Raw genomic sequence first — 450975 nt, 5'->3', positions numbered from 1 at the left:
AGGACGCCGGCACACCCCGCCCGCGCCAGCCGCGCGACCAGCGCATCGTCATGCGCGGCGTTGATGCTCATCTGCGTGATCCAGCGAATGCCGAGCGGGGCGAGCGCATCGGCCATTTCAGCCGAGGCCGCGAGATCGGCGGCGAAATTATCGTCGACGAAGAAGAACATCTTGGTGTCGTGTTTCAGCGCCATGATCTCGTCGACAACGGGGGCGATCGGGCGCCGCCGTGCGCTGCGGTTGAAAAAGGACTGGATCGCGCAAAACTCGCAGGGGAATTTGCAGCCCCGCCCGGTTTCGACCAGCCGGATCGGGAGATAGGGTTTGTTCGCGAAAAGCCGGCGGTCATAGGTGACCCGGCTGAGGCAGGGCTGGGCCTCGGCGCGGTAGATCCGTTGCAGCGTGCCGCTGCGCGCATCGTCGATCACCTGGGGCCATAGCGCCTCGGCTTCCCCGACGACCACGGCCTCGGCATATTGGCTGACTTCGTCGGTTGCGAGGGTCGCGTGGAATCCACCCATGACAACGGGCACGCCGCGCCGCCGGAATTCGCTCGCGATCTGATAGGCGCGCTTCGCGGTATAGGTCTCCACCGGAATGGCGACGAGATCGGCGGGGCGGTCGAAATCGATCGTCTCAAGCCGGTCGTCGTAAAAACTGATGTCGACGCCAGGTGGCGTCAACCCGGCAAGCGCTGCGATCGGCAGCGGCTCCATCTGCCATGACCGAATGTAACTCTTGCCGGGTTTGCGCCCGATCGCCGGGTGAACGAGTGTCAGGCGCACACAAGATCCCGCTGCTCGGCAACCTGCGGCCAATCGCAGGTGTAATGCGTGCGCAGGTGATGCGCGTAGAAGCGATAGCCGATATTGGCTGCCAGCGAGAGCGGGATCTGGCTGCGCGCATGGCGCAACCGCGAGAGGATCGCGCTGTAGCGATAGACGGTTTTCCAGGCGCGCTCATGCCCGGCCTCGAGAGCGGCGGGGCTCAGCAGCTTGGGACGGAACACGACGTGCTGGCCGTCATAAAGCTCCCAATTGTCGGTCAGTATCCGGCCTTCGCGATCGAGCCTTTTGTACAAGGGCGTTCCCGGGAATGGGGTGAGGATAGCGAAGCGTGGCAGGTCGATTCCGGTTTTGACGACGAATTCGGCGGTCGCATCGAAGGTGTTCTCATCATCGACATCGTTGCCGAACACGAAACAGCCCTGGATGCCGATGCTCCGCTTGTGCAGATCCTTGATGAGGCCGGCATAGAGGGCGGGATCGTTGAAGCGCTTGTCGATCGTGCCGAGCCCCTCGCGCGAAATCGATTCGAACCCGATCAACAGGCCGGCACAGCCGCTGGCCTGCATCAAATCCATCAGAGCGGGATCGCGCCCGATCAGGCTGGTCGACAGACCGAACCAGCGTATCCGCAACGGGACCAATGCGGTGAACAGCTCGCGGGCATAGTCGACGTCGGAGATCAGGTTGAGATCGACAAACAGGATCTTGCGGGCGCCGACGCGGCGAATATCCTCGATCACATGGGCAACCGGCTTCTGGAATTGCTTCCGGCCCCATGCGGTCGGCGAGACGCAGAACTCGCAATTATGGGCGCAGGCCCGCGTCGCCTCGAACACCGCCTGAGTCATGTAATGGCGGCGGTCGAGCAGATCGCGCCTGGCGAAGGGCAGGTTGGTCAGCTCGAAATCGGGGCCCTGATCATAGCGCGGCTTCAGGCGACCGGCGGCATGGTCCCGGAGCAGTTGCGGCCAGCTCTCTTCAGCATAGCCGACGCAGATGGCATCGGCATGCAGCTGTGCTTCTTCAGGAACCAGCGTGACGTGCGGGCCGCCCAGCACCACTGTTCGGCCACGCAATCTGAATTCGCGCGCCAGGGCGTATGCGCGTGGCGCACTGCCGGTCAGAACCGTCAGCCCGATCAGATCGGCATCGATATCGAGCGGCACATCGGCGACACCCTCATCGAAGAACTGGAACTCGGGATTGAGCTCTTCCGGCGCGAGCGCTGCCAGAGTGGTGAGCGTCAGGGGCTGGTAGCGCAGCGATTTGCCGAAAATGCCGCCGCGCTTGCGGTAGAGCGGCCCCTTCGGGGAGACCAGGGCGATCTTCACTGCACGTCCCCTCTCAGCAACAGCCCAACCGGCTTCACGTCGCCCAGTCGAGCGCCCGCGGCCACTTTCCGGCGAGTCACGTCTAGCATGAAACCGGGGCGCGAACAGGCAACAACGGCGTCGAGCTGTTTGAGATTGCGCGCATAGTCATAATGCGGGTTCGCCCGCAGCGCGGTATCCACCCGCGCCGCGATCGAACCCAGCGCGGCATCGTCAAGGCTTGCATCGATCCACAGCCTGTATCGGGCCGGTGATTCATCGGGCACCAGCGCGCAGCTAAGGTCGATCCCGTCGAGCACCGAAGACACAAAGGCATCGTCGAGTTTCTCGCCGACCAGGTCGCTGGTCACGCCGTCGCGCCCTTCGAAGCGGAGGCGCGCAATACCCCGCTCGACGCTCGTGCAGGTCACGACATCGCCGATCGCGTAGCGATAGAGGCCGCCCGGCGTCGTGACGGCGACGCGGTAGCGCACGCCGGATTCGAGCGTGTCGCACAGATGGGCCTCGCCTGACGGATCGATATATTCAACCACGCTGCTCATGACGGCGGTAAGCGCACCCTCACCATCGCCATGGGGCACAGTCATGGCCGCCTCCGTCGCCAGCAGGCCTTTCGGATCAATCGCAACGCCGGGAAACTGCGCGGCGAGAATGCGGGCGAATCGCGCCGATGCGCCGTCCGTCCAACAGGAAATGCAATCGAGCATCGGCCATAAGCGGGCTGTTTCGAGCTGCCCGGTCCTCGTCGCATCCGCGAGCCGGCGACGCGCCTCGGGGCTGAGCCGGGCCGCAATTGCGTCGCTATTCGCCGGAATCGCGCCGACGAGTTCGACGAGAAAGGTCGGGCTCCAGATCGACACGAAGCTCAGATCATCGGCCTCGATGAGCTGGGCGAGCGTCGCAATCCGCCATGCGTCCATATCCTCCATCCGCCCGATCAAAGGGGATACCGCGAGCAGCGCCAGGAAAGGGGCGACCAGATCCTCGCCGAGATACGCCGCGTCGCTGTCCAGGCCGATCGGGATGCCTGAGGCGGTCTGCATCGCCGGACGGGTTGCGGGGCTGATCGAGGCATAGAGCCGCCCCCGTGTAATTCCCGGTCGCCGCCGCGCCAGATCGGCGAGCCAGGGCAGGACGGCATGGCGGAACGCGGCGAGGCTTGCCGCAGTGTAAGGCACCAGGCGTCCGCCCGCCATTGTGCCACTGGTCCGCTCGAACGCCACCACCGGTGCGTGCGTGAGGATGTTTGGCTGACCTGCGGCAATGCGATCGACCCAGGGCACAAAGCTGTCGGCCGGCATCAAGGGAACGGCGCGCCGATAGTCGTCGATGCTGCCGATGGTCGCGAACTGGTGCGCCCGGCCGAACTCCGTCTCGCAATTTTCCGCGAGAATCCGGCGCAGGAGATCGGTCTGGGTGGTGCGCTGATCCTGCAGCGCGGCCTGGAAGACGCGGTCGGCCTCATGAGCCATGGGAAGGATGCCGGCCCAGCTCATTCGGCCAGCCCCCGAAGGTAAAGTCGCCGCGTCAGTGGTCGCATATTCTGTTGCGATATCTCGCACAGGCAGGCGAGTTCGTCGCCCGCTGCAAAGCCGGGATTGCGATCGAGGAAAAAGGCGACGTCCGCCCGGGCCCGCTCGCGCTCGCTCGGCTGCGACCATAGCGGCGCGAGGTTTCCGCGCGGTTCCGGAAAGGTGATCAGCCCGGTTCGCGCATCATAGGCCGGACCGAACATGTCGGTGGCGACGGAGTCGCGCAGCCTCAGAAGGTCCCCGGTTCCGGCGCTTTCCCAGTGCGGCACGAAATGATGCGCAAAGGTCGGCAGGAACCGAAAGGTCCGATGCCCCTTGACGATCAGGAACCAATATAGCGCGAGGCCCGGATAGGCTCGAGCGATGTGCCCGAGTTCGAGAATCCACCGCGTCGCCAGTGCCTGCTCACCCCAATGTTCGCGCGCGACGATCGTGTCGCCCGAAAACAGGATGAGCCGCTCGCGCCCTTCGAACTGAAAGCGGAACAGCTTGACCGTGGTGAAGCCGGCAAGACTTTCGCCGTGCCACAGCAGGATGGCGAAATCCTTGTCCCGCAGATCCCGCAGGAAGCGATCGCGGGTCGTGTTCGCATAATAGGGCGCGAAGAGCCGGAACATCTCGTCCGCCAGCGTATCGGCAATGTCACCAATCGCCACGCGGACGGCCTGCACGTTCATTCCTTCGATTCAGCCCAATCGCCAGCGCTGGGCCGCGACCTTGTTTGAACGACGGGAGTCAGGTGCAGCAATAGCCATTCGCGGCGCGATCGTGATTTTCCGGGCGCGCTTCGTCGAATGGCGTGTGCCTACACGTCGAGATTGACCACGCTCAGCGCGTTGTCCTGGATGAACTCGCGGCGCGGCTCGACGACATCGCCCATCAGCCGGGTGAAGATCTCGTCGGCGACATCGGCCTGGTCGACCTCGACGCGGAGCAGCGAGCGGTTCTGCGGATCGAGCGTGGTTTCCCAGAGCTGCTCGGCGTTCATTTCGCCAAGGCCCTTGTAGCGCGCGATCGCCAGCCCCTTGCGGCCGGCAGCGAGGATCGCCTCGAGTAGCTGGCTCGGCCGTGCGATCATGGTCTCGCCCTTGCCGAGCGCAACAGGCGCGTCATCCTCCTCGGCGGCGGCATCCGCTTCGGCCTGGACCGCCGCTGCTGCCTTGGTCGAGACCAGCTTGGCGGTCTGGACAAAGGCATCACCTTGTTCGTCGGCAAGCGTGTGGAGCTTGCGCGCCTCGGCCGAACCGAGAAACGCGGCCTCGATGATGTGATGATCCGTCACGCCGCGCCAGATGCGCTGGAAATGGATGCTGCCCTCGGGCGTGATCGTCGCCGACCAGCGTGCATCGCTGTCAGCTGCGTCGAGCCCGCGCACCACGGTTGCGACGAGCACGCCGCGCGCTTCGTTGCCGAGCGTAGGATCGAGCACGCCGCCCATCGCCAGCGCCTCGACTATGGTAGGGTCGTAACGCCGCGGCACGTAGCGCATCAGCGTCCGCATCCGCCTTGCATGATCGACCAGCGAGCGCAGGTCAGCGCCCGAGCGCGCGCCGCCTGCCCCTTCGAGCACGGTACCGGCGACGCCATTCTCGATCAGATAATCGTCGAGCGCGTTATCGTCCTTGAGATAGACCTCGGAGCGCCCGCGCGTCGCCTTATAGAGTGGCGGCTGGGCGATGAAGAGGTGCCCGCGCGTGATGATCTCGGGCATTTGCCGGTAGAAGAAGGTCAGCAGCAGCGTGCGGATATGGGCGCCGTCGACATCGGCGTCGGTCATGATGACGACCTTGTGATAGCGCAGCTTCTCGATGTTGAAATCGTCGCGGCCGATGCCGGTGCCCATTGCCTGGATGAGCGTGCCCACTTCCTTGGAAGAGAGCATCCGGTCGAACCGCGCCCGCTCGACGTTGAGGATCTTGCCCTTCAGTGGGAGGATCGCCTGGATATTGCGATCGCGGCCCTGTTTGGCGGAACCGCCGGCGGAGTCTCCCTCGACCAGGAACAATTCGCACTTGGCGGGATCGCGCTCCTGGCAATCGGCCAGCTTGCCGGCCAGGTAGGCGACATCCATCACGCCCTTGCGCCGGGTGAGCTCGCGCGCCTTTTTCGCGGCTTCGCGGGCAGCGGCGGCATCGATGATCTTGGCAACGATCGCCTTGCCGTGGCCGGGATTCTCCTCGAGCCATTCAGCCAGCTTGTCGGCCATCAGGCTTTCGAGCGGCTGGCGCACCTCGGACGAGACGAGCTTGTCCTTGGTCTGCGAGCTGAACTTGGGATCAGGCAGTTTCACCGAGACGATCGCGGTCAGCCCCTCGCGCATATCGTCGCCGGTGAGCGTGACCTTCTCCTTCTTCAGGAGGCCCGACTTCTCGGCATAATTGTTGAGGGTGCGGGTCAGCGCGGCGCGGAAGGCGGCGAGATGGGTGCCGCCGTCCCGCTGCGGGATGTTGTTGGTGAAGCAGAGGACATTTTCGTAATAGGAATCGTTCCACTCCAGCGCGACATCGATGGTGACATCGTCGCGGGTGCCGGCGATCGCAACCGGATCGGGCATCAACGCGACCTTGTTGCGATCAAGATATTTCACGAATGCAGCGATGCCGCCCTCATAATAGAGCTCGACGGTCTTCAGCTCTTCATGCCGCGCGTCGTTGAGGAACAGGCGCACGCCGGAATTGAGGAAGGCGAGCTCACGGTAACGGTGCTCGAGCTTCTCGAAATCGAACTCGATGATCTTGAAGGTGGCCGGGCTCGGCAGGAAGGTGACCCGCGTGCCCTTCTTGCCCGGCGCAGGGCCGACGACCTTGAGCGGCGCCACCGCATCGCCAAAGGCGAAGCGCATATAATGCTCGGTTTCTTCGCGCCAGATGGTCAGATCCAGCCATTCGCTGAGCGCATTGACCACCGAGACGCCGACGCCGTGGAGGCCGCCTGAAACCTTGTACGCATTGTCGTCCGACGTGTTCTCGAACTTACCGCCGGCATGGAGCTGGGTCATGATGACCTCGGCCGCCGACACGCCTTCCTCGGTATGGATGCCGGTCGGGATGCCGCGACCATTGTCGGTCACCGAGACTGAGCCGTCCGGGTTGAGGGTGATGTCGATCCGGTCGCAATGGCCGGCGAGCGCTTCGTCGATCGCGTTATCGGAAACCTCGAACACCATATGGTGCAGGCCCGAACCATCGTCGGTATCGCCGATATACATGCCGGGGCGTTTGCGGACCGCGTCGAGGCCCTTCAGGACCTTGATCGAATCAGCGCCATAATCATTGGCGTTGGGGAGGTTTTCGGGGACACTCGGTTCAGGTGTATCTGTCATACCCAGCATATAGGGATTCAGTGCACGAAACGGAAGCGAAATGGGCGCCGCCACACCGGTGAACGCCCGCGCTACGATCGAAATAGGGAGAAGATGGAATGCGCGGATCAATCCTGTCGGTGATCGCTCTCCTGGCGCTGCCGATTGCCGTCACTGCCCCTGCCGCTGCCCCGCCTGCCGAAATGCCGGCAGATTTACAGGCCGCGGCGCACGCCTTCGATCAGGCGCAAATGCATAATGACGGCGCGGCGCTCACCCGCCTGCTCGCCGATGATTATCTGCTGGTGAATTCCACTGGCACGCTCGAGACCAAGGCAGACTTCATCCATGATTATACCGCGCCCGGCTTCACGCTCGAGCCCTTCACCATCGAGCAGCCAGTCGAGAAAATCTGGGCCGATGGCGCTGTGCTGGGCGGCATCGCCACGCTGAAGGGGATGAGCGAGGGCAAGCCCTATGAGGCGCGGCTGCGCTTCGCCGATATCTGGGCGAAGCGGGGCGGCCGCTGGCAGGTGATCTATACGCAGGTGAGCCGGGTGCCCAAGGCCTGAGCCCTGCCCGCTCCCGGTGGAGCGGGCAGGGTCGCTGGTCAGAAGCGGTCGGCGCGCTGGCCGAGCAGGGTCACTTCGACGCGGCGGTTCTGACGCATGCCTTCGCGCGTGGCATTGGTCGCGACCGGATCATGCTCGCCGTGGCCGGTGACGCTGAAGCGGGCGCGGACTACGCCCATCTCGTCGAGCGCGGCCCGGACGCTCGCCGCCCGGCGTTCCGATAGATCCTGGTTGTGCGCATCGGTGCCGCGCGAATCGGTATAGCCGTCGATCGCGACGCGCACGCCGGGTTCCGACCGCAAATAGGCGGCGAGCGGCCTCAGCTTCTCGATCGCGCCCGGGCGCAGCACGTCGCTGTCGGTCCTGAACAGCACGTCCTCCTGAAGCCGCAAGGTCGCGCCGCGCGCGGTCTGGCGGAAGCCATAGCCGTGCATCGCACCACGATCCCATCCGCCACTACGCGGCTCCTCGATGACGACCCGGTCGCGCGATGCCCAGTCGAAGCGGTCGCGGCGGGGGCCTGCAAAGCGGGCAAAGGCGCGGTTGGCAGCGATCGCCTCGCGCGGGCCGATGAGGCCGTCGCGATTGAAATCGAAGTTGCGCATCACGAAGGCGCGGCCGCGATGGCTCGCGCGCAATTCCGGGTAGAGCATGCGCACGCCAGGCCCGGCGAGATCATAATCGCGGTCGCCGTGACGACCGCCGCCAAAGTCCCAGCGATCCTGGGCGGAAGCGGGGCCAGCACTCGCTGCCAGCGCGATCGCCGCAGCGGCCGAACCGATCATGCGTTTGAAATGCATCGTCATCATTACCTCCATGGCCCCCGCCATGGATTGGCTTTGCCGCACCGTGCTTGAACTCGCGGTTAGCCGAGGCGACAGGCGAGGTTCATCCGGGGGTGGTCAGCCGGCGAACAGCATTCGCGCGACGGTGCCCTCGCCACTCTCGACGATCCCGTCATGCACAAATCCGGCGCGGGCATAGGCCGCCCGGGCGCGGGCATTGGCGATGTCGGGATCGATCGCGACGATCGGCGCGCCGGCCGCGATCAATTCCATCGCCAGCAGCCGCAGAAAGGCTCTGCCATGGCCTTTGCCGAGCATCGCCGGAACGCCGACAAAGGCGTCGATCGCGCGGCTGCCGGCGGGCAGATGCTCGAAATGCGGCTGCGGCCAGCGATGGACCGCGTAATGCTGCGCATAGGCAAATGGCGTGCCCTCGAACGACACGATCAGCATCGCCATCCCCGCTTCGTCGAGATCTTCCTCGAGCAGCGCATATTGCTCGGCGGGATCGCCCCACCAGCGCACGACGTCTGGGGTTTCCAGCCATTCGCGCAGCATCGGCAGATCGGCGCGGGTCGCCGGCCGGAACGTGTAGCTCATGACGCGTCGATGACCTTGCCGCCGCTGACGAGCAGGCGACTGGCGCCGGCGCCGAGCCCTTCGAACAGGGCCTCCTCCGTGCCGGTCATCCAGACCTGGCCCTTGCCGGCGAGCCTTTCGAACAGGGCAGCGCGACGGGTGGGGTCGAGATGGGCGGCAATCTCGTCAAGCAGCAGGATCGGCGGGTGGCCGGTGCGTTCTGCGACGAGATCGGCATGGGCGAGGACGAGCCCGAGCAGCAGCGCCTTTTGCTCGCCGGTCGAACAGAGCGCGGCGGGCTGGCCCTTGCCGATATGGGTGACGGCGAGATCGGTGCGATGCGGGCCGGCCAGGGTGCGCCCGGCGACGGCATCGCGGCGGCGGCCCAAAGCGAGATCGACGACGAGCGTGTCGCCCGTGCCGGTCCAGCCTTCGAGCGCCAGGCCGGCGCGGGCGAAAGGGCCTTCGGGCTGATCGGCGAGGCGCTCTGCGAGCGCGGCCACCGTTTCGCGGCGAGCGATGTCGATTGCGTCGCCATGTTCAGCCATCTGGGCTTCGAGTGCGCTCAGCCATTCCGGATCGGCCGGGCGGCCGCCCTCATTGGCCTCGGCGAGGAGCCGGTTGCGCGCACGCATCGCCGCTTCGTAGCGGTTGCTGTGGACGGCATGGCCTGGGTTGAGCGCGAGGGTCAGCCGGTCGAGGAAACGGCGGCGCTCGCTGGCTGGCTCGACGAACAGGCGGTCCATTGCGGGGGTGAGCCACAATATCGTCAGCCATTCGGACAGCGCGGTTGCCGCAGCGGGGGCGCCCTGGATACGGACGATGCGGCGCTCGGGGGCGGAGGGTTGGGTGCCGGTTGCGATACTCAGCTCCCCATCCCGCAAGCGGGAGGGGGATAAAGAAGGCGACAGATTTCCAGCCACCCCGAAAGCGCCATTCCCGCCTTGCCGCGCCATTTCCCCGAGCGCCGCGCGGCGCAGGCCCCGTCCCGGGGCGAACAAGGATACCGCCTCCAATATGTTCGTCTTCCCCGCGCCATTTTCACCGGTCAGCACAACGAAGCCCGGGCCGGGCTCGATCACGGCGTCTTCATGGTTGCGGAAGTCGGTCAGGACGAGGCGGGCGAGCATCGGCAACGCCTTAGCGCGTTTCCGCCGTTGTCGCCCCGTTTTCGCATATCCCTGTTGTGGCAACGCCTCTTTCACCTGCGCCAGTCTATGCGCTTGTGTGGATGGTGCTGAGCGGCTCAATGTGCTGGTGCCGGAGCCCGCTGACGGCATGAGAGGGGATGTATGAAGCACATAATGGCCATCGTGACGGCATTGTCGGCGACCGGACTGATGGCGGGATGCTCCGCCGCGCCCGGGGATATGGTCGCGCGGTACCGCGTCGAGGCAATGAACACATCGATCGTCGTGAAGACGCGCCCCAACGGAGACTTCCGCGCCGAGGTTACAGGAAGGCCGATCGCCCTGGTCGGCCATAGCGGAAAGGCCTTCAGGCTATTTCGCGACAATGGCCACTGGATCGGCGTTCCGATCGATTCGCTCGTTGCGGCTTGCGAGAGCGAAGTCAAACGACGGACGCCATTGGGCTACGGCCCGAAGCCGCCGGTTGACGGTCCCTATCAGGCAAGCGCAGCCGGGACGGAAACGGTGGCGGGCCATGCCGGCGCCGTATGGACGTTCAGCGACAAGAATGGTGGAAAGGTGCGGCTGGTCGTCAGTGACGACGCCAAGCTCGCCCCAGTCGGAGCGGCGCTTCGACAGATGTTGCGACTGAACAGCCTGTGCGCGCTTGATCCTTTCAACACCGAACTGACGCGACAAATGGCGCCGATCGAAGCGAAGGGAACCGTGCTGCGGTCTCTCTACGAGAAAATGCCCCCGGGCTTCTTCTTCACCCCACTCGAACTCGTCAGCCTCGACAAGGCCAGGCTTCCCGACACGGATTTCACCGTACCGGCCAAGATCCTTTCCGATCAGGAGGTGAAGCAGAAGTTCGCCAGCACATTCTAGGATCCCTCAGGCGGCGAGCCGCTCCGGCGCTGAATTCTTAGCCTTGGGTGCGCTCAGATAGGAGGCCATTTGCGGGCCCAGTTCGCGCTGAGCACGCAGATAGGCGACCGGGGTTACGATGCCGAGCCGGGCACGCGCAGCGTCGATCGGCTCGTGGAGCAGCTTTTCATAATCCTCGCCGGAGATCCATTTCGCCTTGCGGCCGTTGCGATAGCCTTCCCAAACCGCGCGCGCGAACAGCGTATTGCCGGTGACGCCGAGGCTCTTGAGCGCAGCCGCGCCGCCGATAAAGGCCCAGCCGAGCCCGCCGACCTGGGCATAGCTGAACGCGACCAGAGCCGCTTCACCAAGGCTTTCGTCCGCCTTGTAGCCGGTCAGGACGTGCCAGATATCATGCGTGTCGCGTACCCGCCGCCCGAACCAGGCATAGGGGTGGAGCATCTCCTCCTCGCTATTGACCTTGCTGATCTCGGCAAGACCATCGGCCGAATAGCCGGTCGTCTCGAGGAAATGACGATAGGCGGCGCCGACCGTGCCGGGCGCGAACTGAGCGACATAGGATGTGTCGGAGAGACGCTTCGCAAGCTCGACCCGCTCATAAGCCATCCGACCGCCGTCGGGGGTGGCGATGAACCTGGCATAGTTCATCGGCGCATTGCCGACGTTCAGCGCGCGCATGATGCGGAACACCTGGGTGGTGTCGTCGCCATTGGCGAGCAGCTTGCGGATCGCGTCGAACGCGGTGCGCCAGTCGCGGCGGCCGGTCGTGCCGGGAAAAGGAGGAAGCTTGGCCATTGACGCGAATCCTTACTGACAAGAGTGTCAATAAGTATCGGCGCGGCGCCCGTCAACCCGGCGCCTGGCGGCCACCGATCGTTTGGGCGAGAAAAAGGCGCAGCTTGTCGCGACAAGCGTCGGATGACATGCCTGAGGCGGCCGAGTGGTCGGCCCCCGCAATCCACAGGATTTGCCTGGGCCCCGGCGCGGCGTTGAACAACGCCCGCGTCTCAACCGGCGGCGTGTAGCGGTCGTGGTCGCCGCCGATCACCAGCACCGGGCCCGGATATCGCCGCAGCGCATCGATCGGCGACAGGGCGTCTGGCCAGACGCCGAAGCGGAATGGCGATTGGTAACTGAGCAAGGGCTCGAGCAGCATCGCGGGCCATGATCCGAGCTGGACGCCGATGCGGTTGCGGATCGCATGGCGGATGTCCGGATAGACCGCGATCAATATCAGCGCATCGGCCGGCACTGGCCCATGGTCGCCGAGCAAGGCCGCCGCCCCGCCAAGCGAGCTGCCGAGCACCGCCACCGGCGCGCCATGCTGCTGGCGCTTAAGCCAGCCGAGCGCAGCCGTCGCATCCCGCGATTCACCCAAGCCGAAGCTGTGCTGCGCCGGGGTCGATTCGCCATGTCCGCGGAAATCGATGGTCAGCGCTGCATAGCCCTGGCGCGCGACCCAGGCGGCGGTCGGCGCCATTGCGGCGCGCGAGGCGCCATTGCCGTGGAGCAGCAAGACCGCCGGCGCATTCGGGCTCGCACCCGGCCAATAGCTTGCCGTGACGGTCAGGCCGTCAGCGGTGCGGAGTCGGATATCGCGGGCCGGCGCCGTGGCGCGGGCGACATGGGACGGAGTGGGCCGCGTCATCGCCGAGCCAAGCAGCCAGCTGACAGCCAACCCGACGACAATCAGGACGGCGAAGAGGAACGACCAGCGCCGGAAGCGCCGGGCCGTCACACTCGCATCGGCATCAATACATAAAGCGCCGAGGATTTGTCATTCTCGCGAATCAGGGTTGGCGCGGCGGCGTCCGCCAGATGGACCTCGATCGTGTCGCCATCGAGCTGGCCGAGAATGTCGAGCAGATAGCGGCTGTTGAAGCCGATCTCGAAGGGCATCGCGGCATAATCGCCGGGCACTTCTTCCGCCGCCGTGCCATTTTCCGGGCTCGTCACGGAGAGGATGATCTTGTCGCGGTCGAGCGCCATCTTCACCGCGCGGGTCTTCTCGGTCGCGATGGTCGAGACGCGGTCGACGCCCTCTTCGAAGCTGCGCGGATCGATCTTGAGGATCTTGTCGTTGCCGGTCGGGATGACGCGGCTGTAATCGGGGAAGGTGCCGTCGATCAGCTTCGAGGTCAGCAGCGCCTGCCCGAGATCGAAACGGATCTTGGTCGGCGACAGCGATACGCCGACCGAACCGTCAATCTCCTCGAGCAGCTTGCGCAGCTCAGCGATGCACTTCCGCGGGATGATCACGTCCGGCATTTTCTCGGCGCCGTCGGGGCGCGGCATCGTGACGCGGGCGAGGCGGTGGCCGTCAGTCGCGGCCGCCTTCAGCACCGGCAGCGGATCGTCCGACACGTGCCAGAAGATGCCGTTCAGATAATAGCGCGTCTCTTCGGTCGAGATCGCGAATCGGGTCTTGTCGATGATCTGCTTCAGCGTCTCGGCGGGCAGTTCGAACGCGACGGGCAGTTCGCCTTCAGCGATCACCGGGAAATCGTCGCGCGGCAGCGTGCCGAGCTGGAACTTCGCGCGGCCGGCCATGATCGTCATCTTGCCGTCAGCGGCGGCGAGCGAAACCTGGCTGCCTTCCGGCAGTTTCCGCGCGATGTCGAACAGGGTGTGGGCCGAGACGGTGGTGGCGCCGGGCTGATCGACCGCGGCGGCGATCGTCTCGTTGATCTGAAGATCGAGATCGGTCGCCATCAGCTTCAACCCGCCCTCGGCGGTGGCTTCCAGCAGGACGTTGGAGAGGATCGGAATCGTATTGCGGCGCTCGACCACAGACTGGACGTGGCTGAGGCCCTTCAACAGAGTCGCGCGTTCGATCGTGGCCTTCATCGTGTATCCCCCGGGCCGCCGCCCATTCACTTTCCCTCCGAGCGTTCAGCCGGGGGCAATTCGCCGTCTCCTTTCCTTAACGATAAAAGGGGCTGGAGCAAGCGCCCCAGCCCCTTGTTTTGGGCCTTTTAAGAGGCATGTGGTTCAGAATCGGATGCCAACGCCTGCGACGACCTGATGGCGATCGGTATCGACATCGAAATTGTTGGTGTTCGCGCCGTTCGGATATTCCAGACGGGCATCACCATAGTTCGAGTAGCGATATTCGATCTTCGCATAGGCCTTGCCGCCGATCGCCTGCTCGAGGCCGGCGCCGAGGCGGTAGCCGTCGAGATTATAGTGCGCGCCGGTTTCGGTCGTGCCGTTGCTCGCGGTCAGGTCAAGGCGCTGGTTGGTGTAACCGCCCTTGGCGTAGATCAGCGTGTTCGGGGCCGCGCGGACGCCGACGCGGCCGCCGATATAGAGATCGCGGCCTGCCTTGACCCGGCCATAGCCGAGTGCCGAGGCAGTGGCGGGATTGGTGACCTTGCCGGTCGAACCGGTGACTTCGCCCTCGGCGCCGATCACCAGGCTGTTGCCGATCGCTGCGTCATAGCCGATGTCGCCGCCATAGGTCAGGCCCTGGGCCCTGCGATCGCTGCCGATATCCGAATTCGGGCCGCTGCCGGGCTGGATCTGGTCATAGCCGAGGATCACGCCGACGCGCGGACCAGTGAAGGTGGTCGGCTCGTCCTGCGCGAAAGCGGGGGCGGCAAAAGCTGCGGTCGCGGTCGCCGCGAGGGCAGTGAGAACAAGCGTACGCATAACATACTCCATTGAAACCCCGGCGGGTACCTGGCCGGGATGGGTCAAATAGGTGGCGGGGGCAGAGGTTTCATGAACCTCAGACAACGAGGAAAAACGTTGCTTTTGCGCCACACGGGGTTGAAAGCCGGCTCATGGCTTCCAAGGCAGTGAACGCGGCAAGATGAGGTTGGGTCGGGACTTCATCGCCCGTCACGGCGAAACGGTGTTCAATGCCGCCAGACGGTTGCAGGGCGACCATCCGCATACGCCGCTGACCCGCGCCGGCTTCGCCCAGGCCGATGAAATGGGCGAGGCGCTGCGCCGTCTGCTCGGCGCGAAACCGCCTTTGGCGCTATGGGCCTCTCCGACCGGACGGGCGCTGCAAACGCTCGCGGTGATCGCCGAGCATGTCGGGATCGACTGGCATGGTGCCGCAACCGACCCCAGGCTCGTCGAGATCGGGATGGGTGAATGGGGCGGGCTTTATTATGCCGAGGTGAAGGGCGACGGGCCGATCCTCGATCCGCGCACCGGGCTGTTCGCCCAGCGGGCGCCGGGCGGCGAATGGTATGACGAGATCGCAGCGCGGGTTTCGGGTTGGCTCGCCGAGACCGATGACGATCCGGGCGACCGGCTGATCGTGATGCACGGCATTTCCAGCCGGGTGCTGCGCGGGGTGATGACCGGCGCCGACGTCGAGCCGCGCTTTGCGGCGCCGATTGCGCCAGGGCTGCCGCAGGGATCGCTGGTGATGATCGAGGGTGGGGTCGAGACTTTGGTGTATCTTGGCCAGGGCGATGCGCCGGCATGAAGCGCGTGCTCATCCTGTTACTGCTCGCCGCAGCGCCAGCCGCGGCGCGCGATTCGCTTGGCATTTTCGACAATTGGGGCGCCTTTACCGATGCCTCGCCGCGACGCTGTTACGCCATTGCCCAGCCGCGATCCGGCCGTGCATCGGGCTGGCGGCCGTTTGCGAGCGTCGCCACCTGGCCCGGCCAGGGCGCGCGCAACCAGCTCCATATCCGGCTCAGCCGCGACCGCGATCCTCGTGCGCGGGTGACGCTCTCGGTCGGCGAGCGGCGCTTCGAGCTGGTCGCGGGCAATGCCGATGCATGGGCGCCCGACGCACGCACCGACGCCGCGATCGTGGCAGCGATCCGATCCAGCCGCAGCATGAGCGTCGAGACGCTCGGCAAGGGCGGCCAGCCCTTTGCGGATATCTACCCCTTGCGCGGCGCCGCCACCGCCATTGACGCAGCGACGCTGGGTTGCGCGCGGAGATAATCGGTCAGCCCCTCGGCCAGATGATCGAAGACCGCCCGGATTCGCGCGACGCCGCGCAGATCCTCGTGCGTGACCATCCAGGTTTCGAGCGGATATTCGAACAGGTCGGGCAATAGCCGCACCAGCGATGGATCGCGCGCGGCGAGGGGAATCTGGCACACGCCGATCCCGGCGCCAGCGCGCAGCGCGGCAAGCTGGGCGACGTCGCTGTCGCTTCGGAAGCTGAAATCGGTCGGCTGGACCTGGACTCCGCCAAATCGGAGCGAGCGCAATATCTCATTGTCATGTTCGGGACCGATCACGCCGTAGCGGCGGACATCGGCAATAGTCTCGGGCATGCCGTGGCGATCGAGGAGATCGCGCCGGGCATGAAGCCCGAGCGCCACGACGCCGATCATGCGGGCAACGAGACCCTCCTGCGTGGGGCGTGCCATGCGGACCGCGATATCGGCTTCGCGGCGCAGCACATCCTCGTTGCGGTTGGTCGGCGACAGGATGATCACGAGGCCGGGATGGCTGGCCTGGAGTGTCGCGAGGATTGAGGGCAGCACCTCGAGCGCGATCACCTCGCTCGCGGTGACGCGGACCACGCCGGCCACTTCGCCTGCTTCGGCTGACGCGGTGCGCGCAAAGGCGGCTGCGGCATGCGCCATCGCCTCGGCATGGCCGGCCAGTGCATGGGCGGTCTCGGTCGGATCGAGACCGGCGGGGGTCCGCGTGAACAAGACCACGCCGAGCGACGCCTCGAGATCCGCGATCCGGCGCCGCACCGTCGGCTGGGCGACGCTGAGCGCCCGCGCGGCCGCGGAAAGGCTGCCCTCGTTCATCACGGCGAGAAAGGCGCGGTGGCGCTCCCAGTCGGTTTCGTCGATGATCATCACTTTTGTATAGGCTGCCTCCCATATCTTGACAATTTTATTCTACGCGGCACGCCGCCATATCGGCCCGGCAAACACTGGAGGCGATCATGGACAGAACGGCTTTGATACTGGGCGCGACCGGCGGCGTCGGCGGCGAAACCGCAAGGGCGCTCATCGCACATGGCTGGTCGGTGCGAGGCCTGACGCGCACGCATCGTACCAGCACCGACGGGATTGAATGGGTGACTGGCGACGCGCTCGATCGCGATGCCGTGCTTCGCGCCGGCCAGGGCGTGTCGGCGATCGTGCATGCGGTGAACCCGCCGGGCTATCGCGACTGGGAGAAGGTCGTGCTGCCGATGCTCGACAACAGCATCGCCGCAGCTGAAGCGGTGGGCGCGAGACTGGCTCTGCCGGGGACGATCTATAATTATGATCCGCGCCATGATCCGATCATCTCGGAAGGCTCGGCGCAGCATCCGAATACGAGAAAGGGCGCGATCCGTGTCGAGATGGAAAGGCGGATCGAACAGGCCTGCGAGCGCGGCATGCGCGCGGTGATCCTGCGGGCGGGCGATTACTTCGGGCCCCGCCCGGGCAATGGCTGGCTGTCGCAGGGCATGGTGACGCCGGGCAAGCCGGTACGATCGATCGTCTATCCCGGCAAGCGCCGGGTCGGCCATAGCTGGGCCTATCTGCCCGATGTCGGCGAGACGTTCGCGCGGCTGCTCGACCGCGACGCGGCGCTTCCCGCTTTCGCGCGCTATCATTTCCGGGGCGTCTGGGACGGCGACGGCACGCACATCGTGGACGCGATCCGCGCCGCGACGGGCAGGCCCGACCTCAAGACGCGTAGCGTGCCCTGGGCTCTGCTGCCGCTGATCGCTCCCTTCAGCCAGACGATGCGCGAGATGATCGAGATGCGAACTTACTGGCAGCACCCGGTCCGGCTCGACAACAGCGCGCTTGTCGCATTGCTGGGCGAGGAGCCGCATACGCCGCTGACTATCGCAATGGCGGCGACGCTCGAGGCACTGGGTTGCCTGGGGGGCGATCGCTCACGTCAGAGGCCTGCACGGGCGATGCCGGAAAGAGGCGCTCGTCCCGGCTGGGCCGGATGAGCACGGGCGGTCGACCGGCTGGAGCGGCTCGTCGTATCACCGCTCTGCCCGGTCTGCCATTCGTCCGATGACGGATTGATCTATGTAACATTGCAACATAGGAGGCACATGTCGCGGTGACAGCCGCTGGGATTCGGACTGAAGACATGACGGGACGCGATCAGCTGAGTGTGAAGGGAGGGTGCGCCGAGGCGGCCGAGCTCCTTTTGCGCGCACGCCGGTTCGCCATTGTCTTTGCCATGCTGCTCGCCATCCTGTGGCAGAGCTTCGTTACCCAGACCCATGTCCATGCCAATCCAGGCGTCTATGCGGCGGCGATTTCCGATAGCGCGAGCGCGCCGACTCGGCTGAAGGCCGGGGAGGCTCCGTCCGACCTGCCGGCCACCTGCCCGATCTGCCAGGAAGTCGCGCACGCCGGATCCTATCTCTCGCCGGCGGCGGTCGCGCTCCAGCCGCCCGTACCAGTCGATCTCTGGCGCACCGCGACACCGGCGCTCTCGCCGACACTCCGCCAGCGCTCGCACGCCTGGCAGAGCCGCGCGCCGCCGTACCAACTCCAGGCCTGAAAACATCGTTGCGGGGCAAGGCGCGAATCGGCGCCCCCTCGCCTCTCATCGGATTTGTTCGCTGCGAATCCGGTGCCAAGGTTCTCCGGAGTTACCCAAAATGCGTTATCTGTTCCTGCTCAGCGCGGCGAGTGCCGCCCTGATTTCCTCCGCTGCCGCCGCACAGGACGCGCCGGGCGGCGGGGCCGGCGACATCGTCGTGACGGCGTCGAAGCTCGATACCGCGCGCGACGACATCCTGCCGTCGCTCGGCGCGAGCGACTATCATATCGATCGCAAGATCCTCGAGAATCAGCCGGGCGGCGTCGATCGCGGCCTGACTCAGGTGCTGCTGCAGGCCCCCGGCGTCACGCTCGATTCCTATGGGTCGATCCATGTCCGCAACGAGCATGGCAATCTGCAATATCGCCTCAACGGCGTGATCGTGCCGGAGAGCATCTCGGGTTTTGGCGCGACCTTCGATCCGCATATCGCTGATTCGGTCGACATGCTGACCGGCACCTTGCCGGCGCAATATGGCTATCGCACCTCGGGCGTGATCAACCTCAAGACTCAGGCCGGCGCCTTCGAGAATGGCGGCGACCTCGGTTTCTATGGCGGCAGCCATGGGACATTGCAGCCGAACGCAAGCGTGCATGGCTCGAGCGGTGACCTCAATTATTTCGTCTCGGGCAGCTATCTGGAGAATGATCTGGGGGTCGAAAACCCGACCGCGTCGCGCGACGCCATCCACGACCACACGCGCCAATATCGGGCGTTCGCCTATCTCTCCGATATCGTCTCGAGCACGAGCCGCCTCACCGCGTTCGGCGGCACATCGATCGGCTATTTCCAGATTCCGAACAATCCAGGCCAGGGTGGGGCCGGCCCGAATGGGATGAACTGGGTGCTGAACGGCAATTCGGCTTTCGATTCAGCCAGGCTCGACCAGAATCAGCGCGAAATCACCCATTATGGCGTGCTCTCCTGGCAATATGCCGGCGACGCGCTGAACTTCCAGGTCGCGCCGTTCGTCCGCTATTCGCAGACGCGCTTCACGCCCGACCCAAAGGGTGGCGATCTAATCCTGGGCGGGGTGGCCGACAATGCACGGCTGTCGAGCCTGGCTGCCGGAATACAGGCCGATGGCAGCTACAAGCTCTCCGACAGCCATACGCTGCGCTTCGGCGTGTTCTTCCAGAATGAGCGGACTCGTTCGAGCGTGACCTCGCGTGTTTTCACGATCGATGCGAATGGCGACCAGACCTCCGATATCCCGCTGTCGATCACCGATAGCGGCGGGCGAAACGGTCAGCTGTACGGCGTTTATCTCCAGGACGAATGGTCGCTGACCCCGACGCTGACGCTCAATTATGGCGCGCGTTTCGATGTGGTGCGTGCCTATACCAGGGAGCAGCAGCTCAGCCCGCGCGTCAACATGGTGTGGAAACCCGCCACGGGCACGACCTTCCATCTTGGCTATGCGCGCAACTTCACGCCACCGCCGCAGGAGCTGATCGCCGCGCCGACGCTCGCCTTGTTCGCCGGCACGACCAAGGAGACTGAGATCACCACCGCTGGTCCGGTGCGCGCCGAACGCGAGCATTATTTAGATGGCGGCGTGGAGCAGCAGATCGCACCTGGCTTCAAGATCGGCCTCGATGCCTATTACAAGATCAAGCGCAATCTGCTCGATGAGGGCCAGTTCGGCCCATCGCTGGTGCTCTCCCCCTTCAACTACGCCAAGGGCTATGCCTGGGGCGTCGAGCTCAGCGCCAACTACACGCATCGCAACATCGACCTTTATGCCAATGTCGCGCGCGGGCAGGAGAAAGCCAAGAACATCATCTCGAGCCAATATTTCTTCGCGTCTGATGAGCTGGATTATATCCGCACGCACAGCATCTTCACGGACCATTCGCAGCGCTGGACCGCTTCCGGCGGGGCCAGCATCACGATCAAGGACGGGATCGGCTCGCTTATCCCGACCGCGGACTTCCTCTATGGCGACGGGCTTCGCGCCGATGATCCCGCCGGCATCGTCCCGAATGGCGGGAAGCTGCCCTCCTATTTCACCGCGAATTTCGGGGTGGCGCAGAATCTCGATGGGCCGGGCGTGCTGAAGGGCGTGTCGATTCGCTTCGATGTCACCAATATCTTCGACAAGAGCTATCTGATCCGCGACGGCTCAGGCGTCGGGGTCGGCGCGCCGCAATATGGCGCGCGGCGCGGGTTCTTCGCGGGCATTCGCAAGACGTTCTGAAGCGACGGGCTGCCGCCGCGGATCGTTCCCGCGGCGGCTGCCTGCGATCCCCCAACGGCGGCACCGACATCGTGTAATTTCTTGCCGATCGTCAGGTGGTGGTTCACTCCTGCGCTCGCGGGTCTCGCCTGAGCTGGTCGCGGCTTCTGTCGGATTCACCGCGAATGTGGGGAGAATTATATGGCGATCGGACAGTGCGGCATCGCTATCGATGAGCGCTCCACCCAATGATCCCGGCCCTGCTTGCAGGCACAGCCGCCTCGATCGCCGGTCTTGCTATCTTCTCTCGCGTCGCCGCTCGTCGCATCGAGCGCGATGTCCCCGCCGATGGCCTTTTCGTCACCATTAACGGCGTCCGCCTCCATTATACCGATCATGGCCAGGGCCCGGCGATCGTGATGATCCACGGCCTTTGCGGGCAGCTGCGCAATTTCAGCTACGCGCTCACTGATCATCTGGTCGCTGATCACCGTGTCATCCTCGTCGACCGGCCAGGCTCGGGCTATTCGGCCGCCGCGCCCTCGGCTGCAATTCCGGCGCAGGCGAAACTGATCGCCGGGCTGATCGACGCGCTCGGGCTCGATCACCCGCTGGTCGTCGGTCATTCGCTGGGTGGCGCGGTCGCGCTGGCGCTGGCGCTCGATCATCCCGACAAGGTCAGCGGTCTCGCCTTGCTCGCGCCCCTTACCCAGCCGCAGGACACAGTGCCCCCAGCATTCAAGGCGATCTCGATCGGTTCACCCGCAGTCCGCCGCGCGGTCGCCTGGACGATGGCGACGCCGCTGGGGCTGCTCTCCGGCAGCAAGGGCACTGAAGCCGTGTTCGCGCCCGAGCCGGCGCCAGCCGATTTCGGCACCAGGGGCGGCGGCACGCTGACGCTCCGTCCCGGCGCCTTCCACGCCGCCTCGACCGACCTCGCCGCCACCCGTAACGACATGGCGGCGCTCGCAGCGCGCTACGGGCAGCTCTCGGTGCCGGTCGCGATCCTCTATGGCCATGAGGACGCAATTCTTGATCCCGAAACCCACGGCGCGAAGATTGCTCGCGAATTCCCGCGGGTCGAATTGACGCTGATCCCGGGCGGCCACATGATTCCGGTCACCGCCCCCGATCAGGTCGCGGAATGGATCAAGGGGCGCGCAGGCGGCGCCTGATGCCGGGCCAGGCCGCGTTCGTCAGGGCCCTCTTACGTCTGCCGCTCCTGATTTTGCGCACTCGCTTCCGGCTGGGCATTTCCCTCGGCACCGTCACCTGACACGACAGCCTGGACGACCGCACCACCGACACTGGCCAGAGCGCCCTGCGCCAGTGTCTCGACCTGGTTGCGGGCCGCCTCGACTGCGGTGTCCGCAGCGTCGCGGGCGACGTCGCTCAGCTTGCCGGCAACCTCACCCATCATTTGCGCCTCCCGGCGGCTCGAAGGCAGCAACAGAGCAACGCCCGCACTGACCGCCGCGGCGCCGGCCACAGCCGCGAACGGATTGGCTTTGACCTGTTGAGCGCCCGCCTGCGCCACATCGCTCAAACGGTCACTGACCGCGCGAAACGCCGCCGCCGCTTGCTGGCGCCTCCCTCGGCTCGAGGTTCCACCGCCGCTATCGTCACCAAACCCACCTGTGCTGTACGGCTGGTGCAAGCCTTGCTTCGCAGTCTTCGCGCTCATGCTGCCACCTCGATGTTCGCGTTGGCCGGATAGGTGCGAGATACTCCGCCTCGCTGGCCGAGCCCGCCTTTCGCAATGCGGCCCCCGACGAAGCCGAGTACCGAGGCCACGCCAATTGCAACGCCCGGATGCCGGGTGATGATCGACCGCGTTTCCTCGACCATATCGCCGACGCTGTTGCGTCGCAGGCCCTGTGCGAGCCCCTCGACCGCATCGCCGCCGCGGTTGATCGCGTTCCCGACCACGCTGCCGAATTCGGCGCCTGCTCCGTTCGCGAACTCCCGGATCACCTCGACAGCTGCATCGAGCTGCCGGGTGGCGTCGTCTTTCAGTCCTTCGGCCAGTTGATTGGCCTTTGCTATGCCCTGATCGGCGAGCCTGCTTGGCTGGCCCTTCGCCTGATCGATGAGTCCGGCCGCACCACCGCCGCCGCGGTTCGCCTCCGGCCCTGCTCGCGGATCTATTGCAGTCGAAGCCATATAGGCCCTCCGTCGCCATGTGCCTGGACAGCAAAAAACCGACGCCTTTCCCGACAGTTCCCTGCCAAATGACTGATCGAGGTTACCTTGGCCACGCATCCCTGCGCGTATACCGATTCACTCGCGGCGCGTGACGACAAGCCGGACTCCGGTCGCGCAGTGGAAAAAGCCGCAGAAATAGCCTATGTGCGCCGCCATGCTTGATACCCCGACGCATTCCATGCCCATTCCCGGGCACATCGATCCCGTGCCCGTGCCCCGCGCGCCGACGTTGCGTGCCGATGGCCGCATCGACCTGATCGGCCTGCCGCGCGAGGCGATCCGCGCCGCGCTCGAAGAGGCGGGCATGGAGCCGAAACAGGCCAAGCTCCGCGCGAAACAGCTCTGGCACTGGATGTATAATCGTGGTGCGACCGAGTTTACCGCGATGACCGATATCTCGAAGAGCCAGCATCCCTGGTTCGCCGAGCGCTTCGTGATCGGCCGGCCTGAAGTGATCGAGGCGCAGGTCTCGACTGACGGCACGCGCAAATGGCTGCTGCGCTCGCCCGATGCGCAGGACTACGAGATGGTCTTCATCCCAGATGCAGACCGGGGCACGCTGTGCGTGTCGAGCCAGGTCGGCTGCACGCTCAATTGCCGCTTCTGCCACACCGGCACGATGCGCCTCGTCCGCAACCTGACCGCGGGCGAGATCGTCGGCCAGGTGATGCTGGCGCGCGACGGCCTTGGCGAATGGCCGAGCCAGCCTGAAGGCCGCATGCTCACCAACATCGTAATGATGGGCATGGGCGAGCCGCTCTATAATTTCGATGCGGTGCGCGATGCACTGAAGCTGATCATGGACGGCGACGGGCTTGCGCTGTCGAAGCGCCGCATCACGCTCTCCACCTCGGGGGTGGTGCCGATGATGGCGCGCGCCGGGGCCGAGATCGGGGTGAACCTCGCCGTTTCGCTGCATGCCGTCACCAAGGAAGTTCGCGACGAGATCGTCCCGATCAACCGCAAATACGGCATCGAGGAACTGCTCCAGGCCTGTGCCGATTATCCGGGCGCGAACAATGCGCGGCGCATCACTTTCGAATATGTCATGCTCCGCGACAAGAATGACAGCGACGCGGATGCGCATGAGCTGGTCCGGCTGATCCGCCATTACCGCCTGCCCGCCAAGGTCAATCTGATCCCGTTCAATCCCTGGCCGGGCGCGCCCTATGAATGCTCGACCCCGGAGCGGATCCGCAGCTTTTCGAGCATCATCTTCGAAGCCGGCATCTCGGCGCCGGTGCGCACCCCGCGCGGCCGCGACATCGATGCCGCCTGCGGTCAGCTCAAGACGGCGTCCGAAAAGAAGAGCCGTGCGGAGCTCGACCGCCAGGCCGAAGAGAAGCTCGCCGCGCTGGGCTGACCGTGCCCGACACGGGGGAGGCGGTGCTCTGCCGTCTCGCTTTCGTACCGCTTCCGTATCGTTCCGGGCAATTATGGTTCACCAATGCCGCTCAAGGCAGTAGGCCATGCTCAGGAGCGCATCKATGAACGAGCCGGCCACAATTGCGGATATCCCACCCGCCCCAAACGCGCCGCCGCATGGCGGATCGGTGATCTATCGTCACCGTGTCGTGACGCGTCTGTGGCACTGGATCAACGCGATCACGATCTTCATCATGATCGGCAGCGGCCTGATGATCTCCAACGCGCACCCGCATCTCTATTGGGGCAATTATGGCGCGAATTTCGATCATCCCTGGCTGAGCCTGCCGCGCTGGCCGGGCTGGGTCACGATCCCTGGGAGCTATAATCTCGCGCTCGCGCGGCGCTGGCATCTGCTGTTCGCGCTGGTGCTCGGCTTCGGCCTGTTGCTCTTCATGATCGCGAGCCTGATCAACCGCCACTTCCAGCGCGACCTGCGGGTGCGGGCCGGGGAGCTCAAGCCGCGGAACCTGCTCCATGACCTGAAGGAGCATCTCGCCTTCCGCTTCCATGACCCCGCCAATCCGGCAGCGTTCAACATCTTCCAGAAGCTCTCCTATGTCCTCGTCATCTTCATCCTGATCCCGGTGATGATCCTGACCGGGCTGACCTTGTCACCGGGCATGAACGCGGCCTGGCCATGGCTGCTCGACATCTTTGGCGGGCGATCCTCGGCACGGTCGATCCATTTCATCGCCGCCGCCGCGCTGGTTGCCTTCACCATCGTCCATCTCCTGCTCGTGATGCTGGCTGGCCCGCTGAACGAGATCCGGTCGATGATAACAGGCCGCTGGACGATACCGGGAGACAAAGCATGACCGGCCTGATCACCCGCCGCGCGCTCGTCACTTCGGCGGCACTTGGCGCGGGCGCTCTGCTCTCGGGCTGCGACAAGGTCGCGGCCAATCCGGGCTTCCGCAAAATCCTGCTTTCGGGCGACAAGCTCAATCTCGGGCTGCAACGCGCGCTGATGAACCGCAATGCGCTTGCGCCCGAATTCCGGCCGGACCAGATGTCACCCATCTTCCGGGTCAACGGCACGCATGACCCGGCAACGCCCGACTATAATGCGATGGTCGCCGACAAGTTCGCGCATTGGCGGCTCGGCGTCGGCGGGCTGGTCGCGAGGCCGCTCTCGATCTCGATGGCGCAGCTCCGTCAGATGCCGGCGCGGACTCAGATCACCCGGCATGATTGCGTCGAAGGGTGGAGCGCGATCGGCAAATGGCATGGGCCGATGCTCGGTACGATCCTGAAGGCGGCCGGCGTCAGCGACAAGGCGCGCTACATCGTCTTCACCTGTGCCGATCTCTATCACAGCAAGCCCTATTATGAATCAATCGACTTGGTCGATGCGTTCCACCCACAGACCATCCTTGCCTGGGCGATGAATGATTCGGCGCTGAGCGTCGGACATGGCGCCCCGATTCGCCTCCGGATCGAGCGCCAGCTCGGCTACAAGCACGCCAAATATATAATGCAGATTAATGCGGTCGCGTCGTTGGACGGAATCGGCAAGGGAAAAGGCGGCTATTGGGAGGATAATGTCGATTACGACTGGTATGCCGGCATCTGATCGTGAGGGTCTAAACTTCCTCCCCGCAACGGTCGGGACGGAGCGGATTTTGGCGCAAGGGTAGGAGCAAGGAGGGAGCGATGCTTTGTCATCGTGACCCCAGAGTCCCTTGGCGCGCGGCGCCGCCTTGCGCCAAAAGCCGCCCGCCGCGAAGCGGTCGCCTGGAGAAGGGCGCTGGCGGCGTCACGCTGCTTGCGCGGGCTACCAGCCCGCGACTGCGCAACCTTCCTTGCCAGCGCCCTTCTCCAGGCGATCACGACCATTGCGGGGAGAAAGTTTAGACCCTAATTCCCGCCAATATGGCTCTAATCGATCGATTCCTCGCCGCCAGGGTCAAGCGCGGCCAGCTCACCGTCCACCATGCCAACGGCACGGTCGTCACCTTCGGGAAGCCGGATCCGGCCTTTCCGAACGTCACCATCCGCTTCACTGATCACGGCGCGACCGGGTTCATCGTCCGCAATCCGAGCCTGGGTGCGGGCGAGGCCTATATGCAGGACCGGATGACGGTCGATGACGACGATATCCGCGGCCTTGTCACGCTGATGACCGCGAATGATATTTGGGAGGGCGGCACTGACGCGCTCTATGCAAGCCGCCCACGGCGGATGGTTGCCGCGGTCACCCGGCGGATCGGCCGGATCAACATGGCGCGCCGATCGAAGAAGAATGTCGCGCATCACTACGACCTGAGCGACCGGCTCTACGATCTCTTCCTCGATTCAGACCGTCAGTACAGCTGCGCCTATTTCACTGATCCCGCCAACAGCCTGGAAGAGGCGCAGAGCGACAAGAAAGCGCATATCGCCGCCAAGCTTGCGTTGAAGCCGGGCATGACCGTGCTCGACATCGGCTGCGGCTGGGGCGGCCTCGCGCTCTATTTGCATGAGAAGACTGGCGCCGAGGTGCTCGGCATCACCCTTTCCGAGGAGCAGATCAAGGTCGCCAGGCGCCGGGCGGAGGAAGCTGGCGTCTCGGACAAGGTGAAGTTCGAGCTGATCGACTATCGCCACGTGACCGGCACGTTCGACCGCATCGTCTCGGTCGGCATGTTCGAGCATGTCGGCCCGCCCTTCTATCGCACCTTCCTGCGCCAGTGCCGCAACCTGCTGACCGAGGACGGTGTCATGCTGCTCCACACCATCGGGCGCGCCGGCGGCCCCGGCGTCACTGACGACTGGACTGCGAAATACATCTTCCCCGGCGGCTACAACCCGGCCCTCTCCGAGATCGTCCGCGCCAACGAAGGGCTTCGCTTCTTCCTTACCGATGTCGAGGTGCTGCGCCTCCATTATGCCTATACGCTCGACCATTGGTACGACCGCACCGTCGCCGCGCGGGACGCGATCGTCGCGCTCTATGATGAGCCCTTCTACCGGATGTGGACTTTCTATCTGGCCGGCGCGGCCGCTGCGTTCCGCTATGGCGGGATGGTCAATTATCAGCTCCAGTTCGCCAAGAACCGTCACGTCTTGCCGATCACGCGCGACTATATGTTCGAGGGCGAGCGCGCGCTGCGGGAGGATCAGGCCCCCGGTTCATCAGACCATGCCTTGGCGATCAACGCCTCGAGCATGGCCTGATCCACATCGGCCAGCTTCTTGATGTAGAGGCAGCCCTTGCCGGTCGAATGCTTGCCGAGCTTCGCCAGCAACGGGTCGAGCCGCCCCGAGCCGGCACCGACATAGAACACGAGCTGCGCTTTACGCGGTGAAAAGCCGATCCGGCAGATATCGCCCTCACGCCCGCTCTCGTAGCGATAATGACGGGTGCCGAAGCCGATGATCGAAGGACCCCACATCGTCGCCGGCTCGCCGGTGATCCGCGCCATCATCTCGGCGACCGCGCGCCCGTCTTCGCGGCGCTGCTCGGGCTCGACCTTCGCCAGAAACGCTTCGACGCTCGCCTCTGTCGCCTGGGTCTTGTTTTCGGCCATGCGAGTTCTCCTGGTTCGCAATCACGCTAGGCTAGCGCGGCGCCGCCTCGCCGCCTAGTCCGCCCCGATGGCTCCCGCCCTGCTCACCCGTCGATCGATCTTCGCCCAGGCATGGCCGATCATGCTCGGCCAGACGACCGTGCCGCTGGTCGGGCTGGTCGATACAGCGATCATCGGCCGCACAGGCGATGCCGCCGCTTTGGCCGGTGTGGCGCTTGGCACGACCGTCATCAACCTCGTCTTCTGGACCTTTGGCTTCCTGCGCATGGGGATGACCGGGATGACGGCGCAGGCCGAGGGCGCAGGCGATGCCTCCGAAGTCGAGGCGATGCTGCTGCGCGGGGTGATCGCCGGGGTCCTGCTGGGCGCCATCCTGTTTGCGCTGCAGCTCCTGTTGATCCCGCTCGCTCTTCATACGCTGGCGGGCGGCGGGGCGATGGACGATGCCGCGCGCGGCTATGTGAGCGCGCGCTTTTTCGGTGCGCCGGCCAGCCTTTCCATCTTCGCGATCAATGGCTGGCTGCTCGGCCTCGGGCGGACGCGTGCCGCGCTCGCGCTGCAGATCGTGATGAACCTCGTCAATATCGGCTTCGACCTGTTGTTCGTCTGGCATTTCCATATGGGTGCGCGCGGGGTCGGGCTGGGCACTGCATCGGCCGAATGGATCTCGCTTGCGGTAGGCCTGATCATCGCCGGGCGCGGGATCGCATGGCGGCGGATATTTTCACCGACATTGTTCGGAGACGGGGCGCTCAAGCGACTGTTCGCGGTCAACGCGGACATCATGGTCCGGACGATTGCGCTCTTGCTGATGTTCGTCTGGTTCACCAATGCCGGCGCGCGGCTCGGCGCGACGGCACTGGCCGCCAACCATGTGCTGATGCAGTTCGTCAGCGTCTCCGCCTTTGTGCTCGACGGCTTCGCCTTCACTGCCGAATCGCGCGTCGGCCAGGCGATCGGCGCGCAATCGCGGCAGGCAGTGACCCGCGCTATCCGGCTGACGGGCGAATTCTCGCTGCTGGCCGGCATTGGTTTCGCCCTGCTGTTCTTCGTAGCCGGCGCCCCGCTCATCGCCTTTTTCGCAAGCAATCCGGGAGTCCGTGCCCAGGCGATGGCATTGCTCCCCTTCGCCGCGATCATCCCCGCGATCGGCGTGCCGGCGTGGCTGCTCGACGGCATCTTCATCGGCGCGACCCGCGGCAAGGCGCTGCGCAACGCGGCGATCGTCGCGACCAGCCTCTATATCGCGACCGATCTCGCGCTCCGGCCGTTCGGTGCGAGCGGGATCTGGTGGGCGCTGATGGCGAGCTATCTCTACCGCGCCGGCGCGCTCGGCGCGTACCTGCCGGGACTGCTCCGGACCATCGAGGTTGCGGAACCGGCGCCTGCCCCCTAGAGCGCGGGCCGATTTCCAAGCATCTTCGGAGCCGCTTTCATGACCGATCAGATCAACCGCGTCGTCCTTGCCTATTCGGGCGGGCTGGACACCAGCGTGATCCTGAAATGGCTCCAACAGACCTATCAGTGTGAGGTGGTGACTTTCACCGCCGATCTCGGCCAGGGCGAGGAACTCGAGCCGGCGCGGCGCAAGGCCGAGCAGGCGGGCGTGAAGCCCGAGCATATCTTCATCGACGATCTGCGCGAGGAGTTCGTCGGCAATTACGTCTTCCCGATGATGCGCGCCAATGCGCTGTATGAGGGGCTGTATCTGCTCGGCACGTCGATCGCGCGGCCACTGATCGCCAAACGGCAGATCGAGATCGCGAAGATGGTGGGTGCCGATGCGGTCAGCCACGGCGCGACCGGCAAGGGCAATGATCAGGTCCGGTTCGAGCTCGGTTATTATGCGCTCGCGCCCGACATCAAGGTGATCGCGCCGTGGCGCGAATGGGACCTGACCAGCCGCACAAGGCTGATCGAGTTCGCCGAACAGCACCAGATCCCGGTCTCCAAGGACAAGCGCGGCGAAGCGCCGTTCTCGACTGACGCGAACATCCTCCACACCTCCTCGGAAGGAAAGGTGCTCGAGGATCCGTGGGAGGAAGTGCCCGATTATGTCTTCTCGCGCACCGTCAATCCCGAGGACGCGCCGAACACGCCGGAGATCATCACGATCGATTTCGAGCGCGGCGACGGCGTCGCGCTGAATGGCGAAGCGATGTCGCCGGCTACCCTGCTCGCCGCGCTCAACGATCTTGGCCGCGCGCACGGTATCGGCCGGCTCGACCTAGTTGAGAACCGCTTCGTCGGCATGAAATCGCGCGGCATGTACGAAACCCCGGGCGGCACCATCTATCACCTCGCCCATCGCGGCATCGAGCAGCTGACGCTCGATCGCGGCGCGGCGCATCTGAAAGACGAGCTCGCCCCGCGCTATGCCGAGCTGGTCTATAACGGCTTCTGGTTCTCGCCCGAGCGCGAGATGCTGCAGGCCGCGATCGACCACAGCCAGGCAAAGGTTTCGGGCACGGTGCGCCTGAAGCTCTACAAGGGCGGGGTCCATGTGATCGGCCGCAAGTCGGCCAATTCGCTCTATTCGGAGAAGGTCGTCACCTTCGAGGACGACCAGGGCGCCTATGACCAGCGTGACGCGGCGGGCTTCATCAAGCTCAACGCACTTCGTTTGCGGCTCCTCGGTCGGCGCGATCAGGCGTAATAAAATTTCGCGTTTGGGTGTGAGTCTAACGCGACCTTAACCCTGATCCGCTAGGCCGCCCTCATGGGGACGGGCACCGAACGACGGCTGTTCTATTACGGCGACGCGTTGCTGGCGATGCTGCTCGCCACAGTCCTGGCGGCCGCATGGGCGCTCCGCGACTGGCATCAGCTGTCGGCCCTGAGGCTACCCGACACTGACGACGTGATGCGCCTGCAGCAGATACGCGACTGGATCGCGGGGCAGCATTTCACCGATATGTCGCAGCACCGGCTTGGTGAGGCGCCGGGCCTGGCGATGCACTGGTCACGACTGCCGGATCTGGTGCCGGCGGCGATCATCACCCTGCTCGCCCCGCTGCTCGGCATGCATCTGGCGGAGCTCACCGCCGTGATCATCTGGCCAACCATGTTGTTCGCCGCCGCGCTGTTCCTCGTCACGCGAATCGCGAGATCGATCGGCGGCCCTGGCACTGCGCGCACCGCACTGATCGTCGCGGCGATCGCCTATCCCGCTACCACCATCTTCCTGCCTGGGCGGATCGACCATCACGGGCTGCAGATCGTGCTGTTGCTGATCGTGACCCGCACGCTGATCAGGCCGCCGACGCTTGGACATGGCCTGACCGCCGGCCTCGCCGCCGCGGCGAGCCTAGTGATCGGGATGGAGACAGCGCCTTTGCTCGTCGCGGCCGGGCTTGCGATGGCAATCGAGTGGCTGTTCGCGCGGCATGCCGCCGATGACCGCATGATGGGTTTCGGCATTGCGCTGGCGGCAGGGCTGCTCGGCGCGTCGATTATCTTCAAGACCGATCAGTGGAGCTATGCCGCCTGCGACAGCTTCACCGCCACCGCCTGGCGCGGCGCGGTGATCGCAGCGTTTGCGCCGATGCTGCTCGCGCTTGCGGCGCGCGATGTGACCAGGCCGGTAACGCGTGGATTGCTCGCGATTCTGGTTGCCGGCGTAATCGGCGCCGGGGTGATCATGGTCGCGCCGCAATGTCTCGCCCCTTACGGTATCGTCGATCCGGTGCTGGCCCGACTATGGCTCGGCAAGGTCGGCGAGGCGCAGCCGCTGTTCGGCGCTGCACCGGGGGTCGCGATCGGTTATGCCGGAGTCGTGATCGCAGGCATCGCCGCAACCGCCTGGCGGCTCCATATGACCCGCGACAATCGCTGGACCGCCCTCCTTCTGCTCCAGATCGCTGCGCTTGCGCTCACCTGCGTCCAGCTGCGTGGTGCCTATGCCGGCGCGATGCTGGCGGCCCCGGGCCTGGCCGCGGTGATCGGCGAGGCGCGGCGACGCGGCACCGCCTGGCTTGCGGGCGCCTGGATCCTCTCGGCCGGGATGCTTTATCCGCTCGCCGCCGAAGCCTTGACGCGGCACGATGCGCGGCAGCCCGGCGGACAGCTGGCCGGACAGAGTGACGCGAACTGCACCTCGCCCGAGGCGCTGGCAACGCTCGGCAGCCTGCCTCCTGGCCGCCTGCTCGCGCCACTCGATCTCGGCGCTTACGCGATCGGGATGACCCGGCTGAACGTCGTTGGCGCTCCTTATCATCGCAACAATACCGGCAACCTGGCCGTCTATCGTTTCTTCCTGGGCAGACCCGATGAGGCGGCCGAAATCGCGCGGAAATGGAGCGTCAGCTATGTCGCGCTGTGCAGCGACAGTTTCAGCGAACTCGGCAGCGATGCTGAGGGCAAGGACCAGTTCCTGACCCAGCTTCGCACTGGCCATACGCCGCCATGGTTGCAGCCGCTTCCGGGCATCAAGCCCGGCCTCACCCTCTACCGAATCGCGCCCGGCTTGTTTCCCCAGCCTCCGTCACGATAAGATCGCCGCGATGCTGAGCAAAAGCGACGGGCTGCACTGGTGGCAGACACGGTGGTTCGTGCTGATCGCCATGGCAGCGGCTGCCCTGCCCTTGCTCTGGCCGGCGATTCCCCCGCTCGTCGATGTGCCGGGCCATATCGGGCTATACCGCATCATGGCCGAGGCCGGGCAGGCGCCGCTCGCGAACCATTATGCGGTCCACCCCGCGCTGATCGGCAATCTCGGGATCGAAGCGCTTGTCCTGGCGCTGCATCCGCTGCTCGATGTCGAGCCGGCGACCCATCTCGTCATCGCGCTCATCCCGGTCCTCACGGTCGGCGCGATGCTGTGGCTGGCGCGCGAGGCGCATGGCCAGATATCGCCTGCTGCGACCTTTGCCCTGCCGCTGGCCTATGCCCTGCCCTTCCAGCTGGGTTTTGTGAATTTCGCCCTTGCGGCCGCGCTGGCGATAGCGGGGCTGGCGCTCTGGATCAGACTAGCGCGCAGCTGGCCACCGCTGGTGCGGATCGCGCTGTTCATGCCGATCGCGGGCGCGGTGTGGCTTTGCCACAGCTTTGGCTGGGCGATGCTCGGGCTGTTCCTGCTCGGCGCCGAATGGGTGATCAGGCGCGGGCGCGGCGATGGCATGTGGCGCGCGGCGCTGCTCGCGGGGCTTACCTGCGCGCCGTTGGCGTGGCCGCAGCTGCTGGCGACGCTGGGCGGGGTGCATCCGGCGGGGGATACCGGCGACTGGTTCGATCTCCCGTCAAAGGCGCAGTGGATCGCCTCGCTGCTGCGCGAGCGGTGGAAAGCCTATGACGTCGCTTGCCTCATGGTGCTTGCGCTGCTGCTCTGGGGGGCGGTTCGCTCGAAGCGGCTTGGCTTTGCGCCGCTGCTCGGTGTGCCGGCGCTCCTAGGCCTGATTGCCTTTCTGCTCCTCCCCCGGCTCTATGCCGGCGGCGCCTATGTCGACATGCGGATCCTGCCCTATGCGGTCGCGCTCGGTCTGCTCGCGATCCGGACTGAACCTGGCGATGCAAGCCTGGCGAAAAGGCTGGCGCTGTTCGGCGGCGCTTTCTTCACGCTGCGCATTGCGACTTCGATTATCGCGCTGGCGCTGTTCGCGCAGGGCCAGCGGAGCGAATTGCAGGCGTTGCCGGCCATGCCGGCCGGCGCCGCCATCCTGTCGCTGATCGACGAGCCTTCGACGGCGAGTTGGGACAACCCACGGCTGGGCCATCTGCCCGGTATCGCGATTGCAAGGCGGCGTATCTTCACCAACGAGCAATGGGCGATTCGCGGCCAGCAGCTGATCGAGCCCCGGCATCCGGCAGCTGCCCCGCTTGACCGCGACCCCTCGCAACTGGTCTTTCCCGCCGATGCGCCCTACCGCCAGACCGATTTCGATCAGGCAATCGCGCATTTCGACCGGGGGACCTTCGCCTATGTCTGGACAATCGGATTTCCACCCGGCCGCGCTCATGCCGCCGATCTGGTTCCGATCTGGTCGAACGGCCGTTCGGCGCTCTATCGCGTGACGCCACCGAAAGCACGCTTGTCTAGCGCCACGGTCGCCCGGTAAGGACATAAAAATGGAGGGGGAATCTCAACCAGCGCTGCATTGGTGGCAAACACGATGGTTCGTCGTGGTGATGGTGCTCGTGGCGACTATCCCGCTGCTCTGGCCGCCGATCCCGCCCCTGGTCGATCTGCCCGGGCATATGGGCCGATACCGCGTCCAGCTGGCCCATGCCGACACGCCATGGCTCTCCGAATGGTATGATTTCCACTGGCAGCTGATCGGCAATCTCGGGATCGACATATTGGTCATCCCGCTCGCCAAGATCTTCGGACTCGAGCTGGCGGTGAAGCTGATCGTGATTGCGATTCCCGCCCTCACCGTATCCGGATTGCTCTGGATATCGCGCGAAGTGCATGGCCGGATTCCGCCCACCGCCCTTTTCGCCCTGCCGATTGCGTACAGCTACCCGTTCCATTTCGGCTTCGTGAACTTCGCACTGGCGATGGCGATTGCGCTCAATGCCTTTGCGCTGTGGCTGCGACTCGCGCGGCTTGGCCGGTTCCGGTTGCGCGCGCTGATCTTCGTGCCGCTCTCCTGCGCGCTCTGGCTGTGCCACACCTTTGGCTGGGGCGTGCTTGGCGTGTTGGCCTTTTCGGGCGAGATGATCCGCCAGCACGATGCCGGGCATCGCTGGATCAAGGCATGGGTGCGGGCGGGGCTCGGCTGCCTGCCGCTTTGCGTACCGATCATCCTGATGGTGTTGTGGCGCAGTGGCGCTCACGTCAGCGGCGAGACCTCGGACTGGTTCGACTGGCGCGCCAAGATGATCTGGATGACCAAGATCCTGTCCGATCGCTGGGCGTTGTTCGACATCGCTTCAGCCGCGACGCTCTGCCTGATCCTGTTCAAGGGCCTGCGCGATCCGGCGATCGAATATTCGCGCAACCTGGGTCTTTCCGCGCTGTTCCTGCTCGCCGTGTTCATCCTGTTGCCACGGATCGTGTTCGGCTCGGCCTATGCCGATATGCGGCTCGCGCCATTCGTGGTCGGAATCGCGGTGATCGCGCTGCGCCCGCGACGGGGGTTGTCGATCCGCCATGCCGCGACACTGGCGGCATTCGGCCTGCTCTTTTTCCTGGTCAGGATCGGCGGCACAACGGCGAGCTTCTGGATCTACGACCAATCCTATCAGCGCGAGCTGAAAGCGCTGGATCATCTGCCGGTCGGCGCGAAGCTGGTCAGCTTTGTCGGCACTGACTGCAACCATGCATGGTTCATGACGCGGCTCGAGCATCTTCCGGCGATCGCACTCGAACGCAAGCTTGCTTACACCAATGATCAATGGTCGATGGCCGGCGCACAATTGCTGACGACGCGTTATGTGGCGGCACGCGGCTTTGCGCATGATTCGTCGCAGATCGTCACTGAGCGGAAATGCCCGGGCGAATGGTGGCGCAGCATGAGGGTGTCGATGGCGCGTTTCCCGCGCGCGGCATTCGATTATGTCTGGCTGATCCGCCCGCCGGCCTATGACCCAAGCCTCAATGTGGGTCTCGTCGAAGTCTGGCGTGACGGTTCGAGCGTATTGTTCCGGATCGACCACAAGGTCACTCCGCCGGAGGTGCCGCTGTTTCCGGAGGAAGTCCGCGCCTTGGAAATACGGGCGCGCCAGCTCAGGGTGCGCGGCGGAACGGTGTCATCTCCCCCTGCCACTCCCGCTCCGTCGCAACAGCCTCCCGCTCCCGCGCCAGGAACTGCGCCACCGCACGCCTGAAGCCTGCATCCGGGATGTAGTGCGCCGACCAGGTCGGTACCGGAATATAGCCCCGCGCCAGCTTGTGCTCGCCCTGCGCACCCGCCTCGACGGTTTTCAGGCCGAGTGCGATCGCGGCGTCGATCGCCTGATAATAGCAAAGCTCGAAATGGAGAAAGGGGACTTCCTCCACACAGCCCCAATAGCGCCCATAGAGCGTATCGGCCCCGATCAGGTTGAGCGCGCCGGCGATCGGCCGGCCATCGCGTTCGGCGAAGATGAGCAGGACCCGGTCGGCCATCCGTTCGCCGAGGAGCGAGAAAAAGGCGCGGGTGAGATAGGGCCGGCCCCATTTGCGCGAGCCCGTGTCCTGGTAGAAGACCCAGAAGGCGTCCCAATCCGCCTCGGTGATGTCGCTTCCGGTCACATGCCGAATCGTGAGCCCGTCGACCGCAGCGACACGTTCCTTGCGGATCGCCTTGCGCTTGCGGCTGGCGAGCGCGCCGAGGAAATCCTCGAAACCCGCATAGTCCTCGTTCTGCCAGTGATATTGCGTGCCTGCACGGATCAGCCACCCGGCTGCCTCGAACAACGGTAGCTGTTCCGGAGCGATGAACGTCGCATGCGCGGAAGACAGTTTGTGTTGGTCCGTCACTGCTTCGATCGCAGCGATCAGCGCAGGTGCCAGCGCCTCGTCCCGCAGCAACAGGCGCGGCCCCGGCGCCGGGGTGAAGGGCACCGCGACCTGCAGCTTTGGATAATAGCGCCCGCCGGCCCGCTCCCAGGCATCGGCCCAGCCATGATCGAAGACATATTCGCCCTGGCTGTGGCTCTTACCATAAGCGGGCGCGATGGCGGCCGGCCTGTTATCGGTTCCGTCGATGACGATCGGAATCGGCTGCCAGCCTGTCTCCGCGACGGCGCTGCCCGATTCCTCGAGGATCGCCAGAAAGGCATGGCTGATGAAGGGATTGGCCGTGCCGGCGCACGCATCCCAATCAGCCGCTGCGATCGAGGCTACGCCGTCGGCGATTCGGGCAGTGACGGCGGCTTTGCTCACGCCCCTAACTAGGGCGGGCCTCCCGGCTTTCCAACCACTCCATCATGATCCTTGCGGCAGCGCCGAGGGCCAGGGTGCGAACGCGGCGCGGCTGTCGGCGGGCGCCTCGTCACGCTCGCTCATGCCATAATCGCGGACGACGGCGCCAATCCGCAGCCTATAATCCTCGAACACGCCGCCGCGTCCAAGCGCCTGGGTTGCCCGATGCGACGGCCGGTTGCGCCATGCCGCGACCGCTGCCTCGTCACGAAAGAAGGACAGGGACAGGATTTTGCCCGGCTCGACTAGGCTTTCAAAGCGCTCGATCGAGACGAAGCCGTCGATCGTTTCGAGTTCGGGTCTAAGCGCCGCGGCGAGCTCGAGATAGCGCGCTCGCTGGCCTTCAGCGGGCCGGACTTCGAAGATCACGGCGATCATCGCTTCGACGCCAGGCGCAGGAAGATGCGATCCTCGCGGCGGATGAACTGCTCCCGTTTCGCGAATTCGTAATTCTCGCGGCCAAGCGGATCCGCGCGCAGCCGGGCGCGATAGGCCTCATAAGCGGCGAGGTCGGCGATCGAGTAAACCCCGTAAGCGGTGGTCGCCGATCCCTCGTGCGGGGCGAAATAGCCGATGAGATCGGCGCCGCAGCGTGGGATCGCTTCGCCCCAGCTACGCGCATATTGGTCGAACGCATCGAGCTTGAAGGGGTCGATCTCGTAACGGATGAAGCAGGTGATCATGGTGTACTCCTTTTGAGAGGTCAGCCTAGGCGCTTGAGCGACAGCAATGGTTCGGTTAAGAGCGAACCATGAAAGACGGTCCGAGCATCGCCGGGATCGCAGCGCTGATTGGCGATCCGGCCCGCGCCAACATGTTGACCGCCCTAATGGACGGTCGCGCACTCACGGTGAGCGAGCTGGCCGAGGCGGCCGGCGTCGGGTTGCCGACGGCCAGCGGCCATCTCGCCAAGCTAGATCAGGCTGGTCTGGTGACCGCGCGCAAACAGGGGCGGCATCGCTATTTCCAGGTCTCCGGGCCGGATGTCGCTGAGGTGATCGAGAATCTCATGGGGCTGGCCGAGCGCACCGGGGCGAAACGGGTGCGCACCGGGCCTCGCGACGCAGCGTTGCGCGTCGCGCGCATCTGCTACGACCATCTCGCCGGCGAACGCGGCGTCGCGCTGATGCAGCAGCTGCAGGATCGCGGAGTCATCACCACCGGCGAAGCGCCTGAAGTGACGGCTGAAGGAAGTACCTTTCTTGCCGGCATCGGCATCGATATCAGCGCGCTTGGCGGTGCGAGGCGACCCCTTTGCCGCCTCTGCCTCGACTGGAGCGAGCGCAAAAGCCATCTCGGCGGCGCGCTTGGGGCAGCGATCCTCGACCATATCGTAAGCTCGGGCTGGGCATCGCGTGGCGAGGGGCGCGTAATCCGCTTTCATCCGCGCGGTGCGGCAGCATTAGAGCGTGCCTTCGCTCCCTAGTAAGAATCCCAGCAGAAGTGGCTGGGAGCTTGTGGGATAGCTTTCACCGTGCCGGGAATACTTCCCCCGCGCAGAACATATTTAACGGCTCGTTTACTATCCTTGAGGCATCTACGCATCGGGGGGAAATTCATGTTTACGGCCGATCCGTCTGCAGCAGTGTTGCGCCCGAAACACGCGCTGATTTCATCCGATGACGCGCCGATGGCGATCACCCCAATCGCGCGCCGTGTCGGCGGACGGTGCGCGATCCATATGAGTTTGAGTCAGGACGATCATGTCTGATTTCAGCGCGGGTTTGACCGATCGCCACCACGCCGTGGGGCAGGCGCTTCACCGCGCATTCGACGCCCCTGCCGAGAGCTCCATCCCGCCGCAGATCAGCCCGGCCGTGAACGATGCCGGTTTTACCAAGCCGGTCGCTACCGCCCAGGCCGCCGCCTGTATCGAGGGCATGGCAGCTACGGTCGCCGAGCTGGGCGAAACGCGCGCGGATGACCGGGCGATGCTCATCGAGCTCGCGGTGGCGCTCCGCAGCGGCGGCCAGGCCGATCGGGAACAGATCGCGCGACAATTGCGTCAGGCAGTACGGCTTCTCGCCTCCGGCCTCATCGCATCGGACATTCTCGCACGGCGGATCGAACTGGCCGCCGATAGGCTCGCCGACAGCAGCGAATCCGCGCTGCTGCGACTCCATCCCGACGATGTCGCTCCACTCGAGGGCAAGTTGCCCACGACGGTATTCGCGATCGGCGATGCTGGCGTCGGCAGAGGAAGCTTTGTCCTCGAATCGGCATCGGCGATTATCGAGGACAGGCCGGAACAATGGCTCGAGCAGCTCGCCCAGGCGATGGTTGCCGAGGCTTAACCAAATCGTGACGGCCGCATGGATAGGCTGACAAGCCCTATAATCGGGATTGAAACAGTGGACCTGCGTGGGAAAGAGCTTTTCGGGAATCTGGAGTCAGCTGGCCCGCGCCGCGGCCCCACACGCTCGATCCTGGCGGTCGATGACAGCAGGACCAATCTCAATGTACTGGGCCGGCGGCTGACGCAGCTTGGCTACATGACCGTCCTCAGTGACAACGGCCCGGATGCGCTCGACTTGATCGCCGCGCGGGGCTTCGACCTCGTCCTGCTTGACATGATGATGCCCAACATGTCCGGCATTCAGGTCCTCAGGGAAATTCGCGCCAGCCGCGACACAGCCGAGCTGCCCGTCATCATGGTGACCGGGTGCAACGACGCCGCAGCTGCGGTGGAGGCGCTGACTGCCGGTGCCGACGACCATGTCGCCAAGCCCTATGCCTTCGAAGTGCTCGCCGCCCGGATCGACCGCGTGCTCAGCCGCGCCCGCCGGATCGCGGCGCTCAAGCGCTCCAACGCTGCACTGGATGCTAGGATCGCGGCACGAGCGATGGAGCTGGGCGAGGCAAGGACCGCGCTTGCCGCGACCCATGCCGATCGTCAGCGCCTGCTTCTTTCGATCCAGGCGCTTAACGATCAGATCGACCGTCTCAGCGCCGAAGCCAGTGCTTCTGCATGAAATAGATCACGATGCCAGCCGCGATCAATACACAGGCGCCGGTGATCGCGTCGAACGCCCAGGGCTCCTCGGCATAAGGCAGGCCTTTCACGTTCATGCCGTACAGGCCCGTGAGAAAGGTCAGCGGCAGGAATACCATCGCGGCGATCGCAATGACGAGCGCGCGCGTATCAAGTTGCTCCGCGCGGAGATCGGTCAATGCCTCGTGCATCAGCGCGGCCCGTTCGCGAATGCTTTCCAGTTCCTCCGCCATCCGCGCGGCGCGGTCGGCAGCCGAACTGAGGTGGAGCCGGTCGTCATCCTGCAACCAGTCAGCGGGCAGCGCCGCCAGCTTCTCGAGCGCGGCGCGCTGCGGGTTGAGGAAGCGGCGATACCCGATCGCGGCGACCCGGACGCGGGTGACGTGGCGGCGCAATTCGAACACCTTGTCGGCATCGAGATCAGCCTCGCAATCGTCGAGCGTATCACCCAGGTCTGCCACGTCGGGATCGAGATTGGTGGTGATCGCGGTGGCGAACTCGGCGATCAGGTCGCCTGGATCGCGGATCTCGCCGCCTTCGATCGCCTCAACGACATCGTCGACCGCGATCAGTGCGCGCCGCGTGACCGAAATCACCCGCCCCCTGGTCGCCCAGATGCGCACGGATGCGAGCGGATCGGACGAGGTCGTCTCCTCACTCGACTTGCCGCGCAGATTTAGGAAGGCGCCGTCGCCAAGCGCATCACAGCGCGGCCGCGTCTCGGTCGCGGTGAGCGAATCGACGATATAGTCGGGGGCCTCGGCCTCCTCGGCAAGCCACGCCTGGGCATGCTCGTTGTTGGTCGTCAGATGGACCCAGATCAGGTCGGCCTCGATCGCCAGGGCCTGCTTGATCTCGATCCGCTCCGCCTTGCTGTTCGACACCCGATACGCAAAACCGCTCATGCCATCTCCATATAGAGTGTGAGGCCCGGGCCCGGCTCTGCGCGCTGGCCGGCGCCCGAAATCCTGACCGCGTCGGCGCGGGCACGGTCGAGGATCGCCGGCGGGACACCAGCGCCGACATAGATACGATCAGCCAGCCCGAGCAACCGCGCCTCCCGGAGAGTGAGGTCGTCGGGATCGGCCGATCTCAGATGGATGGTGACGACTTCGCTCCCCGCCTCGCCGACACCTGCGAGCCATGCCGGCACCGCATCTGCACCGGCTTGCAACGGATCGAGCGCGCCGCCAGGCGCAAGCGCTGCGCCGAGCGCGCGGCGGCGATCGTCGATCGCGGGCAGCCGCGCCCGGATCGCCACGCGTGCCTGATCCAGGGCCGCCGCCAATCCCCCGAGGCTTGCCGGCAGCAATGTTTCCAGGCGCTGACGCAACGCCGCAGCGAGACCAGCTGAGGCACCACCAGTTCCGATCGCGATCAGCACGGGGTCGCGGTCTATGATGGCGGGCAAGGTGAAATCGCACCAGTCCGGCCGATCGACTGCATTCACCAGCACGCCCCGTGCCTTCAGGCGCGCCACTGCTGCGGCCGCCGGCTGCTCGTCGGGGATCGCGACGATCGCCAGCGCCGCATCGATGTCCTCGCCACCGATCACCGCGCCGGCACGCTCCAGCAGGCGCCGCTTCGCATCGGCTGCATCGCCGTCACCCAGCAGGATCACCGGCCGGCCCGCCAGCCGCACGAACAGCGGCAGGCTGTGGAGAGTCACGCGGTCAGCCACTCCGGCAGGCGTTCGGCGGCGATGATCGTCTCGGGCTCGATGCGATCGGCGACCACCGCATATTTTTCGCCATCCACCATCACCTCCGGCACCAGCGCTCGGCTGTTATAGGTGCTCGCCATGGTCGCGCCATAAGCCCCTGCAGTGCGGAAAACGGCGAGGTCGCCCGACACGACCCTGTCGATATCGCGCGCCATCGCGAAGGTGTCACCGCTCTCGCAGACCGGGCCTGCGATATTGGCGATCATCCGTTCGCCGGTCGGGCGGACAGCGGCGAAATCATGCCAGGCATCATACAAGGCGGGTCGGGCGAGATCGTTCATTGCCGCATCGACAATCACATAGGGATGGACGACGCCCGGCTTGACCCAGATCACTCGGGTCAACAGCACGCCGGCATTGCCCGCGATCACGCGCCCCGGCTCGAACATCAAGGTGACGCCCCAGCCCTTGGTCACGCGCGCGACCATTGCACCATAGTCTGCAGGGCTCGGCGGATTGTCGCCAGCCTTGTAGGGAACGCCGAGCCCGCCACCGAGATCGACCCGCTCGATGACATGTCCGGCCGCCCGCAGCTCGGCGACCAGTTCGCCGATCCGCCGATAGGCAGCTTCAAGCGGAGCAAGGTCGAACAACTGGCTGCCGATATGGATTGCGATGCCGCGCATCGCGAGGCCCGGCAGCGCGGCGAGCCGGCCATAGATTGCCAGCGCCTGATCGATCGGCACGCCGAACTTGTTCTCGCGCTTGCCGGTCGAGATCTTGGCGTGCGTGCCGGCATCGACGTCAGGATTGACCCGCAGGGTCGCGTTAGCCCGGATGCCGCCCGCGGCGGCCAGGCCGGCCAGCGCAACGCCCTCTTCCTCGAGCTCGAGATTGAACTGGCCGAGCCCGACATCGAGCGCCTTTTTGAGTTCGGTGCGGGTCTTGCCGACGCCCGAAAAGACGATGTCCTCAGCCCGCATCCCCGCCGCCAGCGCTCGGGCGAGCTCGCCTCCCGAAACGACATCAGCGCCATAGCCCGCATCAGCGAGGACACGCAGCACCGACAGATTGGGGTTGGCTTTGATCGCATAGGCGAAATGCGCGCGCTCGACCCCGGCCAGGCCCTCGCGGAAGACGCGCGCATGACGGGTCAGCGTCGCCCGCGAATAGACATAGACGGGCGTGCCGACCGCATCGGCAATGCGTTCCAGCGGAACGCCCTCGGCGTGCATCGCGCCGTCAATGAGACTGAAATGGTCCATGGGTTCAATTCGGTGGTGGGAGGTCGAATTCGTCGCTGCGCCGATCTTCCGAGCTTTTCAGAAGTTCGTCGCTGCGTTCGGGTCGCGCCTGGTTGCTCGGTTTCAGCAACTCCGTGGCGGTCGGTCTGGCGGTCGCGCCATAGGGCTCCGGCGGCAGCGCCTCGCCTTTTGGGGGCGCCAGGCCTTTCGAGGCGCCACAGCCAGACAGCACCAGCGCGGTGCCCAGCAATATGGCTGTCCTCATGACTTTCGTCCTTCCCTTGCGGCCGCGATCGCCGCCCGCACCTGCGCCGGGGCAGTGCCACCAAAGCTGATCCGGCTGGCGACCGACGCATCGACACCGAGCACGTCATAGACGCGTTCGTCAATCCGCGCATCGATCGATACGAGATCGGCGAGCGGCACCTTGTCGAGCGCCAGGCCGAGCTCCTCGGCGCGCTTCACCGCGCGGCCGGTGATGTGGTGCGCCTCGCGGAACGGCACATTCGCGACCCGGACCAGCCAGTCGGCAAGGTCAGTCGCGGTGGCGAAGCCGGCTTCGGCCGCGGCGCGCATGCGATCAGTCCGGAAGGTCGCGCTTTCGACCATGCCGGTCATCGCAGCCACCGCGAGGCCGAGCAGATCATGCGCCTCGAACACCGGCGGCTTATCGTCCTGCATGTCCTTCGAATAGGCGAGCGGCAGGCCCTTCATCGTGATCATCAAGGCGGTCAGGCAGCCGATGATCCGGCCGGAATGGCCACGCACCAGCTCGGCCGCATCGGGATTGCGCTTCTGGGGCATGATCGACGAGCCCGTCGACCATTGATCGCTCAGCGACACGAAGCTGAAGGGCTGCGACGCCCAGAGGATGAACTCCTCGGCCAGCCGCGAGAGGTGCAGAGCGCATTGCGCGGCCGCAGTCAGATACTCGATCGCGAAATCGCGGTCCGACACGGCATCGAGCGAGTTGCGGGTCGGCCCGTCGAAACCGAGGGCGGCAGCGGTCATGCCGCGGTCGATCGGAAAGCCGGTCCCCGCCAGCGCCGCCGAGCCGAGCGGGCACAGGTTGAGCCGTGCCCGCGCATCAGCGAAGCGGCTGCGGTCGCGCGCGATCATCTCGTAATAGGCCATCAAATGATGACCGAGCGTCACTGGCTGCGCACTTTGCAGATGGGTGAAACCGGGCATCACGCTGTCGGCATGCTCGGCGGCGCGGGCGAGCAAACCCTCCTGAAAGCCGGCGAGCGCGATGTCACCCGCATCGATCGCGTCGCGCACCCAGAGCCGGAAGTCGGTCGCGACCTGATCGTTGCGCGAGCGGGCGGTGTGGAGCCGCCCCGCGACCGGGCCGATCGCGTCAGCGAGCCGGGCCTCGGTCTGCATATGGATGTCTTCGAGCGCGAGATCCTCGGCGACGCCATGTAACTCATAATGGCCCGAGACAGTCTCGAGCCCGGCGATGATCGCCGCCGCGTCCTCGGGCGAGACGATGCCCTGGACGCCCAGCATCGCGGCATGCGCCTTCGAGCCAGCCACATCCTGGCGCCACAAGCGCTTGTCGAACGGGATCGAGGCATTTATCTCGCGCATCACCGCCGCCGGCCCTTCGGCGAAGCGGCCGCCCCACATCGCATTGGATGCGTCCATGTCCTTCCGCTCGACGATCGTGCCGCTCCTGATGCTTGGCCTGTTGGCGGGCTGCGATAGGCAAGTCTCCACTTCGGAGCAAGCGAACGCCAACACGCCGGCCACCGAGAACAGCGGCACGCCAGCGGAAGGTGCGGCCAAATCGGGCGACAAGGTGATCGTAGACACGATCGGCACGCTCGATCGCAGTCACAAGGGCGAAGCGGCTCCGGCCGTGCCGTTCCAAGATGCCGCCGGCGCTTCGACCTCGATCGCTGCATTCAAAGGCAAGCCAGTGCTGCTGAACCTTTGGGCGACCTGGTGCGTACCCTGCGTTGCCGAAATGCCGACGCTCGATGCCGCGGCGAAGGACATGGCCGTGGTCGCCGTCAGCCAGGATCTGGGCGACGAGGGCCGGGCCAAGGTGACGGCGTTTCTGGCCAAGGGCAGTTACGCGCGGATTCAGCCCTATCTCGATCCCAAGACCAACCTGAGCGTCGCCTATAATGCCAGCCTGCCGACCAGCATCCTCTACGACTCGGCTGGCCATGAGGTCTGGCGGATGACGGGCGGGATGGACTGGACGACCCCCACCGCGCGGACCCTGCTCGCCGAGGCGCGCTGAGCGAGCCGGGCGCCGGTGACATTACTTACCGGCGCTTGCGAATACTGACGGAAAATGTGGCCGAAAGCGAAGGCCATGCGGCAGCATTCGCACCCTTCCGCGTATAATCAATGACTTGCTTCATCTCGATTTTAGCGCCCGCTCCAGCGCCTCGAAGTAGTGTAACAATATTCATTCGGATGCTGCCGGATCTGTAACGCAATTTGATCGCCCTCTCCTGATCCGCGCCGGCCGGTTGCGCATTTTTGCGATTCGACGTGCGAGGATTTTGAATCGGGTTGTGGCCCGTGCTGCAGCCGATATTGGAGGCAGTTCGGCGCGTCTGGGTAAATTTTCTATATGCGATCTTAAGCTATGGAAATCAGCATTTCGCGACCTCAGGATATCAAGTAAATAGTTATGAGAATCGCAGTTCTGTCCTGCAGCTATACTGGCCGGGCCTTCCCCGCGCGGCGATGGCGTTTCGATCTCTCGACGATGGGAAAGAGACTGACCCAATGCGGCATGGGGCCGGCCGCACGATAGGGGCGGCGGCTAAAGGTTGAATCGAGCTGCGGCAGTCCCGGACCCCGTCCGGCGCCGCGCTGTGCCACGGGCCTGGATCAGCATGAAGGGCCGCAACGGAACTGCTTGACGCGAGCAGGGAGCGATTATAGACCTCTGCCCGATTTCCGATCATATATGATATCCAATAAAAAATCGAGGGTTCGGAGATCGAGAGGCAAACAAATCTGAAAGGGGGAGCGAGATGCGATTCTCGTCCAAAATCAAATTAAGCGGTTCAGTGATGGCGCTGTCGGTTGCGATGGCGCTGATTCCAGGCGCAGCTTTTGCGCAAACCAAACCTTCAACCACGCCACCGACCACAGAGTCCGACGACACGGCGCTGCCGCAAGACACGCTGACGGATGGCTCAGCAGTCGATAACGCCAAGGACATCATCGTCACCGGTACCAGCATCAAGGGTGTCGCGCCGGTCGGCTCGAATCTGGTGTCGGTGGGCCGCGCGACGATCGAGAAGACTGCACCGATCAACCTGTCGGAACTGACCAACACGGTCCCGGCGATCTCGACGGCGGGCTCGGTTGCCCAGGGCGAGAACGCCTATTCCTATTATTCGCCGCAGATCCACAGCCTGGCCGGATCGTCGTCCAACACCACCTTGGTGATCGTTGACGGCCTGCGCCTGCCCGGCGGCGGTACCCAGTTCGCGCAGACCGATCCGAACATCATCCCGGTCAGCGCGATCGAGCGCGTCGAGGTCCTCGCTGACGGTGCATCGTCAGTCTATGGTTCGGACGCGGTTGCCGGCGTGGTCAATTACGTGACCCGCAAGACGTTCGACGGTCTTGAGGCAAGTGCCCAGTACGGCTTTGCCGACCACTATCACAACTACAACCTCAACTTCATCTGGGGCAAGAAATGGGACACCGGCGGGGTCTATGTCGCCGCCCAGTACAGCAACGCCTCGCCGCTGGATAACAGGTACCGCTCCTTCTCGAGCATGGGCGACTATCGTCCGATCGGCGGCCGCAACACGAACAGCTATGCCTGCGATCCGGCGACTATCACCGTTACGGGAGTTGCAACTGGAACCGCTCCCTCAGGCACCTATCTGTCGCCGAGCGCGACGACCACGGTCGTCAACAACGAAGCCAATGCGCCCTGCAACAACTCGGTCTATTCCGTGCTGTTGTCGGGCCAGTACCGCGCGAACGCGATGTTCAAGGTCTATAACGAGTTCTCGGACCGGTTCCGCGTAACCGCGATGATGAACTACAACAACCAGAAGACCCATCAGAAGAACGGCCCCGGCGCGATCACCAACGCCACTGCGTTTGGACGGTATACCGACACGACCACCACCCCCAACACTGTCTACAATGGAGGTGTTTCCTCGATCGTCATTGGCGGCACGACCTACAACTACCCACAGGTGAACCCGTTCTTCCGCGCGCCCGCCGGCGCGCCGAACGCCACCAAGGAATCGATCAGCTGGCTCGCGACCAGGCCCGATGGTGAATATGGCTATGGCGAGTCGGAGGAAGATTCGCTCTACGCGACTGCAGTTGCCGAATTTGACATCACCAGCAGCTGGAGCGTCAAATTGAGCGACGCCTTCGGCAAAAACCGTTCGGCGCTGAACACGATCGATGGCTTCTGCACCGCCTGCGCCCTGCTCGCGCTCAACGGCACGGGCCAGAGCAGCGGCAGCACCACGACCACCGACGTCGCCGGCCAGAACGTGATTGCGCTCAACCTGCCGCTTACCACTGCCAATGCGCTCGATGTCTGGAGCGCACCAGGCAGCAGCCGCAGCTCGGCCGCCACGTTGCGGTCGCTCTACGGCGCCGACAGCCAGAACACGAACTACAACATTTTCAACCAGATCAAGCTGGACTTCCAGGGCACGCTCTTCGCGCTTCCTGGCGGCGACGTGAAGCTGGCGTTTGGCGGAGAGCATTACGGGGCCCAGCAAACCCAGAAGATCAACGGCCCGAATGGCACCGGCCCGACCGTGACCGGCTCGAGTTTCCGGCAATATCTCTACCATCGCACAATCAACTCGGCCTATGCCGAAGTCGTCATCCCCCTGGTTTCCCCGGAGATGAACTTCCCGCTGGCCCGCCGGCTCACACTCGATATCTCGGGCCGTTACGACAAATATAGCGATGTCGGCGATACCTCGAACCCGAAGTTCGCCGTAGACTGGGAAGTTGTCGAGGGCGTTAAGTTCCGCGCCAACTATGCGACCTCCTTTGTGGGACCACCGCTGGCGGTGATCGGCGATCCAACCCAGGGCTATCTCTATGCCTCGGGCAGCGTCGGTACGACGGGAACGCTCGTCGTGCCGATCGCGAACTATCCGTCAGTCATCAATATCCCGGGTGCAACGTGCAACGCGTCGACCTGCACGATCGGCCTCGCCGCCAATCAGGGCCTCCGGCGCCAGCTTGGCGGTGGCTTCACCCACGAAGTCCCGATGACCGGCGAAAGCTACTCTTTCGGTCTCGACCTTGCTCCACGCTTCCTGCCTGGCTTCGTGAGTGCGGTGACGTGGTTCCACAACAAGTTCGTGGGCGGCGTGAGTTCGCCAAGCACGACCGCGATCGTCAACTCGGCGGGACTGCATGACCTGCTGACGCTCTGCCCCACGACGTGCACCCAGGCGCAGATCGATACTTTCGCGAACATCGCCAATGGTGCGACCATCTCCGGCGCGGTGCCGGCGCAGGTCTATTTCCTACTCGATCAGAGCACGCGCAATGCGCTCAACCTGACCGTGGAGGGCATCGATGCCAGCGTGAACTATCGCAGCTCGATCGGCAGCATGGGGACTTTCACGATCGGCACTGCGTTCACCTACTTCACGAAATTCAGCCAGAATTTCGCGGGAGGTAGCGCGTTCAGCATCCTCAACACCTCGGGCTACAACACCACCTTCCCGTCGATCCAGTTCAAGAATCGGGCTCAGCTCGGCTGGGAACTCGGCGGCTTCTCGGCCGACCTGTTCTGGAACCATGTCGGCGGCTATCGGAACTGGATCAACACCTCGGTCGCCGCGGTCACGGTGGATTCCTCGGGCAATCCGAGCGGTGGTGGCGATCATGTGAAGGCGGATAATAATTTCGACCTGCACGTTCAGTACACGGTGAAGAACGAAGGCACGTTCAACGGCTGGCAGGTCTATGTGGACGTGAAGAACATCTTCAACACCGATCCGCCCTTCTACAGCGGCAATACGGCCGGCATCATCGGCGGTGCGTTCGGGTATAACGGCTTTGTGTCGAACCCGCTCGGACGCGTCACCTCGGTGGGGCTGCGCGCCAAATTCTGACCTCCCCTGCCTCCGCCCGCCCCTCACCGGGGCGGGCGGACCTTTTAACACCGAACGGAACACGACAATCATGGCGATCAGCAAGCGGGAACTGACGCACATTGGGTTCGACCCCCGCCACGACCCAGATACCAGCGCCGAAAAGGGCGAGCCAAATATGAAGGGGCGAGCTGCGGAAGCTACCGCCCGATCGATATTCTCAGCCGGCCCCCCACGGCCGGACTTGCACCGGGATCGCGCCTCGCGCGGCCGGCGCCACTCGCCATCCGATATCCACTCACGATCAGCCGATGACGCCGCGGCAAGATGCTGGCACGTTCGCGCTCGCAGGAACAAAAATCGGGCGTTCGGAGCCCCTGAGAGCGGAGTGGTTGTGATGGGCAGGATCAGGAAGATTGCGCTGAGCGGATTGCTGGCCGGCGCTGCGGCGCTGTCGGCACCGGCGACCGCAAAGACCATTATATTATCGCACTTCACCTTGATTGACGGCACCGGCCGGGCCCCCGTGCGGGATTCGGCGCTGATCATCAGAAACGGCCGGATCGACTGGGTCGGGCCCGCCGCGCGCCTGAAGGTGCCGAAAGGCGTGAAGGTCCGGAACCTGTCGGGCAAGTTCGTGATGCCTGGGCTGATCGACAGTCACGTCCATCTCGGCCTGGTCGACGGCATCACCCAGGATCTCAAATATTACACCCGCGAGAATGTCGAGCGGCAGCTCCATCTCTATGCGGCCTATGGCATCACCAGCGTGCAGGTGCTGGGCACCGACAAGGACGAGATCCACGATATCGTCCGCGATATCCGCGCCGACCCGGCCGGCCGGGCGCGAGTGTGGACCGCCGGGCGCGGCGTCGTGTTCAAGGGTTCCTATGGCGGCGTGGCCGGGCTCGAGGCCCAGGTCGCGACTCCAGCCGAGGCAAAGGCGATGGTCGACCACGAGGTGGCGAAGGGCGCCGATTTCATCAAGCTGTGGGTCGATGACGAATTCGGCAGCCTGCCGGAGCGGTTGCCGCCGCCGATCAGCACAGCGGTGATCGCCGAAGCACACAAGCAGGGCAAGAAGGCGATCGCGCATGTCTTTTACCTCGACAATGCCCGCGAACTGACCCGCGAGGGCGTGAACGGCTTCGGCCATGAAGTCCGTGATGCGCCGATGGACGCAAAGCTGCTCGGCGAGATGAAGGCGAAAGGCGTGTGGCAGATCGCGGCGACGCTCAGCCGTGAGGCGAGCTTCACCTATGATCTGCTGCCGTTCGTGGGCGATCCCTTCTTCTCGCGCGGCGTGACGCCGGCCACGATTGCACAACTCGAGGATCCGGCACGGCGCAAGCGGCTCGCGTCCGGGCCGAACTTCCCGAAATATCCAGGCGTGCTGAAGACCGCGATGGAGAATTTCGCGCGCGAGGCAAAAGCCGGCATCCCCTATGGCATGGGCACCGACAGCGGCCCGAGCGCTCGCTTCCCCGGCTATTTCGCGCATTGGGAGCTTGAGCTGATGGTCAAGGCGGGTATCACCCCGCTTCAGGCACTGACTGCGGCGACCGGCGGCAACGCACGGTTCATGGGCGCGACCAATGTCGGCACGGTCCGGGCAAGCAAGGCGGCCGACCTGCTGGTGCTCGACAAGGATCCCACCCGGGACATCCGCAACACCCGTTCGATCGCGATGGTGTTCCTGAACGGCGAGAGCGTGCCGACGATCTGGCAGACCTGCACCGGCCGGCCGGCTGATGCCTGCGGAGCTCCCGGCCAGTGAGCCTTTCTCCAGTTCCCCTGTCAGCGATGGTCTCGGGCGATGGCCCGCGGCCGACGCGCGTGCGCTATATGGTGCTTGGCTTCGTCATCGCGGCCTATTTCATCACCTATATGGACCGGGTGCTGCTCTCCGCCTCGGTGCCGTCGATCGAGAAGGAGTTCGGCTTCACCACCATCACGATGGGCTGGGTGCTGTTCTGCTATCAGATCGCCTATGCGCTGTTCCAGATTCCGGGCGGCTGGTTCGGCGACAAGGTCGGCCCGCGCCTGGCGATGACGGCGGTGGTCATCTGGTGGTCGACCTTCACCGCGCTCACCTCCTTCACCTGGGGCGCCACCTCGATGGCGATCTGCCTATTCCTGATCGGCATGGGCGAAGCTGGGGCATTTCCGATCGCCAATCGCGCCTTGTCCCGCTGGATGCTGCCGTCAGAACGCGGCCTCGCCCAGGGTGCGACGCATGCGGGATCGCGCTTCGGCGGGGCGGTGACCCCGATCATGGTGGTGGCGCTGATCGCTGCGTATAGCTGGCGCGCGCCCTTCCTGATCTTCGCAGTGGTCGGTGTGGTCTGGGCGGTGTTCTGGTATCGCTTTTACCGCAACACGCCGCTTGAGCACCCGCTGACCAATGAGGGGGAGCGGAACACGATCAACGCCGCGCTCGGGCATTTCGCCAAGGGCAAGCGCACCGTCCCCTGGGGGCAGATCCTCTCGAACCCGCAGACCTGGCTGCTGTCGGCCATGTATTTCTGCTATGGCTACGATATCGGCGTGTTCCTAAGCTGGTTCCCCAAATATCTGAGCGCCGCGCGGGGCTTCGACCTCGCCCAGATGGGATTTTACGCAAGCCTGCCGCTGATCGCCGGCCTGATCGGCGATATTTCGGGCGGGCTGACCTCGGACCTGATCCTGAAGCGCACCGGCAATGTGAAATTCGCCCGCCGGATCGTCTCCGTTATCGGCTTCGGCCTCTCGAGCGTAGCGGTGACGCTGGCCGCGAGCGCGGCCGATCCGATGATCAGCATCGCCTGGTTCTGCCTTGGTGTGTTCGCGCTCGAACTTACGGTCGGGGTATCCTGGGCGGTGACGCTCGATGTCGGCGGCGAGTTTGCCGGCTCGGCGTCGGCGGTGATGAATACTTTGGGCAATCTCGGCGCATCGCTCGCGGTGGTCGCCACGCCTTATGTCGTCAAATCCTATAGCTGGGGCGCCGCGTTCGGAATCATCGCCGGCCTGGCGCTCGCGGCCGCCCTGCTTTGCCTGACCGTCGACGCCTCGCGCCGGCTCTATGCGGTCGAGCCCGTAACGGAATGAACATGAGAGAGTTATGGACTGGAATATCCCGAGGAACGTTATGAAATACGCGGCGCTGACAGGTTTGGGCGTAATGGCCGCGCCGGCCATGCTATGGGCCGCGCCGCCCGCTGACTCGGTCGCGGGCGCCACGGTATTCAAGAAGTGCGTCGCCTGTCACAGTGTCGACCCTTCGGGCCGCAACGGGCTTGGCCCAAATCTCAGGGGCGTGGTGGGCCGCGCCGCGGCGAAGGTGCCGGGATTCGCCTATTCACCGGCCATGGCCGCCACGAAGCTGGCGTGGACAGAGCAGAACCTGTCACGCTTCCTCGAATCTCCGAGGCAGCTCGTCCCCGGTACCCGCATGACCTTTGCCGGCCTGCCCGACCAGCAGGACCGCGCCAACGTCATCGCGTTCCTGAAGCAGAGCAGCCCCAAACCGCCAGCGCCAAAGCAAAAAGGCGCGAAAAAATGATCCTTTGCGCCCTTCCACTCCCTCGTTCGGCAGACACTCAATGACCATTTTCGGCGCCATGCGCCTTCCCCGCTCAGTTCTCTTCGGCGCAGGGCAGCGCCGCGCCATCGGCGCTGTGGCCGCGTCGCTCGGCAAGCGCGCGCTGATCTGCACCGATGCCCGGCTGAGTGCCGATCCGATCTTTGTCGCGATGCTCGACGATCTCGCCGCGGCCGGGGTCGAGACTCGCCTCTACGACCAGACCCAGCCCGACCTGCCGATCGAATCGATCCTCGAATGTGTTGACCGGGTGCGCGATTTCACACCCGATGTCGTGTTTGGCATTGGCGGCGGGAGCTGCATGGACCTGTCCAAGGTGGTCGCCGTGCTGCTCACCCATGGCGGCCAGATCAGCGATTATTACGGCGAATTCCAGGTACCGGGACCAGTCATGCCGCTAGTCGCGGTGCCAACCACGGCCGGCACCGGATCCGAAGTCACGCCGGTCGCGGTGGTCTCGGACAATGAGCGCGGCGTGAAGATCGGCATCGCCAGCCCCTATCTCATCCCCGTGGTGGCGATCTGCGACCCGGAGCTGACCATCACATGCCCGCCCGGCCTGACCGCCTGTTCGGGTGCTGACGCAATGACTCATGCGGTGGAGGCCTTCACCACCCTGGCGCGTCCGATCGAGCCACTCCTCACCAGGCAGCATGTCTTTGTCGGCAAGAACGCGCTGTCGGATCATTTCGCCAGACTGGCGGTCAAGAGCATCTGGACCAGCCTGAAACGTGCTTATGACGATGGCAGCGATGTCGCCGCGCGCGAAGAGCTGATGCTCGGCGCGCTGACGGCGGGCTGCGCCTTCGGCACCGCCGGGACGGCGGCTGCGCACGCCCTGCAATATCCGGTCGGGAACCTCACCCATACAGCGCATGGCGACGGCGTCGCGACGCTCCTGCCTTTCGTCATGCAGTTCAACCGCCCGGCCTGTACGCCTGCCTTTGCCGAACTTGCCCGGGTGGTGGGGCTCGGCACGCCGGAGAGCGATGATGACGAGCTGTCGCAGCTCTTCATTGACGGCATTGCCGCACTGTTCGCCTCAGTCGGCATTCCAAAGTCCCTCAAGCAGCTTGGCCTGGCCGAGGACCAGCAGGAGTTCGTCGCTGAGAATTCCCTGCTCGCCGCGCGGCTGATCAAGAACAACCCCCGTCCCCTCGATCTCGACGCGATGCGCCGCATCACTCAGGCCGCCTTTGCCGGCGACCGGGAGCGGCTGCTCGAGGGCGTGAATTTGAACCTCCAAAAGGCAGTATGATGGAAGCCCTGAACAGTTACGCCGCCCCGGCCGCCGGTGATCATGAAGCGCCGTTCGACATTCCGACCGACCTGCTGATCGGCAAAGCCTGGCAGGAAGGAGACAGCCGCAAGCGGATCGAAGTCGTCAATCCATCGACCGGCGGGGTGCTGACCACAATCGCCGACGGCACGATCGAGGACGGCCTGGCCTGTGTTTCCGCTGCCTATGACGCCGGCGCCGCCTGGGCGGCGACCGCGCCGCGCAAGCGCGCCGAGATCCTTGTGAAATGCTGGGAAAGCATGATGGCCAATGCCGAATGGCTGGCGCAGCTGATCAGCCTGGAAAATGGCAAGTCGCTGCCCGATGCGCGCGGCGAAGTGGGCTATGCGGCCGAATTCTTCCGCTGGTATGCCGAGGAAGCGGTGCGCATCAATGGCGAGCTGTCGATCTCGCCTGCGGGTGCGAACCGCATCATGGTGCAGTATCAGCCGATCGGTGTGTCTCTGCTGATCACACCGTGGAATTTCCCGGCGGCGATGGCGACGCGCAAGATGGCGCCGGCGCTGGCGGCGGGCTGCACCGTCATCCTCAAGCCCGCGACCGAGACCCCGCTGACCGCGCTCGCGATCGCGCAGATCATGCTCGAGGCAGGGGTTCCGGCGGGCGCCGTCAATGTGATCAACACGAGCAACGCATCGGGCGTCTGCAGCGCGATCCTGCACGATCCGCGCGTGCGGAAGCTGAGCTTCACCGGTTCGACCGAAGTCGGCCGCATCCTGCTGCGCGAATGCGCCGATACCGTGCTGAGCGCGTCGATGGAGCTTGGCGGCAACGCGCCTTTCCTCGTGCTCGACGATGCCGATCTCGATGCAGCGATCGAGGGTGCGATGATCGCCAAGATGCGCAATGCCGGCGAGGCCTGCACGGCGGCCAACCGCTTCTATGTGCAGCGCGGCATCTATGACGCGTTCACGGCGAAGCTGGTCGAGCGCATGGGCGCGCTGAAGGTCGGCCCTGGCTATGACGCGACGACCGAATGCGGCGCGATGATCAACCCGGAGGCGATCGAAAAGATCGAGATGCTGGTCGAGGATGCCAAGGCCAAAGGCGCGCGCGTGCTGCTCGGCGGCCAGACGCCGCATGGCGACGGCTATTTCTACCCGCCCACGGTGATTGCCGACATCCATCCGGATTCAGCGATCCTGTCGACCGAGGTGTTCGGACCGGTGGCGCCGATCATGCCGTTCGACGATATCGAGGATGCGATCCGCCTCGCCAATGCGACGGAGTTCGGCCTAGCCGCCTATGTCTTTACCGGCGACCTGAAAAAGGGGCTGGCCATTTCAGAGCGGATCGAGGCCGGCATGGTCGCGCTCAACCGCGGCCTGGTGTCGGATGCGGCGGCGCCGTTCGGCGGCGTCAAGCAGAGCGGGCTCGGCCGCGAGGGCTCGCACCACGGGCTGCATGAATATACCGAGGCGAAATATATCGCCGTGAGCTGGTAAGGCTCTTCGGGTCGCAAGGCAGCCGCTTCCGAGAGGGAGCGGCCGTTTTGACTTATTCACAACCGCTTAAAACCGTCATGCCTGACTTGTTCAGGCATCCACTGCTCCGCACACTCGCAACTCTCGAATCCGCGGCACCGTGGTCCCGGCACAAGGCCGGGGTGACGAGTGAGTGCTCAGTCGCCTGACCAGTTCGGCGTCTTCTTCGTCTTGGCGAGGAAATCCTGCACGCCGCGGCGGAAGTCGTTGCTGCCGTAAACGCGGGCGATCAGGTCCTGAATGTCGGGCAGGCCGTCAAAGGTCATCCGGCGGATGGCTTCCTTGGTCGTCCGCGTGGTGAGCGGGGCGTTCTCGGCCGCGCGCTGAACCAGAATGTCGACCTCGGCATCCAGCTCTTCGGGCTCGACGATCTTGTAGAGGAAGCCGCTGTCGAGCAGTTCCTGCGCGGTGATCATCTCCCCGAGCAGCACCATGCGTTTCGCGATCTGGATGCCGACGGCACCGCCGACCCGGGCATAGCTGCTGCTCGACAGGCAATTGCCGATGGTGCGGCCGATCGGCGATCCGAACTTCGCGTTCGGGGTTGCGATCCGGAAATCGCAGGCGCTTGAGATATTGATGCCGCCGCCCACGGCCCAGCCCTCGACGATCGCGATCGTCGTCGCCGGGATCTTGTCGATCGAGCGCATGAAGATGTCGATCTCATTCTCATAGGCGACACCGTCCATGCCGGTCCTCACATCGGCGAAACCCTTGATGTCGGTTCCCGAAATGAAAGCCTTGCCGCCGGTACCGCGGAACGTGACCACACGGACGCCCGGGTCGGCGGCGAGGCCGACACAGATATCGTGAAGATCTACCCACATCTGATGCGTCAGCGCATTATGGGCAGCGACATTGTCGAACCGGACATGCGCGATGGCGCCGTCGCGCTTGAGAATGGTCTGGCCGCTCATTCCGCCGCGGCCCGAGCTGCGGGCAAAAGGCCCTTTTCTTCGAGCTCGCGACGGATTTCGTCGCCATGCTCGTTGATCAGGGGCGGCGGGAAGCGCACCTCCTGCGGCGTGCCGCTCATCTTCACCGGGAAGCCGAGCGCCTTGAAGCTCCCTTCGACCGGATGTGCGATCTCCTGCACCATGTTGCGTGCCACCGCCTGTTCGCTTGTCACGGCCTCGCCATAGTCGAGAATCGGCGCGGCGGGCACTCCGGCTGCGAGCAGCGCGTCGATCCATTCCTGGCTTGTGCGGGTGAGGAAGGTCGGCGCGAGATCGGCGATCAGGGACAGGCGGTTCGCCACCCGCACCGCGTTCGTGTTGTAGCGCACATCCTCCTGCAGCTCCTCGCGGCCAAGCACCTTGAGGAAGGTCAACCACAGGCCCTGATTGGCCGCACCGATCACGAACCATCCGTCCGAGGCCTGGACTGCCTGATAGGGCGCCGACATGCGGTTGGCCGAGCCGATCGGCTGGGGCGATGTGCCGGTGCCCCAGAGCTCGGTCGTCTCCCAGATCGACAGGCCGAGCGCAGCTTCGAGCAGCGACGCATCGACATATTGGCCCTTGCCGGTCTTTTCGCGCCCGATGATCGCACTCAAAATGCCATAGACCGAGAACAGGCCGGCGCCGAGATCGGCAACGGCGATCGAATTCTTGGCCGGCTCCATGCCGGGGAAGCCGTTCGAGCTCAGCACCCCCGACATCGCCTGGGCGATGAGGTCGAAGCCCGGGCGCTGCGCCCAGGGGCCGGTCTGGCCGAAGCCCGAGATGCTGGCATAGACCAGCCTCGGGTTAATCTCGCTCAGCGTCTCATAGCTCATGCCGAGCCGCGCGGCGACGCCGGGGCGGGCGTTCTCGACCAGCACGTCCGCTGACTTAACCAGTGCGTAAAGGACTTCGCGATCGGCCTCGTCCTTGAGATCGAGCGTGATGCTGCGCTTGTTGCGGTTGAGCGCGAGGAAGCCGGGGCTATCCTCGCCCTTCAGACGAAAACCCATCGAATGGCGTGTCGAATCGCCGACCCGGGGCGGCTCGACCTTGATCACGTCTGCCCCCATGTCGCCGAGCAGCATGCAGCAGAACGGGCCCGCCATGACCTGGGAGATATCGAGCACCCGGATTCCGGCGAGCGGCAACGTCGTCATTGATGAGTCCTCATTGTTCGTCATGTTCAGGCTATCGCCTCGATTGCATCAGCGCCATGCCCGGCATTTGGCACCAGCGGTCGGTTTGGATTGACCAGGGCCCAGATCAGCCCGCCCGCCACCGCCAGCGCACCAGCAACGCCGAACGCCGCCGTCCAGCCATATTGGGCCGCGATCCAGGGCGTCAGCGACGAGGTCAATGCGCCGCCGATCTGGCAACCCATATTCATGAACCCGGCCACCACGCCGGTATGCGGCCCGGCAATATCGGCGCTGACCGACCAGAAGGAGCTTTGCGAGAGATACAGCGCGCCGGCGCCGCCCGCCAGCACCACCACCGCAAGCCCGGTGCTCTGCGCCATCGACCCCAGCCCGACAAAGATGGCGGTCAATGCGAAGGACAGGATCGCGAGCCCCGAGCGGCCGAGATACAGGCCGCGTGCCGCCGTGACGCGGTCGCTGATCCAGCCGCCGGACAGGCAGCCAAGCATCATCATCAGCGGCGGCAACATGCTGTAAAAGGCGCTCGCCTTCAGATCGACGTGCCGCGCTTCGGCGAGATAGATGAAGAACCAGCTGAAGAAGATCCAGGCGACATAGCCAAAGGCGAAATAGCTGAAGAACAAAGCCCAGACATTGCCGCTGGAAAGGATCGCTCCCCAGGGCAGCGCCGTGCGGGGCGCACCGGGGGCGACGAGCCCGGCATGGATATGGGCAAGCTCCGCTGGCGACACCTCTTTATGTTCTTCGGGCGTATCGCGCGCGAGCAGGAACCAGGCGATGCCGGCGACTAGGCCGATGCCGGCGCAGGCATAGAAAGCGGCGCGCCAGCCATCGGCGGCGATGATCGCGGTGATCAGCGGCGGGCTGAGCGTCGAGCCGGCACCGACGCCGGCGAAGATCCAGCCATTGGCCTTGCCGCGCTCCTGCACCGGGATCCAGCGCGAGATGAACTGGTTGCCGGCCGGGTACATCACCGATTCGCCAGCGCCGAGCGCGAAGCGGACCAGGATCAGCAGCATCAGGGCATGCGCGCCTTGCGGCGAGACCAGAGCGGTGAGGACGCACAGCACGCCCCACCAGACCAGAGCGACGGTGAGCACGCGACGCGGCCCGAAGCGCCAGGCCAGCCAGCCCGCCGGGACCTGGCACGCCGCATAGCCGATCAGGAAGGCGCTGAAGACCCAGCCGAGATGGATCTGATCGATCCCATATTCCTGCCGCATCTGCACGCCCGCGACCGAGATATTGGTGCGATCGAGGAACGCGACTGCGCTCAGCAGGAACAGCATGAAAATCAGCAGGACTCGCACCCGCGAACCTCGTGCTGCCGCCGTGCTTGTGGCCATCATCTTGCGGTCTCCTCGCCCCTGTTCTCCCCTGCCGCTTATCGCCGCAGGATCATATTGTATATGATATTGCACCCTGCTAGCATCGCTATAAACAAAGAACAACGGCGGGTCCGGATGCGACGCAGGCGACCAGTCAGAGGCTTAGGGGAGATGGTTTGAGAAAGCACCGACTTGCATGCGCGCTGATTGCGCCCATGCTATCGATTGCGGCTGCCGGCGCGCAATCCGTGCCGCCCGCCAAGCCCCTGGCGCAGCGGATCGGGCATACCGATCCGAGCAAATTCCGCCACCTTGAAGCCGTCCATAATGGCGCAGGCTCGATGGATTTCGCCCCGATCTTCGGCACCGACGCGCTCAGCACCAATCTGATCTTCGTCCATCGCGGCGTGATTGCGCCGCACAGCGGGATCGGCGAGCATTTCCATAACAATTGCGAGGAGATGTTCGTGATCCTCGATGGCGAGGCGCAGTTCACCATCGATGGGCGCACCTCCCTGCTGAAAGGCCCCGCGGCGGTTCCCGACCGGATGGGGCATGCCCATGCCATCTACAATGCGACCGACAAGCCGCTGCAATGGGTCAACATCAATGTCGGCCTGACCAAGCTCTATGACGCGTTCAACCTCGACGATCCGCGCGTCGGCGTGCCGCTCGACCCGATCCCGCAGTTCATCTCGGCGCGTTTCGATCCGGCGCTGCTGAAGCCGGTCCAGGCAATGGACGGCGGCACGGGAACCGTGATGTTCCGCCGCACGCTCGAGCCGAGCGTGTTCGCGACAGCCTGGTCCTATGTCGATCATCTCCGCATCCCCGCCGGCGCCTCGATCGGCGCGCGGTCGATGCCGGATATGAGCGAGGTCTATCTCATAGTGTCGGGCGACGGCGAGGTGACGGTTGGCGCGGAGACAGCGGCCATTCATACCGGCGACGTTATCCCCGTCGATATCGGCCAATCGCGGTCGATGCGCTCCACAGGATCGGCACCGCTCGACATGATGATCATTGGCGTCGCCCGCGATCTTACGACCAAAGCTGCGTTTATCGCCGCCTCGGCGCCGCGCCCGAGGGCCGCCCGTTGAAGCGCATCTTCTTCCTCGCAAGCGCCGCGATCGCCGTTTCAGCTCAAGCCGCGCCGGCGGACAGCGACTGGCCGAGCTATGGCAATGACCAGGGCGCGACCCGCTATTCGACGCTCAAGCAGATCACGCCGGAAAATGTGAGCAAGCTCCAGGTCGCCTGGACCTATCATATGCGTCCCGCCGGCTATGTGCCGCCGCCCTTGCCGCCGGGCCTGCCCCCGGGCTTTCGCATGACCGGCTTCTCGTCTTCGCAGGCGACGCCGATCGTCATCAAGGGCGTGATGTATTTCCCCTCGCCCTATGGGAAGATCGTCGCGCTGGATGCGGATACCGGCAAGGAAGTCTGGACTTACCAGATGCCACAGCGCGACCAGGCCTCGACCCGGGGTGTGCAATATTGGCCGGGGACGAAGGGCGCGAAACCCGAGATCGTGTTCGGCACCCGCAGCGGCCGGCTGATCGCGCTCGACGCCGCGACCGGCGTTCCGGTTCCGACCTTCGGCACCGCCGGGATCGTCGACATGAAGACGCCCGAGGTGATGAACGGCAATCCCCGGTCGCAATATGGCATGTCGGGTCCACCCGCCATTTACGGCGACCTGATCCTCACCGGATCGCGGGTGCAGGAGTCACCGTCGCTCGGTGCGAGGGGCGATGTTCGCGCCTGGGACGCGCGAACCGGCGCGCTCGTCTGGACCTTCCATACCGTCCCGCAGCCCGGTGAAGTCGGGCATGAGACCTGGGAAGGCGACAGCTGGAAGAACCGCTCGGGCGTCAATGTCTGGACCCAGATCGTCGTCGATGAGAAGCGCGGCATCGCCTATCTGCCGATCGCGGCGCCGGCGTTCGATCGCTGGGGCGGCGACCGCAAGGGCGACAATCTGTTCGGCAACTCGATCGTCGCTGTCGATGCGAAAACCGGGAAATATCTCTGGCATTTCCAGGTCGTCCATCACGACATCTGGGACGTCGATCTGCCCGCCGCGACCCTGATCGACGTGAAGAAAGGGGCGCACACGATTCCGGCGATCGCGGTGATGAGCAAGATGGCGATCATGTTCATCCTCGACCGGGTGACCGGCAAGCCGATCTACGATGTGAAGGAAGTGCCGGTCCCGACCGACACCGATATTCCCGGCGAGCAGCCATCGCCGACCCAGCCAATGCCGTCGGCACCGCCGCCGCTCACCCGGCTGTCGATGGAGATGGCCGACATGGCCGCGATCACGCCCGAGCTGAAGGAACGCTGCCAGAAGATGGTGGACGATTTCCACATCGTCTCGAGCAAGATGTTCCAGCCGCTCCGGGCCGATTCAGCGATCGCATCCTTCCCGAGCAGCCTGGGCGGGATCGACTATGGCGGCGGCGCCTTCGATCCGCAGCGCGGGCTCTATATCGTCAACGTCAATTCGCTGGCGAGCCCGCAACAGCTCGCCAAACAGGCGAATGGCTCGTGGGACCTGGCGCGCGGCTATGTCTATTTCATGGACCGCGAGACGCGCACGCCGTGCGGCCCGCCGCCCTGGGGCGAGCTGATCGCAGTCGATGTCAGCAAAGGCACGATCGCCTGGCGGCGGCCGCTCGGCACCACCGACAGCCTGCCCGAAGGCAAGCGCGACACCGGCCGGCTGAGCTCGGGCGCGCCGATCGCGACGGCATCGGGCCTCGCCTTTTTCGGCAGCACTGACGAGAACAAGATGCGGGCCTTCGATACGCGCACCGGAAAACTGCTTTGGACGGCGCCGTTGCCAGCCTCGATCTACGGCTCGACCATGACCTACCGGGGCAAGAGCGGACGGCAATATGTCGCTGCGGTCGATACGGGTGGATTCAACAGCTCGCCGGTATCGAGCGACGAAGTGCTCGCCTTTGCGCTCCCTAAGTAACGGTAATCAGTTGGAGTAACGGTTCGAGATGCTCAGGATGCAGAAACTTGCGACAGGCGTGATGGTACTGGGCTTTGCCGTGGTGGCGACATGCGGGCTCGAAGCGCAGACGGCACCGGCTGCGCCGCCACCCGCCGCCACCCCCGCGCCGCCACCGGGGCCTGGCCTCGTGATCATCAACGAGAAGTGCAGCGCCTGCCACACGACGGCGACCGTGTTCGGCCAGCGCCGCAGCCCTGAGGACTGGGCCGCGACCGTGCAGGTGATGGTGGATCGCGGCGCCGATCTGTCGCCGGACGAGGCCAATGTCGTGATCGGCTATCTCGCCGAGAACTTCCCGGCACAGGCAAAGCCTGCGGCGAAATGAAGATGAAGGGGGAGACTATGAAGCTCACACTGACACTCGCGCTCGCGTTGGGAAGCGCGATGACGCTGGCCGCCACGGCGCCGGCGCAGGAGGCGGCCGCACCGGCAGCACCGCAGATCGAACGTCTCGACCCCGGCCTCGACGCGCTGATCGCGCCCGGCACCAGCATCGAGAAGGTCGCGACCGACTTCAAGTTCATCGAAGGCCCGATGTGGCGGCAGGGCCGGTTATGGTTCTCGGACGTCGGCGGCGAGGAGATCCGTGCCGTCACGCCGGACGGCAAGGTGGAATTGCTGGTCGACCATGCCGGCGGCTATCCCAATCCCAAGCCGGGCAAGACGGTGGGGCCGAACGCGATGGTGACCGACAAGGATGGTACGGTCCTCTATGCCCAGCAGGGTGGCCGCAACATCTCGCGGCTTGACGCCAATCTCAATATCAAGCCGTTCCTGAGCACCTATAACGGCAAGAAGATCAACAGCCCCAACGATCTGGTCTTCGCAAAGGACGGCGCGCTCTGGTTCACCGATCCGCCCTTCGGGCCGATGAACATGGATCCCTCGCCGCCGCTCGAACAGCCTTTTGCGGCGGTCTATCGCTATGCAAACGGCAAGCTGACCCCGATGGTCACCGACCTGAAGCTGCCCAACGGCCTGGCCTTTTCGCCCGACGGCAAGACCTTCTACGTCAACAGCTATGGCCCCGAGATGTTCACCCGCGCCTATGATGTCGGCCCGGGCGGCAAGCTCTCCAACCCGCGCATCTTCTTTGCCTACGATCGCAGCATGGGCCGGGGCGGGCCGGACGGGCTCAAGACCGATGCGCGCGGCAATGTGTGGAGCACAGGGCCGGGCGGCATCCGCATCTTCACACCCAAGGGCAAGCTGCTCGGCCAAATCAAGCTGCCCGAAGTCGCAGCCAATCTGGGCTTTGGCGGCCCGGGCTACCGCGATCTCTACATTACGGCGTCGACCAGCGTGTACCGCATCCACCTCAAGGTGGCAGGCGATATGCCGCTCTATCGACGCTAGCTTCCCCCTCCCGCCCCTCCAAGGTCGGGAATACCTGGGCAGGGCGTCGCGCTAGCGCCGCTCTGCCCTTTTTTTGTGCCATGGAACCTGCGAAGCTTCGCCTCGAACACTTATAATATATCCTATAGGATCACGCTTCCGGCTGTGCTAGCCGCTATTCAGGGCAGCGAAAGAGTGCCTGCTTCAGGAGTGTCGAATGTCGAGCCTATCCAGACGAAACCTATTGCTGAGCACCGGCGCCACCTTGCTGCTGGCCAAGGCGGGTTTCGCTCAGCGCGGGTCCGGTTGGATGCCGCCGCCGATCCCGCCGCACGACCCGAAGATCGACACTGAGTGGCGCCACTATGCCGCCGATCAGGCCAATACGCGCTACGCCCCGCTCGACCAGATCAACGCGGACAATTTCAACAATCTCGAGGTCGCCTGGCGCTTCAAGACCGACGCGCTTGGCGCCCGCAAGGAATATCAGTTCGAGGCAACGCCCCTGCTGGTCAAAGGGCGGCTGTTCCTGACTGCGGGCGCGCGCCGGGATTGCGTCGCGCTCGACGCGTCCACCGGCGAAATGCTGTGGATGTACCGCATGGACGAGGGCCAGCGCGCCGCCAATTCGCCGCGCCAGCTCTCCGGGCATGGCTGCTCCTACTGGACCGACGGCACCAGTGAACGCGTCCTGTTCGTGACCACCGGATACCGGCTGGTCTCGCTCGATGCAGCGACCGGCGTTCCCGATCCCAATTTCGGCGACAAGGGGGTGATCGACCTCAAGACCGACTTCGACCAGGAGATCGATCCGCTGACCGCCGATGTCGGGCTGCACGCGACGCCGCTGGTGGTGAAGAATGTCATTGTCGTCGGCGCCTCCCACACCGCGGGTGATGTGCCGACGACGCGCTTCAATACCAAGGGCTATGTCCGCGCCTTCGACATCAAGACCGGCAAGAGGCTGTGGATCTTCCACACCATCCCGAAAAAGGGCGAGTTCGGGTACGACACCTGGCTCGACGGCAACGCCGACCAGGCCGGCAATGGCGGCGTCTGGGCGCAGATGTCGGCCGATGAGGATCTCGGCCTGGTCTATCTGCCGGTCGAGTTGCCGACCGGCGACGAGATGGGCCTGTACCGTCACGGCCCGGCGCTGTTCGGGGAATCGCTGGTTGCGGTCGATATCATGACCGGCCAGCGCAAATGGCATTATCAGTTCGTCCATCACGGCCTGTGGGACCGCGACATCCCCTGCGCGCCGATCCTCTGCGACATCCCGCATGACGGCAAGATGGTGAAGGCGCTCGCCCAACCGAGCAAACAGGCATTCCTTTATGTGCTCAACCGCGAGACGGGCAAGCCGATCTGGCCGATCGTCGAGCGCAAGGTCGCGGCGGGTGACGTGCCCGGCGAATGGTATTCGCCGACCCAGCCCTTCCCGACCAAGCCGCCTGCCTATGACCGCCAGGGCGTGACCCCGGACGATCTGATCGACTTCACGCCCGAACTGCACGCCGAGGCGCTTGCGTTCATCAAGGACTATGTGACCGGCCCGCTCTACACGCCGCCGACCCTGAGCAAGCCGGGCGGCCCGTTCGGCACGTTGATCTCGCCGGGCCTGCAGGGCGGCACCAACTGGCCGGGCGGCTGCTACGACCCCGAAACCTGCAAGGTCTATGTATATTCCAAGACGACGATGCAGCTGGTTGGGATCGTGCCGAGCACCGACAAGAATGTCTCGGATTTCGCCTATGTCCATGGGCTGGCCGGCCTGCCGCCCCAGCCGCAGCGTGCGATGGGCGCCGCGAACGAGAATGGCGGCTTCCGTCCGCCACCACCGCCTCCACCTGGCGGGCCCAGACTCCCAAGGCCGGGGCCGATGAGCATCCAGGGCCTGCCGCTGATCAAGCCGCCTTATGGCCGCATCACCGCGATCGACCTGACCAAGGGAGACATCGCCTGGCAGATCGCCCACGGCGAGACGCCGGACAATATCCGCAACCACCCGAAGCTGAAGGGATTGAAGATTCCCCGCACCGGCCGCGAGGGCAATCTCGGCCCGCTGTGCACCAAGACGCTGGTGATCTGCGGCGAGTCCGGCTTCTTCACCAACCCGCAAGGGGTGCGCGGCGCGATGCTGCGCGCCTATGACAAGGCGACCGGCGAGGAGAAGGGTGCGGTCTATATCCCCGCGCCGCAAAGCGGATCGCCCATGACCTATATGCTGCGGGGCCGGCAATATATCGTCGTCGCCATCGGCGGGGGCAATTATAGTGGCGAGCTGGTCGCGTTCAAATTGCCCAAGGAGAGTTGAGTATGCGTATTTCCTGGAAAATCCCTCGCGGCCGGACCGCCTTGCTGGCTGCGACCGGCGTGTTCGCAATGACGACCGCGGTTGCCACCAATGCGCAGAGCGCGGCGAACAGCGTCTGGGGCGGCGCCTATACGACGGAGCAGGCGGAGCGGGGCAAGGCAGCCTATGCGACGAACTGCGCCGCCTGCCACGGGCCGGCACTCACCGGCGGCGATTCAGCACCACCGCTCAGCGGCGGCGTGTTTCTCAACAACTGGAACGGCACGACCACGGGCGAGCTGTTCTCGCGGATTCATGACACGATGCCGGCGAGCGACCCGGGCAGCCTGAGCGGCAAGACCGTGTCTGATATCGAAGCCTTCATGCTCCAGGCCAATGGCTTTCCGGCCGGCACCACCCCATTGCCGACCGACCCGCAGCTGATGACAGGAACGAAGATACTCGGTACCAAGCCAGCCGGCTGAACATTGAGCGGCACGGCGCCTGCTGTGGGCGCCGGCAGCTCGGAAGGTGACGCGATGATCGCCTGGGCGTCGTGCGATCCTTCTTTCGCGATTCGATCGGATATCCTATAGCGCCAAAGTGGACGCTTTCGCGCCGTTGCAGTTTGAGACGCTATGGAAAACCCCGACTCCCCTTCGCCCTATGCCCCGGCTGGCTATCGATCGCCCCGGCCCGCTCCGGTGCCGACGCTCGTCGCCTGGGCGCACGAGCATCTGCTGTCGATGCTGGTGTCGATGGAGATCGCCCCGGGGACGCGGATCGGCATCGATGCCGTGGCGCGAAAGCTCGGCATTTCGCAGACCCCGATCCGCGAGGCGTTGAGCCGGCTCGAGGCCGAAAAGCTCGTCATCAAGGTGCCCAATGTCGGCTATCACGCGAGCGCGCAGATGACGCCGTCCGAAGTGAACGACCTTTATGTGTTGCGCCAGTTGATCGAGCCTTATGCCGCCGCGCGCGCAGCGGAATCGATGACGGACGAGACGCTCAGCCAGCTCGCGACGATGGAAGCGGAGATGGACCGCATCCAGGCCGAGACGGGCGGCGCCTATGCCCGCTTCGCGGAGGCCGATGCGATGCTGCACAGCCTGGTTGCGACCGGCAGCGGCAATCCGCTGATCGCCGACACGATCGCCCGGCTGCACATGCATCTTCATATCTTCCGCTTCCTGTTCAACACCAACGCGCCGCAGGAAGCAGCGCAGGAACATGCCGAGATCATCCACGCCCTGATCGCGCGCGATCCGGTCGCGGCGGAGGCAGCGATGCGGACTCATCTGGAGCGCTCACGGATCAGGATGGAAGAAGCGTCGATCCGGATCGCGGCCAGGACATCGCCCGAACCGCGGGCGGCGAGCCCGGCACGGCGGGGCGGCATTTAACGCCGGCATCCCGATCCGACGGCCAATGCAGACAGAGTCCTTCGCACAAGGGCCGATCCGACGCCTGCCGATGCGCTCGAAAAGCGCAGTTTCTCCCTGTTATCGGCAATTAACAGGGAAGATTTTATTTTTTCGGCCGATTTTGGGCCTTTTGTTGGATTTTTTCGGCAAATTTAGCGTGATGATTCAATGCCTTGAAAGGCGCTCTCCCTGTTACTGAATAACAGGGAGGCGTGTTGGAGATAACAGGGAGAGGTATTGGAATTAACAGGGAGAGCCGCGCCCGTAACAGGGAAGGAACAGGGACAGCCGGAACACCGAAGTTTCGACCGTCATGTGAAAGAGCGTAGCCGGAGATTTTACGCTCCGTCCGGTTTGCACAGTGCAACAGTTCGGACTGCGATTGAATCGAGCGACGGAAACCAGCGTCGGCCCCGCTGCAGGCAGCTCTTAGGGTCGAGTTTGATCGGGTTACGTCAGTCGTCATCCCGGACTTGTTCCGGGATCCACCGGGCCACATTCTCTAAGTTTCGGATGTTCGGGACCCGGCTCAGTGGATGCCGGAACAAGTCCGGCATGACGGGTAAAGCTGATCGAATTCGGCTCTCAAGCATCGACGTGGCACCGGCACTCAGCCGGGTATTTTTTCCAGGAAATCGCGCTTGATCTTCTTGGCGAGGCTCCATTTGTGGACCTCGGTCGGGCCGTCATAAATCCTGAAGGCGCGGATCTCGCGAAAGACCTGCTCGACGATGGTATCGCCGGTCACGCCCGATCCGCCCATCACCTGCACGCAATTATCGGCGATCTTCATCAGCGCTTCGCTCACCGCGACCTTGGCCATCGAGCTTTCGGCGGTGCCGAGCGATCCGCCATCGAGCACGCCGGCGCACCAGTCGATCATCAGCTCGGCCTGTTTGAGCAGGATGGCATTTTCAGCCAGCATGAAGCCGACCCCTTCATGGTCGATCAGCAGCTTGCCGAAGGCCTGTCGCCGGCACGCATAAGCCGTGGCGATTTCCTGCGCGCGGATACAGCTGCCGAGCCAGCGCATGCAATGCGACAGCCGCGCCGGCGCGAGGCGTATCTGGGCATATTTGAAGCCCTCTCCGCTTTTGCCGAGCATCTGATCGGCGGGGACCCGCAGATCGCTGATCGTGAGCGTGGCGTGGCCGCCGGGCATCGAACTGTCGATGGTATCGGGAATGCGATCGATATGGATCGCCGGATCCGGCAGGTCGACCAGGAACATGCAGGCGCCGTCTTCCGACTTTGCCATGATGATACCGACCTTCGCCCCGTCATAGCCGGTGATGAACGCCTTGCGGCCGTTGATGACCCAGTGGTTCCCGTCGAGGCGGCACATCGTCTGCATCATCGAAGGATCGGATCCGGCGCCGCCCTCCGCGGCGAGCTCCGTCATCAGGAAGGCCGAGCGTACGTCGCCCGCGACCATCGGTCTCAGGAAGCGCGCTTTCTGTTCGGCGCTGCCGACATGGCCGAGCAGGTACATATTGCCCTCGTCGGGCGCCATGGTGTTGAGGGCGAGCGGGCCGAGCGGCGACAGCCCCGATTTGATGAGAACGAGCGCCGTCTCGCGCTGGGTGAGATGGCTGCCGTCTGGCATGATGTGCGGCGTCAACAGGCCCACAGCACGCGCCTTTTCGCGCATCTCCATGACCAGCGCATCGAGCGGGCCGTGACCATGGCCTTTGGCCCTGGGATCCTGCTCATAAGGAAGCACGACCGACCGCACAAAGGCTTCGACTCTTGCCGCGATGTCTGATGCGCGCTCGCTCATCGGCGATCCAATTCCAGTTCAGGGGGCTGATTGGTGGCAGCTATTCCACAGGATATTGGAACAATCACCTGTCACATCACGCAGGTTTGCGACCGTTGCGCGGGCGCTAGCGTCAGTGGAAAGATCAGGAGAGACCACGCCATGCCGTTCACCGGCCCCGCCGAAGATCGCCTCGCGATCCGCGACCTTCTCGATGCTTATGCCGACGCAGTGACTCAGCGCGACGCCGCTGCCTGGGCCGCGACCTGGGCCGGGGATTCGGAGTGGACGCTGCTCGATTTTCCCGAGATCGGTACGATCAAGGGGCGTGACGCCATCGTCGCGATGTGGACCGAGGCGATGAAAGGCTTTCCTGGCCTGGTGTTCCAGGCCTGGCCGGGATCGATCGAAGTGGAGGGCGAGCGCGCGACGGTGCGCAGCTACACATCCGAGGTCTATGATCACGCCGGCGTCACCAAGCGCGATCGCGGCTTCTATGATGACGCGTGCGTGCGCGTCGATGGCCGATGGTTGTTCGAACGCCGCGCGTTTCGCTACCTCCACCGGCACGGCTGACCTTAGTGCGCGATCGGCCCTGATAGGCTCGCGCGTTATTGGGCGTTCATGCCGCCATCAACGACGAATTCGGCACCGGTGATATAGCGCGCTTCGTCTGAGGCGAGGAACAGGTTCATATTGGCGATGTCGAGGGGATCGCCCATATATCCCATCGGGATCATTGCCAGCGTCGCATCATAATTGACCGCATTGTCGACCTCAGCGACGGCCTGCATGTTGGTCAGGATCATGCCGGGATGGACCGTGTTGCAGCGGATCTTGTCCTTCGCACATTCAATGGCGACCACCTTGGAAAACAGCCGCACGCCGCCCTTTGCCGCCGCATAGGCGGCGCAGAACGGAACGCCGAACAGCCCCGCCACCGATGATATGTTGATGATCGAGCCGCCTTGGCCGAGCGCACGCATCGCCAGCAACGCGCGCTGCGTTCCATAGAAGACGCTGTTGAGATTGACGTCGTTCTGCAGCTGCCAGTCCGCGGCCGTCAAATCCGCTATGGGACGCAGCACGGCGATGCCGGCATTGTTGACGACGATGTCGATGCGGCGATGGGCGATATCGATCGTGGCCATCACCCGATCCCAATCAGGCTCGCTGGTGACATCGTGCGCGAGCGCCCGTGCATCGCCGCCCGCGGCGCGGATGCCGGCTGCGACCCGTTCCGCCCCCTCCGCATCGCGATCAGTGACGTAGACGAAGGCGCCCTCCTCAGCGAAGCGTTGCGCGGTGGCGCTGCCCAGGCCAGGAAGCGAGGCTCCTCCGGTCACCAGCGCGATCTTTCCAGCGAGACGATCCATGCGATGCTCCTTTAGCGGAAAGGCGCAACCGCCGCTGGCGGTTGCGCAGTCCTGACAGCTTACTTCAGATCAGAATTTGAACCCGATCGTGCCGCCATAGCTGGCCGGCTCGATCGCGGAGGCGAACGACCACAGGCCGGCAACGGTGAAGGCAGCGCTCATCCGCTTCTGATTGAGCATGTTGCGGCCGAACACAGTGACATAGGCCTGGGTATGGCCGATATCGAAGTGCGCGGTGATGCTGGCGTCGACGAGATCCTGGGTCTGGGTGCGGACGCGGGGATCATTGCCATTGACCATCACCGAGGTGACGACGCCCGAGGTGGTGACCGGAGTCAGCGCTCCGAGCGAGATCTGCTGATCATAAGGCGAGATATGGCGCAGCCCGACGCTGGTCGCCACGCTGCCGAAACCGGTGTCCAGCGTATATTCCGCACCGAGCGAACCGCTGAACTTCGGGGCGTAGATCAGGTTGTTCTTCGAATAATCGAAGGGGACGATCGCGCCGTTATAGATGTTGCCGGTGATGAAGTTCTTGAAATGCGAGTCCATGTACGCCGCGGTCGCGCTCAGCTTCAGGCCGTGCACGGGGTGCGCTGTCGCATCCAGCTCGATACCCTTGATGGTCGCCGAACCGACATTGGTGGTGACCGTCTGGTTGCCATTCGGGCCGCCCGGGATCGTGGTGCTTTGCTGGAGGCTGTTATATTTCGAAATGAACGCGGCGAGATTGAACTGGAGATGGCGCCCCAACAGATCGAGCTTCGCGCCTGCCTCATAGCTGTCGACGGTTTCGGGTTGATAGGGCTGGCTGGCGGTCGCCACCGTGGCGGCGCGAGGGCTGAACCCGCCTGAGCGGTAACCGCGCGACCAGCTGGCATAGAGCATCGTGTCCCGATCGGGACGGAAGTCGATACCGACCTTCGGCGTGAACTTCTTGAAGGTACCGCGGCCATTGCCGACCACGCCGCTCTGGGCGAAGCTGTTGTCCAGCTCCTTTTTATCCTGGGTGTAGCGGCCGCCGAAGGACAGGCGCCATTTGTCCATAAACGCCCAGTTGAAGTCGCCAAAAACGGCATAGGAAGTGGTCCGGCCGACCACGGTCTGCGCGTTCGTATCCGCCACCAGCGGGCTCAGCGCCGCATTGAAGGCGAACAGGCGGACGTGCTGGACGAGATCATAATGCGAGCTGAAATAATAGCCGCCGACCACATAATCGAAGGTCGATCCGAGCTTGCCCGCGGCGCGCAGCTCCTGGCTCCATTGCTCGTAATTCTGCGTGCGCAGCGTGTAATAGAGATCCGTGCTCGAGGCGTCGAAATCCTGGGTCTGGAATTCAGAGGATTTGCGCCAGCCGGTGATCGAGGTCAGCTTCACCCCACCAAGATCGAGGTTCATCTCGAGGCTCGCGGATGGCGCGCTATAGTGGCTCGTGGCCGGGCTGTTGAACACGGTATAGAGATCGGACGTGGTGTTCCGATTGCACTCGTTCGCAGGCTCATAGACGCAGAAAAGCTCGCCGGTCGCCGCGATGTTGCTGTTGACCGGCTCAAAAGTCTGGTCGAGCTTTTCGACGGTCAAGAGGGCATCGAAATCGCTGCCCTTGGGCTTGAACAGGAGCGAGGCGCCGAAATTCTCGTTGTTCGAGCCGCCGGCACGCTTGCCGGTGATGGCGTTGTGGTAAAAGCCATCGCTCTGGTTGTGGAAATACCAGCCTTTGAGACCAATGGACTCGCCATCGCCCACATTCAGCAGGGCGCGTGTGGCCCAGCTGTTGAAGCTGCTATAGGTGCCTTCGAATTTGCCGCCGGTCTCCATGGTCGGGCGCGTACGGCGGATGTTGATCACGCCGCCGATGGTGTTGCGGCCGAACAATGTGCCCTGCGGGCCGCGCAGCACTTCGAGCTGATCGATGTCGAAAAAGTCGAGCAGCTGGCCGGTATTGGTACCGACGAACACGCCGTCGATCACCACGCCCACCGTCGGCTCCTGCGACTTTTCGATATCGGCATAGGTGAGGCCGCGGATCGAAAGATTGGCCGCCTGTGCGCCTGAATTCTGCTGGGTGATCAGCAGGTTCGGTGCTGCGCCCTGCAGATCGCCGATATTCGTCGAAGCCTTGTTCTCGAGCATCGCGCCATTGATCGCGGTGATCGCGACCGGCGTGTTCTGCAGCGTCTCGTCGCGGTGACGCGCGGTGACGACAATGTCGTTCGCGTCCGATCCGGTCGGGGCGGTTTCGGCCGGAGCGCTTTCGGCGGGCGGAGTCTGTTCCTGCGCAAGAGCAGGCGCCGACAATGCCAGCAATGCGGTCGTCGAAAGGGCGGTCAGTATGGATGGGCGGCCAAGGTTGATCTTCATATCTACTCCCCCGTTCAGGCGCGATTGGGCGGCCTGTCTTTTTCTCCTTTCGCTATGCGCGTGATTGGCTGGACGCTTAACTAGCACTTCTCGCAGGTGCGGGAGCGACACCGGCACGCGACCACGACCTCTACCGAAAGGGAGAAGGTCGTGGCGCTGAACCGTCGTTTTCTGCTGGTCCGCCGCCCGCACGGCGCGCCCGTGATGGCCGATTTCAGATTGGTCGAGGAGGCCATTCCCGCGCCGCCGCCGGGCGGCTTCGTCGTCCGCAACCATTATGCGTCGCTCGACCCGGCCCAGCGTGGCTGGATGGACGATGTGCCGAGCTATATGCCGCCGATCGCGCTTGACGCGCCGGTACGCGCAACCACCGTCGGCACCATCCACGCGTCCGACAATCCGGCGTTCGAGCCGGGCGATTGGGTCGTGGGGCTCAACGCGCTCGAGGAGTATTCGGCGGCTGAGCCCGGCGGCTTCACCATGAAGATCGACATATCTCAGGTGGCGTCGCCCTCGCAGTTCCTTTCGACCATCGGCGCGGTCGGCGTGACCGGCTATTTCGGCCTGCTGGACGTGGCAAAGCCCAAGGCGGGCGAGACCCTGCTTGTATCGGGGGCTGCCGGAGCGGTAGGCTCAGTGGTCGGGCAGATCGGCAAGATCATGGGGTGCCGCGTCATCGGCATCGCCGGCGGGCCGGAGAAGTGCCGCCGGCTGATCGAGGAATATGGCTTCGACGTGGCGATCGATTACAAGGGTAAATCGGTCGAGCAGCTTGCGGCCGAGATCGCCGTCGCGGCGCCCGGCGGCGCCGACATGGTGTTCGAGAATGTCGGCGGCGATGTCATGGACGCCGAGCTCCTCAATCTGGCGCTCAACGCCCGGATCATATTGTGCGGCCTGATCAGCGAATATAATGCACCGGAAAAGGCGGGCATCCGCAACCTGTGGCAGGTGCTGGCGCGCCAGGCGACGATCCATGGCTTTCTGATTTCGGCCTATGCCGATCGCTTTGCCGAGGGTGGCGCGCAATTGACCCAATGGGTCGCCGAGGGCCGGCTGCGCATCGACGAGGATGTGCAGCATGGCCTGGAGAACAGCTATGCGGCTTTCATGCGGCTGTTCGACGGCACCAATACCGGCAAGCTCGTGCTGAAGATCGCCTGATAGGCGAGTCTGCGGAAACGCCGGCAGCGCCCCGAGCAAGCTCAGGGCGCTGCCGGACGCGTCAGAACTGGACGCGTTTGGTGTAGCCGCCGTCGATCACGACATTGGTGCCGGTGGTATAGGATGACGCCGGGCTGGCGAGGAACACGATGGTCCTGGCCACTTCCTCCGGCCCGCCCCAGCGGCCAAGTGCGAACTGCGCCTCGGTGGCGGCATGGAGTTCGGGCATGGCGGCCTTGATCGCTTCCCAATTGCCGCCGGGAAAGGAAATCGGCCCCGGCGAGACCGCGTTGACGCGAATGCCCTTTGCCCCGAGCGCCTGGCCGAGTTGCTTGGCATAGGTCAGCAGCGCGCCCTTGATGGCGTTGAAGGCCTGGGGGACGATGAAGGTCTCGACAGCGGCGGTGCTCGACATGATCACGATCGCGCCCGATCCGGATTTTTCGAGATATGGCTCCAGCGTCTCGCAGCCGATCACAGTACCTTTGACGTCTGTGTTGAGGCACGCGTCCCAATCACCGGTGGCGCCGGAGCCCGAGGCGCTGGCGCCGGGGACGAAGATATCGCATCCGCCCAGCCGCTCCGCGGCCGATTTCAGCCAGTCCGGATATGCGGCGAGGTCGGACATATCAAAGGCCTCGCCGATGACCTTGCCGCCGTGACGCGACAGCGAAGCGATGGTTTCAGCCACCTGCTCCGGATTGCGCGAGAAAAAGGCGATGTCGCAGCCTTCCGCCGCGAAGATCTCCAGCGCCGCCCGGCCGATGCCGCGGCTGCCACCCGTCAGGATGACCTTCCTGCCCTTCAGGCCAAGGTCCATGATCAATTCCTTATAGAATACGTCGTGTTGCGCTTGTCGGCGCGGCCGGCCGGCACAACCACTGTTTTTTTCGTGAGGATGCCGGCCCCGCCCCGCGTGATAGCAAGCCCTGGCATAGACCATGGGAGAGATCGGCGTGCGCCTCAAAGGCAAAAAGGCTGTCATCCTCGGAGCCAGCAGCCCCGACAATATGGGCCAGGCCATCGCCCGGCGCTTCATCGCCGAAGGGGCAGAGGTCCTCGTTTCCGGGCGGAAGGACGATGTGCTGCAGGCCTTCGCGGCGGAAACCGGCTGCCGATGGTCGGCCTGCGACCTGACCGACGCGGCAAGCGTCAGCGCGCTTGCCGATAGCGCGGTGGAGCAACTGGGCGGCATCGACATCGCCATCAATGCCACCGGCTGGGGCCTGCTCAAGCCGTTCCTCGAGACCGACGCCGCGGAATTGGCGGCGATCACCGCGCTGCAGTTCATCGGTCCGTTTCAGTTCTTCCAGGCGATGATACGCAAGATGGGCATCAGCCATGGTGGACGTGGCGGCGCGATCGTCCAGATCAGTTCGGCCACGGCGACGATCATGCTGAACGACCATGCCGCCTATATGGGCACCAAGGCGGGCACTGATCATATCATCCGCTGCATCGCCCATGAGTTCGGTGCCGAGGGCATTCGCGCGAATTCGATCTCGCCCGGGCTGACCGAGACCCCGATGACCGCCGAAGCAGTGAACCTCCCCGGCCTCTCCGAGGCTTTCGTGCCGAGCTATCCGCTGGGGCGCATCGGCACGCGGGAGGATATTGCCGCGGCCGCCGTCTGGCTGTGCAGCGACGAGTGCTTCATGACCGGAGACAATCTGCAGGTGAATGGCGGTCTGACGTTGCGGCGCAACCCGACGCGCGAAGAGCTGACCGCGAGCATCATGCGCGCGGCCGGCGCCGCCTGATCCGCGGAGCCTGCCCCAGCAATCGCCATCAGGAGAATGCCATGTCTCGGGTTGATCGTATCGGCGACGTTGCCGAAATCATGCTCGGCTATGTCGAGAACAAGCAGACCTTCATGGGCGAGAGCACGCTGCGCGTGGCGAGCCGCAGCTATACCGATGCCGATCAATGGCGGACCGAGATTGAGCAGGTCTTCAAACGTGCGCCGCTGATGCTTGCCTTTACCGCCGAGCTGCCCAAGCCAGGCGATTACAAGGCGATGGACGCGGTCGGCATGCCGGTGCTCATCAACCGCGACAAGGCGGGCAAGGTCCGCGCCTTCCTCAATGTCTGCTCGCATCGCGGCGCTCCGCTTGCCGATAAGGGCTATGGGAATTGCCCGCGCTTCACCTGCAAATACCACGCCTGGAGCTATGGCCAGGACGGCAGGCTGCTGGCGATATCGGAATCGAGCAGCTTCGGCGACGTCGACAAATCCGAACGGGGCCTGCGTGAGCTGCCCTGTGAGGAGCGCGCCGGCATGATCTTCGTCTGCCTGACGCCGGGCACGCCGATCGATCTCGATGATCATTTCCGGGGCCTGCTCGGCGATTTCGAGGCGCTTGATTTCCACGACTGGACCTATCTCGGATCGCGCACCATCGAGGGCGCGAACTGGAAGGTCGCGATGGACGGCTATCTGGAGGGCTATCACTTCGCATCGCTTCACCCCGAAACCATCGCACCGCGTACCCCATCGAACCGGATGCATTATGAGGGTTTCGGGCCGAGTTTCAGGATCGGCTTTCCGCAGCGGCTGATCGGCGAAGCGCTTCGGGCCGTGCCGCGCGAGAAATGGGGCGAGCAGGAGAATAACGGTTTCGATTTCGTGCGGATCTTCTTTCCCAATGTCGCGATCTTCATCGCGCCGGAAATCACCCAGATCGCGCAGATCTTCCCCGGGCCGACCCCCGACCGGAACCGCACTGTCCTGAACTATCTACGCCGGGAGCCGCTTCGGGATGACGAAGACCGCGCCGGCGTCGAAGCGGCGATCAATTTCTTTCGCGATGTGACTTATAATGAGGATTATCTGATCGGCCTCGATGTCCAGAAGGGTCTGGAAAGCGGGGCGCATGACGACATGATTTTCGGCCGCAACGAGCGCGGCAACCAATATTTCCACGAATGGCTGAACTGGTATCTCGCAAAGGACACCGCAGCGCCTGAACCGGTGATGTGAGCCGCACGGGGGCGGATCAGACCCCCATCATGCCGGCGGTGGTGGCGCCGTCGATCACATATTCGCTGCCCGAGACGAACAGGGCTTCGTCCGACCCAAGCCAGGCCACCAGCCCGGCGATTTCACCGACCGTCGCCATCCGTCTGAGGGGCGACATGCCCTCATAGGCCGCCCGTGCCGCCGCCGGATCGGGCGCCTGTGCGATCAGGTTTCCGATCAAGCCGGTTTCCACCACGCCGGGCAGGACAGCGTTCACCCTGATCCGGTACCCCTGGTTGCCGCAATGCACCGCCGCCGATTTGGTCAGCGCGACCACGGCTGCCTTGGACACCGAATAAGCGGCGAAATTGCCCATCGCCCGGTGCGCGTTCATCGAGGAATTGATGATGATCGAGCCCGTCGGCCCTTCGGGGTTGCGCTTCATCATCCGGATCGCGTGCTGCACCGTCAACATCACGCCGGTCTGGTTCACGCCGATGACATTGTTCCAGCCTTCGACCGTGATGTCCTCGATGCTGGCGTCACCCGCCTCGGTTCCGGCATTGGCGAAGGCGATATCGAGCCGGCCGAAATCCGCGAGGAGCTGTTCGGCCACCGCGGGCCAGCCCGCCGCATCCTGGACGCGGTGTGCGACGAAATGCGCGCCCGTCTCGGCGCACAATGTTTCCGCCGCTGCCGCATTCGATCCGGTGAACAGGACCTTCGCACCCTCGGCGGCGAGCCGCAGAACCGCGCCCGCGCCGATACCCGAGGTTCCGCCGGTCACCAGCGCAACCTTGCCTTGTAATCTTCCCTGCACGGCTCTCTTCCCATGATTCGCAGTGGTTCTGGCGCATTCGAGAGCGGCCGTAACCTATCGATTCCGCAAGGTGACGCGCCCGCTCACACGCGACACACTTGGGGCCGATAATCATGATGGAGAGGATTCGGCTTATGGCGGACAGGGACCTGCAGGTGTCGGGCAGCGACGGCGCGGCCCGCAGCCCGGGGATCAGCTGGACTGAGCTGATGGCGAGCGATTCCCGGCCGGCCCCGGCCTGTCTGACCGAGGAGCATTTCGAATATCTCGGCTCAGAGCCGCTCGCCGCCGAGCGCTATACCAGTGAGACATTCGCCCATGCGGAGCGCGAGCGCATGTGGCCCCATGTCTGGCAATTCGCCGCACGCGAGGAGGATCTGCCCGAGACGGGGGACTATGTCGTCTATGAGAATGCCGGGCGATCCTTCCTGATCACGCGGCAGGAGGACGGTTCGGTCCGCGCCTTCCACAATGTCTGCCTCCACCGCGGTCGCAAGCTCAAGACCGGGAATGGCCATGCCAACAAGTTCACCTGCCCCTTCCATGGCTTCACCTGGACCACGGGCGGCAATTTCGTGTCGATGCCGTGCAAATGGGACTTTCCGCATCTCGCCGACCAGAACATGGCGCTGCCCGAAGCCGAAATCGGCCGCTGGGCGGGGTATATCTTCCTGCGCGAAGAACCGGGCGGGCCGAGCCTCGAGGAGTTCCTCGCTCCGTTACCCGAACATTTCCAGCGATGGCGGCACGAGGAATGCACCACCGTGGTGTGGGTCGCCAAGGAGGTCCCGGCGAACTGGAAGGTCACGGCCGAAGCTTTCATGGAAGCTTGGCACACGGTGGTCACCCATCCCCAGCTCCTGCCCTTCACCGGCGACTGCAACAGCGCCTATTGGAACTGGGGCGACAATGTTAACGTCAATCTCGTTCCGTTCGGCATCATGTCTCCGCATGTCGACGCGACGGGCAAGCCGCAGCAATGGATCGTCGACGAGTTCGTCAAATATAATGGCCGCTCGGCTGACAATTACGAGGCATCGAGCGACCCGTTCGCGGTGACCGTGCCGGAAGGCATGACAGCGCGCGAGGCACTCGGCGCGGCGATGCGGGCCGGGTACACGGCGCAGACCGGCCATGACCATGACCATGCTACCGACTCCGAATTGCTCGACGCGCTGGTCTATAACGTCTTTCCGAACTTCGCCCCCTGGGGCGGCTTCATGCCGAACATCGTCTATCGCTGGCGGCCGGGCAAAACGGTCGACACCTGCCTGATGGAGATCCGTGTGCTCGCCCGGGCGAAGAAAGGCGAGCCGATCCCCCGCGGCGTTGCGATGCACATGCTCGAGCCCCATCAGCCCTGGACGGATGCGACCGAGCTCGGCGTGCTGGGCGACGTGTTCGAACAGGATATGGCGAACCTGCCTTTCGTCCAGGAGGGGCTTCACTGCTCCAAGACCGGCCGGATCCAGCTGGCGAACTATCAGGAGGTGCGGATCCGCCAGTTCCACCAGACACTCGACAAGTATATCCAAGGCCAAGCGGGAGCGAGCGCATGACCGAAGCCCTGACCGAAGAGACCCACCCGGCGCGGATAAACTGCGTCCTGATCTGCGGCGGCGTCTGGCATGACATGGACTTTGCCCGGCTCGAGCTGCTCAAGCTGCTGGCTGAGGACGAGCGGGTCCGCACCCGTGTGTTCGAGAATTACGAAACGATCGACGCGCTGGCGTCGGCGGATATCCTCATCACTTACACCTGCGACGTGACACCGTCGCTGAAGGCCCAGGAGACGCTGCGCGACTGGCTCGCAAAGGGCGGGCGCTGGTATGCGCTGCACGGGACCAATTCAGTGCTGCGGCTGCTCGACAACGGCTTATGGGACGCGCCGCGCTGGGCGCCGCTGCTGATGGATATGCTCGGCAGCCAGTTCCTCTCGCATCCGGCGATCGAGCCCTATCTCGTCACCGTCGCCGATCCCGGCCATCCGCTGGTCCATGGTATCGAGCCCTTTGAGAGCACCGACGAGCTCTATCACATGGAGACGCACGGCGATCTCCATGTTCTGCTGGAGACCGAATGTACCGAACCGGGCACCGGCTTTGTCGAGGCCGAGGATGCGCCGGGCAAGCATCCGGTTTTCTATCTCAAGGGGCATGGCCAGGGGGCCGTGCTGTACCTGACGCTCGGCCATTGCCGCGGCCATTACGACCTGCAGCCGATGCTCGACTGGTGGCCGACGGTCGACCGCTGTGCCTGGGACCTGCCGGTATTCTACGACCTGCTACGGCGCGGGATCAGCTGGATAAAGGACCGCGAAACCGCCTGAGCGATTCAGTCCTCGACGCCTGCGAAGCGGTCCAGCGCGGCGTCGGGATCGTCCGGCCAGCGCGAGAGCACCAGCAGGCGCTTGTGGCCATGGCCGATCGACAGCTCGTCAGTGACGCCCATGCCGCCGTGGAACTGGATCATCTCATGGCCGAGCGCCACGGCCGCCGGCGCGATAAAGGCTCGCGCGCCGCTCACCGCCTGGGCGAAGCCGGGCTTGTCGCGCGAGACGATCGCCAGGTTGAGCAAGCCCCGGCTCTGCTCGATCGCGGCATATTGCGCCGCCATGCGGTGTTGCAGCGCCTGGAAGCTGCCGAGCCTGGTGCCGAATTGCTCGCGCGACTTCAGATATTCGAGCGTCTCCTCGAACAGCCGTGTCATGATGCCGAGCATTTCGGCCGAACGGGCAAGGTTGGCGAGCAGCTCGACACTTGCGACCTCTTCCACCCCGCCTGAGAGACGATGAGCGGATTCGACCAGCAGGTCGTTGAACTCAAGCGATGCGGCGATGCCGCCGTCAGCCATGCGCCAAGTCCGTTTGATCAGACCAGGAGCGTCGGCGGGCGCGAAATAGAGCCCCACGCCTTCGCGAGCGTTCGCTGCGCCTTTGCTTCTCGCGGTGATGATATAGCCATCGACCCCGGCGCCTGCCGGGACATGTGCCTTGGCACCGGTCAGCCGCACATCCTCGCCGCTCGTCACTGCCGTCGCTTCGATCCACAGCCGGCCTGGCCGGCCGCGCGCCTCGTCATGGGCAAGCGCGATGCGCCGCGAGCCGTCGAGTAGACCCGGCAGCCACGCGTCGCGCAAGGCGTGCGGCGCGGTTGCGGCAAAGAGTCGGCCGGCGAGCAGGACATTCTCGATCAGCGGTTCGACCACGAGACCATTGCCCAGCGCTTCGAACACTGTGGCGACGCCGACGGCGTCCAGATCCATACCGCCGAGATCCGCGGTGAAAGGCGCGGCGATCAGCCCGAGCTCGCCGAGCAGCGCCCAGTTGTGCGCTGAAAAGCCATTGGGTTCGCCGAGGAAGGCGCGGCGGCGATCCATGTCATATTGGTCCCTGACGAATCGCTCCGCCAGCGCCTTCAGCATTTCCCCATCTTCGCCGATGTCGAAATTCACCAGATGTCCCCTATTGTCGCTACCGCTTTAGCAGCACCGGGGAACCCGCCACGCTCGGCAAAATAGTTAGGGGTGCGCACAGGACGGCGTCGTGGCATCGCCGAAATACCGTGCTGGCCTAGCGTTTTGATGAGTCGGAATGGCAGCGAAACGGGTCTTAAAAGCTCCGTATCCGGACTCGAAACCGGGACGGGAGTATCATGCGCGCAATCGCCGAAGGTCTGTTCACCGATGAAACTCCGCCGCGGCTGATCGGCGGACGGCATCGCCAATCGGGCCGCATCGTGTTTCCGTGCCCCGCCGGCGACGATTATGAGCGCCATCCGCTGAAGCGCGAAGGTACGCTCTGGTCCTACACCATCCAGCGTTACCGCCCGAAATCGCCGCCCTATGCCGGCCCCGAGGCGTTCCGCCCCTGGCCGGTCGCCTATATCGAATTGGACGGTGAGGCCATCATCGAGGCCCGGCTCGCCAATGTCGAAGCCGAGGACATCCGGATCGGCATGCCGCTCGAATTGACGCTGGTTCCGCTCGACCCCGCCGCGGCCGACCCGCGACTGGTCCACGCCTTTCAGCCCGCGCGGACCGCGTCATGAGCGATGTCTGCATTGTCGGGGTTGGTATTCATCCGTTCGGCCGTACCGATGGCCTGTCCGGTATGGACCAGGGCGTCTATGCCGTACGGCAGGCGCTGGCGGATGCCGGGGCCGACTGGGCCGATATCCAGTTCGCCTATGGCGCGTCCGAGGCAGCCGGCAATCCCGACACGATGGTCGAGCAGCTTGGCCTGACCGGCCTCCAGTTCATCAATGTGAGGAATGGCTGCGCCGCCGGCGGATCAGCTTTGTTCTCGGCGCAAATGGCGATCAAATCGGGCGAGTTCGAACTCGGCCTCGCCGTCGGCTTCGACAAGCACCCACGCGGCGCCTTCAACCCGATGCCGGCCGATTTCAACCTGCCCGACTGGTATGGCGAGGCGGGCTACATGATCACCACGCAATTTTTCGCCAACAAGATCACCCGCTACATGCACGAGCATGGCATCTCGGCGACGAGCCTCGGCCGGGTCGCGGAAAAGGCGTTCCGTAACGCAGTGCACGCCCCCCATGCATGGCGACGCGAGCCGGTCGCGCTCGACACTATCATGGACGCGCCGATGGTGAGCGATCCTTATACGAAATATATGTTCTGCTCGCCGGCCGAAGGCGGGGTCGCGCTGATCCTCGCCAGCGAGAAGAAAGCGCGCGAGTTGGGCAAGCCACTGATCCGCCTGAAGGCAGCGGCGATGCGGACGCGGCCGCCCGGTTCGTTCGAGGTCTTCGCGCCTTCGATCGACATCGAGCGTGGCGGCTCGGCCACGAGGATCGCCTCTACCGACGCGTTCCGCATGGCTGGGATCGGCCCCGAAGACATCGCCATCGCCCAGCTGCAGGATACCGAGGCCGGCGCCGAAATCATGCATATGGCCGAGAATGGCTTCTGCAAGGATGGCGAGCAGGACCAGTGGCTTGCCGAAGGATTGACTGACATCGATGGCCGGCTCCCGGTCAATACCGATGGCGGCTGCCTCGCCTGTGGCGAACCGATCGGTGCGTCGGGCCTGCGCCAGGTCTATGAAAATGTGGTACAGCTGCGCGGCGATGGTGGCGGCCGGCAGGTGCCCGGCAACCCCAAGACCGCCTATGGCCATGTCTACGGTGCTCCGGGCGTTTCCGCCGTGACGATCCTGGAACGCTGATGCACATCGACCTCTCTCCCGAAGACAGCGCATTCCGCGACGAGGTTCGCGCCTTTCTGGCGGCCAATTTGCCCGACGCTCTGAGGGCGGGCGCTGCGGCGACTCCATCGGTGTTCGTCGAACCCGAGATCGGCCAGGTCTGGAACGCGATTCTGCATCGCCGGGGATGGCTCGGCTATCAATGGCCGGTCGAGCATGGCGGTACCGGGTGGAGCCCGGTGCAGCGCTACATCTTCGAAAAGGAGTGCGCGCTCGCCGGCGCGCCCATGCTGACCGTATTGGCCCTGAAGCTTGTCGCGCCAGTGATCTGGAGCTTTGGCAGCGCGGCCCAGAAGGCGTTTTATCTTCCCCGCATCCTGACCGGCGAGGACTATTGGTGCCAGGGCTTCTCCGAGCCCGGCAGCGGATCCGACCTCGCCTCGCTGCAATGCCGGGCCGTGCGCGACGGAGACCGCTATATCCTCAACGGCTCGAAGATCTGGACGACGCATGCGCACCATGCCAACCGGATGTTCTGCCTCGTCCGCACCGATCCGAGCGTCCGCAAACAGGCGGGCATCTCGTTCCTGCTGGTCGATATGAACCAGCCGGGCATCACCGTCCGCCCCATTCTTACCGTTGCAGGTGACCATGAGGTCAACCAGGTGTTCCTCGAGGATGTCATCGTGCCGATCGAAGACCGGGTCGGCGAGGAAGGTCAGGGCTGGGAGATCGCCAAATTCCTGCTGGAGAATGAGCGTGGCGGCTCCTGCGCTGCCCCCAAGCTCGCTTATGACCTCGACAAGCTCGCAGAAGCGGCCGCGCACGAACCCGATGGCCGCGGCGGCACGATGGCCGACGACCGGCAATGGAAGCGCAAGATCGCCAGGCTGAGGCTTGCGGTGCAGGCGCTCGAGATGATCGAGCTCGAGATCATTTCCAGGATCGCCCAGGGCCGCCCACCCGGCCCGCAGACATCGCTCATCAAATTGCTCGCCTCAAATCTGAGGCAGGATCTCGATCTGCTGGCGGTCGATCTTTACGGCGCCGCCGGCCTCCAGCTTGAAACGATGCGCCCGCTTTACGGCGACAACGCCCCCTCCCCAGTCCGCTCCAAAGAGGCCCAGCTCGCCGCGCCGCGCTATCTCAACAGCCGCGCCTGGACCATTTTCGGGGGCACCAACGAAGTACAGGCGAATATCATCGCCAGGTCCGTGCTGGGCCTTTGATGGAAAACGGAGAGCAGAGATGCAGCTGAGCCGCGACGCGCTGCTACGCGCCTATCGCCAGATGAAGGTGATCCGCGAATTCGAAGAGCGCCTCCATGTCGAAATCCAGACCGGCGAGATCGCCGGTTTCACCCATCTTTATTGCGGTCAGGAAGCGGTCGCGGTGGGGGTGTGCGAGCATCTCGACACCGAGGACAAGATCGTCTCCACGCACCGCGGCCATGGTCACTGCCTTGCCAAGGGCTGTGACGTGACCGGCATGATGAAGGAGATCTGGGGCAGCCGCGAGGGCCTGTGCAAGGGCAAGGGCGGATCGATGCACATTGCCGATATCGACCTCGGCATGCTCGGCGCCAACGGCATTGTCGGTGCCGGTGCGCCGATCGCGGTCGGCGCTGCGCTGGCCGCCAAGCTCGACGGCAAGGGCAAGGTATCGATTGCGTTCTCGGGCGACGGCGCCTGCAACCAGGGCACCACCTTCGAGGCGATGAACCTGGCGGTGGTGACTCAGGCACCCTGTATCTTCGTGTTCGAGAACAACCACTATTCCGAGCATACCGGCGTTGAATATGCAGTCGGCACGGCGCGGGACATTGCCAGTCGCGCCGAGGCATTCGGGATGAAGGTCTGGCGCGCTGACGGTACCGACTTCTTCGCTGTCTTCGAAACGATGCGCGAGGTGCTCGACCATGTCCGCGCCGGCAACGGGCCGGCTGCGGTCGAATTCGACACCGAGCGCTTCTTCGGCCATTTCGAGGGCGATCCACAGCGCTATCGCGGCGATGGCGAGATTGAACGGATCCGCGAGACACGCGACTGTCTCAAGACGTTCCGCCAAAAGGTCACCAGCGCCCGCTTGCTGAGCGACGCCGACATCGACGCGGTCGATCGAGAGGTGCTGACGTTGATCGACGAGGTGGTCATAGCCGCGCGGGCTGCAGAGCKGCCCACCGCCGAGGACGTCCTCACCGATGTCTATATCAGCTACTGACGGCAGGACCGCGAAACCATGGCACAAATGATGTACCGCGATGCAGTCCTGACGACGATCGCAGAAGAAATGGAGCGCGATCCCAATGTGGTCGTGCTGGGCGAAGACGTCGTCGGCGGCATGGGCACGCCGGGCGGGCCTGAGGCCATTGGTGGTATCTGGTCTACCTCCAACGGACTGTTCGGCCGCTTCGGCAAGGACCGCGTGATCGACACGCCGATTTCCGAAAGCGCCATTGTCGGCGCCGCGGGGGGGCTCGCGTTGGCCGGCAAGCGGCCGGTCGCCGAATTGATGTTCGCCGATTTCATCGGCGTCAGCCTCGACCAGATCTGGAACCAGCTCGCCAAGTTCCGGTACATGTTCGGCGGCAAGACGACATGCCCGGCGGTGATCCGCATGGCTTACGGCGCGGGCTACAACGCCGCGGCTCAGCACAGCCAGTCAGTCCATCACATCCTGTCGGGCATGCCTGGCCTGAAGGTGGTCGTCCCGTCGACCCCGGCGGACGTGAAGGGCCTGCTGCGCCAGGCGATCCGTGACGACGATCCCGTCATCTTCCTCGAGCACAAGGCACTTTACGGCACGAGTGGCGAGGTTCCCGACGACCCGAATTTCCTCATCCCCTTCGGCCATGCCCGCCTTACCCGTGCGGGCGAGGACGTGACGATCGTCTCGTCAGGCCTGCTGCTCGGCTTTTGCGAGGCAGTGGCCGACAGGCTCGCGGCCGAAGGCATTGGCTGCGATGTGATCGACCTGCGCACGACCAGCCCACTGGATGAAGAGGCGATCCTCGATTCAGTCGAGGTCACCGGCCGGCTCGTGGTGGTCGACGAAGCGCCACCGCGTTGCGGCCTGGCGGGCGACATCTGCGCGATGGTGGCGGAGAAAGCCTTTGCCAGCCTCAAGGCGCCGCCGCTCTCGGTCACGCCGCCGCACACCCCGATCCCGTTCGCGCGCGAGCTGGAGAGCGCCTATCTGCCGTCGGTCGACAAGATCGAGGCGGCGGTGCGCAAGATCCTCGGCTGGCGCTGAGGTGGCGAAGATGGCCATAATCCGCCCCTTCTGCATGCCCAAATGGGGCATCGAGATGACCGAGGGCACCATCGCCGAGTGGATGGTGGGGGAAGGTGACGCCTTTACCCGGGGTCAGACAATTTGCCTGATCGAAACCGCCAAGATCACCAACGAGGTCGAGGCCGAGTTCGATGCGGTGGTACGCCGTGTACTGGTCGGCGCTGGCGGGGACGCCCAGCCGGTCGGCACGCTCCTCGCCGTTTTCGCCGACGCTGACGCGACCGACGCTGAAATCCAGGCCTTTGTGGACGGCTTCCGTCCGGTCGATACCCAGGTCGCGGCCAAAAGCGGCGACGTAAAACCGCAAGCCGTGCCGAAACCGGCGCCGGCGAAGATCGTCACCAACCGGCCGATCAGCCCGGAGGCCATCAAGCTTGCCGAGAGCGAAGGTGTCGACCTTTCTGCGATCGAGGGTTCGGGGCGGAACGGGCGGATCACCTATCAGGACGTCCATCAGGCACTGCGCCCCGCGGCAAGCCCGGTGCTTCGCGGCCTCGCTGCGCTGCCGGAAGAGATGCCGAGGGTTTTCGCATCTCCTCTCGCGCGCCGTATCGCCGCACAGCATGGCATCGACCTGAGCGGCATCGCCGGCAGCGGCCCGCGCGGCCGGATCGCCAAGGCCGATGTGCTGAAATTTGTGATTCAGCCTGTCGCCAGCGCTCCAGTCGGAACCGCCGAGTTCGTGGCGGTCGCCAATCGGCCGGAAATCATCCCCTTCGACCGCGTCCGCAAGGTCGTCGCCCGGCGCCTGACCGAGGCCAAACAACAGATTCCGCATTTCTACCTGCGGATCTCGGTCCGGGCAGATGCGCTTGTCGCGCTGAGGAAGACGGCCAATCTGGTCCTGGGCTGCAACGCCTCGGTCAACGACTATCTGGTCAAGGCGGCCGGCCTGGCTCTTGCCCGCCATCCCGATGTCAATGTGCAGGTGCATGGCGAGGAGATCCACCGCTTTGCGCATGCCGACATCGCGATCGCGGTTGCCGGCCCCAAGGGCCTGGTCACGCCGATCGTTCGCCAGGCCGACCGCATGTCGATCGCGCAGATCGCCACTGCCACACGCGCGCTGATCGACAAGGCGAGGGCCGGAAGGCTCTCCTTCGAGGATATGGAGGGCGGCAGTTTTTCCATCTCCAACCTCGGCATGATGGGGATCGAGCAGTTCGACGCGATCATCAATCCGCCGCAAGGCGCGATCCTGGCGGTGGGAGCCGCCGCGCGACAGCCGGTCGAAACGGATGATGGCGGCATCGCCTTTGAAAGCCGCATCGCGCTGACCCTGTCAGTCGATCACCGCGCGATCGATGGTGCAGCCGGGGCTGCCTTCCTCGCGACCGTCAAGAATTTGATCGAAGCGCCCGAGGGCCTCTTCGCCTGAAAGGAATAGGAATGACCAAGACCAGCTCGATCAAAGCGCTAGGCGACATCGTCCAGATCGCCTTTCTGCCCGAGGACTTCGACGCAGCGCTGAAATACTGGACTGAAACCGTGGGTGTCGGCCCATTTTTCCTGCTGCAGAATGTGCGGCTGGGCGACATGAGATATCGCGGCCAGCCGACCGAGGCGGTGTTTTCCGTCGCCATCGCCTATTGGGGCGAGGTCCAGATCGAGCTGATCCGCCCTGAGAACGATGCCCCTTCCATCTATAGCGGCGAATATGCCGTGAAGGATCGCATGCACCATGTGTGCATCATAGTGGAATCGATCGAGGAGGCTCGCCGCGCCTGTGCCGAGGCGGGTGCGGAGATACTGGTCGAAGGCAAGGTGGGCGATACCGGCGAAGTGATCTATGTCGATGCCGGGGGCGGCCCCGGCCATGTCATCGAGCTGCTGCAGCCGATGGTCGGAACAGACCAGCTCTTCGCCATGATGCGCGACGCCGCACGGACATGGGACGGCAGCGAGCCGCTCAGAATCATCGGCTGAGAAAGACCGGCACCTGGCATTCGACTCGCGCACGGCGAAGCGGGTCCGGTCAGCTCATCTGCGAACGCGCTCCGGCGATAATCGCTGCACCTGATGCCGGCGCGGCGCGGCCGGGCAATAACCACCAACATGTTGATCGATAAGCATTGTTCGGCACGAGCCCCGACCCGCCGAAATCCGCCCTCAGTCATTACTGGCAAATTAGACAATTGTGGCAGACGACAGTCGGGCAGAGCATTGACCTCGTGATCGATATCAACAGGTAGTCCGGCATACGGTCGCCTGGAGGGGATACTATAATGACCGCCAGAACTCACCGTCATCTGCTGCTTTCGGTTTCGGCCGTGGCACTCCTTTGCAGCGCGGCACCAGCCTTTGCCCAGGACGCACCGGAGCCGGCTGACCAGACGGATGGGGGGGCGATCCGCGACATCATCGTGACCGCACAGAAGCGCAGCGAGAATATCCAGTCCGTCCCGATCGCGATTACAGCGCTCGATGCCCAGGCACTCTCCGTTGGAACCATCAAGGATCTGCGGGACATTGCCGGACGCGTGCCGAGCCTTGTGGTCGACAGCGTCAGCTCCTCGCCCAGCACCGCCAGCATCGCCTTGCGCGGCATCAGCTTCGACGATGTCGAGAAGAGCTTTGATCCAGCAGTCGGCGTGGCCGTGGACGGCGTGTTCATCGGCACCAATACCGGCCAGCTGCTCGACAGTTTCGACATGGAGCGGCTCGAGGTGCTGCGCGGACCACAGGGCACCTTGTTCGGCCGCAACACCATTGGCGGCGTGATCAACGTCATGCGCAGCAAGCCGACGCACGACGCCGGCATCAAGGCGCAGTTCGCCTATTCGAGCTACGACACCAAGCGCGGCCGGCTGCTGGTGAACAGTGGCACGATCGGCGGCATCATCGCGATCAAGGCCTTTGGCTATTGGGACCAGACCGGCGGCTTCGTCCAGAATGTCGTCCAGAATCGCAAGGACGGCCGTTACCAGACGCTGACCGGCGGCATTACCGCGCTGATCACACCCGCCAGCAATTTCACCGCGACGCTGACCTATGAGCATACCCGCGAACGCGGCGAAGCTGTCACCATTCCCACGTCGAACGGCACCGATCTGTTCTGCGCTTATGCCGGCGTGCCCGGTTTCTCGCCGCCGGCCGAATGCAATCGCTTTGCGGCAAGCGGCGACCGGGGTGCCTATCAGACCTATGAAACCGCGCCGCGGAGCATCAGCAACGATACCGATGCGGTAAGCGGCAATATCGAGTGGGATTTGTCGCCCAGCGTCAAGCTGTTCTCCGTCACTGGCTATCAGCGCAATCACGAGGACGCGAACACCGATTTCGACGGCAGCGACGTCGATTTCTTCGGTACCCGCCGCATCCAGCGCTATCATCAGTTCAGCCAGGAGCTCCGCATGGTCACTGACGTGACGGACGGGATCAACCTGCTTCTCGGCGGCTATTATTTCGACAGCGCCTACACGCTGTACCAGTCGACCTTTGTCGGGCCAGGCTTGGGCGGTGTAACGATCGGCCAGTACACCGACCATCATTCGCGCTCCTATGCTGGGTTCGCCGATGCCCAGATCAAGCTGAGCGACAGCTTCAAGGTGGCGGTGGGCGGACGCTATACGAAGGACGAGAAAAATATCTTCACCAATTACGGCCAGATCGCCGCACTGGTGCAGCTTACCGACCCCGCTTACACCGGCACGCAATGCGTCGGCGCAATCGGTACCTTTACCCCGGCACCCGGTGTGACCCTGCCGATTTACGCCCCGGCGAACAATTGCACGGGCAATGCGAGCTTCGGCAAATTCACCTGGCGCGCCAATGCCGAATACAAGCTGGCGCCCGGAAAGATGGTCTACGCATCCTATTCAAAGGGTTTCCGTTCGGGCGGCTTCAATTCGCGCGCAACCTCCCCCTCTTCGCTCGGGCCCTATCAGCCCGAGACCGTCGATGCGTATGAGATTGGCCTGAAGGCCGATTGGCTCAACCACCAGCTGCGCACCAATATCGCGCTGTACTACACCAAATATGGCAACAAGCAGGAAGAGGTCGTCCAGCCTTCGCCGCTGGGCTCCGCCAACCCGCAGGAAACGATCGTGAAGAACGCGGCCTCGGCCACGATCAAGGGGCTGGAAATCGAAACGATCGCACAGCTGAGCCACGACTTCAGCGCGACCGCCTCATTTGCCTATACCGACGCGCATTACGACAGCTTCTTCAACGATGTCGTGGGCACGACGGCGGGTTCGGCTCCGGACAATATCCCGGACAATGTCTCGGCGCTGTCACTGCGCCGTGCGCCCAAATTCCAATGGTCGCTGGGTCTGAATTACACCCATGAGGTCGGCGGCGGGCGGTTCGATGCCTCGACGCTGCTGCGCTACTCGAGCAAATATGCGACCTGTATCGTGCCCAATCACCCGATCACGCCGGGCCAGATCGTCAACGACAGCCGCTGCTACACCCAGGACCGCGCAAACCTGTCAGCGCAGATCGGCTATACATTCCTGCTGAGCGGCGGGAAGGAAGTCAGCCTCTCCGTGTTCGGCCGCAATCTCACCAATACCCGCGACATCATGGGCACGCTGCCGGTCGCCGGCCTGTTCACTTTCTCGACTCCGTACGAGCCGCGCGTGATCGGCGCGCAGATCGGGGTCAAATTCTGAAGCATCGTCACCGCCGATCAGCCCAATTGCTGATCGGCGGTGCCGGCATTCAATCTCGCTCATCTCGCTGATCGAAATGCATCCACCGTTCGGGCTGTCGAAGCCCAGGCGGTGGATTTGTTTTGGCTGGAGGAGAGCTGGTGCGGGAATTCAGTGCGAGAGGGTCAGCTGGCCGGTTCGGCCTCAGCCAGGAGGCGCTGCCGGATCTCTTCGCGCAGCACATCCTTGCGGACCTTACCGGAAGCAGTGCGCGGAAGATCAGCGACGAACTCGAAGCGCTCCGGGCATTTCTGGCGGGCCAGGCCCGAGGCGAACACATGCGCCGACAGCGTCGCGGCATCCGGCTCCTCACTGTCTCGAAGCACGATGAAGCTGCACACCCCTTCGCCGAGTCGCGCGTGTGGCATCGCGACCACCGCAGCCTCCCGCACGCCGGGGTGGAGCTGGAGGACGTCCTCGATTTCCTTGGCGGAGATATTTTCGCCGCCGCGGATGATCAGATCCTTCTTGCGCCCGGTGATGACCAGTGCGCCGAGCGGCGTCAGCAGCCCGATATCGCCGGAACGGAAAAACCCTTCCTCGGTGATCGCCTGGCGGGTCTGTTCGGGGTCGCCATAGCCGAGGAACATGGCCGGGCCGCGTACCAGCACCTCGCCCTCGGCCCCTGGCGCGCAATCGCGATCATGCTCGTCGACGATCCGCAGATCATAATCCAGGGCATGACCATCAGTCGTGGCGGCAAGCATGGGCTCGCTGGCCGGCGAATAGCCCTGCGTCGTCTGGGGAACCTCCGAACTGCCATAGACGCGGTACGCACAGGGATTGGCGAGCGCGGCATTGGCGGCGGATACCAGTTCGGCCGGCACCGCGGCGCCGCCACAGGCAAAGCTCTGGAAACTTGGCAGTGACCGGCCCTGCGCACGCGCTGTGTTGCACAGCTCCATCAGGAACGGCGTTGCGGCGACGGTCGAGGTGACCTGATAGCGATCGATCAGGTCAACCGCAGCGGCCGCGTCCCATTGCTCCATCAGCACTGCGCGCGAACCGAGCTGGAAGGGCCTTTCGAGTGCCCCGGCATAACCGGTGATATGAGTGACCGGCGACGGCATCAGGACGATATCCTGCCCAACGACGCGAAGATGCCGGAAGGTCACATCCAGCACGCGCGCCAGCGTATTGTGCGAATGGAGCACGGCTTTCGGCTTGCCGGTGGTGCCCGATGTGTAGAGCAGGAGCTTCGCGTCATTGGGATCGACGTCCGGAAACGGGTGCGCGAGCGTGCGTCCATGATCGACCAGTGCTGCGAAGGACGGTGTGCGACTGGCGGGGCGAACATAGACGATATGTTCGAGCGCGGGCAGCGAAGGCCGGATGCGGTCGATCATCGCTGCATAGTCAATCGAACGGAATGTTTCGGCGACGAAGAAAACCCGGGCGCCGCAATCGCCGAGCATCTGGCGTACCTCGGCATCGCGGTAGATGTGCACGATCGGGTTGATGACATAGCCGCCCAGCGCCGCCGCGAGGTTGATCACCGCCGCTTCCACCCAATTGGGAGTCTGGAAGCTGATCACCTCGCCGGGCCGGATGCCGAGGTCGATCAGCGCTCGGGCAAGCGCTTCGCCGTCGGCGAGCAGGCTGGCATAGGTTGGCCGGGCCGGATCGCCGAGGAAGACGGGCTCATCGGGCGTCTCGTCAGCCCGAAGGCGGGCCCAATCGCCGAGCGTGCGGCCGTCCCAATAATCTCCGCTGGCGTAGCGGCGCAGATGGGCAGGGAGTGTTGTCGGAAACTGGATCGTCACGGCATGACCTCACCCATCAGCGATCGGCGACCAGGCCGCGCCGGTGCCCGGCTCTTCTAAGTCGACCACAATGGAAAAGACGCGCTGTCGTAACAACCGGCAAAAGTGGCAGGCTCGGCCACTTCGTGCCGCAGTGTTTCTCAACGCGCTGGTGCTGGCTCGCCGTTCAATACAGCCAGCGCCTCGCGCAGCAGGCCGATCGCCTCCCTGCGTCGGGCATCGATGCCGTCAATGTCTCGCGCGGCACGAACAACCGTGGGGTCGGCCGAATCGGCATCGTCGCTCAGCCCCGCTACGCCGCGCCTGGCCCAGAATCCCGACAGGCACTCCTTGAGCATTGCGATGAGACGGGCCTGCCAGATGTCCGGCTCTTCGGGAAAGCTATGGGCAGCGAGGCCGTTGATGAAGATCGTCACGAAAAAGCGGCCAAGATTCAACTCGTGCTGACCGACCGCCGCGAAGGCGGGGAAGGCCGCCCGCGTTTGCGCGTTCAGCAATTCCTCATCGACGACGTGAATCTCGGCCAGGGCGCGCCGGAGCACTTCATCGGTGCGCGCAGATGCTTCCAGCTCGGCCATGGCGACGTGCTGCGGATCGCGGGCGAGCTGCCAGAGCAGGTCGATCCCTTCGTCGAATCTCTCCCGGGTCGGTGCATCCGGGCGAATTCCGGTGAAATAGCTCTGGCGCAAAGATGCGTAGAGATATTCCATCGCAGCGAGTTTCAGATCCTCAAGGACGGGGAAATAATATTGGATCTTGCCGCGGGTCATGCCGGTTTCGCGCGCCACCAACGACATGTTCGTACCGGCCCAGCCCTGCGCGGCGAAACAACGCACCACCGCATCGAGGATAGCAATGCGGGTCGCCTCGGTGCCCTGGTCCGCCTGCTCGGGACCCCGCGCATCTGCTTCCGTCAACGATCCCGCTTCAGTTGCTTCACTTGCCACGGCCTGTCCTAATCCCTCTTTTTTGCGAGTTTACCGGAGACTGCTTTGATCGCAAGTCTTCATGCATTACTGCTGCTTGAAATCTGTCGGCCCGAGAACAGATGAAATTGATGGGAGCGGGGAGCATGACTGACAGCGCCTTGGAACATATCCTCGCCGAGGCCGAATGCACCCGCGTCCTCCATGCTTATGGTCGCGCGGTCGACTGGCAGGATCGTGACGGGCTGGCTACGCTGCTGTGGCCGGATGCGATGATCGACCTCGGCTTCTTCAAAGGCAATGCCGAAGAGGCGGTCGCATTTCTCATGGCGAATGCGGCGCGATCCGAGCGCCGCTTCCACGCGGTTTCGAATATCGTGCTGCAAATCCGGGGCGATACTGCGCTCTCCGACAGCTGCTGCATCACCCATGCGATCACTGGTGACGGCGCCGGTGGATCGGGCTGGCAGCTATTTCTCGGGCGCTATCTCGATCGGCTCGAACGGCGCGATGGCGAATGGCGCATCGCGGAGCGGGTTTTCGTACTGAACGGCTACCACGCCGGCGCCAATGACGAGCCGTCCTTTCTGGTGGATGTCCACCGCGCCGAACATTTTACGCCTGAGCATAGGCTGTTCCGCTTCCGGTAATCCGGCGTGGCGAAGAAATACCTGGAGGATGACACATGGCCCGAATTTCAACCCTGCCCGCGTCCGAATGGCGCGAAGACCTGCGCGAGATGATCGGCGCGGACTCGGCGACGCTGGTCGAGCAGGGCATCCTGCGGGTGTTCGCGCACAACCCCGATCTAGCCAAGGGCGTGCTGGGCTTTGGCGGCGCACTGTACCAGACGACACATCTTTCACGCCGGCTCGTCGAGCTGGTGCGGCTCCGCGTGGCGTTTCACAACCAGTGCCGCAGTTGCATGGCGATCCGCTATCAATCGGCAATGGACGACGGGCTGACCGAGGGTGCGGTCTGCTCGCTCGAGCGGCCCGAACAGGCCAATGACCTGACGCCGGCGGAAAAGGCGGCCCTGGTCTACGCCGATATTTCCTCGACCAACCATTTCGCAATCGACGATTCGACCTTCGCTGCGCTCCGCGAGCATTTCAGTGAGACCGAAATCGTGGAGCTGGGCGCCTTCATCGCCTTCTTTATCGGCTTTGGCCGGCTTTCCGCGGCGTGGCATCTGGTCGACGACCTGCCGGATGGCTATCAGCGCGACGATGGCATGACGATCGCGCCCTGGCGCGAGGACGCGATCGCCGTGCGCGGCTGAACGCCACACCCGATCCGGTCTTACGCCGCCAGCGTCGCCGGATCGAAGGTGAGGTGGAGTGCTTTCAGCGCCCGCAGCACGAAGCCGGGCTGGTGCTCGAAATCATTCTTCCCCTCGGCCAGCGCCAGATTGGGGAGCCGGTCGATCAGGACATCGAACGCGATCTGCAATTCAAGGCGGGACAGGCCTGAACCCGGGCAATGATGCTCGGCCTGGCTGAAGGCCATGTGCCGCATCGCGTTGCTGCGATCGACCTTGATCGAATCGGGATCCTCGAACACCTCCGGATCGCGATTGGCGGCGGCGAAGCGCAAATGCAGGGTGGCGCCCTTGGGGATCGTGACGCCGCGGATCTCAGTGTCTTGGGTGGCAGTCCGGTACAGGCCCTGGGTCGGCGATTCGAGACGAAGCACTTCCTCCACAAAACCCTTGATCAGCCTGCGGTCGGCACGCAGCGCCTGATAGATCTCTGGCTCGCGCAACATCATCCACATGCCCGATGCGAGTGCGAACGCCGTGGTTTCATTGCCGCCGATATACAGATGGTCGATGATCGACACGATCTCGCCATCACTTAACTGGCGGTCATCCACCCGGGCAGCGGCGAGATCCGCGATGATGTCGTCGCCGCCATCGGCACGACGCTGATCGACATGGCCTTTCAGGTAATGCTGGAATTCGACGCCCTGCTCGGCAACCCAGATTTCCTGCTCGCGACTGAGACCACGGGCGAATGGCAATGCCCAGGCGAAAGACCATTGCTTGAGCGTCTCATGGTCCTCCGATGGCAGGCCCAGCAGCTCGGAGATCACCGCAGCGGGTAACGGTTCGGCAAACGCATCGATGAATTCGATCTCGCCCTTGCCGATGATGCGATCGATCAGGCGGTGGACATGGCGTTCGATCAGTGCGCGGCTCTGCTCAAGCCGTGCGCCGACGAAGAAGCCATTGACCAATGCCCGGTAGCGTTTGTGCTCGGGGGGGTCCTGCGCCAGCGGAAAAGCCTTGGGCCAGCCGCGCTGATCATAGATCGCCCGCGCCTCAGGACAGAGGAGCAGCGGCTCGCCACCATGTTTGTCGGCTTCGTTGGAGAAGCGGTCGCTGTCCCGCACGACCATCGCGATGTCGTCATATCTGGTGAGGACGAACAGGCTGGTTTCGGGGACCCGGTAGACCGGCGCCCGCTCCCGTAGCTCGCGATAGGTCTCGTACCAGCGCTTGTTCGCCTCCGGACCGAACAGATCGGGTTCCTGCGTAGCCACTGCTGCCTTCTCCTCACCCGGTGGCTGATTGATCGTTGCAAGCAGCACTGCTGCATGTTATAGACTCGGACCAATAGCCGACCAACTAACAAAAACGGCTACGAGGAGAGGAAATGGCGACGTGTCTCGTGCACATGCGCGTGAAGGAGGGTCAGGCGGCTGCCTTCGAGGCGATAGCCCGCAGCCTTCACGAGGCGTCAGTCGGCAACGAGAAGGGCCTTTTGCGCTACGAATATTGGCGCGGCCAATCGCCCAACAGCTATTACTGCATCGAGTCGTTCGACGATTATGCGGGCTTCCTCGCCCATGAGATCGCGCCCTATCACGAGGCAGCGGCAGAGCCGATCATGGCGCTGATCGAGGATTTCAAACTGGAATGGATCGATTCGGTCCCCGGTGCCGCACCCTTTGGCCCCACCCGGGAACAAGCCCTTGCTCCGGACGCCGGTGAGCGCGCGCGCTTCTATGCCGAGATGTTTCCCCTGAGCCCCGCAATGTGGTGGCCTCAGCCTGTAGCTGCGGTCGGAGCCGACCAATGAGCGGCCGGGTCAGCGGCAAAATCGTCCTGGTGACAGGCGCCGGGCGCGGACAGGGCGAGGCTCATGCCCGGTTGCTCGCGCAGGAAGGCGCCGAGGTCATCGTGACCGATATCAATGAGGCGCTTGCCGAGCAGGTCGCGAAGGATATCGGCGCGCGGGCCTGGCATCATCGCCTTGACGTCGCGTCCGAGGATTCCTGGACCGCGGTCTTCAAGCAAATCGAAGAGCGGCATGGCCGACTCGACGGGCTGATCAACAATGCCGGCATCGCCGTGATGGCCGACATGGCGGCCACCGATCTCGCGCTGTTCGAACGGACGGTTGCGATCAACCAGACAGGCCCCTTCCTCGGCATGAAGCTCGCGGCCGATTTGATGAAGCGGACGGGCGGCGGATCGATCGTCAACATCTCTTCGATCGCCGGCCTGAAAGCCGATCCGATGTTCTTCGCCTATACCGGCTCCAAATGGGCGCTCCGGGGCATGTCCCGCGCCGCTGCCCGCGCGCTCGCCGGTGAGCGGATCCGCGTGAACGTCATCCTGCCCGGGATCATCGACACGCCGATGCTCACTGAGGCGGTGCCGGGGCTCGACGTCGCTGCCTTTGGCGCCGAGGCGACTCCGCTCGGCCGCCCCGGCGTGCCGGGCGACGTCGCGTCAGCGGTGCTGTTCCTCATCTCGGATGAAAGTGCGTTCATGACCGGCGCCGAACTGGCCGTCGATGGCGGCATAACGGCGTAGGATCGATGACCAGCCCCCTACAGCTCCAGCAATTGCTTGCCGCGGTTCTCCCCGGTGAACAGGCGGCGGAGCGTGGCGGGGGCATTTTCGAAGCCACGCTGGATGTCCTCTCGATAAGTCAGGCGCCCGTCATGGACGAGGCGCTCGATCCGTTTGCGGATAGCCGGGAACTCGCCGGCCCAGTCGAGCACGATGAAGCCGGACATCGTCGCGCGGCGAAATACCAGGTTGAAATAATTGCGCGGTCCGACCGGCAACGCACCGGTCTCGTTGCGACTGATCCCACCGCAAAGTACGACGCGGGCGCCGGTCGTGACCTGGGCGAGCATGGCATCGAGGATTGCGCCGCCGACATTATCGAACACGACATCGGCGCCGCCGGGACAATGCGCGCGGATCTGGTCAGCGAGATCGCCGGCTTTGTAGTCGATCGCGGCATCATAGCCCGCCTCCTCGACCAGCCAGCGGCACTTCTCGGCGCCGCCGGCGATGCCGACAGTCCTGCAGCCCGCGATCTTCGCGAGCTGGCCGACGACGGAGCCGGTGGCGCCCGCCGCACCCGATACCAGGACCGTATCGCCGCTGACCGGACGGCCGACCTTGAACAGGCCGCACCAAGCCGTCATGCCCGTGGTACCGAGCACAGAGAGCATCGCGGTCGGCGGCAGCGAGCTCTCGATACGCTCAAGTCCCGCGCCGTTGGACAGGTGAAACTCGGTCCAGCCGGTTGTGCCCACCACCAGATCACCGGGAGCGAAGCTGCTATGGCGGCTTTCGACGACCTCGCTGATCGCGCTGCCGCGCATCACGTCGCCGATCGCCATGGGCGCCACATAATCAGCGATATTTTCCATCCAGCCCTTTTGGGCGGGATCGAAGCCGAGATAGCGCGTCCTGAGCAGGATCTGTCCTTCAGCAGCGCCGCCAACCTCGGTTTCGACCAGCCGGAAGTCGCCGGGCTCGATCACGCGCCCGCGCGGATGGCCGGCGAGCAACCATTGACGTGCGATGGGCATGATGCGGCGTCTCCCTCAGGCGAGGCGATCGGATCGCCCGATAGAGGCGGCGGGACCACGCCCAAAAGTGACAGGCTTCGACGCCTGCAAATGTTGACGCGACTGCGGCACCCGGCGCCGTCTGAAACCGGGAATTCGATGACCATCATCTCAAATGGAGATATATCATGGGCTTAGTATGGCGCGGCGAGTTCGAGCAACTCGCACCCGTTTCGAACCACGCAGCACTGCTCGAGCGGGCGACGGTCCGTTCGGTGGAGGATATCCGCGAGGCTGCGCGCACCATCAGCGACTTCGCAGCCGCGCACAATTTGCGAGCCGCAATGTGCGACAACATCGCGTCGAAGGACCCGATGGTCGATGCAGAGGGCACGGTGCTTGCCTCGAGCGTGTTCGGCTGGATGTCGGAAAGCGAGCGCTGGTGGGAAGACCGCAACCTCGCCCTCCATTCGCCGCTGCCGCGCGCCTGCCGTTACGAGAACGAGCCCTTCTGGTGCAACGCTCAAGGCTTTTACACCTACACGACCAACCCGTACCTCAAGGAAATCGCGCTGGACCGCTTCTTCGCCAGCGAGCCAGGCTGCAAGGCGACGATCGTCGTGCCGGTCCATCTGCCGTTCGCGCAGATCTCCGCCAGCAATTTCGTCCCCTTCGATCCCGCGGTGGATGATCTGTCAGAGCTGTTCGCGGCGATCGGCGATACGCTGGGCGCGCTCACCCGCCGCTTCATTGCCGGCTATGTCGCGGTCATGCGCACCAAGCGGCGCATTCCGGCCGATTGCGGCCTGTCGAAGCGCGAAGTCGAATGCCTGCGCTGGGCAGCGATCGGCAAGACCGACCGTGAGATCGCGATGATCATCGCGCTCAGCCATGCGACGATCCGCTATCATATCAGCCGCGCCAGCGAGAAGCTGGACTCGATCAATCGGGCCCAGACCATCTTCAAGGCCGGACAGCTCGGCTATCTCGGTGCGAGCGCCTGACGGGCCCCGCTCTCATCAAAAGCGCTAGCAGGCGCCTGCGATCGATCGTGCGATACATCGCCGCAGAGCGGGGTTCACCGACAGAGGCAAGAGGAATATGGCTGAAAGCGATCCCCGGATGGGCGACTGGGCACAGGTGCGAAGCGGCAATGCCCGCACGGCGTTGCGGCAGCTCGTCGCACTGGTAGCGGAGGAGCGCACCGACCGCGCGGACGCGCCGCTTCCGCTGCATAAGTCGATCTATACCGGCAGCGCACGTCACGCCGCGGAAATGCGCGAGATCTTCCACAAGGAGCCGCTTGTGGCCGGGTTGAGCGGCGACGTTCCCAATCCGGGCGACACCATGCTGTTCGATGCGGCCGGGCCTTCGATCCTGATCATGCGCGGCAAGGATGGGGTGGTCCGCGCCTTTTTGAACATGTGCACGCATCGCGCGGCGCGGCTGGTGGAAGAGCGCGAACCCTGGAGTGGACACCAGCCGCGCATTTCCTGCCCGTTCCATGCCTGGACCTTCGACGCCTCGGGCAAGCTGATCGGCCAGCCCGGCAAGGACGGTTTTGCCGACTGCCCGATCGGCGCCCGCAATCTGATCGAGATGCCGTGCGTCGAGCATAAAGGGCTGATCCTCGTACGCGCCGATGCCGAGGGCGAACCGATCGATGCCGCTGCACATCTGGGCGAATTCGACACTGTCCTCGAGCAGCTGGAGCTGTGGCGCGCGGAGCCGGTCAAGAAGGGCATCCTCACCGCCAACTCCAACTGGAAGTTCGCGCTCGACACCTATGGCGAGGGCTATCACTTCAAGGCGCTGCACGGCTCGACCATCGGCCAGACGCACTATTCGAACCGCAACCTCTATGAGCGGTTCGGCCGCCACCACCGGGTCAACTTCCCCGATCTGTCGGTCGGCAAGCTCGTCGGTGTGGATGAGGCGGAGTGGCCCGAGTCCGATTATGGCGGCGTCCACTTCCTGTTTCCCAATACGGTGATCTTCTTCGGCGCGGTAACGCCGGGCGTGTTCTTCACCCAGGTCTTCCGCCTGTTCCCGGACGGCGCGGATCGCATGATCTGCCACTTTGCGGTCTACGCGCCGTTCGGGTTGGACGGCCCCGAGCACCGCGCCGCCTGCGAACTCGCCTATGACGCAACCGCGACCGTTGTGCAGACCGAGGACTACCGCGTCGCCTCCGGCGGCTATGCCAATATGCTGCGCGCGCCAGCTGACTTTCACGTCGTGCTGGGCGCCAATGAACCCGCGCTCCACGGCGTACACCGCCATATCGCCGAGGCCTGCGGCATGCCGCTCAACCAAACCGAGTAGACCAATGACCGAAGTCGTCCCCTCCGCAGAGCGCCAAGATCGCTGCCCGGGCGTCAGCTATACCGAGATGCTGCAGGCCGACACGCGGCGGGTGCCCGACTTCCTTTTCGCCGAATCGACCCAGCCCTTGAGCGACGAGCCGCTCGATCCGGCGCGCTATACCAGCGAGGCCTTTGCCGCCGCGGAACGCGAGAAGCTCTGGCCCAATATCTGGCAATTCGCGGCGCGCGAGGAGGATTTGCCGGACCCCGGCGATACGGTGGTCTATGAGATTGCCGACAAGAATTATCTGCTGGTGCGCCAGCCCGACCGTTCGATCAAAGCATTCCACAATGTCTGCCTGCACCGCGGCCGGTTGCTGCGCGCCAAATCAGGGCATGCGATCAACCTGCGGTGCCCGTTCCACGGCTTCACCTGGAACAATGACGGCACGCTGAAGGAAATCCCCTGCAACTGGGACTTCCACCATCTGGAGGGCAAGGATCTCTCGCTGCCCGCCCTGCGCGTCGAGCGCTGGCAGGGCTTTGTGATGGTCACCGAGAATGCCGAGCTGCCCGCGTTCCGCGACTGGGTCGGCCCCGGTATCGAGCATTATGACCAATGGCGCCTCGACGAATGCCACACGGTCGTCTGGATCGGTCGGGTGATCCCCGCCAACTGGAAAGCGGCCGCTGACGCCTTCATGGAAGCGTTCCACTCAGTCGTCACGCATCCGCAGATCCTGGCCTTCACCGCCGACGCCAACACCCGCTATGATCTGTACGGCGACCATATGAATCGCGCGATTACACCGTCCGGCGCGCTGAGCCCGCATATCAAGGGCAGGAACCAGCGCTATGTGCTCGACAAGCTGGCTGAATTCCTCGGCGGCGACAGCAACCGCTATGCCGAGAATGACGCGTCCGACATAAAGGGTTTCGCTGCTGACGATCCGCTGCTGGCGCGGAAAGTCCTCGCCGAGGCGAACCGCGAGGGGTTCAGCGCGATGGACGGCCATGATTATTCGGCCGCCAGCGACAGCGAGATGCTCGACAATTTGACCTATAATATCTTCCCCAATTTCGCGCCCTGGGGCGGCTATGTGCCCAACCTCGTCTATCGCTGGCGGCCGGGCGAAGACGCCGATCATAGCCTCATGGAAATCCGCATCCTGATGCGCACGCCGAAGGGCACCACGGCACCCAAGGCTCCGCCAATGCACCTGATTCCGCCCGACCAGCCCTTCGCCTCGGTCGCGCATATCATCGGCGAGGGGCTGGCGGGCGTCTTCGATCAGGACCTCGAGAACCTGCCTTATGTGCAGAAGGGGATGAAGGCCTCAGCCAACCGCGCGATCGAGCTCGGCCATTATCAGGAAAGCCGCATCCGGCATTTCCACCATACGCTGGACAAATATCTCGCCGGGGAATTGCCGCGGACCGGCTAGCGCCGCCGCCCAATCTAACGCAGCTGACCGGAGTGGAAGCGGATGGGCGATTACGACGTCGTGGTGCTGGGAACCGGGGCCGCCGGCCTGACGGCGGCGATCGCCGCGCATGAGGGCGGCGCGCGGGTCGCGCTGTTCGAGAAAGCGGAGACCGTGGGTGGCACCAGCGCCTGGTCCGGCGGGCAGATATGGATCCCCAACAATCCTCACGAACTGGCTGCCGGCAGGGAAGACAGCCGGGAGAAAGCGCTGACCTATCTGATGGCGCTGTCGCACGGCATGATCGATCGTCGAATGGCCGAGACCTTTGTCGATACCGGCCCGGAAATGATCCGCTTCCTGGAAGAGCGGACGCCCGTACGCTTCGTGGCGGTGCCCGATTTTCCCGATTACCATCCGGAGTTTCCGGGCGGCATGCCGGAAGGCGGCCGGACGCTCGAATGCCCGACCTTTCCCTATGGTGAGCTCGGCGAATGGCGGGACCGCGTCGGCGTCTCGCCCTATTTCCCGGACTACACCTATACGATTGGAGAGACGACGCTCGGCCAGCCGGTGCCGATGCCGGCGTCGCCCGAGGTAAAGGAATATCGCCGCGCCCATGACGAGCGGGGCATGGGCCTCGCCTTGATCGGCCGGTTGCTCAAGGCTTGCCTCGACCGCGGCATTGTCCCGGTGACCGGGTGCCGGGCGACCGAACTGATGATGGCGGACGGCATGGTCGCCGGCGTGCGCTTCGAAGGGCTGCAAGGTGCCTTCGCCGTGGAGGCGCGGAGCGTCATCCTCGCCACCGGCGGCTTCGAATGGAACCCGGATCTTGTCCGAGCTTTCACGCGCGGGCCGCTGACGCATCCGGTGTCGATCCCGACCAACACCGGCGATGGGCTGAAGATGGCGATGCGGGTCGGCGCAATGCTGGGCAATATGCGCGAGGCGTGGTGGATGCCGGTGATCGAGGTCCCGACCGAAATCAACGCGATGGGCCGGCAATTGCTCACCTATGAGCGGACCATGCCGGGATCGCTGATGGTCAACCGCAGGGGCAGGCGCTTCACCAACGAGGCCTCGAATTACAACGCGTTCGGCGCCGCGTTCCACGAGCAGGACGTCAGCCGCTTCGACTATGCGAACCTGCCCTGCTGGCTGATCTTCAATCAGGATTTCTACGCCAAATGGCCGTTTGTCGGCGGATTGCCCGACGCATTCGGCGAGGGCGCGCGGCCGCCGCAATGGATTGCCGGCGCTGATACGCTCGCAGACCTGGCTGAGCGGGTCGGCATCGATCCCGAGGGACTCGAGCACGCAGTCGCCCGCTTCAACAGCAATGCCCGGAAAGGCCATGATCCCGACTTCCGCCGCGGCGAAAGCGCCAATGATCTTTGGTGGGGCGACCCGGCACATCGCGGCGACAAGCGCGCGACGCTCGGTCCGCTCGGCCCGGGTCCTTACTACGCAATCGAGGTGAAGAGCGGCACACTTGGGACCAAGGGAGGACCGCAGACCGACATCGACGCGCGCGTGCTCGACGTCGATGGGCGCCCGATCCCCGGCCTTTATGCAGCGGGCAATGCAATGGCATCGCCCATGGGGATGACCTATGGCGGCGCCGGCGGCACGCTCGGCCCCGCAATGGCCTTCGGTTACCGCGCKGGACTCGCCGCTGCAGCGGAGACTGTAACGGCCTGACTCGAAGCCGGCGCTTCAGCCAGCGATGATACGGGCCATCTCGCCGGTGTCGAAATAATGGATGTGCATTGCGACCATCTTGCCGTCCGGGGCAAAGCTGGTCACCTCGGCAACGCGCTGCACGATACGGCGGCCGGTGCCGCGCACGGTCATGCTGAACTTCAGCAGCGCGACGACGTGGCGGTCCCCGCCGACAAGGTCGATCCATTCGACATCGGGATCCTCCCAGAAGGTCATGACATGGATGAACAGGCGTTGCAGCGCATCGCGGCCGTGCCACTCGCCGCCATAAGGGAGCGTCACCGGCTCGTGGATCACGAAATCCTCAGCCATGAATGCCTCGACCGCATCCCACTCCCCGCGCGAGGCGTGGTCGTACATGGCTTTGGTCGCTTCTGCGGGTGTCATCGGCCTGGCTCTTTCATTGGATAGAGCGAACTTAGGCGCAGGGGGTCACCGCCAATATCGTCAAAAATGGCAGGACAGCGCAGGGTCGCCCAGCGCTACGGTGACTCCGCAGATTGAGTCGGACTCCATGACAATCGGACTCCGGCGACTCGACAAAAGGAAGCGGATTTGAAGCTCGATGAATCGATCGGCGCGGTCGTCACCGGCGGCGCCTCAGGCCTTGGCGCGGCAACGGCGATGGCGCTTGCCACCAGGGGCGTGAAGGTCGCCTTGTTCGACATCAACGCCGACATGGGCGAGCCGTTCGCGCGGCAAATCGGCGGCATCTTCTGCAAGGTCGATGTGACTTCAGACGAGAGCGTTGATGCCGGCTTCGCCCGCGCCCGTGCGGCGCATGGGCAGGAGCGCGTGCTGGTCAATTGCGCCGGAGTCGGCAGCGCGATCAAGACAGCAAGCCGCGACCGTGAGACCGGCGCGGCACGGCATTTTCCGCTCGAAGCTTTCAACCAGGTGATCCAGATCAACCTGGTCGGCAGTTTCCGCTGCATCGCCAAATCAGCGGCCGGCATGCTGACGCTCGACCCGGTCGACGCGTTTGGAGAGCGCGGCGCCATCGTCAACACCGCCTCGGTTGCGGCTGAGGACGGGCAGGTCGGCCAGGCGGCCTATTCAGCCTCCAAGGGCGGTGTGATCGGCATGACCCTGCCGATAGCGCGGGACCTGATGAACGAAGGCATCCGGGTCAACACGATCCTCCCGGGCATCTTCGAGACGCCGTTGCTGCTGGCCGCGCCCCAGGCCGTGCGCGACGGGCTGGCGGCGAGCATCCCGTTCCCCAAGCGGCTCGGCGCCCCGGCCGAATATGCGCATCTCGCCCTAACCATGATCGAAAACGGCTATTTCAACGGCGAGGATGTCCGCCTCGACGGCGCGATCCGCATGTCGCCGCGCTAGCCGATGGCCGGGATCTTCCAGACTCCGTCACCATGGATGGACGAGGAGCTCGTCCTGTTCGACGATTCGCTGCGCCGGTTCCTGAGCGATCAGGTGCAGCCGGAACGGCTTGCCCAGTGGCGCGCGGACGGCATCGTCGAGCGATCGGCCTGGAACGAGATGGCTGCTGCCGGTTTGCTGGGCCTGTCCGTCGCAACCGACTTTGGCGGCGCGGGCGGTGATTTCCGGCATGATGCGGTGATGATCCGGCGGCTCGGCCTGATTGGCGCTGAAGGCTGGGGCGTGCCGCTGCACAATGCGATCGTCGCGCCCTATATCGAGAAATACGGCACGCCCGAACAGCGCCAGCGCTGGTTGCCGCGCATGGTTTCGGGCGAATGGATCACCGCGATCGCCATGACAGAGCCGGGCGCGGGATCCGACCTGCGCGGGATGCGGACCATGGCCCGGCGCGACGGCGACCAGTATCGCCTGACCGGACAAAAGACCTTCATCACCAATGGCCAGCATGCCGACCTCATCCTGGTCGTCGCACGGACTGACCCTGATGCGGGTTCGAAGGGCATTTCGCTGTTCGGCGTCGAAGCCGAACAGGCGCCCGGCTTCCAGCGCGGGCGCAATCTCGACAAGGTCGGGCTCGAGATGGGCGACACATCGGAGCTGTTCTTCGATGACGTGCCGGTGCCCGCCGCCAACCTGATCGGCGGCGAGGAAGGCCACGGCCTCCACCAGCTGATGCGGGAGCTGCCCAAGGAGCGGCTGATGATCGCGATCGAATCGCTGGCCCTGATCGAGGCGGCGTTCGATCATACGCTCGCCTATGTCGGGGAGCGGAAGCTGTTTGGCCAGTCGCTGCTCGACTTTCAGAACACGCAGTTCCGCCTCGCCGAGTGCAAGACCGAGGCAATGGTCGCGCGGTGCTTCGTCGACGATTGTATCGCGCGCTACCTTCGCGGCGAACTGGACGCGGCGACAGCGAGCATGGCCAAATTATGGGTTTCGGAGCGCGCGCAAAAGGTCGTCGATACCTGCCAGCAGCTGTTCGGCGGCTATGGCTATATGAACGAATATCCGATCGCCCAGATGTACAAGGATGTGCGCGTGAAGCGCATTTATGGCGGCACCAGCGAGGTCATGAAGCTGCTGATCGCCCGCACGCTCGATGCGTGAACGCCGCCCGACCTACGCGGTGGCGACCCCTTTTTCCGATATGAACAGGAGCATCCGACCATGACTGCCACTCAGGCCTATATCGTCGCCGCCGGCCGCACCGCCGGTGCCCGCCGCAACGGCAAGCTTTCCGGCTGGCATCCGGCCGATCTGGCGGGTCAGGTGCTGGACGCGCTGGTTGCGCGTACCGGGATCGACCCGGCCGCGATCGAGGACGTCATCATGGGCTGTGTCGGCCAGGCCGGTGAGCAGAGCATGCATGTCGGACGCAATGCGGTGCTGGCATCGAGCCTGCCGCAATCAGTGCCGGCCGTCACGATCGACCGGCAGTGCGGATCCTCGCAGCAGGCGATCCATTTCGCCGCGCAAGCCGTCATCGCCGGCTCGCAGGACGTGGTGATCGCCGCCGGCGTCGAGAGCATGTCGCGGGTGCCGATGGGATCGCCGATGACGCTCGCCGCAGCGGCCGGGATCGGCGTCGGGCCATGGTCGAGCCGGATTCGCGAGCGCTTCGGCGTGCCCGAGTTCAGCCAGTTCATCGGCGCCGAGATGATCGCCGACAAGCATGGCTTCAGCCGCGAGGATCTCGATCGCTATGCCGTGGAGAGCCATCGGCGCGGTGCCGCGGCGACGGCGGCCAATGCCTTTGCCGGCGAGATCATCCCGATCGAAGTGACCGATGCCGATGGCAATGTCTCGCTGCATATCGTCGACGAGGGCGTTCGCGCCGATGCGACGCTTGAATCGATCGGCTCGGTCCGGCTGCTCCAGGAGGGCGGCAAGATCTCGGCGGCCAATGCCAGCCAGATCTGTGACGGCGCAGCCGGCGTGATGGTGGTGAGCGAGGCGGCACTCAAGCTGCACGGCCTGACCCCGCTCGCGCGCATCCATGCCCTTACCGTCACTGCGGGCGATCCGATCATCATGCTCGAGGAGCCCCTTGCCGCGACGGATCGGGCGCTGAAGCGGGCCGGCCTGACGATCGGCGACATCGACCTTTACGAGGTGAACGAGGCGTTCGCGCCGGTGCCGCTGGCCTGGATCAAGCATGTCGGCGCCGACCCCGAGCGGATGAACGTCAATGGCGGCGCGATTGCGCTGGGCCATCCGCTTGGAGCCTCGGGCGCGAAACTGATGGCGACTTTGATCCACGCCCTTCGCGCGCGTGGCCTGCGCTATGGCCTTCAGACCATGTGCGAGGGCGGCGGCATCGCCAATGTGACGATCATCGAAGCACTTTAGAGCCGCTGAAACCATGAGCAGGGCGACGTCATGACCATCAGCGCGGATCTGAGCGGTTACAGGGCCCTGGTCACCGGGGCGTCGAGCGAGGGGCTGGGGGCGCATTTCGCCCGCACCCTCGCGCGCGCTGGCGCCGAGCTGGTGATCGCGGCGCGGAGACTGGCGCCGCTTGAAGCGCTGGCCGCCGAGATCGAGGCGATGGGCGGCCGCGCACAGGCGATATGCATGGACGTTGCCGATGGCGCGAGCGTTGCGGCCGGCTTCGATGCGGCGGGGCGGATCGATATCGTCGTCAACAATGCCGGCGTGGAACGCTCAGGCTCGATCCTCGACATTGCCGAAGCGGACTATGAAATGGTCCTGGACATCAACCTCAAAGGGCCATGGCTGGTGGCGACCGAGGCGGCGCGGCGAATGCGGCAGGCGGGTTCCGGCGGGTCGATCATCAATATCGCCTCGATCACCGGGCACCGGGGCATGCTCGGCACCGCGCCCTATAATGTGTCCAAGGCAGGCGTGCTGCATCTGACGCGGCAGCTGGCCTGGAGCCTGGCGCGATACGGCATTCGCGTGAACTCGATCTCGCCGGGCTATTTCGTGACTGACCTTAACCGGGCGCATCTCGAATCGGAGCATGGCGAGGCCCTGCAAAAACGCATCGCGATGCGCCGCTTCGGCCAGTTCCCCGATCTGGACGGCGCGCTGCTGCTTTTGGCCTCCCCAGCCTCGGGCTTCATGACCGGGAGCGACATCGTGGTGGATGGCGGGCACCTGCTGACGCCACTGTAAGTTCGCCATTCAGGCCCGCCTGGCGACGCCACAGGACGTGTTCGACGGAATCTGAGGCGCTCGAAAATCGGCGGTTTCTCCCTGTTATCGGCAATTAACAGGGAAGATTTTATTTTTTGGCCCGATTTTGCCCGTTTTGTTGGATTTTTTCGGCAAATTCAGCGCGCTTATTCAACGCCTTGCAAGGAGCTCTCCCTGTTATTGAATAACAGGGAGGCGTGTTGGAGATAACAGGGAGAGGTGTTGGACATAACAGGGAGAGCCGCACCCGTAACAGGGAAGGAACAGGGACGGGCGGAACACCGAGGTTTCGACCATCATGTCAAAGAGCCAGCCGGAGTTTTTTGACTCCGTCCGGTTTGCACATTGCAACGATTCGGACTGCGGTTGAATCGAACGACAGGCGATGGCCGCTCTCCGCAGCACAGGGGCCTGTCGCACGGCGTATCGCCGGCCTGCGCGCCCATCCCGTTATGTCACGATGTCGAGAAGCTGGATGCCCCGTGAGGATTCGAACCTCAATAGACGGAGTCAGAGTCCGTAGTCTTACCATTAGACGACGGGGCAACGCGGAGGGCGATCTAGGGGGGCTGGCCGGGGCTGTCAACCGAGGGCGGCAACCAAGGCGGGGCGCTGCTTGCCGCGCGGCACGCCCTGCGCTACTTCTGTCGCCAAGCACCGAACGGCAGGCTCCCGGGTCTATACCCAAGCCCGCCGCGACGGCAGAACATAAAAGCGAGTACTCACGGCATGGCGGACCGTTCGCCGAAAATGCCGTACCGGCAGGACAGTCCTGCCCGTCCGGCGCCGACTCCCAATGCCCCTGCGGCGGGGCGTGCGCGTTGGCCCGAGGCGCGCCACTTTGCGGCGCTCGATCTCGGCACCAATAATTGCCGGCTGCTGATCGCCAGGCCGCAAGGCGCTGGCTTCGCTGTCGTGGATGCCTTTTCGCGGATCGTCCGGCTGGGCGAGGGGCTGGCGGCCACAGGGCGGCTGAGCGACGCTGCAATCGACCGGACACTCTCCGCGCTGAAAGTGTGCTCCGACAAGCTCAGGCGGCGTAATGTCGCGCTGTCGCGCTCAGTCGCGACCGAGGCGTGCCGGCGCGCGAGCAACGGACCCGAGTTCATCGCCCGCGCTTATGCCGAGACCGGCATCCATCTCGACATCATCACCGCCGAGGAGGAGGCGCGGCTTGCCGTGCTCGGCTGCCATGCGCTGATCGAGCCTGGGGAAGACCCTGCCCTGGTGTTCGACATCGGCGGCGGATCGACCGAGCTGGTGCTGGTCGACACCCGCCCGACCGTGCCGGTGGTGCTCGACTGGCACAGCGCGCCCTGGGGCGTCGTCTCGCTGACCGAGAGCGCCGGTGGCGGCGAGGGATCGGACGGGCTGGCGGCCGCTTACGCGCGGATGCGATCGCTGGTGGCCGAAAGCTTTGCCGGATTTGCGAGCCGGTTGCCGAGGAATATCGACCGGCCCCGGCTGCTCGGGACCAGCGGCACGGTGACCACGCTCGCCAGCGTCCATCTCGGCCTGTCGCATTATGACCGATCGGCGGTCGATGGGCTGATCGTGCCGGCGACCTCAATGCGCAGGATCAGCGCCGATCTTTCGCGGATGAGCATGGCCGAACGCTCCACCCTGCCCTGTATCGGCACCGAGCGCGCCGATCTGGTGGTGGCGGGCTGCGCGATCCTCGAGACGATCATGGATTTGTGGCCGGCCGAACGGCTCGGCGTGGCCGATCGCGGCATTCGCGAGGGCATCTTGCGCCGGTTGATCGGTGGGAAAGCATTATGAGCAAAGATGGGGGCGGGCTGCGAGTCCGGGTCAAGACAGCGCGCCGGCGGACCGCGCAATCGACGCGTTGGCTCGATCGGCAGCTCAACGACCCTTATGTGAAGCGCGCCAAGGCCGAAGGCTATCGCAGCCGCGCCGCCTACAAGCTGATCGAGCTCGACGAGCGATTCGGCTTTCTGCGCGGCACCAAGCGGATCGTCGATCTGGGCATTGCGCCGGGCGGCTGGGCGCAGGTCGCGCGGCGGCGGCTGCCCAAGGCGGCGATCGTCGGCATCGATCTGTTGCCGGTCGACCCAATCGACGATGTCGTCATTCTGCACATGGACTTCATGGACGATGCTGCGCCCGACCGGCTGATCGAGGCGCTGGGCGGCGCGCCCGACCTCGTCCTGTCGGACATGGCCGCGAACACCGTCGGCCATCCGCAGACCGATGCGCTGCGGACGATGGGGCTGGTCGAGGCGGGGCTGGCCTTTGCGGTCGACGTGCTCGAGCCGGGCGGTGCGTTTATCGGCAAGGTGTTTGCTGGCGGCGCCGATGCGTCGCTGGTCGCCGAGCTCAAGCGCAATTTCAAGACGGTGAAGCACGCCAAGCCTCCGGCGAGCCGGAAAGGTTCGTCCGAATGGTATGTCGTGGCGCAGGGCTTCAAGGGGCGGAGCGAGAGGGCGGTAACGGAGTGACGCTCGATATATCCTCTCCTTTGGGAGAGGATACGAAGCCTTATGAGCGAAGCGAATTAGGCGAAGTTGGTGAGGGGCTCTGGACTATCGAGAATGCGGGCCCCCTCACCAACTCCGACTAGCGAGCAAGCTCGCAAGCCTCCGTATCCTCTCCCACTGGAGAGGAACATTGTCGGCATACGTCTCACCCCACAACAAAAAGCCCGCGAATCGCTTCGCGGGCTTTTTGTATCAATAGAGACAGGAGGACTCAGCCCTCGTAGTCGCCGCCCAGATTCTGGTTGCGCGGGGGTGCCGCGGCGGTGAGGCGGAGTGCTTCGGCCGAGGCGGCGAGGCTGCCGATCTCGTCCGGCGTATCCTCGTCATCGACCTGGACTCGCTGCAGACCCGAGACGACGGCTTCCTCGAGGTGAGTCGGACGGACGGTTTCCTCTGCGATCTCGCGGAGCGCAACGACCGGGTTCTTGTCGCGATCGCGATCGATGGTGAGATCGGCGCCGCCGGAAATCTGCCGCGCACGCTGCGCTGCATAGAGTACCAGATCGAACCGGTTGGGGATCTTGTCGACGCAATCCTCGACAGTGACGCGCGCCATGAACGGCTTCCTTCGCAACAACGATAAGAGAGAAGACGCGCGATCTAGGGTGCAAGCCGCGCCAAGTCAAGGAAAGCGGCTTGCGCGCGTGCGCGCGGAAATGCGGCTTGCGCGCGTGCGCGCGCGTGGCCATCACCCTTTGGTGCCAGAACCAGCCATCCAGCCGAGCTTCACCGTCGACGGCAACCAGCTGACGATGCTCGATACCGGCCCGCGTCGGTTCGATGCGCTGCTCGCGCTTATCGCGAGTGCCGAGCGGACGCTGCGCATTATCTATTACATCTATGTCGACGACGAGGCGGGAGCCCGGATGCGCCAGGCGATGATCGACGCGACGACCCGGGGCGTGAAGGTCCATCTGATCGTCGATGGCCTTGGCAGCGAGCAAGCCGAGCAGCACCGATTCTTCGACCCGCTCCGTCAGGCGGGCGTCGATGTCTGCCGCTTCGTGCCGCGCTGGGGGCGGCGCTATCTGCTGCGCAACCACCAGAAGCTCGCGCTCGCCGACGAAGCGCGCGCGATCATCGGCGGATTCAACGTCGAGGACAGCTATTTCGGCACGCCGGCCGAACAGGCGTGGCGCGATCTCGGGTTGCTCGTCGAAGGATCCGCGGCGGGGCATATCGCCGGCTATTTCGATTCGCTCGCACGCTGGACAAAGCGACCCAAGGCGCCATTGCGTACGCTACGCCGCTCGTTGCAGACCTGGAGCGAGCCCCAGGGCAAGACGCGCTGGCTGTTCGGCGGCCCAACGCGGAAACTGTCGCCCTGGGCGCGCGCGATCAAGCGCGACCTCCAAAAGGCCCGGTCGATCGATATCATCGCCGGCTATTTCGCGCCAAGTCCGGGTATGCTCAACCGGCTCGATCGCGCTGGTATGCGTGGCCAGGTACGGATCGTGTTGCCATCGAAGAACGATCACGGCGCCGCGATCTGGGCTTCGCGCTTCACTTATGCCGGGCTGCTCAGGAAGCGCGTCGAGATTTACGAATATCAGCCGACCAAGCTCCACACGAAGCTCTTCGTGGTGGACGATGTGGTCTATATCGGGTCGGCCAATTACGACATTCGCAGCCTGTTCCTGAATCTCGAGATGATGCTGCGGATCGAGGACGCTGCCTTTGCGGCGCATGCCCGCTCCTATATCGATGGCGAGATCGCGAATTCGGAGCGAATTACCGCCGCGATCTACAAGGAGCGCACCAACTGGTGGGTGCGGATCAAGCAGGCTGCGGCATTCTTCGTGATGACGGTGCTTGATTTCAACGTGACCAAGCGGCTGAATTTCGGGCCTGAGGAGCGCCTCTAGAATCTGTTGCAGCTTCGCTGAATCGGCACCAGCCCGCTGGTGCCGTCTTGCTAAAACAGAGGGCGCTCAGTCCTTCCACGCCCAATAGAGCTGCGCCGGCGGAACGTTCCACCATTCCATGTCGTGATCGATGCGCGGGAGATAGGGTTCGATAAAGTCGCGGCATTTGGGCGAGAATTGATAGACCAGAAAGGCGCCGCCCGGACGGAGCACATCAGCGGTCGCCTGGCCGATCGCATCGCCGATACCTGCGGGCAGGGTGGAGAAGGGCAGGCCGGAAAGAACGTAGTCAGCATGATCGAAGCCGTGATCCCGGACGATCTCGCGCACATCGGCCGCTGATCCGCCAACCGCCATGAAGCGTGGATCCGTGATCTCGTGGCGCAGATAGCGGATGAAATCGGGGTTGGTGTCGATCGCGATATATTTCGCGTCGGGCGCGAGCTTCTCCAGGATATGCGGGCAGAAGGTGCCGACGCCCGGGCCATATTCGACGAACAGCTTGGTGTTCTCCCAATCGACCGGGCCGAGCATCTTGCGAATCAGCTGGACTGACGAGGGAACGATCGACCCAACCATGACCGGGTGCTTGAAGAAGCCCCGCAGGAACATTCCCCAGGGCGAGGGCACGCCGGCTGCGGCCCGGCGCTGACGTCGGGCGGCGGTGGTCGAAACGGTCACAGGCGATCCTTATGAAACTGGCTGACGGGTGTCTGTCGCAATCCTGTAACGAACATTCAAGCTTTTGGGTTGCGAACTCCTTTCGACCGTGTGCCGTTCGGGGTTGCACGAAAGGACGAAGCGCTTAATCGGAAGCGATGCGCAGCGACCGATCCGGCCAGATCGTGGTGATCTTCCTTTCCATCCGCACCCAGGCCGATGATGCCGGCTATGGTGAAGCCGCCGCCGCGATGGGATCGCTGGCAGCGACACAGCCCGGCTATCGGGGCATCGAGAGCACGCGCGGCGCCGATGGGCTCGGCATTACGCTCAGCTTCTGGGCCGACGAGGCGAGCGCCCTGCTGTGGCGCGACCACCCCGAACACAAGGCGATTCGCGACGCCGGGCGCGACCGCTGGTATCAACGCTATGAAGTGATCGTGTGCGCGGCGCAGCGATCCTATGCGTGGGAAAAGGGGTGAAAAGCCCGGCGATCAATCGCGACTTCGCTGTGTTGTTCATGGTGATGCTGACGATCGCTGCGGGGAACACGGCGCTGCAATCAGTGCTGCCCGCGCTCGGGCGTTCCCTGAAAGTCGCCGACAGCGCAGTGGCCGCCGCCTTCTCGGTTTCGGCTTTGCTCTGGGTTCTGGCCGCGCCTTTCTGGGCTAAACGCTCGGACCGGCATGGTCGACGCGCGATGATCCTGCTCGGGGTCGGTGGTTTCAGCATGTCGCTTGCCCTGTGTGGACTATTTCTGGCGGCCGGCATCAACGGCTGGATCAGCGGCACCGCTGCTTTCGTCTGTTTCATAGGCGGTCGGCTGATCTACGGAGCCTTCGGCTCGGCGGCGCCCCCTGCGGTGCAGGCGCTGGTTGCCGGACGGACAAGCCACGAGGAGCGGACGCGGGCGCTGACGCTGCTTGGGTCAGCCTTTGGGCTCGGCACGATCCTGGGCCCGGCGATCGCGCCCTATCTGATCCTTGGCGGCATCGGATCAGTCGAGATCGGCCTTTCCGGCCCCGCCTTTCTGTTCGCGCTGTTCGGCGCGGCGATGTTCGTGGCGGTGCTGCGGCGCCTGCCCAACGACCTGACACCACAACCGGGCACGCACGGTGCCGCCAACGCCTATCCCTCGATCGGCGGGCAGAGCTCGGGCGCGAGCGTCACCGCAGCGACCGAGCCGCATAGCGAGCATGTCAGCTACAGAGATCCGCGGATCCGCGCCTGGATGATCGCCGGGCTGGTGATGGGTCACGCCCAGGCGATGACCGGGCAGGCAATCGGCTTTCTGGTGATCGACCGGCTGCACGTCGCGCCCGCCGAGGCGCTGCAGCCGACCGGCCTTGTCCTGATGATGGGCGCCGGCGCTGCGCTCCTCGTGCAATGGGGCATCATCCCGCTGCTCGACCTGAAACCGCGCCAGCTCGTGCTGACCGGGCTGGTGTTCGCCAGCGCCGGCTGCGCGATGACGGGGCTGGCAAGCTCGCTCTACGGCATTGCGACCGCTTATGCGCTTGCCTCGATCGGCTTCGGTTTCACCCGCCCGGGCTTCACCGCCGGCTCCTCGCTCGCGGTGGGCCATGCGGCGCAGGGGTCAGTCGCGGGGAAGGTTACGTCGATCAACGGCGCTGCGTTCGTGCTCGGGCCCTCAATCGGCGTCGGCCTGTACGAAGCACGGCACGCGCTGCCCTATCTGACAGCGAGTGCCGCGCTCATATTGCTGTTCGGCTATGCCTGGATGGCGCTGCGCGAACCCTTAGTCGATGCCCTTCGGGCCGTGGGGCCGGAGCTGACCGGGGGTGATGAACCCTATGGGCTGGATCGCTGAAGCCTCCTGCTTCAGACGCGCCGCCATCTGTTCATACTCCCGCTCCATTTCCGGCGTGACCGACGCCCGCGAATCGCCGAGCGCTTCCTCGAAATGCGCCATCGTCACCTCAGTAACACTGAGCGACTGGCGCAGCGCGACAAGGCCGGCGCGGCGCACCAGATCCTCGAGATCCGCACCAGTGAAGCGCTCGGTGCGGCTGGCCATCTCGTCGAGGTCAACGTTTGCGGCCAGCGGCATCTTGCCGGTCTGAATCGCAAGGATCCGGCGCCGGCCGGCCTTGTCGGGCACGCCGACATAGACGAGCTCGTCGAAGCGGCCGGGACGCAGCAGCGCCGGGTCGATCAGGTTCGGGCGGTTGGTCGCACCGATCACCACCACTGACTGAAGCTCCTCGAGCCCGTCCATCTCGGAGAGGATGGTGTTGACCACCCGCTCGGTCACCTGAGGCTCGCCCAAGCCACCGCCGCGTGCGGGGACCAGCGAATCGAGCTCATCGATGAAGATGATGCACGGCGCCACCTGGCGCGCCCGGGCGAACAGCCGGGCGATCTGCTGTTCGGATTCGCCATACCATTTGCTCAGCAGGTCGCTCGACTTGGTGGCGATGAAATTCGCCTCAGCCTCGCGCGCGACGGCTTTCGCCAGCAGCGTCTTGCCGGTGCCGGGCGGACCATAGAGCAGGAAGCCCTTGGCGGGACGGATGCCGAGGCGGCGGAAGGCGTCGGGATCCTTCAGCGGCAGCTCGACGCCTTCCTTGAGCCGCGCCTGGGCCTTGTCGAGACCGCCGACATCCTCCCAGCGGACCCGCGGCGCCTCGACCATCACCTCGCGCATCGCCGATGGCTGGACACGTTTCAGCGCATCGAGGAAATCCTCGCGCGTGACGGCCAGGGTATCGAGCACCTCGGGGGGGATGGTGCGCTCGGCAAGGTTGAGCCGTGGCATGATCTTGCGCACCGCCTCGATCGCCGCCTCGCGGGCGAGGGCAGCGAGATCCGCACCGACAAAGCCATAGGTCGTCCGGGCAAGCTCGCCGAGATCGACCCGGTCGCCGAGCGGCATGCCGCGGGTGTGAATGCCGAGGATCTCACGCCGGCCGCGCTCGTCCGGCACGCCGACGATGATCTCGCGATCGAACCGGCCCGGCCTTCTCAGCGCCTCGTCGATTGCCTCGGGGCGGTTGGTCGCCGCGATAACGACGACATTGGCGCGTGCTTCGAGGCCGTCCATCAGGGTGAGGAGCTGAGCGACGAGACGCTTCTCCGCCTCGCCCGAAACCTGGCCGCGTTTGGGCGCGATCGAATCGATTTCGTCGATGAACACGATCGACGGGGCAGCCTTGGCGGCGGCCTCGAAGATCTGGCGCAGCTTGCTTTCGGATTCGCCATAGGCCGAACCCATGATCTCGGGGCCGTTGATCAGGAAGAATTCAGCGGCGGATTCATTGGCAACGGCGCGGGCGAGGCGGGTCTTGCCGGTGCCGGGCGGCCCGTGGAGCAGCACACCCTTGGGCGGATCGACGCCGAGGCGCTGGAACAATTCAGGGTAGCGCAGCGGCAGCTCGACCATCTCGCGGAGCTGGTCGATCGTCTGGCCCATGCCGCCGATATCATCATAGGTGACATCGGCGCGGCGCGCTTCCTTCGGCTCCTCATATTCGGGGCGGAGTTCGATCTCGGTATTCTCGTCGACATGGACGACGCCCTTGGGGGTCGTCGCGATCACCGCGAGGCGGATCTCCTGAAGGGCATAGGCCGGCGCGCGGAGGAATTGCTGGACCCCGGGGGGCATATTGTCGACGCGCTGCTGCCCGGCGGTGGCGACGACATCGCCCTGGCACAGAGGGCGGCCGAAAAAGGTGCGCTTGAGCGCATTCGAAGAACCCTCGAGCCTCAGATTCTGCTGCGCGGGCGCAAACACGACACGGGTCGCGGCTTTGGATTCGGCCTTGCGGATCTCGACGAAATCGCCCGACCCGACACCGGCATTGGCGCGTTGCAGACCATCGATCCGGATGATCTCGAGCCCTTCATCCTCGGCATAGGGCGCGACGGCGCGTGCCGGCGTGATACTCTTGCCGATGATTTCGACGACATCGCCCTCGCCTATGCCGATCGCGGCCATCAGCGCGCGCGGGATATGAGCAAGGCCTCGGCCGCTGTCTTCGGGCCTGGCATTCGCCACCTGCAATTTACGAACGGGCGATTCGCCATCGGCCATGAAGCTGTCCTTCTCGAGCTCGTCACTGAGCGCGCGAGATAGGAGCCGGGTTCCGCTTATGCGAGCGCTACCATGCAATGTTTCAGCAAGGCGCTGGAAAGCGGACAAAAAAAGGGCCGATCCCGAAGGACCGGCCTGGAAAGTTTTAGGAGAGGATGCCTGAAAGGCCTGCTCTATGTGCAGTGCAGCACGTTATGTTGCAAGTGCGAAATAAGTCGAAGTGATTGCATTTTGTGCAATCGGCACTGGCTATTTAGGGAGGGGAGCTGCTAGCTCAGGCCCAGTTGGTATATGACGCGGTGCACAAAGGGAGCGGTACCATATGCGCAGATTGCCGCCATTGACTGCGATCGAGGCGTTCGTCCAGGTCGCGCGGCTCGGCTCGATCAAGGCTGCGTCGCAGGAGCTGGCCCTGTCGCCGCCGGCGCTCAGCCGGCGTGTCCAGGCGCTCGAACGCTTCATCGGCAAGCCGTTGTTCGACCGGCGACACCAGGCGGTTGTGCTCAACGCCGATGGCGAGCGGCTGCTCCAGCAGATCGCGCCGGCGCTCGACAGCCTGTCCGATGCGGTGGAGGTCATGACCAGCGGGACTGACGTGCTGCGGTTGCGGCTGGGCATCCTGCCGCTGTTCGCGTCACAGCGCCTCTTCCCCCGGCTCGGCGAGCTGCGCGCGAAGCATCCGGAGCTCCATCTCGACATCGACACTGCGGCGCACGGCCTGTCCCGGCTTGGCGATGGGCTGGACGCAGTGATCGCGCTTGCCCGCGAGATTGATCCGGCGCTCTACGCCAAGCGGCTCGACCGCAACTCAGTCTATGTGATCGGCGCGCGCAACCTGATCGACCGCCCCGATCCGGTCGTCCGCCCCGAACAGGTTGCCGGGCTCACGGCGCTCGTCCACCGCGACATGCCCGACACCTTCAGCGCCTGGCGCAATGCCGCCGGGCTCGGCGAGCTGGAACCGCTGGCAATCGATCATTTCGATTCGGGCGCGCTGATGCTCGAGGCGGCGGCGCAGGGGCTCGGCATCGCCTTTATGCACGAAAGCCATTTCGCCGACGCGCATGACGACCGGCTGGTCAAGCTGTTCGATATCGAGGTGGAGAGCCCGTACAGCTACTGGTTCGCCTGCCGGCCGCGTGCGCTGACGCAGCGGCCGGTGCGGCTGTTCCACGACTGGCTGATTGCCACGATCGGCGATCCGGGCGTCTGAGGTTTTCCCTCTCCCCGCAAGCGGGAAGAGGGAAACACGTCACTCAGCGCGGGCCTTGACGATCTTGCCGGGCTCGCGGGGCGGCTCGCCCTTGGGGAGGGCGTCGACATGGTCCATGCCCTCGATCACTTCGCCCCAGACGGTATATTGACCATCGAGGAAGCGGGCATCGTCGAAGCAGATGAAGAACTGGCTGTTGGCGCTGTTCGGGCTCTGCGCACGGGCCATCGAGGCGGTGCCGCGCTTGTGGGGCTCCTTCGAGAATTCCGCGGGGAGATTGGGCTTGTCCGAGCCGTGCATGCCAGTGCCGGTGGGGTCGCCGCCCTGCGCCATGAAGCCGGGGATGACGCGGTGGAAGACGACGCCGTCATAGAAGCCCTCATTGGCGAGCTCGACGATCCGTGCGACGTGCTGCGGCGCGAGATCGGGGCGGAGCTTGATGACGACGTCGCCGGTGGCGAGCGTCAGTGTCAGGGTTTCGGGGGTGTCGGACATAGGGAAACTCTCCTGGGAAACGAGTTGCGACGCCCCTAGCCCCGCGGAGCTTCGCTGGCAAACCACGATCATTGGCAAGCCGCCGACACGGCGCTAGACCGCGCCCGAACGGGCACGGAGGTCCATCATGAGCGAGACCGAACTGACCCAGGACGAGCCCGAGGTCCAGCAGCTCGATGAAGACGACCGGCTGAAGCCCGAATTCGTCCGCGCCGTGCTCGACGCGGTCGAGGCGGGCGATTCCGAGGCGGCGCGCGTGCTGGTCGAGCCGCTCCATCCCGCCGACATCGCCGATCTGTTTGAGCTGACGTCGCACGAGGAGCGCGCCGCGCTTGCCAAGGCGATCACCGACCTGCTCGACGCCGATGTGTTCGCCGAGATGAACGATTATGTCCGCGAGGACCTGATCGACGCGCTCGAGCCGCACCAGGTGGCGGACATCGCCTCCGAGCTCGATACCGACGACGCGGTCGCGATCATCGAGGACATGGAGGAGGACGACCAGCGCGCCGTGCTCCGCGCACTCGACCCGGACGATCGCGCCGCGATCGAGGAAGCGCTGTCCTATCCGGAGGAATCCGCCGGCCGCCTGATGCAGCGTGAGCTCATCGCGGTGCCCGAGCATTGGACCGTCGGCGATGCGATCGACTATCTGCGCGGCCATGAGGAGCTGACGACCGATTTCTGGGAGATCTTCGTCGTCGATCCCGCGCACAAGCCGGTCGGCACCTGCCAGCTCTCCTGGATCCTGCGCACGCCGCGCGGCATCTCGATCGCTGATGTGATGAAGCGCGAGCAGACGCTGATCCCGGTCGATATGGACCAGGAAGAGGTCGCGCTGCGCTTCCAGAAATATGCGCTGATCTCGGCCGCGGTCGTCGATCTGAACGGGCGGCTGGTCGGTATGATCACGGTCGACGACATCGTCCACATCATCTCCGAAGAGGCGGGCGAGGATATCCTGCGGCTGTCGGGCGCCGGCGAGGGCGACATCAACGAGCCGATCCAGCTCACGGTACGGACGCGGATCACCTGGCTGGTGGTCAATCTCGGCACCGCGATGCTCGCTGCCTCGGTGGTCGGCGCGTTCCAGGGCGAGATCGGGCGGTTCGCGCTGCTCGCTGTGCTGATGCCGATCGTCTCCGGGATGGGCGGCAATGCCGGGACCCAGACCCTGGCGGTGGTGGTCCGTGCGCTTGCCACCAACCAGCTGACCAGCTCGAACACCGCCCGCATGATCGCGCGCGAGTTCACCATTGCGGCCGCCAACGGGATGATGCTGGGCGCGGCGATCGGGCTTGGCACCTTCCTGATCTTCCACAATCTCGATCTGGCGATCGTCATCGGGATGGCGATGGTGATCAACAACCTCGTCGCCGGGCTTTCAGGCGTGCTGGTGCCGGTGGGGCTGGAGCGGGCGGGCGTGGATCCGGCAGTGTCGTCAGCCGTGTTCGTGACAATGATGACCGACGTGATGGGCTTCTTCTCGTTCCTCGGCCTTGCCACTCTGTGGGGGCTGGGAGGTTAGGGCCAGCGCCGCTCCGTGTTGGGAATGTCAGGAGGATCAGGACATTTTATGTCCTGTACAGAACATTGTACAGATGAGCGTGTGCGGTTCTTGGTTGCCGAGGCGGCCGCGAACACCCAAATGTCTGTAATGCCGCTTCATATCACCAAGGTCGCCTTCGGAACTACGGGCGTCGAGCATCTCGCCGAACGGCTGCTGATCCGCGCCGAAGCCGGCCCGGTGTTCCTGACGACGCGCTATCTGCCGAAGCGGCACGAGGAGATTGCCGGCCAGGGCTCGCTCTACTGGATCCTCAAGCATCAGCTGATTGCGCGCTCGCCGATCCTCAGCTTCGGCGAGGCGGAGGGCGGACGGGTCGCCATCTTTATCGATCCAGTCCTGATCCTCACCCATGCCCGGCCGAAGCGCGCGCATCAGGGCTGGCGCTATCTCGAGGACGCCGATGCGCCGGTCGATCTCGGCGATGACATGGTGGCGGGCGACGTGATGCCCGCAGCGCTGATGGGAAAGCTTGCCGGACTCGGATTGCTCTGAAGCTTTAAGGCGCCGGCAGCTGGCCGCAGCTGACCGGACCGCCGGCCACTGCCTTCACCGTACAGGCCGGCTTGCCATAAACGGTGGCGGCGCCGATCCCCGTCGTGGTGACATTGGCGGTGTAGAGCGCGGTGGCGTGGGTTTCGCCATTGCCGTCGAGGCGCAGGACGAGATCACCTGCGGCGAGCGGCGCGGCGGCAATGATGCCCGGTCCACTGGTGTTGAGGTTCACCTTCGCCGCCTTGCCGGCGAGCGCGATATTGCCCGAGCCGAGCAGCGTGACGAAAAGCTGGTCCGCCTCGATGCCGGAGACAGTAAGCGAACCGCTTCCGGTCAGCGCCAGATCGATGCGCTGGCTGCGCAAGGGGCCGGCGATGGTCAGCCTTCCGCCGCCGATCACCGTCGCGCGGCGGACCATGGCTGTCGATACGCTGATGACAGTCGCCTCAGCGGCACCGCCACGCGGCTGCTCGCCCCATCCGCCCATGCCGGCGCGGACGATCAGGGTCGTCCCCTCGACGCGGATATCGAGATCCTGGGTGGCTTTGGGATCGCCTTCAGCGCTGGCACCGGGCGATGCGTTGGTGGTGAGTCGCACGTCGAACGGACCCTCGACGCGGATTCGGTCGAAGCTGCCGATCGAATAACTGCGTTGGGCGGCATGCGCCGGGGCAAAGGCCAGGAGGGCGAGAGCCGGCGCGAACAGGGAGAGATGACGGATCATCCGCCCGGCATCCACCCTATCCGCGATCGAGGCAAGTCCGGCGGATCACCCGCCGCAGTGAATATCGCCCGATCCCATCTTGCTGGTGGTGCATTTGGCGCCCGATCCGAGATCGACATCGCCCGACCCCACGATCGCCACGGCCGCCGGACCCGTGACATCGGCACGGACGTCGCCCGACCCGGCAATCGAGACGTCTGCGCCTTCGGCTTTGACGCCGGCCGCATCGATGTCGCCGTTACCGGCAACGTCCATCTTCAGATGTTTGGCGCTGCCCTTCACCTTGATATTGCCCGAGCCGGCGATCGAGAAGTCGCCCGCCTGGACGTTCAGCGCCGCGACCTCGAGATCGCCCGAACCGGCGGTGTTGCCGCTGAAGCTCTGGCCGTCCACGCGATCGATCGTCATGTCGCCCGAGCCGGCGATGCTGGCCTCGGCAATGCGGGGCATCGTCACGAAGACAGTGATGCCTTTGTGATCGCCACCACCCCAATGGAAGCCGTTGCGATCGATCCGGCCGACCTTGAGGGTGTCGCCGACCTTTTCGATCTTGAGCTTGTCGAGCTCGGCCGAGGGGCCTTCGGCGCGGACCGAGAAGCCGGTGCCGACCCGGACATCGACATTGTCCGACCCGCGCAGATCCACATTGGTGAAATCGGCGACTGCGAAGGTGCGTGACGACCCGGTTCCCGAGCCAGCGATGCCGGGCTTCGAATCATGATCCGAACCATAGGAACAGCCGGACAGCGACATTGCGGCGAGCGGCAAGGCGGCGAGTGACGTGGCGATCTGGACAATCAGGCGCATGGGAACCTCCAGTGTGTATTGTTGCCATAACACACTACAGCGCCTCCCGCAAATGAAAAGGGGCGGCCGTTGCCGGCCGCCCCCCCAATCTCAGCAAGGATCCGCGATCAGGCGGGAACCTTGTCCTTGTTGTGAATCGCCGCAGCCTTGCGGAGAATCTCGAGGATCTTCTCCTGTGCCGTCGGCTCGTCGACCTGCTCCATCGCGGCGAGTTCGCGCGCGAGTCGGCTGGTCGCCGCTTCGAAGATCTGACGCTCCGAATAGCTCTGCTCGGGCTGATCGTCGGCACGGAACAGATCGCGGACCACTTCGGCGATCGACACGAGGTCGCCCGAATTGATCTTGGCTTCATATTCCTGCGCGCGACGCGACCACATGGTGCGCTTCACCCGTGGCTTGCCGGTCAGGGTATCGAGCGCTTCACGCAACGTCTTGTCGGACGAGAGCTTGCGCATGCCGACGCTCTCGGCCTTGTTGGTTGGCACGCGGAGCGTCATCCGCTCTTTTTCGAAACGAAGCACATAGAGTTCGAGTTGCATCCCGGCGATTTCCTGCCGTTGCAGCTCGATGACACGGCCAACGCCGTGCTTGGGGTATACGACATAATCGCCGACGTCGAAGGACAGCGCCTTGGCAGCCATTCCGTTGAGCCTTTCCGTGGATCGAGTCCCCTGAGGATGCACGGCAACAGCGGAGCTGCTTGCGCGCGAAAAGGGGATGTTGATTTCTGCTTCTCCAGGCGGGCGGCGCGATTCAGCGCCTCCGTCCCGACCTATGTAGCACAGTCGTAATAAAATTACCAGCCAAACGTCGCCGGACGCTGGCTGTTAGCGCTATTATTAGGACAAAGGCGACGCTTTTCTCGCGTTCCTGCCCTGTTTTGCCAACCCATTCCGGGTCAGCGGATCAGCCCGCTCAGTCTCCAGCGCCGGGCTCGGGCGAGAAGAATTTGTCGTATTTGCCGGTCTCGCCCTTGTGCTCGTCGGCATCTGCCGGCGTCTGGCCGTTCTTGCGGGTGACGTTGGGCCATTGCCCGGAGAAAGTGTTGTTGAGTTCGAGCCACTGCTCGAGCCCACTTTCGGTGTCGGGCAGGATCGCCTCGGCCGGGCATTCCGGCTCGCAGACGCCGCAATCGATGCACTCGCTGGGATTGATCACCAGCATGTTCTCGCCCTCGTAGAAACAGTCGACCGGGCAGACCTCGACGCAGTCCATGTACTTGCACTTGATGCAGGCATCGGTGACGACGTAGGTCATAAACACTCCCCAATCCGAACGCACGGGTCCGACGAAACGCCCGTCTGCTATGCCCCGACGTCGCCGCCGTCAACGCCCCTCGACTCCTGCGAGGCATTCTCAATCATGAGATCGCTGTAACAGGCCTGCGCTTCGGGTGCGGGGCCGCGCCGCGGCGGCAGCTTCTCGACCCTGATCGCGCGCACCCGGCTGCCCTGGACAAAGGCGAGCGTCGAGCCGACGCGGACCGGGACATGGCCGCGTTCGATGCGGCGGCCATCGACGCGGAAACTGCCGGTCTGCGCCAGCGCCTGGGCGGCGCTGCGGGTTTTGGCGAGACGGGCGAACCACAGGAAGCGATCAAGCCGCATCGCCGCGCGAACCTCGCCTTCAGCCACGCGGCGCTCCCAAAGCGGCGAGTGCGGCAAAGGCATTGTCACGCGGTGGCGGAGCCGGCTTGGCGCGAGCGATACCGCGCCATACCCAATGCGGGGTGCCCTCCGCCACTGGCGCGGTACGGAAGCCCAGCGCCGCCATCAGCCGCGCCAGCGTCTCGCCGGTCACGCCGATCGAGGTGGCGAGCGCCGGATCGGGGGCGAAAGGCTTGCGGCCGGCGCGGGCCTCATGCGCGGCACGAGCGATTCGTTCGACCAGATCGATCCGCACTGCCTGAGCGCCCAGCGGACGATAGCCGTCAGCGAGCGTAGCACCCGGGCTGCCGCGATCGAGCACGGTGGCACCGTCGGGCGGCCCGGCCTCGACTGGGCCGTCCTCGCGCGCGGCGCGCAAAAGACGGCGCCAGCGAGCCGGACCGGGTTTGAGCAACCGAGGGTCGAACAGATCGAGCGCGCCTATCGTAACCCCGTGCGCGCGGAGCCGTTTGCGGCCGGCGGGATCGAGCGCGTCGACCGCCGCCGCCACATCGGCCCGGCTGATGATGCCGCCCGCGCCGACCAATGCGGCGGCAACCGCACGCAGGGCAGGCGGCGCCTGCGGATCGCGCTGCGCTATATCGAGCGCGACCAAGCCGGGCAGCCGCCGCGCGAGCTGATCGGCCAGCCAGAGTTCGATCCGCGCCTGGACCTGAGCCTGAAGCCCGCGATCAAGGCATTCAAGCGCGCGATCGAGCTTCACGCGGGGACCCACGAAGCTCCGGCCGGGGGCGAGCTGCGCGACCGCCAGCCCGTCCCACAGGATCGTTCGCGCGTCACTCTCATCGAGCGCAAGGGCCGTCTCGGCGGCCGCGGCCAGTGCCTTGCCCCGACGGGCGCGCTCGTCGCCGAGGCGGCGTTCGGCGGCGGCGAGCAGCAGGCGCTTGTCGCCGTGGCGCGCATCGGACGCCACGGTGAAGCGAAAGCCGTGGAGCCGGCCGATCGCATGATCCTCGACCATCACTTCGCCTTCAGGCCCGATCACCACCGGCAGCGCACCGCGATCGGCGCCGATCTGGCGGAGCAGCATGGTGGTGCGTTTGTCGACGAAGCGCTGGGTGAGGCTGAGATGGAGCGCGTCCGACAGCCGCTCTTCGACAGCCGAGGCGCGGGCAGCCCAATGGGCCGGGTCCGCTAGCCAGTCGGGGCGATTGGCGATATAGGCCCAGCTGCGCGCCGCCGCGATCCGTCCGGCGAGCGTCTCGACATCGCCCGCGACATTGTCGAGCCGGGCGATCTCCTCGGCGAACCAGCTGTGCGGGACATGCCCCTGCCCCTCGCTCAGATGGCCGAACAGCCGGCCGACAAAGCGCGCATGCGGATCGACGCCGAGCTTGCGGAAATCGGGCAGGCCGGCCGCCGCCCAGAGCCGCGCGACCATGGCCGGCGAGCGGACCCGGTCGCGCACCCAATCCTCATCGGCGAGGCGCTTGAGTACGGCGAGATCGGCGGCCTGAGGCGCCGCGCGCAGCACCCGCTCCATGGGACGCGCCTCGAGACTGGCGACCAGTGCGTCGATGCTCGACAGATCGGGCTGGCCGTCGCGCCAATAGAGGAAATCGAGACGCGGGAAGCGGTGTTCCTCGATCGCCAGCACTTCCTCAGGCGTGAAGGCGCCCGGCCCTTCCTCGACCAGCGCGCCGAAAGTGCCGTCGCGCTGGTGGCGCCCGGCGCGGCCGGCGATCTGCGCCATCTCGGCGACGGTCAGGCGGCGCTGGCGATGGCCGTCGAACTTGTCGAGACTGGCAAAGGCGACATGCGCCACGTCCATGTTGAGGCCCATGCCGATCGCATCGGTCGCGACCAGATAATCGACCTCACCGGCCTGGAACATCGCGACCTGCGCGTTGCGGGTGCGCGGAGAGAGAGCGCCCATCACTACGGCCGCGCCGCCACGCAGCCGGCGGAGCATTTCGGCCACGGCGTAAACCTCCTCGGCGGAGAAGGCGACGATCGCCGAGCGCTTGGGCAGCCGCGAAATCTTTCGCGCGCCGGCGTAGCTCAGCGTCGAGAAGCGCGGGCGGTTCAGGATGTCGATACCGGGCACCAGCGCCTTGAGCATCGGGCGAAGCGCCTCGGAGCCGAGGATCATCGTCTCCTCACGGCCTCTCGCGCGGAGGATGCGATCCGTGAAGACATGGCCGCGTTCAGGGTCTGCGCCCAGCTGCGCTTCGTCGATCCCAACGAATGCCAGATCCCTGTCCACGGGCATGGATTCGACAGTGCACAGGAACCAGCGCGCGTCCCTGGGGACGATCTTTTCCTCGCCGGTGATCAGCGCAACCTGGCCGGCGCCCTTGATTTTGACAACCCGATCATAGACTTCGCGCGCCAGCAGCCGCAGCGGGAAACCGATCATGCCGCTCGAATGGCCGCACAGCCGCTCGACCGCGAGATGGGTCTTGCCGGTGTTGGTCGGGCCAAGCACCGCGGTGACGGGGCGTTCGGTATCGCGGGTCATCGTGATGGCAACATCGCGTGCCGACGGGCGCGGCGCAACCGATGCTGCGCAAAAACTTTGCCAAGCATATCGAATGCTTAGCGGAATCGGTTAATTCCTCTCTTTGGCGCGGGACCACAACGCCTCGCCGCAGGAGTCCCGACCCGGAACATTCCTTAATTTGACTTTAGGATAATGGCGCCACAGTCATTCCACCTCGCGCCGGGGGGTTCGTTCAGTCGGCGACTCACAAAAGGGGCCGACACGCCTTGTTCTTGCGCAACGATCATGGCCTGGACCAGGCGGGGGGCACCGCCACCCTGTCTTTCGGTCGTGCGTTCGTGCCGATGGCCGAGCCGAGCCGCATGGACAAGCTGCGCGACGCCATCGACCGGATCGACTGGACGCCCGACCTCGGATCGCAGATCGGATCGCTCGACTGGTGGCGTGGCGCGGCGACCTGCGCTGCGCTCTGCGCCGTCACCTGGATGCTCTCGCCCGGGCTGCACAGCACGATCCTGGGCGATGTGCCCACATCACTTGCCGGCACCAGCTGGGACGAAGCGCGCGCGCAATCGATCGCGCCGCTTGCCTGGGGCGCCGATACCGGCCGCCACATGGCCGCAAACGATCTGGTCGCACCGCTTGCCGAATCGCCCGAACGGCCGCGTGTCGAACTAACCTCGCGCTTCGCCCAGGGCGACGATCTCACTCATATGCTGCAGCGCTCGGGCGTTTCCGAAGGCGACGCATCGAACGCCGTGAAGCTGATCTCCGGCGCAGTCGCGCTCGGCGAGATCAAGGCAGGCACGCCGTTCGACATTACCCTTGGCCGCAGGCCGACGCGCGACGTTGCGCGTCCGCTCGAGCAGATCGCCTTCCGCGCGCGGTTCGACCTTGCCTTGTCGCTCGCGCGCGCCGGCAGCGGCCTGAAGCTCGACCGCCATCCGATCGCAATCGACCACACGCCGCTGCGCATCCAGGGCCTTACCGGCAGCAGCCTTTATCGTTCCGCGCGCGCCGCCGGCGCGCCCGCCAAGATCGTCGAGGCCTATATCAAGGCGGTGGCGGCGCACGTCTCAATCGGCAGTGTCGGCTCGGCCGCAACCTTCGACATGGTGATCGACCAGGCGCGCGCCGCGACTGGCGAGGTCGAGCTTGGCGCCTTGCAGTTCGCGGGCCTCAATCAGGGACCGAAAAAGACCCAACTGGTCAAATGGTCGGATGGCGAATGGTATGAGGCCTCGGGCCAGACCGAGAGGCGCGGCACCTTCGGCATGCCGGTGGCCGGCCATATCACCTCGAGCTTCGGCCTGCGCATGCACCCGATCCTGCGCACGCTCCGGATGCACAAGGGCATCGATATCGGCGCCCCCTGGGGCACGCCGGTCCATGCCGCGATGGACGGTGTCGTCTCCTTTGCCGGGCGCACGGGCGGCTATGGCAATTTCATCAAGCTGAACTCGGGCGGCAATGTCGCCACCGGCTATGGCCATCTGAGCCGGATCATGGTGCGCAATGGCGAGCGAGTCTCGCGCGGCCAGCTGATCGGTGCGGTTGGATCGACTGGGCTTTCAACCGGCCCGCATCTCCACTGGGAGGTCTGGAAGAACGGCATCTCGGTCAACCCGCGTTCCATGTCCTTCTCGAGCGTGGCGCAGCTTTCGGGCGATGCGCTCCGCGCCTTCAAGGCCAAGTTCCAGAGCATGATGGCCGTGAAGCCCGCGCATTCGTAACGGCATTCGTGACCTGTAGCGGCCGCGCGCGCCGTTTGAATGAAAGCGATAGTCCGCATGTGCGATAAAGCGTGCCGGGATTGAGCCGGTTGTAACCCCCCTCTTGTCCTCGCCTGACGGTGATCACCCTCACCTATTGTTGGAAGTGACATAATTCGCGACCGATCAGGGCACTTTTTGCGATTTTCACGAGAGAGAAAGCGAGAAAATCGGGCGAATCTGTTGGAGGGTTTTGTCACACCTGTCGGCGGGTGCGTGCGCTCACCGAAAATATGGTGGGCGGTGGCGGGGACAGGATAGGACGGAGCGCCTCTGGATTGAATCGGCTCGCGATCAGCGATGCCGGCGGATACCGGACATGCTTGGAGTTGGCTTCACTCCCCGGTCTCCGCAAACAATATCGGGAGGATTACCGGGATCGCCCGGCGCCCCTGCTCCGTCAGGCTGCAACGAACAGCTTGCGGCATCACGGCCTGCAGTTCTGCGTCGACTGGCGCTTCTTCCATCCATCCGTGCCGGATGAAGCATGCCCATAGCGCGTCGTTCGGGCTGCCCTTCGTGGTCATCATCACGCTATTGTCGCGATCGAGCGCGGTGCCCAGGACTGAACGATCGCCCAGGGATGTTCTGGCGAAGGCTTGGCGAATTTCAGGATCGGCGGCGAGCACCGCCAAGGCTCCATCCCGAATGGTCATCGACTGTCCTCAACGAACTTCATGAGACTGCTTACCCCGCGCGCGGGAAAATCGATTGAGTCGATGCTCGCCGCCCACAAGGCCGGAGCCCCATGCGTTTCCTCGGGGAAACGCGAAATGCCGAAGCCTTCAGCGCCCAAAATCGCCTCATAAGGTCCGTCCACTGCCACGCGATGCCCATCCACGAGCACGCGCGTCACAGGGTCGCCGCCAACGTAAAACGTCGCCATCATGATGATGCCATTAGGGCCGGCATACTCGGCCAGTTTGGGCACCACGAGCAGGGGGTTGGACGGCATGGGATAGGCCGCGACCTGCCCGGCTGGAAGGCCGGCAATCATGTCCAGTTTGTCCCCGATCCTCACCGCGTCGATCATCGGACATTGCCCGCCAGACGAGCCATCCGGTCGAGTCACGCTGGCGCGTTGCTGAAGCGTCTCGGAGCGGCCGCCGAGCATTTCGAGCGTGAAGGCAGTGAAGCCGGGCAACCCACGCGCCTCAAGAAATCGCACGCGCCTCGCGGCATTGGCCAGGAAATCCTCCGGATAGCCGCGGGCCCGTGCCGCCACCACAACATAGCGACTGATATCGTCCAGCGACAACGCCACGCTGTCCAGTGCCTGCTCGGCGCGCTCACGCTGACCCGGCGGTGTAACCCTGCGGCCAAACATCCAACTTACCCCATAGCGTGCACTGCCGTTCGTTATACCGATACGGTTTTAGGCGATTAGTCCGATTTGTGGCCCGAGCTACCGCCCCTGGGAGCGCCAGCGCTTGAGCGTGCGCTCGATGATCTGGTCTTCCTGCCCGACGTCGCGCCAGAGGCTGGAGAAGAGCGGATCCTCCGAGGCGGGCCGCTTCGATTCGTCGAGATCGTCGAACGACACGCGGATCGGGATGGCGACACCCTCGCCGCAGATGATGCATTCGCGGTTGCGGAGTGCCGGGATCGAATCGAGGAAGCCCCGCGCGCCTTCGGGCATCGCCGCGCGGACATAGGCCTGGTCGCGATCGTTGTTGAGGCGCATCGAGATGATCGTGCCGAGCTGCGACAGCACGCCTTCGGCGAGATCCGATGGGCGCTGTGTGATCAGCCCGAGCGATATGCCGTATTTGCGGCCTTCCTTGGCGATCCGGCTGAGAATCCGGCCGACCGACGAACTGTCCGAATTGCGTTCGTTGGGGACGTAGCGATGCGCTTCCTCGCAGACGAGCAGGATCGGGCGCTGCGCCTCGCCGCGCGACCAGATGGCGTAATCGAACACCATCCGGCTGAGCACCGCGACCACCACCGAGGTGATTTCGGACGGCACACCCGACACATCGATGATCGAGATCGGCTTGCCTTCGCCCGGCATGCGGAAAATGCGCTGGATGAAACCGGACATGGTGTCCGCGACGAGCATGCCGGAGAACATGAAGCTGTAGCGCGGATCTGCCTTGATCTCGTCGATCTTGGTCTTGAGCCGCAGATAGGGCGCGGTATCGCCCGCCCGGTCCATCTTGCCCATTTCGAGCTGGATGAGGTTGGTGAGATCGCTGAGCAGATAGGGGATCGGCGCGTCGACCGTCAGCTTGGAGATTTCCTGCCCCAGCCGGCTCTTGGCGCGCGCCATCAACAGGCATTTGGCGAGAATGTCGGCATCGATCTGGCTGTCGGACCCGTCCGAGGTGACGAACACCTCGCAATGCTCCTCGAAGTTCATCAGCCAATAGGGCATCTGCAGATTCGAGACGTCGAAGATCGCGCCATTGTCCTTGAAGGCGGCGCTATATTCGCCGTGCGGATCGACCATGACGATATGGCCCTGCGGCGCGAGCTCGCAGATGCGGTGGAGGATCAGTGCGGCTGAGGTCGATTTGCCCGTACCGGTAGAGCCGAGCAGCGCGAAATGCTTGCCGAGCATGGCATCGACATACAGCGCGGCGCGAATGTCCTTGGTCGGATAGACCGTGCCGATATCGATGCTGGCGCGATCGTCGGCGGCGTAGATCTGCTTGAGATCCCCGGTGGTGACCGGAAAGACGCGGCAACCCGGCGTCGGGTAGCGGGTGACGCCGCGGCGGAACTTGTAGAGCTTGCCGGTGAGTTTCTCCTCATCGCCTTCGCCGAGGAAATCGACCTGCGCCGCGATCTGGTCGTCCGACCCGTCGATGAGCTTCAGCGAGCGGATATTGGCGATCAGCCAGGCGGCGCCGACGCGCACCTTGACCTGAGTGCCGACCTGGCCGGCGCTTGCCGCGACCGGATCGCTGTCACGCGACGCGATATCGATGGCGGCCGAATCGAGAATGATCTGGCTGCTCGATCCGGAAATCTCGGAGACAAAGCCGATGGCGCCCCCAAGAGATCCAGTCGGCGCCGCTACGGCCGGTGCAGCGTGTTCAAAGGCGTGGCTGCCCAACATTTCAGTCATTCGCTCGAGTCTCCGGGGTTAACCACCCGAGCTATGCAGATCACAGGTAAAGATTGCGTTTGGGAAACCTGATCTCGTTCGAACTTCGGAGAAGAGTTGTTCTCGCAAAGGCGCGAAGATGTCGCGGAACGGGCGGCGCCTGCCCTTCCTATTCCAAGCTGGCTCAACGAGTAGCGCCTGCCGGCGCGGGCGCACCTCCGTCCAGGCGCGCTCTTCGCGCCTTTGCGCCTTTGCGAGAACCAATCAATCGTATCGACCCGGCTCGGATCTCACTCTAGAATCGTCGGGCGATCCAGCCGGCTGACCAGCCGAACAGCACTGACAGGGAGACCGCGATCAGGCCGTAAAGGATCGAATGCCGCTCCGCCGAGCGAGCGACGAAGCGTTCGAAGCCGGATTTGCGGATTTCGATGTCGCGCGTCGCCGCCGCGAGGACGCGGCCGTCGCGGATCAGGAAGGTCTCGGCGGTGAAACGGCCGACGGGAACACGTGCCGGGATCGTCAGCCGGGCGCGGTAGAGGACGCCGTCCGTGATCTCGACCGCACCCGGCGCCTCGAAATACAGGCCGGAGCGGCGCTTGAGATCGACCAGGCCGCGCGCGAACCGGTCCTGCTCGGGCGCCGGCGCATTGCTGGCTGGCGATAGCTGGAGGCTGTCGAGGCCGAGTTCGTAAATGGCCTGGGTGCGATCGTCGATCAGCTTGCTGATCGGCCGCGACGAGGCGATCGCATAGAAGCTCGGGGCCGAGCGGTAGCGCAGTCGGGCGGCATTGACCCAGATGCCGGCGACCTTTTCCTTTTCGCGGACCAGGATCGACTGGACCGGGCCCTTCACCACCACGACGATGTCAGTCGGCTTGTCGTCGTCGGGCAGCCGGCCGCCGGGATAGAGAATCGCGCCGAACAGCAGCAGCTCGGCGCCGGTGAAGCTGTAGGCGATCTCGATATCGCGCTGCGAAACATCGGGGACGAGGACAGGTTTTGGGGTCGGGCGCGACTGGGCCATCAGCAGCGGCACCAGAAGGACGAGGGCCAGGGTGCGGCACCGCCCTCCGCTGCCTTTCCAACGATGCTGAGCATCGCCGGAACCTTGGGCGGCTCCGCCCGCTCCCCCACCCCGCCTCCCACAGAATATACTGAATGGGAGGCGGGGTGGGGGAGCGGGCCGGTGCCGCATCTTTGCCGACGCAAAGCGCTTCATGACAGCTCGACCGAGTAGATTTCGTCCGGCCGCCAGCCGAGACCGAGGCCGATGCGGAAGGCCACCAGCAACACGATAACCGCAAGCGCGAGGCGGAGGTATTCAGGCTTCGCCTTGGTCGCGAGACGGGCGCCCACCTGCGCGCCGGCCACCGAGCCGAGCAGCAGCAGCGCGGCGAGGACGATGTCGACTGCCTTGGTGGTCGTCGCATGGACCATCGTCGCCATCGCAGTGACGAACAGGGTCTGGAACAGGGAGGTGCCGACGACGACCTGAGTGGTCATGCCGAGCAGATAGAGCATCGCCGGCACGAGGATGAAGCCGCCGCCGATGCCGAGCAGGATCGTCAATATGCCGGTGAAGAAGCCGAGCAGCAGCGGCGCCAGCGGCGAGATATAGAGGCCCGAGCGGTAGAAGCGCGTCCGCAACGGAAGCGAGGCGACCAGGGGGTGATGGCGCCGCTTGCGCGCGCGAGGCGGTGCGCCGGTGCGGGCGGCATGGATCGTTGTCCAGGATTCGCGCGCCATCAGGCCACCGATCGAGGTGAGCATCACGACATAGACGATCGCGATGACGGTATCGATCTGGCCGCTCATCTGGAGCAGGCGGAAGATCCAGCCACCGGCTATCGATCCCATCAGCCCGCCCGCGACGAGCACGCCGCCCATCTTGGTATCGACCCCGCCGCGCCGGAAATGCGCGAACACGCCTGAGACACTAGCGCCCGTGACCTGGCTTGCCGCCGACGCCGCGGCGACGGTCGGGGGAATGCCATAGACGATCAAAAGCGGCGTCGTCAGGAAGCCGCCGCCGACGCCGAACATCCCCGACAGCAGCCCGACTCCGCCGCCGAGAAGGACGATGACGAGGGCGTTCACCGAGAGGTTGGCGATGGGCAGATAGATGTCCATTGCGCCTGCGGATATCCTGTTCGGGGCGATGCGCAAAGCGATGGTGGCAGAAATCAGTGCTGCCGGGCCCGAAGACGCGCGGGTCCTGACCTCTCGAAGCGCCCTGATGCCGTCATGACGTCCTATCAATCCGCTGGACTTGGCCCAGCATCCGGCCTTAGCCTGTGTTATTCCGGGGGAGGATCCGATGAAGCTCGCTATCCGTCTGGCACTTCTCGGGCTTGCGCTCGCGCCCGTCATCGCCTCCGCCGACAACAGCCCCCAGGTCGTGATGGCGACCCCCGGCATCGGTGCGGGGGGATCGATCCAGACCTTCACCGTCCGGTTCAGCCAGCCGATGGTCGCGCTCGGCGATCCTCGGGCGAAATCGCCCTATGCCGTGACCTGCGCGGTCGATGGCGCGGGCCGCTGGGTCGACCCGCAGACCTTCGTCTATGATTTCGCCAGCCCGCTCCCCGGCGGCACCGCCTGCAGCTTCAAGATGACAGAGGGGCTGAAGAGCATTTCGGGCTATGCCCTGACCGGCCAGGAAGAGTTCAAGGTGGATGCGGGCGGCCCGGTGGCGCGCGCCGTGCTGCCCGGGCAGGACGGCGGCGAGATCGAGGAGGACCAGGTCTTTCTCGTCGCGCCCAATATGGCTGCCACCCCGGCCTCAGTCGCCGCCAATGCCTATTGCGCGGTCGACGGCATCGGCGAGAAGATCCCGGTCGACGTCATGGCCGCCGGCCTGCCGGCGTCGCTGCTCGGCGAAATGGGTACCGACAACTGGAATGTCCGCAGCTTCCTCGACGATGCCGGGCTGCCCACCACGATTCCGGCCAGTGCGGCGGACCGCGAAAAGGCCTTTGCCGGTGTGATCGCGGTGAAATGCCATCGGCCGCTGCCCGCCGGGCGCGACATGGCTCTGGTCTGGGGCGCGAAGATCGCAAGCGCCGGCGGCAAGGAGGCGGGCGCCGACCAGCGCTTCGACTATACCGTCCGCAAGCCCTTTGCTGCGCGCTTCGAGTGCAGCCGCGTGAATGCCGCGGCCGGGTGCAGCCCGGTCGAGAAGGCGACTGTCTCCTTCTCCGCGCCGATCGCGATGAGCGCGGCCCAGGCGATCCGCATCCAGACCGCCGACGGCAAGCAGATTTCGCCGGTGTTCGACAAGGACGACGAGAAAAAGGCGACGATCGAGACTGTCACCTTCAAGGCACCGCTGCCGCCGGCGACTGCGGCAAAGCTGATCCTGCCCGGTGGCATCAAGGACGAAAGCGGGCGGCTGCTCTCGAATGCTGAGCGTTTCCCGCTCGACATACGGTTCGACCAGGCGCCGCCGCTGGTGAAATTCGCTGCCTCATTCGGCATCCTCGAGGCGAAGGAAGGCGGGGTGCTTCCCGTGACCGTGCGCAATGTCGAGGAATCGCTGCAGGGGACCAATCTGGGCATTGGCGGGCAGAGCCTGCGGGTCTCCGGCTCGGACGGCGAGATCGCTGAGTGGCTCCGCACCGTCGACAGTGCTGACGATTATGAAAGCCATGACGTCAAGCAGGGCAAGGAGACCGTGGCCGTCAACGATACCGGATCGAAACCGATCCTTGGCGGCGGTACTGGAACCGCGTTCAAGCTCGGCCTGCCGGGCAAGGGCAAGGAGTTCGAGGTGGTCGGCGTGCCGCTGACCAAGCCCGGATTCTATGTCGTCGAGCTCGCCAGCCCGGTGCTGGGTGAGGCGCTGCTCGGACGCAAGGCGCCGCGCTATGTCGCCTCGGCGGCGCTCGTCACCAACATGAGTGTGCATTTCAAATGGGGTCGCGAGAAATCGCTCGCCTGGGTGACGTCGCTCGACAGCGGCAAGCCGGTCGCCAATGCCGAAATCCACATCACCGACAGTTGCACCGGGAAGCTGCTCGCGCGCGGCGCGACCGACTCGAGCGGCGGCCTGCTGGTGCCGCCCGGCCTGCCCGAACCGACCACCGATAGCGGCTGCGAAAGCGAAAGCGCGCACCCGCTGATGGTCTCAGCCCGGGCCGGCGACGATTTCAGCTTCACGCTGACGGCATGGGGCGAGGGCATCCGGCCTTATGATTTCGACTTGCCTTATGGTTACGAAGCCAAGGGCGATATTCTCCACACCGTGTTCGACCGCGCGCTCGTCCGCCAGGGCGAGACGATCCATATGAAGCATATCCTGCGCAGCTCGATCGGCGCGGGCTTCGGCATGGCGCCGGCGATGACGGGCACGCTGCGCCTGTCGCATCGCGGTTCCGAGACCCAGTTCGACATGCCGCTTGCGATCGACGCCAACGGGATCGGCGAATCGACCTGGACCGCGCCCAAGGGCGCGCCGATGGGCGATTACGACCTGAACGTGATCGTCGGCGACAAGACGATCTATACCGGACAGAGCTTCAAGGTTGACGAATACAAGCTGCCGACGATGCGCGCGACCGTGACCGGGCCGAAAGAGGCAGCGGTGCGGCCCAAGACGCTGCCGCTCGACCTGTTCGTCGGCTATTTGTCAGGCGGTGGCGCCTCGAACCTGCCGGTCGATCTGCGCGTCGGCTATTTCGGGCGGAGTTCGACCCCCGATGGCTATGAGGGCTACACCTTTGGCGGCAATGCGGTCACCGAGGGCACCAGGGCGCTGAATGGCGAGGGCGAGGAGGAGCAGACCCCGCTCCCGCCGACCCAGACCCTGCCCGCGACTCTGGGCGGCGACGGCACCGCCAAGAGCGTGATCGAAGTGCCGCAGTCGCTGGACAGCGCGACCGACATGCTGGTCGAGATGGATTATCAGGACGCGAACGGCCAGGTGCTGACCGCCTCGAGGACGATCCCGATCTTCCCGTCGGCGGTTCAGCTCGGCATCAAGACCGATGGCTGGCTGATGAAGCAGGACGATCTGCGCCTGCGCTTCGTCGCGCTCGACACCCAGGGCAAGCCGATCGCCAACCAGAAGGTGACGGTCGCGCTCTACAGCCGCAAGATATTGACGGCACGGCGGCGGCTGATCGGCGGCTTCTACGCCTATGACAACCAGATGAAGACTGAGAAGCTCGCCCAGACCTGCACCGCGACCACGGACGCGCAGGGTATGGCGCAGTGCAAGGTCGATCCCGGCATTTCGGGCGAGGTCTATGCCGTCGCGACGACTACCGATGCCAATGGCAATGTCGCGCGGGCGACCACTTCGGTGTGGCTCGCGGGTGACGAGGATTGGTGGTTCGGCGGCGACAATGGTGACCGCATGGACGTCGTCGCCGAAAAGACCAGCTACACGGCCGGCGAGACCGCGCGCTTCCAGGTGCGGATGCCGTTCCGCGAGGCGACCGCGCTCGTCACGGTCGAGCGCGAGGGCGTGCTCGCCTCTTATGTGACTGAGCTTTCGGGCAGCGATCCGGTCGTCGAGGTGCAGATGCCAGGGAGCTATGCGCCCGACATCTTCGTCTCGGTGATGGTGGTGCGCGGCCGGGTCGAGGGTGGTTTCTGGAGCTGGATGCACGGCATCGCCCAGAGCCTGGGGCTTGCCAGCGGTCCGCCGCAATCGACTGAGCCCACCGCTTTGGTCGACCTCGCCAAGCCGGCATACCGCCTCGGCATCGCCAAGGTGAAGGTCGGATGGGAGGCGCACAAACTCCAGGTCGCGGTGAAGGCTGACCACGAGCGATATGCGGCGCGCGATACGGCCCAGGTCGATATCCAGGTGAAGGGCCCTGACGGCAAGCCGGCGGCGAGCGCTGATGTGGCCTTTGCCGCAGTCGACCAGGCCTTGCTCCAGCTGGCGCCCAATGAGAGCTGGGACGTGCTGACCGCGATGATGGGCGAGAGATCGCTCTCGGTGCTCACCTCGACCGGGCAGATGCAGGTCGTCGGCAAGCGCCATTATGGCCGCAAGGCGGTGGAGGCCGGCGGCGGTGGCGGCAGCGACATGTCGGGGCTGAACCGCGAGAATTTCCAGCCGGTGCTGCTGTGGAAGGGCAAGGTCGCGCTCGATGCCGAGGGCCGGGCGCGGGTTCCGGTGCCGCTGAGCGACGCGCTGTCGTCGTTCAAGCTGGTCGCGATCGCGACCGACGGATCGCAATTGTTCGGCACCGGCATGGCGAATGTGCGGACAGCGCAGGATCTCTCGATCTATGCCGGCCTGCCGCCCCTGGTGCGCAGCGGCGATTTCTATGCGGCCGCCTTCACCCTCCGCAACGGATCAAGCCAGCCGATGAAGGTGACCGCGACCGTCGATGTGACGCCGCGGATCGCGCAGGGGCATCCGCTGACCGTGACCATCCCGGCGGGCGGCGCGGTGCCGGTTGCCTGGAACCTGACGGCGCCGGGCAATGTCGCCAATCTGCGCTGGCATGTCAGCGCCAAGGCGGAAGGCGGCAAGGCGGTCGACCAGCTGACCGTCAATCAGGATGTGATCCCCGCGGTGCCGGTCGAGGTCTGGGCGGCGACGCTCACCCGGGTCGGCACCGACACCGCGATCCCGGTCGCGCCGCCGATGGGGGCGCTGGCGGGACGTGGTACTGTCGATATCCGGCTCGAGGACACGCTGGCGCCGCCGCTGCAGGGTGTGCGCGATTTCATGAGCGCGTACCCTTATGATTGTTTCGAGCAGCGCCTGTCGCGGGCAGTCGCGCTCGGCGACACGGCAGCCTGGTCCCGGCTGGCGGGGGATATCCCCACCTATCAGGCGCCGGACGGGCTGTTGCGCTTCTGGCCGTCGGACTCGCTCGAGGGATCGGAGATCCTCACCGCCTATGTCCTTTCGCTCACCTCCGATGCGGGGCTGCCGATTCCGGAAGGGCCGCGGACGCGGATGATCGAGGGGCTGAAGGCAGTGCTCGACGGGCGGCTGCGGCATGAGACCTACGGCGATGTCCGCCTCGAAAAGGTCGCCGCCTTCACCGCGCTGGCGCGGGCGGGCGCGGCGACCCCGGCGATGCTTGGGCAGATCAGCATCACGCCGAAGGAAATGCCGACCGCGAGCGTGGCGGATTATCTCGTGGCACTCGACCATGTGCCCGGACTCGCCAACAGCCTTGCGCTCAAGGCCAATGCCGAAGCGGTGATCCGCTCACGCATCGCCTATGAGGGGACGCGGCTCGACCTGACTGATGCGTCGAGCTCGGCCTGGTGGCTGATGTCCTCCAGCGACGAGGCCTCGATCAAGGCGCTGGTCGCGACGCTCGGCCGGCCCGGCTGGCAGGACGACGCGCCAAAAATGATGGTCGGCGTGGCGCTCCGCCAGGTGCGCGGGCATTGGGACACGACCACCGCCAATGCGTGGGGCACCATCGCGGTGCGCCAATTCGCGGCGCTCTATCCGGCGAGCGCCATCACCGGTGCTACCACCATGGTGCTGGGCGGGCAGACGATCTCGAAGAACTGGCCGCTCGCAGTCGATCTGCGCCATGCGAGCTTCCCGCTGCCGGCGGCGCAGATGCCGCTTCGCCTGTCGCACTCAGGCCCGGCGGGACCATGGGCGAGTGTCTCGGTCTCGGCCGCGGTGCCGCTGACCAAGCCGTTGTACGCGGGCTATCGCATGGCCCGTAAAGTGGACGTGGTGCAGGCGCGTACGCCGGGCGTGCTGACGCGCGGCGATGTCGCGAAGGTGACGATCACCGTCGAATCGACCGCTGAGCGCAACTGGGTGGTGATCGACGATCCGATCCCGGCGGGCGGCACGATCATCGGCGATCAGGGTGGCCAGTCGAAGATTCTCGCTGACCAGGGCAGTGGAGGCGGCGGCTTCGATTTCGTTGCGGTCGGCAGTGACGGCAAGCTCTGGAATGTCGAGGTCGGCGCCCAGCTTGCTTATGTCGAGCGGAGCAATGCTTCGTGGCGCGCGTTCTTCTCCTGGCTGCCGCGTGGCAAGCTGACCGTCAGCTATCTGGTGCGCCTGAATGGGTCGGGTCGGTTCAACCTGCCGCCATCGCGGGTCGAGGCGATGTATTCGCCCGAGATCCGCGCCCAGCTGCCCAATGCGCCGATGACGGTGGCGCAGCGGTGAGATCGTGCGCGCATCTCTAGCGAAGGTGCGGGCCTGGCTCGAAATGCGGTTCCCAGGCGGAGTTCGGGGTGTAACCGAACGGACTTACGCACTGGAGCTGCGTACGCGAGCGTCTGTCGTCACATTCTGGCGAAAGCTGTGGACCAGAAGCGGGATGACGATCGCCAGCCTGACGCTGGTCATCGTGGCTTATGCCGCTATCGACTATGCCACCTTGCCCCCGCCGCTGCCGGGCTTCGCCCATGTCCGCGCCGCCTGGCGCCCGTCCGAGGCGTGGCTTTATGATCGAAATGGCCAGCTGATCGACAGCGCGAGGGTCGATTTTGCCGCGCGACGGCTCGCCTGGACGCCGCTCGACCATGTATCCGCCATCACGCGCGAGACGCTTGTCTCGGTGGAGGACCGCCGCTTCTTCAGCCATGGGGGGGTGGACTGGCTGGCGCTGCTCGGCGTCGCGCGCAACCGGGTTCAGGGGGAACGGGCGCGCGGGGCAAGTACGCTCTCGATGCAGGTGGCCGGATTCCTCGGGCCCGATCTGGCGGCGCCGGGCTCACGGCACATCTGGGACAAGCTCCGCCAGATGCGGGCCGCCTGGGCGCTCGAAAGCGGGTGGAGCAAGGACGAGATCCTCGAGGCCTATCTGAACCTGGCCGGCTTTCGCGGCGAGGCACAGGGAATCGGCGCCGCGGCACTCGGTCTGTTCGGCAAGACACCCGATGCGCTCGCGCATGATGATGCATTGCTGCTCGCGGCCTTGCTGCCCGAGCCTCAGGCCTCGGCGGATGTAGTCGCGCGACGCGCCTGCGCCATGTCCCGCGAACCCGATTGCACGCGTTTCGCAGGCGAAGCGGCCTCAATGCTCGGTCCTGCGCGCAGCCTCGCGCTCGACCCGGGACTTGCGCCGCATCTTGCCGACCGGCTGCTCACCAAGGCGGGAATGAAAATCACCACCACGCTCGACGTCCGCATTCAGCGGCTGGCGATCCTGGCGCTGAAGCGCCAGCTCCAGGGGCTGGGCGGCGCCCGGGCGCGCGACGGCGCGGTAGTGGTGATCGACAATGCGAGCGGCGATGTGCTCGCTTATGTCGGCGGCATCGGCGGTGCCTCGACGGCGCCGGCGGTCGATGGCGCGAACAGCTATCGCCAGGCGGGATCGACGCTCAAGCCGTTCCTCTACGCCCAGGCGATCGAGAAGGGCTATCTGACGCCAGCCTCGATCCTCGACGATTCGCCGGTACAGCTCGACACCGCTTCGGGCCTTTATGTGCCGCAGAATTACGATCGTGGCTTCAAGGGCCAGGTCTCGGCGCGGAGCGCGCTGGCCGGATCGCTCAATGTGCCGGCGGTACGCACCCTGTTGCTGGTCGGGGTCGATCCTTTTCGCGACCGGCTATGGGACACCGGCTATCGCGGGATGACCGAGGACGGGCAATATTACGGCTTCTCGCTAGCACTGGGCTCGGCCGAGGTCACTTTGCTCGAACAGGGCGACGCCTATCGCAGCCTGGCCAATGCCGGGCGCTGGTCGCCGCTTCGCCTCACTCTCGACGCGCCACACGAAGCACCGCGCAAGGTGACGTCACCTCAGGCAGCCTGGCTGGTCGCCGACATGATGGCTGACGCCAATGCCCGTGCAGCGACCTTTGGGCTCGATTCGGCGCTCCGGCTGCCTTTCTGGGCGGCGGTGAAGACCGGCACGTCGAAAGCGATGCGCGACAATTGGTGCATCGGCTTTACCGATCGCTACACAGTCGCGGTCTGGGTCGGGAATCTCGAGGGCGATCCGATGCGTGCCGTCTCGGGCACCAGCGGGGCGGCGCCGGTGTGGCGCGATCTGATGCTTGCGTTGAACGACGGCCACACGGTGACGCCACCGCCCCGCCCGCCCGGAATCGAACAGCGCGCGATCAGCTTCGCGAACAATATCGAACAGCCGCGCCTCGAATATTTTCTCGCCGGGACCGCGCAAAGCCGAATCGCCGCAGCGCCCGAAGCAGCGCGCCGCCCGCGCATCACCAATCCGGTGAGCGGCACCGTCTATGCGATCGACCCCGATATTCCGCCCGACCGCCAGCGCGTGGCTGTGCTCATATCGGGCGAAGTGACAGCGCATCATCTGCTGCTCGACCAGCGCGATCTGGGGCCTGCGGATTCGCAGCCGCAGATCCTCGCCGCACCAGGGCAGCACCGGTTGCGGCTGATCGATGTGGCGGGTCATGTGGTGGATCAGGTGTTTTTCACCATCCGCTGAAGAACTGCGAGATCATGGCAACATGCGGGGGCTTCGTGCGTTTACGCTATGGCCCTTTCCCTTTCGGGGCCGTGCCGTCTGCACGTAACGGCACCGGCCGCGCCTGCGAATATCCGCGGCGCGGCCGAACCCGGGCGGCGAACCGCCCGGGCCGCGACGAACTCTTTCCTCTATTACCAGTAGAAGTTGCGGATCACGTCGATGACGATGCCGCGGCGGACATCGACCAGCAGCAGATCATTATAGTGCCTGACCCAGCGCTGATTATAAGCGGCTGGCGGCAGGTGATAACGCCACGGATCGGCAAGGTAATAGCGCGGTCCGTAATAGACCGGCGAGATCCGCAAGCCTGCGCGGAACGGCGTGTAGCGGAACGGTGCGCGCCACTCGCCGCGCGCGAAGACGGCACGATTCCGGCTGCGCCAGTCGCTCCAGTCATTGCGGCTCCAGCGGCGATTGCGATCGTTCAGATCCTCGCGGTATTCCTGGCGGGCCTCACGGACGTCGCGGCGTTCCTCGCGTATATCGTTACGATCGCCGGTGCGCCGGGCCTGATCGAGCTCGCGCTGCTGCCGGTGAATATCGTGGCGGTCGCGGCGGAGCTCGCCCTGGGACTGCGCACTGGCAGCAGCGGGAAGCGCGACGGCGGCCATCAGCGCGGTGATGATCAATTTACGCATGATCTTGTCTCCTTTTTCGTCCGGCGCCCCATCGGCTGGTGACGCCATGCGCACCTTTTGGACGAGACGCGCTGAACGGGCCGCGAACCGGCCTGTCAGGAGATAGAAAGGATCAAGAAGCCCCAGAGCCGGTTCGGATCAGGGCGTATCGCGCCCGCCCTGATCGCCGCCGGTGCCGCCACCGGCCGCGTTGACCGTGCCGATATTGCCGAACAATTCGTCGAACAGGCTGCGCTTGCGGCCCAATGTCGGCGTCACACGGCCATAGGGGCTGATCGATGCGACCTCCTCCTTGCCGGTGCGGCGTACGCCGGTGACCACGCCCCTGCCGTCGAAGGTGACGATCAGCGTCGTCTGGTTGATCACCTTGGGATTGTTGTACGCGAAGTTGCGCGTGTCGCGCGCGACATAATACCAGTCGCCCTGATTGAATTCGCTGGTGAAGCTCGGCTTGCCAAGCACCTGCAGGACCGACTGGCGGGTATCGACGCCGGGCTGGACCGAGTTGATCAGATCGACATCGAGCACATAGCCCTGATGGCCCTTCAACGGCGAACAGGCACCAGTAGCGATCGTCGCGAGGCCCAGGGCGGCGCCCATCAACATGCGGGCGGAAATCACACTCATCAAACTCTCCAGGCACGCGAGATGCGCAGGCCGGCGCATTGCATCGCGCGGCGCCAGCCTCAATATGCCGATGAACGCGGCCAAACAAGGGCACGCGCGGGAGACATTACAGGTGCAATGGTTCGCAAAGCTTTTCGGAAGCCGGGATGAGGCGGAACTGCCGCTCTACACCGCGATCGTCGCGCGGGCGCGGGCGCCGCACTGGTATGAAGCGGGCGCGGTGCCGGACAGCATCGACGGCCGTTTCGATATGGTCGCGGCCATCCTCGCTTTCGTGCTGCTGCGATTCGAGGGCGATTCGGCCGCGGCAGCGCCAAGCGCCAGCCTCACCGAGCGCTTCGTCGAGGATATGGATGGGCAATTGCGCGAGATCGGCATCGGCGACGTGGTCGTCGGCAAGCATATCGGCAGGATGATGAGCATGCTCGGCGGTAGGCTTGGCGCCTATCGCGACGGGCTGGCGAGTGGCGACCTTGATGGCGCCTTGATCCGCAACCTGTATCGCGGCGTGGCGCCGGGTGCCGGGGCGCTTGGCCATGCGCGCGAATCGCTGCTGGCGTTCCGCGATGCGCTGGCGGCGGCGCCTACCGCCAGCTTGATCGCAGGCGAACTACCATGACCGCACCCGAATTCTCCCGGCTCGAACGAATCGACACGATCGGCGAGGGCGAGCGCGAAATCGCCGTCACCGCGACCGAAAGCGAGCGTGCGGCGCTTGCCGAGCGCTTCGGGCTGAAGGCGGTCGACCGGCTCGAAGGCATTTTCCGGGTGCGGCGCGACGCCGCTGGAGTCGTTGCGCGCGGAACTGTCAGCGCAGCGGTGGTGCAATCCTGTGTCGTGACCGACGAGGCCCTGCCGGTGACAGTCGATGAGCCGGTGGCCCTGCGCTTTGTGGCTGGGGATCAATCAGAGGCCGATGAAATCGAGCTCGATGAGGATGCGCTCGACACAATGGGCTTTGATGGCGCCGCGATCGATTTGGGTGAAGCGGCGGCGGAGACGATGGCGCTCGCGCTCGATCCCTTCCCGCGCGGACCGAATGCGGCAGCCGCGTTGCGCGAAGCCGGAGTGATCAGCGAGGAGGAAGCCAAGCCGCTCGGGGCGCTGGCGGGACTCAAGGCTCAAATGGAAAAGCGTCAGTCCTGATCGGGGCCAAGTGAGGGATCCAGGTCGCGCGGCCGGACGAACAGCGCGAGCGTCGCGCTGCCCGCCGCCACATCGTGCCAATCGGCGACGTCAAAGCGCAGTTGGGCAGTGCTCGCGGTCGGGAATTTGGCCTCGACATCGTCGCGCAGCGGCTGTTCGTCCGAATCGGGGACCAGCATCAGCACCAGATCCTCAAGCCCGGGATTGTGCCCGACCATCAGCACATGATCGGCGCCCGCCGGCAATTCATGCACGATGTCGAGCAGGGTTGTTGCCGAGGCAAGATAGATGCGACGATCCAGGGCCGGTGCGAGCGCGTCGCCATAGCCGGATGCGACCTGCTCGATCGTCTCGACCACCCGGACCGCGGGCGAGGCAATAGCATGATCGAACACGAGCCCCAGAGTCCGCCAGTTGCGACCGACGAGCTGGGCGGCGCGCTTGCCCTTGCCGTTCAGCGGCCGATCGAAATCGCGCAGCACCGGATCGTCCCAGCCCGATTTGGCATGGCGCAGGAGCGTCAGCGTCTTCATCCCGGCAAACGTCTCCGTCAGGCTTCCTCGCGCGCCTCATGCCCGACATGGGAGAAGGAAGGAAGACGGCCCGCGCGGATTACCGCCTCATCGAGCGTTACGCGGCGCACGGCCACCCCGGGCGGAAAGGCAGTTAGGAGACGTGACGGCATGGCGGCAGAGAGCAGGATGAAGACGCCGTGATCGTCAGCGCGGCGGATCAGCCGCCCGAATGCCTGGGCGAGCCTGGCGCGGACGATGCGATCGTCATAGGCTGAGCCGCCACCGGCGAACCGTCGCGCAGCGTGGAGCACGGTCGGCTTGGGCCAGGGCACGCCCTCCATCGCCACCAGCCGGAGCGAGCGGCCCGGCACGTCGACCCCATCCCTGAGCGCATCGGTCCCCAGCAGTGACGCCGAGGCGTCATCGCGGAAGATATCGACCAGCGTGCCGGTATCGATCGGATCGACATGTTGAGCGTAGAGCGGCAGCCCCTCGCGGGCGAGCCGGTCGGCGATCCGGGCATGAACGCCGCGCAAGCGCCGGATCGCGGTGAACAGGCCAAGCATGCCGCCGCCCGACGCGACGCCGAGGCGAGCATAGGCATTGGCGAGCGCCCCCATATCGCCGCGCTTCACGTCAGTGACGATCAGCACCTCCGCCTGGGAAGCATAGTCGAACGGGCTCGGCGCTTCGAACCGGCTGGCGCCACGTACGAGGTGCTGAGCGCCGGTGCGCGCCTCCGCTACCTCCCATTCGCCGCCACCCCGGAGCGTCGCTGACGTCACAAGCGCGCCATGTGCTTGTTTGAGCACGGTTTCGGCAAAGGGTTTCGAAGGATCGAGCCAGTGGCGGTGCAGCCCGATATCATATTCGCGACCCTCGACCCGGTCGACCGCAAGCCAGTCGACGAAATCCGGGGTTGCCGGGCCCCCGATCCGCGAGAGCAGCGAAAGCCAGGCGGCGACCGTCTCGGCGCGCCAGCCGATCGACGCGATTGCACCCTCGATTCGTGCGCGAGCGGGTCCATCCATCCAGTCCGGCGCTTCGGCGAGCACCGCCTCGAGTCGACGCCCCAGCGTGACGAGCGGCCGGACGAGCGCATCGAGTGCCTGAGCTGCGGGTGCCGCCGCCTCGATCAGCGCTGCGTCGGGCTCGGCAAGCTCGGTTTCGAGGCCATAGCCCGCATCGCCCGCCGCATCAGCGCGGGCATAGGCAAGCCCGCGCACCGCGGCGAGCAGGGTCTCGATCGGCCCGAATGGTGCGCCTTCGCTCAGCCGCTGGAGCCAGCCATCGCTTGCGAGCGCCCCCGCCGCCTTGATCGCCTCGGTAATGGCGATACCGCCGCCTTCGTCATAGCTGGCGACGTCCGAGAGGCGCGCCGCGAGGCCGCGCCGCCGGCCGCGTCCGCCCGATTCGGGGCCGATGATCCAGCGGCGCAGTTCGATCGTCTCGCCGCCGGTGAGCGCGGTCGAGAACATCGAATCGGCTGCGTCGAAGATGTGATGGCCCTCGTCAAACACATAACGCGTCGGCCGCGTCGCCATTTCCCGGCCCCGCGCTGCGTTGACCATCACCAGCGCGTGATTGGCGATGACGATATCCGCCTCGGCCGAGGCACGCGCCGCGCGTTCGATGAAGCATTTGCGGTAGTGCGGGCAGCCCGCATAGACGCACTCGCCGCGCCGATCGGTCAGCGCGGTCGATCCGTTGCGGCGGAACAGGGTGGGCAGCCAGCCTGGCAGATCACCGCCGACCATGTCGCCGTCAGCACTATAGGCGGCCCAGCGCGCGACCAGCTGGGCGAGGATCGCGGCGCGGCCGGCGAACCCGCCCTGCAACGCATCCTCGAGATTGAGCAGGCAGAGATAATTCTCACGCCCCTTGCGCGTGACGACCTTGGCCTTTCGCACCTCGGCATCGGGGAAGAGCCGCGCGCTTTCATGCCCCAATTGGCGCTGCAGCGCCTTGGTGAAGGTCGACACCCACACTGCGCCGCCCGCTTTCTCGGCCCAGAGCGAGGCCGGCGCGAGATAGCCAAGTGTCTTGCCGATTCCCGTCCCCGCTTCGGCCAGCAGCATATTGGGCGCGTCGCGCACCATGCGCGGCGCGAAGACCTCCATCGCCGCCTGAGCAAAGGCGCGCTGCCCGGGGCGCTGCTCGGCAGCGCTGCCAGTGAGGTGGGCAAGCCGATCCTGCGTCTCCTGTGGATCGAGTGCGATCGTGCGCGGTGCCGGGCGCGGGGCAACCTCCGACCATTCAGGGAGCTTTGTGAACAGCCAGCGTTCCGCCGTCGCTGGTTTGGCGATTCGGTCAGCAAGCGGCATGGCCCAGGGCCAGCGCAGCCGGAACAGGGATTGGGCCGAAGTCCAGGCACCCTCGCGCTCCGGCCAGTCGGTTTTGGGCATTTCGAGCAGCGTTTCGGCCGCTCGCAGCAGGAAGGCAGCCACCTCCTCATCGCGCGCCGGCGCCTCGACCCCGGTGACCCGAGCAAGACCGCGCGGTGTCGGCACCATGAAGCGGGCCGGACACAGGAAAGCGAAGAGCTCGAGCAGGTCGAGCCCTGAGAGATCGGCATACCCCAGCCGCTGCCCGATCAGCGGCGCGTTGAGCAGGATCACCGGCGTGTCGGCCGCGATCTTGATCGCCTCGCCACGCCCGATCGGCCGCGTGCCTTCCGCATCTGCGATCCAGATGCCGCTATGGCTTGCGTGAAGCGCGGGATAGGGCAGCGGCATCGCCATCGCCCCAAGCGATGCCACGAGCAGAACGAAAAGAAAACACCGCGCGCGTCAGCGGCGACGAAAACGTCTTGCAACCAGCCCGATCAGCCGCTCCGGCCCAGGCATCGCCTCTTCAAGGCCGACAGGTGAATCTCGATCGACAGGAGCTGCATAAGTCCCGAATAGGTGATCCCAGAGGATCATGACCTCACCGAAATTGCGATCATGCTCCGTTCGGCGCGGGCGATGATGGGCGCGGTGCAGGCCAGGCGTCACCAGGATATGGCCGACCAGCGGCTCAGCCGGCGTGCGGATGTCCGCGTGCTGCCACAAAGCGAGCGCGAACAATAGCGTGTCAGCGGCGAGCACCACCGAGATCGGCGGGCCCAGCAGCAAGACGGTCGCGGCGGCCGCGGGAAGAGTCAGCGCCAGCTCGACCGGATGGTTGCGCAGCGTGGTGGAGACATCGACGGCACGATCGCCATGATGCACCCGGTGCAGGCGCCAGAACAGCGGCACACCATGGCTGAGCCTGTGCACCCAGTAAGTGACGAAACTGCGCGCAATTAAGGTGAAGACAAACAGGATTCCCCAGGGTAGCGCCACCACATGCCCGAGCCCGACGCCAGTCGCCTCAGCCAGCACTGCTGCGGCGAGCGTGGAGACTGGCAGTGCGCTGCCAAGCGCGATGTTGATGGCGCCGAGCGAGAAATTCACGAACAGCCGCGTGTCGCTGCCGGATCGGGAAGGGCCCGGGGCAATCGTTTCAATCAGCGCGAGCAGGGCAAAACACGCCACTAGCAGTACAGCCCAGATCCATCCGCCCGTCTGCACCTGTCTCGCCCTCGAATGATGCCTTGCTTAAGCTCGCCCGAATGCTAGCCTCTGCTTACCGACAAACACAGGGGGGTATTTGATGTTAAAGTCCGTCGCGCTCGACATTGTCGCTTTCGGCGCGCTTGTCGCGTTTGCATCTCCCGCTTTCGCCGGCAATGTGGTGACCCCGGCACCGATTGCCGGCGTTGGCATCGGCGCGATTGCGCTGATCGGCATGGGCTATCGCGCCCTGAAGCGCCGGGCCAAGCGCTGAGTGACGGCGCGGCGGCGCTACGCCGCCCGCTTTCTTCTTTGAAGCTGCTGACATGCGACCGGGCAATGGCGTTTGCCTTTGCCGGAGCGCTTGCCGTGCTCAACGCGCTCGCCGATCCGATTCTGTCATCGCTGCGGGGCCTCGGCCTGTTCGGGACATTGCTGTCGCTGGCCGGAATCAGCGCGGTGGTCTGGTTCGCGCTGTTCGCTGTGCTCCGTATCGCGTGCGACCCGGAGTCCCTCGAGACCGCATGCCCCCGGTGGTACCGCGCCGATCCGTTCGTGCTGATGCCGATCGTGGCGCTGACGCTGTTCCCCGCGCCATGGCCAGCGGCAGTCGCCGTTTTCGCAACGGGGGGCTGGTTGATCGCCACCGCCCGAGACGGCCGTTCGAGACGTATAGCGCTTGTGCTGCTCGCGCTCAGTGGGCCGTTGCTGTGGGGGCGGGTGATCCTGACTCTTTTTGCCCCGGCGCTGCTGGCCCTTGACGGGCATATCGTTGGCGCCCTGGCCGGAACCGAGGCGACGGGCAATACGGTCGGCTTTGTCGGGAAAGGGGCGCGCTTCATCATCGGCGGGCCCTGTTCGTCGGTCCATAATATCTCGCTTGCGATCCTCTTGTGGAGTTCGATCGTCGCCTTGCTCGATCTGCGGGTCGACCGGCCCTTGATCGTCGCCGGCGTGGTCGCGATGGCCGGAATGTTCGCGTTGAATATCGTACGGCTGACGGCGATCGCCTATTTCCCCGCCGATTTCGACTCGCTCCACCTCGGCACGGGCGCAACGCTCTTTTCCTGGGCCGGCCTGCTGTTGGCCGGCCTGATTGTCGGGGGCGGGGCTTATGCCGCGATCGACCGCCAGCGTTAGCATGATGCTGGTGCTGCTTGCTTTGGCGGCGACCGGTTCGATCGCGCTGAAGGGTGCTATGCGGTCAGCGCCTGAACAGGTGCTTGCGGATCAGGCGTTGCGCAAGATCGCCGTGCGTCTCGCTCAGCAAGGCTTTGCCGTCCGGATCGAGCGGCACCCGGTTCAGAATGACGTGGTGCTGGCGGATCGCGGGGCCTGCCGAATCAGCGCGCGCGATGCCTCGCCCGGGGCGGCTTTCGCCACCGCCTTTGCTCAGCAAGCTGCATCCGTCGGTGCCGTGCGTTATCTCTATCGCCGGCAGCAATACACGGCACCGCCCGAGACCAGGACGATGCTCTTTAGGCTAGTGCCACGAACGCTCGATCGGCTGGGCGTGCATCTCGCCCGGCCATTGCCCGTTGCGATCGCCACATCGAGCACTTGCCCTGCCGGAGACTTCGGCCTCGGCGATATCAGCGTCACGCCATAACCCGACAAGAGTTGTGTGCCTCATTGCCTATGCGCTAGGCCCCGCCGCATGACCGCCCCCGAACTCCGCGCCGCCGCACTCGAATCCAAAGCCTGGCCCTATGAAGAGGCGCGCAAGCTGCTGAAGCGCTATCCTGACGGCAAACAGGGTGCGCCGGTCCTGTTCGAGACCGGCTATGGTCCGTCGGGTCTGCCGCATATCGGCACCTTCAACGAAGTGCTGCGCACGACCATGGTGCGCAACGCCTTCCACGCGCTCAGCGACACGCCGACGCGGCTGATCGCCTTTTCGGACGACATGGATGGGTTGCGGAAGGTTCCGGACAATGTCCCGAACAAGGCGATGCTTACCGAATATCTCGGCAAGCCGCTGACCAAGGTGCCCGATCCCTTCGAGAAGTTCGAAAGCTTCGCGCACCACAACAACGCGATGCTGCGCGATTTTCTCGATCGCTATGGCTTCAATTATGAATTCCTGTCTTCGACGACCGAATATGCGTCCGGGCGGTTCGACCCGACCCTGAAGCTGATCCTGCAGCGCTATCAGGCGATCATGGACGTGATGATCCCGACGCTCCGCGCCGAGCGCGCCGCGACCTATTCGCCGATCCTGCCGATCAGCCCGAAATCGGGCATCGTGCTCCAGGTTCCAGTTGAGGTGATCGATGCCGACGCCGGGATTATCGCTTTCATGGATGAAGGGGACCGGATCAAGCAGTCGGCGCTGGGCGGCATGGCCAAGCTGCAATGGAAGGTCGATTGGGCGATGCGCTGGACCGCGCTGCAGGTCGATTACGAGATGTCTGGCAAGGATCTGATCGACAGCGTCACCCAGGCGTCGAAGATCACGCGGGTGCTCGGCGCTCGTCCGCCCGAGGGCCTCACCTATGAGATGTTCCTCGACGAAAAGGGCGAGAAAATCTCAAAGTCCAAGGGCAATGGCCTCAGCCTCGACGATTGGCTGACCTATGGCCCCGAGGAGAGCCTTGCCTTCTACATCTTCCGTGAACCGCGAAAGGCGAAGTCGCTCCACATGGGCGTCATACCGCGCGCGGTGGACGATTACTGGCAGTTCCGGGGCAATTATGCCGGCCAGGAGCTGAAGGAGAAGCTCGGCAATCCCGTCCACCATATTCATGACGGCAAACTGCCGACGGGCGAGCTGCCGGTGACGTTCGGCCTGCTGCTCAACCTTGTTGGGGTGATGGGTGACGCCACCAAGGAGCAGGTCTGGGGTTATCTCGCCAATTATGTGCCTGATGCGACGCCAGAGCTTTATCCCGAACTCGACCGGCTGATCGGCCATGCGCTTGCCTATGGCCGCGATTTCGTCGCGCCGACGCTGAAGCGGCGTGCGCCGGAAGGCGTGGAGATCGCGGCACTCGAACAGCTTGATGCCGATCTCGCCGCTCTGCCCACCGAGGCGAGCGCGGAGGAGATCCAGAATATCGTCTATGAGATCGGGAAGACCGGCGGGTTCGAGAATCTGCGCGACTGGTTCAAGGCATTGTACGAGACGCTGCTCGGATCGAGCCAGGGGCCGCGCATGGGCAGCTTCATCGCGCTCTATGGCATCGAAAATACGCGCAAATTGATCGCCGAGGCATTGGCGCGGTGACCCGTCAGCGCGCCGCCTCGGTGCTGCGCGACTTCCTCGCCAACGAGGCGATGGGCGGGATTTTGCTGATCGCAGCGGCGGCGCTGGCGATGATCGCCGCCAATTCGGGTCTGGCCGGTGCTTATTTCGGACTGCTGCATTGGGAGACCGGTCCGGTTCTCGCGCCGGCGATCGGCCCGATGACCGTGCATCTGTGGATCAACGATGCGCTGATGGCGATCTTCTTCCTGCTGGTCGGGCTTGAGATCAAGCGCGAGCTCGTCGACGGGCAACTGGCGAGCGCTGAGCGCAGGCGGTTGCCGATCATCGCTGCGGCGGCGGGCATGATCTGCCCCGCGATCCTGTATCTCGCGATCACTGGCGGCGCGGCGGACCTTCGCCCGGGCTGGGCGATCCCCGCGGCGACCGACATCGCCTTTGCCATCGGCGTACTGGCGCTGCTTGGCTCACGCATTCCGCCGTCCCTCAAGCTGTTCCTGACCACCGTCGCGATCGTCGACGATATGGGTGCGGTCGCGATCATCGCGGTCTTCTACAGCCATGGGCTGGCGCTGCTCGCGCTGGCAGCGGCGGCAATCGTCGCGGCTGGCATGGCAGCGATGAACCGGTTTGGCGTCATTCGACTCTGGCCCTATCTGATTGGGTTTGGGCTGTTGTGGCTTCTGATACTGATGTCCGGCGTGCATGCGACGATCGCCGGGGTGGTGACGGCGATGCTGATCCCGATCCGTGCGCGCGACCATGATGGCTCGCCGCTGCACCGGCTCGAACATGCGCTGAACCCATGGGTCGCCTATGCGATTGTGCCGCTGTTCGGGTTCGCCAATGCCGGGGTGTCGCTCAGTGGCAGCTCGGCCAGCGTCCTCATCGAGCCGCTGGTACTCGGCATTGCGCTGGCGCTGTTCTTCGGCAAGCAGATCGGGATTTTTGGGAGCATTCGCCTTGCCGTGCGTTTCGGCGTCGCGCGCGCACCAGGCGGCGCGAGCTGGACGCAGATTTATGGCGTTTCACTGCTCGCGGGGATTGGCTTCACGATGAGCCTGTTCATCGGCGGCCTCGCCTTTCCAGGCGGTGGTACGATGATGGACGAGGTGAAGATCGGCGTGCTGGCGGGATCGATCCTGTCGGCAGTCACAGGCTATGTCGTGCTGCGCCTCGCACCTAGAGTGACGCCATGAAACGCTTTTTCGATCCCCGCCAGCTTGCCCATGCGCCCGAGAAGGAGCTGCACAATGGCGGCTTCACCGATTTCGCCGAGAAACCGGTACGTGCCGAGGCGATCCTCGCCGCGATCGGCGGCGCTGACTTGCCTACCGATCACGGCGAAGCGGCAATCCGCGCGGTGCATGACGCCGGCTATCTGGATTTCCTGAAGACCGGCCCGGCGCGCTGGGCAGCGGCGGGCCGGCCTGGTGACGTCATGGGGTATATTTGGCCAATCGTTGGCCGGCGTCCGCTCAAGCTGGACCGGATCGATGCGCTCGCCGGGCGTTATAGCCTTGACGCCTCGACGCCGTTGACCGGCGAAACCTGGAACGCTGCCTATTGGAGTGCGCAATCGGTTCTCTCGGCGCTCGATGCGGTGCTGGCGGGTGATCGCGCCGCCTTCGCTCTGTGTCGTCCGCCGGGCCACCATGCCGGCGCCGACTATCTGGGCGGCTATTGCTATCTCAACACCGCCGCGATTGCCGCGCAGGCAGCGCGCGATGCTGGGATGAGGCGGGTCGCGATCCTCGATATCGACTATCATCACGGCAATGGCACCCAGGATATCTTCTGGACGCGCGGTGACATGTTCTACGCCTCGATCCATGCCGACCCCATGACCGACTATCCCTTTTTCTGGGGCCATGCCGACGAGACCGGCGAAGGCGATGGCGCCGGCACGACGCTCAACCTTCCGCTGCCGCAAGGCGCTCAGCTCGAATCGTTTCGCGCCGCGCAGAGGGTGGCGCTCGATGCAATCGCTGCCTTCAAACCTGAGCTGCTGATCGTCAGCTTTGGTGCCGATACATGGGAAGGTGATCCGATCTCCCACTTCGCGTTGCGGACCCAGGACTATGCGGTGCTCGCCCGGGACATCGCCACGCGGGGCTGGCCAGTCCTGATCGCGATGGAAGGTGGTTATGCAATCGACGCGCTCGGCGGCAACGTGACGAGCCTTCTCGGCGGCTTCGCCTGAACCTCAGGCGGGGCCGATTCGATCAGCGACGAACGCCACGCGTTCAGCGACCGAAGCCCGCGGCACTTTGATAAGTTCATAGCCGTAGCCGCGATAGGTCTCAGCCATCACATCGAATGTTGCGCTCGCCACCCCTGCTGACTGCTTGCGCTCCGCATCACCGGTGAAGATCTCGGCCCAGAAGGGGGCGATGAAGACGCGAGGGTTATAGCGGCATGCCCATGCCGCCGCATTGATATGCGGCGGTACCGGCAGCCCCGAGACACGCAGGAAGCCGGCGATATCGGGGACACCGCGATCCAGAACGGTCACCGTCCCGGTCGCCAGCGCCGCCGCATGCGCTGCCACGTCACGGACCATCATCAGCTCAGCAAAGGCCCGCTGGTCGGCCCAGGGAAGGGCGTTGCCGCCAGTCGCAAGCTGCTCGCGGATCACGGCGCGGCCAACTTCGGGGCTAGTCGCGATACCCGCATGGGCAAGCGCATCGATCAATGTCGTCTTGCCCGATCCGGGACCTCCAGTGAGGACAAACAGGCGATTGGCGTCCATCGGGTCCTTCGGGGAGCAGCGCGATCTGCCTAGTCAGACGTCCAGATATTCCTGAGCCGGCCGGCGGAGAGATAGAAAAGCTGGGATGACGTTTCGAGGAATTCGACCTGGATCGAATCATGGCGGTTCCGGACGATATGCTCGTCGGTCACATTACCGTATCGCCCTGGGCCAAGACGTCGCACAACGCCAAGATTCTGCACGCGAGAGGAGGTCATCAGCCTCGGCCGGTCGGCGGCGTGAAAAAGCATCACCCGCTCCATCCGCTGCCCGCCCCCGGTCGAGAGCATAGCGACGGCGACATGCGGCGTGCCCGACCCATCAAGCCGCGCTCGCGCGAATCCCGGGCAGGTTCCGGGATAGGCCTTGCGCCAGAGCGCGCTGTCGTCGGGATTGAGGTCAGCCAGATCGACCATGCGCCAGCCTGAATGGCCGGCAAGCCAGGATCGCGCCTCTTGCGGCAGGTCGCAACGCGCCTGCGCGCCGGAGGCCAGACAGAGCGACAGGATGCCGGCAGCCCTTGCGAGTGCCGGCATCCCGATGGTCACCCCAGTTTCTCGGTGAGTTCGGGCACGATCTTGAACAGGTCGCCGACCAGCCCGATGTCAGCCACCTGGAAGATCGGGGCGTCCTCGTCCTTGTTGATGGCGATAATCGTCTTGGAATCCTTCATGCCCGCGAGATGCTGGATCGCGCCGGAGATGCCGATCGCGATATAGACTTCGGGCGCGACGATCTTGCCCGTCTGGCCGACCTGGTAATCGTTCGGGACATAGCCGGCATCCACCGCGGCGCGCGAGGCGCCGACGCCAGCGCCGAGCTTGTCGGCGAGCGGTTCGATCAGGCTGTGGAAGTTCTCGCTGTTCTGGAGCGCACGGCCGCCCGACACGATGATCTTGGCCGAGGTGAGCTCAGGGCGCTCTGACTTGGCGATCTCCGAGCCGGCAAAGGTCGAGAGGCCTTTGTCGCCGGTCGCAGCGACCTTCTCGATGGTGCCGGAGCCGCCGCTGGTCGCGGCCTTTTCGAAGGCGGTACCGCGCACGGTGATGACCAGCTTGGCGTCCTTGGTCTGGACGGTCGCGATCGCGTTGCCGGCATAGATCGGGCGGGTGAAGGTATCCGGACCCTCGACCGAGAGGATGTCGCTGATCTGCATCACGTCGAGCAGAGCAGCGACGCGTGGCGCGATGTTCTTGCCGTTCGAGGTTGCCGGGAACAGCACCGCGTCGTGATGCCCCATCAGCTCGACGACGAGCGGTGCGACATTCTCGGCCAGCGCATGCGCATAGGCAGCATCATCAGCGACATGGACCTTGCCGACGCCGGCGATCTGCGCTGCCTCGGCGGCAACGCTGTCGACGCCCTGGCCGGCGACGAGGAGATGGACCTCGCCGAGTTTCGACGCTGCGGTGACCACGGCGAGCGTTGCGTCCTTGACGGCCTTGCCGTCATGTTCGACCCAGACGAGCGTCTTCATTTCGCGACTCCCATCACTTTGAGTTTTTCGATCAGGGCATCGACATCGGCAACCTTGACGCCAGCGGTACGCTTGGCGGGCTCGACGACCTTGAGGGTGGTGTGGCGCGGCGCAACGTCGACGCCGTAATCAGCGGGCGTCTTCTGCGCCATCGGCTTGGACTTCGCCTTCATGATGTTGGGCAGCGAGGCGTAGCGTGGCTCGTTGAGGCGAAGATCGGTGGTGACGATCGCGGGGAGCTTCAGATCCTCGGTCTCGGAGCCGCCATCAACTTCGCGGGTCACCTTGGCGACGCCATCAGCGACGACCACGGCGCTAGCGAACGTGCCCTGGCCCCAGCCGAGCAGGCCAGCGAGCATCTGGCCGGTCTGGTTGTTGTCGTCGTCGATCGCCTGCTTGCCCAGGATGATCAGATCGGGCTTTTCCTCCTCGGCAATCTTGGCGAGCAGCTTGGCGACGCCCAGCGGCTCGACCTTTTCGTCCAAGACGACCAGGATCGCGCGGTCAGCGCCCATGGCGAGCGCGGTGCGGAGCGTTTCCTGGCTCTTCTGCTCGCCGATCGAGACAGCGACGATCTCGGTGACCACGCCCTTTTCCTTCAGGCGGATGGCTTCCTCAACCGCGATCTCGTCGAACGGGTTCATGCTCATCTTGACGTTGGCAAGATCGACGCCCGTGCCGTCCGCCTTCACGCGGGGCTTCACATTATAGTCAAGCACCCGCTTGACCGGGACCAGCACCTTCATTGCAATCCACTCCTGTGTCTGAACACTTCCCTGGGGAGGAGGGTTCAGGCCGCCTTCTTGACCTCGGCGACGATTTTGCGGGCGGCATCGCCCAGATCATTGGCAGGCACGATAGCGAGACCCGAGGTCGAGAGGATCTTCTTGCCCTCCTCGACATTGGTGCCCTCGAGCCGGACCACAAGCGGCACCGCGAGGTTCACTTCCTTCGCCGCCGCAACGATGCCCTCGGCGATGATGTCGCACTTCATGATGCCGCCAAAAATGTTGACGAGGATGCCCTTCACGGCGGGATCGGCGAGGATGATCTTGAACGCCGCCGTCACCTTCTCCTTGTTGGCGCCGCCGCCGACATCGAGGAAGTTGGCCGGGAACATGCCGTTGAGCTTGATGATGTCCATCGTCGCCATGGCGAGGCCTGCGCCGTTGACCATGCAGCCGATATCGCCGTCGAGCTTGATATAAGCGAGATCGTATTTGGAGGCTTCGAGCTCGGAGGGATCTTCCTCAGTCTCGTCGCGGAGCTCCATCAGGTCCTTGTGGCGGAACAGAGCGTTCGAATCGAAACCGACCTTCGCATCGAGCACCATCAGCTTGCCGTCGGTGGTAAGGGCAAGCGGGTTGATTTCGATCTGGGCGGCATCGGTGCCCATGAACGCATCATAGAGCTTCGAAGAAACGTTCGACGCCTGCTTGGCGAGATCGCCCTTCAGCCCGAGCGCGTTGGCGACGGCGCGGCCGTGATGGGGCATGAAGCCGGTCGCGGGATCGACGGCGAAGCTGTGGATCTTTTCCGGCGTGTCATGCGCGACGGTTTCGATGTCCATGCCGCCCTCGGTCGAGACGACGAACGCGACTCGGCCCGTGACGCGATCGACCAGTAGCGCGAGGTAGAATTCCTTGGCGATATCGACGCCGTCAGTGACGTAGAGGCGGTTGACTTGCTTGCCATGCTCGCCGGTCTGGATCGTCACCAGCGTGTTGCCGAGCATGTCGGTCGCCGCCGCGCGGACTTCGTCGGCGGTCTTTGCCAGCCGGACGCCGCCCTTGGCATCGGGGCCCAATTCCTTGAACTTGCCCTTGCCGCGACCGCCGGCATGGATCTGCGCCTTCACCACATAGAGCGGCCCGGGGAGTTTCGCTGCCGCTTCAACTGCTTCGTCAGCGCTCATCGCGGCAAAGCCTGCGGGAACGGGTACGCCGAACTTGGCGAGGAGATCCTTGGCCTGATATTCGTGGATGTTCATGAGGGGCGCGAGCCTTTCGAAGATCGGGGAATGCGCCGCCTTAAGCACAGCGTGCGCGGCGAATCCACCCCCACAACTGGTAAGTCGCGCGGCGCGACTTTACCCGACACCGAGCGCACAGAGCGCGGCCGAGCTTGTCGTGACCCCGACGATCTTCGAATCGTTGAGCGAGCGGACGCGGTAGAGGAACTGATCGAGCGACTTCGAATGCTCGGCCTTGCCGAGCCCCGACAGCCGCCGCAGCTGGAGCAAGGAGAGGCGCTCGACCATGCGGTGGGCCATGCAGCCAGCCACCGGCTTCGGGATTCCCGCATTCACCAACCCGGCGCGTGTCATATCCTCGGGCGTCGAGCAGGCGCCGAGCATCAGCAACGGTGGCGCCACCAGGGCACCGATCAAAAGAACACGCAACGCTTCATCCTTTCGTGCAACCCGGCCGACCCGCAGCTATACGCCCCCACATGTCCTGGGCAACTGGCCTTTTCCTGTTCACCCTGACCATCATATTGATGGAAGGGTTCGCTTATGTCGCGCACCGCTGGGTGATGCATGGGCCGGGCTGGTTTCTTCATGCGAGCCACCATGCACCGCGCAAGGGTAACTGGGAGCTGAACGACCTTTATGCGGTGATCTTCGCGGTGCCGTCCTTCGTGCTGCTGCTCGGCGGCGCTCAACTCGGCTGGTGGCCGGGCTTCACCTGGATCGGCGCTGGGATCGCCGGATATGGCGCCATCTATTTCGGCTTCCATGATGTGATCGTCCACAAGCGGCTCGACCACCGCTATCTGCCCAAATCCGCCTATATGAAGCGGATCATTCAGGCGCACCGGCTGCACCATGTCGTCGAGACCAAGGCGGGGACGGTAAGCTTCGGCTTCCTCTGGGCGCCCAAGCCCGAGGCGCTGAAGGCCGAACTCAAGCGCCGCGACCGGGCCGGGGTGCGTGCACCGACCGGGCAGGGCGCAACCCTCGATTGAACGAATCGCTGCTCTTCTTCGCGCTGGCCGTTCCAGCGGTAATCCTGCTCGGCCTCTCCAAGGGCGGCTTCGTCGGACTTGGCGCGCTGTCGCTGCCACTGCTCGCGCTGGCGATATCGCCGGTGCGCGCGGCGGCGATCCTGCTGCCGATCCTGATCGTCCAGGATGTCGTCGGCGTCTGGGCGTTCCGGAAGAGCTGGGACGGGCATGTCCTTGCCTGGATGCTGCCGGGGTCGATGATCGGGATCGCGCTTGCCTATGTCTTCGCGACGCGGGTTTCGGAGCAGGGTGTGCTGGGTGTCGTCGGCACGATCTCGATCTTGTTCGGTGCGTACCGGCTCTGGATTGATCGCCGTGGCGCTATTTCCGCTCCGGCACGATCGCCCGGCTGGGTCGGCACGCTCGCAGGCGTGGCGTCGGGCTTCACCAGTCAGATCGCGCACGCGGGTCAGCCGCCCTTCCAGATCTGGGTGCTGCCCAAACGCCTGCCGCGCGACGTGCTGGTCGGCACCACCGCCATCTTCTTTGCCGCGACCAACTGGCTGAAGGTGCCGGCCTATTGGGCACTCGGCCAGTTCAGCCGCGAGAATATGCTGGCGGCGGCGACATTGCTGCCGGTCGCGATCGCCTCGACCTTTGCCGGGGTGTGGCTAGTGCGGCGGGTTTCGCCGGCGCGTTTCTATTCCGCTATTTACGCGCTGATGATTCTGGTCGGCGTAAAACTGGTGTGGGATGCCGTTGCCTGAAATAGAATCAATTTCACTCAGTCAAAGAGCGAGGATACCGAGGTTTCGTCGGCGATCCGCTTGATCGCCTCGGCGAGCAAGGGCGCGATCGTCAGCAAACGGATGCGCTGGGCATCCTTGACCACATCATGCTGGCCGATTGAATCAGTGATGATGAGCTCCTCTAGCACCGACCCTTCGACCCGCGCCACCGCGCCGCCCGACAGCACGCCGTGGGTGACATAGGCGACGACACCGGCGGCACCCGCCTGTTGCAGCGCCGCGGCCGCATTGCAGAGCGTGCCGGCCGAATCGACGATATCGTCGATCAGGATGCAGAATCGGCCAGCGACATCGCCGATGATGTTCATCACCTCGGATTCGCCCGCACGCTCGCGGCGCTTGTCGACGATGGCGAGGTCAGCGTTGTTGAGCCGCTTCGCCAGCGCCCGGGCGCGCACGACGCCGCCGACGTCAGGCGACACCACCATGATGTCGCGGTCGGCAAAGCGCGTCAGGATATCGGCCGACATCACTGGCGCGCCGTAGAGATTGTCGGTCGGGATATCGAAGAAGCCCTGGATCTGCCCGGCATGGAGATCGACTGACAGCACGCGGTCGGCGCCCGCCACGGTGATCAGATTGGCGACGAGCTTGGCCGAGATCGGGGTGCGCGGCCCCGGTTTGCGATCCTGCCGGGCATAGCCGAAATAGGGGATGACCGCCGTGATGCGCTTGGCCGAGGCGCGGCGCAGCGCATCGATGCAGATCAGCAATTCCATGAGATTGTCGTTGGCGGGGAAGCCGGTCGACTGCAGGACAAACACATCCTCGCCGCGGACATTCTCCTGGATCTCGACGAACACCTCTTCGTCAGCGAAGCGGCGGACGCTCGCGCTGGTCAGCGGGATTTCGAGATAGTCGGAAACCGCGCGCGCCAGCGGCAGGTTGGAATTGCCGGTCATCAATTTCATGCGCGTTCCTCGCCCGGCCGATGCGGCCGCTCCGGCGGCTCTTAGCCAGCGAAGCCCGAACGTGAAAGACTTGTTACGGCCAAAGACCGATCACAAGGCCGATGATCGTGAATTGCACGAGGTGATAGCCGGCATTGATCGCCCAGAAAGCCAGGCTGCGGTCCTCGAACAGATACTGGATGGCGAAAGCGGACCCGATCAGCCCGGAAATCGCGACGCCGGTCAGCAGGGCGTGGCACAGGCCGGGTGCGGGACCGACGATCAATGCGAAGACGATCGCCGCGACGATCGAGGTGACCATACCGATCGCGATCTTCGGGCCATGGCCCTTGCCTTCGGGCGGCGCATCCATGTCGATGCCCATCTCGACCGCCCAGCGGCGCAGGAACATGGCTTTGGAATACCAGAGGCCGCCCGGGAAATAGCCGATGATGCCGGCGAAGATGGCGGCGATGAGGTTGATATGCTGCATATTGCCCTCCCCTTGTTGGGAGGCAGAATAGCACTGAACTGGCGTCACGGTTAGCGGCACCGATTCGTCGTCGCCCCGGGCACAGACCTTCCCCGGTTGATCTGGCCAAGCGCAGGGTTGTCACGGTGCCGTTCGCTAGCCTCCGCGTATCGCCACATAGGCCCCGACCAGGATCACGATCGACGCGAAGAGGCGCTCGAGCAGGCCCTTGCGCGCGGCGAGCCGGCGTCCGAGGATCATCCCGATCGCTGCGCCGGCCGCGCCGCCGACGATCAGGAGCGCGGCGAGCCGCCAGTCGACATAGCCAGAAAGCGCATAGGAGGTCGCCGTGGTCAGGCCGAGCGCCGTCACGACGACGAGCGAGGTACCGACCGCGAGCGCGAGCGGCATCGCAGTGGCGGCGACCAGGCCGGGGACGATCAGGAACCCGCCGCCTATGCCGAAAAAGCCGGCGGCGAGGCCGACGCCGAAGCCGATCGGGACAAGGCGCGGCAGCAGCGCTCCGGCGGTTGCACGCGAAAGACGAACGTTCGGCAACGGCGCGGTGCGGCGCTTGCGCAGCATCGACAGGCCGACGCCGATCATCAGCAGCCCGAACAGCATCAACAACTGCTTGCCATCGACCAGCTTGCCGATCTCGGCCCCGACGCCGGCCCCGATCATCCCGGCGACCGCGAACACCAGGGCACAGGGCCACTTCACGGTGCCGGCGCGTGCATGCCCGGCAAGACCGATCGCCGCATTGGCCGCGACGGCAACGGCGGCGGTGCCGATCGCCTCATGCGCCGAGCCGACGCCGACGACATAGACGAGAAGCGGCACGGCGAGAATCGACCCGCCGCCGCCGACCAGGCCGAGCACGATGCCGATCACCCCGCCCGACACGAGCGCCAGCAGGATCTGGGTGATCGTCATCGCAGCCTCAGGCGGCCCGCGCGCGGCGATTCCACGGCATGACGCGCAGCAATTTCGCCGTGCCGCACCAGCCAGTCGCACCCGCCATCACCAAGCCTGTGCCGACAAAGGCTGAAAGCCCGAAAAAGCCGGGTGCGACCAGGAAGCCAAGGGCGATTCCGAGCAGTACGAGCCCGCCCGCCACGAGCTGGACCTGCCGCATGATCTCGAGCGGCTGGCCCCGGTCGACGGCCGTCGGCAGTCCGGCGGCCTGCCACGCGTCGATGCCGCCAGCGAGGACATGACAGGGTGCATCGCCGCCCACCGCGGCGAGCCGCCCGGCATTCGCGCTCGTGCGCGCGCCGGACCGGCAATGGAAGACGATCGACGCCGACTGCCGGGGCAGGCGATCGATGTCGCCGATCGGCAGGTTGACGGCGCCCGGGATGTTCCGGCGCGCATATTCGTCGGCATCGCGAATATCGACCAGCGTCGCGCCCTTGGCGACAAGCTGCGCCGCCTCGGCGGGAGTGACTGAGGGAAGGCTCATCGAAATCAATCCTTGCAATAGAGCTGGTAGAGAGTGGCGAGCAAAGCCTCGGTTCGCGGATCGGCGATGCGATACCAGAGCGTCTGGCTTTCGCGCCGGAAGGCGACCAGGCCCTCCTCACGCATCTTCGCCAGATGCTGAGACAGCGCCGACTGGGAGAGGGCGACCTCGCGCGCCAAGTCTCCCACGGTCATTTCGCCATGCTCGACGAGCTTGCACAGCAGCATCAGGCGCCGCTGATTGGCCATCGCCTTGAGCAGGGCAGACACGGCGCCGGCTTTCTTCTCGAACGTGGCGAGATCCACTGGTGGCTCGAGCATCATGGCTTTACTCCTTTAGCTATTGCTAATTTAGGTATTGCTAATATATTGTCAAGCGACAGGAGAGATTGCGATGTCAGCCAAGCCGATCATCGAAGCGTTTTTCGACGAGCCGACCAACACGATCAGCTATCTGGTCGTCGATCCCGCCGGCGGCGACGCGGCGGTGATCGACCCGGTGCTTGATTTCGACATGCCGTCGGGCGCAGCGGATACGCGCTCGGCCGATCGGATTCTGGCGGTCGCCGCCGAGCATGGCTGGCGAATCGCGATGGTGCTCGAAACGCATGCACATGCCGACCATCTCTCGGCCGCCGCCCATATCAAGGCGAGGACCGGGGCATGGATCGGGATCGGCGAGCATATCAGCGACGTTCAGAAGATCTTCGGTCCGGTCTTTGGCTTTGATGACCTGAAGACCGACGGGTCCGATTTCGACCGGCTGTTCGGGGATGGCGAGCGCTTCGCGATCGGCGCGCTCGAGGTGACGGTGATGCACGTGCCTGGCCATACGCCCGCCGACATCGCCTATCTGATCGGCGACGCAGCCTTTGTCGGCGATACGCTGTTCATGCCCGATTACGGCACCGCGCGCGCCGACTTTCCCGGCGGCGACGCCCACCAGCTCTACCGGTCGATCCGCCGGGTGCTGAGCCTGTCCGACGACACGCGATTGTTCCTGTGCCACGACTATAAGGCACCTGGCCGCGACACCTATCGTTGGGAAACGACGGTCGGCGAAGAGCGGCGCGCCAGCATCCATGTCCGCGACGGCATCAGCGAAGAGGCGTTCGTCACCATGCGCGAGGCGCGCGACGCGACGCTCGCGGTGCCGAAGCTGTTGCTGCCCTCAGTCCAGGTCAATATCCGCGCGGGACATTTTCCGGAGCCCGATGCAAATGGGGTGCGGTATCTGCGCATTCCGGTCAAAGGTCCGCCTGGATCGTCGTTGGCCTAGCGCCGTCACTTCCCGCGAAGGCGCTTTTCCCAGTCGATCTGGCTGAGCGCGACGATCAGGCCAAGCATGGCGAGCTGGAGTGCGATCCCGACCGGGTTGGTGAGGCTGCGGCGGAATGCGTCGCCGAGGCTCGATTCGCGGATATGATGGGCCGAGAAGGCGTAGATCGAATAGGAGACGACGCGGCCGGCGAAGAAGGCAGCGGTGAAGGGGAGGAGGCGTATTTTGGTGAGCCCGGCGGCTTCGAACAGCTGGGCTGACGGAAGCGGCGACAGCGCGAACAGGCCGAGGCCGAGGATCGCGTTGCGCTTGCGGCGACCGAGCGCGTCGCTTGCCGCGGCGAGATTTCGCCTGGTCTTTTCCGGCAGGCGGTCAGCGAGCAGGCGAAAGGCGTGGGCGAGAAGGAAGCGACCCGATGCGGCGGCCAGCGCGCCGATCAGGACGAGCACCGGGACCGGCAGTTTCGAGTTGAGGCCGTAGAGGATGATGATCGACCAAGTGGGCGGGCCGAAGGCGGGCATGAGGTTCACGCCCAGCACGATCAGGAAGAAGATCAGATAATCGGTCACTGTGGCTGTACATATGGGGCGCGGGGGGACTCGGATAGGTTAGGAGTGTGAGGCGGATTCGGTTGGGTCGGTTAGTCCTCCCTTCGGAGGCTACTGGCTGCACATAACGTTGCGGGCGTCATTCTTCCCCTCTCCTTTCAGGAGAGGGGCAAGCTGCGCAGCAGCGCGGGGTGAGGTTGAGGGCGGGACTCATGCCAGTCACCCTCACCCTTCCCGTGCTTCGCACGGGCCCCTTCCCTCTCCCGATGGAGAGGGAGAAGAGAAGCACGCACCCGTTTCGCGCTCTCGCCCCCCGGGCAGCTGCACACTTCTATCTTCGGGTCTCGGACAGGAAGATGAAGGAGTAATCCGAGGCATAAGGCGCCTGCGCCCCGCCCGGCTTCGCCACCTTTCTCAGCGCGCCCCGCTTCGTCCCCCGCAACAGGCTCGGCGAGGCGACCGAGGCGAAGTTCGCGTGGCAATCCATGCAGCTGTTCGAACTTTGCTGGAAGGATTCGAGCGTCGTGTTGGCGACGATCTGGCTGGTGCCGCCGGCGCTTCCCGTCGGGGTCGGCTTGCCCATCGTCAGCGGCACCCTGAGCCCCGGCCCGGGCGCGTCGTTATTCTGGATCGCCTGCTGCGGCCATTGGACATCGACCAGCCGGTAATAGTTGAACACCGATTTCGCCGGCAGCAGCTCCCAGACATAGGCTGTCACCTTGTTGGCGGTGGCACCGACCGGGTTGAGCCGGGTGATCTGCATCGGCTTGTCATAGGGGTCGCAGACTGTGCCCGATATCCCGCACGGGACCGGCGGGGCATTGTGCTTGCACTGGTAGGTCGGGTCCTTTTTCGGATCGCAGATCGGGTTGAAGAAGGTGAAACCCGGCGAGGGCTTCTGGTTGGCATTGGCCGGCAGTGCCGGCGGGGTGAAGCCGCCATTGGCTGCCTCGTCCGGGCTGTTGTCGGTCTGCTCGAAGGTCGCCCAGACCCAGGGCAGGCGCGGGAAGCGCTTGCGGATGATGTGCATGCCGACCAGGCCGACCGTCACCGTCCGCGTCTGGTGGGAGGCCGGATCCTCGATCTTCGCGAGCGCCGTCTTGTAGCGATAGTCGATCGAATGGTCGGCTGGCAGCGGCGTCCATGCCGCCTTGATCTCCATCGCGCCGACGCCGTCGCCATAATGGGCGGTGGCGCCGGTGCAGTCGGTATCGTCCCAGCCATCGCCGATCCCCGCGGGCATGTTGAGGCCGCCGCGGAGCTTCGTGCCGGGCGGATAGGGCGGCTTGATCGGCGGCCCGTCCGACACTGGCTGGCCGGTTTGGGTCGCGCAATCGAGCTGGCCCTTGGCGGTGGTCAGGTTGAAATTCTTCTGGGTGGTGATGAACTGGAATTCGTCGCGGTTCATCATCACTTCGTAATAGGTGACGTCACCGCGCTGGTTGGTCAGCCAATGATCGCCGCTGCCAGCCTGGGTGATGGCGCTGAGGTCCAGTTTGCCGAACTTCGAGATGCGGACGAGCGACTTGATCGCCGGGCGCTTGCGCTCCCACATGCCGGTGAGGATAATGTTCGGATCGAACACGCTCGACGCTTCGAGATACCCCTCCCATACCTTCGGCGTCGCGTCGCCCGGCGTGCCGAAATCGGCCCAGGTCGCGCTCTTGTCGGGATAGCCGAGCCGGTTCGGATCACCCTTCCAGTTCAGCGCGATGAAGGACTGCCAGGCCGAGCAATCGACCTCGGCTTGATTGCCGCCGGGATTCATCGGCATGGTCGAGCTCTTGTCGGGCGCAAGCGCGCCGCAAGGGCTGGCGCCCGCGGTCTGGGTGCCGCTTCCATTGTCGGGCGTGGCGGCGGGGTGGCAGCCGGCAAGGCCGGCAGCACCCAGCGCGAGGCTAACCATCGCGAAAAGGACGGAACGGCCGTCGCGGCGCAGGCGTGATGTCATGATCAGCTCTCCCCCGCCGCGCATCTCGCGCGGCGCCCGTTTGCGATGCACGCGGCGGAGATGGAAGCGGGACTGCCCACGACGCACCATTCCCCGTAAGGACGGGCTGACGCGCCCGCTGAACAGCCTCCCGCTCCCGCGGTGCGCAGGACCCCCTGGTGCCGCCGGCTAGCGATCATTGCGCGATTATCAGCCAAAGGAAATGCTTTTCCGCCGTCGCCGGGGTGGTCGAGACCGGGATCGATCCGATCGCCGCGCCCGAAGGAACGGGGCGCGGTTGTTACGGTCGATCGTGGGGGCTACAGGGCGCGCATGACAATCCTGACTCGTTTCGCCCCCTCGCCCACCGGGCAGCTGCATGTCGGCAATATCCGCACTGCGCTGCACAACTGGCTATGGGCTCGGAAGAGCGGCGGGCGGTTCGTGCTTCGGATCGACGATACCGATGCCGAGCGGAGTGAAGAGCGGTTTGTCGAGGCGATCCGCGCCGATCTTGCCTGGCTTGGGCTCGCGCCGGATGGCGAGGCGCGGCAGTCGGCGCGGTTTGCTCTGTACGAGGCGCGGTTTGTGGCGCTGCGCGATGCCGGCCATGTCTATCCGGCCTATGAGACTGCGCAGGAGCTCGACCTCAAGCGCAAGATCGCGGCTGGGCGTGGGCTGCCGCCGGTCTATGACCGTGCCGCGCTCGCGCTGACCGATAGCGACCGTACCGCCCTCGAGGCCCAGGGCGTTACGCCGCATTGGCGTTTCAAGCTCGACCATTCGACACCGATCGAGTGGGACGATCTGATCCGCGGCCATCAGCGCTTCGACCCCGCGACGATGAGCGACCCGGTGATCCGCCGCGCCGATGGGTCCTGGCTCTATATGCTGCCGTCCGCGATCGACGATGCCGAGATGGGGGTGACCCATGTCGTGCGCGGCGAGGACCATGTCTCCAATACCGCGCTGCAGCTGCAGATGTTCGCGGCGATGGGGAGCGCGGCGCCGGCCTTTGCGCATGAGGCTCTGCTGATCGGCAGCGAGGGCAAATTGTCGAAGCGGCTTGGATCGCTTGGCGTCGAGTCGTTCCGCGAGATGGGGATCGAACCCGAGGCGGTGCGGGCGCTGCTCGCGCGAATCGGCACCAGCCTGCCGGTCGAGCCGCTGATTGATACCGAGACGCTGATCGACACGTTCGATTTCGGGCGATTCGGCCGAGCCCCGGCGCGATTCGACGAAGCGGAATTGTCGGCGCTCAACGCGCGGATCGTCCATCAGCTCGATTTCGACTCGGTGGCGGCGCGGTTGCCGGCCGGGATGGCGCGGGACGGCTGGGAGGCGGTGCGGCCCAATCTCTCGACCGTTGCCGAGGCTGCCGACTGGTGGCATGTGATCGAAGGGCCGATCCATGCCGATGCCGATCCGGCTGATGGCGATTTCCTGGCCGAAGCGGCGCGAGTCGCGGAGGAGGTCGATTGGGCGGGCGACCCATGGCATGCGCTGACCGGCGCGCTCAAGGCCAGTTCCGGCAGGAGCGGCAAGGCACTGTTCCTGCCGCTGCGGCGAGCGCTGACCGGGCTTGATCATGGGCCCGATATGAAGGCGCTTTTGCCGCTGATCGGGCGTGAGCGGGCGATTGAGCGGCTGAGCAAGTATTAGGGTTCTCGCAAAGGCGCGAAGGCGCAAAGAAGTCGCCTCGAGGCGGGACGCGGCGGACTCTTACGCTGAACATCGGTACTTCTGAAGGAGTTTAGGCCTGTTTCGCATGGGCTGCTTCGCGCCTTTGCGCCTTTGCGAAAACCCGTTTTTGATTTTTATCGGACGATCGGCCCCGCCTAATCGCGCAAAATGATATCTTGTATCTTATATGTAATGGTGTATCATCTCCATAGGACATGGGCAAAGGCCCGGCCATTAACAGGACGGTGATGGAGACAGGCGATGTACGCTGACAGATATTCTCGACGGACCAAATTCGACCCCGGCAGCATGGGGCTTGCGCTGGCGCTGAACGGCACGGTCGTTATCGGCCTGATTGCCTTTGCAGCACCACATTTCGTGCGAGCACCCGACAAGAGACTCATCACCTATGACGTCAGGCTCAGGCAACCGCCGCCGCCGGTCGACGACAAGGTAATCCCCGAAACCGAGCATGTGGCGAAGACGACGCCGAAGACAGAGCCCAACGTGCCCGAGACCGTCGTTAAGCTCACCACGCCGACCGACTTCGGTTTCCCCCCGGCGCCGCCGCCTCAGCCGGGCACGGGCGAGGGCCTCGGCGAACCGGCCCTCGAGCCGATCAAGCTGACGCCAGTCGTGATTGGGCCGCAGCGCGATTCCCGTTTCGCCAGCAATTTCCAGCCCGATTATCCGGCTGACGAGCGTCGCGCGGGACATGAGGGGCGGGTGGTCGTCCGAGTGCTGATTGGTGCCGATGGGCGGGTGAAGCAGGTCGAGCGGGTCAGCGCGGCAAGCGATTCCTTTTTCGAAGCGACCGAACGCCGGGCGCTCCAGAAGTGGCGCTTCAAGCCCGGCACGCGTGACGGCGTTCCTATTGAAACCTGGTACACCACCGGTGTGAGCTTCGTACTGAACGACGAGTAACCGCCGGGTAGAGGCGGTACATAGCGGGCGGGGCTGGCATCCAGCCCCGCCCGCACCCGTTTTCTCGCGCATGGACTTCCTGCGCTTTTCGCCGTTGGAGGGGCTGCTGTCGCTGATCGACCGCGAGCCGGCAATCGAGCGGTTCAGCAAGGATTGGGTTCTCGCAAAGGCGCGAAGAGGGCGCTCCGAAGCGGGACGGGTCCGACTTTTTGCTCTGAGCATCGCTGTTTTCTTAAGGAGCGGAGGCCGTCCCGCGCGGAGTGCTTCGCGCCTTTGCGAGAACCAGTTCATTTTATTTTTATGGGCGATCGGCCCGTTCAATCGACCATGAAATGATATCTTGTATCTCGCTAGTAATGTTGTATCGTCGCCATTGGAGCATGGGCGAAAGACCCAGCCACCAACCAGGAAGTTGATGGAGACAGGCGATGTATGCTGACAGATATTCCCGACGGACCAAATTCGACCCGAGCAGCATGGGACTGGCCCTGGTGCTCAACGGCACGATCGTTGCCGGCCTGATTGCCTTTGCAGCGCCCACATTGGTTACCCGGATTATCGCTGCGCCGATCAAGGTCATCACGGTTGCGCCTCCCCTGGAGCCGCCGCCCCCCGCGCCGCCAACGCCCGATTTGAAGAGGCAGGCGCCGACACCGCGGGAGAACGTAGCGGTGCCGGAAACGATCGTCCCCACGCCGCCCAGCAACACCACTCCTTACACGGCCCCGACGACAGCACCGGGCCCGGTAGGCGGCACCATCGACGGCGGCTTCGTGGCGCCGGTCAAGCCGGCGCCGGTGCTGACGGGAGCAGAGCTCGATTCTCGCTTCGCCGGCAGCTTCCAGCCCGAGTATCCGGTCGGCGAGCGGCGGGCGGAGCATCAGGGCCGGGTCGTCGTCCGTGTGCTGGTCGGCGCCGATGGCCGGGTGAAGCAGGTCGAGAAGGTCAGCGCACCAAGCAATGACTTTTTCGAGGCGACCGAGCGCCGGGCGCTCCAGAAATGGCGCTTCAAGCCCGCCACCCGCGACGGCGTGCCCATCGAAGTATGGAAGACGGTTGGCGTGAGCTTTGTACTGAACGACGGATGATCGCGGGGGCGGAGACGGCAAAGGGCGGGCGGGGCTGGCATCCGGCCCCGCCCGCGACTATCTTCGCCGGCATGACCTTTCTTCGCTCCATCGCCCCGTTAGGGGCTTTTCAGGACCTCAAGCTGTTCCTCGGCCAACGGCGAAAGCATGAGGTGGTGTTCCTCGCACTGTCGCTGGCGATCACCTACCTGATCATCTTCTACATGATCAAAGACTCGAAGATCGAGCGGGATAATCGCCCTGTCATCATCTATGTCCAGCAATGGCCGGCGAACCGCACTGACGCCCAGATCATCGCGCAGCAGAAGATCGACGGCGTCGAGCAGACCAAGCGCGAGGAAGCCGCGAAGAAGCGCGAAGCCGAGAACCAGGCGGCGTGGAAGCGGATTGACGACGGCCTGAAGAAGTACGGCATCTGAACGACGACGACACGCGCTGGATGGGAGCGGCGCTGGCGCTGGCCGAGCGCGGCCATGGGCTGAGCGCGCCCAACCCCAATGTCGGCTGCGTGATCGTGAACGGGGGCCGCGTCGTCGGGCGTGGCTGGACGCAGCCGGGCGGGCGGCCGCATGCCGAAGCGATGGCACTGGCCGAAGCCGGCGAGAAGTCGCGCGGCGCAACTGTGCATACGACGCTCGAGCCCTGTGCGCACGAATCGCGGCGCGGCCCCGCCTGTGACGGGCTGCTGGTTGCGGCGGGGGTGGCACGCGTAGTGATTGCGCTGATCGACCCCGATCCGCGGACTGACGGATGTGGTATCGCCCGGCTTCGGGCAGGCGGGATCGAAATTGTCACTGGCATCCGCTCAGCCGAGGCGCGGCGGGCGATGGCGGGGTTCCTGACCCGGCTTGACCGTGGCCGGCCGCATGTGACGCTGAAGCTGGCAATGGCGCTCGATGGCGCGGTGGCGATGGCTGACGGCACCAGCCGCTGGATTACCGGGCCGGAAGCGCGGGCGCATGCCCATCTCGAACGGGCGCGGCATGGGGCTATCCTGGTTGGGCGCGGCACTGTGGAGGCTGATGATCCGGCGCTGGATGTGCGGTTGGCCGGGCTTGAGGGGCGGAGTCCGAGGCGGCTGATGCTTTCACGCGGTTCTCCCCCTCCTTGTCACCCCCGCGAAAGCGGGGGCCCATCCCCCGGGGGTGCGATTGGTGACGAAGGGCGGGAGATGGGTCCCCGCTTTCGCGGGGATGACACTGGGTGGGGGGTAGTGGTCCGTCCAGCCGCCATCGCCGCATTGGGCGGGGTCGACCATCTGCTCGTCGAAGGTGGCGTACAAACCGCCGCGGCCTTTCTCGCCGAGGATCTGATCGACCGGCTGCTACTTTACCGTGCGCCGATTCTGATTGGTGGCGGGCGGACCCTGCCCAATATCAGCCTTGCCGACCTGGCCGAGGCCCATGGCCGCTGGACACTCCTTGACGCGCGGCAGCTTGGCAGCGACCGGCTCGAGGTTTACGAGCGCGTCAGGGAACCCAATTAAATGTTCACAGGCATCATCTCGGACATCGGCACGATCGAGCGCGTCACCAGACAGGGCGACACGCGCGTAGTGATCAGCAGCGGCTATGACAGCGCAACGATCGACCTTGGCGCGTCGATCGCCTGTTCGGGGGTTTGCCTCACCGTTGTCGATAAGGGGCCGGGCTGGTTCGCGGTCGATGTCTCAGGCGAAACCATCTCGCGTACTGCGCAGGGGCAGTGGGCCGAGGGGCGCCGGCTGAACCTCGAGCGAGCGCTTCGGCTCGGCGAGGAGCTTGGCGGGCACATTGTCACCGGCCATGTCGATGGGATCGGCGAGGTGATCTCGGTGGTCGAGGAAGGCGGATCGCACCGGGTGCGCATCAAGGCGGGACCGGAGATCGCGCCCTACGTCGCGCCCAAGGGTTCGATCACGCTCGATGGCGTCTCGCTGACCGTCAACGAAGTCGAGGATGACCCCAGCGGCGTCACGATTGGCGTCAACATCATTCCACACACCGCTGCCGTCACCACTTTCGGCAGTATCGCAGGCAGCGATGCGATCAATATCGAGATCGACGTCCTCGCCCGCTATCTTCAACGCATGGAGCATTATCGTGCAAAAGCCTGAGCTGGCGCGGCTGCGCCACGGCTTCCTCTCCTCGCCTGAGGAGATCATCGACGAGGCCAAGAACGGCCGGATGTTCATCCTGGTCGATGACGAGGACCGGGAGAATGAGGGCGACCTCGTCATTCCGGCGCAGATGGCGACGCCGGAGAAGATCAACTTCATGGCGAAACATGGTCGCGGGCTGATCTGCCTCGCGCTGACCAAGAAGCGAGTCGATGAGCTCGGGCTCGACCTGATGAGCCGCCACAACGGCACTCGCCACGAGACTGCCTTCACGGTTTCGATCGAAGCGCGTGACGGCGTGACCACCGGCATTTCCGCGGCCGACCGCGCCCGCACGGTCGCGGTGGCGATCGATTCGTCGAAAGGGCGCGAAGAGATCGTGACGCCTGGCCATGTCTTCCCGCTGGTCGCGCGCGAAGGAGGCGTGCTGGTTCGCGCTGGCCATACCGAGGCGGCGGTCGATGTGTCGCGGCTGGCCGGGCTCAACCCATCCGGCGTGATCTGCGAGATCATGAACGAGGACGGGACGATGTCGCGGCTCGACGATCTCGTCGCCTTCGCTCAGCTCCACAATCTCAAGATCGGCACGATCCGCGACCTGATCGCCTATCGCCGCCGCCACGACCATCTCGTCGAGAAGCGCGCCGAAACCGCCTTTCAGAGCCGCTGGGGCGGCGACTGGAAGGCGATGACCTTCTACAACAAGGCGACCGGCGACGAGCAGGTCGCACTCGTCAAAGGCAGGATCGACCCCGCCAAGCCGACTCTGGTGCGGATGCACAGCCTGTCGCTGTTCGCTGACGCGTTCGGCGAGGAATCGACGCGGGCGGGCCTGTTGTCCCATTCGATGGAGGCGATCGCCGCTGAGGGCGCCGGCGTCATCGTCGTGATCAACCGGCCGATGCGGGATTCGATGACCCGCGTCATCAAGCTGCGCACCGCGGGCAAGACTCTCGGCACCCCCGAAGCCAATGAATTGCGCGATTATGGCGTCGGCGCGCAGATCCTGGCTGAGCTTGGCGTTCAGGATATGATCCTGCTGACCAATACCCATCACACGCTGGTCGGGCTCGATGGCTATGGCCTGTCGATCGTCGGCGAACGGCCGATCCCCGGAACTGGAGGCGAATGATGGCGAAGCTGCTGATCGTCGAGGCGCGCTTTTACGACCATCTGAACGACCTGCTGCTCGAAGGCGCACGCGCCGCGATCGAGGAGGCAGGCTTTGCGCATGAGACGATCACCGTGCCGGGGGCGCTGGAGATTCCGGGCGCGGTTTCGCTGGCGGCCGAGAGCGGGCGCTATGATGCGTTCGTTGCGCTCGGCGTGGTGATCCGGGGCGAGACCTATCATTTCGAGATCGTCGCGGGCGAGAGCGCGCGGGGGCTGATGGCGCTCTCCATGGACGGGGTGGCGATCGGCAACGGCATATTGACCGTGGAGAATGAGGCGCAGGCGCTGACCCGGGCCAGGCGCACCGAGAAGGACAAGGGCGGCGAGGCTGCCAAGGCGGCGATGGCGATGCTGGCGCTCAAGGGCCGCTTCGGCTGACCATGGCCGAGATGCGGCCGCCTCCACCGCGTTATCGCATCGTCGAGCATAAGGGGCGGCTGATCGCCACCGACACATGGGCCGAGAACCGCCCGGCGCGCGCGGAAGCGCCCCAGCCACGCGGCGACACGCCCCAGCCGCGCAGTGAAAGACCGCTGCCACGCGTGCCGGGATCACCCCGGCCGATCCTACCGGGCGGGCGGCCGGAACCCACGGGCTGGATCGATGCACTGGGCGCGGCGTTGGTGGTTGCGGTCTGCGCGGGATCTGTCGACCCTGCGGGCCAGCCGATCCTGAGCACGTACAATTATTATGATATCAAAGGTCCGCGCGAGATCGCCCTGAACCCGGCAGGTGCGCAAAGACTCGGGCGCTGGCTCACCGCGATCCTTGCCGTAGTGGTTGCGGGGACGGTGCTCGCAAGCATCTTTACGGAAGCGTTCGTCCTGCTCGCCATCATTGTCGGCCTCGGGGTCAGCAGTGCCAATACGGCCGCGCGGCCGGCGATTACCCGGTGGCTCGACAGCCTCGGCCAGGCTGAAGCGGGTTGAGGAGAAGGCCGGCCTTACTTATACGGATGTAAGTAAGGGAGATCCGGGATGGCGCTGGCGCATAGTTTCAAGGCGAATCCACATTGGCTGCCGCGGCAGAAGCCGGGCGCGATCGCTGCGATCCCGGGCGAGAATGGCCTGCCCTTTATCGGCAACACGCTGAAGCTGCTGCGGGACCCGGTCAGGTTCGGGCACCGGATGGTGAAGCTCTACGGCCCGGTTTATCGCAACAATGCCTTTGGGGGCCCTTCCGTCACGCTGATGGGCCCCGACGCCAATGAACTGGTGCTGTTCGATCGCGACAGGATCTTCTCGTCCGAACAGGGCTGGGGTCCGATGCTCAACTTGCTTTTCCCGCGCGGGCTGATGCTGATGGATTTCGACAAGCATCGTGCCGACCGCAAGGTGATGTCAGTCGCGTTCAAGCCCGAGCCGATGCGCCATTATGCCGAGGCGCTGAACGCTGGGATTACCCGGACCGTGACTGGCTGGGCGAACAAGCCGATGCGTTTCTATGACGCCATCAAGGCGCTCACGCTCGACCTTGCCGCCGACTCTTTCCTCGGCATGCCGCTTGGGCCCGAGGCCGACCGGGTCAACCAGGCCTTTGTCGACGAAGTGCAGGCGACAATCGCGCCGATCCGCATTCCGCTGCCAGGCACACCGATGCGTAAGGGCGTGAAGGCGCGGGCCTATCTGATCGACCTGTTCAGGCGCGAGATCCCGAAGCGGCGCACGGGAGAGGGGCATGATTTCTTCTCGCAATTCTGCCGTGCGACTGACGAGGCGGGGCAGCCGCTCTCCGATGACGCCATCGCCGACCATATGAATTTCCTGATGATGGCGGCGCATGACACCATCACTTCGTCGGCGACGAGCCTCGTCATGCTGCTCGGGCGAAATCCCGAATGGCAGGACAGGCTGCGCGAGGAGATCGCCGGCCTTGGCCTGAACGACGAAACCGGACTGCCATATGGTCAGCTCGACCGGCTGGTGCTAACTGAATATGCCTTCAAGGAAGCGCTGCGGCTGATCCCGCCGGTGCCGTCACTGCCGAGGCGGGCCGTGCGGGATTTCGAGTTTGGCGGCTTTCACATTCCGGCTGGCACGATGGTTGGCGTCAGCCCCGCTTACACCCACAAGATGGCTGAGCATTGGCCAGAGCCGCAGCGTTTCGACCCGATGCGTTTCTCGCCCGAGGAGAGCAAGGGCCGGCACAAATATGCCTGGGTGCCGTTCGGCGGCGGCGCGCATATGTGCATCGGCCTGCATTTCGCGACGATGCAGATCCGGATTCTGATGGCGCAGCTGCTGAGTCGATACCGGATCGAGCTGGAAGAGGGTGCAGGAGTGGAGTGGCAGGCCTGGCCCATCCCTCGGCCGAAGGATGGGCTGCCGGTTCGGTTCGTGCCTTTGGGCTAGAGTGCCCTCTGGCGTCATGCCGGACTGGTTCCGGCATCCATTGTTCCGCGAGCGCTTCCAATGTTGCGTATGCGGCACGATAGACCCCCGGGGCGAGCCGGGGGTGACGTCGGTGGGTAGGTCCTTACTCCGCCGCCACGGCTTCCAGCGTCGGATAGTCGATATAGCCTTCAGGGCCCTGGCTGTACCAGGTTCCCATGACGTCGGGATTGAGCGGTGCTCCCTTCTTCAGCCGCTCGGGCAGATCGGGATTGGCGAGGAAGGTGCGGCCGAAGCTGATCGCGTCGGCGACGCCAGAATCGAGCGCTTCCTGCGCGGTATCGCCGAGATAGTCCGAATTGAGGATCAGCGCGCCCGGAAAGACCTGGCGGATCTCAGGCGAGAGTTTGGGCTGCTCCGAGCGGCCGAACGTGCCGTCAGGGCCAGGCTCGCGCAGTTCGAGAAAGGCGATGCCGATCTCGGCGAGGGCCTTGGCGGCGGGGATGAACACAGCCTCGGGGTTGCTGTCGATCGCGCCCTGCGAATTGCCGTTGGGCGAGAGGCGGACACCGGTCCGGTCGGCGCCGGCGACGCAGGCGACACGCTCGGTGACGTCACGGAGCAGGCGGATTCGGTTCTCCGGGTTGCCGCCATGATGATCAGTGCGGAAGTTCGAATTGTCGCGCAGGAACTGGTCTATCAGATAGCCGTTCGCGGCATGGATCTGGACGCCATCGAAACCGGCGGCGATCGCATTGCGGGTGGCGCGCTCATAATCGTCGAGCAGCACGGGGAATTCGTCGAGCCGAAGGGGGCGCGCCTCCTCATAATCCTGCTTGCCGTCATAGGTGTGCGCCTTGCCCGGCGCGGTTGTCGCCGAGGACGAGACCGGCTGGGTGCCGCTGAGGCTGGAATGGACGATGCGGCCCATATGCCAGAGCTGCGCGACGATGCGGCCGCCGGCAGCGTGGACCGCGGCGACGACTGGCTTCCAGGCCTCGGTCTGCTCGTCGGTCCATAGCCCCGGCGCGAAGGGCCAGCCCAGGCCCTGGCGCGAAATGCCGGTCGCCTCGGTGATGATCAGTCCGGCGCTCGCGCGCTGGGCATAATATTCGCCCATCAGCGGCTGGGGGACATGATCGCGGGTGGCGCGGCCGCGGGTGAGCGGCGCCATCACGACGCGATTGGGTGCGGCGATCGCCCCGAACTGGATTGGATCGAAGAGGCTCGGCATGAAAATGGGTTTCCCTTTGCTACCTGACGACCCCGAGATAGGACGCTAAGGGGCAGCATGCACCAGCGCGTCGCCCCAAGAAAATCTGTTGCGTCTGAAAAGGCCGGCTCCCACCGGCTGGCGTTCGCGGCGTTGCTGGTCGCTAATGTCGCGCTTGCCTTTGGCGGCTGGTTCGTGCGGCTTGCTGATACCGGGCCGGTGGCTTCGGGTTTCTGGCGGATTGCGCTGGCGACGCCGGTGTTGCTCGGCCTGTCGCTGGCGAGCGGCTGGCGGCCGGAAAGAGTGGGGCGCGGACTGGTGATCGCCTTTGTGCTGGCGGGCTTCTGCTTTGCCGCCGATCTCGGCAGCTGGCATGTTGGCATCCTTAAGACGACGCTCGCCAATGCCACCCTGTTCGGCAATTCGGCGACCCTGTTCTTTCCGATCTACGGCTTTCTCGCGATCCGCGCCTGGCCGTCGCGCACCCAGGGGATCGCGCTGGCAATGGCGGGGATTGGCGCGGCACTGCTGATGGGCAGGTCTTACCAGCTCAATCCGAGCAATCTGGGCGGTGACTTGCTCTGCCTGCTCGCGGGGCTGCTCTACACTTTCTACTTCATCTTCATGACGCGCGTTCGCCGCGCGATGGCGCCGCTGCCCGCGCTGGCGCTGGCGACCGCCGCGAGCATCCTGCCGCTGCTGGCGCTCTCGCTGCTGATGGGGGAGCGGATCTGGCCGCAGGACTGGACGCCGCTGATCGCGCTTGCCCTGATCAGCCAGGTGTTCGGCCAGGCGCTGTTGATCTATGCGCTGGGCCAGCTTTCGCCTTTGGTGGTGGGGATCGCGCTGCTCGTCCAGCCGGTGGTCGCCGCGAGCGTCGGCTGGGTCGCCTATGGCGAGCGGCTCGGGGTGGCTGATCTGGTTGGCGCCGCGCTGGTGGCGGTTGCCTTGGTGCTGGTCCGCGAGACCCCACCTGTGCTTGCGCAGGTGGATGGTGAGATTAGATAGGGCTTGAGGAGACAGTCGATGCCCGCCCTGCCCGAAGACCCGACGCTCGATGAGATTCGCGAGGGGCTTGCCATCGGTATCGCCGCCAATGCCGCGTTCGATGGCTGGGGTGATGCGGCTCGCGATGCCGCTGCTGATGCGGCCAGGGTTGACCGAGATGTTGCGAAGGTCGCGTTTCCGGGCGGTGCTGGCGATATGATTGCGGCGTGGTTTGAGGCGATCGACCGGGCCATGCTGGAAAAGCTGCCGGCGGAGACGCTGGCGACGATGAAGATCCGGGCGAAGATCACCGCCTTGGTCGAGGCGCGGCTCGAAGCGATCGGCCCTAATCGCGAGGCGTTGCGGCGGGCGCTCGCCATATTGGCGATGCCGCAGAATCTGGTGCGCGGCGCGAAGCTTGGCTGGCATGCTGCTGACCTGATGTGGCGCGTCGCCGGCGATACGGCGACCGATTACAATCATTATACCAAGCGGACGATCCTTGCCGGTGTCTATGCGGCGACGGTCACCGTGTTCCTCGACGATGAGAGTGAGGGGCATACCGACACACGCGCCTTTCTCGGGCGGCGGATCGAGGGGATCATGCAGTTCGAGAAGACCAAGGCGGGCTTTCTCGCGCGCACCGAGCACAAGCCGAGCTTGTCGCGCTTCATCGGGAGGCTGCGCTACCCGGTGGTGTAACCGCGGCCTTGGTAGATTTACCCATTGCGCGGCCAATAGTTATTGATAATCACTCGCAGCATGGATATGTCCTCGCCTGTGGTGATGCTCCCCAGCCTCGAATCGCTGCCCCAGCGCCAGCGTGCGACCGTCGCGGCGGTCGATTGGGCTGCGCTCAGCGTGCCCGAGGCGCGTCGGCTGCGCGAACTCGGCTTTGACGAGGGCGTCGGAGTCGAGGTGCTGCACCGCGCGACGCTCGGCAAAGGGCCGATCGCGTGCCGGATTGGCCGCATGACCGTTGCGCTCCGCCGCGCCGTGGCGGGCGCCATCCATGTCTCCCCGCTCGCCGGATAGATCGAACCACTCGTGAACGCTGCTCCGCTGGTGGCGCTGGTCGGCAACCCGAATGCCGGCAAAAGCGCCCTGTTCAACGCCTTGACGGGGGCGCGGCAGAAGGTCGGCAATTATCCGGGCGTGACGGTGGAGCGGCATTCAGGCCGGCTGGCGCTGGCTGACGGACGGCCGGTCGAGCTGGTCGACTTGCCGGGCGCCTATAGCCTCGAGCCTTCCAGCCCCGATGAGCGGGTGACGCGCGACGTCGTGACCGGCACTCAGGCGGGCGAACGGCTGCCCGATGCGCTGGTCGTCGTGGTCGATGCCGCCAATCTCGACAATCACCTGCGCTTCACGCTTCAGCTGATCGCGCTTGGCCTGCCGATCGTGGTTGCGCTCAATATGTTCGACCTCGCCGAACGCGATGGCCTGGTGCTCGATCCCGCCCGGCTTTCCGCCGAGCTTGGCGTACCGGTAATCCCGACCGTCGCGGTGCGGCGGCGGGGGCTCGAGGAATTGAAGGCGGCGCTGGCGGGCGTGATCGGCAGTGGTGCGATTCGGGTGCGGCCGAGCGAAGGCCATATCGGTGAGGATATCGTCACCCTGCAGCGCCGCGCCCGCGCGATCGCGCTGGCGGCGACTGTCTCCGAAACGCCGGTGCGGCGTTGGAGCCATGCGATCGACTCCATCGCGCTGCACCCGGTCTGGGGGCTGGTGCTGCTCTTCACCATATTGTTCGTGATGTTCCAGGCGGTGTTTTCCTGGGCGACGATGCCTCAGGACGCGATCACCACCGGTTTCGCCGCGCTCCAGGAGCTGGTGAAGGGCGCGATGCCGGCAGGTATCCTGCGCTCGCTGATCACGGACGGCATCCTCGCTGGCGTGGGCGCTGTGATCACCTTCCTGCCGCAGATCCTGATCCTGTTCTTCTTCATCCTGCTGCTCGAGGCATCGGGCTATATGGTCCGCGCCGCCTTTCTGATGGACCGGATGATGGCGACGGTCGGCCTGTCGGGCCGCGCCTTCATCCCGCTGCTCTCCTCCTTCGCCTGCGCGGTGCCGGGCATCATGTCGACGCGGACGATCGAGGACGAGAAGGACCGGCTGACCACGATCCTGATCGCGCCGCTGATGACCTGCTCGGCGCGCTGGCCAGTCTATACGCTCGTCATCGGCGCCTTCATTCCGGATACGAAGATACTGCCATTCGTTGGCCTGCAGGGGCTGGTGATGTTCGCTTTGCTGCTGATCGGCATCGCTGGCGCCTATTGCGCGGCGCTCGTCCTGCGCAAAACGGTAACCAAAGGGGCCTCGTCGGGCTTCATGATGGAGATGCCGAAATATCAATGGCCGCGGATGGGGGACGTGCTGCTCGGGCTGTGGGGCCGGGCGATGATCTTCCTCAAGCGCGCCGGCACGATCATCGCGACGACGACGGTGATCTTGTGGGTGCTGCTGAGCTTCCCGCAGGTGCCGCTCGGCAGCAAGACGTCACAGGTCGATTATTCGATCGCCGGGCGGATCGCCAATGGCGTCGCGGTCGTGGTCAAGCCGATCGGCTTCAACCGCGATATCGCGCTTGCGTTGATCCCGGCGATGGCGGCGCGCGAGGTCGCGGTGGCGGCGATCGGGACTGTCTATGCGATCGACAACCCCGAGAGCGAGGCCGGCGGCAAGGCGATGGCCAAGAATTTGAAGGCGCAGTGGAGCCTGCCGACCGCGCTCGCCTTTCTGATGTGGTTCGTGTTCGCGCCGCAATGCATCTCCACGATCGCCGTCACCAGGCGCGAGACCAATGGATGGAAATGGCCGGCCTTCATGGTTGGCTATTTGTTCGCACTCGCCTACATCGCAGCAGGGGCGACTTATTGGGCCGCCGTGGCACTCGGACTGTAGGAAGAAGAACATGGCGGGCAGCGTCAACAAGGTGATCCTGGTCGGCAATCTCGGGCGAGACCCGGAGAGCCGTTCGTTCCAGAATGGCGGCAAGGTAGTGAACCTTAAGGTCGCGACGTCAGATACCTGGAAAGACAAGAATACCGGCGAGCGCAAGGAGAAGACCGAATGGCATTCGGTCGCGATCTTCAATGAAGGGCTTGCAAACGTCGCCGAGCGCTATCTGCGCAAGGGCTCCAAGGTCTATATCGAGGGCGCGCTGCAGACCCGCAAATGGCAGGATGCCTCTGGCGCCGACAAATACAGCACTGAAATCGTGCTGCAGGGCTTCAACTCGGTGCTGACGATGCTCGACGGTGCGCCTGGCGGCGGTTCGGGCGGTGGCGGCGGCTTTGGCGGCGGTGGCCAGCGCGACGATTTCGGCGGCAATGACGATTTCGGCGGCGGATCCTCGAGCTTTGGCGGCGGCGCGAGCCGTGGCGGCGGCGCGCCTGCGAGCAGCGGTGGCCGCAGCAGCTTCGCGGACGATCTCGACGACGACGTACCCTTCTGACCTTGTCATGCGTTCATCCGGCATGAGGGAACCCGCACCGGCCGCACCGGCCCCTGCATCCGGCTGGCAGAATGACGAAGCAGCCCGCACCGAGACATTGGCCGCGCACGACATCGAATCGCTGCGCGACAATGACGAGCTGAAGCGGATCACCGATTTCGCCGCCGCCTTGTGCGAAGTGCCGATCGCCCTGGTCAGTCTGGTCGAGGAACGACGCCAGACCTTTCTGGCGCGAACCGGGCTGGAGGCGACCGAAACGTCCCGCGACACCTCCTTCTGCGCCTTTGCGATGCTCGACGACGCGCTGATGATTGTGCCCGATGCGCGGCTCGACTCGCGTTTTTTCGATAACCCGCTGGTGACTGGGCCGCCGCACATCCGCTTCTATGCCGGCGCGCCGCTGATCTCGGACGACGGCGTTCCGCTCGGATCTCTCTGCGTGATCGATACAGTGCCGCGTGACGGTCTGACGCCACTCCAGCGCCAGGGCCTGGAGACGCTCGCGATCGCAGTGCTGGCGCGGCTGCGCGACAGTCGCGAGGCCGCCAGCTGGCGCGCGAGCGAAGATGCCACCCACCGTGCGCTCACCGAGAGCCATAACCGCTTCCGCGTGCTGGCCGACGCAATGCCGCAAATGGTGTGGTCGACCCTGCCCGACGGCTATCATGATTATTACAATGCGCGCTGGTACGAATTCACCGGCGTGCCGGAGGGATCGACTGACGGGGCAGAATGGAACGGCATGTTCCATGAGGACGATCAGCCCCGCGCCTGGGCGGCGTGGCGTCACTCGCTTGAAACGGGCGAGCCCTACCAGATCGAATATCGGTTGCGCCGCGCCGACGGCGTTTATCGCTGGACACTCGGGCGGGCGCTGCCGCTGCGCGACGACAGTGGCACGATCGTGCGCTGGTTCGGCACCTGCACCGACATCCATGAGCAGAAGCAGGCAAGCGAGGAGCGCGAGGTCATCGCGCAGGAGCTGAGCCACCGCATCAAGAACATCTTCGCGGTGATCTCCGGGCTGATCGGCTTTGCGGCGCGCGCCAAACCCGAATTGAAAAGTGTCGCCGAGGATTTGCGCGACCGGATCGCGTCGCTCGGCCGTGCGCATGATTTCGTACGCCCGCACAGCGCGCAATCACGGCCGCAGGCAGCGCAGAACAGCCTGCGCGGCCTGCTCAACGAGCTGTTCCGGCCCTATCAGTCGAACGACGATCAGCGGATCATCGTCACGGGCAACGACATCGACATCGACGATCGCTCAGCCACGCCACTTGCCCTGCTGTTCCACGAACTCGCCACCAACGCGACCAAATATGGGGCGCTGGTCAATCATGACGGCAAGATCGCGATCGAGATCCTTTCGGGCGACGCCACCGTCACGCTGCGCTGGACCGAGACTGGCGGGCCGCCGGTATCGGCGCCAGCGTCGGCTATCGGATTCGGGTCTCAGCTGATGGAGATGAGCGCGGTGCGGCAGCTCGGCGGCACGGTCGACCGGGACTGGCGGACCGAGGGTCTGGTCGTGACGATATCAATCCCGAAAAGCGCATTCAGCCGCCGCTGACGCCGCCAGTATGTCAGCCGCCGCTGACGGCCTCAGTATGGCAGCCGCTGACGGGCCGGCCCAGCAGGATGACGTCGTCATTGGCCGCGACATGCGGTGCAGGCGCACTCGCCATTGCCGCTGCGGCAAGGATCGCTGCCTCGCTGAACGGCTTGCGGATATAGCCGAGCGCACCATCGGCCTGACCTATCTGCCCCGGATTGGCGGTGACGAAAACGACCTTGACGCCATAGTCGCGCGCCAGTTTGGTTGCGAGGCCAGGGCCGGTCGGGCCGTCGCGCAGATTCACGTCGACAAGCGCAATGTGGCAATCCGCCGCCGCCGCGAGCGCACCATGGCTGTCGGCCGCGATCGCTGCGACCCTGTAGCCGGCATCGGTGAGGATACGCTCCAGATCGAGCGCAACGAAGATCTCGTCTTCAACAATAAGGACCGTCTTAGGCATGGAATTTCCAGTGTTACCCGGCCAAAACACTGAGCGAAGGCGGGAAGTTCCATGATCGAGATCAATTTTTGAGGAGGAACACCGCGTGCTCGGCGAAGAAGTTCGCACCCGCGGACGTCGTGCGCTTGTCCCCGGACAGGAACCAGGCTCCCTCCATGGTGACGCCACCCGTTCGCAAAAAAGCCCGGAAATCGTCGATCGTGACGTGGTGGATATTGGGCGTGTCGTACCATTGTTCGGGCAGCAGCCGCGTCACCGGCATCCGCCCGCCCCACAGCAAGGAGGTCCGCACGCGCCAGTGCGCGAAATTGGGGAAGGAGACGAAGGCGTGGCGCCCGATGCGCAGGAGATGCTCGAGCACCAGATCCGGCCGGCGCGTCGTCTGCAGCGTCTGGCTCAGTATCGCGTAGTCGAAACTCGCATCGGGATAGCCGGCAAGATCCGAATCGGCATCGCCCTGAATCACCGACAGACCGCGCGAGACGGCGGCTGCGACATTGCCGGCATCGATCTCGAGACCGCGGGCATCGACACCCTTGGTGTCGCGCAGCGCCGCCATCAGCGCCCCATCGCCACAGCCGACATCGAGGACTCGGGCGCCGGGCGCGACATTGTCGGCGATGATCGCGAGATCGGGGCGCAGGGCCAAAGGCGCCGTCACGGCGTCACCTCGTCATAGACGTCAGGAAAATGGCGCTGCATGACCAATGTCGGATCGGCCAGCGGCGACCAGTCGAGCGGCGCGTACACCTTGTGCGCATCGCGGGTGAACAGCAGCCATCGCCTCAGACCCTGCAGATCTGGGTGATCGTGCAGTCGTTCCACCATCGCTCGCGCGACGCCGTGGCGGCAATGCGCCGGAAGCACATAGACGTCAGCGAGATAGGCGAAGGTGGCGCGATCGGTGATCACCCGCGCGAAGCCCACCTGCGCATCCTCGTGAAACGCGCCGACGCAGATCGAGTTGGCGACCGCGCGCGCGACCGTCTCCCGGGGAATGCCGGCAGCCCAATAGCTGGTGGTGAGAAAGGCGTGAATCGCATCGACCTGCATCTCGGCAGTGTCAGTCGACAGGCGATAGGGTGCGGCGATCATGTGCCTGCCCTCAGGAAACCATCGACCACGCGGTTCATTCCGGGCGAATCGAGCAGGAAGGCGTCATGGCCGAAGGGCGAGTTCAGCTCAACGAAGCTGACCGGCGCGCCGGCTGCGTTGAGCGCGTGGACGATCGCGCGCGATTCAGGCGTTGGATAGAGCCAGTCCGTATCGAAACTGATCAGGCAGAAGCGCGCCTTGCTCTCCTTGAAGGCGTTGGCGAGGTGGCCGCCATGCTCCTCGGCCAGGTCGAAATAGTCGGTGGCGCGCGTGATGTAGAGATAGGAATTGGCGTCAAAGCGATCGACGAAGCTGATCCCCTGGTGACGCAGATAGCTTTCGACCTGGAAATCGGCGTCGAAACCGAAGCTCTTGGCCGAGCCTGTCTGCAGCCGCCGGCCGAATTTCTCGGTAAGACCAGCCTCGGACAGATAGGTGATGTGCGCCGCCATCCGCGCCACGGCGAGGCCGGCCGCGGGGGGATCGCCATCGGCATAATAATCGCCGCCGCGCCATTTCGGATCGGCCATCACTGCCTGGCGGCCGACCTCGTGGAACGCGATGTTCTGGGCGGTATGGCGCGCGGCTGAGGCGATGACCACTGCCGCGCGGACGCGATCGGGGAAGGTCGCCGACCAGCTCAGCGCCTGCATCCCGCCCATCGAGCCGCCGATTACCGCCGCCAGTGTGCCGACGCCGAGATGATCGAGCAGCATCGCCTGGGCGCGAACCATGTCGCGGATGGTGATGACCGGGAAAGCCATCCCCCAGGGGCTGCCAGTGGCCGGGTTGATCGTCGCCGGCCCCGACGAGCCGGTGCAGCCGCCGAGCGCATTGGCGCAGATGATGAAGTGCCGCTCGGGATCGACCGGCTTGCCGGGGCCGACGAGCCGGGTCCACCAGCCTGGCTTGCCGGTGACCGGGCTGATGCTGGCGACATGCTGATCGCCGGTCAGCGCATGGCAGATCAGGATCGCATTGCTGCCGTCGGCATCGAGCGTGCCATAGGTCTCATACCCGAAATCGACCGGCGACAGCAAAGCGCCGCCATCGAGCCGCAACGGCCCCGGCAGCGTAGCATGGCGATCAAGCCCGAAGCGTGCGTCGTCCAACATTGCCGGGTGGTTAGGCGCCGTGGCCATGCGGTTCAAGCATGGGCGTGCGCGGCGAGGATCGCTTGCGCTGCCAGCCGGCCGGTCTGGGCGCCGCCATTCATATAACCGGGATAGGCGTCGGACAGATGCTCGCCAGCGAACTGGATCCGCCCCGAAGGCGCATGGTGGCGGGGGGCATCAGCGCCTTCGACCCAGATCAGCTCGCCGAAACGGGTGAGCTGGCCGGGCCGGAAGTTCACATAAGCGCCGAGCGTCAGCGGATCGCGGTGCCAGGCGGTGCGGCGAACCGCGCCCGCCATCGCCGCGCCGAAGCCCGGGACCCCGCCTTCCGCCATAGCGGCGAAGTGCCTGGCCAGCACTTGCGGATCGGCGGCGTCCGCGGCCGTCACCTCGTCGCCGCCGAGGAACCAGGTCCAGACACTGCCGGCATCCTCGGCCGGCCGAATGCCGCCGTCCCAGCCAAGCGCGGCGCCGGCGCGGGGATCGGTCTGCCACAGCTCACCGCCTCGCCCGATCGTCGCCTCCCATGGACGTGACGTCATGACAGCCTGGATCTTCTCGTTATAGCCGAGCTCGACCTCCTGGATGAACTGTCGCCACAATGGCGACAATGGTAGGCCGAAATCGATGGTTCGCATCAGCGGCGCTGGCACCGCGACGATGACCGAGCCGGCCTCCACCATCGTCCCGTCCAGGAAAAACAGCCGAACACCAGCGCCATACGCTTCGATCCGCGCCAGCCGCTTGCCCGTCTCGATCCGGTCGTGAAGCTTTGCCGCCATTGCGGCGATCAGGGCGCCGCTGCCGCCCTCGATCAGATAGCGTTCGTCACTGCGGCTGAGCACCTCGATCCGCTCGCCCTCGACAGTGGGCAGGTTGAAGACCAGCTCGATCGCCGAGGCCTGGCCTGGCTCGACGCCATATTCGGTCCGGCTGGTCGCCTCCATCAGATGGCGGACCCAAGGCTGGCGCAGCTTGTCGGCATGGAGGTCGAGATAGGCGGCGATAGACAGGCGATCGAGTTCGCGCGCGGTGCCGGCATAATCCTTGTCGAGCCGATCCGAATCCGCTCCGATCTGCGCCGCGATCGGCCGCAGCGCCTCAGCAAGCGCGGCGGGGGACAGTTCGGCCCCGCCCGCCAATATCGCGGCACGATATTGGCCGATCTTGCGATCGATCAGGCCGACGCCGAAGTCCTTTGCCAGCGCATGCATATCAGCATGGTCCGAATTGACGAGCTGGCCGCCAATCTCGAGCGGTACGCCACCTTGCAAACCCCCTCCTGCTGGGCCCCCTCCTGCCGGGCGATGCGTGAACATCCGGCCGCCGAGCCGCGGCCTTGCCTCATAGACCCGCGCATCGACACCAGCCTGAGTCAAATGCCAAAGTGCCGTCATACCGGCGATGCCGCCACCGATGATCGCCACCGGACCCTTGGGTGGCGCGGCGTGGAGCGGACGGGGAAGGGCAGCGGACAGGCCGGTCGCGCCAAGTGCCATCAGCACCGCGCGACGGGTCTGGCCGGGAGTGCCCGTGACCGGCGGCTTCTCTCCGGCGGCAGCGAGGTTGATCCGGCGCGCCTGACCGAGCGCTTCCCAGAATATCGAGCTGCCGCGCATCGAGCCTCCCCCGTTTCGGCTTCTGCTGGCAGGAGTATAGCGAAGCTCCGCCAGACTCTAGCCTGCTTGCCTTAACGGGGTCCTTCCGCCATGCGCGCGGTCATGTTGCCCTTTGCCCGCATCACCATCATCGGCATCGGCCTGATCGGCTCCTCGGTCGCGCGCGCCGTACGCGCCGAAATGCCCACAGTGCGGCTGACCGGCTATGATGCCGATCCGGACGTGCGCGCCATCGCCGATCGGCTCCAGCTGTTCGACGACGTGACCGATACTTCAGGCGCCGCTGTCATCGACGCCGATCTTGTCATTCTTTGCGTGCCAGTCGGAGCAATGGGCGCGGTTGCCGCCGAGATCGCTGCCGATCTGCCACCCGACGCGGTCGTCAGCGACGTCGGCTCGTGTAAGGAAGAAGTCCTGCGCGCGCTTGCCGAAGCTCTGCCCGGCGCGACCATCGTGCCTGCTCATCCAGTCGCCGGAACCGAGCGTAGCGGCCCGGAGGCCGGCTTCGCCACCTTGTTCCACAAGCGCTGGTGCATCGTCACGCCGCCCGAGGGCGCCGATCCGCTGGCAGTGGAAAGGGTGAGCGAATTCTGGCGGCGCCTGGGCGCTGAGGTCGAGCTGATGGAACCCGGGCATCACGACCGCGTCCTCGCGATCACCAGCCATTTGCCGCATCTCATCGCCTATACCATCGTCGGCACTGCCTCCGACATGGAGGAGGTCACGCGAAGCGAGGTGATCAAATATTCAGCGGGCGGTTTCCGCGACTTCACGCGCATCGCCGCCTCCGACCCGACGATGTGGCGCGACGTGTTCCTTGCCAATCGCGAGGCCGTGCTCGACATGCTCCAGCGCTTCTCCGAGGATCTCTCGGCGCTGCAGCGCGCGATCCGCTGGGGCAAGGGTGACGAGTTGTTCGATCTCTTCACCAAGACCCGCGCGATCCGCCGCGGCATCATCGAACAGGGCCAGGATGATCCCGCCCCTGATTTCGGGCGGACTCACGACTAGAGTCTGTCCTGCACGTTGTACTGACCGATCCCGCCGCCCTAACCGTAGGTATATTTCCGGAGAATCCCTCGATTCAGTCCGCCGCTAAACGAAAGCGGCCGACCGAAACGGCTCGGGCGCGAGCCGATTATGGTGGCCAAAAGTCGGTTGGGCGGTCGCATCGCAGGCGACCGCCCGACCGCACCGTTTTTCCAGAAAAACTCCCCGGACACAAAGCGGTGCTGAAGGCCTTGATTGCCCCAGTAGAGACCTCAGCTACCGAGTTGGCCGCGCACCGCGCCGCGGGGGAAGGCAGCGTTGTGGACGTTGACATAATAGTCCGATGGGGCTGCGAGAATGGCTGCGATCACGTCCGCCGCCACTGCCTTGCAGCCTTTCGAGCTACCCGTCGCCGGCGGATCAAGCGCCACGGCCACTGGGCCTGAAACACCAACCGCGCCTTTGTGGATATGCGCCATAGTCGCCGTATCGATGCCGCTCGCACTCAGCGTGAAGCAGACCTGCCCCTTGGCCGAGTCGATCGTCACGGTGGCTGCGCCAGTACCGTCAGGGTCGCCGGCAGGCACTTCGGCCGCGCCGCTGAGTGCCGCCTTCAAGGTGACTGGGTCCGCTGCGAGCGCAGGGGAAAAAGCGACCGCCGCCGCGACCAAAGCCAGGACCATCCGCATCGAATCCTCCTCATCGAAACTGGGGTGCGCGAATGACGCACGCAGAGATGTGTGAGACCGCACCCAGCGCAGGTCAATGGTCGTCGTTAACGCCCGACAATCGACTGTGCGGGCGCTACGCCGGAAATGCGCAGCGCAGCTCACCGATAGCTGACGACCTCATATTCGATCCCGTCCGGATCGAGGAAATAGAAGCGGCGGCCCGGTGCGTAATCGCCGTGCGAGAAGGGGACCAGCCCGGCGGCAACGACCCGTGCCTCGGTCGCGTCGAGATCGGCGACTTCGATGCCGACATGGTTGAGCGGGCGGCCCTTGATGAAGTCGTCATCCGAATAGCTTTCGTCCCTGCCGGTGTAGAGCGCCATATAATGCTCGCCGGACCCGACATGAATCGTATGGCCGCCGTCGCGCGCCTCCCCCTCCCAGCGGACGTGCCAGTCGAAAAGATCGATCAATATGGCGGCAGTCCGTTTCGGGTCCCGCACCGTTACATTCACATGCTCGATTCTGAGCGACGTCATCCTTGTCTCCATATCCGAACAGGGCAGGGCCCCGATTTGCGAGTCGTACAACCTCAAGCTAAGTTGAGGTCAAGCTTGATTCCGGGATCGAATTGGAGACGTGACGTGGCCGAATCGCAGCTGCTGACGATCGGCGCGCTGGCGCGGCGCACCGGCATGTCTGTCTCGGCGATCCGCTATTATGAGGCGCGCGGGCTGGTCAGCGCGATCCGCACCAGAGGCAATCAGCGCCGCTTCCTGCGATCGGACATCAGACGGCTTTCCTTCGCGCTGATCGGACAGCAGCTCGGGCTGACTTTGGGCGAGATCGAGACCGAGCTGGCTACACTGCCGCATGGCCGCTCGCCGACGCAGAGCGACTGGCAGGCGATCAGCGCACGCATCCGCACCGCCCTCGACGCGAAGATCCGCATGCTCGAGCGGACGCGCGAGCTGCTCGACGGGTGTATCGGCTGCGGCTGCCTCTCGCTTGAGCGGTGCGTTCTGTACAATCCGGGTGATCGGGCAGCGCGGGCGGGGACGGGGCCGCGGTTCCTGATGGGGAATCGGGCGGCGGATTTTGCGGAGGGATAGGGCCGTCCTTGTTGCTCACCGCGGTTTGGGTTCAAGCTGCTTAAAATCCGCTGCAACGGCCTTTAACGCCGCGTCGAGCACTTCTTCAGGGCTAGCTTCCGGAGCCATCGCCAGCGGAATGTCAGGGGCGATACCCTCTCCAATCGGGCGCCCATTGGGACGCAGGATTTGCCCATTGGGAATTTTGATCAGCCGTTTTCCATCGATAGATACCATGGTGCTTATAGTCCCTACCCCCGCAGTGGTTTTTCCAACGCTGCGCCCGCGCGCATTGTCGCTGAGCGCCGCAGCCAGTGCTTCAGCACCGGTAGTCGTTGTGTCATCCACTAAGGTATAAAGAGCAGGGCCGTGCGGCTCAGCGCCACGCCTGGCCACATGTTGCTTGGTGCCGATGGTGCGGCCTACCTCGGTCAGGATCGTGCCGTGGTCGAGCAGCAGGTCCGCTACTTCGATGATCTCGTTAAGCTCTCCCCCAAAGTTGTTTCGCAGATCGAAAATGATAGCGCGCGGCGGCGGGTTTGCTCCGACCATCATCAACTCCGCGAGCTGTGAACGAAGCTGTTTCGCCGTCCGATTCTCGACAAACCGCGGGATCGTGATGATAGCGATATCGTCCCGCCGGATTACTTCCGGGGCGATCTTGAGCGCTGGTACCTGCGGCGGTGAGGCGGTACGCGGGAGCACGAAGCTCCGCCGGACGGTCCGGGTGAAACGCGACCCGCTGTCTTTCGAACGCAGGCTGAGCGTCACCACGCTATCGATCGGCCCAGCAAGAGCATCCATCAGGGCATCGAAAGTCAACGACGATACGGGCTTGTCATCGACAGCGAGCACAGTGTCGCCGATCGCCACGCCGGCCTGCTCTGCAGGCCCCTTCGATAGTAGCGAAGCGACTTCCGAGCCCCCGTTCACCGGCTTACGCAATCCGATCCCAATCCGCCCCGGCGCAAGCGCGCTTTGGCTCGGTACCGCCGCATATTGTGTCATGCCCTTGCCTGGGCTTGGCGTCGTGCGCGGGATGTAAAGAACTGCTCCCGAATCCAAGCGTCGCAAAGTGATGCCAATTGCACCATTGATTGCCTCTTCGACCTGCGCAGATTCCCGCGTCTCGGCCAAACACCGGACCGCGATCTCGATCGGACCTGCCCAGGCCGGCTCGTCACCAACAACGGGCACCTTGGCGTTCGCCGCACAGGCCGCAGCGGCGCGCCCTGCGTCCGACTTGTCCTCCCCCAACGCCTCAACCAGCCAATTCGCTACCGTCGCAGGTTCCACCGGATCGACATAATTTTCTGCGACGACGTTCACGACATCTATCAACATCTTGGTATCGAGAGAATATTGAGGTTTCTCCGCAGCGAAGCCGATCGCCGGTTGGCTCAATAGAATCGCAACGAGCCACATATATTTCGTGTATGGCATCCTATGAGATCGTCTCAAGAATGGCGTTTGGCTCCCTCTGCTCTCCAGGGCAGCCGCTCCCTTACGCCTCAAGCGCGTTGATCGCAGCGTGTACGCGCCGCTCCGCCTCGGCTCGCGGCAAGCCGGGCGGGATCGGCTCGCCGAAGCGGAACGTCACCACGCCAGCGTGCTTTGGCCCGTGCCTGGGCCAGACCAGCCCGGAATTGATCGCGACCGGGATCACGGGGATCTTGAGCATCTGATAGAGTCCAGCGAACCCCGCGCGCAGGGGCGGCTGTTCGCCCGGCGGAACGCGGGTGCCTTCTGGGAAAATCAGGATCGAGCGGCCGAGCGCGAGTTCGGCCTGGGCCTCGCGCACCATGCGGCGGAGTGCGCCGGCGCTTGCCTCGCGATCGACGACGATGACGCCATATTTCCGCGCCGCCCAGCCCCAGACTGGGATAGAGGCCAGCTCCTGCTTCATGACGATGGCGGGGGTGCGCAGCATGCGGCCGAGCTCGAGCGTTTCGTACATCGCCTGGTGCTTTGCGGCGTAGATGACCGGCCCATCGGCATAGAGCTCGCCTTCGAGGCGGCGGTGGATGCCGAGGATATGCTCCGTCGTCCAGCCGTGGAATTTCGTCCAGATATGGGTGTGGACGATCAGTGCCTTGCGCCCGAACATCGTGGTGATCGGCGTCAGCAGCACGATCGGCAGCGAACCGGTATAGAAGACAATCATGAAGGCGATGGTGCGTAGCCAGTTCATGCGCCGAGCCCAAGCCAGAGCGCGACGCGGCGGACCAGCAGTTTGTTATACTCGTTGATCAGCATGCCGAAGCGCGGGTTGCTCGGCACGCCGTCCGCCACCACCGAGACATCAGCGCCCAGGGCGTTGGTGAGTTCGAGCCGGGCGCGGGCCATATGCCAGTTCGAGGTTACGAGACGGATCGAACGATAGTGATGATGCTTGACCCAGGCGGCGGTCTCCTCAGCATTCGAACGGGTGTCGACGGCTTCATGGCCGAGATCGATGCAGCAGGCGAACAGCGCCGGCGAGGCCCGATATTCCAGGGCGAGCTCGACCGGGCGCACCTGGGGGGCGACGCCGCTGATCAGCATCCGCTGCGCCGCATGCTTTTGAAGCAGCGCGATGCCGTGATCGATCCGCCCCGGCGATCCGGTCAGCACCACGATGCCGTCTGTCTTCACGTCCCCGAGCGGCGCCGGCATGCCGATTGCGAACAGGGCGAAGCCGAATGCCCAGAGCAGGACGATGACGCCAAGAATGCGCTTGATCACAGGATCCGCCTCAGCGCGCCAAGCACGGCGAACCGCGCCGCCCAGGTCGCGAGCAGCGCGAATGAGATCGGCAGCAGCCCGAGCAGCAACCAATCCCGGCTCGACAGGGTAAGGCCGCCGAGCAAATCCGACCCAAGCGCCGCGAGCTGCAGCCCGACCAGGGCAACCGTCCCCATGGCAAAGGCGGTGCCAAGGATTCCACCGAACAGCGTATCGAGCGCGATCCGGCGCTGGAACAGGCGCGCGACCTGAACGTCAGTCGAGCCGAGCATGTGCAGCACTTCGATCGTGTCGCGGTGCGATTCGAGTCCGGCGCGGGCGGCGAGGAGGACGACAGCGCTGGTCGCCGCCGCCATCAGCACCACGAGGCCAGCCGAGAGCCAGGTGACCATGTTCATGAAATTGCTGACCGGCGACATCCAGGCTTCATGGCGATCGACCCGCGCGGCGGGGGCAACCGCGAGCACGGCGCGGGTCACCCGATCAACCGTCGCATCGGTGCCGACGCCGAGATCGACGTCGATCATTGCCGGGACGGGCAGATCGGGGTCAGCGCCGTCAGCCCCGAGCCAGGGCCTGAGCAATTCGGCGAGCTGGGCGCGATCGACCCGGTGGACCTTGGTGACCTGGGGCATTTGCCTGAGCACCGCCAGGGCAGCGGCGGTCTGGGTTTCGCGGGCACGATCGACCGGCTCGACGATCTGCACCGTCAGCCGCCCGGCGAGCTGGTGATCGAGCAGGCTCGCGGCCGACAATGTGCCGAGCCCAAGTGCCGCGGCGAGCACTGTCAGGAACAGCATGATCGCCATGATCCACGTCATCGCCCGTGTGCCCCGGCTCTCGTCGAGCAGGCGGCGATCAGCGGCAGACGTGATCAGGCGCACGCTCATGCGTCCGGATCCTGACCCGGCTTGACGGGCGGGAAGCGCAACGACCCGGTCGGATCGAGAAGGCGTCCCTTGTCGAGCCGCATCATATGGGCGTTGGGAATGCGGCCGAGCAGGTGGAAGTCATGCGTCGCGACCACCACGGTCGTGCCGAGCCGGTTCAATGAATCGAACAGATGGAGCAGCCGCTCGGCCATGTCCGGATCGACGTTGCCGGTGGGCTCGTCGGCGACGAGGATTTCGGGCCGGCCGATCACCGCGCGGGCGATGGCGACGCGCTGCTGCTCGCCGCCCGAAAGCGTCGGCGGCTTCGCCTCCACCCGATCGGACAGGCCGACCCAGGCAAGCATCTCGCGCACCGGCGCCTCGACGTCACTTTCCGGCACGCCCGAGACGCGCAACGGGAGCGCGATATTGTCATAAGCGGAGAGATGCGGGAGCAGCCGGAAATCCTGGAACACGACGCCGATGCGGCGGCGAAAGCCGGGCAGGCGCTTGCGGGGGAGCGTCACCGCATCCTCACCGAACAGGCGGATCAGGCCGCGGCTCGGGCGTTGCGAGAGATAGAGGAGCTTGAGCAGTGACGTCTTGCCAGCACCCGAAGCGCCAGTGAGGAAATAGAAGGAGCCGGTCGACAGGGTGAAGCTGACGTCGGACAGCGTCTCCTGGCCGCTGCCGTAGCGTAACCCTACATTCTCGAACTGGACGATATTCGCCATAAATCGGCGGTGCCGCTCACTGATCGTTATGCCCCGCCCCGCCATCGCACGATCGGGGCGCGCGCCACAAGCAGGGCTGTGCGTATGGCGAGAGCCCTTACGGATAATCACGGCCATTGCGAGAATAACGGACAGGCCTTAGTTCAAAGTCAGGCGCCCATGGGCCGGGCGCCGGAAGCGAATGCCGATGATCCTTGAATGCAGCCAGTGCCGGACTCGCTACCTCGTTCCCGATTCAGCAGTCGGGCCGGAGGGCAGGACCGTGCGGTGCGCCGCGTGCAAGCATAGCTGGTTTCAGCCGGGTAATGTGCTCGATCTCGTCGCCCGCGCCGAAGCGGATCCGCCCATAGCAGTAGCGCCGCCGCCGCCGCCACCGCCCCCACCCGATGTCGAGATCGCGCCGCCGGGCAGCGCACCGAGATATGAGGACTTCACCCATCAACCGCCCGCCCGCCCGCGCCGCAACCCGGCGCGGCGCTGGACAATGGCTGCCTTTGCCGCCGGCGTCGCGATGATGATCGGCGCCGGGGCGATCCTGTGGGGCGGCGCGCCGGGGCTCGCCAAGCAGTTCGGGCTGCAGCTGGGCCCTGAAGAGACGCCGCTGAAGATCATCAGCAACCCGATCGACCGCCGCGACCTCGACAATGGCAGCACGATGTTTGCGATCAGCGGCAAGGTGGTGAACCCGACCAGCGTGCGCCAGCATGTTCCCGACATCCGCGTCGAACTGAAGGATGCGCAGAACCGGCTTGTCTATAGCTGGACGATCCGGCCCGAAGCGACGACGCTCGCACCACGCGGCCATCTCGAGTTCAACAGCGCGAAACTCGATGTGCCGGTCAATTCGAAGCGCATGCTGCTGAGTTTCTCCGGCGATTCCGAGAACTGATCAGGGCGAAGCGGCCGCCGTGAAGCGCAGCCGCCGCAACCATGCCGGCACCTGACGCCCAGACCAGCCCGGGCAAGCCGAGCCCGCTTTGGATCAGCCACCAGCCGGCCCCGCCCGTCACCAGGAAATAGGCGATGATGCTGTTCACGCCCGCCGCGACCTGATCGCCGAGCGAGCGCAGCGCATAGACGAAGACCACCTGCACCCCGTCGAACAGAATGAAGGGCGCCCATAAGGGCAGCATCGCCAGTGCGAGGCCATGGACCTCGGCGGTAGCGGGAAAGGCGCGGACGATGTCGGCGCGGCCGATCACCAGCAAGGCGGCGAGGCAGGCGGTGAGCAGTGCCGCCACTCCCGCCGCGATCAGGACGCGGGGAAGCGCGGCTGCGGGATCGCCTTCGCCGACTGCGTTGCCGGCGCGCACCCCGGCCGCCGAGCCAAGCCCAAGCGCGACGGCGAAGGTGACATTGTGGATCGAGAAGACGATCTGAAAGGCATGGGCCGATGCGTCTCCGAGCTGGGTGGAGAGGGCGATCAGGATCGAGAAGCCAGCAAGCTCGAGCCCCGAGGCGATTGCTGGAACCACGCCGAAGCGCGCGAGACGCGCAATGCCGATCGGCACCTGGCGCCATGACGCCAGCGTGAGATCGTGCACGCCGCGCTGCTTGGCGCGCGGCAGGGTCCAGGCCGCGACGAGCATCGCCCCCGCACCGAAGGCCGAAGCGATGGCGGTAGCGGTGGCGGCTCCCACCGCCCCGAGCGCGGGCATGCCGAGATGGCCGCCCGACAGCGCCCAGGCGAGCAGCGCGTTGAGCGGCAGGATCGAGAGATTGACGACCATCACCCGGCGCGGGCGGCTGACGCCCTCCAGGAAAAAGCTCACCGCGACGATCACCAGCTGGAACGGGAACGACATGCCCATCACCTGCACGACCCGCGTGGCCCGTGGCATGAGCTCCTCAGTCACGCCCATGAAGGCGAGCATCGGGCCGGCGAACAGGAGCAGGATGAGGCCAATCGCGAGGCCGAGCAGCAAGGCGAACACCAGCCCTTCGCGCAGCACACCGCCGGTGCGCTTCAGGTCGCCGGCGCCATCCGCCCGCGCAGTGAAGACCAGGATGCCTGAAAGACCGGCAAGCCCGGCGACGATGGCGACGAAGGTCAGCGACCGGCTCGCACCGAGTACGGCGACCTCTGCTGTGCCGACCAGCCCGACCAGCACCACATCCGTGACGTGGAGGATCGTCCAGTTGAGGCTGGTCAGCATCACCGGCCAGGCCAAAGCGAGGACGCGGCGCGTCTCGTCGGCAATCGGGGTGGCGGAGATGCGCGGCATGCCGCCCTGCTAACGTCGATGATGCGATCGGGATAGGTGCCCCGCTATCGGCGGTTGCTATCGGCGCGGCACCTTGCTAGGGGCGCTCCCCTACCAGCTGCCGGGGCTTGTCCGGCGGTGTTTCACGTGCGGCCGTGGCGGAACTGGTAGACGCGCAACGTTGAGGTCGTTGTGGGCGAAAGCCCGTGGAAGTTCGAGTCTTCTCGGCCGCACCACATTCTCTTCGAAGAACCGGTCATGACCGGCACGAGGCGGGCGGATCAGATCCGTCCGCCTCTTTTCTTGGCTGGCAGCGGATGATTTTCGCCGCCGATAGAACCTTCGCGCAAAGCTTTGGCACCAACGGATCGAGCACGCTACAGTCGCGTTACGCAACCGAGTGCACCCGAAACGTGAAGCAGTTCGCGTCCGCAGAAAGCCGATCTTGCCAGAGATATTTGCTCATCTGAACGCGATCGGCACGGCCGTTCCCGACCATGACATCCACCACGCCTTTATCGAATGGGCGCAGAGTCGGATTGAGGATGAGCGCGCCGCGAAACTGTTTGCGCGGATGGCAGCAAGGTCGGGCATCGACCATCGCTGGTCGGTGCTCGATCGCACCCCGGGCGGCGGATCGCCAGTAGCTGCGACCGGCTTCTATGCGCGGCCTGAACTGCCCGGCACTGGCGAGCGGATGCGACTTTATGCGGAGACGGCGCCGGTGCTCGGAATCGCGGCGATCGCGGATCTGGAGGAGCAGGTTTCGATCGCCGGCATCACCCATTTCGTCGTCGCGAGCTGCACCGGTTTCGTGGCGCCCGGGATCGACCAGATCATCGCGAGGCGGATTGGGCTGTCCTCCTCGATCGAGCGGCTGCTGATCGGTTTCATGGGCTGTTATGCGGCGGTCGCGGCGATCCGGACCGCGCGGCATATCGTCCGCTCAGACCCGCAAGCGCGGGTGCTCGTGCTGTGCGTCGAGCTTTCGACGCTGCATCTCCAGGCAGTGCGCGAGGTCGAGCCGCTGCTGGCGATGCTTCAGTTCGGCGACGGTGCGGCGGCGGCGCTCGTCAGCGCCGAGCCCTCGGGATTTGCGATCGGCCAGCCCTTCGCGACCACCCTGCCTGATTCGGCTGAGCTGATCCGCTGGGACGTGACAGATAGCGGCTTTGCGATGCATTTGTCGGGCGAAGTGCCGGCGCGGATCGCGGCCGGGCTCGCCAACCCCGATTTCGCCGCCGCAGCCACCGGCGGACGCGCGCCTGCCGAGATCGATAGCTGGGCTGTGCATGCGGGCGGTCGATCGATTCTCGATGCGGTCGAGCATAGCCTCGGCCTACCGTCAGCGGCGCTGGCCGCCTCGCGGGGCGTGTTGGCGGATAACGGCAATATGTCGTCGGCAACGCTGATGTTCGTGCTTGCGCGGCTGCTCGCCGGGCCGCCGATCAGGGACGGCGTCGCCCTTGCCTTCGGGCCGGGGCTCGCCGCCGAGGGTTTCGGGTTCCGGGGCGCGGCATGACTGGCCTCGCCACTCGCACCATCGCCGAGGAGCTGATGGACGGCGAGGATCTCGACGCAGCGACTTATGCCGAAGTGGTTGGCGATCTCGCAAAGGTGAACCTAATCACCATGGCCGCCCGGCCGACACTCGATTTCCTCGACCGGGGCAGCAAAGGCATGACGTCCTTCCGTCTGCTCGACGTGGGGTTCGGCGATGGCGACATGCTGCGACGGATCGCGCGATGGGCGAAAAATCGGGGAATCGCCGCAGAGCTGGTCGGCGTCGACCTCAATCCGCGCAGCGAACTGGCCGCGCGAGCCCATACCCCGGATGCTCTCGCTATTCGCTATGTGACGGGCGACTATGCCAATCTTGCCGGTAAGGGCTGGGACTTCATCATCAGCAGCCTGGTCGCACACCACATGTCGCATCCACAGCTTGTCGCGTTCCTGCGCTTCGTGGACGCTGAAGCGCGGCGTGGGTGGCTGGTCAACGATCTCCATCGCCACGGCTTTGCGCACTGGGGCTTCCCGATTCTGGCGCGGATCGCCGCCTGGCACCCGATCGTACGGCACGACGGCACGCTCTCGATCGCCCGCTCCTATCGCCCCGATGAATGGCCGCCGATCCTGGTCGAGGCGCATGTCTCCGCTCGGGTCTACCGCGCCTTCCCGTTTCGACTATGCGTCGAAGCGCTGCGCTGATTATCGGCGGCGGGCCGGCTGGGGCGAGCGCTGCGATTTTGCTCGCCCGGGCCGGACTGCCGCATCTGCTGGTGGAGCGGAGCCACGAGACCGGCGATGCCCTGTGCGGCGGCTTCCTGAGCTGGCGCACGCTCGATTCACTGCGCAGCCTTGGCGTCGAGCCCGAGATGCTTGGCCAAGCGCACGTGACCAGAGTCAGACTGTTTGCTGGCCGCCATATGGCCGAAACCGCCCTGCCGCGCCCGGCACTGGCTGTATCGCGGCACCGACTTGATACCGTTCTGCTGGCGCAGGCAGCACAGGCCGGGGCGGGAATCGAGCGCGGCGTCACTGTGAAAGCGATCGAAGGCAATGTCGCGCGGTTGCAGGATGGCGCCGATCTCGCCGGCGACGCGCTGTTCCTGGCCAGCGGCAAGCATGATGTCCGCGGGCTAGCACGGCCCGCCGAGGCGCGGGGCGCCGATCCTGCGCTCGGGCTACGCGTGCGGCTCGGCGCTTCGCCAACGCTCGATCGGCTGGTTGGCGATGCGATCGAGCTGCATCTGTTCGATCGCGGCTATGCAGGCGTGGTGCTGCAGGAGGACGGCAGCGCCAATTGCTGCATGGCGGTCCATCGCTCGCGGCTGACTGAGGCGGGCAGCACCGATCGCCTGCTCGATGCGCTGGCGCGGGAATGCCCGCAGCTCGGTGAACGGCTCGCGCAGCGTAGCGGCAGCGAGGCAATCGATGCAGTCGCGAACGTGCCTTATGGCTGGCGTGTGCGTGCCGGCGAGGCGCGACTGTTCCGGCTTGGCGATCAGGCCGGCGTAATTCCGTCGCTGGCGGGCGAAGGCATGGGCATTGCGATCGCCAGTGGTATCCGCGCTGCCAATGCCTATGCGGCGGGCGGTGTGGAAGCGGCGATTCCCTTTCAGGCCAGGCTCGCCCGCGACCTTGCACGGCCGATCGGGATCGCCGGCTTGATTCGGGCCGGTGCGGAGCGTCCGCGCCTTGCGCGGGGTGCGACTACGGTCGCCCGGCGCATCCCCGCTTTGATCGATGCCGTCGCGAGACTGACCCGGATCAACCATTCTCACCTTGACCAGCCGCTCGCACGGCTGGAAAGCTGGCGGGCATGGACCAATTGACCCTTTCCGAAGCCGAGTGGCGGAAGAAGCTTTCGCCCGAGCAATATCATGTCTTGCGCGAGGCGGGCACCGAGCCAGCCTTTTCAGGGCGTTACGACAACAACAAGGCCGATGGGATCTATCGCTGCGCCGGCTGCGCCAACCCTTTGTTCGACAGCGCCGACAAATATGATTCGGGATCGGGCTGGCCGAGCTTCACCCGGCCGATCGCGCCGGAGCATGTGACCGAGCATAGCGATGTCAGCCACGGCATGACCCGCACCGAAGCGCGTTGTGCGCGGTGCGACGGGCATCTCGGCCATGTCTTCCCCGATGGGCCGCCGCCGACTGGTTTGCGCTATTGCATCAACTCGCTCAGCCTCGATTTCCGGGCGCGCGGCACTGACAGCCATGGTGAATCCGCAGCCTGAGCGCAGATCGGTTCATTTCCTGTCCATCGGCTCTGCACCAAAAGCGCACAAAGCCGACGTCTTGTTTGCTCAATCGATAGGGCTTATCCCGCACTCGCCCCATGGCCACCCGCTTCCTGCCATCCCTGCCCCCGATATGGCGCCGCCGGCTGAGGCTGGCACTGCGCATATTCGGTGTGATGTTCGTCCTCGGACTGATCGCGCTGGTCGTTGCGGTCTATATCCAGAAATCGCAGCTGCCGAGCTTCGATGAACTGAAATCCTCGCCCAACGGCCAGATGATCCGCGTCCATGCAGCGGACGGCACGGTGATCGTCTCGATCGGGCCGAGCTATGGCGAATGGCTGAGCTTCGACAAGATTCCGCCGGTGATGCGCGACGCGATGGTCGCGGTCGAGGATCGCCGGTTCCGCTCGCATATCGGCATCGATCCGATCGGTCTGGCGCGATCGGTCAAGCTCGCCATCGCCAATCGCGGCAGCGGCAAGCGCATCCAGGGCGCATCGACCATCACCCAGCAGGTCGCGCGGACGATCTTCCTGTCGAACAAATATGATGTCGGCCGCAAATCGCGCGAGGCTCTGCTTGCCCTCGCGATGGAGCGCAAATTCACCAAGGACCAGATCCTCGAACTCTATCTCAACAAGGTCTATTTCGGCGGCGGCGCCTATGGAATCGATGCCGCTTCCCGCAAATTCTTCGGGCACGGGGCTGATCATCTGAGCCTGTCCGAAGCCGCGGTCATCGCCGGCCTCGTAAAAGCACCGTCGATTTATTCGCCGACGGCCGATGCCGATGCAGCGGTCGGCCGCGCCGGAGTCGTCATCCAGCTGATGGTGGAGACCGGCAAGATCACCCCGGCGCAAGCCGCTGCGGCCAACCCCAAGGCGATCACCCTCGCGCCCGAGCCCAAACAGAATAGCGTCCGCTATTTCACTGACTGGGCATTGCCGCAGCTCGACACGATGATCGACGAGACGAGCCGCCCGCTCGAAGTGTGGACGACCCTCGACCTCAACATGCAACGCGCCGCCGATGAGGCGATCCGCACCAATGCGCCGGCCGGGGCACAGGGCGCACTTGTCAGCATCGATCGAGACGGCGCCGTGCGCGCGATGGTCGGCGGCACCGATTATGTGACGTCCAACTATAACCGGGCGACCAGGGCTGAGCGGCAGCCGGGATCTTCGTTCAAGCTGTTCGTCTATCTCGCCGCGCTCGAGGCTGGCCGCAAACCCGACGACACCGAGGTCGACGAGCCGATTACGATCAACGGCTGGACCCCGCATAATGATTCCCGGCACAATTCAGGGCAGATGACGCTGCGCACGGCCTTCGCCTATTCGGTGAACACAGTCGCGGCCAAGCTCGGCCAGCAGGTCGGCTTCGGCACGGTCGCCGACATGGCACGTCGCTTCGGCATCACTACGCCCATCAACACCTATCCCTCGATGGTGCTCGGCTCCTCCGATGTCCATCTGATCGATATGACCCGCGCTTTTGCCAGCGTCGGCAACAAGGGTGTCGCGGTGAACCCCTATGGCATCACCAAGGTGACCGCGAATGGCGAGGTGATCTATCAGCAGCAGATCGATCGCAGCCATGTGCTGGTCGCCCCCTATGTCGCCGCGCAGATGATCGACCTGCTCCAGACCGCAGTGAACACCGGCACCGGCAAGGCAGCCCAGATCGGCCGGCCAGTTGCGGGCAAGACGGGCACGACCTCCTCGAGCAAGGATGGCTGGTTCCTCGGCTTTTCAAGCGGGCTGACGACGGGCGTGTGGATGGGCCGCGACGACGCCAAGGCTATCCCCGGCCTGCATGGCGGCACCGCGCCGGCGCGCGCCTTTGCCGCGTTCATGAAGCCCGCCACCGCGAATCGCCCCATCGAACAGTTCGAAACCCAGGTGACCTTGCCAGATTTCCAGCTCGAGCCTGACGAGGAATTCGGCCAGCCCGACAATGGCATGTTCGTCGACGAGAATGGCGATCCTATCCCGCAGGGCGGCGATGCGCCGCCAGACCAGCTGGTCGACCCCGACGGCAATCCGTTGCCGCCGGGCGATAGTCGCCCCGCCGCCCGTCCCGAAAGACTAGACCAGGACTGGATGGACCATGTCCTTGGCCGCGATACGCCGCGGCCGCAGCGGGCACCGGGACGGGCGCCCGAACCACGGGATCGCCCGCCCGCTACCCTGCCGCCGGAACGGCCGGGCGACCGCCCGCCGGAATAACTCGCCGGGAACGGCGGTGACGAAGTTTCCCCGCTGCTACTTCTACCTTCTTAATTGGTCCTCGGCCTTCGCCGCGGGAAGATGCAAACGTAGCTCGATCCCGCCCTATTCGCGCCCGATCCAGTGCAGCGCCGCGCCATTGGCGCGTAGCCAGGCGCTCGAGCGGGCAGGGTCGTTTTCGTCGAGCTGCTTGACCAGGGCGTGGAACTCGGCCCCGTGATTCATATGGATGCGGTGCGCGACCTCATGCGCGACAGTGGCGCGCCGCACGAAATCGGGCGCGAGGATCAGCCGCCAGCTATAGCGGATAGCGCCCGTTGAGGCGCAGCTTCCCCAGCGGGCGCGCGGGTCGCCGATCGCGACCCTGGTCACCGCCACACCCGCGCGGGCGGCGAATTCAGCGGTTTCGGCACTCAGCACCCGCAGCGCCTCGCGCCTCAGCCATGATTCGATTCGCCGCGCCAGGCCATCACGCGGACCGCCACAGCGCAATACGTCCCGCTCACGGACGATCCGGCGCGACTCCGCTCCGCGCCATTCAATCACCAGTTCCGAATCGCCAAAGGGAATAGTGCCGCCCGGTATGAACGGGCGCGGCCGGGGCAGGCGTGCCTGTTGCGCCGCGATCCACGCCTGCTGACCCTCGGCCCAGAGCAGCGCCGATTTGACCGGCGCGCGGGTCGGCAAGGTCAGCCGCACCCGGCCGCTCGCCGGATCGACCGACAGCTTGGCGCGGCGCGCGCGAGCGTTGCGGATAATCTCGACAGGAGAGCTCACAGTTCGCGATCGACCAGATGATGCTCCAGATCGCCTGCGTCATCCTCGGAAATCGTCCATCCGCGCACGGATTCGCCGGCGCGGTGGACTGCGTCGCGATCGCCGCAGACCAGATAATGCCAGCGCGGCAGCGTCTCCCCGGCGGCGCGCAGGCGATAAGCGCAGGTCGCCGGCAGCCAGTCGATCGTGCGGACATTGTCGCGAGTGAGGCGCACGCACTCGCTGACATAAGCGTGACGGTGGCGATAATCCGAGCATTGCGCGGTGGCGCGGTCGAGCAACCGGCACGAGACGTTGGTCGCCATCAGCTCGCCGGTTTCCTCATCCTCAAGCTTGTGGACGCAGCATTTGCCGCAACCATCGCACAGCGCCTCCCACTGACCGCGGTCGAGCGCCTCGATCGGCGTATTTTCCCAGAAACGCTCACTCATTTCACCCAGCGCCTTGCTTCGTCGGCGACTGCCTGCCCCGACTTATCCTCGGGCAGCAGCGCGAGCGGCTTGCCTTGCGGATCCATAAGATAGGCAACCCGGCTGTGATCGACCATATAGCCGCCGCCGGATGCGGCGTCTTGCTTGCGATAATAGACCACAAATTCCTTCGCGACGGCGTCGATCGCCTCGGGGCTGCCGGTCAGGCCGACCATGCGCGGATGGAAGGCGCCGACAAAGGCCTTGAGCACTGCGGGCGTGTCGCGCGCCGGATCGACCGAAACGAAGATGGGCACGATCCTGGCGGCAAGCGCCGGATCGCTTTTCTCGAGCAGCCGCAGCCCGGCGCCGATATTCTGGGCGTCAGTCGGGCAGACATCGGGGCAGAAGGTGTAACCGAAATACATGATGCGGTATTTGCCGGCGAAATCGCGATCGGTGACCTTATGCCCATCCTGGTCGATCAGGGTGAAGGGGCCGCCGATCTTCGCGCCCTCGAGCGGCGCCCTGTCGGGTGCCGCCGGGCCTGAACAGGCAGTGAGGGGGAGCGCGGCCCAGAACATCAGGGAAAGGGCGCGGATCGGATGCCGGCGCGGCGCGCGGGTTTCGTTCATGGCATCGCCAGCCATGATCTGTTACGCTCCGCCACGCAAGGTCGCCCCGAAACACAATCGAACCAGGGATCAGTCGCACGATGTTCGCACGTATTATCGGCACCGCGCTCGCGGCGGCGCTGCTCGGTACTGCCGCCCCCGCCTCGGCACAAATCGGCGGATCGGACAGCTACAGATTCCTGCAGGCCATCCGCGACGCCAAGGGCGACGATGTGATGAAGTTCCTGAACCAGCCGGGCACGACCATCGTCAACACGCGCGATTATTCGACCGGCGAGACCGCCCTCCACATCGTCGTCAAACGTGGCGACATGACCTATCTCCAGTTCCTGCTCGCCAAGGGCGCCGACCCCAATATCAAGGACAATAAGGGCACTACGCCCCTGTTGCTCGCCGCGACCACTGGCGAGACCGACATGATTCAGTTCCTGCTGGCCAAGGGCGCGAATGTGAATCTCGGCAATTCAAGCGGCGAGACCGCGCTGATCCGCGCTGTGCAGAACCGCGATCTGGCGACCGCTCGGGTCTTGCTGACGGCAGGGGCCGATCCCGACCAGCCCGATGTGCTCGCCGGCAAGTCGGCGCGCGACTATGCGGCCGACGATACGCGGTCGCCAGCAATGGCGAAGCTGATGGCTGACACGCCGAAAAAGCCGCGCCGGGCAGTCTCCGGACCGAAATTCTAGAGTAGCGCCCCAGCGTCGGGATCGATCAGACCGATCAGCCGCCTGCCGGCGCGTCGTGCAAAGGCAAGGGTGTTGCGCTTGCGCGTGGCTGTGGAGAGTGGTGCGGTATGGGCCTCGCGGACGATCGCTGCATCATAGCGATCAGCGATGATCACCCCGGTGCGTTCCGGCAGGAATGCCTCGCCATCGAGCGGCCGCGCATCGAAGCCGGCGGGAATCGCCCAGTAGAAGCGATCGCAACACCCCAGATAATCAGTCCATTTCGCATCACCGAGCAGATCGGCGCGCGAAACCTTGATTTCGATGATGACGATATTGCCGCGCGAATCGATCGCCATCAGATCGGCGCGGCGGCCGCCATCGAGCGGGACCTCGGCCATGGCGATGAGATCATGCCGAAGCAGCATGCGGACAGTACCGCGCGCGACATCGAGCGCGCAGAGTGCCGACTCCGGCGCATCCAGACACGAATCGGGGGGACGCTGCAGCATCCCCCCGATCTAGAACATTTCACGAACAGGTCAAATAGCGACGCGATCGTTCAACGATAGAAGATGTGATTTCCGATCGACGCGACCTTCTGCATCCGCCAGGCGGGCGAAACGCGACGGGCGTGGAAATACATGGCGTCGCCGGCGGGGTTCTCCCACGCATCCGCCAGTGCGACGCGTGCCACCGCAACCGCGGTGCGATAGGCGCGGCTGTTCGCGATGGTCGGGATATGGCCGCCGCGCACGAACGAGAACTGGCCACGTTGCGTGACGACCGAGCAGATCGAGGCCGGGAAGCGGCCGGACTTGGTGCGGTTGATGATCACATCCGCGACAGCGAGCTGGCCCGCCAGTGGCTCGCCCTTGGATTCGAAATAGACCGCACCGGCCAGGCAGGTGAGCTCGCGGTCGAGCGCTTCGCCATCATCCTGCGCAGCGACTGCGGCGGAGAGGCTTGCATATTCGGGATTTGAATCGTCGTCGCCATCAGTCTGGACAGCGGGATCGGGGGTGTCGGTCCGGGTCGTATCGGCCTGGACAGGGGTGACTACCACCGCTGGGGTTACTGTCGGTTTTGGAACCGGAAGCAGTGTCGGTACGTTGACTGACTTATCGAGCTCAAGTGCGAAGCCCGGTGTGCTGGCGCCAATCATGCCAGTGATGCTGAGTGCCATCGCCGCGATGCCTGCGGCGCGATTGAAAAACGTCATTAATACTTCGAGCTATGCGGTTGGCGTGCAGACCTGATCGTGATCCCAAAAGGATGATCAGCTGGACTGCCCCCCGACTGCGTAACCTAGCCGGATCGCACCCGGCACGGCACAACGCGCGTGACAATGCGGGTGCCTTTCTTTGTGCGGCGCAGCGAAGTCAACCCTCGGACATCGTTTCTGCGGCGAATCGTTCCGCCTGCGCGATATCCAGCTCGATCACCCATAGATCCGGATCACGGATACGCCGACGCTGCCAGTAATCGTTAACTTCTCCAATATTATCAGTGGCTTGTGGTCCTACCCTGATGAGTTCTGACGCGCCGGAAGGGCCGATTCCGCGTTCCCACGCTTGAGGATTAATCCCTCTTTCCAGCGTGATGACCAGGATAGCGCCTGCCTGATCGTCACCACGCGCGAGCATCGTCCCGATCCCGCCGGCGTCGTTCACCCGTCGCAACATCGCCCCGACGAGCACCCCGCTCGGCAGGCGCCCAATCATGAATTGGCGCTCATGCCGGTCGGTAACCAGGCAGGCCGGCGAGCGGGATTCGGCTGCGCATGAAAGTACCGGTGCCGCGTGCCGCCTCTTCCCCTTCGCCGTCGATCAGCCGTGCCTCAGCGACGAACACGCGGCGCTGGCCACTGACCCACCGCCCCTCGGCGATCACCGGGCCGGCTTTCAGCGGCTTGGTGAAGAGCAGGTTGAACGCCGTGGTGAGCAGAAAGCGATCGGTGACGAGGCTGTTCGCCGCATAAAAGGCAGCGTCATCGAGCATCTTGAAATAGCTCGTGCCATGCGCCGCACCGCCAGCGTGGAAATAGCGTTCGTCGATCGTGAAATGGATTCGGGCGATGCCGGGCGCCGAGATTTCGAGGGTGGATTCGAACAGCCGGTTGATCGGTGCCGCAGCGTAAAGCGATTCAAGTGCGCGGAAATGCGCTTCCTCGCCCTGAGCCGGGGCTTGAATTTGGGGGGCCCCTTCAGGCAGCGTCACGAGCTTCGTCGGCAGTCAGCAACGCGTAGAGCGCGTCAGGCGAACCGGCGCCGCGCAGCTTGTCGACAAAGCCGCGTTCACGCAGCCGCCGGGACACGCGTGCCAGCGCCCGCAAATGGGTTGCCCCCGCATCGACCGGCGACAGCAACAGGAACACGATATCCACCGACAGATCGTCGACTGCCTGGAAGTCGATCGGCTGCGCAAGCTTGGCGAACACGCCGACGACATGGTTCAGGCCGGGTAATTTGGCATGGGGCACAGCGACACCGGCACCGAAGCCGGTCGATCCAAGCTTCTCCCGTGCGTTCAGCCGCTCGACGATCGTCGCCGCATCAAGGCCGTAGGCTGACGCCGCTACGCTCGCAAGCTGCTGGAAAAGGGCCTTTTTGTTGGCTACCGGAAGCCGTTCGAGCACGGTTTCCGGCAGCAACAGATCGCTTAAATCGGTCATCTTCATCCTTGAGGAACCCGCACCCCGGCGCGCGCCCATAGCGCCGAATGCGCGCCGGGGCCAGCGTCAGGCCCAGAGTCAGGCGGCGCGCTGCGGCTCGACCCAGCCGATCGTGCCGTCTCCCCGGCGATAGACCATATTATAGGCGCCCGATCCGACATTGCGGAACAGAAGCGCGTTGGTGTGGCGCAGATCGAGCATCATCACCGCATCCGACACGGTGGCGTCGGGCACATCGACTCGCGTCTCAGCGATGATCGGCGGAAAATCCTCGGCGAATTCGTCATCGGTTTCGCGGAATACGGTATAGCCCGCGTCATCATAGGCGCCGTTCTCGATCGGGGGGCTGACCTGCCCAGCGTTGCGATCCTTCAGGCGGCGCATATAGCGGCGGAGCTGCTTTTCGAACTTGTCGGCGACACCGTCGAACGCACCGTGCGCGTCCATGCCGTCATTGCTGCCCTTGAGCACAACGCCCTGCATGACATGCGCTATGATATCGCAGGTAAATCCGTTGTCATGGGGCCCCTTGCCGAAAGTGACATGGGCAGAAATTGCGCGGGAGAAATATTTGTTGGCAATCGCTTGAAGCCGAGCCTCGACATGGGTTTTCAAGGCGTCGCCGGTAGCGACCTGGTGGCCCGAAATCCGAATGTCCATGAGCAGTCTCCTTCAAAAAGGGAGCGGAACCAGCTAGGCCCGCCCCGGCACCAACGTCAACCGGGCGACTCGCTCGCCCAAAGTGGATTGACCACCTTCTTCATAAACGCAGCGTGGCGGGCGAGTTCCTCCTCGCTTGGCGAGAAAATGCGCGGCGGCCGGATCGTTGCCGGCGGCGCGGATGGGGAGAAGCTGGTCTGCACCTCGATCGTCTCCGACACGAGACCGAGCCCGATCTGGCGGCCGCCGGTCAGCTCGACATAGACCTGGGCGAGCAGCTGCGCGTCGAGCAGCGCGCCGTGAAGCGTGCGGTGGCTGCGGTCGATGCCATAACGGCTGCACAGCGCATCAAGGCTGTGCTTGGCGCCGGGATGACGCGTGCGCGCAAGGACGATGGTATCGACCATCCGATCGAGACTGATCGGCGGGCGACCGCAGCGGCCGAGCTCGCCATTGATGAAGCCGAAATCGAAGCTGGCATTGTGCGCGACGAGCGGGCTGTCGCCGAGAAACTCGAGCAGATCATCCACGCCGTGCGCGAACAGCGGTTTGTCCGACAGGAAAGCGTCGCTCAGTCCGTGAATCGCCTGGGCGCCGGGGGGCATGCTGCGCTCGGGATGGAAATAGGCGTGGAAGGTGCGGCCGGTCTCGACCCGGTTGATCATCTCGACGCACCCGATTTCCACCATCCGGTCGCCATCGGCGAAGCTGAATCCTGTGGTCTCGGTATCGAAGACGATTTCGCGCATGACCCTCTATATCGGGATTAGGATGCGGTGAGACAAGCCAGGATCGCAGCCACCGCGGCGCGGGTTTCAGCGATGCTGCCGCCCGTTGGAATGACGAAATCGGCGCGGGCGCGCTTTTCGGCATCGGGCATTTGCCGTGCGAGGATCGCGTCGAGCCGCGCCTCCGTCATCCCCGGTCGGGCCAGCACGCGGGCGCGCTGGATATCGGCTGGGGCGGATACGACCGCGACCTTGTCGACCCGGCTTTCGCCGCCGGTTTCGAACAGCAGCGGCACATCGAAGACCACCAGCGGCGCGTGCCTGTGCGCGGCGAGAAACGCCGCCCGCTCCTCGCCCACCGCCGGGTGGACCAGTGCCTCGAGCTGCTTCAATGCGCGCGGGTCGGCAAGTACGGCCTCGCCGAGCAGGGTCCGGTCGACGCCTTTCGGTCCGGTCGTATCGGGAAACATCGCCTCGATCGAAGCGACCAGCCGGCCACCCTCGCCCTGGAGGCGGTGAACCGCCGCATCGGCGTCGAATACCGGTACCCCGAGCGCCTCGAACATGCCCGCAACGGTCGATTTGCCCATGCCGATCGAGCCGGTCAGGCCCAAAGTGATCATGGCGCCGTAATCATGATGTCAGCAGCGCGCGCAACTCGTCGTCGCGGTCGCGGGGCGGCTCGGCGGCGAACAGCAGCTCGAAGGCGAGCCCGGCCTGACCGATCAGCATCTCGAGGCCATCGACGGTCTCCAGATCCCGGTCGCGCGCCGCCTTCAGCAAAGGCGTTTCGAGCGGAGCATAGACGATATCATAGACGATGGCGTCTTCAGGGAGCGGCGACAGGTCGATCTCGAGTGGAGGCTGCCCGGCCATCCCAAGCGCGCTGGTGTTGACGAGCAATGCCGCGGCCGGGATCGGCGACCTGAGCGGCAACGCCTTGCCCTTCAGCCCGAAGGACGAGAGCAAAGCCGCTGCCTTCAGCACATTGCGGTTGAGGATGATGACCTCGCCGACCCCGACCCGCGACAAGGCGAACAGGATCGCCCGCGCCGCACCGCCGGCGCCGATCACCACCACCGTCGCGCCTTCGAGCGGCACGTCGGCGATCGGCGCGTAAAAGCCGCCGGCATCGGTATTGGTGCCGATGATCGCGCCATCCTCGGCCCGAAGCGCCAGGTTGATCGCGCCGATCGTCGCGCGGACGCCGCCGCGATCCTCGACCAGATCGAGCGCTGCCTGTTTGTGGGGGATAGTGATATTGCAGCCGCGCCAGGCTGGATCGTCGCGCCGCTCTGCGAAATAGGCGGGCAGTGCTTCCGGCGTGACATGATGCGCGCGGTACGCGGCGTCGATACCTAGCGCGTCGATCCAGAAGCCATGGATCAGCGGCGATTTCGAATGGCTGATCGGATCGCCGATCACCTCGGCATAGACTGACGTCATGACGCCAAAACCCCCCTAACCCGCAGATAATCGAGCACTGGCAGCAAAGGCAGGCCGAGCACAGTGAACTGGCTGCCCTCGACTCGGGTGAAGAGCTGTGCGCCGGGCCCCTCAATCCGGTAACAGCCGACACAACTCGAAATCTCGGGCCATTCGAGATCGAGATACTGCTCGATAAAGGCGTCGGAAAGCGGGCGGACATGCATTTTCGCGCGATCGACCACACGCCAGACCGGCCTGCCGCCGACCGCCATCACCGCCGCGCTGATCAATTCATGGCGCTTGCCCGAGAGGCGGCGAAGATGCGCGGCGGCTTCCTCGCGGTCGGCCGGCTTGTCGAGCATCGAGCCATCCTCGAGCGCGACGATCGAATCGCTGCCGAGCACCAGCGCCTCGGGATCGCGGTACGAGACGCGCAGCGCCTTGAGTTCGGCGAGCGCGTCGGCGAGGTCGCGTGGCGCGACGTCGTCGGCCCGGAGTGCTGCCTTGGCCGATTCCTCGTCAACGCTGGCCGAGACCGCTTCGAACGACACGCCGGCGGCCGTCAGCATTGCGCGCCGCGATGCGCTTTTGGACGCAAGCACCAGTCTCATTCGCCGCCCGACCCCTCGCCGTCACGTTCGCCCATCAGCGCGACGATCGCCGCCGCGGTTTCCTCGATCGAACGGCGGGTGACGTCGATCACCGGCCAGTCATTGTCAGCGAACATCCGCCGCGCATAAGCGACTTCGCGCGTCACCGCCTCCTGATCGACATAGGCGGTCTCGGGCGTCTGGTTGAGCGAGAGCAGACGGTTGCGCCGCACCTGGATCAGCCGGTCGGCGCTGGTGGTCAGTCCAACGACCAGTGGATGGACCAACGTGAAGAGCTCGGGCGGCGGCGGGCTTTCGACCACAATCGGGATATTGGCGGTCTTGTATCCGCGATTGGCGAGATAGATCGATGTCGGCGTCTTCGAGGAGCGCGACACGCCGGCGAGCACGATATCGGCCTCTTCCCAATCCTCCCAGCCGATCCCGTCATCGTGCGCCATGGTGAACTGGATCGCATCGACCCGCGCGAAATAGGCTGCGTCCAGCACATGCTGGCGGCCTGGCCGGGCCTTGGCCTGCTGCCCCAGCAGTCCTGACAGCGCTCCGGTCACCGGATCGAGCGGCGCCACCGCCGGCAGGCCGAGCGCGCGGCACCGTGTTTCTAGCGTGCGACGCGTCGCGCTGTTGACCAGGGTGAAGAGCACAAGTCCTGGATTCTGCGCGATTTCCTGGAGGATGCGCTCGAGGTGCGCCTCAGTCCGTACCATCGGCCAGAAATGGCGGATCGTTTCCACGTCATCATATTGGGCAAGCGCCGCCTTCGCGATATTCTCGAGCGTCTCACCCGTGGAATCGGAGAGGAGATGCAGGTGCAGCCGCATCAAAAACAACCTGGGGATGGGGCTGTGGAAAACATCCGGAAAATCGCTAGCGCAACTTTGCCGTTCCGGAAAGCGATCCCCGGCTGTGGAGAAATGCCAGGTTGCCCACAAATTCGTAAACAGGCCGAAGTTCCACGCACAGTCTGTGGATAATGGGGATGAATGGCACCGACTCGACGGAGTCAGGCGGTCCCGCCCCGTCAAGCTGTTGGCATTTTCGGGATGAACGCATAAGCCCCGGCATTCACCTGCCTACAGCTACTTCACCCTTTTCTAGATTCTATCCTTATCAGAAGAAGGACCTGTCCGATCGCGACTCTCGCGCCCGTTTCAAAGCCCTTGCTCGCGACGCTGAAGGGTGTGCGGCAGGATGTCCCGCCGGTCTGGCTGATGCGTCAGGCGGGGCGGTATCTTCCTGAATATCGCTCGCTCCGGGCCGAAAAGGGCGGCTTCCTCGCACTGGCCACCGATACCGAGGCAGCGGCCGAGGTGACGATGCAGCCGATCCGCCGCTTCGCATTCGATGGCGCGATCCTGTTCTCCGATATCCTGATGGTCCCCTGGGCGCTGGGACAGGCGCTGAGCTTCGGTGCGGGCGAAGGTCCAGCCCTCAGCCCGGCGCTGGTCGATCATGCGCTGGCGGGGCTCCAGGCGGTGCCTGAGCGGCTCGATCCGGTCTATGCGACCGTCGCCCGCGTCGCAGGCATGCTGCCAGCTGAGGTGACGTTCCTCGGCTTTGCCGGCAGCCCCTGGACAGTGGCGACCTATATGGTCGCTGGCCATGGCAGCCGGGACCAGAGCGAGACACGGCGTTTCGCCTATGCCGACCCTAAGGCGTTTGGCGAGATCATCGACGCGATCGCTGAGAGTACTATCACCTATTTGTCGCGGCAGATCGAAGCTGGTGTCGAGGCGGTACAATTGTTCGACAGCTGGTCGGGCAGCCTTTCGCCGGCGCAGTTCGAGCGCTGGGTGATCGCGCCGACGGCCCGCATCATTGCAGCGCTTCATGAACTGCACCCCGATATCCCGGTGATCGGCTTTCCAAAGGGTGCCGGCGGCAAACTGCCTGCCTATGCGCGAGAGACGGGTGCTGATGCGATCGGGCTCGACGAAACAGTCGATCCGATATGGGCGCACGCCAATCTCCCGGCGGGTCTGCCGGTGCAGGGCAATCTCGATCCGCTTGCCCTGATTGCTGGTGGCGAGTCGCTCGACCAGGCGGCAACGACTGTCCTTGAGGCGTTCGCCGATCGGCCGCATATCTTTAATCTGGGCCACGGCATCCTTCAGGACACGCCGATCGCCCATGTCGAGCGCCTGCTGGCGCATGTACGGAGAGCGACATGAATTTCCTCGGTAACGCCTATCTCTGGGTGAAAGCGGCGCATGTCATTTTCGTGATCTTCTGGATGGCGGGCATGTTCATGCTGCCGCGCTATCTCGTCTATCATCAGGAAGCGAAGCCCGGCTCGGCCGAGGCGCAGGCCTGGGTGGAGCGCGAGACCAAGCTCCGCAACATCATCCTGACCCCGTCGATGGCCCTGGTTTGGGTGCTCGGGATCTCGCTCGCCGTGAATGCCGGGCTGTTTTCAGGTCAAGGCGGGCTTGGCTGGCTCCATGCCAAGCTGGTGCTGGTGCTGATCCTCAGCGGCTATCATGGCTGGGCGGTAGGCTATGCGAAAAAGCTCGCGGCCGGAAAACCGACGCTGACCGGCAAACAGCTGCGCATGCTCAATGAAATCCCGGCGATCCTCGTCGCTTTCATCGTGCTGCTGGTGATCGTCCGCCCCTTCTGAATCGCGCTTTAGCGCCGTGCTTGTCCCTTGACTTGAACCCGGAGCGCACCTAGGTCGCACGGTGTCGTAGCGCATGGGTTTCGCTCGGGCCGCGGCATCCTTCTCCAGCATCGTCGTGTGTTCCTTCGCCGACCGACGCTTTCCCAGCATCATTTCATGCCCGGACGCCCAAAATGCATCTGAAAGACCTTAAAAAGAACAAGCCGGCAGAGCTGGTCGCGATGGCTGAGGAGCTCGGCATCGAGAGCGCCTCGACGCTGCGCAAGCAGGACCTGCTGTTCGCGATCCTCAAGGTCCAGGCCGAAAATGGCGAGCAGATCATGGGGCTCGGCACGATCGAAGTACTGCCCGACGGCTTCGGCTTCCTGCGCTCGCCTGAAGCCAATTACCTCGCCGGCCCGGACGACATCTACATGTCGCCCAACCAGGTCCGCAAATTCGGTCTGCGCACCGGCGATACGGTCGAGGGCGAGATCCGCGGGCCCAAGGATGGCGAGCGCTATTTCGCGCTGACCCGCCTCACCTCCGTCAATTTCGACGATCCCGATGCAGTCCGCCACCGCGTCAATTTCGACAACCTTACCCCGCTTTATCCCGACGAGAAGCTGACGCTCGATCCCCAGGATCCGACGATCAAGGACAAGTCGGCGCGGGTGATCGACATCATCAGCCCGCAGGGCAAGGGCCAGCGCTCGCTGATCGTGGCGCCGCCGCGCGTCGGCAAGACGGTGCTGCTGCAGAACATCGCCAAGGCGATCACTGACAATCACCCCGAGGTATTCCTGATCGTGCTGCTCATCGACGAGCGGCCCGAGGAAGTGACCGACATGCAGCGCTCGGTGAAGGGCGAGGTCGTCTCCTCGACCTTCGACGAACCCGCGACGCGCCACGTCCAGGTCGCCGAGATGGTGATCGAAAAGGCCAAGCGTCTCGTCGAGCACAAGAAAGACGTGGTGATCCTGCTCGACTCGATCACCCGCCTCGGCCGCGCCTACAACACCGTCGTCCCGTCATCGGGCAAGGTGCTCACCGGCGGCGTCGACGCGAACGCCCTGCAGCGCCCGAAGCGCTTCTTCGGCGCGGCGCGCAACATCGAGGAAGGCGGCTCGCTCTCGATCATCGCGACAGCGCTGATCGATACCGGCAGCCGCATGGACGAAGTGATCTTCGAGGAATTCAAGGGCACCGGTAACTCGGAAATCGTCCTCGACCGCAAGGTTGCCGACAAGCGCATCTTCCCGGCGCTCGACGTCGGCAAGTCCGGCACCCGCAAGGAAGAGCTGCTGGTCGACAAGGGCAAGCTCTCCAAGATGTGGGTGCTGCGCCGGATCCTCATGCAGATGGGCACCATCGACGCGATGGAGTTCCTGCTCGATAAGATGAAGGATTCGAAGACCAACGAGGATTTCTTCGATTCGATGAATCAGTGACCGAAAGCGGCCTGCGTTAGCGGCGCTAACGCAGGACTCGCTTCGGTCCGGCCGGCGGGGCAAAGCCCAGACCGACGACGTGGGCTTTGCCCGCGTCCTTTGACCGAGGAGAAGACCATTGATCCTCGAACACGCCCTCCTCTCGATAAAACCCGGCGAATCCGCAGCCTTCGAAGCCGCCATGGCCGAAGCCCGCCCGCTAATCGCAGCCTCCCCAGGCTTCCGCTCGATCTCGGTCCGCAAATCCTGCGAAACGCCCGGCCTCTATCTGCTGCTGGTCGAATGGGACGATATCGCCAGCCACCGCGACGGTTTCCGCACGTCTGAGCGTTACGAGCACTGGCGCGCCTTGCTCCACCGCTTCTATGATCCAATGCCGATCATCAGCTATTTCGAGGGTACGTCGTGATCAATTTCGCCGATGTGTTGACGCCAGCGGGCCTCGCGACGCTTGGCCAGGTCATCATGATCGACCTGATGCTCGCGGGCGACAATGTGATGGTGCTCGGCGCGCTCGCCGCCGGCCTGCCCCCGAAACAACGCAAACAGGTGCTCGGCTATGGCGTGATCATCGCGCTTGTCTGCCTGATCGGCTTCGCGCTGATCGCGACTCAGCTTCTGCACATCGTCGGCCTGTTGTTCGGCGGCGGCCTGTTGCTGCTCTGGGTGGCGTGGAAGCTGTTCCGTGAGTTGCGCCCGAAACATGCTCCGGTCGCGGTCGATGATCCTGAGACCCCCGAAATCGAGGGCGTAAAGCCCAAGAGCTTCGCGCGAGCCGTGGTTTCCGTGGCGATTGCCGATCTGTCGATGAGCCTCGACAATGTCCTCGCCATCGCCGGTGCCGCGCGGGAGCATCCCGCCGTGCTGTTCTTCGGCCTGGCCCTGTCGGTGACGTTAATGGCAGTCGCCGCAAATTATATAGCCCGGCTGATCGAGCGCTATCACTGGATCGCCTATATTGGCCTGGCTGTCATACTTTATGTAGCCGGGTCAATGATTTACCACGGTATTATCGATCGTGATGTTGGTGTTCTTCAGCTTTTGATGTAGTAAAGCTCCCGCTTCGCGAAAGCGGGAGCCCACAGGTGGCGCGTCCGCCAAGTCAACTACAGTTTATGCACGGGGGCCGATGACGACCCCTTGTTCAGGTTGATGGCGTGATCGCAGTCCGTCTCGTAGACATACGACTCGCCTGACGAAATGATTTCGTGATTCGCCGCGCGGAGACGCCAGCGCCACTGATTACCTTGCTGATATTTCTGATAGTACATCTTCTGGTCCTCGTATTTGCGGAATTGGCTCCGCAAGTACTCGGCTACCACCCCTATATCGTGTGCCGCAATGGCGCCGAGACCACAACATTTTGTAGTGGCCGTGGTTTCCGGAAAATTCATAGTTTTTTCTTGAGTATAAAAGTATAGAACTGAGCATGACTATTATTTTAGAGTCATACAACGCTAAGAGAGCGGTCAAGCTTGTGGGCTTCGGTTCTGTGGCGATGCTTGATTATCTTCAGCGCTCGGGCGTGTTTTGCCCCTTGGGCCGAAAGGGCGCGCGTGGTCGAGGGCGTGAACGGCAATACGCTTTTCGCGATCTACTTGTGTTGAAAGCTATCAAGCGCCTTTTGGATTCCGGAGCCTCGGTTGCTAATCTAAAAAAGGCTCTTTCGGAATTTCAAAAGCTAAACTGGTCCGCTGACCCCGTTACAATGGAGGATGCGTCGGGCGTAATCCGCTACTTGGTTGCCAGCAAAGATAGCGTTTTCCTTGCGCGCGATCCCGAGGTGCTGGTGGATCTATCCAGAAAAGGGCAGCTGGTATTTTCGTTTATCGTTGACCTTGAACAATTGCGTGCGGAATTAAGAGATAGCTTGGGACTGCCACCCCTACAGCATGAGTTGGCGTTTTCTACAGCTTAAGATTCTCCGCAAAAAATGCCGCCGTCCGCTTGTCGGCCAGTTTCGCTGATTCATCGGACCGGCGCTTGCCGAACTCCGTCGCGAAGCCGTGGTCGACGCCGGGATAATCGTAGAGCGTGACCTTGGGGTGATCGTCGAGCCCCTCATGCATCCGCTGTTGCGCGGCCTTGTCGACGAAATGATCCTCTTCCGGAATGTGGAGCAGCACGGGGTGCGCAATCGCGTGCTTCTCGCCGAGGAGATTGTCGATCCCGACGCCGTAATAGCCAACGCTCGCATTCACATCCGTGCGGCTCGCCGTCATGAACGCCAGCCGACCGCCCAGGCAATAGCCGACCGCGCCGACCTTGCCGCCCTCCCCCAGTCGCGCTCGCGCCGCGCGGATCGTCGCCTCGATATCCCGCACACCGGCGTCCTGATCGAATTTGCCCATCCAGGCGAGCGCCTGCTGGAATTGCTCGGGGACGTCGGGGTCGAGCAGAATGCCGGGCTCGAGTCGCCAGAAAAGATCGGGCGCGATTGCGAGATAGCCAGCTTCCGCCAGCACATCGCATTTGCGCTGGATCCCGGCGTTCACACCGAAAATCTCCTGGATCACGATGATCGCGGCGCGCGGCGTGCCGGCGGGTTCGGCGCAATAGGCCGAGAAGCTGCCCACACCATCAAGTGGTTCGATCGAAATCATGCCGGTCATACCAGGTCCTCGCGAGAATATTGGATCAGCTTGGTGACGTCTGAAATGCAGATACCGCCGATGGGCGTTGCGATCAGGGTAGTGTCGCGCGCATACATGGTGCCAAGCTTATGCAGCGCGGCCGTCGCCCGCTCAAGCGGAGAACGCCCGTGAAGATCAATGTCGAAGTCGAATGCACGCCTGAAGAAGCCCGCCGCGTCATGGGCCTGCCGGATTTCACGCCCGTCCATGAGAAATATGTCCAGAGCCTGCTCGGTGCGATGGACGGCGTTGTCGCGCCCGAGATGCTCGAAAATGTCATGAAGAGCTGGGCGCCGATGGGTGATGCCGGGATGAATTTCTGGCGGAAGATGTTCGAATCGTCGGGCAAATAAGCGGCAGGCCTTATGGACACGATCTTCGCCGTATCGAGCGGCGCACCGCCCGCGGCGATTGCGATCGTGCGGATCAGCGGAACCTCCGCCTTTGATGCGGTGACGGCGCTTGTGGGCCGGCTGCCGGCGGCGCGCAGGGCCTCGCTCTGCGCGTTGCTCGACGCTGATGGCCTGTTGATCGACCGGGCGCTGGTGCTTGTCTTTCCCGGCCCCAATACCGCCACCGGGGAGGATGTCGCCGAGCTGCACGTGCATGGCGGCCGAGCGGTGGTGCGCGCTGTCGAAGCGGCGCTTGGAGTGATGCCGGGGCTTCGCCGCGCTGAACCGGGGGAGTTCACCCGACGGGCATTGCTGAATGGCCGGATCGATTTGACCGAGGCGGAGGGTCTTGGCGATCTGCTCGCCGCAGAGACCGAGGCGCAGCGTCGCGCGGCTCTGCTGGTCGCTGAGGGCGCGGTGCGCCAGCGCGCGGAGGATTGGACCGACAGGCTGCTCGCGCTGGCGGCGCGGGTCGAGGCGCAGCTCGACTTTGCCGATGAGGATGATGTCACGCTCGATACGCTGGCACCGATCACGGCCGCGCTTATCGCCCTCGCGGACGAGATGGACCTGACGCTTGCCACCCCACCGGTCGAACGCCTGCGTGACGGCGTGCGGGTGGTGATCGCTGGCCCACCCAACAGCGGCAAGTCGACTCTGCTCAATGCCCTGGCAGAACGCGACGCCGCCATTGTGTCGCCGATCTCGGGCACGACTCGCGACCGCATCGAGGTGTCCATTGTGCGTGATGGGATTGCCTATGTCCTCACCGATACGGCTGGTCTCGCCGGCGAAACATCCGACCCGATCGAACGCATCGGGATAAGTCGCGCCGAAGAGGCAATGCAGTCTGCTGATGTGGTGCTGTGGCTCGGCGATGATGCACCGCCCTTCCCTGATATGATCAAGGTACACGCGCGTGCAGATATCAGGGGTCGGGAGGTCGCGCCGCGGAGTGCCGATGTAGCGATCTCCGTGGCGAACGGAACTGGTATGGCATCACTTTGGGAGGCGCTGTGTGTGCGAGCCTCGAACCTCCTCCCCCGCGAGGATTCGGTGGCAATGAATCAGCGCCAGCGTTCGCTGATCGCGGCCTGTGCGTCGGCCGCGCGATCCGCTGCAGCACAGGAGGATCTGATCCTTGTCGCTGAGGATCTCCGTCTGGGGATGGCCGCGCTCGATGCGCTGGTGGGTCGTAGCGATGTCGAGGCTATGCTCGATGCGCTGTTCAGGCGCTTCTGCCTCGGCAAGTGATGTTCCACGTGGAACAGTTTTGACAGCCGCGCGATGCGGACCTAGCGACGCAGCATGGAATTCGATGTCATTGTTGTCGGCGGCGGTCACGCCGGGACCGAGGCAGCTGCGGCCGCTGCGCGTCGCGGGGCGCGGACGGCGCTTGTCAGCTTCGATCCGTCGAAGATCGGCGCGATGTCCTGCAATCCGGCGATTGGCGGGCTTGGCAAAGGCCATTTGGTCCGTGAGGTCGATGCCTTTGACGGGCTGATCGCGCGCGCCACCGACGCGGCGGGCGTGCATTATCGCATGCTCAACCGGAGCAAGGGCGCCGCGGTGCAAGGTCCGCGAGTGCAGGCGGATCGCAAGCTCTATGCGCGCGCCATTCAGGATATGATTGCGGCCCAGGCAGGGCTGGAAGTCGTGCCGGGCGAGGTTGCGGCATTGTCGCTCGATTCAAATGGCGCTGTCGCGGGTGTAACCTTGGCAGGCGGACGCGCCCTCACCGGGCGTGCCGTCGTGCTGGCAACCGGCACTTTTCTCGGCGGCCGCATCTTTTGCGGTGAGGAACGCCTCACCGGCGGCCGCATCGGAGAGGCTGCCGCGTCCGAGCTCGCGGTCCAGCTGCGCGCGGCAAATCTGCCGATGGCGCGGCTGAAGACCGGCACGCCGCCCCGCCTCGATGGCCGCACGATCGAATGGAGCGGGCTGCCAGAGCAGCCAAGCGACACAGATCCCTGGACAATGTCTCCGCTGACACCACGGCGACACCTGCCCCAGCTTTTTTGCGCCATCACCCGGACGACCGAGGCGACGCACGCGATCATCCGCGGCGGGCTCGATCGGTCGCCGCTGTTCGGCGGCGCAATCGCCGGCCCGGGCCCGCGCTATTGCCCATCGATCGAAGACAAGATCCACCGCTTCGGCGATCGCGACGGCCACCAGATCTTCCTCGAGCCCGAGGGCCTCGACGATGTGACGATCTACCCCAATGGCATCTCGACCTCGCTGCCGGCGGATGTTCAGGCGGCGATGATCGCCTCGATCCCGGGCCTCGAGCGGGCGCGGATCATCACACCGGGCTATGCGGTCGAATATGATCATATCGATCCCCGCGCTCTCGAGCCGACGCTCGAGGTGCGCGCGATCCGAGGCCTGTTCTGTTGTGGGCAGATCAACGGCACGACCGGCTATGAGGAAGCTGCAGGCCAGGGGCTGATCGCCGGCGTCAATGCCGCCGCAACCGTATTGGGCCTCGACCCGATCGCCCTTGACCGTGCCACCAGCTATCTCGGCGTCATGATCGACGATCTTGTGCTGCAAGGCATCACCGAGCCCTATCGCATGCTGACCGCCCGCGCCGAATATCGCTTGCGGCTTCGCGCCGACAATGCCGAGACGCGGCTCGGTCCGATTGCTGAAGCGGCGGGCTGCCTTGGCGCCGCGCGGATCGCACGCAACGCGGCCCGCGCTATTGCCCGGCGCGATATTGAGGAAATCCTGGCCCGGCCCCTGCCCGCCTCCACGCTCGTCGCAAATGGCGTAGCCACGCCGCTCGACGGCCAGCGACGAACCGGTGCTGAGTGGCTGCGATTTGCTGGCGTCCATATCGAGCATGTGGCGCCGGGGCTGAGCCGAGACTTCGATCGGGGACTCGTCGCCGAGATCGCAGAGGATGCGCGCTATGCCCCCTATCTGCGTCGTCAGGACGACGAAGTGGCGCTCCTGCGTGCAAACGACGCCGTCCGCCTGCCCGATGCGCTCGACTATGCCGGCGTGCCAGGTCTGTCCGCCGAGATGGTAGAGCGTCTCGATCGCGCGCGCCCCGCGACCCTCGGCGCCGCCGGTCGTATAAGGGGGATCACCCCTGCCGCGCTAACCGCCATCCTGCTCCACACACGCCGCCGTGCCGCATGACCGAGGACGAAGCCCGGCATTGGCTGCGCGAGCGCTTCGGCGAGCCTGGTGAGGCGCGCATGGACATCCTGGCGGATCTGGTGGCCGGAGAAGCGGTCAGCCAGAACCTGGTTGCCCCATCCACCCTTGCAACCATGTGGTCCCGGCACATCGTGGATTCCGCCCAGCTCATCGGTTTTGCGGCAGAATCTGAGGGCGACTGGCTCGATATTGGGACAGGTGCCGGCTTTCCAGGGCTGGTGGTGGCCGCCCTGACCGACCGCGCCGTGACCTTGGTCGAGCCGAGGCGAAGACGTGCTGCCTTCCTCTCCGACGCTGCAGAGGCCCTCGGCATTGCGAGCCAGGTTACTGTGGTTGCAGCGAAAGTTGAAGGGGTCACGATGAGCGCAGCGGTCATTTCCGCCCGCGCCGTCTCAGCGCTGACGCTGCTTTTCGGCTCTGCCATCCAATGCAGCCGTCGCAAAACATTATGGATCCTGCCAAAAGGTCAAAGTGCGCGGGAAGAGATAGCAACCGCGCAACAGACATGGCATGGAGTGTTTCACGTGGAACACAGCGTGACTGATCCGAACTCGCTCATCGTCCTCGCCAAAGGGGTGTCTCGCCGATGAATGTCATTGCGGTAGCGAACCAGAAGGGGGGCGTGGGCAAGACCACGACCGCAATCAATCTGGGTACTGCACTGGCGGCGACCGGCCTCCGGGTGCTGCTGATTGACCTCGATCCCCAGGGCAATGCGTCCACTGGGCTGGGCATCAGCCGGTCCGACCGTGGCAAATCGAGCTATGATATCCTGCTCGGCGAGATGTCGGTCGCTGAGGCGGCGATCCCCACCTGCGTGCCCAAGCTCGAGATCGTGCCGGCCACCGTCGATCTCTCGGGTGCCGAGATCGAACTGGTCGAATATGAGGAGCGCACCCATAGGCTGAACCGGGCGCTCGAACGCTCTGATCAGCGCTGGGATGTGGTGCTGATCGATTGCCCGCCCTCGCTCGGCCTGCTGACGCTGAACGCAATGGTGGCCGCCAATTCGCTGCTGGTGCCGCTGCAATGCGAATTCTTCGCGCTTGAAGGGCTCAGCCAGCTGCTCAGCACGGTCGAGCGGATTCGTGAGCGCTTCAACCCCGGCCTCACCATCCTCGGGGTTGCGCTGACCATGCATGATCGCCGCAATCGCCTGACCGATCAGGTCTCGGCCGACGTCCGCGCTGTCCTGGGGCGCGTCGTGTTCGACACGGTGATCCCACGCAATGTCCGTCTCTCCGAGGCGCCGAGCCATGGTCTGCCCGCGCTGATCTATGATTATCGCTGCCCGGGCTCCGAGGCGTATATCGCGCTGGCCCGAGAGATGATTCCCCGTCTCACCACCAGACCCGCCAAGGCCGCATGACCGAACCGAACGCAGACCATTCAGCGCAGCATCCGCGTCCCAAGCCCCGCTCCGGCCTCGGCCGTGGGCTGAACGCCTTGATGGGCGATATCGCTCGCGAAGAGCCCGTCGGTACCGGCGAATCGCTGTCCACCGGAGTCAGGACATTGCCGGTCGGCTCGCTGACGCCCCATCCGGGCCAGCCACGCCGTCATTTCAGCGAAGCGGCGCTCGAGGAACTTGCCGAGTCGATCGCGGCACGCGGGCTGATCCAGCCGATTGTCGTGCGGCCGCACGGCAAGGGCTATCAGATCGTCGCCGGCGAGCGGCGCTGGCGCGCGGCCCAGCGGGCACGGCTCCACGAAGTGCCCGTCATCGTTCGCGAATTCAGCGATGCCGAGACACTCGAAGTCGCGCTGGTCGAGAATATCCAGCGCCAGGATCTCAACGCGATCGAAGAGGCCGAGGCGTATAACCGGCTGATCGACGATTTCGGCCACACCCAGGATGCGCTCGGCAAACTGGTCCACAAATCGCGCAGCCACATCGCTAACCTATTGAGATTGCTGGAACTTCCAAAGTCAGTGCAAGACCGCGTGGTCGAGGGCGTGCTGACCATGGGGCATGCCCGCGCGTTGATCGGTGCCCCCGATATCGAGCGGCTCGCGGATCAGGTCGTCGCCAAGGGCATGTCGGTGCGTGACACTGAACGCCTCGCCCGTGCTGCAAAGCCGGAAACCTCCCGGATCCGCAGCGGCGACGCCGGCCGGGACGCCGACCTCGCTGCGCTCGAGCATCACCTCGCTGATCTGCTCGGCCTGCAGGTCCGTATCGCCCATGGCCCCAAGGGCGGTTCGCTGACGCTCGCCTATTCGACGCTCGATCAGCTCGACATGCTCTGCCAGCGACTGACGGGCGAGCGGATTTAGCGCTGTTTCGACGATGCTGGGGCAGCCATCGCTGCTCTTGAAGCGGGCGCTGCCCAATCCATTAGCCGAGACTTATGTCAGACACGTGGCGAGCCGCGCAATTTTGGCGCCGAGACAAACTATTGATAGACGGCGATAATAATTGCACCCTGTCGTCACCCAGGCTGTAAAAACCCCTTAGGGGTGTGACATAATTCGCCGCGACCGGTCTTTATTGTCGCTGCCGAGCTGCCATCCGCGCCACCGCCACCAGCGCTGATTGCGCCAATACGGTCCCGGCCGTCGCCGAACTCATCACCCCACGCTCGGCAAGCCGCGCCCGCTGGATCGCCTCGCTGATCTTCGGTGCCGACCAGGTGCGGAGTGCCCGTCCCGTCGCCGCCCGCTCGCGAAAGAAGACGCGCTCGATCACCTGGCCCGCGCTCGCACCCCCATCGACCTCCGCCCGCAGCTCAGCGAGCGTCATCAGGCGTCGAACGAGCTGGCGCAGCACCGGAATCGGCGACACGCCCGCCTCTTCGAGCCGCGCGAGCTCAGTGCCCAGCAGATCGGCGCGTCCGTCGATCGCCGCATCGATCGCCCGGCCCATTTCCGAATCGCCAAGATCAGCCCCGATCGCATCGAGCGCGGCATCGTCGATCTCGCGTGGCCGCTCCGGCGCCGCGTCGAGATAGAGTGCGATCTTCTCCAGCTCGCGCGTCATCACCGCCCGGTCGCCCCCGCTTGCGCTCGCGAGCCGTGCCGCGGTGTCGCCGGTGGTCCGCAGGCCCTGCTCTCGCGCAATCGCGACCGCGATCTTCTCCGCATCACCGCCTTCGGGCAGATAACAGGCAAAGCTCATCGCCCGCGGTGCAGCGAGCGCGAGCTTGACCAGCTTCGACGTCGCCTTGAGCGAGGGGGCGATCACCACCACCGGATTGCCTGCCCGCTCAGTCTCAAGCAGCAGCGTGACGGCTTCGAGGCACTCGTCGCCCGCCCCGGCGATACGGATATGCCTCGCAGTGCCGAACAGCGACATGGATGCCGCTTCGTCGGCGAGCCGGCCGGGATTGGATTTCAGCATGGCCGGCTCGAGATCGACGCGTTCGGCATCCGGCCCCATCGTCCGCGCCAGCCGCGCGGCAATCTCCTGCGCGCCCGATTCATCGGGCCCGTGAAGCAGATAGAGGCGGATATCTGGGCTCGCAGCATCGATCGCCGCGCGAATCTGGTTGGCGTTTGCCTTCACGCCGGAACCTTCACTTGGCCGGCGCGGCGGCCGTCCGCTGGGCGTAGAGCGCGACGCGCGACACGATCTGGTCGGCGACGATCCCCGAAAGCCGCTCGAGCGCGGTATTTTCCGCCGCGATCGTCGCATATTCGGAATTGACGACGTCGATGCCGGCATCCGAACCTGCAGTCGCGTCGAGCAGCACGGTGCCATGCGCGAGATCGATCAGCTGATAGCGCGCGCGGAGAGACCGCCGTTCGCGCGAGACGCTGTCATCGGCACGCACGCCAAGCCCGATGATCTTGTCGTCGAGCTTTACTTCGAGCCGGTACAGCGGCGCCGCGCCATCAGCCGCCAGCCGGTCGTTGAGCGCGTTGGTCATCAGCCAGCCTGATTTGCCTTCGATCGGCGCGACCTGGATCCGGGTCAGCGTCGTCGCCACCACGCCTGAACTGCCGCCGGAGTAAAGCGGATGCAGTCCGCAACCCGAAAGCGTGCCGGCAAGGGCAAGCGCGATCAGGGGAGCGGCGATCCGCTTCATGCGACGAGATTCACGAGTCGATCGGGCACGACGATCACCTTTTTCGGGGTGGCGCCCTCCAGAATGCGCTGGACGTTGGCATTTGCCAAGGCAATCGCCTCGATTGCCTCGCGTGCCGTCCCCTTGGCGACCGTCACTGTGTCGCGAAGCTTGCCATTGACCTGGATCGCGATCGTCACCTCATCCTCGACCAGCAGCGCCGGGTCGACCTCTGGCCAGGCTGCGTCGGCGATCAGCCCTTCCCCGCCAGTCGCTGCCCAGGCCTCTTCGGCCAGATGCGGCGCCATCGGTGAGACAAGCCGCATCAGCGTGCGGATCGCCATGGTGCGGGAAGCCGAAGGCGCAGCGCGTTCGATTGCGTTGACGAGCTCGTACAGCTTGGCGACTGCCTTGTTGAACGACAGCGCCTCGATATCGGCAGCCACGCCAGCGATCGTCTGGTGAGTCTTGCGGTCGAGCGGGGTGTCCCTGCCCTCACCCTTTTCGAGCCCGTCGAACAGCCGCCACAGGCGCTGGATGAAGCGCCAGCAGCCCTCGATACCCGATTCGCTCCATGGCAGGTCGCGCTCGGGCGGCGAATCGGAGAGCATGAACCACCGCACCGCGTCAGCGCCGTACTGGTCGACGATTTCAGTGGGGTCGATCGTGTTCTGCTTCGACTTCGACATCTTCTCGACACGACCAACGATCACGTCGGCTCCCGTCGCGGTGAGGTAGGCTGTTCCATCTCCCCGGTGCGAAATCTCCGTCGGATTGAAATATGTCGGGCGATCGGAGCCTTCCGGGCGGACATAGTAGCTTGGATGAGTCACCATTCCCTGGGTGAACAGCCCGGCAAACGGCTCGGCGATATCGAGCATGCCGATATGCTTGAGCGCGCGCGTCCAGAAGCGGGCATAGAGCAGATGCAGGATCGCATGCTCCACGCCGCCGATATATTGCGCGACCGGCAGCCATTTCTCGGCCGCGACACGGTCGAACGGCACATTGCCGGGCTGGCTGGCGAAGCGGATGAAATACCAGGACGAATCGACGAACGTATCGAGTGTGTCGGTCTCACGCCGGGCCAGGCCGTGGCAGCTTGGGCACTCGACATTTTTCCAGGTCGGGTGACGATCAAGCGGATTGCCGGGAATGTCGAAGGTCACATCCTCGGGCAGCACGACCGGCAACTGGTCGCGCGGCACCGGCACCGCGCCGCAGGCGTCGCAGTGGATAATTGGGATCGGCGTGCCCCAGTAACGCTGGCGCGACACGCCCCAGTCGCGCAGGCGGAACACGGTTGAGCCCTTGCCCCAGTCCTCCTCCTCGGCACGGCGGATCACGGTGCGCTTGGCATCCTCGACGTCCATGCCGTCGAGGAAGTGCGAGTTCACCAGCGTGCCTGGGCCGGTATAAGCCTCGTTGCCGTGGAACTCCTGGTCGGTCTCGTTACCTTCGGAGACGACACGGCGCACCGGCAGATCATATTTGCGCGCGAAGTCGAGATCGCGCTGGTCGTGCGCCGGCACGCCGAACACAGCGCCGGTGCCATAATCCATCAGCACGAAATTGGCGATATAGACGGGCAGTTCGCCAAGCGGGTCAAAGGGATGCGCCGCACGCAGCCCGGTGTCGAAGCCGAGCTTCTCCTGGGTCTCGAGCTCGGCCGCAGTGGTGCCGCCACGCTTGCACAGCGCGATGAAGTCCGCCGCCGCCGGATTCGCCTCGGCAATCGCCTGCGCGATCGGATGATCGGCCGCCACCGCTACGAAGCTCGCCCCGAAGATCGTGTCGGGCCGGGTGGTGAACACCTCGACCTCGCCGCCATTGGTCAGCGCGAAGGTGAAGGTCAGGCCCTGGCTCTTGCCGATCCAGTTCTCCTGCATCAGCTTCACCTTGTCCGGCCAATGCTCGAGGCCATCCAGCCCTTCGAGCAATTCGTCGGCGAAATCGGTGATCTTGAGGAACCACTGGCTGAGCTTGCGCCGCTCGACCAAAGCGCCGGATCGCCAGCCACGGCCGTCGATCACCTGCTCGTTGGCGAGCACGGTCATATCGACCGGATCCCAGTTGACCGAGGATTCCTTGCGATAAACGAGGCCGTTCGCGAACAGATCGAGGAACAGCGCCTGTTCATGGCCATAATAATCGGGCTCGCAGGTCGCGAGCTCGCGCGTCCAGTCGAGCGCGAAACCCAGCCGCTTCAGCTGCGCCTTCATCGTCGCGATATTCGCGCGGGTCCAGCCGCCGGGATGGACGCCCTTCTCCATCGCGGCATTTTCCGCGGGCATGCCGAACGCGTCCCACCCCATCGGGTGGAGCACTTCATGCCCGGTCATCCGGCGATAGCGCGCGAGCACGTCGCCCATCGTGTAGTTGCGGACATGCCCCATATGAATCCGCCCCGAAGGGTAGGGAAACATTTCGAGCACATAGGTGCGGGGTTTCAGCGAATCGTCGCGCGCGGCAAAGGTGCGGCGCTCGTCCCACACCGCCTGCCATGCCGCGTCCGCCTTCAGCGCATTGAAGCGGGACGCCATTTTTTAAAAAATCCTATCCAGCGATAGCGGCACGGCGCAAATCGCGCGCCCGCGTCAGGATGATGTCCTCGAGCTTCTGGACCGTCGCTGCCTGCACCGGCGACGCGACCCATTGCCCGCCCTGATTGACCTCGCGAAGCGCGGCCACACGGACTGCGTCAGCACGGAGATCCTGGTCGAGGATCGTCACAGTCACCTTCATCCGCTCGGTCGGTGCGCGGGGGTTCACATACCAGTCGGTCACGATCACGCCGCCGTTCGAATCGGTCTGCAGCAGCGGCATGAAGCTCAGCGTGTCGAGGCTGGCGCGCCACAAATAGCTGTTCACACCGATCGTGGTGACTTTGGACGCCGCCAGATCGGCCTGTGGCCGCGTGTTGCCGCGATGGTGGCAGGCGGCGAGCGAGAGGGCGAGCGAAACCACGATCGCGGTGCGCAACGGGCGGATCATCGGCATTTTCCTGGACGGTTTCATGAAAGTCTCGGCATCTATAGATGGTCTCGCGGCCGCCGCAAGCGTGCCGGCCACGCACCCTCTGTGTGCCGCTTGCAACACTTCCGCAGAAAATGAGTCAAGACGGTGGCAGGCACGGATTGAATCGTGTTACGTCCATTATCAGATAATACGCAGAATCCAGCGTGAAGAGGGGTTGCACAGTGTTTTCAGGTCGTTTGCTGTCCGGAATCGGAGTTGGGGCGCTTGTCGCCGCCGGCTTCGCCATGGCGCCTGCGATCGGTGCACCGGGCGAAAACCCACGTAATACGAAGCATGCGCCGGTCAGCGTTTACGGCATCGGCTCGTTCACGCCAGCCGCGGCTGATCCTCGCCTTGCGGCGGCGTTTGCGCGCAGCGGTCTAGATACCAGCGGCTTCCGCTTCACCCCGACCGATTCGCGCCGTAGCGGCAGCCGCGCGGTGACGGTGGCGGTCCGGGCGCGCTCGACCCGCACCGCGCTCGCAGCTGAACGCTCGTCCTCATTGGCCGATTCGGGCGCCTCGGTTAGCCTTGCGCCGATCGCCTATAATCTGGGCGTCGCGGTCGGCTGGCGCCGATTCGCGTTGTCGGGCGATATCTCCAAGGTCGATCTCGCCGGCATGCCCGGCAGCCGCGAGGCAGTTGATGTCGGGGTCAGCTATACCGGGCACCGTTTCACCGGCCGTGTGAAGGCTGTTGCGGACCGTCCCGTGGCCAACGCACCCAAGCTGATCGAGGAAGCACCTGCTTATTCGCTCGACGTGGGCGGCTCCTATCGCCTGACCCGCAACCTCGATGTGACGGCAGGCGTGCGTTACAAGGCTGAGCGTGACCGGCTCGCCCAGCTGAGCGACGATCGTCGCGACAGTCAGGCAGTCTATGTCGGGACCGCCTTCCGCTTCTGATCGGCTTAGTTCTGAGCAGGTAGCCAGGCGTCAATCGCCGCCCAACCCCGAAAACCCAGACCGCGCAGGCGCAGGAAGCGGCGTGAGTCCATTCCGCCGAGCGCGATGATGTTCAGCCCCAGGCCTCGGCCAATCCCTGCTGCCCTGAGCGGCCCGAGCGCTTGTGCGCCCGGATGCGAGCGGGTCGGATAGATCGGCGAGACGAACAGCAGATCCGCCCCGGCGCGCTTTCCGGCAATCGCCTGCGCGCGCGAATGGGCAGACAAGGTGCGCAGGCCGGGGCGGGTCAGAAGGCCCTTCCCATGCACGCCCGCCTCACCGCGCCCGAGCCACTCACTCCCAGCGCGAATCAACACCAGCTGTTTGCGCCGCGCCATGCGCACAACCTGTTCGAACAGCGCACGCCGCCCCGTTTGGCTTGTCGCATGATGGCGAAAAACGATTCCCGCGCCACGCGGCAGCGCTTCGATCGCCGCGAACAGCGAATCACCCATCCGCTCGTCGGTCATCAGCCAGAATGTCGGGGTTGGCGCGTGGCGCATGGGGTGGCGGTGGGGCACAGGCCTGCCTATAGCGCTGCCGATGCGCCGCGACGACCCCGAGACCAGCCCAGAAACCCGTCTTGCCGAGATACGCGAAGCGATCGGCCGCGCCGCCCATCTTGCCGGGCGCAAGCCTGAAGCCGTGACGCTGATCGCGATCTCCAAGACCCGGTCAGCTGACGAAATCGCGCCATTGCTCGCTGCCGGCCAATCCGCGTTCGGCGAGAATCGCGTACAGGAGGCTGAGGCGAAATGGCCGGCGCTCCGCGAGGCATGGCCTGAGACGGTGCTGCATCTGGTTGGCCAACTCCAGTCGAACAAGGCCGAGGAAGCTGTCGCCCTGTTCGATGCGATCCACTCGGTCGATCGGTCATCGCTGGTCGCAGCGCTGGCGCGGGCGATGGAACGGCAGGACCGGCGGCCGGCCTGCTTTCTTCAGGTCAATATCGGCGATGAGCCTCAAAAGGGCGGCTGCGCGATCGATGCGCTACCCGGGCTGCTCGCCGAGACGCGTTCTGCCGGCCTGCCAGTCGCCGGCCTGATGGCGGTACCCCCAGCCGAGGTCGAAGCCGCGCCCTATTTCGCGCTGTTGGCGAAGATCGCACGCGACCATGGCCTGGAAGGGCTCAGCATGGGCATGTCGAGCGATTACGAGACCGCGATCACGCTGGGCGCGACGCATATCCGCGTCGGCACCGCGCTGTTCGGGGCACGCACATGAAGTTCGACGCGCTGATCTTCGATTTCGACGGCGTGCTGCTCGAAAGCGAATATGCCGGCAACAAGCAGATCGCCGAATATCTGACCTCGATCGGCCATCCGACTACGCCGGCCGAATCCATGGCCAATTTCATGGGGCTGGCGGGCCATGACTTCCTCGCCGCGCTCGAACGCTGGATCGGCCGGGTGCTGCCCGATGATTTTCACGTCGCGCGCAAGCTCGAGGATGAGCGGGCGATGCGCGAGGGGCTCGAAGCGGTCGCGGGCGCGGTGGTTTTCGTCCGCAGCCTGCCGCCCTCGCTGCCGCGCGCCGTCGCTTCCTCGAGCTCGACGGCATGGATCGAGCGGCATCTTGAAAATCTCGGAATCCGCGAATCGTTCGGCAGCATGATCTTTTCAGGCCGCGAGCACGTCACGCGCGGCAAGCCCGAGCCTGATCTCTATCTCCACGCCGCGGCTGCGCTCGGCGTCGACATCGCACGGTGTGCGATTCTGGAGGACTCGCCCGTAGGTGCGACCGGAGCGGTTGCGTCGGGCGCGCACGTCATCGGTTTTGTCGGCGGCAGCCATTGCGGTCCCGATCATGCGGATCGGCTGAGGACGATCGGCGTCCGGGATATCGCGACCAGCTTCGACGAGGTCGCCCGGCTGATCGCCTAGAATTGGTGCCCGGTGCGGTCGCGTTTGGTCGCGAGATAGCGCTCGTTGAAGGGGTTCGACGGCAGGATATGCGGCACCCGCTCGATCACATTGATCCCTGCCGCTTCCAGCTGAGCCACTTTCTCCGGATTGTTGGTCAGCAGCCGTACCGATCGCTGGCCGAGCAGCTCGAGCATCCGCCCCGCTACCGCGAAGTTGCGCGAATCGACTGCGAAGCCGAGCCGCGTATTGGCGTCGACCGTGTCGAACCCCTGATCCTGCAGCGCATAAGCGCGCAGCTTGTTGATCAGCCCGATGCCGCGGCCTTCCTGGCGCAGATAGAGCAGGATGCCCCAGCCGCTTGCCTCGATCGCCTCGACCGCAGCGTGGAGCTGTGGCCCGCAATCGCATTTCAGGCTGCCGAGCACATCCCCGGTCAGGCATTCGCTGTGCAGCCGGACGAGCGGCGGCTGGCCGTCCGGCGCACCGATCAGCAGGGCGACATGCTCGCCAGGCATTTCAGGCGTGCGGAAGGCGACGATCTCGGTGTTTTCAGCTCCAAAAACCGGCAGCCGCGCTCGTGTTGCGATCGTCAGGCGAACGGCATCCTCATGCGCATCGATATCGCCCGGCGTCAGGATCAGATTGGATTGCGCCTCGGTGCTTGCGAAGAAGGCCGGCAACACGCCGCCAACGCGGGCCAGCCGCAAGGCCGCCTCGGCCGCCTCCCGCGCCTGCACCGGAATGGCGCGGAACGGGCCCTTCATCGGCGTCCGCAGGTCGAATTGCGGATCAGCCAGCGCAGTGGCCGTAGCGAAATCGAGCCAGGGCGCGCGCTCGACCAACACTGGCGAATCCGGCACCGCCGCTTCGCGCTGATTGGCGAGCTTGAGCGTCGCTGCACGGCCTGCGGTCAGGAGCACCGGTGCCGTGCCGGCCGGATCGAATGCCGCGAGCCGTTCGGGATCGGCGGTTTCGATCGGCAACAAGGCCAGCGTGCCGTCATCGCCGGCAATGGCGATCGGCCAGCCGCGCCGAAGCGCGTCGATCGCGTTCGCGGTGCGGCGCGGCTCGTTCAAACCTGAAACTCGGTCATGATCGGGATATGGTCTGACGGCTTGAGCCAGTTCCGGCAATCCTCGAACACACAGTGTGAAACCGCATTGGCGGCAATATCCGCCGTCGCCCACATATGGTCGAGCCGGCGCCCACGATCTGAGGCGAGCCAGTCCTTCGCGCGGTAGCTCCACCAGGTGAAAAGCCGCTCGGGCGGCGGCACGAAATGGCGACCGAGATCGACCCAGTCGTTGGATGCCTTCAGCCCATCGAGTGCCGCGACCTCGATCGGCGTGTGGCTCACCACGTCGAGCAGCTGCTTGTGGCTCCAGACGTCGGATTCGAGAGGCGCGATGTTGAAATCGCCGACCAGCAGGGTCGGCACGCGCAGGCCCTCCGACCAGCGCGTCATCCGTTCGACGAAATCCAGCTTCTGGCCGAATTTAGGGTTCACGTCGCGATTGGGGATGTCGCCGCCGGCGGGCACATAGACATTCTCGATCCGCATGCCGTTGTCGAGCCGAACCCCGACATGCCGCGCCTCGCGGTTCGCCTGCCAGTCGAACCGGTCGTCCTCGACCAGCGGCACGCGACTGATGATCGCAACGCCGTGGTGCATCCGCTGCCCGTGCAGGATGATTTGGTTGTAGCCGAGCGCGCGGAACGGTGCGCTGGGAAAGTCCCCGTCGATCACCTTGGTTTCCTGCAGGCACAAAATATCCGGAGAAACCTCGCGCAGAAAGCGTTCGACGATCTCGATGCGGAACCGCACCGAGTTGATATTCCATGAGACGATCTTGAGACTAGCCATCACGGCGATGTAGCCACCCCCGCGCGCGCGCGCCAGTACAGCTTGTGACGGCCTGGACCTCTGCGGATTCAGTTCAGGTCGAGGCGAAAAGGGTGATTTCCGAGCATCGGAGCGCAGCGTACTTCAGGTACGTGAGCACCGAAGCGCAGGAAATCGCCCTTTGCAGCCCGACATGGGCTGAAGCCGCAGAGGTCCAAAGGAAAGGCCCCCGCTCCGGGGGCATGGAGCGAGGGCCGACCTAGCGTTCGTCACGCAGGCGGGAAGTGGGTCCGTTCGGGCAACAGGGGGAAAATCCCGAACCGCTCCACATCCGCGACCTCTTTCTAGGGGCCGAAACCTGTCGCCACTATGAACGGACGTTCAATTTTTGGGAGAATTGCGACGTGGATCGTTCCACGAGAACGTCCTGTCGCTCACCGGCGCGTTGAAGCGCTGATTCGACAAGCGGATCTTGGTCATGTTGTTCTGGGAATCGATCGCGATCCAGCCCTGCAGCATCAGACCGCCCGGCGCATCGCCGCTGCGCTGGAAGAAAAGCGTCATGCGACCATATTCGGGATGCTTGGGGTCATACGCCTCTACCGCAACCATTTTGGGGTCGGGCGTCGTCACCACTTTCGCCACCCGGCTCACGCGGGTCGGGTCGATCAGGACGGCAAGCGGGGAATTGCCGATCGGCCAGCGCTGCACCTGCTTCACTGAATAGTCGATAAAGGTCAGCGCACGGCCATCGCCGACGATGAGGATCGGCACGCCCTTCTGATACTGGAAGCGGATCTTGCCGGGCTTCTTGAGCGTCAGAGTGCCCGTGAGCACCTTGCCGGCGCGGTCGGTCTGGGTGAACGATGCGGTCATGGATTCGACCGATTGCAGATGATGCTGCACAGCCGCGAGATCGCCGGTGACGGGCGCCGGGGCCGCGATGGCGATAACGGGCATGGCGAGCAGCGCCAGCGCGGAGGGGATACGAAAGGTCACGTTATTCTCCCGGGACAGCCTGGGCTGCTGCACGGTCAGGGTTGAACCTGCTCTGAACCGCCCGTCCTATAGCGGGTTCCCGTCGCGGTCGCGCAAGACGTCGCGGCGGCCGACATGGTCGGGGCGGCTGACGATGCCGTCCTTCTCCATGCGTTCGATCAGTCGTGCGGCCGAATTATAGCCGACGCGGAGCTGGCGCTGCAGCCACGAGGTCGAGGCCTTCTGGCTTTCGACGACCAGCTGGATCGCCGAGCGATATTGCTGGTCCTCAGCCGAATCCTCGCCCATCGGCGCGCCGTCGAGCGCGAAGCCGTCCTCGGGTTCCTCGGTGACCGACTGGATATAATCAGGGCGGCCTTGGGCGCGCCAGTGATCGGCGACCGCACGGACCTCGTCATCGGAGACGAAGGGACCATGGACGCGGACGATGCCCTTGCCGCCCGGCATATAGAGCATGTCGCCCTTGCCGAGCAGTTGCTCGGCGCCCTGCTCACCCAGGATGGTGCGTGAATCGATCTTGGAGGTGACGTGGAAGCTGATCCGCGTCGGCAGGTTCGCCTTGATCACGCCGGTGATGACGTCGACCGAAGGGCGCTGTGTCGCCATGATCAGGTGAATGCCCGCCGCGCGTGCCTTCTGCGCTAGGCGCTGGATCAGGAACTCGACCTCCTTGCCCGCGGTCATCATCAGGTCGGCAAGCTCGTCGACGATCACCACGATCTGCGGCAGCGGCTGGAAGTCGAGCGTCTCCTCCTCATAGACCGGCTGGCCGGTCTCGGGATGATAGCCGGTCTGGACGCGCCGGCCGAGCGGCTGGCCCTTGGTGCGCGCGGCGCGCACCTTCTCGTTGAAGCTCGCGAGGCTCCGCACGCCGACCGACGACATCATCCGGTAGCGCTCTTCCATCTGCTCGACCGCCCATTTGAGCGCGCGCACCGCCTTGGCCGGATCGGTCACCACGGGTGAGAGAAGATGTGGGATATCCTCGTACATGCTCAGCTCGAGCATCTTCGGGTCGATCATGATCATCCGGCACTGGTCCGGCCGCAGCCGGTAGAGCAGCGAGAGGATCATGCAGTTCAGTCCGACCGACTTGCCCGATCCGGTCGTGCCCGCGACGAGGAGATGCGGCATCGGCGCGAGATCAGCGATGACGGGATCGCCAGCGATATTCTTGCCGAGCACCAGCGGCAGCGAGGCTGACTGGTCGTCGAACGATTGCGATCCAATCAGCTCGTGCAGCCCCACCGTTTCCCGCCGCGCATTGGGCAGCTCGATGCCGATCACGGTCCGTCCGGGGATCGTCGCGACGCGGGCTGAAATCGCCGACATGTTGCGGGCGATATCATCGGCAAGCTGGATCACCCGGCTGGCCTTGATGCCCGATGCCGGCTCGAGCTCATACATCGTCACCACCGGGCCGGGGCGGATGTTGATGATCGATCCTTTGACGTGGAAATCATCGAGTACCGATTCGAGCAGCCGCGCATTGCGCTCCAGCGCTGCCTTGTCGACCGGCCCGCCGGGTGCGGGCGGTGCCGGCTTGAGCAGGTCGAGCGGCGGCAGTTGGGAATTGTCGCCGAGATCGAACGACGCCTGTTTGGCCTTGGGTTTCGCCACTGAGGCTGCGAGCGACCGCTCGGCGATCACCGGGCCGGGCCGGGCATCGGGCATCGCCACCGCGCGCGGCACGGGTGGCTTGCGCGCCGCCTCCGCGGGCAGCACTTCCTGCTCGGGAGTGCGCCGCTCGGCCTTCGCTGCCTTGAGTTTCGCCGGCTGAGGCCGCCTTTGCCGATCGCCCATGTCGATCACGAAACTGGACGCCCAAATGCCCATGCCGGCAAGGCCGGTAAGGGCACCGACACCACGTGCCGTCCAGAGCATCGCGGTCGGATCGCCGATCTGGCTGATTGCCCAATGGAGCAGGTCGGCAACGGCGATGCCCACGACACCCCCGGCACCGGCGGGCAGGCCACGCATCGCCGAGCTCGAAATCAGGGCGAAAGTCGTGCCGATCAGCGCGATGCCGCCGATTGAGGCCAGCAGCATCAGCCGCCAGCGCCCGACCGGAATATCGCGCCAGAGCCGCAGCGCGATCATCAGCGAGATCGGCAGCACCAACAGGATGGCGGGCCCGAACAGAAGGAAGCAGATATCGGCGAGCCAGGCGCCGGGTTCGCCCAGCCAGTTCTGGGTGGGCCCACCCGAGGCTGTGTTGAGCGACGGATCGCCTGAATGATAGGTGGCGAGCGCGATCAACATCAGGATCGCGCCGATCATGATGGCGATCGCGCCGATCAGCGCGCCACTGCGTGCTGCGCCCGCCTTCATCGTCTCGCGCCACAGGGGCGTCTGCGCCCGGCTCGCCATCGTCTCAGTCCTTGGAATGTTCGCTGTCTGTGCTCGCGAATCATCGCGCTTGCGGAGTCCGACGTCAAGGCGCGCGCATTGGCAGCAAGCCAGCCAGACGCTAGAGTGGGGTATGGACCAAGCAGACGTCATCATCCTCGGCGGCGGCCTTGTCGGCAGCGCGCTGGCCGTGGCGCTCGACGCGCACGGGCTGACCGCAATCGTCATCGATATCGCCGATCCGCAAGTGATCCTTGCCGCCGGCTTTGACGGACGCGCCTCGGCAATCGCCAGCGCGCCGTACCGGATGCTCGAGACGATTGGCGTCGTGGACCGGCTCGCCGGGCTTGGCTGTCCGATCCAGGGGATCAGGGTAAGCGATGGGCTCGAACCGGGCGCGCTCGACTTCGAGCCTGATGCCGATAGCGGCGCGCTTGGCCATATGTTCGAGAATCGCCAGCTTCGCCGGGCCCTGATGGAGGCAGCCGGGGCAGCGCCGGGAGTCGACGTGCGGATGAAGACGCGCGCCGTGTCGGTCGAGCGCGGCGAGCATGGCGTGGTGGCGACACTCGATTCGGGTGCAACGGTCAAAGCACCGCTGCTGATCGCGGCTGAGGGGCGCAACTCGCCGACCCGCGACGCCGCCGGCCTGAAGGTCGCGCGTTGGACCTATGATCATGCAGCACTGGTGACCTCGCTCCATCATGAGCACAGCCACCAGAACATCGCCTATGAGATCTTCTATCCAAAGGGCCCGTTCGCGATCCTGCCGCTCAACGACGATGCACAGGGCCTTCACCGCTCGGCGATCGTCTGGTCGGTGCGTCGCGACGAGGCGCCGGGCATGCTCAAGCTTTCCGATCGCGGCTTCCTGGCCGAAGCCGAGAAACGGATGGGTGGCTTTCTTGGCCGGCTCGGCCCGCTCGGTGGCCGATCGAGCTACCCGCTCGGCTTCCACCACGCAGCGACGATCACATCCAACCGCCTCGCTCTGGTCGGGGACGCCGCGCACGGCATCCATCCGATCGCCGGTCAGGGCGTCAATGTAGGTTTTCGCGACGTCGCTACCCTGGTCGAGGTGCTGGTCGACGGCAAACGCCTCGGCCTTGATCTCGGCGATCCGCAATTGCTGGCGCGCTACGAGCGCTGGCGCAGCCTCGACACCTTCATGGTCGCCGCGGCGACTGACGGGCTGACCCGGCTGTTCGGCATCCCCGGCCGCACCGCCTCGGCCGTTCGCCGCTTCGGCCTGTCAGCGGTGCAGAAACTGCCGCCCCTCAAGGATCGCTTCATGGCTGAGGCGCGCGGGGAAAGCGGCGAGGTGCCCAAGCTGCTGCAGGGGCTGACGGTCTGACCGCCAAAAGGAGACAGGATCGATGAGCTTTGTCCTGATGCTGACGGCAGCAGCACTGCCGACCCAAGCCGTCCCGACACTCGATCCGCTCGGGCCAGCGGCTTCGGGAATGCTGCAATGCTATGCGCCGGACGTGGCAAAGCACGTCTGTCAGTCACTGGCAGGCTATCGCAAACGCGCTGACGGTAGCTACGACAACGCCGCAACGATCATGCTTTCGCCTTCACCGCTTGTGATCATGGAAACCGAGACGCCGGTCACGGTCGAGGCTGGGGCAGTATGCGGAGCGATCCGGAAACAGGATATCGATACCGCCGTTATTTCGGTCAGCGGACAGAAGATGTCCGATGCGGATGCGGTAGCGGTCCGGTCACAGATCGCTACGGGGATGGCATTCCTGATCGGCAAGCGGATTTGCACCACCTATGTGCCCGACGGCGCGCAACTGATCGCGAAAGCCACAATCGACGGCGAGGCACAGCCTGCCATGGATCAGAAGGTCATCTGGGTCGCGCCGACCGACGGATTTCACGTAGGTCCCTGAAGCGGCGGCACAGCCTGCTATTGCAGCGTCACCGATTCCTCGCCGTCATGCCGGCCGAAGAACTGCATCAGCTGGATGATCAGCTCGGCCCGGTCCTCGATGCCGCTTGCTTCGAGCAATGCCTGCTTCGCCGCGATATCGAACGGCGCGATCTGGGCGATGCCGTTGACGAGCGCCTCGTCGTCGAGCCGGTTCACCGCTTCCCAGTCGACCGCATAGCCCTGCGCGTCGGCAAAGCGCCGGGATTCCATCTCGAGCGATGAGCGGCGCGACAGGGACAGGATTTCGGGCTCGTCGGGCACCGGCAGCAATTCAGCCTCGACCTGACGGAAGGCAGTGGTCACATCGAGCTCGCGCAGGATGCGAAACAGGGCAATGCCCTCGAGCACGAGATTGTAGCGGCCGTCCTCGCTCGTCTCGAACTCGGCGATCCGCCCGACACAGCCGATCGTGAACAATGCCGGTGTCTCGCCGGTCGCAAGCGGGCCGGGGCGGGGCTGGATCATGCCGATTCGCCGGTCGCGCGCCATCGAATCGGAGATCATCGCGCGGTAGCGGGGCTCGAAGATGTGCAGCGGCAAATGCATGCCTGGAAACAGCAGCGCGCCGGGCAGCGGAAACACGGACAGCCGGGTCGTTTTCGGCGTGGTGGTTTCCGGTGCGTCGCTCATCCGAACAGGATAGCCGATAACCGCCGCCGCTGCGCGGAAACCCACGGATCCTCGAGGCCAACCACGTCGAACAGCTTGAGCAATTGCTGTCGCGCCGCGCCCTCATTCCAGTCGCGATCGGCGGCGATGATGCCGAGCAGCGAATCCGCGGCGGCGTCACGGTCGCCCGCGGCCATCTGGCCGCCTGCCAGTTCGAAGCGCTTGTCGAGATTGTCCGGATTGGCGGCGACTTCGGCGGCGAGGCCGGCGAGATCATCGACTGGCTTGGCCTCCTTCGCCAACGCAAGCGCCGATTTCGCGCGCTCGATCTCGGGCAGCTTGGCGAGCTCCTCTGGCAAGGCTGCGATCGCCGCATCGGCCTCGTCGATCCGGTGCGCGGCGACCAGGGCGCGCAGCCGACCAGACAGTACAGCCGGGTGATCGGGTGCGATCTCGGCGATCTGGTCGAACACGCCAAGCGCGCGCTCGCCGTCGCCCTCTGCCAGGATTTCCTCGCCCATCGCGATCAGCGGTTCGAGCTCGGCCTCGGCCTGGGCGGCCTCGCTCTCCACCGGAAGCTGCTTCAGGATCTGGTCGAGCATCGCCTTCAGCTGGGTTTCGGTCCGCGCGCTGGTCAGGTCGGCGACCAGTTGCCCCTGGAACATCGCATAGACGGTGGGGATCGATTTGATCTGGAATTGCGCCGCGATGAACTGGTTCTTGTCGGTATCGATCTTGGCGAGGATGACGCCCTTGTCGGCATAATCGGCGGCGACCTTTTCAAGCACTGGCGACAGCGCCTTGCACGGCCCGCACCATTCCGCCCAGAAATCGATGATGACGAGCGCGTTCATCGACGGCTCGACAACGTCGCGGCGGAACGCCTCGACGGCTTCACGTTCAGTGGCGGTCATTCCAAGGCTGGCCAAGTCTCACTCCCAAAGGTCACAGATCAGATTTGCGCGCTCACCTTATGTGGGCGCTCATGCCCTCAAGCCAAGTTTTTTCATCGACTCGCCATTGCTTGAGAATCCGAAGCGTCCCGCGCGCGAGTCCAGATCGTGGCACCATCGGATTGCTGGCCCCATGCGATCGAGGAAGAAAAGTTCGCAGCCGAGGCTGACCTTGGCCGCGCGCTCAAGCTCGACCGGGCCTGGCCGATTCCTGAAACAATGGTTGTTTGCCGGCGGCAGAGAAGGGCTTGCCGGGTGGAAAGGCCGATGCTAGAGGCCGCCCCCTTACCCGCCCGGTCTAGCTGATCGGCGCAGGCGCCAGAGCGGGCGTAGCTCAGGGGTAGAGCACAACCTTGCCAAGGTTGGGGTCGAGGGTTCGAATCCCTTCGCCCGCTCCAGTTTTCAAAGCACATCTTTGATACTGGCCGCCGCGGCGGAGCGGCTCTTTCTTAAAAACCGAAACCTTGTTGGGCTGGTTCGGGCGGCGACAGGTCGATCCCTTCGATCGCCAGCATCTTCAGCTTGGACGTCGATCCGCCTGGCGCGGAAAAGCCGCCGACCTTGCCGCCCGCCGCCAGCACGCGGTGGCACGGGATGATCAGCGGTATGGGGTTCGAAGCCATTGCCTGGCCCACGTCGCGTGCCGCCTCCGGCCCCGCACCGAGTTCCCTGGCCACGGCGCCATAGGTTGTGGTCTGCCCCCAGCCGAGTCGCCGCACCGTCTCATAGACCTGAGCAAAAAAGGATTGCTGCGCGCCGAGGTCGATCGCCACGCCGGAGAAGTCCACTTGCTCTCCGTCGAAATAGCGCCGCGCCATTGCGATGGTCGCGGCAATCTCGGATGGAGGCTCGTCGACAATCGCGTTCGGCAGCTGGCGCAGCACGGCACGCTCGGTCGCCTCGGGCCCCGCCGCAGGCAAACGGAAGCTGACGATGCCGCCCGTGTGCCAAGCGATCGCGGCGACGCCATGGGCAGTCTCGAATAGCCTGTAGCGGGGTACCGGCCGGGTCACATACTCTCCTGCGCTTTCCCGGCAATTTCGGTACCCGGTGCGCGCTTGGCAAGTCTCGCTTCGGCCGTTGTCGTGCTGAAGGACTCTCTACGCTGCGGCGGCCCGCTCCACGAAGTCGCTCGTCGTCACCTCGAGCCGGGCGAGCTTGTCGTCGACCGCGCGGAACCCTGATTCGAGGCGATCGATATCGGCGGTGATCGTCTCGGTGTCGATCCGGATCGACGCGATCGTGTCGGACATCGAGTCGGCCGTCAGCGCGGTCTCGTCGACGGCGGCGGTGATCATGTTCACCGTCAGCGCCTGGGCTTCCATCGCCTCGCGAATGCGCTGTGCCGAAACCTGCACCTCCCCGACGATATCCCGAATCGATCCGTTGACATCGAGTGTCTGACGGCTGGCGGACTGGATCGCGGCGATCTTGCCGGCGATGTCGTCGGTTGCGCGCGCAGTCTGCGACGCAAGGCTCTTCACCTCCTGTGCGACCACCGCGAAGCCGCGGCCGGCATCGCCGGCGCGCGCCGCTTCGATGGTGGCGTTGAGGGCGAGCAGGTTGGTCTGCCCAGCAATATCGCGAATCAGGTCGAGGATCGATTCGATCGCCTGGGCATGGCCGGAAAGGGCGACGGAGACTGCCACAGCCTGGGCCGACTGGTCGGCGGCACGCACGGCGACGCCGGTCGCGACCTCCACTTCGCTGCGCGCCGCCTCGATGGCGCGGATCAGGCCGGCGGCGGTCTGCGCGGCTTCGCGCATCGCAACGGCTGATTGTTCGGCGGCGGCGGCCACTTCGGATGTCTTGCTCATCATGCCGCGCGCTGCGGTCGAGGCCTGGGCGGTCTGATCGCGCAGTATCGACGAATCGGCGAGTGTCGATCCCAGCATCGACTGGACCTGATCGCGGAATACGACGCCGTCGCTGCCGCGCTTGCTGGCCGAGACCAGTTTGAGGCGTTCGGTGACTTCGGCGCACAGCACCTCGATCTCGATACAGGCCATCTGGCGCAGCGTCCGCTCGGCCGCGCGAAGGACTTTGGGATCATCCGCGAACTTCTTCTGAATGACATCAAGCATTGCATCGCCCATCGCGGTCACCGTGACAACGACGACGGCGGTGGACAACTGGTTGTCGACGAGCTGTGTCGCCCAACTCGCCAGGTCGCTGATCCAGCGCGCATCAACCGGCCCGCGCAATGCTTGCCGCTGCCTGTCCGAAATGCGTGTCGCATAGGCGGCAATCTCGGCGGCGCTCTTGCCCTTGACGGAGGCGCTCGTCTTGGTCCAGCGATCGGTCGACGTCTTGACGAGATCTTCGCCGCAACGGTCCCACAGGTCGCGAAGTTCGCGGCTGAAGGCGCCCTTCACGTCGTATGCCTCGACTCGTTCCTGAATCGCCGCTGCGCTGAGCGCGATATCAGTCCCGCCCTGCTGGGTTAATGCGGCTTCGGTCATTTGTGGCACCCCTCCGGATCCTTGTCTGAAGGCCATCGTAGCGCAGTGTGGTAAACGAACCATTGTGGCTGCATCGAGATGTGCAGATTGTGGAAAATAGCGGCTGTTCCAGCACAGGCTTGAACCTTGTATCTGTGGCTCGGCACCAACGGGCATCAGACACGGACCATATCAATTGAACGGACTCTATTGAACGAAGCGGGCATGGCAGCCGGACAGGCACCGGCGCCGCACAGGTCGAGCGGCGGCGAGGATCTGCGGCTGTTCGCGCTTGTGCGGGCTGGAGACGCGCAGGCTTTCGAGGAACTCTACCGGCTCTATCACCCCCGGCTGACGCGCTTCCTCCTCAAATTCGTCCGTCGTCCGCACATCATCGAGGAGGTATTGAACGACAGCATGATGGTGGTCTGGGAGCGTGCCGACAGCTTCCACGGTGCCAGCAAGCTTTCCACCTGGATCTTCGGCATTGCCTATCGCAAGGCGATGAAGGCGATCAACCGGCAGGACGAGCCGATCGAGGACCGCGACTCGGAAGAGCGCATGTCGCTTGATGCGAGCCCCGAGGATCAATTGGGCGCGCACAAAAGCCAGCTCTTGCTGAAGAGCGCGATGGAAGAGCTTTCGCCTGACCACCGCGCCGTGCTGGAGCTCACTTATTATCAGGAAATGGGGTATCGGGAGATCGCTCAGATCATGAGCTGCCCGGTCGATACCGTGAAGACACGCATGTTTCATGCAAGACGCCATTTGAAACGCCGGTTGGCGGGCGAGCTTGCGGATTGGGTATAGGAAAGATCATGGGCAATATCATTCAGCTGCATGACGATCCCCATGGCGCGGCGCAGAGCCTGCTGCCCTGGTACGTCAACGGCACGCTCGATCCCGCCGAGGCGGCTCTGGTCGAGGCGCATCTGGCAAGCTGTGCCGATTGCCGCGCGGATCTCGATAGTGATCGGGCGCTGGGCCGGCAGGTTGCGGGTCTGTCGATGGATGTCGAGCATGGCTGGGCAGCGATGCGGGCGAGGATGGAGACTATACCGCAGCGGCGATCGGCCTCGCCGATTCGCTTCCTGCGGCGGCCGGTCGCGATCGGCTGGGCGGTGGCGGGGCAGCTCGCCGCCGCGGCGCTGATCGTCGCCATCGCGCTGCCGGCGCGCCATGCGCCGACCGATGCCGCCTATCACGCACTTGGCACGGCGGCGGTTGCGGCGCCGGGCAATCTCGTCATCCAGTTCAAGCCCGATGTCACCGAGGGCGACATGCGCAGCGCCTTCATGCGTGCCGGCTCGCGCGTGGTTGACGGACCCACGGTTAGCGGTGCTTATGTGCTGCGTGTCGATGGGAACAAACGAGACGCCGCGCTGAAGCAACTCCGCGCCACGCCGGGGATCGTCCTCGCCGAGCCGATCGACCGCGGCGATCAGCCATGAACCCAAGCCGCGTCCTGCGGCGGGGAGTTATCCTTCTTTCTGTCGCGCTCGCGATGCTGATCCCAGCCGTGCCGCTTGAGGCGCAGATACGCACAGACAGTCCAGGTGCTGATCGCGAGATCCTGGTGATGTTGCGGCTTGCTCCCCCGCATTATCGGCCGAACTCAGGCTATGGCGGCGATTATGGTGACGGCACCTCGCGCACCGCACGCCGGCGGATCGCGCTAGGTATAGCGCATCGGAACCGGCTCGAACTGGTCGATGGCTGGCCGATGCCGTTGGTCGGCGTCGACTGCTATGTCATGCGCGTGCCGGCAGATGTCGCGATCGAGGCCGCGGTCGCGCAGGTGTCGAAGGACTCGTCAGTCGTCTGGTCCGAGCCGATGGGAGCGTTTCGCACTGAAGACGGGATAGGTTCCCGCTCCTTCTGAGCTTATCCCGCAGCTGCGGGTTCGGTGCAAGCCTCGACCATGTGGCGCAGATGCTGGTCGGTCGCGGCTTGGGGCCCTTCGAGCTGGGCTTCGGTGGTACGGACATCGGCGCCGCGCTCGAGCAGCAGATGGACTGGGCAGCGCATGGCGATCTCCATCAGCCGGCGGCGCTGGGCGCTATCCAGCGCGCCGGCGATCTCGATCTCCCGCTCGAACACGTCGCGCGACTGGAGCGTGCCACGGACATGATAGACCCGGGACTTCACATGCGCGACTGGCCATGCCTTGCGCTCGGCATAGAGCCGGACGGTCATAACCGTGCAGGCACCGAGCGCTGCGCAGATCAGGTCATAGGGATTGGGGCCCGAACCGAGCCCGCCAAAAGCCCGTGGTTCGTCCACGAGAAAGGTCGTCGCGCCGGCATGAACTTCGACCTGATAGCGGCCTGCACCAGTCTCCTCGACCAGGATGATCTCGGGGTGAATGTCGGGGGTCGCGGGCGACTCGGTCATCGCGTGTTCCTTCCGGAATAATGGGCCGGACCTTATGGCGCCAATGGAGGCGGTGTCGCCAGCCTCACTCGACAAGCCGTGATCGCATACCCATTTGAAGCGCGATTGGGAGATTCACCATGACCATCTATCGCAAGACCGATGAAGCGGTCGCCGCGCTCACGCCCGAACAATATCGCGTCACCCAGCAGAGCGGCACCGAACGGCCGGGCACCGGACCGCTCCTGAACAACAAGGAGCCGGGCATCTATGTCGACATCGTCTCGGGCGAGCCGCTGTTCGCTTCGTCCGACAAGTTCGATTCCGGCTGCGGCTGGCCGAGCTTCACCAAGCCGATCGAGCCAGCGAACGTCAGCGAACTGACCGATACCGCTTACGGCATGGTCCGCACCGAGGTACGCTCAGCGCATGGCGACAGCCATCTTGGCCATGTGTTCGACGACGGGCCGCGCGATCGCGGCGGGCTGCGCTATTGCATCAACTCGGCGTCGCTGCGCTTCGTTCACCGTGATGACATGGTGGCGCAGGGCTATGGCGCCTATCTCGACCAGGTGGAGGAAGTGGCATGAGCCAGGAAACAGCAATTCTCGCCGGCGGCTGCTTCTGGGGCATGCAGGATCTGATCCGCAAGCTGCCGGGGGTGGTCTCCACCCGAGTCGGCTATAGCGGCGGCGAAGTGCCGAATGCGACCTATCGCAATCACGGCAACCATGCCGAAGCGATCGAGATCGTCTTCGATACCGACAGGACCGATTACCGCGCGCTGCTGGAATTCTTCTTCCAGATCCATGATCCGACGACGCGCAATCGCCAGGGCAATGATGTGGGCGCGAGCTATCGCTCGGCAATCTTCTACACCAACGCCGAGCAAAAGGCGGTGGCTGAGGACACGATCGCCGATGTCGAGGCTTCCGGCCTCTGGCCTGGCAAGGTCGTGACCGAGGTGACGCCGGCGGGCGATTTCTGGGAGGCTGAGCCCGAGCACCAGGATTATCTGGAGCGTTTGCCCAACGGCTATACCTGTCATTTCGTTCGCCCCGGCTGGAAATTGCCGCACCGGGCGGACGCGGCCTCCTAAAGCCGGAGCCGCACCGCCGCGCGCAGCGCCGGCAGCAGATCGCTCTCGAACCAGGGATTGCGCTTCTGCCAGCCGATGCTGCGCCAGGACGGATGGGGCAGCGGGATGAGCGATGGCCCAACGGCCGCGAATCCCCGTACTCGTTCAGTCATCGTCAGCTTGCCGGGCAGATAGCGGGCCTGGGCATAGTGTCCGACGAGCAATGTCAGGCGGTCCGCCGGGAGCAGTGCCAGGATCCGGTCGTGCCATAAAGGTGCGCATTCAGGGCGTGGCGGCAGATCCCCGCTCGTGCCCTTCCCTGGATAGCAGAAGCCCATCGGCATCAGCGCGACCTTGGCGGGATCGTAGAAATCTTCACCTGGGATTCCCGTCCATTCGCGCAGGCGCTTGCCGCTGTCGTCATCCCAGGGAACGCCACTGCGATGGACTTTGGTGCCCGGCGCCTGGCCGATGATGAGGATGCGCGCGCTGGTGCTGAACTGCACGACCGGCCTCGGGCCTGACGCCAGGAAGGGCGCGCAGACGGTGCAGGCACGCACCTCATCGAGAAGGCCGGGCGCCGGATCGATCATCCTCTCGCCTTTCGCATTCGCGGAGGCGGGGATCAACGCTCCGGAAACGCATCGGGCTTGCCGCGTTGAAGGCGCATGCCCTCAAGCGTGATCCGCTCCTACCATTATGACGAGGCCGAGCGCCGGCTCGAGATCGAGTTCGTGAGCGGCCGGCGCTACAGCTATCTCGACGTGCCGGTGGAGGAAGTGGCGGCAATGCAGCGCACCATTTCCAAGGGCGGCTTCTTCAACCGCCGCATCCGTGATCGATACGACTTTGTCGAGCACGCCTGAGCGGCGTCATACCACCGGATGCAGATATTGGTGGACCGCCGAGACGACCACGGAGCCCTCGCCGACTCCCGAGGCGACTCGCTTGACTGAGCCCGAGCGGACGTCGCCGATCGCAAAGATGCCGGGCTTGCTCGTCGCATAGGGCGAGGCAGCGCCGGCGGCGTCGGGGCCGGTCTGGACGAATCCCTTTTCGTCGAGCGCGAGGCAGCCGTCGAGCCAGTCGGTATTGGGTTCGGCACCAATCATCACGAACATGTTGCCGATGGCGTGGCGTTGCTCAGCGCCGGTCTTGGCATTCGTCCAGGTCACGTGGCGCAGATAGCTGTCGCCCTCCAGCCCGGTGACGCTGCTATGGGTATGAAGCGTAATCTGTGCTGACGAGTGAATACGCTGGACGAGATAGTCGGACATCGTCTCCGCCAGCCCGCGCGACCTGACCAGGATATGGACATGCGCCGCGGCACGCGACAGGAACACCGCCGCCTGGCCGGCCGAATTGCCGCCACCGACGACCAGCACCGCCTCACCGTTACAGAGACTCGCTTCCATCGCGGTCGCCGCATAATGGATGCCCTGGCCCTCGAACTTCGCATAATCGGGCACGTCGAGCTTGCGGTAACGCGCGCCGCTCGCGACCACCACGGCGCGGGCTGAGACACGCTGGCCGTCCTCGAGCGTCACGACATAGGGGGCGGTGCTGCAATCAAGCGCCGCCGCCGGCCGCGCGATGGCAAGCCGCGCGCCGAACTTCTGTGCCTGAACCTGGGCGCGGCCGGCCAGCGCCTGACCCGATATCCCGGTGGGAAAGCCGAGATAATTCTCGATCTTGGAGCTGGTCCCCGCCTGGCCGCCCGGCGCGAGGCCCTCGATGACGATCGTGTCGAGCCCCTCGGACGCAGCATAGACCGCTGCGGCGAGCCCGGCCGGCCCGGCGCCGACCACGACGACGTCATGGATGCGCTCGGGGTCAAGCGTCTCGGTCAGCCCAAGTGCATCAGCCAGTTCGGCAGTCGTGGGATTGCGGAGCACGCAGCGGCGGGTCGCGATCGCCACGGGCAATTGATCCGGGGTGATCGCAAAACAGTCGAGAAAGCCGCCCGCGTCGGGATCGGCATCGATATCGAGCAAGCGGTGCGGATAGGCGTTGCGCTCCAGAAAGCGCTGCAGCCGGAGCGTATCGGCCGCATGGCCTGATCCGATCAGCGTGACGCCACCATGGCTGTGGCGGATCAGGCCGACACGACGCAGGATGAAGGCGCGCATGATGAGTTCGCCGATATCGGCCTCGGCTGACACGAGGTGGCGGAATTCGGCGCGGCTGACGCGCAGCACCCGGCTATCTTCACCCGCGCGGCCGCTGACGAGGATCGCACGCCCGTTGAACAGATCGAGTTCGCCGGTGAACTGGCGCGCACGGTGCGTGGTGAAGACCGTGGCGACGCCGTGCTCGTCGGTGTCGAGCACCTGGATCGATCCCTCGAGGACGACGAAGAAGTCCACGCTGCGTTCGCCGCGCGTATAGAGTGGCGTGCCCCGCGCCACCGCTTCCTCGCGGCCATAGGGCATCATTCGTGCCACCATCTCCTCGCTGAGGACGGGAAAGGTCTGGGCTTCGCGTTCGAGGGGATCGGTCGGGTCGATCTCGGTCCGTTCAGCAGCCATCGTCACTCCTCGCGCCCCTGCCAGCGGACGATAGCAGCCTCACCCCTCTTCGCGAAAGCCGGCTCTCCGATTAGGATACACTGATGAGCAATGGCATGATTCGCGCCGGAATCGGCGGCTGGACCTTTGAACCCTGGCGCGGGGTGTTCTTTCCAGAGGGTCTTGCGCAGAAGCGGGAGCTGGAGTTCGCGTCCCGCGCCGTAACGGCGATCGAGGTCAACGGGACTTATTACAGCAGCCAGAAACCCGCGACCTTTGCCGGCTGGGCAAAGACAGCGCCCGAGGACTTTATCTTCGCGGTCAAGGCATCGCGCTTCTGCACCAACCGGAAGGTGTTGGCGGAGGCAGGCGAGTCGATCGCGAAGTTCGTGGGCCAGGGGATTGTCGAGCTGGGCGAGAAGCTGGGGCCGATCCTGTGGCAGTTCATGGCCACCAAGAAATTCGACGCCGAGGATTTCGGCGCCTTTCTGAAGCTCCTCCCGGCTTCGCACGATGGCGTCGCGCTTCGCCATGCGATCCAAGTGCGGCACGAAAGCTTTGCGGTGCCGGCATTTGTAGAGATGGCGCGGGCGGCGGGGGTTGCGATCGTTTATGCCGATTCAGCGACCTATCCCGCGATCGCCGATGTAACGGGCGATTTCGTCTATGCCCGGCTCGAAAACGCGGTCGAGCATGAGCCGACCGGCTATACGCCCGCTGAGATCGATCGCTGGGTGGCGGCGGCCAGGACCTGGGCGAGCGGAGGACAGCCGGAAGGCCTGCCCTATGCCGACGAGACCGTCCCGGCGAAGAAGCCGCGCGATACCTTTGTCTTCTTTATCAACGGCGCGAAGGTGCGGGCGCCGGCCGGTGCGATGGCGCTGATCGAGCGGCTGAAGGCAGGCTGACCCGGCGCCCGATTCGCGCCCGCTGGCATGCCCTTTCGCCGCTGTTATCCGCTGTTCTGCGCGGAAATTTTTTCTTCCGCTGTTAACGCGGATTTTTCAGCTGGATTCAACTAGGTATTTCAATGGGTTGAAGGCAGTTTTGCTGTTTTCGAATAACAGCGGTGAAAGTTGGAAATAACAGCGGTGGAACAGCCGCGGCCATCGCTGTTATTGATCGGAACAGCGGCCCGAGATGAGCGTCATTTTCTGCAACGATGAGAAAGAGCGGGACGGTGCCTGACGAGCTTCGTCCCGCGCGGTGTTGCAACAATCCGCACAGATGTTGAATCAGCCTAAGGCCGGGCGGCTCAATGTGCCGGCGCGCTGGCCTGACCCTGGATGGCGGCGGTCTCGATCGCGTCGAGCGCCTGGCGCGCGCCGATATAGCGCCGGGCCGCGTTGATCCAGCGGCCACCCTGCGTTGCGCCGGGCATTCGCGCGACTTCGGCAAGCGCCGCCTCCACCTGCCCATTCTGGAGCATCCGTCGGGCGCGGGTCAGCCGGTCTGCGGGGAGCGGCGAGGGCGTATCGGCACGGTGCAATACGATCAGATTGCCAAGCTCGCGCCGAAAACTCCCCATCCATCCGTCCCTGGTGACGCCGGTGGTGAGTTCGGGCGCTATGACGTCGAGTCCGGCGCGCAAATCCTCGATGGTCACCGGCTCGCCGGCGGCCTGAATGATCGTGCCGACCGCCTGGCCCTGATTGGTGCCGAAACGCGCGCGCAGCTGCTCTTCGAGAAAGCCAAGCGGCTGGCCGCGGTCGATCTGGCGTCGTGCGGCGAAGGCGACCATCAGCCCCTCGGCGCGGGTGGCGAAGCTCGAGGCGACCCGCGCCTCGACGCCCACATTCGCCGTCCTGGCTTCGAGATCGGCAAGCCGGAGCGAGAGGTCCTTCTCGCGTACCGACAAGGCATCAAGGTCGATCGCCGGTGCTGCCGTGCCGCTGTTGCCCGGCACGATCACCACCGGCGTTTGCTTGCCGCCTGCGGTCGTCGCCAGCGGCAGGGTAACGGTCGCGACTGGCTTGGGTGCGAACCAGCTGGCATAATTGTGCAGGATGAACGCCATCACGCCGAGCCCGGCGAAGAAGGCGACCGCGCCGAGGATCGCCGCGTTGCGCCACACGGGTGACAGGGGCGCAGGCTTTGGGGACGCCGCCGTCGGAGAAGCAGCCTCGGGAGGCGCCAGGTCGACGGGAGCCGGTTCGACGGCGGGTGTCGTCACGATCTGCGGGTCAGCGTCCATCCCCGTCTTATCTTCGCCTGTGCCGGGTCGGTCAATCGGGCGCGCACGCAGCGGCGATCAGCGCGGCATCAGTTGGGGCAGCGGCGATAGCGATCGTTGCCCAGCCTGTGCCCGCCGCTGCGGCGACTGCGGGGCTCAACGCGGCGATGGCGATTTCAGATCGTGCGATCCCGTGGATATTGACGAGGGCGCCAAGCCTTGCCGCCGCGCGCGCCGAATGGAGCAGGGCAGTCGCGCCCCGCAGGCGCTCAATCCATTCGGCCGCAACCGGCACTTCTTCGCTCACATAGACTGGGATGGCGCGCGTGACTGGTCCATGCGGCTCAATCGCACGATCGCGGCCGCCGAGATGCAGCACCCCAGACAGGCCGCGCGCTGAAGCAAGCGCAAGCATTGCGGCGGCGTCCGCATTGCCTGCCGCCATGACGTCAAATCCAGCGAGGCGAGCGGTTTCCGCAGTCTTCTCGCCGACTGCGAGAACCGGCAGAGACAGGAGGTCGGCGAGATCGAGCCCAGCAAAGCGGACAGCGTTGGCGCTGGTCAGCAGCAACGCGTCATGATCGGCCGGGTCCGGTGGGGTCCAGCTGAGCGCGCGAACCGCGAACAGCGGCAGGCGGATCGCCTGAAGTCCGAGCGCTTCGACGCGATCAGCGGTCGCCGTGTTCCCCGGCTCGGGGCGAAGCACAGCGAGCGGCCTGATCATGCAGCAAACAGCCGGCGCACTGATGGCGGCGCGCGTGTCAGCAGATCCTGCGCCAGCGTCTGAGCAATGCTGAAATCGGCAATGTCGCCGCGCATTTCGCCCGCGACATGAGCGCTGCCGTCTTCAGCGAGCAGTTCGGCGCGGATCGTCACCTGATCGCCTTCAAGTGTCGCCAGACCGGCAACCGGCGAATGGCAATCGGCCTGGAGCGCCGCAAGCAGGGCGCGTTCGAGCAGCACACAGGCAAGCGTCTGGCTGTCGCTGATTGCCGCGAGCCATTCGAGAACCCGTGCATCCCCAGCGCGCGCCTCGACCCCAACCGCACCCTGAGCTGGCGCGGGCAGCATGACGTCGGTCGGGATCGCAGCGCCGATCTCCGGGCGTCCGAGCCGATCTAGCCCTGCCGCCGCCAGCAAGGTGGCATCGACTTCGCCTGCGGCGAGCTTGGCGAGGCGGGTGTCGACATTGCCGCGGAACAGCATTGGTTGCAGATCGGGCCGCAACCGGCGCAATTGTGCTGCGCGGCGCGGCGAGCTGGTGCCGACTCGCGCTTCTTGCGGTAAGGCGGCGATGCTCGCGGCGCCGATCAGCCGATCACGGACATCGGCGCGGGGCAGCATCGCCGCGATCCGGTTTGCATCGGGGCGGATCGTCTCGACATCTTTCATGGAGTGGACCGCGCAGTCGATCTCGCCGTCGAGCAAGGCGCGGTCGAGCTCCTTGGTCCACAGTGCCTTGCCCCCGATCTCGGCGAGCGCGCGGTCCTGGACGCGGTCGCCAGTGGTGCTGATCTTCACAATCATGACGTCGGCCTCCGCCCAGCCATGCGTGGCGCAAAGGGCGTCGCGCACCATATGCGCCTGGACAAGGGCGAGCGGCGAACCGCGGGTACCAAGGCGGAGGAAAGGTTGGGCCACGCAATAACTCCGTTCGGGCTGAGCCTGTCGAAGCCCCTGCTACACCTCTCCCAACACTAAGAAGAATGGCCCTTCGACAAGCTCAGGGCGAACGGATGGGCTGGATCAACTCAAAACTCCAGGTTGCTGTAGAAGAACGGGCCGCCCTTCGACAAGCTCGGGGCGAGCGGCTAGTGGTTTCGCATCATGAGTTTGATCCTCGGCCTCGAATCGAGCTGCGACGAAACCGCGGCGGCATTGGTGACCAGCGACCGGCGCGTCCTTGCGCACCGGCTGCTTGGGCAGGAAGCGGAGCACAGGCCTTATGGTGGTGTCGTGCCCGAGATTGCGGCGCGCGCGCATGTCGAGGCGCTGATCCCGCTGGTCGAGGGAGCATTGGCCGATGCTGGGGTGAGCCTGGCTGAGATAGATGCGATCGCCGCGACGGCGGGGCCGGGGCTGATTGGTGGCGTCATGGTGGGGCTGGTGACCGGCAAGGCACTGGCGCATGCGGTCGGCAAGCCGCTCATTGCGGTCAATCATCTCGAGGGCCACGCGCTTTCCCCACGGCTTTTCGATCCTGATCTCGCCTTTCCCTATCTGCTGCTGCTCGCCTCGGGCGGGCATTGCCAATTGCTGCTGGTCGAGGGCGTGGCTTCCTATCGCCGGCTTGCGACGACGATCGACGATGCCGCCGGCGAGGCGTTCGACAAGACCGCCAAATTGCTCGGGCTTGGTTTTCCTGGCGGACCCGCTGTCGAGCGCGCTGCCGAACTGGGGAATCCAAAAGCAGTGCCCTTGCCACGGCCGCTAAAGGGCTCCGACGAACCGCATTTCTCCTTTGCCGGGCTGAAAAGCGCGGTTGCCCGGGCACGCGACGCGGGAACCTGGTCAGCCGAGGACATTGCGGCTTCGTTCCAGGCGGCAGTCGTCGATTGCCTGATCGACCGCACGACACGGGCTTTGGCGCGCGCCGATGGTGCAACCGCTCTGGTGGTTGCCGGCGGGGTGGCGGCCAACCGCTCAGTGCGCGGTGCGCTCCAGGCGCTGGCTGAGACGCATGGCCTGCGTTTCGTCGCGCCGCCCTTGTGGCTGTGCACTGACAATGCGGCGATGATAGGCTGGGCGGGCGCCGAGCGCTTCGCCGCCGGCCTGACGGATCCGCTCGACGTGCCGGCTCGGCCACGCTGGCCGCTCGATCCGGATGCCGAGGCAGTGCGTGGCGCGGGAGTGAAGGCATGAAGATCGGCGTCATTGGCGGCGGTGCATGGGGAACCGCGCTCGCCAGTGTTGCGGCGCGTGATGGCGAGCCGGTGCTGCTCTGGGCGCGCGAGCCCGAGGTGGTCGAGGCGATCAATGCTGTCCATGAGAATCCCTTGTTTCTCGCTGGCGTGCCCCTGCCCCGCTCGATTCAGGCGACCGGCAGAATCAGCGATCTTGCAAGTTGCGAGGCATTGCTGGTGGTCTCCCCAGCGCAGTTCGTTCGTGCGACTCTTTCCGAGCTTCCGGCCGGCGACACGCCGCTGGTGCTTTGCGCCAAGGGAATCGAAGCCGGGACTCGGCTGCTCATCAGCGAGGTCGCGCATCAGGTTCAGCCGGCCGCGCCGATCGCGGTCATCTCCGGCCCCACTTTCGCCCATGAAGTCGCCGCCGGCCAGCCGACGGCGGTGACGCTCGCTTGCGCCGATGAGGCGATAGGAGAGCGGCTCGCCGATCGTCTCGCTGGTCCGACCTTCCGTCCCTATGCATCGAATGATGTGGTCGGCGCCGAGATTGGCGGGGCAGTCAAGAATGTGCTCGCGATCGCCTGTGGCGTGGTCGAGGGGGCCGAGCTTGGCCAGAATGCCCGCGCCGCGCTGATCGCACGTGGTTTTGCCGAGATGACTCGCTTCGGGCTGGCACGCGGCGCGCGGGCCGAGACGCTCGCCGGGCTGTCGGGGTTGGGCGATCTCGTCCTGACCTGCTCCTCGACCAGCTCGCGCAACTTCTCGCTCGGTGTCGGGCTTGGCCAGGGCAAGGCCGCGAGTGAGCTGCTTGCGGATCGCCGCACCGTTGCCGAAGGCGCTTTCACCGCGCCAGTGCTGCGCGAAGCGGCGGCGGAAGCGGGTGTCGATATGCCGGTGACCGAGGCGGTTTGCGCCCTGCTCAAAGGCATGGACGTGCGGGCTGTCGTCGAGGCGTTGCTCGCCCGTCCACTTACTCGGGAGGATCGCTGATGCGCTGGGCTGCTTTGCTCAAGGGAATCAATATCGGAGGAAAGAAGATCCCGATGACCGAGCTGAAGGCTCTGGTCGAAGATCTCGGCTATCGCGACGTCAAAACGCTACTCGCGTCCGGCAATGTCGTCTTCAGCTGCGACGCGGAAAAAGGGGCTGCTCTGGAGGAGAAGATTGAGGCGGCGCTCGCGGCCTATGGATTGAAGACGGACGTGGTCGTCCGCAACCATGCCGAACTGACAGCTGTGATCGACGGCAACCCGTTTCCCGATGCGGCATGCGAACATCCCAATCATCTGCTGGTATCGTTCCACCGTGATCCGGTGCCGGGCGGGCTGATCGAGAAGATTCCCGACATCTATGACGGGCCGGAGCGGCTGAAGGCGATAGGGCGCGAGCTCTACATCGATTATCCCGAGGATGTCGGCCATTCGAAGCTGGGTCCGGCGATGGCGAAGCTTAAATTCCCGAAGCTGGCGACGATGCGCAACTGGAATACCGTGGGCAAGCTGAGGGATCTGCTGGCGTAGCGCTCAAGGTCTCAGAAATCGACAGCGATGCCCTTGAGCTCCCAGTCGCCATAGCGGGTCGGATCCAGGCCCAGCGGATCGCCCTCGGCATTTTCAACCTGGCCGGAATCGTTCCCGGGATCGGGTTTGGGCACCGGTGTGCTCTTCGAAAGATAGGCTGGTGGCTTCACATGTGGCGGGCGGCGGCCCATGGCGGTTCATCCTGGATGCTGCTGTCACGCCATCCTCCCGCAACGAGATGAGTTCAAGTGCTTTGACCCGACCCCCTAACCGTTCCCCCGATCGTTCCGGTTCTCGCGCCGACGATGCGCCCGGCGTTCCCACGCGCCGCGCCGCGCTGAAACTGCTCGATGCGGTGCTCCGTCAGGGCCTGCCGCTCGAGTCTGCGCTCGACCGAGCCACCCAGGGGATTGAGCGCAGCGATGACCGCGCGCTTGCCCACGCCATCGCGGCCGAGACGCTGCGCCGCCTGCCTGATCTCGACGCGCTGATCGATTCGGCGACGCGCAGCCGCCTGCCCGATGACGCCAAAGCGCGCTTTGCCCTCAGGATTGCGCTTGTCCAGGCGCTGGCGCTCGGCACGCCGCCGCATGCTGCGATCTCCACTGTGCTGCCTCTGGTCGATGGCGGTCCGCGCAAGCTGGTGCACGGGGTGTTCGGTACGCTGATGCGCGGCAATGCCAGCCTAGACGAATTCCCGACGCTCCCCGAAGATGTCGAGGCGCGCTGGCAGAATGCCTGGGGCGAAGAGAAGGTCGCGGCTGCTGAACAGGCGATCGCCGCACCGCCGCCGCTTGACCTCACACTGGCTGATCCCGCGAAAACCGCGGCGCTGGCTGAGGCGGTTGGTGGCATGTCGTTGCTGCCCGGTCATATCCGCCTTGCGGGCGCGCATGTTCCCGAGCTTCCCGGCTTCGAGGAAGGGGATTGGTGGGTCCAGGACATCGCAGCCTCGCTGCCCGCGCGGCTGATCGGCAAGGGTGCGGGCACTGCGCTTGATCTCTGTTCGGCGCCCGGTGGCAAGACGATGCAGCTCGCCAGCGCGGGCTGGACGGTGACATCGGTCGATTCCTCGGAAAGTCGTCTGGCGCGACTTCGTGATAATCTCGAGCGCACCCATCTGACGGCTGAGGTGGTTGCAGCCGATCTGCTCAAATGGTCGCCGGCGGAGCCGGCTGACGCAGTGCTGCTCGATGCGCCGTGCAGCGCAACCGGGATTTTCCGCCGCCACCCTGATGTGCTCCACCGGGTGAACCCCAGGGTGATCGCCGAGATGGCGCGGGTGCAGGCGCAATTGCTTGCCCGCGCCGCAAAATGGGTGAAACCGGGCGGCCTTTTGGTTTACGCGACCTGCTCGCTCGAGCGCGCTGAGGGCGAGGAGCAGCTGATGGCATTTCTCGGCGCGCAGCCCGATTTTGCGATCGACTCGGTCGCCGCGGAGGAATTGCCCGCCGGTATCGCCCCGCACCAGCGCGGCTGGGTCCGCACTTTGCCCGGAATGCTCGGGAGTGATGGCGGCTGTGACGGGTTCTTCATCGTAAGGCTCAAGCGCGCCCTCTGAGCCTTGCGGCGCGACTCGGTCGACCCTAAGGATTCGTCATGCAACAGCCAGTCCGCATCGCGCCCTCGATCCTCTCCGCCGATTTCGCACGCCTCGGCGAGGAGGTGCGTGCAGTCGATGCGGCGGGGGCCGACTGGATCCATGTCGATGTGATGGACGGGCATTTCGTGCCCAACATCACCATCGGGCCGATGGTGGTGAAGGCAATCCGCCCGCACACCACCAAGCCGCTTGACGTGCATCTGATGATCGCACCCGTCGATGCGTTTCTCGACCAGTTCGCAGAGGCCGGTGCCGACATCATCAGTATCCATGTCGAGGCGGGGCCGCACACGCACCGCAGCCTCCAGCATATCCGCAAGCTTGGCAAACGCGCGGGTGTGGTGCTGACGCCGCAGACGCCGGCCAAGGCGCTCGATTATCTGATCGAAGAGGTGGATCTGGTGCTGGTGATGAGCGTCAACCCCGGCTTTGGCGGGCAGGGCTTCATTCCAAGCGCGCTGCGGAAGATCGAGAGCGTCCGGAAGATGATCGACAAGGCGGGTCTCGCCGTCGATCTCGAAGTTGACGGCGGCATCGACCCGGAAACAGCGCGGACGGCGATAGCGGCCGGTGCCGATGCGCTGGTCGCCGGTACCGCTACTTTCCGCGGAGGCGCTGACGCCTATGCGGCTAATATCCGCGCCCTGAGGGGTGGGTGACCGGCGACGGCCGCGATTCCGGCGCCGACGGCATCGAAGAGGGAAAGAGGCTGATCCGTCTCGGAGGAGACAAGGGATTGTCGCTTGCTGAACGCCTGGCAGACCGCTTTCACCGCCTTACCTGGAGAACGCCGATTCATGGCATGCGGCTGAAGGGACGCCATCCGCTGAAGCTGATCGCCGTGCCCGACGATCCCTTTCTCGGCGATCCGCGCCGCGGCAACGCATTGCTCGACGGCGAGTTCAGCTTTCGGGGCGAACGGCGCAAGTTCGCCGAGTTCGATTTCGCCAAACCCAATGTCTCGAAGGCGTTTAGCGACTGGTATCATAGTTTCGCGTGGCTGCGCGATTTGTCCAGCGCAGCGGCCCGCCCGGAGGCGACGCCTGTCGCCGAACATCTCATGCGGCGCTGGCTGGCAGCGCATGCCGACAACGTCAATGAGCCGGCCTGGCGGGCGGATCTCTGGGGCCGGCGGATCCTGTTCTGGACAGCGCATGCGCCGCTCATCCTGTCGAGCACTGACCTCGTCTATCGCTCGCTTGTGCTCAACACGCTGGCACGCGGCGCCCGGCATATCGATCGCGGTGCTGACAAGCTCGCGCCCGGTGCGCCGCGCGTCGCTGCCTTGTGCGGCGTGGTCGCGGCAGGAATCCTGATCCCCGGCGGCGACGCCCGGCGTGGGGCGACTGAAGCCGCACTAGCCAAGGCGCTGTCGGTCTCCGTGTTCGAGGATGGCGGCAGCGTGGCGCGCTCGCCGGCGGCTCAGCTCGACATCATCATGCTGTTGACGATGCTGCGCGAAGTCTATGCCTCGCGTCGCCTCGAGGAGCCGGCCTCGCTCGGCGCGGTGCTGGTGCGGATGGTGCCGGCTTTGCTTGGTGTCTGCCACGGCGATCATGGGCTTTCGAGCTGGCAGGGCGGTGGTCCGGTGACCGGCGAGACGATCGACCAGATCATCGCGGCAACCGGCGTGCGCGCCCGACCGCTGCGCCAGGCGCGCGACTGGGGCTATCAGCGGCTCGCTGCCGGTTCAGCCATATTGATCATGGATGCGGCACCGCCGCCGGTCGCGCGGCTGGTCGAGGGCGGCTGCGCCTCGACGCTTGCCTTTGAATTTTCGGATGGGCCGAACCGGTTGATCGTCAATTGCGGCGGCGCGCGCGCCGCGCTGGCGCAGCTGCCGCCGGCCCTTGCTGACGGGTTGCGCACCACTGCGGCGCATTCCACGCTCACCGTCGGCGACAGCAATTCGACCGCCATCCATGCTGACGGCACGCTTGGGCGCGGCGTCGGCGAGGTTGAGCTCGCGCGCCAGGAAAGCGAGAGTTCGAGCCGGATCGAGGCGAGCCATGATGGCTATGCCCGGCGCTATGGCTTTGTCCATCGCCGCCAGATCGTGCTGGCGGGCGATGGCCGAGAACTGCGCGGCGAGGATATGCTGCTGCCGGCGAGCAAGCGGCGCAAGCTGGCCACGACCGCTTTTGCGATCCGCTTCCATCTTGGCCAGGGCGTTACGGTATCGCCGACCGCGGACGGCATGGCCGCTTTGCTCCGTCTGCCCGGCGGGTCGCTGTGGCAGTTCCGCTGCCGTGGTGGCACGCTCGCGATCGAGGACAGTTTGTGGATCGATGGCGAGGGACGGCCGCAATCGACTCACCAGCTCGTCGTCTCGGGCGAATCGCCCGCCGGTGGCGCAAGCGTCAGCTGGGCCTTGAAGCGCGCGACCTGAGCGGGCAGGGGGACGCGCGACCGCTTCCCCGGAGTTTTCCATGACCCAGATCCCCATTCGCCGCGCTTTGTTGTCGGTGTCCGACAAGACCGGCATCGTCGCGCTCGGCGAGGCGCTTGCGCGGCACGGCGTGGAGCTGGTCTCGACCGGCGGCACCGCGACAGCGCTCCGTGAGGCTGGCCTGGCGGTGCGCGACATCAGCGACCTGACTGGTTTTCCGGAAATGATGGACGGGCGGGTGAAGACGCTTCACCCCAAGGTGCATGGCGGACTGCTCGCGGTGCGTGACGATCCGGCGCATGTCGCGTCGATGGCCGAGCATGAGATCGGCGCGATCGATCTGGTGGTGGTGAACCTCTATCCCTTCCAGCAGACGGTGATGAAAGGGGCCGATCGGCCCGAGATCATCGAGAATATCGATATTGGCGGCCCGTCGATGGTGCGCTCGGCGGCGAAGAACCATGCCTTCGTCGCGATCGTCACGGATCCGGCGGATTATCCCGCGCTGATCGTCGAGATGGATGCCGGTGGCGGCACGACGTCGCTTGATCTGCGCAAGCGGCTGGCGGCGCGCGCCTTTGCCGCGACGGCGAGTTATGACGGCATGATCGCGAGCTGGTTCGGTTTTGCCGATCAGGACGAAGCGTTTCCCGAGACGCTGCCGATCACGCTCAAGCGCGGTCAAACCCTGCGCTATGGCGAGAACCCCCATCAGCAGGCCGCTTTCTACACAGCGACGGGACCCCAGGCGCGCGGTATCGGCCAGGCGCGGCAGGTCCAGGGCAAGGAGCTGAGCTACAATAATTATAATGACGCCGACGCGGCGCTCGAGTTGGTTAGCGAGTTCCGCGATGAGGCGCCCACGGTAGTGATCGTCAAGCACGCCAATCCCTGCGGGGTCGCGACCGCGGCGACGATCGAACAGGCCTATGCCGAGGCGTTCGCCTGCGACACCGTGTCTGCCTTTGGTGGCATCATTGCGCTTAACCGGTCGCTCGATGAGGCGACCGCGCGGGCGATTTCCGGCATTTTCACTGAGGTGGTGATTGCACCCGATGCCGATGAGGCTGCTCTGGCGATCTTTGCAGCCAAGAAGAATCTGCGGCTGTTGCTGACCGGCGACCTGCCTGATCCCGCACGCCAGGGCTTGACGGCAAAGTCGATTGCCGGCGGCTGGCTTGTCCAGACCCGTGACGGTGGCGGGATGCCCGATCTCAAGGTGGTGACGAAGCGCACACCCACTGAGCGCGAGCTCGCCGATTGTCGTTTCGCCTGGACGATCGCCAAGCACGTCAAGTCGAACGCGATTGTCTATGCAAAGGATGGGGCGACGGCCGGCATCGGTGCGGGGCAGATGAACCGACTCGAATCCGCGCGGATCGCGGCGTGGAAGGCGAAGGACGCGGCGGAGAAAGCTGGTTGGGCCGAGCCGCGTACAATCGGCTCCGCCGTGGCGTCCGATGCTTTCTTCCCCTTCGCTGATGGCTTGCTCGCGGCAGTTGAGGCTGGAGCGACGGCGGTGATCCAGCCGGGCGGCTCGATCCGTGACGACGAGGTGATCGCAGCAGCGGATGAAGCCGGGCTGGCGATGGTCTTTACCGGGATGCGGCACTTCCGGCATTGACGGGCATCAGCCTCAGGTGGGCAGGACCGCTTTCTCAACCGACGGGATCTTGCCGAACAGCGCCCGATCTTCGGGGCCGAACGCCCAGCGGTACAGGATCGAGAGATAGGTGGCGCCAATCGCCGGAATGCCGATCAGCAACTCGACCCATTCCAGGCGTTTGGGCAGTGAGGTGAAGATTGTCCCGACCACGATCGCGGCCAAAGCCGCCCAGAGCAAAGGCAGGCGAAGGCCTGAGACCCGCGCGTGGAGCAGCCGCGACAGATAGGTCGATTTGATAATCGACGTAATGCCGACAGAGGTGAACAGGGCGATAGCCGGCCCGGCCGCCTGATAATTGTTCGACAAGCCCATGCCGCGCATCACCAGGATCAGCGCGAAGCTCAAGCCGATCTGGAAGCTCAGCATCCCCACCGAGATCATCAAATTCTGGACTCGGGCGATATAAACCAGCGCCGACTCGCAAACCGCGCCAGTCGACGCCGCCGCCTCGGCCGACAGCAGGAAGCCGAGCGCCGCGGTGCCGGCCACGAATTGTGGCCCGACCACGCCCATGACCCCTTCGCCGGGAATCGACCCCATCAGCGCGAGCCCGACCTGGGCCGCGATAATCCAGAAACCGACCTGGCGGACCTGGTTGGCAACCGCCTCGCGGTCGCCTCGTGCGAGGCTCGAGGTGATGACTGGCCCAAGGATCGGATCGAAGCTTGTCTTGAGCTTGCCGGGGATCGAGGCGACCTGCTGCGCCATATAATAGATGCCGACGATCTTGGGCTCGAACATCACCCCGAGGATAAAGCGATCGACGTTGCGCGTGCCCCATTCGATTGCGTCGGCGCCGGCCAGCGGCGCGTTGCGGCGGGCGAGCGCGAAAAGCCTGCCAGCATGCGGCGTCCAGCCACGCGGCAAGCCGTAGCTGCGGAAGAAGGGGATGAGCGACGCGATCAATGCCGCGCCCATCGAGCACATATAAGAGAGGATCAGGCCATCCTGCAGCGAGATGAACGAGAAAATCCAGGCGCCCGCGCTGATCGTCCAGGGCTCCACGATTGCCCGCGCCGTGACCGTCGCCTGAACATTGCGGCGATAGGCGAGCGCGGCGAGGCTCACATCGGACCAGGCGACTGCGAAGATGATGCAGGGCAGCCATCGCTCCATCCCCTCGATGCTACTGTCCGGGTACATCACCTGCGGAAAGGCGATCAGCAGCGCGCTGAGCAGGATCGACACGATGAATGCGACGACCATCGCGTCAGCGACGACGTGCGCGTGGGGCCGCTCGGCGGACGAAAGGGCCTGCGCCAGTCCGCGTTTCAGCCCGAGCGTTGCCAGCAATGCCGCAAGCTCGACGACGACGACGGCGAGCGCGAAGCGCCCGACCAGTTCAGGCTTGTAGATGCGCCCGGCGATGAACAGGAAAGGCAGGCGGGCGGCCAGCCGCAGCAGGAACCCCATGATATTGGTCCGCCCGCCTTTGGCGAGGGCGTTGAGGTCCTCCGGAACCGCGTCGGTCAATGCGCGGCGCCCCAGCTCGGGCCGACGCCGATCTCGATCCCAAGCGGGACGCTGAGCTGCACCGCCGGTTCGGCGGCGGTTGCCATGACGCGTTCGATGATCGGCCGCGCTGCCTCGACATCGCCTTCCGGGAGCTCGAACACCAGTTCGTCATGGACCTGGAGCAGCATCCGGACATGCGGCAGCCCCGCTTCGGCAAGCGCCGGGCCCATCCGCACCATGGCGCGCTTGATGATGTCGGCGCTGGTGCCCTGGATCGGCGCGTTGATAGCGGCGCGCTCGGCGCCCTGCCGCTCGTGCTGGACCTTCGACTTGATCCGCGGGAAATGCGTTTTCCGGCCGAACAGGGTCTCGGTATAGCCCTTGTCGCGGGCCTTCTCCGTGGTCTCGACGATATAGTGATTGATGCCGGGGAAGCGCTCGAAATAGCGATCGATCATTCCCTGCGCTTCGTCCGCCGTGACGTCGAGCCGCCCAGCGAGGCCCCAGCGGGAGATGCCGTAAAGGATCGCGAAGTTGATCGTCTTGGCGCGGCCGCGGGTGTCGCGATTGACCTCACCGAACAATTCCTGTGCCGTCATGCTGTGGATGTCCGCACCGCTGGCAAAGGCTTCCTTGAGCGCGGGCACATCGGCCATGTGCGCGGCGAGGCGGAGCTCGATCTGCGAATAATCGGCGGCGAGCAGGACATTGCCGGGCTCGGCGACGAACGCATCGCGGATCTGGCGGCCGATCTCGGTGCGGATCGGGATATTCTGGAGATTCGGATCAGTGGAGGAAAGCCGCCCCGTCTGTGCGCCGGTCAGCGAGTAGCTGGTATGGACCCGGCCAGTCTCGGGATTGATCTGCGCCTGGAGCGCATCGGTATAGGTGGATTTGAGCTTGGAGAGCTGACGCCAGTCGAGCACGCGCGCGGCGATGATCTTGCCCGGTGAGTCCTTGTCGGCGGCGATGCGCTCGAGCTCGGTGACGTCAGTCGAATAGACGCCGGACTTGCCCTTGCGGCCGCCCTTGATGCCCATCCGCTCGAACAGCACGTCGCCAAGCTGCTTGGGGCTGCCGATCGTGAAGGGGCCGCCAGCCAGCCCGTGGATCTCGGTCTCAAGCCCGGCGATCGAATGCGCGAACTCGGTCGAGAGCTGTGCCAGCTTTTCGCGATCGACCTTGATGCCGTGGCGTTCCATCTGCGCAATCACCGGCGCGAGCGGGCGATCGACCATCTCATAGACACGGGTCGCGCCCTCGGCGGGGAGCCTGGGCTTGAAGCGGCGCCAGAGCCGCAGCGTCACATCGGCGTCCTCAGCGGCGTAGCGCGTTGCCGCAGCGAGATCGATCTCGTTGAATTGCAGTTGGTTCTTGCCGGTGCCGACAACGTCCTTGAAGGCGATGCAGCTGTGCGAAAGATGAGTCGCGGCCAGCTCGTCCATGCCGTGCCCGTGCAGGCCGGCATCAAGGTCGAAGCTCATCAGGATCGTGTCGTCATGCGGCGCGACGTCGATGCCGAGCCGGCCGAGCACGATCATGTCATATTTGAGGTTATGCCCGATCTTGAGCACCGCCGGATCTTCGAACAAAGTCTTCAGCTTCTCGAGCGCGACCGCTGAGGCAAGCTGGATCGGCTTTTCGGCGAACAGACCGGTGCCGCCATGGGCGAGCGGCACATAACAGGCCTTGTTCGGCTGAAGCGCCATGCTGACGCCAACCAGTTCGGCGCGTGTCGCGTCGACGCCGGTGGTTTCGGTGTCGATCGCGACCCAGCCCTGGTATTTTGCCTTCGCGATCCAGTCGTCGAGCGCTGCTTCGTCAACGACCGTCTCATAGCCATCATGATCGCAAGGGGGGTCTTCTTCCTGCGGCACGCTCTTCGGCGCCTCGACTGGCGCGTCCGCCACCGCGGAAAGCTTGGCGAGCAGCGATTTGAAGCCATGATGTTCGAGGAAAGCGCGCAAGGGTGCTTCGGGAATACCCTGCAGCGCCAGGTCTTCGAGCGCATCCGTCAACGGCGCATCGTCCTTGAGCGTCACCAACACGCGCGAGAGGCGGGCATTGTCGGCATGCTCGATCAGATTGTCGCGCAGCTTGCCCGGCTTCATTGACGGGGCGGCGGCGAGCACGGCTTCGAGATCGCCATGTTCCTGGATCAGCTTGGCGGCAGTCTTCGGGCCGACACCCGGCACGCCCGGGACGTTGTCGACGCTATCACCCATCAGGCCGAGCACGTCGCCGAGCCGGTCAGGCATCACGCCGAACTTCTCCATGACATGCTCGGGGCCGAGGCGGCGGTTGTTCATTGTGTCGTAAAGGTCGAGTCCCGGCTCGATCAGCTGCATCAGGTCCTTGTCGGAACTGACGATCGTTACCGACCATCCCTCGCGCAGCGCGGCCTTGGCATAGCTCGCAATGATGTCATCGGCTTCCAGCCCGTCTTCCTCGATGCATGGTAGCGAGAAAGCGCGGGTGGCGTCACGAATCATCGGAAATTGCGGGATCAGGTCTTCGGGCGGTGGCGGTCGCTGCGCCTTGTACAGAGCGTACAGGTCGTTGCGGAAAGTGTGGCTCGATTTGTCGAGCACCACTGCCATATGAGTCGGGCCATCCGCCTTGTGGAGCTCGTCCGCGAGCTTCCACAACATGGTGGTATAGCCATAGACTGCGCCGACGGGCTCGCCGTGCACATTCGTCAGCGGTGGAAGTCGATGATAAGCGCGGAAAATATAGCCCGAGCCGTCGACGAGATAGAGGTGGTTTGACGCCATCGGGCAGGGGATAGCAGCGTGCGGCGTTCCCCCCAAGCCCGTCTCGATGAATTCCGCTCGATCGCGGCTCAGCGGCCCCCGCTGCGCCCCGGCAGCGACGACTGGGCCCGGCCCTCATGGCTGGCAATCACCGCCATCACCACTGCCTGCATCAGCGCCTGGCGCTGGGGGATTGGCCTGGGCGTATCGCCGATCATCACCGCCACCGCATAGCTACGGCCGTCAGGCGCCATCAACAGGCCGACATCATTATAGCCGGCGGTGCGCCCAGCGAGATCCTGACCGGTGCCGGTCTTGTGCCCGAAGCTCCAGTCGCCCGGCACAGCGCCATGCATGCGTTGCTTGCCGGTTTTCGACATTTCCATCGTGCCGATCAAAAGATCGGTCGAGCTTCTCGACAGCAATTCATAGCGCTTGAGCTTCGCGAGCGCGCCGGCGATGGCGATCGGCGCGGCGCCGTCGGGCGGATCGGCGACATAGCGCTCGAACGCCTCGATCCGGGCAGTCTGGGGCAGGCGCGCGCGGGCACGGCTAAAGGCGTCGCCAAAGGCGTATTCGGGCTTCCATTCGAGTCCGGCGGTCCGGCTCTGGAGCAGCTTCTCGCCCGGGCCAAAACGAATGTCGCCCAGGCCCTTGCGCAGGATGAAGGCGCGCACCGCCGCGGGTCCGCCGACATAGCGGAGCAGCCGATCGTTGCAGGTATTGTCGCTCATCGTCAGCGCGCGGCGCAGCAGTTCGCCGACCGTCGTGTGATAGCCGTCGCCCTTGATCAGAGCCGCGACCGGCTGGTGAAAGATGGTAAAATCATCCCGGGTCAGGACGATCGGATCGTCGAGACTCAGCCTCCCTGCATCGCGCGCATCGAGCACGGTCATCGCCACCCACAGCTTGCTCACGCTTTGCTGGGGCAGGCGGACATCGCCATTGCTTTCGACCATCCATCCCTGGTCGATGCTGCGTACCGCAATACCGACCCGGCCATCGAAGTTCCGGCCTAGCGCGGCGATATCGGCGGTCAGCGCCTCGGGGGCTTTTGGCTTGGGCGCGGGCGGCGGCACCTGGACCACGACCTGATAATGCGGCGGTGCGATTGGGAGAGGCGGTGGCGGCGGCGCAATGGCGACAGGCGCACGCGTATCACGGACACAAGCGCAAAGCGCCGCCGCGAGCATGATTGCCGCTGCTGGCTTTGGAAAATGATACGGTAAAATCTGCGCCACCAAAACTGGACCCCGCCCCCGATCATGGACCTTATACGCAGAATCTCCTTGAGGAATCCCTAGCTGGCAAGGCTTGCGACGAAGCGGACACGGCGCACGGTAAACGGCTTTGCGAAGCTCCCGCCGCAGTGCATTGATTTCATTCGGAGTTCGATACCGGCTTGGGAAGTGGCGCGGGTCAATCAATTATCGTGGCGCATAAGCACCTGGTTGATCTCGAAGCCGGCGTCCCCCTTTTGCACGCTGCAGGTGCCGGGGCGTTTGTAGACGCAGAAATTTCGTTGTTTCGAGTCGCCGCAACCGACCAGCCGATAGCCGCTCAATTCGCTGCCATGGTCCCACGGCGTGATGGCCACATTGAATGCTCGCGACGCTTGCGCGGCGCCCGCTTCGCTATCGGCATATTGGTATATAGGGGTGTCGCGTCGATACAGGGTATAGCTCGCGACGATCGCCTGTCTGATCCGGTAGACCCCGACCGCGCAAACATCCGGTTCGGAGCCGGCGATCCGCCAGGCTTTGATCAGCTTCCCGTTCTGGCCCCATTGCGCCGCCGACGAGCCGAACGCCCCGCAGGCGATCGACAACAGCAGCCATCCGCCTGCCAGGAAGACCGGTGCGCGTGGCGAGCGAAACCGGCGCAGGATGTCGGCGCTGCCGAGCGCGGCGAGCACCACCAAAATTGCGGTGGTCAGCAGGATGAAGCGATATTCCTTATGGGGAATGGCCGAATGCACCGCGAGATTGACGAGTGCGGCGACCAGCAGCGCCGGATAGCGTCGCGCGCCAAGCGCTGCCAGTGCCAGTATGGGGATCGCCGCCCAGCCCCACAGGGCCGCGATTATCGTTACATAGCCAGAAGCCGGGCTCACGCCGAAGCCCGCGCTACGGTTGGCGACCAGGTTAAGCGTTACATTGCGGACGATCCACGCGAAGGGCATCGCCCCCGCAGCTGCGTCCGCAGCCGCGCTGGCCAGCAATGCCACAATCCCACCCGCCGTGAGATGCGCCCAGTCGCGCCACCTCAGGCCGGACGCGGCGACCGCGAGTACCACAGCCGCTGGCCCATATTGAAAGCGCACCACGACGCACAGCCCGAGCAGCAGCCCGCCGATCATGGTGCGTCGCGGTGTCCTTTCGCCGAGCAACATCCATGCAGCTGCGAGGAAAAAGGCGGTCGCAATCGGTTCCGACAAAGTCCGTGGTGCAAAATAAGTCAGCTCGTACCAGATTGCGGTAACGAACGCAGCGATCAGCCCGTGCAGGCGTGACAGTCGAAAGCCCAGCCCCGCGGCACCGACGATCGCCGCCAGCGAGATCAGCACGCACAGCAGCCGCGGCAGGACGATGTCCAGCATGCTCATCGGCGCAAGCATATGGCCGACCCACATCGGACCAGCGAACAGGATCGGCAGCAACCAGGAGCGTGCGCCGGCCCGAGCTTCCCAGGTCTGGACCCAGGGACCAACGCTCAGATGATGTGCCGGCTCGAGATATTGCCAGAGCTCGTCGGGATGGTGGATCACTGGCCAGCAGGCGACCGCCACACGCAACAAGAGCGCGGCGCCGACGATTGTCCATAAGGCCCGATCGCGGATCGGCAGTGCCGTCGTCACGGCACGAGAATCGTGTCGATCGCTTCGGGGAGAAGGGCGGGATAATCGAGCGTGTAATGAAGTCCCCGCGATTCGTGGCGGTGCAGCGCTGAGCGGACGATCAGGTCAGCGGTCTGGAGCAGGTTACGAAGCTCGATCAGATCGGGCGTGACGCGGAAATGACCGTAATAATCCTCGATCTCGCCGGTCAGCAGCTTGATCCGGTGTTGCGCGCGCTGGAGTCGCTTGGTGGTCCGGACGATGCCGACATAATTCCACATGAAGCGCCGGATCTCGGTCCAGTTCTGCTTGATGACCACCTCCTCGTCCGAATCCCCGACCCGGCTTTCGTCCCAGGGCCGGATCGGCGGTGGTGCCGGCAGTTGGTCCCAATGTGCGATGATGTGGCGAGCGGTGGCCTCCCCGAACACGAAGCATTCGAGCAGCGAATTGGAGGCGAGGCGATTCGCACCATGCAAGCCTGATTCGCTGCATTCGCCGGCGGCATAAAGGCCAGGCAGATCGGTCCGGCCGTCGAGATCGATCACCACACCGCCACAGGTATAGTGCTGGGCCGGCACCACCGGGATCGGCTCCTTCGTCATGTCGATGCCGAGGCCGAGCAGCTTTTCGTAGATGTTGGGGAAATGCTCCTTCACGAAATCGGGCCCGCGGTGGCTGATGTCGAGATGGACGTAATCGAGCCCGAGCCGCTTGATTTCATGGTCGATCGCGCGCGCCACCACGTCGCGTGGCGCGAGTTCAGCGCGCTCGTCGAAATCGGGCATGAAGCGATAGCCCGTCTCAGGGATCAGCAGGTGCCCGCCTTCGCCGCGGACCGCCTCCGTGATAAGGAAATTCTTGACGTCGAGATTGTAGAGGCAGGTCGGGTGGAACTGCATGAATTCCATATTCGCGACACGGCATCCGGCCCGCCACGCCATGGCGATACCGTCGCCCGTCGCGCCGCGCGGGGCGGTTGAGAAAAGATAGGTCCGACCTGCGCCGCCCGTTGCGAGGACGGTTGCATGGGCGGTAAACAACTCGACCCGGCCGGTCGCGCGGTTGACGGCATAGACGCCCCAGACATTGCCCGCGCCGGAATAGCGCTCCTCGTGGCGGCTGGTGGCGAGGTCGATCGCGACCATGTCCGGGACCAGGGTGATATTGGGGTGCGCTTCCGCGGCCGTCTGCAGCGCGACCTGAACTGCCCAGCCCGTGGCGTCATCGACATGGACGATCCGGCGGTGACTGTGCCCACCTTCGCGGGTCAGATGCGGGGCGTTCCCGTCCATGTTGAACGGGACGCCAAGCTTTGCGAGCCGTTCGATCGCCGCCGGCGCGCTTTCGATCACGAATTCGACGGTGGCGCGGTCGTTGAGCCCCGCACCGGCGATCATCGTATCCTCGATATGGCTCTCGAAGGTATCGCCTGGTTCCAGGACCGCGGCGATGCCCCCCTGTGCCCAGGCGGTCGAACCTTCGGCGAGCCCGCCCTTGGCGAGGACTGTCACCTTGAAGCGGTCGGCCAGGTTAAGCGCTGCGGTGAGCCCGGCTGCGCCCGAACCGATGATCAGGACGTCGGATTGGTGAGAGCCGCTCATCGTGTGGCGAAGCCTCGCCGTCCGAACCGGACGACGGCAATTCCCAACAAGACGATCGTCACGATCGCAGCGCCGTGAATGAGGATCAGGGCCGGCCATTCCGGCGTCGCGTCGAGCTGGGCGGCGACCATATCGAGATTCAGGATGGTGACGAGCCACCAGAGCGCAGCGGCCAGCGCCAGCCCCGCGCTTATGGTCAACGCACGATAAAGCATGATCTTGTCAGCCATTCGATGCTCTGGTCAGGTTCAGGAACACATCCTCGAGATCGGCCTCTCGGGTCGAGACGTCGACAATGCCGTAGCCATCGGCCTGGACTGCGGCGAGCACCTCGCCGGCATTCACCTTGTCCTTGGCATAGGTGATCGCGAGGGTGCGCGTGCCCTTCAGTTCGATCTTCTGGAAACAGCTTGCCTGGGGTGGCGCCCCGACGTCACGATCGACCGTCACCTCGACCAGCTTCTCGGTTGCCATGCCGACCAGCTCGCGGGTCGGCTTGTTGGCGATCACCTTGCCATGGTTGATGATGGCGATGCGGTCGCAAAGCTGTTCGGCTTCCTCGAGATAATGCGTCGTCAGCACGATAGTGACGCCCTGCTCGTTGAGGCCGCGGACATAAGCCCAGAGCTGCTGGCGAAGCTCGATATCGACGCCGGCCGTCGGTTCATCGAGCACCAGCACCGGTGGTGAATGGACCATTGCCTTGGCGACCATCAGCCGCCGCTTCATCCCGCCCGACAGGGTACGCGCGTAAGCTTTGGCCTTGTCTTCGAGATGGACGGCGCGGAGCAGTTCCATCGAGCGCCGCTTCGCCTTGGGCACACCATAGAGACCGGCCTGAATCTCGAGCGTTTCGAAGGGCGTGAAGAAGGGATCGAACAGGATTTCCTGATTGACGATGCCGATCGACACCTTGGCGTTGCGCGGGTGCTGATCCGTGTCGAAGCCCCAGATCGTGGCTTTGCCGCTGGTCTTGTTGACGAGGCCGGCAAGGATATTGATCAACGTCGACTTGCCCGCGCCGTTCGGGCCGAGCAGGCCGAATATCGTGCCGCGGGGCACTTCGAAGGACACATCGTCGAGCGCGCGCTTGCCGCCCTTATAGGTCTTGCACAGACCCTCGATTGCAATCGCTGCTTCGGTCATGCGACGGCCCTTAGGCGCGGCACCGGCGTGCGCCAAGCCCTTGGGCAACAATGGGCTATAGCTGAGGCGATCATGGCGACGGTTTGCCTGAACCTGTGCTGGGCTTGAATCGATCGCCGATCTGCCCGGCTTGCTCCGCCAACAACCAGCGGAGCGTGGCGCGATGGTGATCCGGCGACAGCGCGAAGGCATGGACAAGTTTTGCCGAAGGCATGCCGGGACAGAGGGAATTGTGCGCCGCCCACCCTGCTGCTATCCGCCATCGCCATGATCGCCCCGCCAGAAACCCTCCGTGTCAGCCACAGCCGCGTCGTATGTGATGGCGCCAGCGACATTCCCGGCGGTGCCGCGCTCGGCCATCCGCGCGTTTTTCTCGAGATCGATGAGCATGGCTATGTCGATTGCGGCTATTGCGATCGGCGTTTCGTGCTGATCGGCGGACCGGCCGACGGTGTCGATCAATCGACTCTTCCTGATCATCCGGCTGGCGCGAGCGTTTAAGCCGCCTATATTGCGGGTATGACCAGCCCCGCAGACCCTCGCTCCTTTCTCTATCACGATGGCCAGCTCGATCCGGGCGAGGCGCAACGCCTCACGGCGTCAGCGCTCGCCAAGGCCGATGATGGCGAACTTTATCTCCAGTATCGCAAGTCCGAAGCATTCGGCTTTGACGATGGCCGGTTGAAGACCGCCTCCTATGACACGCATTCGGGATTCGGTCTGCGCGCTGTGTCGGGCGAGACGACGGCTTTTGCCCACGCCAACGAGCTGAGCGCCGCGGCGATCGGTCGCGCAGCCGAGACGATGGCTTTGATCGACCCTTCGGCGAGTGCAAAGGCGCCGCCGCCGCGCGCTACCAACCGTCATCTCTATACCGACGCCGACCCGCTCGATCTGGTGCCGTTCGCCGACAAGGTGAATCTCTGCCAGACGATCGATGCCGCTGCCCGTGCCCGCGACCCCCGCGTCGCACAGGTTTCAGTCTCGCTGGCGGGCAGCTGGAGCGTGGTCGAGATCGTCCGCGCCGATGGCTTTGTCGCGACGGATATCCGCCCGCTCGTCCGCCTCAACGTGTCGATCGTCGTCGAGCAGAATGGCCGGCGCGAGACGGGAAGTTTCGGCATGGGTGGCCGTTATCTCTATGATGACCTGATGCAGCCCGAGACGTGGAACCGGGCGGTCGATGAGGCGCTGGCCCAGGCTCTGGTCAATCTCGATTCAGTCGCGGCGCCTGCCGGCGACATGACAGTGCTGCTCGGTCCGGGGTGGCCCGGCATCCTGCTGCACGAAGCGATCGGGCACGGGCTCGAAGGCGATTTCAACCGCAAGGGCACGTCCGCCTTTTCGGGGCGGATCGGTGAGCGCGTCGCGGCGCCGGGTGTTACCGTGGTGGATGACGGCTCGATCGCTGACCGGCGCGGTTCGCTTTCGATCGATGACGAGGGCACGCCGACCCAGGAGAATATCCTGATCGAGGACGGTATTCTCAAAGGCTATATCCAGGATCGGCTCAACGCCCGGCTGATGGGTGTCGCGCCCACCGGCAATGGCAGGCGCGAGAGCTTTGCCCATGCCCCGATGCCGCGCATGACCAACACCTTCATGCGCGCTGGACGGGACGACCCTGCCGAGCTGCTGAGCCGCGTCAAAAATGGTATTTTCGCCAAGAGCTTTGGCGGTGGGCAGGTCGATATCGTCTCGGGCAAGTTCGTCTTCTCCTGCACCGAGGCCTATCTGATCGAGAACGGCAAGCTCGGCGCGCCGATCAAGGGCGCGACGCTGATCGGCGACGGCCCGAGCGTGCTGACCAAGGTGACCGGCATCGGCAATGATTTCGCGCTCGATGAGGGCGTCGGCATGTGCGGCAAGGGCGGACAGAGCGTGCCGGCCGGGGTCGGGCAGCCGACTTTGCTGGTCAGCGGGCTGACCGTGGGCGGTACTGCGGTCTAGCCGACCAGGATTGACTGGAGAGCGAAGGCGGCCGCAGCGATCACCATCAGGATCGACCAGCTTTCCATCGGCAACGACATGAACTTGTGCGGCGCTCGATAATAAAAGCGCCGCAGAAGTCTGGCGGGCGGGGCGTAGCCGCGCCGCTTGGCGTTCAGTCGCACGCCGACCAGCCAGTTGACCGGCGCGGCAACGAGCAGGAGTCCGGTCCAGAACAGCGGCGTCCAGGACCGCCAATGCGCTGCGTCGGCGATCATGCCGACGATGATTGCCGACGCTACCACGATCAACAGCGTCAGAAACCCCCTGCCTTGCCACCAGAAAATCAATATTCTGCCCCTTTGGCCGGTATGCTAGTTCAGGTGGGAGGCGACTGCTAGGCTATCATGATGGAAATATCCGCATCCTGGCCTACCCTCGACTGGCCTGAGTGGCGCAAAACCGCGATCGGGTTGCAGCTTCGCGCGCAGATCATTGGCAAGGTCCGCCTCGCGCTGACGCCCTGGCTCAACCATAGCTGGCATGTTCCGCTCTATGTCAGCTGGAACGGATTTTCGACATCGCCGATCCCGTGCGGCGATCGGATCCTCGAGATCAACTTCGACCTGCTTGGCGAACTGGTGGTTCTCGCCACGAGCGATGGTGATGTCCGAACGATTGCGCTTCGCGCTGGCAGCATCGCCGAGTTCCACACCGCAGTGGTGACTGCGCTGGCCGACCTCGGCATTGCGGCGTCGTTCGATGGCAAGCCAAGCGAGATGCCTGGCGCGCTGCCCTTTGCCGAGGATCATCTCGACCGGCCCTATGACGGCGAGGCCGCGCGCTGTTTCTGGCGCGCGCTGATCCAGGTGCAGCGCGTGTTCGGGACCTTCCGCACCGGTTTCCTCGGCAAGGCGAGCCCGATCCATTTCTTCTGGGGCAGCTTCGATCTCGCCGCGACGCGCTTTTCCGGTCGGATTGCGCCACGCCATCCGGGCGGCTTGCCCGGGTTGCCCGATGCAGTGACATGCGAGGCCTATAGTCATGAGGAGGCGAGCGTCGGCTTTTGGCCAGGCAGCGACGCCTATCCACATGCGGCCTTCTACGCTTATGCCTATCCCGCGCCCGCCGGCTATGCCGACACAAAGGTCGAGCCTGACGCCGCCACTTACGATGCGGGGCTGGGCGAGTTCATCCTGCCCTATGAGGCGGTGCGCACCGCAGTCGATCCCGACGCCGCTTTGCTGGCTTTCTGCCAGTCGACCTATGATGCCGCTGCTGATCTGGGCAGATGGGATCGGGCCAGTCTCGAATGTCCGCTCGGCCGACCGCGTGTGCCGCGCGTGGTTTGAGGCTTCGAGGCTTGCCTTTCAGCGTCACGACGCCGAAAGCCAATCGTCGCCGGCTCAAGCCGGCAGGACGGAGTGGGAAATGGCCGAATTCTTCGATGCCCTGACCGACGAGCACCGCGCCTTCATTGCGCGCCAGCCGCTTTTCTTCGTCGCCACCACCGCGCCGGGTGCGCGGGTCAATCTCAGCCCCAAGGGCATGGACTGTTTCCGCGTGCTCGGGGACAAGCGGGTTGCCTATCTGGATGTCGCTGGCTCCGGCAACGAGACCAACGCGCATCTCGCTGCCGACGGCCGCATCACCATCATGTTCTGCGCTTTCGACAATCCGGCGCTGATCTTCCGCATCTATGGTCGCGGGGCTGCGGTGTTGCCGCAGGATGATGGCTGGACGGCGCTTGCCCCGCATTTCACTTTGCTGCCGGGCACGCGGCAGATCTTCGAGGTTGCGATCGATCAGGTCCAGACCAGCTGTGGCTGGGGCGTGCCACATATGAACTTCGAGCGCGAACGGCAGACGCTCAGCAAATATCACGAGACACATGGCGATGAGATACGCTTCGCCAAATATGCGGTGCGGACGCAGAGCATCGATGGGCTGCCGGTCCGTAACCCGACCCGGACCATCTCCTGATGGGGGCTTGTGCGTGAGCCTGGTCGAGATCGGGCGCTTCAACCGAAACGAGGCCCATATCCTGATCGGCCTGCTCGAGTCCGAGGGCATCCTCGCCGTCGCGCTCGACGGAAATGCGAGCATTGCCGATGGCAGCTATTTCCTGATTCCAGTCCGCGTCATGGTCGATGACGAGGATGAGGCGGCGGCCCGCCGCATCATTGCGGCGCTGCCCGAATCTTAGGCAGCCGTTCGCGGCTGCACAAAAATTCACTTTTAAGTAACATTTTCTTTCGGGAAACGGCGCGGAAACGCGTATTTTCGACTCTGGCACGACCATTGCTGTCTGGTCCCTCGGGACAAATAGCGAAAGGGGCGCCGGTGAAACTCATCATTGCCATCATCAAGCCATTCAAGCTCGACGAGGTCCGTGAGGCCCTCACCGAGATCGGCATCGCGGGTATGACCGTGACCGAGGTGAAGGGCTTTGGCCGACAGAAGGGCCAGACTGAAATCTACCGTGGCGCGGAATACAGCACCAACATGGTGCCCAAGATCAAGATCGAGGTCGTTTGCTCGACTGATCTTGCCGCCAAGGTGGTCGAATCGATCCAGGCCTCGGCCAACACCGGCGCGATCGGCGACGGCAAGATCTTCGTTCTCGATGTCGGGCAGGCGGTGCGCATTCGCACCGGCGAAACCGATGAAACCGCGCTGTGAGTAAGGGGGCAGTGATGAAGCACGCATTGAAATACGCCGGCATCGCCGGTCTCGGGGCTGCGCTGTTCGCAGCTCTACCAGCCTGGGCGCAGGAGGCCGCGGCCGCCGCCTCGCCAATCCCCGCCGCCACCGTCGACAAGGGCGACACAGCCTGGATGCTGACATCCTCGCTGCTGGTGCTGATGATGTCGGTACCGGGTCTGGCCTTGTTCTATGGCGGCCTCGTCCGCACCAAGAACATGCTGTCGGTGCTGACTCAGGTTCTGATGATCGTCTGCATGGTCGCGGTGATCTGGGTGACTTACGGCTACAGCGAAGCCTTTACGAGCGGCACCGGCGCGACTGCGCCGTATTTCGGCGGCTTCAGCAAGGCATTCCTGATGGGCGTCGATGCGTCGAAGACGGTCGCGACCTTCTCCAACGGCGTCTATATTCCCGAATACGCCTATATCTGCTTCCAGATGACCTTCGCCTGCATCACGCCGGCGCTGTTCATCGGCAGCGTCGCCGAGCGGGTGAAATTCTCGCCGCTGATGCTGTTCACCGCGCTTTGGGTGACTTTGGTCTATTTCCCGATCGCCCACATGGTCTGGTATTGGGATGGCCCCGACGCGATCGGCCAAGCCGCAATCACCGGCAAGGCAGCGCTCGACGCGGTCAACGCCGATGCGGGCAAGCTCTTCCAATGGGGTGCGCTCGATTTCGCCGGCGGCACCGTGGTTCACATCAATGCCGGCATCACCGGCCTGGTGATGTGCCTGCTGCTCGGCAAGCGTATCGGGTTCCCCAAGGAGCCGATGCCGCCGCACTCGCTGACCATGACCATGATCGGCGCCAGCCTGCTGTGGGTCGGCTGGTTCGGCTTCAACGCCGGTTCCAACCTCGAAGCCAATGGCGTCACCACCGTCGCCTTCATCAACACCTTCGTCGCAACCGCCGCTGCGGGTATGTCATGGCTGCTGGTTGAACAGCTGGTCCGCGGCAAGCCGTCGCTCCTCGGTGCCGCTTCGGGTGTCGTCGCCGGCCTCGTCGCCGTCACGCCGGCCTCCGGCTTTGCGGGTCCGATGGGCTCGGTCGTGCTCGGGCTCATCGTTTCGCCGATCTGCTTCTTCTTCGTGAGCAAGGTGAAGTCGATGTTCAAATACGACGACTCGCTCGACGTATTCGGCGTCCATTGCATTGGCGGCATCACCGGCGCGATCGCGACCGGCATCCTCGTCAGTCCGAATCTAGGTGGCCAGGGCATCGCCGATTATGCGAGCAAGCCGGGCACCATGGTTGCGGGCAGCTACGACATGCTGACCCAGGTGATGACCCAGTGCTGGGCCGTCGGCATGACACTGATCTGGTCCGGCGTTGGTGCGTTGGTCCTGTTCCTCCTCATCGACAAGACCTGGGGCATGCGCATCCCGGCGGAGCAAGAGGTCGAAGGCCTCGACATCTCCGAACATGGCGAGCGTGCCTACCATTATTGAAGAATTGGGGCCGGCTTCACGGCCGGCCCCTCACCTCGTTCCTCCTGCGGACGACCTAAGGCCGGTGCGGCAACGCACCGGCCCTTTTTTTAAGGCGAGGATCTCTTGTGCTCGGTTGCGCTCAGGAGCGGAGCGGTCCCGGCCTTAGCCCGGGGCAACGGCTATTCGCGCTCGGCCTTCGCTGGCTCCGCGCCCTCATTTGCCCGCTTGCGATAGTGCCGGGCAGCGAGGCCCGCGCCGAGGATTAGGCCACCCGGCACCAGCAGGATTGCGGCTGCCAGCCCGACCCGGTTCAATGTCTTTCTGTCCATCACGCGTCGCTACACTGACGAAGCTGAACGTGCGCTGGAAAAACGCGGGGCGATCAGCCGGCGAGATCGGCCTTCACGAAATCGGCGCAGCGCTCGCCGATCATGATCGAGGGCGCGTTGGTGTTGCCCGAGATCAGCTTGGGCATGATCGCGGCATCGGCGACGTACAGACCCTCTACCCCGCGCACGCGCAGCTTCGGGTCGCACACCGCCATGTCGTCTGATCCCATCCGCGCGGTGCCGACAGGGTGGTAGATGGTGTCCGCCCGCGCGCGGATCAGCCGTTCGAGCGCATCGTCATTATCGAGGTCGATCGGATTGCGATCGCGGCCCTTGTGGTTGGCGAGGGGCGGGGTCTCGAGGATGCGGTACATTGCCCGCACGCCCTTCTTCAGCAACGCCATGTCGCGTGGATCGGTCAGGAAGGCGGGGTCGATCAGTGGCGCCGCGCGGGCGTCGATCGATTGCAGCCGGACGGTGCCGTGGCTCTCCGGGCGCAGGACGCAGGCGTGGCAGGAAAAGCCGTGGCTCTTCACCTTGGTGCGGCCGTGATCCTCGAGCACCAGCGGCACGAAATGGAGCTGGATGTCGGGCGCGGGCGAGGTCGGATCGACCGTGATGAACCCGCCCGCTTCGGCAAAAGGCGTGGTCATGGTGCCGCGCCGGTGGCGCATCCACTGGACCATCGCGCCGGCCATTTTGAGCGTACCGGCAAAGGTCGAGCCCAGGAAATAGCCGCCCTTGGTCTCGAACCCGGCGACATAATCGACATGGTCCTGAAGGTTCGCACCGACGGCGGGCCGATCGATCCGGACCGCGATGCCGTGCTCGCGCAGATGGCCGCCCGGCCCGATCCCGGAGAGCATCAGCAATTGCGGTGTGCCAAACACGCCGCCCGCCAGCACGACCGCACGGCGCGCCTTGATGATCTTCTCCTGGCCATCCTGGAGATAGGCGACACCCCAGGCGCGGCCTTCGTCGAACAGCACGCGCTCGGCGATGACCCCGGTCAGCACCGTGAGCATCTCGCGCCTGGCGGCAGGCTCGATATAAGCGCGGCCTGAACTCCAGCGCTCGCCGCCCTTCTGAGTCACCTGATAGATGCCGACACCGTCCTGGGTGGCGCCGTTGAAGTCCTCATTGACCGGGATCTGGAGCTGGCGCGCGGCTTCGACGAACTCGATCGAGCCGGGGTGCGGATCGCACTGGTCGCTGACGTGAAGCGGGCCTTCGCCGCCATGCCAGGCATCGGCGCCGCGCGCATTGTTTTCACTGCGCTTGAACCAGGGCAGCACTTCGTCATGCGACCAGCCGGGGCAGCCATTCGCCGCCCAATTGTCGTAATCCCATTTATTGCCGCGCAGATAGAGCATCGCGTTGATCGCGCTCGATCCGCCAAGGCCGCGCCCACGCGGCTGATAGCCGCGCCGACCGTTCAGGCCAGTTTGCGGGACGGTCTCGAATGCCCAGTTGGTCTTGTCGGTCTGAAAGGCGATGAAACCGGGCACGCGGGTGCGCAGGCCGGTGTTGCGGCCGCCGGCTTCGAGCAGGGCGACCGACCAGCGGCCGTCCTCGCTCAGCCGGCCTGCTGCCGCCGCTCCGCCCGATCCGCCTCCGACGACGACGATGTCGGCTTCTTCCACTCGGCCCCCTCTCGTGCCTGCTCTTTTGCGAGCCAGCGTTCCTTGATTGTCTCGGACGTATCGCGGCTGCCGTCGTGGCTCCAGCCCGGCGGCATGATCAGATAGCCCAGTTTGGCACGCAATGTCGGCGCCGCCCAGACATCCTTCGCGATGCCGATCCATTCGTGGAACGCAGCCCAGAGCAGGTTGAACGAGCCGAGATTCTTGACGATGCCGTAACGTGGCGCATCATCGTCGCGCTCGGGCTCGAAGCTGCCGAACCATTTGTCCCAGATGATGAACACGCCGGCATAGTTGCGATCGAGATAGCGCGGGTTGGTCGCGTGGTGGACGCGGTGGTGCGAGGGCGTGTTCATCACTGCCTCGAACCAGCGCGGCATGCGGCCGATCACCTCGGTATGGATCCAGAACTGGTAGATCAGGTTGAGCCCCCCGACGAAGAACACCATCGCGGGCGGGAAGCCGACCAGGAACAGGGGCAGGCGGAACAGGAAGGCGATCGAGATGAAGCCGGTCCAGGTCTGCCTGAGCGCGGTCGAGAGGTTATAATGCTGGCTCGAATGATGGATGACATGGCTGGCCCAGAACCAGCGGACGCGGTGCGCCGAGCGGTGGAACAGGTAATAAGCGAAGTCATCGATCACGAAGCAGAGCGCGAACCAGTACCAGGCATAGCTGATGGTGAAGAGGCGGAACTGCCATAGCCATGTCGCCAGACCGAAGAGGAGGCCCGTGGTCAGGGCGCCGGCGACTGAGCTGCCGGTGCCGAGTGCGAGTGAGGTCAGCGTATCCTTCGGCTCATAGCGTTTGCGGTCCTTCACCCAGGCGACGATCATTTCGATCAGCACGAGCAGGATGAACCCGGGAACGGCATAATCGACTGGATTGGGCAGTTCCATGTCCACTGCTTACACTCTTGTCAGTGACGCTTCCAGCCCCCGGACATCGCTGTCGACCACACCGAGCAGGGTAACGTTGCCGAACAGCCGTTCGCCCGTCTCCACCGTGACGCCTTCCACTGCGGGATAAACCCGGAGCGGCGGCAACAGGCGGCGGGCGGCGACCTGGGCGCCGTGGCGCTTCAGCACCGCGATCGCGCCATTGCCGGCGACCAGAGCCGCGCCGCCGTCCTGGCTGACCAGGGCGGCATGGGCATCGAACCCCGCGAGCATCTCCTCGGCGATCCGCCGCGCATCCTCGGCCGTGTTGATCCGGCTCTCGCCGAGCCGCAACAGCCGCGCCACGCCCGCCAGCACCATGATCGCGACGATCGATCCGGCGAGCTGGGTCCAGTTCATTTGCCGCTCGCGAGCGCGTCGAGCAGGGGCCGGATTCCGGTCAGATCATAACCGGTCGCCGCCGCCTTTGCCATCAAACGGTCGGGGTTCTCGCCAAGCTTTGCCTCGGCCAGCGCCCAGAGATTGCAGGAGCGCGTGCCCGAGCGGCAATAGGCCAGCACCGGGCCGTTCGCGGCTTCGAGCGCGGCGGCCATTGCCTCGACCTGATTGCCCGAGAAACCGGCATGGGTGACAGGGATCTCGGTATAGCTGAGGCCGGCGGCTTCAGCCGCAGCACGGATCTCGGCGCCGGTCGGCTGGCCGAGATCCTCGCCGTCGGGGCGGTTGTTGATGATCGCGACGAAGCCGGCCGCGGCGATATCCGCCACCTCCTCGACCGAGATCTGCGGGGCGACTGAGATTTTGTCGTCGATGGGGCGGATCATGCTGCCTCGCGGATCACATTGAGGAAAGCATCGCCATAGGCCTGCAGCTTGCGCTCGCCAACGCCCGAGATGCGCGCCATCGCGCTGAGGCTGGCGGGACGCACCGTCGCCATCTCGCGCAGCACTGAATCGTGGAAGATGACATAGGGCGGCACCTGGCCTTCCTGGGCCAGCTCACGGCGCTTGGCGCGCAGGGCCTCGAACAGCGGATCGCCGATCGGATTGGGTGCAGTGCCGGCGCGACGGCGGCGTTCGCGCTTGGGCGGGAGGATCAGCGCGACCTCGGCCTCGCCCTTCAGGATCGCCTTTGCGTTGGGGCCGAATTCGAGCCCGCCGAAATCATTCGCGCGCAGCGCATCGCGGAGCAGCAGCGCACGCGCCACCGGCTTGATCAGCGCGGCTTCCTCGGGGCTTGAGGCAATGCCGAACACCGAGAGCGCTTCATGCCCGTTCATCAGGCTGCGTTCGCTCGACGCGCCGGTCAGGATGCTTTCGATATAGCCGACACCAAAGCTCTGGCCCGTGCGAAACACGGCGGAGAGGAATTTCCTCGCCACCTCCGTCGCATCGACGGCGCTGGGCGGATTGAGGCAATTGTCGCAATTGCCGCAGGTCTCGGGCGGATCGTCGCCGAAATGGCGGAGCAGTACGGCGCGGCGGCAGGCAGCCGTCTCGACCAAAGCGCCGAGCGCGTTGAGGCGGGTGCGCTCGCCGGCCTGGCGATGCGGCTCTACCTCGCCGATGCGCTGGCGGGCCTTGGCGAAATCCTCGGCACCCCAGAAGAGATGGGCGATCGCGGGATCGCCGTCGCGGCCGGCGCGGCCGGTTTCCTGATAATAGCTCTCGATCGATTTCGGCAGCCCGGCATGGGCGACGAAGCGTACGTCCGGCTTGTCGATCCCCATGCCGAACGCGACCGTGGCGACGATCACCATGTCTTCCGATTTGACGAAATCGGCCTGGTTCTTCGAGCGGATATGGGGTTCGAGCCCGGCATGATAGGCGCGGGTCGAACGCCCGGTCGCGGCGAGCTTTTCGGCGAGCTGCTCCACCGCCTTGCGGGTCTGGGCATAGACGATGCCGGGGCCGGGCTGCTCGGCGATGAGATCGGCGATCTGGCGCGTGGTGTTGTCGCGCGGCGAGATCAGATAGCGGATATTGGGCCGATCGAATCCGGCGACGATCATGCCGGCGCGCGGGATGCCGAGCTGCTCGAGGATGTCGGCGCGGGTATGCGCATCCGCGGTGGCGGTCAGCGCGAGGCGCGGCACCTCGGGGAAATGATCGAACAGCGGCCGCAACAGCCGGTAGTCGGGTCGGAAATCATGGCCCCATTCGGAGACGCAATGCGCCTCGTCGATCGCGAACAGGGCAAGCGGCGCCTGGCCGAGCAGGTTGCGGAAGCTTTCGCCGGACGCGCGCTCGGGGGCGACATAGAGGAGGTCGAGTTCGCCGGCGCGGAAGCGCGCGATCGTTTCCGCCTGGTTGGTGTCGACCGAGGTCAGCGTCGCGGCGCGGATGCCGATCGCTTCGGCGGCGCGGAGCTGATCGTGCATCAGCGCGATCAGCGGCGATACGATGACGCAGGTGCCCTGCATCGCGACGGCGGGGAGCTGATAGCAGAGCGACTTGCCAGCGCCGGTCGGCATGACGGCGAGCGTGTTCTCGCGGGCCAGCACGCGGTCCACCACCTGGCGCTGCACCCCGCGAAATTCGGGAAAGCCAAAGGTGGATTGCAGAATGGGAAGAGGATCGAGCATCACGATAGCGGCCTGTTACCCTGTGATGCCACAGACGGCGAGAGTCTTTGAATCAAAGGCGGTTTCAGCGGCCGTCAGTGAACTGGATCAGGTCCCAGAGATTGCCGTAAAGATCCTCGAACACAGCGACAATGCCATAAGGCTGGTGCGCCGGCTCGCGGACGAAGCAGATGCCGGCCGCGACCATCGCCTTGTGATCGCGCTCGAAATCGTCCGTTCGCAGGAACAGGAAGACGCGGCCGCCCGCCTGATTGCCGATGAACGCCGCCTGTTCGGGCGTGGCGGCGCGGGCGAGGAGGAGCATGGCGCTGCCGGCGGGGGCGCCGGGCGGGGCGACCACCACCCATCTTTTGTCCTGCTCGGGCTGGTAACTGTCCTCGACCAGCGTGAAGCCGAGCTTGCCGATATAAAAGGCGAGCGCCTCGTCATAGTCGCGGACGACGAGGGCGATATGGGCAAGCGACTGTTGCATGGTTCAGGCGGTCACTCGAACTCGGGCGCTCAAATCGGGCCGACCGGCCGCCGCACCGCGACGATGCCGGCGATGAGAAAGGCGATCAGGACCAGCCCCTGGGCGATGGCGAAAGGCGGCTCCGATCCGGTTGGGGCTAGGGGGTGGAGGAAGGGGATTTTCTGGAATGCCTGCACCACCAGGACAAAGCAGTTCAGGTAGAGCGCGAAGGCGGCGGTGATGGTGTAGATCGGCCGCCAGATGCCGACGCGCTTGAATTGGTACAGGGCGATGAGCGCGATCGCGAGATCGACCAGCGAGATAACGCCGACGATATGCGGCGGGCCGATCGTCGGCCGCACCAGCAGGAAGGGAAAGCCGGTAACGCTGGTCAGGATGGTGAAGACGAGGAACCACAGGTTCCAACCGCTGAGCCAGCGCCCTCTCAGCAAAGCGATGAGGAAGACGAGTCCGGCGGCGATGCCGATCAGGCTGATGAGCGTGTGCAGTTGCGTGAAAGCAGCGATGGACAGGCCGAGAATCATCATCTGTCTCCCCAGTTGAAAGCAGTTTACGCTGCAGCGCGGAATTGGCCAGATGATTTCGGTGGCGATACGAAGCCCGCGAGACGGCCGTTTCAAAGCGCTCGAAGAAACTGCATCGGATCTGGATCAAAAACGCACTGGACGCGCGCGTGCCCGACGACTAGGGGCGCTTTGCCAATGATATCAAGTAGATATTGTTGAGCGAGTTCATCTCTTGTTTATCATCTTTCGGGGGGAATTATGAAAATCTATCTCGCGCTCGCCGCGATGTTTGCGTGCGTCCCGGGTGTGGCCGCGGCTCAGAACGCCAATGACGATTTCGACGGCGTGCGCGCCGAAGCGCGTCTCGGCTATGAGACGCCGACGGTCAGCGGCAATGGCCAGATCTACAAGATCGGCAGCGCTGCCTCTTATGGCGGCGAGCTCGGTTTCGATCTCAAGCTTGGCAAGAAAGTCGTGGCCGGCCCTTATGCCACCTATGAATTTTCCAGCGTCAAGCTGTGCGACGGCCCGGATTGCATCAAGGAAGACGGCAATCTGGGTGTCGGCGCTCGCGTTGGCGTCGTCGTATCGCCGACGGTGCTGGTTTATGCCAAGGCCGGCTATGCCCGGATCAGCTTCACCGCGAACACCGCGTTCGCCACTGGCTCGACCAGCAAGGATGGCGTTCAGGGCGCGCTTGGTGTCGACGTCAATTTCAGCAAGAATGTTTATGGCATGATCGAGCTGAACTATGGCGATTATGGCGATTTCTTCGGCGTCAATCTGCAGCGCCGCCATGCGGTGGCCGGGGTCGGCTTCCGCTTCTGATCGCGTTGATCGTCAAGAGAGGCGATCATCAAGAGAGGGGCGTCCGGTTCGGGCGCCCCTTTTTTTGCGTCTCAGGCCGATCCGCGGGGCGCCGGGGGCTGGACGATCATCAGCCCGCCGAGCACGATCGCGATGAGCAGAAGCGCGGGCACGTCGCCGAGCATATGGCCTTCATGCATCGGGCTGGCGAAAGACTGCACCGCCATGATTCCCGCATGGACGAGGCTTGACCAGACAGCGAACCAGATCAGCGAGCGGTTTGCCGCCGGATCTCGCGCGGCAAGGATCAGGAAGACGCCGAGCGTCGCATAGATGCCAACGATCATCATGAAATATTGCGAGGCGGCAGGCGCCCCCGCATGCCACGCCCAGCCCGAAGGCCAGACGATCGCGAGCGGATAGACCAGGCAGGATGTCGCGCCGAACAGGACGAGCGCAATCTGGAGCAGCGTATAGCGTTGAGACACGGGCAGTCCTTCCCCGACGATGAGCTGATCGGGCGAGGCTAGTCCGGCCTTTGTCGGCTGGCAAATCAGGCCGGATCGAACGCCTGGAGGATCGGGCAGGGGCCTTTCGTGCCGGCATCGCAGCTCGCTGCGAGGCGGCGGAGCGCAGTGCGGGCCTGTTCGAGCTCGACGATCTTCGCATCGAGCGCCTCAAGCCGGCTGGTGGCAAGCGCGCGGGCTCGGGCGCGATCCTCCGACGCGTCGAGGGCGAGCAGTTCGGCGATCTCCTCGAGGGTGAAGCCGGCGGCCTGGGCGGAGCGGATGAAGCGCAGGGTGCGGACATGGTGCTCGTCATAGCGCCGGATGCCGCCGCCGAGCCCGGTGCCGCCGGTGCGCGGCGGCTCGGAGAGCAGGCCGCGCCGCTGATAATAGCGGACCGTTTCCACCCCGACTCCGGCAGTGCGGGCGAGGCCTGCGATCGTCACGTCTCTCACCGCTTGACTCCGTACCATGGTACGGATGCCATATGGTGTGTGCCCGCTCCCGGGCAAGAAGGATGAAGACCATGACCCATGTGACCAAGCCAGCACCGAAGCCCGAGACTCAGCAGGGCTGCCGCTGCAATCCCTGCACCTGCAAGAGCTGCCAGTGCTGAACGGGACGGGGCCGTATTCGCGAGGATGCGGCCCCTTTTCGCCTTTGGGATTCCGCGCCGCTACCAGATCTCGATCACCGGATTGAACGATCCCTTTTTCGTCTTGTGGGTCGCGAACATCCTGATGCGGGCGGGCACGAAACTGTTGCCCTTATATTCTGGCGTGACGCGAAGGTTATCGATCAACCCGTCCCTGGTGGAGCGGATGAGCGTACCGGTGAGCTGGTCCTTGATCTCCGGGATTCCCGGCGGGACGTAGGTGATATTCTCCGGCCTCTCCTCGCCGCCGAACTCGGCCGGGAACAGCAGGATTTTGTAAAGTTTTCCCTGTGCGACGAGCTGCTCGGCTATTTCACGAGATGTGATGTTTGAATAGTCGCGGGCCGTATCGTCCCTGGGCATTTGCGTTGCTCCCGAACCGCCAATCGACAGGATGCAGGCGGCGACGATGACGGTGATCAAGCGTTTGATCATGTCGAGATGCTCCCCGGCGGTTGATGGCAGCATAAGGGATGGGTGGGATCAGGCAAGGCGGACCCGGCACCGCCGATCGCGCCGAGCTACGCCGCGAAGTCCATCATTCCAGTCATGTGAAAGAGCAAAGCGTAGCGCTTTTGACGATCCGCAACCTCGCTATGGCCGACTTGCGGCACCGGTTGAATCGAGGGTGCTCACCCGTAGCGGGAATGTTGGAGAGTGTGACATAATTCGGCGCTGGTTTCGGCGTGAAGACGGGCTTTCACGAGGGGAAAGCTCGGGAAACGAGCGCCGGCGTTGGATAATTATGTCATGCCTATCGGGGCCTTTTTGCAATGAGGCTGCGAGGCTAGGCACCCGGTACAACGACCGATGATCATCATCCGCCTGTTGGAAATGTCATGAGGGGTCACTGACATTTCCAATCTGTACAGAACATTGTACAGGTCGTGTCAGGAGGACCAATGATGCGAACAATCAGCTTTACGGATGCCCGCGCCAATCTGAAGGCGCTGATGGACCGGGTGACGGAGGATCGTGCTCCGGTGATGATCACCCGGCAAAGGGGCGAGGGCGTGGTGATGGTCGCGGCCAGCGAATGGGCGGCGATCGAGGAGACGCTTCACCTGCTGCAATCGCCCGACAATGCCGGGCGGCTGGCGGAGAGCATCGCCGAGCTCGATGCGCGCGGATCGGCTGCGTCGTGAAGCTCGTCTTTTCAGCGCCAGCCGCGGCCGAATATCGCGCCTGGGAGACGCAGGATCCGGAGATGAAGGCGCGGATCGATGCGCTGATCCAGGAGACGTTGCGCGATCCGTTCGAGGGAATGGGGAAGCCCGAGGCACTGCGCGGGCGGCTGAGCGGCTGGTGGTCGCGGCGGATCGGGCGCGAGCATCGGCTGGTGTACCGGGTAACTGGGGATGGCGAGGCGCGGGCGCTGGAGATTGCGCAGTGCCGGTATCATAGTTGATTGGTGGCGCAGCGAATTACGTGCACGGCGCGATGCGCTTGCGAGCAAGTGGGCATTGGTGCCGAAGGGTGGACTCGAACCACCGACGCGCGGGTCTTCAACTCGCCGCTCTACCTCTGAGCTACTCCGGCTTTGGAGTGCTTCGGGCCCGTGATGGAGACTGGTTGCAGTGGCCGGGATCGAACCGGCGACCTTAGCCTTATCAGGACTCTGCTCTACCACTGAGCTACACTGCACCACTTGGGGGCAGCGCGCGCGAACACCCTCCCCTCAGCTGGTGAAGGGGGTAATTCGCGCGGTGGTAAAGAGCTCGTGGCGGGCCATGGTGGCGGGCTGGTAGCAGGCAGGGTGGGGATTCGCAAGCTGGTCAGGTGTCGAGCGTGATATCGTACCGGTGCTGGTACTATGCTCGGAGATAAAAGGAGTCTTTCCCCAACGCGGAGATTGAGCCCGCCGCTGTCAACCCGATATTAAGCTGCCAGCTCGTGAGGATACTCGTCAAAAGTCCGACCGCGAAGTTTACGTCCAGCCGCTTTCTTGTTTTTGCCACCCCACTGCTTGAAGAAAAAAGCGGTGCCCGCGCGACGGCATTCATTTTCGATCTGCTCGACCCAGTCGACCATCATCGGGCGGGAGCTTGGCCCAGATTCACCCCCGACAATTGCCCAATGCACGCCACGCAAGCTAATTGGTCCAATTGGTCCGATCAACGGTTCGAACGAGACAAAGCGCGTCATCCCTTGGATCGAAATAAGATGCCCGACCCGATCCGCGACTGCCTCGTTTTCCACAGACGTACCAATCCAAACGTGGGAGAGTACAGGCAGCTCCTTTGCCAAGAACATGGCTGCCATTCGCTCAGGCCGCTTTGTAAGCACCTGAAATTGGTGTTGCGGGCACTGCGCCATTGTTGCCCATACCATCTGTATGAAAGAGGTCGGGACGGCTTCATGGAACAAATCAGACATGGAGTTGACGAAGATTCGCTTGCCGCGTTTCCAGCGAACGGGATCATTTAAGCTTGTCGGGTCGATATTGACGCGACCCGTCCAAACCGTGCGGCCGCCGCTCTTGCGCGTGGTGCCATGATATTTATCATGGCCCATCGCCTGAAGACGAGCTGCCATCCGCATTGCATAACAATTCGTGCAACCTGCCGAGGCGATATTACAGCCTGCGACGGGATTCCACGTGACGTCAGTCCATTCGATCTCGGAGTTACCAGACATTATTTCAGCACAGCCTCGGCGAGCCGCTTCGCAAGCGTGTTGGCAATAGGGCTAGGGTTGGCGCAGGCAAACACAAGCGAAAACTCGTGGAGACCGCCACGACCGAGAGGCAAGGCGGTGTCCAAGACACCACCCGCGAAGACTGATTTGAGCTGATCTATCGCCACCCGCTCGAACCACGCAGCGTTTGCGACCTTCGCAATCGCGGGTCCAATGGGGCCAAACAGATCTGTTTCGGTATCTCCAACCAGCTCGGCAGCGACCCCGTCCCGCCATATTTTCGTGCCGAGGAGGTCGTCGATAAGCGCGCCACCCGCCTCGAGAACGCTTCCATCGCCACGGACTTGGCGGCTCATTGCCAGGACAGGAACAAGATACCAAAGATCCACAGCCTCAGTGCGGCCCAGTTGTTCGACCATGGAGAACTTCAATTGCAGCCCGAACGGATCGAGAAAAACGACCGCGCGGCTTTTCTTCCAATTGGTCTGTCTGGCTAACTCGGTGACGGCGTCGTTCGCATCAGACCGCAGGATCGTGACCCGATTTTTGAGCGCCGGAAATCGTTCGTCAACGATCGTGGACAGTGATCGCACATTTTTCAGTTTGGTGTCATTGAAGATGTAGCGATCGAACGGTGTAGCGATCTCCAGGGCCCTGACAGCCGATCCCGCAGTGACATCATCGACGTCAAGCAATTGCCCCTGCTCCTTAGCCCTCTTCGACGTAGATGCCCCCGATCCTGCGCAGGCATCGACGTACAACAACTCGAAGGACTGCCTTTTCAAAGCAGTCGTGAAAGCATGAAGGTATTTCTGAACCGCCTGAAGTTTTCTCTCCGTATGTGCGCTACCAAATTCTTGCGTTGTGATGCTCATTTCCGCCAGCCCCTAAAGGAACATTATGAGAACTAATCGAACGGAAGATGTTTGGCAATGTAGCGATTATTCTGGCGGGAGGTCGATCTCCCCGGCAAGATTCCAGTGTATCAGCACATAACTTATCGTTGAGTCGACCACTCAAACTCAGCCCATAACATGACCATACGCCGCATATAATTCCAGCAGCCGGTCCGGCGTAATGCCGTCCTCCTGTGCTCGCGCGAGTTCGTGTTCCTCGTTTGCCAGGGTGACAAGCGGTCGTTGGCGGCCAAGACGGGGTTGGACCCAGCAGCCCTGGTTCAGCGTGTCTTCGAACAGCTCGAGCCGGTTGGAGAACCAACCCGTCCATGGCCCCATGTTCGCATAGGTGCCGTTGTCAAAGGCATTGAGGTAAATGTCGAAATTGGCGCGTGAGAGTGTCGACCAGATACCGAAGCCAAATGTTTCCGTGAGGCCGTGCACAGGGAGGCGGAACGCGCAGCGCACGAAGAAGTGCTCGCCGTCGACCACGCAGAAATCCTCCGAGAGGAAATTGCCGTCAAGCCGGATGGCGCCATTGTGTTCATAGCTCTGCGGTCCTTCCCAGAAATCGGGAGCGAATGCCGCGAGGTCGAACATTCCTCGGTGGGCGATGCCGCAGGAACTGCAATTCCAGCGCCCGCCGCGCAGGGTCTCGAGCGCGGACAGTGGCGGCTTCCGGCGGAAGAGACTCACTTGACGGCCTGCCGGCAGATTTTCCCGCCTCTCGCGCGACATTTCTCGATCATCTTGTTCGCACCCCTCTTAATTGCGGCATTCCTGTGGAAGATGGTCCAGCCGACGCTGGCACCGCCCGTGGCGCAGCGGCGCCTGTAATGTCGGTTCTAGGGGCTTGTGCCGTGGCGCTCGAAAAGTCGGATGATCTCCGCCTGCTGCGCCTTTGCCTCTGGCGAACCGCTGCCGCTACGGCCGGTCTGTCGCGTCGCGAGCATGATGGCCGTCGAGCCATTCCCGTTCTGGCGTCGCGCGTCCGCGCCGTCGTCGATCAGGGCGCTCACCGCTGCGGCGGAGCGTGTTCGGACGGCGCGGTGCAAGGGCGTCACGCCATTCTTGTCGCCGGCGTTCGCGTCGGCGCCTGAGGCGATCAGCACGGCAATCGTTTCGGCCTGGTGCGCGGGGTTCCACCGGTGCGAGCCTGGACTCCCATCTGCCGCATAATGGAGCGGCGTCGCACCCCGTCGGTTCCTCGCGGCGACGTCAGCGCCAAGGCCAATCAGCGTGCGGGCGATCTCGGGGCGATGGGCTGCCGCGGCGACGTGAAGCGCCGTGTCGCCGGCATAGATATGGCGGCTGATCTCGGTCAGGAAATTCTCCGTTGCCGCTGACCGCGTCGCGCCCTGCTTCAGACTTGCCGTCGCGAGAGCGGGAGATGCGCTCAGCATGCCGAGCGCCGCCGGGCCGTCACCCGAGGCCATCGCGCTCATCAGTCGGCGGAGGACGATATCATCGATCATCGCTGCTTTACTCGTTCAACGTGCTGCGCAGCTTGTGCGGCAACGATGGATTGAGCGTTTCCCAGGCGATTTTCTCGCCGACCCAGATTTCCGCCGTGGGGGGAAAGGCGTCGGGGTCGTCCAGCGTGGCGGTGGTGATGTCGTGATGGTCGGGGCGGGTGTCGCGGCGATAGGTGACGAGGCTGCTACAGGTGGCGCAGGAGCCCCAATATATGCCGGGTGAGGAGCTGTATTCGCGTACTTCGCCGGTGAGCAGCGCGAAATCTGTTTTGTCGAAGACCGCCCAGCCGACACTGACGCCGCCTGTTGCGCGGCGGCAGGAGATGCAGTGGCACAGGGTTCGCGCGACAGGCGTGCCGCTTACGCGGTAGCGGACCGCGCCGCAGAGGCAGCCGCCTTCCGCAGGAACAGCAGCATTCCTCATGTCACGATGATGTCCGGGTTCACATCATCGACAGGGGTGCAGCGATGACGAAAGTCATTGCTCTTCGCCTCGAGCTCGTCCTGCGCGTCAGCGATCGCGCGGGCGCCTTGCGTGAAGATTGCGGGGTCGATCCCGGCCTGCGCGATCAACGCACCGTGCTTGTCGCGTAGCACCGCAAAAAGCTCGTGGGCGCCGCGGGCCAGCGCCAGCATATCTGCCCAGGCCCCCTGTAGCCCGTGCTGGAAGGTCTCGTCCGGCGAGCCGACCAGGAAGGCATTGGGCCAGGACCGGGCACGCGCTACCGTCGTTATCCCAAGGGTGAGACGCTGTGGACGCCGCCTCTGGGCCTCCTCCCTGAGATTCCAGGACAGGAAGAACGCTCCGTCTTCAATCCTGATCGGCTCGGCGCCCTGAACCGCCCAGAGCGCACTCAGGCGCGGCTGCCAGACGTCGCTGCCCTTGCGCCACTCCATCTCAGCCGAGATTTGCGTGCCCGACGCGTCGAGCATCCGCTCCCCCCACACGTCACCCTCGAACGGCTTGCCGACATCACAGCGATAGCCGGGCACGGGCACATGCGGATCATCCCGCCGGGCGGCGGCGCTTGACGCGGAGGCGACTGACACCGCCGCCACGATCACCGTCAGGCGGAAGCGACGCCGGCCCATCGGCTACTCGGCGGCCGGCAGGTAGATCTCTCCACCCTTTTCGCGGAATTTCTCGCTCATTTCGTCCATGCCCTTTTCGGCCTCGGCGACCGAAACCGGGTTGGCGAACAGCGAACGCGCCGCATCTCCCTCGGACGGCGCATCGGCGGCGATGAAGGTATCGGCAGGCGCATTCTGCTTCGCCGCGAAGTCGCGCACCTCCTGGGTGATCTTCATCGAGCAGAATTTGGGGCCGCACATCGAGCAGAAATGGGCTGTCTTGGCGCCTTCCGCCGGGAGCGTCTGGTCGTGATATTGCTCGGCGGTATCCGGATCGAGCGACAGGTTGAACTGGTCGCGCCAGCGAAATTCGAACCTTGCGCGGCTCAGCGCGTCGTCGCGCATCTTCGAGGCCGGATGGCCCTTGGCGAGATCGGCGGCGTGGGCGGCGAGCTTGTAGGTGACGACGCCGACCTTCACATCGTCGCGGTCGGGGAGGCCGAGATGCTCCTTGGGCGTGACGTAGCAAAGCATCGCGGTACCGTACCAGCCGATCATCGCGGCGCCGATGCCGCTGGTGATGTGGTCGTATCCCGGCGCGATATCGGTGGTGAGCGGCCCGAGCGTGTAGAAGGGCGCCTCGCCGCAGACCTCGAGCTGCTTGTCCATATTCTCCTTGATCTTGTGCATCGGCACATGGCCGGGGCCCTCGATCATCACCTGGACGTCGCTCTTCCACGCGCGATGGGTGAGTTCGCCGAGCGTGTAGAGCTCGCTGAACTGCGCTTCGTCGTTCGCATCGGCGATGCTGCCGGGGCGGAGGCCATCGCCGAGGCTGTAGGCGATGTCATAGGCCTTCATGATCTCGGTGATCTCGTCGAAGCGCTCGTAGAGGAAGCTCTCCTTGTGGTGGCTGAGGCACCATTTCGCCATGATCGAGCCGCCGCGGCTGACGATGCCCGTCACGCGCTTGGCGGTCATTGGGATATAGGCGAGGCGGACGCCGGCATGGATCGTGAAATAGTCGACGCCCTGTTCGGCCTGCTCGATGAGGGTGTCGCGGAAGATCTCCCAGGTCAGGTCTTCGGCCACGCCGCCGACCTTTTCCAGCGCCTGGTAGATCGGCACGGTGCCGATCGGCACGGGGCTGTTGCGGATGATCCATTCGCGGGTGTCGTGGATGTTTCGGCCGGTGGAGAGGTCCATCACCGTGTCGGCGCCCCAGCGGATCGACCACACCATCTTGTCGACTTCGTTCGCCACGTCGCTGGCGACGGCCGAGTTGCCGATATTGGCGTTGATCTTCACCAGGAAGTTGCGGCCGATCGCCATCGGCTCGGATTCGGGGTGGTTGATGTTGTTGGGGATGATCGCCCGGCCGCGCGCGACCTCGTCGCGGACGAATTCGGGGGTGACATAATCGGGGATCGACGCGCCGAAATCCTGGCCGTCGCGGATCAGCGCCTCCTTGGCGGCGGCGCGGCCGATATTCTCGCGGATCGCGACATATTCCATCTCGGGGGTGATGATGCCTTTGCGGGCGTAGTGCATCTGGCTGACGTTCATGCCGGGCTTGGCGCGCAAGGGGCGCTTCACGACATTGGGGAATTGCGGGACGCCGGCTGAGCGATCGGGGCCCGACAGGCCGTTATCCTCGGGGCGGGTCTCGCGGGCGTCATAGGATTCGACGTCGCCGCGGCCGATGATCCAGTCGCGGCGGAGCGAGGGCAGGCCGGCCTGGATATCGATGCGGGCCTTGGGATCGGTATAGGGGCCCGAGGTGTCGTAGACGCGCAAGGGGGGCTCGCCGCAGCTCGGCTCGAGCATGATCTCGCGCATGGCGACCTTCACGCCCGGGATATTGGGCGAGGCGACATGGATCTTGCGGCTGCCGCGGATGGCGCCTGTCGTGACGCCGATTTCGGTACGGGCGGGGATGTCGGCCATGTGATTCGCTCCAATTTGCGGAGCGAGGACGGGCTTTCGGTGCGAAAACCACTCCCTCCCTCCGCCGGTCTCAACCGGATCAGGTTCGGCGGGTCGTGGCTTCAGCCACCTCTCAGCCGCCTGCGCGCGGCCCCCCGGGGAAAGGCCGACCCTAGGACGGTCAGCGGGCAAAGAAAAGGCCGCGCGACACTTGGTCGCGCGGCCGGGAGACTGCGAGAAGCGCGAAGCCTAGTTGGCGTCGCTCGACGTGAGGAAATAGCCGTTGATGCCGGCGGGGAAGAAGCCGCCGCCAGCGGCCACGGCATGGTTGTCGTAGAGGATGTTGAGCGCCTGGCCCGTGGTGCGGCCGAAGACGATGCCGTCGGGATTGGTCGGGGTGATGTTCGCGGCACCGCCAATGACAACGCCCTGATCGTCATCGCTTGTGCCATCGAGAGAATCGCGCGCGTCGCTGATCTGCCCGGCGGTTATGACCGCGGTGCCGCCCATCATGTAGAGCTGGCTGCGGATAAGCGCTGCGTGATGCGATTCAGCCGCGAGAATGCCTGCCACCGCGTTGCTGTAGAGCGTGCCGCCGAATTTCGGAATCAGGCCGATATAGGCGCTGACCGCGACATCCTTGATCAGGAAGGCACCAAGCAGGAAGTTCTGCTCATTGGCGAAGGCGTCGAAGGTCGCGGCCGCGCCGATTACGCCGGTGGTGCGGAGGATCTTCGTGAAACCGCCGGTCGCGGGGGAGAGATCGATCGCCGGCTGGGCGCCGGCATAAGCGCCGATCATCGAGCGCAGGAAGCCGACATGGGCAAGGTCTTCGAGCGCCATTTCGCGGGCATATTGCCCGTTGAGCGTGCTGAAGGTCACCTGGGCGCCGCCCGTCACCGTCCCTTGCGTGCCGGTGCCGGTGAGCAATGCAGCGCCGCCGCCGGGGACCGCGTCCGAGGACGCAATCGCTTCGATCCCCGAGCCCGTCGTCGCGCGGACGAAATATTGCGCCTGGAGATATTCGAGGTTGAGCGCGAAGTTCAGATAATCCGCATCGAGCGCCACCGTTGAGGACGGCGTGGGCGTCGGAGTCGGCGTGGGGGTCGGCGTTGGGGTCGGCGTCGGCGTGTTGCCGCTGCCGCTGCAGGCGGCGAGGCCTGCGGCGAGGGTCATGCCGCCGGCGAGACGCATGAAGCGGCGGCGCTCCTCGCGACGGCGCTCGCTCGCTTCGAGAACCTGGATCAGGGTTTCGCTATCGATCATCGTGAATTCTTCCCTAGAGGCCAGGCGCGATCAGTGCGCGCTGCTGGATTTGAGCGTGCCGTTGAGACCAGCCGTGAAGAAGCCGCCCGAGGTCGCCGCCGTGCTGCTCAGATAGAGGATGTTGAGCACCGTGCCGGGCGACCGGCCGACGATGCTGCCATTGGCGGCGACCGGCGCGATGTTCGAGACGATATTGCCGCTGATCGTCACTGGCGAGATGCCGTGATCGTCAATGTCCGGCACGCCGTCCAGATTGTCGCGCACGCCCGAGATCGCATCGGCAAATTTGCGCAGGTCCGGCGTGGCCACGCCCTTGGCATAGAGCAGGGCGCGGATCACCGCGGCATGGTGGGAATGGGTCGCCAGGATGCCGCTGATGCCCGCGAGGATGGTCTTGTCGACGGCGTTGGGGACTGCGTTGATATAGGCGGTGACAAGCACATCTTCGAACATGAAGGCGGCGAGCAGGAAATTCTCGTCGTTGGCATAGGGATCGAACGCGGCGGGCGCTGTGACGATCTTGGCTGCCTGGGCGAATTTGCTGAACGCGCCGGTCGCTGTGGCACTGAGATCGATCGCCGGCTGGGCGACGACGCCTTCAGCGCCGAGCTGGTTGCGCAGCCATTTGACGTTCGCGAGCAGGTCGCTGGCAATCTCGGCGGCATATTGCGTGACGACCGGATCAGTGAAGGTCGCCTTGCGGGCGCCCGTTGCATCGCCCTTGGTCTCGCCGGTGGCCTGGCCTGTCAGCAGCGCGTCCGGAAGGCCGGTGCCGGTGGTGGCGAAGCTGAAAAATTGCGCTGCGAGATAATCGAGCTGAACCAGATAGCGCAGCATGTCGTTATCGGCGATCACCGCGGCCGAGGCCGAGGTCGCGATGGCCAGCGCCGATGCGCCCGCCGCCGTCACCGCCGCGGCGCCGAGCGCGGCGCGGAAGAATTCGCGGCGCTCGTTGCGGCCCTCTGTGGTGGCCGTGCTACCCGAATCGGGAGCCTCAATCAGCTGCTGGTCGTCGGTCATGGACGTGACCTCTCCTTGAAATGGCTTCCGCGCGAACGGAAATTAGGCCGGTCCCAACCACTTGCGATTGAAGGGCAAGTCGAGCGCGACCGGATTTGAACCCCGGGTAGCCGATGTGCGGGGGCGACTTCAACAACCGTTAACGGTCGATTCGGGCGAAAAGGCGGCTTTCTCGATATTGAGGCCGCTACTCAGCGCTTAAAAACTATACCCCAACCCAACCGCGCCGAACCACTGGTTCGGGCTGCCGGCGATGCGCGTCACCGGGCTGGCGGCGAAATCATTCTGGAGGCGGCTATAGGAGCCGGTGAAGTACAGGCCCAGGCCGTGGAGCAGATCGCCGGTCAGCGAATGGCCGCCGATCATGCCGAAGGTGACCTGCTTCCAGCCCTTGCGGCCGGTGAACACCGGCAGGCCGCTGCGCAGCGCGCCAGCGGCATCGACGTCATAATAAGCGGTGGCATAGCCGGTGCCGGCGTAATCGGCTGAGGCCGAAATGCCGACAAAGGCCTTGCGGCTGAGGGGGGTGGTGTACTGGATCTGCGGGGTGATGACGTAGCTTTTGTAGATGCCGCTGATGTCATGGACATAGGCGACGCGGACGGTGAGATTGTCGTAGTCGCTGGTGATCAGTCCGGTCTTGCCGATACCGATGAACCCGCCCGCTTCGGCCGCGAGCTTGCGCTTGCCGAGTGCCTTGATCTGCGGATCGACCAGCTTTGTGTGGCGGTTGAAATTGACGCCGATGATCGGGCCGAGTTCGAAATCAATGCCTGGTCCCGACTGGTTGGGGATCGCGTTGACATAGAGCTGGGTGTTGCGGGTGAAGAAGCTGAAATCATGAACCTTGCCGCGGGCGGCGATCGCAGGCGTCAGGATATAGTCGTTCGAGCCCTCATAGCTCGGCAGATAGACGCCGCCGACACCGAATGTCAGGCTGTTGTGATCGGCTTCGATCTCGGCGTCGGTCTTCGCATCCTGCGCGAGAGCGGGCGTCGCGGCGCAGGCGAGGAACGCGGACAGTCCGAGCAGCGGCAGGAAACGAAAGGTCGATGTCATGGATCGGGGCTCCGGACGCTTGAAGAGGGTGTTCCCGGCGGGAACGCGGCGCAGTTCGATTTGGGTCCGCTGCGGTGTGTTACAACATGTAGCGCATCGTGATCTGTTGCGCATTGGCATCAGTCGCAAGCGTGAAATGGGCTGCGTTGAAGCTTGGCGGGCCGAAGGTGATCGCTGGATTGCGCGAGAAGCCAAAGCCCTCGCGCGGGATGCCGGCAAAGGTGTCGAGCTTGCCGTTGCTGTTCTCGTCATGGATCACCGCCATCGCATAGGTGCCATAGGGCAGCCCTTCGAAGCTGACGTCATGGCCGGTTGCCGGCACTGAACGGGTGACCGCCAGCGCGCTATTGCCGCAGGCGGGGAAATTCTTCGGCGTCGTGGTGAGGCAGATGCGGATCAGGCCACGGGTCGAGCGGAGCCTGGTGACGTCTAGCGTAAGGCTAGAGACCGGCGTCGCCCCCGCCAGCAGCGCCATCGCGACGGCGGCCAGCGCCAGACGCTTTGCGAGAATGCTCGCGGGTGAAGTCGCCGATCCCCCGATCGGTGCCGCAAAGCCGGTCCCAGAACCGGAAATAAAGCCCATAATTTCCCCCATATTGCTCATGGTGCCGCTGGTGATGGCTCGCCGTAATCAGCCAGGCGCCAAGCCGCCCCCGCCACATGAAAGCCGGAAACATCTCCCAGCCCATATGATTGGTGACACCCATAACCGTCATCACGCTCAGCACCACAGCCAGCGCCGACACATGGATCGGAATCACGAACACCAGTAGCGGAATTGCCACAGCCCCGGTGATCGCCTCGATCGGATGAAAGGCCATTGCCGCCCAGGCGGTGGGCGGGCGGCTAGCATGGTGGACGGCATGGGCGATGCGGAACGGCGCCGGGCGGTGCATCCAGCGATGCGTCCAGTAGAACCATGTGTCATGGGCGGCGAGGTAGAGCAGCACCGACAGCGGCCAATACCAGAGCGGGTAGGCGTGGAGATCGCTGTAGATCAGCGTCCAGCCGCGATTCTGCCAGCCCCAGGCGATAATGCCGGCGGGCGCGCCGTAGATGGCGGCGGAGGCGAGGCTCCAGCCGATCTCGCGGCGGATCTGCGGATCGAGGCCGGTGTACAGGCCGGGGTGTCGGAAGCGGGTGGCGGCCGCAAAGGCACCGCTGACGATCAGATAGCGGATGCCGACGATCGCCGTCATTGCCAGCGCTGAGACAAGGAGGGCGAGCGCGATCGTCACAGATGCGGTCTAGGAGATTGGTGGAGGGCGAACCAGCTTTCTATCCCGCCTGCCAGATCCGGATCGCGTCGATCGGCCAGACCAGCATCAGGACGTTGAGCGTCAGATTGTCGCGGATGATGGCGAGCGTCATCAGCTCGAAGCCGATCGCGAGCGTGATCGTCGCCCAGGCGGGGAGTCGGCCCGCCGCCCAGAAGCCGAATGCCATCCAGCCAATGTCGCAGAGCGAATTCAGGATCGAATCGCCCGAATAGCCGATCGCGATGGTGGCCTCGCGGTAGCGATCGATGATTAATGGCGAATTTTCGAGCAGCTCCCAGCCGCCCTCGATCAGCACGGCGATCGGCAGCGCCCAGGCGCGCCATCCCGGGCGGCGGCGCAGGACGAGATGCGCTGCGCCATAGAACAGGAAGCCGTGGATGATATGGCTGAAGCTGTACCAGTCGGCGATCTGCTGGCTGGTCTCGGGTGACTGGGCCGAGCCCTGCCACAGGCTTATCCGGCCGCAGGGGCAGATCGGCGGCCGGCCGTTCAGCAGCTCGATGGCGCCCACCAGCATGACAAGCGCCAGCGCGACCAGGGCCACGCGGTGGCGCGCGGCAAAGTCCCGCAATGTCAAAGGATCATCGCGATACACTCGGCGGCAATCTGGTCGAGCTCGTCGCGTGGCACCCCGGCCCGGGCGCGGACGCCGAGCGAGTGGAGCACTGACATCACGATCCGCGCGGCCGGCTCCGGATTCGCGATGCCGGCTGATTTGAACAGGCGGGCCATGCGCTCGTCCTGCAAGGTGATGATGCCGCGCAAGGCGTCGCGGACGTCCGGGTCGCTGGTCGCTTCAGTGGTTGCGGTGGCGACGGCCAGGCAGCCCGAGGGCGCGACTTCGCCGGTCAGATAGCCGTCGATCGTCCGCGCGAAGATTGTCTCGAGCAACACCTCTCGCGGGAGGCGAGCGGCGGCGAGCCCGTCGAACAGCCCCTCGAGCCGCTGGTGCAGCCGCGACAGGGTGGCGAGGTACAAAGCGCGCTTGTCGCCGAACGCTGCGTAGAGGCTTGGCCGGGCGAGCCCGGTCGCCTCGGCGAGGTCGTCGAGTGAGGTGCCGGCAAAGCCGCGCGTGCGAAACCGTTCCGACGCGGCCTTGAGCGCGGTCTCGGTATCGAAGCTGCGCGGACGGCCGCGTGCGCGGGCAGGCAGGTCGGTGGACAATTTTATACCAGTTCGCAAAGAATCATTGACGTGATATTATGCGAAACGGTATGGAAATCAACCTCACCCCAGGGAGATCGATCATGAAGCTCTATTTCGTTCCGTTCGCCTGCTCGCTCGCCACCCGTATCGCGATCGAGGAGGCAGAGCTCGATGCCGAGTTCGTCCAGGTCGTGCCGGGTGAGAAACTGCCCGACGGGCGGCCATTCACCGCGGTGAGCCCGATGGGCTATGTTCCGGCGATGGAAACGGCGGGCGGGCTGACCCTCAGCGAGGGGCCGGCGGTGCTGACCTATATCGCCGATCTCGCGGCCGAGGGCGTGCTGGCGCCGGCGCCCTATACCGAGGAGCGCTATCAGATGCTGCGCTGGCTCAACTTCATCTCGACCGAACTGCATAAAGCCGTGTTCGCGCCGCTGATGAGCAGCAAGTCGAGCGAGGGCGCGCGGGAATGGGCGCTCGGCCAGGCGGCGAAGCGGTTCGAGCTGCTCTCTGCGCATCTCGATGGGCAGGATTATCTGGTCGGCAGCTTCAGCGTCGCCGATGCTTATCTGCTGAGCGTGCTCAACTGGTGCGAATATGCGAAGGTCTCGCTCAGCGACTGGCCGGTGCTTGCCGCCTGGCGCGCGAAGACGCGCACCCGGCCTTCGGTGGCCCAGGCGATGGCAACCGAGATGCCGCTCCGCCAGGCGGCCTGAGCCCCGCACTCCTGCCCGATTTGCGCATTACCGCGAATCGGGTAGTGAATTGGCATGCCCGCCGTCATCCCGTGCGACATCGCGATCGTTGGTGCCGGGCTGGCGGGCGGGCTGCTGGCGCTCGCGCTGAAGAAGAAGCGTCCCGATCTCGACATCAAGCTGATCGAGGCGTCGAGCCGGATCGGCGGCAATCATCTCTGGTCCTTCTTCGCGAGCGATGTGGCTGATGCCGACCGCTGGATCATCGCGCCGCTGATCAGCTATGGCTGGACCGGCTATGACGTCGCCTTTCCGGGCCATGCCCGCACGCTGAGCGCGTCCTATTATTCGGTCGAATCCGAACGGCTCGAGGCGGTGGTGCGCGGCGCTCTGCCGGAAGCTGCGTTGATGATGCGCCGGAAAGTGCTGGGCGCAAGCCCCACCGCAGTGGTGCTAGCCGACGGCGACCGGGTCGAGGCCAAGGGCGTGATCGATGCGCGGGGCCCGAGCGATCTCGGGCTGCTCGATCTTGGCTGGCAGAAATTCCTCGGCCGCGAGTTCCATCTCACTGAGCCGCATGAAAATCCGCGGCCGATGGTGATGGATGCGAGCGTCGAGCAGATCGACGGCTATCGTTTCGTCTATTGCCTGCCGCTCGCGGCGACGCGGATGTTCGTTGAGGATACCTATTACAGCGACACGCCCGAGCTCGACCATGCGCCGCTGAGCGGGCGGATCGACACTTATGCGGCTGCGCGCGGCTGGCAGGTCGGCACCGTCGCGCGCGAGGAAAGCGGTGTGCTGCCGGTTGCGATGGGCGGCGATTTCGAGGAATATTGGCGTTCGGGCGGCAACAAGGTCGCCAAGGCCGGGATGCGTGCCGGCCTATTCCACCCGACCACCGGCTATTCGCTGCCCGACGCGGTGCGGACGGCATCGCTGGTCGCAAAGGCCAGCGACCTGTCGGGCGCGGCGCTGCACGATCTGACGCATGGTTTTGCGCGGAGCCTGTGGCGCCGGCGGGGTTTCTACCGCATGCTGGACAAGATGCTGTTCAAGGCAGCCGAGCCTGCGGAGCGCTATCGCATTCTCGAGCGCTTCTATCGGCTCGATCCCGGCCTTATAGGCCGTTTCTATGCAGGACGTTCGACCATGACCGACAAGGCCCGGCTTCTGATGGGCAAGCCTCCAGTCCCGGTCGGCCGTGCGCTCTCTGCGATCAGGCCGCTGGCACGCAGGAGCCCGGTATGAGCCGGAAGGCGATTGTCGTCGGCGCCGGGTTCGGCGGGCTTGCGCTCGGCATCAGGCTGCAATCGGCGGGCGTGGAAACCACCATCATCGAGGCGCGCGACAAGGCCGGGGGGCGCGCTTATGTCTGGGAGAAGGACGGCTTCACCTTCGATGCCGGCCCAACCGTCATCACCGACCCGCCGTGCCTGAAGGAGCTTTGGGCGCTGACCGGGCGCGACATGGCCGATGACGTGACGCTCGAGCCGGTGCTGCCCTTTTACCGGCTCAACTGGATGGACGGCACCAGCTTCGATTATACCAATGACGACAGCGTGCTGATGGCGGAGATCGCCAAGCTCAATCCCGAGGACGTCGCGGGCTATCGCAGGTTCCTCGAATATTCAGCGGGCGTTTTCCACGAGGGCTATGAGAAGCTCGGTCATGTCGCCTTTCTCGACTTCGCGTCGATGATCAAGGCAGCGCCGGCGCTGGCGAAATATCAGGCGTGGCGCTCAGTCTATTCGATCGTGTCGAGCTTCGTGAAGGACGAGCATCTCCGCCAGGCGCTGAGCTTCCATACCTTGCTGGTCGGCGGCAACCCCATGACGACAAGCGCGATCTATGCGCTGATCCACAAGCTGGAGCGCGATGGCGGCGTGTGGTTCGCCAAGGGCGGCACCAGCAAGCTCATCGCCGGACTGGTCACGCATTTCGAACGGCTCGGCGGGGTGCTGCGACTTGGCGATCCGGTGACCAGCATCGAAACGCTGGGCGACAAGGCGACTGGGGTCACGACGGCATCGGGCTGGGAGGGCAAGGCCGATATGGTCGCGTGCAACGGCGACGTCATGCACATCTATCGCGACCTGCTGAAGACGTCGCGCACGGCGCAGCGGACCAAGGCGAAGCTCGAGCGGAAGCGCTATTCGCCGTCGCTGTTCGTCGTCCATTTCGGCATCAAGGGCACCTGGCCGGGCATCCCGCACCACATGATCCTGTTCGGGCCGCGCTATAAAGGGCTGCTGACTGACCTCTACGATACCGGCGTGCTGCCGGAGGATTTCTCGATCTATCTCCACCACCCGACCGTCACCGATCCGTCGATGGCGCCGGAGGGGCATTCGACCTTTTACGCGCTGGTGCCGGTGCCACATCTCGGCAAATTCCCGGTCGATTGGGAAGAGATCGGGCCGATCCTCGAAAAGCGCGTCCTCGATGAGGTCGGCCGGCGGCTGATCCCGGACATCCATGAGCGGATCGTGACCAAATTCCATTACGCGCCGAATGATTTCGAGCGCGACCTGAACGCGCATCTCGGCAGCGCCTTCAGCCTCGAGCCGATTCTGACCCAGAGCGCCTGGTTCCGCGTGCACAACCGCGATGACCATATCCCGAACCTCTATTTTGTCGGCGCGGGCACGCATCCGGGCGCCGGGATTCCGGGCGTGGTCGGGAGCGCGAAGGCGACTGCTGCGCTGATGCTGGAAGGACCGAAGTGAAGCGACTTGCCGTGTATTGTGGATCGGCCACGCCATCGGATCCCGTCTATATCGAGACGGCGCGCGCCGTAGGGCGGACGCTTGCGGAGCACGGGATCGGGGTCGTCTATGGCGGCGGGCGGCTCGGGTTGATGGGCGCCATTGCCGACAGTGCACTCGAGGCGGGCGGTGAAGTGATCGGGATCATCCCCCAGGCATTGGTCGATGCCGAGGTCGCGCATCGCGGGCTGACCGAGCTGCATGTCGTCGACACAATGCACCAGCGCAAACAGGCCTTCACCGATCTCTCGGACGGCTTCGTCAACCTGCCCGGCGGCACCGGCACGATGGATGAGTTATGGGAAGCGCTGAGCTGGGCGCAGATCGGCTATCATGCCAAGCCGGTCGGGCTGCTCAATGTCGCGGGCTATTATGATCATCTGATCGCCTTTTACGCGAAGATGGGCGAGGTCGGTTTCCTCCGGCCCCAGCATCAGGGCATCCTGATCGTCGACGACGCGCTGGACGGACTGCTCGCGAAGATGGCGGGCCATGTGCCGATCGAGACGATCACCAAGATGAGCGCAAAGGACCTGTGAGCCGGGGAGCTGCGGGTTCGGCGCTCCCGAGCCGCGACGCGATTGTCGCGACGGCGCAGGAATCGATCGCGCGGGGATCGCAGAGCTTTGCCGCCGCGAGCCGGCTGTTCGATCGCAGGACCCGCGAACGGGCCTGGCTGCTCTATGCCTGGTGTCGCCGGTGCGACGATATCGCCGACGGTCAGGAGCATGGCCATGGCATGACCATGGTCAAGGATGCGCCGGCGCGGCTGGAGCTGCTTTCAGCGATGACCGAGGTGGCGCTGGCAGGCAGCTGGGTCGGCGATCCGGCCTTTGACGCGCTCCGGATTGTCGCCGCCGAAACGAAGATGCCGCCGCACTTCGCGCACGATCTGATCGCCGGCTTCGCGCTTGATGCCGAGGATTGGCGGCCGCGCACCGAGGATGATCTCTATACCTATTGCTATCATGTCGCCGGCGCGGTCGGCTGCATGATGGCGGTGGTGATGGGCGTTTCGCCCGAGGATGAAGCAACGCTCGATCGTGCCTGCGATCTCGGCATGGCGTTCCAGCTCGCTAATATCGCGCGCGACCTGGCCGAGGATAACAGGGTCGGGCGCTGTTATCTTCCCGCCGACTGGCTGGCCGAGATGGATATCCCGGTGGGCGAGCTTATGAACCCGGCCCATCGGCAAAAGCTGGCGGTGCTTGGGTCTCGGCTGGCGGATCGCGCCGCCGCGTTCGAGGCGAGCGCGCGGTTCGGCACGCCGAAACTGTCATTTCGGTCGGCCTGGGCAGTGCTGGCCGCGGCGGAGATTTATGGCGCGATCGGGCGCGAAGTGGCGACGCGGGGCGAACGGGCCTGGGACAGCCGGGTTTCGACCTCTGCCACAGCCAAGATCGGCATGATCGTGCGGGCTGCGGTCGAGGCGCTGCGGCGGCGCTCGCTCTATCCACCGGCCCCCCGCTCTGCGGCTTTATGGACGCGGGCTCGCCAGGACGAATCTCCATCCTCCCGTTCGGGCTGAGCTTGTCGAAGCCCCCTTGCCGAAGCTCTCGCGCCGACGAGAAAGAAGGCCCTTCGACAAGCTCAGGGCGAACGGAAGGAGTGGATTCAGCTCAAACTGGGTTCGCCTCTCTCAACCGAGCAGCGGCTCGCCCGGATAAGGTTTGCGATGGAGCCGCGCGGCTAGCCAGCCGCCCAGGATCGGCAGGGCCACGGCGCAGACCTGCATCCAGAGCGGGTGGGGCAGATCGAGAATTCCCATCACTGCGATGACGAGGATGAGAGCCGAGACGATCCATCCGGCCCATTTCCAGTCGCTGATCCGAAGCGCGAGCCAGGCGCCGCCGAAAGAGGCGAACAGCCATGGCGCGATCCAGAGCAGCTTCTCGACCATTGTCTTGTCGGCGATAATGCTGGCGAGCGTCGTCTCGTCGGCGATGTCGATATCGAGGGTGGGCGGGTAGAACTGGTCGCTGATCCAGCCGAGCGCTGCGAAGATGGCGAGGGCGGCAACCGCGCCAATGATGATACCCAGGACCTTGCGCATCGTACCCCCGTTACGCCGCTCATCACGCCGTTTCCGACGGGACCTTAGTTGGCGGTACGAAAAGCGCCAGCGGCCTTAGCCGGGCCGGCGATCCTGGCGGTTCTGGACGAGTTGCTGCCCGACCGAACGGCATGCTGCGCTGACGACCGGATAGTCGATGTCGCTGTTGCGGACCAAAGCGGCCGGCATTGCCGCCTGGCATTGCTGGACGGTCGCATAATGCACCGGCTCTACCCGCGCCTCGGCACAGTTCGCAGTGCCATCGCCGCAACCCATGATCGCCATGACGAAATAGAGCGGTTCCATGCTTCGTCTCCAGTCAAGGTATCAATCGACGAGACGCCCTATTCGTTCCGCGAAATGCTTTCAGTTCGCAGGTGTCGCCCCTACATGGGGCGACGATGCCCCCATTGACTGAAACCCCCAGCGTCGAACGCCCATTGCTGCCGACGCTCCGTCGCTTCCTGCCCTATTTGTGGCCGGCCGACGCGCCGCGGCTGCGCGCGCGCATCGTCATTGCGATGACGCTCGTGGTCGCGTCGCAAGTGGTCGGATTTGGCGCGCAATTTGCCCTCAAGGACGCGATCAGCGGCATGGCTAAGGGGGATCGCAGCGCCTCCACGCTCATTATGGCGCTCGTGATTGGCTATGCGACGGCCCGCTTCGGTGGCGTGCTGTTCGATAATGTCCGCAACGTCGTGTTCGAGCGGGTCGGGCAGGAGGCCACGCGGCGCCTGGCGTCGAACGTGTTCCGCCATCTTCACCAGCTCTCGCTGCGCTTCCACCTCGAACGCAGGACCGGCGCGGTCACCAAGGTAGTCGAGCGCGGCACCAAGAGCATCGACACAATGCTCTATTTCCTGCTGTTCAACATCGCGCCGACCGTTCTCCAGCTCGTGGGTGTCCTTTATTTTTTCGAAAAATATTATGGGCCCTGGCTGGTCACCGGGACGATCGTCATGGTCGTGGCCTATATCGTGTTTACGCGCATCATCACGGACTGGCGCTCTGCGCTCCGTTCAAGGATGAACGATCTCGACACCGGCGCTGTCGCGCACGCGGTGGATTCGCTCCTAAACTTCGAGACGGTAAAATACTTCGCCGCTGAGGAGCGTGAGGCGCGGCGTTATGAAAACGGCATTGCGGCTTATGCGAACGCAGCGACGGCCAGCGAGAATTCGCTCGCCTGGCTCAATATCGGGCAATCGCTGATCACCAGCCTGGTAATGGCCGGCGGGCTTGCGCTGGTAGTTTGGGGTTGGAGCCATAGGCGGTTCGACGCTGGCGATATTTCCTTCGTCGCGGGCTTGCTGACCTCGCTGTTCCGCCCGCTCGATCTGCTCGGCATGGTCTATCGCACCATCCGCCAGGGCGTGATCGACATGGGCGCTATGTTCGACCTGATCGATACCCCGTCGGAGATTGTCGATGCGCCGGGTGCGCAGCCGCTCGTCGTCAGCGCCAGCCATATTCGTTTCGAGGATGTGCGCTTTGGCTATGATCCCGGCCAGCCGATCCTCAAGGGGATCGATCTCGATATCCCGGCCGGCCACACGCTGGCGGTGGTCGGGCCGTCGGGTGCGGGAAAGTCAACGCTTGCGCGGCTGATGTACCGCTTTTACGACCTGACCGGCGGACGCATCACGATCGATGGGCAGGATATCGCTCAGGTGACCCAGGATTCGCTCCGCGCCGCGATCGGCATCGTGCCGCAGGATACGGTGCTGTTCAACGATACGATCGGCTACAACATCGCCTATGGCCGCGAGGGCGCCGGGTCCGAGGAGATCGTGCGCGCGGCCCAAGGGGCGGCGATTGCCGAGTTCATCGAGCGCCAGCCGCTCGGCTATGAGACCCGGGTCGGCGAGCGGGGGCTGAAGCTCTCCGGCGGCGAGAAGCAGCGGGTTGCGATCGCGCGGACCCTGCTCAAGAATCCGCCGATCCTGATCCTCGATGAAGCGACCAGCGCGCTCGACAGCCGCACCGAGGCCGAAATCCAGGACACGCTCGAGGATATCGAGCGCGGTCGCACCACGATCGTGATCGCGCATCGGCTGTCGACGGTCGTCCATGCCGATGAGATCGTCGTGCTCGAGGCGGGCCGGGTGGTCGAGCGCGGCAGCCATGCGATGTTGCTGCGGCAGAACGGCCTCTATGCCGAGATGTGGAACCGGCAGGCGCAGGAGCGCGAAGAGGAAAGCGACGCGGTGGCGGCGGAATAGCGCGTCGCGTCGGCCGGCTCAGGGCAACAGGATCTTCTTTGCCCGCGCCAGGTGGATTTTCGCGTCGTCCAGCCCGGTCGTGCCGCCATTGACGAGCTTTCGGACCCTGACGAGATCGTCGGCATCTGCGGCGGCGTTGATCCTACGCGACGCMCAGAACAGGCAGGCGAGCTTGACTGACAAGGCCGGATCGGCGGCGAGTTCGGGCATGGACTCAAGCGGGACGTTCGCCTCCTCGCCGCGCGCTTCGTAATTGGCGCGGCCGGTCAGCTGGATCAGCCCGCGCCCGCGGTAATCCCAGCCATCGCCGGTCGAGGCCGGGCCATTGCCGAGCCGGTCGCTATAGACTTTCAGCGCGACGGCGCGTGGGTTCATCACGAAGCCGATGGTCGATTTTTCGGTTGGAAAAAATTTCGGGAAGATCGCCATCAACCCTTCTGCCGAATAGGCCAGATTCTCCTCGAGCGTCTTGTAGCCTCCGGTCTCCGTGGCTGTCTGGGCGAGGAAATGCGCGAGCCGCAGCTCGGTATTGATGGCTGCGCCGGCAAGATTGGCGACGCATCCGGTGGCGATCGCAAGGCCTTTCGCGCCGAGATCGACCCGGGCCATATAGCTGAACAAGGCAGCATAGGTGCCACGGCCAAGGCCGCCATCGATCGTCTGGTGATAAAAGCCGGCATCCGCCAGGCGTCGCTGCAATCGCTTGACGTCCATGCCTGTCCCCTGTCCCGCCTTATCGTCCCCGATTGACGCGCCAAGTCAACGGGGTCGAAGCAGATCCAGAGTCTGCTGATCGCGGGAGCCGGCGAAGAATCCGGTGAGCACGCGCCCAAACACTTCACCGCCGCCGGCCGTCTCGAACAGGGTCATTGAGGATCGCAGTTTGATCGAATCGATCCCGCCGAAAATCTTCTCCGCGGTGCGGCTGTCGGCGTGCGTCAGCACCGCCGCCACGCATTCCCGAAGCCGAGCTCCGAGCAAAGGGTGCGCGAGATAGGCCCGCGCCTCGTCAAGATCGCGGACCGCGTAGAGCTGCGCCGTGTGGCTGCGGCCAAGGCCGGCGATCTGCGGGAAGATGAACCACATCCAGTGGCTGCGCTTCGTGCCGGCGCGAAGCTCGGCCAGTGCGCGGGCATAGACGTCGCGTTGTGCGGACAGGAAGCGGGAGAGATCGGGATTGGTTTCCGTCATAACTGGCATTTACGCGCCATATCGACTCGGCTACCGGCGTGGAACATAAAAGGAACATAGCCGAGTCGAGTCGATGCCTTTCCACAATTTTGATCGCCTGCTCTTCGCGTTGCGCCCACCTGCCGGCATAGCCGAATATATGGCTGAGGAGCAGGCGCGTTTGGGCCGAGGCAGGCTAGTTCGAAAAGACTATCTCCACATCACACTTGGCATGGCCGACTTCCCAGTCCTGTCACCTCGTGCCCTGGCGATAATGCGCGAGATCGGGGCGTCGATAGCAGCCAGCCAATTTCGCGTTGCACTTGGCCGGATGGTCGGCACCCGAAAATCGGTCGCGTTGCGGCCTGAGGAACGGATCGAACCCCTCTACTGTCTCAGACGACACCTCGTCACCGGCATAACACGATCCGGGTTGCTCGCCGAGAGGCGCGGACCATTCAGCCCGCACGTCACGCTACTGTATCGAAACGGTGAGCCGTTCGACCGGGAAATCGACATCATCAGCTGGATGATCGAGGAGTTCCTGTTGATCCACAGCCGTGTCGGCAGAACGGAACACATCGTGCTAGATCGATGGCCACTTCAAGGCATTTCAAGTCAGAGCCGGGAGCGCCCAGTCGATCGGCTTCTGGCCATGCTCCCGCAGGAACGCATTGGCTTTGGAGAAGGGCTTGCTGCCGAAGAAGCCGGCATGCGCCGATAGCGGCGAAGGGTGCGGTGCCTTGAGCACGAGGTGGCGGCCGCCTTTATCGACGCTGTCGACGAACGCGGCTTTTTTCTGCGCATAGCTGCCCCAGAGGATGAACACGACGGGCTCGGGCCTGGCGTTGACGAGGCGGATCACCGCGTCCGTGAACCGCTCCCAGCCGCGATCACGATGCGAAGCGGCCATGCCCGTCTGCACCGTGAGCACGGCGTTCAGCAGCAGCACGCCCTGCTGTGCCCAATGTTCGAGAAAACCGTGCTTCGCTGGCGGGATGCCGAGGTCGCTCGCCATTTCCTTGTAGATGTTGACGAGGCTTGGCGGCGGCCGGACTTCGGGGCGCACGGAAAAGCAGAGGCCATGCGCCTGGCCCTCGCCATGATAGGGGTCCTGCCCGAGGATCACGACGCGGACATTTTCGAGCGGCGTCAGGTCGAGCGCGCGGAACCATTCATGCCCCTTGGGGAAGATCCGTTTCCCGGCTGTCTTTTCGGCGACGAGATAGGCCCGGAGCGCCGCCATATAGGGGCTGTCGAATTCCGGCCGCAGCGGCTCCAGCCAGCTCGGATGCAATTTGACGCTGTCGCTCATGGGCCGCCTTTCGCGCCCGGCATGTCCGAACCGAGCGCCGGCTGTCAATCGCGCCGTGACGGGCAATCCATAGCGAGCGGGCAGGCGGTGCAATCGGGTGCCTCGAACCGGCAGACGGTCTGGCCGAGACGCTTCATCGCGATATGGAAATGCAGGAAATCGTCCGCGTCCCAATCGGGTATCGCGGCTGTCGCCTTCTCGCTCGCGACCTGCGCCTCGGCACCCGGCGCGACGAAACCGAGCCGTTCCAGCACCCGGTGCACATGGCTGTCGACGATGAGCACCGGCATCGCCAGCGTGCTCGCGTTGAGCGCCGAGGCAGCGACCTTGCGCCCGACGCCGGGCAGCCGCTCCAGCCATGCCAAGGCCGCCTCAAGCGGCAATGCGCTGAGGAAATCCAGATTGAAATCGGGCCGTTCGCTCTGGATCCGGCGCAATGTCGCCGCGAGCCACCTTGCCTTGATCTCCGGAAAGGTGACATCAGCGATCGCCCGCTCGATCGACGCCGGCGGCACACCGGCGATCGCCGCTGCTGAGCCGAAGCGGTCGCGAAGCCGGCGATACGCCGCGAGCGACACCGGATCGCGCGTACGCCCGCTGATCAGCGATTTGACGAGCTGCCCGACCGGCCTTCGGCGCGGCAACGGGATGCGATCGGTGACCGGTATCAGTCGGTCACGCCACTGCGCGATATCGGACGCAACGAAATCGAAGCTTTGCTGCATGGTCTGACGACCATAGAACAAAATAGCAACAAGATAAAGCGTACGGGTGCAGAAATCCGCGAAAAATCGTGCTGATCCAAAGCAATAACCGTGAAGCGCGCACTTCGTTGCGGCTGGCGCTCCAGCCTCCGGCGTTCAGCGTTTGCGGACGAATTCCGCGCGCAGCACCAGGCCCTTGATGCCGTCGTAGCGGCAATCGATCTCCTGCGCATCGCCGGTGAGGCGAATCGACTTGATCAGCGTACCGCGCTTGAGCGTCTGGCCGGCGCCCTTGACGGTCAGGTCCTTGATCAGCGTCACCTGATCGCCATCGGCGAGCAGATTGCCGACTGAATCGCGCACCTCGATCGTCTCGGCGCCAGTGGCGGCGGCGCGAGCGTCGGCCGCGCTGACCCATTCGCCGCTTGCTTCGTCATAGACGAAGTCCTCGTCGTCAGTCATCGCGGTCTAGTTTTTCAGCGTGGTCATATCGACCGCCTTGCCCTTGCTCGACGGGTTCGAAGCATTCTGCTTCGGCGCTTTTTCAGCCTTGGGCTTGCGGACTTCCTTGTTCGATTTCTTCTGGCTCTTGGCCATGGCGGCGATCCTCAGGGCGTTGTGCCCGATCGCACGCTACACTGTTCCCCCGCGCCGCGCCCGCTTAAATCGCGGGCGCCAGGCCGGGGCGGGTGGGTCAGCCGATAGCGCCAATCATGGCGTACTGGCCGAGGATCAAAAACGCGGTCGTCGCGAAGGAAGCGACGCCGATGGCAATGGTGCGGGTCATGGTGAGTCTCTCGGATGTCCTGGAGTGTGACCCGGTCAGGCGACCGGGCCAACGGAAACCGCTGCGCTGAACATCACGACGGTGAAAGCGAATGCGGCGATGACCGAGAAAGCGAGGCGCTGGGCATTTTCGAAACGGAGTGACATGGTATTAATCCCTGAACTTGGCGATCCGGACCATCCGGGCCGCCGATGCCAAGGTGATTGCAGGGAGCGTGCCAATCCAGCAACGCATTGATATTGCTGCATTGTGGATTTGGCGGATCAAAAATATGCTGAAGAAATGCGGAAGAGGTTGGGAATTTTCACCAATCTTTGGCGCAATCTCTCACACAATTTTAACCAGGTTTCGCCTCAGCGCGTAAAGGCTATCCCGAGCCGCGCATGGGTGGCGCTGCGCTTATAGTCGCTCAGCGCCTCGCCATAGCCGGTAAAGGCCTGGCCGAAGATATAGACATGCGGCAGCCCATCCCAGATGCCGCTGAGCGGATAGGATAGGAATGCCTCGGCCGCGCCCTTGCCGGTGCCGGGATTGCCGCGGCCGGTGATCGCGAGCTTGAAACTGTCGGCGCGCCCGATCGAAGCGGTGAGCGAGGTATAGCCCCAATAGCGGGCGATATCGTCGGCAATGCCGTGCTCGCCGAAATAGAACCAGGCCTGGGGCGTGAGGTCGAGATTCCAGTCGTCGCCCAGGGCGACCCGCTTTGAGGCGCGGATAAAGGCGCGATTGATATCGACTGAATTCGTAACCCCGCCGCCATTGCTGTCGTGGCGATAGCCGAAGCCGAGCAGAGTCGTGCGGTCGAGCGGCACATCGACGAACAATTCCGGGCTGTAATTGGTGGTGCGGAATGGTCCTGACGGTTTCTCGAGTGCCCAGAACATCGTCTGGGTATAAGCGAAATTGAGGTTCGGGCCGTCCGCCCTGCCGAGTGCTCGGAAGGCGAAGCTCAGCTGAAGCTTGCCGCCGGCATCGTCAGCGCCGAACGCGCCATAAATCGGCTCATGGGGGCGCAGGCGATCGAGAAAGCCGCTCGACGATCCTGAGGAATCGGCCGTGATGGTTTCGGTCTTGGCGGCGACCGCCGGTGAGGCTGCCGCGGTTTCGACGAGCTGGCGGTACCGGACCTTGGCGAAGGCACCGGGTTGTACCGTCACCGGATCGGCCGCAACGGCCGTCAGGGTCAGCTGAGTCCCGTCAGCTGCCCGAATCTCTACGGGTGCTGGCGCCTGCGTCGCGGGCTGGGTGCCGTCATTGACCAGATAGACGTCAACGCCCTGTTTCGCTGCCTCGGCGGAAGCAGGGGGCTCGACGAGCGGGCGGAGCTGGGCGGCGGCTGGAGCGGCAAAGGCAAGCATGGCCGCGCCCACGGAGAGAGTGAAGATGCGCATCGGCGCGGTGATGGCAGGCCAATGTTTCGGAGACGAGTCGAAATTAGCGGGCGGATCGGGCTGGCAGTATCCGGACGGGACGGTTAGGCGGGCGTCATGCGTGTTACCGATGCCGAGATCGCCTTCGCCGAAACCCTTGCCGGCCTCGCCGGTGCGGCGATCCGCCCTTATTTCCGCCGCCCGCACGGGCTCGAGGCCAAGGCTGATGCCTCGCCGGTCACGCTCGCCGATCGCGCGGCGGAACAGGCGATGCGCGCCGCGATCGAAGCGCGCTTCCCCGACGATGCGATCATCGGCGAGGAATATGGCGTGCGCGAGGGGACCAGCGGTCGTGCCTGGGTGCTCGACCCGATCGATGGGACGCGGGCGTTCATCTCGGGCCGGCCGATCTTCGGCACGTTGATTGCGCTGGTCGCCGATGGGTGGCCGGTGCTCGGGATCATCGACCAGCCGGTGCTCGGCGAGCGATGGCTTGGCGTGATCGGGCGGCCGACCTTGTTCAACGGCGCGCCCACCTCGACCCGGCGCTGCCCCGATCTTGCCCAGGCATTACTAGCGACGACGTCGCCGGCTCTGTTCGGCGATGATCAGCTCCATGCCTTCGAGCATCTCGATGCCGCGGTGATGAGCACGGTGCTGGGCGGCGATTGCTATAATTATGCCTGCCTCGCCTCGGGCTATCTCGACATCGTCGTCGAGGACGGCCTCAAGCTCCATGATTTCGCAGCGCTGGTGCCGGTCGTCGAGGGCGCGGGCGGGCGGATGTGCGACTGGGCGGGCGATCCGCTCACCGCCGACAGCGTCGGCGAAGTGGTCGCCGCGGGCGATCCGGCGCGGATCGAGGATATCCTCGAGGCGCTCGCCTGCCGGGGACACTAAGCAGAATTGGGGATCAAAGCTTGATCCCAAGGAACCGCTTGCGCTGGTCCTTGCGCTCTCCAGGAGATTTCTTGCCGCTTTCCGCCTTGGCGGTGGTGCCGTGGCCGACATCGTCGCGGGGCTCGCCCTTGGTGGTGCGCTGCGCCCGCGCCGTCGCGCCCGCCAGGACCGGGCCGCATTGCGAGCTCTTTGCATCCCCGATATCGATAAAGGCGAGGATGCCGGCGAGCGGACTAGCAAGCACTGACAGGCCGAGCCCGGCGCCTGCCCGGCCGATCAGGTCGGGGCTGATCACATCGATGCCCGGCTTGGCGAAATAGCCGGTCACGCCGACTGGGGACTGCGCCGAAAACAGGCTGAAGGTCTTGGCATCGGCGCGCACCGCGAAATCGAGTGATTCGTTCTTGAAGCTGAAGCCGCCGCGCCCGACGACGACATTCTTCTTCGTGTCGATCAGGATCGGATCAGCCGCGCCGATGCCGTTGCGCACGGTGAAGGCGATCAGCCCGCAATTGATCTGCACCGGTTCTTTCAGCTTATGCTCGAACATCTTCTGGACGAAGGTGCCGATGTCGAGTTCGGACAGCTGGACGTTGCGGGTCCAGAAACTGCCGGCGGGCATGATGATCGCGATCCGACCATTGGCGGTCGACAGCGATTCATGGACTGTGTTGCCATCGCCGGTAAGCTGGATCCGGGCCTTGAGGGTGCCGCTCGTGCCTGCCTCGTCAACGCCGTAACCGGCGAGCAGCACGCCCATCGGCGTTGGCGACAGGCGGATGTCGTAATCGGTGTGGACGACCGGACGCCGCGCGTTGATCTTTATGTCCGACGAGACATGCCCGCGCGCCATGTCGAAGGTTAGCGGCGAGAGCGTCAAAAGGCTGTTGTCGAGGCCAAGCGTCAGATCGATGTTCGAAACAGGCAGCTTCTTCGCCCGGACCGTGCGCACCGTGTAATGAAGATCGGCATCGAAATTCCTGAGTGCATCGACCCGGAGCGGCGCATCCGGCAGCAGGCGCGGCGTGCCGTTGACCTGTTTGACGATCGCGCCCTTCCCCTGGGCGGCGACCGCATCGGGATTATAGCCGATGAAGGGCGCGATATCGACGATGTCGAGCGTTCGGGTGGCGAGCACCGCGTCGATCTTCAATCGAGGCTCGAGAAGTCGGACGGTCAGCTTGCCGGCAATGTCGCTGTCACCGAAATGGCCGCGCAGGTGCGTGAAGCGATATTCGTCCCCTGTCTTGGTCAGCGCCGAATTGAGCCGATACGCGCGCGTTTCGGGCACGGCGACGCCGATGATGCTGAACAGATCAGCGATGTTCCTGCCGCGCGCAGTCACTTTCAGGTCTGCGCCGTCGATCCGGGTCGGCGCGTCGAGCGTGCCGGCTACGTCGATTGCGGTGCGCGCCGCGTTGATGTGCAGCGTGAGCTGGTTCTTGCCGCCGACAACGGTTGCATTCGGCGTCAGCATCTCGCCGTTCACGGTGAAGGGCGTGTCGCGCTCGGTCCCCTTCCCGGTGAACTGGATCGAGCTGGCGAAGTGGGTGTCGGTCGCCTTGATCGTCTTGAACGAGAGATCGACCGAGAGCCGCAGTTTCGGATCGATATAGCGCAGCGTCGTGCCGGCCACCGTCGCCTGGCGGATCAGCGGCATTTCGAAGGGCTTCCCCTTCTTCTCGCTGAAGGTCCAGGTATTGGTCTTGCCGTCCTTGCTCCATTCGAGATCGACCGCCCCGTTCAGCATGTCGAGCCACTTCACCCGCCGATCGCCGAAGATCAGCGGGAAGGTCGAGATGCGGGTGTCGATCCGCTTCGCCTCGAACAAATTGGGCTTCGATGCCCAGGCAGGGTTGGAGATCGTCATCCCTTCAGCGACGAAGTGGATGTTGATCGGATCGAAATAGAGCTGGAAGTCGCCCGGCACCTTCACCTGGCGGTGAGTCATCGCGGCGACGGTCCGTTCGAACGGGTGCTTCAGGAAGCGACCCTTGGTGATGTAGAGGATCAGCCAAGCGAGGACGATCGCGCCGAGGATGCCGAGCACCACGTTGCGGGCGATTCGCCATGGTCGGGAGAGCCGGCGCGGCGTGACTGCGGGCTCGGGCGCTTCGGCGCCGGGCGGTTGAGTCGATTCGGCCGCGGCCGGCGTTTCGGGTGGGAGATCGTCGGCGGTATCGGGCGGCGTCATGGGGGCGCGCGGTGAATCCATCGCGTTTCAACCCTCAGCGCGCGAGGCAGGTTCCGAATCCCGCTATTGCATGAGGTTGCATTTGCGCGCCGGCACGGCTATGCGCCCGCCTTTCCGCGAGTAAGAGGAACTGCCCGGCCGGTATGGGCTGCCGTGGCCGTTCATAGATCGTCGCGAATATGAGGAGACGAAAATGCCCAAACTCAAGACGAAGAGCGGCGTGAAGAAGCGCTTCACGCTCACTGCTTCCGGTAAGCTCAAGCACGGCGTCGCCGGCAAGCGCCACCGGCTGATCAGCCACAACGGCAAATATATCCGCCAGAACCGCGGCACCTCGGTCCTGTCCAAGGCAGACACCGCAACCGTGAAGGCCTGGGCGCCTTACGGTCTCAGCTGAGCGGAAGGAATTAGAGAATGGCACGCGTAAAACGGGGTGTAACCACCCGCGCCAAGCATAATCGGATCCTCGATCAGGCGAAGGGCTATTATGGCCGTCGCAAGAACACGATCCGCATCGCCCGCCAGGCCGTCGAAAAGGCCGGGCAATACGCCTATCGCGACCGCAAGGTTAAGAAGCGCTCGTTCCGGGCGCTCTGGATCCAGCGCATCAACGCGGCTGTCCGCGTCGAGGGCCTCACCTACGGCGTCTTCATGCACGGCCTGAAGCTGGCCGGTGTCGAGCTGGACCGGAAGGTCCTGGCCGATATCGCCATGCACGAAGGCGCTGCGTTTAGCGCCATCATCGCGCAGGCGAAGGCGGCTCTGCCCCAGGCCGCCTGAGCGACCTGTAGCGACCGAAATCTGGGGCGCGGGTGGAATGCCACCCGCGCCCCTTTTCGTTGGACTCGACCTGATGATCACGCTCCACGCCATGACTGACCGCGACTATGCCTGGCTCCTGGGCGAGCAATCGCGCGCCGGCGGCCTTGCTCAGTGCGAGGGCGGCATCGCGCCGGCCGAGGTGACGTCGATGCTGCGCGGCGTTACCGCTAAGGTCGCCACGGCCACCGACAAGCCGGTCGCCTGGCTGATCGCCGAGGATGGCGTCGTGGTCGGGATGACCAGCTTCACAAAACGCGAAGAGGATGGCCGCTACGAGATCGGCTATGGCGTCGCTCCCGCCCATGAGGGACGCGGCGTGATGACCTGTGCGATCGCGGCTTTGTTGCCAATCCTCGCCGCCGATGGACATGCCGGCTTGACCGCCGCGACGAGCGTGGACAATCCGGGCTCGCAGCGCGTGCTCGAAAAGAACGGCTTTGTCCGGACCGGCACGCGCGACGATCCGGAGGACGGCGCGCTCATTACCTGGGCGATCGACCTTACCAAGAAGAGGGCTGCATGACCGATCTCGACCAGTTGCGCGACCATCTGCTCGCCGCCATCGCCGCGTCGGGCGGGCTCGAGGCGCTCGACACGGTACGTGTGGGCGCGCTCGGCAAGCAGGGCACCATCACCGGCCTGCTCAAGACGCTTGGCGGTATGTCGCCCGAACAGCGTTTGACCGAAGGCCCGCGTATCCAGGGGCTGCGGGAAGCAGTGACGTCGGCGATCGCCGACAAGAAGGCGGCGCTCGACCGTGCCGATCTCGATGCGCGCCTTGCCCGCGAGACGCTCGACATGACGCTCCCTGCTGATGGCGTCCAGATGGGCAGCATCCACCCGGTCAGCCAGGTGATGGACGAACTCGCGGAGATTTTCGCCGATCTCGGCTTCGCGGTCGCAACCGGCCCGGAGATCGAGGACGACTGGCATAATTTCACCGCGCTCAACATTCCGGAAAGCCATCCGGCGCGGGCGATGCACGATACCTTCTATTTCCCGGAAAGACCCGAGGACGAGCGCAAGATGTTGCTCCGTACCCATACCTCGCCGGTGCAGATCAGGACGATGCTCAACCAGAAGCCGCCGATCCGCATCATCGCGCCGGGGCGCACCTATCGCTCGGACAGCGACGCGACGCACACGCCGATGTTCCATCAGGTCGAGGGGCTGGTGATCGACAAGGGTATCACGCTCGGCCATCTCAAATGGACGCTCGAGACCTTCCTCAAGGCGTTCTTCGAGCGCGACGATGTCGTGCTGCGCCTCCGCCCGAGCTATTTCCCCTTCACCGAGCCCTCGGCTGAGGTCGATGTCGGCTACACCATGGAGAAGGGCAAGCGCGTGATCGGCGGATCGGACGGCTGGATGGAGGTGCTCGGCTCGGGCATGGTCCACCCGAAGGTGATCGCCGCTTGTGGGCTCGATCCCGACGAGTGGCAGGGCTTCGCGTTCGGCTGCGGGATCGACCGGCTGGCGATGCTCAAATATGGCATGGACGATCTCAGGCCCTTCTTCGACGGCGATATCCGCTGGCTGAAGCATTATGGCTTCTCGGCGCTCGATGTGCCCACGCTCAGCGGGGGAGTCGGGGCATGAAGTTCACCCTGAGCTGGCTCAAGGAGCATCTCGAGACCGAGGCGAGCCTCGATGCGATCGTCGAGGCGCTGACGCGGATCGGCCTCGAGGTCGAGGGTGTCGAGAATCCGGGCGAGAAGCTTGCTGCCTTCAAGGTGGCGAAGGTGCTGAGCGCTGCGCCGCATCCCCAGGCGGACAAGCTCCAGGTCCTGTCGGTCGATGCCGGCGACGGCCCGCTTCAGGTCGTGTGCGGCGCGCCCAACGCTCGCGCCGGGCTGGTCGGCGTGTTCGGTTTGCCGGGCGCCGTCGTGCCTTCCAACGGCATGGTGCTGAAGGTTGCGGCGATCCGCGGCGTCGAATCGAACGGTATGATGTGCTCGACCCGCGAGCTCGAGCTCGGCGACGATCATGACGGCATCATTGAGCTTCCCGCAGATGCGCCGATCGGCACGGCCTATCCCGATTATGCGGGTCTGAACGATCCGGTAATCGATGTCGCGATCACGCCCAACCGGCAGGATTGCATGGGCGTGCGCGGTATCGCACGCGATCTCGCGGCGGCCGGGCTGGGGACGCTCAGGCCGCTCGCGGAGGCGTATCGCATGACGGTGCTGGCGCCGGTCGAGGGAGGCGATCCCGCGCCGGATGTGCGCACTGAGGATCCGGCGGGCTGCCCCGCTTTCTTCGCTCAGGCTGTGTCGGGTGTAACCAATGGTGCGTCACCGGCATGGATGAGCCGGAAGCTGACTGCGATCGGGCAGAAGCCGATCTCGGTTCTGGTCGACATCACCAACTTCGTCTCGGTCGATCTCGGCCGGCCGCTCCATGTCTATGACCGGGCGACGCTGAAGGGCGGGCTCGTCGCGCGGCGGGCGAAGGATGGCGAGCAGGTTCTGGCCCTGAACGGCAAGACCTACAGCCTTGATGCGACCATGACGGTGATCGCCGATGATGCGGCGGTGCACGATATCGGCGGCATCATGGGCGGCGAGCATTCGGGCGTGTCGGAGACGACGACCGATGTGCTGATCGAATGCGCCTATTTCGATCCCGATCATATCGCCCGCACCGGGCAGAAGCTCGGCCTGACCAGCGACGCACGGACGCGGTTCGAGCGCGGGGTTGATCCGGCGTTTCTCGACGACGGGCTCGCGATCGCGACTCATCTCGTGCTCGAACATTGCGGCGGCACACCCAGTGCGATCACGCGGGCGGGCACTCCGCCGGTGATGGCGCGGAGCATTGCCTATGATCCGGCCCGCGCCGAAACACTGGGCGGCCTCGCCATCGCGCCCGATCGGCAGAAGACGATCCTGGAGCGCCTCGGCTTCGCCGTCGATAGCGGCTGGAACGTGACGGTGCCGAGCTGGCGTCGTGACGTCGATGGTTCTGCCGATCTGGTCGAGGAAGTGATCCGCATCGAGGGCATCGACAAGGTGCCCACCGTTCCGCTCGCGCGCGCGCCTGGGGTGGCGAAGCCGACCGCGACACCCGAGCAGAAGCTCGAACGCCGCGTCCGTCGCAGTGCAGCCGCACGCGGACTCAATGAGGCGGTGACCTGGAGCTTCCTGTCCGAGGCCGAGGCAGCGCCGTTCGGCGGCGGGGCGTGGAGCCTCGCCAACCCGATCAGCGAGGATCTCAAGGTCATGCGGCCTTCGCTGCTGCCGGGATTGCTGGCGGCTGCTGCGCGCAACCTCAAGCGTGGTGTGCAGAGTGTGCGGCTGTTCGAGATCGGCCGGCGTTATCTCGCTGATGCTGAACGCCCGACGCTCGGCGTGGTGCTGGCCGGCGAAGGCCGCGCCCGGGGCTGGCAGCAGGGCAAGGCTGCGCCCTTCGATGCGTTCGATGCCAAGGCCGAGGCGCTCGCGCTGCTCGCCGCTGCGGGCGCGCCGGTCGAGAATCTGCAGGTGATGGGGGAAGCTGGCGAGGCCTGGCATCCCGGCCAGTCCGGCACGCTCCGGCTCGGGCCGAAGACAGTGCTGGCGACGTTCGGCATGGTTCATCCGCTTACGGCACGCGCTTATGATCTCGACGGGTCGGTCGCGGCGGTGGAGCTGTATCTGGATGCGATGCCGGGCAAGCGCTCGACTGGCTTCATGCGCCCGGCCCATGCGCCACCAGCGCTGCAGGCGGTGCGTCGCGACTTCGCCTTCCTCGTTCCTGCCGAGCTTGCAGCTGATGCGCTTGTCCGGGCTGTGAAGGGTGCGGACAAGGCGGCGATCACAGCTGTGCGGCTGTTCGATGTTTTCACCGGCGCCGGCGTCGATGAGGGGCAGAAGAGCCTCGCGCTTGAAGTCACGCTCCAGCCAGGCGAAAAGAGCTTCACTGACGAGGAGCTGAAGGCAGTGGCTGACAAGGTGGTCGCGGCGGCAGCGAAGCTTGGGGCGGTGCTGCGGGGGTGATGATCGACCGCTTCCTGGAAGGTCTGCACGAGAAGATGCAGGACCCGGACGATGTCGAGTATATGACCGTCATCGTGCCGGGGGACCTTGACCCGTTCGATCGCCATTATCGCTTCAGCATCCATCTCGATGCCGAATTGCGGCTGACCGGGCTGGGGTGCAGCGTCGGCGGCGGGACCCTTTTCAGCGAGGAAGACGAGGATGGCGAAAGCGAGATCCTCTACTGCGTGTGCGATGTCGACGCGACCGATGTCGATGGTGCACGGGCGCTGCTGCGGCTTCATCTGCCCGAACTGGGATGCCCTGACGGCACCTTGATCCAATATGCCGAGGACCTCGAGGATCGGTACGATGGCGAGACCTGGCTATTGGCACAGCCACGGACGATCTCGGAAGATTGAATGGCTGACCTGATCGACATCGCTTCGGCCGGCCTTTCGGCGGCGATCAATCCGCTGGGCGCCGAGCTGACTCATCTCCGCGACCCGCAAGGGCGTGAGCTGATGACCGATGCCGATCCGCGCTGGTGGACCGGGCATGCGCCGATCCTGTTTCCGATGGTCGGCCGGGCGAACGGCGATTTCATCCGCATTGACGGTGCCGAGTATGCGATGCGCCAGCATGGTTTCGCGCGGCACAAGCTGTTCGAGCTGGTGTCGCACGAGGCGGCGCGGGCTGTGTTTCGGCTGGCCGACAATGAGGAGACGCAGGCGGTCTATCCCTTCGCTTTCGCGCTCTATGTCAGCTTCACGATCGAGGGCGCGACCTTGTCGATCGACATACGGATCGAGAATCACGGCGATGCCGCGATGCCGGCGAGTTTCGGCTTCCACCCGGCCTTTGCCTGGCCGCTGCCTTATGGCGCGCCGCGCGAGGCGCACCGCATCGTCTTCAATGCTGACGAGCCCGAGCGGCTGAAGGAGATCAGCGGCGGCCTGATCGCGGCCGAGACGCGCGCTTCGCCGCTCGATGGCCGCGTGCTTGCGCTGCGCGACGATCTGTTCGTCGACGATGCCCTGGTGTGGGACAAGATCCATTCTTCAGCCGTCACCTATGGGGCGACCGAAGGGCCGCAGCTTGAGATCGCTTTGCCCGACACGCCCAAGCTCGGCATCTGGACCAGGCCGGGCGCACACTATGTCTGTGTCGAACCTTGGCATGGCATTGCCGATCCGGTCGGCTTCACCGGCGAGTTCCGCGACAAGCCGGGCGTGTTCGAGATCGCCCCGGGCTGCGACTGGACCTGCTCGATGAGCGTCACCTTGAAATCCTGACCTTTCAGCGCCGCGTGACACAGCGCGCCTGATGCAACATAGCGGCCCCGGCCTCCGCCGGGGCGACGAGTGAGACCTGATGACCACCCCTTCCGACCGCCGTACCTTCGCGATCATCTCCCACCCCGATGCGGGCAAGACGACGCTTACCGAGAAGCTCCTCTATTTCGGCGGCGCGATCCATCTTGCCGGCGAGGTGAAGGCGCGGGGCCAGAACCGGCGTGCCCGCTCTGACTGGATGAAGATCGAGCAGCAGCGCGGCATCTCAGTCACGTCATCGGTGATGACCTTCGAGAAGGACGGGTTGACCTTCAACCTGCTCGACACCCCGGGGCATGAGGACTTTTCCGAAGACACGTATCGCACCCTGACGGCAGTCGATTCGGCGGTGATGGTGATCGACGCCGCGCGCGGCATCGAGGCGCAGACGCGCAAATTGTTCGAGGTCTGCCGGCTGCGCTCGGTGCCGATCATTACCTTCGTCAACAAGGTCGATCGCGAGGGGCGCAGCGCCTTCGAACTGCTCGACGAGGTTGCCGATATCCTGCAGCTCGACGTCTGCCCGATGAGCTGGCCAGTCGGCATGGGCAGCGATTTCGAGGGTGTGTACGACCTTTACGCCAACACGCTGAGCCAGCCCGAAGGCCCGTCGCGCGAGTTCATGGGCAAATCCCAGGCGTTCACCGGGCTCGATGATCCGGCTCTGGACAAGGTTCTGTCCGAGGACGGCCTGCGCCTTTTGCGCGACGAAGCCGAGCTCGCGCAGGGCGGCTATTCGACATTCGACGCCGCCGCTTATCGCCACGGCGACCTGACCCCGGTCTATTTCGGCTCGGCGCTCAAGGATTTCGGCGTGGCAGAGCTGATCGCTGCGCTCGGCACCCATGCGCCGGGACCTCGCCCGCAGCCGGCCGAGCCAGAGCCGATTGCGCCCGACCATGGCGAAGTCACTGGCTTCGTGTTCAAGGTCCAGGCTAATATGGACCCGAATCACCGTGACCGGATCGCGTTCATGCGGCTGTGCTCCGGCACTTTCAAACGCGGCATGAAGCTGACGCCGACCGGCCACGGCAAGCCGATCGCGATCCATTCGCCGATCCTGTTCTTCGCGCAGAACCGCGAGCTCGCCGATGAGGCATTTCCGGGCGACATCATCGGCATCCCCAATCACGGCACGCTCCGGGTCGGCGATACGCTGAGTGAAAAGGCGACGATCCGCTTCACCGGCCTGCCCAATTTCGCGCCCGAGATCCTGCGCCGCGTCGCGCTCAAGGACCCGACCAAGACCAAGCAGTTGCGCAAGGCGCTCGACGATATGGCCGAGGAGGGCGTGACCCAGGTCTTCTATCCCGAGATCGGCTCGAACTGGATCATCGGTGTGGTCGGCCAGCTCCAGCTCGAGGTGCTGCTGTCGCGGCTCGAGGCCGAATACAAGGTGGATGCCGGGCTGGAGATGGCGCCGTTCGATACCGCGCGCTGGGTGTCGGCGGCTGACCCGGCCGACCTCAAGGCTTTCATGGACCTCAACCGGACATCGATGGCCAAGGACCGCGACGGCAACCCGGTTTATCTGGCGAAGACAGCCTGGGATGTCGGCTATGTTGCCGATCGTTATCCCAAGGTGAAATTCGCGGCGACTCGCGAGCGGTAGAGTTATTCGCGATCAGGTTTAGCCGTCATGCCGGACTTGTTCCGGCATCCACTGCGCCGCACCCATAGACAGTTTTGACTCGCGGCGCGGTGGACCCCGGAACACGTCCGGGGTGACGATTCAGTTTGGTCGCACGTCACGGCCGAATTCAGAGCGGTTTTCCCTGTTCCGTGCAATTAACAGGGAAAGAACAGGGAAGATTTTATTTTTTGGCCCGATTTTGCCCCTTTTGTTGGACTTTTTCGGAAAATTTAGCGCGCTCATTCAATAGCTTGAGTGACGCTCTCCCTGTTATTCAATAACAGGGAGGCGTGTTGGAGATAACAGGGAGAGATGTTGGAATTAACAGGGAGAGCCGCGCCCGTAACAGGGAAGGAACAGGGACAGGCGGAACACCGAGGTTTCGACCGTCATGGGAAAGAGCGAAGCGAGGATTTTTATACCCCGCCTGGTTCGCACAATGCGACGAATCGGATCGCGGTTGAATCAACGCGAAGCCCGCGCCGTTCCGGGGCTCGGCACCTTCAGCCCACCCAGTCCCGGCGCAGCGGCTTCACCGCCAGCAGCATCAGCACCGCGGCGATGAGATAGAAAACCAGCGCGCCTAACGTGGCATATTTAAGCGCGTCGCCGCCGCCGAAGCGGTGAGTCATCATATCGGCGGCGACGCCCATCAGGGTCGGCCCGACGCCGATGCCGATCAGGTTGTTGATCAGCAGGAAGCTTGCCGCGGCCGTCGCGCGCATCGGCGCCGGAACGAGGTGCTGGACAGCAGTCGTCACCGGGCCGAGCCAGAGAATGTTCAGGCCATTGGGCAGCAACAGGAAAAGAAAGGCGAGGACCGGCGAATGCGTCGAGATGCCGAGCGCGAACAGCGGCGCGGTGATCATGAACGCGATCGCCGGCAGCTTCGCATAGACGCCGCGATCGGCCTGGCCGAGGCGGTCGGCGAGCCAGCCGCCGAGGAACACGCCGGCACAGCCTCCGACCAGGAACAGGGCGCCGATGAAGCGCGACAGGGTCAACAGGTCGAAATGCAGCGTGGTGGCGAGCACCGAGGGCAGCCACAGAGCCAGCCCATAGCCGCAGAGCGAGCTCATCGAGGCGCCGAGGGCGAGCAGCCAGAAGCTTGGCTTGCGCGCGAGGATGGCGAAGGCGGCGCTGGCCGGTGCCTTGGGGACCGGTTTATCGTACAGGCCGCGCGCTGGCTCGCGCACCGTCAGCCGGAAGATTGGCGCCAGGATCAGGCCGGCCAGGCCGAGCACGATAAATGCCCTCCGCCAGTTGACCGTCGCCGCGATATAGCCGCCGAGCAGCGCTCCTGCCGCGAGACCAAGCGGAATGCCGAGCGAATAGATCGCCAGCGCCCGAGCACGTTCTTTGGGCGGGAAATAATCGGCGATGAAGGCATAGGACGGCGCAACGCCGCCAGCCTCGCCGACGCCCACGCCAAGCCGGCACCAGAACAACATGCTGAAGCTGGTGGCGTAGCCGCACAAAGCGGTGAAGCCGCTCCATACCGCGAGCGACCCCGTAATCACCCAGCTCCGGCTGGTGCGGTCGGCGAGCAGCGCGAGCGGGATGCCGAGCCCGGCATAAAGCACGGCAAAGGCGATTCCGCCCAGCGCACCGAACTCGGTCTTGCTGAGGTTGAGATCGGCGCGGATCGGCCCGGCCAGGATGCCGAGGATCTGCCGGTCGAGGAAGTTGAAGCTGTAGACCAGCAGGAGCATCCCGAGCACAAAAGCCCGATAGCCGGATCCGGTGGTTTGCGGAGGGATCGGGCTGGCGGCGGTGTCGTTGCTCATGGTGATGCCTTCAAAACGAAACGCCGGACGCCCTTCTCGCGGGGCGCCCGGCGCTGCCTAGCCGATAACGATGGTTCGTGCCTCAGAACTTCGCGGTGAAGGTTCCGAACACCTGGCGCGGATTGCCGTAAAAGGCGGTGGCGATGCCCTCCTTGCCGAGGGTCGGAACATAAGGACCATTCGGGACCGGCGCGTTTGCGAGATTGATCGGGTTACCGGCAATATCGGTCCGGATATATTGATAGCCCGCAGTCTTGTAGCGCACGTCCGTCAGGTTCTTACCGTGCACTCCGATCGAATATTTGCCGCCGCTGAAGCTGTAGGTCAGGTGCGCATCCAGCAGCGTATAGCCCGGCTGATCGAGGAACGGGCTTTTCGTCTCGAACTGGTGGGTCAGGCTGCGATAGGAGACCACGGTCGAGGCGTTGAGCGAGCCTGGGCCGACCGGCAGGATCGCCGCCAGTGTGCCCGACATCGTCCAGCTCGGCGTGTTCTGGAAAACGCGGACATTGGCGACGTCAGTGCCGGTGGGGCCGATGAAGCTTTTGTACTTGGCATCGATATAGCCAAGCGTGCCGGTGAAATTGATCGCCGAGCCCGAGCCGGCGAAGTCGCGCGCCAGCTGGGCGTTGGTCTCGAGTTCCACGCCCTTGATCTTCGCCTTGGCGGCATTGGTGGTGATGCCGCAGAAGGACTGGACGCCGCCGATGATGCAGCCGACCGATCCGGGAATCTGAACATCGCTGTAATCGGCATAGAAGCCGTCGAGCGCCCAGGTCAGGCGGCGGTCGAAGACTGCGCCCTTCCAGCCAATCTCGTAGCTCTTCACCGATTCCGGCTTGAACCGCAGGTAATTGTAGATTTCCTGATATGTCGGGACCGTTTCAGTGGCGAGCTTTGGCGCCGAGGTGCCCGAGCCGCGCGGATCGAAGCCGCCGCCCTTGAAGCCTTCCGAATAGGACGCATAGATCATGTGGTTCTCGCTCGGCTTGAAGCTGAGCGACGCCCGGGGCGTGAATTTCTTGAAGTTCGCGACGCCGCGGAAATCGGTCGAGGGTGCGCCAAAGGGCGTCGGGTTGCCGCCGAATTCGGATGTCACGCCGCCGGTATAGCTGGCCTTGAAGATATAGGAGCTGCGCTGGTCCCAGGTGTAGCGTCCGCCGAGCGACAGGCTGAGCTCGGGAATGAAATCATAGGTGAAATCAGCGTAGATCGAGCTCGTCTCAGTGCGCACATCGCCCGCGGTATAGGCGTCGAAAGTCGGGAAAGTCGTCGAGAGCAGCACATCGAAGCCGGTCGAGGCCTTGGCGCCGAGATAGTAGAATCCGACAATGCCGTTGAGCTTGTCGCTCTTGTAGAGCAGCTGGAATTCCTGGCTCGTCTGCGAATTCTTGTAGATCGCCGGCACGTCGACATCCACTGACGGCGTCGAATCGAAATCGATCGGCGTGTAGGAGCGGTCCTTGCGCCAGGCGCTGATGCTGCGCAGCGTCAGATGGTCGGTGAGCTCGGCACTGACCGACATGGAGAGGCCGCCCGCCCAGATATCTTCCTTGGGATTGGCCAGCCCGGCATTGGTGTCATAGACATTGGCGAGCACCGGCGATCCGGTGAGCAGGCCGGGGATCAGGCGATGGCCGTTGCGGGGGGCCGAAGTGTCATGCGTATAGTCGCCGGTGATGCGGACGAAGAGCCGCGAATCGGGCGAAGTGAACTCGACCGTGCCGCGCCCGGCCCAGACACTCTTGTTGTAATTGTCGATGCCGAGATTGAGGTTCCTGCCGAAACCGTCGCGCGTCAGTCGTGCCCCGGAGACGCCGACCCGGAGCATGTCGCCGATCGGGGTCGAGGCGCTGACGATCCCGTCGGCCTGGTTATAGGAGCCGTAGGTGCCCTTGAGATTGACCTCGAGATGGTCGGGCAGCTTCTTCGTCACATATTTGACCGCGCCGCCGATCGTGTTCCGGCCATAGAGCGTGCCCTGCGGCCCGCGCAGGATCTCGATCCGCTCGACATCATAGATATCGAGCACAGCCGCCTGGGGGCGGTTAAGATAAACGTCGTCGAGATAGATGCCGATCCCGGCTTCGAAGCCCGGGACCGGATCCTGCTGGCCGACGCCGCGGATGAAGGCGGCGAGCGTCGAGTTGGTGCCGCGCGCGTCCTTCAGCGTCGTGTTGGGGGTGATGTTCTGGATGTCGGTGAGGTCGGCGGCGCCGATCCGCTCGAGCTTCTCGGCGGTGAAGGCAGTGACCGCGATCGGAACCTTGGACAGGCTTTCCGAGCGCCGACGCGCGGTGACGACGATGTCGCCGGCGCCGCTGGCCGCATCCTGTTCAGCAGCGTTGGCCTGGGCCTGCGAATCGACGGCAGGGGCATCTTGCGCAAAGGCTGGCGCGGCCATCAGCGCGGTGATCGCGGCGCCCGCGTGAAGCCCCGCCTTGAGCAGGCCGCGCGTGGAATTCAGGCGTGTCATGATGATCTCCCCTCCTGCGGCGCCGCTCATTGCGTTCCGGTTTCAAGCCGGGTTGTGCGCCAGTCCAAGGCGCTATACTGAAACATGAACCAGGTTTCAACTTGGGAAAGAAGGGGGACCTGAGAATGGCGGGTGAGCGTGTCGAATCGGCAACGCATTCAGGGCTTTCGGGGCTTTCAGGAAGCGATGCGGCGCGAGCGGCAAGCGAAGGCAAGGCGCCGCGCACTGAACGCGGCCGCAAGACGCTGCGCGCGATTCTCGATGCGGCCGCGATCGAATTCGGTGAGCGCGGCTTTCACGAGGCGTCGATCAGCGGGATCACCCGGCGTGCCGGCGTCGCGCTCGGCAGCTTCTATACCTATTTCGATTCGAAGGACGCGGTGTTCCGCGCGCTGGTCCGTGACATGTCGGATCAGGTCCGCGACTTTGTCGGGCCAGCGATCCGCGCCGCGCCGGATCAGATCGCGGCGGAACGCGCAGGGCTACGGGAGTTCATCGCGTTCGTGCGGGGGCACAAGGAGATCTACCGGATCATCGACGAAGCCGAATTCGTCGATCCCGAAAGCTTCAGGCTCCATTATGCGACAACGGCGGACCGTATCGCGGCGCGTCTGAAGGCCGGTGCAGCCCGCGGTGAGATCCGCGCGGATGTGTCGGACGTCCATGCCTGGGCGATCATGGGGATGAACGTCTTTCTCGGCCTGCGCTACGGCGTGTGGGACGACGAAGCTTCGCCGGATCAGGTGGCGGATGTGGTTGCCGAGATGCTTGCGCGTGGAATCGGGACTAGTCAGGCCTGACCGGCATCCTCGGCAAGCGCCCGCGCGAGCGTGTCGCGTACCGCGCCGACGGCCTCGAGATTAGCCGATCCGACCGCCCCCATAGTCGTCGCGCCATCCAGCCGGGCATCCGGCGCCGCAGCGGCCGGCGCCGTGCGCTTGCGTTCCTCGGACAGCAGTTTCTGCACGCCACGGATCGTATAGCCTTCCTGGTTCAGCAGGCTGTTGATCCGGGCCACCAGGGCGACGTCTTCGGGCCGGTAATAGCGTCGCTTGCCCGCGCGCTGCAGCGGGCGGAGCTGGGGAAAGCGGGTTTCCCAATAGCGCAGGATGTGCTGCGGCAGCCCGGTCTCGCGCGAAAGCTCGCCGATCGTCCGGAACGCGCCAGCCGCCTTGTCGGCCATGCCGGCCATTTTGGTGTTAGTCTGCGCTCACGATGCGGTCGCGCATCATCTGGCTCGCCCGGAAGGTGAGCACACGACGCGGTGCGATCGGCACTTCGATGCCCGTCTTCGGGTTGCGCCCGACGCGTTCGCCCTTGTCGCGCAACACGAAGGTGCCGAAGCCCGAGATCTTGACGTTCTCGCCCTTCGACAGGGCCTCGCACATATGGCCGAGGACTTGCTCAACCAGTTTTGCCGAATCGGCGCGCGAAAGCCCCACCTGATGGTGAAGCGCTTCCGCCAGATCAGCTCTCGTCAACGTGCCCATAGGCGCCATAATACCCCTCCCCAAAGGTGGCAGGTATTCATGCTAACACAATGAGGCAGCGCCCGGAAAGTCTTTTGTTACAGTTTCGAAACAGGGCGGCGAACAAAATTACAGTTTAATGACTTTGTCAATAAGGTAGAGCGGCCGTGTTTCGACGGAATGCAGCTCGGCCTAGAGTCATTGTGGTCGCGTGCTTGTTTGCGAATAGCCGAATTCCACCTATTCGCGGCGCGCCCTAAAGCCTGACGACCGCCGCGCCCCAGGTGAAGCCGCCGCCCATTGCTTCGAGCACGATCAGCTGGCCGGGCCTGATCCGCCCGTCGCGGACGGCGGTATCGAGCGCGAGCGGCACTGAGGCGGCCGATGTATTGGCGTGCTGATCGACCGTCACCACCACCTGAGCCGGATCGAGCCCGAGCTTGCGCGCGGTTGCATCGAGGATCCGAGCATTGGCCTGGTGTGGCACCACCCAATCGACATCGGAGGTGGTGAGCCCAGCGACCGAGAGCGTTTCGTTCATGACCGCGGCGAGATTGACGACCGCGTGGCGGAAAACCTCGCGGCCCTTCATCCTCAGCTTGCCGACGGTGCCGGTGGTCGATGGCCCGCCATCGACATAGAGCAGCTCATTATGGCGCCCATCGGCATGAAGCCTGGTCGCCAGAACACCGCGCGCACCGTCGGTTTCGCCCTCGAGCACGATCGCGCCGGCACCGTCGCCGAACAGCACGCAGGTGCCGCGATCCTCCCAGTCAAGGATCCGGCTGAAGGTCTCGGCGCCGATCACCAGCGCCTTGCGGTGTGCGCCGGCCCGAATCATGCTGTCGGCGACCTGAAGCGCATAGAGAAAACCCGAGCAGACCGCAGCGACGTCGAACGCGACGCAATCGTCAATGCCGAGCATTGCCTGCACCTTGGTGGCGCTGGCGGGGAAGGTCTGGTCGGGCGTCGCGGTCGCGAGGACGATCAGGTCGATATCCTGCGCGCTCCGGCCGGCGGCGGCGAGGGCAGCCTTGGCCGCATCGGCGGCGAGCGTCGCCGTGGTCTCGTCGGGGCCTGCGATATGGCGGAAGCGGATGCCGGTGCGCTCGACGATCCATTCGTCGGAGGTGTCGACGGTCTCGGCAAGTTCGGCATTGGAAACGCGCCGGACCGGAAGTGCGGAGCCGGTACCGGTAATCGCCGATCGAATCATGCAGCCTTCGCTTCGAAATTGCCGAGATCGTCGCTGATCCGACGGGTCAGATCGTCGCGCACCATCTTTGCCGCGGCGGCGATCGCCGTCGCGACGCCGAGCTCGGTCGCGCCGCCATGGCTCTTCACGACAATGCCGTTCAGCCCCAGAAAGACAGCGCCATTGTGGATATTAGGGTCGAGATGGTGGCGCAGCAGCTCGGTCGCCGGCTTGGAGATCAGGAAGCCGATCTTCGACCGGAGCGAGCTGCGAAACGCGCGCTTGAGCAGGTCGCCGACGAATCGCGCGGTGCCCTCAGCCGTCTTAAGCGCGATATTGCCCGAGAAACCATCGCACACGATCACATCGACATCGCCGCGCGAGAGGCGATCGCCTTCGATGAAGCCGGTGAAGGTCAGCGGCAAATGCGTGGCTGCCTTGATGGTCTTCGCTGCCTCACGAATCTCGTCAGTGCCCTTCTGGTCCTCGCTGCCGATATTGAGCAGCGCGACGCGGGGCGAGGCGAGATCGAGGGTCGTGCGGGCATAAGCGGCGCCCATGACGGCGAACTGGACGAGGTTGCGCGCATCGCATTCGGTATTCGCACCGAGATCGAGCACCACGACATCATTGTCGCCAAGCGTCGGCAGCATCGCGGCGAGCGCTGGACGATCGATACCCGGCAGCATCCGCAGCGACAGCAATCCCATTGCCATCAATGCCCCGGTATTACCCGAAGAGACGGCGGCGCCGGCGCGGCCCTGCTTCACCATGTCGATGGCGACGCCCATCGAGGTGGTCTTGGCGCGGCGAATCGCCTGAGTCGGCTTCTCGCTCGACCCGACGACCTCAGGGGCGTGGACGATCTCGCTATGCGCGGTGAGGTTCGGGTGGCTCTTCAGCCCCTCGGTGATCTGCGCCTCGTCCCCGACCAGGATGAAGCGCATGTCGGGGAAGCGCCGACGCGCGCGCGCGACGCCGGCCAGCATCACGGCCAGCCCTTCGTCGCCGCCCATCGCATCGACGGCGATCCGGGAGCTGTTCGACACGCGGCTGGCCCCCCTTTCCTGTACTGTCGAGCTCAGCCTTCGACCGAGACGATCTCGCGGCCATTATAATGGCCACAAGAGGTGCACAGGTTATGCGGGCGCTTCAGTTCGCCGCAGTTCGGGCACTCCTGATACGCATCCGCGCTGATCGAGTCGTGGCTGCGGCGCATGCCGCGCTTGGACGGCGAAGTCTTTCGTTTTGGGACGGCCATTTCGGCGAAACCTTGTTCTTGTCTGGATCACAGCGCGACTACGCCCGGACAGGCACCAGCGCAACCGACGCTTCCGTCAGCCGCGGTTGGCACCGGCGGCCGGACGCATCGCGAAGCGTGGCGCTATAGCGATTTGGCCGCGCGTTGCAAGCACGGCGAAGGACTGGCACGGTCGCTCAACAATAAAAGGGAGAGCGATGATGGGAATGACCCTGCTGCCGATTACGCTGACGACCGCCGGCGCGACGGCGCTGATCGCCTTCTGGCTGGCGATGCGCACGGGCGGCGCACGGCGCGCGGCGAAGGTCAGCATCGGCGATGGCGGCGATCCCGCCCTGATCTGCCGCATGCGCGCCCAGGCCAATTTCACGGAGTATGCGCCCTTCGTCCTGATTCTGATTGCGCTCATCGAATTCAGCACGGGCACCTCGACCTGGCTCTGGGTCGCGAGCGCTGCCTTTCTGATCGCGCGAATCGCTCATCCGCTCGGAATGGACGGCCTGAAGGGCGGACGGACGCTCGGCACCGTGCTGACCTTCCTGCTGCTCATCGGCCTTGGGCTGTATGCAATCAGCCTGCCGCTGCTTGCGAAACATGATCCCGCACCGAAAGAAATCGAAACCGTCGTTCCGGCTGGCTGACTTAGAGTATGTTTTAGTAAGACGGCACCAGCCCGCTCCCCCACCCGGCCTCCCATTCAGTTTATTCTGTGGGAGGCCGGGTGGGGGAGCGGGCGGAGCCGCCTAAGGTTCTGGCGATGCGTAGCATCGTTGGAAAGGCGGCGCAGGGTGGTGCCGTCTCAGCGAAGCTGCAACTCTAGGCCGCCATCGCGCGGTCGCTGACGAACATATTGTGCCGCCGCTCATGCGCGAAGGTGCTGGCCGGGCCATGGCCGGGGATGAAGGCGGTCTCGTCGCCGAGCGGCCAGAGCTTTTCGACGATCGAGCGCAGCAGATCCTGATGATTGCCCTGCGGAAAGTCGCTGCGCCCGACTGAGCCCTGGAACAGCACGTCGCCGACCAGCGCCAGTTTCGATGGCGCATGGTGGAAGATCACATGGCCGGGCGTGTGCCCCGGCGTGTGATAGACGTCGAGCGTCAGGTTGCCGACGGTGACGGTGTCGCCCTCGACCAGCCAGCGGTCGGGTTCGAACACGACGCCGCGAATGCCATATTGCTTGCCGTCATCCTCGAGTCGCGCGATCCAGAAGCGATCGGCTTCGTGCGGGCCTTCGATCGGCACGCCATATTCCTCGGCGAGCGGCTTGGCCTCCCCGCAATGGTCGATATGGCCATGGGTCAGGATGATCTTTTCGACCGTCACGCCGTGCTGAAGCGCGGCAGCGCGCAGCTTGGGCAGGTCGCCGCCGGGATCGACAAAGGCGCCGCGCATAGTCGCGGTGCACCAGATCAGCGTGCAATTCTGCTGGAGCGGCGTGACCGGCACGATCGCAGCGCGAAGCGGGTGAATAGTCATGATCGCGAGGTAAGCGCCGACTCGCTTTCGGGCAAGCATGGTTTCGGGCGGCACGGGGTTGCCGATTGCGAACGGGGACTGCATCTGCGGATTGCCGATGCACCTCGATCTTGCCTCCCCCTTCGTCCTGCTCGACGATGCCCGCCCCGGCGCGGCACCGGCCCTGCTCTATCGGGCGCCGGTGCGGACGATTCGGGTCGATCGACAGGATGCGGTGCTGGCGGCCCTCGCCGAACTCCGCGACGCCCGCGCCGCCGGGCTGCATGCCGCGGGCTATCTGGCCTATGAGGCCGGCGCGGCATTCGAGCCCCGGCTGCAGTCAGCGCCCGTAACAGGCACGCCTTTGCTCTGGTTCGGTCTGTTCGAGCGCTATGACGAAATCGCGCCCGATGATGTTCCCGGGCTGCTGCCCGATCCCGCCGGTTGCTGGATCGGCGCGCCGGAGCCGGAAATCGACCGCGCGACCTATGAGGCGCAGCTGGAACGCGTGCTCTCGCTGATCGCTGCAGGCGACATCTACCAGGCCAATCTCACCTATCGGGCCAAGGCGCGCTTTATCGGCAATCCGCTTGCGCTCTACGCCCAGCTCAGGCCCCAGGCGCGCGCCGGTTATGGCGCGATCGTCTCGACAGGCGCGGAACTGCTGCTGTCTTTCTCGCCCGAGCTGTTCTTCGCGCTTCAGGGCGGCGCGCTCACCGCCCGGCCGATGAAGGGCACTGCGCGTCGCGGTGCCACGGCCGCGGAAGATGCCGCGCTTGCCGCAATGCTGCGCACCGATATCAAGCAGCGCGCGGAAAATCTGATGATCGTCGATCTCATGCGCAACGATCTCACCCGGATCGCGCAGCCCGGCAGCGTGGCGGTGCCTGACCTGTTCACCGTCGAAACCTATCCGACGCTCCACCAGATGGTCTCGACCGTCACCGCCGATCTCGCGCCCGACAAGGATGCGATCGACGTGATTGCAGCGCTCTTCCCTTGCGGTTCGATCACGGGTGCGCCCAAGATACGCGCGATGGAGATCATATCCGAGATCGAGTCGGGTGCCGGGCGCGGTGCCTATACCGGAGCGATCGGATCGCTGGACGCGAATGGCGACGCGCTGTTCAATGTCGCGATCCGGACGCTGTCGATCCAGGCAGAGGGCAGCGATGCCATGTTCGGTGCCGGCGGTGGCATCGTCGCCGATTCGCGCGGTGAGGAGGAATGGGATGAGGCACGCGCCAAGGGTGCGTTTCTGACGGCGGGCGAGCGCCGCTTCGACCTGATCGAGACGATGGCGTTCGATCCGGAGCATGGCCTGCCGCGGCTGGAACGCCATCTCGAGCGGATGAAGGCGAGCGCCAATCTGTTCGGCTTCGCCTTTGATCGCCACGGTGCTCGCAACGAACTCCAGGCCGCGACCTTCCGGCTGCGCGAGCCGAAGCGCGTGCGGCTGCTTCTGGCGAAGAGCGGCGCGATCGCGATCGAGGTTTCGCCCATGCCGGGAACGCCGGCCGGACGGGTCCCGGTGGTGCTGGTGCCGCTGCCGGTTGATGCGCGCGATTTCCGCCTCTGCCACAAGACCACCGATCGCGGCTTTTACGATTCGGCACGGAACGGGCATTTCGAAGTGCTATTTACCGATCCCGCCGGCTTTCTCACTGAAGGCAGCTTCACGTCGCTTTTTGTCGAGCGCGATGGGAGGTTGATTACCCCGCCGCTCGCGCGTGGGCTGCTCCCCGGGATATTGCGGCGCGATCTGATCGAGTCAGGCCGCGCGGTCGAAGGCGATCTGACCCCGGCCGATCTCGAGGACGGTTTTTTTGTCGGCAACGCCCTTCGCGGGCTGATTCCGGCAATTGTTGCGGTTGCGAACGGAAGCAAGCCGGGTCTATAGCCGCGCCGCTCCCCGACCCAAAGGCGCTTACCCATGCAACCATCCGCCGCGCTCGCGCGAATCAAGCCCTCGCCCACGCTCGCGATCACGACTCGCGTGCTTGAACTGCAGCGCGCCGGCGTCGACGTGATCGGCCTGGGTGCCGGCGAGCCCGATTTCGACACGCCCGAGTTCATCAAGGAAGCCGGCATCAAGGCGATCCGCGACGGCCAGACAAAATATACCAACGTCGACGGCACGCCCGAGCTGAAGGACGCGGTGATCCTGAAGTTCAAGCGCGACAATGGCCTGACCTATACGCGCGACCAGATCACGATCAACGCGGGCGGCAAGCACACCTTGTTCAACGCAATGGTCGCGACGATCGATCCGGGCGACGAGGTGATCGTGCCGGCGCCTTATTGGGTGAGCTATCCCGATGTCGTGCTGTTCGCCAATGGCACCCCGGTGTTCGTCGCGGCGGGTGCCGATCAGGGTTACAAGCTGCGGCCAGAGCAGCTCGAAGCCGCGATCACCCCGAGAACGAAATGGGTGATCCTCAACTCGCCATCGAACCCGACCGGGGCTGCTTATACGGCCGCCGAGCTCAAGGCGCTCGGCGAAGTGTTCGAGCGCCATCCGCATGTCTGGATCTTCGCTGACGATATGTACGAGCATATCATCTATGATGGTTTCGAGTTCGCGACGATCGCGCAGGTCTGCCCTTCCCTCTACGAGCGCACGCTGACGGCGAACGGCTGTTCCAAGGCCTATGCGATGACTGGTTGGCGGATCGGTTTCGCCGGCGGCGCGCCCTGGCTGATCAAGGCGATGATGAAGCTGCAGTCGCAATCGACCTCGAACCCCTGTTCGATCGCACAGGCCGCCTCGGTCGCCGCGCTCACCGGAGACCAGTCCTTCCTCAAGGACCATGCCGCCCTGTTCCAGTCGCGGCGCGATCTTGTCGTGTCGATGCTGAACCAGGCGAACGGCATCACCTGCCCCCGCCCCGAAGGCGCCTTCTACGTCTATCCGGAATTCTCGGCGCTGATCGGCAAATCGACCCCCAAGGGCGTGTTGATCGATACCGACGAGGCGATGGTCGCCTATCTGCTCGACGAAGCGAAGGTCGCGGCGGTGCAGGGCGCGGCGTTCGGCCTCTCGCCGGCAATGCGGATCAGCTACGCGACCTCGGAAGAACTGCTCCGCGAAGCATGCGAGCGCATCCAGACGGCCTGCGCGGCCGTACGATAAAAAGGGTCAGGTCCCGTTCACCCGAACGAGGCCAGAGCCGCTTGGCAATTCAAGGTTGTGTTCCGATGCGCTCGTTCATGAAAGCAGGATTCTTTTGGCAGTTCGCGGGCGGCTTCGCGCTGGGCGCGGTTGCCTTGCTGGTTTTCCAGCCCGCCTCCGCGACCAGGACGCTTGCGACCAATATAGCGACGGCAGCGCACCTCGGGCGCTGACGCGTCCCTTTCAGTTCAGGCGAGAATCCCTACATCTGCCATCGATGCCCATCGAAAGGCGACTGATGCTCAAGACCTTGTTTGCCACTGCCGCCGCGGCGGGAATCGCTGTCGTCGCCTTGAGCGGTGGCGTCGCGAATGCCGAACGCGCGGTCCCGATCCCGGCGGCGCTCCAGGATGTGCCCAAGGCATCCGGGTCGCAGACAGCTGTGTTCGCGGGCGGCTGTTTCTGGGGCATGGAAGCGGTGTTCGAGCATGTGAAGGGTGTCCGCGCGGTGACCGCCGGCTATGCCGGTGGCACTGCCGATACCGCGACCTATGATCAGGTCAGCAGCGAGACGACCCGCCACGCCGAGGCGGTCAGGATCGTCTATGATCCGAACCAGGTCAGCTACGCGACGCTGCTGCGCGTCTATTTCTCGGTGGCGCATGATCCGACCGAGCTCAATCGTCAGGGGCCGGACAGCGGCACAAGCTATCGCTCGGCGATCTTCCCGCAGAACGCTGCACAACGCGCGGTCGCCGCAGCGTACATCGCGCAACTCGGCAAGGCCCATGTGTTTCCCGCACCGATCATGACCAGGCTGGAGAGCGGCAACTTCTTCCCGGCCGAGGCCTATCACCAGCACTTCTTCGACCGGAACCCGCGCCACCCCTATATCGTCCGGTGGGACAAGCCGAAGGTTGCGGCGTTCAAGGAAGGTTTCCCGGCGCTGGCGCGTTAAAAGATAAGCCCCTCCCCTTCAGGGGAGGGGCTCTATCTATCAGGCGGCAAGCCTGAACCGCAGCAACCGGTCCTCGACCGGGATGAGCGCCTCCGCCCCGGCACCCACGGCTCGGATGATCTCGGGATGTGCGGCATCGAGCCCCCCGGTGAGCGCGCCAAAGGCAGGCAGAACCAGTTTGGTGGGCGTCGTGACGAAGCAGCGCCTCGAGACCTGTCGCCCACGCACCCGCACCCGCAGCTTGGGATGGAAATGGCCTGACAGTTCGGGCCGCGTCTCGCGTCGCTCGGCTTCGTGGCGCAGCACCAGTCCGTCGACAAATGCCTCCTCCGAGACTTCGCCACCGCACCGGTCGATCACTGGATCGTGATTGCCGGTAATCCAGACCCAGCGCCTCGTGGAGGTCAGTGCACGCAACATCTCCTGCGCCTTCGCACCGAGTCGCTCGCAGCCGGCAGAATCGTGGAAGCTGTCGCCAAGGCACCAGATTTCGGCGGCTTGGGTGCCATCGGCGATCAGCGTCAGCGCGGCGAGCGTCGCGATCGAATCATAAGGCGGCAGCATCTGGCCGTGCCCCGCGAACCAGCTCGCCTTCTCGAAATGCAGGTCGGCGACCAGCAGGGCACGCCGCGCCGGCCAGAAAAGCGCGCCCTCGGGCAGCGCGAGGAGATCATGGCCAGCGAACGAAAAGGGAACCATGGCTTGCTATGCCGGGTTCGGCACCCCAGATCAACGGCAAGATCAAACAGGTTGCGGCAGTGCAACAAAAGCGCTTGCGCTCGTCTGCAACAGGCGTAAAGCGCGCCGTCCTTTCCGGCAGGCCAAATTCACTCATGTCGTCCGACAGCGAAACGCCAGTACATCCGGCGGGTCCCCATCCCATGATGCTGGCGCTCACCGTGGGCGCGATCGGCGTCGTGTTCGGCGATATTGGCACCAGCCCGCTTTATGCTTTTCGCGAGGCGCTTGCCTTGTCGGCGGGCGATGGCCTTGATCCGGGCGAGATTCTCGGCGTGTTGAGCCTGACGCTCTGGTCGCTGATTCTCGTCGTCACCGTCAAATATGTCATCTTCCTGATGCGCGCCGACAATCAGGGCGAAGGCGGCGTTCTCGCGCTCACCGCACTGGCCAGGCGGGCGCTGGGGCGGCGATCGGTGATCGCGCTCGTGCTCGGCGCGGCCGGGGCAGCCCTGTTCTACGGCGATGCGATCATCACGCCGGCGCTGTCGGTGCTGTCAGCGGTCGAAGGCTTGCGCACGATTCCGGGAGCGGGCGATATCGTCGGTCCCGATACGATCCTGTTCCTGACGATCGCGATCCTGATTGCCCTGTTCGTGATCCAGGCGCGCGGCACGGCGCATGTCTCGAAACTGTTCGGCCCGGTCTGCATCCTCTGGTTCCTGACGATCGGCGGGCTCGGCCTCTGGCATATCTGGGACGAGCCCTCGATCCTGCGCGTGTTCCTCCCCTGGTATGGCGGGGCGTTCCTCGCGACTCACGGCATTACCGGTTTGTTCGTGCTCGGCGCGGTATTCCTGACGGTGACGGGCGCCGAAGCGCTGACAGCCGATATGGGCCATTTCGGTCCCGCGCCGATCCGGCTCGGCTGGTTCGCGCTCGTCTTCCCCTCGCTGCTGCTCAACTATCTTGGCCAGGGCGCGTTCGCGCTCAACGCGCTCGAGGCGGCGGCCGCTGCCCATCGCCCCTTTGCCAATCAGGACTGGTTCTTCCTGATGGCGCCCGAGAATCTACGCCCATGGCTGATCGCCCTCGCCATGCTGGCGACGGTCATCGCCAGCCAGGCAGTGATCACCGGCGCCTATTCGCTGACTCAGCAGGCGATCCAGCTCGGCCTTCTGCCGCGCCTGCGCGTCCGCCAGACCTCGGCGTCGCATTCCGGGCAGATCTATCTTCCCGCGATCAACTGGCTGTTGCTGGTCGGCGTGCTCGTGCTGGTGATCCAGTTCCGCAATTCCTCGGCGATGGCGGCGGCCTATGGGATTGCGGTGACCGGAACGATGGTCGTCACCACCTGCCTTGCCTATATCGTCGCTCGGCATCGCTGGAACTGGCGCCGCCCGGTTGCGATCGCGGTGATCCTGCCCTTCCTGGCGCTCGACCTGATCTTCTTCGGCGCGAATATCCTGCGCGTCGTCGAGGGCGGCTGGGTGCCGCTGGTCGTGGCGGCGGCGATCGGCCTGCTGATCTCGACCTGGGTCCGCGGGCGCGGCATCGTCCGCGCGTTCGAGCAACGCCAGAGCGTGCCGCTCGCCGATCTTGCCGCCGCGCTTGCCAGGCGGCCGCCCGAGCGGGTCGAGGGCACGGCCGTATTCCTCACCGCCAACCCGGAAAGCGCGCCGGGTGCGCTGCTCCATAATCTGAAGCACAACAAGGTGCTCCATGAGCGCAACCTGATCGTCAGCATCCGCACGGCGGACCGACCCTCGGTGCCGCCCGAGGAGCGCGCGAAGATGACGCCGGTCGACGATAATTTCAGCGCGATCGTGCTGACCTATGGTTTCATGGAATCGCCCGACGTGCCGCGCGACCTCGGCCTGGAACAGGCTGGCGAACGCAAGCTGCTCAACCCCGCCAAGACGAGCTATTTCATCGGCCGCAACACGATCAAGCCGGCGGCCGACCAGGGCATGCCGCTCTGGCAGGATCGGATCTTCATGTTCCTGCAGCGCAATGCGAGCGACCCGACCGATTTCCTGCGCATCCCGCCGGGCAAGGTGCTGGAGCTGGGCGAACAGGTGACCGTTTAGGCGCCGCAGGCGCCTGAACGGGCCCCTACCCTACCCAGCATATGCCTTGATCAGATCGAACAGATAGTCGCGCCCGTCATAGAGCGACTTCACCCGAATCCTCTCGTTCAGACCGTGGATCCCGTTGAAATCGCCGTCGACGAAGATACCCGGCGCGCCATAGACGGGAATGCCGATCGCCTCGAGGAAGATGCCGTCCGTGGCACCGGTCGACATCAGCGGCAGCAAGGGCAATCCGGGGAAATGCTTCGCCGCGACAGCCTGGGCCGGCCCGACGATCTTCGGGTCGAGCGTCGGCGGGATCGCGGTTGGGCGGATCGGCTGATTTGCGGTGACCTTCACCTTTGGCCCGGCCAGCGTCTTCAGCGTTGCCAGGGTTTCTTCGACCGTCTCACCTGGAAAGATGCGGCAATTCACATTTGCGGTCGCACGCTGCGGCAAGGCGTTTTCGGCATGGCCGGCGCTCAGCAGGGTCGCGACGCAGGTCGTGCGTAGCGTTGAGTTCATCGCCTTGTCTCGGCTGAGCATTGCGCCAGCGTCCTTGTCGCGTGGATTGGCGAGCAGGCGCTTGATCGCATCACCGACCGGGCCGGCATTCGCGGCTGCGGTCGCCGTGAAGAAAGCGCGCGTCGTGTCAGTGAAGCGGACCGGGAATTCATGCGTGCGCACTGCCTGGAGGGCATCGGCGAGTTCGTAGATCGCGTTTTCGGGCGTCGGCTGCGAGCTGTGGCCGCCGGGGTTGGTCGTCTCGAACGTATAATTCTGCGCCGCCTTCTCACCGACCTGCAGCGCAAGCAATTGCGGCTTGCCCCCCTCGCCGCTGCGTCCGCCGCCGCCTTCGTTGAGCGCGAATTCGGCGGCGATCAGATCGGGGCGGTTCTGGGCCAGCCACTGCGCGCCATCGAACGCGAAGGTCGTCTCCTCGCCGCAGGTCAGCGCGAGCTTGATCGTCCGCTTCGGCTTGTATCCGCTGGTCTTGAAGCGGATCATCGAATCCGCCCACACCGCGACCATCGCCTTGTCGTCGACGGCGCCGCGGGCATAATAATAGCCGCCTTCCTCGATCAGCTTGAAGGGGTCGCGCACCCAATCCTCGCGCTTCGCTTCCACGACATCGAGATGGCCGAGCAACAGCATCGGTTTGGCCCGCTTGTCCGATCCGGGGAGGATCGCGACGATACCGCCTTCCTTCGGATGGTCGGGCACGGAGAAAAGCGTGATATCCCGGTCGGCAAAGCCAGCGGCTTTAAGGCGGGCGCCGATCTGCGCTGCTGCCTGGGTACAACTGCCGACCGACAGCGATGTGTTGGTTTCGATCAGCTGCTTGTAGAGCTCGAAAAACGCCTGCTGGTCGGGACGGAGCGCCTGCGCGGACGCGGCGAGAGGTTGCGCGGCAATCCAGACAGCCGTCAGTCGTGCCATCGCCCGGTAAAAACGCCGCATTGTCAGCCCCTGATTGTTCAGCGGGCCATGTTAGGTGCCAAGTCTGACCGCGTCCAATGGTGACATGGGGCCATTATGCGCCAGGTCGCGCTTGACTGAGAGCCGGATCTCACGGTTCGGGAAATCGATTCGTACCAGCCGGAACTGCCTGAGCACGTCCATGCCGAGCAACAGGGCCGGGCGATCGGTCAGGCCGAAATGCCGGAACGGCTCAGCGTCGGCAAAGGCGACGGGCAGATTGCCGATGGTCGCTCCGGCCACCTCGAAACTGTCGATCTGGGTGTAATTCACTTCGATCGATTCGCCCGTCACGCCGATGAGCTGGATCGGGTGGATGTTCTTGTTGCGGCGGGCGACCCGCTTCTGGAGCGCCAGATTGCCCATGGTGATGGGCGATCCGGTATCGAGGATCACCTGGACCCGCTGCCCGCGATACCGGGCGTCGGTCACGATCAATTGCCCATAGAGATTTTTCGCATGGACCAGGATTTCGCCCGGCGCGGCCTCGACGCGGCGTTTGCGCGCGGCCGAGGGCTTTACCGTCATGATCTGCTGATCGAAGTCGATCGAAAGCACGGTATTCTGGAGCGTATCGATGCCGAGCATGCCGGCCGCGCCAAGATTGCGCGATTCGAGAGATGGCGCCTCGATCCTCGTGCCGCCGATCGTGCTGACGCTGATCATCGGGATGATAACAGTCCCGACATCGGACGCGCCGGTCATCGCCGTCAGGCGGACAGTCGGGCCGGCCGCGAGGCCAAGGGTACCGGCAAGCTCGCGGGAAATGACGGTACGCTGCGCGCCGGTGTCGACGATGAAGCGGAAGGGTCCTGCCCCGGCGATGGTGACGGGCACCGACATGCGCTCATTGCTGTTGGTGAAACCGACCCGGTCTTCGGTAGATTGCGCAGGCGGCGGCTGAATCGCGGCCTGCTGGCCCGATACCGGTGCTGCGAGCATCAGCAGCACGGAAACGAGAATGAGGCCACGCATCATAAAAGGCTATTTCCGGCCAGGCCCTTTCGCAAGCGGTTCAGAAATGGGCCCGGACGGTGCCACGGGCAGCGAGAAGCGGATTTCGCTATTCGCGAAATCGACATCGACATGCCGGAACAGGCGCAGCCCATCCATGCCGAGCATCAGTGCCGGCTCCCTGGTCAGCCCGAATTTGCGGAAGGCTGCGACATCGCCAAAGAAGGCGATCGGCAAGTCGTTGAACCCGACCCCGCCGATGTCCAGCCGCTCGATCTGGGTATAGTCGGCGACCACTGACTTGCCCGTGACGCTGGTCAGTCTGATCTGCTGCGGCTTCGCCTTGAGCTCCTCGTTGATCTGCGCACGCAATTCCGAATTGCCTATGCTGACTTGGGCGCCGGTGTTGATAACCACGCTCAGCCGCCGGCCGCGGTAAAAGGCCTGGGTCACGATCAGCTGGCCATAGGCGCTCCTCGCCCGGACGATGATATCGTAACCGCCCCTCCTGTCGGCCTGCCCGCTTTTTTCCGAAGGCAGCACGGTCATTTGGTTCTTCTCGATATCAATCGAGAGCAAACGGTCGCTGAGCATGTCGACTCCGAGCAGCCCAGGCGCGCCGAGATTAGCGAAGAACAGAGCCGGCGCCTCGATGGGCTTGCCAGCAACGCTGCCCACGGTGAGCGATGGAATAACGAAGGTGCCGACTGTGCCCGTCCCGGTCGCCGCCGTCAGTCGCACATCGCGGCCATGTGACAGGTGCAGCGCCGCGGCCAGCTCGCGCGAGATGACGGTTCGCTGCGCGCTGGTATCGACGACGAACTGGTAAGGGCCGGTGCTGCCGATGTTGACCGCCACCGTCATGCGTGCCGCCGCATCGCCCACCGCCAATATGTTTTCGGGAGGGGGTGGTAACGTACCCTGCCCTGCCGGCAATGGTCCGGGAGCTCCCAGCATCAACAGCACGGAAACAAGAATGGGGCCGCGCATCACAAGAGGCTATTCCTGGCCAGGCCCTTTCGCGAGTGGTTCAGTCGCGATCCCGCAAGGCATTGCGCGGCAGCGAGAAACGGACTTCGCGATTGGCGAAATCGACATCGACGTGCCGGAACAGGCGCAAGGCATCCATGCCGAGCATCAGCGCCGGCTGCTTGGTCAGTCCGAATTTCCGGAATGGCGCCACGTCGGCAAAGGCGATCGGCAATTGGTTGAAGCCGACCCCGCCAATATCCAGCCGCTCAATCTGGGTATAATCGGCGAGCACGGACTGGCCGGTAACGCTGGTGAGCATAATCTGCTCCGGTACTTTCTTCAGCTCATGGCGCATTCGTGCGCGCAACGCTGAATTGCCCATGCTGACCTGGGCACCGGTATCGATGACGACGCTGATCCGCCGGCCGCGGTAAAAAGCCTGGGTCACGATCAGCTGGCCATAGGCGCTCTTCGCCTGGACCACGATGTCGCCCTGCACACTGCTATGCCCCCGTCTTGCCGAGGGGCGCAACGTCATGCTGTTTTTCTCGAAATCGATCGACAGCGAATGGCCGCTGAGCGTGTCGATCCCGAGCATTCCCGGTGCGCCGAGATTGACGGAGAGCAAGGCCGGCGCCTCGATCGGCTTGCTGGCGATGCTGCTCACCGTCAGCGAGGGGATGACGACGGTGCCAACATTGCTCGTCCCGGTCATCGCCGTCAGCCGAACCTCGCGGCCCGGCGAGAGGCCGAGCGTAGCGGCGAGCTCGCGCGAGATCACGGTGCGCTCGGCGCCGGTATCGATGATGAACTGATAGGGTCCGGCGCTGCCGATGGTGACCGGTACGGTCATGCGCGTTGTCGCATCACCCAACGCCAATATGTTTTCGGGAGGGGGCGGTACCGCAACCTGCCCCGCCGGCAATGCTCCTGGAGCGGCCGTCAGGGCGAGAAAAAGGGCGGCTATTCCGCGCATGAAAAGAGGGTACGCCCGTTTCGGACCTTCAACAAGAGGTTTGATAGAAGGGATGAAATATCGCTTCAGTCGATCCGCATCGCCTCAGCCGCCAGCCCCTCGGCTTCCAGCAGCAGCGCATCGTCGGCAAGGCCCATCGCGATTCGTTCGCGCCCGATCAGCGTCAGCACCGGCACCGCGAGCGGTGAGACCCGGTCGAGCGTCACGTGCAGCATCGTCTCAGCGGCCCGGTCGAGCAGATGGGCGAGGCGGCCGACATCCGTCATCTTCGCGCGCGCATCGGCCCATGCCGCCTGGAGCAGCAAATGGCTGGGCTCATATTTGCGCAGCACGTCATAGATGAGGTCAGTCGAGAAGGTGACCTGCTTGCCGGTCTTGCGCTTGCCCGGATGCTGGCGCTCGACCAGCCCGCCGATCACCGCCACCTCGCGAAAGGCGCGCTTGAGCAGCGCTGATTCCTGCACCCAGTCGACGAATTCATGCTCGAGGATATCGGGCGAGAACAGGGCCGCCGGATCGGTGACGGGATCAAGCGAATAGCAGGCGATCGAATAATCGCTCGCGACGAAGCCCAGCGGCTTCAGCCCCTGAGTCTCCATCCGCCGCGTCAGCAGCATGCCGAGCGACTGATGCGCGTTCCAGCCCTCGAAGCTGTAGGCGACCATGTAATACCGCCCCTCGCGCGGAAAAGTCTCGACCAGCAGCTGGTCGGGCTCAGGGAGGCGCGATCGGTAAGCCTGGACCTCAAGCCATTCGCGCACATCGTCCGGAAAGCGCTGCCACTCGTCGCGCTGCGACAGGAAGCCGCGGACCCGGTCAGCGAGGTTGGTCGAGATCGGCATGCGCGCGCCGCCATAGGTCGGGATGCGCGCCGGCCGGCTGGTCGCGCGCACCACCAGATCCTCAGTGTCGATCCGCTCGACCTCGAGGCTCATGCCGGCGAAGAAAAAAGTGTCCTTCGGGCTCATCGAGGCAGCGAACGCCTCCTCGACCTTGCCGAGCGTGCGGCCGTTCTTGAAGCGCACCGTCAGCATCGTCGCCTCGACGATGATGCCGGCGTTCAGCCGGTGCTGCGCGACGAAGCTCGGATGGCTGACGCGCCAGCTGCCATCGGCGTCCTGCGTTAGCCGCTTGAACTTGTCATAGGCCTTGAGCGCATAACCGCCGTCGCGGATGAAGCTGAGCACCCGCTCGAACGTCTCGGTCTCCAGCGCCGAATAGGGCAGGGCCGAGCGGACCTCGTCGAGCATCTCCTCCTGCCGGAAGGGGGCGGCGCAGGCGCAGGCCATGATGTGCTGGGCAAGCACATCGAGCGCGCCGGCGCGGAAAATGTCGGGGTCGAGCTCGCCGGCGACCACAGCGTCGAGCGCGGCACGGGCCTCGAGATATTCGAAGCGATTGCCGGGCACGATCACCGCCTCGGACGATTCGTCGAGCCGGTGATTCGAACGCCCGATCCGCTGCAGCAGTCGCGACGATCCCTTGGGCGCGCCCATCTGGACGACGCAATCGACATCGCCCCAGTCCACCCCCAGATCAAGGCTCGCCGTCGCGACCAGCGCCCGTAATTTCCCCGCCGCCATCGCGGCCTCCACCTTGCGCCGCGCCTCCAGCGACAGGCTGCCATGGTGGATGCCGATCGGCAGCTGCATGGCGTTGACCTTCCACAGATCCTGGAAGATCAGCTCGGCGAGGCTCCGCGTGTTGCAGAAGATGATCGAGGTTTTGTGCGTCTCGATCTCGGCCATCACCTGCTCAGCCGCATAGCGCCCTGAATGGCCGGCCCATGGCACGCGGCCTTCGGGTAACAGGATCGCGATATTAGGATCAGCGCCCGGCTCGCCCTGAACCAAAGTCACCTGGTCGATATCGCCATCGGGCGCGAGCCAGGCGCGATAGCCATCGGCATCGGCAACCGTCGCGGACAGCGCAACGCGGCGAAGCCCCGGTGCCAGTCGCTGCAGCCGCGCCATGCACAAGGAGAGCAGATCGCCGCGCTTGCCGGTTGCAAAGGCATGGACCTCGTCGACGACGATGGTTTTCAGCCCCTCGAACATCAGCAGGCTGTCCGGATAGGACAGCAACAGGCTGAGCGATTCGGGCGTGGTCAGCAGGATCTGCGGCGGCCGTACCCGCTGCCGTGCCTTGCGATCGGACGGGGTATCGCCGGTGCGGGTCTCGATGCGTATGTCGAGCCCCATCTCTTCCACAGGCGTGAGCAGATTGCGCTGCACATCGACCGCAAGCGCCTTCAGGGGCGAAACATAGAGGGTGTGCAGGCCGTCGGTCGGGCTTTCGATCAGGTCCGCGAGTGTGGGCAGGAAGCCGGCCAGCGTCTTCCCGGCGCCGGTGGTGGCGACAAGCAGTCCGTGCCGGCCTGTCCGCGCAACCTCAAGCATGTCGATCTGATGCGAGCGCGGCGCCCAGCCGCGCGCGGCGAACCAGTTGGCGAGCGGAGCGGGGAGATCGGTCACTGGGAACTCAGGCTCATCCCATCCATATAGGTATTATGGCGAAGCTCGGCGACTGGATCGATCCCCAACCTCACGGCATCCATGTGAAGCCCGCTGATGTGTGGATCGATCCGTCGCAGCCGTCGCCTGCCGCTCTCGTCACGCACGGCCATGCCGATCACGCGCGCGGTGGGCATGGCGCTGTCTGGGCGACGCCTGAAACGCTTGCGATCATGGAGGCGCGCTACGGCCCTCAGGCCGGCCGTCCCCTCACCTATGGCGAGACGATCCGGCTGGGCGAGGTCGACATCCGCTTCGTGCCGGCCGGCCATGTGCTTGGCTCGGCGCAGATCGTGCTTGAATATCGCGGTGAGACGATCGTGGTCTCAGGCGATTACAAGCGCCGCACCGATCCGACCTGCACGCCGTTCGAGCCGGTCAAATGCGATGTCTTCATAACGGAGGCGACCTTCGGATTGCCGGTGTTCCGCCACCCGGAGACCGGCGACGAAATCGACAAGCTCACCACCGCCCTTCACGCCAATCCGGATCGGTGCGTGCTGGTCGGCGCCTATGCGCTGGGCAAGGCGCAGCGAGTGATCGCCGAACTGCGGGCGCGGGGTTTCGACGATCCGATCTATATCCACGGCGCCCTGCAGCGGCTCTGCGATCTCTATGTCGAGCACGGCATCGCGCTCGGCGAGCTCCGGCCGGCCACCGAGGCGAGCAAGGCTGAGCTCAAGGGCCGGATCGTGATCGCCCCGCCCGGCGCGCTCAACGATCGCTGGTCACGCCGCCTGCCCGATCCGATCACGGCAATGGCCTCGGGATGGATGCGGATTCGCCAGCGCGCGGTGCAGCGCGGCGTCGAGCTGCCGCTGATCCTGTCCGACCACGCCGATTGGGACGAACTGACCGATACCCTCACCGAGATCGCGCCGCGTGAGGTTTGGGTCACGCATGGCCGCGAGGAGGCGCTCGTCCATTGGTGCATGACCCGTCAGATCAAGGCGCGGGCGCTGGCGCTCTCCGGCTATGAGGATGAGGATGACTGAACGAGAATGGCCGGGCCGGATTGAAGCCGGCACCCCGACATGCGATGTAAGTTCACGCAGGCACGCGTCGCAAGAATCGCGGCGGCACCGCGCGAGGCAGAGGACGCTCATGAAAATAATCCATCAGGGAATCGCGGTCGTGGCAATCATGGTCAGCGGTCCGGTGGCGGCGCAAGCGATGATGCCACACAGTCCGGCTCCTCCGCCGGTCGGCGCCGATGCCGACCCGAATCATTCGTCCGAGGAGATGAGGGTCACGCGGCAGGCGCAGGATGATTCGTCACGTACGCGTGACGCGCGAAACGTCACGCAAAAGGCAAGGGCAGTGCCCGCCAAGCCGTCCGACGTGACGGTCGGCAGCAAGGTCGCCGATATCCAGGGCGTTCCGGTCGGCACGATCGAATCGGTTGACGCAGATGGTGCGGTGGTCGTGACCGGGAGTGGCAAGGTGAAGCTTGGGCTCGATACCTTGGGCAAGAACCAGGATGGCCTGCTGGTCTCGGTGACCAAGGCCCAGTTCGATGCGGCCGTTCAGGCGGCGGTCGCAAAGCCCTGAGGCGTCGCGCCCAGCTGGCTATGTAAACGCAGCGCCATTGGTGCATGACACGGCAGATCAAGGCGCGGGCGCTGGCGCTCTCGGGCTATGAGGATGAAGACGACTGAGCCGGGCCGAAACCGGCGTTTGGATCAGGCAGGGCCCGCTTCGTACATCGCGATCGGCTCGCTAGAGGCTGCCAGGCTGCGCACCGCTGCCATGAACTCGGCCGATCCCGGCTGCCGGAAATGCTCCTTCAGCCTGCCCATGTCCTGCCAGCATTCGAAAAAGACCAGCCGCAGCGGATCTTCGCAATCGACATGCACGGCGTGGCTGATGCAGCCCGGCTCGGCACGCGAGCGGTGGACATGGTCGAGGCTCGCCTGGCGCAAAGCCTCCAAACTGTCCGGCCGCGCAGTCGCGCTTCCGGTGACGATGATCATTGCGTGGCCGCCAGTTGGCGCTCGATCGCCGCGACGATCGCCGGATCGTCCGGCGCGGTATCAGGCGCGAAGCGGGCAACGACCTCGCCGTCGCGGCTGACCAGGAATTTCTCGAAATTCCACAGGATCTCGGGCTCGGGGTTTGGCGTGATGCCATATCCGGCCAGCTTTTCCCGCATCCCGCCGCCATTGGTGCTGATCGCATCAGGCTGAGCCGCGGTCAGCGCCGCGTAAAGCGGATGCTTGTCCTCACCGGCGACGCTGATCTTGGAGAAGAGCGGGAAATCCACGTCATAGGTCAGTGAACAGAATTCAGCGATCTCGCTATCGGTCCCCGGCTCCTGCGCGCCGAAATTATTAGCCGGAAAGCCGAGCACCTCGAAGCCGAGGTCGCGATACTCGGCATAAAGCTTTTCCAGCCCGTCATATTGCGGCGTCAGCCCGCATTTGGACGCGACATTGACGACCAGCAGCACCTTGCCGGCATGGTTGGCGAGGCTGTCCTCAGTGCCGGCAATGGTCTTGAGCGGGATGTCCTGGATCGCGGTCATTGGGGTTCCTCTCCGAAAATCGTCCTGGAGCGTGCTGCGAATAGGTGGAATCCGGCTATTCGCAAACAAGCACGCGACCACAAAGAATCTAGAGCGGGCTGTGTTTCCGTCGAAACACAGCCCGCTCTAGCGCCGGTAAAAACCGGAAAACGTCACGTTCAGGCCGCCGCAACTGCCATTGTCGGCCACGACGAGATAGGGGCTGATCAGCCGCATCGACACGCGGCATTCATATTCGCCGGGTCCGCCGAACAGGATCCGATCTCCCTTGATGGTCGCCTCATCGTCGAAATCGCCCATATTGATGCCGCCGATCTTCACGCGTTCCGGGTCGTGCGTACCCCATGTCGCAACGCCACTCGCCTTGATGCGGCCGGGGCGGGCGCCGGCGGTGATATCGATACTGGCTTCGTCATAGGTCCAGCTTCCGAGCCATGCCGAGCGGGCGGGATGCGGGACGGGAACCGGCTCAACCAGGTTGCGAAGGATCCAGCCTTCGGTCGGCCGGCCCCCGCGTTCATTATAAGCCGCCTTGACCAGGCTGCCCTTGGTCGGGCCGATCAGGACCAGATCGCCGGCGACGATATAGGCGCGCCGCCGGCATCGCGCAGTCGGCGCCGGGCACCCATCGACCTCGATATCATGGTAGAAGACCGCCTTGGCGCCGGGCCTGACCCGAGCGAGTGTCATGTCCTGATAGGCTGCCAGCTCCGGGGTGATTTCTTCCCTGGCCACGGCCGGCGCGCCAACTGCGCCGATCGCGCAGAGAATGACCAGCAGGCGCAAACGCCTCATCCGGCCCCCTCAAGCGCTTTTTGCCGCCGCCGCTGCACCGAACTGCCGATGCCCAGCGCCTCGCGATATTTCGCCACCGTCCGCCGCGCGATATCGAAACCCTTGGCGTTGAGCAGCTCGACCAGCGTGTCGTCGCTGAGGATCGCCTTTGGTTCCTCCAGGGCGATCAGCGCCTTTATCGCGCTCTTCACGGCCTGGGCGGACACGGCGTCGCCGCCATCCGAGGACTGGATCGCGCTTGTGAAGAAATATTTGAGCTCATAGAGCCCCCGCGCGCAGCTCAGATATTTGTTGCTCGTCACCCGGCTCACGGTCGATTCGTGCATCTCGATCGCATCGGCGACCTGGCGGAGCGTCATCGGCTTCAGGTGCGAAACGCCGTGGACGAAGAACGCCTCCTGCTGTTTGACGATCTCGGTGGCGACCTTGACGATGGTGCGCTGGCGCTGGTCGAGTGCCTTGACCAGCCAGTTGGCGCTGGCGAGGCATTCGGACAGCCACGCCTTTGACGCCTTGTCCTGATGCCCGCCCGAAAGCTCGACATAATAGCCGCGATTGACCAGCAGCCGGGGCAGGGTCGCTGCGTTGATCTCGATCGCCCAGCCGCCCTTGCGCTGCGCGACGAAGATGTCGGGCACCACTGCCTGCATCGCCTCGCCACCATAGCGGCAGCCGGGCTTGGGATCATAACCGCGCAGCTCGCGGATCATGTCGGCAAGGTCCTCATCGTCGACATCGCAGATCCGCTTCAGCCGAGCGAGATCGCCGCGCGCCACCAGATCGAGATTGTCGATTAGCCGCGCCATGCAGGGGTCGTAACGGTCTGCTTCCTTCGCCTGGAGCGCGAGGCATTCGGAGAGCGACCGCGCGCCGACGCCGGTCGGGTCGAAAGTCTGGATGATCGCCAGCACATGCTCGACCCGGGCGAGCGGAACGCCGAGCCGGTTGGCAATCTCGAGCAAAGGCACCGTCAGATAGCCGGTCTCGTCGATCTGATCGATCAGATGCGCTGCGATAAAGGCGTCGGCGCCGTCCACCACCGGCCCGGCCTGGGCAAGCAGATGATCGGCAAGGCTCAGCCCTGTATCGGCGAAGGCGTCGAGATCGGGCCCGTCCTCGCCCATGCCGCCGCTCGCCCCGTTCATGCCGAGCGTTCCGTCCATCCCGCCGCCGCCATCGGCGACGCTGTCATGGTGGAAGCTTTCCACGGCAAAATCGACGTCGAGCGAGGCCTCGCCACTGCTGTCTCCGCCCATCAGCAGCTCGTCGGCGCTGGCCGGTTCAGTACGGGGCTCCGGAACCGGTTCCCGTTCCAGCGTCGGGCCGTCATCTTCGGGCGCACCCGATTCGAGCAGCGGGTTCTTCTCGATCTCCTCGGCGATGAAGCCCTCGACCTCGAGGTTCGACAGCGCGAGCAGGCGGATCGCCTGCTGCAACTGCGGCGTCATCACCAGGGATTGCGACTGCCGCAGATCGAGGCGCGGGGCGAGGCTCATTGGCTCAGAGCGAGAAGCCCTCGCCCAGATAAAGCCGCCGGACATTGGCATCGGCAACAAGCTCGGCGGGCGAGCCGGTGAACAGCACCCGGCCGTCATAGATGATATAGGCACGGTCGACGATTTCGAGCGTCTCGCGGACATTATGATCCGTGATCAGCACGCCGATGCCGCGCTTCTTCAGCTCGCAGATCAGGTCGCGGATATCGGCGATCGAGAGCGGATCGATGCCGGCGAAAGGTTCGTCGAGCAGCATGATCGACGGGTCGGCGGCAAGCGCCCGGGCAATCTCGGCGCGGCGGCGCTCGCCGCCCGACAGGGCCATGGCCGGTGAGTCGCGCAGCCGGGTCAGGCCGAACTCCTCGAGCAACGTCTCCAGCCGGGTCGCGCGCGCCGCGGGGTCCGGCTCGGCCAGTTCGAGCACGGTCAGGATGTTCTTCTCGACCGTGAGGCCGCGAAAGATCGAGGTCTCCTGCGGCAGATAGCCGAGCCCGAGGATCGCGCGGCGATACATCGGCAGCCCGGTGATATCGTCGCCGTCGAGCAGGATCCGCCCCGAATCGGGCTTCACCAGCCCCATCACTGAGTAGAAGCAGGTGGTCTTGCCGGCGCCGTTCGGCCCGAGCAGCCCGATCACCTCGCCGCGCCCGACCGACACCGAGACATCCGAGAGCACGACCCGTTTGTCATAGGATTTGGCGATCGAGACGACTGACAGGCCCTTCATCACCGGTGCTTCGGCGATTGGCGGGCTTTCCGGCATCGGTGCTTCGAGGGTGGTCACATCGGCCATTACGTGTCCCGTGCTCGCATCATTGGGTTAGCGAAAGCTTAGTTTGTCGCGGTTGGCAGGCTTTGTGCATGCAATGCGAACAGGCTCATGCAGCAGACCGCGCGACAAGGAAAGCGGGACGCGGCGAGAACCGCAAAAAAGGCGACGATTCGGAGGCTTGCGGCCATTCGGCAATCGATCTCGAAACGCAGCCATGCGCTCACGCGAATCAGTCGGCTATTGCCCCTGGTTCCGCTTCGGGACCGAGAAGGTGCCGGTCACACGGCCGCCGCTGCTCGTCGTAGTGCCTGGTGCGCCGCCGCCGACCGCCGAGCCGTCGATCACGGCGCGGCCGGTATCGAGATTGATCGTGAGTCGCCCGCCATTCACCGTATTGCCGCCCTGGATCAGCGTGACCCCGCCCAGCATGGTGATGACTCGCCTGTTGAGGTCATAGACCGCGAACTGGCTGCGCGCGGTCTGGTCGGGCCGGGTCACCGTCACGCTGCCGGCCGCGTCGAGCCGCGAGACCTGCGGACTGCCGTCAATCACCTGGCCCGTATAGGCGACCGTCATCCGTGCCGAGTTGAGCGTCATCTCGGCCTGGCGGACGGAGACATTGCCGGTCAGGATCGCGCGATTCGCCTTGTCCTGCAGCTCGATATGGTCAGCGCCGAAATTGATCGGTGCGCCCGAATCGTGCCGGTTCTGCGCGCTCGCGCCGCTGGCGAGACAAAAAGCGGCGAGCGCGATCATGCGGGTCGGATGAGCCATGGCGGCCTATCTCGTCTTTCGCGGCACGATCCGCAAGCGCGCGTTGCCATCGAGCGTCACGACATGGCGCTCGAGATCGGCGCTCAGGCGTGCGGCGCTGAAGCTGCCCTGCGGCACGGTGCCGGTCACAGCCCCGCCGCTGCGCATCTTCCGCGTCTTCAGGTCGACAGTCGCGTCATTGGTGTCGAGCTGATAGCCGCCCGTCGCATTGAAGCGCAGCGGGCCGTCAAGCATCACCTGCTGGGTGTCGATATTGTAACGGCCATGGTCAGCGACGATTTTCGCCGGCCCGTCGCCAAGCCCGATCTCGGCTGCGAGCTGGTTGAGCTGGACGATCGGCGAGGCCGAGCTCCTCTGCACCGCCGAACCGGCATTGATCCGGAAGGGCTGGCCCTTGCCGTCCTCACCGCGATAGGTCGCTGACTGAATCCGCAACCGCTCCTTGGCGACCTCGACCTTGTTCTTGTCGAGCAGGAAGCTGACATCGCCCGAGCCGGCAAGCGGCATCATCACCAAGAACGCGGCGAGCACGCCGATCAGGACCGGCAGCACAAGCCGCAGCACGCCGATAACGCGGTCATGGCTGCTGCCCGGCGCCGCCCAGATCTGCCGCGCTGAGCGGACGCTGACGGCCGCTTCAGACACGGGCATTCTCGTCTGATCGGCGCGGGATCATCATGGCGTCAGATATGCGCAAAAATGTCTATCTCGGGCCAGCCGGCGAGATCGAGATCGGCGCGCGAAGGCAGGAACTCGAAACAGGCCTTTGCGAGTCCCGCACGGCCCTCGCGCTCGAGTCGGCGGTCGAGCTCCTCGCGCATGCGGTGGAGATAGCGCACGTCAGATGCGGCATAATCCTTCTGCGCGTCGGAGAGGATCGGGCTGCCCCAGTCGGAGGATTGCTGCGCCTTGGAGATTTCCTGGCCAAGCAGCTCGCGGACAAGCTCCTTCAGGCCGTGCCTGTCGGTATAGGTGCGCACCAGCCGCGAGGCGATCTTGGTGCAATAGACCGGTGCCGCATCGACCTTCAGATAGTGCTTGATCGCGGCAAGGTCGAAGCGGGCGAAATGATAAAGCTTCACGCGCGTCGGATCGCCGAGCAGCGCGCGCAGGTTCGGCGCGGCATAGTCGCTGCCGGCCGAGAAGCGGACGAGATGCTCGTCGGGACCGCCATCCGAAAGCTGCACGACGCATAACCGGTCGCGCGGCGTGATCAGCCCCATCGTCTCGGTATCGACGGCGATATCGGCGCCTGCTGCGAACAGGTCGGCGGGAATGTCTTCTTCGTGCAGATATACAGTCATCGGTTTCGCCTATACGCGAACGCCGCCCGGCTCAATGCCCGCTATCGGCCAGTTTCTTCCGTTCGCGGGCCTTGCGCGCAAGAATGTTGAGCGTTTCGATCCCGCCGGAAAAGGCCATGGCTGTATAGATATAGCCCTTCGGGACATGAACGCCGAAGCCGTCGGCGATCAACACCACGCCGATCATCAGCAGAAAGCCGAGCGCGAGCATCACCACGGTCGGGTTGCGCGCGATGAAATCGGCAAGCGGGGTCGCTGCGAACAGCATCACCCCAACCGCGACGATGACGGCGACGAACATCACCGGCAGATCGTCGGTCATGCCGATCGCGGTCAGGATCGAATCGATCGAAAAGACCATGTCGAGCAACAGGATCTGCACGATGGCAGCGCCGAAGCTCATCACCGCGCGGCCGTGCTTGTCGAGCGCGGCGCCGGATTCTTCGGGGTCCATGCTGTGATGGATTTCAGTGGTCGCTTTCCACAACAGGAAGACACCGCCTGCGATCAGGATCAGGTCGCGAATCGAAAAAGCGGTCTCGAAGCTTGGCTCGCCATGCGCATCTAGGCCGCCCATCAGGCCAAGATCGAACACCGGCACGACCATGCGTGCGATCAGCGCGATCGTCGACAGCAGGGCGAGCCTCAGGATCAGCGCCAGGCCAATGCCGACGCGCCGCACCTTGACGCGCTGGTGCTCGGGCAGCTTGTTCGAGAGGATCGAGATGAAGATGAGATTGTCGATGCCAAGCACCACCTCCATCACGATCAGCGTGGCGAGGGCCGCCCAGGCGGCGGGGTCGGAAAGGAGTGCTAGGATCGACATGGAGTGCGTCTGCCGTCTGGCTCGGGGCGGCGCAAGACATGATGTTTCTGCAACAGTGGCAAAGGTTCGACCGATCCTGCCGCATTTCCGACGAATTTATTCGCAGCCCGAAAGGATTTACGCTACACCGACTCGGTGACGCGATTGGTTTGGCGTTCGAACACCCGCGCTTTTCGTCCAGCGCGGGGGTGTTGATATGGCGATTTGGACGAGCCGGGAAGACGAACAGGGCATGAGTTTCGATAAAGGACGCCGCGGGGATCGCGGCGGGCGCGGGCGCGACAAGCGTGACGGTTTCGGCGGTGAAGGCGGATTCGACAGCGGCTTTGGCGGTGGTGACCGCTTTGGTGGCGGTGGTGATCGCTTCGGTGGCGGTGGCGACCGATTCGGCGGCGGCGGCGGTGGCGGTGATCGCTTCGGCGGTGGCGGCGGCGGTGGTGGCTTCCGCAGCGGCGGCGGTGGCGGCTTCGGCGGTGGTGCCGGTGGCGGCGGCGGTCGCGGCATGCCGCCCCAGGTCGTCGGCGAAGGCACTGGCGTCGTAAAATTCTTCAACGGCCAGAAGGGCTTCGGCTTCGTCGTTCGCGATGATGGCGGCGAGGATGTGTTCGTGCACATCTCAGCGGTCGAGCAGGCAGGCCTGACCGGTCTGGCCGAGGGTCAGCCGCTCGGCTTCACCCTGGTCGATCGTGGTGGCCGCATCTCGGCGACCGATCTCAAGATCGAGGGCGAGCCTCTCCCCGTCACTGACCGCGGCCCGCCGCGTGATCGTGATGCGGGTCCGGGCGGTCCGCGCGGTGGTGCTGGTGGCGCCGGTGGTGCCGGCCCGCAGCGTCAGCTGACTGGCGAGAAGGCGACCGGCACGGTCAAGTTCTTCAACGCGATGAAGGGCTTCGGCTTCATTCAGCGCGATGATGGCCAGCCCGATGCCTTTGTCCATATCTCGGCCGTCGAGCGCGGCGGGATGACCAGCCTCAACGAGGGCGACCGGCTCGAGTTCGAGCTCGAGGTCGATCGGCGCGGCAAATATGCAGCGGTGAACCTCACCTCGATCGCGTAAGGCTTCGGCCTCAGTGATGGGAAATCGAAAACCCGGTGTGCTTTACGGCACGCCGGGTTTTTCTTTGCTGACATGCTCGCGTGGTTAATCCATACTATGTTAGTATGATTTAGGAGTACCGCTCATGCGCATTGCATTCCCCCCGCTTCTGTCCCTCGCCCTGCTGTCCCTCGCGCTGACCGCGCCGGTCGCTGCCGCAGACGCCCCGCACATTCCGATCGCGAGCTTCGAGCAGCTCGCAAAGCCCCTCCCGCTTCCCTATGATGAACAGGCGAATGCGAGCGCAGTCGTCGCCGCCGCCAAGGCCCGTGCCAGGGCGCGCCACAAGCTGCTGCTGATCGATCTCGGCGGAAACTGGTGCCTCGATTGCCGGCTGCTTGCCGGCACGATGGACCTGCCCGAGCTCCGCAAGTTCGTAGCCGCCAAATATGAGGTCGCCGTCGTCAATGTCGGTCGGTTCGACAAGAATCTCGATATTCCAGCGCATTATGGCATCAAGGACCGACTCGAGGGCGTGCCGGCGGTGCTGATCGTCGATCCGCGCACTGATCGCTTGGTCAATGCCGGCCACATTACCGCGCTCGCCGACGCCCGCAGCATGAGCCCCCAAGCGCTCGCCGACTGGCTCGCCAGCTGGACGAAATAGCGTCAGGTCTCGATCGGCACCACGTCGTGGAGCAGTGTCATGTCGAACCGGATCATGCCATTCTCGGAAGAGATCACGTCGACGAATTCGTGATCGATCAGAATATTCTCCCGCGTGTAGCGCGCTCCGCCCTGCGAGGGGCTGGCGAGTAAGGTGTCAAGGCCGCCGATCGTCACTGTCAGAAGGAATGGGTCTGGCCCCGCCAGCGCCTCGAGCACCGGGCTGTCGTCTTCTATCAGATGCACCAGGGTCCAGGAGAGGCCGAGCAACGGGTTCACGTTGCGGATCAGCGGCAGCGTCGTCAGACTGCTGAAGGTGCGGCCGTCAGGCATATGCACCCGGTGCAGATAGGACATCTGCGCCGCGGCATCGGCAAGCGGGTGGGACCGGGTGGAGCCGACCCGCACCATCAACGCCTTTTTGCCCGCATAGCGGCCGATCACCGCAACGTTGCTGAATTCAAGGCTCTGCCGCGGCCGGGCGAAGCGCGCGAAGATCAGCCCGGTGATCGTCGCTGAAAAGAACAGCCCGGTCAGGATCTCGATCGAGGCGATGCTGTGGCCGAACCGGTTCGCCGGCGCCATCACGCCATATCCGACCGTGCCCAGCGTATCGACCGAGAAGAAGAAGCCATCGATGACCGACCCCGGCTCGGCGTTGGCGACCGTGCCCGGCAGGGCTGCGTAGATCAGCCCGAACATCAGGTTGATCGCGATGAAGATCCCCGAGGTCAGCGCGGCAAAGGCCGGCCAGCTCATCTCCATCACCCAATAATAGATATCGGCGCGGGGTGAGGGCGCGCCGATCTTGATCGCGGGAGAGCCGGTGAAGTTAACGACCTGGCGACGCGGTTTTCTGGCCATGGCGCAAGCGTCGTTCAGGATCGAAGTGAGGTCAACCGGCCAGAATCAGGGCCGCCCCGGCCAATATACCGAACACGCCCGCTATCCGCCCCACCGTCGCGCGTTCCTTCAGGAACAGGATCGAGATGATGAGCGCCGTCACCATGCCCGTTTCGCGCAACGCTGCGAGCGGCGCTGTCGGCCCGAGTGAAAAGGCGGTCAGCGCCATCCCATAGGTCAGGATCGAGAGCATGCCGGCAATCACGCCCGGTCGCCACTGCGCCCGCGCCGCCACAAACATCGCGCCGCGCGAGAGAGCGCCGAACATAAGCACCACGACTGCGCCCATCGTCACGAACAGCCAGACGATATAGGCATTGGCGCTCGGTGCGGCGCGCACCCCGATCGCGTCGACCACGGTATAGGCGGCGATGCACATGCCTGTCGCCAGCGACCAGCCAAGCGCTGCCCGGCCGATATGGCGGCCGGCGATCATCACGAACATGGCAGCCCCGATCAGCGCGATCCCGGCAATCTGGCTGGTCGTTGCACTTTCGCGCAGGAACCCAAGGGTCACCAGAGCCGTAATCAGCGGCGCTGTGCCGCGCAGCACCGGATAGGCGGCGGAGAGGTCGGCGATCCGATAGGCGCGGATCAGCGCATAGAGATAGAAACCATGGATGACGGCGCTCGCCACCAGCCAGACCCACGCGCCATGCGGCAGCGGCACCAGCAGCGTGAAGGGCAGCAGGATGATGGCGCTGGTGCCGTCGGTCACCGCGCGCCCGGCGGCCTTGTCGCGCCCGCCCTTCACGATCGCATTGACGATCGCGTGGATCGATCCCGAGGCGATCATGAGCAGGGCAGCCAGGGTGAAAACGGGCATCGCAATGGCCATGGCGGGTGGCTTTCAGCGACGCAAGGTCAGCTCGTTACGGTACCGAAACAAGCTAGGGAAGCGCGTGCCTATACAGTCTACCGAAATTATCCAACATCAGGTGATGAGCCGCTTCAATCCAGCAATCGTATCGGCCTCAGCCGCAGGTTTGTCGGTGCGGATCCGGGCGATTCGGGGGAAGCGCATCGCGACGCCCGATTTGTGGCGCTTCGAGGCATGGATCGAATCGAACGCGATCTCGAGCACCAAAGTCTTCTCGACCTCCCGCACCGGGCCGAACCGGTTGAGCGTGCTCCCGCGGACGAAGCGGTCGAGGAATTTCAGCTCCTCGTCAGTGATCCCCGAATAAGCCTTGCCGACCGGCAGTAGCTCGCCATCCTCAGTCCAGCATCCGAACGTATAGTCGGAATAAAAGGACGAACGCCGTCCATTGCCGCGTTGCGCATACATCATCACACAGTCAGCGGTCAGCGGATCGCGCTTCCATTTATACCAGAGTCCGACGCGGCGTCCCGTCACATAGGGCGAATCGCGGCGCTTGAGCATCACGCCTTCGATCGCCGCGTCACGCGCGCCGGCGCGGATGCCCTCGAGCTGAGTGAAGTCGGCCGCGTCGATCACCTGGCTGACATCGAAGCGCTCGGCATCGAGCCGCGTGGCGAATGCCTCGAGCCGCGGCCGCCGTGCCGACCAGGGGAGCTCGCGCAGATCCTCAGGTCCATCGAACAGGACGTCATACAGCCGGACGAAAGCCGGATAGTCCGCGAGCATCTTCGCGGAGACGATCTTGCGCCCAAGCCGTTGCTGAAGCGCATTGAAGCTCGCGGCTCCTCCGCCTTCCTCGAGCGCGCCGCCCTGGAATTCGCCCTTCACCATCAGCTCACCATCGAGCACACCAGGCGTGGAGAAGGCGCGCGCAACTTCGGGGAAACTGCCGGTGATATCGTCGCCGGCACGGCTGTAGAGCCGGGTCTCGCCACCGACATGGACGAGCTGGACGCGGATCCCGTCCCATTTCCACTCCGCCGCATAGTCGTCGAGGCTGACGCGCAGATCCTCGAGCGGATGCGCCAGCATGAAGGGCCGGAACACCGGCACGTCGGCGGCGGTCGGCTGGCTCCCGCGCCCCTCTGCCCAGGCGAACAGGCTCGCATAAGGCGGCGCGATGCCATGCCACACTTCCTCCACCGCCTCGACATCGAGCGCGAAGGCTTGCGCCAGAGCTGTCTTGGCCAGCCGCGCCGACACGCCGATGCGCAGCGCTCCCGTCGCCATCTTGAGCAACGCGAATCGCTCGTCAGCGTCGAGCCGGTCGAGCATCCCCGCCAGCGCAGCCGGCGCGTCGGAGCGTGAAAGGGTGGCGAGCCGATCGACCACCTGCGCGACGGTCAGCGGGTCGGCTTCCTCCGGCGGCGTCCTCGGTGTCGGCCACAGCAAGGCCACTGTCTCCGCGCTGTCGCCGACATAGTCGCGGCTCATATGGAACAGCACCGGATCGACCCGCTCTTCGATCAGCGCGCGGATCATCGCCGGTTTGACGGCGGGCAGATCGAGATTGCCGGTGAGCGCGGCCATCGCCCAGCCGCGATCGGGGTCGGGCGTGGCTGTCAGATAGTCGGCAATCAGCTTCAGCTTCGCATTGCGCGAGCGCGTGTAGATCAGCCGATCGAGTAGGTCAGCAAAGTCCCGCATCGTCCCTCAACATGGCCGCGGCGCCGCGGTTCCGCCAGAGCGATCCTGCTGGCGTTCGGCAGCGCCGCGGCTATGCTTCGCCGATGCGCCGATTGCTCAAGGTCCTGCTCGTGCTCGGCGCTATCGCCGCCGTCCTGTGGATGTGGGGCCTCCACAATGCCCGGGCGGACCCGATCGTCCGCAAGACGCGGATCACCTTGCCGGATTGGCCGCGCGGCGCGGCACCGATCCGCGTTGCGCTGATCAGCGATATCCATATCGGCAATGCTTCGATGGATGGTGCCCGCCTGTCGCGAATCGTTGCGCAGATCAACGCGCTCAAGCCCGATATCGTCATGATCGCGGGGGATTTCGTTTATGGGCATGATCCCGTCGCGGCGCGTGACTATGCCCAGCAACTGGTCGCGCCCCTTTCCGGGCTTCGCGCGCCGCTGGGTGTGGTGGCGACGTTCGGCAATCATGACGAATGGACAAGCCCGACGGCGATCGAAGCTGCGCTGACGCGCGCTCACATCACGGTGCTTCACAATCAGGCAATCGAGAGAGGCCCACTCGCCATCGCCGGAATAGGCGATGCGTTCAGCGGCCATGCCGATCCGTTCGCGACGGGGGTGGCGCTGAGGCAATTGCCCGGCGCACGCATCGCGCTTTCGCATTCGCCCGATGTCGCGCCGCATCTGCCGTCCGGCATCGGCCTGTTCCTCGCCGGCCACACCCATTGTGGTCAGGCCGTGCTGCCGTTCATCGGTGTGGTGGTGCGCCCGGTTTCGACGAGCCGCTATACCTGTGGCATCGTCCAGGACGGCACGCGGACGACGATCGTCACTGGCGGACTGGGAACGAGCGGCGTGCCGTTACGTTACGGCGCGCCGCCCGATCTGTGGCTGGTCATGCTTGGCCCAAAAGCGACCTCGACCAGGGTCCAGCTCGCGTTGAAGCCCGTCAGCGGGCCGCGTTACTGATGCCCTTGCCGGCCATCAGGCCGAGCACGAGGAAGATCACGAACAACGCGATCGCGACGAAGAACAGCAATTTGGCGATACCGATAAAGGCGCCGCCAATGCCGCCAAAGCCGAGCAGTGCGAGTACCAGCCCGACGACGAGAAAAGTGATTGCCCAGCGAATCATGGTCATTCTCCAATAGTCATGGGCGTAAAACGAAATGCCGGGCCAGCTTGTTCCGGCGCTCAGGACTGGCGGCTCGCCTCGAAGAGGAACCAGGCGCGGCGTTCGGCCTGATCGGTCCAGTCGTCGATCATCGCGCTGGTGGCATTGTCCCTGGCGGTATCGGCAATGTCCTTGGCGTCGCGCAGCGCCTCGACCAGCTTGAGATTGTCGTCGCGCAGCTCGCTCAGCATATCCGCGGCCGCGACGAAATCGCTGTCATTGTCCCTGATCGACTGATGCCGCGCAATGTCACCGATCGAACGCAAGGTCGTGTTGCCGGTCTTGCGGACGCGCTCGGCGATATCGTCGGTCACGGCGAAAATCTCGGCCGCCTGCTCGTCGAGCATCAGATGATAATCGCGGAAATGCGGGCCCGAGACGTGCCAGTGGAAATTCTTCGTCTTGATATAGAGCGCGAAGCTATCGGCGAGCAGCCCGTTCAGCGCCTGCGCAACCGTCTTCGCGGCATTGGTCTTGAGGTCAGTCGGTGTTTTCAGCGCGGCGGCGGTTTCGGCCATTGGTCAGACTTCCTTGATGGGGTTCGTTGCGACAACGAATCCATAGGCCGGAAGCTCCCGCGGCGTTGCCGATTAATGCCGATCAGTGCGATCGACGCGCTAGATCAGGCGAAGCGCCGACAAGCCGATCACCGCGCCGGTGATGACGAACACCGCGCCGATCGCGATCCGAACCGGTGTGAGCGGCAATGCCTTGCGGGCATTCTCCCCGGCGAGGATCGCGGGCACATTGACGACCAGAGCGCCAAGCGTCGCGCCGACCGCAGCGAGCGCCGGTGTCGGGCTGCGCGCGGCCAGTGTCGCCGTGATGAACTGGGTACGATCGCCGAGCCCGAGAATCGCGACGCCCAACAGGCTGGTCATGAAGGCACCGATCCGCCAGCCGGAAAGCCGATCCGGCGCCTTGATCGCAACCAGTGCCGATCCGCCGGCCGAGACAAGCGCGAGCGCCAGCAACAGGTTCTGCGCATTGGGGGTGATTCGTGGGCCGATGATGGCGCCCCCGATCGCGCCGATCGCGTTGATGACGGCCAGGGAGATCGCCGTACCCGCGATCACCGCCCCGGGTTTTGCGAATCGGGTCGAAAGGATCGCGGCCAGCCACGGGGTGCGGTCGGTCGCCTGGGCGAGAATCGCCGCGACGAAGGCCGCCATCAGCGCGTCCATGCAGCCGTCAGGCCGAGAAGCGGACTGAACCTGCGGCGACAAAGGTCTCGCACGCTGCGCGATCATGGCGATCACAGCCGATCGCGTCGCGGAGGATCGAGAGCCAGCCCTGGATCAGCGCCCCCCGCTCACCCTGCGCCAGCGCCGATTCGAGCGCCCGGCTAACCGCAACTGCGGGATGGAGGCCATGGCGATGGGCGATCTGCCGAATCGCGCCGATTTCGATCGCGATCTCGCTGTGCCGCCGCGCCGAAAATGCGCTGATCACGCCGACTCGTGCTGCCAGCTCCGATTGGATCGACCCGATTACCACATCTGCCTGTGCCATGTCCGTTCCCCCACCTCTGACAGAAGGTGCGCCCGCCAAGGTTAACGCAGCCTAAACAGCCATCGCGCTTGACATATGGGGTCGCTTCCGCCATCGGGCGGCGCTTGAGAGCGGCGGCATGTTCGCCGCTTTTGCTTTTCCAGCAAACAGGATTTCAGGTCATGGCAAAGCCGACCACCGTCAAGATCAAGCTTCTCAGCTCGGCCGATACCGGTTTCTTCTACGTCACCAAGAAGAATCCCCGGACCAAGACCGAGAAGCTCAGCTTCAAGAAGTATGATCCCGTCGTGCGCAAGCATGTCGAGTTCAAGGAAACCAAGATCAAGTGACCGAGCGGGCGGCGTGAGTCGCCGATCGGTCATCCCGGCGTAGGCCGGGATCCGGAGCCGCAGGCGCAAGCCTCGCGGCTCTTTCCGTGTTTACAGCAACCCGGCCACCGCATCGACGAACCGCGTCAGCGCGATCGGCTTGGAGACATAGGCGTCGGCGCCCGCCGCGCGGATCCGCTCTTCATCCTCACGTCCGGCATAGGCTGTCACCGCCATGATTGGTATCGCCTGGAGCGTGGGATCGGCCTTGAGCTGCTCGATCAGTTCGAACCCGCTCACATGTGGCAGCTGGATATCCATCACGATCAGGTCGGGCATGAACTCGCGAGCGCGCTCGACTGCCTCGCGGCCATCGCGCACCCCCTCCGCCGCATATTCATGCGCCCGGAGCAGATCGCAGAAAAGTTTGAGGTTGAGTTCGTTATCCTCGACAACGAGCACCTTCTTTGCCACGCGCACCCAATCCCTTCGGTCCAGGTCCGTTGATAGGCAATGCGCGCGCGAGAAACAAATCAGGATGCCGGGGCGCTTGCCCTCAAAGCGCTGACATGGACGCTGGCCGAGCCGGGCCGCGCGAGCCGGCTGCTCGATGTCACCGGGCTGACCCCGGCTGACCTCCGTGCGCGTGCGGCTGATCCGGTCGTCCTGTCCGCCGCGCTCGGCTTTCTCGAAGCCTATGAGCCCGATCTCATCGCCTGCGCCGCCGATCTGGAGGTGAAGCCCGAAGCCCTGGTCGCCGCGCGGCACACCCTGGAGTCCGAATGAAACCCCTGCTGATCTGCGATTGCGATGAGGTTCTGCTCCATATGGTGCGCCATTTCGGCGTCTGGCTGGGCGAGACGCATGATATCGACTTCTCTCCCGATGGCGGCGATTTCGCTGCAAGCATGAAGCGCCGTGACGGCACGCCCGCGCCGAGCCGCGAAGAGATGTGGGGCATGCTCGATCAGTTCTTCCCCGCAGAAATGGAGCGCCAGACCCTGGTGCCGCATGCCCGCGAGGCGCTGGCGAACCTCGCCGAGACCGCCGATATCGTCATCCTCACCAATCTCGGCGACCATGTGCGCCAGGCGCGGATCGAGCAGCTCGCGCGGTTCGGCATCGATCACCGGGTCGAAACCAACCAGGGCGGCAAAGGCGATCCGGTATCGCGGCTCGTCGCCGAGCATGGTGATCCCGTCACTGTGTTCGTCGACGATCTCGCCGTGCATCACGATTCGGTCGCGCGCCACGCGCCACAGGTCCACCGGCTGCACATGGTCTCCGAGCCCGCGATGGCCCCCAGCGTACCGCCGGCGCCCGCCGCCCATGCGCGGATCGATGACTGGCGCGAGGCTGAACGCTGGATCGCCGAGCGCTTCGCGGCCGGGCTGCCGGCGAAATAGAATGCGCGTGACCTTGTCGAAGGGCCGGCTTTTCTGCATCTGGTGACGAAGACCAGTGCCTCTTGGCGGGGCCCGGCACGAATGGAAGAAAGGGCGTACCTCATGGCTGACCGCATTGACAGCAAGCTTGCGGAGCTTGGCCTGAGCCTTCCCGCCCCCGCAGCACCGGTCGCATCCTATCTGCCGGCCGTCGAAGCAGGGGGCCTGCTTCACGTGTCGGGTCAGCTGCCCTTCAAGGACGGCGCGGTCATGACCGGCCGTCTCGGTGCAGATGCGAATCTCGCTTACGGGCAGGAAGCAGCTCTACGCTGCGCGCTGATGCTCGTCGCACAGATCAAGGCGGCGCTCGGCGGCCTGCACCGGGTCGAGCGGATCGTGAAGCTCGGCGTCTTCGTCAATTCTGCACCCGGTTTCACGGACCAGCCCAAGGTCGCGAACGGCGCGTCGGATCTGATGTTCGCGCTGTTCGGCGATGCCGGTCGCCACGCCCGCAGCGCCGTCGGCGTGTCGGCATTGCCGCTCGGCGCCGCGGTCGAGATCGACGCGATCGTCCAGACCATCAGCCACTGAGTCTGCCCGGGGCGATCATTCGCCCGCTCCCAAGGCGGCTACTCGTTGCCGAGCATGCCGCCGAGCAGTCCGCCCAGCACGGCGCCCGCCGCGCCGCCGCCGACCATTGAGCCGACATTGCTGCTTCTGTCCTCGCTCGAGGGCATATGCCGCGCGATCTCTTCAGCGAGGTTCAGGATCGGCATCGACTGAAGCCAGATCTTGCCGGGTCCGGTCAGCGTCGCGAGGAACAGGCCTTCGCCGCCGAACAGGATATTCCTGAAACCGCGGATCATGTGGATGTCAGTGCTGACGCTCGGCTCCTGCATGCCGATATGCCCGGCATGGACACGCAGGCGCTCGCCCGGACCAAGCGTCTTTTCGATGACTTCGCCCGACAGATCGAGAAACACAGTGCCCGGCCCGGTGACGCGCTGCAGGATGAAGCCCTCGCCGGCGAACAGCCCGGCGCCGAGCCGCTGCTGCATCGCGATTTCGAGGGTGACCGATTTCTCCGCGCACAGAAACGTCTCCTTGCGGCAAATCAGCGACTGACCGGATGCGAGCTCCACCGGCACGATCTGCCCCGGAAAGCGCGGCGCGAACGCGACATGCCCGGCCTGCTCGGCGCTGTAATCGGTGATGAACAGGCCGCCCCCGCTCATCGCCCGCGTCAGCCCGGCGAACAGCCCGCCGCCGGTATGCGTGTCCATGGTGATGCCGTCGCTCATCCACGCCATCGCATGGGTCTGGGCATAGATCGTTTCGCCGCGGGTAAGATCGATCGACACCGTCTGCATCACAGTTCCCGAGATATCGTAGCGCATCGTCTTCCTTCCGTCGCGATCGTCTGACCGATTCAATTCTAACGACACTTTGGGCGACACGCGATGGAGCACGCGCCAAATCGCCGAATCCTTACGCAAAACATATGCAATTGCCCGGCTTCCGGTCTCGAATGCGTATGGCGCGGCGCCTTAATAGCGAGCGTCCGGCCCCGGCTCATCGCCGCGCGGCGCTTCCGATGGGAACCTATCATGCAGGATTTTCTCTGGCTGCTGGTCGCGGTCGGGCTGCTCGCGGCGACGCTCGCTTATGTCCGCCTCTGCGATAATGCGTGAGGGGCGGGCATGACACTCGACCTCTGGCTCGCCGCGATCACCGCGATCGGCCTCCTCTTCTATCTCGTCGCGGTCCTGCTGCGGCCCGAAAAATTCTGACGGGAGCATCGTCATGACACTCCAGGGATGGCTGTTGATCGCCACCTTCATCGGCGTTCTTCTCGCACTCACCAAGCCGATGGGTACCTGGCTCTTTGCGCTCTATGAGGGGCGGCGAACCCCGCTCCATAGGCTGCTCGGCCCGGTCGAACGCGGCTTCTACCGGCTCTCGGGGGTCGATCCGAACGCCGAGCAGAGCTGGCGGCGCTACGCGGTGCACATGCTGATGTTCAACGTCGTGCTGTTGATCTTCACCTATACTCTTCTGCGGCTGCAGGCGCATCTGCCGCTCAATCCGCTGAGCCTGCCCGCAGTGCCCGCGCATCTCGCGATGAACACGGCGGTGAGCTTCACCACCAACACCAACTGGCAGAGCTATGCGGGCGAATCGACCATGTCGAACCTCAGCCAGATGCTCGCGCTGACGATCCACAATTTCATGTCGGCCGCGACGGGCATTGCGCTCGCCTTCGCATTCTTCCGCGGTTTCGCGCGGCGCCAGTCAGCGACGATCGGCAATTTCTGGGCTGATTGCACCCGCATCACGCTGTATCTGCTGCTGCCGATCTGTGTCGTCTACGCGCTGTTCCTGATCGCCAGCGGCGTGCCGCAGACACTCGCCGGCTCAGTCAATGTGACCACACTCGAGGGTATCAAGCAGACGCTCGCGCTCGGGCCGGTCGCCTCCCAAGAAGCGATCAAGATGCTCGGCACCAATGGCGGCGGCTTCTTCAACGCCAACAGCGCACACCCGTTCGAGAACCCGAGCGCGCTGACCAACATGGTGCAGATGCTGTCGATCTTCCTGATCGGCTTCGGCCTGACCTGGACCTTTGGCAAGGCGGTCGGCGACACGCGGCAGGGCTGGGCGATCCTCAGCGCGATGGTCATCATGGTCCTTGCCGGCATCCTGGTCTGCTATGCGCAGGAAGCAGCGGGCAATCCCATACTCCACCGGCTCGGCGTCGCCGGCGCGAACATGGAGGGCAAGGAGGTCCGCTTCGGTGCCGCAGCCTCGTCGCTGTTCGCAGTCGTCACCACCGATGCCTCATGCGGGGCGGTCAATGCGATGCACGACAGCTTCACCGCGCTGGGCGGTCTCGTGCCCCTGTTCAACATCCAGCTCGGGGAGGTCGTGGTCGGCGGCGTCGGCGCCGGCGTTTACGGCTTCCTGCTCTTCGCCATCCTAGCTGTGTTCGTCGCCGGGCTGATGGTCGGGCGGACGCCTGAGTATGTCGGCAAGAAGATCGAAGCCCGCGAGGTCAAGCTCGCCGTGCTCGCCATCGCAGTGCTGCCGCTGATCATCCTGGGCTTCACCGCGATCAGCTCGGTGCTGCAGGAGGGACTGGCCGGCCCGCTCAACAAGGGGCCGCACGGCTTTTCGGAGATCCTCTACGCCTTCACCAGCGCGGTCGGGAACAACGGCTCGGCCTTTGCCGGCCTCACCGCCGCCACGCCCTATTATGACGGCATGCTGGCGGTCGCGATGTGGATCGGGCGCTTCTTCATCATCGTGCCGATGCTGGCGATCGCCGGCGGCCTGGCGGCGAAGAAATACACCCCGCCCTCGGCTGGCTCCTTCCCGACCACCGGACCGCTCTGGATCGGCCTGCTCGTCGGCATCGTGCTGATCATGGGCGGTCTCACCTTCCTGCCGAGCCTCGCGCTCGGCCCGATCGCCGATCATCTCCGGATGATCAGCGGCCATCTGTCTTAAGGAGCGCCCGAGGCATGGCTCGCGCCGAAACCAAGTCGTTGTTCACCGCGGAACTGATCGCGCCCGCAATCCGCGACGCCTTTATCAAGCTCGATCCGCGCCAGCTGGTCCGCAACCCGGTGATGTTCACCACCGCCTGTGTCGCGCTGCTGCTCACCATCCTGCTCGTCATCGGGCATGACAGCCTGGCGACCACCTTCAAGGCACAGCTCGTCGTCTGGCTGTGGCTGACCGTGCTGTTTGGCACCTTTGCCGAAGCCTTGGCCGAGGGCAGGGGCAAGGCGCAGGCCGCTTCGCTCCGCGCCACCAAGGCCGATCTCACCGCCAAACGTGTGTCCGGTTCCGGCATCGAGGCGATTGCGGCCAGCGCACTCCGCGTCGGCGATGTCGTGCTGGTCGAGACGGGCGATCTGATCCCGTCCGATGGTGAGGTTATCGAGGGCGTCGCCTCAGTCAACGAGGCGGCGATCACCGGCGAAAGCGCGCCGGTCATCCGCGAGGCGGGCGGTGATCGTTCCGCCGTCACCGCGGGCACCCGGGTGATCTCGGACCAGATCAAGGTCCGGGTCACCGTCAATCCCGGACAAGGTTTTCTCGATCGCATGATCGCGCTGGTCGAAGGCGCCGAGCGGCAAAAGACGCCGAATGAAATCGCGCTGACCATATTGCTTGTCGGCCTCACAATTATCTTCCTGATCGCGGTCGGTACGATCCCCGGCTTTGCCAGCTATGCCGGCGGCAGCGTGCCGGTCGCGATGCTCGCCGCCCTGCTGATCACCTTGATCCCGACGACGATCGCGGCGCTCCTGTCAGCGATCGGCATTGCCGGGATGGATCGGCTGGTGCGCTTCAACGTGCTCGCCAAATCGGGCCGTGCGGTCGAGGCAGCAGGCGATATCGATACCCTGCTGCTCGACAAGACCGGCACGATCACGATCGGCGACCGCCAGGCGACTGAGTTCCGCCCGGTCGGCGGAGTCCAGGTCAGCGAACTCGCCGAGGCTGCGTTGCTGGCCAGCCTTGCCGATGAGACGCCTGAAGGCCGCTCGATCGTCACGCTTGCCCGCGAGCGCTTCAACGTCGCGGCGACGGCGCTGCCCAGCGACGCGACCATTATCCCGTTTACTGCGCAAACCCGTATCTCGGGCGTCCAGATGTGCGGGTCGCTGATCCAGAAGGGCGCGGTCGATTCAGTGCTCAAGGCCAATCCGGATGCCGGCAGCGCCCCCGCCGCAACCGAACTCCGCCGCATCACCGATGAGATTGGCCGGGCAGGCGGTACCCCGCTTGCCGTTGCCAGGGACGGACGGTTGCTCGGCGCAATCTATCTCAAGGATATCGTCAAGGCCGGGATCAAGGAGCGCTTCGGCGAGCTCCGCCGCATGGGCATCCGCACGGTGATGATCACCGGCGACAACCCGCTCACCGCGGCGGCGATCGCGGCCGAAGCGGGTGTCGACGATTTCCTCGCCCAGGCGACGCCTGAGGACAAGCTCGCGCTGATCCGTTCGGAGCAACAGGACGGCAAGCTCGTCGCAATGTGCGGCGACGGCACCAACGACGCGCCGGCCCTTGCCCAGTCCGATGTCGGTGTGGCGATGAACACTGGCACCCAGGCAGCGCGCGAGGCGGGCAACATGGTCGATCTCGATAGCGATCCGACCAAACTGATCGAGATCGTAGGCCTCGGCAAACAGCTGCTGATGACGCGGGGCGCGCTTACCACTTTCTCGGTCGCGAACGATGTCGCCAAATATTTCGCGATCATCCCGGCGATGTTCATCATCCTCTATCCTGGGCTCGCGGTGCTGAACATCATGGGGCTGGCGACGCCGCAATCTGCGATCCTGTCCGCGATCATCTTCAACGCGCTGATCATCCCGTGCCTCGTGCCGCTTGCGCTCAAGGGCGTGACATACCGGCCGATCGGGGCGGGGCCGCTGCTGCGCCGCAACCTGACCATCTACGGGCTCGGCGGCCTTCTCGCGCCGTTCATCGGCATCAAGCTTATCGACCTGGCCGTCAGCGGCCTCGGCATCGCCTGAGGAACTTCATCATGGGCAATGATTTCACCACCTCCCTGCGCCCCGCGATCGTCATGACGATCCTGTTCGCGCTCCTGCTCGGCCTCGCCTATCCGCTGGCGCTCACCGGAATCGGCCAGGCTGTCTTCCCCTCGGCCGCCAATGGCAGCCTGGTCCGCGACGGCGACAGGGTCGTCGGCTCGACCGTCATCGGCCAGCCGTTCACCAGCGACCGCTATTTCAATTCGCGGCCGTCCGGAGCGGGCAAGGGGTATGACGGGCTGGCATCTTCCGGCTCCAATCTCGGCCCGGCCAGCCAGGCGCTCAGCGATCGTGTAAAGGGCGATGTCGCCAGGGTGCGGGCTCAGGGCATCGCGGGGCCGCTGCCGGCGGATCTGGTCACGGCCTCGGGCTCGGGCCTCGATCCGGACCTGTCGCCGGCATCGGCGCTGGCTCAGGTGCCCCGCGTCGCCAAGGCACGGCATGTGCCCGAAGCGCGGGTCCGCGCCCTTGTCGAGAAGGCGATCGACCGGCCGCTCCTGCCCTTCCTCGGCGACGAGCATGTGAATCTCTTTCTCCTTAATCGACAGCTCGACAGACTCGGCGCTACACCGGCGCCGTGAGCGTCGAGGAGGAACAGCGGCCCGATCCCGAGGCCCTTCTGCGCGCCGCCGCGCAGGAGGGCCGCGGCCGTCTGAAGGTCTTCCTCGGTGCGGCGCCTGGCGTCGGCAAGACCTATGAGATGCTCTCCGAAGGTGCCGGCCGTGCCCGTGCGGGTGTCGATGTCGTGGTCGGCGTGGTCGAAACCCATGGCCGCGCGGAAACCGAAGCGATGACGCGCGGGCTCCAGATCATGCCGCGCCGCGAGATCGAGTATGAAGGCCGTACGCTCACCGAGATGGACCTTGACGGTCTGATCGAGCGCCGGCCCCAGCTCGTTCTGGTCGACGAGCTCGCCCACACCAACGCCCCTGGCAGCCGGCACCCGAAGCGTTATCAGGATGTCGAGGAACTGCTCGCCGCCGGGATCGACGTCTTCTCGACGATCAACGTCCAGCATATCGAGAGCCTGAACGACGTGGTCGCCTCCTTCACCCGGGTCCGGGTGCGCGAGACGGTGCCTGATCGGGTGCTCGAAACCGCTGAGATCGAGGTGGTGGATATCCCGCCGGATGAGCTGATCGAGCGGCTCAAGGAGGGCAAGGTCTATATCCCGCATGAGGCGACGCGGGCGCTCAATCATTTCTTCTCCAAATCGAACCTCTCCGCGCTCCGCGAACTGGCGCTCCGTCGCGCCGCCCAGGCAGTCGATGCACAGATGCTCGATTATGTCCGCGGCCACGCGCTGGCGGGCAATTGGGCGGGGAGCGAGCGGATCGTCGTCGCGGTCAGCGAATTGCCCGGCGCTGATGTGCTGGTCCGCGCCGCCAAGCGGATCGCGGATTCGCTCCGCGCGCCCTGGACCGCCGTTCATGTCGAGACGCCGCGCTACGCCGATTTCGGTCAGGAGGAACATCGCCGCCTCGCCGCGACGATGAATCTCGCAAGCCAGCTCGGCGCGCAGGTCGTGTCGCTGTCCGCGCCGAACGTGCTGCAGGGCCTGATCAGCGTCGTCACCGATGCCCGGGCGACTCAATTGGTCATCGGCAAATCGAATCGGTCGCGCTGGTTCGAATTGCGCCATGGTTCAGTGGTCGATCGCGTGGTGCGGGCGACACCCGGCGTCGCGGTGCATGTGCTACCGATGGAAGGCGCTGCGCCTCCTCCCCGGATCGGCAAGCCGTTCCGCCTGGAGCGCGCCTATGGCTGGACGATGCTGATGATCGCGGCCGTCACCGCCATCGGCCTTGCGCTGTCGCAAATCCTCCAGGTCGGCAACGTCGCCCTGCTCTATCTGGTGCCGGTGCTGGTCGCCGCGAGCATGTTCGGGCGCTGGCCGGGCATCACGGCCGGTCTTGTCTCGTCGCTCGCCTATAATTTCTTCTTTCTGCCGCCGACCTATACGCTCAGCATCAGCAACCCCGAGAATGTCGTCACCTTGCTGGTGTTGCTGACGGTCGCGCTCGTCACCAGCCATTTCGCCGCGCGGGCGCGGGTCCAGGCCGATATCGCCGCGTCGAGCGCGCGGCAGAATGCAGCGATCGCCGGCTTCTCGCGGCAATTGACCGCGACGGGCAATGACGAGGAGCTGATGCAGGCGATCTGCGCCGAGGTCGCGCGATTGTTCGACGTGCGGACGGCCCTGCTGATGACGTCCCCCAACGGCCCCACAGTGCGTGCCGCCTATCCGCCCGAAAACCAGCTCGGCACGATCGATCTTGCCGCCGCCAATTGGGCGTTGGAGACAGGCGTATCGGCCGGTCGCGGATCGGACACGCTGACCTCGTCCGACTGGCTGTTCACCCCGCTCAGGACCGCGAACCGAACGCTCGGCGTGATCGGGCTGGCGCGCGACAATGGCGAGCCGCTTCGTTCGGACAAGCTGCCCTTGTTCATGAGCCTGATCGACCAGGCGTCGCTGGTGCTCGAGCGGCTCCAACTCGAAGGGCAGATGCGCGACGTGGCTGAGCTTCGCGAGCGCGATCGGTTGCGCGCGGCATTGCTCTCCTCGGTCAGCCATGATCTGCGCACGCCAATCACCTCGATCCTGTCGGCGGTGCCGGGGCTACGGCGTAAGCCGACGCCGGCGCTGATCGACGCAGTCGAAAGCGAGGCGATGCGGCTCAACCGCTTCGTCGCCAACCTGCTCGACATGGCGCGGGTTGAGGCCGGCGCGCTCAGGCTGGGCGTGGAGGCGACCGACCTGACCGATGCAATCGCCGCCGCCGTTCATGATACCCGGCTGACGCTCGAAGGGCGTGAGATCAAACTGGACGTGTCGCCGGGTCTGCCGCTGGTCCGGGTCGATCCGCAGCTCTTCCATCACTGCCTGATCAACTTGCTCGACAATGCCGGCCGCTATGGCGATCCCGGCACCGCGATCACGATTGAGGGGCGCCGCTTACCCGATTCACTGACTCTGTCGATCATCGATGAAGGCCCGGGTCTGCCTGCAGGTCGTGAGCACGAGGTGTTCGAGACCTTCCGCCGGCTCGAGGGATCGGACCGGGCCAAGGGCGGGACCGGCCTTGGCCTCGCCATTGTGAAAGGCTTTGCCGAGGCAATGGGCTTGTCGGTTACTGCGGCGAACCGCGAAAATCCACGCGGCGCCTGTTTCAGCCTGATTTTTCCGGAAGCCCTGCTCGTCCGCGACTCAGGCGAGGATATTTCATGAGCAACCGACCCAGCATATTGGTCGTCGACGACGAGCCCCAGATCCGCCGCCTGTTGCGCGGTACGCTGGAACGCGCGGGCTATGACGTGGCTGAAGCTGGCAGTGCACGTGAGGCGCTGGCCGCAGTCGCCGGCACGGACCCGGCGGCGATCCTGCTCGATCTCGGCCTGCCGGATCGTGACGGCATGGAGCTGGTGCCCATCATCGGCAAACAGTCGCGCGCCGCGATCCTGATCGTTTCCGCCCGCGATGCGACTGACGAGAAAGTCACCGCGCTCGATCTCGGCGCGACCGACTATCTCACCAAGCCGTTCGATACCGAGGAACTGCTCGCCCGGGTCCGCGCCGCGATCCGCAACCGGATCACCGCCGCGGGGGGGCGAACCTCTGTCGTCGCCGGCGGCGTCACGATCGACCTGCTCAATCACCGGATCGATCGGTCCGGCGAGGAAATCCACCTGACGCCCAAGGAATTCGGTATCGTTGCCGAGCTGGCCCGCTTTCCCGGCCGGGTGATCACCCACCAGCATTTGCTGAGCTCGGTTTGGGCGAATGATTATGAGCGCCACATCGAATATCTCCGCGTCGTCATCCGCAACATACGGCACAAGCTGGAGGCCGATCCCGCGCGCCCGCGCATCATCGTCAACGAACTTGGCGTGGGCTATCGTTTGATGGGGGACGAAGGCTGAAAACGGCCGGAACTAGTCTCAGATCGCCGCCTGGCTCCGGCTCTCGTGCCCCTGCGGATGCGGCAGTCGCATGCCGGCATGGGGCGCGTTGTCGAGCATGATCATCCGCCGGCGCGTCAGGTTGAGCTTGTCGAGGATCATATGGACGTGATTCTTGACCGTCGCCGGGCTGATGTTGAGCGTGCAGGCGATCTCCTTGTTGGAAAGCCCTTCCTCGACCAGTGACGCGATCTCGCGTTCACGACGGGTGAGGTGAGCGTCCGAATCCACGCGGCCGAGCCCGGCAAGCTGCGCCACGCGCTGCAGCAGCCGGGCGGTGAGCCCCGGTGGGCAGACGGGAAGCCCGCTCAGCACGCGGGTGGCTGCGAGATTCAGATCCTCGATCGTGCCGTCATGGTCGACAAAAGCCGTCACGCCCGCCTCGGCGCCGGCAAGGCCCTCATCCTCGCTGGTCATCCCGAAGCCGATCACCTGAACCTTGGGCGCAAGCGCGCGCGCCGCACGCGCCGCGTCGCGCGAGCAGGTGCGGGAGATATCGAGGAAAATGATCTGGACTGCGTACGCTGCGAGCGCCCCTGGCAGGGCATCGGACGAGATCGCCCCCACCAGCCGCAGGTCGCCGATCCGGGCAAGACCCGCGGCGATGCCTTCCCGATAAATCAGGACGTCGCTGACCACCACTGCCACTGGTCTCGTGTCGCTATGTGCCTCGCCAGTCCGATGCAATTCCATGCGCGATACTCCCGCTGTCCGTACAGGACTTGATATCGGTCGCCCGGCTCGACTGGCCCGGTCAACAACTCGATGGGGAAGAAACTCGCGACCCAGTTTCCCGGTTTTTGCACGTCGTTTCCTGCGGACAACACTCCGACACAGCGAAGCAGCACCGCAATCAACCTGAGCGAATTATACTCGAATCGGACCGATTCGGAACCGCGATTCGCGATAAACATTGGGTTTTGGATGTTTCTCCCCGGCCATCCGGGCCATTTTATCCCCGCCTGGACCATATGGTCCGGGCCATTGGCCTGGTCGAATGATCCGGTCGTGCCGTCCGAATGAGGGCCCGGGCCCTTTTCCCGATCCTCCGGCTCATGCGCCGCCGCACCCACCAGGCCTAGCAGTAACACCCTGACCAGAGGCGGGGGACGCGATGACGATCCGCGTATTGCTCGGCACGACCACCGCAATGGTCAAATCGGCGTTCCAGGGCGCGCTTTCCGATTGTGAGGATATCGAGCTGATCCAGGCTGACCCTTCAGAGATTGCGCCCGACGATATCGACGTCGTCGTCCTGCATCAGGTCCCGCTCGGCGAGTGCACGCCGGCGCTGCGGGCGATTGCCGATGCCGCCAGGATCGGCGTGGTGGCGATCGGCGACGACGGCCTTGCCGGTAATCTCTACCGGGTCGATCGTCAGGGCTGGCGCTTCACGGCCGGCGGTCAGCACAGCCTGGCCGATGCGATCCGCACCGTGGCGCGGACGGGCTGATGGCACAGCATCAAGCCATCGCCGCAGTCGCCGCAGCGATCCGGGGGCTGTTGCGCGAGCGCTATCCCCGCGACGCCTTCGATACGCTGACGGTCGAGATGTATCAGGCCAAGGACATCGAAAAGGGCCTGACCGTCGATGGCTTCGCCATCCTGCCGTGGCGCGTGGCGATCAATACCCAGCGCCGTGCGCGGGCTCCACGCGTCGATATCTTCGGGCGCCGCTTCAGGCCCTCGCTGCCGCTCGATCTCAGCTTCCTGATCATTCCGGTCGCCTCCTCGACGGAGAAGCAGCTGCGCATGCTCGGCTGGGTGATGCGTGCGCTTGAGGATGCAGGCTCGATCACCGCCGCCCAGCTCAATGATTATCTCACTGAGGACGGCATCTTCACGGTCGAGGAAGATCTCGATCTGGTCTGCGATCCGCTCAGCGTCGTCGATCAATTGTCGATGTGGGATCGCATTCGCCGCCATCCGCTGTTCGTCAATTATCTCGTCCGCATGGTGCTGATCGACAGCAACCAGGCGCTCGACGACACCGGCATCGTGCTCGAGCGCGGCTTTGGCGTCGGCGTGGCCGAGGATGTCGCATGACGCTGGCGCTCGTCTCGCCCGATCGCTTCGTGCGGTACGTGCCCCTGGGCTTCGCCTTTCGCGACGCCTCGGATCTGTCGCTTGTCGGCGACGGGCTGGAGGTCCGCATCACGGACGCCGCGCGGCCCTTCCGTACCGCTGAGCTCGGGCCGACGCCGAGCAGCACCTGGATGACGCCGCGCCTGCCCGGCCTCGACGCGATCCTCGGCGAGAGTGCCGCCGACTGGCCCGCCAAGGCGCGGACCTTCCATGTGGCCGTCGACGATCCGTTCCGCCGCTTCCTGCCGATCCGTTTCGATGCCAAGCTGCCGGTACGCGGCCGGTTCGTCTGGCCGGGCTCGGCGGCGCTCGATCAGGCGAAGATCGCGCCGTTGCTGCCGGCCGACGCGCCGGTCGGCTATGCGCCCGATTATCTGCCGCTGTTTCCGTCGATGACGCGCGCGATATCCGCCTCGAGGGCAATGGTCCGTGCCCAGCTCGCCGAACGTCAGGCCAACGGCTCCGACAAGCCGGCCGCCTGGGCGGCGATGACCGTCTCGATCGGCGGTAAGATCATTGCGCTCGGCATCGCAGGCGCGAACGGCTCGATCGCTGCAAGCGGCGGCTATCCGGCACTGCCCAGCCAGACTCCTGTCGAAGCAGCCAAGGGCCGCGCCGCGGTGACCTGGGATGCCGAGATCGCTGTCTATTGGGACGAACTCACGGATGATCTGCCTGATCTCGGCGCGATCCTCGGTCAGCTTTCCAGCCCGGCGCGCGTTGCGCTCAAGCAATTCGGCAAGACCGATCCCTTGCCCGCGCAACCGCTGACGCTCGGCCGTCCGCTCACCCTCGTCTCGATGAAGTCAGCGAGCGAGCGCCTTTCAACCCTCTACCTCAAGCCGAATTGATCGAGGAGACTGCCCATGCCTGAATATCTCGCCCCCGGCGTCTTCGTGGAGGAAGTCTCCTACCGGGCCAAGTCGATCGAAGGTGTCAGCACCACCACCACCGGGTTCGTCGGCGCGACGCGCTTTGGCCCGATCGACATCGAGCCGGACATCATCACCTCGCTCGTCGAATTCGAGCGCGTCTATGCCGGGCGCCAGCAGCTCGCATTCGAGGACGGCGGCAAGCCGACCGACAATTATATGTGGAACGCTGTCCGCGCCTTTTTCGAAGAAGGCGGCAAGCGGCTCTATGTTGCCCGCGCCTTCAACGGCGATCCGATAGCGAGCTGCGCCACCGTCCCCGGCGATTCGGCGCCGCCCGCCAATGTCAGCATCCGCGCCCGTTTCCCCGGCAAGGCGGGCGAGGCGCGGGTGCGGCTGCAATTCTGGGTGAGCCAGAACAAGCTGGTGACTACCGGCGCCCCCGAACTCCGCGCGTCGCAGGACCGCGATGTCGTGTATATTGGCGGTGGCGCTGCCAAGACGGGCGTCTTCCTGGCCAGTTTCGACGCGCAGAAGGGGCTGTGGAGCTTCAGGCCGCAGGACGGCAAGGATACCGGTACCGACGACGTCGCCCTCAAGGATCTCGCCGCGACGGCCACGGTGCGTACGATCACCGCCACCGTCTATGTCGAGCCGGGTGAACCCGGTTTGCCCTTCTTCGCAGCGACCGGCCTGGCGATTGACCGTGCCCACAAGACCGCGGGCGCACATGACTCGCTGTTCGATTATTTTGCAGCTGAGCCGGCCAATCTCTCGGCCGCGCGCTCGATACCGATCGTGTTCACCACGCTGACCAAGGTCCAGGCCACTGCTGAGCGCGATGCCGCCAAAAAGCGCAACGACGAAGCAGTCGTCGCCAATCCCCTGGCGATCGCCGCGCTGGCAAAGGCGAAAGCAGACCGTGATGCGGAGCAGGCCAAGATCGATCCACTGAATGTCGCGCTCGCCAAGGCGAAGGCCGATCTCCTAGCCAACGCAGACCCCAGCAAGACGGCCGCACTCACGCAGAAGGTCACGGATGCCCAGAAGCTGGTCGATGACGAGCAAATACTGCTCGACGCGGCGGCCGCGAAGATACCGCTGGCGCAAGCCGATGCCGATGCGGCGGCCGCCGATCTGGCCGCTACGACGGAACAGCTCGCCGCCGCCGAGCTGGTGCTCACCGCCGCCGGGACTGACGACACCAACCCGCGCAACGGCGCCAAGCTGGTGTGGGACTATCACACCGCTGTCAACGGGACGCCCAACCGCTTCCTGACAACCGATCTGTCCGCCAGCACCGGCACCGCGCCGTTCTTCGAGGCGGTCTTCTTCCTGACCAAAGGCAGCGACGGCAAGATGCCGGACCTAGCGTCATTCCAAGGCGCTGAGGATCCGACCACCAACCGCAAAAAGGGTCTCGCGGCGTTCGAGGACATTGAGGACATCTCAATCGTGGCGGCGCCCGGCTCGACCTTCACCGCTACCAGCGCTCAGCCGGTCGCAAACGCGCTGATCAGCCATGCCGAGCGGATGCAATATCGGATCGCGGTGCTCGACAGCATCAAGGGTCAGTCGATCGCCGAGGTCCGGGCCTATCGCGCCAAGTTCGACAGCAGCCACGCCGCCTTTTATTTCCCTTGGGTAAAGATCATCGATCCGCAGACGGGGCAGGAGAATCTCTATCCGCCTTCGGGCTTCGTCGCCGGCATCTATGCCCGCAACGATACCGAGCGCGCTGTCTTCAAGGCGCCGGCCAACGAGGTCGTCACGCTGGCGCTCGGCTTCGAGAAGCTGATCAACAAGGCGCAGCAGGAAGTGCTCAATCCCGAAGGGATCAACTGCTTCCGCTTCTTCGAGGGGCGCGGCATGCGGCTCTGGGGCGCGCGCACCGCCAGCTCCGATCCAGAGTGGAAATATGTCAATCTTCGCAGATACTTCGCCTATCTCGAGCGCTCGATAGACAAGGGCACCCAATGGGCCGTGTTCGAGCCCAATGGTGAGCGGCTCTGGGATAATGTGCGCCGCACGATCGAGGATTTCCTCCTCAACGAATGGCAATCTGGCGCTCTGCTCGGCGACAAGCCGGAACGGTCCTATTTCGTCAAATGCGACCGCTCCACCATGACCCAGAACGATCTCGATAACGGCCGGCTCGTCTGCCTGGTCGGGGTTTCGCCACTGCGTCCCGCCGAATTCGTCATCTTCCGTATCGGCCAGTGGACGGCCGACCGCAAGTCATAAGGGGACATCGTCATGGCAGTTCTCAGAGCAGATCGCCCATACGTCCAGTTCAACTTCCTGGTCGATCTGGGCGATGGCAACCCCGAAAGCCCACAGGCGGGCTTCCAGGAAATCAGCGGTATCGGGATGGAAGTGACCGTCTCCGAATACCGGCTGGGCAACAGCAAGGAAAATTCGGTGGTCAAGATCACCGGCATGAACAAGTCGACTGACGTCACCATGAAGCGCGGCGTCATCGGTTCGCTCAATCTCTACAAATGGCTCGATCAGATCCGCAATGGCGATCAGAGCGCGCTACGCACCGTCACGATCACCCTCAAGAACGAGGACCATACGGCGGACGTCCAGGTCTGGAAGCTGCTCCGTGCCCGCATCATCAAGCACACCAGCGGACCGCTTAACGCCAAGGGCACTGATGTCGCGATGGAGGAGCTGGTGCTCGCCTACGAGCGGCTGGAGATGCAATAAGCGATGTTCGCCGGCGACGCCCTTCCCGGCATTCGCGTCGACATCGCCCCGGCGCCGGTCGTCGAGGCGCTGCCGCGCATGGACGTCGCCGTGTTCGCGGGATTTGCCCAGCGCGGGCCCTGCCACCGCGCGATCGCACTCTCGAGCGCGGCTGCCTATGAAACCGTGTTCGGGGGCGATTGCCCGCTCGCTTACGATGGCGAGAGCGGCGCGCGCCTGACCGGCAATCTCGCCGCCGCCATTCGCGGCTTCTTCTCCAACGGCGGCAAGAGATGCTGGGCAATCCGGCTTGCCGAGACCGATGATCTCGCAGCCGTCCGTGCTACGCTCGGCGTGGCCGATCCGGGCTCGCGCCCCGCCGTTGTGGGCAGCTTTCTGATGCCTGGCCTGCTCAGCCGCCTGCCGGACCCGGACGACGGCGCCAGCGTCATAGCACCGGCCATGCTGAGCGCGGCCAGTCTCGGCTCCTGGTCGGATGCGATGCAGCTCGCCGCCCGGGTTTCGCGCCGCCCGGTTGCGATCACCGGCCAACGCCGCCTGCCTTATGGCCTGGCCTTTGCCGATCAGGGCGTGCTCTCGCCCGGCGATCTGGTCGAACTGATCGGCGGCAATGGCTTCGTCACCCGCTACGCCAAGGTCCTGCGGCTCGCGAATGGCGAGGTTTTCGCGCTGTGGATTGCTTCTTTCGCGCGCATCTCCGGTTCCGAAAAGAGCCCGGTGATCAAGAAGGGCCATGTACGGATAGCGGGCGAGGACGGCAGCTTCGCCGCCACCCTCACTGAAAGCACGCCCCCCACGCTCGCGCTCGATGATCCGGCCGGCATCCCCATGCTTGCGCGCGGCCGCTGGCTCCATTTCCTGCATAAGGGCGAAGCCGATTGGCTGCGCATCGACGTGATCCAGGATGAAAAGGCGATTGGCCCTACATGGCAGCAGGTCGCATCCCGCATGCCCGGCAGCGCGCTCGCTGCGGCACGGGTCACGATCGACATTGCCGAGCATCGCCCCGCCAACGATCGCGTCCATGCCGGGCTGTCGCTGGCGCCCGAGGCGAGTGGCGCGGTCCAGGGGCTGGTCGACGCCGATCTCTTTTACGCTGATCCGGCCAGGCGCACCGCCGCGATCCGCCCCGGCTTCGCGGTCTCGCGCGATGAAAGTGCTGCGATTGCGCTCGGCTATCTCGGCAGCGGCGCAAACGCAGTCTTCGCCGACATCGCCGCGCGCTTCGGCACGCCCTATTTCACCGCCGCCGATCGCCTCGCACTGCGCTCCTCCTGGTTGCCGATCGGCCTCGATCCAAGCTTTGGCGAGCCCGTCGGTCCGCTGCCTCAGGCGGAGGATTCGCTGGTTCGCGACGGGCTCTCGCGGTTCGACGAAAAGCTGTTCCTCGATCCCCGTCTTGCCGATCTCCGTGGCCCGGCGCTGGTGCAGGCCGCCGCCGCGATCCGCGATCTCGACGAGCAGCAGCTGTTCGGCGTGCATGCAGCGCTCGATATCGCCGGCGATCTGTTCCCCGAGCCGAGCCTGCTTGCCGTTCCCGACGCGGTCCAGCCCGGTTGGGAGCTCGGCGCAGCGCCCGACGCAGTGCTCCCGCCAAAGCCGGGCGCGCCAGCCATGCCCGACTGGCGGACACATTCAGGTGGCTGCCCCTCCGCCAATACGACCGCACTGACCACGCCCGATTATGGCGCGTTTCTCGACAGCAGCACGACGCTTCTCGCCACGCCGGTGCTGACCGGACCGACAAAGCCGGTCGCCGCCGACGTTTTCACTCTGTCCTGGGGGCCGCAGCCAGTCGGCAGCGTGGTCGCGCTGGAAGAGGCAGCGCGTGCCGATTTCTCGGACGCAGTCGAAATCCTGCGCGAAAAGGCAGTCGAGCATCTCGACATTCCCGGCCGCGCCCAGGGCGCCCATTATTACCGCCTGCATATTGAGCTCGACGGCAATGTCTCCTCCTATGCGAGCATCGCTGTGGTGCTGCGCGCCGCAACCTATGTCGCGACGCCAGTCGATGCGGCGCGCCTTTCCCGCCTCCAGCTTGCGACCTTGCGCATTGCCGGAGCGGGCGGCGATTTCTTCGTGCTGCTGTCGCTGCCCCGCCAATTCCGCACTGCCGCCGCGACCGCGCACGCCACCAGGCTGGCGACGCTCGCCACGGGCGTCGGCACTGCCGGCCAGCTCGGCAGCGACGAGCAGCGGCTCCTGTCTTACGGCGCACTCTATCACCCCTGGCTGGTTGCCCGCGGCAGCGCCGGGCTGGTCTCGTCGCCCCCCGATGGCGCGGTCGCCGGATTGATGGCGGCGCGGGCACAGAGCCGGGGCGCCTGGATCGCGCCCGCGAACGATCCGGTCCAGGACATTGTCGGGCTCGACCCGGCGCTTCCAGAGGCTGAGCTGCTCTCGCTCGACCGCGCCCGTATCAATATGGTCCGCCGCCTGCCGCTCGGCTTCGCGCTGCGCGACGCCGATACTCTGTCGAACGAGCGCGACTGGCGCCAGATCAACGTCCGCCGGCTGATGATGCTGCTCAGCCGCACGCTGCGGCGCCGCGGCATGACCTATGTGTTCGAGCCCAATGGCCCGGTCCTGCGCCGTGCGGTCGAGCGCAGCCTCACCGCCACGCTCGACGATCTCCAGCAGCGCGGCGCCTTTGCCGGCGCCAACTCGGCGCAAAGCTACCGTGTCGCGGTGCAGGAAAGCGATGCCGATATTGATGGCGGCCGCCTGATCGTCGAGATCGGTGTCGCGCCCGCCCAGGCGATCCGCTTCCTCAATGTGCTTCTCGTCCAGCAGGGCGCGCGGCTCACCATCTTGGAGGATGCGTGATGGCAGACGCCCCGCGGCCCTTCACCGCCTTCAACTTCTCGGTCGAGATCTATCCTGACGGCAAGAGCGCGCCGCTCTGCAAGGCGGCCTTCGCTGAATGCGACGGGCTCGAAATGACGCAGGATTTCAAGACGATCCGCTCGGGCGGCGCCAATGATCATGCCTATCGCGTGCCCGGGGTGATCAATTATTCCAACCTCACCCTGAAGCGCGGCGTGACCGACAGTTTCGATCTCTGGACCTGGTTCGCCGATTCGATCGCTGATCCGTTCCTGCGCGCCAATGCGGAGATCGTCCTGCTCGCTGAGGATGGCAGCACGGAACGCGCGCGTTTCCAGCTCAGCCGCTGCCTGCCCGCCAAGCTCAAGGCGCCGGCATTCAACGCCAAGGACGGGACGATCGCGGTCGAGGAATTCCAGCTCTCCTATGAAAAGCTCCAGCTCGCCCAGGCCCTGGGGAGCGCGGCATGAGCGAGCAGGTCCTCGTCAAGGCGCAGCTCATCGAGCTCAAGCAGGATCTCACCTCGGAGCTTCCCGGCGGCAAGAAGCTCGATGTCCAGTTCAACCCGGAATCGATGAAGGTCACCTTCGCCAACCAGGTCGCCGAGCCCAAGGGCGGCGACCAGAAGGCGGGGACCGCCGGCCGCCAGTTCGTCGGCGCCGGCACCACCAAGCTTACGCTGACCCTGTGGTTCGACGTCACCGCAATGACCGAGAATCCGCTCGATGACGTCCGCCGCCTGACGTCACAGGTGATTTATTTCATGACGCCAACCAAGGCGGATTCGGATCCCAAGAAGCTGGCGCCACCCGGAACGCGCTTCTCCTGGGGCTCGTTCATCTTTGATGGCATGGTCGAGGGGCTCGAGGAATCGCTCGAATTCTTCTCGGCCGCCGGCAAGCCGCTGCGCGCGAGTATTGCGGTCACGATGAGCCAGCAGAAGATCCTGGTCGCCGATTTCAAGGGCTCGAGCGGCGTGGTTCCGAACCGGCCCGGCCAGCGTCCGTTCACGCCCGCGCCGCAGGGCGGCAGCCTGCAGCAGATGGCTGGCGCCGCCGGCAAGGGCGGTGACTGGCAGGGCATCGCCGCCGCCAACAATGTCGAGGATCCGTTGCGCATGTCGCCCGGGGCGCTGATCGATCTCGATGCCAGTGTCAGCGTCGGGGCCAGTGTCGGCTTCGGCGCAAGTGCGAGCGCGTCGATCACGCCGCCGAGCTTCGAGGCGAGCGCTTCCGCGTCGCTGTCGATCAATTGAGGAGAGCTGAAATGGCCGTCGTCATTGATGAATTCGAAGCCAGCGGGGAGCCGGCCGGTGACGCCAAGGGCGACGGCGCGCCGCCACGCGAGCCGCACCCGCATGAAACACGACGTCGGCTGCGCATGGTCGCGCTCCGCGCCGCCCGGCTTTCGCCGCGCTGAGGCCCGCACATGTCAGCTGAAGTCGCCCGCCTGCCCATGCGCCCCGCGCGGCCTTCGATCGCGATCGAGGGCGGGCGCGATGCAAAGCTCGAGGCGAGTCTGCTCCGCTACGAGCTGACCGACAGCATCGAGGGCATGGCGCGCGCCGAGCTGGTGTTCGGCAATTGGGGCGGTGAGGACAAGCCGGGCTTCCAGTATTTCGATCGCAAGACGATCGACTTCGGCAAGGCGATCAAGGTCGGCGTCGGCGACGACAGCATATTATTCGAAGGCCGCATCACCGGCATCGCAGCCGCTTTCCCGGAAGGCGAGGCGGCGCGGATCACTGTCTTCGCCGAGGATCGGCTGCAGGATCTGCGGATGACGCGGCGCACGCGCTGCTTCGCGCAATCCTCGCTCGGCGACATCGTCCGCAAGGTCGCTCAGGAACATGGCCTCCAGGCCCACGTCGATACCCAGGCGCCGACCGTGCCTTTGCTGGCGCAGCTCAACCAGACCGATCTCGCCTTTCTGTTCGACACCGCCCGCCGCTTCGATGCCGATATCTTTGTTCAGGGCACGACCCTGCACGCAGCGCCCGCACGGACCCAGGACGGCGTCGCGCTCGCCTGGGCCGGAACGCTCAGGTCGTTCCATGTGCTGGCCGATCTCGCCAATCAGCGCAGCGCCGTCATTGCCTCGGGCTGGGATGTGTCGGGCAAGGAGGGCGTCAGCCACCGCGGCGCCAAGGATGCCATCCAGTCCGAGCTGAACGGCGATACCGCCGGCGGCGACATCCTCGTCCAGGCGCTTGGCGAACGGGTCGATACGCTCGCCCACGGCGTGCCGCGTTCGGCGGACGAGGCGAAGCAACTGGCCGAGGCAAGCTACCGCCATATGGCGCGGGGCTTCATCACTGGCGAGGGCACCTGCGAGACTGACGTCAAGCTGCGCGCTGGCGTCAAGCTCGATCTCACCGGCCTAGGGCCGCTGTTCGACGGCAGCTACCGCGCGATCTCGGTCACGCATCTTTACGACAGCGAGCACGGCGCGCGCACTGAGTTCCGCTGCAATCGTCCGGGGATCAAGCCTTTATGAGCCTGTTCCTCCTCGATGGCGATCGCCGCCAGATGCAGCTCGATGAGCGCATGCCGCAGGGCTGGGGCGGCATCTGGTACGGCGTCGCGCCCGCGACAGTGGTCGACATCAAGGATCCCGATGGCCAGGGCCGCGTCCAGGTCACGCTGCCCTGGTGCCCCGATTCAGGTGGCGGCCGCTACGAGGCATGGGCACGCATGGCGTCGCTCTTCGCCGGCAAGGATCGCGGCAGCTGGTTCATCCCCGATGTCGGCGACGAAGTGCTGGTCGCGTTCGAACATGGCGATCCGACCCGGCCTTATGTGATCGGCGGCCTGTGGAACGGCTCGGATTCTCCGCCTGAAAGCATGGACGGCGCGGGCAAGAACAACCGCAAGGTGATCAAGTCGCGCCAGGGCGTGACGATCACGCTCGACGACACCGACGGTCAGGTCCAGCTCATTCTGGAAACTCCGGGCGGCCAGAAGGTGACGCTCAAGGACACGCCGCCGACCGTCGATATCGAGGATGCGAGCGGCAACTCAGTCAAGCTCGAGACAAGCGGCATCACCGTCACCGCCGCCGCCAAGGTGACGGTCAACGCAGCGCAGGTCGCTGTGTCGGCGGGGATGGTGACGGTCGATGCCGGCATGTCGAAATTCTCAGGGGTGGTTCAGGCCGATACGGTGATCTGCAACAGCATCGTCTCGGCCAGCTACACGCCCGGCGCGGGGAATATCTGGTGACCGCGCTCGCCCATCCGCTGACCTGGGCAGCACCTCGGCCCTTGTGGCGCGGCGGCGCCTCGCCCGGGCGCGCGCCGACCATCCTGCGCTTCGCGACCGACGAGTTCATGGAGCAGCTGCTCGGGATGCTCGAGACGGATCCGGGCAGCCTGGCCGATCATGTCGCCAGACCGGAAACCTGGCGTTCGCCACCCGGCACGCTGGCGACCGAGGATCTGATCGAACGCGTGCCGCTCCCGGCGCCGCTCAAGCAGAGCCGGCTGATGACTCGGCTCGCGCGCGCGCCGAAGCCGCTGCCGACGCCTGCCCCCAACACACGTCTCAAGCTTTACCAGCCGGCACATCAGCGTTTCTACATCGCCTGCGCCACGCTTGCCTGTGCGATCCCGGGCCTGCCCGATCGCAAGCTGGCGGGCGGCCATGAGCAGATCGGCTTTGTCCTGCGCCGCCGCATGCCCGCAACCGCCAACGCTGCGGCGGGATCGCCTTTGGTCGAATATGGCTATGTGAAGGATGCCACCGGCGCGCACTGGCAGCGCGTCTCGAACGACGACGAGGCGGTCCTCGCGCCCGGCGAGGAGCGGCTTCCGGCCTTCCCGCTCGCCCATCAGGACGGGCACGGCCTGAAGCGCAGCCTGTGGGGCGGACTGATCCCGGTCGGGCGCCGCGAGCAATATCTGAGCGCACCGATCACGCGCACCGTGAAGCGCCTGGTCGAGGGCCAGGCCGAAGCGCTCACCGGCATCGCGCCTGCCACGCCCCGCAACTCGAAGCTCGCGCGCACCACTGAGTTCAAGATGGATTTCGCCGAGCCGTGGAAGGCGCTGATACAGGCCGCGATGAAAGCGGCCGACGATATCGACCGCGACCGGGATGCGAAGTCGGGCACGACCCAGCGCCAGACTCGCATCCGCGCACGGAACGTCGGTTTCCAGTCGCAGAGCTGGCTGCTCCTGCTTGACCTGATGGCGTTCCTCGATCGCCATTTGAAGACCGTGGCTGATGCTGTGCGGCACAATGCGTCAGCCGGGCTGACCGGTGCCAAGCTCGATCTCTATACTTGGCTTTCAACTCAGACGAGCCAGGCTGACAGCAACCGGCTCGCCAACGGTTTCAACCTTGCGGGAATTAGCCCCAACCCGCCGCTTCCCCATCTGCGCAGCGTCGCTGATGCGCTGCGCCATGTCGATGCTCCCGGCGTCGGCGCGCTGCTCGAGGCGGTCGAGACCCAGTATCGCGACGTATTGGCCGAGCGCGCTGTCTGGCCCGGTTTCCACTACCTGCTTGCCGGTATCGGCAGTGATGGCGCGGGTGAATCGATCGACGCGCAAGGTGGCTTCCGCACCCTTCCGCCGTCCAACTCGGGTGCCGCGCCCGATGCTGAGATCGACGCCCTGACAGTCCCCCTTGTTGCGCCAACCGAGCCCGACACCCCGGATGCCGCTGCGCCGCCACAACCCTTTGACATCAACGCGGTCGAAAAGCTCACCGTGCTCGTCGCCCGGGCGCTCGATACCAGCGACGAGAGCGATGCGCGTCCCATGCCCTTCGCGCAGCAGCTGGCGCAGACCATGCAGGACAGCGTCGGCGATACCGGCCAGTTCGTGCTGCGCTTCGTCCATCTCAACGCCGATTGCGGGCCGGTTCATCCGCCCACCCTGTCGCAGCCCAGCGAATCCTTCGAGCTCGCCAATTTCTTCGATTCGGATGCGCCCGCGCGCCCGGTCCGGATCACCCTGCCGATGGACACCAGCCCGGCGGGCCTGCGCAAACATGCCCGCGGCACTGCCTTTGTCCTGTCCGATATGCTGTGCGGCCAGGTCCAGCGCGCCAAGGGCATGGGGTTCATCGATCTGGTGCTTCAGGTCCTGCCCTGGCCGCTCCACAAGGATATCGACACCGGAGACGGCGGCGGCTGCAAGAACGCCAATGGCATCGATATCGGCATGATCTGCTCGCTCTCGATCCCGATCATCACGATCTGCGCGCTGATCCTGCTCACCATCATCATCACCCTGCTCGATTTCATCTTCCGCTGGGTGCCCTTCTTCATCCTCTGTTTCCCGGTGCCGAAGCTCAAGGGCAAGGCCAAGGGAGGTGGCGCATGACCAGTCCCTTTGGCAAGAGCGTCGCCTTTCCGCCGCGCGTCGATGCCTCGGGCCGCATGCTGTGGTCGGAGGGCGAGCGGAACATCCAGGAATCGATCGCGATCATCCTCAGGACCGATCCGAACGAGCGGGTTGGCCTGCCGCGCTTCGGCGCCGGGCTCACCGCGTTCCTGTTCGAGCCCAACAATGCCGCCACCCATGCCCGTATCGCCCACGCCATCGACACAGCGCTGAAGGCGCTGGAGCCGCGCATCGCCGTCGACACAGTCCAAGTCTCTGCCGATCCGAAGGCGAGCGAAACCGCCATCGCAACCATCGCCTATCGCCTCGTCGCGACCGGCGCCGCCCAGAGCGTCACGCTAGACGTGCCGCTGGCCGTGGCAAGCTGAGGGGAGAAGAGACATGCCACTCCCCGTGCCCGTAACCGACAATCGCCGCTACCAGGCGCTGGTCGACGAGCTTGTCGCGCGCATCCCGTCGCACACGCCCGAATGGACCAATTTCAACGATTCGGATCCCGGCGTCACGCTGATCCAGCTGTTCGCGCACATCACCGAGAGCCTGCTCTACCGCGCCAACCAGATTCCCGAGCGCAACCGCGCCAAGTTCCTCCAGCTCCTCGGCGTGCCGCTTGCGCCGGCGCAGGAAGCGCGCGGCCTCGTCGCCTTCGCCAATGAGCGCGGACCGGTGGAATCGCTTGTCGTCCCGCGCGGCACCGAGCTGTTCGCGGGCACGCTGCCCTTCCGCACCGCGACCTCGCTCGACGTGCTGCCGCTCGATGCGAAATTCTATGTGCGCCGCCCGATCGTATCGCCGAGCCAGGAGCTGCAGGACTATTACGCGCTGCTATATGCTTCTTATGGCAAGCCGGTCCCGCCGGTCCTGACCCTGTATGAGGCGGTCGAGGTCGTGGCCGGTGCCGATGTCGATCTCGCCGAAACGGTCGACCACAGCCTCTGGGTGGCCTTGCTCGGCCGCACCCAGGACAATGTGCCGGTGAAAGACCGCGACGGGTGGGACGATCTCCGGGAAAAGCTCGCCGGGCGGACGCTGTCGCTTGGCATGATGCCGGATCAGGGCGCCGACCAGATCGTCGCGCGCCCGGGCACGCCGCCTGCGCTGAGCGACGGGCTGCTCCGCTTCGAACTGCCCAGCCCCGGCCCGATCGCACTCGATGCGAACGGCGCTCCCTCGCCCACCTATGTCCGCGTCATGGCGCGCGCCGATTTCGATCCGCTGACTCAGCCCGGCATCATCGAGCTTGCGCTTCCGAGCGCGGCCGGCCTCGATCTCTGGTCGCTCGATCCGCTCGAGGCCGGGGTCGGCGATCTGCCGCCGATCGCCGACGCGCCCGATGTCGCCAAGCGTCTCGTCACCTGGCTCCGCATTCGCTCGGGCAGCACGACGGACGTCAAGCTCAACTGGGTCGGCATCAACGCCGCCCAGATACGCCAGCAATTGCTGGTCAGCGCTGAGCGGCAAATCGATGGCGACGGCACGCCGGATCAGGTTCGCCAGCTCCGCCAGTCGCCGGTGCTTGCCGGGTCGGTGGCGGTAATCAGCATCGACAATGAGGAGCGCCACGACTGGGTCGCGATCGACGATATCCGCGCCGCTGGTCCCGAGCTGCCGATCACCGGCGCACCCGATATGGGCGATCCGGTCGAGGTCTTCTCCTGCGACGCGGAGGCTGGGCTGTTGCGCTTCGGCGATGGCTTTACCGGCCGCCGGCCGAAGCTCGGCGAAGCGATCTATGCGAGCTATGCCTGCACCGCCGGTGCAGAGGGCAATGTCGGCGCGGGCGCCCTCAAGGCGGGGCCGTCGCTGGCAGCCGGCGTGACCGCGACCAATCCGGTACCGACCTGGGGCGGCGCCGATGCCGAGAGCGTGACGGCGGCCGAAACCCAGGTGCCGCGCTTCATCACCCACCGGGACCGGCTGGTGACCGCTGAGGATTTCCGCGCGATCGCCTGGCGGACCCCGGGCGTTTCGATCGGCCGGATCGAGGTGCTGCCTGCGGCCCATCCCGATATCGCGCCGATCACCGTCGGCTCGGCGCCAGGCGCGGTCACGCTGATGGTCGTTCCCACGCGCGATCCGGCCTATCCCGATGCGCCGCGCGCGGACCGTCCCTTCCTCAACACGCTCTGCAACTATCTCGATCCGCGCCGTCTGGTAACGACTGAGCTGGTGCTGCGCGGGCCCGATTATGTCGGCATCTGGATCTCGATCGGTATCGAGGTCGCTGGCGGGCGATCGGTCGCCGAGGTTGTCGAGGGCGTCAAGGCGCGGATCAAGGCGTTCCTCAGCCCGCTGCCCGCGCCAGGTACACCGATGCCGCAGTTGCCGATGCTCTATGGCCCGGATATCGATCCGGCGCTTCGCGGCTGGCCGCTCGCCCGGGCGGTCCATGCTCGCAGCCTGCAGGCCGAAGTGGCGCGTGCGGCCGGGATTGTCTCGGTCGAGGATGTGCTGCTCGCTCAGGGTTCCGGTGTCGCGGTCGACAGCGTTGATCTGTCGGGGCTCCAGCTGCCCGAAATTCTCGGCCTCTCAGTCGTTGCCGGGCCACCTCTGCCGCTCGATGTGCTGCGCGGCGCGACCGCCACGCCGACTGCAGCGGTCGGCCGCATGCCGGTTCCGGTTTTGGCGGGGACCTGCTGATGAACGTCAACAGCGCCCGTTTCCATCTGATGCTCGGCAAGGACGATTGGAGCGCCTGCACCACCGTCGGCCCAAAGCCGGTGACGCTCGCGCGCCGATGGAATGACGCGCCGACCGATGCAGGCGCACCCGCCTTCGACAGCGGGCAGCTGACCTTGCTCCCCCTTGTCGAACCGATTCCGCCCACGCCCGGCGAGCCCCTGTTCACCGCCGCCGACCACCGCGACGCAGTCGCCGATCGCAACGGTAACCTCTACATCGTCGCTGACGACCGGCGCGGCCTCCTCGTGCGCTCGGCCGGCGACACCGTCGTCACCCCTTTCTGGCCGCTCCCCGCCAGCCGCCGCCGCACCGCGCCGCGTGCCTTCACGGATGCCGTGCCCGATGTTGCGGCGCCCGAAACATTGGCCGGGCTCACGGTCACCACCAGTGACTTCCTGATCGCGGGTGCCGGGGACAGCCTGTTGCGTTTCGATCTGGTTGGCGGCGGCCCGCCCGAACGGCTCCGGCTTCCCGATGGCATTCTTGTCGCGGCGCTCGCCGCCACCGAAGATGGCGGGCTCTGGTTGCGCGATGCGAGCAAGCCGCGCCTGCTCAAGCTCGATTGCCATCTTTGCGTCGAGACGCGCCCCGTCCCGGCCGAGCCGGCGATCTTCGCGCCTGACGGCACTGACCCCGCGCCGGGCTTCACCGCCGAACCAGTGGCGATCGACATCACCAGCGTCCCGGCGCCCGCCGGCCTCGCCACCTTTGCCGATGGGAGCGTCGTGCTGCTTGATGCGCCGGAGAAAAGCCCGGCCGGGCTGTTCATCGTCGATCCGGGCGCGACGGCGATCCGCCCGCTGATCCGGCTCGATTTCGTCGCGTCCTGCTTCGGCGCGCTCGGCAGGAGCGGGGTGCCGGCCCTGCTGCTCGCCGATACCGACGGCAACCAGGCGCGCCGGGTCGATCTGATGCAGCGGGGCGGCCGCTGGGAGGCGCGCCCATCCTCGGCCACGTTGCCGCTCCGCCGTTTCGGCGGGCGCGCCTTGGTCGCGATCGGCAACCACGCTTATTATGACAGCGGCGCGACCGATCCGATCTGGGTTCAGGTGGTCCAGGTCAAGCATCGCCGCTTCGCCGAGAAGGCAAGCTTCGTCACACCCATCTATGACAGCGCCGCGCCGCAATGCGTGTGGGACCGGATCCGCCTCGACGGCTGTATTCCGCCCGGCACGCAAGTGCTGGTCGAAGTCCGGGCCGCCGATGATTCCGCCACTTTCGCCACCCAGGCCGATACCGGCTGGGTCGCGCAGCCCATGCTCGCTTTGTCGCCGAGCGGCACCGAGCTTCCCGGGAAACGCGCCATCGCGGTCGCCGCGACGGATGCGCGCATCGGCAAGGGCAGCTGGGGCCTCCTGCTCCAGGGGATCACCGGGCGTTATGCGCAGCTGCGGATCACATTGCTCGGCGATGGCCGCGTCACGCCGCACCTGCGCGCGCTTCGCCTCTGGTATCCGCGCTTCTCCTATGTCGAGCGCTTCCTGCCCGGCGTCTACCGCGAGGAGCCGGTCTCGGCTTCCTTCCTCGAACGCTTCCTCGCCAATTTCGAGGGGCTGAACACAGCGATCGAAGACCGCATCGCCACCGCCGAGACGCTTTTCGATCCGCGCACCGCCCCGGTCGAGATGCTCGACTGGCTGGCGAGCTGGTACGAGGTTGCGCTCGATCCGGTCTGGGACGAGCGGCGGCGGCGGTTGTTCATCGCCAATGCCGCGCGGTTCTTCGGCTGGCGCGGCACGATCAGGGGATTGCAACTCGCGCTCAAGCTCGCGCTCGATGCGACGATAACCGCGGCGGATTTCGTCCTCGACGGCCCGGATTGCGCCTGCCCCGGCACTATCCGCATCGTCGAGGCCTATCGCAGCCGCGCACGCGTGCGGAGCTTCCCCGCGCCGGCGACCGCGCAGACGCCCGGTATTCGCAGCCTCGACAGCGACTGGCTGCCCGAGGAGGGCGCCGCCGGGCTGTGGGCGCGCTGGCCAGAGAAGCCGGCACCCGGCGGCCGCTTCCCGCTCTTCCCGCCGGCCGGCAAGGAAGCGATCTGGGCCACCCTAGTCCAGCGGCAATTCGGCTTCATGCCCAGCCTCGGCCAGAGCGAACGCGCGCGCTGGCTGGCGTTCCAGACCTCGATCGGGGTCGCCTCGCCCGCCACAGATCTGCCCATCGCGCCAAGCGAGGCCTGGCAGCGCTACGCCGCTCTGCCCACCCATGATCGCCAGGCTTGGCAGGATTTCCTCGCCGCCCGCTACCGCACGATCGATCTGCTCAACGCGGCGCATAACAGCGTCTGGGACGACATCACCCTGGTGCCGCTGCCGGATTACCTTCCGGACACCCCGGCCGCGGCCCGCGACTGGCTGATGTTCGAGGGGCAGGAGCTGCCGATCGACCGTACCGCCCACCGTTTCAGCGTGCTGTTGCCGCGCAGCCGGGTCGATATGGATCCGGACGTCGAGGCATCGCAGCTCGCGCTCGCCCGCCGCATCGTCGCGCTGGAAAAGCCGGCACACACCATCTTCGACGTCCGCTTCTACTGGGCAATGAACCGCGTCGGCGAGGCCCGGCTCGGGCTGGACAGTGCGATCGGCCAGGGCAGCCGTGCACCGGAGCTGGTGCCCGCCGCTGTGCTCGGCCGTGCCTATGCCGGCGCCACCTTTATCGGCGGACCCGCCGCGCCGCCTCGCGGCAGGAGTCAGATCGCATGCTGAGACATTCAATCCTCACCGGGGAGCAACTTCATGGGATGCTGTAGCCCATTTTCGGCGGTGGCGACGTCCGCGTCCGCTGACCCCGCCCGCCACGTCAACTTCACCGCCGGCATGGTGCTGGGCGTCGATGATTACCGGCAGGAGTTTGCCTATCATTCGGCGCGCGACAAATGGATCGTCCGCGAATTCCTCGGCTATGGCACGCTTTCTGGCCTCGCCGTCACCGTCGAGCCGGATGCCAAGGGCCCGCGCGTCCGCGTCACGCCTGGTGCTGCCGCCGCGCCGAGCGGCCAGCTGATCTGCGTCGGGCGCGAGCAATGCGGCTCGTTCAACCCATGGCTGGCGCGCACCGAGATTGCCGACAAGCTCAACGCCCAGGCCGCGCTCCAGGTCGATCACGACCATCTCACCCTCACGCTGTTCCTGACGCTCTGCTATGTCGATTGTGCCGTCGCCGAGGTGCCGATCCCGGGCGAGCCCTGCCGCAGCGACGAGAATCTGATGGCGCCGTCGCGGATCGCCGACGATTACACGCTGAACTTCTCCTTCGATCCACCGCCGATGACCGAGGCACTGGCGGGCCCCGTGCTCGACGCCTTCTGGGCCGGGCTTGCCTTCGATGGCCCGGCCAATACACCAGATGCCTTCGCGATCGCGCTGGGCCGGGCCGAGCTGCAACTCAAGCTCGCGCTCGGCGTCTATCCGGCTGACGCGCCCGCGCCTGCCCCGGCCGACCTTGCCCAAATCCACATCTCGAGCGCCGCCGAAGCCCGTTTCCGGGGTGCGCTCAGGGCCTTGTGGGTCACACGGATTCGCCCGCTGGTCGCCGAGCAGCGCTGTGGCGCCGACACCGTCGCCGCCAATGATTGTCTGCTGCTCGCACGCCTCACCGTACCTGTGGTCCGCGTCGCAACGCATTGGGAAGTTGCGGCGCCGCCAGTGGGGCAGCCGACCGCGGTAACGCTGGACGAGACGGATCGGCCGGTTTTGCTCTCCGCCGCCATTGCACAATCGACCTTCGGCGCGGTGGTAGACGACCAGGATGCTGGCAAGACCATCGTCATCTTCACGGCCACGGGAGTCATACCTCCAGCAACCCGTGTCGCCGTGATCCGCTCGGATGCCGACATCCCGGTGAAGCTGCCCGCAGCGAAAATTCTCGGCAATGCGCTGACGGTAAAGGCCGGTGGAACCGGCATCGTCACGCTTACAGTCACTGGCAGCGACAAGATCGATGGCAACGACAAGCTCGTCCTCGCGGTACGCGGCGCTGTGTCGATGATCGCGGACGGCGCCGGTACCTGGCATGTCACGGGGCTGGTGAAATGAGCGCGTTCCAGGATTTCGTCGATCTCCAGCAGCCGGTCAGCGATGGCGGCATCGAGAGCGTCAATTTCTTCAACGGGCGGCTGCTCACCGGCGGCGACATGGCGCGCGAGCAGGCCGCGCGGCGCAATTCCGAAGGCCGGCTCGGCGAGGCGCTCGGCGACGGCATTGCCTTTGGCCTCGATGTCTCAGCCCAGCCGCCTGACCTGGGCGACCCGCTCGCCAGCATCCTGGTCCAGCCGGGCCTCGCGATCAGCCGCACCGGGCACATCCTGCGCCTTAGCCAGCCCGAGCGCATCCGGCTGTCGCGCACTGATTCGACCAGCTTCGCGACGTCGGGCTGCAGCTTCGACGATTGCACGCCGCTGGCCGGCGGCACCTATGTCGCGGGCGAGGGGCTGTACCTGCTCACCATCGCCCCCGCTGAAGTCGCCGCAGGCCGTGCCCCCTCCAACGGGTCGGGCGCGACCGGCACCCCGTGCGACGTCGATCGCCGCATCGACAGCGTCCAGTTCCGCCTGCTCGAAATCCCCTCGTCGCTCTATGCCGATCTGCTGGTCACCGCGCCGGATTTCCGCAACCAGATCGCCTATCGCTGCTTCGGCCCGGGCGTGCTGGCCGACTGGTCGACCAATCTGCTCGCGAGCGGCGCCCGGGTCGACGGACTGCTCGACAAGATGGCCGGCTATGGTTTCTCGGCCCAGGAGATCCCGCTCGCCCTGATCGGCTTCCAGGGTGCGGCCGACCTCACCCTGCTCGACAGCTGGGCCGTGCGCCGCCCACTTGCGCTGGCGGACCAGCCTGGGACCTTCCGCAGCGCGACCGCGCCGCGCCGCATCGCCACCGGGCGCGCGATGCTCGCTCAGTTCCAGGCCCAGTTCGACGAGCTCCGCGCCCTCAACACGCCCGCCCTCAAGGCCCGCACCCATTTCCCGCATCTGCCCCCGGTCGGCGTGCTGCCGCGCCTGACGCCAGCTCAGGGCAAGGATTTCTTCGGCGGCATGGAAATCCGCGGCCCCATCCATATCAACAGCGCGACGGTCGAACTGCTGATCCGCGAGAGCCTCGCCGTCCCGGCGATCCGCACGGCGAGCACCGAGGTCGTCTGGCTCTATGCGGTCGCCGAGAACCTGATCGCCGGCACCAGGGCGATCGCCGACGGCACCAAGGTCGACCCCTATCTCATCTTCGCTTCGGCGAACCTCGCATATCGCGGCGACGCCCGCTTCAATCTGCATCGCTGGAACTACGCCAACTACGCGCTCGGCGGCGGCTGAGCGCGGCCGGAAAGGACAACCATGGTTCAGACAACCACAGACCCCGGCACGATCTCGGTCCCGATGTCGAGCATCCTCGACGCGCTCGAGGGCGTGCTCACCGAGGCGGAACGGACCGCCTTGTTCGAGCAGCTGATCGGCCTGCGTCCCGCGGGGGTTTCGCCCGGCGATCTGATCACTGCCGAGTTGTTCAACCAGGTGCTGAGCGACGTCAATGATCTCGCTCAGCGCGTGGCCGTGCTAGAGGGGGGGAGCGACAAGGTCCCCCATCTCCCGGTGATCACCCAGATCGTGCCGCAACTCGTCAAGACGGGCCATGAGTTCACTGTCTTCGGCCAAAATCTCAACCCCAACCTGTTGAGCCGGATCGACGTCGACGATACCAATATTCCGCTCGATCGGATCAAGGACGGCAGCAGCCCCACCCGTTTGGTGCTTGATGCTCCAGCGATCATCGGACTTCCCGATACCGGTGCCACTGTCGTTCTCGCGGTGTCGAACCCGGCCGGCACCGGCCAGGGTAGCTATGTTCAGCTACCGGGCGTTGCCGCGAATATTCAGGCGACCATAGCCTTCGCGCTCAAGTCGGTTACGCCGAATGAAGCGCTGAAGCCGAACAAGGCCTATGACTATAGCTTCGAACTCTCGATCCAGAGTTCGCACGACGAGACGTTCGTTTTGACACCGCAGATAAGCGGTCAGGGTTGGTTAGCGGTCAACAAAGGCGCGGGCACGATCCCTGTCACCTCCGCCTCCGCGACCAACACCGTGAAGGCGGTCATGGTTGTCACGGTCACCACCGGGGCCAGCGGATCGGGAACGCTGTTGCTCAATGTCCACGGCACCAATTTCCCCAACTACAATGCCAGCTCGCTGCCAACGCCGATCATCATCGCCGCGCCGCAACAGCTGCCGACCGACAAGATCGCGGTCAAGACCGTCGTCGCAATCGGCCCCAACGCGAAGTTCGCCAACAATACGCTGTTCATCAAACGCACGCCGCAGGGTGGCCCGGGCGCCATCATTCTCTCGATCCAATTCACTTTCCAGTCGATCGACGCCTTCCAGGTCGGCGCGCCGGCCGCCAGTCCGGCCAGTGACTGGGACGCGCAGCGCACGACCCCGGGCACGATCAATGTCGGCTCTGTCGGGGCGTCGAGCGTCGTCTCGCTCCTCGTCACGCCCAAGAAGAACAACGGAACCCAATTCACCTCTGGTCCCGGGCAGATCGATTTCATCGTTCAATCAAGCAACGGCGTGGAGAAGCTGCCCTTCTCCGCCCAGCTCAGCATCGTCGACACGCTTCCCTAGAGCAAGGGCGGTGTGAAATTTCACAAACAGATACAGGAGGATAAGGCAATGAACCCGACCATAATCAGCAAGGCTCGCCTGCTCGGCCAGATTTCCGGTCTTGGCGCATTGTCGCTCATGCTTGGCGGCTGCCCGGGCGGTGGGGTGGTCGGCGCGCACTACAACGCAAACGAGAAGCTCGGCTTCCCGGTCACCAACAGCCCCGTCACGATCGACGGCCTCGCCAACCCAGCCGAGTGGAGCAAGAGCTTCAAATTCTACCTTGAGGACGGCGCGTCCGCCTCGGCCGCCTTTATGCGCGGCATGTCCGACGCCAATTTTCTCTATCTCTATTTCGAGACCGAGGATCCCCACGACTTCGACTTCGACGACGTCGTTGTGCTGGCGTTCAATCCGACCAATGAATCGAACAATTACAAGCGCATGCTCATCTATCCCTGCAAGGCCTTTTCCTGCGTATCCTCCCCTACCGGGTTCGCTCCGGATGTGAGCTATAGTTCAGGGAGCGAAGCGGCCGGAGTCGTTTCCTGGGGACCGCTCACCCAAGGCATTCCGGCAGGCGTCGAGGTCAAGGCGAACGCTGCGCCCAATGGTTTGCAGGGGCGCTGGACGATCGAGGTCAAGATCGCGAAGGCAGACTATCCCTTCCTCGCGAACAATTTCTTCGGAATGTTCGCCGATGTGATCGCGACCGATCAGTCCCAGCAAAAGGCCGTGCAATATACCTGGCCGCAGGGTGGTTATATCGGTGACAATATCTTCACCTCGCTCGCCGACGCGAAGCTGCCGCTTGCGCGCTGGGGCAATGCCACGCTCGACACGAGCTTGTTCCCGACCGGCCTGCAGATCACCGGGTTCGGTAATATCGGCACCGATCCCAGCGCGATTTCGCTCGCCAATAACCTCGTCGTCAACAACGAGTTCATCGCGAGCGTCGCCAATTCGCCCGCAGGCACCGGCGCCGAGCCCGATTCGACCGGCGTCACCGCCACCTTCAAGATCAACAATATTGGCCTCAATCCGCAATGGACCTGGACCAACATCCCATCCTCGAACAATCCCACGACGCCCCTCCAGACGATCAAGTCGCGAGAATATATGCCCTTCTCCTCGGGGGGGTGGACTCTGAGCGCGGCGGAAAAGACGTTTTTCGGGGCCCACCCGCATCAGTGCGTGCGCGTCGATGTCGCCTATACCGGCAGCGGCACGCCAATCTCGCGCCAGTATAATATGAACTTCGTCGCGGTGAATTCGCCGTTCGACGTCGAATCCCAGATCGCTACCGGGGCGTGGCGCAAGAATTTCCCGCGCGCGCAGAGTGTGATGCTCGAGGAGCAGTTCCTCAACGGCGGCACTGGCTTCACCTGGGAGAGCAAATTCGCGGGCGCCGAGCCAGCCGGCCCGCATCGCTGGCTAATCAACTCGCTCAAGACCGACACCCAGGCGCTACGCACCTCGATCCTGGCCGGGCCGACGCTGAGCTTGCCCAGCCAGCAATACAAGCTCGATCCGATTGCCATGTCGGCCGGCAAGACCTTTGATATTCCGGTCCGCGGCGGCTCAGTGATGACGCTCCTCACTGATGGCGCGGCGACGATCAAGAAAATGCCCTACTCAGCTGCCGGGATGAGCGACGAGGCAGCCAAGCGTGCCGAGATCAAGGCGGAAATCGTTCGAGACAGCCTCCGCCCGGGTTCGAGCGCGCGCACCGGGGCGCTGCTCGGCTCCTTCGACGATTTCCACACGACCTTCCAGATCGGCACCGGCTCGACCTTGTTCGTGCCGATCAACGCGCAGCTGCTTCGACTGCGTTTCGCCAAGGAAGTGCCGTTCGACGGCGGAGGCTTCCAGCTGCAGGTCGTGATGACTCAGCCGAACCCGGTTTCGCTTGACGGCAATCCGCTCGAGTGGCTGCGCGCGGCCAAGGCGCCGGTGCTGCTTCCGCTCGGCATGAACCTGCCGATGCATATCGTGCGTGGCACGCTCGACACGGGCATGGGCGTCACGATCGGCGGCAAAAAGTTCGGCGTCGGCGTGCCGATGGGCAGCTACGGCTCGCTGGTGCGCAGCGTGCGCGGATCCGGCCCGGGTATTCCGGAAAATCCCGGCGGGCCGCTGACTGTCCACCCGAAAGAGGTGCTGACCACCGGCCGCACGACCGCCATCGCAACGCCTGCCAAGCCACGATAGGCCAGCGATGGTGCAGCGTCCCCAGGCCGGCGCCGACCTCGCCGTCCGCCGTGCCCGCGCCACTGGGTGGCGCGGCACACGGGCCGAGGTCGCGCGCTGGCTCGAGGACGTGCCGATCGCCTCGCTTGGGCTCGGTCCGGAGGAATTTCTCTATCTGCCCCGGCTGCGGGTCCAGGTGCCCGCGCACCAGAGCAGCGCACCGGGGCGCATGCCGGACCGCATCGCGGCTGAACTGCGCGCGCTGCTTGCCGGTGCCGATAGCGGCTGGGGCAATGGCTTTTCCCCCGGCCGCGCCTATCGCTTCACCAGCCGCGGCCGCTATTTCGCCTGGCTCGTCGCGCTCTGGGTGAAGGACGGTTCCGCCCCGGCGCGCGCCGCCTTCCACACGGCGACCGGCGAGACCTCGCTCGGCCAATGGCAGCGAACCGGTCTATTGCGGGACGGCGAGGCCTTTGTCGCCACCGTCGCCCGCCTCGCCGAGATCGGCTGCGCGGCGCACTGGGTCGCGGGCTTCGAGCCGGCGGAGATCGCCCTTGTGCAGCGAGCGCTGGAACAGCGTTTCGCGCTCCGGCTCGAGCCCGTGGCGGGCCAGTCCACACAGCAGAGGAAGCCGGAGGTACGGCAAGATCCGGTCGCGGTCATCCGCGTGCCTCTTGCATCGCGGGAGGCGATCGCCTCGCTCGAATCAAGCGGAAACGCCTGGCGCGTCCTCCCCCCGCCCGTGAAAGAGCTGCTGCTCGCGGCGGTGATGCTGGCACGCAATCCTTCTCGATCGACAGCACAAACAGCTGAGCTCGCGGCGGCGGTCACCCGCTTCTCCGATCCAGCGGAAGCGCAGTGCGCTGATCCGGAATTGCCGGTCCAGGAGCTGCAGCCCGCAGCCGGCAAAGCATCCGGCGCTACGCCGCGAGAAACAGGCGCTTGCCTGACAGAGGGTCGAACCCGGCATCGCGCGTCGTCCGCACCGTCGGCACTAGCGTCCAAAGGCGGCGCGAGTCCGCCGGCAGACGCCGAACCGGCAACTGAGCCAGACCGAATCTCGCCGACCCGCGCGCCAACCGCGGAAGCCCATACCGATCCCGCGCCACTAACGGCAGCGCCAGTCCCGCCCGCCTCAGCCGGGCGCGAGCTAACCCTCACCCCGTTTCTCCCACCCGATGCGCGTTTCGAAACCTGCTTTGGCGGCCTGTTCTTCCTGATCAACGCCTTCAACGCGCTCGGCCTCTACCCGGATTTCACCCAGCCCCTCGGCACGCGCCTCGATCCATCGCCGCTATGGCTCGCGGACCGGATCGGCCGCTTCTGGTTCGGCGCAAAGTATCGCCGCGATCCGCTGGCAGGATGGATTGCCGGACATGCCGCACCAGGAGAACTGCCTCGCATCTGGCGCGCCGAGCCGGAATGGCTGACCGGCTTCGAAACCTCAGCAGCCCCGCGCTCCACCGTCCGGCAAGGCCGGGCGACGCTCTGGCATCCAGCCGGCTTCCCGCTCCTCGACGAAGACCAAGCCCGCGCCCCCCTTCGCCCACGCCGGCTCGCAGGTTTCCGCCGCCCACACATCGCCCGGATCGCGCCCGCCCGCCTTCCGGCAAAGCCGGCGGATCGCTGGGCCGCTTGCCTCGCCCTCTATCTCGACGCACGCCTGCGCCTGCTATGCGGCTCCGGCCTCTCGCTGCTCGCATTGCTGGCCCGCATCCAGACCCGCGATCTCGATCTCAGCGCGCGTTTCGCGCTCGATCGCCATCCGATCCAGCTCCGCATCGCCGGCCTCGACCGCAATCCCGGCTGGCAGCCGGCCGAGGGGCGCGCCATCGCCTTCGTCTTCGAATGAGGCGCGATCCGCCTTTCGCAGCGCTCGCGCCGGGCGCGGCCAGCCATTTCCGGCTGACCCTGTTCGGCACCGTGCTGCGCCTCGCCGAGCTCTGCGCCCCCGACGAGCGACCGGCCTTCATCGCCGACTATCTCGCTGAATGCGCGGCCCTATGGCGCGCGGCCAGCCCGCCCGACGCAGCCGCCTGGTCCGCTGCGGTCGATCGCTGGGCGGAAAACCGGCCCGATCTCCCCTTTGCCCGGCTCGCGGCCACAGGCTCCCCTGCGCTCCACCGCCAGCTCGTCGCCACCATCGCGCTGGTCGAGGAGGATCCCCGCTTCGCCCTGCTCGTCGAGCCCGATGGCGATTTCCCGACGCTTGGCGGCCTCACCGCGCTCTGGCGCGACGCCACCCCTATGCGCGATGGCGCCGCGATCCGCGATCTGCTGCTCGAAATGGTCGCGACCGGCCTCGTCACCGTCGCCAATCCCGATGCATCGCGGATCGAGTGGCAGCTCCGCCTCGCCCATCCGCTGCACGATCTCTTGTCGGGCGCGGTCCCGCGGCTCGACGGCGCCGCGTTCGAACCCTGCGCAGCGCTGCCCGAGGCCGAAGGCTGGATTGGCGCGGGCGATCCCAAGGCGCTGGCCACGCTGCTCGCCGGCAACCGCAACGCGCTGCTGCTGGTCCGCGGCCCGCGCAACAATGGTCGCAAGACCCTGCTCCGCGCGGCCGCCCGAATGGCCGGGCTCAACGTGCTCGCACTTGCCCCCGCCCTGCTCACGGATCACGCCCGCTGGCGAACCGCCGGCGCGCTTGCGCATATCGGCAACGCGCTTGTGCTTGCCGAGCTCGAACCCGGTCCGGCCGAGACGATCGACCTGCCCCAGCATCCGCTGTTCACCGGCCCGATCGGTATCGTCACCGGCATGAGCGGCGGTATCCGCGCGCCCCGTGCGATGCCGACCATCGGCGTCCATCTCGCCATTCCGGATACGGCGGTGCGCGCGGCGCATTGGCGCAGCATCGGCTTCGGCCCGCTCGCCGATCCGCTCGCCGAGCTGTCGCTGACCTCCGGCAATATCCGCCGCGCTGCGACCGGTGCGACCAGCCGCGCCGCACTCGCCGGCCGTATCATGCCCGAACGGCCCGACGTACTGCGCGCGCTCCGCGACCTGCGCGACGCCGGCCTCGATGCGCTCGCGACGCCCATAGACCAGCTCTCCGCACCCGAGCCGCTCCACCTCGAAGCCCAGGACCAGGCCGAATTCGAGGCCCTGCTGCTGCGCTGCCGCCACCGCGAGCAGCTCGGCGAGCCCGGCGGCGGTCGTGGCGTGCGCGCGCTGTTCGCCGGCCCCAGCGGCACCGGCAAGACGCTGGCGGCGCGCCACATCGCCGCCGCGCTCGATAAGGATCTCTACCGGATCGATCTCTCCGCCACGGTCAGCAAGTTCATCGGCGAAACCGAAAAGAGCCTCGAACGCGCACTGTCGGCGGCTGAATCGCTCAACATCGTCCTGCTGCTCGATGAAGGCGATGCGCTGATGGCCCGCCGCACCGATGTCTCCAGCTCGAATGATCGCTATGCCAATCTGGAGACCAACTTCCTCCTGCAACGGATCGAATCCTTTGACGGGATCCTGCTGGTCACCAGCAATGATGCGGACCGTATCGATCCCGCCTTCTCGCGCCGCATGGATGCAGTGCTTGCCTTCCGCGCGCCCGACGAGATCCGTCGCCACGGCATTTTGGGCCAGCAGCTCGGCGATCACCGCGTCTCGGCTGGCCTGCTTCAGGATATCGCCTGCCGCTGCCCACTGAGCGGCGGCCAGCTGCGCAACGTCGCGCTCCACGCCCGCCTGCTCGCCTTCGACGCTGGCACGCCGATCGGTGATGCCGAGCTGCGCCAGGCGGTGGTGCGCGAATATCGCAAGACCGGCGATTATTGTCCGCTCAAGCTGCCGCTGGCGGCGGTCGGCTGACATGGCAGAGGCCGCGCGCAAGGCGAAGGCCGAGGAGTCCGCCAGCAGCGCCGCCACGGTGAAGCGGGCGAGCGAACCGGCGCACGCGACTATCGCCCGCGCCGCGCTCGACGGCCGCCGCTCGACCCTGCTCTCGCCGAAATCGATCCAGCCCTCGCTCCGCGTCTCGCAACCAAGCGACGCAGCCGAAGTCGAGGCCGACCGCGTTGCCAAGGCAGTCGTGTCGATGCCCGATCCGACACCTTCTGTGTCGCCGCGCGGTGGCCCCGCGATCTCCCGAAAGGCCGCGCCCGCCGCAAAGCCAAAGGGCGTGCCGGCCACGGATGCCAAGGTCGAGGCCGAGGTCCGCGCTGCGGCAAGCGGCGGCACCCCGCTGCCGATGAAAACGCGCAAGCTGCTCGAACCCCGCTTCCGCGCCAATTTCGCCGGCGTCAGGATCCACACCGACGGCAATGCCGCCAAGCTCGCCAACAAGCTGAGCGCGCGCGCCTTCGCCTTTGGCAATCACATCTTCTTCGGCGGCGGCGCCTATGATCCGGAAAGCAAGGCCGGCCTCGAGCTGCTCGCACATGAGCTGACCCACATCATCCAGCAGGGCGAGTCGATCCAGCGCAAGGCCGATACATCGGAGACGCGCGTCAGCGAACGCACCCCACAGCAGGCAAGCCGCCTCGGCCTCAGCGACGCGCTCGATTTCTTCGCTGACGCCGCCAACGCGATCCCGGGCTACCGGATGTTCACCATCCTGATCGGGGTCAACCCGATCAACATGAGCGCTGTCGAGGCAAGCGCCGCCAACATCCTGCGCGCGATCGTCGAGTTCCTGCCCGGCGGCAACATCATCACCCGGGTGCTCGACAGCTATGGCATTTTCGACAAGGTCGGCGGCTGGATCGAAGGCCAGCTCAAATCGCTCGGCATCAGCGGCGCATCGATCAAGGCGGCGCTCGACAAGTTCATGGATTCGCTGAGCTGGAAGGACATCTTCAATCTCAGCGGCGTGTGGGGCCGTGCCAAGGCGATCTTCACTGAGCCGATCGGCAAGATCATCTCCTTCGCCAAATCCCTGTTCAGCGAAATCCTGCGCATGGTGCGAGAGGCCGTGCTGCGCCCGCTCGCCGCGCTCGCCGAGGGCTCGGCCGGCTATCCGCTGCTCAAGGTCATTCTCGGCTTCGATCCGGTAACGGGCGAAGCGGTCCAGCCCACCGCCGACGCGGTGATCGGCGGGCTGATGACGCTGATCGGCCAGGAAGAGCTCTGGGCGAACATCAAAAAGGCGAATGCCGTCTCGCGCGCCTGGACCTGGTTCAAGGGCGCGATGGGCGGGCTGAAGGCGCTGGTCACCAGCATCCCCGGCCGATTCATGGCCGCGCTCAAGGGCCTCGAGATCATGGATTTCGTGGTGCTGCCGAGCGCCTTCTTCAAGCTCGCCAAGGTGTTCGGCAACTTCATGGGCGATTTCGGCAGCTGGGCGCTCGGTACAGTGCTCGATCTGCTCAAGATCATCGTCGAGGTCGTGGCGCCCGGCGTGATGCCCTACATCGCCAAGGCCGGCGCCGCCTTCAACAAGATACTGAAGAACCCGGTCGGCTTCGTGCAGACCCTGGTCCGCGCCGCGATGCAGGGCTTCCGCCAGTTCGCAAGCAACTTCCTGACGCACCTCAAGGCCTCGCTGGTCGGCTGGCTCACCGGGGCGCTGGGCGGGGCTGGCGTCTATATCCCGCAGGGCTTCTCGCTGCGCGAAATCCTGAAGTTCGTGCTGTCGGTGCTCGGCCTCACCTGGGCCAACATCCGCGGCAAGCTGGTCAAGGCGACCAGCGAGACTGCGGTCAAGGCGCTCGAGATGGGCTTCGACCTGGTCAAGACCCTCATCACCGAAGGCCCCGCCGCGGCGTGGCAGAAGATCCTGGAATCCCTCACCAACCTCAAGGACATGGTGATCCAGCAGGTGATGGATTTCGTAAAGAGCAAGGTCGTCGAGGCAGCGGTGACCAAGCTGCTGTCGATGCTCAGCCCGGCGGGCGCGCTCATCCAGGCGATCATCGCCATCTACAACACCGTCATGTTCTTCGTCGAACGGCTGAAGCAGATCGCGGCGGTCGCGGCCAGCTTCATCGATTCGCTGGCGACCATCGCGGCAGGCAATGTCGGCCCTGCCGCCAACCGGGTCGAACAGACCATGGCCGGGCTGCTCACCCTGGTGATCAGCTTCCTCGCCAGGATCGCCGGGCTCGGCAAGGTCTCCGATGCCGTCGTCAAGCTCATCGCCAAAGTCCGCGCGCCGATCGACAAGGGGCTCGACAAGGCGGTTGCCTGGATTGTGGAACAGGCCCGCAAGATCGGCAAATTCGTCGCGCAGGCCGGCGTTCCCCAGGATCCCAATGAGCGGCTGAAGCTCGCCGGGGCGGCGGCAGTAGCGGTCGCCAAGCCGCTGACCGGCCGCGTTTCGCCGGCAATCCTTTCAGGCCTCTTCGGCGCGATCCGCGTACGATATGCCCTGACGACGCTTGAGCCCTTCGAAGAGAAAGGCCGCTGGAAAGCGCGCGTTTCGATCAACCCCTTCCTCGTTCAGGATCTCAACAAGCCAGTCGTCATCCTCGGGCCGGACGGGAAGCCGGCGAGTCAGTCAACGCCCTCCGCGGGAGGCGGTGCACGGGAGCCCGAAGGGCCGAACATGGCTCCGCTTCTTGAGAAAATGAAACAGGTGTTCGCCATGTTCGAGATGTGGGCTCGGCTTGGCACCGCGCCGGTCGCACAGGCCATGATGCGCCAGGTCCGCATGGCAATGGATCAGGCGCAGAGCCTTTCGGAAGATCAGAAACGCGGCACTCCGGGGTCGGTCCTGGCGCCGCGCTTCACCGCGCTCAGCGGGAGTCTGCGAGCGATCCAGGCGCTCGATCCAAAATATGAGCTGGTGTCGATCGGCCAGATGTCGATCACCTTGAATGCGGCAAAGCGGCAGATGCCGGCGGTCACGATCACCTATGTCATTCCACCGAAATTCCCGCCGACCCATCCGAGCTACGCCGCACTCATGACAGAGAGCACCCGGCAGCTTCGTGAACAGGAAGCGGGCGTCAACTCGATGGTCGCCGCAGAATGGCTGGCGCGGCGCCCGGCCGTCGGCATGGCGCTCGTCCGGCCTCCCGCGGAAGCTGCGATGCGCAAGGAATATGGCGCGCGCAGCAACCTGGCCGGTACCGGGATGGCGGCGCCGCATAATCCCGATCAGGTCCTTGCCGGCTATATCGATCCCACCGGCGCGCCCGCGCTCGGGGTGGTCAACAGTTTCATCGGCAACCAGAACCGCCTCAAGGCCCAGCAGGTTCAGGGGATCGTCACCGCGATGAGCCCGACGGAACGCCTCGTCACGCAATTGAATTTCAAGCTAGTGATATGAGGATGGAGAATGACTTCGCCCGGATGTTCGGCCCGCCGCTGGAGGGTAGCGGATCCGCTTCCGTAGCTGACCGCCTTGGCGAGCAGGAGAGTGGTCGCCGACTGCTCGCGGCGATTTCTCCCGGAAGCTATGATCACGGCTTTTTCTCGGTCGCGTCGGTACGGGAGAATGAGGGAGATCTGGGCGCGTGGAGCACTTGGTTTCCCGCCGGCGCGCTCCTGTTCGCGACGTCGGTTTTCGGCATGCTCTATGTCGCAGTTGGCGACAGGATGTGGCTGGCGAACGCGCCCTATGGTTCGATTCTGCCGACCGACTTCGCTCTCGACACGGCAGTGGAGCGGGTCGCCCGCCCGTCTACCCGCGACGATTTGCTGCAACGGCCGCTCTTCGAACAATGGCGCAGCGGCGGCTGTGCGCTGCGGCCTGACGAGCTGCTGGCGCTCGCGACGCCGGTCTCGGAGGGCGGAAAATGGGAGGTCGCGAATTTCGTCGTCACGCCGGTCGACCACTATCTCGAACAATCGGCCGCGCCGTTCGAGCCATTCGGGAGCATTCCCATCAGTATGATGCGTCCGTAGCGCCCCGCCTCTCCAGTCGCTCGATTCACCTGGCCCCGATGCGGGGCCAGGGGACGCGGTGACGGCACCATAGACCAAAATCCGCCATTCAGGGGCGCTGCATGATCGCCCTGATGCAGCCGCTCGTTCAGCTGGGCCCCGATATGTCCGGTATCGAGTGCGAAGCGGACGCGACCAGCCTGATTTACTGTCCCGCAGGCGCTGGTCTCATTTGTGCGCCGGCAACTTTCCCGTCGGCGTCGAGCGTGACGGCAACGATGATCGCGCCTGTTGCAAATGAAGCCCGGTACTCGTCGCTCCCCATCATGCCGACGTCCTCGAATGTGATCGAACGCAACTCCCCGAGCGGCAGCAACAAATTCTGCCGTAGCATGGGCAGGTGCTCGCGGTTGAAACGCGCGAACTCAGGAGTCATTGAGGTGTAATCAGGGTTTCCACTGACGATGCCGGCAATGAATTGCCGAGCGGCGGCCTCCGATCCAGGGAGAGGCGTTGAGCGCGGCGCAAAGACCTGTTTCAGGGAAGCGGTTGCGATGTCGGCCGCCGGCTTCTGTCCCAATCGCGCCAGCGCAGCCTTCAAAGCATCAGGCGCCGGCACATTGATGTCCGGCTGAACGCCGCGGCCTTCCTAGTTCGTCTTCGTGACCGGGTTTTCCGCCCGGCCCCACGGGATGGTTGCGACGAAGCCGTGGCCGAGATCGGCGGGCCCTGTCGGGTTCGCACCGCCGCCGGTTATCTCTCCGACAATCTTCCCCAGCTTGTGAGTCTGCACGTCATAGGCAAACTCCTCGCCGCCGGAGAAGGTGTTCTTGCTGGTCAGGACATAAACCGGAATATTGGCAAAATTTACGGCCGTTGGCTCGCTGTCGAATTTCTTGCGGTCGAAGGTCTTGGTCTTCGGAACGCGCGAGACGATGTCGTTGATCTCGATCGATCGATCCGGCGGGATCAGATAGCTGACGAAATAACCGACCGCATCCGGCGATCCTCCCATGTTTCGGCGAGCGTCAATAATCAGGGCATGGCTGCCCTTGAGGGCGGACATGGCCTTGTCCAATATCGGCTTGAATGCTGGCAGAGGCGGAAAGCCGATCACTTCGATATAGCCCACATCGCCGGCCAGTCTGTCTGCGCGAACCACACCCGCTTCCGAGCGCGGCATCGCCCCAACCGGACCTCCGGCTGAAGGCGGTGGCCCACGCATCGAGCTGACCGACATGTGCTTGTCATGCGCGATCGCTGCGACATCGGCGGAGAGCCGTGCCGCGAAGGCGCCCGGATCCGCGAGTTTATCGTACGCACCAGCCGCAAGCGACGCACTGATCTTTTCCGCGGCCTTCTCGCCGACATCGGGAAAGATGTAAGTGTCACGAAGGGCGTCACTGAGTTTTGCGACGACATCGCGCCGCACATTGCTGTCGATTGTGCTGGCTTGAGCCGCCATTGGTGGCGGAGTCGGCGCTGACTGCGCCGGTGCCGCCACCGCGGATAAGGGATAAGCAAGCAGACCAAGGAACATCAAGGCTGAATGGCGCATGTTTACCCCCCCCGCTGCTGATCAACGCAGATGCTCCTTCTGGGACGCTTGGCTAGCGTCTGCAATGGGAAGCGGACCTCCCGTCCCGCTCAGTCGAGCATCTCTCGACTACGGAACATCAGGCGCATAGCTTTCAAGAAATCCGCATCGGCTGCAACGCCATGTTTGGACGTCCAGCTGTGCACGCCTGTCTTCCCGCAAGCCCCACCATTTACTGACGCTCGCCTCGCCTTTCTGCCACCGCTCGGGATAGCTCTTGCCGTGGCTATGATCGACGATGACGCCCACGGCCATGGTGCCGCCGCACTTCCCGCAAGTCTTGCTCATCTCGCTCCCTCGAATGTGGTGAAAAGCGGTTAGGAAGCTTTCTCGATGGCTGCAATGAGCATAGCCCGTTGCCAGCCGATAGGGCAGCGGCTGGGGCGGAAGCTGCCGTTGCAGGCGGACGCGATCGGGAGACTCGGTGGAGACTCGGTGGAGACTCGGCGACAGTGCACTTATCCCCTGAACGTTATCGGGTTGAGTGCCTCGTCTCGCGCGATCTCAATTAAATGCGCTGTCACCGAGATTCCGCATCGACTGAGACGCGCCGGTCCTACGGGCGAACTGAGTCAGTGCGATCCCGGTCGCCTCCGATCAGGCTTGGCTGGTGGCGGTGCGGCGGCGCTGGACTGCGTGCCCGCGGCCCCGCCGCCCGACGCAAGTCTTCGGCAAAATATTTTTTTGCAGCGAAGTGACCGGCCCCACGCCCTGGCCGAATAAGAGTTCATGAGCTCAGGCTTCCTCTCGAGATTAGTCTCAAAGCCATCGCACGACCCGGCGCGGGCTGGCCATGAGCGGCCGTCATTGGCGGCGGCGGACGACTGGGGCCGCCTGATGGTGGCCGCGCAGAACGGGCATGGCGGAGCCTATCGCCGCCTGCTTGGCGAGGTCTCGGAATGGCTGGTCCGCTATTTCAAGCGGCACTTCTGAATCCGCAGCTTTCCGCCCACTGCGCCGGAACGGTATCGCGCAGATGCATGACTCACTGTCGAGCGCGAAAGGTTATTCCGAAGGTTCGCGGATCGCTCGGCGTGCCGAGGATCAAACCTGAATTGCCCGACTGGATGGTCACGTTCTGGATATAGTTGCGATTGAACAGGTTGCGCGCAAACACCGCCACCTCAAGGCCCGATGACAGCCGCAGCCCCAGACTGGCGTTCACCAGCGTATAGCCGTGGATCACGGTATATGCCGAGTCTGTCGGGTCGCCGAACATCCTGGTGCGGGTCACCATGTCGGCATGCGCAAGCAGGTTCACGCCATTGCTGATCGGTTGATCCATGTCGGCGCCGACCGTCACCGCCCATTTCGGCAAGCCCGACAGACCCTTGCCGCTCAGGTCGCACACTGTCGTACCGCTGGCGATCCGCTCGATCGGGCACGATCCGGTCGGATAGGACACATATTTGCCGTCGGCATAGGCGACCGATGCGCGGAGCGAGACGTTTCGGGTGACGGCCGCAACAGCGTCCGCCTCGAAGCCTAACACGCGAACCTCAGGGATATTGGCGAGATACGTCCGCAGCGCCGCCGCTGCGCCGGTGTCGGTCACATTGGCCTGGAAGTCAGTGATCCTGGTGTAGAAGCCATCCACGTTGAAAATCAGCCGGCGGTCGAACAGGCGGGTCTTGATGCCGGCCTCGTAAGCGGTGTTCTTCTCGGGCTTGATCACCACCTTGTCGAGCGCGGTCGGTGGCAGGCCCGACATATTGATGCCGCCGGATTTTGCGCCGCGCGCGTAGCTGACATAGCCGAGCACGCCATCGCTGAACGCATAAGAGACGTTCGCCCGACCCGTCAGTGCTCCGCCCTTGACCGCACCGGAATAGCTCTGATCCCGCAGAATGCCCTGTTTGGCATTGTTGAGCGCGGTGCTGGCCGTCGCCGAACCACCGAAAGTGAAGAGGCTATAGGTGCCGCTCTTGTCCTCATAGGTGTAGCGCAGGCCACCTGTCAGCGTCAGGCCGGGCAACGGACGCCAGTTGACCTCGCCGAACGCGGCATAGCTGTTCGACTGGAAATCGGTGCGCCCATCCGAGGAGAAGCCGTCGAGCAGGTTGGCGGGCACTGCCACGGCGGGCGACCCCGTGGTCGGCCCGATCAGCCAATAGGCAGCGAGAGGACCATAGACCGAGATCGGCCGTCCAATGATCCGCTGGCGGAAGAAATACAGGCCACCGACATAGCTGAGCGGCCCGTCCCCGTTCGAGGCGAGGCGCAGTTCCTGGCTGAACTGGTCCTGGCGCGAGGGGATATGCTGGGTGATCTGGATCGGCAGGCCGGTATAGTCGCGGTCGTTCGCGGCATCCCAGTTCCAGAACCGCCATGCGCTGACCGAGGTGAGCGTCGCGCCGCCCAGCTTCCAGTCGGCAATCGCGGAGACATCCCCCTCATTGGTGTTCGTTCCAACCGCAGCGTCGATATTGGTTTTGCGGTCATAGGGGTTGAGACTAGCGGGCGTGTAGGCGCCGCCGGGCACATTGGCGGCGAGCGCAGCATATTGACGCGCGGCGGACTTCAGCGTCGGCGCGACACGCAGATACACCTGCGTGCAACACGCGCTCTCGAAACTGGTGAAGTCGGCGATCAGGCGGACTTGCAGATCCGCATTGGGCGTGAACAGCAATTGCCCACGCACTGCCTGATTGCCGATACCGTTGAGCTTGTCGCCTGTGCGGACATTGGTGATCATGCCGTCACGCCTCGTGATCAGTCCAGACAGACGGAACGCCACTGTGTCGCCGATCAGCGGGCCGGTCGCCGATGCCTTTGCCTGGACGAAATCGTAATTGCCGTAGGAGAACTCCTCGGTCGCGCCCCGCTCGAAGCTCGGCGCGCGCGTCGTGACGCTGATCGCGCCTGCGGTGCTGTTCTTGCCGAACAGCGTGCCCTGCGGCCCGCGCAGCACCTCGATCTGCTGGATGTCGCTGAAGTCGAACGCGGCGGTCGCCGGGCGCGCGTGATAGACCTGGTCGACATAGAAGCCGACGCCACTTTCCAGCCCGTCATTGGCCTGGCTGACCGCCACGACGCTGCTGCCGAGCCCCCGGATCGTGAAGGCGGTGTTGCGCGGATTGGCGGAGCTGTAGTTGAGCGCTGGCACCAGCTGCGACAGTTGCGACGTGTTGACCGTGTAGGAGCGGTCGAGCAGCCCACCCGTGACGACGCTCAGCGATCCTGGAATCTTCTGTGCATCTTCCGGGCGGAGGCGCGCCGTAACGGTTATGTCCGTGTCGTAGGACGGGGTTGAGGCTGCCGGGCTCGCTTCAATTGGGTCGGCGGGAGCCGCTAAAGCGGCCGATCCGCCTGAAAGCGTGAGAACACCAACTGCCGCCACCAGAAAGGATTCACGCATCGGCCCTGGGTTCCTGTCTCAGTCCATTCGATATATTCGGCCATATACATCGATGCACGACAAGCGAAAGTCCTTGAATCCGGGAAATCATTATCGCTGTGACTTGGGCGGAAGCGGCTCGTCGCGGAGCGCCGATACCAGGCGCGTATAAGCCGGATCCTCGGCCAGCCCGGCCGATTGCTCCTCAAGCGCGCGATACGCCTCCAGCACATTGCGCCCGAGATCGGTGAGCCTCGCACCCTGTTCAGTGCTGCCGCCCTTCTGCGTTTCGATCACTTTCTCGCGGAAGCAGCGATTCATCTCATCGACCAGAAGCCAGACCCGCCGGTAGCTCATCCCCAAGGTCCGTCCCGCCGCCGAGATCGAGCCTTCGCGGTCGATCGCTTCAAGAATGTCGGCCTTGCCCGGTCCGATCGCGAAACCGTCGCCGCAGAGCAGTTGGAGTTTCAGCTTCAGCCGACCGACACGCACCCTACTTGCCGATCAGAACATCGCTCGCCTTGATGAAGACGGTTACCGCACCGCCCTGGCCGAGCGCGAGATCGGCAATCGCTTCTTCGGTGATACTGGCGGTAACGATCATCCCGTTGCCGATATCCACCTTGACGGTGCCGTTCACCGCTCCCGGCTTGATTTCGGTGATCCCTCCGCCGAACTGATTGCGTGCGCTGATCTTCATAGCTGCTCGTCGCCTCCGGCTTTTGACAATAGTGTAGCGATGCAAGGCAAGCGCGACCAGCCGGTGCGCTCGCGGCCTTTCACGTCTCGAACCGATTGTGCCAAAACACCCTAAAGACCCGCGCGATCACCAGACCCCGGTGCGCGCCCCAGGCGCAAAGTAGAGCCTGTCGCCAGGTTTGACATCAAAAGCCCGAGCCCATGCCGCGCTGTTGCGTACCAGATCGCTTCGGCATGCCGGCGGCGCATGGGTGTCGGTTTCGATCTGCCGGCGCAGCGCTGCGTCGGTCTGCAGCCGCCGCCAGCGTTGCGCGAAGGCGATGAAGAAGCGCTGTTCGCCCGTCAGCCCGTTTTTCACGATATCGGTCCTGCCGTGCAGCGACAGCAGATACGCATCATGCGTGGCCGCGAGTCCGGCAAGGTCGGCGGCGCTCTCGGCAAGCACCTGCTTGCCGTGCACGCAGGCGTCCGGCGCCGGACAACAGGTGTCGAGTTGCACCGCAAGCGGCGCTGAAGCGGCCTGAAACCGCGCGAGATCGCCCGAAGCCCACCAGCGCACCAGCCGCCCCTGCGCATCATACTGATTGCCCAGCTCGTCGAAACTATGGGTGATCTCATGGGCGAGGCCGGCGCCGGCCGAACCATAATTGGCAGCGGCGTCGCCCGCTGGATCGAAATAGGGCGGCTGCAACAGGCCGGCGGCGAAATCCATGCTGTTCGGGCTGATGTTGAGAACCGCACCGACCATCTGGGGATGGAGCTGCACGGCCCATTCATCGGGATCGACCGGGCGGCCGAGCTTCGCCACCGCGCGGCGATAGGCGAAAGCCTCGACCCGCTCGAGATTGCCGAACGCGTCGCCGCGCACGACGGCAAGCGGCGCATAGTCAATCCAGGTCTCCGGATAGCCGAGCCCGATCCTCAGCGCCGCCAGCTTGGCCAGCGCCTTCGCCTTGGTCTCGGGCGCCATCCAGCCTGAATGCGCCAACCGGGCATGAAAGGCGGTGCGGATATTCTCCGCCATATTCGTGGCCGCCGCCTTGGTGCTGGCTGAGAAATAGCGCTCGACATAAAGCCGGCCCACCGCGTCGCCGAGAGCGGTCTCGGTGGCCGTGACGGCCAGTTGCGCGGGGGCCGGCGCCGGGGGAAGGGGGGCTCCCGACAAAAGCGCGCCGAAGCGGCGATCCTCCTCGCCGATTGCCTGTGGAAGGACATCGGCATGATGTTCGACGAGGTGGAAGGCGAGATAATCCTTCCACGCGTCGAGCGGCTCGGTGGCGACGAGCCTTGCTCCGCCGATCACCGCCGCTGGCTGCCACACCACGAAATTCGCCGACGGATTGAGGCCGGCCGCCGAGAACCAGGTGGTCCAGTCAAGGCCCGGCGCCCGGGCGTCGAAATCGGCGCGGCGCCAGTCATTGTCGGTCTTGTAGACGTCATCGGTCTCCGCGCGGGACGCATGCGTCCCGGCAATGGCGATCTCGAGCGCCAGTATCCGGCCGGCGCGCATGCCCGGCTGATCGAGCCCGGCGAGCCTCAGCACGTTGGCGATATGTGCCCGGTACAGCGCCCGGTGCGCGGCTCGCTCCGGCACCGCGTCGAGATAATCGTCTCGATCGGCGAGCCCCAGCCCGCCCTGCACGAGATGGGCGGCATAATGATCAGCATCGTGAAAGCCCTGATGGACCCATACGCCCCACAGGCCCTCGGTCTGCTGGTTGGTGCCGTCATCGAGGCTGGTTGAGCGCCCGAGCCATGCCGTCAGCGCTCGCCGGTCGGCGATCGCGGCAATCGCGGCAAGGTCGCCGGAAAGTGGGGCAAACCCTTTCGCTTCGATGCCGGCCTGGTCGAGCCGGCTGGCATAATAATCACCCACCTTCCGGACATCGGCGCGCACCCGCCCGGGCGCGGCGGCAGCCCTCGCCGCATCCTCGATCAGCCCCTGCACCCGGCGCGCACTCTCGGCGCGGAGCTCCGTCGTGGTGTCGATCCTCGACACGCCCTCGGGCAGCTGCGTCGCCCTGGTCCAGGCGTTGTTGGCATAGCCGTAGAAATCATCCCCGGGCCTGATCGAGCGATCGACCGCCGGAGCAGTGCCGGGCGCATCGCGAGACGAGGCACCCGCGGACGCAGCGGAGATCGCGAGCAGGGCGCCCAGGAGTCTGGCGCGACGCTCAGCCATGGCCGGCCGCCTGCGCCGCAGCCCCATAGTCCGGGGCACCGAGCGTCGCGATCAGCCAGCCAGTATCGACGATCGTGGCGAACTCGTCCTGCAGATCGCTCAGCGCTGCGTCATGGACGTCGGCCGCGAGGCGGATCGTCCTATCGAGGCCGGCGCGATCGAAGGTCGCGGTGGCGTCCGCCGCAACAAAGCTGTCGAAGCCCAGATTGCCGGCCATCCGGGCAGTCGTCGAAACGCAGTGGTTGGTGGTCAGGCCGATAATCGCCAGCGTCCCGATGCCGAGCACGCGAAGATCATCCTCCAGGCGGGTGCCGATAAAGGCGCTGTTGACCGATTTGCGATACAGCCGCTCCCCGTCCCGAGGCTGTGCTTCCGGCTTTGCCGCATGGCCCGGGGTCCCGCGCCGGAAATGCCCGGACGGGTGCGGGGAATCATGGTGGATATGGATGACCGGTGCGCCGAATGAGCGCCAGGTTTCGATCAGCCTCGCGACATTGGCCTCGGCGCCCGGATTGTTGCGCGGGCCCCAGGCGGGGTCGTCAAAGCCCCTTTGCATGTCGATCACCAACAGGGCTGTGTTCCAGGGAAGGTGTTTCAAGCGTCGCCGTCCTCATGTCCGCCCGCGAACTTGACCGTCGGGACATGGGGCACCAAAACGCCGATGAAGGCATCGGAAATGCCGATGGGGTGAGCGATGACGAAGGACCTTGAGGTTCGCCACTGCCGCGCGCTCGTCTCCGTGCACGATCATGGCGGCGTTGGTGCGGCGTCGCGCGCTTTGGGCGTCGCACAATCGACTGTGTCCGAGACGCTCCTGTCGCTCGAAAGGCTTCTCGGCACCCCCGTCACACTGCGCCGCACCGGCCGCGAGGCGATCCTCACGCCGGCGGCCGAAGCGCTGCTCCCCCATGCGCGCTCCCTGATCGCGACATCCGAAGCCGGGCTTGCCGCGGGCGTGCGGCAGAGCCAGGCGACGCTCCGGCTCGGCACCGTGGAATCGATCAGCTCCTTCCTTTTGCCCGGGCCGTTGAGCGGCTTCCGCCTGCTCTGGCCTCATGTCGAAGTGCGGATCACCATCGGCCTGTGCGAGGATCTCAGGAAGCGCGTCGAGCGGCTCGAGCTCGATGCGGCGCTGACGATCGAGGGCGCCGAGCGGGTACGCGGTCGCCATGGTGTCGGAGAAATCTGGCCGGCGCGGCTTTGCCTGATCGTAGCGCCGCACCATGTGCTGGCCCGCAGCAGCGTGGACCGTCACAGCCTGGCAGGCCGGATCTGCCTCCTCGCCGATTCGGAAGGCGCCTTTTACGATCTCATGAAGAGCTGGGCCGGCAGCGCCGGCCACCCGCCACGCTTCGAGTCAGCCGGCAGCATCGACGGCGTGAAACGCGGCGTGCTCCACGGCGACGCGATCGGAGTCCTGCCCGACTATGCCGTGGCGGAGGAGCTGTCGGCAGGGTCGCTCGTCGCGCTGGAGATGCACGATCCGCTGCCGGCCGTCTCCTTGTGCCTGACGACGCTCACCACACCGCCCTCTGCATCGCCCCTCGAAAGCCTGATCGCGAAAATCCGCGAGGCTTTCCGCGCAGAGTAGGCGGGTCAATTCAACCGCACCCAATCCCCGCTATCGTACGAGGCGGCGAGTAGCGCCTATCACCTCACGCGAGAGCGCCCGCTTATCAGCGTTCGCGCGGCATCCGCGCCTGCCGCAAGGATACGGTCCGAAAGCGCCGTCCCTTCGACTGCCCGGGCGAGCTGCAGCGTGCCGATAATGGTCGCCTGCATCGCAAGCGCCACGCCTTCCGGGTCCGGCGTCCCGGCCGGTAATGCCGCAGCCATCTCGCGCGTAATGTCGAGGAAGCGCTCGGCATAAAGCTCGCGCGTTTCGACGCGCTCGCGCGCGAGCTCGGGCAACAATGCCGCTGACGTGCATCCCTTGCCCGGATTGTCGCGATGCTCCGGCGACAGATAGGCCGCAATGACGGCTTCAAGCCCACCTGCGGCAAGCCCTTCGCGGATCTGCTCGGCTTGGCCCGCCAAGGTGGCTGCGACGCTTTCGCTGACCAGCGCCGCCTTGGACGGAAAGTGCGGGTAGAAGGCGCCGTTGGTCAGCCCCGCCTCCTTCATGATGCCGGCCAGCCCCGATGCGGCGATGCCGTCGCTCCGAAACCGCTCCGAGGCAATCTCGACGATCCTGCGGCGCGATTCGTCCTTTCGGCCTTTTTCGTAGCGCACTGAGAACTCTCCCGATTAATCCGTTTGCATTATGGTCATAATGTCATTAAATGATCATAATGCAATACCGCACTGTCCGCAAGTCTGGAACCCCGATGACTGATACACGCCCCACCGCCCCAAGCCTCCCTTCGGCAAAGACAGCGATCGTCACCGGCGCCTCGACCGGCATCGGCCGCGCCACCGCCGAGGCGCTTGCCCGCGCCGGTTTCAAGGTCTTCGGCACCAGCCGCAGCGCGCGCAATGACGGACCGGCGGGCGTCACCATGCTGACCTGCGACGTGACCGACGACGCTGCGGTGCACGCCCTGATCGCGGCCGTCGTCGCCCAGACCGGCCGCATCGACCTGCTGGTGAACAATGCCGGCCTCGGCCAGGTCGGCGCGGCCGAGGAGTCCTCGATCGCGCAGGTCCAGGCCCTGTTCGACGTCAACCTGTTCGGCGTCATCCGGGTGACCAACGCAGTGCTGCCGATCATGCGCCAGCGCGGCGAAGGGCGGGTCATCAATCTCAGCTCAGTGCTCGGCCTGATACCGGCACCCTATTCGGCCTATTATGCGGCGACCAAGCACGCGCTCGAAGGCTATTCGGAATCGCTCGATCACGAAGTCCGCGTCTTCAACATCCGTGTTTCCCTGATCGAGCCCGCCTTCACCCGCAGCGTCTTCGATCAGAATGCCCTCGAGCCCGATATGCCACTCGGCGTCTATGATCAGGCCCGCACTGGCGCCCGCGCGCTCCTCCACGATGTCATGCCGGTCGCCGATCCGCCCGAGATCGTTGCCCAGGCTATTGTCCAGGCGGCGAGCGCCACACGCCCGCGCCGCCGCTACACCGCCGGCAAGGTTGCACGGCAGATCAGCCTGCTGCGCCGCTTCGCTCCGGCGGGGATGTTCGACAAAAGCCTGCGCAAGCAGCTGCGGCTGAGCGCGGCGTCGTGAGGGCCCTCGTCGTCGAGCGTTACGGCAGCAAGCCTGGCCCGCAGCTTCGCGACATGCCTGAGCCGGAACTGCGCGACAACGACGTGCTGGTCCGGGTCCATGCCGCCAGCGTAAACCCGCTCGATTCCAAGATCGTGGCCGGCGAGTTCAAGCTCATCCTGCCTTATCGCCTGCCGTTGATTCTCGGCAACGACGTGGCCGGGGTCGTGGTCCGCGCGGGGCCGGGGGCGCGGCGCTTCAAGCCCGGCGATGAGGTCTACGCGAGGCCGGACAAGGACCGCATCGGCACGTTCGCCGAATATATCGCCATGGACGAAGCTGATGTCGCGATGAAACCGGAGAACTTCACAATGGCTGAGGCCGCCTCGCTCCCGCTGGTCGCGCTCACCGCGTGGCAGGCGCTCATCGAAATGGCGCGCTTGAAAAAGGGCGAGAAGGTCCTGATCCATGCCGGTTCGGGTGGCGTCGGCACCGTTGCGATCCAGCTCGCAAAACATGTCGGCGCGACCGTGGCGACGACAACCAGCGCAGCCAATATCGATCTGGTGAAGAGCCTCGGCGCCGATATCGTCATCGATTACAAAAAGGACGATTTCGCTGAAGTCCTGAGTGGCTACGATCTCGTCCTGAACAGCCTCGGCAAGGACGTGCTCGAGAAATCGCTGGCCGTGCTGAAGCCCGGCGGCCAGCTGATCTCGATTTCAGGCCCGCCCGATCCGGATTTCGGGCGGGAGATCGGCGCGAATGTCATCGTGCGACTGATCATGCGCGCGCTGAGCTCAGGCATCCGGCGAAAAGCCAGACGCCAGGGCGTCCGGTATGCATTCCTCTTCATGCGCGCGAACGGCAGGCAGTTGGGCGAGATCACCGATCTCGTTGAGGCCGGGATCATCCGTCCGGTCCTGGACCGGATATTCCCCTTCGAGGCCGCCGGCCAGGCTCTCGCCTATGTCGAAACCGGTCACGCAAAGGGCAAGGTGGTTATCAGTGGCCCGGCATGAGCGCATTGCAACCGGGTGGGGACCGGCTCATCCGGGTTCGCAAAGACCATCTGAACGGCGAAGCGCCCGGGGCGCGAGAGACAGCGTCCCGCTTGCCGGCAGGTTGCCGGAGGAATCGCCCAGCGCCAGGCGAACGTTCCCGGCGGTCACCCGCCAGCACCTCCCCTGCTCATCAAAGTCAGCCAACAGGCGCGGGTCGAGCGTCAGCGTAATATCCCGCGACTGACCCGGCGCGAGGTCGATCTTTCGAAATCCCGCGAGCCGGCGCGGTGCTTCCCATCCGCCAGCCGAGGCATAGATCTGGGCCACGGTCATCCCGCGCAGGGTGCCGCGATTTTGAACGCTGAACCTCGCAGTCACGGCTCCATTCGTGATGCGGGCGCTCAGGTTGCGATAGCCGAAGCGGGTATAGGACAAGCCGTGCCCAAATGGGAACGCCGGCTCAATTTTCTGCCGATCATACCATTTATAGCCAATGGCGGCCCCTTCGCTGTAACGCACATCGCCCTTCACCGGGCTTTCAGGATGCGGCAGCTCCATCGCACTGTTCGGAAAAGTCACCGGCAAATGCCCCGATGGGTTCACCTTGCCGATCAGCACGGCCGCAATCGCGTCTCCGCCGGCTGTTCCAGGGAACCACGCTTCGAGGAGCCCAGCGACCTTGCCCGCCCAGGGCGTGAGAACGGGACCACCGGTCTCGAGAACGACGACCGTTCTCGGATTGGCTGTCGCCACGGCGTCGATCAAACTGTCCTGATCGTCCTTCAGCGACAACGACACGTCGAAACTTTCACCTGCCCATTGGGTCGCAAAGACGATCGCGATATCAGCGGTGCGGGCCTGGGCCGCTGCCGCAACGCGATCGCGGCCATCGATGTAGCTGATCTCGGCACCGGGCAGCTGGCGGCGCAGGGCCTCGAGCGGCGAGGACGGATAGAACATCATCGGTCCCGGCCATGTCTTCGGCTGCGCATCCGGCACCGCGTTTCCGCCCCTCGGGTAGACGAGGGACGAACCGCCGCCGGCGATCACGCCCTTGTCGGCATGGCCACCGATCACGACGATCCGTTTGGCGCTACGCGCCAGCGGTAGCACGCCTCCCTCATTCTTCAGCAACACGATGCCTTGCTCGGCCGTCGCGCGGCTGGCTGCGGCGTGGCCGGCGAGCATCGCCTCGGGAAGATCCATCGGCGCCTCGATCACCGGATGGTCGAACACGCCATGCTTGAACATCGCATAGAGGATCCGCGACACCATCGTGTCGAGCTGGGCGGAGGTCACGGTCCCGTCCGCGAGGGCCTTTTTCAGCCCTTCGCCCAGATAGGGCTCCTTGTCGAACGGGAAGCCGGATTCCTGGTCCAGCCCTGCCGCGATGGCCGGTGCGGTCGAATGCACCGCTCCCCAATCCGACATGACATAGCCTTTGAACCCCCAGTCGCGTCGCAGCACGTCGCGCAGCAGCCAGGGGTTTTCGCACGAGAACGGGCCGTTCACGCGATTGTAGGCGCACATCACGGAGCCCGGTTTCCCCTTCTCGATCGCGATCTCGAAGGCGAGCAGGTCGGAGAGGCGCGCGGCCTTGGGGTCGAGCACCGAGTTGCCGGCGTTGCGATCAGTCTCCTGATCGTTGATCGCGTAATGCTTCACGGTCGAGATGATGTGGTTCGACTGAATGCCCGCAATCTGCGCGCCGACCATCGTGCCGGCAAGCAGTGGGTCCTCGCCGCCATATTCGAAATTGCGCCCGTTGCGCGGTTCGCGCACCAGGTTGACGCCGCCTGCCAGCATTACGTTGAAGCCCGAAGCGCGCGCTTCGGCGCCGATTATCGCGCCGCCCTTGAAAGCAAGATCGGTGTTCCAGGTTGCGGCGACGCCGAGGTTCGACGGCAACGCAGTGCGCTCCCGCTTCTTGACCGCGCCACCCTGAGTCGCGACTCCGATGCCGGCATCGGTCTGCCACTGCGCCGGAATACCCAGCCGCGGAATGCCCGGAACATAGCCCGCCGATCCGGCCCGCGCGTCGGCGGGCGCCTTGTAGCCCCTGAACGAAAAATCAGTCCCGAACTGGCCGAAGACCAGGCTGAGCTTTTCGTCCTGCGTCATCCGCGCAAGCAGTAGAGCCGCGCGCTGCTCCGGGGTCAGGCTGGCATTCATCCAGGCCCGATCATCGCGTTGCGAGGTCGCGGCGGAGGATGACTGCCCTGCGAGTGCGAGCGCCGGGATCGCGCATCCGGCAAATGCGACGGCCGCAACGCCAAGGTGCATCATCTTCATCTTCTTTCCCCTTTGTTTGTCCGGCCGTCGCGCGGCCGCCATGGTGCTGAGCGCTCACATCAGTGATGCGCAGATCCATCGGTCGCGATCAGCGCAGGACATCGCTCGCCTGGGCCTCGCCGATGATTCGGTCGGCATCGTCGCGCAGCAGCCAGCCCGTAGCGACCTGCGCCTCGGCTGCCGTTCGGACATGGGCGACAAATCCGGCATGGTCGCGATAGCGTTCCTCGAGCGAGATCCGGGGATCGCCGGTCGCGAGCCGCTCCGCCCTGGTGCGGGCGAAAGGGATGAACCCGCCGATGAAGCCACAGCCGCCGCCTGCGCCATAGCCACGCTTGCGAACATTCCAGCCGGTATAGGTGCCGAGCGGCACGAGCATCTGCACTGAAGGGATGCCGGCCGTTTCGTTGCCATCGGCGTTGACGCGCGGCACGAGCGACGGGATCACTTGCCGGATCCGGGGCGGCTGGCGGGTGAGAACTCCGCTCAGATCCACATAGTTGAAGCCCGGCCCGAAGTCATAGTCGAGGACGCGGTTGAGCTTGCCGGTCGGCACCGGTGCGCCGGGGATGTCAGGCCACCCCATTGCGCTTGCATTCGGCGCGACCAGATCGCCCGCCGCGAGCGTCGGATAGCGGCTGGCGGGCGGTGCCTTGCCGGTTCGGACCCAATCGACGAGTGCCTGCAGCAACGCGCGCCGCGTGTCGGCGGAGGGATTGGGGTTCCAGGCGAGCGTGCAGAAGTCGGCGCCCGGCGGCGGCGCTTCGCCCGTCACCGGAAAGCCGCCCCGTGCCGAGCCATTGTGCGTCACGCTCGGTAAATAATAGCGCCTGACATTGCCGGGCAGCGGCAGGTCACTCCGCGCGTCGGTGCCGACTAGATTGGGCGACATGCGCAGGCCCCATAGTTCAGCCGAACCAAAGGTCTCGACGATCTTCGGGCAGGTGCCGCTTGCGGTGCAGCGCTCGAGCAGGCTGGAGGTGCCGCGGCCGCGGCGGCGGTCGTCATAGCGCGACCACCACAAGGCACCCTCGCTGCCGGGCTCGTAGAGATCGGCGGCGCCGCCCGGAACGCCGAAACGGATGTTGAGCGGCACCTGTCGGGCGGCGATGTTGGGATTGGCGCCATCGAAGATGATCCGGCCGCCTTCAGCCTGGTTGAAGCCGAGCGCGATCAGGCTGCGGACGAAATTGCCCGATTGCGAGGTGCCGGTGACGATCGACCAGCGTACCGCGCCGGCAAGCGGATTGAGCGTTCCGGCATCGTCCCGGTCGGCATAGCGCAGAAAGGCGTTGAGATCGCGTACCGCTGCGAAGCCGGTCCCGAGCACCAACGGATCGCGTGCGCGATAGACCAGAGCATAGGCCTGAGCCGGCTTGAAGCCGCTTCGGACGCATAGTCGGGTCGGGTCGGGCGTGCCGGGGAAGGGGCCGGTCCGGCAATCGGCGAAGGCCCAGTCGCGCGCTGGAATGTCGACGGGCCGGGCGTCATCGGCGGTCTGGCGGAAAAGCCTGGCCTTGCCCGTATCGAGTGAGACCGGCAGCGGTCGGGGCGTCGGTCGACCGAAGCCGCCGGTGATGGCGACACTGGCTGTTCCGGCGGGGATGTCGGTGAAGCGCTGGAGCACCGGCCCGGTCACGGCAGTACCGTCGCGGTTGCGCGCCATCGGCGCGCGGAGTGTCTGGAGGCCGGGCGCGGCCGCGATGTCGCCCTGCCATCCGCTGACCACCCGGATATGCCCCTGCGGATCGACGGCGACGTCGCCATTGCCACGATTGGGCACCTCGTACAGCAACAGGCCGCTCGAGGCCCTAAGATCGCGCGGCATCGCAATCGCGAAGGTCGCTGAATAGCCGACGCGGCCATTGGGCAGGCGGGTCGCCAGGGCGATGTCGGTGATGCCGCGGTTGTGGGGGTCGGCGGGATCGACCTCGCCTTCATAATAGCCGCGCAGGATCACCCAGTCGGGGTGTGCCGGTGCGGCATCCCGCTGCACGACGACGAAGCGCGTGACGCGCGCGCCAGCGGCCATAGGCGTCAGGGCCGCGGCGGCGCCGACGAGAGAAGCGACCCAGCGCCTCATCCTCCGGAACGACCCGTCGCGTCGATTTCGAGATCGAGCAGTTGCGCGCTCAGCGTTTTGCCATGCGCATCGAGCGACAGGGACCGCGTCACCCCGCCATTGAGCGCGCCGTACAGGACGAAATTCAGCGCGCCCAGCCCGGGCAGCTCGTAGCGCTCGGCCTTGCTCGGCGTCAGCCGCGCGAGGTGGCTGCACACACGCTCGACCGTCACTTCGCGGCACAGCAGCTCATAGTCGGCGGGATCATAGGCGATGACCGAGATCTGCGACACATCGCCCTTGTCGCCCGCCCGCAGATGCGCAAGCTCGCCGAGCTTCATGGCTTCACCTCGATCATTGCGATGCGCGGCGTCACGCACTCGGCCGGGATCAGCGTCGAGGCGATCGCGACGACCGGGCGCACGCTGCGAAACGCGCCACCACCCCCCGCCGGGCCGTTGGTGTACAGCGCTTCGACCTCGGCCCCGATGGCGGCCGCATCGCGCTCGTTTGCGGACCGTCCGGTGATCCTCACCCGAACCTCCCGCGGCTCGGCCTGTGGCGCAGCGCTGCGATCGACCGAATCCAGCCCGATAAGCTCTCCGCGCAATTCGCTCAGTCGCGCGCCGACGAGCCGGAGCCGCTCGCGCACGATCTCGAACGCCATGCGCCCTCGCGCTACCGCGCCCGGCCCCGCATAGGAGATCTGGCCTTCGCCGATGAAACCATCATCATAGCCGATCGAAACCTTCAGCGAGCCCGAAGGCGGCCGCCCGCCGCCGCCGCGCACGCGGATTCGGTCGGCGCCGATCTCCTCGAAGGTGACGCTCGTGAAATCGGCAATGACGTCGGCCTGGTGATAGGCTGCGGGATCGAGGATTTCGTAGAGCAGTTGCTCCTTGCAGCTGGCGATGCTCAGCCGGCCGCCCGAACCCCGCACCTTGCCGAGAATCGCGCTGGCGTCGGCGAACACCTCGGCAAAGGGGAAGCCGAGCCGGGCGAGTCCCTCGACCTGCTTGCGGTCGCCGTCCGCGAAATAGCCGCCGGTCAGCTGGCCCGCGCATTCGAGCAGATGGCCTATGACAGTTGCCTGCCCGATCAGCTCGGAATCGTCGAAACGCCAGCCGAATGCATGCGCGAGCGGCCCGACAAACAGCGCCGGATCGCCCACCCGTCCGGTGATCACGATATCCGCGCCTTGCCCCAGCGCCTGCGCGATCGGTTCGGCACCGAGATAGGCATTGGCGGAAATCATGCCCGGCAGGTCAGCGGTCGTGCCCGGCTCGTCGAGCAGCGGATAGCGCGAGGCGGCGATTTCCGCGCGCACATCGTCTCCCAACACGGCGGCGATCCGCAGCGGTGCCAGGCCGAGCTCGCGTGCAAGGGCCGCCAGCGCCTGTGCCGCACCCAGGGGGTTGGCCGCTCCGGCATTGGTGATGATGCGCACGCCGCGCGCCCGGGCGCCTGGCAGTACCCCGCGCATCCGCTCGATCAGCATTGGATCATAGCCGTTCGAGGGATTGCAGCGTCGCGCCTGATGCGCCAGCGCGATGGTACGCTCGGCGAGGCATTCGAAGACCAGGAACTGCAGGCGGCCGCGTTCGATCAGTTCGATCGCCGGTTCGATCCGATCGCCGGCAAAGCCCGCGCCGACACCGATACGTACGCTTCTCTCGCCGGCACTCACAGCGGCAATACTCCAAGCAACAGCGCCGCGACGAGCATCACGATGCTTGCCCCGAACAACCAGGGAATGGCGAAGCGCTGGTGCGCAGCCAGATCGATGCCGCTCAACCCGCAGACCAGGAAGGTGGCGGGGGTGAGGGGGCTGACGGGAAATCCGGTCGTCATCTGGCCCAGCAAAGCCGCCTGGCCGACGGCGATCGGCGGCGTGCCGAAGCTCGCGCCGACATTCGCGATGACCGGAAGAACGCCGAAATAGAAGGAATCAGGATCAAACATCAGGCTGAGCGGCATCGCCGTAATGCCGAGCAGCACCGGCAGATGCCCGCCCAGCGCGGCGGGCACCTGACGCGCGGCGGCTTCCGCCATTGCGTGGAGCATGCCTGAACCGCTCATGATCCCGGTGAATGCACCAGCGGCAAAGAGCACGCCGGCCATGAGCAGCGCGGCGGGGGCGTGCGCGTCGATGCGCTCGCGTTGCGTCTTCGAATCGCGGAAGTTGATCACCAGCGCCAGTGCGGTGCCGATCATGAAGACGACGACGGGCTCAGCCACGCCTGTGACCATCACGCCGATGACGATCAGCGTCAGCATCAGGTTGACGATCAGCAGGTGCGGGCGTGCATGCGGCGAGGTGCGGGCGGGCTCTGCATTCAGCGGGCGCGCTTCAACGGCATTGTCCGTCCCGCCGAGCGGCGCCAGCCGCCGGGCTTCGCCCCGGCCCATCCACCATGCTGCGCCCAGTGCGAAGGCGATCCCTGCCAGTTGCGCCGGCAGCATCGGCGTGAACAGCGCGGTGGCGGGAATATGCAGCGCCGCCGAAGCGCGCAGTGTCGGGCCCGTCCAGGGCAGGAAATTGACGCCCGCTGCCATCGATGCGGTGCAGGCGAGAATGCGCCGGTCCATCCCCAGCGTGTCATAGAGCGGGCGCATTGCCGGTATCGCGACGAGGAAGCAGACCGCGCCGGATCCGTCGAGATGGATGAGCAGCGCGAGCAATGTCGTGCCGATTGCGATGCGCACCGGGTCTCGTCCCGCCAGCCGCAGCACCAGCCGCACGATCGGATCGAGCAATCCGACATCGGTCATGATCCCGAAGAACAGGATCGCGAAGACGAACATCCCCGCGACCGGCGCGATGCGCGCGATCCCTTCGACCAGCTGGGCCGGCATCTGCGCCGCCTGCCCGATCAGCAGCGACGCGAGAACCGGAACCAGGATCAGGGCGGCGATTGGCGCAAGGCGATTGGAGAGGATGAGCGCCAGCAACGTCAACACCGCCACTGCGCCGATTATCGCGAGCATTGTTCCTCCCAGTGCCGGTCCGTTGCCGGCGGGGCGATCATGTCGCCGATCCAGCTATCCATCAAAGAGAAATATCTTATGGATCAATCCGTATTTCTAATTGATCTCCGGAATGATCATCGATCCGCTCAGGTTATCAATCTATCGACTAATTCTATTTTTTAATCAGAACGCGTTGGTTCATCACAATGGCGAGCACGGCCTGACAACAGCGCGCCGGCAAGGGAGGGTCAAGCTGCAATCAACGCCGAACGGCGGTGGATTTGCGTGTCCTCCTCGCCGAAGCGCGCGGATATCGGACCTGAAAGCGGCGCAAGCCGACCTGCTCGCGGGGTGACGGGCAGCTGTCCTCCCGAGGAACGAACTAGGGAGGAAAAAAATGAAGCCGTCTCTTCGAGTCAAACTGCATTGCGCCAGCGTCGCTGCGTTGATCGCCGGATCGGTCTGGGCAATGCCCGCCGCCGCACAGGATAGCGGCGCCGATCCGCAGGCCGCCACGCCGGCTGCGAGCGTGGCAGCGACCGACCCGGACGAGGCTACCGACACTTCAGAGACGCCTCAGCAGGATATCATCGTCACCGGCACTAACATCTCGGGCGTCAAGCCGGTGGGTTCCGAAACGGTAACCCTCAACCGCGATCAGATCCTCGCGACCGGGCTTACCAACCTGAACGATGTGCTGCAGACCATTCCGCAGGTGCAGAACAATCCAAACGCCGGCGGATCGGGGCCTGTCTATCGGCAAGGCGGGACCGCCGGCTATGGCGGCAATTCGACCCAGGGAACCGCGATCAACCTGCGCGGGCTCGGCACATCGGCAACCTTGACGCTGGTCGACGGCCGCCGCGTGGTCCCCAGCGGTGCCGCGAGTACCTTTACGGAATCGATCCAGGTGCCGATCGCTGCGATCGAGCGCGTCGAGGTGGTGAGCGACGGCAATTCGGCGATCTACGGGTCGGACGCGATCTCGGGCGTGATCAACTATGTGTTGCGCAAGCAGTTCAACGGCGTCGAGGTCACTGGCCGCGACACATTCGATCGCTTTCACAACAGCTGGGGCGCGTCGGTCACGGCAGGCCATAGCTGGGGCAGCGGCAACATCGTCGCGACCTATGACTATGAATCGCGCGAGCCGTTCGTCAACGGCAAGTCGAAATTCCTGCGGCGCGACCTGTCGCCGCTGGGCAGCCGCGACGCGCGCGCAATCGACGCGACCATCGCCGTTTCAAGCCCGACACTGCTGGTGGGCGGCAACGGGACCGCCTATTCCTATTACACCTTGCCCACAGGCGCAGGCACCAATCTCGCGTTCAACCAGCTGACGCTCGGCGCCAACCTCGTCGATTCCTCGTACTTCAATGACTATCTCGGGCGCCAAAGGCGGCATCAGGCGGCAGTCTTCCTCAACCAGGAGATCAATCCCGCGATCTCGTTCTTCGTCGAGGGCTTTTACACCAAGCGTGACACGAAATCGGGCGCCTATGGCAACAGCCGGGTCAACAATATCGTGACCGTGTGCCAGGCAAGCCCCTATTATATCAGCGGAGCGCCTGCGGCGGCCTCCAACTCCAGCGCCTTGTGCGGGGGCGGGCTCGGACAGCAGATCGCGGTCGACCCGCTCACCTTTTTCGGCGGACGTTCGATCACCTCGAACCCGACCGAGACATTCAGTGTCACCAGTGGCCTGACGGGCCACCTGCCGGGCAACTGGACCCTCGACAGCTATTTCACCTATGCGCATGATTCGACCTGCGGCATCTGCAACTATGGCACCAATGCCAATGGCGCTGCGCTCGCCGCGGAAATCACCGCCGGCCGGATCAACCCGTTCAGCGCCACGCCGCTGACCCAGGCGCAATATGCGACCTTCATGGGGGACAACACCCAGCGGTCATTCAACAGCTTCTACGACGCGGTGGTGAAGCTGAACGGCCGGTTATTCGACCTGCCGGGCGGCACCGTGCGGACCGCGTTCGGCGGCGAGCTCGCCTATAACCGCCAGCACCTCGTGAATGGCAGCAACAACGCGTTCGAGAAAAATCCGACGAACAACAATTTCGCGGTGACGAACGACGCAACGGCGCACCGCAGCACTGTGTCGGCTTTCGCCGAATTGTTCGTGCCGATCGTCGGCCAGGACATGAACGTCCCGCTGATGCGCTCGCTCGAGGTGGATGGCGCGGTACGGTACGACAATTATTCCGACTTTGGCGGCACCACCAACCCGAAGATCGGTGCCACCTGGCGAGTCAATGAGTCCCTCTCAATCCGGGGCTCCTGGGGCACATCGTTCCGGGCGCCGGCTTTGACCGATACGAACCCGAACAACTATTCGTCTGCGGTTATCGGACTGCCCTTCGCGAACAATTCAGGCCGCACCGATATCGGCTTTCTCTATCCCGGTAACAGCAGCACCTATCTGCTGCTCGGCGCGAATACCGATCTTCAGCCAGAGACGGCGACCACATGGTCCGCAGGCGTTGACTTCAAGCCGGTGGGCACCGGCTTCCGTTTCTCGGCAACCTATTACAACACGAGCTATTCGAACCAGATCGTTGGCCAGAATGTCGGCCTGTTCCTCTCGAGCCCGGCGAACGCCGCGCTCTACAGCAAATATATCATTCCGGTGCACAATCCGGCCGGATGCGTGAACGGGACCCCCGCTACCTATGATCCGGTCCTCGCGAACTTCATCGCGGCACACCCGGCGCTGTACAATACCAACGTCGTCGGTGCGTGCTCGGTCAACGTGATTCTGGACGCCCGGTCCGCCAATGCGGCAACGACCTTCCAGGACGGGCTCGATTTCCAGGCGAGCTACACGATCGACACCAGCATCGGCCATTGGTCGGTCGCGGCGAATGTGACGAAGATCCTGAACCAGACTCTCCAGCCGGTGGCGGGCGCGACGACCCGCGACGTACTTGGCACCTTCTACTATCCCGTCAGCCTGCGCGGCCGCGGCCAGATCGGGTGGAATCATGGGCGGCTCGGCGCTAATCTGTTCGCCAACTATGTCGGCTCCTACACCAACACGCTGCCGCTCACCGGCCAGCCGCAGAGCAAGGTACCTTCCTGGACCACTTTCGACCTCGGTCTGAGCTATGCGATTCCGCGCAGCAGCTCATGGCTTGGTGGATTGCGCTTTTCTCTCAATATCCAGAACGTGACCGACAAGGATCCGCCGATCGTGCTAACCCAGTCGGGCAACAATTACGGCGCCTATGATCCATCGAATGCCAATGTTTTCGGCCGGATCTTCAGCATCCAGGTGACCAAGGCATTTTGATCCAACCGCCCAAAAATGATCGATCGGGACGCCGATCCGTTCCGATCCGAGGAGAACCGCACATGAAACCGTCCCATTCCCTTCTGCTCGCCGGCGCCGCGCTGTGGAGCGCACCCATCGCGGCGAACGCGCAAACCGGAGCGCCCGTCGTCAAAGTCGCAAACGGGGAGGTGAGCGGCGCGGTCGAAGATGGGATCGCGAGCTGGAAGGGCGTCCCCTTCGCGGCGGCGCCCGTCGGCCCGTTGCGCTGGCGCGCACCGCAGCCCGCCGCAAACTGGAATGGCGTGCGAGCCGCGACTCAATATAGCGCCGATTGCATGCAAAAGCCGTTCGGTGGTGACGCTGCGCCGCTCGGTACGACTCCAGCCGAGGATTGCCTCTACGCCAATATCTGGAAGCCAGCGGGGAGCGCCGGCAAGGTGCCGGTGATCGTGTGGATCTATGGCGGCGGTTTCGTGAATGGCGGCGCCTCGCCCCCCACCTATTCGGGGGCCAATATGGCGAAGCAGGGCGTGATGTTCGTCAGCTTCAACTACCGGGTCGGCCGCTTCGGCACCTTTGCGCTACCCCAATTGACCAGGCAGGATCCCGATCATGGGCTGATCGGCAATTATGGCTTTCTGGACCAGATCGCCGCGCTCAAATGGGTCCAGCGCAACATCGCGGCGTTCGGGGGAGACCCCTCGAACGTGACGATCATCGGCGAGAGCGCCGGGGGAATGTCAGTCCATACGCTCGTCACCACGCCGCTGGCGCGGGGGCTGTTCCAGAAGGCGATGGTGATGTCGGGCGGCAATGCCGAGACCGCGGGCAACGCGACGCTCCATGATGTCGAGCAGGTTTATTCGGATTTCGCCAAGGCAAAGGGGATCTCCCCCAGCGATCCCGATGCGCTGGACAAGTTGCGGGCGCTCACTGCCGAGCAGGTTACGGACGGCTTGAGCATGATGCAGATGTTCCAGCCCAAGCCGGGCCCGAAGACGTTTAGCGGACCTTTCCTCGACGGAAAGATCGTCGTCGATCAGGCCAAGGCCTATGAGTCGGGGAACTTCGCCCGTGTCCCGATGATCATCGGTGCGACCAGTGCCGATATGGGCGGCAAGAGCGGCTTCATGATCGCTGGCGCGCGCAGCGCCTCGGCCAGGATCGCAAAGCAAGGCGTGCCGGTCTGGCATTACCGCTTCTCCTATGTCGCGGACTCGGTCGGTCAGCCCGGCGCGCAACACGCGACCGACATTCCCTTCTTCTTCGACAATGCGGCGATCAAATATGGCGCGCAAACGACGCCGAAGGACGTCGCAATGGGCAAGACGATCAGTGCCTATATCGTCAACTTCGCCAAGACCGGGAATCCCAACGGGGCCGGCCTTCCTGCCTGGCCGAAATATGATGCGGGCAGCGATCCGCTCATGGACTTTTCGGTGGCCGGCAAGGCAGTGCCGGGGAGGGACCCCTGGGGGGCCGACATCGATCGGGACGTGCAGCGCCTGGCGGCAGCGCGTGCCTCGGGCCATTATAACAGCCTGGTCACCCCGCTTGGCACAATGCTTGACGATCCCGCGGCCAAGGCAGTGCTGGAGCGGCACATCGCTGCCGTGATCCATAGCGAGCAGATCAACATGGCGCGTGGCGTCACGCTTCAAGCGCTCCAGTCCTACATGCCGCAAGTGCTGAGCGACGCCATGTTGCAGCAGATCGACAGCGAACTGGCGGCACTGCCCAAGGCACACTGATGAGGCCGCGCCGGTGTCCGCCGGCCGGATCCAGAAGGACTGAACGATGAAGAGATTGATGGCTGCGCTGCTGTGTTCAGCGCTTGCGATGCCGTGCGCCACCGGCGCGCAGGTTCAACCCGAGCGCCAGGCCACAGCTGAATCCGCGGCCAGGCCATGGATGAACCCAAAGCTGTCTCCCAGCCAACGCGCCGATCTGCTCGTCGCGGCGATGACCCTGGATGAGAAGGTCGCGATGCTGCACGGGCCGATGGCGATGCCGCTGTCCCCCCGGATGCCGATGCCGGCCGGCGCGGTCGGATCGGCAGGGTACATCGCCGGCAACGCGCGGCTCGGCATCCCCGCGCTGCAGGAGACCGATGCCAGCCTCGGCGTGACGAACCCGATGATGGTGCGCGGCGCTAAGGACATGTCGACGGCGCTTCCGTCGGGCATCGCGCTCGCGGCGACGTTCAATCCCGAGATCGCTTTTGCGGGCGGGCGGATGATTGGCGGAGAAGCGCGCGCTAAGGGGCTGAACGTGCTTCTGGCCGGCGGGGTCAATCTGGCGCGCGACCCCCGCAACGGGCGCAACTTCGAATATGTCGGGGAGGATCCTCTCCTTGCCGGCGTGCTGGCCGGCGAGAGCGTCCGCGGCATCGAGAGCACCGGCATGGTCTCGACGGTAAAGCATTATGCACTCAACGGACAGGAGCATAACCGCAACACCGTTGACTCAGTGATCGGTGAGCAGGCGATGCGCGAAAGCGATCTGCTGGCGTTTCAGATCGCGATCGAGCGGGGCAAGCCCGGCTCGATCATGTGCTCGTACAATCTGGTGAACGGTCAACATGCCTGCCAGAACGACATGCTGCTCAACACGATCCTCAAGCGGGACTGGCATTATCCCGGCTTCGTTATGTCGGACTGGGGCGCGGTGCATTCGCTCGATGCGTTCAACGCGGGGCTCGATCAGCAATCGGGCGAACAGCTCGACGCGCAGGTCTGGTTTGATCAACCCCTGAAGCAGGCCCTGGCGGCGGGGCAGATCCGCGCCACCCGCGTTGATGATGCGGTGCGCCGCATCCTCTACGCCATGTTCGCAGCGGGGCTGTTCGACAATGCGGCCGCTCCGACTGCCATCGATTTCGCGGCCAACGCCGATGTGGCGCTCCGGGAAGCGGAGCAGGCGATCGTGCTGCTCGATAACCGCAAGCAATTGCTGCCGCTCGCCGGGACGGCACGGAAGATCGCCGTGATCGGTGGGCATGCGGAGGCCGGCGTGCCCTCCGGCATGGGATCGTCACAGGTCACCAACCCGCATCGCGAAGGGCCCTTTCCTCCCACCTCGGTTCCGCTGGGCGGCGAGGGGATGATGGCGATGTGGAATAACGTCGTCTTCCATCCGGATCCTCCGCTCGCCGCGTTGCGCGCGAAACTGCCGGGCGCCCAGATACGCTTCGACACCGGCCTATCACCCGAGGCCGCGGCAGCTGCGGCGCGGGACGCCGATGTCGCAATCGTTTTCGCCTACCAGCCTTCGGGTGAGGGGGAGGACGTGCCCGACATGGCGCTGCCGATGGGGCAGGATACGCTGATCGAGGCAGTCGCAGCTGCCAATCCGAATACGATCGTGGTGTTGGAGACTGGCAATCCCGTCCGCATGCCCTGGGCGGACAAGGTCGGTGCGGTGGTGCAGGCCTGGTATGGTGGCGCGAAGGGCGGCGAAGCAATTGCCCGGGTGCTGACCGGCGAGGTCAATCCGTCCGGGCGGTTGCCGATCACCTGGCCTGCCGATGAAAGCCAGCTTCCGCGTCCGGCCATTCCCGGCTGGACCGCGGGGCCGAAAGACCCAGTGAAAGTCGATTACACGATAGAAGGCTCCGATATCGGCTATCGCTGGTTCGCCCGCAAAGGGGCGGCGCCGCGCTACTGGTTCGGTCATGGCTTGAGCTACACCCATTTCGACTATGCGAATCTCGCCGTCCGGGGCGGAAAGGTGCTGTCCGCCAGCGTGGATGTCACCAACACCGGATCGGTAGCCGGAGAAGAGGTGGCGCAACTCTATCTGTCGGCGCGCCCGGGTGGGCCGGCGCGACGGTTGCTCGCGTTCAGCAAGGTGGCCCTGAAGCCTGGCGAGACAAGGCGCGTGACCCTGACCGCCGATCAGCGGCTGATTGCCGATTTCGACGTTGCGGGCCGCAGCTGGAAGATTGCTGCCGGGCATTATGAGGTCAGCGTCGGACGTGACGCCGGACATCTGGTCGATCAGGCCGCGGTAACGCTTCCGGCCCAGAGAATCGCGCCTTAGTCCCGCCCGGCGCGGGCTTCTTCGAGGAAATGGCGAAAGAAAGCCTCTGCCGCGGGCGGCAAGGTGCGGTCGGTAAGATAGGCGATTCCGATCTCGCGTGTGATCAGGGGCTTTCCGAGCGGCTTCGTGGTGATGTGCGGCGACTGGATCATGCTGATCGTCGAACGGGGCAATGCCGTAATACCAAGGCCCGCCTCGATCAGCGCCCCGACGGTCGCAAGCTGTGTACATTCGAATAGGGGCCTGACGGCGATGCCGGCCTTGTGCATGGCGACGTCAGTCAGGTTGCGAACGCTGCTGCGCGGCGCCATCGCAATAAAGGGCTGATCTCTGAATATTGACCAGTCGACCGTTGCGGTCCCATCGAACTGCTGGCCGGTCGGGGCGACGAGCACCATGGGATCTTCCATGAACGGCTCGAACGTGAATTCGCCTTCCTCGGGTGGCGTAGCGATCGCCAGGTCGATCTGACGCTCCTGCATCTGCTGATAGAGCGCGCCCGACAGATGATCGCGCACCACGATCTCGACCTGCGGATGAGACCTGAGGAAGGAAGCGATAGCCGCAGGTAGAATGGACGCGGCGACCGAAGGGAGCGCGCCAACCACGACGCGGCCGCGCGCGCCCGAAAAGGTCAGCGCCAGTTCGGAGAATGCGTGGTCGAAATCGGCCGTCAGCCGCTCGACGATCGGCAGCATCGCTTCTCCCGCCGCAGTCAGCGACACGTTGCGCGAATTGCGGTCGAACAGCCTCGTGCCAAGCTCCTCCTCGAGCAGCCTGATCGTTCGGCTGAGCGCCGGCTGCGACAGGTTGGCGTTGCGGCTGGTTTCGCTGAAGCTTCGGTTTTGCGCGACCTGCAGGAACAGGCGCAGGCTGTTGAGACTCGGGCGTCGCTGCATCGTCGTGGTCCGATCCGGTGAAAACTCGGAGAAGTGCCGACAACCTTAGCGTCTTCCAGCAATTACAGGTCAACGGACAGCAGGTGACGACTGCCAGATTTTCGAGAATTTTGCGGCGGCGCGTTGCCAGATCGGGCCGGTAAATCCAGCGAGTAACCGAGGGCTGCGTCGCCGCGAGCAGCTTGACCGATCGAGGCAGATTGGTCGCCGGACCTTCCCGGACGTTGCCGGAAAGGTCCCTGGTGCCCAGAAGAGGACTCGAACCTCCACGCCCTTGCGAGCGCCAGCACCTGAAGCTGGTGCGTCTACCAATTCCGCCATCTGGGCACGGGGTAGGGGGCGCGCCTTAGGTTAGGGTCGTGCGCCTTGTCAACACGGGCGAAGCTGGGGCAAGGGGGCCGCTCACGAAAGGCAAGGCAGGCGCGCATGAGGAACAGGCTGATAACGCTGGTCGGTGGTGGCGGATTTCTCGGCCGCTACATCGCACAGGAATTGCTCGCGACCGGCGCGCGCGTCCGCATCGCCCAGCGCGATCCCCGTCAGGCCTTTTTTCTCAAGCCGTTGAGCGCGCTCGGCCAGACTCAGTTCGTGGCCGCCGACATCCGCAAACCCGATTCCCTCGCCCGCGCGTTCGAAGGCGCCGACTCGGTGGTTAACCTCGTTGGCGTGCGCCGCGGCGACTATCAGGGATTGCACGTCGCCGGAGCAGCCAATGCAGCCAGGGCCGCTGCGGCGGCGGGGGTCGACACCTTCGTCCAGATATCCTCGGCGGGAGCCGATCACGACGCCCCGTCCGAATATAGCCGTTCCAAAGCGGCGGGCGAGGATGCGGTTCGCGACATCTTGCCCCAGGCCGTCATCGTCCGCCCCTCGATCCTGTTCGGCCGCGAGAGCAGCTTCATCAACATGCTCGCCGGCATGATCGCGACGCTGCCGGTGGTGCCGGTGGTGCGGCCGGGCTGGCGCTGCCAGCCGGTGTATGTCGCCGATGTCGCCACCGCGATCGCCAGGATTCTGGTCAGTCCCGCGGCCTTTGCCGGGCATACTCTGGAATTCGGCGGGCCCGATATTCTGGCGATGCGCGATCTGATCGCCGAGATCGCAAAGGCGGCCGGACGCGAGCCGCGGACGGTGGAACTGCCCGACATTGCCGGCAGCCTGCTGGCGATGTTCGGTTTCCTGCCGGGCAGTCCGCTCTCGCGCCAGGAGTGGCTTGCGCTCCAGCACGACAATATCCCCCGCCATGGTGCCGAAGGGCTCGTCGCGCTCGGAATTGCGCCGACCCCTTTCAGCGCGGTGGCGCCGAGCTGGCTGGTCCGATACCGCCGCCACGGTCGATTCGGCACCAGCGCAGTCGCCTGACCTCGTCCACTAGACTCCGATACATCACATCGCGGCCAGGCCGCTTAAGGGGAAGCGCGTGCACGATCTGATCACCACCATCCTGCTCGGCGTCGTCGAAGGGGTGACCGAGTTCCTGCCAGTCTCCTCGACCGGGCACCTTATCCTGGCGACGAAGCTGCTCGGCTATGATGCGACGCGGTGGGAGGTGTTCAATATCGTCATTCAGCTCGGTGCGATCTTCGCGATCGTGGTCCTCTATTGGCGGACCTTCTGGGCCGTGTTGCAGGGCTGTCTGCGACTCGATCCGGTCTCGATTCGATTCGTCCGCAATATCCTGATCGCCTTCATTCCGGCGGCGGTGATAGGATTGCTGTTACACAAGCGCATTGAGGCGCTGCTCGGCAATGCAGAGGTCGTGGCGGTCGCGCTGATCGTCGGCGGTATCGCCATTCTCGGGGTCGAGCGTTTCACGAAAGAAGGCGACATCACCGGCGTGGCCGACATTCCCGTCTCCAAGGTGGTCGGCATCGGGTTTCTGCAATGTCTCGCCATGGTGCCTGGCGTCAGCCGATCGGGCGCAACGATTCTCGGGGCGCTCGCGCTCGGGGTAGAGCGCCGCACCGCGGCCGAATTCAGCTTCTTCCTCGCGATCCCGACAATGGTCGGCGCTACCAGCCTGGAATTGTTCAAGAATCGTCATGAGCTCGTTGCTGGCGGCGGAGTGGGTATGACGAGCATCGCCATAGGGGCGGTGGTCTCGTTCGTTGTTGCCCTGCTGGTCGTCCGAGCCTTTGTCGGCTTTGTCGGCCGCCGCGGCTTCGCACCCTTTGCATGGTACCGCATCGTCGCTGGCGGAGCGGCTCTGGTCTGGCTTTTGACTAAATAGGACCGAAGTGGCCTCAGCTGAGCGACAGTCTGAGAAGTAAATCCGGTCAAGCGAAACAAAATGTGCAATATAGGACAGCTACTCTGTCCTATATTGCTGAATCTGCGTGACAGACGAGACGAAAAGGGATAGGCGCCGGAAAATTTCAGGCGAGAATCCATGGCCGGCGAGTCCACTTTGAAGTTTGTCGATCGGGCGCAGTCCTATCCGGGCAAGCGCGCATCCAAGATGCGTGCCGAGGATTTCCGCGAGATCGCCGATCGCTACGCGCCCGTCGCCGCCGAGGAACAGGCTGGCCGCTGCTCGCAATGCGGCGTCCCCTATTGCTCGGTGCATTGCCCGCTGCACAATCATATCCCGGACTGGCTCAGACTCACCGCCGAGGGCCGGCTCCGCGAAGCTTATGAGTTGAGCAACTCCACCTCGACCATGCCCGAGATCTGCGGTCGCATCTGCCCGCAGGACCGGCTGTGCGAAGGCAATTGCGTCATTGAATTCTCCGGCCACGGCGCGGTCACGATCGGCTCGGTCGAAAAATTCATCACTGACACCGCCTGGGAAGAGGGCTGGGTCGAGCCGCTCGTGCCGGGGCCTGATCGCGGCCAGTCGGTCGGGGTGATCGGTGCCGGTCCGGCAGGCCTCAGCGCCGCCGAATATTGCCGCGCGCTCGGCTATGAGGTTCATGTTTATGACCGCCACGATCGCGCCGGCGGGCTGCTCACCTATGGCATTCCCGGCTTCAAGCTCGAGAAGCATGTCGTCACCCGCCGCGTCGATCGGCTGAAGGCGGGCGGCATCGTCTTCCATGAAAGCTTTGAAGTCGGCCGCGATGCGAGCCTCGACGAACTCCGCCAGCGCCATGACGCGATCCTGATCGCGACCGGCGTGTACAAGCCCCGCGCGATCAAGGCGCCGGGGATCGGCAGCGAAGGTGTGGTCGAGGCGCTCGATTATCTCACCGCGTCGAACCGCAAGGGCTTTGGCGACACCGTGCCCGAATTCGACAATGGCAGCCTCGATGCCGCCGGCAAGCATGTGGTGGTGATCGGCGGCGGTGATACCGCAATGGACTGCGTCCGCACTGCGGTCCGCCAGGGCGCGAAGTCAGTCAAATGCCTGTATCGCCGCGATCGGGCCAATATGCCCGGCTCGCAGCGCGAGGTCGCCAATGCCGAGGAGGAGGGCGTCGAATTCGTCTGGCTCTCCGCGCCCCAGGCGTTCGAGGCGGGTGAGCGGGTCACCGGCGTCCATGCGTCGCGGATGCGCCTTGGCGCTCCCGACGCAAGCGGCCGGCGCGCCCCTGAGATGGAGCCCGACAGCGGCTTCGTGCTGCCGGCCGATCTCGTCATCAAGGCGCTCGGTTTCGATGCCGAGGAACTGCCAGCGCTGTTCGGCGCACCCGAGCTCGGCGTCACGCGCTGGGGCACAGTGCTGGTCGACAACAAGACACTGATGACCTCGCTCGACGGCGTGTTCGCCGCCGGAGACATTGTCCGCGGCGCCAGCTTGGTGGTCTGGGCGATCCGCGATGGTCGCGATGTCAGCACCGCGATGCATGCCTGGCTGAAGGCGAAAGCGCAAAAGGGGAGGAAAGCGGCATGATCGGATTTGCGAACCGCAAGCGGCTATTGTGTCGCACAATTGCGCTGGGATTGTCGGTGGTGGCGTTGCCCGCTGTGGCACAGGTCGCGCCCGCACCCCCGGCAGCCGAGGTACCATCCAAACCGGCACTCGCGCCGGTCGATCCGGTACGTCTGGCGGCGGCTCGGCCCGTGATTGATCGCATCTGGCCGCTCGGCACTTACGCGCGGATAATGCACGGTGCGATGGATCAGATGATGCAGTCCACCATGGGCAGCATGTACGATATGCGCGCTGATGAGCTCGGGGAGATGGCCGGAGGTGATGCCAAGGCGAGCAGCGCGCTCAAGGGCAAGACCATGGGCGATCTGATGAAAGCGGAGGATCCCGCTTACAAGGAGCGCATGAAGATCACGATGGATGTGATGATGGGCGAGATGACGCGCATCATGACTGACGTCGAGCCCGATGTGCGCGACGCCATGGCTCATGCCTATGGGAGACGCTTTACCGTCGAACAGTTGGGCGACCTTGATCGCTTCTTTTCGACGCCAACCGGAGCGGCTTACGCCTCCGAATCGATGACGCTGATGATGGGCCCGGACATGATGCAGGCGATGCAAGCCTTCGCGCCGCGGCTGATGAAGCAAATGCCGGCGATCATGGCCAAGGTGCAGGAAGCCACCAAGGGTCTGCCGCCACTGAAGAAGGCGCCAAAACAGTGACGATGGATTCAGAACGCCTCCGCCTCGCGGCGGAAGGCATGTACCGCCCCGAATTCGAGTCCGATGCCTGCGGCGTCGGTCTCGTAGCCGCGACTGACGGCACGCCGTCGCGCCGTGTCGTCCAGTCGGCGATCGATGCGCTGAAGGCGGTCTGGCATCGCGGCGCTGTCGATGCTGACGGCAAGACCGGCGACGGCGCCGGGCTGCATGTCGATCTGCCGCTCAAATTCTTCGACGATGCGATCGCCGCCTCGGGCCACAAGGCAACGCCGAACCGGCTCGCGGTCGGCATGATCTTCCTGCCGCGCACCGATCTCGGCGCGCAGGAGGCGTGCCGGACGATCGTCGAGAGCGTGATCATCGAGGAAGGCTATACCATCTATGGCTGGCGCCAGGTGCCGGTCGATGTCTCGGTGATCGGGCAGAAGGCCCAGGCGACACGCCCCGAGATCGAACAGATCATGATCGCGGGCCCGCTCCCGGAAGAGGCCAGCGCCGCCGAGTTCGAAAAGAACCTCTATCTCGTCCGTCGCCGGATCGAGAAGCAGGTGATCGCGGCGCAGATCCAGGGCTTCTATATTTGCTCGCTGTCGTGCCGCTCGATCATCTACAAGGGGCTGTTCCTCGCGGAGAGCCTGTCGGTCTTCTATCCGGACCTGCAGGACCAGCGCTTCGAGAGCCGGGTCGCGATCTTCCATCAGCGCTATTCGACCAACACCTTCCCGCAATGGTGGCTGGCCCAGCCCTTCCGCTGCCTCGCGCATAATGGTGAGATCAACACGATCCGCGGCAACAAGAACTGGATGCTCAGCCACGAGATCAAGATGGCGAGCCTCGCGTTCGGCGAATATTCGGAGGACATCAAGCCGGTGATCCCGGCCGGCGCCTCCGACACCGCAGCGCTCGATGCCACCTTCGAGGCGATCTGTCGGTCGGGCCGCGATGCGCCGACCGCCAAGCTGATGCTTGTGCCAGAAGCCTGGGGTCCGAAGGGCGAGATGCCCAAGGCGCATCTCGACATGTACAAATATCTCGCCAGCGTGATGGAGCCGTGGGACGGCCCGGCCGCGCTCGCGATGACCGACGGCCGCTGGGCGGTTGCCGGCATGGACCGCAACGCGCTTCGTCCGCTGCGCTACACGCGCACCAGCGACGGCCTGCTGATCGTCGGTTCCGAAAGCGGCATGGTTGTCGTCCCTGAATCGACCATCATCGAAAAGGGCCGGCTCGGTCCCGGCCAGATGATCGCTGTCGACCTCGAAAAGGGCGAGCTGCTCAATGATCGCGCGATCAAGGACAGGATCTCGGCTGAGGCCGATTATGCCCAGATGATCGGCAATTTCCTCGGTCTGGCCGATCTGCCGCCGGCAGCGGCCGACGCGACCGTCCGCTTCGATCGTGCCGCGCTCACCCGCCGCCAGATCGCCGCCGGGCAGACGCTCGAGGATATGGAGCTGATCCTGTCGCCGATGATCGAGGGCGCCAAGGAAGCGATCGGCTCGATGGGCGACGATACGCCGCTCGCTGTCATCTCGGACAAGCCCCGGCTGATCAGCCAGTTCTTCCGCCAGAATTTCAGCCAGGTGACCAACCCGCCGATCGATTCGCTGCGGGAGCGCCATGTGATGTCGCTCAAGACGCGCTTCGGCAATCTCGCCAACATCCTCGATACCGAGGATCGGCGGGACGGCGTGCTGGTGCTCGAATCCCCGGTCCTGACCGGCGCCGACTGGGCACGGCTGAAGGCGTTCTTCGGCGCCAAGGTCGCCGATATCGACTGCACCTTCGAAAGCGGCGGCGGCGCGGAAACGTTGCGCGGCGCGATTCAGCGCATCCGCAGCGAAGCCGAGCAGGCGGTGCGCGAGGGCAAGAGCGAGCTGTTCCTGTCCGACATGAACATCGGCCCGGAGCGGATCGGCATTGCCGGCGTGCTCGCGGCGGCTGCGGTCCATACGCATCTCGTGCGCAAGGGCCTGCGCTCCTATGCCAGCATCAACATCCAGACCGCCGAGTGCCTCGACACGCATTATTATGCAGTGCTGATCGGCGTCGGCGCGACGACGGTGCACGCCTATCTCGCTGAGGCTTCGATCGTCGATCGCCACGAACGCGGGCTGTTCGACGATCTCACTCTGGCTGAATGCCTGTCGCGGCATCGCTATGCGGTCGATGAAGGCCTGCTCAAGATCATGTCCAAGATGGGGATCGCGGTGATCTCCAGCTATCGCGGCGGCTATAATTTCGAAGCGGTCGGGCTCTCGCGCGCGCTGGTCAATGATCTCTTTCCGGGCATGCCCGCCAAGATTTCGGGCGAAGGCTATGCCTCGCTCCATCTGAACGCGGCGCTCCGCCACGAAAAGGCCTATGACAGCAGCATCGCCACGCTGCCGATCGGCGGATTCTATCGCCAGCGCCACACCGGCGAGACCCATGCCTATTCAGCCCAGCTGATGCACCTGTTGCAGACGGCGGTCGGGACCGACAGCTATTCGACCTATCTGCAATTCTCGCGCGGCGTGGAGGCTCTGCCGCCAATCTATCTGCGCGATCTGCTCCAGTTCAATTTCCCGAACGAAAGCGTGCCGATCGATCAGGTCGAGGCGATCACCGAAATCCGCAAGCGCTTCGTGACCCCGGGCATGTCGCTCGGCGCGCTCAGCCCCGAGGCGCATGAGACGCTGGCGATCGCCATGAACCGGATCGGCGCCAGGGCGGTGTCGGGTGAGGGCGGCGAGGACAAGGCGCGCTACACGCCCTATGCGAATGGCGATAACGCCAACTCCGGCGTCAAGCAGATCGCTTCGGGCCGCTTCGGCGTCACGGCTGAATATCTGAACGCCTGCGACGAGATCGAGATCAAGGTCGCTCAGGGTGCAAAGCCCGGCGAGGGCGGCCAGCTGCCTGGCTTCAAGGTCACTGAGTTCATCGCGAAGCTGCGTCACGCGACGCCGGGGGTGATGCTCATCTCCCCGCCGCCGCACCACGACATCTATTCGATCGAGGATCTCGCCCAGCTCATCTATGATCTGAAGCAGATCAACCCGATCGCGCGCGTCTGCGTCAAGCTGGTCAGCTCGGCCGGCATCGGCACCGTGGCGGCGGGCGTCGCCAAGGCACATGCCGACGTCATCCTCGTCGCCGGCCATGTCGGCGGCACCGGCGCCTCGCCCCAGACCAGCATCAAATATGCCGGCACGCCCTGGGAAATGGGCCTCTCGGAGGTCAACCAGACGCTGACGCTCAACGGCCTGCGCGGCCGGATCAAGCTGCGCACCGATGGCGGCCTCAAGACCGGGCGCGATATCGTCATCGCTGCGATCCTCGGTGCCGAGGAATTCGGCATCGGCACGTTGTCGCTGGTCGCGATGGGCTGCATCATGGTCAGGCAGTGTCATTCGAACACCTGCCCGGTCGGAGTCTGCACCCAGGACGAACGGCTGCGCTCTAAATTCACCGGTACGCCCGAAAAGGTCATCAATCTGATGACCTTCATCGCCGAGGAAGTCCGCGACATCCTCGCCCGGCTCGGCTGCCGCAGCCTCGATGAGGTGATCGGCCGCACCGAACTGCTCCGCCAGGTCAGCCGCGGCGCCGAGCATCTCGACGATCTCGATCTCAACCCGATCCTCGCCAAGGTCGATGCGGACGATGCCGAGCGGCGCTTCTCGCTCTCGACCTTCCGCAACGAGGTGCCTGACAGCCTCGATGCGCAGATGATCAAGGATGCGCAGCAGGTCTTTTCGCGCGGCGAGAAGATGCAGCTGACCTATTCGGTGCGCAACACCCACCGCGCGGTCGGCACCCGGCTGTCGAGCGAGATCACGCGGAAATTCGGCATGTCCGCGCTCGCCGACGGGCACGTCCATGTGCGGCTGCGCGGCAGCGCCGGCCAGTCACTCGGCGCGTTCCTGTGCAAGGGCATCACGCTCGAAGTGTTCGGCGACGCCAATGATTATGTCGGCAAGGGCCTGTCGGGCGGCATCATCGCCGTGCGGCCGGTGGTGAGCTCGCCGCTCGCCAGCCAGGATAATACGATCATCGGCAACACCGTCCTCTACGGCGCCACCTCGGGCAGCCTGTTCGCGGCTGGTCAAGCCGGCGAGCGTTTCGCGGTGCGCAATTCGGGCGCGACTGTCGTGGTCGAGGGCTGCGGCGCCAATGGCTGTGAATATATGACCGGCGGCACCGCCGTCATCCTCGGGACGGTCGGCGCCAATTTTGGTGCCGGCATGACCGGCGGCATGGCCTTTGTCTATGATGCGGACGGCAGCTTCGAACGCCGCGCCAATCCCGAGAACATCGTCTGGCAGCGCCTGTCGTCGATGCATTGGGAGGCGGTCCTGCTCAACCTCGTCCGCGCCCATCACGCGGCGACCGACAGCAAATGGTCGGCAAGCCTGCTCGATGATTGGGGCCGGGTGATCGACAATTTCTGGCAGGTCGTTCCGAAGGAGATGCTCACCCGCCTGGCGCATCCGCTCGACGACCGCGAGGAGATGGTCGCGGCTGAATAAATGGTCGCCCGGCTTGCCGCTCCGCCCTGGACGCGGCGTCTGAGCGAGGCTCCGGGCTGGATCGGCTTCGCGGCCCTGATCGGCGGTTGCGGTTGGCTGCTATGGGGATCGCAGCCTGTCAGCGATGGGCAGGTGCGATGGCAGAGCGCAGTCGTGGCCGGCTTTGCGCCGCAGCACCGCAGCGATGAGGACTCGTCCGACTTGGGCGTCGACGTCGTTCTGCGCTTGCCGTCCGGCGAGAAGCGAGCTTTCCTGGTCGATGCCGCCGAGGCGGCGCGCTGCCATGTCGGGCAACGGATACGCCTGCGGATCTTTTCGCGGAAAAATGGCGGGGATGGAGTGTCGCTGCCGCCCGCGCCGTGCGGCTAGCGCCCTATTCGCGATCGCCAAGAAAAAAGGTCGATCCTGCCCGGCTCGGTATCGGAAAGCCGCCCAGGAGCGCGATGGCATAGCCCAGTGTCCGCGTTACGGGATTGTGAGTCATCCTCGGCCGAACCGCCGGAGGCCGCTGTGCCACCTCGGCGAGCAGCGCGCGCGCATCGGCAACGCTATCCGCATGCACCCGCACCTCTATGCCGCCGAGCGCGACCGCGAGCGGCCAGACCTGTGCGTGCCTTAGCCCGAAAGCATAGGCCGGCACGCCGTACCACGCGAACATCGAGAGCATCACGGCTGTTTCGGCTGGCCGTAAGTGATCGCCACTGTCTCGTACGAATCGTCGGCCATCATGCCTTCCCCCGCCAGCCAAGCCGATCTAACACGATTTCATGTGGCAGCTTTATCAATTCCCCCTGTGTCCCTTTTCGCGGAAAGTCCGGCTCCTGCTCGGCGAAAAGGGCGTCGGTTATGATCTCGTCCGCGAATCCCCCTGGGACCGGCGGGACGAATTTCTCGACATGAACCCGGCCGGCCAGGTGCCGGTGATGGCCGATCCCAATCGCAATGTGCTGTTGATGGATTCGATGGCGATCTGCGAATATCTGGAGGAAACCGTCGACAAGGCGGCGATGATCAACGGCACCGCGGTCAACCGCGCCGAGATCAGGCGGCTGGTCGCCTGGTTCGATACGCAATATTTCCAGGACGTCACCGCCCCCCTGCTCGGCGAGCGGATGATGAAGCGTCTTGTCACCAAGGCCTCCCCAGACGCGAAGATCCTGCGCGAGGCGATGAAGGCGGCCGAGCGCCATCTCGATTATACCGATTATCTGCTCGATCATCACAACTGGATGGCGGGCGCAACGATGAGCCTGGCCGATCTCGCAGCAGCGGCGCAGATCTCGGTCGCCGATTATCTCGGCGGGGTAGACTGGAAGGGGCACGAGCAGACCGCGCGCTGGTACCGCGGCTTCAAGAGCCGCCCGAGCTTCCGGCCTTTGCTGTCCGAACGGATGGAGGGCATCTCGCCGCCCAAATCCTATGATGATGTCGATTTCGATTTCTGATGCACAAGACGCCTGATCCTGAAGAGCCCGTGGCCGCGACCATCGGATTCGACGATTTCCTTGCGGTCGATATCCGCGTCGGCACGATCGTGGAGGCGCTTCCCTTCCCCGAGGCGCGCAAGCCGGCGTACCGGCTGGTGATCGATTTTGGTCCGGTGATCGGCGTCAAGCGCTCGTCGGCCCAGATCACTGAGCATTACACGCTCGAGGAACTGCCCGGCCGCCAGGTCGCCGCAGTGGTCAATTTCCCGCCACGCCAGATCGGCCCGATGATGTCCGAGGTGCTGACGCTTGGCTTCCCCGATCCCGACGGCAAGGTCGTGCTGTTTCAACCGGACACGAAGGTGCCCGATGGCGGGCGGCTCTTTTAGAGCGGCGAAAAGCCGGTTGATTCAACCGGAGTTCGAATTGTCGCAATGTGCGAACCGGACGGAGCGTAAAACCTCCGGCTACGCTCTTTGACATGATGGTCGAAACCTCGGTGTTCCGCCTGTCCCTGTCCCTGTTCCTTCCCTGTACCCGGGTACGGCTCTCCCTGTTATGTCCAACACCTCTCCCTGTTATTTCCAACACGCCTCCCTGTTATTGAATAACAGGGAGGGCGCCTTTCAAGACATTGAATCAGCCCGCTAAATTTGCCGAAAAAATCCAACAAAAGGGCCAAAATCGGGCCAAAAAATAAAATCCTCCCTGTTAATTGCCGATAACAGGGAGAAACCGCCGATTTTCGTGCCCTGCCATTGAAGGTCGAATCGGCAATAACTAGCTGGCGAGCAGCCCCACGAACGCAGCGATCGAGACGAGTAACAGGAAACCGTTGACCCCGATCAGCATCGCTGCCGGCAGGCGCCGGGTCTCGGGTTGCGGCGCGACCTTCGGCATCAACTCGCGCCACACGGCGACGATAAAGCAGAAGCCGCTGAACAGGGCGAGCAGGCACCCCGTCGGCAGGATCAGCCAGTGCGGCACCGTTTTGTCGAGCAACGTGCGCGCGCCCACCGCTGAGGCCAGCGCGGCCAGTCCGGTCCGCACCCAGGCGGCATAGGTCCGCTCGGCGGCAAGGATCGTCCGGTCGGCCGCGAGAGCGGTGCGGCGATCAGCATTATCGGCCTGCTGCGCCTCGCTTTCCTGCACCGCCGCCGCGCTTTCAGCGACCTTGGCATGAGTCCGCTCGGCGCGCTCGGCGGGATCGCTCATCATCCCTCCTGCGAGTCACGGGTCTTTGTCAGCCTTGCAGGCTCTTCGATGCCTGTTCGAACATGTCCTTCGACAAACCCGGCGTCGCGAGGATTCGTTCCAGTTCGGCGCGCATCAGCGCCCCGCGGGCCTCGTCGAACCGCCGCCAGCGGCCGAGCGGCGGGATCAGCTTCGCTGCGGTCTGCGGGTTGAGCTTGTCGAGTGCGATCAGCTGGTCAGTGACGAAGCGGTAGCCGGCGCCATCGCTCGAATGGAAAGCGCGCTGGTTGACGCTGAACGCCCCGACCAGCGAGCGGGCGCGATTGGGGTTGGCGAGGGTGAAATCGCGGTGCCTGGCAAGCTCCTGCACCGTCGTCAGCGTATCGTCGCGCGACGACAGGGCCTGGGTCGAGAACCATTTGTCGAGGACGAGCGCATTGTCCGAATAGCGGTTGTAGAAAATATCGAGCGCTGCGATCCGCCGATCCGAGGCGCCGTTGACGAGCGTGGTGAGTGCGCCCTGGCGATCGGTCATGTTGTCGGCCGCTTCGAACTGGGCGAAGGCAAGCGCGGCTGCCTCATCGCCGCCATTGGCCGCGATATAGCCAAGCGACACCGTCCGCAGCCGGCGCATCCCCTTGGCGAGCGGCGAATATTGGAAATGGTCCGCACGCGCCGCATCATATTCAGCGCGCCATTTCGCATCGAGCGAGCGACCGATATCGCGCCTGAGCGCCTCGCGCGCGGCAAAGATCGCCTCCGGATCGACGAGCTGCATCTGGTCGCCGATAAAGCTTTCGGATGGCAGCAACACGGCCTCGGCAACAAAGGCGCGGTCGAGCTGCGGGTCGTCGAGCGTGTTGGCGATCGCGTCGATCACCGCGCGGTGATCCGCTCGGCCATGCGTCGCGCTGGCGACGAGCGTGTCGAGCATCAGCTGCTGCATCGCCTCGTAGCGCGCGAACGGATCGTCGTCATGCGCCGACAGGAAAGCGAGGTCGGCGGCAGTTCGGTCCGTCTCGACGATCACGGGCGCCGAGAAGCCGCGATTGATCGACAGCACGGGGCGCTCGGCGACTGCGTCGAAGCTGATCCGCTCCTCGGCACTGGTCAGCAGGATCAACTGCTCCGGGCCGATCGGCTGACCGGTCCCGGTGCCGAACAATTTGATCTTGAGCGGCAGCACCATCGGCGCCTTGTCGGCCTCGCCAGGGGTCGGCAGCGTGCGTTGCGAGAGCGTCAGCACCGCGCGGCCGCTATCCGGCTCATGCGCCATCGACGCTGTCACTCGCGGCGTGCCTGCCTGGCTGTACCAGAGGCGGAACTGGGTAAGATCGACGCCGCCCGCTTCTTCCATGCACGCGACGAAGTCCTCGCAGGTCGCGGCAGTCCCGTCGAAGCGCTCGAAATACAGGTCGGTCGCGGCGCGGAAGCGCTTCGGCCCGAGCATCGTCGCCATCATCCGGATGACCTCGGCGCCCTTGTTGTAGATGGTCGCTGTGTAGAAGTTGGAGATCTCCTGATAGGCATCGGGGCGGATCGGGTGCGCGAGCGGCCCGGCATCCTCTGGGAATTGCGCGGCACGCAGGCCCCGCACATCCTCGATCCGCTTGACCGCCGCCGATCCCTGATCGGCCGAGAAGCTCTGGTCGCGAAAGACGGTGAAGCCCTCTTTCAGCGAAAGCTGGAACCAGTCGCGGCAGGTGATGCGGTTGCCCGACCAGTTGTGGAAATATTCATGCGCGACTACCGCAGCGATCGCATCGAAATCATAATCGGTCGCTGTGTCGGGGTCAGCCAGCACATAGCGCGAGTTGAAGATGTTTAGCCCCTTATTCTCCATCGCGCCGAAGTTGAAATCATCGACCGCGACGATGTTGAACACGTCGAGATCATATTCCCGGCCATAGACCCGCTCGTCCCAGGCCATCGCCGTCTTGAGCGCCTCGAGCGCATGGTCGGTCTTGGATAGATCGGCGGCGCGAACCCAGATGCCGAGCGAAACCTCGCGGCCCGATCCGGTGACGAAGGTGCCGCGATTGGCGACCAGATCGCCCGCGACCAGCGCGAACAGATAACAGGGCTTGGGAAAGGGATCATGCCACTCCGCCCAATGCCGCCCATCGCCAAGATCGCCCGTATCGATCGGGTCGCCATTGGCGAGCAGCACGGGGAAGCGCGCCTTGTCGGCCGTCATCCGCACCTTGTAACGGCTGAGCACGTCAGGCCGGTCGGGGAAGAAAGTGATGCGGCGAAACCCTTCAGCCTCGCACTGGGTGCAGAGATTCCCACCTGAGGCATAGAGCCCCATCAGCTGCGTGTTGCGCTCGGGCGCGATCTCGACCTCGGTCTCGATCACATGCGCGGACCCGGAGAGCGGGATCACCAGCACATCGTCTTCGATCCGCCAGTCGTTGATCGCCACGCCGTCGACCGTCACTGAAAGCGGCACCTGGCCGCCGCCATCAAGTCGGAGCGGCCGATCGTGCTGGCTCTCACGCACCACCTCGAGCACGGCCCGCACCCGCGTCGCCGCCGGATCGAGCGCGAAGTCGAGCGATATCTCCGGCACCAGCCAGTCGGGCGGGCGATAATCCTCGCGGCGTGTGATATGCGGGTGGGCGGTGGCGGTCTGAATATCGAGCATATCCGAGGATGTAGGGGCCAGTTTCCGGCTGTGCCACCGAAATCGGCCGCCCCTGCTGCGTCCCCTCACTGACGCCAATTGTGCGCCTGTGCGCCGTGGTGCTAGGTCGGGTCTTCAGGCTGGCGAGGGAAAAGGCATGTTTCGATCGATCGGGGCGATCGTATTGGCGACTATTGCGTCCGCCACGCTTGCCCAGGCGACGACGCCGGTCCCCAAACGCGACCCCGCCGCGATCAACGCCATCGTCAACGCGCCGCTTCCTGACGACCAGGCGGCGATGAAGGCGCATGTGATGTTCCTCGCCTCGGATGCGATGCGCGGGCGCGAGGCGGGCAGCCCCGAATTCGATATCGCCGCGCAATATGTCGCGGCGCAATTCTACGCCGCCGGGCTCAGGCCCGCCGGCGACGATGGCGGCTATCTCCAGAAAGTCCCGCTCGTCACCTATCATGCCGCCGACAAGGGCGATCTCGTCCTGTCGCGCAAGGGTGCCGCTCCGCTGCGGCTGGTCTTCGGCGACGACTATGTGCCCGGCGCAATCGCCGGCAAGGCCGAGACCGCACTCGATACACGCGTGGTGTTCGTCGGATACGGCATCGTCGCGCCGCAATATAAGCGGGACGATTATGCGGGGGTCGATGTGAAGGGCAAGATCGTCGCCTATTTCGGCGGTGCGCCCGGCGACTATCAAAGCGAGGAGCGCGCGCATTTCGCCAGCCCAATCACCAAGGCGATGATCGCCGAGGCGCGCGGTGCGGTCGGCGCGATCCTCCTGCAGCGCGGCACTGGCGGCGGCGGACGAGGATGGGATCAGGTCCGCACGACCTGGGCGCGTCGCGACGGCACCGGCGAAGTGGCCGGCGTGCCACAGCTCGCGACGCTTACCGACAAGGGCGCCGCCAAGCTGTTCGCCGGCGCCAGGCACCCATGGCCGCAGGTCGCGAAGCAGGCAGGCGTGGACAATGCGGTGTTCGAGGCGGAACAGCTGCCCGGCAACCTGACGGTCGCGCTGCGGACAGTGTTTCAACAGGGCGCGAGCAGCAATGTGGCTGGCATCATTCCCGGCAGCGATCCCAAACTCGGGCCTGAGGTCGTCATCCTGTCGGCCCATCTCGATCATCTCGGCGTCCGCGCGCCGGTCAATGGCGATGCGATCTATAATGGCGCTGAGGACAATGCCGTCGGCATCGCTTCGCTGATCGAGGAGGCGCGGCGCTTCAAACTCTCCGGCAAGCCGCCCCGCCGCAGCGTGATGTTCCTCGCGGTCACCGCCGAGGAGAAAGGGCTGGTCGGTTCAAGCTATTTCGCTGCCCACCCGACGGTGCCGATCGACCGGATTGTCGCTGACGTGAATCTCGACATGCCGGTCCTCACCTATAAATTCGAGGACATGACCGTGTTCGGCGCCGAGCGGTCGACGCTGGGGCCGATCGTCGCCAAGGCGGTCGCGACGCTGGGCGTGAGCCTGTCCCCTGATCCCGATCCGTCAGAGAGCTTCTTCGTGCGCTCGGACCATTACAACTTCGTCCGCAAGGGCATTCCCTCGGTATTCCTGTGGCCGGGCGAGGCTGGCCCCGGCAAGGCGGCGTTCGAGGATTTCCTGGCGCATCATTATCACCAGCCCTCGGACGAGGTGTCGCTGCCGATCGACTGGAGCCAGGGCATCCGCTTCGTCGACGCCAATTATGCAATCGCGCGCGAGATCGCCGATGGCGATGCCCGCCCGCGCTGGAACAAGGGCGATTTCTTCGGGCTGCTCTACAATGGCTATGGGGCGAGATAGCGGGGCGGTTGGGATGCCGCGCCTTCTCGTCTTCGGCCTCGGCTATACCGCAAACGCGCTCGCCACGCGGCTCATGGCGGCGGGATGGCAGGTTATCGGCACGAGCCGGGATGGCGGGCGCGGCACGATCGCGTTTGACGACGAAGCGGGGGTGCGTGCGGAGATCGCGCGGGCGAGCCACATCCTGTCCTCCGTACCGCCCGCTGGCGAGAGCGACCCGGTGCTCGACCGCTACGGCCCGCTGATCGAGGCGAGCAGTGCGTGGCGCGGCTATCTCTCCTCCACCGGCGTCTATGGCGATGCCGGCGGCGCATGGGTCGACGAGACGGCTCGCGTCGGCGGCGGCCGGCGCGGCGCCCGCGCGGCAGCGGATGCGGCGTGGCTGGCAATGGGGGCGCGCGTGTTCAGGTTGCCGGGCATCTATGGCCCCGGCCGCTCAGCCCTTGAGCGCGTCGCTGAGGGCCGGGCTCATCTGATCGACCAGCCGGGGCAGATCTTCAGCCGCGTCCATGTCGACGATATCGTCTCGGGCGTGATCGCTGGTTTCGATGGGCCGCCCGGCGCCTATAATCTGGCGGACGATACGCCGGCGAGCCAGAACCATGTCATCGCCTTTGCCGCGCACCTACTGGGCCGCGATCCGCCGCCCTTCGTGGAGCTCGATGCTCTGTCGCCGGCGGCGCGCGCCTTCTACTCGGAGAACCGCCGCGTCGCGAACAGCAAGGCGAAGCGCGTCCTCGGCTGGGCGCCGCTTTATCCCGACTACCGCGCCGGCCTGCGCGCCCTCAGCGCGATGATCAGCCCGATCCCGGTCAACACCGCACCTGCCCCTGCGAGCAGCGACCAGCGATAGCCCTCGAACACCGTCGAAAGCAGCATTGCGATCACCGGCACGATCACACTCGAATAGGCCGCCTTGGCGGGGCCAATGATCCGCAGCACACCGAAATAGAGGGTGAAAGCCAGCGCAGAGGCGAAGATGCCGAGATAGGCGAGGCCCAACAGATAAACCGGGCTTGTGTCGATCACCGGCGGTCCGCTCGTCGTCCAGGCGATCGTCGCATCCATGGCCGAGCCGATCAACATGGCGACGGCAAGCGTCGGCGCCATCGCATAGCGCCGCGCGGTCTCGGTGCCCTGAAGCACATTGGCGCACGACGCCGAGAGCACGCCGAGCAAAGTGATGCCGATCCCGGTCAGCGCAGCGCGGGGCCCGTGCGGATCGGATCTGGCTTCGTGCAGGAACAGCAAGGCGATGCCGCCCATCGCGATCGTACATCCAAGGATCAGCTGCGCGCCGAGCCGCTGGCCAAGGAAGATCCGTCCCAGCACCGCGTTGGGAATCAGCAGCAGCGCAAACACCACCGCCACCAGCCCCGAGGTGATATAGGTCTCGGCACGGTAGACGAAGTTGAAGTTGAGGCAGAACTGGGTGAGCGCGAGCACTGCCACGAAGCGCCAGCCACGTGCATCGAGCGAAATCCGCTCGCCGCGGATCGTTGCATAAGCCAGCATGGTCAGCCCGCCGATCAGGAAACGGTAGCTCACGGACCAGCCAAGCGGCACCGTGTTGACCTGTCCGCGAATGACGATCCAGGTCGATCCCCAGATCAGTGTCACGATCGCGAACGGGATCAGCACTGCCAGGCGGCTCGATTGCGGAGGTGGCAGATCGCTCATCATCGTCCCCTAGCGTCCGGCGAGACCAAGCGGGAACCGCGATTTCCTTATTGGTTGATAAGCTGCGCCTATGATCAAAGCGCCGCGATCGCGTTGGCGAGTGGCCGGATCGCGGCTTCGCTCTGGCTCCAGGACACCACCAGCCGCGCCTCACCCGGACCCCAGTCGTAGAAATCGAAGCCGAGGGTGCGAAGCTTTGTCGCCTCTTCAGGCGACACCCGCAGGAAC

Annotated in this window: 444 protein-coding genes, 6 tRNA genes and 1 riboswitch (2 of these 451 cut by a window edge); of the genes, 230 read left to right on the top strand and 220 right to left on the bottom strand. The window is 64.8% G+C overall.

The window, feature by feature from the left end:
• The 5 genes from AC1DVS_RS03550 to gyrB all read right to left on the bottom strand — a co-directional run.
• Positions 1-785, bottom strand: the 5' portion of a protein-coding gene (locus AC1DVS_RS03550) for a B12-binding domain-containing radical SAM protein (protein WP_478020310.1). It extends 571 nt beyond the left edge of the window; only the first 785 of its 1356 coding nucleotides appear in the window; the start codon lies at positions 783-785; its stop codon lies off the left edge, out of view.
• Positions 776-2119: a B12-binding domain-containing radical SAM protein gene (locus AC1DVS_RS03545; RefSeq protein ID WP_478020309.1), complete on the bottom strand. Its 1344-nt coding sequence runs from the start codon at positions 2117-2119 to the stop codon at positions 776-778. The genes AC1DVS_RS03550 and AC1DVS_RS03545 overlap by 10 nt, the downstream gene beginning before the upstream one ends.
• The gene (locus AC1DVS_RS03540) at positions 2116-3615 is read right to left on the bottom strand and encodes a GH3 family acyl-acid amido synthetase (RefSeq protein WP_478020307.1); all 1500 of its coding nucleotides are present in this window, start codon (positions 3613-3615) and stop codon (positions 2116-2118) included. Before AC1DVS_RS03540 ends, AC1DVS_RS03545 begins: the two co-directional genes overlap by 4 nt.
• Entirely contained in the window at positions 3612-4328 is a 717-nt protein-coding gene (locus AC1DVS_RS03535; protein WP_478020305.1) for a hypothetical protein, read from the bottom strand. The genes AC1DVS_RS03540 and AC1DVS_RS03535 overlap by 4 nt, the downstream gene beginning before the upstream one ends.
• 128 nt (positions 4329-4456) lie before the next feature.
• On the bottom strand, positions 4457-6973 hold the full coding sequence (gyrB, locus tag AC1DVS_RS03530; protein WP_478020303.1) for a DNA topoisomerase (ATP-hydrolyzing) subunit B: 2517 nt from the start codon (positions 6971-6973) through the stop codon (positions 4457-4459).
• 98 nt (positions 6974-7071) lie between these two features.
• On the opposite strand from gyrB, the gene AC1DVS_RS03525 reads away from it, so the two are divergent.
• On the top strand, positions 7072-7524 hold the full coding sequence (locus AC1DVS_RS03525) for a nuclear transport factor 2 family protein (RefSeq protein ID WP_478020301.1): 453 nt from the start codon (positions 7072-7074) through the stop codon (positions 7522-7524).
• 38 nt (positions 7525-7562) lie between these two features.
• On the opposite strand, the gene AC1DVS_RS03520 is transcribed toward AC1DVS_RS03525, so the two are convergent.
• The 3 genes from AC1DVS_RS03520 to recF form a co-directional block, all read right to left on the bottom strand.
• Positions 7563-8330 carry an OmpA family protein gene (locus tag AC1DVS_RS03520; RefSeq protein WP_478020299.1) on the bottom strand — a complete coding sequence of 256 codons (768 nt, stop codon included), beginning with the start codon at positions 8328-8330 and terminating at the stop codon, positions 7563-7565.
• Between the two features lie 96 nt (positions 8331-8426).
• Positions 8427-8909: a GNAT family N-acetyltransferase gene (locus AC1DVS_RS03515; RefSeq protein WP_478020297.1), complete on the bottom strand. Its 483-nt coding sequence runs from the start codon at positions 8907-8909 to the stop codon at positions 8427-8429.
• Complete coding sequence (recF, locus tag AC1DVS_RS03510) at positions 8906-10018, bottom strand: DNA replication/repair protein RecF (protein WP_478020295.1); 1113 nt, start codon at positions 10016-10018, stop codon at positions 8906-8908. Before recF ends, AC1DVS_RS03515 begins: the two co-directional genes overlap by 4 nt.
• A 162-nt stretch (positions 10019-10180) precedes the next feature.
• Here recF and AC1DVS_RS03505 point away from each other — a divergent pair, with 162 nt between their 5' ends.
• On the top strand, positions 10181-10906 hold the full coding sequence (locus AC1DVS_RS03505) for a hypothetical protein (RefSeq protein WP_478020293.1): 726 nt from the start codon (positions 10181-10183) through the stop codon (positions 10904-10906).
• A 6-nt stretch (positions 10907-10912) separates the two neighbouring features.
• Here AC1DVS_RS03505 and AC1DVS_RS03500 read toward each other — a convergent pair whose 3' ends face one another.
• From AC1DVS_RS03500 to AC1DVS_RS03485, 4 genes are all read right to left on the bottom strand, one after another.
• Positions 10913-11701 (bottom strand): Coq4 family protein, encoded by a 789-nt coding sequence (locus AC1DVS_RS03500; protein WP_478020291.1) that lies wholly within the window; start codon positions 11699-11701, stop codon positions 10913-10915.
• Between the two features lie 52 nt (positions 11702-11753).
• Positions 11754-12644: an alpha/beta fold hydrolase gene (locus AC1DVS_RS03495; RefSeq protein WP_478020289.1), complete on the bottom strand. Its 891-nt coding sequence runs from the start codon at positions 12642-12644 to the stop codon at positions 11754-11756.
• On the bottom strand, positions 12641-13753 hold the full coding sequence (gene dnaN / locus AC1DVS_RS03490; protein WP_478020287.1) for a DNA polymerase III subunit beta: 1113 nt from the start codon (positions 13751-13753) through the stop codon (positions 12641-12643). The genes AC1DVS_RS03495 and dnaN overlap by 4 nt, the downstream gene beginning before the upstream one ends.
• A gap of 144 nt (positions 13754-13897) precedes the next feature.
• Positions 13898-14557 (bottom strand): outer membrane protein, encoded by a 660-nt coding sequence (locus AC1DVS_RS03485; RefSeq protein WP_478020285.1) that lies wholly within the window; start codon positions 14555-14557, stop codon positions 13898-13900.
• A gap of 163 nt (positions 14558-14720) precedes the next feature.
• Between AC1DVS_RS03485 and AC1DVS_RS03480 the strand changes: the two genes are divergently transcribed.
• Together AC1DVS_RS03480 and AC1DVS_RS03475 are read left to right on the top strand one after the other, a co-directional pair.
• The gene (locus AC1DVS_RS03480; RefSeq protein WP_478020283.1) at positions 14721-15350 is read left to right on the top strand and encodes a histidine phosphatase family protein; all 630 of its coding nucleotides are present in this window, start codon (positions 14721-14723) and stop codon (positions 15348-15350) included.
• Positions 15347-15823 (top strand): hypothetical protein, encoded by a 477-nt coding sequence (locus tag AC1DVS_RS03475; RefSeq protein WP_478020281.1) that lies wholly within the window; start codon positions 15347-15349, stop codon positions 15821-15823. Before AC1DVS_RS03480 ends, AC1DVS_RS03475 begins: the two co-directional genes overlap by 4 nt.
• Here AC1DVS_RS03475 and AC1DVS_RS03470 read toward each other — a convergent pair.
• Positions 15760-16701 carry a LysR family transcriptional regulator gene (locus AC1DVS_RS03470; protein ID WP_478020280.1) on the bottom strand — a complete coding sequence of 314 codons (942 nt, stop codon included), beginning with the start codon at positions 16699-16701 and terminating at the stop codon, positions 15760-15762. The genes AC1DVS_RS03475 and AC1DVS_RS03470 overlap by 64 nt on opposite strands.
• 89 nt (positions 16702-16790) lie before the next feature.
• On the opposite strand from AC1DVS_RS03470, the gene AC1DVS_RS03465 reads away from it, so the two are divergent.
• The 4 genes from AC1DVS_RS03465 to AC1DVS_RS03450 all read left to right on the top strand — a co-directional run bounded on the left by AC1DVS_RS03465 (position 16791) and on the right by AC1DVS_RS03450 (position 21766).
• Positions 16791-17804 (top strand): NAD-dependent epimerase/dehydratase family protein, encoded by a 1014-nt coding sequence (locus AC1DVS_RS03465; protein WP_478020279.1) that lies wholly within the window; start codon positions 16791-16793, stop codon positions 17802-17804.
• 146 nt (positions 17805-17950) lie between these two features.
• A complete protein-coding gene (locus AC1DVS_RS03460) occupies positions 17951-18370 on the top strand; it encodes a DUF2946 family protein (RefSeq protein ID WP_478020277.1) in 420 nt (139 codons plus the stop codon).
• Positions 18371-18470: 100 nt separating this feature from the next.
• Complete coding sequence (locus tag AC1DVS_RS03455; protein ID WP_478020275.1) at positions 18471-20612, top strand: TonB-dependent receptor; 2142 nt, start codon at positions 18471-18473, stop codon at positions 20610-20612.
• Between the two features lie 227 nt (positions 20613-20839).
• The gene (locus tag AC1DVS_RS03450) at positions 20840-21766 is read left to right on the top strand and encodes an alpha/beta fold hydrolase (protein WP_478020273.1); all 927 of its coding nucleotides are present in this window, start codon (positions 20840-20842) and stop codon (positions 21764-21766) included.
• Between the two features lie 32 nt (positions 21767-21798).
• Here the strand turns inward: AC1DVS_RS03450 and AC1DVS_RS03445 are convergent, their stop codons facing one another.
• Positions 21799-22275 (bottom strand): hypothetical protein, encoded by a 477-nt coding sequence (locus AC1DVS_RS03445; protein ID WP_478020271.1) that lies wholly within the window; start codon positions 22273-22275, stop codon positions 21799-21801.
• Positions 22272-22754 (bottom strand): hypothetical protein, encoded by a 483-nt coding sequence (locus AC1DVS_RS03440; RefSeq protein ID WP_478020269.1) that lies wholly within the window; start codon positions 22752-22754, stop codon positions 22272-22274. Before AC1DVS_RS03440 ends, AC1DVS_RS03445 begins: the two co-directional genes overlap by 4 nt.
• 220 nt (positions 22755-22974) lie before the next feature.
• Here AC1DVS_RS03440 and rlmN point away from each other — a divergent pair, with 220 nt between their 5' ends.
• From rlmN to AC1DVS_RS03420, 4 genes are all read left to right on the top strand, one after another.
• A complete protein-coding gene (gene rlmN / locus AC1DVS_RS03435; protein ID WP_478020267.1) occupies positions 22975-24159 on the top strand; it encodes a dual-specificity RNA methyltransferase RlmN in 1185 nt (394 codons plus the stop codon).
• Between the two features lie 124 nt (positions 24160-24283).
• Positions 24284-25039 carry a cytochrome b/b6 domain-containing protein gene (locus tag AC1DVS_RS03430; protein ID WP_478020265.1) on the top strand — a complete coding sequence of 252 codons (756 nt, stop codon included), beginning with the start codon at positions 24284-24286 and terminating at the stop codon, positions 25037-25039.
• Positions 25036-25797, top strand: a complete 762-nt coding sequence (locus AC1DVS_RS03425) for a molybdopterin-dependent oxidoreductase (protein ID WP_478020263.1) — start codon at positions 25036-25038, stop codon at positions 25795-25797. Before AC1DVS_RS03430 ends, AC1DVS_RS03425 begins: the two co-directional genes overlap by 4 nt.
• A 299-nt stretch (positions 25798-26096) precedes the next feature.
• Positions 26097-27380: a class I SAM-dependent methyltransferase gene (locus AC1DVS_RS03420; RefSeq protein WP_478020261.1), complete on the top strand. Its 1284-nt coding sequence runs from the start codon at positions 26097-26099 to the stop codon at positions 27378-27380.
• Here AC1DVS_RS03420 and AC1DVS_RS03415 read toward each other — a convergent pair.
• Positions 27323-27733 carry a DUF1801 domain-containing protein gene (locus AC1DVS_RS03415; protein ID WP_478020259.1) on the bottom strand — a complete coding sequence of 137 codons (411 nt, stop codon included), beginning with the start codon at positions 27731-27733 and terminating at the stop codon, positions 27323-27325. The genes AC1DVS_RS03420 and AC1DVS_RS03415 overlap by 58 nt on opposite strands.
• Positions 27734-27800: 67 nt before the next feature.
• On the opposite strand from AC1DVS_RS03415, the gene AC1DVS_RS03410 reads away from it, so the two are divergent.
• From AC1DVS_RS03410 to AC1DVS_RS03390, 5 genes are all read left to right on the top strand, one after another.
• Positions 27801-29129, top strand: coding sequence for an MATE family efflux transporter (locus AC1DVS_RS03410; RefSeq protein WP_478020257.1), 1329 nt, complete (start codon positions 27801-27803; stop codon positions 29127-29129).
• 39 nt (positions 29130-29168) lie between these two features.
• The gene (locus AC1DVS_RS03405; RefSeq protein ID WP_478020255.1) at positions 29169-30389 is read left to right on the top strand and encodes an argininosuccinate synthase; all 1221 of its coding nucleotides are present in this window, start codon (positions 29169-29171) and stop codon (positions 30387-30389) included.
• Between the two features lie 63 nt (positions 30390-30452).
• The gene (locus AC1DVS_RS03400) at positions 30453-32225 is read left to right on the top strand and encodes a hypothetical protein (RefSeq protein WP_478020253.1); all 1773 of its coding nucleotides are present in this window, start codon (positions 30453-30455) and stop codon (positions 32223-32225) included.
• 10 nt (positions 32226-32235) lie between these two features.
• Positions 32236-33786 (top strand): hypothetical protein, encoded by a 1551-nt coding sequence (locus tag AC1DVS_RS03395; RefSeq protein WP_478020251.1) that lies wholly within the window; start codon positions 32236-32238, stop codon positions 33784-33786.
• Between the two features lie 10 nt (positions 33787-33796).
• Positions 33797-35500 carry a hypothetical protein gene (locus tag AC1DVS_RS03390; RefSeq protein ID WP_478020249.1) on the top strand — a complete coding sequence of 568 codons (1704 nt, stop codon included), beginning with the start codon at positions 33797-33799 and terminating at the stop codon, positions 35498-35500.
• Here the strand turns inward: AC1DVS_RS03390 and AC1DVS_RS03385 are convergent.
• The 3 genes from AC1DVS_RS03385 to AC1DVS_RS03375 are packed head-to-tail and all read right to left on the bottom strand — an operon-like array spanning position 35400 to position 37261.
• A complete protein-coding gene (locus AC1DVS_RS03385) occupies positions 35400-36539 on the bottom strand; it encodes a GNAT family N-acetyltransferase (RefSeq protein ID WP_478020247.1) in 1140 nt (379 codons plus the stop codon). The two genes, AC1DVS_RS03390 and AC1DVS_RS03385, sit on opposite strands and share 101 nt — an antisense overlap.
• Positions 36540-36581: 42 nt before the next feature.
• Positions 36582-36956: an antibiotic biosynthesis monooxygenase family protein gene (locus tag AC1DVS_RS03380; protein ID WP_478020245.1), complete on the bottom strand. Its 375-nt coding sequence runs from the start codon at positions 36954-36956 to the stop codon at positions 36582-36584.
• Positions 36953-37261 carry an NIPSNAP family protein gene (locus AC1DVS_RS03375; RefSeq protein WP_478020243.1) on the bottom strand — a complete coding sequence of 103 codons (309 nt, stop codon included), beginning with the start codon at positions 37259-37261 and terminating at the stop codon, positions 36953-36955. Before AC1DVS_RS03375 ends, AC1DVS_RS03380 begins: the two co-directional genes overlap by 4 nt.
• 68 nt (positions 37262-37329) lie before the next feature.
• On the opposite strand from AC1DVS_RS03375, the gene AC1DVS_RS03370 reads away from it, so the two are divergent.
• The 3 genes from AC1DVS_RS03370 (at position 37330) to AC1DVS_RS03360 (ending at position 39550) form a co-directional block, all read left to right on the top strand.
• Positions 37330-38004 carry an ArsR/SmtB family transcription factor gene (locus AC1DVS_RS03370; RefSeq protein ID WP_478020241.1) on the top strand — a complete coding sequence of 225 codons (675 nt, stop codon included), beginning with the start codon at positions 37330-37332 and terminating at the stop codon, positions 38002-38004.
• 277 nt (positions 38005-38281) lie between these two features.
• Entirely contained in the window at positions 38282-38872 is a 591-nt protein-coding gene (locus AC1DVS_RS03365; RefSeq protein WP_478020239.1) for a FliH/SctL family protein, read from the top strand.
• Positions 38873-38935: 63 nt separating this feature from the next.
• Entirely contained in the window at positions 38936-39550 is a 615-nt protein-coding gene (locus tag AC1DVS_RS03360; RefSeq protein WP_478021238.1) for a response regulator, read from the top strand.
• Here AC1DVS_RS03360 and AC1DVS_RS03355 read toward each other — a convergent pair.
• From AC1DVS_RS03355 to argH, 5 genes are read right to left on the bottom strand one after another with little or no spacing between them, the layout of a single operon-like run.
• The gene (locus AC1DVS_RS03355; protein ID WP_478020237.1) at positions 39522-40475 is read right to left on the bottom strand and encodes a zinc transporter ZntB; all 954 of its coding nucleotides are present in this window, start codon (positions 40473-40475) and stop codon (positions 39522-39524) included. The two genes, AC1DVS_RS03360 and AC1DVS_RS03355, sit on opposite strands and share 29 nt — an antisense overlap.
• A complete protein-coding gene (locus AC1DVS_RS03350; protein WP_478020235.1) occupies positions 40472-41239 on the bottom strand; it encodes a precorrin-2 dehydrogenase/sirohydrochlorin ferrochelatase family protein in 768 nt (255 codons plus the stop codon). Before AC1DVS_RS03350 ends, AC1DVS_RS03355 begins: the two co-directional genes overlap by 4 nt.
• Positions 41236-42498 carry a diaminopimelate decarboxylase gene (gene lysA / locus AC1DVS_RS03345; protein WP_478020233.1) on the bottom strand — a complete coding sequence of 421 codons (1263 nt, stop codon included), beginning with the start codon at positions 42496-42498 and terminating at the stop codon, positions 41236-41238. The genes AC1DVS_RS03350 and lysA overlap by 4 nt, the downstream gene beginning before the upstream one ends.
• Before the next feature lie 4 nt (positions 42499-42502).
• Positions 42503-42742: a hypothetical protein gene (locus AC1DVS_RS03340; RefSeq protein WP_478020231.1), complete on the bottom strand. Its 240-nt coding sequence runs from the start codon at positions 42740-42742 to the stop codon at positions 42503-42505.
• Positions 42739-44109: an argininosuccinate lyase gene (argH, locus tag AC1DVS_RS03335; protein ID WP_478021236.1), complete on the bottom strand. Its 1371-nt coding sequence runs from the start codon at positions 44107-44109 to the stop codon at positions 42739-42741. The genes AC1DVS_RS03340 and argH overlap by 4 nt, the downstream gene beginning before the upstream one ends.
• Positions 44110-44125: 16 nt before the next feature.
• Here argH and AC1DVS_RS03330 point away from each other — a divergent pair, with 16 nt between their 5' ends.
• The 7 genes from AC1DVS_RS03330 (at position 44126) to AC1DVS_RS03300 (ending at position 54876) form a co-directional block, all read left to right on the top strand.
• Entirely contained in the window at positions 44126-44731 is a 606-nt protein-coding gene (locus tag AC1DVS_RS03330) for a TlpA family protein disulfide reductase (protein ID WP_478020230.1), read from the top strand.
• A gap of 787 nt (positions 44732-45518) precedes the next feature.
• Complete coding sequence (locus AC1DVS_RS03325; RefSeq protein WP_478020228.1) at positions 45519-48569, top strand: TonB-dependent receptor domain-containing protein; 3051 nt, start codon at positions 45519-45521, stop codon at positions 48567-48569.
• 376 nt (positions 48570-48945) lie between these two features.
• Complete coding sequence (locus AC1DVS_RS03320) at positions 48946-50325, top strand: amidohydrolase family protein (RefSeq protein WP_478020226.1); 1380 nt, start codon at positions 48946-48948, stop codon at positions 50323-50325.
• Positions 50322-51638, top strand: a complete 1317-nt coding sequence (locus AC1DVS_RS03315; RefSeq protein ID WP_478020225.1) for an MFS transporter — start codon at positions 50322-50324, stop codon at positions 51636-51638. The genes AC1DVS_RS03320 and AC1DVS_RS03315 overlap by 4 nt, the downstream gene beginning before the upstream one ends.
• 13 nt (positions 51639-51651) lie before the next feature.
• On the top strand, positions 51652-52092 hold the full coding sequence (locus AC1DVS_RS03310) for a c-type cytochrome (RefSeq protein WP_478020224.1): 441 nt from the start codon (positions 51652-51654) through the stop codon (positions 52090-52092).
• 40 nt (positions 52093-52132) lie between these two features.
• Entirely contained in the window at positions 52133-53389 is a 1257-nt protein-coding gene (locus AC1DVS_RS03305; RefSeq protein WP_478020223.1) for an iron-containing alcohol dehydrogenase, read from the top strand.
• A complete protein-coding gene (locus AC1DVS_RS03300; RefSeq protein ID WP_478020222.1) occupies positions 53389-54876 on the top strand; it encodes an NAD-dependent succinate-semialdehyde dehydrogenase in 1488 nt (495 codons plus the stop codon). Before AC1DVS_RS03305 ends, AC1DVS_RS03300 begins: the two co-directional genes overlap by 1 nt.
• A gap of 176 nt (positions 54877-55052) precedes the next feature.
• On the opposite strand, the gene AC1DVS_RS03295 is transcribed toward AC1DVS_RS03300, so the two are convergent.
• From AC1DVS_RS03295 to AC1DVS_RS03285, 3 genes are read right to left on the bottom strand one after another with little or no spacing between them, the layout of a single operon-like run.
• Positions 55053-55832 (bottom strand): enoyl-CoA hydratase, encoded by a 780-nt coding sequence (locus AC1DVS_RS03295; RefSeq protein WP_478020221.1) that lies wholly within the window; start codon positions 55830-55832, stop codon positions 55053-55055.
• Complete coding sequence (locus AC1DVS_RS03290; RefSeq protein WP_478020220.1) at positions 55829-57016, bottom strand: CaiB/BaiF CoA transferase family protein; 1188 nt, start codon at positions 57014-57016, stop codon at positions 55829-55831. The genes AC1DVS_RS03295 and AC1DVS_RS03290 overlap by 4 nt, the downstream gene beginning before the upstream one ends.
• 26 nt (positions 57017-57042) lie before the next feature.
• Positions 57043-58368 (bottom strand): MFS transporter, encoded by a 1326-nt coding sequence (locus AC1DVS_RS03285; protein ID WP_478020219.1) that lies wholly within the window; start codon positions 58366-58368, stop codon positions 57043-57045.
• A 194-nt stretch (positions 58369-58562) separates the two neighbouring features.
• Between AC1DVS_RS03285 and AC1DVS_RS03280 the strand changes: the two genes are divergently transcribed.
• The 7 genes from AC1DVS_RS03280 to AC1DVS_RS03250 all read left to right on the top strand — a co-directional run bounded on the left by AC1DVS_RS03280 (position 58563) and on the right by AC1DVS_RS03250 (position 66409).
• Entirely contained in the window at positions 58563-59447 is an 885-nt protein-coding gene (locus tag AC1DVS_RS03280) for a cupin domain-containing protein (RefSeq protein ID WP_478020218.1), read from the top strand.
• Positions 59444-61333, top strand: coding sequence for a pyrroloquinoline quinone-dependent dehydrogenase (locus tag AC1DVS_RS03275; RefSeq protein ID WP_478020216.1), 1890 nt, complete (start codon positions 59444-59446; stop codon positions 61331-61333). The genes AC1DVS_RS03280 and AC1DVS_RS03275 overlap by 4 nt, the downstream gene beginning before the upstream one ends.
• Positions 61334-61370: 37 nt before the next feature.
• Positions 61371-61700 (top strand): c-type cytochrome, encoded by a 330-nt coding sequence (locus AC1DVS_RS03270; protein ID WP_478020214.1) that lies wholly within the window; start codon positions 61371-61373, stop codon positions 61698-61700.
• Between the two features lie 17 nt (positions 61701-61717).
• On the top strand, positions 61718-62731 hold the full coding sequence (locus AC1DVS_RS03265) for an SMP-30/gluconolactonase/LRE family protein (RefSeq protein WP_478020212.1): 1014 nt from the start codon (positions 61718-61720) through the stop codon (positions 62729-62731).
• A 196-nt stretch (positions 62732-62927) separates the two neighbouring features.
• Positions 62928-65027, top strand: coding sequence for an outer membrane protein assembly factor BamB family protein (locus AC1DVS_RS03260; protein ID WP_478020210.1), 2100 nt, complete (start codon positions 62928-62930; stop codon positions 65025-65027).
• Positions 65028-65029: 2 nt separating this feature from the next.
• Positions 65030-65491 carry a c-type cytochrome gene (locus tag AC1DVS_RS03255; RefSeq protein ID WP_478020208.1) on the top strand — a complete coding sequence of 154 codons (462 nt, stop codon included), beginning with the start codon at positions 65030-65032 and terminating at the stop codon, positions 65489-65491.
• A gap of 153 nt (positions 65492-65644) precedes the next feature.
• Positions 65645-66409 carry a GntR family transcriptional regulator gene (locus tag AC1DVS_RS03250; RefSeq protein ID WP_478020207.1) on the top strand — a complete coding sequence of 255 codons (765 nt, stop codon included), beginning with the start codon at positions 65645-65647 and terminating at the stop codon, positions 66407-66409.
• A gap of 631 nt (positions 66410-67040) precedes the next feature.
• Here AC1DVS_RS03250 and AC1DVS_RS03245 read toward each other — a convergent pair.
• Entirely contained in the window at positions 67041-68210 is a 1170-nt protein-coding gene (locus AC1DVS_RS03245) for an acyl-CoA dehydrogenase family protein (protein ID WP_478020205.1), read from the bottom strand.
• Positions 68211-68351: 141 nt separating this feature from the next.
• Between AC1DVS_RS03245 and AC1DVS_RS03240 the strand changes: the two genes are divergently transcribed.
• On the top strand, positions 68352-68765 hold the full coding sequence (locus AC1DVS_RS03240) for a nuclear transport factor 2 family protein (RefSeq protein ID WP_478020203.1): 414 nt from the start codon (positions 68352-68354) through the stop codon (positions 68763-68765).
• 35 nt (positions 68766-68800) lie between these two features.
• On the opposite strand, the gene AC1DVS_RS03235 is transcribed toward AC1DVS_RS03240, so the two are convergent.
• Together AC1DVS_RS03235 and AC1DVS_RS03230 are read right to left on the bottom strand one after the other, a co-directional pair.
• Entirely contained in the window at positions 68801-69565 is a 765-nt protein-coding gene (locus tag AC1DVS_RS03235; RefSeq protein WP_478020201.1) for an SDR family NAD(P)-dependent oxidoreductase, read from the bottom strand.
• Positions 69566-69634: 69 nt separating this feature from the next.
• On the bottom strand, positions 69635-71926 hold the full coding sequence (locus AC1DVS_RS03230) for a TonB-dependent receptor (protein ID WP_478020200.1): 2292 nt from the start codon (positions 71924-71926) through the stop codon (positions 69635-69637).
• Between the two features lie 150 nt (positions 71927-72076).
• Between AC1DVS_RS03230 and AC1DVS_RS03225 the strand changes: the two genes are divergently transcribed.
• Positions 72077-73090, top strand: coding sequence for an NADP-dependent oxidoreductase (locus AC1DVS_RS03225; RefSeq protein ID WP_478020199.1), 1014 nt, complete (start codon positions 72077-72079; stop codon positions 73088-73090).
• Positions 73091-73151: 61 nt separating this feature from the next.
• On the opposite strand, the gene AC1DVS_RS03220 is transcribed toward AC1DVS_RS03225, so the two are convergent.
• Positions 73152-73910: an SDR family NAD(P)-dependent oxidoreductase gene (locus AC1DVS_RS03220; RefSeq protein ID WP_478020197.1), complete on the bottom strand. Its 759-nt coding sequence runs from the start codon at positions 73908-73910 to the stop codon at positions 73152-73154.
• 121 nt (positions 73911-74031) lie between these two features.
• Here AC1DVS_RS03220 and AC1DVS_RS03215 point away from each other — a divergent pair, with 121 nt between their 5' ends.
• Both AC1DVS_RS03215 and AC1DVS_RS03210 read left to right on the top strand, forming a co-directional pair.
• Positions 74032-74850 (top strand): SDR family oxidoreductase, encoded by an 819-nt coding sequence (locus AC1DVS_RS03215; protein ID WP_478020196.1) that lies wholly within the window; start codon positions 74032-74034, stop codon positions 74848-74850.
• A gap of 41 nt (positions 74851-74891) precedes the next feature.
• Positions 74892-76070, top strand: a complete 1179-nt coding sequence (locus tag AC1DVS_RS03210; protein WP_478020195.1) for an aromatic ring-hydroxylating oxygenase subunit alpha — start codon at positions 74892-74894, stop codon at positions 76068-76070.
• 16 nt (positions 76071-76086) lie between these two features.
• Here the strand turns inward: AC1DVS_RS03210 and AC1DVS_RS03205 are convergent, their stop codons facing one another.
• Positions 76087-76869, bottom strand: a complete 783-nt coding sequence (locus AC1DVS_RS03205; protein ID WP_478020193.1) for an SDR family NAD(P)-dependent oxidoreductase — start codon at positions 76867-76869, stop codon at positions 76087-76089.
• 134 nt (positions 76870-77003) lie between these two features.
• On the opposite strand from AC1DVS_RS03205, the gene AC1DVS_RS03200 reads away from it, so the two are divergent.
• Entirely contained in the window at positions 77004-78428 is a 1425-nt protein-coding gene (locus AC1DVS_RS03200) for an aromatic ring-hydroxylating oxygenase subunit alpha (RefSeq protein ID WP_478020192.1), read from the top strand.
• Positions 78425-79198: a ThuA domain-containing protein gene (locus AC1DVS_RS03195; RefSeq protein WP_478020190.1), complete on the top strand. Its 774-nt coding sequence runs from the start codon at positions 78425-78427 to the stop codon at positions 79196-79198. The genes AC1DVS_RS03200 and AC1DVS_RS03195 overlap by 4 nt, the downstream gene beginning before the upstream one ends.
• Before the next feature lie 5 nt (positions 79199-79203).
• On the opposite strand, the gene AC1DVS_RS03190 is transcribed toward AC1DVS_RS03195, so the two are convergent.
• Positions 79204-80322, bottom strand: coding sequence for an acyl-CoA dehydrogenase family protein (locus AC1DVS_RS03190; RefSeq protein ID WP_478020188.1), 1119 nt, complete (start codon positions 80320-80322; stop codon positions 79204-79206).
• 200 nt (positions 80323-80522) lie between these two features.
• Between AC1DVS_RS03190 and AC1DVS_RS03185 the strand changes: the two genes are divergently transcribed.
• From AC1DVS_RS03185 to AC1DVS_RS03150, 8 genes are all read left to right on the top strand, one after another.
• Entirely contained in the window at positions 80523-80918 is a 396-nt protein-coding gene (locus AC1DVS_RS03185) for a Zn-ribbon domain-containing OB-fold protein (RefSeq protein WP_478020186.1), read from the top strand.
• Entirely contained in the window at positions 80915-82060 is a 1146-nt protein-coding gene (locus AC1DVS_RS03180; protein ID WP_478020184.1) for a thiolase family protein, read from the top strand. The genes AC1DVS_RS03185 and AC1DVS_RS03180 overlap by 4 nt, the downstream gene beginning before the upstream one ends.
• Positions 82060-83268, top strand: a complete 1209-nt coding sequence (locus AC1DVS_RS03175) for an acyl-CoA dehydrogenase family protein (RefSeq protein ID WP_478020182.1) — start codon at positions 82060-82062, stop codon at positions 83266-83268. The genes AC1DVS_RS03180 and AC1DVS_RS03175 overlap by 1 nt, the downstream gene beginning before the upstream one ends.
• 19 nt (positions 83269-83287) lie before the next feature.
• A complete protein-coding gene (locus tag AC1DVS_RS03170) occupies positions 83288-84259 on the top strand; it encodes a thiamine pyrophosphate-dependent dehydrogenase E1 component subunit alpha (RefSeq protein ID WP_478020180.1) in 972 nt (323 codons plus the stop codon).
• 18 nt (positions 84260-84277) lie between these two features.
• On the top strand, positions 84278-85291 hold the full coding sequence (locus AC1DVS_RS03165; RefSeq protein ID WP_478020178.1) for an alpha-ketoacid dehydrogenase subunit beta: 1014 nt from the start codon (positions 84278-84280) through the stop codon (positions 85289-85291).
• Between the two features lie 10 nt (positions 85292-85301).
• The gene (locus tag AC1DVS_RS03160) at positions 85302-86711 is read left to right on the top strand and encodes a 2-oxo acid dehydrogenase subunit E2 (RefSeq protein WP_478020176.1); all 1410 of its coding nucleotides are present in this window, start codon (positions 85302-85304) and stop codon (positions 86709-86711) included.
• 11 nt (positions 86712-86722) lie between these two features.
• Positions 86723-87259 carry a VOC family protein gene (locus tag AC1DVS_RS03155; RefSeq protein ID WP_478020174.1) on the top strand — a complete coding sequence of 179 codons (537 nt, stop codon included), beginning with the start codon at positions 86723-86725 and terminating at the stop codon, positions 87257-87259.
• A 299-nt stretch (positions 87260-87558) separates the two neighbouring features.
• A complete protein-coding gene (locus tag AC1DVS_RS03150) occupies positions 87559-89949 on the top strand; it encodes a TonB-dependent receptor (RefSeq protein ID WP_478020172.1) in 2391 nt (796 codons plus the stop codon).
• Between the two features lie 164 nt (positions 89950-90113).
• On the opposite strand, the gene AC1DVS_RS03145 is transcribed toward AC1DVS_RS03150, so the two are convergent.
• Positions 90114-91751, bottom strand: coding sequence for an AMP-binding protein (locus AC1DVS_RS03145; RefSeq protein WP_478020170.1), 1638 nt, complete (start codon positions 91749-91751; stop codon positions 90114-90116).
• A 140-nt stretch (positions 91752-91891) separates the two neighbouring features.
• Positions 91892-92698 (bottom strand): TetR/AcrR family transcriptional regulator, encoded by an 807-nt coding sequence (locus AC1DVS_RS03140; protein ID WP_478020169.1) that lies wholly within the window; start codon positions 92696-92698, stop codon positions 91892-91894.
• A 125-nt stretch (positions 92699-92823) separates the two neighbouring features.
• Here AC1DVS_RS03140 and AC1DVS_RS03135 point away from each other — a divergent pair, with 125 nt between their 5' ends.
• Both AC1DVS_RS03135 and AC1DVS_RS03130 read left to right on the top strand, forming a co-directional pair.
• Positions 92824-93327 (top strand): nuclear transport factor 2 family protein, encoded by a 504-nt coding sequence (locus AC1DVS_RS03135; protein ID WP_478020167.1) that lies wholly within the window; start codon positions 92824-92826, stop codon positions 93325-93327.
• A 35-nt stretch (positions 93328-93362) separates the two neighbouring features.
• The gene (locus AC1DVS_RS03130) at positions 93363-93959 is read left to right on the top strand and encodes a carboxymuconolactone decarboxylase family protein (RefSeq protein WP_478020166.1); all 597 of its coding nucleotides are present in this window, start codon (positions 93363-93365) and stop codon (positions 93957-93959) included.
• 20 nt (positions 93960-93979) lie between these two features.
• Here AC1DVS_RS03130 and AC1DVS_RS03125 read toward each other — a convergent pair whose 3' ends face one another.
• Entirely contained in the window at positions 93980-95221 is a 1242-nt protein-coding gene (locus AC1DVS_RS03125; protein ID WP_478020165.1) for a cytochrome P450, read from the bottom strand.
• Positions 95222-95334: 113 nt separating this feature from the next.
• On the opposite strand from AC1DVS_RS03125, the gene AC1DVS_RS03120 reads away from it, so the two are divergent.
• Together AC1DVS_RS03120 and AC1DVS_RS03115 are read left to right on the top strand one after the other, a co-directional pair.
• Positions 95335-95760 (top strand): putative quinol monooxygenase, encoded by a 426-nt coding sequence (locus AC1DVS_RS03120; RefSeq protein ID WP_478020164.1) that lies wholly within the window; start codon positions 95335-95337, stop codon positions 95758-95760.
• Positions 95757-96500 (top strand): SDR family NAD(P)-dependent oxidoreductase, encoded by a 744-nt coding sequence (locus tag AC1DVS_RS03115; protein ID WP_478020163.1) that lies wholly within the window; start codon positions 95757-95759, stop codon positions 96498-96500. Before AC1DVS_RS03120 ends, AC1DVS_RS03115 begins: the two co-directional genes overlap by 4 nt.
• A gap of 17 nt (positions 96501-96517) precedes the next feature.
• Here AC1DVS_RS03115 and AC1DVS_RS03110 read toward each other — a convergent pair whose 3' ends face one another.
• On the bottom strand, positions 96518-97516 hold the full coding sequence (locus AC1DVS_RS03110) for an NADP-dependent oxidoreductase (RefSeq protein WP_478020161.1): 999 nt from the start codon (positions 97514-97516) through the stop codon (positions 96518-96520).
• Positions 97517-97683: 167 nt separating this feature from the next.
• On the opposite strand from AC1DVS_RS03110, the gene AC1DVS_RS03105 reads away from it, so the two are divergent.
• From AC1DVS_RS03105 to AC1DVS_RS03090, 4 genes are all read left to right on the top strand, one after another.
• The gene (locus tag AC1DVS_RS03105) at positions 97684-98499 is read left to right on the top strand and encodes a helix-turn-helix transcriptional regulator (RefSeq protein ID WP_478020159.1); all 816 of its coding nucleotides are present in this window, start codon (positions 97684-97686) and stop codon (positions 98497-98499) included.
• Between the two features lie 97 nt (positions 98500-98596).
• On the top strand, positions 98597-99820 hold the full coding sequence (locus tag AC1DVS_RS03100; protein ID WP_478020157.1) for an aromatic ring-hydroxylating oxygenase subunit alpha: 1224 nt from the start codon (positions 98597-98599) through the stop codon (positions 99818-99820).
• 4 nt (positions 99821-99824) lie between these two features.
• Entirely contained in the window at positions 99825-101246 is a 1422-nt protein-coding gene (locus AC1DVS_RS03095) for an aromatic ring-hydroxylating oxygenase subunit alpha (RefSeq protein ID WP_478020155.1), read from the top strand.
• Between the two features lie 42 nt (positions 101247-101288).
• Positions 101289-102929: an FAD-dependent oxidoreductase gene (locus AC1DVS_RS03090; RefSeq protein WP_478020153.1), complete on the top strand. Its 1641-nt coding sequence runs from the start codon at positions 101289-101291 to the stop codon at positions 102927-102929.
• A gap of 15 nt (positions 102930-102944) precedes the next feature.
• On the opposite strand, the gene AC1DVS_RS03085 is transcribed toward AC1DVS_RS03090, so the two are convergent.
• Complete coding sequence (locus AC1DVS_RS03085) at positions 102945-103337, bottom strand: nuclear transport factor 2 family protein (protein ID WP_478020151.1); 393 nt, start codon at positions 103335-103337, stop codon at positions 102945-102947.
• A gap of 168 nt (positions 103338-103505) precedes the next feature.
• Between AC1DVS_RS03085 and AC1DVS_RS03080 the strand changes: the two genes are divergently transcribed.
• From AC1DVS_RS03080 to AC1DVS_RS03065, 4 genes are read left to right on the top strand one after another with little or no spacing between them, the layout of a single operon-like run.
• Positions 103506-104291, top strand: coding sequence for an SDR family NAD(P)-dependent oxidoreductase (locus AC1DVS_RS03080; RefSeq protein ID WP_478020150.1), 786 nt, complete (start codon positions 103506-103508; stop codon positions 104289-104291).
• A 3-nt stretch (positions 104292-104294) separates the two neighbouring features.
• Entirely contained in the window at positions 104295-105461 is a 1167-nt protein-coding gene (locus AC1DVS_RS03075; RefSeq protein ID WP_478020148.1) for an acyl-CoA dehydrogenase family protein, read from the top strand.
• A 60-nt stretch (positions 105462-105521) separates the two neighbouring features.
• Entirely contained in the window at positions 105522-106703 is a 1182-nt protein-coding gene (locus AC1DVS_RS03070; protein ID WP_478020147.1) for an acetyl-CoA C-acetyltransferase, read from the top strand.
• A gap of 30 nt (positions 106704-106733) precedes the next feature.
• Positions 106734-107492: an SDR family NAD(P)-dependent oxidoreductase gene (locus AC1DVS_RS03065; RefSeq protein ID WP_478020145.1), complete on the top strand. Its 759-nt coding sequence runs from the start codon at positions 106734-106736 to the stop codon at positions 107490-107492.
• A gap of 493 nt (positions 107493-107985) precedes the next feature.
• Here the strand turns inward: AC1DVS_RS03065 and AC1DVS_RS03060 are convergent.
• Positions 107986-108059: transfer RNA gene (locus AC1DVS_RS03060), tRNA-Gln, on the bottom strand.
• 183 nt (positions 108060-108242) lie between these two features.
• On the opposite strand from AC1DVS_RS03060, the gene AC1DVS_RS03055 reads away from it, so the two are divergent.
• Both AC1DVS_RS03055 and AC1DVS_RS03050 read left to right on the top strand, forming a co-directional pair.
• Positions 108243-109295, top strand: a complete 1053-nt coding sequence (locus AC1DVS_RS03055; protein WP_478020143.1) for a Ppx/GppA phosphatase family protein — start codon at positions 108243-108245, stop codon at positions 109293-109295.
• Positions 109292-109975 carry an RlmE family RNA methyltransferase gene (locus AC1DVS_RS03050; protein ID WP_478020142.1) on the top strand — a complete coding sequence of 228 codons (684 nt, stop codon included), beginning with the start codon at positions 109292-109294 and terminating at the stop codon, positions 109973-109975. The genes AC1DVS_RS03055 and AC1DVS_RS03050 overlap by 4 nt, the downstream gene beginning before the upstream one ends.
• A gap of 250 nt (positions 109976-110225) precedes the next feature.
• Here the strand turns inward: AC1DVS_RS03050 and rpoZ are convergent, their stop codons facing one another.
• Entirely contained in the window at positions 110226-110570 is a 345-nt protein-coding gene (gene rpoZ, locus AC1DVS_RS03045; protein WP_478020140.1) for a DNA-directed RNA polymerase subunit omega, read from the bottom strand.
• A gap of 142 nt (positions 110571-110712) precedes the next feature.
• Here rpoZ and AC1DVS_RS03040 point away from each other — a divergent pair, with 142 nt between their 5' ends.
• A complete protein-coding gene (locus AC1DVS_RS03040; protein ID WP_478020138.1) occupies positions 110713-111879 on the top strand; it encodes a phospholipase D-like domain-containing protein in 1167 nt (388 codons plus the stop codon).
• Positions 111880-111945: 66 nt separating this feature from the next.
• On the opposite strand, the gene AC1DVS_RS03035 is transcribed toward AC1DVS_RS03040, so the two are convergent.
• Entirely contained in the window at positions 111946-112560 is a 615-nt protein-coding gene (locus tag AC1DVS_RS03035) for a class I SAM-dependent methyltransferase (protein ID WP_478020137.1), read from the bottom strand.
• A 137-nt stretch (positions 112561-112697) separates the two neighbouring features.
• On the opposite strand from AC1DVS_RS03035, the gene AC1DVS_RS03030 reads away from it, so the two are divergent.
• Together AC1DVS_RS03030 and AC1DVS_RS03025 are read left to right on the top strand one after the other, a co-directional pair.
• On the top strand, positions 112698-113021 hold the full coding sequence (locus AC1DVS_RS03030; protein ID WP_478020136.1) for an antibiotic biosynthesis monooxygenase family protein: 324 nt from the start codon (positions 112698-112700) through the stop codon (positions 113019-113021).
• A gap of 38 nt (positions 113022-113059) precedes the next feature.
• Positions 113060-114370: an MFS transporter gene (locus AC1DVS_RS03025; RefSeq protein ID WP_478021234.1), complete on the top strand. Its 1311-nt coding sequence runs from the start codon at positions 113060-113062 to the stop codon at positions 114368-114370.
• Here the strand turns inward: AC1DVS_RS03025 and AC1DVS_RS03020 are convergent.
• On the bottom strand, positions 114299-116593 hold the full coding sequence (locus tag AC1DVS_RS03020; RefSeq protein WP_478020134.1) for a CDC48 family AAA ATPase: 2295 nt from the start codon (positions 116591-116593) through the stop codon (positions 114299-114301). The two genes, AC1DVS_RS03025 and AC1DVS_RS03020, sit on opposite strands and share 72 nt — an antisense overlap.
• A 322-nt stretch (positions 116594-116915) precedes the next feature.
• Here AC1DVS_RS03020 and AC1DVS_RS03015 point away from each other — a divergent pair, with 322 nt between their 5' ends.
• Positions 116916-117806: a LysR substrate-binding domain-containing protein gene (locus AC1DVS_RS03015; protein ID WP_478020133.1), complete on the top strand. Its 891-nt coding sequence runs from the start codon at positions 116916-116918 to the stop codon at positions 117804-117806.
• Positions 117807-117845: 39 nt separating this feature from the next.
• Here AC1DVS_RS03015 and AC1DVS_RS03010 read toward each other — a convergent pair whose 3' ends face one another.
• A complete protein-coding gene (locus AC1DVS_RS03010; RefSeq protein ID WP_478020132.1) occupies positions 117846-118301 on the bottom strand; it encodes a peptidylprolyl isomerase in 456 nt (151 codons plus the stop codon).
• Positions 118302-118428: 127 nt separating this feature from the next.
• On the opposite strand from AC1DVS_RS03010, the gene mgtE reads away from it, so the two are divergent.
• Positions 118429-119829 (top strand): magnesium transporter, encoded by a 1401-nt coding sequence (gene mgtE, locus AC1DVS_RS03005; RefSeq protein ID WP_478020130.1) that lies wholly within the window; start codon positions 118429-118431, stop codon positions 119827-119829.
• A gap of 129 nt (positions 119830-119958) precedes the next feature.
• On the top strand, positions 119959-120363 hold the full coding sequence (locus tag AC1DVS_RS03000) for a DUF1489 family protein (protein WP_478020128.1): 405 nt from the start codon (positions 119959-119961) through the stop codon (positions 120361-120363).
• Positions 120364-120367: 4 nt separating this feature from the next.
• Here AC1DVS_RS03000 and AC1DVS_RS02995 read toward each other — a convergent pair whose 3' ends face one another.
• From AC1DVS_RS02995 to AC1DVS_RS02970, 6 genes are all read right to left on the bottom strand, one after another.
• Positions 120368-121087, bottom strand: a complete 720-nt coding sequence (locus tag AC1DVS_RS02995; protein ID WP_478020126.1) for a GIN domain-containing protein — start codon at positions 121085-121087, stop codon at positions 120368-120370.
• Positions 121088-121132: 45 nt separating this feature from the next.
• Positions 121133-121894 carry a head GIN domain-containing protein gene (locus AC1DVS_RS02990; protein ID WP_478020124.1) on the bottom strand — a complete coding sequence of 254 codons (762 nt, stop codon included), beginning with the start codon at positions 121892-121894 and terminating at the stop codon, positions 121133-121135.
• Positions 121895-122001: 107 nt separating this feature from the next.
• Positions 122002-122535 (bottom strand): CarD family transcriptional regulator, encoded by a 534-nt coding sequence (locus AC1DVS_RS02985; protein WP_478020122.1) that lies wholly within the window; start codon positions 122533-122535, stop codon positions 122002-122004.
• Positions 122536-122809: 274 nt separating this feature from the next.
• The gene (gene fdxA, locus AC1DVS_RS02980; protein WP_478020120.1) at positions 122810-123151 is read right to left on the bottom strand and encodes a ferredoxin FdxA; all 342 of its coding nucleotides are present in this window, start codon (positions 123149-123151) and stop codon (positions 122810-122812) included.
• Positions 123152-123198: 47 nt separating this feature from the next.
• A complete protein-coding gene (locus AC1DVS_RS02975; protein ID WP_478021232.1) occupies positions 123199-123501 on the bottom strand; it encodes an RNA-binding S4 domain-containing protein in 303 nt (100 codons plus the stop codon).
• Positions 123502-123520: 19 nt separating this feature from the next.
• Positions 123521-126022: a helicase-related protein gene (locus tag AC1DVS_RS02970; RefSeq protein WP_478020118.1), complete on the bottom strand. Its 2502-nt coding sequence runs from the start codon at positions 126020-126022 to the stop codon at positions 123521-123523.
• A 248-nt stretch (positions 126023-126270) separates the two neighbouring features.
• Here AC1DVS_RS02970 and AC1DVS_RS02965 point away from each other — a divergent pair, with 248 nt between their 5' ends.
• A complete protein-coding gene (locus AC1DVS_RS02965) occupies positions 126271-127737 on the top strand; it encodes a peptidoglycan DD-metalloendopeptidase family protein (RefSeq protein WP_478020116.1) in 1467 nt (488 codons plus the stop codon).
• A gap of 374 nt (positions 127738-128111) precedes the next feature.
• Here the strand turns inward: AC1DVS_RS02965 and AC1DVS_RS02960 are convergent, their stop codons facing one another.
• From AC1DVS_RS02960 to AC1DVS_RS02940, 5 genes are all read right to left on the bottom strand, one after another.
• Positions 128112-128432 carry a hypothetical protein gene (locus tag AC1DVS_RS02960; RefSeq protein WP_478020114.1) on the bottom strand — a complete coding sequence of 107 codons (321 nt, stop codon included), beginning with the start codon at positions 128430-128432 and terminating at the stop codon, positions 128112-128114.
• The gene (locus AC1DVS_RS02955) at positions 128429-129103 is read right to left on the bottom strand and encodes a hypothetical protein (RefSeq protein ID WP_478020112.1); all 675 of its coding nucleotides are present in this window, start codon (positions 129101-129103) and stop codon (positions 128429-128431) included. Before AC1DVS_RS02955 ends, AC1DVS_RS02960 begins: the two co-directional genes overlap by 4 nt.
• A 78-nt stretch (positions 129104-129181) precedes the next feature.
• On the bottom strand, positions 129182-130849 hold the full coding sequence (locus tag AC1DVS_RS02950; protein ID WP_478020111.1) for an ATP-binding protein: 1668 nt from the start codon (positions 130847-130849) through the stop codon (positions 129182-129184).
• A gap of 274 nt (positions 130850-131123) precedes the next feature.
• Positions 131124-131855: a TIGR02186 family protein gene (locus AC1DVS_RS02945; protein ID WP_478021230.1), complete on the bottom strand. Its 732-nt coding sequence runs from the start codon at positions 131853-131855 to the stop codon at positions 131124-131126.
• A gap of 191 nt (positions 131856-132046) precedes the next feature.
• Positions 132047-132961, bottom strand: a complete 915-nt coding sequence (locus AC1DVS_RS02940) for a sulfite exporter TauE/SafE family protein (RefSeq protein WP_478020110.1) — start codon at positions 132959-132961, stop codon at positions 132047-132049.
• Positions 132962-133148: 187 nt separating this feature from the next.
• On the opposite strand from AC1DVS_RS02940, the gene AC1DVS_RS02935 reads away from it, so the two are divergent.
• Together AC1DVS_RS02935 and pbpC are read left to right on the top strand one after the other, a co-directional pair.
• Positions 133149-138947: an alpha-2-macroglobulin family protein gene (locus tag AC1DVS_RS02935; protein WP_478020109.1), complete on the top strand. Its 5799-nt coding sequence runs from the start codon at positions 133149-133151 to the stop codon at positions 138945-138947.
• A gap of 154 nt (positions 138948-139101) precedes the next feature.
• Entirely contained in the window at positions 139102-141198 is a 2097-nt protein-coding gene (gene pbpC / locus AC1DVS_RS02930; RefSeq protein ID WP_478020107.1) for a penicillin-binding protein 1C, read from the top strand.
• 173 nt (positions 141199-141371) lie between these two features.
• Here the strand turns inward: pbpC and AC1DVS_RS02925 are convergent, their stop codons facing one another.
• Complete coding sequence (locus AC1DVS_RS02925; RefSeq protein WP_478020105.1) at positions 141372-141878, bottom strand: RcnB family protein; 507 nt, start codon at positions 141876-141878, stop codon at positions 141372-141374.
• 138 nt (positions 141879-142016) lie between these two features.
• On the bottom strand, positions 142017-142505 hold the full coding sequence (locus tag AC1DVS_RS02920; RefSeq protein ID WP_478020103.1) for an outer membrane protein assembly factor BamE: 489 nt from the start codon (positions 142503-142505) through the stop codon (positions 142017-142019).
• A 70-nt stretch (positions 142506-142575) separates the two neighbouring features.
• On the opposite strand from AC1DVS_RS02920, the gene AC1DVS_RS02915 reads away from it, so the two are divergent.
• Positions 142576-143124, top strand: coding sequence for a ubiquinol-cytochrome C chaperone family protein (locus tag AC1DVS_RS02915; RefSeq protein WP_478020102.1), 549 nt, complete (start codon positions 142576-142578; stop codon positions 143122-143124).
• On the top strand, positions 143121-143651 hold the full coding sequence (locus tag AC1DVS_RS02910) for a YceD family protein (RefSeq protein ID WP_478020101.1): 531 nt from the start codon (positions 143121-143123) through the stop codon (positions 143649-143651). The genes AC1DVS_RS02915 and AC1DVS_RS02910 overlap by 4 nt, the downstream gene beginning before the upstream one ends.
• Here AC1DVS_RS02910 and AC1DVS_RS02905 read toward each other — a convergent pair.
• The 3 genes from AC1DVS_RS02905 to AC1DVS_RS02895 are packed head-to-tail and all read right to left on the bottom strand — an operon-like array spanning position 143642 to position 147684.
• On the bottom strand, positions 143642-144184 hold the full coding sequence (locus AC1DVS_RS02905) for a SixA phosphatase family protein (RefSeq protein ID WP_478020099.1): 543 nt from the start codon (positions 144182-144184) through the stop codon (positions 143642-143644). The two genes, AC1DVS_RS02910 and AC1DVS_RS02905, sit on opposite strands and share 10 nt — an antisense overlap.
• A gap of 17 nt (positions 144185-144201) precedes the next feature.
• Positions 144202-146907, bottom strand: a complete 2706-nt coding sequence (locus tag AC1DVS_RS02900; RefSeq protein WP_478020097.1) for an ATP-dependent DNA helicase — start codon at positions 146905-146907, stop codon at positions 144202-144204.
• A gap of 48 nt (positions 146908-146955) precedes the next feature.
• Positions 146956-147684 (bottom strand): sterol desaturase family protein, encoded by a 729-nt coding sequence (locus AC1DVS_RS02895; protein WP_478020095.1) that lies wholly within the window; start codon positions 147682-147684, stop codon positions 146956-146958.
• A gap of 118 nt (positions 147685-147802) precedes the next feature.
• On the opposite strand from AC1DVS_RS02895, the gene AC1DVS_RS02890 reads away from it, so the two are divergent.
• From AC1DVS_RS02890 to AC1DVS_RS02865, 6 genes are all read left to right on the top strand, one after another.
• Entirely contained in the window at positions 147803-147976 is a 174-nt protein-coding gene (locus AC1DVS_RS02890; protein ID WP_478020093.1) for a hypothetical protein, read from the top strand.
• A 65-nt stretch (positions 147977-148041) separates the two neighbouring features.
• Positions 148042-148842, top strand: coding sequence for a hypothetical protein (locus AC1DVS_RS02885; RefSeq protein ID WP_478020091.1), 801 nt, complete (start codon positions 148042-148044; stop codon positions 148840-148842).
• Positions 148817-149311: a hypothetical protein gene (locus AC1DVS_RS02880; protein ID WP_478020089.1), complete on the top strand. Its 495-nt coding sequence runs from the start codon at positions 148817-148819 to the stop codon at positions 149309-149311. Before AC1DVS_RS02885 ends, AC1DVS_RS02880 begins: the two co-directional genes overlap by 26 nt.
• Positions 149312-149359: 48 nt before the next feature.
• Positions 149360-150928: a lysine--tRNA ligase gene (locus tag AC1DVS_RS02875; RefSeq protein ID WP_478020088.1), complete on the top strand. Its 1569-nt coding sequence runs from the start codon at positions 149360-149362 to the stop codon at positions 150926-150928.
• Complete coding sequence (nhaA, locus tag AC1DVS_RS02870; RefSeq protein WP_478020086.1) at positions 150925-152106, top strand: Na+/H+ antiporter NhaA; 1182 nt, start codon at positions 150925-150927, stop codon at positions 152104-152106. The genes AC1DVS_RS02875 and nhaA overlap by 4 nt, the downstream gene beginning before the upstream one ends.
• Complete coding sequence (locus tag AC1DVS_RS02865) at positions 152103-153110, top strand: histone deacetylase family protein (protein ID WP_478020084.1); 1008 nt, start codon at positions 152103-152105, stop codon at positions 153108-153110. The genes nhaA and AC1DVS_RS02865 overlap by 4 nt, the downstream gene beginning before the upstream one ends.
• A 3-nt stretch (positions 153111-153113) precedes the next feature.
• Here the strand turns inward: AC1DVS_RS02865 and AC1DVS_RS02860 are convergent, their stop codons facing one another.
• From AC1DVS_RS02860 to AC1DVS_RS02835, 6 genes are all read right to left on the bottom strand, one after another.
• The gene (locus tag AC1DVS_RS02860) at positions 153114-153659 is read right to left on the bottom strand and encodes an AAA family ATPase (protein ID WP_478020082.1); all 546 of its coding nucleotides are present in this window, start codon (positions 153657-153659) and stop codon (positions 153114-153116) included.
• Positions 153660-153688: 29 nt separating this feature from the next.
• The gene (locus tag AC1DVS_RS02855; protein ID WP_478020080.1) at positions 153689-154207 is read right to left on the bottom strand and encodes a hypothetical protein; all 519 of its coding nucleotides are present in this window, start codon (positions 154205-154207) and stop codon (positions 153689-153691) included.
• Positions 154204-155136: an electron transfer flavoprotein subunit alpha/FixB family protein gene (locus AC1DVS_RS02850; RefSeq protein WP_478020078.1), complete on the bottom strand. Its 933-nt coding sequence runs from the start codon at positions 155134-155136 to the stop codon at positions 154204-154206. Before AC1DVS_RS02850 ends, AC1DVS_RS02855 begins: the two co-directional genes overlap by 4 nt.
• A complete protein-coding gene (locus tag AC1DVS_RS02845) occupies positions 155133-155882 on the bottom strand; it encodes an electron transfer flavoprotein subunit beta/FixA family protein (RefSeq protein WP_478020076.1) in 750 nt (249 codons plus the stop codon). The genes AC1DVS_RS02850 and AC1DVS_RS02845 overlap by 4 nt, the downstream gene beginning before the upstream one ends.
• A gap of 44 nt (positions 155883-155926) precedes the next feature.
• Complete coding sequence (sucC, locus tag AC1DVS_RS02840; protein ID WP_478020074.1) at positions 155927-157126, bottom strand: ADP-forming succinate--CoA ligase subunit beta; 1200 nt, start codon at positions 157124-157126, stop codon at positions 155927-155929.
• A gap of 99 nt (positions 157127-157225) precedes the next feature.
• Positions 157226-157537, bottom strand: a complete 312-nt coding sequence (locus AC1DVS_RS02835; RefSeq protein ID WP_478020072.1) for a hypothetical protein — start codon at positions 157535-157537, stop codon at positions 157226-157228.
• Between the two features lie 50 nt (positions 157538-157587).
• Between AC1DVS_RS02835 and AC1DVS_RS02830 the strand changes: the two genes are divergently transcribed.
• Both AC1DVS_RS02830 and AC1DVS_RS02825 read left to right on the top strand, forming a co-directional pair.
• The gene (locus AC1DVS_RS02830; RefSeq protein ID WP_478020070.1) at positions 157588-158103 is read left to right on the top strand and encodes a sterol desaturase family protein; all 516 of its coding nucleotides are present in this window, start codon (positions 157588-157590) and stop codon (positions 158101-158103) included.
• Entirely contained in the window at positions 158100-158849 is a 750-nt protein-coding gene (locus AC1DVS_RS02825) for a sulfite exporter TauE/SafE family protein (RefSeq protein ID WP_478020068.1), read from the top strand. The genes AC1DVS_RS02830 and AC1DVS_RS02825 overlap by 4 nt, the downstream gene beginning before the upstream one ends.
• A gap of 17 nt (positions 158850-158866) precedes the next feature.
• Here the strand turns inward: AC1DVS_RS02825 and AC1DVS_RS02820 are convergent, their stop codons facing one another.
• The 5 genes from AC1DVS_RS02820 to AC1DVS_RS02800 all read right to left on the bottom strand — a co-directional run bounded on the left by AC1DVS_RS02820 (position 158867) and on the right by AC1DVS_RS02800 (position 162041).
• Positions 158867-159802 carry a ribose-phosphate pyrophosphokinase gene (locus AC1DVS_RS02820; RefSeq protein ID WP_478020066.1) on the bottom strand — a complete coding sequence of 312 codons (936 nt, stop codon included), beginning with the start codon at positions 159800-159802 and terminating at the stop codon, positions 158867-158869.
• Positions 159803-159875: 73 nt separating this feature from the next.
• Entirely contained in the window at positions 159876-160274 is a 399-nt protein-coding gene (locus AC1DVS_RS02815; RefSeq protein ID WP_478020065.1) for a DUF1761 domain-containing protein, read from the bottom strand.
• A 135-nt stretch (positions 160275-160409) separates the two neighbouring features.
• Positions 160410-161189, bottom strand: a complete 780-nt coding sequence (locus tag AC1DVS_RS02810) for a sulfite exporter TauE/SafE family protein (protein ID WP_478020063.1) — start codon at positions 161187-161189, stop codon at positions 160410-160412.
• A 7-nt stretch (positions 161190-161196) separates the two neighbouring features.
• Positions 161197-161718 carry a rhodanese family protein gene (locus AC1DVS_RS02805; protein WP_478020061.1) on the bottom strand — a complete coding sequence of 174 codons (522 nt, stop codon included), beginning with the start codon at positions 161716-161718 and terminating at the stop codon, positions 161197-161199.
• 5 nt (positions 161719-161723) lie between these two features.
• Positions 161724-162041, bottom strand: coding sequence for an ArsR/SmtB family transcription factor (locus tag AC1DVS_RS02800; RefSeq protein ID WP_478020059.1), 318 nt, complete (start codon positions 162039-162041; stop codon positions 161724-161726).
• A gap of 70 nt (positions 162042-162111) precedes the next feature.
• Here AC1DVS_RS02800 and AC1DVS_RS02795 point away from each other — a divergent pair, with 70 nt between their 5' ends.
• Positions 162112-162996 (top strand): MBL fold metallo-hydrolase, encoded by an 885-nt coding sequence (locus tag AC1DVS_RS02795; RefSeq protein WP_478020058.1) that lies wholly within the window; start codon positions 162112-162114, stop codon positions 162994-162996.
• Positions 162997-163001: 5 nt separating this feature from the next.
• On the opposite strand, the gene AC1DVS_RS02790 is transcribed toward AC1DVS_RS02795, so the two are convergent.
• On the bottom strand, positions 163002-163565 hold the full coding sequence (locus AC1DVS_RS02790; RefSeq protein ID WP_478020056.1) for a hypothetical protein: 564 nt from the start codon (positions 163563-163565) through the stop codon (positions 163002-163004).
• 310 nt (positions 163566-163875) lie between these two features.
• Positions 163876-165495 (bottom strand): hypothetical protein, encoded by a 1620-nt coding sequence (locus tag AC1DVS_RS02785; RefSeq protein WP_478020054.1) that lies wholly within the window; start codon positions 165493-165495, stop codon positions 163876-163878.
• Positions 165496-165807: 312 nt separating this feature from the next.
• On the opposite strand from AC1DVS_RS02785, the gene gltX reads away from it, so the two are divergent.
• The 11 genes from gltX (at position 165808) to AC1DVS_RS02730 (ending at position 174791) form a co-directional block, all read left to right on the top strand.
• A complete protein-coding gene (gene gltX, locus AC1DVS_RS02780) occupies positions 165808-167136 on the top strand; it encodes a glutamate--tRNA ligase (protein WP_478020052.1) in 1329 nt (442 codons plus the stop codon).
• Positions 167137-167418: 282 nt separating this feature from the next.
• Positions 167419-168081, top strand: a complete 663-nt coding sequence (locus AC1DVS_RS02775) for an energy transducer TonB (RefSeq protein ID WP_478020050.1) — start codon at positions 167419-167421, stop codon at positions 168079-168081.
• A 70-nt stretch (positions 168082-168151) separates the two neighbouring features.
• Positions 168152-168412: a hypothetical protein gene (locus AC1DVS_RS02770; protein WP_478020049.1), complete on the top strand. Its 261-nt coding sequence runs from the start codon at positions 168152-168154 to the stop codon at positions 168410-168412.
• A 97-nt stretch (positions 168413-168509) separates the two neighbouring features.
• The gene (locus AC1DVS_RS02765; RefSeq protein ID WP_478020048.1) at positions 168510-169169 is read left to right on the top strand and encodes a TonB family protein; all 660 of its coding nucleotides are present in this window, start codon (positions 168510-168512) and stop codon (positions 169167-169169) included.
• Between the two features lie 71 nt (positions 169170-169240).
• Entirely contained in the window at positions 169241-169588 is a 348-nt protein-coding gene (locus AC1DVS_RS02760; protein WP_478020046.1) for a hypothetical protein, read from the top strand.
• The gene (ribD, locus tag AC1DVS_RS02755; protein WP_478021228.1) at positions 169585-170655 is read left to right on the top strand and encodes a bifunctional diaminohydroxyphosphoribosylaminopyrimidine deaminase/5-amino-6-(5-phosphoribosylamino)uracil reductase RibD; all 1071 of its coding nucleotides are present in this window, start codon (positions 169585-169587) and stop codon (positions 170653-170655) included. Before AC1DVS_RS02760 ends, ribD begins: the two co-directional genes overlap by 4 nt.
• Positions 170656-171264 carry a riboflavin synthase gene (locus AC1DVS_RS02750; protein ID WP_478020044.1) on the top strand — a complete coding sequence of 203 codons (609 nt, stop codon included), beginning with the start codon at positions 170656-170658 and terminating at the stop codon, positions 171262-171264.
• The gene (ribB, locus tag AC1DVS_RS02745) at positions 171248-172399 is read left to right on the top strand and encodes a 3,4-dihydroxy-2-butanone-4-phosphate synthase (protein ID WP_478021226.1); all 1152 of its coding nucleotides are present in this window, start codon (positions 171248-171250) and stop codon (positions 172397-172399) included. The genes AC1DVS_RS02750 and ribB overlap by 17 nt, the downstream gene beginning before the upstream one ends.
• A complete protein-coding gene (gene ribH / locus AC1DVS_RS02740) occupies positions 172399-172818 on the top strand; it encodes a 6,7-dimethyl-8-ribityllumazine synthase (RefSeq protein ID WP_478020042.1) in 420 nt (139 codons plus the stop codon). Before ribB ends, ribH begins: the two co-directional genes overlap by 1 nt.
• 2 nt (positions 172819-172820) lie before the next feature.
• Entirely contained in the window at positions 172821-173369 is a 549-nt protein-coding gene (locus AC1DVS_RS02735; protein ID WP_478020040.1) for a hypothetical protein, read from the top strand.
• 48 nt (positions 173370-173417) lie between these two features.
• Complete coding sequence (locus AC1DVS_RS02730; protein WP_478020038.1) at positions 173418-174791, top strand: cytochrome P450; 1374 nt, start codon at positions 173418-173420, stop codon at positions 174789-174791.
• Positions 174792-174915: 124 nt separating this feature from the next.
• Here the strand turns inward: AC1DVS_RS02730 and AC1DVS_RS02725 are convergent, their stop codons facing one another.
• Entirely contained in the window at positions 174916-176004 is a 1089-nt protein-coding gene (locus AC1DVS_RS02725) for an alkene reductase (protein WP_478020036.1), read from the bottom strand.
• A 57-nt stretch (positions 176005-176061) separates the two neighbouring features.
• On the opposite strand from AC1DVS_RS02725, the gene AC1DVS_RS02720 reads away from it, so the two are divergent.
• The 6 genes from AC1DVS_RS02720 to AC1DVS_RS02695 are packed head-to-tail and all read left to right on the top strand — an operon-like array spanning position 176062 to position 182003.
• Positions 176062-176991: a DMT family transporter gene (locus tag AC1DVS_RS02720; protein WP_478020034.1), complete on the top strand. Its 930-nt coding sequence runs from the start codon at positions 176062-176064 to the stop codon at positions 176989-176991.
• A gap of 18 nt (positions 176992-177009) precedes the next feature.
• A complete protein-coding gene (locus AC1DVS_RS02715; protein ID WP_478020032.1) occupies positions 177010-177672 on the top strand; it encodes a COQ9 family protein in 663 nt (220 codons plus the stop codon).
• Between the two features lie 60 nt (positions 177673-177732).
• Positions 177733-178005, top strand: a complete 273-nt coding sequence (locus AC1DVS_RS02710; RefSeq protein WP_478020030.1) for a FeoA family protein — start codon at positions 177733-177735, stop codon at positions 178003-178005.
• Between the two features lie 12 nt (positions 178006-178017).
• Positions 178018-179880: a ferrous iron transporter B gene (feoB, locus tag AC1DVS_RS02705; protein WP_478020028.1), complete on the top strand. Its 1863-nt coding sequence runs from the start codon at positions 178018-178020 to the stop codon at positions 179878-179880.
• 10 nt (positions 179881-179890) lie between these two features.
• On the top strand, positions 179891-180433 hold the full coding sequence (gene ssb / locus AC1DVS_RS02700; protein ID WP_478020026.1) for a single-stranded DNA-binding protein: 543 nt from the start codon (positions 179891-179893) through the stop codon (positions 180431-180433).
• A 22-nt stretch (positions 180434-180455) separates the two neighbouring features.
• On the top strand, positions 180456-182003 hold the full coding sequence (locus AC1DVS_RS02695; RefSeq protein ID WP_478020024.1) for a sensor histidine kinase: 1548 nt from the start codon (positions 180456-180458) through the stop codon (positions 182001-182003).
• A gap of 13 nt (positions 182004-182016) precedes the next feature.
• Here AC1DVS_RS02695 and AC1DVS_RS02690 read toward each other — a convergent pair whose 3' ends face one another.
• The 5 genes from AC1DVS_RS02690 to AC1DVS_RS02670 all read right to left on the bottom strand — a co-directional run bounded on the left by AC1DVS_RS02690 (position 182017) and on the right by AC1DVS_RS02670 (position 186277).
• Positions 182017-182448, bottom strand: coding sequence for a response regulator (locus AC1DVS_RS02690; protein WP_478020022.1), 432 nt, complete (start codon positions 182446-182448; stop codon positions 182017-182019).
• A 61-nt stretch (positions 182449-182509) separates the two neighbouring features.
• Positions 182510-183097, bottom strand: coding sequence for a methionine biosynthesis protein MetW (gene metW / locus AC1DVS_RS02685; RefSeq protein WP_478021225.1), 588 nt, complete (start codon positions 183095-183097; stop codon positions 182510-182512).
• Positions 183098-183105: 8 nt separating this feature from the next.
• Positions 183106-183543, bottom strand: coding sequence for a GNAT family N-acetyltransferase (locus AC1DVS_RS02680; RefSeq protein ID WP_478020021.1), 438 nt, complete (start codon positions 183541-183543; stop codon positions 183106-183108).
• Positions 183540-184658: a homoserine O-acetyltransferase MetX gene (gene metX, locus AC1DVS_RS02675; RefSeq protein ID WP_478020019.1), complete on the bottom strand. Its 1119-nt coding sequence runs from the start codon at positions 184656-184658 to the stop codon at positions 183540-183542. Before metX ends, AC1DVS_RS02680 begins: the two co-directional genes overlap by 4 nt.
• A gap of 32 nt (positions 184659-184690) precedes the next feature.
• Positions 184691-186277 carry a flavin monoamine oxidase family protein gene (locus tag AC1DVS_RS02670; protein ID WP_478020017.1) on the bottom strand — a complete coding sequence of 529 codons (1587 nt, stop codon included), beginning with the start codon at positions 186275-186277 and terminating at the stop codon, positions 184691-184693.
• Between the two features lie 102 nt (positions 186278-186379).
• Between AC1DVS_RS02670 and AC1DVS_RS02665 the strand changes: the two genes are divergently transcribed.
• Positions 186380-187288, top strand: coding sequence for a prephenate/arogenate dehydrogenase family protein (locus tag AC1DVS_RS02665; protein ID WP_478020015.1), 909 nt, complete (start codon positions 186380-186382; stop codon positions 187286-187288).
• 251 nt (positions 187289-187539) lie between these two features.
• Here the strand turns inward: AC1DVS_RS02665 and AC1DVS_RS02660 are convergent, their stop codons facing one another.
• Entirely contained in the window at positions 187540-187956 is a 417-nt protein-coding gene (locus AC1DVS_RS02660) for a CHRD domain-containing protein (protein WP_478020013.1), read from the bottom strand.
• A gap of 140 nt (positions 187957-188096) precedes the next feature.
• Positions 188097-188477 (bottom strand): VOC family protein, encoded by a 381-nt coding sequence (locus AC1DVS_RS02655; RefSeq protein WP_478020011.1) that lies wholly within the window; start codon positions 188475-188477, stop codon positions 188097-188099.
• A gap of 105 nt (positions 188478-188582) precedes the next feature.
• Here AC1DVS_RS02655 and soxR point away from each other — a divergent pair, with 105 nt between their 5' ends.
• The gene (gene soxR, locus AC1DVS_RS02650) at positions 188583-189050 is read left to right on the top strand and encodes a redox-sensitive transcriptional activator SoxR (RefSeq protein WP_478020009.1); all 468 of its coding nucleotides are present in this window, start codon (positions 188583-188585) and stop codon (positions 189048-189050) included.
• A 15-nt stretch (positions 189051-189065) separates the two neighbouring features.
• Here soxR and AC1DVS_RS02645 read toward each other — a convergent pair whose 3' ends face one another.
• The 5 genes from AC1DVS_RS02645 to ftsE all read right to left on the bottom strand — a co-directional run bounded on the left by AC1DVS_RS02645 (position 189066) and on the right by ftsE (position 193359).
• Positions 189066-190454 carry a S41 family peptidase gene (locus tag AC1DVS_RS02645; protein ID WP_478020007.1) on the bottom strand — a complete coding sequence of 463 codons (1389 nt, stop codon included), beginning with the start codon at positions 190452-190454 and terminating at the stop codon, positions 189066-189068.
• A gap of 79 nt (positions 190455-190533) precedes the next feature.
• Entirely contained in the window at positions 190534-191220 is a 687-nt protein-coding gene (locus AC1DVS_RS02640) for a lysophospholipid acyltransferase family protein (protein WP_478020005.1), read from the bottom strand.
• A complete protein-coding gene (locus tag AC1DVS_RS02635) occupies positions 191217-191753 on the bottom strand; it encodes a YdcF family protein (protein WP_478020003.1) in 537 nt (178 codons plus the stop codon). The genes AC1DVS_RS02640 and AC1DVS_RS02635 overlap by 4 nt, the downstream gene beginning before the upstream one ends.
• On the bottom strand, positions 191750-192643 hold the full coding sequence (locus AC1DVS_RS02630; protein ID WP_478020001.1) for a cell division protein FtsX: 894 nt from the start codon (positions 192641-192643) through the stop codon (positions 191750-191752). The genes AC1DVS_RS02635 and AC1DVS_RS02630 overlap by 4 nt, the downstream gene beginning before the upstream one ends.
• Positions 192640-193359, bottom strand: coding sequence for a cell division ATP-binding protein FtsE (gene ftsE, locus AC1DVS_RS02625; RefSeq protein WP_478019999.1), 720 nt, complete (start codon positions 193357-193359; stop codon positions 192640-192642). The genes AC1DVS_RS02630 and ftsE overlap by 4 nt, the downstream gene beginning before the upstream one ends.
• Before the next feature lie 181 nt (positions 193360-193540).
• Here ftsE and AC1DVS_RS02620 point away from each other — a divergent pair, with 181 nt between their 5' ends.
• Positions 193541-194248 carry a zinc-ribbon domain-containing protein gene (locus AC1DVS_RS02620; protein ID WP_478019997.1) on the top strand — a complete coding sequence of 236 codons (708 nt, stop codon included), beginning with the start codon at positions 193541-193543 and terminating at the stop codon, positions 194246-194248.
• Here AC1DVS_RS02620 and AC1DVS_RS02615 read toward each other — a convergent pair.
• Positions 194199-195584, bottom strand: coding sequence for an MATE family efflux transporter (locus AC1DVS_RS02615; RefSeq protein WP_478019996.1), 1386 nt, complete (start codon positions 195582-195584; stop codon positions 194199-194201). The two genes, AC1DVS_RS02620 and AC1DVS_RS02615, sit on opposite strands and share 50 nt — an antisense overlap.
• 128 nt (positions 195585-195712) lie before the next feature.
• Between AC1DVS_RS02615 and AC1DVS_RS02610 the strand changes: the two genes are divergently transcribed.
• From AC1DVS_RS02610 to AC1DVS_RS02585, 6 genes are all read left to right on the top strand, one after another.
• A tRNA-Leu gene (locus AC1DVS_RS02610) sits at positions 195713-195799 on the top strand.
• Between the two features lie 209 nt (positions 195800-196008).
• Positions 196009-197085 carry a type III polyketide synthase gene (locus AC1DVS_RS02605; protein WP_478019995.1) on the top strand — a complete coding sequence of 359 codons (1077 nt, stop codon included), beginning with the start codon at positions 196009-196011 and terminating at the stop codon, positions 197083-197085.
• Entirely contained in the window at positions 197082-197771 is a 690-nt protein-coding gene (locus tag AC1DVS_RS02600; RefSeq protein WP_478019993.1) for a methyltransferase domain-containing protein, read from the top strand. Before AC1DVS_RS02605 ends, AC1DVS_RS02600 begins: the two co-directional genes overlap by 4 nt.
• A complete protein-coding gene (locus AC1DVS_RS02595) occupies positions 197750-198898 on the top strand; it encodes an NAD(P)/FAD-dependent oxidoreductase (RefSeq protein ID WP_478019992.1) in 1149 nt (382 codons plus the stop codon). Before AC1DVS_RS02600 ends, AC1DVS_RS02595 begins: the two co-directional genes overlap by 22 nt.
• Positions 198886-199308 carry a peptide-methionine (R)-S-oxide reductase MsrB gene (gene msrB / locus AC1DVS_RS02590; protein WP_478019990.1) on the top strand — a complete coding sequence of 141 codons (423 nt, stop codon included), beginning with the start codon at positions 198886-198888 and terminating at the stop codon, positions 199306-199308. The genes AC1DVS_RS02595 and msrB (AC1DVS_RS02590) overlap by 13 nt, the downstream gene beginning before the upstream one ends.
• A gap of 101 nt (positions 199309-199409) precedes the next feature.
• The gene (locus AC1DVS_RS02585) at positions 199410-201542 is read left to right on the top strand and encodes a transglycosylase domain-containing protein (protein WP_478019988.1); all 2133 of its coding nucleotides are present in this window, start codon (positions 199410-199412) and stop codon (positions 201540-201542) included.
• A 105-nt stretch (positions 201543-201647) separates the two neighbouring features.
• Here the strand turns inward: AC1DVS_RS02585 and AC1DVS_RS02580 are convergent, their stop codons facing one another.
• From AC1DVS_RS02580 to AC1DVS_RS02570, 3 genes are read right to left on the bottom strand one after another with little or no spacing between them, the layout of a single operon-like run.
• The gene (locus AC1DVS_RS02580) at positions 201648-202319 is read right to left on the bottom strand and encodes a M48 family metallopeptidase (protein WP_478019986.1); all 672 of its coding nucleotides are present in this window, start codon (positions 202317-202319) and stop codon (positions 201648-201650) included.
• Positions 202316-202750: a YcgN family cysteine cluster protein gene (locus AC1DVS_RS02575; RefSeq protein ID WP_478019985.1), complete on the bottom strand. Its 435-nt coding sequence runs from the start codon at positions 202748-202750 to the stop codon at positions 202316-202318. The genes AC1DVS_RS02580 and AC1DVS_RS02575 overlap by 4 nt, the downstream gene beginning before the upstream one ends.
• Positions 202747-203379 (bottom strand): SCO family protein, encoded by a 633-nt coding sequence (locus tag AC1DVS_RS02570; RefSeq protein WP_478019983.1) that lies wholly within the window; start codon positions 203377-203379, stop codon positions 202747-202749. Before AC1DVS_RS02570 ends, AC1DVS_RS02575 begins: the two co-directional genes overlap by 4 nt.
• 65 nt (positions 203380-203444) lie before the next feature.
• On the opposite strand from AC1DVS_RS02570, the gene AC1DVS_RS02565 reads away from it, so the two are divergent.
• Positions 203445-204050, top strand: coding sequence for an ankyrin repeat domain-containing protein (locus AC1DVS_RS02565; protein ID WP_478019981.1), 606 nt, complete (start codon positions 203445-203447; stop codon positions 204048-204050).
• Here AC1DVS_RS02565 and AC1DVS_RS02560 read toward each other — a convergent pair.
• The 11 genes from AC1DVS_RS02560 to AC1DVS_RS02510 form a co-directional block, all read right to left on the bottom strand.
• The gene (locus AC1DVS_RS02560) at positions 204047-204541 is read right to left on the bottom strand and encodes an MmcB family DNA repair protein (RefSeq protein WP_478019980.1); all 495 of its coding nucleotides are present in this window, start codon (positions 204539-204541) and stop codon (positions 204047-204049) included. The two genes, AC1DVS_RS02565 and AC1DVS_RS02560, sit on opposite strands and share 4 nt — an antisense overlap.
• Before the next feature lie 50 nt (positions 204542-204591).
• A complete protein-coding gene (locus tag AC1DVS_RS02555; protein ID WP_478019979.1) occupies positions 204592-205251 on the bottom strand; it encodes a cell wall hydrolase in 660 nt (219 codons plus the stop codon).
• A gap of 160 nt (positions 205252-205411) precedes the next feature.
• A complete protein-coding gene (locus AC1DVS_RS02550) occupies positions 205412-205753 on the bottom strand; it encodes a DUF1491 family protein (protein WP_478019977.1) in 342 nt (113 codons plus the stop codon).
• A gap of 10 nt (positions 205754-205763) precedes the next feature.
• Entirely contained in the window at positions 205764-206249 is a 486-nt protein-coding gene (locus tag AC1DVS_RS02545; RefSeq protein ID WP_478019975.1) for a PaaI family thioesterase, read from the bottom strand.
• On the bottom strand, positions 206236-206703 hold the full coding sequence (locus tag AC1DVS_RS02540) for a PTS sugar transporter subunit IIA (RefSeq protein WP_478019973.1): 468 nt from the start codon (positions 206701-206703) through the stop codon (positions 206236-206238). Before AC1DVS_RS02540 ends, AC1DVS_RS02545 begins: the two co-directional genes overlap by 14 nt.
• A gap of 78 nt (positions 206704-206781) precedes the next feature.
• Positions 206782-207363, bottom strand: a complete 582-nt coding sequence (gene hpf, locus AC1DVS_RS02535) for a ribosome hibernation-promoting factor, HPF/YfiA family (protein ID WP_478019971.1) — start codon at positions 207361-207363, stop codon at positions 206782-206784.
• A 56-nt stretch (positions 207364-207419) separates the two neighbouring features.
• Complete coding sequence (gene dnaQ / locus AC1DVS_RS02530; protein WP_478019970.1) at positions 207420-208112, bottom strand: DNA polymerase III subunit epsilon; 693 nt, start codon at positions 208110-208112, stop codon at positions 207420-207422.
• Between the two features lie 17 nt (positions 208113-208129).
• Positions 208130-208714 carry a dephospho-CoA kinase gene (gene coaE / locus AC1DVS_RS02525; protein WP_478019968.1) on the bottom strand — a complete coding sequence of 195 codons (585 nt, stop codon included), beginning with the start codon at positions 208712-208714 and terminating at the stop codon, positions 208130-208132.
• 10 nt (positions 208715-208724) lie between these two features.
• Complete coding sequence (locus AC1DVS_RS02520) at positions 208725-209537, bottom strand: shikimate dehydrogenase family protein (RefSeq protein WP_478019967.1); 813 nt, start codon at positions 209535-209537, stop codon at positions 208725-208727.
• A complete protein-coding gene (locus AC1DVS_RS02515) occupies positions 209534-210130 on the bottom strand; it encodes a Maf family protein (protein ID WP_478019966.1) in 597 nt (198 codons plus the stop codon). The genes AC1DVS_RS02520 and AC1DVS_RS02515 overlap by 4 nt, the downstream gene beginning before the upstream one ends.
• Complete coding sequence (locus tag AC1DVS_RS02510) at positions 210127-210954, bottom strand: pyruvate, water dikinase regulatory protein (protein ID WP_478019964.1); 828 nt, start codon at positions 210952-210954, stop codon at positions 210127-210129. Before AC1DVS_RS02510 ends, AC1DVS_RS02515 begins: the two co-directional genes overlap by 4 nt.
• 306 nt (positions 210955-211260) lie before the next feature.
• Here AC1DVS_RS02510 and hemE point away from each other — a divergent pair, with 306 nt between their 5' ends.
• From hemE to AC1DVS_RS02485, 5 genes are all read left to right on the top strand, one after another.
• A complete protein-coding gene (hemE, locus tag AC1DVS_RS02505; protein ID WP_478021223.1) occupies positions 211261-212301 on the top strand; it encodes a uroporphyrinogen decarboxylase in 1041 nt (346 codons plus the stop codon).
• Positions 212298-212750: a CopD family protein gene (locus tag AC1DVS_RS02500; RefSeq protein WP_478019963.1), complete on the top strand. Its 453-nt coding sequence runs from the start codon at positions 212298-212300 to the stop codon at positions 212748-212750. The genes hemE and AC1DVS_RS02500 overlap by 4 nt, the downstream gene beginning before the upstream one ends.
• 173 nt (positions 212751-212923) lie before the next feature.
• On the top strand, positions 212924-214180 hold the full coding sequence (gene rho / locus AC1DVS_RS02495) for a transcription termination factor Rho (RefSeq protein ID WP_478019961.1): 1257 nt from the start codon (positions 212924-212926) through the stop codon (positions 214178-214180).
• 118 nt (positions 214181-214298) lie between these two features.
• A complete protein-coding gene (locus AC1DVS_RS02490) occupies positions 214299-214589 on the top strand; it encodes an antibiotic biosynthesis monooxygenase family protein (RefSeq protein ID WP_478019959.1) in 291 nt (96 codons plus the stop codon).
• Positions 214586-215230 carry a YjbE family putative metal transport protein gene (locus AC1DVS_RS02485; RefSeq protein ID WP_478019958.1) on the top strand — a complete coding sequence of 215 codons (645 nt, stop codon included), beginning with the start codon at positions 214586-214588 and terminating at the stop codon, positions 215228-215230. Before AC1DVS_RS02490 ends, AC1DVS_RS02485 begins: the two co-directional genes overlap by 4 nt.
• 56 nt (positions 215231-215286) lie before the next feature.
• Here the strand turns inward: AC1DVS_RS02485 and AC1DVS_RS02480 are convergent, their stop codons facing one another.
• Entirely contained in the window at positions 215287-215451 is a 165-nt protein-coding gene (locus AC1DVS_RS02480; RefSeq protein WP_478019956.1) for a YegP family protein, read from the bottom strand.
• A 158-nt stretch (positions 215452-215609) separates the two neighbouring features.
• Here AC1DVS_RS02480 and AC1DVS_RS02475 point away from each other — a divergent pair, with 158 nt between their 5' ends.
• Positions 215610-216098: a MerR family transcriptional regulator gene (locus AC1DVS_RS02475; protein WP_478019955.1), complete on the top strand. Its 489-nt coding sequence runs from the start codon at positions 215610-215612 to the stop codon at positions 216096-216098.
• Here AC1DVS_RS02475 and AC1DVS_RS02470 read toward each other — a convergent pair.
• A complete protein-coding gene (locus AC1DVS_RS02470; RefSeq protein ID WP_478019954.1) occupies positions 216088-216792 on the bottom strand; it encodes a dienelactone hydrolase family protein in 705 nt (234 codons plus the stop codon). The two genes, AC1DVS_RS02475 and AC1DVS_RS02470, sit on opposite strands and share 11 nt — an antisense overlap.
• A gap of 149 nt (positions 216793-216941) precedes the next feature.
• Here AC1DVS_RS02470 and AC1DVS_RS02465 point away from each other — a divergent pair, with 149 nt between their 5' ends.
• The 6 genes from AC1DVS_RS02465 to AC1DVS_RS02440 all read left to right on the top strand — a co-directional run bounded on the left by AC1DVS_RS02465 (position 216942) and on the right by AC1DVS_RS02440 (position 222653).
• Positions 216942-217166: a DUF6489 family protein gene (locus AC1DVS_RS02465; protein ID WP_478019952.1), complete on the top strand. Its 225-nt coding sequence runs from the start codon at positions 216942-216944 to the stop codon at positions 217164-217166.
• 12 nt (positions 217167-217178) lie between these two features.
• The gene (gene mnmE, locus AC1DVS_RS02460; RefSeq protein WP_478019950.1) at positions 217179-218459 is read left to right on the top strand and encodes a tRNA uridine-5-carboxymethylaminomethyl(34) synthesis GTPase MnmE; all 1281 of its coding nucleotides are present in this window, start codon (positions 217179-217181) and stop codon (positions 218457-218459) included.
• Between the two features lie 54 nt (positions 218460-218513).
• Positions 218514-220355, top strand: coding sequence for a tRNA uridine-5-carboxymethylaminomethyl(34) synthesis enzyme MnmG (mnmG, locus tag AC1DVS_RS02455; protein WP_478019949.1), 1842 nt, complete (start codon positions 218514-218516; stop codon positions 220353-220355).
• On the top strand, positions 220352-220966 hold the full coding sequence (locus AC1DVS_RS02450; RefSeq protein WP_478019948.1) for a 16S rRNA (guanine(527)-N(7))-methyltransferase RsmG: 615 nt from the start codon (positions 220352-220354) through the stop codon (positions 220964-220966). Before mnmG ends, AC1DVS_RS02450 begins: the two co-directional genes overlap by 4 nt.
• Positions 220963-221745 carry a ParA family protein gene (locus tag AC1DVS_RS02445; RefSeq protein WP_478019946.1) on the top strand — a complete coding sequence of 261 codons (783 nt, stop codon included), beginning with the start codon at positions 220963-220965 and terminating at the stop codon, positions 221743-221745. The genes AC1DVS_RS02450 and AC1DVS_RS02445 overlap by 4 nt, the downstream gene beginning before the upstream one ends.
• 80 nt (positions 221746-221825) lie before the next feature.
• Complete coding sequence (locus AC1DVS_RS02440) at positions 221826-222653, top strand: ParB/RepB/Spo0J family partition protein (protein WP_478021221.1); 828 nt, start codon at positions 221826-221828, stop codon at positions 222651-222653.
• A 211-nt stretch (positions 222654-222864) separates the two neighbouring features.
• Here AC1DVS_RS02440 and holA read toward each other — a convergent pair whose 3' ends face one another.
• From holA to AC1DVS_RS02420, 4 genes are read right to left on the bottom strand one after another with little or no spacing between them, the layout of a single operon-like run.
• Positions 222865-223881, bottom strand: coding sequence for a DNA polymerase III subunit delta (gene holA, locus AC1DVS_RS02435; RefSeq protein ID WP_478019944.1), 1017 nt, complete (start codon positions 223879-223881; stop codon positions 222865-222867).
• Between the two features lie 10 nt (positions 223882-223891).
• On the bottom strand, positions 223892-224404 hold the full coding sequence (lptE, locus tag AC1DVS_RS02430; RefSeq protein ID WP_478019943.1) for an LPS assembly lipoprotein LptE: 513 nt from the start codon (positions 224402-224404) through the stop codon (positions 223892-223894).
• On the bottom strand, positions 224401-226926 hold the full coding sequence (leuS, locus tag AC1DVS_RS02425) for a leucine--tRNA ligase (protein ID WP_478019941.1): 2526 nt from the start codon (positions 226924-226926) through the stop codon (positions 224401-224403). The genes lptE and leuS overlap by 4 nt, the downstream gene beginning before the upstream one ends.
• 13 nt (positions 226927-226939) lie before the next feature.
• A complete protein-coding gene (locus tag AC1DVS_RS02420) occupies positions 226940-227377 on the bottom strand; it encodes a DUF3576 domain-containing protein (RefSeq protein WP_478019939.1) in 438 nt (145 codons plus the stop codon).
• Positions 227378-227646: 269 nt separating this feature from the next.
• Between AC1DVS_RS02420 and AC1DVS_RS02415 the strand changes: the two genes are divergently transcribed.
• Positions 227647-228306, top strand: coding sequence for a hypothetical protein (locus tag AC1DVS_RS02415; protein WP_478019937.1), 660 nt, complete (start codon positions 227647-227649; stop codon positions 228304-228306).
• A gap of 5 nt (positions 228307-228311) precedes the next feature.
• Here the strand turns inward: AC1DVS_RS02415 and AC1DVS_RS02410 are convergent, their stop codons facing one another.
• A complete protein-coding gene (locus AC1DVS_RS02410) occupies positions 228312-228815 on the bottom strand; it encodes a thiamine phosphate synthase (protein WP_478019935.1) in 504 nt (167 codons plus the stop codon).
• A gap of 73 nt (positions 228816-228888) precedes the next feature.
• Here AC1DVS_RS02410 and AC1DVS_RS02405 point away from each other — a divergent pair, with 73 nt between their 5' ends.
• Together AC1DVS_RS02405 and AC1DVS_RS02400 are read left to right on the top strand one after the other, a co-directional pair.
• A complete protein-coding gene (locus AC1DVS_RS02405; RefSeq protein ID WP_478019933.1) occupies positions 228889-229569 on the top strand; it encodes a YggS family pyridoxal phosphate-dependent enzyme in 681 nt (226 codons plus the stop codon).
• A complete protein-coding gene (locus AC1DVS_RS02400) occupies positions 229566-230228 on the top strand; it encodes an HAD family hydrolase (protein ID WP_478019931.1) in 663 nt (220 codons plus the stop codon). Before AC1DVS_RS02405 ends, AC1DVS_RS02400 begins: the two co-directional genes overlap by 4 nt.
• Here the strand turns inward: AC1DVS_RS02400 and ribA are convergent.
• From ribA to AC1DVS_RS02380, 4 genes are all read right to left on the bottom strand, one after another.
• Positions 230225-231286 (bottom strand): GTP cyclohydrolase II, encoded by a 1062-nt coding sequence (gene ribA, locus AC1DVS_RS02395; RefSeq protein WP_478019930.1) that lies wholly within the window; start codon positions 231284-231286, stop codon positions 230225-230227. The genes AC1DVS_RS02400 and ribA overlap by 4 nt on opposite strands.
• A complete protein-coding gene (locus tag AC1DVS_RS02390) occupies positions 231283-232074 on the bottom strand; it encodes an exodeoxyribonuclease III (protein ID WP_478019928.1) in 792 nt (263 codons plus the stop codon). The genes ribA and AC1DVS_RS02390 overlap by 4 nt, the downstream gene beginning before the upstream one ends.
• Positions 232075-232434: 360 nt before the next feature.
• Entirely contained in the window at positions 232435-233052 is a 618-nt protein-coding gene (locus AC1DVS_RS02385) for a LolA family protein (protein WP_478019926.1), read from the bottom strand.
• Between the two features lie 66 nt (positions 233053-233118).
• A complete protein-coding gene (locus tag AC1DVS_RS02380; protein WP_478019924.1) occupies positions 233119-235422 on the bottom strand; it encodes a DNA translocase FtsK in 2304 nt (767 codons plus the stop codon).
• Between the two features lie 112 nt (positions 235423-235534).
• On the opposite strand from AC1DVS_RS02380, the gene AC1DVS_RS02375 reads away from it, so the two are divergent.
• Both AC1DVS_RS02375 and AC1DVS_RS02370 read left to right on the top strand, forming a co-directional pair.
• Positions 235535-236755 (top strand): UbiH/UbiF/VisC/COQ6 family ubiquinone biosynthesis hydroxylase, encoded by a 1221-nt coding sequence (locus tag AC1DVS_RS02375; protein ID WP_478019922.1) that lies wholly within the window; start codon positions 235535-235537, stop codon positions 236753-236755.
• Positions 236756-236777: 22 nt separating this feature from the next.
• Positions 236778-237299, top strand: a complete 522-nt coding sequence (locus AC1DVS_RS02370; RefSeq protein WP_478019920.1) for a hypothetical protein — start codon at positions 236778-236780, stop codon at positions 237297-237299.
• 17 nt (positions 237300-237316) lie between these two features.
• On the opposite strand, the gene AC1DVS_RS02365 is transcribed toward AC1DVS_RS02370, so the two are convergent.
• Together AC1DVS_RS02365 and AC1DVS_RS02360 are read right to left on the bottom strand one after the other, a co-directional pair.
• Positions 237317-237970 carry an LON peptidase substrate-binding domain-containing protein gene (locus AC1DVS_RS02365; protein WP_478019918.1) on the bottom strand — a complete coding sequence of 218 codons (654 nt, stop codon included), beginning with the start codon at positions 237968-237970 and terminating at the stop codon, positions 237317-237319.
• Positions 237967-238863 carry a tetratricopeptide repeat protein gene (locus tag AC1DVS_RS02360; protein ID WP_478021219.1) on the bottom strand — a complete coding sequence of 299 codons (897 nt, stop codon included), beginning with the start codon at positions 238861-238863 and terminating at the stop codon, positions 237967-237969. Before AC1DVS_RS02360 ends, AC1DVS_RS02365 begins: the two co-directional genes overlap by 4 nt.
• A gap of 362 nt (positions 238864-239225) precedes the next feature.
• On the opposite strand from AC1DVS_RS02360, the gene AC1DVS_RS02355 reads away from it, so the two are divergent.
• Positions 239226-239300 (top strand) — tRNA-Gly (locus AC1DVS_RS02355).
• A 51-nt stretch (positions 239301-239351) separates the two neighbouring features.
• On the opposite strand, the gene AC1DVS_RS02350 is transcribed toward AC1DVS_RS02355, so the two are convergent.
• Positions 239352-239915, bottom strand: a complete 564-nt coding sequence (locus AC1DVS_RS02350; RefSeq protein WP_478019917.1) for a methylated-DNA--[protein]-cysteine S-methyltransferase — start codon at positions 239913-239915, stop codon at positions 239352-239354.
• Positions 239916-240002: 87 nt separating this feature from the next.
• Complete coding sequence (locus AC1DVS_RS02345; RefSeq protein WP_478019915.1) at positions 240003-241364, bottom strand: methyl-accepting chemotaxis protein; 1362 nt, start codon at positions 241362-241364, stop codon at positions 240003-240005.
• Between the two features lie 204 nt (positions 241365-241568).
• On the opposite strand from AC1DVS_RS02345, the gene AC1DVS_RS02340 reads away from it, so the two are divergent.
• The 3 genes from AC1DVS_RS02340 to AC1DVS_RS02330 are packed head-to-tail and all read left to right on the top strand — an operon-like array spanning position 241569 to position 243225.
• Positions 241569-242153 (top strand): RNA polymerase sigma factor, encoded by a 585-nt coding sequence (locus AC1DVS_RS02340; RefSeq protein ID WP_478019913.1) that lies wholly within the window; start codon positions 241569-241571, stop codon positions 242151-242153.
• Between the two features lie 8 nt (positions 242154-242161).
• Positions 242162-242794, top strand: coding sequence for a zf-HC2 domain-containing protein (locus tag AC1DVS_RS02335; RefSeq protein WP_478019911.1), 633 nt, complete (start codon positions 242162-242164; stop codon positions 242792-242794).
• On the top strand, positions 242791-243225 hold the full coding sequence (locus AC1DVS_RS02330; RefSeq protein ID WP_478019909.1) for a hypothetical protein: 435 nt from the start codon (positions 242791-242793) through the stop codon (positions 243223-243225). Before AC1DVS_RS02335 ends, AC1DVS_RS02330 begins: the two co-directional genes overlap by 4 nt.
• A gap of 2 nt (positions 243226-243227) precedes the next feature.
• On the opposite strand, the gene AC1DVS_RS02325 is transcribed toward AC1DVS_RS02330, so the two are convergent.
• The gene (locus tag AC1DVS_RS02325) at positions 243228-243737 is read right to left on the bottom strand and encodes an OsmC family protein (protein ID WP_478019908.1); all 510 of its coding nucleotides are present in this window, start codon (positions 243735-243737) and stop codon (positions 243228-243230) included.
• 119 nt (positions 243738-243856) lie between these two features.
• On the opposite strand from AC1DVS_RS02325, the gene msrB (AC1DVS_RS02320) reads away from it, so the two are divergent.
• Complete coding sequence (gene msrB / locus AC1DVS_RS02320; protein ID WP_478019907.1) at positions 243857-244306, top strand: peptide-methionine (R)-S-oxide reductase MsrB; 450 nt, start codon at positions 243857-243859, stop codon at positions 244304-244306.
• Complete coding sequence (msrA, locus tag AC1DVS_RS02315) at positions 244303-244815, top strand: peptide-methionine (S)-S-oxide reductase MsrA (RefSeq protein WP_478019905.1); 513 nt, start codon at positions 244303-244305, stop codon at positions 244813-244815. The genes msrB (AC1DVS_RS02320) and msrA (AC1DVS_RS02315) overlap by 4 nt, the downstream gene beginning before the upstream one ends.
• Here the strand turns inward: msrA (AC1DVS_RS02315) and AC1DVS_RS02310 are convergent.
• A complete protein-coding gene (locus tag AC1DVS_RS02310) occupies positions 244812-245387 on the bottom strand; it encodes a uracil-DNA glycosylase family protein (RefSeq protein WP_478019903.1) in 576 nt (191 codons plus the stop codon). The two genes, msrA (AC1DVS_RS02315) and AC1DVS_RS02310, sit on opposite strands and share 4 nt — an antisense overlap.
• Before the next feature lie 75 nt (positions 245388-245462).
• Between AC1DVS_RS02310 and AC1DVS_RS02305 the strand changes: the two genes are divergently transcribed.
• Positions 245463-245660 (top strand): KTSC domain-containing protein, encoded by a 198-nt coding sequence (locus tag AC1DVS_RS02305; RefSeq protein WP_478019901.1) that lies wholly within the window; start codon positions 245463-245465, stop codon positions 245658-245660.
• 6 nt (positions 245661-245666) lie between these two features.
• Here the strand turns inward: AC1DVS_RS02305 and AC1DVS_RS02300 are convergent, their stop codons facing one another.
• A complete protein-coding gene (locus AC1DVS_RS02300) occupies positions 245667-247322 on the bottom strand; it encodes an FAD-dependent oxidoreductase (RefSeq protein ID WP_478019899.1) in 1656 nt (551 codons plus the stop codon).
• 83 nt (positions 247323-247405) lie between these two features.
• Here AC1DVS_RS02300 and AC1DVS_RS02295 point away from each other — a divergent pair, with 83 nt between their 5' ends.
• The gene (locus AC1DVS_RS02295; RefSeq protein WP_478019897.1) at positions 247406-248209 is read left to right on the top strand and encodes a DUF72 domain-containing protein; all 804 of its coding nucleotides are present in this window, start codon (positions 247406-247408) and stop codon (positions 248207-248209) included.
• Between the two features lie 347 nt (positions 248210-248556).
• Here the strand turns inward: AC1DVS_RS02295 and AC1DVS_RS02290 are convergent, their stop codons facing one another.
• Genes AC1DVS_RS02290 through hemC form a run of 3 tightly spaced genes read right to left on the bottom strand, consistent with a single transcriptional unit; the run spans position 248557 to position 251115 of the window.
• Positions 248557-249495, bottom strand: coding sequence for a hypothetical protein (locus tag AC1DVS_RS02290; RefSeq protein ID WP_478019895.1), 939 nt, complete (start codon positions 249493-249495; stop codon positions 248557-248559).
• Between the two features lie 31 nt (positions 249496-249526).
• The gene (locus AC1DVS_RS02285) at positions 249527-250198 is read right to left on the bottom strand and encodes a uroporphyrinogen-III synthase (protein ID WP_478019893.1); all 672 of its coding nucleotides are present in this window, start codon (positions 250196-250198) and stop codon (positions 249527-249529) included.
• On the bottom strand, positions 250195-251115 hold the full coding sequence (gene hemC, locus AC1DVS_RS02280) for a hydroxymethylbilane synthase (protein WP_478019891.1): 921 nt from the start codon (positions 251113-251115) through the stop codon (positions 250195-250197). Before hemC ends, AC1DVS_RS02285 begins: the two co-directional genes overlap by 4 nt.
• A 186-nt stretch (positions 251116-251301) precedes the next feature.
• On the opposite strand from hemC, the gene tsaD reads away from it, so the two are divergent.
• The 3 genes from tsaD to AC1DVS_RS02265 are packed head-to-tail and all read left to right on the top strand — an operon-like array spanning position 251302 to position 253840.
• Entirely contained in the window at positions 251302-252336 is a 1035-nt protein-coding gene (tsaD, locus tag AC1DVS_RS02275; RefSeq protein ID WP_478019889.1) for a tRNA (adenosine(37)-N6)-threonylcarbamoyltransferase complex transferase subunit TsaD, read from the top strand.
• Positions 252333-253310, top strand: a complete 978-nt coding sequence (locus tag AC1DVS_RS02270) for an NAD(P)H-dependent glycerol-3-phosphate dehydrogenase (RefSeq protein ID WP_478019887.1) — start codon at positions 252333-252335, stop codon at positions 253308-253310. The genes tsaD and AC1DVS_RS02270 overlap by 4 nt, the downstream gene beginning before the upstream one ends.
• Positions 253310-253840: a DUF1697 domain-containing protein gene (locus AC1DVS_RS02265; RefSeq protein ID WP_478019885.1), complete on the top strand. Its 531-nt coding sequence runs from the start codon at positions 253310-253312 to the stop codon at positions 253838-253840. The genes AC1DVS_RS02270 and AC1DVS_RS02265 overlap by 1 nt, the downstream gene beginning before the upstream one ends.
• A gap of 11 nt (positions 253841-253851) precedes the next feature.
• On the opposite strand, the gene AC1DVS_RS02260 is transcribed toward AC1DVS_RS02265, so the two are convergent.
• Positions 253852-254031 (bottom strand): DUF1674 domain-containing protein, encoded by a 180-nt coding sequence (locus AC1DVS_RS02260; protein ID WP_478019883.1) that lies wholly within the window; start codon positions 254029-254031, stop codon positions 253852-253854.
• Positions 254032-254093: 62 nt separating this feature from the next.
• On the opposite strand from AC1DVS_RS02260, the gene AC1DVS_RS02255 reads away from it, so the two are divergent.
• The 4 genes from AC1DVS_RS02255 (at position 254094) to purH (ending at position 259456) form a co-directional block, all read left to right on the top strand.
• Positions 254094-255401, top strand: a complete 1308-nt coding sequence (locus AC1DVS_RS02255) for an RsmB/NOP family class I SAM-dependent RNA methyltransferase (protein WP_478019881.1) — start codon at positions 254094-254096, stop codon at positions 255399-255401.
• A 38-nt stretch (positions 255402-255439) separates the two neighbouring features.
• Positions 255440-256102 carry a ribulose-phosphate 3-epimerase gene (rpe, locus tag AC1DVS_RS02250; RefSeq protein ID WP_478019879.1) on the top strand — a complete coding sequence of 221 codons (663 nt, stop codon included), beginning with the start codon at positions 255440-255442 and terminating at the stop codon, positions 256100-256102.
• Positions 256103-256245: 143 nt separating this feature from the next.
• Positions 256246-257832 (top strand): heparinase II/III family protein, encoded by a 1587-nt coding sequence (locus tag AC1DVS_RS02245; protein WP_478019877.1) that lies wholly within the window; start codon positions 256246-256248, stop codon positions 257830-257832.
• A 40-nt stretch (positions 257833-257872) separates the two neighbouring features.
• A complete protein-coding gene (gene purH / locus AC1DVS_RS02240) occupies positions 257873-259456 on the top strand; it encodes a bifunctional phosphoribosylaminoimidazolecarboxamide formyltransferase/IMP cyclohydrolase (protein ID WP_478019875.1) in 1584 nt (527 codons plus the stop codon).
• Positions 259457-259468: 12 nt separating this feature from the next.
• Here the strand turns inward: purH and AC1DVS_RS02235 are convergent, their stop codons facing one another.
• The 7 genes from AC1DVS_RS02235 to AC1DVS_RS02205 all read right to left on the bottom strand — a co-directional run bounded on the left by AC1DVS_RS02235 (position 259469) and on the right by AC1DVS_RS02205 (position 269292).
• Positions 259469-260911, bottom strand: a complete 1443-nt coding sequence (locus AC1DVS_RS02235) for a lipopolysaccharide biosynthesis protein (protein WP_478021217.1) — start codon at positions 260909-260911, stop codon at positions 259469-259471.
• Positions 260912-260967: 56 nt separating this feature from the next.
• Complete coding sequence (gene polA, locus AC1DVS_RS02230; protein ID WP_478019874.1) at positions 260968-263727, bottom strand: DNA polymerase I; 2760 nt, start codon at positions 263725-263727, stop codon at positions 260968-260970.
• 68 nt (positions 263728-263795) lie between these two features.
• Positions 263796-264899, bottom strand: a complete 1104-nt coding sequence (locus AC1DVS_RS02225) for a serine hydrolase (RefSeq protein WP_478021215.1) — start codon at positions 264897-264899, stop codon at positions 263796-263798.
• Positions 264900-265129: 230 nt separating this feature from the next.
• Positions 265130-266563 (bottom strand): glycosyltransferase family protein, encoded by a 1434-nt coding sequence (locus tag AC1DVS_RS02220; protein WP_478019872.1) that lies wholly within the window; start codon positions 266561-266563, stop codon positions 265130-265132.
• Entirely contained in the window at positions 266560-268146 is a 1587-nt protein-coding gene (gene nadB / locus AC1DVS_RS02215) for an L-aspartate oxidase (RefSeq protein ID WP_478019870.1), read from the bottom strand. The genes AC1DVS_RS02220 and nadB overlap by 4 nt, the downstream gene beginning before the upstream one ends.
• Positions 268143-268376, bottom strand: a complete 234-nt coding sequence (locus AC1DVS_RS02210) for a hypothetical protein (RefSeq protein WP_478019868.1) — start codon at positions 268374-268376, stop codon at positions 268143-268145. The genes nadB and AC1DVS_RS02210 overlap by 4 nt, the downstream gene beginning before the upstream one ends.
• Positions 268369-269292 (bottom strand): ABC transporter ATP-binding protein, encoded by a 924-nt coding sequence (locus AC1DVS_RS02205; RefSeq protein WP_478019866.1) that lies wholly within the window; start codon positions 269290-269292, stop codon positions 268369-268371. The genes AC1DVS_RS02210 and AC1DVS_RS02205 overlap by 8 nt, the downstream gene beginning before the upstream one ends.
• Before the next feature lie 267 nt (positions 269293-269559).
• Between AC1DVS_RS02205 and AC1DVS_RS02200 the strand changes: the two genes are divergently transcribed.
• On the top strand, positions 269560-269793 hold the full coding sequence (locus tag AC1DVS_RS02200; RefSeq protein ID WP_478019864.1) for a zinc-finger domain-containing protein: 234 nt from the start codon (positions 269560-269562) through the stop codon (positions 269791-269793).
• Positions 269794-269811: 18 nt separating this feature from the next.
• Positions 269812-271242, top strand: coding sequence for a metalloprotease TldD (tldD, locus tag AC1DVS_RS02195; RefSeq protein WP_478019862.1), 1431 nt, complete (start codon positions 269812-269814; stop codon positions 271240-271242).
• On the opposite strand, the gene AC1DVS_RS02190 is transcribed toward tldD, so the two are convergent.
• Positions 271239-271532 (bottom strand): hypothetical protein, encoded by a 294-nt coding sequence (locus tag AC1DVS_RS02190; RefSeq protein ID WP_478019860.1) that lies wholly within the window; start codon positions 271530-271532, stop codon positions 271239-271241. The genes tldD and AC1DVS_RS02190 overlap by 4 nt on opposite strands.
• A gap of 96 nt (positions 271533-271628) precedes the next feature.
• Between AC1DVS_RS02190 and AC1DVS_RS02185 the strand changes: the two genes are divergently transcribed.
• From AC1DVS_RS02185 to AC1DVS_RS02165, 5 genes are all read left to right on the top strand, one after another.
• Entirely contained in the window at positions 271629-272573 is a 945-nt protein-coding gene (locus tag AC1DVS_RS02185) for a DUF5996 family protein (RefSeq protein WP_478019859.1), read from the top strand.
• A 79-nt stretch (positions 272574-272652) separates the two neighbouring features.
• The gene (locus AC1DVS_RS02180; RefSeq protein WP_478019857.1) at positions 272653-273204 is read left to right on the top strand and encodes a pyridoxamine 5'-phosphate oxidase family protein; all 552 of its coding nucleotides are present in this window, start codon (positions 272653-272655) and stop codon (positions 273202-273204) included.
• A gap of 13 nt (positions 273205-273217) precedes the next feature.
• Positions 273218-273427, top strand: a complete 210-nt coding sequence (locus AC1DVS_RS02175) for a putative signal transducing protein (protein ID WP_478019855.1) — start codon at positions 273218-273220, stop codon at positions 273425-273427.
• A 137-nt stretch (positions 273428-273564) separates the two neighbouring features.
• On the top strand, positions 273565-273903 hold the full coding sequence (locus tag AC1DVS_RS02170; RefSeq protein WP_478019853.1) for a P-II family nitrogen regulator: 339 nt from the start codon (positions 273565-273567) through the stop codon (positions 273901-273903).
• 14 nt (positions 273904-273917) lie between these two features.
• On the top strand, positions 273918-275378 hold the full coding sequence (locus AC1DVS_RS02165) for an ammonium transporter (RefSeq protein ID WP_478019851.1): 1461 nt from the start codon (positions 273918-273920) through the stop codon (positions 275376-275378).
• Between the two features lie 161 nt (positions 275379-275539).
• On the opposite strand, the gene AC1DVS_RS02160 is transcribed toward AC1DVS_RS02165, so the two are convergent.
• The 8 genes from AC1DVS_RS02160 to AC1DVS_RS02125 form a co-directional block, all read right to left on the bottom strand.
• Complete coding sequence (locus AC1DVS_RS02160; RefSeq protein WP_478019849.1) at positions 275540-275689, bottom strand: hypothetical protein; 150 nt, start codon at positions 275687-275689, stop codon at positions 275540-275542.
• 53 nt (positions 275690-275742) lie between these two features.
• Complete coding sequence (locus AC1DVS_RS02155; protein WP_478019847.1) at positions 275743-277332, bottom strand: GMC family oxidoreductase; 1590 nt, start codon at positions 277330-277332, stop codon at positions 275743-275745.
• Positions 277266-278231 (bottom strand): sterol desaturase family protein, encoded by a 966-nt coding sequence (locus AC1DVS_RS02150; protein WP_478019845.1) that lies wholly within the window; start codon positions 278229-278231, stop codon positions 277266-277268. The genes AC1DVS_RS02155 and AC1DVS_RS02150 overlap by 67 nt, the downstream gene beginning before the upstream one ends.
• 9 nt (positions 278232-278240) lie before the next feature.
• Positions 278241-278630 (bottom strand): hypothetical protein, encoded by a 390-nt coding sequence (locus tag AC1DVS_RS02145; RefSeq protein ID WP_478019843.1) that lies wholly within the window; start codon positions 278628-278630, stop codon positions 278241-278243.
• A complete protein-coding gene (locus AC1DVS_RS02140) occupies positions 278627-279055 on the bottom strand; it encodes a protein tyrosine phosphatase family protein (RefSeq protein WP_478019841.1) in 429 nt (142 codons plus the stop codon). Before AC1DVS_RS02140 ends, AC1DVS_RS02145 begins: the two co-directional genes overlap by 4 nt.
• Positions 279052-280815 (bottom strand): DNA helicase RecQ, encoded by a 1764-nt coding sequence (recQ, locus tag AC1DVS_RS02135; protein ID WP_478021213.1) that lies wholly within the window; start codon positions 280813-280815, stop codon positions 279052-279054. Before recQ ends, AC1DVS_RS02140 begins: the two co-directional genes overlap by 4 nt.
• Positions 280816-280879: 64 nt before the next feature.
• Positions 280880-281287, bottom strand: coding sequence for a VOC family protein (locus AC1DVS_RS02130; RefSeq protein WP_478019839.1), 408 nt, complete (start codon positions 281285-281287; stop codon positions 280880-280882).
• A 29-nt stretch (positions 281288-281316) separates the two neighbouring features.
• Entirely contained in the window at positions 281317-281811 is a 495-nt protein-coding gene (locus AC1DVS_RS02125) for a hypothetical protein (RefSeq protein ID WP_478019837.1), read from the bottom strand.
• A 240-nt stretch (positions 281812-282051) separates the two neighbouring features.
• On the opposite strand from AC1DVS_RS02125, the gene AC1DVS_RS02120 reads away from it, so the two are divergent.
• A complete protein-coding gene (locus AC1DVS_RS02120) occupies positions 282052-282621 on the top strand; it encodes an outer membrane beta-barrel protein (RefSeq protein WP_478019835.1) in 570 nt (189 codons plus the stop codon).
• A gap of 71 nt (positions 282622-282692) precedes the next feature.
• Here the strand turns inward: AC1DVS_RS02120 and AC1DVS_RS02115 are convergent, their stop codons facing one another.
• The 3 genes from AC1DVS_RS02115 to AC1DVS_RS02105 form a co-directional block, all read right to left on the bottom strand.
• Entirely contained in the window at positions 282693-283088 is a 396-nt protein-coding gene (locus AC1DVS_RS02115) for a DUF6632 domain-containing protein (protein WP_478019833.1), read from the bottom strand.
• 65 nt (positions 283089-283153) lie between these two features.
• A complete protein-coding gene (locus AC1DVS_RS02110) occupies positions 283154-283579 on the bottom strand; it encodes a MerR family transcriptional regulator (RefSeq protein WP_478019831.1) in 426 nt (141 codons plus the stop codon).
• A 203-nt stretch (positions 283580-283782) separates the two neighbouring features.
• Positions 283783-284196 carry a hypothetical protein gene (locus AC1DVS_RS02105; RefSeq protein ID WP_478019829.1) on the bottom strand — a complete coding sequence of 138 codons (414 nt, stop codon included), beginning with the start codon at positions 284194-284196 and terminating at the stop codon, positions 283783-283785.
• A 467-nt stretch (positions 284197-284663) separates the two neighbouring features.
• Here AC1DVS_RS02105 and AC1DVS_RS02100 point away from each other — a divergent pair, with 467 nt between their 5' ends.
• Together AC1DVS_RS02100 and AC1DVS_RS02095 are read left to right on the top strand one after the other, a co-directional pair.
• Positions 284664-284906, top strand: coding sequence for a type II toxin-antitoxin system Phd/YefM family antitoxin (locus AC1DVS_RS02100; protein ID WP_478019827.1), 243 nt, complete (start codon positions 284664-284666; stop codon positions 284904-284906).
• On the top strand, positions 284903-285169 hold the full coding sequence (locus AC1DVS_RS02095; RefSeq protein WP_478019825.1) for a Txe/YoeB family addiction module toxin: 267 nt from the start codon (positions 284903-284905) through the stop codon (positions 285167-285169). Before AC1DVS_RS02100 ends, AC1DVS_RS02095 begins: the two co-directional genes overlap by 4 nt.
• Before the next feature lie 56 nt (positions 285170-285225).
• Here AC1DVS_RS02095 and AC1DVS_RS02090 read toward each other — a convergent pair.
• From AC1DVS_RS02090 to AC1DVS_RS02015, 16 genes are all read right to left on the bottom strand, one after another.
• A tRNA-Phe gene (locus AC1DVS_RS02090) sits at positions 285226-285300 on the bottom strand.
• 30 nt (positions 285301-285330) lie between these two features.
• Positions 285331-285405, bottom strand: a tRNA-Ile gene (locus AC1DVS_RS02085).
• A gap of 234 nt (positions 285406-285639) precedes the next feature.
• Positions 285640-286398: a DUF5131 family protein gene (locus AC1DVS_RS02080; RefSeq protein ID WP_478019823.1), complete on the bottom strand. Its 759-nt coding sequence runs from the start codon at positions 286396-286398 to the stop codon at positions 285640-285642.
• The gene (gene tcmP, locus AC1DVS_RS02075) at positions 286398-287273 is read right to left on the bottom strand and encodes a three-Cys-motif partner protein TcmP (protein ID WP_478019821.1); all 876 of its coding nucleotides are present in this window, start codon (positions 287271-287273) and stop codon (positions 286398-286400) included. The genes AC1DVS_RS02080 and tcmP overlap by 1 nt, the downstream gene beginning before the upstream one ends.
• Positions 287274-287420: 147 nt before the next feature.
• Positions 287421-288032, bottom strand: a complete 612-nt coding sequence (locus AC1DVS_RS02070; RefSeq protein ID WP_478019819.1) for a DUF2199 domain-containing protein — start codon at positions 288030-288032, stop codon at positions 287421-287423.
• Between the two features lie 107 nt (positions 288033-288139).
• Positions 288140-288769 carry an ankyrin repeat domain-containing protein gene (locus tag AC1DVS_RS02065; protein WP_478019817.1) on the bottom strand — a complete coding sequence of 210 codons (630 nt, stop codon included), beginning with the start codon at positions 288767-288769 and terminating at the stop codon, positions 288140-288142.
• A gap of 7 nt (positions 288770-288776) precedes the next feature.
• Positions 288777-289193, bottom strand: a complete 417-nt coding sequence (locus AC1DVS_RS02060; protein ID WP_478019816.1) for a GFA family protein — start codon at positions 289191-289193, stop codon at positions 288777-288779.
• Entirely contained in the window at positions 289190-289861 is a 672-nt protein-coding gene (locus AC1DVS_RS02055) for a hypothetical protein (RefSeq protein ID WP_478019815.1), read from the bottom strand. The genes AC1DVS_RS02060 and AC1DVS_RS02055 overlap by 4 nt, the downstream gene beginning before the upstream one ends.
• Before the next feature lie 3 nt (positions 289862-289864).
• Complete coding sequence (thiC, locus tag AC1DVS_RS02050) at positions 289865-291787, bottom strand: phosphomethylpyrimidine synthase ThiC (protein WP_478019814.1); 1923 nt, start codon at positions 291785-291787, stop codon at positions 289865-289867.
• Between the two features lie 39 nt (positions 291788-291826).
• A riboswitch (TPP riboswitch) is annotated at positions 291827-291934 on the bottom strand.
• 81 nt (positions 291935-292015) lie between these two features.
• The gene (locus AC1DVS_RS02045) at positions 292016-293032 is read right to left on the bottom strand and encodes a ferritin-like domain-containing protein (RefSeq protein WP_478019813.1); all 1017 of its coding nucleotides are present in this window, start codon (positions 293030-293032) and stop codon (positions 292016-292018) included.
• Positions 293033-293062: 30 nt separating this feature from the next.
• Positions 293063-294052 carry a ferritin-like domain-containing protein gene (locus AC1DVS_RS02040; RefSeq protein WP_478019812.1) on the bottom strand — a complete coding sequence of 330 codons (990 nt, stop codon included), beginning with the start codon at positions 294050-294052 and terminating at the stop codon, positions 293063-293065.
• A 198-nt stretch (positions 294053-294250) separates the two neighbouring features.
• On the bottom strand, positions 294251-295111 hold the full coding sequence (locus tag AC1DVS_RS02035) for a MipA/OmpV family protein (RefSeq protein ID WP_478019811.1): 861 nt from the start codon (positions 295109-295111) through the stop codon (positions 294251-294253).
• A 79-nt stretch (positions 295112-295190) separates the two neighbouring features.
• Positions 295191-295586: a DUF2141 domain-containing protein gene (locus tag AC1DVS_RS02030; RefSeq protein ID WP_478019810.1), complete on the bottom strand. Its 396-nt coding sequence runs from the start codon at positions 295584-295586 to the stop codon at positions 295191-295193.
• A complete protein-coding gene (locus AC1DVS_RS02025) occupies positions 295552-296310 on the bottom strand; it encodes a sterol desaturase family protein (protein ID WP_478021211.1) in 759 nt (252 codons plus the stop codon). Before AC1DVS_RS02025 ends, AC1DVS_RS02030 begins: the two co-directional genes overlap by 35 nt.
• Before the next feature lie 79 nt (positions 296311-296389).
• Positions 296390-296962, bottom strand: a complete 573-nt coding sequence (locus AC1DVS_RS02020; RefSeq protein WP_478019809.1) for a DUF2585 domain-containing protein — start codon at positions 296960-296962, stop codon at positions 296390-296392.
• Positions 296963-296964: 2 nt separating this feature from the next.
• Positions 296965-297555 (bottom strand): TetR/AcrR family transcriptional regulator, encoded by a 591-nt coding sequence (locus tag AC1DVS_RS02015; protein ID WP_478019808.1) that lies wholly within the window; start codon positions 297553-297555, stop codon positions 296965-296967.
• 83 nt (positions 297556-297638) lie between these two features.
• On the opposite strand from AC1DVS_RS02015, the gene AC1DVS_RS02010 reads away from it, so the two are divergent.
• Genes AC1DVS_RS02010 through AC1DVS_RS01990 form a run of 5 tightly spaced genes read left to right on the top strand, consistent with a single transcriptional unit; the run spans position 297639 to position 302528 of the window.
• Positions 297639-298253: a glutathione binding-like protein gene (locus tag AC1DVS_RS02010; protein WP_478019807.1), complete on the top strand. Its 615-nt coding sequence runs from the start codon at positions 297639-297641 to the stop codon at positions 298251-298253.
• Positions 298254-298307: 54 nt separating this feature from the next.
• Positions 298308-299483 (top strand): lycopene beta-cyclase CrtY, encoded by a 1176-nt coding sequence (gene crtY, locus AC1DVS_RS02005; RefSeq protein ID WP_478019805.1) that lies wholly within the window; start codon positions 298308-298310, stop codon positions 299481-299483.
• On the top strand, positions 299480-300961 hold the full coding sequence (locus AC1DVS_RS02000; protein WP_478019803.1) for a phytoene desaturase: 1482 nt from the start codon (positions 299480-299482) through the stop codon (positions 300959-300961). The genes crtY and AC1DVS_RS02000 overlap by 4 nt, the downstream gene beginning before the upstream one ends.
• Positions 300958-301539 (top strand): LOG family protein, encoded by a 582-nt coding sequence (locus AC1DVS_RS01995; RefSeq protein WP_478019801.1) that lies wholly within the window; start codon positions 300958-300960, stop codon positions 301537-301539. The genes AC1DVS_RS02000 and AC1DVS_RS01995 overlap by 4 nt, the downstream gene beginning before the upstream one ends.
• Complete coding sequence (locus AC1DVS_RS01990) at positions 301536-302528, top strand: phytoene/squalene synthase family protein (RefSeq protein WP_478019799.1); 993 nt, start codon at positions 301536-301538, stop codon at positions 302526-302528. Before AC1DVS_RS01995 ends, AC1DVS_RS01990 begins: the two co-directional genes overlap by 4 nt.
• Before the next feature lie 111 nt (positions 302529-302639).
• On the opposite strand, the gene AC1DVS_RS01985 is transcribed toward AC1DVS_RS01990, so the two are convergent.
• Together AC1DVS_RS01985 and AC1DVS_RS01980 are read right to left on the bottom strand one after the other, a co-directional pair.
• A complete protein-coding gene (locus tag AC1DVS_RS01985; RefSeq protein ID WP_478019797.1) occupies positions 302640-303053 on the bottom strand; it encodes a hypothetical protein in 414 nt (137 codons plus the stop codon).
• Between the two features lie 75 nt (positions 303054-303128).
• Positions 303129-303359 (bottom strand): hypothetical protein, encoded by a 231-nt coding sequence (locus AC1DVS_RS01980; RefSeq protein ID WP_478019795.1) that lies wholly within the window; start codon positions 303357-303359, stop codon positions 303129-303131.
• Positions 303360-303454: 95 nt separating this feature from the next.
• On the opposite strand from AC1DVS_RS01980, the gene AC1DVS_RS01975 reads away from it, so the two are divergent.
• A complete protein-coding gene (locus AC1DVS_RS01975) occupies positions 303455-305275 on the top strand; it encodes an ABCB family ABC transporter ATP-binding protein/permease (RefSeq protein ID WP_478019793.1) in 1821 nt (606 codons plus the stop codon).
• An 18-nt stretch (positions 305276-305293) separates the two neighbouring features.
• On the opposite strand, the gene AC1DVS_RS01970 is transcribed toward AC1DVS_RS01975, so the two are convergent.
• Together AC1DVS_RS01970 and AC1DVS_RS01965 are read right to left on the bottom strand one after the other, a co-directional pair.
• The gene (locus tag AC1DVS_RS01970; RefSeq protein ID WP_478019791.1) at positions 305294-305989 is read right to left on the bottom strand and encodes a glycoside hydrolase family 19 protein; all 696 of its coding nucleotides are present in this window, start codon (positions 305987-305989) and stop codon (positions 305294-305296) included.
• Between the two features lie 45 nt (positions 305990-306034).
• Complete coding sequence (locus AC1DVS_RS01965; RefSeq protein WP_478019790.1) at positions 306035-306475, bottom strand: DUF1810 domain-containing protein; 441 nt, start codon at positions 306473-306475, stop codon at positions 306035-306037.
• Between the two features lie 64 nt (positions 306476-306539).
• Here AC1DVS_RS01965 and AC1DVS_RS01960 point away from each other — a divergent pair, with 64 nt between their 5' ends.
• A complete protein-coding gene (locus tag AC1DVS_RS01960; RefSeq protein ID WP_478019788.1) occupies positions 306540-307169 on the top strand; it encodes a 2'-5' RNA ligase family protein in 630 nt (209 codons plus the stop codon).
• Here the strand turns inward: AC1DVS_RS01960 and ung are convergent.
• The 5 genes from ung to AC1DVS_RS01935 form a co-directional block, all read right to left on the bottom strand.
• A complete protein-coding gene (gene ung / locus AC1DVS_RS01955) occupies positions 307059-307760 on the bottom strand; it encodes a uracil-DNA glycosylase (RefSeq protein WP_478019786.1) in 702 nt (233 codons plus the stop codon). The genes AC1DVS_RS01960 and ung overlap by 111 nt on opposite strands.
• Before the next feature lie 44 nt (positions 307761-307804).
• Positions 307805-308485 carry an endonuclease III domain-containing protein gene (locus AC1DVS_RS01950; protein WP_478019784.1) on the bottom strand — a complete coding sequence of 227 codons (681 nt, stop codon included), beginning with the start codon at positions 308483-308485 and terminating at the stop codon, positions 307805-307807.
• Between the two features lie 135 nt (positions 308486-308620).
• On the bottom strand, positions 308621-308926 hold the full coding sequence (locus tag AC1DVS_RS01945) for an alkylphosphonate utilization protein (RefSeq protein WP_478019782.1): 306 nt from the start codon (positions 308924-308926) through the stop codon (positions 308621-308623).
• A gap of 6 nt (positions 308927-308932) precedes the next feature.
• A complete protein-coding gene (locus AC1DVS_RS01940; RefSeq protein WP_478019780.1) occupies positions 308933-309061 on the bottom strand; it encodes a hypothetical protein in 129 nt (42 codons plus the stop codon).
• Between the two features lie 543 nt (positions 309062-309604).
• A complete protein-coding gene (locus tag AC1DVS_RS01935; RefSeq protein ID WP_478019779.1) occupies positions 309605-310642 on the bottom strand; it encodes a phospholipase A in 1038 nt (345 codons plus the stop codon).
• Positions 310643-310738: 96 nt separating this feature from the next.
• Between AC1DVS_RS01935 and hisN the strand changes: the two genes are divergently transcribed.
• Complete coding sequence (gene hisN / locus AC1DVS_RS01930; protein WP_478019778.1) at positions 310739-311521, top strand: histidinol-phosphatase; 783 nt, start codon at positions 310739-310741, stop codon at positions 311519-311521.
• Positions 311522-311534: 13 nt separating this feature from the next.
• Here the strand turns inward: hisN and AC1DVS_RS01925 are convergent, their stop codons facing one another.
• Positions 311535-313715 (bottom strand): AsmA family protein, encoded by a 2181-nt coding sequence (locus tag AC1DVS_RS01925; protein WP_478019776.1) that lies wholly within the window; start codon positions 313713-313715, stop codon positions 311535-311537.
• A 193-nt stretch (positions 313716-313908) separates the two neighbouring features.
• Here AC1DVS_RS01925 and rpmI point away from each other — a divergent pair, with 193 nt between their 5' ends.
• The 8 genes from rpmI to AC1DVS_RS01885 all read left to right on the top strand — a co-directional run bounded on the left by rpmI (position 313909) and on the right by AC1DVS_RS01885 (position 321442).
• Positions 313909-314112 (top strand): 50S ribosomal protein L35, encoded by a 204-nt coding sequence (gene rpmI, locus AC1DVS_RS01920; RefSeq protein ID WP_478019774.1) that lies wholly within the window; start codon positions 313909-313911, stop codon positions 314110-314112.
• Between the two features lie 17 nt (positions 314113-314129).
• Complete coding sequence (gene rplT / locus AC1DVS_RS01915) at positions 314130-314495, top strand: 50S ribosomal protein L20 (RefSeq protein WP_478019773.1); 366 nt, start codon at positions 314130-314132, stop codon at positions 314493-314495.
• Positions 314496-314568: 73 nt separating this feature from the next.
• Positions 314569-315060 (top strand): GNAT family N-acetyltransferase, encoded by a 492-nt coding sequence (locus AC1DVS_RS01910; RefSeq protein ID WP_478019771.1) that lies wholly within the window; start codon positions 314569-314571, stop codon positions 315058-315060.
• Complete coding sequence (pheS, locus tag AC1DVS_RS01905) at positions 315057-316136, top strand: phenylalanine--tRNA ligase subunit alpha (protein ID WP_478019770.1); 1080 nt, start codon at positions 315057-315059, stop codon at positions 316134-316136. Before AC1DVS_RS01910 ends, pheS begins: the two co-directional genes overlap by 4 nt.
• Positions 316133-318517, top strand: coding sequence for a phenylalanine--tRNA ligase subunit beta (pheT, locus tag AC1DVS_RS01900; protein ID WP_478019768.1), 2385 nt, complete (start codon positions 316133-316135; stop codon positions 318515-318517). The genes pheS and pheT overlap by 4 nt, the downstream gene beginning before the upstream one ends.
• Positions 318517-318918 carry a hypothetical protein gene (locus AC1DVS_RS01895; protein ID WP_478019767.1) on the top strand — a complete coding sequence of 134 codons (402 nt, stop codon included), beginning with the start codon at positions 318517-318519 and terminating at the stop codon, positions 318916-318918. Before pheT ends, AC1DVS_RS01895 begins: the two co-directional genes overlap by 1 nt.
• On the top strand, positions 318919-319791 hold the full coding sequence (locus tag AC1DVS_RS01890; RefSeq protein ID WP_478019765.1) for an aldose 1-epimerase family protein: 873 nt from the start codon (positions 318919-318921) through the stop codon (positions 319789-319791).
• 79 nt (positions 319792-319870) lie between these two features.
• A complete protein-coding gene (locus AC1DVS_RS01885; protein ID WP_478019763.1) occupies positions 319871-321442 on the top strand; it encodes a peptide chain release factor 3 in 1572 nt (523 codons plus the stop codon).
• Between the two features lie 524 nt (positions 321443-321966).
• Here AC1DVS_RS01885 and AC1DVS_RS01880 read toward each other — a convergent pair.
• Together AC1DVS_RS01880 and AC1DVS_RS01875 are read right to left on the bottom strand one after the other, a co-directional pair.
• On the bottom strand, positions 321967-323250 hold the full coding sequence (locus AC1DVS_RS01880; RefSeq protein ID WP_478019761.1) for a spinster family MFS transporter: 1284 nt from the start codon (positions 323248-323250) through the stop codon (positions 321967-321969).
• 82 nt (positions 323251-323332) lie between these two features.
• Entirely contained in the window at positions 323333-325726 is a 2394-nt protein-coding gene (locus AC1DVS_RS01875; RefSeq protein ID WP_478019759.1) for a TonB-dependent receptor, read from the bottom strand.
• A 125-nt stretch (positions 325727-325851) separates the two neighbouring features.
• On the opposite strand from AC1DVS_RS01875, the gene AC1DVS_RS01870 reads away from it, so the two are divergent.
• The gene (locus AC1DVS_RS01870; RefSeq protein WP_478019757.1) at positions 325852-326526 is read left to right on the top strand and encodes a TetR/AcrR family transcriptional regulator; all 675 of its coding nucleotides are present in this window, start codon (positions 325852-325854) and stop codon (positions 326524-326526) included.
• Here the strand turns inward: AC1DVS_RS01870 and AC1DVS_RS01865 are convergent.
• From AC1DVS_RS01865 to rpmF, 5 genes are all read right to left on the bottom strand, one after another.
• Positions 326517-326918: a MerR family transcriptional regulator gene (locus AC1DVS_RS01865; protein WP_478019755.1), complete on the bottom strand. Its 402-nt coding sequence runs from the start codon at positions 326916-326918 to the stop codon at positions 326517-326519. The genes AC1DVS_RS01870 and AC1DVS_RS01865 overlap by 10 nt on opposite strands.
• Before the next feature lie 7 nt (positions 326919-326925).
• Complete coding sequence (locus AC1DVS_RS01860) at positions 326926-327225, bottom strand: integration host factor subunit alpha (protein ID WP_478019753.1); 300 nt, start codon at positions 327223-327225, stop codon at positions 326926-326928.
• 226 nt (positions 327226-327451) lie between these two features.
• Complete coding sequence (locus AC1DVS_RS01855) at positions 327452-328411, bottom strand: beta-ketoacyl-ACP synthase III (protein ID WP_478019751.1); 960 nt, start codon at positions 328409-328411, stop codon at positions 327452-327454.
• Positions 328408-329439 carry a phosphate acyltransferase PlsX gene (gene plsX / locus AC1DVS_RS01850; protein ID WP_478019749.1) on the bottom strand — a complete coding sequence of 344 codons (1032 nt, stop codon included), beginning with the start codon at positions 329437-329439 and terminating at the stop codon, positions 328408-328410. Before plsX ends, AC1DVS_RS01855 begins: the two co-directional genes overlap by 4 nt.
• A gap of 32 nt (positions 329440-329471) precedes the next feature.
• Positions 329472-329651 (bottom strand): 50S ribosomal protein L32, encoded by a 180-nt coding sequence (rpmF, locus tag AC1DVS_RS01845; protein WP_478019748.1) that lies wholly within the window; start codon positions 329649-329651, stop codon positions 329472-329474.
• A 200-nt stretch (positions 329652-329851) separates the two neighbouring features.
• Between rpmF and AC1DVS_RS01840 the strand changes: the two genes are divergently transcribed.
• Positions 329852-330292: an MAPEG family protein gene (locus tag AC1DVS_RS01840; RefSeq protein WP_478019746.1), complete on the top strand. Its 441-nt coding sequence runs from the start codon at positions 329852-329854 to the stop codon at positions 330290-330292.
• 175 nt (positions 330293-330467) lie between these two features.
• On the opposite strand, the gene AC1DVS_RS01835 is transcribed toward AC1DVS_RS01840, so the two are convergent.
• Entirely contained in the window at positions 330468-331127 is a 660-nt protein-coding gene (locus tag AC1DVS_RS01835; RefSeq protein WP_478019744.1) for an MBL fold metallo-hydrolase, read from the bottom strand.
• Positions 331128-331224: 97 nt separating this feature from the next.
• Here AC1DVS_RS01835 and pabB point away from each other — a divergent pair, with 97 nt between their 5' ends.
• The 4 genes from pabB (at position 331225) to msrA (AC1DVS_RS01815) (ending at position 335176) form a co-directional block, all read left to right on the top strand.
• A complete protein-coding gene (gene pabB, locus AC1DVS_RS01830; RefSeq protein ID WP_478019742.1) occupies positions 331225-333006 on the top strand; it encodes an aminodeoxychorismate synthase component I in 1782 nt (593 codons plus the stop codon).
• A 33-nt stretch (positions 333007-333039) separates the two neighbouring features.
• A complete protein-coding gene (locus AC1DVS_RS01825) occupies positions 333040-334239 on the top strand; it encodes a pyridoxal phosphate-dependent aminotransferase (protein WP_478019740.1) in 1200 nt (399 codons plus the stop codon).
• A gap of 77 nt (positions 334240-334316) precedes the next feature.
• Complete coding sequence (locus tag AC1DVS_RS01820) at positions 334317-334451, top strand: hypothetical protein (RefSeq protein ID WP_478019738.1); 135 nt, start codon at positions 334317-334319, stop codon at positions 334449-334451.
• A 65-nt stretch (positions 334452-334516) separates the two neighbouring features.
• Complete coding sequence (msrA, locus tag AC1DVS_RS01815) at positions 334517-335176, top strand: peptide-methionine (S)-S-oxide reductase MsrA (protein ID WP_478021209.1); 660 nt, start codon at positions 334517-334519, stop codon at positions 335174-335176.
• Between the two features lie 39 nt (positions 335177-335215).
• On the opposite strand, the gene pdeM is transcribed toward msrA (AC1DVS_RS01815), so the two are convergent.
• On the bottom strand, positions 335216-335875 hold the full coding sequence (gene pdeM, locus AC1DVS_RS01810) for a ligase-associated DNA damage response endonuclease PdeM (RefSeq protein ID WP_478019736.1): 660 nt from the start codon (positions 335873-335875) through the stop codon (positions 335216-335218).
• A 134-nt stretch (positions 335876-336009) separates the two neighbouring features.
• Between pdeM and AC1DVS_RS01805 the strand changes: the two genes are divergently transcribed.
• A complete protein-coding gene (locus AC1DVS_RS01805) occupies positions 336010-337944 on the top strand; it encodes a potassium transporter Kup (protein ID WP_478019734.1) in 1935 nt (644 codons plus the stop codon).
• Positions 337945-337974: 30 nt separating this feature from the next.
• On the opposite strand, the gene AC1DVS_RS01800 is transcribed toward AC1DVS_RS01805, so the two are convergent.
• The 5 genes from AC1DVS_RS01800 to AC1DVS_RS01780 form a co-directional block, all read right to left on the bottom strand.
• The gene (locus AC1DVS_RS01800) at positions 337975-339387 is read right to left on the bottom strand and encodes a M20/M25/M40 family metallo-hydrolase (protein WP_478019732.1); all 1413 of its coding nucleotides are present in this window, start codon (positions 339385-339387) and stop codon (positions 337975-337977) included.
• A 30-nt stretch (positions 339388-339417) separates the two neighbouring features.
• Positions 339418-340380 (bottom strand): aspartyl protease family protein, encoded by a 963-nt coding sequence (locus AC1DVS_RS01795; protein ID WP_478019730.1) that lies wholly within the window; start codon positions 340378-340380, stop codon positions 339418-339420.
• A gap of 9 nt (positions 340381-340389) precedes the next feature.
• Entirely contained in the window at positions 340390-341349 is a 960-nt protein-coding gene (locus tag AC1DVS_RS01790) for a retropepsin-like aspartic protease (protein ID WP_478019728.1), read from the bottom strand.
• A gap of 40 nt (positions 341350-341389) precedes the next feature.
• Entirely contained in the window at positions 341390-342205 is an 816-nt protein-coding gene (locus tag AC1DVS_RS01785) for an aspartyl protease family protein (RefSeq protein ID WP_478019727.1), read from the bottom strand.
• Positions 342206-342372: 167 nt separating this feature from the next.
• The gene (locus AC1DVS_RS01780) at positions 342373-344781 is read right to left on the bottom strand and encodes a ligase-associated DNA damage response DEXH box helicase (RefSeq protein ID WP_478019725.1); all 2409 of its coding nucleotides are present in this window, start codon (positions 344779-344781) and stop codon (positions 342373-342375) included.
• A 35-nt stretch (positions 344782-344816) separates the two neighbouring features.
• On the opposite strand from AC1DVS_RS01780, the gene AC1DVS_RS01775 reads away from it, so the two are divergent.
• Both AC1DVS_RS01775 and AC1DVS_RS01770 read left to right on the top strand, forming a co-directional pair.
• Positions 344817-345815: a ligase-associated DNA damage response exonuclease gene (locus AC1DVS_RS01775; protein ID WP_478019723.1), complete on the top strand. Its 999-nt coding sequence runs from the start codon at positions 344817-344819 to the stop codon at positions 345813-345815.
• A gap of 109 nt (positions 345816-345924) precedes the next feature.
• On the top strand, positions 345925-346371 hold the full coding sequence (locus tag AC1DVS_RS01770) for a hypothetical protein (protein WP_478019721.1): 447 nt from the start codon (positions 345925-345927) through the stop codon (positions 346369-346371).
• 131 nt (positions 346372-346502) lie between these two features.
• On the opposite strand, the gene AC1DVS_RS01765 is transcribed toward AC1DVS_RS01770, so the two are convergent.
• The 9 genes from AC1DVS_RS01765 to AC1DVS_RS01725 form a co-directional block, all read right to left on the bottom strand.
• Entirely contained in the window at positions 346503-346793 is a 291-nt protein-coding gene (locus AC1DVS_RS01765; protein ID WP_478019719.1) for a putative quinol monooxygenase, read from the bottom strand.
• Positions 346790-347344: a glutathione peroxidase gene (locus AC1DVS_RS01760; RefSeq protein ID WP_478019717.1), complete on the bottom strand. Its 555-nt coding sequence runs from the start codon at positions 347342-347344 to the stop codon at positions 346790-346792. Before AC1DVS_RS01760 ends, AC1DVS_RS01765 begins: the two co-directional genes overlap by 4 nt.
• Before the next feature lie 126 nt (positions 347345-347470).
• On the bottom strand, positions 347471-348139 hold the full coding sequence (locus AC1DVS_RS01755; RefSeq protein WP_478019715.1) for a hypothetical protein: 669 nt from the start codon (positions 348137-348139) through the stop codon (positions 347471-347473).
• Complete coding sequence (rpoN, locus tag AC1DVS_RS01750; RefSeq protein ID WP_478019713.1) at positions 348136-349635, bottom strand: RNA polymerase factor sigma-54; 1500 nt, start codon at positions 349633-349635, stop codon at positions 348136-348138. The genes AC1DVS_RS01755 and rpoN overlap by 4 nt, the downstream gene beginning before the upstream one ends.
• Positions 349636-349639: 4 nt before the next feature.
• Entirely contained in the window at positions 349640-350428 is a 789-nt protein-coding gene (lptB, locus tag AC1DVS_RS01745; RefSeq protein WP_478019711.1) for an LPS export ABC transporter ATP-binding protein, read from the bottom strand.
• Between the two features lie 216 nt (positions 350429-350644).
• The gene (locus AC1DVS_RS01740; RefSeq protein WP_478019709.1) at positions 350645-351181 is read right to left on the bottom strand and encodes an LptA/OstA family protein; all 537 of its coding nucleotides are present in this window, start codon (positions 351179-351181) and stop codon (positions 350645-350647) included.
• A gap of 6 nt (positions 351182-351187) precedes the next feature.
• Positions 351188-351832, bottom strand: a complete 645-nt coding sequence (gene lptC, locus AC1DVS_RS01735) for an LPS export ABC transporter periplasmic protein LptC (protein WP_478019707.1) — start codon at positions 351830-351832, stop codon at positions 351188-351190.
• Between the two features lie 32 nt (positions 351833-351864).
• Positions 351865-352485, bottom strand: coding sequence for a ribonuclease D (locus AC1DVS_RS01730; RefSeq protein ID WP_478019706.1), 621 nt, complete (start codon positions 352483-352485; stop codon positions 351865-351867).
• Positions 352486-352516: 31 nt separating this feature from the next.
• Entirely contained in the window at positions 352517-353311 is a 795-nt protein-coding gene (locus tag AC1DVS_RS01725; protein WP_478019704.1) for a TerC family protein, read from the bottom strand.
• Positions 353312-353543: 232 nt separating this feature from the next.
• On the opposite strand from AC1DVS_RS01725, the gene AC1DVS_RS01720 reads away from it, so the two are divergent.
• Both AC1DVS_RS01720 and AC1DVS_RS01715 read left to right on the top strand, forming a co-directional pair.
• Positions 353544-354368 carry a cold-shock protein gene (locus AC1DVS_RS01720; RefSeq protein ID WP_478019702.1) on the top strand — a complete coding sequence of 275 codons (825 nt, stop codon included), beginning with the start codon at positions 353544-353546 and terminating at the stop codon, positions 354366-354368.
• A gap of 124 nt (positions 354369-354492) precedes the next feature.
• The gene (locus AC1DVS_RS01715) at positions 354493-355014 is read left to right on the top strand and encodes a thioredoxin family protein (protein WP_478019700.1); all 522 of its coding nucleotides are present in this window, start codon (positions 354493-354495) and stop codon (positions 355012-355014) included.
• Positions 355015-355016: 2 nt separating this feature from the next.
• Here AC1DVS_RS01715 and AC1DVS_RS01710 read toward each other — a convergent pair whose 3' ends face one another.
• The 3 genes from AC1DVS_RS01710 to AC1DVS_RS01700 form a co-directional block, all read right to left on the bottom strand.
• A complete protein-coding gene (locus tag AC1DVS_RS01710; protein WP_478019698.1) occupies positions 355017-355877 on the bottom strand; it encodes an ion channel in 861 nt (286 codons plus the stop codon).
• Positions 355878-355908: 31 nt separating this feature from the next.
• Positions 355909-356742, bottom strand: a complete 834-nt coding sequence (locus AC1DVS_RS01705; protein WP_478019696.1) for an EamA family transporter — start codon at positions 356740-356742, stop codon at positions 355909-355911.
• Between the two features lie 108 nt (positions 356743-356850).
• The gene (locus AC1DVS_RS01700) at positions 356851-358446 is read right to left on the bottom strand and encodes a cisplatin damage response ATP-dependent DNA ligase (protein WP_478019694.1); all 1596 of its coding nucleotides are present in this window, start codon (positions 358444-358446) and stop codon (positions 356851-356853) included.
• 11 nt (positions 358447-358457) lie between these two features.
• On the opposite strand from AC1DVS_RS01700, the gene AC1DVS_RS01695 reads away from it, so the two are divergent.
• Positions 358458-359408 (top strand): metallophosphoesterase, encoded by a 951-nt coding sequence (locus AC1DVS_RS01695; RefSeq protein ID WP_478019692.1) that lies wholly within the window; start codon positions 358458-358460, stop codon positions 359406-359408.
• Here the strand turns inward: AC1DVS_RS01695 and AC1DVS_RS01690 are convergent.
• From AC1DVS_RS01690 to AC1DVS_RS01675, 4 genes are all read right to left on the bottom strand, one after another.
• Positions 359389-359574, bottom strand: coding sequence for a DUF1328 family protein (locus AC1DVS_RS01690; protein WP_478019690.1), 186 nt, complete (start codon positions 359572-359574; stop codon positions 359389-359391). The two genes, AC1DVS_RS01695 and AC1DVS_RS01690, sit on opposite strands and share 20 nt — an antisense overlap.
• Positions 359575-359633: 59 nt before the next feature.
• On the bottom strand, positions 359634-360131 hold the full coding sequence (locus AC1DVS_RS01685; protein WP_478019688.1) for a Dps family protein: 498 nt from the start codon (positions 360129-360131) through the stop codon (positions 359634-359636).
• A 99-nt stretch (positions 360132-360230) separates the two neighbouring features.
• A complete protein-coding gene (locus tag AC1DVS_RS01680; RefSeq protein WP_478019686.1) occupies positions 360231-360785 on the bottom strand; it encodes a TMEM165/GDT1 family protein in 555 nt (184 codons plus the stop codon).
• A gap of 19 nt (positions 360786-360804) precedes the next feature.
• Positions 360805-361125: a hypothetical protein gene (locus AC1DVS_RS01675; protein WP_478019684.1), complete on the bottom strand. Its 321-nt coding sequence runs from the start codon at positions 361123-361125 to the stop codon at positions 360805-360807.
• Positions 361126-361286: 161 nt separating this feature from the next.
• Here AC1DVS_RS01675 and rpmG point away from each other — a divergent pair, with 161 nt between their 5' ends.
• Positions 361287-361454 (top strand): 50S ribosomal protein L33, encoded by a 168-nt coding sequence (gene rpmG, locus AC1DVS_RS01670; protein ID WP_034157855.1) that lies wholly within the window; start codon positions 361287-361289, stop codon positions 361452-361454.
• A 90-nt stretch (positions 361455-361544) separates the two neighbouring features.
• Here rpmG and AC1DVS_RS01665 read toward each other — a convergent pair whose 3' ends face one another.
• Entirely contained in the window at positions 361545-361907 is a 363-nt protein-coding gene (locus AC1DVS_RS01665; RefSeq protein ID WP_478019682.1) for a response regulator, read from the bottom strand.
• Between the two features lie 39 nt (positions 361908-361946).
• Between AC1DVS_RS01665 and AC1DVS_RS01660 the strand changes: the two genes are divergently transcribed.
• From AC1DVS_RS01660 to AC1DVS_RS01650, 3 genes are all read left to right on the top strand, one after another.
• On the top strand, positions 361947-362219 hold the full coding sequence (locus AC1DVS_RS01660) for a DUF3572 family protein (protein ID WP_478019680.1): 273 nt from the start codon (positions 361947-361949) through the stop codon (positions 362217-362219).
• Complete coding sequence (locus AC1DVS_RS01655; RefSeq protein WP_478019678.1) at positions 362216-362839, top strand: HAD family hydrolase; 624 nt, start codon at positions 362216-362218, stop codon at positions 362837-362839. The genes AC1DVS_RS01660 and AC1DVS_RS01655 overlap by 4 nt, the downstream gene beginning before the upstream one ends.
• 102 nt (positions 362840-362941) lie before the next feature.
• Complete coding sequence (locus AC1DVS_RS01650; RefSeq protein ID WP_478019677.1) at positions 362942-363409, top strand: RidA family protein; 468 nt, start codon at positions 362942-362944, stop codon at positions 363407-363409.
• Between the two features lie 38 nt (positions 363410-363447).
• On the opposite strand, the gene AC1DVS_RS01645 is transcribed toward AC1DVS_RS01650, so the two are convergent.
• Positions 363448-364215: a TIGR00266 family protein gene (locus AC1DVS_RS01645; protein WP_478019675.1), complete on the bottom strand. Its 768-nt coding sequence runs from the start codon at positions 364213-364215 to the stop codon at positions 363448-363450.
• Between the two features lie 303 nt (positions 364216-364518).
• Between AC1DVS_RS01645 and kdpF the strand changes: the two genes are divergently transcribed.
• The 6 genes from kdpF to AC1DVS_RS01615 are packed head-to-tail and all read left to right on the top strand — an operon-like array spanning position 364519 to position 372315.
• Positions 364519-364608: a K(+)-transporting ATPase subunit F gene (kdpF, locus tag AC1DVS_RS01640; RefSeq protein WP_343892962.1), complete on the top strand. Its 90-nt coding sequence runs from the start codon at positions 364519-364521 to the stop codon at positions 364606-364608.
• 13 nt (positions 364609-364621) lie between these two features.
• A complete protein-coding gene (gene kdpA, locus AC1DVS_RS01635) occupies positions 364622-366325 on the top strand; it encodes a potassium-transporting ATPase subunit KdpA (RefSeq protein ID WP_478019673.1) in 1704 nt (567 codons plus the stop codon).
• A 14-nt stretch (positions 366326-366339) separates the two neighbouring features.
• On the top strand, positions 366340-368370 hold the full coding sequence (kdpB, locus tag AC1DVS_RS01630; protein ID WP_478019671.1) for a potassium-transporting ATPase subunit KdpB: 2031 nt from the start codon (positions 366340-366342) through the stop codon (positions 368368-368370).
• A gap of 11 nt (positions 368371-368381) precedes the next feature.
• Entirely contained in the window at positions 368382-368972 is a 591-nt protein-coding gene (kdpC, locus tag AC1DVS_RS01625; RefSeq protein ID WP_478019669.1) for a potassium-transporting ATPase subunit KdpC, read from the top strand.
• A complete protein-coding gene (locus AC1DVS_RS01620; protein ID WP_478019667.1) occupies positions 368969-371623 on the top strand; it encodes a DUF4118 domain-containing protein in 2655 nt (884 codons plus the stop codon). The genes kdpC and AC1DVS_RS01620 overlap by 4 nt, the downstream gene beginning before the upstream one ends.
• The gene (locus AC1DVS_RS01615) at positions 371620-372315 is read left to right on the top strand and encodes a response regulator (RefSeq protein WP_478019665.1); all 696 of its coding nucleotides are present in this window, start codon (positions 371620-371622) and stop codon (positions 372313-372315) included. Before AC1DVS_RS01620 ends, AC1DVS_RS01615 begins: the two co-directional genes overlap by 4 nt.
• A gap of 18 nt (positions 372316-372333) precedes the next feature.
• On the opposite strand, the gene AC1DVS_RS01610 is transcribed toward AC1DVS_RS01615, so the two are convergent.
• Positions 372334-373047 carry a response regulator transcription factor gene (locus tag AC1DVS_RS01610; RefSeq protein ID WP_478019663.1) on the bottom strand — a complete coding sequence of 238 codons (714 nt, stop codon included), beginning with the start codon at positions 373045-373047 and terminating at the stop codon, positions 372334-372336.
• A gap of 421 nt (positions 373048-373468) precedes the next feature.
• Between AC1DVS_RS01610 and AC1DVS_RS01605 the strand changes: the two genes are divergently transcribed.
• The 23 genes from AC1DVS_RS01605 to AC1DVS_RS01495 are packed head-to-tail and all read left to right on the top strand — an operon-like array spanning position 373469 to position 405463.
• A complete protein-coding gene (locus AC1DVS_RS01605) occupies positions 373469-373807 on the top strand; it encodes a hypothetical protein (protein WP_478019662.1) in 339 nt (112 codons plus the stop codon).
• Positions 373807-374400, top strand: a complete 594-nt coding sequence (locus tag AC1DVS_RS01600) for a Pvc16 family protein (protein WP_478019660.1) — start codon at positions 373807-373809, stop codon at positions 374398-374400. Before AC1DVS_RS01605 ends, AC1DVS_RS01600 begins: the two co-directional genes overlap by 1 nt.
• A complete protein-coding gene (locus AC1DVS_RS01595; protein ID WP_478019658.1) occupies positions 374397-375290 on the top strand; it encodes a hypothetical protein in 894 nt (297 codons plus the stop codon). Before AC1DVS_RS01600 ends, AC1DVS_RS01595 begins: the two co-directional genes overlap by 4 nt.
• A gap of 15 nt (positions 375291-375305) precedes the next feature.
• On the top strand, positions 375306-377555 hold the full coding sequence (locus AC1DVS_RS01590) for a phage tail sheath family protein (protein WP_478019656.1): 2250 nt from the start codon (positions 375306-375308) through the stop codon (positions 377553-377555).
• Between the two features lie 12 nt (positions 377556-377567).
• Positions 377568-378023, top strand: a complete 456-nt coding sequence (locus AC1DVS_RS01585; protein WP_478019654.1) for a phage tail protein — start codon at positions 377568-377570, stop codon at positions 378021-378023.
• A 3-nt stretch (positions 378024-378026) separates the two neighbouring features.
• Positions 378027-380849 (top strand): phage tail sheath C-terminal domain-containing protein, encoded by a 2823-nt coding sequence (locus tag AC1DVS_RS01580; protein WP_478019652.1) that lies wholly within the window; start codon positions 378027-378029, stop codon positions 380847-380849.
• A complete protein-coding gene (locus tag AC1DVS_RS01575) occupies positions 380849-381319 on the top strand; it encodes a phage tail protein (RefSeq protein ID WP_478019650.1) in 471 nt (156 codons plus the stop codon). The genes AC1DVS_RS01580 and AC1DVS_RS01575 overlap by 1 nt, the downstream gene beginning before the upstream one ends.
• Entirely contained in the window at positions 381316-382104 is a 789-nt protein-coding gene (locus AC1DVS_RS01570; protein WP_478019648.1) for a CIS tube protein, read from the top strand. The genes AC1DVS_RS01575 and AC1DVS_RS01570 overlap by 4 nt, the downstream gene beginning before the upstream one ends.
• Positions 382105-382115: 11 nt before the next feature.
• Complete coding sequence (locus tag AC1DVS_RS01565) at positions 382116-382268, top strand: hypothetical protein (protein ID WP_478019646.1); 153 nt, start codon at positions 382116-382118, stop codon at positions 382266-382268.
• 9 nt (positions 382269-382277) lie between these two features.
• On the top strand, positions 382278-383345 hold the full coding sequence (locus tag AC1DVS_RS01560; protein ID WP_478019645.1) for a phage late control D family protein: 1068 nt from the start codon (positions 382278-382280) through the stop codon (positions 383343-383345).
• On the top strand, positions 383342-384070 hold the full coding sequence (locus tag AC1DVS_RS01555; protein WP_478019644.1) for a phage baseplate assembly protein V: 729 nt from the start codon (positions 383342-383344) through the stop codon (positions 384068-384070). Before AC1DVS_RS01560 ends, AC1DVS_RS01555 begins: the two co-directional genes overlap by 4 nt.
• Positions 384067-386178 (top strand): hypothetical protein, encoded by a 2112-nt coding sequence (locus AC1DVS_RS01550; RefSeq protein ID WP_478019643.1) that lies wholly within the window; start codon positions 384067-384069, stop codon positions 386176-386178. Before AC1DVS_RS01555 ends, AC1DVS_RS01550 begins: the two co-directional genes overlap by 4 nt.
• Entirely contained in the window at positions 386175-386567 is a 393-nt protein-coding gene (locus AC1DVS_RS01545; RefSeq protein ID WP_478019642.1) for a GPW/gp25 family protein, read from the top strand. Before AC1DVS_RS01550 ends, AC1DVS_RS01545 begins: the two co-directional genes overlap by 4 nt.
• A 13-nt stretch (positions 386568-386580) precedes the next feature.
• Entirely contained in the window at positions 386581-388839 is a 2259-nt protein-coding gene (locus tag AC1DVS_RS01540) for a baseplate J/gp47 family protein (protein ID WP_478019641.1), read from the top strand.
• Positions 388839-391589 (top strand): phage tail protein, encoded by a 2751-nt coding sequence (locus tag AC1DVS_RS01535; RefSeq protein WP_478019640.1) that lies wholly within the window; start codon positions 388839-388841, stop codon positions 391587-391589. Before AC1DVS_RS01540 ends, AC1DVS_RS01535 begins: the two co-directional genes overlap by 1 nt.
• 30 nt (positions 391590-391619) lie before the next feature.
• A complete protein-coding gene (locus tag AC1DVS_RS01530) occupies positions 391620-392918 on the top strand; it encodes a hypothetical protein (protein WP_478019639.1) in 1299 nt (432 codons plus the stop codon).
• Entirely contained in the window at positions 392915-394192 is a 1278-nt protein-coding gene (locus tag AC1DVS_RS01525) for a hypothetical protein (protein WP_478019637.1), read from the top strand. The genes AC1DVS_RS01530 and AC1DVS_RS01525 overlap by 4 nt, the downstream gene beginning before the upstream one ends.
• 21 nt (positions 394193-394213) lie before the next feature.
• On the top strand, positions 394214-395503 hold the full coding sequence (locus tag AC1DVS_RS01520; protein ID WP_478019635.1) for a hypothetical protein: 1290 nt from the start codon (positions 394214-394216) through the stop codon (positions 395501-395503).
• Positions 395504-395551: 48 nt separating this feature from the next.
• A complete protein-coding gene (locus tag AC1DVS_RS01515) occupies positions 395552-397693 on the top strand; it encodes a DOMON domain-containing protein (RefSeq protein WP_478019633.1) in 2142 nt (713 codons plus the stop codon).
• Positions 397694-397703: 10 nt separating this feature from the next.
• Positions 397704-399524: a hypothetical protein gene (locus tag AC1DVS_RS01510; RefSeq protein WP_478019631.1), complete on the top strand. Its 1821-nt coding sequence runs from the start codon at positions 397704-397706 to the stop codon at positions 399522-399524.
• Complete coding sequence (locus AC1DVS_RS01505; protein WP_478019629.1) at positions 399521-401485, top strand: ATP-binding protein; 1965 nt, start codon at positions 399521-399523, stop codon at positions 401483-401485. The genes AC1DVS_RS01510 and AC1DVS_RS01505 overlap by 4 nt, the downstream gene beginning before the upstream one ends.
• A gap of 1 nt (position 401486) precedes the next feature.
• The gene (locus AC1DVS_RS01500) at positions 401487-404885 is read left to right on the top strand and encodes an eCIS core domain-containing protein (RefSeq protein ID WP_478019627.1); all 3399 of its coding nucleotides are present in this window, start codon (positions 401487-401489) and stop codon (positions 404883-404885) included.
• A 2-nt stretch (positions 404886-404887) separates the two neighbouring features.
• Positions 404888-405463 carry a hypothetical protein gene (locus AC1DVS_RS01495; RefSeq protein ID WP_478019625.1) on the top strand — a complete coding sequence of 192 codons (576 nt, stop codon included), beginning with the start codon at positions 404888-404890 and terminating at the stop codon, positions 405461-405463.
• 184 nt (positions 405464-405647) lie between these two features.
• On the opposite strand, the gene AC1DVS_RS01490 is transcribed toward AC1DVS_RS01495, so the two are convergent.
• Both AC1DVS_RS01490 and AC1DVS_RS01485 read right to left on the bottom strand, forming a co-directional pair.
• The gene (locus AC1DVS_RS01490; RefSeq protein ID WP_478019623.1) at positions 405648-406043 is read right to left on the bottom strand and encodes a hypothetical protein; all 396 of its coding nucleotides are present in this window, start codon (positions 406041-406043) and stop codon (positions 405648-405650) included.
• A 48-nt stretch (positions 406044-406091) separates the two neighbouring features.
• Positions 406092-407000: a S41 family peptidase gene (locus AC1DVS_RS01485; RefSeq protein ID WP_478019621.1), complete on the bottom strand. Its 909-nt coding sequence runs from the start codon at positions 406998-407000 to the stop codon at positions 406092-406094.
• 768 nt (positions 407001-407768) lie between these two features.
• Here AC1DVS_RS01485 and AC1DVS_RS01480 point away from each other — a divergent pair.
• Positions 407769-407972: a hypothetical protein gene (locus tag AC1DVS_RS01480; protein WP_478019619.1), complete on the top strand. Its 204-nt coding sequence runs from the start codon at positions 407769-407771 to the stop codon at positions 407970-407972.
• 52 nt (positions 407973-408024) lie between these two features.
• On the opposite strand, the gene AC1DVS_RS01475 is transcribed toward AC1DVS_RS01480, so the two are convergent.
• The 5 genes from AC1DVS_RS01475 to AC1DVS_RS01455 form a co-directional block, all read right to left on the bottom strand.
• Entirely contained in the window at positions 408025-410397 is a 2373-nt protein-coding gene (locus tag AC1DVS_RS01475) for a TonB-dependent receptor (protein WP_478019617.1), read from the bottom strand.
• A gap of 90 nt (positions 410398-410487) precedes the next feature.
• Entirely contained in the window at positions 410488-410868 is a 381-nt protein-coding gene (locus AC1DVS_RS01470) for a winged helix-turn-helix domain-containing protein (RefSeq protein WP_478019615.1), read from the bottom strand.
• A gap of 1 nt (position 410869) precedes the next feature.
• Positions 410870-411076 carry a TOBE domain-containing protein gene (locus AC1DVS_RS01465; RefSeq protein ID WP_478019613.1) on the bottom strand — a complete coding sequence of 69 codons (207 nt, stop codon included), beginning with the start codon at positions 411074-411076 and terminating at the stop codon, positions 410870-410872.
• Positions 411077-411202: 126 nt separating this feature from the next.
• The gene (locus tag AC1DVS_RS01460; RefSeq protein WP_478019611.1) at positions 411203-413257 is read right to left on the bottom strand and encodes a M13 family metallopeptidase; all 2055 of its coding nucleotides are present in this window, start codon (positions 413255-413257) and stop codon (positions 411203-411205) included.
• On the bottom strand, positions 413250-413855 hold the full coding sequence (locus tag AC1DVS_RS01455) for a cysteine hydrolase family protein (protein WP_478019609.1): 606 nt from the start codon (positions 413853-413855) through the stop codon (positions 413250-413252). The genes AC1DVS_RS01460 and AC1DVS_RS01455 overlap by 8 nt, the downstream gene beginning before the upstream one ends.
• 96 nt (positions 413856-413951) lie before the next feature.
• Here AC1DVS_RS01455 and AC1DVS_RS01450 point away from each other — a divergent pair, with 96 nt between their 5' ends.
• Complete coding sequence (locus AC1DVS_RS01450; protein ID WP_478019607.1) at positions 413952-414848, top strand: LysR family transcriptional regulator; 897 nt, start codon at positions 413952-413954, stop codon at positions 414846-414848.
• 59 nt (positions 414849-414907) lie between these two features.
• On the opposite strand, the gene AC1DVS_RS01445 is transcribed toward AC1DVS_RS01450, so the two are convergent.
• Positions 414908-415489, bottom strand: coding sequence for a TetR/AcrR family transcriptional regulator (locus tag AC1DVS_RS01445; protein ID WP_478019605.1), 582 nt, complete (start codon positions 415487-415489; stop codon positions 414908-414910).
• A gap of 95 nt (positions 415490-415584) precedes the next feature.
• Here AC1DVS_RS01445 and AC1DVS_RS01440 point away from each other — a divergent pair, with 95 nt between their 5' ends.
• The gene (locus AC1DVS_RS01440; RefSeq protein ID WP_478019603.1) at positions 415585-416430 is read left to right on the top strand and encodes an oxidoreductase; all 846 of its coding nucleotides are present in this window, start codon (positions 415585-415587) and stop codon (positions 416428-416430) included.
• On the top strand, positions 416427-417431 hold the full coding sequence (locus tag AC1DVS_RS01435; protein ID WP_478019602.1) for an NADP-dependent oxidoreductase: 1005 nt from the start codon (positions 416427-416429) through the stop codon (positions 417429-417431). Before AC1DVS_RS01440 ends, AC1DVS_RS01435 begins: the two co-directional genes overlap by 4 nt.
• 27 nt (positions 417432-417458) lie before the next feature.
• Here AC1DVS_RS01435 and AC1DVS_RS01430 read toward each other — a convergent pair whose 3' ends face one another.
• From AC1DVS_RS01430 to AC1DVS_RS01410, 5 genes are all read right to left on the bottom strand, one after another.
• Positions 417459-419705: a glycoside hydrolase family 3 C-terminal domain-containing protein gene (locus tag AC1DVS_RS01430; protein ID WP_478019600.1), complete on the bottom strand. Its 2247-nt coding sequence runs from the start codon at positions 419703-419705 to the stop codon at positions 417459-417461.
• A gap of 88 nt (positions 419706-419793) precedes the next feature.
• Positions 419794-421788, bottom strand: coding sequence for an alpha/beta hydrolase domain-containing protein (locus tag AC1DVS_RS01425; protein WP_478019598.1), 1995 nt, complete (start codon positions 421786-421788; stop codon positions 419794-419796).
• A complete protein-coding gene (locus AC1DVS_RS01420) occupies positions 421785-422108 on the bottom strand; it encodes an AtuA-related protein (RefSeq protein WP_478019597.1) in 324 nt (107 codons plus the stop codon). The genes AC1DVS_RS01425 and AC1DVS_RS01420 overlap by 4 nt, the downstream gene beginning before the upstream one ends.
• A complete protein-coding gene (locus tag AC1DVS_RS01415; protein ID WP_478019595.1) occupies positions 422105-423454 on the bottom strand; it encodes an acyclic terpene utilization AtuA family protein in 1350 nt (449 codons plus the stop codon). Before AC1DVS_RS01415 ends, AC1DVS_RS01420 begins: the two co-directional genes overlap by 4 nt.
• Positions 423451-424755 (bottom strand): CitMHS family transporter, encoded by a 1305-nt coding sequence (locus AC1DVS_RS01410; RefSeq protein WP_478019593.1) that lies wholly within the window; start codon positions 424753-424755, stop codon positions 423451-423453. Before AC1DVS_RS01410 ends, AC1DVS_RS01415 begins: the two co-directional genes overlap by 4 nt.
• A gap of 112 nt (positions 424756-424867) precedes the next feature.
• On the opposite strand from AC1DVS_RS01410, the gene AC1DVS_RS01405 reads away from it, so the two are divergent.
• The 4 genes from AC1DVS_RS01405 (at position 424868) to AC1DVS_RS01390 (ending at position 432067) form a co-directional block, all read left to right on the top strand.
• The gene (locus tag AC1DVS_RS01405) at positions 424868-425092 is read left to right on the top strand and encodes a hypothetical protein (RefSeq protein ID WP_478019591.1); all 225 of its coding nucleotides are present in this window, start codon (positions 424868-424870) and stop codon (positions 425090-425092) included.
• A 42-nt stretch (positions 425093-425134) separates the two neighbouring features.
• The gene (locus AC1DVS_RS01400) at positions 425135-428044 is read left to right on the top strand and encodes a TonB-dependent receptor plug domain-containing protein (protein ID WP_478019589.1); all 2910 of its coding nucleotides are present in this window, start codon (positions 425135-425137) and stop codon (positions 428042-428044) included.
• A 62-nt stretch (positions 428045-428106) separates the two neighbouring features.
• The gene (locus AC1DVS_RS01395; RefSeq protein ID WP_478019587.1) at positions 428107-429777 is read left to right on the top strand and encodes a carboxylesterase/lipase family protein; all 1671 of its coding nucleotides are present in this window, start codon (positions 428107-428109) and stop codon (positions 429775-429777) included.
• 46 nt (positions 429778-429823) lie between these two features.
• Entirely contained in the window at positions 429824-432067 is a 2244-nt protein-coding gene (locus AC1DVS_RS01390) for a beta-glucosidase (RefSeq protein WP_478019585.1), read from the top strand.
• Here AC1DVS_RS01390 and AC1DVS_RS01385 read toward each other — a convergent pair.
• Both AC1DVS_RS01385 and AC1DVS_RS01380 read right to left on the bottom strand, forming a co-directional pair.
• Positions 432064-432966, bottom strand: coding sequence for a LysR family transcriptional regulator (locus AC1DVS_RS01385; RefSeq protein WP_478019583.1), 903 nt, complete (start codon positions 432964-432966; stop codon positions 432064-432066). The genes AC1DVS_RS01390 and AC1DVS_RS01385 overlap by 4 nt on opposite strands.
• 240 nt (positions 432967-433206) lie before the next feature.
• Positions 433207-433293, bottom strand: a tRNA-Leu gene (locus AC1DVS_RS01380).
• 99 nt (positions 433294-433392) lie between these two features.
• On the opposite strand from AC1DVS_RS01380, the gene AC1DVS_RS01375 reads away from it, so the two are divergent.
• From AC1DVS_RS01375 to AC1DVS_RS01350, 6 genes are all read left to right on the top strand, one after another.
• Positions 433393-434328: a complex I NDUFA9 subunit family protein gene (locus AC1DVS_RS01375; RefSeq protein ID WP_478019582.1), complete on the top strand. Its 936-nt coding sequence runs from the start codon at positions 433393-433395 to the stop codon at positions 434326-434328.
• Between the two features lie 58 nt (positions 434329-434386).
• Positions 434387-435196, top strand: coding sequence for an undecaprenyl-diphosphate phosphatase (locus AC1DVS_RS01370; RefSeq protein WP_478019580.1), 810 nt, complete (start codon positions 434387-434389; stop codon positions 435194-435196).
• A 159-nt stretch (positions 435197-435355) separates the two neighbouring features.
• Positions 435356-436798 (top strand): NAD(P)-dependent oxidoreductase, encoded by a 1443-nt coding sequence (locus AC1DVS_RS01365; protein ID WP_478019578.1) that lies wholly within the window; start codon positions 435356-435358, stop codon positions 436796-436798.
• Positions 436795-437502: a DUF2059 domain-containing protein gene (locus tag AC1DVS_RS01360; protein WP_478019577.1), complete on the top strand. Its 708-nt coding sequence runs from the start codon at positions 436795-436797 to the stop codon at positions 437500-437502. Before AC1DVS_RS01365 ends, AC1DVS_RS01360 begins: the two co-directional genes overlap by 4 nt.
• A 2-nt stretch (positions 437503-437504) precedes the next feature.
• A complete protein-coding gene (gene gltB / locus AC1DVS_RS01355) occupies positions 437505-442016 on the top strand; it encodes a glutamate synthase large subunit (protein WP_478021207.1) in 4512 nt (1503 codons plus the stop codon).
• Positions 442017-442385: a hypothetical protein gene (locus AC1DVS_RS01350; RefSeq protein ID WP_478019575.1), complete on the top strand. Its 369-nt coding sequence runs from the start codon at positions 442017-442019 to the stop codon at positions 442383-442385.
• Between the two features lie 4 nt (positions 442386-442389).
• Here AC1DVS_RS01350 and AC1DVS_RS01345 read toward each other — a convergent pair whose 3' ends face one another.
• The gene (locus tag AC1DVS_RS01345; RefSeq protein WP_478019573.1) at positions 442390-442683 is read right to left on the bottom strand and encodes a hypothetical protein; all 294 of its coding nucleotides are present in this window, start codon (positions 442681-442683) and stop codon (positions 442390-442392) included.
• 100 nt (positions 442684-442783) lie between these two features.
• On the opposite strand from AC1DVS_RS01345, the gene AC1DVS_RS01340 reads away from it, so the two are divergent.
• Together AC1DVS_RS01340 and AC1DVS_RS01335 are read left to right on the top strand one after the other, a co-directional pair.
• Entirely contained in the window at positions 442784-443461 is a 678-nt protein-coding gene (locus tag AC1DVS_RS01340) for a glutathione S-transferase family protein (RefSeq protein ID WP_478019571.1), read from the top strand.
• Positions 443461-443832 carry a tRNA-binding protein gene (locus tag AC1DVS_RS01335; RefSeq protein ID WP_478019569.1) on the top strand — a complete coding sequence of 124 codons (372 nt, stop codon included), beginning with the start codon at positions 443461-443463 and terminating at the stop codon, positions 443830-443832. Before AC1DVS_RS01340 ends, AC1DVS_RS01335 begins: the two co-directional genes overlap by 1 nt.
• Positions 443833-444223: 391 nt before the next feature.
• Here AC1DVS_RS01335 and AC1DVS_RS01330 read toward each other — a convergent pair whose 3' ends face one another.
• The gene (locus tag AC1DVS_RS01330) at positions 444224-444658 is read right to left on the bottom strand and encodes a YidH family protein (RefSeq protein ID WP_478019567.1); all 435 of its coding nucleotides are present in this window, start codon (positions 444656-444658) and stop codon (positions 444224-444226) included.
• Between the two features lie 28 nt (positions 444659-444686).
• Positions 444687-447284, bottom strand: coding sequence for an aminopeptidase N (gene pepN / locus AC1DVS_RS01325; RefSeq protein WP_478019565.1), 2598 nt, complete (start codon positions 447282-447284; stop codon positions 444687-444689).
• A gap of 136 nt (positions 447285-447420) precedes the next feature.
• Between pepN and AC1DVS_RS01320 the strand changes: the two genes are divergently transcribed.
• Both AC1DVS_RS01320 and AC1DVS_RS01315 read left to right on the top strand, forming a co-directional pair.
• Positions 447421-449067: a M28 family peptidase gene (locus tag AC1DVS_RS01320; protein WP_478019563.1), complete on the top strand. Its 1647-nt coding sequence runs from the start codon at positions 447421-447423 to the stop codon at positions 449065-449067.
• 13 nt (positions 449068-449080) lie between these two features.
• Entirely contained in the window at positions 449081-449920 is an 840-nt protein-coding gene (locus AC1DVS_RS01315) for a Rossmann-fold NAD(P)-binding domain-containing protein (RefSeq protein ID WP_478019561.1), read from the top strand.
• Here AC1DVS_RS01315 and AC1DVS_RS01310 read toward each other — a convergent pair.
• Both AC1DVS_RS01310 and AC1DVS_RS01305 read right to left on the bottom strand, forming a co-directional pair.
• Complete coding sequence (locus AC1DVS_RS01310; RefSeq protein ID WP_478019559.1) at positions 449830-450747, bottom strand: DMT family transporter; 918 nt, start codon at positions 450745-450747, stop codon at positions 449830-449832. The two genes, AC1DVS_RS01315 and AC1DVS_RS01310, sit on opposite strands and share 91 nt — an antisense overlap.
• Positions 450748-450821: 74 nt before the next feature.
• On the bottom strand, positions 450822-450975 hold the final stretch of the coding sequence (locus tag AC1DVS_RS01305; RefSeq protein WP_478019557.1) for a threonine aldolase family protein. 848 nt of this gene lie beyond the right edge of the window; 154 of the gene's 1002 nt are visible here — the last part of the coding sequence; the start codon falls outside the window, past its right edge; it ends in the stop codon at positions 450822-450824.

The organism is Sphingomonas sp. P3_C5, assembly GCF_056402635.1.
The sequence above is the reverse complement of the archived record's forward strand: the minus strand, read 5'-3'. Positions and strand labels throughout refer to the sequence as shown.

Coding starts and splice junctions, on each gene's coding strand:
- AC1DVS_RS02670 (WP_478020017.1), bottom strand. CDS start 186,277: ATGCGCGGCAGCTCGATATTCTGGGAAGCGCTCGGTCAGGCGCGCCGG.
- AC1DVS_RS03165 (WP_478020178.1), top strand. CDS start 84,278: ATGGCACAAATGATGTACCGCGATGCAGTCCTGACGACGATCGCAGAA.
- AC1DVS_RS02475 (WP_478019955.1), top strand. CDS start 215,610: ATGACTATTATTTTAGAGTCATACAACGCTAAGAGAGCGGTCAAGCTT.
- AC1DVS_RS02770 (WP_478020049.1), top strand. CDS start 168,152: ATGGACTTCCTGCGCTTTTCGCCGTTGGAGGGGCTGCTGTCGCTGATC.
- AC1DVS_RS01580 (WP_478019652.1), top strand. CDS start 378,027: ATGTTCGCCGGCGACGCCCTTCCCGGCATTCGCGTCGACATCGCCCCG.
- mnmE (WP_478019950.1), top strand. CDS start 217,179: ATGGACACGATCTTCGCCGTATCGAGCGGCGCACCGCCCGCGGCGATT.
- AC1DVS_RS03055 (WP_478020143.1), top strand. CDS start 108,243: ATGGCGGACCGTTCGCCGAAAATGCCGTACCGGCAGGACAGTCCTGCC.
- AC1DVS_RS01950 (WP_478019784.1), bottom strand. CDS start 308,485: ATGCAGCAAAGCTTCGATTTCGTTGCGTCCGATATCGCGCAGTGGCGT.
- AC1DVS_RS01840 (WP_478019746.1), top strand. CDS start 329,852: ATGGGAATGACCCTGCTGCCGATTACGCTGACGACCGCCGGCGCGACG.
- AC1DVS_RS01700 (WP_478019694.1), bottom strand. CDS start 358,446: ATGCGGGACTTTGCTGACCTACTCGATCGGCTGATCTACACGCGCTCG.
- AC1DVS_RS01440 (WP_478019603.1), top strand. CDS start 415,585: ATGACTGATACACGCCCCACCGCCCCAAGCCTCCCTTCGGCAAAGACA.
- AC1DVS_RS02140 (WP_478019841.1), bottom strand. CDS start 279,055: ATGATCCGCCCCATCGACGACAAAATCTCAGTCGCCCCGCAGATCTCG.
- AC1DVS_RS01725 (WP_478019704.1), bottom strand. CDS start 353,311: ATGTCGATCCTAGCACTCCTTTCCGACCCCGCCGCCTGGGCGGCCCTC.
- AC1DVS_RS02060 (WP_478019816.1), bottom strand. CDS start 289,193: ATGAGGAATGCTGCTGTTCCTGCGGAAGGCGGCTGCCTCTGCGGCGCG.
- AC1DVS_RS02880 (WP_478020089.1), top strand. CDS start 148,817: ATGCCGCGATCGACCGCCAGCGTTAGCATGATGCTGGTGCTGCTTGCT.
- AC1DVS_RS02760 (WP_478020046.1), top strand. CDS start 169,241: ATGACCTTTCTTCGCTCCATCGCCCCGTTAGGGGCTTTTCAGGACCTC.
- AC1DVS_RS02500 (WP_478019963.1), top strand. CDS start 212,298: ATGAATTTCCTCGGTAACGCCTATCTCTGGGTGAAAGCGGCGCATGTC.
- lptB (WP_478019711.1), bottom strand. CDS start 350,428: ATGGCCGATGTGACCACCCTCGAAGCACCGATGCCGGAAAGCCCGCCA.
- AC1DVS_RS01675 (WP_478019684.1), bottom strand. CDS start 361,125: ATGGCACAGGCAGATGTGGTAATCGGGTCGATCCAATCGGAGCTGGCA.
- AC1DVS_RS02995 (WP_478020126.1), bottom strand. CDS start 121,087: ATGATCCGTCATCTCTCCCTGTTCGCGCCGGCTCTCGCCCTCCTGGCC.
- AC1DVS_RS02845 (WP_478020076.1), bottom strand. CDS start 155,882: ATGAAGGTGCTGGTCCCGGTCAAGCGGGTGCTTGACTATAATGTGAAG.
- AC1DVS_RS02440 (WP_478021221.1), top strand. CDS start 221,826: ATGGGCGATATCGCTCGCGAAGAGCCCGTCGGTACCGGCGAATCGCTG.
- AC1DVS_RS02260 (WP_478019883.1), bottom strand. CDS start 254,031: ATGGGCCGCCGCCCGCCACATGTGAAGCCACCAGCCTATCTTTCGAAG.
- AC1DVS_RS01790 (WP_478019728.1), bottom strand. CDS start 341,349: ATGCGCGGCCCCATTCTTGTTTCCGTGCTGTTGATGCTGGGAGCTCCC.
- AC1DVS_RS02305 (WP_478019901.1), top strand. CDS start 245,463: ATGCCCTCAAGCGTGATCCGCTCCTACCATTATGACGAGGCCGAGCGC.
- AC1DVS_RS02105 (WP_478019829.1), bottom strand. CDS start 284,196: ATGATCAAACGCTTGATCACCGTCATCGTCGCCGCCTGCATCCTGTCG.
- AC1DVS_RS02865 (WP_478020084.1), top strand. CDS start 152,103: ATGAAACGCTTTTTCGATCCCCGCCAGCTTGCCCATGCGCCCGAGAAG.
- AC1DVS_RS02450 (WP_478019948.1), top strand. CDS start 220,352: ATGACCGAGGACGAAGCCCGGCATTGGCTGCGCGAGCGCTTCGGCGAG.
- AC1DVS_RS02710 (WP_478020030.1), top strand. CDS start 177,733: ATGGATATGTCCTCGCCTGTGGTGATGCTCCCCAGCCTCGAATCGCTG.
- AC1DVS_RS01465 (WP_478019613.1), bottom strand. CDS start 411,076: ATGAAGATCAGCGCACGCAATCAGTTCGGCGGAGGGATCACCGAAATC.
- AC1DVS_RS02695 (WP_478020024.1), top strand. CDS start 180,456: ATGAGGGAACCCGCACCGGCCGCACCGGCCCCTGCATCCGGCTGGCAG.
- AC1DVS_RS03325 (WP_478020228.1), top strand. CDS start 45,519: ATGGCGCTGTCGGTTGCGATGGCGCTGATTCCAGGCGCAGCTTTTGCG.
- AC1DVS_RS02805 (WP_478020061.1), bottom strand. CDS start 161,718: ATGAGCCTTCCCTCAGTCACTCCCGCCGAGGCGGCGCAGCTTGTCGCC.
- gyrB (WP_478020303.1), bottom strand. CDS start 6,973: ATGACAGATACACCTGAACCGAGTGTCCCCGAAAACCTCCCCAACGCC.
- AC1DVS_RS03120 (WP_478020164.1), top strand. CDS start 95,335: ATGGCGACGTGTCTCGTGCACATGCGCGTGAAGGAGGGTCAGGCGGCT.
- AC1DVS_RS02225 (WP_478021215.1), bottom strand. CDS start 264,899: ATGCTCGCGGCGGCGCTTTGCGCTTGTGTCCGTGATACGCGTGCGCCT.
- AC1DVS_RS02990 (WP_478020124.1), bottom strand. CDS start 121,894: ATGCGCCTGATTGTCCAGATCGCCACGTCACTCGCCGCCTTGCCGCTC.
- AC1DVS_RS02550 (WP_478019977.1), bottom strand. CDS start 205,753: ATGATTGGGCGCCTGCCGAGCGGGGTGCTCGTCGGGGCGATGTTGCGA.
- AC1DVS_RS03115 (WP_478020163.1), top strand. CDS start 95,757: ATGAGCGGCCGGGTCAGCGGCAAAATCGTCCTGGTGACAGGCGCCGGG.
- AC1DVS_RS02860 (WP_478020082.1), bottom strand. CDS start 153,659: ATGGACGCCAATCGCCTGTTTGTCCTCACTGGAGGTCCCGGATCGGGC.
- sucC (WP_478020074.1), bottom strand. CDS start 157,126: ATGAACATCCACGAATATCAGGCCAAGGATCTCCTCGCCAAGTTCGGC.
- AC1DVS_RS03240 (WP_478020203.1), top strand. CDS start 68,352: ATGCCGTTCACCGGCCCCGCCGAAGATCGCCTCGCGATCCGCGACCTT.
- rpmI (WP_478019774.1), top strand. CDS start 313,909: ATGCCCAAACTCAAGACGAAGAGCGGCGTGAAGAAGCGCTTCACGCTC.
- AC1DVS_RS02800 (WP_478020059.1), bottom strand. CDS start 162,041: ATGATGCTCGAGCCACCAGTGGATCTCGCCACGTTCGAGAAGAAAGCC.
- AC1DVS_RS02180 (WP_478019857.1), top strand. CDS start 272,653: ATGGCCGAATTCTTCGATGCCCTGACCGACGAGCACCGCGCCTTCATT.
- AC1DVS_RS02985 (WP_478020122.1), bottom strand. CDS start 122,535: ATGGCTGCCAAGGCGCTGTCCTTCGACGTCGGCGATTATGTCGTATAC.
- mgtE (WP_478020130.1), top strand. CDS start 118,429: ATGAGCGAGACCGAACTGACCCAGGACGAGCCCGAGGTCCAGCAGCTC.
- AC1DVS_RS03075 (WP_478020148.1), top strand. CDS start 104,295: ATGGCCGGGATCTTCCAGACTCCGTCACCATGGATGGACGAGGAGCTC.
- AC1DVS_RS02890 (WP_478020093.1), top strand. CDS start 147,803: ATGTTAAAGTCCGTCGCGCTCGACATTGTCGCTTTCGGCGCGCTTGTC.
- AC1DVS_RS01520 (WP_478019635.1), top strand. CDS start 394,214: ATGGTTCAGACAACCACAGACCCCGGCACGATCTCGGTCCCGATGTCG.
- AC1DVS_RS03000 (WP_478020128.1), top strand. CDS start 119,959: ATGCCGCTTCATATCACCAAGGTCGCCTTCGGAACTACGGGCGTCGAG.
- AC1DVS_RS01975 (WP_478019793.1), top strand. CDS start 303,455: ATGCCCCCATTGACTGAAACCCCCAGCGTCGAACGCCCATTGCTGCCG.
- AC1DVS_RS02185 (WP_478019859.1), top strand. CDS start 271,629: ATGATGGAAATATCCGCATCCTGGCCTACCCTCGACTGGCCTGAGTGG.
- tldD (WP_478019862.1), top strand. CDS start 269,812: ATGACCAGCCCCGCAGACCCTCGCTCCTTTCTCTATCACGATGGCCAG.
- AC1DVS_RS03450 (WP_478020273.1), top strand. CDS start 20,840: ATGATCCCGGCCCTGCTTGCAGGCACAGCCGCCTCGATCGCCGGTCTT.
- AC1DVS_RS02600 (WP_478019993.1), top strand. CDS start 197,082: ATGACTGGCCTCGCCACTCGCACCATCGCCGAGGAGCTGATGGACGGC.
- AC1DVS_RS03310 (WP_478020224.1), top strand. CDS start 51,652: ATGGACTGGAATATCCCGAGGAACGTTATGAAATACGCGGCGCTGACA.
- AC1DVS_RS03500 (WP_478020291.1), bottom strand. CDS start 11,701: ATGGCCAAGCTTCCTCCTTTTCCCGGCACGACCGGCCGCCGCGACTGG.
- AC1DVS_RS02570 (WP_478019983.1), bottom strand. CDS start 203,379: ATGGCTGGCGATGCCATGAACGAAACCCGCGCGCCGCGCCGGCATCCG.
- AC1DVS_RS01615 (WP_478019665.1), top strand. CDS start 371,620: ATGAGCAACCGACCCAGCATATTGGTCGTCGACGACGAGCCCCAGATC.
- AC1DVS_RS02750 (WP_478020044.1), top strand. CDS start 170,656: ATGTTCACAGGCATCATCTCGGACATCGGCACGATCGAGCGCGTCACC.
- AC1DVS_RS01595 (WP_478019658.1), top strand. CDS start 374,397: ATGACGCTGGCGCTCGTCTCGCCCGATCGCTTCGTGCGGTACGTGCCC.
- AC1DVS_RS01925 (WP_478019776.1), bottom strand. CDS start 313,715: ATGACGCCGCCCGATACCGCCGACGATCTCCCACCCGAAACGCCGGCC.
- lptE (WP_478019943.1), bottom strand. CDS start 224,404: ATGAAGCGGATCGCCGCTCCCCTGATCGCGCTTGCCCTTGCCGGCACG.
- kdpF (WP_343892962.1), top strand. CDS start 364,519: ATGACACTCGACCTCTGGCTCGCCGCGATCACCGCGATCGGCCTCCTC.
- AC1DVS_RS02970 (WP_478020118.1), bottom strand. CDS start 126,022: ATGACCCGCGATACCGAACGCCCCGTCACCGCGGTGCTTGGCCCGACC.
- AC1DVS_RS03425 (WP_478020263.1), top strand. CDS start 25,036: ATGACCGGCCTGATCACCCGCCGCGCGCTCGTCACTTCGGCGGCACTT.
- AC1DVS_RS02340 (WP_478019913.1), top strand. CDS start 241,569: ATGGCAGCCGGACAGGCACCGGCGCCGCACAGGTCGAGCGGCGGCGAG.
- AC1DVS_RS01525 (WP_478019637.1), top strand. CDS start 392,915: ATGAGCGCGTTCCAGGATTTCGTCGATCTCCAGCAGCCGGTCAGCGAT.
- AC1DVS_RS03460 (WP_478020277.1), top strand. CDS start 17,951: ATGACGGGACGCGATCAGCTGAGTGTGAAGGGAGGGTGCGCCGAGGCG.
- recQ (WP_478021213.1), bottom strand. CDS start 280,815: ATGCTCGATCCTCTTCCCATTCTGCAATCCACCTTTGGCTTTCCCGAA.
- argH (WP_478021236.1), bottom strand. CDS start 44,109: ATGTGGGGCGGCCGCTTCGCCGAAGGGCCGGCGGCGGTGATGCGCGAG.
- AC1DVS_RS03455 (WP_478020275.1), top strand. CDS start 18,471: ATGCGTTATCTGTTCCTGCTCAGCGCGGCGAGTGCCGCCCTGATTTCC.
- AC1DVS_RS02200 (WP_478019864.1), top strand. CDS start 269,560: ATGATCGCCCCGCCAGAAACCCTCCGTGTCAGCCACAGCCGCGTCGTA.
- AC1DVS_RS01910 (WP_478019771.1), top strand. CDS start 314,569: ATGATCACGCTCCACGCCATGACTGACCGCGACTATGCCTGGCTCCTG.
- AC1DVS_RS03475 (WP_478020281.1), top strand. CDS start 15,347: ATGAAGCGCGTGCTCATCCTGTTACTGCTCGCCGCAGCGCCAGCCGCG.
- AC1DVS_RS02555 (WP_478019979.1), bottom strand. CDS start 205,251: ATGACGTTTTTCAATCGCGCCGCAGGCATCGCGGCGATGGCACTCAGC.
- AC1DVS_RS01540 (WP_478019641.1), top strand. CDS start 386,581: ATGCCACTCCCCGTGCCCGTAACCGACAATCGCCGCTACCAGGCGCTG.
- AC1DVS_RS02270 (WP_478019887.1), top strand. CDS start 252,333: ATGAAGATCGGCGTCATTGGCGGCGGTGCATGGGGAACCGCGCTCGCC.
- AC1DVS_RS03220 (WP_478020197.1), bottom strand. CDS start 73,910: ATGGACCTTGGCCTGAAGGGCAGGAAGGTCATCCTGACGGGTGGCAGC.
- AC1DVS_RS02775 (WP_478020050.1), top strand. CDS start 167,419: ATGTACGCTGACAGATATTCTCGACGGACCAAATTCGACCCCGGCAGC.
- ribH (WP_478020042.1), top strand. CDS start 172,399: ATGGCGAAGCTGCTGATCGTCGAGGCGCGCTTTTACGACCATCTGAAC.
- AC1DVS_RS01450 (WP_478019607.1), top strand. CDS start 413,952: ATGACGAAGGACCTTGAGGTTCGCCACTGCCGCGCGCTCGTCTCCGTG.
- AC1DVS_RS01720 (WP_478019702.1), top strand. CDS start 353,544: ATGAGTTTCGATAAAGGACGCCGCGGGGATCGCGGCGGGCGCGGGCGC.
- AC1DVS_RS03540 (WP_478020307.1), bottom strand. CDS start 3,615: ATGAGCTGGGCCGGCATCCTTCCCATGGCTCATGAGGCCGACCGCGTC.
- AC1DVS_RS02715 (WP_478020032.1), top strand. CDS start 177,010: ATGCCCGCCCTGCCCGAAGACCCGACGCTCGATGAGATTCGCGAGGGG.
- AC1DVS_RS02035 (WP_478019811.1), bottom strand. CDS start 295,111: ATGACATCGACCTTTCGTTTCCTGCCGCTGCTCGGACTGTCCGCGTTC.
- AC1DVS_RS02560 (WP_478019980.1), bottom strand. CDS start 204,541: ATGCTGCAGCGTCCCCCCGATTCGTGTCTGGATGCGCCGGAGTCGGCA.
- rpoN (WP_478019713.1), bottom strand. CDS start 349,635: ATGAGCCTCGCCCCGCGCCTCGATCTGCGGCAGTCGCAATCCCTGGTG.
- recF (WP_478020295.1), bottom strand. CDS start 10,018: ATGCTCGCCCGCCTCGTCCTGACCGACTTCCGCAACCATGAAGACGCC.
- AC1DVS_RS02365 (WP_478019918.1), bottom strand. CDS start 237,970: ATGAGCGACGCACCGGAAACCACCACGCCGAAAACGACCCGGCTGTCC.
- AC1DVS_RS01590 (WP_478019656.1), top strand. CDS start 375,306: ATGCCTGAATATCTCGCCCCCGGCGTCTTCGTGGAGGAAGTCTCCTAC.
- AC1DVS_RS03085 (WP_478020151.1), bottom strand. CDS start 103,337: ATGACACCCGCAGAAGCGACCAAAGCCATGTACGACCACGCCTCGCGC.
- AC1DVS_RS02120 (WP_478019835.1), top strand. CDS start 282,052: ATGAAAATCTATCTCGCGCTCGCCGCGATGTTTGCGTGCGTCCCGGGT.
- AC1DVS_RS03210 (WP_478020195.1), top strand. CDS start 74,892: ATGTCTCGGGTTGATCGTATCGGCGACGTTGCCGAAATCATGCTCGGC.
- AC1DVS_RS03415 (WP_478020259.1), bottom strand. CDS start 27,733: ATGGCCGAAAACAAGACCCAGGCGACAGAGGCGAGCGTCGAAGCGTTT.
- AC1DVS_RS03265 (WP_478020212.1), top strand. CDS start 61,718: ATGAAGCTCACACTGACACTCGCGCTCGCGTTGGGAAGCGCGATGACG.
- AC1DVS_RS01775 (WP_478019723.1), top strand. CDS start 344,817: ATGGCGAAGCTCGGCGACTGGATCGATCCCCAACCTCACGGCATCCAT.
- AC1DVS_RS02585 (WP_478019988.1), top strand. CDS start 199,410: ATGGCCACCCGCTTCCTGCCATCCCTGCCCCCGATATGGCGCCGCCGG.
- AC1DVS_RS03390 (WP_478020249.1), top strand. CDS start 33,797: ATGGAGGGGGAATCTCAACCAGCGCTGCATTGGTGGCAAACACGATGG.
- AC1DVS_RS02925 (WP_478020105.1), bottom strand. CDS start 141,878: ATGCGTAAATTGATCATCACCGCGCTGATGGCCGCCGTCGCGCTTCCC.
- hpf (WP_478019971.1), bottom strand. CDS start 207,363: ATGGACATTCGGATTTCGGGCCACCAGGTCGCTACCGGCGACGCCTTG.
- AC1DVS_RS01385 (WP_478019583.1), bottom strand. CDS start 432,966: ATGCAGCGACGCCCGAGTCTCAACAGCCTGCGCCTGTTCCTGCAGGTC.
- AC1DVS_RS02885 (WP_478020091.1), top strand. CDS start 148,042: ATGGCGTTTGCCTTTGCCGGAGCGCTTGCCGTGCTCAACGCGCTCGCC.
- AC1DVS_RS01770 (WP_478019721.1), top strand. CDS start 345,925: ATGAAAATAATCCATCAGGGAATCGCGGTCGTGGCAATCATGGTCAGC.
- msrB (WP_478019907.1), top strand. CDS start 243,857: ATGACCATCTATCGCAAGACCGATGAAGCGGTCGCCGCGCTCACGCCC.
- AC1DVS_RS02065 (WP_478019817.1), bottom strand. CDS start 288,769: ATGATCGATGATATCGTCCTCCGCCGACTGATGAGCGCGATGGCCTCG.
- AC1DVS_RS02080 (WP_478019823.1), bottom strand. CDS start 286,398: ATGTCTGGTAACTCCGAGATCGAATGGACTGACGTCACGTGGAATCCC.
- AC1DVS_RS02515 (WP_478019966.1), bottom strand. CDS start 210,130: ATGAGACTGGTGCTTGCGTCCAAAAGCGCATCGCGGCGCGCAATGCTG.
- AC1DVS_RS01335 (WP_478019569.1), top strand. CDS start 443,461: ATGCACAAGACGCCTGATCCTGAAGAGCCCGTGGCCGCGACCATCGGA.
- AC1DVS_RS03395 (WP_478020251.1), top strand. CDS start 32,236: ATGCTGAGCAAAAGCGACGGGCTGCACTGGTGGCAGACACGGTGGTTC.
- AC1DVS_RS01410 (WP_478019593.1), bottom strand. CDS start 424,755: ATGCTCGCGATAATCGGCGCAGTGGCGGTGTTGACGTTGCTGGCGCTC.
- AC1DVS_RS01400 (WP_478019589.1), top strand. CDS start 425,135: ATGAAGCCGTCTCTTCGAGTCAAACTGCATTGCGCCAGCGTCGCTGCG.
- msrA (WP_478019905.1), top strand. CDS start 244,303: ATGAGCCAGGAAACAGCAATTCTCGCCGGCGGCTGCTTCTGGGGCATG.
- pdeM (WP_478019736.1), bottom strand. CDS start 335,875: ATGGTTCCCTTTTCGTTCGCTGGCCATGATCTCCTCGCGCTGCCCGAG.
- AC1DVS_RS01425 (WP_478019598.1), bottom strand. CDS start 421,788: ATGAGGCGCTGGGTCGCTTCTCTCGTCGGCGCCGCCGCGGCCCTGACG.
- AC1DVS_RS02660 (WP_478020013.1), bottom strand. CDS start 187,956: ATGCGGATGGTCCTGGCTTTGGTCGCGGCGGCGGTCGCTTTTTCCCCT.
- AC1DVS_RS01345 (WP_478019573.1), bottom strand. CDS start 442,683: ATGCTCTCGATGTTCGCGTGGTACGGCGTGCCGGCCTATGCTTTCGGG.
- AC1DVS_RS02640 (WP_478020005.1), bottom strand. CDS start 191,220: ATGAACTGGCTACGCACCATCGCCTTCATGATTGTCTTCTATACCGGT.
- AC1DVS_RS02975 (WP_478021232.1), bottom strand. CDS start 123,501: ATGCGGCTTGATCGCTTCCTGTGGTTCGCCCGTCTCGCCAAAACCCGC.
- AC1DVS_RS01330 (WP_478019567.1), bottom strand. CDS start 444,658: ATGAGCGATCCCGCCGAGCGCGCCGAGCGGACTCATGCCAAGGTCGCT.
- AC1DVS_RS02960 (WP_478020114.1), bottom strand. CDS start 128,432: ATGACCATTCGGGATGGAGCCTTGGCGGTGCTCGCCGCCGATCCTGAA.
- AC1DVS_RS02370 (WP_478019920.1), top strand. CDS start 236,778: ATGAGCTTTGTCCTGATGCTGACGGCAGCAGCACTGCCGACCCAAGCC.
- AC1DVS_RS01755 (WP_478019715.1), bottom strand. CDS start 348,139: ATGAGGCGTTTGCGCCTGCTGGTCATTCTCTGCGCGATCGGCGCAGTT.
- AC1DVS_RS01395 (WP_478019587.1), top strand. CDS start 428,107: ATGAAACCGTCCCATTCCCTTCTGCTCGCCGGCGCCGCGCTGTGGAGC.
- AC1DVS_RS01480 (WP_478019619.1), top strand. CDS start 407,769: ATGAGCTCAGGCTTCCTCTCGAGATTAGTCTCAAAGCCATCGCACGAC.
- AC1DVS_RS01460 (WP_478019611.1), bottom strand. CDS start 413,257: ATGGCTGAGCGTCGCGCCAGACTCCTGGGCGCCCTGCTCGCGATCTCC.
- AC1DVS_RS02145 (WP_478019843.1), bottom strand. CDS start 278,630: ATGAACTGGACCCAGCTCGCCGGATCGATCGTCGCGATCATGGTGCTG.
- AC1DVS_RS01935 (WP_478019779.1), bottom strand. CDS start 310,642: ATGCGCATCTTCACTCTCTCCGTGGGCGCGGCCATGCTTGCCTTTGCC.
- AC1DVS_RS02030 (WP_478019810.1), bottom strand. CDS start 295,586: ATGGCGCTGCTGGCGGGGGCGACGCCGGTCTCTAGCCTTACGCTAGAC.
- AC1DVS_RS02360 (WP_478021219.1), bottom strand. CDS start 238,863: ATGACCGCCACTGAACGTGAAGCCGTCGAGGCGTTCCGCCGCGACGTT.
- AC1DVS_RS03410 (WP_478020257.1), top strand. CDS start 27,801: ATGGCTCCCGCCCTGCTCACCCGTCGATCGATCTTCGCCCAGGCATGG.
- AC1DVS_RS02285 (WP_478019893.1), bottom strand. CDS start 250,198: ATGATCAGGCCGCTCGCTGTGCTTCGCCCCGAGCCGGGGAACACGGCG.
- AC1DVS_RS03485 (WP_478020285.1), bottom strand. CDS start 14,557: ATGCGTACGCTTGTTCTCACTGCCCTCGCGGCGACCGCGACCGCAGCT.
- AC1DVS_RS02945 (WP_478021230.1), bottom strand. CDS start 131,855: ATGGCCCAGTCGCGCCCGACCCCAAAACCTGTCCTCGTCCCCGATGTT.
- AC1DVS_RS01375 (WP_478019582.1), top strand. CDS start 433,393: ATGAGGAACAGGCTGATAACGCTGGTCGGTGGTGGCGGATTTCTCGGC.
- AC1DVS_RS01695 (WP_478019692.1), top strand. CDS start 358,458: ATGGCCGCGGCGCCGCGGTTCCGCCAGAGCGATCCTGCTGGCGTTCGG.
- AC1DVS_RS01710 (WP_478019698.1), bottom strand. CDS start 355,877: ATGGCCAGAAAACCGCGTCGCCAGGTCGTTAACTTCACCGGCTCTCCC.
- AC1DVS_RS02540 (WP_478019973.1), bottom strand. CDS start 206,703: ATGACCGATTTAAGCGATCTGTTGCTGCCGGAAACCGTGCTCGAACGG.
- AC1DVS_RS01500 (WP_478019627.1), top strand. CDS start 401,487: ATGGCAGAGGCCGCGCGCAAGGCGAAGGCCGAGGAGTCCGCCAGCAGC.
- AC1DVS_RS02160 (WP_478019849.1), bottom strand. CDS start 275,689: ATGGACAGAAAGACATTGAACCGGGTCGGGCTGGCAGCCGCAATCCTG.
- AC1DVS_RS03065 (WP_478020145.1), top strand. CDS start 106,734: ATGACCATCAGCGCGGATCTGAGCGGTTACAGGGCCCTGGTCACCGGG.
- AC1DVS_RS03375 (WP_478020243.1), bottom strand. CDS start 37,261: ATGATCACCTGCTTCATCCGTTACGAGATCGACCCCTTCAAGCTCGAT.
- AC1DVS_RS02205 (WP_478019866.1), bottom strand. CDS start 269,292: ATGACCGAAGCAGCGATTGCAATCGAGGGTCTGTGCAAGACCTATAAG.
- AC1DVS_RS02410 (WP_478019935.1), bottom strand. CDS start 228,815: ATGACCGACGAGCGGATGGGTGATTCGCTGTTCGCGGCGATCGAAGCG.
- AC1DVS_RS02785 (WP_478020054.1), bottom strand. CDS start 165,495: ATGACATCACGCCTGCGCCGCGACGGCCGTTCCGTCCTTTTCGCGATG.
- rho (WP_478019961.1), top strand. CDS start 212,924: ATGCATCTGAAAGACCTTAAAAAGAACAAGCCGGCAGAGCTGGTCGCG.
- AC1DVS_RS02445 (WP_478019946.1), top strand. CDS start 220,963: ATGAATGTCATTGCGGTAGCGAACCAGAAGGGGGGCGTGGGCAAGACC.
- nadB (WP_478019870.1), bottom strand. CDS start 268,146: ATGAGCGGCTCTCACCAATCCGACGTCCTGATCATCGGTTCGGGCGCA.
- AC1DVS_RS02375 (WP_478019922.1), top strand. CDS start 235,535: ATGGACCAAGCAGACGTCATCATCCTCGGCGGCGGCCTTGTCGGCAGC.
- AC1DVS_RS01705 (WP_478019696.1), bottom strand. CDS start 356,742: ATGCCCGTTTTCACCCTGGCTGCCCTGCTCATGATCGCCTCGGGATCG.
- AC1DVS_RS03195 (WP_478020190.1), top strand. CDS start 78,425: ATGACCGAAGCCCTGACCGAAGAGACCCACCCGGCGCGGATAAACTGC.
- AC1DVS_RS03175 (WP_478020182.1), top strand. CDS start 82,060: ATGCACATCGACCTCTCTCCCGAAGACAGCGCATTCCGCGACGAGGTT.
- AC1DVS_RS03445 (WP_478020271.1), bottom strand. CDS start 22,275: ATGAGCGCGAAGACTGCGAAGCAAGGCTTGCACCAGCCGTACAGCACA.
- AC1DVS_RS01740 (WP_478019709.1), bottom strand. CDS start 351,181: ATGGCTCATCCGACCCGCATGATCGCGCTCGCCGCTTTTTGTCTCGCC.
- tsaD (WP_478019889.1), top strand. CDS start 251,302: ATGAGTTTGATCCTCGGCCTCGAATCGAGCTGCGACGAAACCGCGGCG.
- AC1DVS_RS01980 (WP_478019795.1), bottom strand. CDS start 303,359: ATGGAACCGCTCTATTTCGTCATGGCGATCATGGGTTGCGGCGATGGC.
- AC1DVS_RS02615 (WP_478019996.1), bottom strand. CDS start 195,584: ATGCCGCGCATCTCCGCCACCCCGATTGCCGACGAGACGCGCCGCGTC.
- AC1DVS_RS03255 (WP_478020208.1), top strand. CDS start 65,030: ATGCGTATTTCCTGGAAAATCCCTCGCGGCCGGACCGCCTTGCTGGCT.
- purH (WP_478019875.1), top strand. CDS start 257,873: ATGACCCAGATCCCCATTCGCCGCGCTTTGTTGTCGGTGTCCGACAAG.
- AC1DVS_RS02620 (WP_478019997.1), top strand. CDS start 193,541: ATGCCGATGATCCTTGAATGCAGCCAGTGCCGGACTCGCTACCTCGTT.
- leuS (WP_478019941.1), bottom strand. CDS start 226,926: ATGGCGTCCCGCTTCAATGCGCTGAAGGCGGACGCGGCATGGCAGGCG.
- metX (WP_478020019.1), bottom strand. CDS start 184,658: ATGTTGGACGACGCACGCTTCGGGCTTGATCGCCATGCTACGCTGCCG.
- ftsE (WP_478019999.1), bottom strand. CDS start 193,359: ATGGCGAATATCGTCCAGTTCGAGAATGTAGGGTTACGCTACGGCAGC.
- AC1DVS_RS01825 (WP_478019740.1), top strand. CDS start 333,040: ATGCAACCATCCGCCGCGCTCGCGCGAATCAAGCCCTCGCCCACGCTC.
- ssb (WP_478020026.1), top strand. CDS start 179,891: ATGGCGGGCAGCGTCAACAAGGTGATCCTGGTCGGCAATCTCGGGCGA.
- AC1DVS_RS03290 (WP_478020220.1), bottom strand. CDS start 57,016: ATGACGACGTTGCCGCTCGCCGGAATCCGGGTGCTCGATATCTCCCAG.
- pbpC (WP_478020107.1), top strand. CDS start 139,102: ATGACGATCGCCAGCCTGACGCTGGTCATCGTGGCTTATGCCGCTATC.
- AC1DVS_RS02795 (WP_478020058.1), top strand. CDS start 162,112: ATGTCAGCCAAGCCGATCATCGAAGCGTTTTTCGACGAGCCGACCAAC.
- pheS (WP_478019770.1), top strand. CDS start 315,057: ATGACCGATCTCGACCAGTTGCGCGACCATCTGCTCGCCGCCATCGCC.
- AC1DVS_RS01760 (WP_478019717.1), bottom strand. CDS start 347,344: ATGACCGCGATCCAGGACATCCCGCTCAAGACCATTGCCGGCACTGAG.
- AC1DVS_RS01365 (WP_478019578.1), top strand. CDS start 435,356: ATGGCCGGCGAGTCCACTTTGAAGTTTGTCGATCGGGCGCAGTCCTAT.
- AC1DVS_RS01530 (WP_478019639.1), top strand. CDS start 391,620: ATGGGATGCTGTAGCCCATTTTCGGCGGTGGCGACGTCCGCGTCCGCT.
- kdpC (WP_478019669.1), top strand. CDS start 368,382: ATGGGCAATGATTTCACCACCTCCCTGCGCCCCGCGATCGTCATGACG.
- AC1DVS_RS01690 (WP_478019690.1), bottom strand. CDS start 359,574: ATGATTCGCTGGGCAATCACTTTTCTCGTCGTCGGGCTGGTACTCGCA.
- AC1DVS_RS02915 (WP_478020102.1), top strand. CDS start 142,576: ATGAACGCGGCCAAACAAGGGCACGCGCGGGAGACATTACAGGTGCAA.
- AC1DVS_RS02645 (WP_478020007.1), bottom strand. CDS start 190,454: ATGTGGCTCGTTGCGATTCTATTGAGCCAACCGGCGATCGGCTTCGCT.
- AC1DVS_RS02690 (WP_478020022.1), bottom strand. CDS start 182,448: ATGCCTAAGACGGTCCTTATTGTTGAAGACGAGATCTTCGTTGCGCTC.
- AC1DVS_RS01835 (WP_478019744.1), bottom strand. CDS start 331,127: ATGACTATTCACCCGCTTCGCGCTGCGATCGTGCCGGTCACGCCGCTC.
- AC1DVS_RS02935 (WP_478020109.1), top strand. CDS start 133,149: ATGAAGCTCGCTATCCGTCTGGCACTTCTCGGGCTTGCGCTCGCGCCC.
- polA (WP_478019874.1), bottom strand. CDS start 263,727: ATGGCGTCAAACCACCTCTATCTCGTCGACGGCTCGGGCTATATTTTC.
- pepN (WP_478019565.1), bottom strand. CDS start 447,284: ATGCTCGATATTCAGACCGCCACCGCCCACCCGCATATCACACGCCGC.
- AC1DVS_RS02265 (WP_478019885.1), top strand. CDS start 253,310: ATGCGCTGGGCTGCTTTGCTCAAGGGAATCAATATCGGAGGAAAGAAG.
- AC1DVS_RS01805 (WP_478019734.1), top strand. CDS start 336,010: ATGTCGTCCGACAGCGAAACGCCAGTACATCCGGCGGGTCCCCATCCC.
- AC1DVS_RS03110 (WP_478020161.1), bottom strand. CDS start 97,516: ATGCCCATCGCACGTCAATGGTTGCTCGCCGGCCATCCGCGCGGGCGC.
- AC1DVS_RS01515 (WP_478019633.1), top strand. CDS start 395,552: ATGAACCCGACCATAATCAGCAAGGCTCGCCTGCTCGGCCAGATTTCC.
- AC1DVS_RS02045 (WP_478019813.1), bottom strand. CDS start 293,032: ATGATCGATAGCGAAACCCTGATCCAGGTTCTCGAAGCGAGCGAGCGC.
- AC1DVS_RS01340 (WP_478019571.1), top strand. CDS start 442,784: ATGTGGCAGCTTTATCAATTCCCCCTGTGTCCCTTTTCGCGGAAAGTC.
- AC1DVS_RS03400 (WP_478020253.1), top strand. CDS start 30,453: ATGGGGACGGGCACCGAACGACGGCTGTTCTATTACGGCGACGCGTTG.
- AC1DVS_RS03465 (WP_478020279.1), top strand. CDS start 16,791: ATGGACAGAACGGCTTTGATACTGGGCGCGACCGGCGGCGTCGGCGGC.
- kdpB (WP_478019671.1), top strand. CDS start 366,340: ATGGCTCGCGCCGAAACCAAGTCGTTGTTCACCGCGGAACTGATCGCG.
- AC1DVS_RS03285 (WP_478020219.1), bottom strand. CDS start 58,368: ATGATGGCCACAAGCACGGCGGCAGCACGAGGTTCGCGGGTGCGAGTC.
- AC1DVS_RS02815 (WP_478020065.1), bottom strand. CDS start 160,274: ATGCAGCATATCAACCTCATCGCCGCCATCTTCGCCGGCATCATCGGC.
- AC1DVS_RS03250 (WP_478020207.1), top strand. CDS start 65,645: ATGGAAAACCCCGACTCCCCTTCGCCCTATGCCCCGGCTGGCTATCGA.
- AC1DVS_RS02290 (WP_478019895.1), bottom strand. CDS start 249,495: ATGGACGCTGACCCGCAGATCGTGACGACACCCGCCGTCGAACCGGCT.
- ung (WP_478019786.1), bottom strand. CDS start 307,760: ATGAGCGACAGCGTCAAATTGCATCCGAGCTGGCTGGAGCCGCTGCGG.
- AC1DVS_RS02765 (WP_478020048.1), top strand. CDS start 168,510: ATGTATGCTGACAGATATTCCCGACGGACCAAATTCGACCCGAGCAGC.
- AC1DVS_RS01575 (WP_478019650.1), top strand. CDS start 380,849: ATGGCAGACGCCCCGCGGCCCTTCACCGCCTTCAACTTCTCGGTCGAG.
- AC1DVS_RS02400 (WP_478019931.1), top strand. CDS start 229,566: ATGAAGTTCGACGCGCTGATCTTCGATTTCGACGGCGTGCTGCTCGAA.
- AC1DVS_RS02345 (WP_478019915.1), bottom strand. CDS start 241,364: ATGACCGAAGCCGCATTAACCCAGCAGGGCGGGACTGATATCGCGCTC.
- lptC (WP_478019707.1), bottom strand. CDS start 351,832: ATGCCCGTGTCTGAAGCGGCCGTCAGCGTCCGCTCAGCGCGGCAGATC.
- AC1DVS_RS02470 (WP_478019954.1), bottom strand. CDS start 216,792: ATGACCGGCATGATTTCGATCGAACCACTTGATGGTGTGGGCAGCTTC.
- AC1DVS_RS01535 (WP_478019640.1), top strand. CDS start 388,839: ATGAACGTCAACAGCGCCCGTTTCCATCTGATGCTCGGCAAGGACGAT.
- AC1DVS_RS01730 (WP_478019706.1), bottom strand. CDS start 352,485: ATGACTGTATATCTGCACGAAGAAGACATTCCCGCCGACCTGTTCGCA.
- msrA (WP_478021209.1), top strand. CDS start 334,517: ATGCTCAAGACCTTGTTTGCCACTGCCGCCGCGGCGGGAATCGCTGTC.
- AC1DVS_RS03525 (WP_478020301.1), top strand. CDS start 7,072: ATGCGCGGATCAATCCTGTCGGTGATCGCTCTCCTGGCGCTGCCGATT.
- AC1DVS_RS03135 (WP_478020167.1), top strand. CDS start 92,824: ATGACTGACAGCGCCTTGGAACATATCCTCGCCGAGGCCGAATGCACC.
- AC1DVS_RS01890 (WP_478019765.1), top strand. CDS start 318,919: ATGGCTGACCTGATCGACATCGCTTCGGCCGGCCTTTCGGCGGCGATC.
- AC1DVS_RS03070 (WP_478020147.1), top strand. CDS start 105,522: ATGACTGCCACTCAGGCCTATATCGTCGCCGCCGGCCGCACCGCCGGT.
- AC1DVS_RS01865 (WP_478019755.1), bottom strand. CDS start 326,918: ATGGCCGGCATGGCCGACAAGGCGGCTGGCGCGTTCCGGACGATCGGC.
- AC1DVS_RS03155 (WP_478020174.1), top strand. CDS start 86,723: ATGACCAAGACCAGCTCGATCAAAGCGCTAGGCGACATCGTCCAGATC.
- AC1DVS_RS03305 (WP_478020223.1), top strand. CDS start 52,133: ATGACCATTTTCGGCGCCATGCGCCTTCCCCGCTCAGTTCTCTTCGGC.
- rpoZ (WP_478020140.1), bottom strand. CDS start 110,570: ATGGCGCGCGTCACTGTCGAGGATTGCGTCGACAAGATCCCCAACCGG.
- AC1DVS_RS01885 (WP_478019763.1), top strand. CDS start 319,871: ATGACCACCCCTTCCGACCGCCGTACCTTCGCGATCATCTCCCACCCC.
- AC1DVS_RS02955 (WP_478020112.1), bottom strand. CDS start 129,103: ATGTTTGGCCGCAGGGTTACACCGCCGGGTCAGCGTGAGCGCGCCGAG.
- AC1DVS_RS01320 (WP_478019563.1), top strand. CDS start 447,421: ATGTTTCGATCGATCGGGGCGATCGTATTGGCGACTATTGCGTCCGCC.
- AC1DVS_RS01555 (WP_478019644.1), top strand. CDS start 383,342: ATGAGCCTGTTCCTCCTCGATGGCGATCGCCGCCAGATGCAGCTCGAT.
- AC1DVS_RS03420 (WP_478020261.1), top strand. CDS start 26,097: ATGGCTCTAATCGATCGATTCCTCGCCGCCAGGGTCAAGCGCGGCCAG.
- AC1DVS_RS02735 (WP_478020040.1), top strand. CDS start 172,821: ATGGCCGAGATGCGGCCGCCTCCACCGCGTTATCGCATCGTCGAGCAT.
- AC1DVS_RS03215 (WP_478020196.1), top strand. CDS start 74,032: ATGGGAGAGATCGGCGTGCGCCTCAAAGGCAAAAAGGCTGTCATCCTC.
- tcmP (WP_478019821.1), bottom strand. CDS start 287,273: ATGAGCATCACAACGCAAGAATTTGGTAGCGCACATACGGAGAGAAAA.
- AC1DVS_RS01680 (WP_478019686.1), bottom strand. CDS start 360,785: ATGGCGGCCTTCGTCGCGGCGATTCTCGCCCAGGCGACCGACCGCACC.
- AC1DVS_RS03515 (WP_478020297.1), bottom strand. CDS start 8,909: ATGAGCTACACGTTCCGGCCGGCGACCCGCGCCGATCTGCCGATGCTG.
- AC1DVS_RS02390 (WP_478019928.1), bottom strand. CDS start 232,074: ATGGCTAGTCTCAAGATCGTCTCATGGAATATCAACTCGGTGCGGTTC.
- AC1DVS_RS01405 (WP_478019591.1), top strand. CDS start 424,868: ATGATCATCGATCCGCTCAGGTTATCAATCTATCGACTAATTCTATTT.
- AC1DVS_RS01940 (WP_478019780.1), bottom strand. CDS start 309,061: ATGGCCAAGAGCCAGAAGAAATCGAACAAGGAAGTCCGCAAGCCCAAG.
- AC1DVS_RS01495 (WP_478019625.1), top strand. CDS start 404,888: ATGGAGAATGACTTCGCCCGGATGTTCGGCCCGCCGCTGGAGGGTAGC.
- AC1DVS_RS02730 (WP_478020038.1), top strand. CDS start 173,418: ATGGCGCTGGCGCATAGTTTCAAGGCGAATCCACATTGGCTGCCGCGG.
- AC1DVS_RS02335 (WP_478019911.1), top strand. CDS start 242,162: ATGGGCAATATCATTCAGCTGCATGACGATCCCCATGGCGCGGCGCAG.
- AC1DVS_RS02575 (WP_478019985.1), bottom strand. CDS start 202,750: ATGAGTGAGCGTTTCTGGGAAAATACGCCGATCGAGGCGCTCGACCGC.
- AC1DVS_RS03330 (WP_478020230.1), top strand. CDS start 44,126: ATGTCCTTCCGCTCGACGATCGTGCCGCTCCTGATGCTTGGCCTGTTG.
- AC1DVS_RS02245 (WP_478019877.1), top strand. CDS start 256,246: ATGCGGCTGAAGGGACGCCATCCGCTGAAGCTGATCGCCGTGCCCGAC.
- AC1DVS_RS03235 (WP_478020201.1), bottom strand. CDS start 69,565: ATGGATCGTCTCGCTGGAAAGATCGCGCTGGTGACCGGAGGAGCCTCG.
- AC1DVS_RS02055 (WP_478019815.1), bottom strand. CDS start 289,861: ATGGGCCGGCGTCGCTTCCGCCTGACGGTGATCGTGGCGGCGGTGTCA.
- AC1DVS_RS02110 (WP_478019831.1), bottom strand. CDS start 283,579: ATGGTACGGAGTCAAGCGGTGAGAGACGTGACGATCGCAGGCCTCGCC.
- AC1DVS_RS03245 (WP_478020205.1), bottom strand. CDS start 68,210: ATGAGCGAGCGCGCATCAGACATCGCGGCAAGAGTCGAAGCCTTTGTG.
- AC1DVS_RS02720 (WP_478020034.1), top strand. CDS start 176,062: ATGCACCAGCGCGTCGCCCCAAGAAAATCTGTTGCGTCTGAAAAGGCC.
- AC1DVS_RS03480 (WP_478020283.1), top strand. CDS start 14,721: ATGAGGTTGGGTCGGGACTTCATCGCCCGTCACGGCGAAACGGTGTTC.
- AC1DVS_RS03160 (WP_478020176.1), top strand. CDS start 85,302: ATGGCCATAATCCGCCCCTTCTGCATGCCCAAATGGGGCATCGAGATG.
- AC1DVS_RS01605 (WP_478019662.1), top strand. CDS start 373,469: ATGACGATCCGCGTATTGCTCGGCACGACCACCGCAATGGTCAAATCG.
- lysA (WP_478020233.1), bottom strand. CDS start 42,498: ATGGACCATTTCAGTCTCATTGACGGCGCGATGCACGCCGAGGGCGTT.
- AC1DVS_RS02920 (WP_478020103.1), bottom strand. CDS start 142,505: ATGAGTGTGATTTCCGCCCGCATGTTGATGGGCGCCGCCCTGGGCCTC.
- AC1DVS_RS01795 (WP_478019730.1), bottom strand. CDS start 340,380: ATGCGTGGCCTCATTCTCGTTTCCGTGCTGCTGATGCTCGCAGCACCG.
- rpe (WP_478019879.1), top strand. CDS start 255,440: ATGCAACAGCCAGTCCGCATCGCGCCCTCGATCCTCTCCGCCGATTTC.
- AC1DVS_RS02235 (WP_478021217.1), bottom strand. CDS start 260,911: ATGGGGTTCCTGCTGCGGCTGGCCGCCCGCCTGCCTTTCCTGTTCATC.
- AC1DVS_RS02420 (WP_478019939.1), bottom strand. CDS start 227,377: ATGATCCGCCCGTTGCGCACCGCGATCGTGGTTTCGCTCGCCCTCTCG.
- AC1DVS_RS02130 (WP_478019839.1), bottom strand. CDS start 281,287: ATGCAACAGTCGCTTGCCCATATCGCCCTCGTCGTCCGCGACTATGAC.
- AC1DVS_RS03180 (WP_478020184.1), top strand. CDS start 80,915: ATGAGCGATGTCTGCATTGTCGGGGTTGGTATTCATCCGTTCGGCCGT.
- AC1DVS_RS03050 (WP_478020142.1), top strand. CDS start 109,292: ATGAGCAAAGATGGGGGCGGGCTGCGAGTCCGGGTCAAGACAGCGCGC.
- AC1DVS_RS01860 (WP_478019753.1), bottom strand. CDS start 327,225: ATGGCGCCTATGGGCACGTTGACGAGAGCTGATCTGGCGGAAGCGCTT.
- AC1DVS_RS01655 (WP_478019678.1), top strand. CDS start 362,216: ATGAAACCCCTGCTGATCTGCGATTGCGATGAGGTTCTGCTCCATATG.
- AC1DVS_RS01545 (WP_478019642.1), top strand. CDS start 386,175: ATGACCAGTCCCTTTGGCAAGAGCGTCGCCTTTCCGCCGCGCGTCGAT.
- AC1DVS_RS01650 (WP_478019677.1), top strand. CDS start 362,942: ATGGCTGACCGCATTGACAGCAAGCTTGCGGAGCTTGGCCTGAGCCTT.
- AC1DVS_RS03295 (WP_478020221.1), bottom strand. CDS start 55,832: ATGAGCGGCCAGACCATTCTCAAGCGCGACGGCGCCATCGCGCATGTC.
- AC1DVS_RS01310 (WP_478019559.1), bottom strand. CDS start 450,747: ATGAGCGATCTGCCACCTCCGCAATCGAGCCGCCTGGCAGTGCTGATC.
- AC1DVS_RS03300 (WP_478020222.1), top strand. CDS start 53,389: ATGGAAGCCCTGAACAGTTACGCCGCCCCGGCCGCCGGTGATCATGAA.
- AC1DVS_RS03095 (WP_478020155.1), top strand. CDS start 99,825: ATGACCGAAGTCGTCCCCTCCGCAGAGCGCCAAGATCGCTGCCCGGGC.
- AC1DVS_RS03015 (WP_478020133.1), top strand. CDS start 116,916: ATGCGCAGATTGCCGCCATTGACTGCGATCGAGGCGTTCGTCCAGGTC.
- AC1DVS_RS03230 (WP_478020200.1), bottom strand. CDS start 71,926: ATGAAGATCAACCTTGGCCGCCCATCCATACTGACCGCCCTTTCGACG.
- AC1DVS_RS03030 (WP_478020136.1), top strand. CDS start 112,698: ATGCGCAGCGACCGATCCGGCCAGATCGTGGTGATCTTCCTTTCCATC.
- AC1DVS_RS02875 (WP_478020088.1), top strand. CDS start 149,360: ATGACCGCCCCCGAACTCCGCGCCGCCGCACTCGAATCCAAAGCCTGG.
- AC1DVS_RS02070 (WP_478019819.1), bottom strand. CDS start 288,032: ATGTCGCGCGAGAGGCGGGAAAATCTGCCGGCAGGCCGTCAAGTGAGT.
- rpmF (WP_478019748.1), bottom strand. CDS start 329,651: ATGGCCGTCCCAAAACGAAAGACTTCGCCGTCCAAGCGCGGCATGCGC.
- AC1DVS_RS03105 (WP_478020159.1), top strand. CDS start 97,684: ATGGGCTTAGTATGGCGCGGCGAGTTCGAGCAACTCGCACCCGTTTCG.
- AC1DVS_RS02565 (WP_478019981.1), top strand. CDS start 203,445: ATGTTCGCACGTATTATCGGCACCGCGCTCGCGGCGGCGCTGCTCGGT.
- AC1DVS_RS02330 (WP_478019909.1), top strand. CDS start 242,791: ATGAACCCAAGCCGCGTCCTGCGGCGGGGAGTTATCCTTCTTTCTGTC.
- AC1DVS_RS02040 (WP_478019812.1), bottom strand. CDS start 294,052: ATGACCGACGACCAGCAGCTGATTGAGGCTCCCGATTCGGGTAGCACG.
- AC1DVS_RS02300 (WP_478019899.1), bottom strand. CDS start 247,322: ATGGCTGCTGAACGGACCGAGATCGACCCGACCGATCCCCTCGAACGC.
- coaE (WP_478019968.1), bottom strand. CDS start 208,714: ATGATCACTTTGGGCCTGACCGGCTCGATCGGCATGGGCAAATCGACC.
- rlmN (WP_478020267.1), top strand. CDS start 22,975: ATGCCCATTCCCGGGCACATCGATCCCGTGCCCGTGCCCCGCGCGCCG.
- AC1DVS_RS01565 (WP_478019646.1), top strand. CDS start 382,116: ATGGCCGTCGTCATTGATGAATTCGAAGCCAGCGGGGAGCCGGCCGGT.
- AC1DVS_RS01600 (WP_478019660.1), top strand. CDS start 373,807: ATGGCACAGCATCAAGCCATCGCCGCAGTCGCCGCAGCGATCCGGGGG.
- crtY (WP_478019805.1), top strand. CDS start 298,308: ATGCCCGCCGTCATCCCGTGCGACATCGCGATCGTTGGTGCCGGGCTG.
- AC1DVS_RS01505 (WP_478019629.1), top strand. CDS start 399,521: ATGAGGCGCGATCCGCCTTTCGCAGCGCTCGCGCCGGGCGCGGCCAGC.
- AC1DVS_RS02830 (WP_478020070.1), top strand. CDS start 157,588: ATGTCCTGGGCAACTGGCCTTTTCCTGTTCACCCTGACCATCATATTG.
- pabB (WP_478019742.1), top strand. CDS start 331,225: ATGCACCTCGATCTTGCCTCCCCCTTCGTCCTGCTCGACGATGCCCGC.
- AC1DVS_RS01430 (WP_478019600.1), bottom strand. CDS start 419,705: ATGAAGATGATGCACCTTGGCGTTGCGGCCGTCGCATTTGCCGGATGC.
- AC1DVS_RS01875 (WP_478019759.1), bottom strand. CDS start 325,726: ATGACACGCCTGAATTCCACGCGCGGCCTGCTCAAGGCGGGGCTTCAC.
- msrB (WP_478019990.1), top strand. CDS start 198,886: ATGGACCAATTGACCCTTTCCGAAGCCGAGTGGCGGAAGAAGCTTTCG.
- AC1DVS_RS02910 (WP_478020101.1), top strand. CDS start 143,121: ATGACCGCACCCGAATTCTCCCGGCTCGAACGAATCGACACGATCGGC.
- rpmG (WP_034157855.1), top strand. CDS start 361,287: ATGGCAAAGCCGACCACCGTCAAGATCAAGCTTCTCAGCTCGGCCGAT.
- AC1DVS_RS03010 (WP_478020132.1), bottom strand. CDS start 118,301: ATGTCCGACACCCCCGAAACCCTGACACTGACGCTCGCCACCGGCGAC.
- gltX (WP_478020052.1), top strand. CDS start 165,808: ATGACAATCCTGACTCGTTTCGCCCCCTCGCCCACCGGGCAGCTGCAT.
- AC1DVS_RS02665 (WP_478020015.1), top strand. CDS start 186,380: ATGTTGCCCTTTGCCCGCATCACCATCATCGGCATCGGCCTGATCGGC.
- AC1DVS_RS01485 (WP_478019621.1), bottom strand. CDS start 407,000: ATGCGCCATTCAGCCTTGATGTTCCTTGGTCTGCTTGCTTATCCCTTA.
- AC1DVS_RS02010 (WP_478019807.1), top strand. CDS start 297,639: ATGAAGCTCTATTTCGTTCCGTTCGCCTGCTCGCTCGCCACCCGTATC.
- AC1DVS_RS01985 (WP_478019797.1), bottom strand. CDS start 303,053: ATGCGCAAGGTCCTGGGTATCATCATTGGCGCGGTTGCCGCCCTCGCC.
- AC1DVS_RS01645 (WP_478019675.1), bottom strand. CDS start 364,215: ATGCGCTACGATATCTCGGGAACTGTGATGCAGACGGTGTCGATCGAT.
- AC1DVS_RS01870 (WP_478019757.1), top strand. CDS start 325,852: ATGGCGGGTGAGCGTGTCGAATCGGCAACGCATTCAGGGCTTTCGGGG.
- gltB (WP_478021207.1), top strand. CDS start 437,505: ATGGATTCAGAACGCCTCCGCCTCGCGGCGGAAGGCATGTACCGCCCC.
- AC1DVS_RS03200 (WP_478020192.1), top strand. CDS start 77,004: ATGGCGGACAGGGACCTGCAGGTGTCGGGCAGCGACGGCGCGGCCCGC.
- AC1DVS_RS03520 (WP_478020299.1), bottom strand. CDS start 8,330: ATGACGATGCATTTCAAACGCATGATCGGTTCGGCCGCTGCGGCGATC.
- AC1DVS_RS01820 (WP_478019738.1), top strand. CDS start 334,317: ATGAAAGCAGGATTCTTTTGGCAGTTCGCGGGCGGCTTCGCGCTGGGC.
- AC1DVS_RS02310 (WP_478019903.1), bottom strand. CDS start 245,387: ATGATCGATCCGGCGCCCGGCCTTCTCGATGAGGTGCGTGCCTGCACC.
- AC1DVS_RS01420 (WP_478019597.1), bottom strand. CDS start 422,108: ATGAAGCTCGGCGAGCTTGCGCATCTGCGGGCGGGCGACAAGGGCGAT.
- AC1DVS_RS02000 (WP_478019803.1), top strand. CDS start 299,480: ATGAGCCGGAAGGCGATTGTCGTCGGCGCCGGGTTCGGCGGGCTTGCG.
- AC1DVS_RS02810 (WP_478020063.1), bottom strand. CDS start 161,189: ATGACGATCACCCAGATCCTGCTGGCGCTCGTGTCGGGCGGGGTGATC.
- AC1DVS_RS03380 (WP_478020245.1), bottom strand. CDS start 36,956: ATGATCGCCGTGATCTTCGAAGTCCGGCCCGCTGAAGGCCAGCGAGCG.
- AC1DVS_RS03405 (WP_478020255.1), top strand. CDS start 29,169: ATGACCGATCAGATCAACCGCGTCGTCCTTGCCTATTCGGGCGGGCTG.
- AC1DVS_RS02595 (WP_478019992.1), top strand. CDS start 197,750: ATGCGTCGAAGCGCTGCGCTGATTATCGGCGGCGGGCCGGCTGGGGCG.
- AC1DVS_RS02630 (WP_478020001.1), bottom strand. CDS start 192,643: ATGAGCGTGCGCCTGATCACGTCTGCCGCTGATCGCCGCCTGCTCGAC.
- pheT (WP_478019768.1), top strand. CDS start 316,133: ATGAAGTTCACCCTGAGCTGGCTCAAGGAGCATCTCGAGACCGAGGCG.
- kdpA (WP_478019673.1), top strand. CDS start 364,622: ATGACACTCCAGGGATGGCTGTTGATCGCCACCTTCATCGGCGTTCTT.
- AC1DVS_RS02680 (WP_478020021.1), bottom strand. CDS start 183,543: ATGATCGCCGCACCCTATCGCCTGTCGACTGACACTGCCGAGATGCAG.
- AC1DVS_RS02415 (WP_478019937.1), top strand. CDS start 227,647: ATGGCGCCTGCGATCGGTGCACCGGGCGAAAACCCACGTAATACGAAG.
- AC1DVS_RS01715 (WP_478019700.1), top strand. CDS start 354,493: ATGCGCATTGCATTCCCCCCGCTTCTGTCCCTCGCCCTGCTGTCCCTC.
- AC1DVS_RS03535 (WP_478020305.1), bottom strand. CDS start 4,328: ATGAACGTGCAGGCCGTCCGCGTGGCGATTGGTGACATTGCCGATACG.
- AC1DVS_RS03470 (WP_478020280.1), bottom strand. CDS start 16,701: ATGATCATCGACGAAACCGACTGGGAGCGCCACCGCGCCTTTCTCGCC.
- AC1DVS_RS02900 (WP_478020097.1), bottom strand. CDS start 146,907: ATGGCGATGCCGCTGCCCTATCCCGCGCTTCACGCAAGCCATAGCGGC.
- AC1DVS_RS01895 (WP_478019767.1), top strand. CDS start 318,517: ATGATCGACCGCTTCCTGGAAGGTCTGCACGAGAAGATGCAGGACCCG.
- AC1DVS_RS03320 (WP_478020226.1), top strand. CDS start 48,946: ATGGGCAGGATCAGGAAGATTGCGCTGAGCGGATTGCTGGCCGGCGCT.
- AC1DVS_RS02655 (WP_478020011.1), bottom strand. CDS start 188,477: ATGACGTCGCTCAGAATCGAGCATGTGAATGTAACGGTGCGGGACCCG.
- AC1DVS_RS01800 (WP_478019732.1), bottom strand. CDS start 339,387: ATGCGGCGTTTTTACCGGGCGATGGCACGACTGACGGCTGTCTGGATT.
- AC1DVS_RS01570 (WP_478019648.1), top strand. CDS start 381,316: ATGAGCGAGCAGGTCCTCGTCAAGGCGCAGCTCATCGAGCTCAAGCAG.
- AC1DVS_RS03100 (WP_478020157.1), top strand. CDS start 98,597: ATGGCTGAAAGCGATCCCCGGATGGGCGACTGGGCACAGGTGCGAAGC.
- hisN (WP_478019778.1), top strand. CDS start 310,739: ATGCGTGTTACCGATGCCGAGATCGCCTTCGCCGAAACCCTTGCCGGC.
- fdxA (WP_478020120.1), bottom strand. CDS start 123,151: ATGACCTACGTCGTCACCGATGCCTGCATCAAGTGCAAGTACATGGAC.
- thiC (WP_478019814.1), bottom strand. CDS start 291,787: ATGGCCGACATCCCCGCCCGTACCGAAATCGGCGTCACGACAGGCGCC.
- AC1DVS_RS02480 (WP_478019956.1), bottom strand. CDS start 215,451: ATGTACTATCAGAAATATCAGCAAGGTAATCAGTGGCGCTGGCGTCTC.
- mnmG (WP_478019949.1), top strand. CDS start 218,514: ATGGAATTCGATGTCATTGTTGTCGGCGGCGGTCACGCCGGGACCGAG.
- AC1DVS_RS02905 (WP_478020099.1), bottom strand. CDS start 144,184: ATGAAGACGCTGACGCTCCTGCGCCATGCCAAATCGGGCTGGGACGAT.
- AC1DVS_RS01560 (WP_478019645.1), top strand. CDS start 382,278: ATGTCAGCTGAAGTCGCCCGCCTGCCCATGCGCCCCGCGCGGCCTTCG.
- AC1DVS_RS03505 (WP_478020293.1), top strand. CDS start 10,181: ATGAAGCACATAATGGCCATCGTGACGGCATTGTCGGCGACCGGACTG.
- AC1DVS_RS03270 (WP_478020214.1), top strand. CDS start 61,371: ATGCAGAAACTTGCGACAGGCGTGATGGTACTGGGCTTTGCCGTGGTG.
- AC1DVS_RS03440 (WP_478020269.1), bottom strand. CDS start 22,754: ATGGCTTCGACTGCAATAGATCCGCGAGCAGGGCCGGAGGCGAACCGC.
- AC1DVS_RS02150 (WP_478019845.1), bottom strand. CDS start 278,231: ATGGAACTGCCCAATCCAGTCGATTATGCCGTTCCCGGGTTCATCCTG.
- AC1DVS_RS03430 (WP_478020265.1), top strand. CDS start 24,284: ATGAACGAGCCGGCCACAATTGCGGATATCCCACCCGCCCCAAACGCG.
- AC1DVS_RS01965 (WP_478019790.1), bottom strand. CDS start 306,475: ATGCCAGTTATGACGGAAACCAATCCCGATCTCTCCCGCTTCCTGTCC.
- AC1DVS_RS01855 (WP_478019751.1), bottom strand. CDS start 328,411: ATGATTCGATCGGCGATTACCGGTACCGGCTCCGCACTTCCGGTCCGG.
- AC1DVS_RS01390 (WP_478019585.1), top strand. CDS start 429,824: ATGAAGAGATTGATGGCTGCGCTGCTGTGTTCAGCGCTTGCGATGCCG.
- AC1DVS_RS02520 (WP_478019967.1), bottom strand. CDS start 209,537: ATGACGTCAGTCTATGCCGAGGTGATCGGCGATCCGATCAGCCATTCG.
- dnaN (WP_478020287.1), bottom strand. CDS start 13,753: ATGAAGGCCACGATCGAACGCGCGACTCTGTTGAAGGGCCTCAGCCAC.
- AC1DVS_RS02950 (WP_478020111.1), bottom strand. CDS start 130,849: ATGACTGAAATGTTGGGCAGCCACGCCTTTGAACACGCTGCACCGGCC.
- AC1DVS_RS03025 (WP_478021234.1), top strand. CDS start 113,060: ATGGTGATGCTGACGATCGCTGCGGGGAACACGGCGCTGCAATCAGTG.
- dnaQ (WP_478019970.1), bottom strand. CDS start 208,112: ATGCGCGAAATCGTCTTCGATACCGAGACCACAGGATTCAGCTTCGCC.
- AC1DVS_RS02850 (WP_478020078.1), bottom strand. CDS start 155,136: ATGAAGACGCTCGTCTGGGTCGAACATGACGGCAAGGCCGTCAAGGAC.
- AC1DVS_RS01765 (WP_478019719.1), bottom strand. CDS start 346,793: ATGATCATCGTCACCGGAAGCGCGACTGCGCGGCCGGACAGTTTGGAG.
- AC1DVS_RS02325 (WP_478019908.1), bottom strand. CDS start 243,737: ATGACCGAGTCGCCCGCGACCCCCGACATTCACCCCGAGATCATCCTG.
- AC1DVS_RS03370 (WP_478020241.1), top strand. CDS start 37,330: ATGAAAGACGGTCCGAGCATCGCCGGGATCGCAGCGCTGATTGGCGAT.
- AC1DVS_RS01610 (WP_478019663.1), bottom strand. CDS start 373,047: ATGGAATTGCATCGGACTGGCGAGGCACATAGCGACACGAGACCAGTG.
- AC1DVS_RS02405 (WP_478019933.1), top strand. CDS start 228,889: ATGCGCCGCGACGACCCCGAGACCAGCCCAGAAACCCGTCTTGCCGAG.
- rplT (WP_478019773.1), top strand. CDS start 314,130: ATGGCACGCGTAAAACGGGGTGTAACCACCCGCGCCAAGCATAATCGG.
- AC1DVS_RS03365 (WP_478020239.1), top strand. CDS start 38,282: ATGTCTGATTTCAGCGCGGGTTTGACCGATCGCCACCACGCCGTGGGG.
- AC1DVS_RS03150 (WP_478020172.1), top strand. CDS start 87,559: ATGACCGCCAGAACTCACCGTCATCTGCTGCTTTCGGTTTCGGCCGTG.
- AC1DVS_RS03340 (WP_478020231.1), bottom strand. CDS start 42,742: ATGAGGACAGCCATATTGCTGGGCACCGCGCTGGTGCTGTCTGGCTGT.
- AC1DVS_RS02295 (WP_478019897.1), top strand. CDS start 247,406: ATGAGCAATGGCATGATTCGCGCCGGAATCGGCGGCTGGACCTTTGAA.
- AC1DVS_RS03260 (WP_478020210.1), top strand. CDS start 62,928: ATGTCGAGCCTATCCAGACGAAACCTATTGCTGAGCACCGGCGCCACC.
- AC1DVS_RS01350 (WP_478019575.1), top strand. CDS start 442,017: ATGGTCGCCCGGCTTGCCGCTCCGCCCTGGACGCGGCGTCTGAGCGAG.
- AC1DVS_RS02125 (WP_478019837.1), bottom strand. CDS start 281,811: ATGATTCTCGGCCTGTCCATCGCTGCTTTCACGCAACTGCACACGCTC.
- AC1DVS_RS02820 (WP_478020066.1), bottom strand. CDS start 159,802: ATGAAATTGATGACCGGCAATTCCAACCTGCCGCTGGCGCGCGCGGTT.
- AC1DVS_RS03020 (WP_478020134.1), bottom strand. CDS start 116,593: ATGGCCGATGGCGAATCGCCCGTTCGTAAATTGCAGGTGGCGAATGCC.
- AC1DVS_RS01960 (WP_478019788.1), top strand. CDS start 306,540: ATGCCTTTCCACAATTTTGATCGCCTGCTCTTCGCGTTGCGCCCACCT.
- AC1DVS_RS01360 (WP_478019577.1), top strand. CDS start 436,795: ATGATCGGATTTGCGAACCGCAAGCGGCTATTGTGTCGCACAATTGCG.
- AC1DVS_RS02940 (WP_478020110.1), bottom strand. CDS start 132,961: ATGGACATCTATCTGCCCATCGCCAACCTCTCGGTGAACGCCCTCGTC.
- AC1DVS_RS01685 (WP_478019688.1), bottom strand. CDS start 360,131: ATGGCCGAAACCGCCGCCGCGCTGAAAACACCGACTGACCTCAAGACC.
- AC1DVS_RS01660 (WP_478019680.1), top strand. CDS start 361,947: ATGCGCGCGCGAGAAACAAATCAGGATGCCGGGGCGCTTGCCCTCAAA.
- AC1DVS_RS01945 (WP_478019782.1), bottom strand. CDS start 308,926: ATGACTGACGACGAGGACTTCGTCTATGACGAAGCAAGCGGCGAATGG.
- AC1DVS_RS01585 (WP_478019654.1), top strand. CDS start 377,568: ATGGCAGTTCTCAGAGCAGATCGCCCATACGTCCAGTTCAACTTCCTG.
- AC1DVS_RS01475 (WP_478019617.1), bottom strand. CDS start 410,397: ATGCGTGAATCCTTTCTGGTGGCGGCAGTTGGTGTTCTCACGCTTTCA.
- AC1DVS_RS01315 (WP_478019561.1), top strand. CDS start 449,081: ATGCCGCGCCTTCTCGTCTTCGGCCTCGGCTATACCGCAAACGCGCTC.
- AC1DVS_RS01880 (WP_478019761.1), bottom strand. CDS start 323,250: ATGAGCAACGACACCGCCGCCAGCCCGATCCCTCCGCAAACCACCGGA.
- AC1DVS_RS03280 (WP_478020218.1), top strand. CDS start 58,563: ATGCTATCGATTGCGGCTGCCGGCGCGCAATCCGTGCCGCCCGCCAAG.
- AC1DVS_RS02725 (WP_478020036.1), bottom strand. CDS start 176,004: ATGCCGAGCCTCTTCGATCCAATCCAGTTCGGGGCGATCGCCGCACCC.
- AC1DVS_RS02380 (WP_478019924.1), bottom strand. CDS start 235,422: ATGGCGAGCCGGGCGCAGACGCCCCTGTGGCGCGAGACGATGAAGGCG.
- AC1DVS_RS03185 (WP_478020186.1), top strand. CDS start 80,523: ATGCGCGCAATCGCCGAAGGTCTGTTCACCGATGAAACTCCGCCGCGG.
- AC1DVS_RS03355 (WP_478020237.1), bottom strand. CDS start 40,475: ATGAGCGGTTTTGCGTATCGGGTGTCGAACAGCAAGGCGGAGCGGATC.
- AC1DVS_RS02025 (WP_478021211.1), bottom strand. CDS start 296,310: ATGACGGCGATCGTCGGCATCCGCTATCTGATCGTCAGCGGTGCCTTT.
- AC1DVS_RS02165 (WP_478019851.1), top strand. CDS start 273,918: ATGAAGCACGCATTGAAATACGCCGGCATCGCCGGTCTCGGGGCTGCG.
- AC1DVS_RS02100 (WP_478019827.1), top strand. CDS start 284,664: ATGATGCGAACAATCAGCTTTACGGATGCCCGCGCCAATCTGAAGGCG.
- AC1DVS_RS03130 (WP_478020166.1), top strand. CDS start 93,363: ATGGCCCGAATTTCAACCCTGCCCGCGTCCGAATGGCGCGAAGACCTG.
- AC1DVS_RS02210 (WP_478019868.1), bottom strand. CDS start 268,376: ATGGCTGACAAGATCATGCTTTATCGTGCGTTGACCATAAGCGCGGGG.